This is a genomic window from Streptomyces sp. CB01249 (genome assembly GCF_001905735.1).
Taxonomy (GTDB): Bacteria; Actinomycetota; Actinomycetes; order Streptomycetales; family Streptomycetaceae; genus Streptomyces.
In genome coordinates this window covers 23,600-389,899 of record NZ_LISW01000007.1, presented here as the reverse complement: position 1 = coordinate 389,899, position 366,300 = coordinate 23,600, and the positions used below count along the sequence as shown (strand labels likewise).

The 366,300-nt window shown below is 71.7% G+C and carries 355 protein-coding genes, 4 tRNA genes, 1 rRNA gene, 2 pseudogenes and 1 riboswitch; of the genes and pseudogenes, 205 read left to right on the top strand and 157 right to left on the bottom strand.

Going from position 1 to position 366,300, the window contains the following annotated elements:
- Window positions 1-60 precede the first annotated feature (60 nt).
- The 9 genes from rrf to AMK18_RS28615 all read left to right on the top strand — a co-directional run bounded on the left by rrf (window position 61) and on the right by AMK18_RS28615 (window position 7,055).
- Window positions 61-177, top strand: a 5S ribosomal RNA gene (gene rrf / locus AMK18_RS28655).
- A 71-nt stretch (window positions 178-248) separates the two neighbouring features.
- The gene (locus AMK18_RS28650; protein ID WP_073865039.1) at window positions 249-893 is read left to right on the top strand and encodes an HAD family hydrolase; all 645 of its coding nucleotides are present in this window, start codon (window positions 249-251) and stop codon (window positions 891-893) included.
- A 42-nt stretch (window positions 894-935) separates the two neighbouring features.
- Window positions 936-2,135: an MFS transporter gene (locus tag AMK18_RS28645; protein WP_026171687.1), complete on the top strand. Its 1,200-nt coding sequence runs from the start codon at window positions 936-938 to the stop codon at window positions 2,133-2,135.
- Window positions 2,104-3,276 carry an acetoin utilization protein AcuC gene (locus AMK18_RS28640; RefSeq protein ID WP_026171686.1) on the top strand — a complete coding sequence of 391 codons (1,173 nt, stop codon included), beginning with the start codon at window positions 2,104-2,106 and terminating at the stop codon, window positions 3,274-3,276. Before AMK18_RS28645 ends, AMK18_RS28640 begins: the two co-directional genes overlap by 32 nt.
- Window positions 3,277-3,428: 152 nt before the next feature.
- Window positions 3,429-4,244, top strand: coding sequence for a phosphatase (locus AMK18_RS28635; RefSeq protein WP_018104377.1), 816 nt, complete (start codon window positions 3,429-3,431; stop codon window positions 4,242-4,244).
- Window positions 4,245-4,371: 127 nt separating this feature from the next.
- On the top strand, window positions 4,372-4,584 hold the full coding sequence (locus tag AMK18_RS28630; protein WP_018104376.1) for a helix-turn-helix domain-containing protein: 213 nt from the start codon (window positions 4,372-4,374) through the stop codon (window positions 4,582-4,584).
- Window positions 4,585-4,693: 109 nt separating this feature from the next.
- Window positions 4,694-4,792, top strand: coding sequence for a 30S ribosomal protein bS22 (locus AMK18_RS28625; RefSeq protein ID WP_003948845.1), 99 nt, complete (start codon window positions 4,694-4,696; stop codon window positions 4,790-4,792).
- A 135-nt stretch (window positions 4,793-4,927) separates the two neighbouring features.
- The gene (locus AMK18_RS28620) at window positions 4,928-6,013 is read left to right on the top strand and encodes an NAD-dependent epimerase/dehydratase family protein (protein ID WP_073865038.1); all 1,086 of its coding nucleotides are present in this window, start codon (window positions 4,928-4,930) and stop codon (window positions 6,011-6,013) included.
- 16 nt (window positions 6,014-6,029) lie between these two features.
- Window positions 6,030-7,055 carry a lysophospholipid acyltransferase family protein gene (locus tag AMK18_RS28615; RefSeq protein WP_018104374.1) on the top strand — a complete coding sequence of 342 codons (1,026 nt, stop codon included), beginning with the start codon at window positions 6,030-6,032 and terminating at the stop codon, window positions 7,053-7,055.
- Between the two features lie 27 nt (window positions 7,056-7,082).
- Here AMK18_RS28615 and AMK18_RS28610 read toward each other — a convergent pair whose 3' ends face one another.
- The 3 genes from AMK18_RS28610 to AMK18_RS28600 form a co-directional block, all read right to left on the bottom strand.
- Entirely contained in the window at window positions 7,083-8,279 is a 1,197-nt protein-coding gene (locus AMK18_RS28610; RefSeq protein ID WP_018104373.1) for a DUF5667 domain-containing protein, read from the bottom strand.
- Between the two features lie 225 nt (window positions 8,280-8,504).
- Entirely contained in the window at window positions 8,505-9,284 is a 780-nt protein-coding gene (locus tag AMK18_RS28605) for an ECF subfamily RNA polymerase sigma factor, BldN family (RefSeq protein WP_026171685.1), read from the bottom strand.
- A 308-nt stretch (window positions 9,285-9,592) separates the two neighbouring features.
- A complete protein-coding gene (locus AMK18_RS28600) occupies window positions 9,593-10,522 on the bottom strand; it encodes an HAD family hydrolase (protein WP_026171684.1) in 930 nt (309 codons plus the stop codon).
- A 106-nt stretch (window positions 10,523-10,628) separates the two neighbouring features.
- Between AMK18_RS28600 and AMK18_RS28595 the strand changes: the two genes are divergently transcribed.
- The 6 genes from AMK18_RS28595 to hemB all read left to right on the top strand — a co-directional run bounded on the left by AMK18_RS28595 (window position 10,629) and on the right by hemB (window position 17,076).
- Window positions 10,629-10,904, top strand: a complete 276-nt coding sequence (locus AMK18_RS28595) for a glutaredoxin family protein (RefSeq protein ID WP_073865037.1) — start codon at window positions 10,629-10,631, stop codon at window positions 10,902-10,904.
- 272 nt (window positions 10,905-11,176) lie between these two features.
- Entirely contained in the window at window positions 11,177-11,944 is a 768-nt protein-coding gene (locus AMK18_RS28590) for a redox-sensing transcriptional repressor Rex (RefSeq protein WP_018104369.1), read from the top strand.
- Window positions 11,941-13,335 carry a glutamyl-tRNA reductase gene (locus AMK18_RS28585; RefSeq protein ID WP_073865036.1) on the top strand — a complete coding sequence of 465 codons (1,395 nt, stop codon included), beginning with the start codon at window positions 11,941-11,943 and terminating at the stop codon, window positions 13,333-13,335. Before AMK18_RS28590 ends, AMK18_RS28585 begins: the two co-directional genes overlap by 4 nt.
- Window positions 13,332-14,294, top strand: coding sequence for a hydroxymethylbilane synthase (gene hemC / locus AMK18_RS28580; protein ID WP_018104367.1), 963 nt, complete (start codon window positions 13,332-13,334; stop codon window positions 14,292-14,294). The genes AMK18_RS28585 and hemC overlap by 4 nt, the downstream gene beginning before the upstream one ends.
- Complete coding sequence (locus AMK18_RS28575; protein ID WP_026171682.1) at window positions 14,291-15,958, top strand: uroporphyrinogen-III synthase; 1,668 nt, start codon at window positions 14,291-14,293, stop codon at window positions 15,956-15,958. Before hemC ends, AMK18_RS28575 begins: the two co-directional genes overlap by 4 nt.
- A gap of 122 nt (window positions 15,959-16,080) precedes the next feature.
- Window positions 16,081-17,076, top strand: a complete 996-nt coding sequence (hemB, locus tag AMK18_RS28570; RefSeq protein WP_198957099.1) for a porphobilinogen synthase — start codon at window positions 16,081-16,083, stop codon at window positions 17,074-17,076.
- A gap of 9 nt (window positions 17,077-17,085) precedes the next feature.
- Here the strand turns inward: hemB and AMK18_RS28565 are convergent, their stop codons facing one another.
- On the bottom strand, window positions 17,086-17,445 hold the full coding sequence (locus AMK18_RS28565; protein ID WP_073865035.1) for a hypothetical protein: 360 nt from the start codon (window positions 17,443-17,445) through the stop codon (window positions 17,086-17,088).
- An 89-nt stretch (window positions 17,446-17,534) separates the two neighbouring features.
- Between AMK18_RS28565 and AMK18_RS28560 the strand changes: the two genes are divergently transcribed.
- Window positions 17,535-17,948, top strand: coding sequence for a DUF3224 domain-containing protein (locus tag AMK18_RS28560; protein ID WP_073865034.1), 414 nt, complete (start codon window positions 17,535-17,537; stop codon window positions 17,946-17,948).
- Here AMK18_RS28560 and AMK18_RS28555 read toward each other — a convergent pair.
- Entirely contained in the window at window positions 17,942-18,658 is a 717-nt protein-coding gene (locus AMK18_RS28555) for a DUF4232 domain-containing protein (RefSeq protein WP_073865033.1), read from the bottom strand. The genes AMK18_RS28560 and AMK18_RS28555 overlap by 7 nt on opposite strands.
- Before the next feature lie 314 nt (window positions 18,659-18,972).
- Here AMK18_RS28555 and AMK18_RS28550 point away from each other — a divergent pair, with 314 nt between their 5' ends.
- Entirely contained in the window at window positions 18,973-20,313 is a 1,341-nt protein-coding gene (locus tag AMK18_RS28550; RefSeq protein WP_073865032.1) for a helix-turn-helix domain-containing protein, read from the top strand.
- A gap of 42 nt (window positions 20,314-20,355) precedes the next feature.
- On the opposite strand, the gene AMK18_RS28545 is transcribed toward AMK18_RS28550, so the two are convergent.
- A complete protein-coding gene (locus AMK18_RS28545; protein WP_073865031.1) occupies window positions 20,356-21,612 on the bottom strand; it encodes a choice-of-anchor A family protein in 1,257 nt (418 codons plus the stop codon).
- A gap of 253 nt (window positions 21,613-21,865) precedes the next feature.
- Between AMK18_RS28545 and AMK18_RS28540 the strand changes: the two genes are divergently transcribed.
- On the top strand, window positions 21,866-23,086 hold the full coding sequence (locus tag AMK18_RS28540; RefSeq protein ID WP_073865030.1) for a phospholipase D-like domain-containing protein: 1,221 nt from the start codon (window positions 21,866-21,868) through the stop codon (window positions 23,084-23,086).
- 1 nt (window position 23,087) lies between these two features.
- Here the strand turns inward: AMK18_RS28540 and AMK18_RS28535 are convergent, their stop codons facing one another.
- The gene (locus AMK18_RS28535; RefSeq protein ID WP_073865029.1) at window positions 23,088-23,459 is read right to left on the bottom strand and encodes an ATP-binding protein; all 372 of its coding nucleotides are present in this window, start codon (window positions 23,457-23,459) and stop codon (window positions 23,088-23,090) included.
- A gap of 229 nt (window positions 23,460-23,688) precedes the next feature.
- Here AMK18_RS28535 and AMK18_RS28530 point away from each other — a divergent pair, with 229 nt between their 5' ends.
- Window positions 23,689-24,114, top strand: a complete 426-nt coding sequence (locus AMK18_RS28530) for a hypothetical protein (RefSeq protein ID WP_073865028.1) — start codon at window positions 23,689-23,691, stop codon at window positions 24,112-24,114.
- Window positions 24,115-24,172: 58 nt separating this feature from the next.
- On the opposite strand, the gene argS is transcribed toward AMK18_RS28530, so the two are convergent.
- Window positions 24,173-25,942 (bottom strand): arginine--tRNA ligase, encoded by a 1,770-nt coding sequence (argS, locus tag AMK18_RS28525; RefSeq protein ID WP_073865027.1) that lies wholly within the window; start codon window positions 25,940-25,942, stop codon window positions 24,173-24,175.
- Between the two features lie 133 nt (window positions 25,943-26,075).
- Here argS and lysS point away from each other — a divergent pair, with 133 nt between their 5' ends.
- Complete coding sequence (gene lysS / locus AMK18_RS28520; RefSeq protein ID WP_020207477.1) at window positions 26,076-27,836, top strand: lysine--tRNA ligase; 1,761 nt, start codon at window positions 26,076-26,078, stop codon at window positions 27,834-27,836.
- Between the two features lie 60 nt (window positions 27,837-27,896).
- Here lysS and AMK18_RS28515 read toward each other — a convergent pair whose 3' ends face one another.
- The 3 genes from AMK18_RS28515 to AMK18_RS28505 all read right to left on the bottom strand — a co-directional run bounded on the left by AMK18_RS28515 (window position 27,897) and on the right by AMK18_RS28505 (window position 31,150).
- Window positions 27,897-29,213: a DUF2637 domain-containing protein gene (locus AMK18_RS28515; RefSeq protein WP_073865026.1), complete on the bottom strand. Its 1,317-nt coding sequence runs from the start codon at window positions 29,211-29,213 to the stop codon at window positions 27,897-27,899.
- A gap of 138 nt (window positions 29,214-29,351) precedes the next feature.
- A complete protein-coding gene (locus AMK18_RS28510; protein ID WP_073865025.1) occupies window positions 29,352-30,164 on the bottom strand; it encodes a DUF3558 domain-containing protein in 813 nt (270 codons plus the stop codon).
- A 143-nt stretch (window positions 30,165-30,307) separates the two neighbouring features.
- The gene (locus AMK18_RS28505) at window positions 30,308-31,150 is read right to left on the bottom strand and encodes a hypothetical protein (protein WP_073865024.1); all 843 of its coding nucleotides are present in this window, start codon (window positions 31,148-31,150) and stop codon (window positions 30,308-30,310) included.
- Window positions 31,151-31,321: 171 nt separating this feature from the next.
- Between AMK18_RS28505 and AMK18_RS28500 the strand changes: the two genes are divergently transcribed.
- A complete protein-coding gene (locus AMK18_RS28500) occupies window positions 31,322-32,515 on the top strand; it encodes an RtcB family protein (protein ID WP_073865023.1) in 1,194 nt (397 codons plus the stop codon).
- Between the two features lie 40 nt (window positions 32,516-32,555).
- On the opposite strand, the gene AMK18_RS28495 is transcribed toward AMK18_RS28500, so the two are convergent.
- From AMK18_RS28495 to AMK18_RS28485, 3 genes are all read right to left on the bottom strand, one after another.
- On the bottom strand, window positions 32,556-33,416 hold the full coding sequence (locus AMK18_RS28495; protein WP_073865022.1) for a hypothetical protein: 861 nt from the start codon (window positions 33,414-33,416) through the stop codon (window positions 32,556-32,558).
- 160 nt (window positions 33,417-33,576) lie between these two features.
- Entirely contained in the window at window positions 33,577-34,335 is a 759-nt protein-coding gene (locus tag AMK18_RS28490; RefSeq protein WP_073865021.1) for an SDR family NAD(P)-dependent oxidoreductase, read from the bottom strand.
- Between the two features lie 69 nt (window positions 34,336-34,404).
- Entirely contained in the window at window positions 34,405-34,740 is a 336-nt protein-coding gene (locus AMK18_RS28485) for a YnfA family protein (protein ID WP_073865020.1), read from the bottom strand.
- Window positions 34,741-34,830: 90 nt separating this feature from the next.
- Between AMK18_RS28485 and AMK18_RS28480 the strand changes: the two genes are divergently transcribed.
- Together AMK18_RS28480 and AMK18_RS28475 are read left to right on the top strand one after the other, a co-directional pair.
- Window positions 34,831-35,340: a hypothetical protein gene (locus AMK18_RS28480; RefSeq protein ID WP_234011900.1), complete on the top strand. Its 510-nt coding sequence runs from the start codon at window positions 34,831-34,833 to the stop codon at window positions 35,338-35,340.
- 31 nt (window positions 35,341-35,371) lie between these two features.
- Window positions 35,372-35,854 (top strand): MarR family winged helix-turn-helix transcriptional regulator, encoded by a 483-nt coding sequence (locus AMK18_RS28475; RefSeq protein ID WP_073865019.1) that lies wholly within the window; start codon window positions 35,372-35,374, stop codon window positions 35,852-35,854.
- Between the two features lie 10 nt (window positions 35,855-35,864).
- Here AMK18_RS28475 and AMK18_RS28470 read toward each other — a convergent pair whose 3' ends face one another.
- The 6 genes from AMK18_RS28470 to AMK18_RS28450 all read right to left on the bottom strand — a co-directional run bounded on the left by AMK18_RS28470 (window position 35,865) and on the right by AMK18_RS28450 (window position 39,694).
- A complete protein-coding gene (locus AMK18_RS28470) occupies window positions 35,865-36,599 on the bottom strand; it encodes a Mut7-C RNAse domain-containing protein (RefSeq protein ID WP_073865018.1) in 735 nt (244 codons plus the stop codon).
- Window positions 36,600-36,642: 43 nt separating this feature from the next.
- Entirely contained in the window at window positions 36,643-37,482 is an 840-nt protein-coding gene (locus AMK18_RS28465) for an NAD(P)H-binding protein (protein WP_073865017.1), read from the bottom strand.
- Window positions 37,483-37,599: 117 nt separating this feature from the next.
- A complete protein-coding gene (locus tag AMK18_RS28460) occupies window positions 37,600-38,139 on the bottom strand; it encodes a GNAT family N-acetyltransferase (protein ID WP_073865016.1) in 540 nt (179 codons plus the stop codon).
- Between the two features lie 37 nt (window positions 38,140-38,176).
- Complete coding sequence (locus AMK18_RS28455) at window positions 38,177-38,998, bottom strand: helix-turn-helix domain-containing protein (RefSeq protein ID WP_073865015.1); 822 nt, start codon at window positions 38,996-38,998, stop codon at window positions 38,177-38,179.
- A gap of 11 nt (window positions 38,999-39,009) precedes the next feature.
- Window positions 39,010-39,168, bottom strand: coding sequence for a hypothetical protein (locus tag AMK18_RS34975; RefSeq protein WP_198957098.1), 159 nt, complete (start codon window positions 39,166-39,168; stop codon window positions 39,010-39,012).
- A gap of 151 nt (window positions 39,169-39,319) precedes the next feature.
- Window positions 39,320-39,694 (bottom strand): MerR family transcriptional regulator, encoded by a 375-nt coding sequence (locus tag AMK18_RS28450; RefSeq protein ID WP_018104340.1) that lies wholly within the window; start codon window positions 39,692-39,694, stop codon window positions 39,320-39,322.
- Between the two features lie 68 nt (window positions 39,695-39,762).
- Between AMK18_RS28450 and AMK18_RS28445 the strand changes: the two genes are divergently transcribed.
- Window positions 39,763-40,974: an MFS transporter gene (locus AMK18_RS28445; protein WP_073865014.1), complete on the top strand. Its 1,212-nt coding sequence runs from the start codon at window positions 39,763-39,765 to the stop codon at window positions 40,972-40,974.
- Between the two features lie 15 nt (window positions 40,975-40,989).
- Here the strand turns inward: AMK18_RS28445 and AMK18_RS28440 are convergent, their stop codons facing one another.
- Window positions 40,990-42,420: a threonine/serine ThrE exporter family protein gene (locus AMK18_RS28440; protein ID WP_073865013.1), complete on the bottom strand. Its 1,431-nt coding sequence runs from the start codon at window positions 42,418-42,420 to the stop codon at window positions 40,990-40,992.
- Window positions 42,421-42,493: 73 nt separating this feature from the next.
- Window positions 42,494-43,090, bottom strand: coding sequence for a hypothetical protein (locus tag AMK18_RS28435; protein WP_073865012.1), 597 nt, complete (start codon window positions 43,088-43,090; stop codon window positions 42,494-42,496).
- Window positions 43,091-43,220: 130 nt separating this feature from the next.
- Between AMK18_RS28435 and hemL the strand changes: the two genes are divergently transcribed.
- From hemL to AMK18_RS28395, 8 genes are all read left to right on the top strand, one after another.
- Window positions 43,221-44,537 (top strand): glutamate-1-semialdehyde 2,1-aminomutase, encoded by a 1,317-nt coding sequence (hemL, locus tag AMK18_RS28430; protein WP_073865011.1) that lies wholly within the window; start codon window positions 43,221-43,223, stop codon window positions 44,535-44,537.
- Window positions 44,534-45,223 (top strand): histidine phosphatase family protein, encoded by a 690-nt coding sequence (locus AMK18_RS28425; protein ID WP_073865010.1) that lies wholly within the window; start codon window positions 44,534-44,536, stop codon window positions 45,221-45,223. Before hemL ends, AMK18_RS28425 begins: the two co-directional genes overlap by 4 nt.
- A 168-nt stretch (window positions 45,224-45,391) precedes the next feature.
- Window positions 45,392-46,660, top strand: coding sequence for a hypothetical protein (locus AMK18_RS28420; RefSeq protein ID WP_026171678.1), 1,269 nt, complete (start codon window positions 45,392-45,394; stop codon window positions 46,658-46,660).
- Between the two features lie 67 nt (window positions 46,661-46,727).
- Entirely contained in the window at window positions 46,728-47,336 is a 609-nt protein-coding gene (locus AMK18_RS28415) for a TlpA family protein disulfide reductase (protein WP_018104333.1), read from the top strand.
- 25 nt (window positions 47,337-47,361) lie between these two features.
- The gene (locus AMK18_RS28410; protein WP_037786247.1) at window positions 47,362-48,102 is read left to right on the top strand and encodes a cytochrome c biogenesis CcdA family protein; all 741 of its coding nucleotides are present in this window, start codon (window positions 47,362-47,364) and stop codon (window positions 48,100-48,102) included.
- A 6-nt stretch (window positions 48,103-48,108) separates the two neighbouring features.
- Window positions 48,109-49,830: a cytochrome c biogenesis protein ResB gene (gene resB / locus AMK18_RS28405; protein ID WP_073865009.1), complete on the top strand. Its 1,722-nt coding sequence runs from the start codon at window positions 48,109-48,111 to the stop codon at window positions 49,828-49,830.
- Entirely contained in the window at window positions 49,827-50,909 is a 1,083-nt protein-coding gene (ccsB, locus tag AMK18_RS28400; protein WP_073865008.1) for a c-type cytochrome biogenesis protein CcsB, read from the top strand. Before resB ends, ccsB begins: the two co-directional genes overlap by 4 nt.
- Window positions 50,910-50,989: 80 nt before the next feature.
- The gene (locus AMK18_RS28395; RefSeq protein WP_073865007.1) at window positions 50,990-51,892 is read left to right on the top strand and encodes a phosphotransferase; all 903 of its coding nucleotides are present in this window, start codon (window positions 50,990-50,992) and stop codon (window positions 51,890-51,892) included.
- Here the strand turns inward: AMK18_RS28395 and AMK18_RS28390 are convergent.
- Window positions 51,889-52,275: a PLD nuclease N-terminal domain-containing protein gene (locus AMK18_RS28390; protein WP_018104328.1), complete on the bottom strand. Its 387-nt coding sequence runs from the start codon at window positions 52,273-52,275 to the stop codon at window positions 51,889-51,891. The genes AMK18_RS28395 and AMK18_RS28390 overlap by 4 nt on opposite strands.
- A gap of 89 nt (window positions 52,276-52,364) precedes the next feature.
- Between AMK18_RS28390 and AMK18_RS28385 the strand changes: the two genes are divergently transcribed.
- Together AMK18_RS28385 and mqnP are read left to right on the top strand one after the other, a co-directional pair.
- Window positions 52,365-53,822 (top strand): menaquinone biosynthesis decarboxylase, encoded by a 1,458-nt coding sequence (locus AMK18_RS28385; RefSeq protein WP_073865006.1) that lies wholly within the window; start codon window positions 52,365-52,367, stop codon window positions 53,820-53,822.
- Complete coding sequence (gene mqnP / locus AMK18_RS28380) at window positions 53,819-54,736, top strand: menaquinone biosynthesis prenyltransferase MqnP (protein WP_073865005.1); 918 nt, start codon at window positions 53,819-53,821, stop codon at window positions 54,734-54,736. The genes AMK18_RS28385 and mqnP overlap by 4 nt, the downstream gene beginning before the upstream one ends.
- Here mqnP and AMK18_RS28375 read toward each other — a convergent pair.
- Window positions 54,726-55,319, bottom strand: a complete 594-nt coding sequence (locus AMK18_RS28375) for a rhomboid family intramembrane serine protease (protein WP_073865004.1) — start codon at window positions 55,317-55,319, stop codon at window positions 54,726-54,728. The two genes, mqnP and AMK18_RS28375, sit on opposite strands and share 11 nt — an antisense overlap.
- Before the next feature lie 102 nt (window positions 55,320-55,421).
- Between AMK18_RS28375 and AMK18_RS28370 the strand changes: the two genes are divergently transcribed.
- Window positions 55,422-56,087, top strand: a complete 666-nt coding sequence (locus tag AMK18_RS28370; RefSeq protein WP_073865003.1) for a UbiX family flavin prenyltransferase — start codon at window positions 55,422-55,424, stop codon at window positions 56,085-56,087.
- Between the two features lie 13 nt (window positions 56,088-56,100).
- Here the strand turns inward: AMK18_RS28370 and AMK18_RS34970 are convergent, their stop codons facing one another.
- Window positions 56,101-56,238: a hypothetical protein gene (locus AMK18_RS34970; RefSeq protein WP_018104323.1), complete on the bottom strand. Its 138-nt coding sequence runs from the start codon at window positions 56,236-56,238 to the stop codon at window positions 56,101-56,103.
- Between the two features lie 132 nt (window positions 56,239-56,370).
- Between AMK18_RS34970 and AMK18_RS28365 the strand changes: the two genes are divergently transcribed.
- The 6 genes from AMK18_RS28365 (at window position 56,371) to AMK18_RS28340 (ending at window position 61,608) form a co-directional block, all read left to right on the top strand.
- Window positions 56,371-56,826 (top strand): Lrp/AsnC family transcriptional regulator, encoded by a 456-nt coding sequence (locus AMK18_RS28365; RefSeq protein ID WP_018104322.1) that lies wholly within the window; start codon window positions 56,371-56,373, stop codon window positions 56,824-56,826.
- 46 nt (window positions 56,827-56,872) lie between these two features.
- Window positions 56,873-58,036 carry an aminofutalosine synthase MqnE gene (mqnE, locus tag AMK18_RS28360; RefSeq protein WP_018104321.1) on the top strand — a complete coding sequence of 388 codons (1,164 nt, stop codon included), beginning with the start codon at window positions 56,873-56,875 and terminating at the stop codon, window positions 58,034-58,036.
- 123 nt (window positions 58,037-58,159) lie between these two features.
- Window positions 58,160-58,684 carry a GNAT family N-acetyltransferase gene (locus AMK18_RS28355; protein ID WP_198957097.1) on the top strand — a complete coding sequence of 175 codons (525 nt, stop codon included), beginning with the start codon at window positions 58,160-58,162 and terminating at the stop codon, window positions 58,682-58,684.
- Window positions 58,685-58,816: 132 nt separating this feature from the next.
- Window positions 58,817-59,071, top strand: coding sequence for a DUF4229 domain-containing protein (locus AMK18_RS28350; RefSeq protein WP_018104319.1), 255 nt, complete (start codon window positions 58,817-58,819; stop codon window positions 59,069-59,071).
- A gap of 408 nt (window positions 59,072-59,479) precedes the next feature.
- Window positions 59,480-60,826, top strand: a complete 1,347-nt coding sequence (locus AMK18_RS28345) for a dicarboxylate/amino acid:cation symporter (RefSeq protein WP_018104318.1) — start codon at window positions 59,480-59,482, stop codon at window positions 60,824-60,826.
- A 161-nt stretch (window positions 60,827-60,987) separates the two neighbouring features.
- The gene (locus AMK18_RS28340) at window positions 60,988-61,608 is read left to right on the top strand and encodes a TetR/AcrR family transcriptional regulator (RefSeq protein ID WP_018104317.1); all 621 of its coding nucleotides are present in this window, start codon (window positions 60,988-60,990) and stop codon (window positions 61,606-61,608) included.
- Here AMK18_RS28340 and AMK18_RS28335 read toward each other — a convergent pair.
- The gene (locus tag AMK18_RS28335; protein ID WP_073865002.1) at window positions 61,598-62,410 is read right to left on the bottom strand and encodes a MaoC family dehydratase; all 813 of its coding nucleotides are present in this window, start codon (window positions 62,408-62,410) and stop codon (window positions 61,598-61,600) included. The genes AMK18_RS28340 and AMK18_RS28335 overlap by 11 nt on opposite strands.
- Before the next feature lie 4 nt (window positions 62,411-62,414).
- Window positions 62,415-63,734: a 3-oxoacyl-ACP reductase gene (locus AMK18_RS28330; protein WP_073865001.1), complete on the bottom strand. Its 1,320-nt coding sequence runs from the start codon at window positions 63,732-63,734 to the stop codon at window positions 62,415-62,417.
- 76 nt (window positions 63,735-63,810) lie between these two features.
- Between AMK18_RS28330 and AMK18_RS28325 the strand changes: the two genes are divergently transcribed.
- Together AMK18_RS28325 and AMK18_RS28320 are read left to right on the top strand one after the other, a co-directional pair.
- A complete protein-coding gene (locus AMK18_RS28325) occupies window positions 63,811-65,088 on the top strand; it encodes an acetyl-CoA C-acetyltransferase (protein ID WP_073865000.1) in 1,278 nt (425 codons plus the stop codon).
- Between the two features lie 91 nt (window positions 65,089-65,179).
- A complete protein-coding gene (locus AMK18_RS28320; protein ID WP_073864999.1) occupies window positions 65,180-67,093 on the top strand; it encodes an AMP-dependent synthetase/ligase in 1,914 nt (637 codons plus the stop codon).
- A 7-nt stretch (window positions 67,094-67,100) separates the two neighbouring features.
- Here the strand turns inward: AMK18_RS28320 and AMK18_RS28315 are convergent, their stop codons facing one another.
- Complete coding sequence (locus AMK18_RS28315) at window positions 67,101-67,823, bottom strand: helix-turn-helix domain-containing protein (RefSeq protein WP_073864998.1); 723 nt, start codon at window positions 67,821-67,823, stop codon at window positions 67,101-67,103.
- A gap of 262 nt (window positions 67,824-68,085) precedes the next feature.
- Between AMK18_RS28315 and AMK18_RS28310 the strand changes: the two genes are divergently transcribed.
- From AMK18_RS28310 to AMK18_RS28290, 5 genes are all read left to right on the top strand, one after another.
- Window positions 68,086-68,754, top strand: a complete 669-nt coding sequence (locus tag AMK18_RS28310; protein ID WP_073864997.1) for a hypothetical protein — start codon at window positions 68,086-68,088, stop codon at window positions 68,752-68,754.
- A 52-nt stretch (window positions 68,755-68,806) separates the two neighbouring features.
- Window positions 68,807-69,811, top strand: a complete 1,005-nt coding sequence (locus AMK18_RS28305; protein ID WP_073864996.1) for an ATP-binding cassette domain-containing protein — start codon at window positions 68,807-68,809, stop codon at window positions 69,809-69,811.
- Window positions 69,808-70,584, top strand: coding sequence for an ABC transporter permease (locus tag AMK18_RS28300; protein WP_073864995.1), 777 nt, complete (start codon window positions 69,808-69,810; stop codon window positions 70,582-70,584). Before AMK18_RS28305 ends, AMK18_RS28300 begins: the two co-directional genes overlap by 4 nt.
- A 159-nt stretch (window positions 70,585-70,743) precedes the next feature.
- Window positions 70,744-72,012 carry an MFS transporter gene (locus AMK18_RS28295; protein ID WP_241836659.1) on the top strand — a complete coding sequence of 423 codons (1,269 nt, stop codon included), beginning with the start codon at window positions 70,744-70,746 and terminating at the stop codon, window positions 72,010-72,012.
- Window positions 72,013-72,126: 114 nt separating this feature from the next.
- The gene (locus AMK18_RS28290; RefSeq protein ID WP_073864994.1) at window positions 72,127-72,960 is read left to right on the top strand and encodes a hypothetical protein; all 834 of its coding nucleotides are present in this window, start codon (window positions 72,127-72,129) and stop codon (window positions 72,958-72,960) included.
- A gap of 3 nt (window positions 72,961-72,963) precedes the next feature.
- On the opposite strand, the gene AMK18_RS28285 is transcribed toward AMK18_RS28290, so the two are convergent.
- Complete coding sequence (locus AMK18_RS28285; RefSeq protein ID WP_073864993.1) at window positions 72,964-73,695, bottom strand: siderophore-interacting protein; 732 nt, start codon at window positions 73,693-73,695, stop codon at window positions 72,964-72,966.
- Between the two features lie 142 nt (window positions 73,696-73,837).
- On the opposite strand from AMK18_RS28285, the gene AMK18_RS28280 reads away from it, so the two are divergent.
- Window positions 73,838-74,668, top strand: a complete 831-nt coding sequence (locus AMK18_RS28280) for an LLM class F420-dependent oxidoreductase (RefSeq protein ID WP_073864992.1) — start codon at window positions 73,838-73,840, stop codon at window positions 74,666-74,668.
- A 34-nt stretch (window positions 74,669-74,702) separates the two neighbouring features.
- Window positions 74,703-75,299 carry a hypothetical protein gene (locus AMK18_RS28275; RefSeq protein WP_073864991.1) on the top strand — a complete coding sequence of 199 codons (597 nt, stop codon included), beginning with the start codon at window positions 74,703-74,705 and terminating at the stop codon, window positions 75,297-75,299.
- A 9-nt stretch (window positions 75,300-75,308) separates the two neighbouring features.
- Here AMK18_RS28275 and AMK18_RS28270 read toward each other — a convergent pair whose 3' ends face one another.
- Complete coding sequence (locus AMK18_RS28270; RefSeq protein WP_073864990.1) at window positions 75,309-75,788, bottom strand: hypothetical protein; 480 nt, start codon at window positions 75,786-75,788, stop codon at window positions 75,309-75,311.
- A gap of 164 nt (window positions 75,789-75,952) precedes the next feature.
- Here AMK18_RS28270 and AMK18_RS34965 point away from each other — a divergent pair, with 164 nt between their 5' ends.
- The 4 genes from AMK18_RS34965 to AMK18_RS28250 all read left to right on the top strand — a co-directional run bounded on the left by AMK18_RS34965 (window position 75,953) and on the right by AMK18_RS28250 (window position 78,885).
- The gene (locus tag AMK18_RS34965; RefSeq protein WP_073864989.1) at window positions 75,953-76,414 is read left to right on the top strand and encodes a hypothetical protein; all 462 of its coding nucleotides are present in this window, start codon (window positions 75,953-75,955) and stop codon (window positions 76,412-76,414) included.
- A 67-nt stretch (window positions 76,415-76,481) separates the two neighbouring features.
- Complete coding sequence (locus AMK18_RS28260; protein WP_073864988.1) at window positions 76,482-77,498, top strand: phosphotransferase; 1,017 nt, start codon at window positions 76,482-76,484, stop codon at window positions 77,496-77,498.
- A gap of 35 nt (window positions 77,499-77,533) precedes the next feature.
- Window positions 77,534-78,157 (top strand): RraA family protein, encoded by a 624-nt coding sequence (locus tag AMK18_RS28255; protein WP_073864987.1) that lies wholly within the window; start codon window positions 77,534-77,536, stop codon window positions 78,155-78,157.
- 77 nt (window positions 78,158-78,234) lie between these two features.
- On the top strand, window positions 78,235-78,885 hold the full coding sequence (locus AMK18_RS28250) for a DUF4333 domain-containing protein (protein WP_073864986.1): 651 nt from the start codon (window positions 78,235-78,237) through the stop codon (window positions 78,883-78,885).
- Window positions 78,886-78,899: 14 nt separating this feature from the next.
- On the opposite strand, the gene AMK18_RS28245 is transcribed toward AMK18_RS28250, so the two are convergent.
- The 4 genes from AMK18_RS28245 to AMK18_RS28230 form a co-directional block, all read right to left on the bottom strand.
- A complete protein-coding gene (locus AMK18_RS28245) occupies window positions 78,900-79,151 on the bottom strand; it encodes a type II toxin-antitoxin system RelE family toxin (RefSeq protein ID WP_073864985.1) in 252 nt (83 codons plus the stop codon).
- A complete protein-coding gene (locus AMK18_RS28240) occupies window positions 79,148-79,402 on the bottom strand; it encodes a type II toxin-antitoxin system Phd/YefM family antitoxin (RefSeq protein WP_073864984.1) in 255 nt (84 codons plus the stop codon). The genes AMK18_RS28245 and AMK18_RS28240 overlap by 4 nt, the downstream gene beginning before the upstream one ends.
- Before the next feature lie 80 nt (window positions 79,403-79,482).
- Entirely contained in the window at window positions 79,483-79,728 is a 246-nt protein-coding gene (locus AMK18_RS28235) for a DUF397 domain-containing protein (protein ID WP_073864983.1), read from the bottom strand.
- Entirely contained in the window at window positions 79,725-80,591 is an 867-nt protein-coding gene (locus tag AMK18_RS28230) for a helix-turn-helix domain-containing protein (RefSeq protein WP_073864982.1), read from the bottom strand. Before AMK18_RS28230 ends, AMK18_RS28235 begins: the two co-directional genes overlap by 4 nt.
- 133 nt (window positions 80,592-80,724) lie before the next feature.
- Here AMK18_RS28230 and AMK18_RS28225 point away from each other — a divergent pair, with 133 nt between their 5' ends.
- On the top strand, window positions 80,725-81,147 hold the full coding sequence (locus AMK18_RS28225) for an ATP-binding protein (protein WP_073864981.1): 423 nt from the start codon (window positions 80,725-80,727) through the stop codon (window positions 81,145-81,147).
- Between the two features lie 6 nt (window positions 81,148-81,153).
- Here the strand turns inward: AMK18_RS28225 and AMK18_RS28220 are convergent, their stop codons facing one another.
- Both AMK18_RS28220 and helR read right to left on the bottom strand, forming a co-directional pair.
- The gene (locus AMK18_RS28220) at window positions 81,154-82,875 is read right to left on the bottom strand and encodes a protein kinase domain-containing protein (protein WP_073864980.1); all 1,722 of its coding nucleotides are present in this window, start codon (window positions 82,873-82,875) and stop codon (window positions 81,154-81,156) included.
- Window positions 82,876-82,965: 90 nt separating this feature from the next.
- Window positions 82,966-85,140 carry an RNA polymerase recycling motor ATPase HelR gene (helR, locus tag AMK18_RS28215; protein WP_073864979.1) on the bottom strand — a complete coding sequence of 725 codons (2,175 nt, stop codon included), beginning with the start codon at window positions 85,138-85,140 and terminating at the stop codon, window positions 82,966-82,968.
- A gap of 264 nt (window positions 85,141-85,404) precedes the next feature.
- Here helR and AMK18_RS28210 point away from each other — a divergent pair, with 264 nt between their 5' ends.
- Both AMK18_RS28210 and AMK18_RS28205 read left to right on the top strand, forming a co-directional pair.
- On the top strand, window positions 85,405-86,772 hold the full coding sequence (locus tag AMK18_RS28210) for a serine/threonine-protein kinase (protein ID WP_073864978.1): 1,368 nt from the start codon (window positions 85,405-85,407) through the stop codon (window positions 86,770-86,772).
- 35 nt (window positions 86,773-86,807) lie between these two features.
- Window positions 86,808-89,387 (top strand): bifunctional FO biosynthesis protein CofGH, encoded by a 2,580-nt coding sequence (locus tag AMK18_RS28205; protein WP_198957096.1) that lies wholly within the window; start codon window positions 86,808-86,810, stop codon window positions 89,385-89,387.
- Window positions 89,388-89,406: 19 nt separating this feature from the next.
- On the opposite strand, the gene AMK18_RS28200 is transcribed toward AMK18_RS28205, so the two are convergent.
- Window positions 89,407-90,336, bottom strand: coding sequence for an aminoglycoside phosphotransferase family protein (locus AMK18_RS28200; RefSeq protein WP_073864976.1), 930 nt, complete (start codon window positions 90,334-90,336; stop codon window positions 89,407-89,409).
- Between the two features lie 168 nt (window positions 90,337-90,504).
- Here AMK18_RS28200 and AMK18_RS28195 point away from each other — a divergent pair, with 168 nt between their 5' ends.
- Entirely contained in the window at window positions 90,505-91,617 is a 1,113-nt protein-coding gene (locus AMK18_RS28195) for an ADP-ribosylglycohydrolase family protein (protein WP_073864975.1), read from the top strand.
- On the opposite strand, the gene AMK18_RS28190 is transcribed toward AMK18_RS28195, so the two are convergent.
- From AMK18_RS28190 to AMK18_RS28175, 4 genes are all read right to left on the bottom strand, one after another.
- Entirely contained in the window at window positions 91,605-93,200 is a 1,596-nt protein-coding gene (locus AMK18_RS28190) for a sodium:solute symporter family protein (RefSeq protein ID WP_073864974.1), read from the bottom strand. The two genes, AMK18_RS28195 and AMK18_RS28190, sit on opposite strands and share 13 nt — an antisense overlap.
- 454 nt (window positions 93,201-93,654) lie before the next feature.
- Window positions 93,655-93,855, bottom strand: a complete 201-nt coding sequence (locus tag AMK18_RS28185; RefSeq protein WP_026171673.1) for a DUF397 domain-containing protein — start codon at window positions 93,853-93,855, stop codon at window positions 93,655-93,657.
- A 209-nt stretch (window positions 93,856-94,064) separates the two neighbouring features.
- Window positions 94,065-94,922, bottom strand: a complete 858-nt coding sequence (locus tag AMK18_RS28180) for a helix-turn-helix domain-containing protein (RefSeq protein ID WP_026171672.1) — start codon at window positions 94,920-94,922, stop codon at window positions 94,065-94,067.
- A gap of 214 nt (window positions 94,923-95,136) precedes the next feature.
- Complete coding sequence (locus tag AMK18_RS28175; protein WP_018104284.1) at window positions 95,137-95,859, bottom strand: GOLPH3/VPS74 family protein; 723 nt, start codon at window positions 95,857-95,859, stop codon at window positions 95,137-95,139.
- 179 nt (window positions 95,860-96,038) lie between these two features.
- On the opposite strand from AMK18_RS28175, the gene AMK18_RS28170 reads away from it, so the two are divergent.
- Both AMK18_RS28170 and AMK18_RS28165 read left to right on the top strand, forming a co-directional pair.
- Entirely contained in the window at window positions 96,039-98,396 is a 2,358-nt protein-coding gene (locus tag AMK18_RS28170) for a serine hydrolase (RefSeq protein ID WP_241836658.1), read from the top strand.
- A 190-nt stretch (window positions 98,397-98,586) separates the two neighbouring features.
- Entirely contained in the window at window positions 98,587-100,404 is a 1,818-nt protein-coding gene (locus AMK18_RS28165) for a membrane protein (RefSeq protein ID WP_018104282.1), read from the top strand.
- A 305-nt stretch (window positions 100,405-100,709) separates the two neighbouring features.
- Here AMK18_RS28165 and AMK18_RS28160 read toward each other — a convergent pair whose 3' ends face one another.
- The gene (locus AMK18_RS28160) at window positions 100,710-101,582 is read right to left on the bottom strand and encodes a GNAT family N-acetyltransferase (RefSeq protein WP_073864972.1); all 873 of its coding nucleotides are present in this window, start codon (window positions 101,580-101,582) and stop codon (window positions 100,710-100,712) included.
- Window positions 101,583-101,632: 50 nt separating this feature from the next.
- Window positions 101,633-103,723: a restriction endonuclease gene (locus AMK18_RS28155; protein ID WP_073864971.1), complete on the bottom strand. Its 2,091-nt coding sequence runs from the start codon at window positions 103,721-103,723 to the stop codon at window positions 101,633-101,635.
- Window positions 103,724-103,875: 152 nt separating this feature from the next.
- On the opposite strand from AMK18_RS28155, the gene AMK18_RS28150 reads away from it, so the two are divergent.
- Entirely contained in the window at window positions 103,876-104,325 is a 450-nt protein-coding gene (locus AMK18_RS28150) for a hypothetical protein (protein WP_241836657.1), read from the top strand.
- A gap of 49 nt (window positions 104,326-104,374) precedes the next feature.
- On the opposite strand, the gene AMK18_RS28145 is transcribed toward AMK18_RS28150, so the two are convergent.
- The 3 genes from AMK18_RS28145 to AMK18_RS28135 all read right to left on the bottom strand — a co-directional run bounded on the left by AMK18_RS28145 (window position 104,375) and on the right by AMK18_RS28135 (window position 106,759).
- A complete protein-coding gene (locus tag AMK18_RS28145; RefSeq protein ID WP_073864969.1) occupies window positions 104,375-105,190 on the bottom strand; it encodes an SAM-dependent methyltransferase in 816 nt (271 codons plus the stop codon).
- 312 nt (window positions 105,191-105,502) lie between these two features.
- On the bottom strand, window positions 105,503-106,453 hold the full coding sequence (locus AMK18_RS28140; protein ID WP_073864968.1) for a hypothetical protein: 951 nt from the start codon (window positions 106,451-106,453) through the stop codon (window positions 105,503-105,505).
- A gap of 233 nt (window positions 106,454-106,686) precedes the next feature.
- Window positions 106,687-106,759 (bottom strand) — tRNA-Arg (locus AMK18_RS28135).
- A gap of 119 nt (window positions 106,760-106,878) precedes the next feature.
- On the opposite strand from AMK18_RS28135, the gene AMK18_RS28130 reads away from it, so the two are divergent.
- Window positions 106,879-107,352 carry a hypothetical protein gene (locus AMK18_RS28130; protein ID WP_073864967.1) on the top strand — a complete coding sequence of 158 codons (474 nt, stop codon included), beginning with the start codon at window positions 106,879-106,881 and terminating at the stop codon, window positions 107,350-107,352.
- On the opposite strand, the gene AMK18_RS28125 is transcribed toward AMK18_RS28130, so the two are convergent.
- Window positions 107,349-108,629 (bottom strand): M6 family metalloprotease domain-containing protein, encoded by a 1,281-nt coding sequence (locus tag AMK18_RS28125; protein ID WP_018104256.1) that lies wholly within the window; start codon window positions 108,627-108,629, stop codon window positions 107,349-107,351. The two genes, AMK18_RS28130 and AMK18_RS28125, sit on opposite strands and share 4 nt — an antisense overlap.
- 308 nt (window positions 108,630-108,937) lie before the next feature.
- On the opposite strand from AMK18_RS28125, the gene AMK18_RS28120 reads away from it, so the two are divergent.
- Together AMK18_RS28120 and AMK18_RS28115 are read left to right on the top strand one after the other, a co-directional pair.
- A complete protein-coding gene (locus AMK18_RS28120) occupies window positions 108,938-109,585 on the top strand; it encodes a TetR/AcrR family transcriptional regulator (protein WP_018104255.1) in 648 nt (215 codons plus the stop codon).
- Between the two features lie 148 nt (window positions 109,586-109,733).
- The gene (locus AMK18_RS28115; protein ID WP_241836656.1) at window positions 109,734-111,278 is read left to right on the top strand and encodes an MFS transporter; all 1,545 of its coding nucleotides are present in this window, start codon (window positions 109,734-109,736) and stop codon (window positions 111,276-111,278) included.
- 96 nt (window positions 111,279-111,374) lie between these two features.
- On the opposite strand, the gene AMK18_RS28110 is transcribed toward AMK18_RS28115, so the two are convergent.
- Window positions 111,375-111,887 (bottom strand): MarR family winged helix-turn-helix transcriptional regulator, encoded by a 513-nt coding sequence (locus AMK18_RS28110; RefSeq protein ID WP_018104253.1) that lies wholly within the window; start codon window positions 111,885-111,887, stop codon window positions 111,375-111,377.
- A 135-nt stretch (window positions 111,888-112,022) separates the two neighbouring features.
- Here AMK18_RS28110 and AMK18_RS28105 point away from each other — a divergent pair, with 135 nt between their 5' ends.
- Window positions 112,023-112,805 (top strand): dioxygenase family protein, encoded by a 783-nt coding sequence (locus AMK18_RS28105; protein ID WP_018104252.1) that lies wholly within the window; start codon window positions 112,023-112,025, stop codon window positions 112,803-112,805.
- A 21-nt stretch (window positions 112,806-112,826) separates the two neighbouring features.
- On the opposite strand, the gene AMK18_RS28100 is transcribed toward AMK18_RS28105, so the two are convergent.
- The gene (locus tag AMK18_RS28100; protein WP_073864966.1) at window positions 112,827-113,873 is read right to left on the bottom strand and encodes a questin oxidase family protein; all 1,047 of its coding nucleotides are present in this window, start codon (window positions 113,871-113,873) and stop codon (window positions 112,827-112,829) included.
- Window positions 113,874-114,249: 376 nt separating this feature from the next.
- Here AMK18_RS28100 and AMK18_RS28095 point away from each other — a divergent pair, with 376 nt between their 5' ends.
- Window positions 114,250-115,248, top strand: coding sequence for a sigma-70 family RNA polymerase sigma factor (locus AMK18_RS28095; protein ID WP_026171668.1), 999 nt, complete (start codon window positions 114,250-114,252; stop codon window positions 115,246-115,248).
- Window positions 115,249-115,358: 110 nt separating this feature from the next.
- Here AMK18_RS28095 and AMK18_RS28090 read toward each other — a convergent pair whose 3' ends face one another.
- On the bottom strand, window positions 115,359-116,327 hold the full coding sequence (locus AMK18_RS28090; protein ID WP_073865050.1) for a helix-turn-helix transcriptional regulator: 969 nt from the start codon (window positions 116,325-116,327) through the stop codon (window positions 115,359-115,361).
- Window positions 116,328-116,389: 62 nt separating this feature from the next.
- Here AMK18_RS28090 and AMK18_RS28085 point away from each other — a divergent pair, with 62 nt between their 5' ends.
- Window positions 116,390-117,910 (top strand): MFS transporter, encoded by a 1,521-nt coding sequence (locus AMK18_RS28085; RefSeq protein ID WP_073864965.1) that lies wholly within the window; start codon window positions 116,390-116,392, stop codon window positions 117,908-117,910.
- A gap of 114 nt (window positions 117,911-118,024) precedes the next feature.
- On the opposite strand, the gene AMK18_RS28080 is transcribed toward AMK18_RS28085, so the two are convergent.
- Together AMK18_RS28080 and AMK18_RS28075 are read right to left on the bottom strand one after the other, a co-directional pair.
- A complete protein-coding gene (locus AMK18_RS28080; protein WP_073864964.1) occupies window positions 118,025-118,780 on the bottom strand; it encodes a DUF6227 family protein in 756 nt (251 codons plus the stop codon).
- Window positions 118,781-118,914: 134 nt separating this feature from the next.
- A complete protein-coding gene (locus tag AMK18_RS28075; RefSeq protein ID WP_073864963.1) occupies window positions 118,915-119,964 on the bottom strand; it encodes a P1 family peptidase in 1,050 nt (349 codons plus the stop codon).
- A gap of 203 nt (window positions 119,965-120,167) precedes the next feature.
- Between AMK18_RS28075 and AMK18_RS28065 the strand changes: the two genes are divergently transcribed.
- The 6 genes from AMK18_RS28065 to AMK18_RS28040 are packed head-to-tail and all read left to right on the top strand — an operon-like array spanning window position 120,168 to window position 125,725.
- Window positions 120,168-121,319, top strand: coding sequence for a hypothetical protein (locus AMK18_RS28065; RefSeq protein ID WP_018104245.1), 1,152 nt, complete (start codon window positions 120,168-120,170; stop codon window positions 121,317-121,319).
- Window positions 121,316-123,640 (top strand): molybdopterin oxidoreductase family protein, encoded by a 2,325-nt coding sequence (locus tag AMK18_RS28060; protein ID WP_073864961.1) that lies wholly within the window; start codon window positions 121,316-121,318, stop codon window positions 123,638-123,640. The genes AMK18_RS28065 and AMK18_RS28060 overlap by 4 nt, the downstream gene beginning before the upstream one ends.
- A gap of 7 nt (window positions 123,641-123,647) precedes the next feature.
- The gene (locus AMK18_RS28055; RefSeq protein ID WP_018104243.1) at window positions 123,648-124,250 is read left to right on the top strand and encodes a 4Fe-4S dicluster domain-containing protein; all 603 of its coding nucleotides are present in this window, start codon (window positions 123,648-123,650) and stop codon (window positions 124,248-124,250) included.
- The gene (locus AMK18_RS28050) at window positions 124,247-125,056 is read left to right on the top strand and encodes a QcrA and Rieske domain-containing protein (RefSeq protein ID WP_073864960.1); all 810 of its coding nucleotides are present in this window, start codon (window positions 124,247-124,249) and stop codon (window positions 125,054-125,056) included. Before AMK18_RS28055 ends, AMK18_RS28050 begins: the two co-directional genes overlap by 4 nt.
- Complete coding sequence (locus AMK18_RS28045; protein ID WP_073864959.1) at window positions 125,053-125,484, top strand: hypothetical protein; 432 nt, start codon at window positions 125,053-125,055, stop codon at window positions 125,482-125,484. Before AMK18_RS28050 ends, AMK18_RS28045 begins: the two co-directional genes overlap by 4 nt.
- A 37-nt stretch (window positions 125,485-125,521) precedes the next feature.
- The gene (locus AMK18_RS28040; RefSeq protein WP_073864958.1) at window positions 125,522-125,725 is read left to right on the top strand and encodes a hypothetical protein; all 204 of its coding nucleotides are present in this window, start codon (window positions 125,522-125,524) and stop codon (window positions 125,723-125,725) included.
- A 55-nt stretch (window positions 125,726-125,780) separates the two neighbouring features.
- Here the strand turns inward: AMK18_RS28040 and AMK18_RS28035 are convergent, their stop codons facing one another.
- The 5 genes from AMK18_RS28035 to AMK18_RS28015 all read right to left on the bottom strand — a co-directional run bounded on the left by AMK18_RS28035 (window position 125,781) and on the right by AMK18_RS28015 (window position 131,068).
- Entirely contained in the window at window positions 125,781-126,236 is a 456-nt protein-coding gene (locus tag AMK18_RS28035) for a hypothetical protein (protein ID WP_338014070.1), read from the bottom strand.
- A gap of 316 nt (window positions 126,237-126,552) precedes the next feature.
- Window positions 126,553-127,386 (bottom strand): S-methyl-5'-thioadenosine phosphorylase, encoded by an 834-nt coding sequence (locus AMK18_RS28030; protein ID WP_018104238.1) that lies wholly within the window; start codon window positions 127,384-127,386, stop codon window positions 126,553-126,555.
- 117 nt (window positions 127,387-127,503) lie between these two features.
- Window positions 127,504-127,854 (bottom strand): FmdB family zinc ribbon protein, encoded by a 351-nt coding sequence (locus AMK18_RS28025; RefSeq protein WP_026171665.1) that lies wholly within the window; start codon window positions 127,852-127,854, stop codon window positions 127,504-127,506.
- 67 nt (window positions 127,855-127,921) lie between these two features.
- Window positions 127,922-129,205 carry an MFS transporter gene (locus tag AMK18_RS28020; protein ID WP_073864956.1) on the bottom strand — a complete coding sequence of 428 codons (1,284 nt, stop codon included), beginning with the start codon at window positions 129,203-129,205 and terminating at the stop codon, window positions 127,922-127,924.
- 315 nt (window positions 129,206-129,520) lie between these two features.
- A complete protein-coding gene (locus AMK18_RS28015) occupies window positions 129,521-131,068 on the bottom strand; it encodes a potassium/proton antiporter (RefSeq protein ID WP_018104235.1) in 1,548 nt (515 codons plus the stop codon).
- Between the two features lie 278 nt (window positions 131,069-131,346).
- Here AMK18_RS28015 and AMK18_RS28010 point away from each other — a divergent pair, with 278 nt between their 5' ends.
- Window positions 131,347-134,100 (top strand): penicillin acylase family protein, encoded by a 2,754-nt coding sequence (locus AMK18_RS28010; RefSeq protein WP_073864954.1) that lies wholly within the window; start codon window positions 131,347-131,349, stop codon window positions 134,098-134,100.
- A 28-nt stretch (window positions 134,101-134,128) separates the two neighbouring features.
- Here AMK18_RS28010 and AMK18_RS28005 read toward each other — a convergent pair whose 3' ends face one another.
- The gene (locus AMK18_RS28005; RefSeq protein WP_073865049.1) at window positions 134,129-134,713 is read right to left on the bottom strand and encodes a 5-formyltetrahydrofolate cyclo-ligase; all 585 of its coding nucleotides are present in this window, start codon (window positions 134,711-134,713) and stop codon (window positions 134,129-134,131) included.
- 106 nt (window positions 134,714-134,819) lie between these two features.
- Between AMK18_RS28005 and galU the strand changes: the two genes are divergently transcribed.
- The 7 genes from galU to AMK18_RS27970 all read left to right on the top strand — a co-directional run bounded on the left by galU (window position 134,820) and on the right by AMK18_RS27970 (window position 140,249).
- Entirely contained in the window at window positions 134,820-135,722 is a 903-nt protein-coding gene (gene galU / locus AMK18_RS28000) for a UTP--glucose-1-phosphate uridylyltransferase GalU (RefSeq protein WP_073864953.1), read from the top strand.
- Window positions 135,723-135,726: 4 nt separating this feature from the next.
- Window positions 135,727-137,037 (top strand): molybdotransferase-like divisome protein Glp, encoded by a 1,311-nt coding sequence (gene glp / locus AMK18_RS27995; RefSeq protein ID WP_018104230.1) that lies wholly within the window; start codon window positions 135,727-135,729, stop codon window positions 137,035-137,037.
- A gap of 121 nt (window positions 137,038-137,158) precedes the next feature.
- The gene (gene moaC, locus AMK18_RS27990) at window positions 137,159-137,659 is read left to right on the top strand and encodes a cyclic pyranopterin monophosphate synthase MoaC (protein WP_073864952.1); all 501 of its coding nucleotides are present in this window, start codon (window positions 137,159-137,161) and stop codon (window positions 137,657-137,659) included.
- The gene (locus tag AMK18_RS27985) at window positions 137,656-138,171 is read left to right on the top strand and encodes a MogA/MoaB family molybdenum cofactor biosynthesis protein (RefSeq protein WP_073864951.1); all 516 of its coding nucleotides are present in this window, start codon (window positions 137,656-137,658) and stop codon (window positions 138,169-138,171) included. The genes moaC and AMK18_RS27985 overlap by 4 nt, the downstream gene beginning before the upstream one ends.
- Window positions 138,172-138,188: 17 nt before the next feature.
- Window positions 138,189-138,812, top strand: coding sequence for a GNAT family N-acetyltransferase (locus tag AMK18_RS27980; protein ID WP_073864950.1), 624 nt, complete (start codon window positions 138,189-138,191; stop codon window positions 138,810-138,812).
- A 135-nt stretch (window positions 138,813-138,947) separates the two neighbouring features.
- Window positions 138,948-140,078 (top strand): divisome protein SepX/GlpR, encoded by a 1,131-nt coding sequence (sepX, locus tag AMK18_RS27975; protein WP_073864949.1) that lies wholly within the window; start codon window positions 138,948-138,950, stop codon window positions 140,076-140,078.
- Between the two features lie 97 nt (window positions 140,079-140,175).
- Window positions 140,176-140,249 (top strand) — tRNA-Ala (locus AMK18_RS27970).
- Between the two features lie 83 nt (window positions 140,250-140,332).
- On the opposite strand, the gene AMK18_RS27965 is transcribed toward AMK18_RS27970, so the two are convergent.
- Entirely contained in the window at window positions 140,333-140,929 is a 597-nt protein-coding gene (locus AMK18_RS27965; protein ID WP_073864948.1) for a TetR/AcrR family transcriptional regulator, read from the bottom strand.
- A gap of 141 nt (window positions 140,930-141,070) precedes the next feature.
- Here AMK18_RS27965 and AMK18_RS27960 point away from each other — a divergent pair, with 141 nt between their 5' ends.
- Window positions 141,071-141,655 carry a hypothetical protein gene (locus AMK18_RS27960; protein ID WP_018104224.1) on the top strand — a complete coding sequence of 195 codons (585 nt, stop codon included), beginning with the start codon at window positions 141,071-141,073 and terminating at the stop codon, window positions 141,653-141,655.
- On the opposite strand, the gene AMK18_RS27955 is transcribed toward AMK18_RS27960, so the two are convergent.
- From AMK18_RS27955 to AMK18_RS27940, 4 genes are all read right to left on the bottom strand, one after another.
- Entirely contained in the window at window positions 141,559-142,722 is a 1,164-nt protein-coding gene (locus AMK18_RS27955) for a PP2C family protein-serine/threonine phosphatase (protein WP_073864947.1), read from the bottom strand. The genes AMK18_RS27960 and AMK18_RS27955 overlap by 97 nt on opposite strands.
- Entirely contained in the window at window positions 142,709-144,805 is a 2,097-nt protein-coding gene (locus tag AMK18_RS27950; protein WP_073864946.1) for an FUSC family protein, read from the bottom strand. Before AMK18_RS27950 ends, AMK18_RS27955 begins: the two co-directional genes overlap by 14 nt.
- Before the next feature lie 179 nt (window positions 144,806-144,984).
- On the bottom strand, window positions 144,985-145,632 hold the full coding sequence (locus tag AMK18_RS27945) for a response regulator transcription factor (RefSeq protein WP_073864945.1): 648 nt from the start codon (window positions 145,630-145,632) through the stop codon (window positions 144,985-144,987).
- Window positions 145,617-146,864: a sensor histidine kinase gene (locus AMK18_RS27940; RefSeq protein WP_073864944.1), complete on the bottom strand. Its 1,248-nt coding sequence runs from the start codon at window positions 146,862-146,864 to the stop codon at window positions 145,617-145,619. Before AMK18_RS27940 ends, AMK18_RS27945 begins: the two co-directional genes overlap by 16 nt.
- Before the next feature lie 158 nt (window positions 146,865-147,022).
- Here AMK18_RS27940 and AMK18_RS27935 point away from each other — a divergent pair, with 158 nt between their 5' ends.
- The gene (locus tag AMK18_RS27935) at window positions 147,023-147,439 is read left to right on the top strand and encodes a hypothetical protein (protein ID WP_073864943.1); all 417 of its coding nucleotides are present in this window, start codon (window positions 147,023-147,025) and stop codon (window positions 147,437-147,439) included.
- Window positions 147,440-147,456: 17 nt separating this feature from the next.
- Here the strand turns inward: AMK18_RS27935 and AMK18_RS27930 are convergent, their stop codons facing one another.
- Window positions 147,457-147,783: a hypothetical protein gene (locus AMK18_RS27930; protein ID WP_073864942.1), complete on the bottom strand. Its 327-nt coding sequence runs from the start codon at window positions 147,781-147,783 to the stop codon at window positions 147,457-147,459.
- Between the two features lie 88 nt (window positions 147,784-147,871).
- The gene (locus tag AMK18_RS27925; RefSeq protein WP_073864941.1) at window positions 147,872-148,126 is read right to left on the bottom strand and encodes a hypothetical protein; all 255 of its coding nucleotides are present in this window, start codon (window positions 148,124-148,126) and stop codon (window positions 147,872-147,874) included.
- Window positions 148,127-148,262: 136 nt separating this feature from the next.
- Here AMK18_RS27925 and AMK18_RS27920 point away from each other — a divergent pair, with 136 nt between their 5' ends.
- Together AMK18_RS27920 and AMK18_RS27915 are read left to right on the top strand one after the other, a co-directional pair.
- On the top strand, window positions 148,263-148,847 hold the full coding sequence (locus AMK18_RS27920; RefSeq protein WP_018104217.1) for a Uma2 family endonuclease: 585 nt from the start codon (window positions 148,263-148,265) through the stop codon (window positions 148,845-148,847).
- Entirely contained in the window at window positions 148,844-149,062 is a 219-nt protein-coding gene (locus AMK18_RS27915; protein ID WP_018104216.1) for an XRE family transcriptional regulator, read from the top strand. The genes AMK18_RS27920 and AMK18_RS27915 overlap by 4 nt, the downstream gene beginning before the upstream one ends.
- Before the next feature lie 13 nt (window positions 149,063-149,075).
- Here AMK18_RS27915 and AMK18_RS27910 read toward each other — a convergent pair whose 3' ends face one another.
- Entirely contained in the window at window positions 149,076-149,570 is a 495-nt protein-coding gene (locus tag AMK18_RS27910) for a GNAT family N-acetyltransferase (protein ID WP_073864940.1), read from the bottom strand.
- A gap of 49 nt (window positions 149,571-149,619) precedes the next feature.
- Here AMK18_RS27910 and AMK18_RS27905 point away from each other — a divergent pair, with 49 nt between their 5' ends.
- Window positions 149,620-150,435 (top strand): exodeoxyribonuclease III, encoded by an 816-nt coding sequence (locus tag AMK18_RS27905; protein ID WP_073864939.1) that lies wholly within the window; start codon window positions 149,620-149,622, stop codon window positions 150,433-150,435.
- A gap of 28 nt (window positions 150,436-150,463) precedes the next feature.
- Here the strand turns inward: AMK18_RS27905 and AMK18_RS27900 are convergent, their stop codons facing one another.
- The 3 genes from AMK18_RS27900 to AMK18_RS27890 form a co-directional block, all read right to left on the bottom strand.
- Window positions 150,464-151,033 carry a hypothetical protein gene (locus tag AMK18_RS27900; protein ID WP_073864938.1) on the bottom strand — a complete coding sequence of 190 codons (570 nt, stop codon included), beginning with the start codon at window positions 151,031-151,033 and terminating at the stop codon, window positions 150,464-150,466.
- Between the two features lie 52 nt (window positions 151,034-151,085).
- Window positions 151,086-153,428 carry a bifunctional serine/threonine protein kinase/MFS transporter gene (locus AMK18_RS27895; protein ID WP_073864937.1) on the bottom strand — a complete coding sequence of 781 codons (2,343 nt, stop codon included), beginning with the start codon at window positions 153,426-153,428 and terminating at the stop codon, window positions 151,086-151,088.
- A 62-nt stretch (window positions 153,429-153,490) separates the two neighbouring features.
- Entirely contained in the window at window positions 153,491-154,135 is a 645-nt protein-coding gene (locus tag AMK18_RS27890; protein ID WP_018104212.1) for a MerR family transcriptional regulator, read from the bottom strand.
- Window positions 154,136-154,330: 195 nt separating this feature from the next.
- On the opposite strand from AMK18_RS27890, the gene AMK18_RS27885 reads away from it, so the two are divergent.
- The 4 genes from AMK18_RS27885 (at window position 154,331) to AMK18_RS27870 (ending at window position 157,984) form a co-directional block, all read left to right on the top strand.
- A complete protein-coding gene (locus AMK18_RS27885) occupies window positions 154,331-155,860 on the top strand; it encodes a flavin-containing monooxygenase (protein ID WP_018104211.1) in 1,530 nt (509 codons plus the stop codon).
- Window positions 155,857-156,816 (top strand): alpha/beta fold hydrolase, encoded by a 960-nt coding sequence (locus AMK18_RS27880; RefSeq protein ID WP_073864936.1) that lies wholly within the window; start codon window positions 155,857-155,859, stop codon window positions 156,814-156,816. Before AMK18_RS27885 ends, AMK18_RS27880 begins: the two co-directional genes overlap by 4 nt.
- A complete protein-coding gene (locus AMK18_RS27875) occupies window positions 156,813-157,706 on the top strand; it encodes an SDR family oxidoreductase (protein WP_073864935.1) in 894 nt (297 codons plus the stop codon). Before AMK18_RS27880 ends, AMK18_RS27875 begins: the two co-directional genes overlap by 4 nt.
- A gap of 86 nt (window positions 157,707-157,792) precedes the next feature.
- The gene (locus AMK18_RS27870) at window positions 157,793-157,984 is read left to right on the top strand and encodes a hypothetical protein (protein WP_018104208.1); all 192 of its coding nucleotides are present in this window, start codon (window positions 157,793-157,795) and stop codon (window positions 157,982-157,984) included.
- Window positions 157,985-158,056: 72 nt separating this feature from the next.
- Here the strand turns inward: AMK18_RS27870 and AMK18_RS27865 are convergent, their stop codons facing one another.
- On the bottom strand, window positions 158,057-158,521 hold the full coding sequence (locus AMK18_RS27865; protein WP_073864934.1) for an Lrp/AsnC family transcriptional regulator: 465 nt from the start codon (window positions 158,519-158,521) through the stop codon (window positions 158,057-158,059).
- Between the two features lie 94 nt (window positions 158,522-158,615).
- Here AMK18_RS27865 and AMK18_RS27860 point away from each other — a divergent pair, with 94 nt between their 5' ends.
- Both AMK18_RS27860 and AMK18_RS27855 read left to right on the top strand, forming a co-directional pair.
- Window positions 158,616-159,467, top strand: coding sequence for an LLM class flavin-dependent oxidoreductase (locus tag AMK18_RS27860; RefSeq protein ID WP_073864933.1), 852 nt, complete (start codon window positions 158,616-158,618; stop codon window positions 159,465-159,467).
- Complete coding sequence (locus AMK18_RS27855) at window positions 159,464-159,904, top strand: nucleoside deaminase (protein WP_073864932.1); 441 nt, start codon at window positions 159,464-159,466, stop codon at window positions 159,902-159,904. Before AMK18_RS27860 ends, AMK18_RS27855 begins: the two co-directional genes overlap by 4 nt.
- Here AMK18_RS27855 and AMK18_RS27850 read toward each other — a convergent pair.
- Together AMK18_RS27850 and AMK18_RS27845 are read right to left on the bottom strand one after the other, a co-directional pair.
- The gene (locus AMK18_RS27850) at window positions 159,891-160,094 is read right to left on the bottom strand and encodes a DUF397 domain-containing protein (RefSeq protein WP_198957095.1); all 204 of its coding nucleotides are present in this window, start codon (window positions 160,092-160,094) and stop codon (window positions 159,891-159,893) included. The genes AMK18_RS27855 and AMK18_RS27850 overlap by 14 nt on opposite strands.
- Window positions 160,051-160,920 carry a helix-turn-helix domain-containing protein gene (locus AMK18_RS27845; RefSeq protein WP_420707114.1) on the bottom strand — a complete coding sequence of 290 codons (870 nt, stop codon included), beginning with the start codon at window positions 160,918-160,920 and terminating at the stop codon, window positions 160,051-160,053. The genes AMK18_RS27850 and AMK18_RS27845 overlap by 44 nt, the downstream gene beginning before the upstream one ends.
- Window positions 160,921-161,037: 117 nt before the next feature.
- Here AMK18_RS27845 and AMK18_RS27840 point away from each other — a divergent pair, with 117 nt between their 5' ends.
- The 3 genes from AMK18_RS27840 to AMK18_RS27830 are packed head-to-tail and all read left to right on the top strand — an operon-like array spanning window position 161,038 to window position 163,708.
- The gene (locus tag AMK18_RS27840; RefSeq protein ID WP_073864931.1) at window positions 161,038-161,244 is read left to right on the top strand and encodes a hypothetical protein; all 207 of its coding nucleotides are present in this window, start codon (window positions 161,038-161,040) and stop codon (window positions 161,242-161,244) included.
- Window positions 161,241-161,759, top strand: a complete 519-nt coding sequence (locus AMK18_RS27835) for an ATP-binding protein (protein WP_073864930.1) — start codon at window positions 161,241-161,243, stop codon at window positions 161,757-161,759. The genes AMK18_RS27840 and AMK18_RS27835 overlap by 4 nt, the downstream gene beginning before the upstream one ends.
- Window positions 161,756-163,708 carry an APC family permease gene (locus AMK18_RS27830; RefSeq protein ID WP_073864929.1) on the top strand — a complete coding sequence of 651 codons (1,953 nt, stop codon included), beginning with the start codon at window positions 161,756-161,758 and terminating at the stop codon, window positions 163,706-163,708. Before AMK18_RS27835 ends, AMK18_RS27830 begins: the two co-directional genes overlap by 4 nt.
- A 24-nt stretch (window positions 163,709-163,732) precedes the next feature.
- Here AMK18_RS27830 and AMK18_RS27825 read toward each other — a convergent pair whose 3' ends face one another.
- The 3 genes from AMK18_RS27825 to AMK18_RS27815 all read right to left on the bottom strand — a co-directional run bounded on the left by AMK18_RS27825 (window position 163,733) and on the right by AMK18_RS27815 (window position 165,875).
- A complete protein-coding gene (locus tag AMK18_RS27825) occupies window positions 163,733-164,512 on the bottom strand; it encodes a polysaccharide deacetylase family protein (protein WP_073864928.1) in 780 nt (259 codons plus the stop codon).
- 150 nt (window positions 164,513-164,662) lie between these two features.
- On the bottom strand, window positions 164,663-165,268 hold the full coding sequence (locus tag AMK18_RS27820; RefSeq protein ID WP_073864927.1) for a dihydrofolate reductase family protein: 606 nt from the start codon (window positions 165,266-165,268) through the stop codon (window positions 164,663-164,665).
- 34 nt (window positions 165,269-165,302) lie between these two features.
- Window positions 165,303-165,875, bottom strand: a complete 573-nt coding sequence (locus AMK18_RS27815; RefSeq protein WP_073864926.1) for a dihydrofolate reductase family protein — start codon at window positions 165,873-165,875, stop codon at window positions 165,303-165,305.
- A 113-nt stretch (window positions 165,876-165,988) separates the two neighbouring features.
- Between AMK18_RS27815 and AMK18_RS27810 the strand changes: the two genes are divergently transcribed.
- A complete protein-coding gene (locus tag AMK18_RS27810) occupies window positions 165,989-166,570 on the top strand; it encodes a DinB family protein (protein WP_073865048.1) in 582 nt (193 codons plus the stop codon).
- A gap of 3 nt (window positions 166,571-166,573) precedes the next feature.
- Here AMK18_RS27810 and AMK18_RS27805 read toward each other — a convergent pair whose 3' ends face one another.
- The 3 genes from AMK18_RS27805 to AMK18_RS27795 form a co-directional block, all read right to left on the bottom strand.
- Window positions 166,574-167,497: an RNA polymerase sigma-70 factor gene (locus AMK18_RS27805; RefSeq protein WP_073864925.1), complete on the bottom strand. Its 924-nt coding sequence runs from the start codon at window positions 167,495-167,497 to the stop codon at window positions 166,574-166,576.
- A gap of 28 nt (window positions 167,498-167,525) precedes the next feature.
- Complete coding sequence (locus tag AMK18_RS27800; protein WP_018104184.1) at window positions 167,526-167,999, bottom strand: carboxymuconolactone decarboxylase family protein; 474 nt, start codon at window positions 167,997-167,999, stop codon at window positions 167,526-167,528.
- A gap of 82 nt (window positions 168,000-168,081) precedes the next feature.
- Window positions 168,082-168,969: a MerR family transcriptional regulator gene (locus tag AMK18_RS27795; protein WP_073864924.1), complete on the bottom strand. Its 888-nt coding sequence runs from the start codon at window positions 168,967-168,969 to the stop codon at window positions 168,082-168,084.
- Between the two features lie 81 nt (window positions 168,970-169,050).
- Here AMK18_RS27795 and AMK18_RS27790 point away from each other — a divergent pair, with 81 nt between their 5' ends.
- From AMK18_RS27790 to AMK18_RS27780, 3 genes are read left to right on the top strand one after another with little or no spacing between them, the layout of a single operon-like run.
- Window positions 169,051-169,470, top strand: coding sequence for a hypothetical protein (locus AMK18_RS27790; protein ID WP_073864923.1), 420 nt, complete (start codon window positions 169,051-169,053; stop codon window positions 169,468-169,470).
- Window positions 169,471-169,501: 31 nt separating this feature from the next.
- Window positions 169,502-169,930, top strand: coding sequence for a hypothetical protein (locus AMK18_RS27785; protein ID WP_073864922.1), 429 nt, complete (start codon window positions 169,502-169,504; stop codon window positions 169,928-169,930).
- 52 nt (window positions 169,931-169,982) lie between these two features.
- Entirely contained in the window at window positions 169,983-171,704 is a 1,722-nt protein-coding gene (locus AMK18_RS27780; protein WP_073864921.1) for a tetratricopeptide repeat protein, read from the top strand.
- A 9-nt stretch (window positions 171,705-171,713) separates the two neighbouring features.
- Here the strand turns inward: AMK18_RS27780 and AMK18_RS27775 are convergent, their stop codons facing one another.
- On the bottom strand, window positions 171,714-174,998 hold the full coding sequence (locus AMK18_RS27775; protein WP_073864920.1) for a S41 family peptidase: 3,285 nt from the start codon (window positions 174,996-174,998) through the stop codon (window positions 171,714-171,716).
- 163 nt (window positions 174,999-175,161) lie between these two features.
- Here AMK18_RS27775 and AMK18_RS27770 point away from each other — a divergent pair, with 163 nt between their 5' ends.
- Together AMK18_RS27770 and AMK18_RS27765 are read left to right on the top strand one after the other, a co-directional pair.
- Window positions 175,162-175,737 carry a TetR/AcrR family transcriptional regulator gene (locus AMK18_RS27770; protein WP_018104178.1) on the top strand — a complete coding sequence of 192 codons (576 nt, stop codon included), beginning with the start codon at window positions 175,162-175,164 and terminating at the stop codon, window positions 175,735-175,737.
- 284 nt (window positions 175,738-176,021) lie between these two features.
- Window positions 176,022-178,250 (top strand): MMPL family transporter, encoded by a 2,229-nt coding sequence (locus tag AMK18_RS27765; protein ID WP_073864919.1) that lies wholly within the window; start codon window positions 176,022-176,024, stop codon window positions 178,248-178,250.
- A gap of 136 nt (window positions 178,251-178,386) precedes the next feature.
- Here AMK18_RS27765 and AMK18_RS27760 read toward each other — a convergent pair whose 3' ends face one another.
- Window positions 178,387-178,743, bottom strand: a complete 357-nt coding sequence (locus AMK18_RS27760) for an SsgA family sporulation/cell division regulator (RefSeq protein ID WP_018104176.1) — start codon at window positions 178,741-178,743, stop codon at window positions 178,387-178,389.
- A 199-nt stretch (window positions 178,744-178,942) separates the two neighbouring features.
- Between AMK18_RS27760 and AMK18_RS27755 the strand changes: the two genes are divergently transcribed.
- The 7 genes from AMK18_RS27755 to AMK18_RS27725 all read left to right on the top strand — a co-directional run bounded on the left by AMK18_RS27755 (window position 178,943) and on the right by AMK18_RS27725 (window position 185,169).
- Window positions 178,943-180,001, top strand: a complete 1,059-nt coding sequence (locus AMK18_RS27755; RefSeq protein ID WP_073864918.1) for an energy-coupling factor ABC transporter permease — start codon at window positions 178,943-178,945, stop codon at window positions 179,999-180,001.
- 1 nt (window position 180,002) lies between these two features.
- Complete coding sequence (cbiQ, locus tag AMK18_RS27750) at window positions 180,003-180,842, top strand: cobalt ECF transporter T component CbiQ (protein ID WP_079199345.1); 840 nt, start codon at window positions 180,003-180,005, stop codon at window positions 180,840-180,842.
- Window positions 180,839-181,612 (top strand): energy-coupling factor ABC transporter ATP-binding protein, encoded by a 774-nt coding sequence (locus AMK18_RS27745; protein ID WP_073864917.1) that lies wholly within the window; start codon window positions 180,839-180,841, stop codon window positions 181,610-181,612. The genes cbiQ and AMK18_RS27745 overlap by 4 nt, the downstream gene beginning before the upstream one ends.
- A 66-nt stretch (window positions 181,613-181,678) precedes the next feature.
- Window positions 181,679-182,839, top strand: coding sequence for a serine hydrolase domain-containing protein (locus AMK18_RS27740; protein ID WP_018104172.1), 1,161 nt, complete (start codon window positions 181,679-181,681; stop codon window positions 182,837-182,839).
- Window positions 182,836-183,609: an SDR family NAD(P)-dependent oxidoreductase gene (locus AMK18_RS27735; protein ID WP_073864916.1), complete on the top strand. Its 774-nt coding sequence runs from the start codon at window positions 182,836-182,838 to the stop codon at window positions 183,607-183,609. The genes AMK18_RS27740 and AMK18_RS27735 overlap by 4 nt, the downstream gene beginning before the upstream one ends.
- A gap of 82 nt (window positions 183,610-183,691) precedes the next feature.
- Window positions 183,692-184,255, top strand: coding sequence for an RNA polymerase sigma factor (locus tag AMK18_RS27730; protein ID WP_073864915.1), 564 nt, complete (start codon window positions 183,692-183,694; stop codon window positions 184,253-184,255).
- On the top strand, window positions 184,252-185,169 hold the full coding sequence (locus AMK18_RS27725; protein ID WP_073864914.1) for a CU044_5270 family protein: 918 nt from the start codon (window positions 184,252-184,254) through the stop codon (window positions 185,167-185,169). Before AMK18_RS27730 ends, AMK18_RS27725 begins: the two co-directional genes overlap by 4 nt.
- A 55-nt stretch (window positions 185,170-185,224) precedes the next feature.
- Here the strand turns inward: AMK18_RS27725 and AMK18_RS27720 are convergent, their stop codons facing one another.
- A complete protein-coding gene (locus tag AMK18_RS27720) occupies window positions 185,225-185,968 on the bottom strand; it encodes an SDR family oxidoreductase (protein WP_073864913.1) in 744 nt (247 codons plus the stop codon).
- A gap of 103 nt (window positions 185,969-186,071) precedes the next feature.
- Between AMK18_RS27720 and AMK18_RS27715 the strand changes: the two genes are divergently transcribed.
- The gene (locus AMK18_RS27715; RefSeq protein WP_073864912.1) at window positions 186,072-186,920 is read left to right on the top strand and encodes a LysR family transcriptional regulator; all 849 of its coding nucleotides are present in this window, start codon (window positions 186,072-186,074) and stop codon (window positions 186,918-186,920) included.
- Between the two features lie 30 nt (window positions 186,921-186,950).
- Here AMK18_RS27715 and AMK18_RS27710 read toward each other — a convergent pair whose 3' ends face one another.
- Window positions 186,951-187,178: a hypothetical protein gene (locus AMK18_RS27710; RefSeq protein ID WP_073864911.1), complete on the bottom strand. Its 228-nt coding sequence runs from the start codon at window positions 187,176-187,178 to the stop codon at window positions 186,951-186,953.
- Entirely contained in the window at window positions 187,175-187,378 is a 204-nt protein-coding gene (locus AMK18_RS27705; protein ID WP_073864910.1) for a hypothetical protein, read from the bottom strand. Before AMK18_RS27705 ends, AMK18_RS27710 begins: the two co-directional genes overlap by 4 nt.
- A gap of 170 nt (window positions 187,379-187,548) precedes the next feature.
- Between AMK18_RS27705 and AMK18_RS27700 the strand changes: the two genes are divergently transcribed.
- From AMK18_RS27700 to AMK18_RS27670, 7 genes are all read left to right on the top strand, one after another.
- Window positions 187,549-188,283: a DUF6879 family protein gene (locus AMK18_RS27700; protein WP_073864909.1), complete on the top strand. Its 735-nt coding sequence runs from the start codon at window positions 187,549-187,551 to the stop codon at window positions 188,281-188,283.
- A gap of 12 nt (window positions 188,284-188,295) precedes the next feature.
- A complete protein-coding gene (locus AMK18_RS27695) occupies window positions 188,296-189,147 on the top strand; it encodes a helix-turn-helix domain-containing protein (RefSeq protein ID WP_073864908.1) in 852 nt (283 codons plus the stop codon).
- A gap of 244 nt (window positions 189,148-189,391) precedes the next feature.
- Window positions 189,392-190,126, top strand: a complete 735-nt coding sequence (locus tag AMK18_RS27690) for a dienelactone hydrolase family protein (protein WP_073864907.1) — start codon at window positions 189,392-189,394, stop codon at window positions 190,124-190,126.
- Window positions 190,127-190,302: 176 nt separating this feature from the next.
- The gene (locus AMK18_RS27685; RefSeq protein WP_073864906.1) at window positions 190,303-190,713 is read left to right on the top strand and encodes a VOC family protein; all 411 of its coding nucleotides are present in this window, start codon (window positions 190,303-190,305) and stop codon (window positions 190,711-190,713) included.
- A 57-nt stretch (window positions 190,714-190,770) separates the two neighbouring features.
- On the top strand, window positions 190,771-191,367 hold the full coding sequence (locus AMK18_RS27680) for a dienelactone hydrolase family protein (protein ID WP_073864905.1): 597 nt from the start codon (window positions 190,771-190,773) through the stop codon (window positions 191,365-191,367).
- A gap of 171 nt (window positions 191,368-191,538) precedes the next feature.
- Window positions 191,539-191,991 (top strand): hypothetical protein, encoded by a 453-nt coding sequence (locus AMK18_RS27675; protein WP_234011890.1) that lies wholly within the window; start codon window positions 191,539-191,541, stop codon window positions 191,989-191,991.
- A 127-nt stretch (window positions 191,992-192,118) separates the two neighbouring features.
- Complete coding sequence (locus AMK18_RS27670; RefSeq protein ID WP_073864904.1) at window positions 192,119-192,652, top strand: NUDIX hydrolase; 534 nt, start codon at window positions 192,119-192,121, stop codon at window positions 192,650-192,652.
- 2 nt (window positions 192,653-192,654) lie between these two features.
- Here the strand turns inward: AMK18_RS27670 and AMK18_RS27665 are convergent, their stop codons facing one another.
- The 6 genes and pseudogenes from AMK18_RS27665 to AMK18_RS27640 form a co-directional block, all read right to left on the bottom strand.
- Window positions 192,655-193,464 carry a class I SAM-dependent methyltransferase gene (locus AMK18_RS27665; protein WP_073865046.1) on the bottom strand — a complete coding sequence of 270 codons (810 nt, stop codon included), beginning with the start codon at window positions 193,462-193,464 and terminating at the stop codon, window positions 192,655-192,657.
- A 174-nt stretch (window positions 193,465-193,638) separates the two neighbouring features.
- A pseudogene (locus AMK18_RS35615) lies at window positions 193,639-194,084 on the bottom strand (hypothetical protein).
- Between the two features lie 343 nt (window positions 194,085-194,427).
- Window positions 194,428-194,865 (bottom strand): DoxX family protein, encoded by a 438-nt coding sequence (locus AMK18_RS27655; protein ID WP_073864903.1) that lies wholly within the window; start codon window positions 194,863-194,865, stop codon window positions 194,428-194,430.
- Between the two features lie 16 nt (window positions 194,866-194,881).
- Entirely contained in the window at window positions 194,882-196,639 is a 1,758-nt protein-coding gene (locus tag AMK18_RS27650; RefSeq protein WP_073864902.1) for a discoidin domain-containing protein, read from the bottom strand.
- Window positions 196,640-196,787: 148 nt separating this feature from the next.
- Window positions 196,788-197,888 carry a DUF1996 domain-containing protein gene (locus tag AMK18_RS27645; protein WP_026171656.1) on the bottom strand — a complete coding sequence of 367 codons (1,101 nt, stop codon included), beginning with the start codon at window positions 197,886-197,888 and terminating at the stop codon, window positions 196,788-196,790.
- A gap of 157 nt (window positions 197,889-198,045) precedes the next feature.
- Complete coding sequence (locus AMK18_RS27640) at window positions 198,046-198,936, bottom strand: LysR family transcriptional regulator (RefSeq protein ID WP_073864901.1); 891 nt, start codon at window positions 198,934-198,936, stop codon at window positions 198,046-198,048.
- 91 nt (window positions 198,937-199,027) lie between these two features.
- Here AMK18_RS27640 and AMK18_RS27635 point away from each other — a divergent pair, with 91 nt between their 5' ends.
- Both AMK18_RS27635 and AMK18_RS27630 read left to right on the top strand, forming a co-directional pair.
- Entirely contained in the window at window positions 199,028-199,939 is a 912-nt protein-coding gene (locus AMK18_RS27635; RefSeq protein WP_018104151.1) for an EamA family transporter, read from the top strand.
- Window positions 199,936-200,571 carry an NAD(P)-dependent oxidoreductase gene (locus AMK18_RS27630; RefSeq protein WP_073864900.1) on the top strand — a complete coding sequence of 212 codons (636 nt, stop codon included), beginning with the start codon at window positions 199,936-199,938 and terminating at the stop codon, window positions 200,569-200,571. Before AMK18_RS27635 ends, AMK18_RS27630 begins: the two co-directional genes overlap by 4 nt.
- On the opposite strand, the gene AMK18_RS27625 is transcribed toward AMK18_RS27630, so the two are convergent.
- From AMK18_RS27625 to AMK18_RS27615, 3 genes are all read right to left on the bottom strand, one after another.
- Window positions 200,565-201,056 carry an NUDIX hydrolase gene (locus AMK18_RS27625; protein ID WP_073864899.1) on the bottom strand — a complete coding sequence of 164 codons (492 nt, stop codon included), beginning with the start codon at window positions 201,054-201,056 and terminating at the stop codon, window positions 200,565-200,567. The two genes, AMK18_RS27630 and AMK18_RS27625, sit on opposite strands and share 7 nt — an antisense overlap.
- Complete coding sequence (locus AMK18_RS27620) at window positions 201,053-202,705, bottom strand: penicillin-binding transpeptidase domain-containing protein (protein ID WP_073864898.1); 1,653 nt, start codon at window positions 202,703-202,705, stop codon at window positions 201,053-201,055. The genes AMK18_RS27625 and AMK18_RS27620 overlap by 4 nt, the downstream gene beginning before the upstream one ends.
- A 146-nt stretch (window positions 202,706-202,851) precedes the next feature.
- The gene (locus tag AMK18_RS27615; protein ID WP_073864897.1) at window positions 202,852-204,630 is read right to left on the bottom strand and encodes a dolichyl-phosphate-mannose--protein mannosyltransferase; all 1,779 of its coding nucleotides are present in this window, start codon (window positions 204,628-204,630) and stop codon (window positions 202,852-202,854) included.
- A gap of 52 nt (window positions 204,631-204,682) precedes the next feature.
- Between AMK18_RS27615 and rsmI the strand changes: the two genes are divergently transcribed.
- From rsmI to AMK18_RS27590, 5 genes are all read left to right on the top strand, one after another.
- Entirely contained in the window at window positions 204,683-205,579 is an 897-nt protein-coding gene (gene rsmI / locus AMK18_RS27610) for a 16S rRNA (cytidine(1402)-2'-O)-methyltransferase (protein ID WP_073864896.1), read from the top strand.
- 159 nt (window positions 205,580-205,738) lie between these two features.
- Window positions 205,739-206,128 carry a hypothetical protein gene (locus AMK18_RS27605; protein WP_018104145.1) on the top strand — a complete coding sequence of 130 codons (390 nt, stop codon included), beginning with the start codon at window positions 205,739-205,741 and terminating at the stop codon, window positions 206,126-206,128.
- Window positions 206,129-206,170: 42 nt separating this feature from the next.
- Window positions 206,171-207,037, top strand: coding sequence for a TatD family hydrolase (locus AMK18_RS27600; protein ID WP_073864895.1), 867 nt, complete (start codon window positions 206,171-206,173; stop codon window positions 207,035-207,037).
- Between the two features lie 35 nt (window positions 207,038-207,072).
- Window positions 207,073-207,960, top strand: coding sequence for a 16S rRNA (adenine(1518)-N(6)/adenine(1519)-N(6))-dimethyltransferase RsmA (rsmA, locus tag AMK18_RS27595; protein WP_073864894.1), 888 nt, complete (start codon window positions 207,073-207,075; stop codon window positions 207,958-207,960).
- Complete coding sequence (locus tag AMK18_RS27590; RefSeq protein WP_073864893.1) at window positions 207,957-208,850, top strand: 4-(cytidine 5'-diphospho)-2-C-methyl-D-erythritol kinase; 894 nt, start codon at window positions 207,957-207,959, stop codon at window positions 208,848-208,850. The genes rsmA and AMK18_RS27590 overlap by 4 nt, the downstream gene beginning before the upstream one ends.
- Before the next feature lie 8 nt (window positions 208,851-208,858).
- Here the strand turns inward: AMK18_RS27590 and AMK18_RS27585 are convergent, their stop codons facing one another.
- Window positions 208,859-209,488: a lipoprotein gene (locus AMK18_RS27585; RefSeq protein ID WP_198957094.1), complete on the bottom strand. Its 630-nt coding sequence runs from the start codon at window positions 209,486-209,488 to the stop codon at window positions 208,859-208,861.
- 124 nt (window positions 209,489-209,612) lie between these two features.
- Here AMK18_RS27585 and AMK18_RS27580 point away from each other — a divergent pair, with 124 nt between their 5' ends.
- The 5 genes from AMK18_RS27580 (at window position 209,613) to AMK18_RS27560 (ending at window position 218,105) form a co-directional block, all read left to right on the top strand.
- Window positions 209,613-211,427, top strand: a complete 1,815-nt coding sequence (locus AMK18_RS27580) for an ABC-F family ATP-binding cassette domain-containing protein (RefSeq protein WP_073864891.1) — start codon at window positions 209,613-209,615, stop codon at window positions 211,425-211,427.
- Window positions 211,428-211,517: 90 nt separating this feature from the next.
- Window positions 211,518-213,230: an outer membrane protein assembly factor BamB family protein gene (locus AMK18_RS27575; protein ID WP_073864890.1), complete on the top strand. Its 1,713-nt coding sequence runs from the start codon at window positions 211,518-211,520 to the stop codon at window positions 213,228-213,230.
- Window positions 213,231-213,471: 241 nt separating this feature from the next.
- Entirely contained in the window at window positions 213,472-215,346 is a 1,875-nt protein-coding gene (locus AMK18_RS27570; RefSeq protein ID WP_073865045.1) for an outer membrane protein assembly factor BamB family protein, read from the top strand.
- A gap of 58 nt (window positions 215,347-215,404) precedes the next feature.
- Entirely contained in the window at window positions 215,405-217,291 is a 1,887-nt protein-coding gene (locus AMK18_RS27565; RefSeq protein WP_073864889.1) for an outer membrane protein assembly factor BamB family protein, read from the top strand.
- A gap of 121 nt (window positions 217,292-217,412) precedes the next feature.
- Window positions 217,413-218,105: a response regulator transcription factor gene (locus AMK18_RS27560; RefSeq protein ID WP_018104136.1), complete on the top strand. Its 693-nt coding sequence runs from the start codon at window positions 217,413-217,415 to the stop codon at window positions 218,103-218,105.
- Window positions 218,106-218,147: 42 nt separating this feature from the next.
- On the opposite strand, the gene AMK18_RS27555 is transcribed toward AMK18_RS27560, so the two are convergent.
- The 7 genes from AMK18_RS27555 to AMK18_RS27525 form a co-directional block, all read right to left on the bottom strand.
- A complete protein-coding gene (locus AMK18_RS27555) occupies window positions 218,148-219,440 on the bottom strand; it encodes a benzoate/H(+) symporter BenE family transporter (protein WP_018104135.1) in 1,293 nt (430 codons plus the stop codon).
- Window positions 219,437-220,639 carry a trans-sulfuration enzyme family protein gene (locus AMK18_RS27550; RefSeq protein ID WP_073864888.1) on the bottom strand — a complete coding sequence of 401 codons (1,203 nt, stop codon included), beginning with the start codon at window positions 220,637-220,639 and terminating at the stop codon, window positions 219,437-219,439. The genes AMK18_RS27555 and AMK18_RS27550 overlap by 4 nt, the downstream gene beginning before the upstream one ends.
- On the bottom strand, window positions 220,636-222,615 hold the full coding sequence (locus AMK18_RS27545; RefSeq protein ID WP_073864887.1) for an FAD/NAD(P)-binding protein: 1,980 nt from the start codon (window positions 222,613-222,615) through the stop codon (window positions 220,636-220,638). The genes AMK18_RS27550 and AMK18_RS27545 overlap by 4 nt, the downstream gene beginning before the upstream one ends.
- Complete coding sequence (gene sbnB / locus AMK18_RS27540) at window positions 222,609-223,610, bottom strand: 2,3-diaminopropionate biosynthesis protein SbnB (RefSeq protein ID WP_018104132.1); 1,002 nt, start codon at window positions 223,608-223,610, stop codon at window positions 222,609-222,611. The genes AMK18_RS27545 and sbnB overlap by 7 nt, the downstream gene beginning before the upstream one ends.
- A 12-nt stretch (window positions 223,611-223,622) precedes the next feature.
- Window positions 223,623-224,609, bottom strand: a complete 987-nt coding sequence (gene sbnA, locus AMK18_RS27535) for a 2,3-diaminopropionate biosynthesis protein SbnA (protein WP_026171653.1) — start codon at window positions 224,607-224,609, stop codon at window positions 223,623-223,625.
- Between the two features lie 233 nt (window positions 224,610-224,842).
- Window positions 224,843-225,133, bottom strand: a complete 291-nt coding sequence (locus AMK18_RS27530; RefSeq protein ID WP_018104130.1) for a hypothetical protein — start codon at window positions 225,131-225,133, stop codon at window positions 224,843-224,845.
- 15 nt (window positions 225,134-225,148) lie between these two features.
- Window positions 225,149-226,819, bottom strand: coding sequence for a sodium:solute symporter family protein (locus tag AMK18_RS27525; RefSeq protein ID WP_018104129.1), 1,671 nt, complete (start codon window positions 226,817-226,819; stop codon window positions 225,149-225,151).
- A 236-nt stretch (window positions 226,820-227,055) separates the two neighbouring features.
- Between AMK18_RS27525 and galT the strand changes: the two genes are divergently transcribed.
- From galT to galK, 3 genes are read left to right on the top strand one after another with little or no spacing between them, the layout of a single operon-like run.
- Window positions 227,056-228,099 carry a galactose-1-phosphate uridylyltransferase gene (galT, locus tag AMK18_RS27520; RefSeq protein WP_018104128.1) on the top strand — a complete coding sequence of 348 codons (1,044 nt, stop codon included), beginning with the start codon at window positions 227,056-227,058 and terminating at the stop codon, window positions 228,097-228,099.
- Window positions 228,096-229,076, top strand: coding sequence for a UDP-glucose 4-epimerase GalE (gene galE, locus AMK18_RS27515; protein WP_073864886.1), 981 nt, complete (start codon window positions 228,096-228,098; stop codon window positions 229,074-229,076). The genes galT and galE overlap by 4 nt, the downstream gene beginning before the upstream one ends.
- Window positions 229,073-230,242 carry a galactokinase gene (galK, locus tag AMK18_RS27510; protein ID WP_073864885.1) on the top strand — a complete coding sequence of 390 codons (1,170 nt, stop codon included), beginning with the start codon at window positions 229,073-229,075 and terminating at the stop codon, window positions 230,240-230,242. Before galE ends, galK begins: the two co-directional genes overlap by 4 nt.
- Window positions 230,243-230,264: 22 nt before the next feature.
- On the opposite strand, the gene AMK18_RS27505 is transcribed toward galK, so the two are convergent.
- Entirely contained in the window at window positions 230,265-230,708 is a 444-nt protein-coding gene (locus AMK18_RS27505; RefSeq protein WP_026171652.1) for a GNAT family N-acetyltransferase, read from the bottom strand.
- Window positions 230,709-230,830: 122 nt separating this feature from the next.
- Between AMK18_RS27505 and AMK18_RS27500 the strand changes: the two genes are divergently transcribed.
- Window positions 230,831-231,655, top strand: coding sequence for a LuxR C-terminal-related transcriptional regulator (locus AMK18_RS27500; protein ID WP_443333237.1), 825 nt, complete (start codon window positions 230,831-230,833; stop codon window positions 231,653-231,655).
- Between the two features lie 84 nt (window positions 231,656-231,739).
- Here AMK18_RS27500 and AMK18_RS27490 read toward each other — a convergent pair whose 3' ends face one another.
- Window positions 231,740-232,237 (bottom strand): MarR family winged helix-turn-helix transcriptional regulator, encoded by a 498-nt coding sequence (locus AMK18_RS27490; protein WP_073864884.1) that lies wholly within the window; start codon window positions 232,235-232,237, stop codon window positions 231,740-231,742.
- A gap of 88 nt (window positions 232,238-232,325) precedes the next feature.
- Between AMK18_RS27490 and AMK18_RS27485 the strand changes: the two genes are divergently transcribed.
- Complete coding sequence (locus tag AMK18_RS27485) at window positions 232,326-233,126, top strand: trans-aconitate 2-methyltransferase (RefSeq protein WP_073864883.1); 801 nt, start codon at window positions 232,326-232,328, stop codon at window positions 233,124-233,126.
- Window positions 233,123-233,488, top strand: a complete 366-nt coding sequence (locus AMK18_RS27480) for a VOC family protein (protein WP_018104121.1) — start codon at window positions 233,123-233,125, stop codon at window positions 233,486-233,488. The genes AMK18_RS27485 and AMK18_RS27480 overlap by 4 nt, the downstream gene beginning before the upstream one ends.
- A 70-nt stretch (window positions 233,489-233,558) precedes the next feature.
- Here AMK18_RS27480 and AMK18_RS27475 read toward each other — a convergent pair whose 3' ends face one another.
- The 4 genes from AMK18_RS27475 to AMK18_RS27460 form a co-directional block, all read right to left on the bottom strand.
- On the bottom strand, window positions 233,559-235,319 hold the full coding sequence (locus AMK18_RS27475; protein WP_073864882.1) for an FG-GAP repeat domain-containing protein: 1,761 nt from the start codon (window positions 235,317-235,319) through the stop codon (window positions 233,559-233,561).
- 164 nt (window positions 235,320-235,483) lie between these two features.
- On the bottom strand, window positions 235,484-237,226 hold the full coding sequence (locus AMK18_RS27470) for an FG-GAP-like repeat-containing protein (RefSeq protein WP_073864881.1): 1,743 nt from the start codon (window positions 237,224-237,226) through the stop codon (window positions 235,484-235,486).
- Between the two features lie 179 nt (window positions 237,227-237,405).
- The gene (locus AMK18_RS27465) at window positions 237,406-238,092 is read right to left on the bottom strand and encodes a TetR/AcrR family transcriptional regulator (protein WP_018104118.1); all 687 of its coding nucleotides are present in this window, start codon (window positions 238,090-238,092) and stop codon (window positions 237,406-237,408) included.
- Window positions 238,089-239,072, bottom strand: coding sequence for an acyl-CoA desaturase (locus AMK18_RS27460; protein ID WP_018104117.1), 984 nt, complete (start codon window positions 239,070-239,072; stop codon window positions 238,089-238,091). The genes AMK18_RS27465 and AMK18_RS27460 overlap by 4 nt, the downstream gene beginning before the upstream one ends.
- Before the next feature lie 334 nt (window positions 239,073-239,406).
- On the opposite strand from AMK18_RS27460, the gene ppc reads away from it, so the two are divergent.
- Window positions 239,407-242,136, top strand: coding sequence for a phosphoenolpyruvate carboxylase (gene ppc, locus AMK18_RS27455; RefSeq protein WP_018104116.1), 2,730 nt, complete (start codon window positions 239,407-239,409; stop codon window positions 242,134-242,136).
- An 81-nt stretch (window positions 242,137-242,217) separates the two neighbouring features.
- Here ppc and AMK18_RS27450 read toward each other — a convergent pair whose 3' ends face one another.
- From AMK18_RS27450 to AMK18_RS27420, 7 genes and pseudogenes are all read right to left on the bottom strand, one after another.
- Entirely contained in the window at window positions 242,218-242,688 is a 471-nt protein-coding gene (locus tag AMK18_RS27450) for a hypothetical protein (RefSeq protein WP_073864880.1), read from the bottom strand.
- A gap of 54 nt (window positions 242,689-242,742) precedes the next feature.
- Window positions 242,743-243,336: an aminoacyl-tRNA hydrolase gene (pth, locus tag AMK18_RS27445; protein ID WP_018104114.1), complete on the bottom strand. Its 594-nt coding sequence runs from the start codon at window positions 243,334-243,336 to the stop codon at window positions 242,743-242,745.
- A gap of 105 nt (window positions 243,337-243,441) precedes the next feature.
- Window positions 243,442-244,029 (bottom strand): 50S ribosomal protein L25/general stress protein Ctc, encoded by a 588-nt coding sequence (locus AMK18_RS27440; RefSeq protein ID WP_018104113.1) that lies wholly within the window; start codon window positions 244,027-244,029, stop codon window positions 243,442-243,444.
- A 195-nt stretch (window positions 244,030-244,224) separates the two neighbouring features.
- On the bottom strand, window positions 244,225-245,199 hold the full coding sequence (locus AMK18_RS27435) for a ribose-phosphate diphosphokinase (RefSeq protein WP_018104112.1): 975 nt from the start codon (window positions 245,197-245,199) through the stop codon (window positions 244,225-244,227).
- A 120-nt stretch (window positions 245,200-245,319) separates the two neighbouring features.
- Window positions 245,320-246,768, bottom strand: coding sequence for a bifunctional UDP-N-acetylglucosamine diphosphorylase/glucosamine-1-phosphate N-acetyltransferase GlmU (gene glmU, locus AMK18_RS27430; RefSeq protein WP_026171651.1), 1,449 nt, complete (start codon window positions 246,766-246,768; stop codon window positions 245,320-245,322).
- 108 nt (window positions 246,769-246,876) lie between these two features.
- Window positions 246,877-246,947: transfer RNA gene (locus tag AMK18_RS27425), tRNA-Gln, on the bottom strand.
- A gap of 11 nt (window positions 246,948-246,958) precedes the next feature.
- A pseudogene (locus tag AMK18_RS27420) lies at window positions 246,959-247,755 on the bottom strand (hypothetical protein).
- 155 nt (window positions 247,756-247,910) lie between these two features.
- Between AMK18_RS27420 and AMK18_RS27415 the strand changes: the two are divergent.
- Window positions 247,911-249,212 carry a sensor histidine kinase gene (locus AMK18_RS27415; RefSeq protein WP_198957093.1) on the top strand — a complete coding sequence of 434 codons (1,302 nt, stop codon included), beginning with the start codon at window positions 247,911-247,913 and terminating at the stop codon, window positions 249,210-249,212.
- A 105-nt stretch (window positions 249,213-249,317) separates the two neighbouring features.
- On the opposite strand, the gene AMK18_RS27410 is transcribed toward AMK18_RS27415, so the two are convergent.
- Together AMK18_RS27410 and AMK18_RS27405 are read right to left on the bottom strand one after the other, a co-directional pair.
- The gene (locus AMK18_RS27410) at window positions 249,318-249,842 is read right to left on the bottom strand and encodes an SUKH-3 domain-containing protein (protein WP_073864877.1); all 525 of its coding nucleotides are present in this window, start codon (window positions 249,840-249,842) and stop codon (window positions 249,318-249,320) included.
- Window positions 249,843-249,850: 8 nt separating this feature from the next.
- Window positions 249,851-250,384 (bottom strand): YwqJ-related putative deaminase, encoded by a 534-nt coding sequence (locus AMK18_RS27405; RefSeq protein WP_073864876.1) that lies wholly within the window; start codon window positions 250,382-250,384, stop codon window positions 249,851-249,853.
- 468 nt (window positions 250,385-250,852) lie between these two features.
- Here AMK18_RS27405 and AMK18_RS27395 point away from each other — a divergent pair, with 468 nt between their 5' ends.
- From AMK18_RS27395 to AMK18_RS27385, 3 genes are all read left to right on the top strand, one after another.
- On the top strand, window positions 250,853-251,830 hold the full coding sequence (locus tag AMK18_RS27395) for an SMI1/KNR4 family protein (protein WP_026171650.1): 978 nt from the start codon (window positions 250,853-250,855) through the stop codon (window positions 251,828-251,830).
- 5 nt (window positions 251,831-251,835) lie between these two features.
- A complete protein-coding gene (locus tag AMK18_RS27390) occupies window positions 251,836-254,304 on the top strand; it encodes an SUKH-4 family immunity protein (protein ID WP_073864875.1) in 2,469 nt (822 codons plus the stop codon).
- A 196-nt stretch (window positions 254,305-254,500) separates the two neighbouring features.
- Window positions 254,501-255,457: a cellulose-binding protein gene (locus tag AMK18_RS27385; RefSeq protein WP_241836651.1), complete on the top strand. Its 957-nt coding sequence runs from the start codon at window positions 254,501-254,503 to the stop codon at window positions 255,455-255,457.
- A gap of 7 nt (window positions 255,458-255,464) precedes the next feature.
- Here the strand turns inward: AMK18_RS27385 and AMK18_RS27380 are convergent, their stop codons facing one another.
- Window positions 255,465-255,920 carry a MarR family winged helix-turn-helix transcriptional regulator gene (locus AMK18_RS27380; RefSeq protein ID WP_018104103.1) on the bottom strand — a complete coding sequence of 152 codons (456 nt, stop codon included), beginning with the start codon at window positions 255,918-255,920 and terminating at the stop codon, window positions 255,465-255,467.
- Between the two features lie 150 nt (window positions 255,921-256,070).
- Between AMK18_RS27380 and AMK18_RS27375 the strand changes: the two genes are divergently transcribed.
- Window positions 256,071-257,528: an MFS transporter gene (locus AMK18_RS27375; protein WP_018104102.1), complete on the top strand. Its 1,458-nt coding sequence runs from the start codon at window positions 256,071-256,073 to the stop codon at window positions 257,526-257,528.
- Between the two features lie 28 nt (window positions 257,529-257,556).
- Here the strand turns inward: AMK18_RS27375 and AMK18_RS27370 are convergent, their stop codons facing one another.
- Window positions 257,557-258,465, bottom strand: a complete 909-nt coding sequence (locus AMK18_RS27370; protein WP_073864873.1) for a LysR family transcriptional regulator — start codon at window positions 258,463-258,465, stop codon at window positions 257,557-257,559.
- Between the two features lie 70 nt (window positions 258,466-258,535).
- Here AMK18_RS27370 and AMK18_RS27365 point away from each other — a divergent pair, with 70 nt between their 5' ends.
- Both AMK18_RS27365 and AMK18_RS27360 read left to right on the top strand, forming a co-directional pair.
- Window positions 258,536-259,468, top strand: coding sequence for an NAD-dependent epimerase/dehydratase family protein (locus tag AMK18_RS27365; protein ID WP_073864872.1), 933 nt, complete (start codon window positions 258,536-258,538; stop codon window positions 259,466-259,468).
- A 10-nt stretch (window positions 259,469-259,478) separates the two neighbouring features.
- Window positions 259,479-260,372: an aldo/keto reductase gene (locus AMK18_RS27360; RefSeq protein WP_073864871.1), complete on the top strand. Its 894-nt coding sequence runs from the start codon at window positions 259,479-259,481 to the stop codon at window positions 260,370-260,372.
- On the opposite strand, the gene AMK18_RS27355 is transcribed toward AMK18_RS27360, so the two are convergent.
- Genes AMK18_RS27355 through AMK18_RS27345 form a run of 3 tightly spaced genes read right to left on the bottom strand, consistent with a single transcriptional unit; the run spans window position 260,362 to window position 262,375 of the window.
- A complete protein-coding gene (locus tag AMK18_RS27355) occupies window positions 260,362-261,246 on the bottom strand; it encodes a haloalkane dehalogenase (protein ID WP_073864870.1) in 885 nt (294 codons plus the stop codon). The two genes, AMK18_RS27360 and AMK18_RS27355, sit on opposite strands and share 11 nt — an antisense overlap.
- 35 nt (window positions 261,247-261,281) lie before the next feature.
- Window positions 261,282-261,686 carry a pyridoxamine 5'-phosphate oxidase family protein gene (locus AMK18_RS27350; RefSeq protein ID WP_073864869.1) on the bottom strand — a complete coding sequence of 135 codons (405 nt, stop codon included), beginning with the start codon at window positions 261,684-261,686 and terminating at the stop codon, window positions 261,282-261,284.
- Window positions 261,683-262,375, bottom strand: a complete 693-nt coding sequence (locus tag AMK18_RS27345; RefSeq protein WP_073864868.1) for an NAD(P)-dependent oxidoreductase — start codon at window positions 262,373-262,375, stop codon at window positions 261,683-261,685. The genes AMK18_RS27350 and AMK18_RS27345 overlap by 4 nt, the downstream gene beginning before the upstream one ends.
- Before the next feature lie 75 nt (window positions 262,376-262,450).
- Between AMK18_RS27345 and AMK18_RS27340 the strand changes: the two genes are divergently transcribed.
- The 4 genes from AMK18_RS27340 (at window position 262,451) to mfd (ending at window position 270,543) form a co-directional block, all read left to right on the top strand.
- Window positions 262,451-263,041: a TetR/AcrR family transcriptional regulator gene (locus AMK18_RS27340; RefSeq protein ID WP_018104094.1), complete on the top strand. Its 591-nt coding sequence runs from the start codon at window positions 262,451-262,453 to the stop codon at window positions 263,039-263,041.
- A 370-nt stretch (window positions 263,042-263,411) separates the two neighbouring features.
- A complete protein-coding gene (locus AMK18_RS27335; RefSeq protein ID WP_073864867.1) occupies window positions 263,412-264,200 on the top strand; it encodes an ABC transporter ATP-binding protein in 789 nt (262 codons plus the stop codon).
- Window positions 264,197-266,776 carry an ABC transporter permease gene (locus AMK18_RS27330; RefSeq protein WP_073864866.1) on the top strand — a complete coding sequence of 860 codons (2,580 nt, stop codon included), beginning with the start codon at window positions 264,197-264,199 and terminating at the stop codon, window positions 266,774-266,776. The genes AMK18_RS27335 and AMK18_RS27330 overlap by 4 nt, the downstream gene beginning before the upstream one ends.
- A gap of 236 nt (window positions 266,777-267,012) precedes the next feature.
- Complete coding sequence (mfd, locus tag AMK18_RS27325) at window positions 267,013-270,543, top strand: transcription-repair coupling factor (RefSeq protein ID WP_018104091.1); 3,531 nt, start codon at window positions 267,013-267,015, stop codon at window positions 270,541-270,543.
- A 73-nt stretch (window positions 270,544-270,616) separates the two neighbouring features.
- Here the strand turns inward: mfd and AMK18_RS27320 are convergent, their stop codons facing one another.
- The gene (locus AMK18_RS27320; protein ID WP_073864865.1) at window positions 270,617-271,021 is read right to left on the bottom strand and encodes an ATP-binding protein; all 405 of its coding nucleotides are present in this window, start codon (window positions 271,019-271,021) and stop codon (window positions 270,617-270,619) included.
- A gap of 161 nt (window positions 271,022-271,182) precedes the next feature.
- Between AMK18_RS27320 and AMK18_RS27315 the strand changes: the two genes are divergently transcribed.
- On the top strand, window positions 271,183-271,725 hold the full coding sequence (locus AMK18_RS27315) for a GntR family transcriptional regulator (protein ID WP_073865044.1): 543 nt from the start codon (window positions 271,183-271,185) through the stop codon (window positions 271,723-271,725).
- The gene (locus AMK18_RS27310) at window positions 271,722-272,501 is read left to right on the top strand and encodes a GntR family transcriptional regulator (RefSeq protein WP_073864864.1); all 780 of its coding nucleotides are present in this window, start codon (window positions 271,722-271,724) and stop codon (window positions 272,499-272,501) included. The genes AMK18_RS27315 and AMK18_RS27310 overlap by 4 nt, the downstream gene beginning before the upstream one ends.
- Window positions 272,502-272,505: 4 nt before the next feature.
- Here AMK18_RS27310 and AMK18_RS27305 read toward each other — a convergent pair whose 3' ends face one another.
- Window positions 272,506-273,078 (bottom strand): TetR/AcrR family transcriptional regulator, encoded by a 573-nt coding sequence (locus AMK18_RS27305; RefSeq protein WP_073864863.1) that lies wholly within the window; start codon window positions 273,076-273,078, stop codon window positions 272,506-272,508.
- Between the two features lie 112 nt (window positions 273,079-273,190).
- On the opposite strand from AMK18_RS27305, the gene AMK18_RS27300 reads away from it, so the two are divergent.
- A complete protein-coding gene (locus tag AMK18_RS27300) occupies window positions 273,191-274,057 on the top strand; it encodes an SCO6745 family protein (protein WP_073864862.1) in 867 nt (288 codons plus the stop codon).
- A gap of 136 nt (window positions 274,058-274,193) precedes the next feature.
- Window positions 274,194-274,949: an HNH endonuclease family protein gene (locus AMK18_RS27295; RefSeq protein WP_198957092.1), complete on the top strand. Its 756-nt coding sequence runs from the start codon at window positions 274,194-274,196 to the stop codon at window positions 274,947-274,949.
- Between the two features lie 65 nt (window positions 274,950-275,014).
- Here AMK18_RS27295 and AMK18_RS27290 read toward each other — a convergent pair whose 3' ends face one another.
- A complete protein-coding gene (locus AMK18_RS27290) occupies window positions 275,015-275,788 on the bottom strand; it encodes an SDR family oxidoreductase (RefSeq protein ID WP_073864860.1) in 774 nt (257 codons plus the stop codon).
- Between the two features lie 78 nt (window positions 275,789-275,866).
- Here AMK18_RS27290 and AMK18_RS27285 point away from each other — a divergent pair, with 78 nt between their 5' ends.
- Entirely contained in the window at window positions 275,867-276,496 is a 630-nt protein-coding gene (locus AMK18_RS27285; protein ID WP_073864859.1) for a TetR/AcrR family transcriptional regulator, read from the top strand.
- A 60-nt stretch (window positions 276,497-276,556) separates the two neighbouring features.
- Here the strand turns inward: AMK18_RS27285 and AMK18_RS27280 are convergent, their stop codons facing one another.
- Window positions 276,557-277,435, bottom strand: a complete 879-nt coding sequence (locus AMK18_RS27280) for a DUF4190 domain-containing protein (RefSeq protein ID WP_073864858.1) — start codon at window positions 277,433-277,435, stop codon at window positions 276,557-276,559.
- Window positions 277,436-277,655: 220 nt separating this feature from the next.
- On the opposite strand from AMK18_RS27280, the gene AMK18_RS27275 reads away from it, so the two are divergent.
- The 16 genes from AMK18_RS27275 (at window position 277,656) to AMK18_RS27200 (ending at window position 296,171) form a co-directional block, all read left to right on the top strand.
- Window positions 277,656-279,791: an N-6 DNA methylase gene (locus AMK18_RS27275; protein WP_073864857.1), complete on the top strand. Its 2,136-nt coding sequence runs from the start codon at window positions 277,656-277,658 to the stop codon at window positions 279,789-279,791.
- Window positions 279,792-279,913: 122 nt separating this feature from the next.
- Window positions 279,914-280,513, top strand: coding sequence for a hypothetical protein (locus tag AMK18_RS27270; RefSeq protein ID WP_073864856.1), 600 nt, complete (start codon window positions 279,914-279,916; stop codon window positions 280,511-280,513).
- Window positions 280,510-282,042, top strand: coding sequence for a serine/threonine-protein kinase (locus tag AMK18_RS27265; RefSeq protein ID WP_018104082.1), 1,533 nt, complete (start codon window positions 280,510-280,512; stop codon window positions 282,040-282,042). Before AMK18_RS27270 ends, AMK18_RS27265 begins: the two co-directional genes overlap by 4 nt.
- Window positions 282,043-282,129: 87 nt before the next feature.
- Window positions 282,130-283,098, top strand: coding sequence for a glycosyltransferase family 2 protein (locus tag AMK18_RS27260; protein ID WP_018104081.1), 969 nt, complete (start codon window positions 282,130-282,132; stop codon window positions 283,096-283,098).
- Window positions 283,095-283,496 carry a GtrA family protein gene (locus AMK18_RS27255; RefSeq protein ID WP_073864855.1) on the top strand — a complete coding sequence of 134 codons (402 nt, stop codon included), beginning with the start codon at window positions 283,095-283,097 and terminating at the stop codon, window positions 283,494-283,496. The genes AMK18_RS27260 and AMK18_RS27255 overlap by 4 nt, the downstream gene beginning before the upstream one ends.
- A gap of 136 nt (window positions 283,497-283,632) precedes the next feature.
- On the top strand, window positions 283,633-284,289 hold the full coding sequence (locus tag AMK18_RS27250) for a SurA N-terminal domain-containing protein (protein ID WP_018104079.1): 657 nt from the start codon (window positions 283,633-283,635) through the stop codon (window positions 284,287-284,289).
- 33 nt (window positions 284,290-284,322) lie between these two features.
- Complete coding sequence (locus AMK18_RS27245; RefSeq protein WP_073864854.1) at window positions 284,323-285,297, top strand: nucleoside triphosphate pyrophosphohydrolase; 975 nt, start codon at window positions 284,323-284,325, stop codon at window positions 285,295-285,297.
- 9 nt (window positions 285,298-285,306) lie between these two features.
- Window positions 285,307-286,689 carry a cytochrome P450 family protein gene (locus AMK18_RS27240; protein WP_073864853.1) on the top strand — a complete coding sequence of 461 codons (1,383 nt, stop codon included), beginning with the start codon at window positions 285,307-285,309 and terminating at the stop codon, window positions 286,687-286,689.
- A 106-nt stretch (window positions 286,690-286,795) separates the two neighbouring features.
- On the top strand, window positions 286,796-287,857 hold the full coding sequence (locus AMK18_RS27235) for a LysM peptidoglycan-binding domain-containing protein (protein ID WP_073864852.1): 1,062 nt from the start codon (window positions 286,796-286,798) through the stop codon (window positions 287,855-287,857).
- Window positions 287,858-288,142: 285 nt separating this feature from the next.
- A riboswitch (cyclic di-AMP (ydaO/yuaA leader) is annotated at window positions 288,143-288,310 on the top strand.
- Between the two features lie 4 nt (window positions 288,311-288,314).
- Window positions 288,315-289,037 carry a LysM peptidoglycan-binding domain-containing protein gene (locus AMK18_RS27230; RefSeq protein ID WP_073864851.1) on the top strand — a complete coding sequence of 241 codons (723 nt, stop codon included), beginning with the start codon at window positions 288,315-288,317 and terminating at the stop codon, window positions 289,035-289,037.
- 308 nt (window positions 289,038-289,345) lie between these two features.
- Window positions 289,346-290,626, top strand: coding sequence for a phosphopyruvate hydratase (gene eno / locus AMK18_RS27225; RefSeq protein WP_018104074.1), 1,281 nt, complete (start codon window positions 289,346-289,348; stop codon window positions 290,624-290,626).
- A gap of 98 nt (window positions 290,627-290,724) precedes the next feature.
- Window positions 290,725-291,195: an FtsB family cell division protein gene (locus AMK18_RS27220; protein WP_073864850.1), complete on the top strand. Its 471-nt coding sequence runs from the start codon at window positions 290,725-290,727 to the stop codon at window positions 291,193-291,195.
- Window positions 291,196-291,265: 70 nt separating this feature from the next.
- The gene (locus tag AMK18_RS27215) at window positions 291,266-291,805 is read left to right on the top strand and encodes a DUF501 domain-containing protein (protein ID WP_018104072.1); all 540 of its coding nucleotides are present in this window, start codon (window positions 291,266-291,268) and stop codon (window positions 291,803-291,805) included.
- Window positions 291,806-291,818: 13 nt separating this feature from the next.
- On the top strand, window positions 291,819-292,760 hold the full coding sequence (locus AMK18_RS27210) for a Ppx/GppA phosphatase family protein (RefSeq protein ID WP_018104071.1): 942 nt from the start codon (window positions 291,819-291,821) through the stop codon (window positions 292,758-292,760).
- A 414-nt stretch (window positions 292,761-293,174) separates the two neighbouring features.
- Entirely contained in the window at window positions 293,175-294,560 is a 1,386-nt protein-coding gene (locus AMK18_RS27205) for an NAD(P)/FAD-dependent oxidoreductase (protein ID WP_026171645.1), read from the top strand.
- A 306-nt stretch (window positions 294,561-294,866) separates the two neighbouring features.
- Complete coding sequence (locus AMK18_RS27200) at window positions 294,867-296,171, top strand: SAM-dependent methyltransferase (RefSeq protein WP_073864849.1); 1,305 nt, start codon at window positions 294,867-294,869, stop codon at window positions 296,169-296,171.
- 70 nt (window positions 296,172-296,241) lie between these two features.
- Here the strand turns inward: AMK18_RS27200 and AMK18_RS27195 are convergent, their stop codons facing one another.
- From AMK18_RS27195 to AMK18_RS27185, 3 genes are all read right to left on the bottom strand, one after another.
- Window positions 296,242-298,770 (bottom strand): ABC transporter permease, encoded by a 2,529-nt coding sequence (locus AMK18_RS27195; RefSeq protein ID WP_073864848.1) that lies wholly within the window; start codon window positions 298,768-298,770, stop codon window positions 296,242-296,244.
- Window positions 298,771-298,849: 79 nt separating this feature from the next.
- Window positions 298,850-299,620, bottom strand: coding sequence for an ABC transporter ATP-binding protein (locus AMK18_RS27190; protein WP_018104067.1), 771 nt, complete (start codon window positions 299,618-299,620; stop codon window positions 298,850-298,852).
- A 209-nt stretch (window positions 299,621-299,829) separates the two neighbouring features.
- Window positions 299,830-300,858 carry a LacI family DNA-binding transcriptional regulator gene (locus AMK18_RS27185; RefSeq protein ID WP_073864847.1) on the bottom strand — a complete coding sequence of 343 codons (1,029 nt, stop codon included), beginning with the start codon at window positions 300,856-300,858 and terminating at the stop codon, window positions 299,830-299,832.
- A gap of 221 nt (window positions 300,859-301,079) precedes the next feature.
- Between AMK18_RS27185 and AMK18_RS27180 the strand changes: the two genes are divergently transcribed.
- The 7 genes from AMK18_RS27180 to AMK18_RS27150 all read left to right on the top strand — a co-directional run bounded on the left by AMK18_RS27180 (window position 301,080) and on the right by AMK18_RS27150 (window position 309,505).
- Window positions 301,080-302,813 (top strand): ABC transporter substrate-binding protein, encoded by a 1,734-nt coding sequence (locus AMK18_RS27180; RefSeq protein WP_073864846.1) that lies wholly within the window; start codon window positions 301,080-301,082, stop codon window positions 302,811-302,813.
- Window positions 302,814-302,947: 134 nt separating this feature from the next.
- Window positions 302,948-303,943, top strand: coding sequence for an ABC transporter permease (locus AMK18_RS27175; RefSeq protein ID WP_018104064.1), 996 nt, complete (start codon window positions 302,948-302,950; stop codon window positions 303,941-303,943).
- Window positions 303,940-304,845 (top strand): ABC transporter permease, encoded by a 906-nt coding sequence (locus AMK18_RS27170; protein WP_073864845.1) that lies wholly within the window; start codon window positions 303,940-303,942, stop codon window positions 304,843-304,845. Before AMK18_RS27175 ends, AMK18_RS27170 begins: the two co-directional genes overlap by 4 nt.
- Window positions 304,846-304,881: 36 nt before the next feature.
- The gene (locus AMK18_RS27165; protein WP_018104062.1) at window positions 304,882-305,823 is read left to right on the top strand and encodes an ABC transporter ATP-binding protein; all 942 of its coding nucleotides are present in this window, start codon (window positions 304,882-304,884) and stop codon (window positions 305,821-305,823) included.
- Window positions 305,808-306,740, top strand: a complete 933-nt coding sequence (locus AMK18_RS27160; RefSeq protein WP_241836650.1) for an ATP-binding cassette domain-containing protein — start codon at window positions 305,808-305,810, stop codon at window positions 306,738-306,740. Before AMK18_RS27165 ends, AMK18_RS27160 begins: the two co-directional genes overlap by 16 nt.
- Window positions 306,737-309,160: a glycoside hydrolase family 2 protein gene (locus AMK18_RS27155; RefSeq protein WP_073864843.1), complete on the top strand. Its 2,424-nt coding sequence runs from the start codon at window positions 306,737-306,739 to the stop codon at window positions 309,158-309,160. The genes AMK18_RS27160 and AMK18_RS27155 overlap by 4 nt, the downstream gene beginning before the upstream one ends.
- 259 nt (window positions 309,161-309,419) lie before the next feature.
- A tRNA-Leu gene (locus tag AMK18_RS27150) sits at window positions 309,420-309,505 on the top strand.
- A gap of 82 nt (window positions 309,506-309,587) precedes the next feature.
- Here AMK18_RS27150 and AMK18_RS27145 read toward each other — a convergent pair.
- Entirely contained in the window at window positions 309,588-310,283 is a 696-nt protein-coding gene (locus AMK18_RS27145; protein WP_073864842.1) for a class I SAM-dependent methyltransferase, read from the bottom strand.
- A gap of 128 nt (window positions 310,284-310,411) precedes the next feature.
- Between AMK18_RS27145 and AMK18_RS27140 the strand changes: the two genes are divergently transcribed.
- On the top strand, window positions 310,412-311,263 hold the full coding sequence (locus AMK18_RS27140; RefSeq protein WP_443333236.1) for a transcriptional regulator: 852 nt from the start codon (window positions 310,412-310,414) through the stop codon (window positions 311,261-311,263).
- 36 nt (window positions 311,264-311,299) lie between these two features.
- Here the strand turns inward: AMK18_RS27140 and AMK18_RS27135 are convergent, their stop codons facing one another.
- A complete protein-coding gene (locus tag AMK18_RS27135) occupies window positions 311,300-311,596 on the bottom strand; it encodes a hypothetical protein (protein ID WP_073864841.1) in 297 nt (98 codons plus the stop codon).
- 276 nt (window positions 311,597-311,872) lie between these two features.
- Between AMK18_RS27135 and AMK18_RS27130 the strand changes: the two genes are divergently transcribed.
- From AMK18_RS27130 to AMK18_RS27115, 4 genes are all read left to right on the top strand, one after another.
- Entirely contained in the window at window positions 311,873-312,160 is a 288-nt protein-coding gene (locus tag AMK18_RS27130; RefSeq protein WP_443333235.1) for a hypothetical protein, read from the top strand.
- Window positions 312,161-312,205: 45 nt separating this feature from the next.
- Window positions 312,206-312,802 carry a DinB family protein gene (locus AMK18_RS27125; RefSeq protein ID WP_073864840.1) on the top strand — a complete coding sequence of 199 codons (597 nt, stop codon included), beginning with the start codon at window positions 312,206-312,208 and terminating at the stop codon, window positions 312,800-312,802.
- A gap of 113 nt (window positions 312,803-312,915) precedes the next feature.
- On the top strand, window positions 312,916-313,788 hold the full coding sequence (locus AMK18_RS27120; protein ID WP_018104057.1) for a Bax inhibitor-1/YccA family protein: 873 nt from the start codon (window positions 312,916-312,918) through the stop codon (window positions 313,786-313,788).
- 85 nt (window positions 313,789-313,873) lie between these two features.
- Window positions 313,874-314,191, top strand: coding sequence for a hypothetical protein (locus tag AMK18_RS27115; protein WP_018104056.1), 318 nt, complete (start codon window positions 313,874-313,876; stop codon window positions 314,189-314,191).
- Between the two features lie 64 nt (window positions 314,192-314,255).
- On the opposite strand, the gene AMK18_RS27110 is transcribed toward AMK18_RS27115, so the two are convergent.
- From AMK18_RS27110 to AMK18_RS27100, 3 genes are all read right to left on the bottom strand, one after another.
- Window positions 314,256-315,065, bottom strand: a complete 810-nt coding sequence (locus tag AMK18_RS27110) for a hypothetical protein (protein ID WP_018104055.1) — start codon at window positions 315,063-315,065, stop codon at window positions 314,256-314,258.
- 260 nt (window positions 315,066-315,325) lie between these two features.
- Window positions 315,326-316,546 carry an acetyl-CoA C-acetyltransferase gene (locus AMK18_RS27105; protein WP_018104054.1) on the bottom strand — a complete coding sequence of 407 codons (1,221 nt, stop codon included), beginning with the start codon at window positions 316,544-316,546 and terminating at the stop codon, window positions 315,326-315,328.
- Between the two features lie 156 nt (window positions 316,547-316,702).
- Window positions 316,703-317,734 (bottom strand): SGNH/GDSL hydrolase family protein, encoded by a 1,032-nt coding sequence (locus tag AMK18_RS27100; RefSeq protein ID WP_018104053.1) that lies wholly within the window; start codon window positions 317,732-317,734, stop codon window positions 316,703-316,705.
- Between the two features lie 164 nt (window positions 317,735-317,898).
- Here AMK18_RS27100 and AMK18_RS27095 point away from each other — a divergent pair, with 164 nt between their 5' ends.
- Window positions 317,899-319,305 (top strand): cystathionine beta-synthase, encoded by a 1,407-nt coding sequence (locus tag AMK18_RS27095; protein ID WP_073864839.1) that lies wholly within the window; start codon window positions 317,899-317,901, stop codon window positions 319,303-319,305.
- A 366-nt stretch (window positions 319,306-319,671) separates the two neighbouring features.
- Here AMK18_RS27095 and AMK18_RS27090 read toward each other — a convergent pair whose 3' ends face one another.
- Window positions 319,672-320,517, bottom strand: a complete 846-nt coding sequence (locus AMK18_RS27090; protein ID WP_073864838.1) for a helix-turn-helix transcriptional regulator — start codon at window positions 320,515-320,517, stop codon at window positions 319,672-319,674.
- Window positions 320,518-320,649: 132 nt separating this feature from the next.
- On the opposite strand from AMK18_RS27090, the gene AMK18_RS27085 reads away from it, so the two are divergent.
- The gene (locus AMK18_RS27085; protein ID WP_073864837.1) at window positions 320,650-321,411 is read left to right on the top strand and encodes an SDR family oxidoreductase; all 762 of its coding nucleotides are present in this window, start codon (window positions 320,650-320,652) and stop codon (window positions 321,409-321,411) included.
- 3 nt (window positions 321,412-321,414) lie between these two features.
- Here the strand turns inward: AMK18_RS27085 and AMK18_RS27080 are convergent, their stop codons facing one another.
- The gene (locus AMK18_RS27080; RefSeq protein WP_073864836.1) at window positions 321,415-321,840 is read right to left on the bottom strand and encodes a hypothetical protein; all 426 of its coding nucleotides are present in this window, start codon (window positions 321,838-321,840) and stop codon (window positions 321,415-321,417) included.
- Between the two features lie 200 nt (window positions 321,841-322,040).
- On the opposite strand from AMK18_RS27080, the gene AMK18_RS27075 reads away from it, so the two are divergent.
- The 3 genes from AMK18_RS27075 (at window position 322,041) to AMK18_RS27065 (ending at window position 324,255) form a co-directional block, all read left to right on the top strand.
- Window positions 322,041-322,613 (top strand): SigE family RNA polymerase sigma factor, encoded by a 573-nt coding sequence (locus AMK18_RS27075; protein ID WP_073864835.1) that lies wholly within the window; start codon window positions 322,041-322,043, stop codon window positions 322,611-322,613.
- Window positions 322,606-323,292 carry a hypothetical protein gene (locus AMK18_RS27070; RefSeq protein WP_073864834.1) on the top strand — a complete coding sequence of 229 codons (687 nt, stop codon included), beginning with the start codon at window positions 322,606-322,608 and terminating at the stop codon, window positions 323,290-323,292. Before AMK18_RS27075 ends, AMK18_RS27070 begins: the two co-directional genes overlap by 8 nt.
- Before the next feature lie 117 nt (window positions 323,293-323,409).
- Window positions 323,410-324,255, top strand: coding sequence for a MurR/RpiR family transcriptional regulator (locus tag AMK18_RS27065; protein WP_073864833.1), 846 nt, complete (start codon window positions 323,410-323,412; stop codon window positions 324,253-324,255).
- A gap of 121 nt (window positions 324,256-324,376) precedes the next feature.
- Here AMK18_RS27065 and AMK18_RS27060 read toward each other — a convergent pair whose 3' ends face one another.
- From AMK18_RS27060 to AMK18_RS27045, 4 genes are all read right to left on the bottom strand, one after another.
- Window positions 324,377-324,751 (bottom strand): hypothetical protein, encoded by a 375-nt coding sequence (locus AMK18_RS27060; protein WP_018104045.1) that lies wholly within the window; start codon window positions 324,749-324,751, stop codon window positions 324,377-324,379.
- 82 nt (window positions 324,752-324,833) lie between these two features.
- Window positions 324,834-325,289 (bottom strand): roadblock/LC7 domain-containing protein, encoded by a 456-nt coding sequence (locus AMK18_RS27055; RefSeq protein WP_018104044.1) that lies wholly within the window; start codon window positions 325,287-325,289, stop codon window positions 324,834-324,836.
- A 38-nt stretch (window positions 325,290-325,327) separates the two neighbouring features.
- Window positions 325,328-326,119, bottom strand: coding sequence for a hypothetical protein (locus tag AMK18_RS27050; RefSeq protein WP_073864832.1), 792 nt, complete (start codon window positions 326,117-326,119; stop codon window positions 325,328-325,330).
- On the bottom strand, window positions 326,116-326,523 hold the full coding sequence (locus tag AMK18_RS27045; protein WP_018104042.1) for a hypothetical protein: 408 nt from the start codon (window positions 326,521-326,523) through the stop codon (window positions 326,116-326,118). Before AMK18_RS27045 ends, AMK18_RS27050 begins: the two co-directional genes overlap by 4 nt.
- A 233-nt stretch (window positions 326,524-326,756) precedes the next feature.
- Between AMK18_RS27045 and hutU the strand changes: the two genes are divergently transcribed.
- The 4 genes from hutU to hutI all read left to right on the top strand — a co-directional run bounded on the left by hutU (window position 326,757) and on the right by hutI (window position 332,366).
- Window positions 326,757-328,418 carry a urocanate hydratase gene (gene hutU / locus AMK18_RS27040; protein ID WP_073864831.1) on the top strand — a complete coding sequence of 554 codons (1,662 nt, stop codon included), beginning with the start codon at window positions 326,757-326,759 and terminating at the stop codon, window positions 328,416-328,418.
- 116 nt (window positions 328,419-328,534) lie between these two features.
- Window positions 328,535-329,746: an allantoate amidohydrolase gene (locus AMK18_RS27035; protein ID WP_073864830.1), complete on the top strand. Its 1,212-nt coding sequence runs from the start codon at window positions 328,535-328,537 to the stop codon at window positions 329,744-329,746.
- Window positions 329,737-331,122: a formimidoylglutamate deiminase gene (locus tag AMK18_RS27030; protein ID WP_073864829.1), complete on the top strand. Its 1,386-nt coding sequence runs from the start codon at window positions 329,737-329,739 to the stop codon at window positions 331,120-331,122. Before AMK18_RS27035 ends, AMK18_RS27030 begins: the two co-directional genes overlap by 10 nt.
- A 71-nt stretch (window positions 331,123-331,193) precedes the next feature.
- On the top strand, window positions 331,194-332,366 hold the full coding sequence (gene hutI, locus AMK18_RS27025) for an imidazolonepropionase (RefSeq protein WP_073864828.1): 1,173 nt from the start codon (window positions 331,194-331,196) through the stop codon (window positions 332,364-332,366).
- 90 nt (window positions 332,367-332,456) lie between these two features.
- Here hutI and AMK18_RS27020 read toward each other — a convergent pair whose 3' ends face one another.
- Window positions 332,457-333,353 carry an RNA polymerase sigma factor SigF gene (locus tag AMK18_RS27020; RefSeq protein WP_018104037.1) on the bottom strand — a complete coding sequence of 299 codons (897 nt, stop codon included), beginning with the start codon at window positions 333,351-333,353 and terminating at the stop codon, window positions 332,457-332,459.
- A 286-nt stretch (window positions 333,354-333,639) separates the two neighbouring features.
- On the opposite strand from AMK18_RS27020, the gene AMK18_RS27015 reads away from it, so the two are divergent.
- Entirely contained in the window at window positions 333,640-334,008 is a 369-nt protein-coding gene (locus tag AMK18_RS27015) for an STAS domain-containing protein (protein ID WP_018104036.1), read from the top strand.
- Window positions 334,009-334,264: 256 nt separating this feature from the next.
- Window positions 334,265-334,774, top strand: a complete 510-nt coding sequence (locus tag AMK18_RS27010; protein WP_073864827.1) for an ATP-binding protein — start codon at window positions 334,265-334,267, stop codon at window positions 334,772-334,774.
- Between the two features lie 89 nt (window positions 334,775-334,863).
- Here the strand turns inward: AMK18_RS27010 and AMK18_RS27005 are convergent, their stop codons facing one another.
- Entirely contained in the window at window positions 334,864-336,360 is a 1,497-nt protein-coding gene (locus AMK18_RS27005; RefSeq protein WP_073864826.1) for a peptide MFS transporter, read from the bottom strand.
- A gap of 424 nt (window positions 336,361-336,784) precedes the next feature.
- Here AMK18_RS27005 and AMK18_RS27000 point away from each other — a divergent pair, with 424 nt between their 5' ends.
- Window positions 336,785-337,462 (top strand): response regulator transcription factor, encoded by a 678-nt coding sequence (locus AMK18_RS27000; protein ID WP_018104033.1) that lies wholly within the window; start codon window positions 336,785-336,787, stop codon window positions 337,460-337,462.
- Window positions 337,463-337,516: 54 nt separating this feature from the next.
- Window positions 337,517-338,782: an ATP-binding protein gene (locus AMK18_RS26995; protein ID WP_018104032.1), complete on the top strand. Its 1,266-nt coding sequence runs from the start codon at window positions 337,517-337,519 to the stop codon at window positions 338,780-338,782.
- Between the two features lie 6 nt (window positions 338,783-338,788).
- On the opposite strand, the gene AMK18_RS26990 is transcribed toward AMK18_RS26995, so the two are convergent.
- Window positions 338,789-339,316 (bottom strand): GtrA family protein, encoded by a 528-nt coding sequence (locus AMK18_RS26990; protein ID WP_073864825.1) that lies wholly within the window; start codon window positions 339,314-339,316, stop codon window positions 338,789-338,791.
- 157 nt (window positions 339,317-339,473) lie between these two features.
- Here AMK18_RS26990 and AMK18_RS26985 point away from each other — a divergent pair, with 157 nt between their 5' ends.
- Genes AMK18_RS26985 through AMK18_RS26975 form a run of 3 tightly spaced genes read left to right on the top strand, consistent with a single transcriptional unit; the run spans window position 339,474 to window position 342,351 of the window.
- Window positions 339,474-340,613, top strand: coding sequence for a 5-(carboxyamino)imidazole ribonucleotide synthase (locus tag AMK18_RS26985; RefSeq protein WP_073864824.1), 1,140 nt, complete (start codon window positions 339,474-339,476; stop codon window positions 340,611-340,613).
- On the top strand, window positions 340,610-341,143 hold the full coding sequence (gene purE, locus AMK18_RS26980; RefSeq protein WP_018104029.1) for a 5-(carboxyamino)imidazole ribonucleotide mutase: 534 nt from the start codon (window positions 340,610-340,612) through the stop codon (window positions 341,141-341,143). Before AMK18_RS26985 ends, purE begins: the two co-directional genes overlap by 4 nt.
- A gap of 11 nt (window positions 341,144-341,154) precedes the next feature.
- Window positions 341,155-342,351: a dipeptidase gene (locus tag AMK18_RS26975; protein WP_073864823.1), complete on the top strand. Its 1,197-nt coding sequence runs from the start codon at window positions 341,155-341,157 to the stop codon at window positions 342,349-342,351.
- Window positions 342,352-342,372: 21 nt separating this feature from the next.
- Here AMK18_RS26975 and AMK18_RS26970 read toward each other — a convergent pair whose 3' ends face one another.
- Window positions 342,373-342,732: a VOC family protein gene (locus tag AMK18_RS26970; RefSeq protein ID WP_073864822.1), complete on the bottom strand. Its 360-nt coding sequence runs from the start codon at window positions 342,730-342,732 to the stop codon at window positions 342,373-342,375.
- 103 nt (window positions 342,733-342,835) lie between these two features.
- Here AMK18_RS26970 and AMK18_RS26965 point away from each other — a divergent pair, with 103 nt between their 5' ends.
- Window positions 342,836-343,345: a CGNR zinc finger domain-containing protein gene (locus AMK18_RS26965; RefSeq protein ID WP_018104026.1), complete on the top strand. Its 510-nt coding sequence runs from the start codon at window positions 342,836-342,838 to the stop codon at window positions 343,343-343,345.
- A gap of 20 nt (window positions 343,346-343,365) precedes the next feature.
- On the opposite strand, the gene AMK18_RS26960 is transcribed toward AMK18_RS26965, so the two are convergent.
- Window positions 343,366-344,709 (bottom strand): UDP-glucose dehydrogenase family protein, encoded by a 1,344-nt coding sequence (locus tag AMK18_RS26960; protein ID WP_073864821.1) that lies wholly within the window; start codon window positions 344,707-344,709, stop codon window positions 343,366-343,368.
- Between the two features lie 175 nt (window positions 344,710-344,884).
- Between AMK18_RS26960 and AMK18_RS26955 the strand changes: the two genes are divergently transcribed.
- Together AMK18_RS26955 and AMK18_RS26950 are read left to right on the top strand one after the other, a co-directional pair.
- Window positions 344,885-346,042, top strand: a complete 1,158-nt coding sequence (locus AMK18_RS26955) for an acyl-CoA dehydrogenase family protein (RefSeq protein WP_018524719.1) — start codon at window positions 344,885-344,887, stop codon at window positions 346,040-346,042.
- A 138-nt stretch (window positions 346,043-346,180) separates the two neighbouring features.
- On the top strand, window positions 346,181-347,776 hold the full coding sequence (locus AMK18_RS26950; protein WP_073864820.1) for a serine/threonine-protein kinase: 1,596 nt from the start codon (window positions 346,181-346,183) through the stop codon (window positions 347,774-347,776).
- A gap of 3 nt (window positions 347,777-347,779) precedes the next feature.
- On the opposite strand, the gene AMK18_RS26945 is transcribed toward AMK18_RS26950, so the two are convergent.
- From AMK18_RS26945 to AMK18_RS26910, 8 genes are all read right to left on the bottom strand, one after another.
- Window positions 347,780-348,451: a DNA alkylation repair protein gene (locus AMK18_RS26945; protein ID WP_073864819.1), complete on the bottom strand. Its 672-nt coding sequence runs from the start codon at window positions 348,449-348,451 to the stop codon at window positions 347,780-347,782.
- Complete coding sequence (locus AMK18_RS26940; protein WP_241836647.1) at window positions 348,448-348,687, bottom strand: hypothetical protein; 240 nt, start codon at window positions 348,685-348,687, stop codon at window positions 348,448-348,450. Before AMK18_RS26940 ends, AMK18_RS26945 begins: the two co-directional genes overlap by 4 nt.
- A gap of 117 nt (window positions 348,688-348,804) precedes the next feature.
- Window positions 348,805-349,233 (bottom strand): hypothetical protein, encoded by a 429-nt coding sequence (locus tag AMK18_RS26935; protein WP_073864817.1) that lies wholly within the window; start codon window positions 349,231-349,233, stop codon window positions 348,805-348,807.
- 17 nt (window positions 349,234-349,250) lie between these two features.
- Entirely contained in the window at window positions 349,251-349,691 is a 441-nt protein-coding gene (locus tag AMK18_RS26930; RefSeq protein ID WP_241836646.1) for a hypothetical protein, read from the bottom strand.
- 61 nt (window positions 349,692-349,752) lie between these two features.
- Complete coding sequence (locus tag AMK18_RS26925; protein ID WP_073864816.1) at window positions 349,753-350,505, bottom strand: helix-turn-helix domain-containing protein; 753 nt, start codon at window positions 350,503-350,505, stop codon at window positions 349,753-349,755.
- Window positions 350,502-351,029, bottom strand: coding sequence for a DUF6879 family protein (locus tag AMK18_RS26920; RefSeq protein ID WP_073864815.1), 528 nt, complete (start codon window positions 351,027-351,029; stop codon window positions 350,502-350,504). Before AMK18_RS26920 ends, AMK18_RS26925 begins: the two co-directional genes overlap by 4 nt.
- On the bottom strand, window positions 351,013-351,204 hold the full coding sequence (locus AMK18_RS26915) for a hypothetical protein (protein WP_073864814.1): 192 nt from the start codon (window positions 351,202-351,204) through the stop codon (window positions 351,013-351,015). Before AMK18_RS26915 ends, AMK18_RS26920 begins: the two co-directional genes overlap by 17 nt.
- Before the next feature lie 77 nt (window positions 351,205-351,281).
- Entirely contained in the window at window positions 351,282-352,163 is an 882-nt protein-coding gene (locus AMK18_RS26910; RefSeq protein WP_073865041.1) for a DNA-binding protein, read from the bottom strand.
- Between the two features lie 414 nt (window positions 352,164-352,577).
- Here AMK18_RS26910 and AMK18_RS26905 point away from each other — a divergent pair, with 414 nt between their 5' ends.
- Genes AMK18_RS26905 through AMK18_RS26885 form a run of 5 tightly spaced genes read left to right on the top strand, consistent with a single transcriptional unit; the run spans window position 352,578 to window position 355,380 of the window.
- Complete coding sequence (locus AMK18_RS26905) at window positions 352,578-353,432, top strand: helix-turn-helix domain-containing protein (RefSeq protein ID WP_073864813.1); 855 nt, start codon at window positions 352,578-352,580, stop codon at window positions 353,430-353,432.
- Entirely contained in the window at window positions 353,429-353,641 is a 213-nt protein-coding gene (locus tag AMK18_RS26900) for a DUF397 domain-containing protein (RefSeq protein ID WP_073864812.1), read from the top strand. The genes AMK18_RS26905 and AMK18_RS26900 overlap by 4 nt, the downstream gene beginning before the upstream one ends.
- Window positions 353,638-354,096, top strand: coding sequence for a hypothetical protein (locus tag AMK18_RS26895; RefSeq protein ID WP_018104012.1), 459 nt, complete (start codon window positions 353,638-353,640; stop codon window positions 354,094-354,096). Before AMK18_RS26900 ends, AMK18_RS26895 begins: the two co-directional genes overlap by 4 nt.
- Window positions 354,089-354,577, top strand: coding sequence for a hypothetical protein (locus AMK18_RS26890; protein ID WP_073864811.1), 489 nt, complete (start codon window positions 354,089-354,091; stop codon window positions 354,575-354,577). Before AMK18_RS26895 ends, AMK18_RS26890 begins: the two co-directional genes overlap by 8 nt.
- On the top strand, window positions 354,574-355,380 hold the full coding sequence (locus AMK18_RS26885) for a class I SAM-dependent methyltransferase (protein ID WP_073864810.1): 807 nt from the start codon (window positions 354,574-354,576) through the stop codon (window positions 355,378-355,380). The genes AMK18_RS26890 and AMK18_RS26885 overlap by 4 nt, the downstream gene beginning before the upstream one ends.
- A gap of 31 nt (window positions 355,381-355,411) precedes the next feature.
- On the opposite strand, the gene AMK18_RS26880 is transcribed toward AMK18_RS26885, so the two are convergent.
- The gene (locus AMK18_RS26880; RefSeq protein WP_073864809.1) at window positions 355,412-356,692 is read right to left on the bottom strand and encodes an LCP family protein; all 1,281 of its coding nucleotides are present in this window, start codon (window positions 356,690-356,692) and stop codon (window positions 355,412-355,414) included.
- A gap of 119 nt (window positions 356,693-356,811) precedes the next feature.
- Here AMK18_RS26880 and AMK18_RS26875 point away from each other — a divergent pair, with 119 nt between their 5' ends.
- Entirely contained in the window at window positions 356,812-357,360 is a 549-nt protein-coding gene (locus tag AMK18_RS26875; protein ID WP_018104007.1) for an acyl-CoA thioesterase, read from the top strand.
- A gap of 20 nt (window positions 357,361-357,380) precedes the next feature.
- On the opposite strand, the gene AMK18_RS26870 is transcribed toward AMK18_RS26875, so the two are convergent.
- Window positions 357,381-358,847: an LCP family protein gene (locus AMK18_RS26870; RefSeq protein ID WP_443333234.1), complete on the bottom strand. Its 1,467-nt coding sequence runs from the start codon at window positions 358,845-358,847 to the stop codon at window positions 357,381-357,383.
- A gap of 179 nt (window positions 358,848-359,026) precedes the next feature.
- Here AMK18_RS26870 and AMK18_RS26865 point away from each other — a divergent pair, with 179 nt between their 5' ends.
- Window positions 359,027-360,058: a glycosyltransferase family 2 protein gene (locus AMK18_RS26865; protein WP_073864808.1), complete on the top strand. Its 1,032-nt coding sequence runs from the start codon at window positions 359,027-359,029 to the stop codon at window positions 360,056-360,058.
- Window positions 360,059-360,136: 78 nt separating this feature from the next.
- Here the strand turns inward: AMK18_RS26865 and AMK18_RS26860 are convergent, their stop codons facing one another.
- The 4 genes from AMK18_RS26860 to AMK18_RS26845 form a co-directional block, all read right to left on the bottom strand.
- A complete protein-coding gene (locus tag AMK18_RS26860; protein ID WP_239079391.1) occupies window positions 360,137-361,621 on the bottom strand; it encodes an LCP family protein in 1,485 nt (494 codons plus the stop codon).
- A 259-nt stretch (window positions 361,622-361,880) separates the two neighbouring features.
- Entirely contained in the window at window positions 361,881-363,593 is a 1,713-nt protein-coding gene (locus tag AMK18_RS26855; protein WP_079199342.1) for an LCP family protein, read from the bottom strand.
- 256 nt (window positions 363,594-363,849) lie between these two features.
- Window positions 363,850-365,211, bottom strand: coding sequence for an LCP family protein (locus tag AMK18_RS26850; protein ID WP_073864806.1), 1,362 nt, complete (start codon window positions 365,209-365,211; stop codon window positions 363,850-363,852).
- Between the two features lie 183 nt (window positions 365,212-365,394).
- The gene (locus tag AMK18_RS26845; RefSeq protein ID WP_073864805.1) at window positions 365,395-366,144 is read right to left on the bottom strand and encodes a TIGR03089 family protein; all 750 of its coding nucleotides are present in this window, start codon (window positions 366,142-366,144) and stop codon (window positions 365,395-365,397) included.
- Between the last annotated feature and the right edge of the window lie 156 nt (window positions 366,145-366,300).

The window sequence follows — 366,300 nt, the reverse complement described above, 5'->3', positions numbered from 1 at the left end:
GTTAGTTCTGAAATAACGAACAGCCGTGTTATTATCCGGTTGGTTCAAATTTCATAGTGTTTCGGTGGTCATTGCGTTAGGGAAACGCCCGGTTACATTCCGAACCCGGAAGCTAAGCCTTTCAGCGCCGATGGTACTGCAGGGGGGACCCTGTGGGAGAGTAGGACGCCGCCGAACTCCTTTTAGGAAGAGCCCCGTGCCCTTGTGGCACGGGGCTTTTTCGCGTTCTGACCCTCTAAAGTCGTGCCATGCGCTACGAACTTGTCATCTTCGACAACGACGGTGTGCTCGTGGACAGCGAGCCGATCTCCAACACCATCCTGGCCGGCTACCTCACGGAGCTGGGCCACCCCACCTCGTACGAGGAATCCCTGCGGGACTACATGGGGTCCGCCGTGCACCGCGTCCACGACCTCGTCCAGGAGCGGACCGGGACCAAGCTCCCCGAGGACTTCGACGTCACCCTCCACTCGCGGATCTTCGCCGCGTTCGAGGAGGAGTTGGAGCCCGTCCCCGGCGTGGACGACCTGCTGGGCAAGCTGGTCGCCGACGGCGTCCCGTACTGCGTCGCCTCCTCCAGCAGCCACCAGCGCATCCGGGTCAGCCACCGGAAGACCGGGCTCGACCAGTGGTTCGAGGAGGAGTGGATCTTCAGCGCCGAGGACGTCGGCCGGGGCAAGCCGGCACCCGACCTCTTCCTTCTCGCCGCCGAGCGCATGGGCGTCGCGCCCGAGCGGTGTGTGGTCATCGAGGACAGCCCGCTCGGGGTCGAGGCGGCCCGGGCGGCCAGCATGGATGTCTACGGGTTCACCTCGATGATGCCCGCGGACCGGCTGACCGGTGTGACCGGGTATTTCTCCGACATGAGCCAGCTGCCGGAATTGCTTGCCTGACGCGTCTACCCACGGGTAGAAACTGGCTCTACGCTCGCCGCCATGACAGATGCACGGTTGCGGCACGGCAGGGCGTCCCTCGCGTTGAGCTTCTTCGTGCAGGGGGCCACCTTCGCCCTGCTGGTGACGCGGATCCCCGCCATCCAGGACCGCTACGGGATATCCGACGGCCTGCTGCCCGTGTTCCTCGCCGCCGTCCCGATCCTGGCCGGGGTGGGCAGTGTGCTCACCGAGAAGGTGGTCGCCCGGGTACGGCCCCGAGTGGTCCTCCGGTGGACGCAGCCCGTCGTCCTCCTCGCGCTCCTCGGCGTCGGCGCCGGCAGCGAGCTCTGGCAGGCCGCCCTCGCGCTCGGGGTGTTCGGTCTCGCCGTCGGCGCGCTGGACGCGTCCATGAACATGATGGGCGTCAGCCTCCAGCGGGCGTACGGGCGCTCCATCATGCTCGGGTTCCACGCCGCGTACAGCCTCGGCGGGATCGCGGGGGCCTCGATGGCCTGGGCCGGGGCGCACTGGGACCTGTCGTTGCTGGTCTCGTACCTTCCGGCGGTCGTGGTGCTGCTGCCCGCGGCGTTCATCGGGAGCCGGTGGTACGTGGAGGGCGGCGAGGAGACACCGGAGAAGGGGGCGGCCGGTGCGGCCGGGGCGGTGTCCTTCCGGTTGCTGCTTCCCCTGTGCCTGGTCATGGCGTTCGCGTACATCGGGGACTCGACGGTCTCCAACTGGAGCGCGAAGTACCTCCAGGACGTCCTGGGCAGTTCGGAGCAGCTGTCCACCGTCCCGTACAACGTCTACATGGTGACGACGCTGCTGGGGCGGGCCGTCGGGGACCTCGGGGTGCGGCGGTTCGGGGCGGTCGCCGTGGTGCGGGGCGGGACCGTGCTCGCGGCCGGCGGGTTCGGCGTGGTGGCCCTCGCCGGCGGGGCGTGGACCGGGATGCTCGGGTTCACGCTGCTGGGGCTCGGGCTGTGCGTGATCGTGCCGCAGACCTTCGCGGCGGCCGGGCGGATGTTCCCCGGGGCGAGCGACACCGCGATCGCCCGGCTGAACATCTTCAACTACGTGGGCTTCCTCGTCGGCTCCCCGCTCGTCGGGGCGCTCGGGGACGCCTGGAGCTACCGGGGCGCCATGCTCGTCCCGATGGTGCTGGTGCTGGCCACGCTCCTGTACGCCAAGTCGTTCGGCGCGGAACCCGCCCGATACGGTGGCGGGCATGAGCGGCCGCGCACAGCTGATGTGGGATGACGCAGTAACGGGCTACGACTTCGGGGAGAGCCACCCGATGGACCCCGTCAGGCTCGCCCTGACGATGGGCCTGGTGCGGGCGTTCGGCCTCGACCGGGCCGTCGACGTGGTCGCCGCCAAGGCGGCCGGGGACTCCACGCTGCGGCTCGTGCACCGCCCGGACTACGTGGCGGCGGTGAAGGCCGCGTCCGCCGACCCCCGCTCGGCCGACCAGAAGTACGGCATCGGGACCATCGACGACCCCGCGTTCGCCGGGATGCACGAGGTGTCCGCGCTGATCGCCGGGCAGTCCGTGGCCGCCGCCGAGGCGGTCTGGCGCGGCGAGACCCGGCATGCGGTGAACTTCACCGGCGGGCTGCACCACGCGATGCCCGGCGGCGCGGCCGGCTTCTGCGTTTACAACGACCCGGCGCTCGCCATCGCCCGGCTCCTGGAGCTGGGCGCCGAGCGCGTCGCGTACGTCGACGTCGACGTGCACCACGGCGACGGCGTGCAGGCGGCCTTCTGGGAGGACCCCCGCGTCCTGACGATCTCGCTGCACGAGCACCCGCGCACCCTGTTCCCGCAGACCGGCTGGCCGGAGGAGACCGGTGCCGGGCCCGGCGAGGGCGGGGCCGTCAATGTGGCGCTGCCCGCCGGGACCGGGGACGCGGGGTGGCTGCGGGCGTTCCACGCGGTGGTGCCCGAGCTGCTGGCGGACTTCCGGCCGCAGGTCCTGGTGACCCAGCACGGGGCGGACACGCATTTCGAGGACCCCCTGGCGCACCTGGCGGTGTCGCTGGACGCGCAGCGCTCGGTGATGGCCGCGTGCCACGACCTGGCGCACACCTACGCCGACGACGGGCGCTGGGTGGCGCTCGGCGGCGGGGGCTACGCGGTGGTGGACGTGGTGCCGCGGTCCTGGACGCACCTCGTGGGCATTGCCGCGCACGCCCCGGTGGACCCGGAGTCGGTGATCCCGTCGTCGTGGCGGGACGAGGTGTACGCGCGGACGCGGCAGTTGGGCCCGGCGCGGATGACGGACGGGCGGACGCCGTCGTGGTCGGCCTGGGAGGACGGGTACGACCCGGCGGACCGGCTGGACCAGGCGGTGCTGGCAACGCGGCGGGCGGCGTTCCCGCTGCGGGGCCTGCTGACCTGAAGCGGGCGAGAGGGGCCTGATCCGGGCCCGGAGGACCTGATCCGGGCACGGAGTGCTCGCGGGGTTACGGGGTTGAGTACGGTTTACGCCGACTGTGGGGCGTAATCGGGCTTTTGGCCCCGGGGCGGGCCGGTTCGGGCAGCATCGGTGGGGTGTTGAGCACCGGAGCGCTGCGTGCGCATCTGCTGGCGGCCCGCCTTGCCGGGCCCGTGGCCACCTCGCGTGAGGTGAGCCTGCGGAGTTATCGGCTGTTCGCGGCCAGGGACCCCCGGGTGACGCTCGGCCTCTACCCCGAACGGGGCTGGGGCGAGCGCGAGTTGCTGGAGCTGATGGCGGACAGGTGCGGGGTCTCGGACGATCCCGCGCATGTGTCCGGGCCCGATGTCATCGATCCGGAGCGGACGGTGGCGGGGCTCGACGCGTTCGCCGTACGGCTGGCGGAGGCGGCGGCCCGGCGGGTGCCGGTGCTGTTCGGGACCGGGCATCCGCACCGGCTGATCGGTTTCTATGCGGCGCTGGCAGACGCTTTGTCGTCGGCGGGCTGCCCCGTTCTCACCCCGGCGCAGGGGCGATGTATCGACATAACGACTCGGTTTGGCGTACGTACGTACCACCTCGACTACGTACAAGGCGTCGCGCTGGTGCGTGAACCCGGCGCGGGGGCGGCCGGTGGTGGCACCGGCGCACACTCCCATTCGCCGCTGCCCGTACGGGTCGCGCTGGAGGCCGCCGCGGCCGGGCGCGGGCCCGTTCCGGAGTTGGTCGTCGGGGACCACGGATGGGTCTGCGGGGCAGGTCAGCTGGGTATCGAGGCGATCGGGCTGGCCGATACGGACGATCCCGCGCTGTTCGTCGGGGAGGCCGAGGGGCGGGTGGCGGTCGCGGTTCCGCTGGACGACGCGGTGCGGTCCGCGTACTACCTGCCGCTCACGCGCTATGTACTCAATCGGGCGTGTCTGTCACAGTAGCGGCCGATCGTCTCTCCTCTTCCCCACTCGCACCACCCGCCCCTAACCTGGGGAGTGAGCGCACAACGACGAAGAGTCACCGGAGGGGAAGCCGGTGCGCGTCTCGTGCGGAAGGTACAGGTGAGTCATGGCTGCTGACAGCGAGAGTCCTCTGAGCGAGGTCAAGTTTCTGACCGTGGCGGAAGTCGCCTCGGTCATGAGGGTGTCGAAGATGACCGTGTACCGCCTGGTGCACAGCGGTCATCTGCCGGCGATCCGGGTGGGCAGGTCCTTCCGGGTGCCGGAGCAAGCGGTTCACGAGTATCTGCGCGAGTCCTTCGTGGGGGTGGCATCGGCCTGACATTCGCCTCGATTACGTCCCTCACGCGGTGGCGGGTAGGCTAGGCCGACGTAGGTCGTGTGGGCCCAGACGCCCCGCACCAGTGAAGAAGAAGTGAGCGAGGGTAGTCGTGGGCTCTGTTATCAAGAAGCGGCGCAAGCGGATGGCCAAGAAGAAGCACCGCAAGCTGCTCAAGCGCACGCGCGTTCAGCGTCGCAACAAGAAGTAAGCGAACGCAGTTCGTGAATCCGCAGCCCTTCCGCCGTTCCGGCGGGAGGGCTGCGGTGCTGTGTGCGGGGGTGTCCACCGGTTACGGTGACGTCCTGACCGACCGAATACGGGAGACCGACGGAAGGCGCTGATCTTGGGGAAGGTCGTGCTCGTCACGGGAGCGGCCCGGCAGCTGGGCGGCCGTTTCGTCCGGCGCGTCCAGCGTGACCCGGACGTGGAGCGGGTGATCGCCCTCGACGCGGTCGAGCCGGAACACGAGCTGGGCGACGCCGTCTTCGTACGGGCGGACATCCGGGGGCCCGCCGTCGCCAGAGTGCTCGCCGACCACGACGTGGACACCGTCGTGCACCTGGACGTCAGCGGTTTCGCGCTCGGGTCCCAGGGGCGTACGGCGGTCAAGGAGACCAACGTCATCGGGACCATGCAGCTGCTCGGCGCCTGCCAGAAGGCCCCTGCGGTGCAGCGGCTCGTGGTGAAGTCCAGCACCGGTGTGTACGGCTCCGCGCCCCGCGATCCGGCGGTGTTCCACGAGAACACCCCGCCCAAGTCGCTGCCCGGCGGCGGCTTCGCGAAGGACGCGGCCGAGGTCGAGGGATACGTACGGGGCTTCGCCCGGCGCCGCCCGGACGTGGCCGTGTGCGTGCTGCGGTTCGCCAACATCCTGGGACCCGACGCGGACTCGCCGCTCGCCGACTACCTGTCGCTGCCGGTGCTGCCGACGGTCTTCGGGTACGACCCCCGGCTCCAGTTCGTCCACGAGGACGATGTGCTGGACGTCCTGTCCATCGCGGCGAGCGAGCCCCGGCGCGGGACGCTGAACAGCGGCACGTTCAACATCGCGGGCGACGGGGTGCTGCTGCTCTCCCAGTGCGCGCGGCGGCTCGGGCGGCCGACGGTGCCGATGCTGCTGCCCGCGGTCACCTGGGTCGGGCAGGCGCTGCGGACGGTCGGCATGACCGACTTCTCGCCGGAGCAGATCCGGCTGCTCACCCATGGCAGGGTGGTCTCCACGGTCCAGATGCGGGAGACGCTGGGCTTCGCACCGAAGTACACGACGGGGGAGACGTTCGCGGCCTTCGCGCGCAGCCGGGCGCCGGGCCTGCTGCCGCCCCGCGCGGTGGGCAGAGCCGTGGACCGCGTGGCCGAGGCCGTGCCCCGGATCGCCGGGCAGGGCTCCGGCAGCTCCGGAGACAACCACCCGACCCCGAGCGTCAGGTAAGAGGAGCACAGCGACGATGGCGGATGCCAAGGTCATTCCGTTCGACGACGACCGTTCGCGGTCGGGGGGCGTGCCGCGTGCCGCGCGGCGGCGGTCTCCGGTACGCGGCACGGGGTCGGTGAGCGCCCTGCCGGGGCCCTCCGGCTCCCCGGACGCCCCGCAGGGCCCGGAGGTGCCGCGCGAGGGCGAGGCGTCCGACCGGGGCGCCTGGGACCGCCGGATCGCGGGCGGGCTCGCCTTCCTGCGGCGGCGGGTCACCGGTGAGTACGACGTGGACGAGTTCGGCTACGACGAGGAGCTGACCGACCAGGTCCTGATGTCGCTGCTGCGGCCGGTGTACGAGAAGTACTTCAGGGTCGAGGTGAAGGGCGTCGAGAACATCCCGGCCGAGGGCGGGGCGCTCATCGTGTCCAACCACTCCGGGACGCTGCCGCTCGACGGGCTGATGCTCCAGGTCGCGGTGCACGACCACCACCCGGCGGACCGGCATCTGCGGCTGCTCGCGGCGGACCTGGTCTTCATGCTGCCCGTGGTCAACGAGCTGGCCCGGAAGGCGGGGCACACGCTGGCGTGCGCGGAGGACGCGGAGCGGCTGCTGCGTCAGGGCGAGGTCGTCGGCGTGATGCCGGAGGGCTTCAAGGGGATCGGGAAGCCGTTCGGCGAGCGGTACAAGCTTCAGCGCTTCGGGCGGGGCGGCTTCGTGTCGACGGCGCTGCGGGCCGGGGTGCCGATCGTGCCGTGCTCGATCGTGGGCGCGGAGGAGATCTACCCGATGATCGGGAACGCGAAGACGCTGGCGCGGCTGCTGGGTTTCCCGTACTTCCCGATCACGCCGACGTTCCCGTGGCTGGGGCCGCTGGGGGCGGTGCCGCTACCGACGAAGTGGACGATCCAGTTCGGTGAGCCGATCCCGACGGACGGCTATCCGCTGGAGGCGGCGGAGGACCCGATGCTGATGTTCAACCTGACGGACCAGGTGCGGGAGCAGATCCAGCACACGCTGTACAAGCTGCTGGTGCAGCGGCGGTCGGTCTTCTTCTGACGGCCGCCGCCGCACCGTGGGGCCCGGTCAGCCCTTCTCGTTCTCCGCGTCGATGCCGAGACCGCCGATGAGGCCCGGCAGCAGCGGCGGGATGGTGATGTCCGGCGACGGCGTCGAGCTCGGGGCCTCCTTCGACGGGCTGGTCGCGTCCGGGGACGGCGGGTCGAAGAGCCCGTCCGTGCCCCCGCCGATCAGGCCGCCGGCCGGGCTGGAGCCGGCGTCCGAGGGGCGCGGCGAGGTGCTGGAGCCCGTATCGCCGTCCTCGTGGCGGGCGGAGGACGAGGGCGACGGGGTGCGCGCGTCGGTGGACGGGTCCGCGACGCTGCCCGTGGAGTCGGAGCGGCGGGACTCGGGGCCCTTCTCCGGGGCGCGCGGGAACAGCGACTGGAGCGGCGCGACCTCTTCGTCTATGGCGTCGAAGACCGAACTGACCTGGTTGCCCACGTCGGTCAGCTGGACGGGCAGGCGGTCGCGGAGGCTGCTCCAGGTGTCGCGGTGGGAGCGGGAGAAGGAGTCCAGGGTCTGGATCGGACCGAGGGCGCCGTCCCGTTCGTACGCGGCGTGGAGGAGGCGGTGGCCCTCGGTGGCGTCGTGCGACATGCCGTTGAGCGTGCGCCTGATCTCGGCGAGCTGCTCGTGGTCGAGGTCGCCCGCGCGGCCGCGCTCCATGAGGCGGCGGGCCTCGCCGAGGCGCGTGGACGCCTGGTCGAGGTAGATCTCGCCGCGGTCGGTGTCGTCGCGGGTGAGGCCGAGGTGGAGGTCCTCCATGCCGCGCTTCAGGCCGTAGAGCGAGTCACCGGGGAGGGCGTCGGAGCTGGCGGCGGCCACCCCGCCGAAGGCGCCTGCGGCCACCCCGACGGTGAGCCCGCCGGCGGCAAGACCCTTGGTCCAGCGCGATCTGGGGCGCAGTTTGCGGAGCGGGGACGCGCGGTGGCTGCCCCTGCTCCGTTGCGAGGGCACCGTAGGGTCCGCGGACGCGCCTCCCTCGGCGAACATGGCTTCCATGGCGGCGACGAGCTGGGCTCGCTGCACCACTTTGACCTCGGGGTCCAACTGCGGCTTCGGCAGCTCACCGAGGCCGTTCGCCAGGGCCAACAGCGGTCCTCGGTCGGCCTGTTCGGCCGGGTCCTCGGGCTGTACGGCCGCCGCACCGCGGAGCGACTGCTCCTCCAGGGCCTGGGCGAAGGCGTTCGCCCGCCGGTGTGCCGAGACGTTTGCGATCACTGGCGGCACCTCCTCTCGTCATGACGGTCGACTCCCCTGGGGATCCGGAAGGTTGCACACCTTGAGCGCTTCCACACGAACGAGTGAGCGTCTGCGGACATGGTGTGACGACAGGGGGCCTGCAACCGGCACAACGAGTGGCTCGGCACTTGGGTTACGCACGAAAGATGATCGGACCAGTGCGTGATGCACGCAACGCCGGGAACGGCCCGGCGGGGGGAGCCGTCAGCGGGCATCGTCCGGGAGGAGCCGGGCGAGGGTGCGGACGGCACGGTACTGGAGGGTCTTGATCGCGCCCTCGTTCTTGCCCATGACACGGGCGGTCTCGGCGACCGAGAGCCCTTGCAGGAAGCGCAGGGTGACGCACTCCTGCTGCTGGGGGTTGAGGCGGCGGACGGCCTGGAGGAGCGCCTCGTTGGAGAGCGACTCCAGGACGGAGTCCTCGGGGCTGCGGGCGACCTCGTTGGCGTCGAGCATTTCGCCCGTGGTCACTTCCAGCCGGAAACGACTGGATTTGAAGTGGTCGGCGACCAGGTTGCGCGCGATCGTGACCAGCCAGGCGCCGAAGTCACGGCCCTGCCAGGTGAAGGTGGAGATGCGGCGCAGGGCGCGCAGGAAGGTCTCGCTGGTGAGGTCCTCCGCCGTCGCCTTGCTGCCCACGCGGTAGTAGATGTACCGGTAGACGGTGTCGCTGTACTGGTCGTAGAGGCGTCCGAAGGCGTCGGCCTCGCCGGCCTGGGCGCGCTCGACGAGCTCCATCATGCGCGCGCTGTCGCTGTCGGCGGCAGGCCGCCGCACCGGGGCGGCGGTGGTCGCCGCCGCGCGGGTGCCGCGTCTTCCCACCGCCGCGGCGCGTTCGGCCAGGGCGTAGCAGGGGCCGGCAGGTACAGGGGCGGCGAATGCGGGTACGGCGTACGCGGTGGGGACGAAGCCGCGCATGCGTTCGGCTACTGATGCGCGCAGCGTAGCCAGGCCCGAGGCGTCAACCCCGACGTGTGGGTACACGGGACTCCCAGAGGCAGAGCTTCCATCACGAGCAGTGCGAAACCATCACTCGTCGTAGTGAGTGGCGGGTCCGGAATGCGTCTGAGGAGAATAACGCTTCGTACAGGCCGCACTACGCCCAGTTGCACAAATCACCGGTTGCGTCGCTTCCGTGCCAACTTTTCGACGCAACAAGTCACAGGTCGTGATCGCTTGTTGATCGAATCGCTTCGGAATCTGTCTGCGGGGGCGACGGGTTGTGGCCGGTGAAAAGGGTGTGCCGTGTTGACGCACGCGGGCGCGGAGAGTCAGCGGATGCCGACGGAGATTCAGCGGCGGCGGCGGTGCAGGGCGACGGCCGCGGCCGTGCCGCCCGCGAGGGCGCCGACCCCGGCGGCGGCCGGAATGCCGACCTTGGCCGCCTTGCGGCCGGTGCGGTAGTCGCGCAGCCGCCAGTCGCGGGCCCGGGCGTGCTTGCGGAGCTTGGTGTCCGGGTTGATCGCGTACGGGTGGCCCACCAGCGACAGCATCGGGATGTCGTTGTGCGAGTCGCTGTACGCGGCGCAGCGCGCCAGGTCCAGGCCCTCCGCCGCCGCCAGGGCGCGGACCGCCTCGGCCTTCGCGGGGCCGTGCAGGGGTTCGCCGACCAGGCGGCCGGTGTAGACCCCGTCGACCGATTCGGCGACCGTGCCGAGCGCCCCGGTCAGGCCGAGCCGGCGGGCGATGATCGTGGCGGTCTCCACCGGGGCGGCGGTGACCAGCCAGACCCGCTGGCCGGCGTCCAGGTGGGCCTGGGCCAGGGCGCGGGTGCCGGGCCAGATGCGGTCGGCCATGTACTCGTCGTAGATCTCCTCGCCGATGGACATCAGCTCGGAGACGCGGTGGCCCTTCACGATGGACAGCGCGCTGTCGCGGGCGTCCTGCATGTGTTCCGGATCCTCGACGCCGGCCAGCCGGAACCACGCCTGCTGCCAGGCGAACCGGGTGAGCTCGCGGCGCTCGAAGAACTTCCGCTTGTACAGGCCGCGGCCGAAGTGGAAGAGCGCGGCGCCCTGCATCACGGTGTTGTCGAGGTCGAAGAAGGCGGCGGCCCGTTCGTCGCCGACGACGGGGAACTCCGGCTCCTCCGGCTCGGCCTCGGCGGCGGATTCGGCTTCGAGCGAGGACTTCCGCGCGGCCTCCGCCGCCGCCTCGCCCGCCAGCACGCTGCGAGCCGTGGCGGAACGCCTGCGGGGGGTGAGCCATCCAAGAGCGGCCATGCGGTCGAGCATAGCCAGTCGGCCCGGCCGTTCCGGATCCACCGTGGTGCGGTGGTGTGAACTCCTGGTGTCCGGGGGCTCCCGGACGGGGCCGAGAATGAGAGGTATGAGTGCCTTGCTGCGTCGTAGGAAGAAGAGTCCCGCCGAGCGTGTGGTGACCCTGGTGGGAAAGCCCGGCTGTCACCTGTGTGACGACGCCCGCGCGGTGGTCCGGGCGGTCTGCGAGGAGACCGGTGCCTCCTGGGAGGAGAAGGACATCACCCAGGACGAGGAGCTGTACCGGGAGTACTGGGAGCAGATCCCCGTCGTGCTCGTGGATAACGAACAGCACACGTTCTGGCGGGTCGACCCGGCGAGACTGCGCAGCGCGCTGCTTTCCTGACGGAAACCCGGTTACCATCGTGGGCGTTTTGAGTGGTCTCGGGGGCGTGGCTGTGAGGAGTGTGTGCTGCTTTGCCCCCTTCGGGCCTGCAACGGGCTGATGCGGTCCATGGTTCCTGGATCGCGCGACGGATGTGCGTGACCCCGGTCACTTTGACCGGACAAACCGGACACAATCTTTGTGCACGCGTTCACAAAGACATAGCCTGCATTCGACGGGGCGGTCTTGGGACATACGGCCGCCTAAAGCCCCGCTCATCCCGCAGGAGCACCGTGGCAACTGGCCGAAATCACCGACCGGCGACCCGTAGCCGAGGAATTCCCGAGGCCACCGTCGCCCGACTTCCGCTGTATCTCCGCGCGCTGACCGCGCTCTCCGAGCGCTCGGTCCCCACGGTCTCCTCCGAGGAGCTCGCCGCGGCGGCGGGGGTCAACTCCGCGAAGCTGCGCAAGGACTTCAGCTATCTCGGCTCGTACGGGACGCGCGGCGTCGGCTACGACGTCGAGTATCTCGTCTACCAGATCTCGCGCGAGCTCGGCCTCACCCAGGACTGGCCGGTCGCCATCGTCGGCATCGGAAACCTCGGCGCGGCCCTCGCCAACTACGGCGGCTTCGCCTCCCGCGGCTTCCGCGTCGCCGCGCTCATCGACGCCGACCCGGCGATGGCCGGTACGCCCGTCGCGGGCATCCCCGTCCAGCACGCCGACGACCTCGACCGCATCATCAGCGAGAACGGCGTCTCCATCGGCGTGATCACCACCCCGCCCGGCGCCGCCCAGCAGGTGTGCGACCGGCTCGTCGCCGCCGGTGTCACCTCGATCCTGAACTTCGCGCCGACCGTCCTCTCCGTGCCCGAGGGCGTCGACGTGCGCAAGGTGGACCTCTCCATCGAGCTCCAGATCCTCGCCTTCCACGAGCAGCGCAAGGCCGGTGAGGAGGGCGTCGACAACGCGCCCGACCCGGCCGCGCCGCCCGTGCGCGCCACCACCACCGGCCGGAAGGGACCCGACGGGGACATGCCCGCCGTGATGCCGGCATGAGCCTGCTCCTCGTGGGTCTGAGCCACCGCAGCGCCCCCGTCTCCGTACTGGAACGCGCCTCGCTGGCCGCCGACACCCAGGCCAAGCTGCTCCAGGACACCCTGGCGGCCGAGCCCGCCGCCGAGGCCACCGTCCTGGCCACCTGCAACCGCATCGAGCTGTACGCCGACGTGGACAAGTTCCACGCGGGCGTCGCCGAGCTGTCCACGCTCCTCGCCCAGCACAGCGGCGTCGGCCTGGACGAGCTCACTCCGTATCTCTACGTGCACTACGAGGACCGGGCCGTCCACCACCTGTTCTCGGTGGCCTGCGGGCTCGACTCGATGGTCGTCGGCGAGGGCCAGATCCTCGGCCAGATCAAGGACGCGCTCGCCCTCGGCCAGGAGCTGCACACCGCGGGCCGGCTGCTCAACGACCTCTTCCAGCAGGCCCTGCGCGTCGGCAAGCGCGCCCACAGCGAGACCGGGATCGACCGGGCCGGGCAGTCGCTCGTCACCTTCGGCCTGGAACAGCTCGCCGACGGCCCCGACACCGCCGCCTGGGCCAGGGGCAAGCGCGCCCTCGTCATCGGCGCCGGCTCCATGTCCTCGCTGGCCGCCGCGACGCTGGCCCGCTCCGGCGTCGCCGAGATCGCCGTCGCCAACCGCACCCGGGCCCGCGCCGACCGGCTGGTCGAGATCCTGAACCAGCCCGGCGGTACGGGGGTGCGCGCCCGGGCCGTGGAGATGGCCGAGGTCACCGGCGAACTGACACGTGCCGACATCGCCGTCTCCTGCACCGGCGCCACCGGACTCGTGCTCACCGCCGAGGCCGTCGCCGGGGCGATCGGCCAGGACCACGTGCCCGATCCGGCGAGCGGCCTGATCCCGGCGCAGTCCACCGGCCCCGAGCGCCTGGCGCTGCTCGACCTCGCCATGCCGCGCGACATCGACGTGGCGGCCGGCCGCCTCGACGGTGTGCGCCTCGTCGACATCGAGTCGCTCGCGGAGGCGTCGGCCGACGCCCCGATGGCCGCCGATGTGGACCAGGTGCGCACCATCGTCGCCGATGAGGTCGCCGCCTTCGGGGCCGCCCAGCGCGCCGCCCACATCACCCCGACCGTCGTCGCCCTGCGCACGATGGCCGCCGGCGTGGTGGCGGACGAGATCGCCCGGCTGGACGGACGCCTCCCCGACCTGGACGAGAAGCAGCGCGCCGAGATCACGCAGACCGTGCGCCGCGTGGTCGACAAGCTCCTGCACGCGCCCACCGTGCGGGTCAAACAGCTCGCCAGCGAGCCCGGCGGCGCCGGGTACGCGGACGCGCTGCGTGAACTCTTCGACCTCGACCCGCAGACGGTCGCCGCCGTCTCCCGGGCAGACCTGAACGACCCGAATCGAGGGTGGTCATGACCGACAACTCACCCCTGCGACTGGGAACCAGGCGATCCAAGCTCGCCATGGCCCAGTCCGGCCACGTAGCCGATGCGGTCAGCGAGGTGACCGGGCGCGCCGTCGAACTCGTGGAGATCACCACGTACGGGGACACCTCCCGGGAGCACCTGGCGCAGATCGGCGGGACCGGAGTCTTCGTCGCCGCGCTGCGCGAGGCGCTGCTGCGCGGCGAGGTGGACTTCGCCGTCCACTCGCTCAAGGACCTGCCGACCGCGCAGCCCGAGGGCCTGGTGCTGGCCGCGGTGCCGGTGCGCGAGGACCCGCGCGACGCGCTGATCGCCCGGGACGGGCTGACCTTCGCGGAGCTGCCGTCCGGCGCCCGCGTCGGCACCGGCTCCCCGCGCCGCATGGCCCAGCTCAACGCGTACGCCCGAAGCCACGGCCTCGACATCGAGACCGTTCCGATCCGCGGCAACGTCGACACCCGGATCGGGTTCGTACGCAGCGGCGAGCTGGACGCGGTGGTTCTCGCCGCGGCCGGGCTCAGCCGTCTGGGCCGCAGCGGTGAGGTGACCGACTTCCTGCCGGTCGACACCGTGCTGCCCGCTCCCGGCCAGGGAGCACTGGCGATCGAGTGCGCTGCGAGCAGCGCCGACCTCGCCGCCGCGCTCGCCGAGCTCGACGACCCGTACACCCGGGTCGCCGTGACCGCCGAGCGTGCCCTGCTCGCCGCCCTGGAGGCCGGCTGCTCCGCACCCGTGGGTGCGCTGGCCGACCTCCTGGCCGACGGTCAGGCTGTCAACGAACTGCGCCTGCGCGGTGTCGTCGGTTCCACCGACGGTGCCTCGCTGGTGCAGATGTCCACCACCGGTCCCGTTCCCACGTCGCACGACGACGCGGCGGCGATCGGTCGCGAACTCGCGGCCGACATGCTTGCCAAGGGTGCGGCCGGTCTTATGGGGGAGCGAGCACTTTGAGCCCCACCGGCCCCGCCGCATCCGATTTCCCGGTCCACTCCGCAGGGCACGTCACCTTCCTCGGCGCCGGTCCCGGCGACCCGGGACTGCTGACCCTGCGCGCCGTCGAGGCGCTCGCGAGCGCGGACGTCCTGGTCGCCGAACCGGATGTTCTCGGCGTCGTCCGCTTTCATGCGCGGGCAGGGGTAAGCACCCCTGAACTGGCAGTTGTTGACGCGCAGTCAACAGCCGCCGGAGTGCCCGTTCTCAGGGATGCGGCCAATCTTGTCATGGAGGCCGCGAAGGGCGGCAGGCGGGTCGTCCGTGCCGTGGCCGGAGACCCCGGCCTCGACGGGAACGCCGCCGCCGAGATGCTGGCCTGCGCCTCCGCCGGCATCCCCTTCGAGGTCGTCCCGGGCGTCGCGAACGCCGTCGGGGTGCCCGCGTACGCCGGGGTGCCGCTGCGGGACGCGCAGGGCGCGGACGTACGGTTCGTCGACGCCCGTACGGCCACCGACCGCTGCTGGAGCGAGGTCGGCGCGAGCGACGGCACGTGCGTCATCTCGACCTCGCTCGACGCGGTGGCCGCCGCCGCCGGTGAGCTGGTCGCGGCGGGCCGCAAGCCCGACACCCCGCTGACCGTGACGGCCGGCGGCACGACGACGCGCCAGCGCACCTGGACGGCGACCCTCGGGACGATCGCCCAGGTCTTCAAGCAGGGCAAGGTGCTCCCCTCGCCGGAGGGGCACCAGCCGGTCATAGCCGTGGTCGGGGAGCGCAGCTCCGCCGCCCAGCGCGACCAGCTCGCGTGGTTCGAGTCCAAGCCGATGTTCGGCTGGAAGGTCCTCGTGCCGCGTACGAAGGAGCAGGCGGCCTCGCTCTCCGACCAGCTGCGGTCCTACGGCGCCGTGCCGCACGAGGTGCCGACGATCGCCGTCGAGCCGCCGCGTACGCCCCAGCAGATGGAGCGGGCGGTCAAGGGCCTGGTCACCGGCCGGTACGAGTGGATCGCCTTCACCAGCGTCAACGCCGTGAAGGCCGTCCGGGAGAAGTTCGAGGAGTACGGGCTCGACGCCCGGGCCTTCGCGGGGATCAAGGTCGCCGCGGTCGGCGAGCAGACCGCCGCCGCGCTGATCGACTTCGGCGTGAAGCCGGACCTGGTGCCGTCGGGCGAGCAGTCCGCCGCCGGTCTCCTCGAGGACTGGCCGCCGTACGACCCGGTCTTCGACCCGATCGACCGTGTCTTCCTGCCGCGCGCCGACATCGCCACCGAGACCCTGGTGGCCGGGCTGATCGAGCTCGGCTGGGAGGTGGACGACGTCACCGCGTACCGCACGGTCCGCGCCTCGCCGCCGCCCGCCGAGACCCGCGAGGCGATCAAGGGCGGCGGCTTCGACGCGGTGCTCTTCACCTCGTCCTCGACCGTGCGCAACCTGGTCGGCATCGCGGGCAAGCCGCACAACGTGACGGTCATCGCCTGTATCGGCCCGGCCACGGCGAAGACCGCCGAGGAGCACGGGCTGCGGGTGGACGTGCTGTCGCCGGAGCCCTCGGTGCACAAGCTGGCCGAGGCGCTGGCGGAGTTCGGCGCGCGGCGCAGGGACGCGGCGCGGGAGGCCGGTGACCCGGTGACCCGTCCCAGCGAGCGGCGTCCGGGCGCGCGCAGGCGGCGTACGACGACCTGAGCGGTGCGTTGTGCGGGGCCCGTCCGTCTCTCTGTGAGGCGGGCGGGCCCCGCTGCTTTCCGGGAGATTTCCCGGCACCGGTGTCGGTAAGAGCCCGGGGCGCGCGGGTCTACGCTCGAAGGATGACTGTGTACGGAAACTTCCCCGGCTCGCGGCCCCGTCGGCTGCGGACGACCCCCGCGATGCGGCGGATGGTCGCCGAGACACGGCTCGATCCGGCCAACCTGATCCTGCCCGCGTTCGTCCGCGAGGGCATCGACGCCCCGGTCGCGATCTCGGCCATGCCCGGCGTGCAGCAGCACACCCTGGACACCCTGCGGAAGGCGGCCGTCGACGCGGTCTCGGCCGGGGTCTCGGGGATCATGCTGTTCGGCGTCCCGCTGGACGAGAAGAAGGACGGCCGGGGCACGGCGGGCACCGACCCGGACGGCATCCTCCAGGTGGCGCTGCGCGCGGTCCGCGAGGAGGTCGGCGACGATCTCATCGTCATGTCGGACCTGTGCCTGGACGAGTTCACCGACCACGGCCACTGCGGTGTGCTGACCGCGGACGGCCGCGTCGACAACGACGCCACCCTGGAGCGGTACGCGGAGATGGCCCAGGTCCAGGCCGACGCGGGCGCCCATGTGGTCGGCCCCAGCGGGATGATGGACGGGCAGGTCGGCGTCATCCGCGACGCGCTCGACCAGACGGGCCACGAGGACGTCTCGATCCTCGCGTACACCGTGAAGTACTCCTCGGCGTTCTACGGCCCGTTCCGCGAGGCCGTCGGCTCCTCGCTCAAGGGCGACCGCAAGACGTACCAGCAGGACCCGGCCAACATCCGTGAGGCGCTGCGCGAGCTGGCGCTCGACCTCGAAGAGGGCGCGGACATGGTCATGGTCAAGCCCGCCGGTCCCTACCTGGACATTGTGGCGAAGGTCGCGGAGGCGTCGGACGTGCCGGTGGCCGCGTACCAGATCAGCGGCGAGTACTCCATGATCGAGGCCGCCGCCGAGAAGGGCTGGATCGACCGCGACGCGGCGATCATGGAGAGCCTGACGGGCATCCGCCGCGCGGGCGCCCAGCAGATCCTGACGTACTGGGCGACGGAGGTCGCACAGCGCCTGCGGGGCTGAGCGGAGGCTCTACGGCGTGTCCACCAGGCCCATGAAGAGCATCCAGGTGAACACGACGGCGAGGGGGGCGGCCACGGCGAGCAGGACCGAGGCCGCCGGCCTCCTGCGCATGCACACCCAGCTCGCGAGCAGTACGCAGAGGCTCAGGGCGAGGCCGCAGCAGGAGACCGCGAAGGCCGGGCCGAAGCTCGCGTCGAAGCGGTCGCCCTCCGCTTCCGTGCAGGAGTCGCAGGCCATCGGCATCAGCATGCTGGTGAGCAGCGCGTAGAACGCGACCGGGAGCGTGATGACCGTCGAGAACAGCGGGGCGATCCAGGGGTTCTTGGGAAGGTCGTCCAGGGCGTCGTCCTGAGCATCGGTCTGTGACATGGGCACGATTCCACCAGGTGTGCGACGGCCGCACATGAGTTGTTGTACCTAGACCCTCAACTGTCGTACCCCGCCCCTACGATCGCGGCATGAGAGCTTCCGGAACCTTCACCGTCGACTCCTTCGTCCCCTCCGAGCTGAAGCCCGAGCCCGAGGTCACCACCGCGCTGCCCGTCGGGGTGGCGACCATCGTGAAGACCTTCGAGGGGGAGGTCGCCGGGCGGTCCACGACGCTGTTCACCGCCGCCTTCGACCAGGCGTCGGGGGTCGGTACGTATATCGCCATGGAGTCCTTCGAGGGCGCGCTCGCCGGGCACGAGGGGACGTTCAACTTCGTGCACTCGGCCACCACCAGCGGCAGCGACCGGGCGGGCGAGTACTTCGCGGTCGTGCCGGGGAGCGGGACCGCCGCCCTCGCCGGAATCAGCGGGGGCGGCGGGATCGCCGTCGACGACGACGGCACGCATCGGATCTGGTTCGACTTCGAGCTCGGCGGTCAGTAGACGAGCGCGTCGGACATCTCGCTCTGCCAGTAGGTGACGAAGCCGTTGTCGTCCCAGTAGGTCCCGGCGGGCAGCGTCAGCTCGGCCGGGGAGCCGTTGATGGGACCGTTCGCGCGGTCCGCGAAGGTGACGCCGAGGTGCTTGCTCGGGTACGGCTTCTGGCCGTTGGGCTCGCCCGTCAGGCCGATCCCGGCGTACGCGGACTGGCCCGGGTCGAGCGTCACCACGGCCTGCGGCTTGCTGTCCTGGAGCACCCGGAAGACCGCCTGCGCGCCGTCGAAGCGGAGCATCGGCGCGTGGTACGCGTAGCAGGGGCGGTCGCCCGTGTTGGTGACCGTGAGCAGCAGGTGGTTGACCGGGCGGGTCACCTTGGTGACGGTGACCTTCGTGTTCGCGCCGGTGCAGGCGACCGGGGACTTGGGCTTGGGCTGCGGCTTGGACGCGGGCTTTCCGGCGGACTCCGCGGGCTTCCCGGCCGGCCTGGTGGCGGGCTTCTCGGCGGGCTTGGCGGTGTCGGAGGCCGGTTCGGCGTCCGTGGGGGCCGTCGAGTCCTTGTCCGGCGCGGCCGTCGAGGCGTCGTCGGTGGCCTGGACGGATGCCGCGGGCTTCTTCGCGTCGGTGCCGTCGGCTCCGCCGCACGCCGTGAGCGAGAGCGCGGCGAGCACGGCGGTCGCCGCGAGAACGGTGGTGCGGATGCGGTTGCTGCGCATGGTGGTACTCCCCGTGAGTGTGTCCGGTCGTTCCGGTGTGGTCAGTTCTGGCAGATCAGGAGCAGGACGATCGCGGTCGTCACGATCAGCACCGCGATCGCCAGCGCATCGGTCAGTTCGATGCGGAAGAGGGTTCGCACTGGTCGGTCCCCGTGTTCGCTGTGGTCTGGTCCGAGCTTGTGGCACGACGGATTCCGGCCGCAACGCCCGCCGCACCATTGGGGATGCTGGAATGCGTGCGCGTACTGTGACCTGGGCAGATTCCACGTCCCTGGAACGGTGATCCGGGACGGACCAGGAGGGGGAACGCCGCAGTGGCGACGCCGGAGGCCGAGGAACTAGCGGGCCTGCTGAAGAAACTGAAGGACCGTTCGGGGCGCAGCTACGGGGTGCTCGCGGGCCGCTTGCACGTCAGTACGTCGACGCTCCACCGGTACTGCAACGGGGACGCGGTCCCGGGCGAGTTCGCGCCCGTGGAGCGGTTCGCGCGCCTCTGCGGGGCGACCGCCGACGAGTTGGTGGAGGTCCACCGCCGGTGGATCCTGGCGGACGCGGCGCGGGGGCGGGGGAAGGCGGAAGCGGCTGCTCCGGCGGCGGTCGTGGAGCCCGAAGCCGTGCAGCCCGCGCCTGAGCCGGAGGCCGTCGAGCCCGAGGCCGCCGAGCCGGAGCCCGCCGAGCCCGAGCCCGCGCCCGTGGACCACGAGCCCGTACGCGAAGACCCCGCCCCCTCCCGCTGGCGCCGGGCCTCCGCCCGTACGCGGGTGCTCCTCGCCGCCGCGGCCGTCGTCGCGCTCACCGTGCCCACCGCCGTGGTCATCGGCCAGCTCAAGCAGACCGGTTCCGACGCGGCCGCGGGCGCCCCCGGCGGGCCCGGCACCACTCCCGGGGAGGACTTCGTCTCCGCGTCCCCGGACGTCCCCTCGCCCTCGGTCAGCGCCTCGAAGCGGCCCAGCGCCTCCGCGACCGCCGGTTCGGCCAGTCCCTCCGTACGGACGTCGCCGTCCGCCTCGCGCACCACCGGCGCGCCCGGGGGCGGGCCGGGGAAGCCGCCCACGGTGACCATCAGCTCGTACAACTGGGAGGAGCCCTGCGGGCAGTACTACCTGCTCAGCCAGGACCCGGCGACCGTGCCGCCCCCGCCGCCGCCCAACAGCACCCGGGGCTGGGCGCGGGCGCTCGGCGGGGTGGACGGGGGCTCCATGAAGCTGGAGCTGACCGTGCAGGGGTCCTCCGCGCAGGCCGTCGTCCTGACCGGGCTCCGGGTGAAGGTGCTGAGCCAGCGGGCGCCCGTGCAGCAGACGGCGTTCTCGATGGGCGAGGGGTGCGGCAGCGGCATCGAGCCCCAGTCCTTCGACGTCGACCTGGACGACAGCCGCCCGGCGCTCAGGCCGGTCGCGGGGAAGCAGGGCGACGAGACCGTGCCCGCCAAGGACTTCCCGTTCCGGGTGTCGTCCAGCGATGTGGAGGTCTTCGACCTCGACGCGCACGTGGAGGGCCACGACGTCAGCTGGTACCTGGAGCTGGACTGGTCCAGCGGCGGTCGTACGGGCACCCTGCGCGTGGACGAGGGCGGCAAGCCGTTCCGTACGAGCAGCATCGCGGGGCGCCCGGAGTACTACTACCGCTACGACACCTCGGTCTGGGAAAAGCGCTGAGCGGCACGCGGCCCGGGAAGGGCCGCGTGCCGCTCAGGTGGGTCAGGCGCGCTTGCGGCGGCGGGCCATGACCACGAGGCCCGCCCCGGCGGCGACGACCACGGCGCCTCCGACGGTGATCGGGATCATGTTGCTGCTACCGGTCGTCGCCAGGTCGCCCTCGGGCTGCGAGGGGCTGGGCGACGGGACCGGGGCGCCCGGGGTCGTCGTGCCCGACGGGGTGGCGGACGGCGTCGCGTCGCCGGACGGCGGCACCGAGGCCGACGGGGTGGCGGTCGCCGGGGGCGTCGTGGAGGGCGTGCCGCTCGGGGTCGTGCTCGGCTCCGGGGTGCCGGGCACCTCGGGCAGGCAGCCGGTGAACGGGAAGTGGTGCGTCTCCGCGCCGCCCGAACCGTGCAGCGAGGCCACCCACACCGAGCCGTTGACCGGGGCGGCCGTGCCCAGCTCCAGGTGCGCGTACGGGGCGAGGACGCTGCCGGGCCAGGCCGCCTGGCTGTTCTTGACGACCTTCGTGGCGTTCGGGAAGTTCCACAGCAGCTTGGCGCGGACCGCGCCGTCCTCCGCGCTCTGGAGCTTGTCGTCCAGGACGAAGTCCTGACCGCCCGAGAGGAAGAAGCCCGTCGTTCCGGCCGTCTGCATGTCGTACGTCTGGCCGGTGACGTTGACGATCGTCGTCGCGCCCGCCGGGACCTTGATGAAGACCTCCTTGGCCTTCCCCAACTGCGACGCCTCGACCGAGAACACGTTCCGGCCGGAGTCCGTCCCGGTCAGCGTCAGCCGGTTGCCGTCGAGGCTCGCCTTGGCGCCGGAGGTCGCCGACTCCTTGGCCAGCGCGTCCGAGTACGACCGGAGCTTCGCGAACTCGCCGTCGAAGTCGATCAGATCGGCCTTCTTACTGAAGGTGCCGTTGTGCAGCTCGACCGCGCGGTCCTTGACCTCGCCACCGACGACGGCGTTGCCCTTCATGACGACGGTGGCGGAACCGCCGTTGAGCAGGTCGCCGCGCACGACGAGCGACGCCCGGCCGGGCAGCGCGTCGACCTGGGCGGCCGTCAGCTCGTTGGCGACGCTGAACCCGCCCTTGAAGTCGGCGTTGCCGCCGACCGCCACGGCGCCTTCGGCGTCGGGGGAGTGGACGTCGTCCCCGAGGACGAACTCGCCGTACTTCCCGGCGATTCCGAAGGCGTCGGTCGTGCAGTCCGCCGAGGCGGGAGCGGCCTGGACGGCCGGAGCGACGGTGAGCCCGAGAACGAGGGCACCGCCGAGCGCCGCGAGGGCGGCGGAGGTCGGTATGCGCATGGTGCGTGGGTCTCCTGCGGAGCAGTTATGAAGTTTCTGTGGCGACTCCGGCCATGATTCTCATACTTGGGGAAATTGGTCAAGACCAATGGGGGTACTTGCCCCCCTTGGTTACGGAGTTCAGCGCCCACGAGGACGAACGGGCCCACTCCCGTTCGAGGCGTCGGTCAGCGAACAGACGTACGGCGTATGGTGCGCGGCGCGGGGAAGATGGTCTCTGGCCCCCGAGCCACCCACCACCCCGAGGAGCGTCATGACCAGCGGCACCGACGACAGACCGGAACTGCGGACAGCGGCGCCCGTCGCCGACACCGCCCTCGTGCAGCGCGCGCAGCGCCTCAGACGGCGGCTGGAACGGCTCATCGGCATCGCCGCCACCGAGGGCAACGAACTGGTCCCGCTGCGGAACGGCGACGCGATCTTCGCCGCGATGCTGGACAGCATCCGCCGCGCCGAGCACACCGTGGACATGATGACGTTCGTCTACTGGCGCGGCGACATCGCGCGGGAGTTCGCCGCCACCCTGGCGGACCGCGCCCGCGCCGGGGTCCGCGTACGGCTGCTGCTCGACGGGTTCGGGAGCAGGCTCATAGAGAAGGACCAGCTGCGCGCCATGGAGGACGCGGGCGTCCAGGTCGCGTGGTTCCGCAAGCCGCTCTACCTCTCGCCGCTCAAGCAGAACCACCGCTGCCACCGCAAGGTTCTGGTGGTGGACGAGGAGACCGCGTACACCGGCGGCGTCGGGATAGCCGAGGAATGGTGCGGCGACGCGCGGAACGAGAACGAGTGGCGGGACACCCACGTCCGCGTACGGGGCCCGGCCGTCGACGGACTCGCCGCGGCCTTCGCGCAGAACTGGGCGGAGTGCCACGACGAACTCTTCGACGCACGCGACCGCTTCCGTGACATCCCGCCGCGGGGCGACGCCGTGGTGCAGGTGGTGCGGGGCTCGGCCAGCGTGGGCTGGCAGGACATGCAGACCCTGCTCCGGGTCGTCCTGGAGACCGCCGAGGAACGCGTCAGGATCGCCACGGCCTACTTCGCCCCGGACGCCTTCTTCGTGGAGCTGATGTGCGCGGCGGCACGGCGCGGGGTCGAGGTCGAGATCCTGCTGCCGGGGCCCCACACGGACAAGCGGGTCTGCCAGCTCGCCGGGCAGCTGTACTACGAGCAGCTGACGGCGTGCGGTGTGAAGATCCACCACTACCAGCCGACGATGATGCACGCCAAGATCATCACCGTGGACCGGGTCGCCGCGCTGATCGGGTCCACGAACATCAACCGCCGCTCCCTGGACCACGACGAGGAGGTCATGCTCGCGGTCCTGGACCGGGAACTCACCGCCACGCTCGACGCCCACTTCACGGAGGACCTGAAGGCGAGCGAGCGCATCGAGGGCGGGCGGTGGCGGCGCAGGTCCGTCGCACAGCGGCTCCGCGAGGCGTCGGTACGGCCGCTGCGCCGCTTCCTGTGAGTCAGCGCGCCATCGCGACGAGGATGACCTTGCCCCGTGGTTGGTGATCGCGGATGTCGGTCTTCTTGGACAGCCGCAGCACCAGGGGCCAGCCGAAGCCTCCCGTCCCCCCGCTGAGGTCGGGGATCCGCTGCTGCGGTCGGTCGGAACTCGGGTCGGTGACCTGCACGTACAGCGTTTCCGCGTCCGCCCCGAAGGCCAGTCCGGTCAGCGCGCCCGCGTGCCGGAGCGCGTTCGTCACCAGTTCGGACACCAGGAGCAGCAGATCCTGAATGGTCGTCGTGGCCGGTCGTGGGTTCAGTGTCGCCACGAATGCCTTGGCGGCTGCCCGGGCGTCGGCCGCCTTGGTGGGCGGGGGTTCGGTCGGGGTCATCGTGTGCGGCGCGGGAGACACCGCCGCGGAATCGAGATCAGTCATTTTCGCCCCCGGAGAAATGATCGTCGAACGGTCTGAATTCTTCTTCTTCCCTCAGGTCCCAGGCGTATCCGGCCTTTTTCCTCTCCGCGGGGCAGCGGTTGAGCGCGCTCATTCGGGGCATACGGGGCAAGGAAATTCCGGCCCATCAGGGCGCCGGAGAGGCTGCGGCCGAAGGGAACAGCACATGACCGACCCCGCCGACCCTGTCCGGGACGCACTCCTGATCACCCAGCCGGTGCCCGACCTCCAACTCCAGCTGCTGATCCAGCTCCTGGACCGGGAGACCCGGTCCGGCCTGCCGCTGACGCTCGCCGTCCCCGCCGGAGTGCTGCACGGCGACGTGATCGGCCATGAAGCGTGGAAGGCGGAGTGGGCCCGCAGCCTGCGCCAGGTCGAGGGCGAAGGGGCGAACCTCCTCGCGGCGTTCCCCGAGACCGTGGACCAGGGCCTCAAGGAGTTGGGGGCCGAGGAGGACGCGCCGTTCCTGCCCCGGTGGATCCACCTGCGGGACGCGACCCTCGTCTGCGGCGGAGTGGCCCCGCTGCGGCTGCCGTTGTGGCGGGGCAGGCTGTCCGACGTATCGGGATGGACGCTGGGGCGGCCGGAGTAGCGGAGAGGGGCGGGGCCGCGAAGGCCCCGCCCCGTAAAAGCCCGCCCCTCCCGGCGCCTCAGAGCCGCTCGGGCGTCCGGATGCCCAGCAGGGCCATGCCCCGGTGCAGGGTCCGGGCGGTGAGGTCGCAGAGGAACAGCCGGTTCTCGACCACCTCGGCCGGGTTCTCCTCGCTCAGCACGTGGCACTGGTCGTAGAACGTCGTGTAGAGCGACGCGAGCTGGTAGAGGTACGCGGCCAGCTTGTGCGGCTCGTACTGCGCGGCCACCTCGGCCAGCACCTCGCCGAACTGGTCCAGATGCAGGCCCAGCGTCCGCTCGGCCGGGGCCAGCTCCAGCTCCGGGTGCGCGACCGGCTTCGCGTGGCCGGCCTTGCGCAGGATCGACTGGATACGCGCGTACGCGTACTGGAGGTACACCGAGGTGTCGCCGCTCAGCGACACCATCTGGTCCAGGTCGAACTTGTAGTCCCGCACGGCGGAGGTCGACAGGTCCGCGTACTTTACGGCGCCCACGCCGACGTACCGGCCGTTCTCCACGATCTCCTGCTCGGACAGGCCGACCTTCTCCGCCTTTTCGCGGACCACGGCGGTCGCCCGCTCGACGGCCTCGTCCAGCAGGTCCTCCAGCCGGACCGTGACGCCCTCACGGGTCTTGAACGGCTTGCCGTCCTTGCCGAGCACCGTGCCGAACGCCAGCTGGTGCGCCTTCACGCCGTCGTTCAGCCAGCCCGCCCGGCGGGCCGTCTCGAAGACCATCTTGAAGTGCAGGGACTGCCGTACGTCCACCACGTACAGCAGGGCGTCCGCCTTGAGGTTCTGCACCCGGTCGCGGATCGCGGAGAGGTCGGTCGCCGCGTAGCCGTAGCCGCCGTTGGTCTTCTTGACGATCAGCGGGACCTTGTTGCCGTCGGGGCCCAGCACGTCGTCGAAGAAGACGCACAGCGCACCCTCGGAGCGGACGGCGACGCCCGTCTCCTCCAGGATGCGGCAGGTCTCCTCCAGCATGTCGTTGTAGCCGGACTCGCCGACGATGTCGGGGTCGCTGATCTCCATGTCGAGCTTGTCGAAGACCGAGTAGAAGTAGATCTTCGACTCGTCCACGAACCGCTGCCACATGGCCAGCGTCTCCGGGTCGCCCGCCTGGAGCGCGACCACCCGGTCCCGGGAGCGCGCCTTGAACTCCTCGTCCGAGTCGAACAGGGCCCGCGACGCCTTGTAGAGCCGGTTCAGCGAGGACATCGCGGCCTCGCCGTCCTCCTTGCCGCCCTCGTGGTCCAGCTCGTGCGGGTGCTCCACGAGGTACTGGATGAGCATGCCGAACTGGGTGCCCCAGTCGCCGATGTGGTGGCGCCGGACCACGGACTCGCCGGTGAACTCCAGGATCCGCACCATCGCGTCACCGATCACTGCGGACCGCAGGTGGCCGACGTGCATCTCCTTGGCCACGTTGGGCTGGGCGTAGTCGACGACCGTGGTGCCCGCCGCCTCGTTCGCCGGGACGCCGAGCCGGTCGCCGTCGGCGGCGCGCGCGGCCAGGGTCTCGATGATCGCCCGGTCGGTCAGCGTGACGTTCAGGAAGCCGGGGCCCGAGACCTCGATGTCCTTGATCAGGTCCGAGGCCGGGAGCGCGTCGGTGACCTTGGTCGCCAGCTCGCGCGGGTTGCCCTTGAGCTTCTTGGCGAGCGCCAGGATGCCGTTGGCCTGGAAATCGGCCCGGTCGCTTCGGCGCAGCAGCGGATCGGCGGTGCCCGCATCCGGCAGTGCTGCCGTCAGGGCGTCCGCCAGCTGCTGCTGGAGCGTGGAAGCGAGGGAATTGACCGAGGCCATGAGTCTGGCTGCCGTTTCGGTAGAGGACAAAGGATCACCCCAGTATCCCACGGGGTGTAAAGCCGTTTTCGTGCTGCGGCCCGCACCTGGGAGAATGGGCGGCGCCCCTACGAGTCCTACACGAGAGAAGGACGTGCCGACCGTGGCTCAGAGTCAGAGCAGCACCGAGACCGACTGGGTCTCCCGCTTCGCGGACGAGGTCATCGCCGAATCGGAGCGTCGTGCGCCTGGCAAACCGGTCGTCGTCGCCTCCGGCCTCTCCCCGTCGGGCCCGATCCACCTGGGCAACCTCCGCGAGGTCATGACCCCGCACCTGGTCGCCGACGAGATCCGCCGCCGCGGGTACACCGTGCGCCACCTGATCTCCTGGGACGACTACGACCGCTACCGCAAGGTGCCGAACGGCGTCCCCGGCGTCGACGCGTCCTGGGCCGAGCACATCGGCAAGCCGCTGACCTCGGTGCCCGCCCCGGCCGGGTCCGCGTACCCGAACTGGGCCGAGCACTTCAAGGCCGCCATGACCGCGTCCCTGGACGAGCTGGGCGTCGAGTACGACCCCATCAGCCAGACGGAGCAGTACCTCGCGGGCACCTACCGCGAGCAGATCCTGCACGCCATGCGCCACCGCGCGGACATCGACGCCGTCCTCGACCGCTACCGCACCAAGAAGGACCCGGCGGCCGCGGGCAAGGGCGGCAAGAAGCCGCAGCAGAAGAAGGTGGACGAGGCCGAGCTGGAGGCCGAGGCCGGCTCCGGCGCGGCGAGCGAGGACGACGGCAGCGGCGGCTCCGGCGGCTACTTCCCGTACAAGCCCTACTGCGGCAACTGCGAGAAGGACCTCACCACCGTCACCTCGTACGACGACGACACCACCGAGCTGAACTACACCTGCACCGCCTGCGGCTTCGCCGAGACCGTCCGGCTCAGCGAGTTCAACCGGGGCAAGCTGGTCTGGAAGGTCGACTGGCCCATGCGCTGGGCCTACGAGGGCGTGATCTTCGAGCCCAGCGGCGTCGACCACTCCTCGCCCGGCTCCTCGTTCGTCGTCGGCGGCCAGATCGTCCGCGAGATCTTCGACGGCGTCCAGCCGATCGGGCCCATGTACGCCTTCGTCGGGATCTCCGGCATGGCCAAGATGTCCTCCTCCAAGGGCGGCGTGCCCACCCCGGCCGACGCCCTGAAGATCATGGAGGCCCCGCTGCTGCGCTGGCTCTACGCCCGCCGCAGGCCCAACCAGTCCTTCAAGATCGCCTTCGACCAGGAGATCCAGCGGCTCTACGACGAGTGGGACTCGCTGGCCCGCAAGGTCGCCGACGGCACGGTCCTCCCGGCCGACGCCGCCGCCTACGCCCGCGCGATCGGTACGGCCGCCGGTGAGCTCCCGAGCACGCCGCGTCCGCTGCCGTACCGCACGCTGGCCTCGGTCGCCGACATCACCGCGGGCGCCGAGGACCAGACGCTGCGCATCCTCAGCGAGCTGGACCCGGCGAACCCGCTCACCTCGCTGGACGAGGCGCGCCCGCGCCTCGACCGCGCGGAGAGCTGGATCACCACCCAGGTCCCGGCCGAGGCCCGCACCGTCGTGCGCGACGAGCCGGACAAGGAGCTGCTCGGCTCGCTGGACGAGCAGGGCCGCGAGTCGCTGCGGCTGCTCCTGGAGGGCCTGGACACGCACTGGTCGCTGGACGGCCTGACCACGCTCGTCTACGGCGTGCCGAAGGTGCTCGCGGGCCTGGAGCCCGACGCCAAGCCGACGCCCGAGCTGAAGACCGCCCAGCGGTCCTTCTTCGCCCTGCTCTACCGGCTGCTCGTCAGCCGCGACACGGGGCCGCGCCTGCCCACGCTGCTGCTCGCGGTGGGGGCGGACCGGGTGCGCCGCCTGCTGGGCGCGTAGGTACGGATACGCCGAGGGGCCGTCTCCCGGGTGGGAGGCGGCCCCTCGTGCGTTGCGGGGTTACGCGATGTGGTCGGCTTCCAGCTCCGCGTGGAAGCGCCGCTTGAACTCCGGCATCAGCTGCCGGATCAGCGCCTCGCCGCGCGGGTGGCGGACGTTGTGCCCGTCCGACAGGTGTATGTCGAGCACCGCGACGCTCGGGTAGTCGTTGTTCTCCGCGATGAACGCCGAGAACACCTCGTACGCGATCTCGGCGAACTCCTCGTCCTGCTGCGTCCACTGCTGTGCGGACTCCTGGACGGGCTCCGGCAGGGGTTCCGGCAGGGCTTCCGGTACGGGGATCTGCTCGGGCTGCCCGCCGGGGACGGTGCTGCCGACCGTGCCCACGTTGCCCAGCGGGCGGGTGCGGCCGTTCGGGCCCGAGGGGACCTGGTGCGGGACCGGGCCCTCGACCTCGAAGTCCGGGTCGTAGGTGCCCTCGTACACCTTGGCGGTCGCCTGCGCCGGGAACCAGGGGTTGTCGTTCGCGTCGGCGGCGGGGTGCCCGGGGGCCTGCTGCGGCTCCTCCGGGGTCGCCGTCTGCGGCAGTTCCGGGTGCTGCTGGGCCGTCTCCACGGCGGGGGCGGCGGCCTGGGGCAGCGGCTCCGGTACGGGCTCCGGCAGCGGTGCCGGGTCCGGGGCCGGGGGCAGGAGCGCGGGTTCGATGCCCGCGGCGGCCAGGCCCGCGGGGCCGGTCTCGGCGAGCGGGACGCCGTACTTCGCGAGGCGCAGCGGCATCAGGGACTCGACGGGGGCGCGTCGGCGCCAGGCGCGGCCGTAGCGGGCCTGGAGGCGGGCCTGGTAGATGAGCCGGTCCTGCTCCAGCTTGATGACCTGCTCGTAGCTGCGGAGCTCCCACAGCTTCATCCGGCGCCAGAGCCGGAAGGTGGGGACCGGCGAGAGCAGCCACCGGGTGAGGCGGACGCCCTCCATGTGCTTGTCGGCCGTGATGTCCGCGATCCGGCCCACCGCGTGGCGGGCGGCCTCGACGGCGACGACGAAGAGGACGGGGATGACCGCGTGCATGCCGACGCCGAGCGGGTCGGGCCAGGCCGCGGCGCCGTTGAACGCGATCGTCGCGGCCGTCAGCAGCCAGGCCGTCTGGCGCAGCAGCGGGAACGGGATGCGCAGCCAGGTGAGCAGCAGGTCCAGGGCCAGCAGGACGCAGATGCCCGCGTCGATGCCGATCGGGAAGACCAGCGAGAAGTCCCCGAACCCCTTGCTCAGGGCCAGTTCGCGCACCGCGGCGTACGAACCGGCGAAGCCGATCGCGGCGATCAGCACCGCACCGGCCACGACCAGACCGATCAGCACCCGATGCGTGCGCGTCAGCTGCATCGCAGCCACCCCCCATCCCCTCCCTGTTCCCTTGTCCCTCGCCTGTTCCTGTCGCCGGTGGCTTGTTTCCGGCGGGCACAGCCTGGCACATGTGTGCGAGAGGTGTCGCGGGGGGAGGGGCCGGGGCGGCCTCCTGCGTCAGTCCGAGGACTTCGACTTGGCCGATGAACTGGGCTTCTCGGAGGGCTTCTTGGCGGAGTCGTCGGACGCCTTGTCAGTCGCCTTCGGGGACGCGTCGGTCTTGGCGTTCGCGTCGGCGACGGCCGCGACCGCGTCCTTGGCGGCCATCGTGGCGCCCTTCAGGATGGTCTCGGCGTCCGGCGTCTTCGAACCGGCGTAACCCGCGCCGTTGTAGTTGACGACCACGACGACGTTCCCGGTGCGGGCGACGATCGTCGCGAACCGGAAGTCCTCGTCCGTCTTGGACTGGTCGTACGTGATCTTCGTCGCCTGGTCGCCGATGCCGCTGACGGACCCGGTCCTGACGTTCTTCACGCCGTCGGCCGCCTCGGTCTTCTTGACCTGCTTGTCGAACTCGTCGCCCGCGCGGGCGGCCCCGCTGCCCAGGGTCTGGTCCGAGGCGAAGCGGGTGAAGCCGACGTCCAGCCAGCGGTACTGGGAGCCCTTGACGCCCTTGTCGGCCAGCCCGTTCCAGGAGCAGCCGCCGCGGACGGACGCGTCGCTGGACTTGCTGCGGGTGCCGTTCTTGCTCTTGGCGGAGGGGACCAGGGACTTGACGGTCTTCGCCTCGACCGCCTGGCAGGGGTCGGGCAGCTCGGCGAACTTCGCCGCCTCGACGGCCGGTTCCGACTTCGTCGCGTCCGGCGTGGCGGAGGCGGAGGAGTCCGCCTCCTTGTCGCCGGAGTCCGACGAGCAGCCGGCGACGACGAGCATCACCGGGACGGCGGCGCAGGCGAGTATGCGGGTGAGTCGCGGGGCTGATCGGTGCATGGTTCCTTCACTCGGATGGCGCGGCGGTCGGGGGACGGTGGTGCTCCGGAGGGCCACGGTACGACGGACGGCGACCGGATGCCGCCTTCACCGGCGGGCGCGGGGAGCGGCGCGCGGGCGGTCGGGGCGGGGTGCCGGGGGCGTCAGTCGTTGAACGAATCGACCAGCTGACGGGCCAGTGCCTGGGCCTTCTCCTGGAGTTCCTGGCTGTCGGGGACCTCGGTGGGCATGGTCGGCTGGGCGGTGTACTCGACGGTCACGATGACGTTGGATGTGCGGAACACCACGCTCACGGTGCGGTGGCGGGCGGGGGCGCCGGCCCGGCTGAGCGCGTCGTCCAGGAACGCGCTGTCGCCCAGCTTGTCGAGCAGCCGGGGCTGGAGGCTGCCGGCGGGGCTCCCGGAGGTGGTGTCGCCGGTGTCGCCGGTCGTGCCCTTGCCGTCCGTGCCCTCCGCGCCGTCCGTGTCCTCCGAGCCGTCCGCGCTCTCCGTGCCCGCGTCCGGGGTGCCGGAGCCGGAGGGGGAGGCGTCGGGGGTCTCCGGCGGCAGGGCGGTGTCGGGCAGGTCGGCGGCGGTCTCCTTCTTCGCGTACACCTCGCGGGCGCGGTCGTCGTCGCTCACGGCGGTGTCGTAGGAGACGACGCGCTCGAAGTCCAGGTGGATGCTGCGGGTGCCCTCGGGGACGTCGGACTTCCAGCGGCAGCCGATCCGCCGGTCGGTGTCGTACGTGACCGTGGCGGTTCCCTCGAACACCTTGTCCTGCTGGGCCTCCGGCATGTCGGCGGTGCCGGGCAGGAGGTCCTTGAGGGTGGCCTGCGGGATGGCCCGGCAGGCGTCGGGGAGGGTGCGGTACTTGCCCGGGGGTGCGGCGGAGACGGTCGGGGTGGTGCCCGGCTTGCCGTCGGGGGCGGATTCGCCGCTTCCGGTGTCGCTGGTGCAGCCGGCCGCGAGTGCCGCGATGAGCACGGCGCCGGTCGCGTACGCCATTCGTCGCACGGTCCTGGGCTCCCTTCGTGCGAAAAACGGTTGCCGCCCGATGGCGGCCGGTGGACACAATGTGTATCGCACGCGCCGCTGTGAACGCCGGTCGGCCGACTCATTTGCCGATCTTGGCGCCGGTTTTGCGCTTTCAGACTTTTTCGGGGGGATCGAGGAGCTATGTCGTATGTAGAGGTACCGGGTGCGCAGGTTCCCATCCGGATGTGGACCGACCCGGCGTCGGTCGAGGACGTGGCGATGCAGCAGCTGCGCAACGTCGCCACACTGCCCTGGATCAAGGGCCTGGCCGTCATGCCCGACGTCCACTTCGGCAAGGGCGCCACGGTCGGCTCGGTGATCGCGATGCACGGCGCGGTCTGCCCGGCGGCGGTCGGCGTGGACATCGGCTGCGGCATGTCCGCGGTGAAGACGTCGCTGACCGCGAACGACCTCCCCGGCGACCTGTCCGGCCTCCGCTCGAAGATCGAGCAGGCGATCCCGGTCGGCCGGGGCATGCACGACGACCCGGTCGACCCGTCCGGCCTGTACGGCCTGGCGGCCGGCGGCTGGGACGACTTCTGGTCGCGGTTCGACGGGGTGGCCGAAGCGGTCAAGTTCCGTCAGGAACGTGCCACGAAGCAGATGGGGACGCTCGGCGGGGGCAATCACCACATCGAGGTCTCGCTGGACGAGTCCGGCGCGGTGTGGCTCACGCTGCACTCCGGTTCGCGTGCCATCGGCAAGGAACTGGCCGACTTCCACATCGGCCGGGCGCAGGGCCTTGCGCACAACCAGGGCCTGGTCGACCGTGACCTGGCCGTCTTCCTCGCGGAGACCGAGCCGATGCGCGAGTACCGCAACGACCTGTTCTGGGCGCAGGAGTACGCGAAGTACAACCGCGCGGCCATGATGGCGCTCCTGAAGAACGTGATCCGCAAGGAGTTCAAGAAGGCGAAGGTGACCTTCGAGCAGGAGGTCAGCTGCCACCACAATTACGTGGCGGAAGAGCGCTACGAGGGCATGGACCTGCTGGTGACCCGCAAGGGCGCCATCCGGGCCGGTGCGGGGGAGCTGGGCATCATCCCGGGGTCCATGGGCACGGCCACGTACATCGTGAAGGGTCTCGGCAACGAGAAGGCGTTCAACTCGGCCTCGCACGGCGCCGGCCGCCGGATGAGCCGGAACGCCGCGAAGAAGCGGTTCTCCGCGAAGGACCTGGCGGCGCAGACGCAGGGTGTGGAGTGCCGCAAGGACTCCGGTGTCGTGGACGAGATCCCTGCGGCGTACAAGCCGATCGAGCAGGTCATGGAGCAGCAGCGGGACCTGGTGGAGGTCGTCGCCAAGGTGAAGCAGGTCATCTGCGTGAAGGGCTGAAGGCGGGCGGGCCGGGACCCGCCCGCCTTCGCCTACCGGTTCAGCTCCGGATGTGCCCTGATCTCAGCCGCCACAGCCGGACCGAACAGCTGGCCGTGGTCCGGTCGAGTTCCACCGCCGCGGCCGCCGCGTCTCCCGATCGCAGGAGCAGTTCGTCCTCCCACGGCTTCCAGCGCCGGTTCTTGGCGCGAGGCTTGAGTCCTGGCGGGCGCTGCCAGGACGAGAGGGACGTTGCGGATGCCTGTTTACGAGGCAGCGCGAGGCAGCCCGGATAGTAGAAGTGCTCGGCCAGCGCCACGGCGGTTTCCATCATGTAGAGGATGTTGTAGACGCCGTCCCGGCTGTTCCGCGCGATCGAGCGCCGGGTGCCGGTGACCTTCTTCGCGTAGAAGCAGAGGTAGGCGCCCACCGCCGTGCTGGCCGTGGTGAGCGATACGAACGGGAAGCCCTGGGCGGTGTAGCCCAGCGAACCGTCGGCGTCGATCACGCCCCGAAGGTAGTCGCGTGGGGAGAAGTCGACGCGCGGCGGCTGGATACGTCGTGACTTGCGGCCGTAGGGAAGGCCGAGTTCGTTCATCACGGTCCGGGCCTCGAGTGAGCAGAGGGTCCAGGTCGCCGAGTGGTGACTCTCGGAGAAGTTGGTGGTCCGGACGCGTTCCTTGATGCTGGAGTTGTACGGGGTGAGCCGCTGGAACTCGCGGAGGATGGCGATGTCCCGCACGTTGATCTCGACGGTGAGGCGGCCTTTTCTGCCTGCTCCGGCGGCCAGGTGACCATCGGCCTGGACGAAGCCGAACATGTAGCTGTACTCGGGATCGGTGAGATCCATGAATCCGCTCGTGCGAGGCGCCGGAAGGCCGGTGTCGAAAAGCGCGAGGGCGTTAGGGTCGTGCTCGGCCACGGGAAGCTCCACTTCCTTGGTGGTCGGGCTCTCGGCCGGGCTGCAATCCCGGGCCGAGAGCCGCTCTGTATGAAGTTGTGACCGACCGTATGCCGGTGACCTGCGATGTTTCCGGCGATCGGGGAGCTTTCCCTCGGACGGGTGACGGACCTCGGAGAGGTCAGTTGGTGCGGTGCACCTTCGAGTTGGAGGCCTGGGCGCGGGGGCGGACCACCAGGAGGTCGATGTTGACGTGGCTGGGGCGGGTGACCGCCCAGTTGATCGTGTCGGCCACGTCGTCGGCGGTGAGGGGGGCGTCCACGCCCGCGTAGACCTTGGCGGCCTTGTCCGTGTCGCCGCGGAAGCGGGTGGTCGCGAACTCCTCGGTCTTGACCATGCCCGGGGCGATCTCGATGACGCGGACTGGGGTGCCGACGATCTCCAGGCGCAGGGTCTCGGCCAGGACGTGTTCGCCGTGCTTGGCGGCCACGTAACCGCCGCCGCCCTCGTAGGTGGAGAGGCCGGCCGTCGAGGAGAGGATGACCACCGTGCCGTCGCCGCTCGCGGTGAGCGCGGGGAGCAGGGCCTGGGTGACGTTGAGCGTGCCGATGACGTTCGTCTCGTACATCTGCCGCCAGTCCTGCGGGTCGCCCGTGGCGACCGGGTCGGCCCCGAGCGCGCCGCCCGCGTTGTTGACCAGGACGGCCAGGCTGCGGAAGGCGGTGGCGAACTCGTCCACCGCCGCGCGGTCGGTGACGTCCAGCGCGTAGGCCGTCGCCTGGTGGCCGGCCTCGGTGAGCTCGGCGGCCAGGGCCTCGATGCGGTCCTTGCGGCGGGCGGTGAGCACGACGCGGTAGCCGGAGGCCGCCAGCTGCCGGGCGGTCGCGGCGCCGATGCCGCTGCTCGCTCCGGTGACGACGGCGATGGGGGTTGCGGCCATGGTCGGGCTCTCCTCGGACGGCTGAACGGTACGGTCGAACGGGGCCAGGATAGGCAGGTCGGACCGGCGTCAGTGGTTGCGGGGGGCGTACATGATCACGGCCATCCCGGCCAGGCAGACCAGCGCGCCGGTCACGTCCCAGCGGTCCGGCCGGTAGCCGTCGGCGACCATGCCCCAGGCGATCGAGCCCGCCACGAAGACCCCGCCGTACGCCGCGAGCACCCGCCCGAACTCGCCGTCCGGCTGAAGCGTCGCCACGAAGCCGTACGCGCCCAGCGCGATGATCCCCGCGCCGATCCAGGCCCACCCCCGGTGCTCCCGTACGCCCTGCCAGACGAGCCAGGCGCCGCCGATCTCGAAGAGCGCGGCGAGGACGAACAGGGCGAGGGAGCGGAGCACGGACATGGGAGCAGGGTGTCATGGACGACGCGCCGCGAGACGCGCCGAACCGGTCGGTAAATATGTGCAATTCGGGGTGATCGGTATCTTCAGGGCATGTTTCTGACGCGCAGGGCTCTGCTGGGGGTGTCCGCTGCGGCGGCGATGGTGGCGGCCGCGGTGCCGCTCGCGGGGGGAACGGCCTCGGCGCACGGCGCGCCCGTGGTCCGGAGCACCGAGCCGGAGGCGGACGTGTCGCACCACGGGCACGTCGTGCTGTGGGGCGACACGCTCACGATCCGGCTGCACAGCCAGAACCGGGGGCCCTCGGACGTGACCGGCGCGACCGTGCGGCTGCGGGTCTCCGTGCCGCTGGCCGGCCCGCAGGAGCTGCCCGGTGACTGCCTCCGGGAGGACCCGCAGACCGTCCTGTGCCGGACGGGCCCGCTGCGCGCCGACGGCCGTCAGCAGCACCGGATCGCGCTCGGGCTCCGGCTGGCCGGGCTGCCCGACGAGGTCGTCGTCCGGATCGGCACCGCGTACAACGGCGGGACGACGGACCGGGACGCGGGCAACAACGAGCACGAGGTGCTGGCCCTGGCGACCGGGGATCCGTACGTGTTCTGAGTCGTGACCTCGGGATTCGTACACTCTCCGCATGCCGCCGAAGCAGTCCCCCCGCCGCAGCACCCTGCTGGCCGAGATGTCCGTCGTGTCGCGGCGCTACATGGCCGCGTACGCGCTGTTCAACCAGGCCGTCGCCGACCGGCTGGGGCTGCACCCGACCGACCTCCAGTGCCTGAACCTGCTCAGCCTGGAGGCGGCGCCCGTCACCACGGGCCGCGTCGCCGAGCTGACCGGGCTCACCACCGGCTCGGCGACCCGGCTGGTGGACCGCCTCGTGCGGGCGGGTTACGTGACCCGGGCGCGGGACACCGCGGACCGGCGGCGGGTGCTCGTGGCGACGGTGCCCGAGCGGATGGCGGAGTTCGGCGCGGTGTGGAAGCGGCTGAACGGCGGCTGGGACGCGCTGTTCGACGCCTACGACGACGACGAGGTGGCCCTGCTGCTCGGCCACATGCGGCGGACGGTGGAGCTGAGCACGACGCAGATCGCGCGGCTGCGGGAGGGCGACGCCTGAGGCCCGGGCCTCAGTCCGCGACCGGGCCGAAGTCGCGGACCGCTTCCGCGACGATCGCCTCCAGGCGGGCGTGGTGCGCGCCCCGCCAGTAGACCCGCCCGCACTCCACGCACTGCGCGAACACGTCGTACGTACGGCGCGTCCCGTGTTCCAGGTGCGGGCCGACCGTGTCCTTGTCGGCCGCCGCCAGCGGGCCGTTGCACGCGGTGCACCGGGTCCACGGGGCGAGCGCCGGGGCGAACCGCTCCAGGACGTCCCGCAGCTGCTCCTCGGGCCGGTCGCTGTAGACGTACGCCCCCGCCCAGAGCTCGCGGCGGTGCAGCAGCCCCCGGTCCCGGGAGAGCAGCACACGCCGCTCCTTCGCGGAGAGCGCGGCCAGGGCCGGGTCGCCGATGTCCTCGCTCTCGTACGCGGCGTCGACGCCGAGCAGCCGCAGCCGCCGGGCGAGGGTCCCGAGGTGGACGTCGAGCAGGAAGCGCAGGGGCGCCCCCGGCACGTGCTGCGGCCGGGGCACGGGGCGGACCTCGACCAGCTCCCCGGCGGCCGGGATGTGCGAGGCGGGGACGGGGCGGCCGTCCACGAGGAGTGCGCCGGCCTCGGTGAGCGGGATGCCCAGGGACTCGACTACATGGCCGAGTGTGGACGCGCCGTCGGTGGTCACCGGCGTCCGCCCCTGCCGCCGCCCGTGGGCCACGAAGAGCCTGAGCGCGGGGGCGACTTCGAGGTGGATCTCCGGTCCGTTCACCCGGTCAGGATGTCATCGGGGGCGGGCCCGCCGCCTGCGGATTTCAGGGGCGGAAGGCGGCGGCGTGCTCGGCGGCCCAGGTGGCGAAGGGGCGGGCCGGGCGGCCGGTCAGCTTCTCCACCCCGTCGGCCACCTCGGCGGGGATGCCGTCGGTGGCCGCCCAGTAGGCGAGCAGCCCGTCGGCGACCTCGGCGGGCATGTAGGACGCCATGGACTCCTTCCAGGCGGCCGGGCTCACCTCGTGGACGGCGGCCGGGGTGCCGGAGGCGTCGGCCAGGATGCGGACCTGCTCGGCGGCGCTGAGGGACTTGGGGCCGGTGAGGTGGTAGGCGGCGCCCTGGAGGGCCGGGTCGGTGAGCGCGGCGAGGGCGGCCTCGGCGATGTCGGTCTCGTGGACCGGGCTGCCCTCGCTGCGGGGGAAGGGCAGGTCGACGGGGCGGCCGGAGCGGAAGGCCCCGGACCACCCGTAGGCGTTGGTGGCGAAGGCGCCGGGGCGCAGCAGGGTCGCGGTGAGCGGGGAGGCGAGCAGCGCCTGCTCCACCGCGTGGTGCGCGGCGGCGATCGGGTTGGCCGCCGGGTCGGGGACCAGGACCGAGCTGGAGGACAGCAGCACGATGTGGCGTACTCCGGCGGCCCGGGCGGCGGTGAGGAAGGCGTCGATGTGCGCGGGTTCCGCGTACAGGAAGACGGAGTCGACGCCCTCCAGGGCGGCGGGGAACGTTCCGGGGTCGCCGAGGTCGCAGGTCACGGTGGGGACGCCGGGGGGCGGGGTCAGCTCGGCGGCCTTGCGCGAGGCGGCGCGGACGGGGTGGCCGCCCTGGTGCAGCAGGGCGGTGAGCGCGGCGCCGACGCGACCGCGGCATCCGGTGACGAGCGTGGGCATGGGTCTCCTCAGGGGCGAGTGCGTCACACGTAGGTTGCGTGACACATAGGTTGCGTGACGCAGGTAAATATCCAGGAGGCGGCAGCACCCGTCAAACCCATAGATCCGCCTCCGGCGTCAGGCGTCCGGGTGCAGGTCCAGCCGCCAGTCGTGGGTGAGGAGCGGGTGGCCGGGCGGGTACTCGATCTCGCACTCGCCGAGCAGCGTGAAGCCGGCCTTGCGGCAGACGCCGTTCGACGGGCCGTTCCCCACGGACGGGTAGGCGTGCAGATAGCGGTGCTTGTGCTCGGCGCGCGCCGCGTCGGCCACCGCGAGGGTCGCGGCCGAGGCGATGCCCCGGCCCTGGAACTCCGGCAGGACCGTCCAGCCCGTCTCGTACACCTCCTGGTCCCGCCAGGGCCGCTCCCAGAAGCCGATGGTGCCCACGGCCTCCGCCTCACCGGCCAGGACGACGCGGAACATCCGGCCCCGGCCCGTCCGGTCGGCGCTGAGCGCGACGTACCGGGCATGGCGCGCTATGAGCTGATCCTCGGTCTCGGGCCCGCCCAGATGGGCCATCAGCTCCGGTGCGTTGGTGCGGCGGAGGAGGTCCAGGTCGTCGTCCGACCAGGGTTCGAGTCGTACGGATGAGGGTGTGGTGCGCTTCACATCGGCCATGACCGCACTGTAGGACCCGGCACTGACAACGGGGGTCTCAGCGGGCGCCCAGCGCGGTGGGCGGGACGCCGAGCGTGGCCGTGAAGTCCCGGACCAGGTGCGCCTGGTCGCTGTAGCCGAGGTCGGCGGCGAGGCCCGCCCAGTCCACGTCCGGCCCCGCCCCGGCGCGTTCCAGCGCCTCGTGGATGCGGTAGCGCAGGATGACCCACTTGGGGCCGACCCCCACGTATGCGGCGAACAGCCGTTGTAGCGAGCGCGCCGACACCCCCTCGGCGCGGGCGAGTCCGTCGACGCGCAGGACCGTGCGGTCGGTGCGGACCAGGTCCACCAGGGCCATCGCCCGGTCGGCGCGCGGGTCGGGCTCGGGGGCGAGCGCAAGGAGATACGCGTTCATCGCGGCGACCCGGTCGTCCTCGTCCGCCGGGTCCAGCACGGCGGCGGGCGGCGCGGGTGGTGTGAACACGTCGGCCGCCGGGAGCCGTCGGCCCGTCCACCGCGAGACGGGCGCCCCGGGCGCGAACGGCCGGAATCCGCCCGGCCGGAACTGCACCCCGCAGACCCGCCCGCGCCCCTCCAGCTTCTGCGTGAACAGCTCCAGGCCGATGCCCGCGACCTCGGCGTATCCCGCGTCCTCGTCGCCGCAGCCCGCGTACCGCTCGAAGACGAGGTTGACGCTCGGGTGCGGGACGAGGTGCGAGGCGTACGGCTGGGAGAGGTCCCAGTCGATCAGCCAGTAGTGCTCCAGATACCGCCGCAGCCCGGGCGCGGGCTCGCGGCGCCGGAACTGTACGTGCGCGAACAGCTCGGGCGCGTCGACGATGCCCCGGGTGTCGCGCCGGGGACCTTCGTGACCGGCCACGACGGGAGATCCTAGGGCCGCTCCCGGCCCTCGGCCAGCCGTGCGGCCTGCTGGGTGTACGGGGAGGGCGGCGCGGGATGCCTGCGCCGCCACCAGGTGCTCACGGCCGTGTAGAGGCCGCTGGCGAGGAGCAGCGCGGGGATGGACAGGGTCAGGAGTGTGTCGCCCATGGCAGCCTCCTTCGGGAGGGCGGTGCCTCCTGCATCGGCAGGGCGGACGGGCCGACTGAAGATCACTCTTCGGCCATTGAATGGCCGGATCTGGCTGGCCGACATCTGTCCTTCGAGCAGATGACCGCAGGTGGGCGCGTTGTTGACGGCTCTAAGGCGTCGGCGCGCGGCACTGTCCGACCTCCGCCAGGTACTCGCTCATCGCGTCGCGGTTGCGGACGAGGACGTCGATCCGTTCGCTGAGCCGGTCCCGTTCGGTGGTCAGCAGGGCCAGCATCTCCGGTGTGGCGTCCGGGAAGTGGATCGAGCGGGGCTTGTCCAGGCACGGGAGGATCTGCTTGATGATGCGCGTGGGGAGCCCCGCGTCCAGCAGCCCGCGGATCTGGTTGACCCGGTCCACGTAACGCTCGTCGTACTCGCGGTACCCGTTCGGACCCCGGTCCGGGACGATCAGCCGCTGCTCCTCGTAGTAGCGGAGCAGGCGGCGGGACGCGCCCGTGCGGCGCGACAGTTCACCGATCCTCATCTCGCCGAAGCTACCCGGCACCTGACGGCTTGACCATCACACCAATGTGAACGTTTCAGGATGCCGCCATGACCACCACGCCCTCCGAGGCGGAGCGTCGTACACGGCCGGGCGGCCTGCCCTGGCCGGCGCTCCTCGCCCTGTCGACCGCCGTCTTCATCACCAGCCTGACCGAGACCCTGCCCGCCGGTGTGCTGCCCGGGATGGCGGACTCCCTGGACGTCGGCCCGGGCGCCGCCGGACAGTCCGTCACCGTCTACGCGGCCGGTACGGCCCTGACCGCGATCCCGCTCGCCCGGGCCACGGCGTCCGTCCCGCGCAAGCCGCTGCTGCTCGGCGCCATGGCCGTCTTCCTGGTGGCCAACACGCTGACCGCCGTCGCGCCGGGGTACGCCGTCCTGCTCGCGGCCCGGTTCCTCGCGGGGGTGGCCGCCGGTCTGGCGTGGGCGATCCTCGCCGGGTACGCCCGCCGCATCGCCCCCGCCGGATCGGAGGGGCGCGCCATCGCCGTCGCGATGACCGGCATCCCCGTGGCGCTGTCCCTGGGCGTCCCCGCCGGGACCCTGATCGGCGAACAGGTGGGCTGGCGGGCGGCTTTCGGCGCCGTCTCGCTGGCCACCCTCGCCGTCCTCGGCTGGATCGGCGCGTCCGTCCCGGCGGTGGGGCGGCCCGCCGCCGAGGGCACGGGCGGGGACCGGCCCGGCCTGCGCCGGACACTGGCGGTGCCCGGGGTCGCGGCGGTCCTGGTGACGGTGGCGCTCTTCGTCCTCGGCCACACGGTCGTCTACGCGTACGTCGCCCCCTACCTGCGGCACGCGGGGCTCGGGCCGCGGACCGACGCGGTGCTCCTGGTCTTCGGGGCCGCGTCGCTGCTGAGCATCTGGGGCGTCGGGCGCCATGTCGACCGCCGCCCGCGCGCCCTGATGGTGGCGGGTGCAGCGCTGTTCACCCTCGCCACCGCGGCCCTCGCCGTCACCGGGGCGCACCCGGTCGTCTGCGCCGCCGCCGTCCTGTGGGGCCTGGGGTGGGGTGGCGCGCCGACCCTGCTGCAGACCGCGGCCGGGCGGGCCGCCGGGCGGCACGGCGCGGCCGCCGCCGACACCGCGCAGGCTGCCCTGGTCACCCTGTGGAACGCGGCGATGGCCCTCGGGGGCGTCGTCGGCGGCCTCCTGCTCGACCACGCGGGGGCGGACGCGGTCGCCGCGACGGCCGCCGTGCTCGGGGCGGCGGCGCTGGCCGTTGTCGCGGGGGGCCGACGGCACGCGTTCCCGCGCATATGAACCCCGGCGGGACGCTCAGTGCGCGGGCGCCGGATGCAGACGGCGGCGCCACTGGCGTTCGCCGCCCGCGCCGAGGACCGTGCCCAGGACGGCGCCGACGCCGATGGCCGCCGTGGACGCGAGGGTGAGCGCCAGATAGGTGCCCGCGCCCGGGGTGTGCAGGAGGAGCTGGAGGAGACTGCGGTAGAGGTCGGGGCCCGGGAGCACGGCGCCCGCGATGCCCGGGATGAGGATCGCGCGGGCGGGAACGGCGGCGCGGGGCGCGAGGGCTCCGGCGGCCAGGCCCATCGCGGCGGTGGCGACCCCGATGGCGAGCGGCGCGGTCCAGTCGAGCTGCGTCGTCCCGAGCAGCTTCACGCACGCCCCGGTGACCGCCGCCGCGACCGCCCACGGCACCAGGCGCGGCCCGCCGCCCATGAACACCGCGTTGCCGAGCGCGCCGATGCCGCTGGTGACGAGGGTCAGCCAGACCGGGAGCGCGGTGAGCGTCGTCGTACGGGCACTGGCGTCGAGCCCCGGCACCAGGAACGCCACCGTCAGCACCCCGCAGGCGGCCGCCGTGAGGAACGCCACCAGGCTCACCGTCCGGGCCGCCGCCATCGGCCGGAAACCGTCGATCGCGTCCTCGGTCAGCGACACCACGGTCAGGATCGGCAGGAGCAGGATCATGTTGGCGGCGAGCAGGCTCGCCCCCTCCCGCCCGCTGAGCACCCCGGGGTGGATCAGCGCCATCGTGCCCGCCATCAGCAGCGCGACCTGCACGGCCGTGACGAAGAACGACGCCAGACCGGTACGGGTGAGTGCCCAGGCGATCCGGTTGGTGACCAGGAAGAGCAGCGGCGCGAACAGCGCGGCCCGGACCGTGCCCGAGGCCAGCACGCACAGCATCGACGCCAGCACCGCCCCGCCGCCCACCGTGAACCACCACGGCCACCTGGCCGGCGCCGACACGATCCGGTCCAGCGCCCCGGCCGCCTCGTCGTGCGGCAGCCGGGTCGCGGCGATCCGGGCGGTGAGCCCCTGCAGGGCGGTCAGCCGGGACAGGTCGCGCGAGTCCTCCGAGGCCAGGACGGCCTGCATCACGACCGGTGGGCGGCCAGGCGGGGCGTACTGGAGGTGCAGGGCGCAGCCGGAGATGACGATCTCCAGGTTCTGCATGCCCCAGGCGGCGGTGACCGCCACCACCGCGGTCTGGATGTCACGCGTGGACGCCCCGGCGCCGAACAGCTCGCGCCCCAGCCGCAGCGAGAACCGCAGCACCTCGGCCGCCGCGTCCTCCTCGTACTCCCGCACCGGCGGGAAGACCACGTTCTCGTACGGGGTCGCGTGCAGCCGGTCCAGCAGCGTCGCGTCGTCCCGCCGCAGCCGGTCCAGCCGCGCCTGCCGCGCCTGCGCCCGAACCCGCCACCGCACCACGCCCCGCTCCTCCGCCCACTCGCCGGACACCTGGGCACCAGCGTCGCGCGGCGGAGCGCTCCGGGCCCGGCGGGTTACGCCTGTTGGCGGCGGGCGGGGCGGATCACGGCCACACCAGGCAATACGCCTGATGCCCCGCGTCGTGCAGCCGGTGGCTGAAGTCCTGCCACTCGTGGAGCAGCTGGTAGACGTTGAACGCGTCGCGCGGGCCGCCGCGGTCCGGGACCGTGGACCAGATGAAGGCGGCGGCGCCCACCGACTCCTCGCCGACGCCGCGCAGCGGGTCGACCACGGTCATGGGGAGCTTGACCACCGCGTAGTCGGGGTGCAGGACGACCAGTTCCAGCGGGGGGACCTTGTGCAGAGGTATGCCCTGTATGCCGGTGAGGACCATCGCGGCCACGGTCTCCGGCTTGATCTTGGTGAACATGCCGCCCATGCCGAGCTCGTCGCCGCCGAGCTCCTCGGGGCGCATGGAGATGGGCACGCGTGCCGCGGTGGCTCCGTCGGGAGCACCGAAATATTTGTAGGTCACCCCCACCCGGCCACCACTTCCGCTCCCGGCTCCGCCGCCTGTCCGCGCCTCACCGGCCTGTATGCCCTGCGTGTGCTCGGCCTCGCGCCGCCGGTGCCGGCCACGCCGGGCAGGCTCGGGCCCCGGGCCGTCCGTCCCTTCGCCCACTCCGCCACCGCGATGCATATCTCATCCACCCGACTACTCACTAGGAGGCACAGCCCCCGCCGTGCAACCCGATCATCGTGTCAGTGACCTCCCCCACGGGCGTGCGGTGAAACACCTGTCCGCAAAGACCGTCCGTGGCTCTGACACCATGGCATGTGTGAGCTTTCCCTATGACGCCCCAGTTTCGCAGACGCTTTTCGACCGCGCGTCCCTCGTGACGCCCGGCGGCGTGAACTCTCCTGTCCGTGCCTTCCGGGCCGTGGGCGGTACGCCCCGGTTCATGGTGTCCGGTACCGGTCCGTACCTGACCGACGCCGACGGGCGGGAGTACGTCGACCTCGTGTGCTCGTGGGGGCCGATGATCCTCGGCCATTCCCACCCCGAGGTGATCGCCGCAGTCCAGGAGGCCGTCGCCCGCGGCACCTCGTTCGGTACGCCCGGCGAGGGCGAGGTCGCGCTCGCCGAGGAGATCGTCGCGCGCGTCGAGCCGGTCGAGCAGGTGCGGCTGGTGTCGTCGGGGACCGAGGCGACCATGTCCGCGATCCGCCTCGCCCGCGGGTTCACCGGCCGGGCCAAGGTCGTGAAGTTCGCCGGGTGCTACCACGGCCATGTGGACGCCCTGCTCGCCGCGGCCGGGTCCGGCGTCGCGACCTTCGGGCTTCCGGACACCCCCGGGGTCACCGGCGCGCAGGCGGGCGACACGATCGTGCTGCCGTACAACGACCTGGACGCCGTGCGCGCCGCCTTCGCCGCGCAGCCCGGCGAGATCGCGTGCGTGATCACCGAGGCCTCGCCCGGCAACATGGGCGTCGTCCCGCCGCTGGACGGGTTCAACGCGGGGCTCAAGGAGCTCTGCGCCGCCAACGGGGCGCTCTACATCTCCGACGAGGTGATGACCGGATTCCGTACGTCGAAGGCCGGCTGGTACGGCGTCGACGGGGTCCGCCCGGACCTGATGACCTTCGGCAAGGTCATGGGCGGCGGCTTCCCGGCCGCGGCCTTCGGCGGGCGCGCCGACGTGATGGCGCACCTGGCCCCGGCCGGCCCGGTCTACCAGGCGGGCACGCTGTCCGGGAACCCGGTCGCCACCGCCGCCGGGCTCGCGCAGCTGCGGCTGCTTGACGACGCCGCGTACGCGAAGGTGGACGCGGTCTCCGCCGAGATCCGGGGTCTGGTGAGCGCCGCCCTGGACAAGGAGGGGGTCGCGCACACCGTCCAGGCCGCCAGCAACATGTTCTCCGTGTTCTTCACGGACGGACCCGTCCGCGACTACGAGGACGCCAAGCGGCAGGAAGCCTTCCGCTTCACTCCGTTCTTCCACTCGATGCTGGCGCAGGGCGTCTACCTCCCGCCGTCCGCGTTCGAGTCGTGGTTCGTGTCCACCGCCCACGACACGCAGGCCGTCGAGCGCATCGCCGCCGCCCTGCCCGCCGCCGCCCGCGCCGCCTCGGAGGCCACCGCATGAGCGAGAAGAATCCCGACGACATCACCGTGGTCCACCTGATGCGCCACGGCGAGGTGCACAACCCGGAGGGCGTGCTGTACGGGCGCCGCCCCGGGTACCACCTCTCCGAGCTGGGCCGGCAGATGGCCGACCGGGTCGCCGAGCACCTGGAGAAGCGCGACATCACGTACGCCGTCGCCTCCCCGCTGGAGCGCGCCCAGGAGACCGCGACCCCGATCACCAAGGCGCACGGCCTGGACCTCGCCACGGACGAACGGCTCATCGAGGCCGCCAACGTCTTCGAGGGCAAGACCTTCGGCGTCGGCGACGGCGCGCTGCGCAAGCCGGACAACTGGAAGCACCTGACGAACCCGTTCCGCCCGTCCTGGGGCGAGCCGTACATCGAGCAGGTCGTCCGCATGATGGGCGCGCTCGACGCGGCGCGGGACGCGGCCCGGGGGCACGAGGCGGTCTGCGTCAGCCACCAGCTGCCGATCTGGATCGTCCGCAGTTTCGTGGAGCGGCGGCGGCTCTGGCACGACCCGCGCAAGCGGCAGTGCACCCTCGCCTCGCTGACGAGCTTCACGTACCGGGGCGACAAGATCGTCTCCGTCGGCTACTCGGAGCCCGCCCGCGACCTGGTCCCCGCGCACTTGCGGGCGGGCGCGAAGCCGGTCAAGGGCGCGTCGAAGGGGTTCGGCGCGTAGTACCCGTCCGGCTGCACCCCGTATTCGGTTCTGTGTTCGGTCAACGTCCGGGGCTGGTTTCGTAAAGAATTTTGTGCTATCCGGGGGAACCTCCGTGTGGCTCCTCCCATCTAAGCGATTGCCAGTTTGTATGGACTTAAGGCAAAACGACCGCAGATGGGAAGCCGCATGCGTGAGATCAGCCGAAGGGGATTGCTCGGAGCCGGTCTCGGTGCCGCGGCCGCCGCCGGAATGGCGGGGTGCGGCACCACCGGCTCCTCCGGCCCCGGCGCCGGAGACGGAAGCCCGAGCCCCGACAAGGGCGCCGCGGGCCAGAAGGCCGGCGGCACCTCGAAGGGCGCCGGGAACAAGAAGGACGTCCGTGCCATCGGCGACGGTTCCACCGCCGACACCGGAAAGCAGCCGAAGCAGCCGCAGGCCCCCGTGCCGCTGGAACCCGGGCAGAAGCCGCCGCAGTTCGTGATCTTTTCCTGGGACGGGGCCGGCGAGGTCGGCAACGGGCTCTTCCCGCGCTTTCTCGAACTCGCCCGGGAACACGAGGCGTCGATGACGTTCTTCCTCTCCGGCCTCTATCTCCTGCCGGAATCGAAGAAAACGCTCTACCGCCCGCCGAACAACCCCGTCGGCGCCTCCGACATCGGCTATCTCACCGATGCCCATCTCAAGGAGACGCTGAAGAACGTCCGGCAGGCCTGGTTCGACGGCCACGAGATCGGCACCCACTTCAACGGGCATTTCTGCGCCGGATCCGGATCGGTCGGCAACTGGACCCCCGCCCAGTGGCAGAGCGAAATCGACCAGGCGATCTCCTTCGTCACCCAATGGCGCACCAACACCGGCTGGGACAACGAGGAATCGCTCCCCTTCGATTACCGCAAGGAACTCGTCGGCGGCCGCACCCCCTGCCTCCTCGGCCAGGACAATCTGCTGCCCACCGCCAAGAAGCTCGGCTGGCGCTACGACGCCAGCTCGCCCGGCGGCACCCAGGTCTGGCCCGTCAAACGCCAGGGCGTCTGGGACCTGCCGCTCCAGGGCATCCCCTTCCCCGGGCACACCTTCGAAGTCCTCTCCATGGACTACAACATCCTCGCCAACCAGTCGCAGAACTCGACCAAGGGAATGCCCTCCCGCTATCCCGGCTGGCGCGAACAGGCCACGCAGTCCTACCTCAGCGGATTCAAGCGCGCCTACGAGACGAACCGCGCGCCCTTCTACATCGGAAACCACTTCGAGGAGTGGAACGGCGGCATCTATATGGACGCCGTCGAGGAAGCGCTCAAGCAGATCGCCGGAAAGCCGGATGTGCGCCTCGTCTCCTTCCGGCAGTTCGTGGACTGGCTCGACGTCCAGGACCCGGCGGTCCTCGACAAGCTCCGTACACTCCAGGTCGGCGAAGCACCCGCGGGCGGCTGGAACACCTTCTTTAAACGAGCCTGACAACGGGCTTTACGGGCACCGAGGGGGGTGCCCAAGATCCCCGGAACGGCCATGCGAAACTTTTCACATGAGCCATGGCCGCGCACCCCGACGCCGCTTCACGCTGCTCGCCGCCCCCCTGGCGGCCGCCGCCCTCGCCGTCACGCTGACCGCGTGCGACTCCGGCACCAAGACCAGCGGCGGCGGCGACACCAACTTCGTCACGGGCAGCGGTGGCATCGCCACCGCGCCCAAGAGCGAGCGCGTCGACGCACCGGAGCTCGACGGCGAGACCGTGGACGGCAAGCAGCTCGATCTCGCCGACTACAAGGGCAAGATCATCGTCCTCAACGCCTGGGGCTCCTGGTGCGCCCCCTGCCGGCTCGAAGCGAAGTACTTCAAGCAGGTCGCCGAGGACACGAAGGACAAGGGTGTGCAGTTCGTGGGCATCAACACCCGCGACAACTCCAAGAGCAACGCCGTGGAGTTCGAGAAGAGCCACGGGACGCCCTACCCCAGCTTCTTCGACCGGACCGGCAAGCTCCTGCTGCGCTTCCCCAAGGGCACCTTCCGGCTCCAGTCCATCCCGTCGACCGTCGTGATCGACCGGGACGGCAAGCTCGCCGCCCGCTTCGTGGGCCCGATGGACGACACCGATCTGCACAAGATGCTCGACCCGCTGATCGCGGAGAAGTGATCAGGTGAGCACCCTCGCCGCCGCCATGCAGAACAACACCGTCCTCAACGGTGCCCTGCTGGTCGCCCTGCCCATCGCCCTGCTCGGCGGGCTCGTCTCCTTCTTCTCGCCCTGCGTCCTGCCGCTCGTCCCCGGCTACCTCAGCTACGTCACCGGGGTCAGCGGCGCCGACCTCGCCGAGGCCCGGCGCGGCCGGATGGTCGCGGGCGCCTCGCTGTTCGTCGCCGGCTTCACCGCCGTCTTCGTCTCCGGCGGCGCCCTCTTCGGCTACTTCGGCGACACCCTCCAGGCCAACAGCGGGCCCCTCACCAAGGTGCTCGGCGTCCTGATGATCCTCATGGGCGCCTTCTTCATGGGCCTCATGCCGTGGATGACGCAGCGCGAATTCCGTATCCACCGGAAACCGGTGACCGGGCTGGTCGGCGCCCCGCTGCTCGGCGCCCTCTTCGGCATCGGGTGGACCCCGTGCCTCGGGCCCACGCTCAGCTCGGTCTCCATCCTCGCGATGAACCAGGGCACCGCCGGACGCGGCGCCATACTGACCGTGGCCTACTGCCTGGGCCTGGGCATCCCCTTCGTGCTCGCCGCCGTCGCCTTCCGCAAGGCGCTCGGCGCGTTCGGCTGGGTCAAGCGCCACTACGCCTGGGTCATGCGCATCGGCGGCGGAATGATGATCGTGACCGGGCTGCTCCTGCTCACAGGCGCGTGGGGCAGCATGATGCAGGAACTACAGGGCTGGTCGGACGGCTTCCAGGTGGGGATCTGAGTACCAATGAGCAACACCACCTCCAACCGCTCCCAGGAGCGGGACCAGGAGAACGCAGCTGAGCTCGGCGCCGCCGGCTCCCAGCTCTCCACCGCCCCCCGCGAGGAGACACTGGCGAACCTCCCCGCCATGGGCGTCATCGGCTGGATCCGCTGGTTCTGGCGCCAGCTGACCTCCATGCGGGTCGCGCTGATCCTGCTCTTCCTGCTCTCGCTCGGCGCCATCCCCGGCTCGCTGATCCCGCAGAACAGCGTGGACGAGCTGAAGGTGCAGACGTTCAAGGACGCGCACACCCTCGTCACGCCGATCTACGAGAAGCTCCAGTTCTTCGACGTCTACAGCTCGGTGTGGTTCTCCGCGATCTACATCCTGCTGTTCGTCTCGCTCATCGGCTGCATCGTCCCGCGCACCGCCACCTTCGTCGGCCAGCTCCGCAGCCGCCCGCCGGGCGCCCCCAAGCGCCTCACCCGGCTGCCCGCGTACACCACCTGGCGCACCGAGGCCGAGCCCGAGAAAGTCCACGAGGCCGCGCTCGCCATCGTCCGCAAGCGCCGCTACCGGGCCCACCTCGCCGGGGACGCCGTCGCCGCCGAAAAGGGCTACCTGCGCGAGGCCGGCAACCTGATCTTCCACGTCGCGCTCATCGTGATGCTCGTCGCCTTCGCCTGGGGCCAGCTCTTCAAGTACGAGGGCGCCAAGCTGGTCGTCGAGGGCGACGGCTTCTCCAACACGATCATCCAGTACGACAACTTCAAGTCCGGCTCGCTGTACGACGACGACTCGCTGACCCCGTTCAGCTTCACCCTGGACGACTTCGTCGGCACGTACGAGCGCAAGGGGCCGCAGATCGGCACCCCGCGTACGTACGAGGCGCGCGTGACCTTCTCCGACGGCGCGTACGGCAAGCCGGAGAAGAGGGTCATCAAGGTCAACGAACCCCTCGTCGTCCACGGCACCAAGGTCTACCTCAACGCCCACGGCTACGCCCCCGTCGTCTCCGTCAAGGACGGCCGGGGCAAGGAGATCTTCAACGCTCCCGTCCCGCTGCTGCCCATCGACAACAACGTCACGTCGAGCGGCGCCATCAAGGTGCTCGACGGCTACCGGAACAAGAACGGCAAGGTGGAGCAGCTCGGCTTCCAGGCGTTCTTCGTGCCGACCTTCGCGGGCAACGGCAAGGGCACGATGTTCTCCCAGTTCCCCGCCGCCGACTTCCCCGTCCTCGCGCTCAACGGCTACCACGGCTCCATCGGCGTCGACTCCGGCATCGCGCAGAACGTGTACCAGCTGGACACCAGCAAGATGAAGGAGTTCAAGGACGCCAAGGGCAAGCAGCTCAAGCAGCGCCTCCTCGTCGGCGAGACGATGAAGCTGCCCGACGGGGCCGGCTCCATCACCTTCGAGGGCCTCCAGGAATGGGCGAGCTTCCAGATCTCCGAGCAGCCCGCCAGCGGCTGGGCGCTCACCGGTGCCGTCGCCGCCATCGCCGGACTCGCCGGCTCCCTGTTCATCCAGCGCCGACGCGTCTGGATCCGGGCCGTGCGCGGCGCCGACGGCGTCACCGTGGTCGAGATGGCCGGGCTCGGCCGCAGCGAGTCCGCGAAGCTTCCCGAGGAGCTGGCCGACCTCGCGGTCACGCTCAACGCCGAGGCGCCCACCGCGCCCGGCACCGACAGCGACGTCGCCGAGGCGTCCTCCGTAGAACCCGCCGAAGGGGCTGAGAAGTGAATCTCGCCGCCGCAACCAACGAGAATCTGGCACACACCAGCAATGTGCTGATCTATTCGTCCATGGCCGTCTACACCCTGGCCTTCTTCGCGCACATCGCGGAGTGGGTGTTCGGCAGCCGCAGCAAGGTCGGCCGCACCGCCGCCGAGCTCACCGCCGAACAGGGCGCCGCCGGTACGGTGAAGGTCCAGGTCGCCGCGAAGGGCGGCGCCACCGCCGTACTGGAACGGCCGAAGATCGTCACCCGGTCCGCGACCGGCTCGCGGGACGTCCCGGACGGGCCCGGCGCCGCGGGCGGCACCTTCAAGGGCGACCTCTACGGGCGGATGGCGGTCTCGCTGACCGTCCTCGCCTTCCTGGTCGAGGCCGGCGGCGTCCTCGCCCGCGCGCTCTCCGTGCAGCGCGCGCCCTGGGGCAACATGTACGAGTTCTCCATCACCTTCTCCACGGTGGCGGTCGGCGCGTACCTGATCCTGCTCGCGCTGAAGAAGAACGTCCGCTGGATGGGGCTGCTGCTCGTCACCACCGTCCTGCTGGACCTCGGTATCGCGACCACGGTCCTCTACACCTCCAGCGACCAGCTGGTGCCCGCGCTGCACTCGTACTGGCTGTGGATCCACGTCTCCACCGCCATCATCTGCGGCGCCGTCTTCTACATCGGCGCGGTCGGCACCCTGCTCTACCTCTTCCGCGACAGCTACGAGAACAAGCTCGCCAACGGCGGGCAGCCGGGCGCCTTCGCGCAGTCGGTGCTCTCCCGGCTGCCGTCCGCTTCGACCCTCGACAAGTTCTCGTACCGGGTCAACGCGGCGGTCTTCCCGCTCTGGACGTTCACGATCATCGCGGGCGCGATCTGGGCCGGTGACGCCTGGGGCCGCTACTGGGGCTGGGACCCCAAGGAGGTCTGGTCCTTCATCACCTGGGTCGCGTACGCCGCCTACCTGCACGCCCGCGCCACCGCCGGCTGGAAGGGCCGCAAGGCCGCCTACCTGGCCCTGGTCGCCTTCGGCTGCTGGCTGTTCAACTACTACGGCGTCAACATCTTCGTCACCGGCAAGCACTCGTACGCCGGCGTCTGACGCGCACCACGACGACACCGCCTGCCCGCCACCGGTCCGCCGGGGCGGGCAGCGGTCTTTCCCCGGGGGAGGGGCAGCGCATGACCATGCACGACGACCAGGTGGACGTGACCACGGAGACCGTCGCGGCCCTGATCCGCGACCAGTTCCCGCAGTGGGCGGGCGAGGCCGTCCGCCCCCTGGCCTCCACCGGCACGATGAACACCATCTTCCGCATCGGCGACGGCCTCTCCGCGCGCTTCCCGCTGCACGGGGCCGACCCCGCCGAGACGCTGGCGGCCCTCGAACAGGAGGCCCGGGCCGCCGCGGAGCTGGCACGGGCCACCCGCTTCCCCGCTCCGGAACCGGTCGCCCTGGGCGCGCCCGGCCCCGGCTACCCCATGCCCTGGGCCGTCCAGACCTGGCTCCCGGGGACCAACGCCTTCGACGCCGACCCGGCCGCCTCCGACGCCTTCGCCCAGGACCTCGCGGACTTCGTCGCCGGCCTCAGGGACGCCGACACGCAGGGGCGGACCTTCGGCGGCGGGGGGCGCGGCGGAGTGATCGCCGACCACGACGGCTGGATGGACACGTGCTTCCGGGGGAGCGAGGGCCTGCTCGACGTGGACCCGCTGCGCGCGCTGTGGAGCGGCTTCCGGGAACTGCCGCGCACGGCCCCCGACGTGATGAGCCACGGCGACCTGATCCCCGGCAACGTCCTGGTCCTGGACGGCCGGCTCGGCGGCGTGCTCGACACCGGGGGCTTCGGCCCGGCCGACCCGGCGCTGGACCTGGTGGGCGCCTGGCACCTGCTGGGCCCGGGCCCGCGCGAGGTGTTCCGCCGGTCGCTGGGCTGCGACGACCTGGAGTGGGAGCGCGGCCGGGCCTGGGCGTTCGAGCAGGCGATGGGCCTGGTCTGGTACTACGCGGAGAGCAACCCGGCAATGAGCGCCCTGGGCCGCCGCACGGTGGCCCGCCTGCTGGACCCGGCGGGCGCCGCCTAGGAGGCTTCCTCGGTGCCGTTCTCGCGGCGCTTCAGCTCCTCCTCGCGGCGGCGCAGATCCGCCTCCCAGTCCTTGAGCAGCGCCTCGTCGTTCTTGTTCTCTTCCTTCAGCGACTTCAGGAAGTCCGGGTTGTCGTCCGGGGCCACCCACTGCTGACGGTGGTTGCGGTGCCACTCGGAGGGCGTACGGCCTCCGGCGGGGGCCTGGCGGACCTTGCCCGCGGCGAGCCAGACGATCGGGCCGACGATCCAGAACAGCAGGATGATGAAGACCCAGGCGATCTTCGGCAGGTGCTTGGCCTCGTCCTCCGGGGTGTTCAGGCAGTCGATGAACGCGAAGATCGTCAGCGCCAGCGGCAGAAGGTAGATCAGGGCCCGCAGCATGGTGGAAAGATCCCCCCGAGGAGAGTTGGCGGGGCTTTGCCCCGCCCCGGTGACGGGCCCAGAGTAGCCGGTGGCCGATACTGGACGGCATGGCTTACGACGATCTTCGATCCCTCCTCCGGGCTCTGGAGCGCGAGGGCGAGCTCAAGCGCATCAAGGCCGAGGTCGACCCCTATCTGGAGGTCGGTGAGATCGTCGACCGGGTGAACAAGGCCGGCGGGCCCGCGCTGCTCTTCGAGAACGTCAAGGGGTCCTCGATGCCCCTGGCCATGAATGTCTTCGGGACCGACAAGCGGCTGCTCAAGGCGCTCGGGCTGAAGTCCTACGGCGAGATCAGCGAGAAGATCGGCGGGCTGCTCAGGCCCGAGCTGCCGCACGGGTTCGTCGGGGTGCGGGAGGCCTTCGGGAAGCTCGGGTCGATGGTGCACGTGCCGCCGAAGAAGGTGAAGGGCGAGAACGCGCCGGTCCAGGAGGTCGTCCTCACCGGCGACGACGTGGATCTGGACCAACTGCCCGCGCTGTTCACCTGGCCCAAGGACGGCGGCTCGTTCTTCAACCTGGGGCTCACCCACACCAAGCACCCCGAGACCGGCATCCGCAACCTCGGGCTCTACCGGCTCCAGCGGCACGACCGGCGCACCATCGGGATGCACTGGCAGATCCACAAGGACAGCCGCAACCACTACCAGGTCGCCGCCCGGCGCGGGGAGCGGCTGCCGGTCGCCATCGCGTTCGGAGCGCCGCCCGCCGTCACGTACGCCTCCACCGCGCCGCTGCCCGAGGACATCGACGAGTACATGTTCGCCGGGTTCCTCCAGGGCAAGCGGATCGAGATGGTCGACTGCAAGACCGTGCCGCTCCAGGTCCCGGCCAACGCCGAGGTCGTCATCGAGGGCTGGCTGGAGCCGGGCAAGACGCTCCCGGAGGGACCGTTCGGCGACCACACCGGGTTCTACACCCCGCAGGAACCGTTCCCCGCACTGACGATCGACTGCGTGACCATGCGGAAGCGGCCGCTGCTCCAGTCCATCGTGGTCGGCCGGCCGCCGACCGAGGACGGGCCGCTCGGGCGGGCCACCGAGCGGTTCTTCCTGCCGCTGCTGAAGATCATCGTGCCGGACATCGTGGACTACCACCTGCCGGAGTCCGGCGGCTTCCACAACTGCGCGATCGTCTCGATCGACAAGAAGTACCCGAAGCACGCGCAGAAGGTGATGAGCGCGATCTGGGGTGCGCACATGATGTCGCTGACGAAGCTGATCGTCGTCGTGGACTCCGACTGCGACGTCCACGACCTGCACGAGGTGTCCTGGCGGGCCCTCGGCAACACGGACTACGCCCGCGACCTGGTGGTCACCGAGGGGCCCGTCGACCACCTCGACCACGCCTCGTACCAGCAGTTCTGGGGCGGCAAGGCGGGCATCGACGCGACGCGGAAGTGGCCCGAGGAGGGGTACACGCGGGACGGGGGCTGGCCGGACATGGTCGAGTCGGACCCGGAGACGGCGTCCCTGGTGGACCGCCGGTGGAAGGAATACGGACTGTGAGCGCAGCGGAAGCGACCCTGGGATCGGGGCCCGCGCAACCGAACAGCAAGGTGAAGGCCTTCCTGCGGCTCGTGATGATCGAGCACTCGGTCTTCGCGCTGCCCTTCGCGTACATCGCCGCGCTGACCGCGATGTTCCTCGACGGCGGGGAGATCCAGTGGGGCACGCTGCTGCTCGTGACCGTCGCGATGGTCGGGCTGCGGACGTTCGCGATGGCCGCGAACCGGATCATCGACCGCGAGATCGACGCCCGCAATCCGCGTACCGCGGGGCGTGAGCTGGTGACCGGCGCGGTGTCGGTGAAGTCGGCGTGGACGGGGGCGCTCGTCGCCGTCGTCGTGTTCCTCGGGGCCGCCGCCCTGCTGAACCCGCTCTGCCTGGCGCTGGCGCCGGTCGCGGTGATCCCGATGGTGGTCTACCCGTACGGCAAGCGGTTCACGAACTTCCCGCACGCGATTCTGGGGCTGGCCCAGGCGATGGGCCCGGTCGGGGCCTGGCTCGCGGTGACCGGCAGCTGGTCGTGGGACTCGGTCGTCCTGGGGCTCGCCGTCGGCATCTGGATCGGCGGCTTCGACCTGATCTTCGCCTGCCAGGACGTGCAGGCCGACCGGGCGCACGGGGTGCTGTCCTTCCCGGCGCGCTTCGGCATCCCGGCCGCGCTGTGGGGCGCGCGGGTGTGCCACGTGGTGACGACGGGCCTGCTGGTCTGGTTCGGCCTCGCCACGGACGCGGAGGTCTTCTACTGGATCGGCATGGTGATCGTCTCGGTCGCCTTCGTGTACGAGCACCGGGTGGTGCGCCCGCACGACCTGTCGCGGCTGAACCGGGCGTTCTTCTCGGTCAACGGCTTCATCGGGATCGCGCTGTTCGTGTGCGCGCTGCTGGACCTGGTGGTGCGCGGGCTCACGGTGTGAGCGCGCGCGGGGCGGTGGGGCGGCGCAGCGCGAAGGCCGCCACCACCCCGCCTATCAGCCCGAAGAGGTGGCCCTGCCAGCTGACGCCCGGGTCCGTGGGCAGGACGCCCAGGAGCAGCGAGCCGTACCCCGCGGCGACGACCAGGCCGACGACCACGTCGAGCGGGCGGCGGTCCACGAAGCCGCGGACCAGCAGGTAGCCGGAGAGGCCGAAGACCACGCCCGACGCGCCGAGCGTCACGGTGTTCTCCGGAGCGATGAGCCAGACGCCGAGGCCGCTGATCAGGATCACGACGAGCACGGCACCGGCGAAGCGGCGCAGCCCGCCGAGGGCGGCTATGAAGCCCAGGACCAGCAGCGGGACGCTGTTGGACGCGACATGGCCCCAGCCGTCGTGGAGGAACGCGGCGGGCACGATGTCGAGCAGTTCGCCGGGCTCGCGGGGGGAGATGCCGTGGTCGTCCAGGCCGTGGCCGGTGGCGAGGTCGACGGCTTCCAGGATCCAGAGCAGCGCGATCCAGCCGAGCATGAGCGCCCCGGCGGCGAGGGCCCGGTCGCCGGTTCTCATCCGTACGTCGTCCATGGCAGGACACCCCCCTTCACCCAACGGAACGCGCCAAGGGCCTCGGACAGTTCCGGGTACCGCGCGCCGGATAGGCTCGGGGTTGTGGATTCCCGGTCTTCAGTGAGTCAGCAGCAGCGAATGCCTTGGATTGTCGGGGTTTCCGGCGCTTCGGGCACACCTTTCGCCGCCGCGGTGCTGCGCGGGCTGCTGGCGGCGGGGGAGAGTGTGGACCTGGTCGTGAGCCGGGCCTCGCGGCTGACGCTCCTGGATGAGACGGGTATCTCCTACCGCGACGCGCACTGGCGCGAGGACCTGGCGGCCTGGCTGGCGCGGGGGGCGGACGGCAAGCCGGAGACGTTCGACGTGGACCTGTCGGGCGTACGCCACTGGGCGGCCGGTGACCTGGCCGCGGGGCCGTCCTCGGGGTCGTACCCGGCGAAGGGGATGCTGATCGTCCCGGCCTCGACGGCGTGCGTGGCGGGGGTGGCGCTCGGGCTGTCGAAGGACCTGTTGCAGCGGGCGGCGAGCGTGACGCTGAAGGAGCGGCGGAAGCTGGTGGTCGCGGTCCGGGAGACGCCGTTGAGCGGGCAGACGCTGAAGCAGCTGGTGGCCCTGGACGAGGCGGGCGCGGTCGTGCTGCCCGCCTCGCCGGGCTTCTACGCGGGGGCGACGCACATCCAGGATCTCGTGGACTTCGTCGCGGGGCGGGTGCTGGACGCGGCGGGTGTGCCGCACCGGCTGTACCGCCGCTGGGAGGGGGAGCTGGGTGGCGGCTCCCCGGGCTGACGGTGTGTGGGCGTCAGCGCTTCTTGGGCGCGCGCCGGGGACTGCGGGTGCGGTCGACCCGGAGGGCGGCGGCGGGGTGGTGGGCACGCGAGCGGTTGGCCAGATCCTGAAGCTCGCGCATCCGGGCGTAGGCCATCTCGATCGTGTACACGGTGTCGTCACTCCTGAAGATTCGTAAGCGATTTTTGATTGTGCGAGAAGATTTGCAGGCGTCGGTGCCTGCATGCCTTCGATTCTACACGTAGACTTGCGGTACTGCTGAACAATGGAAGGTTTCAGTCATATGGACGCGGTGGACAGGCAGCTCATCCAGGCCCTCCGGGAGAACGGCAGGGCCTCGTACGCCGAGCTCGGACGGCTCGTCGGGCTCTCCGGGCCCAGCGTCACCGACCGCATCAACCGGCTGGAATCCGCCGGTGTCATCACGGGCTACCGCGCCACCGTCGACGCGGCCTCGCTCGGCCTCGGCGTGACGGCCCTCATCGGCATCTCGCTCTCCGACGCCGCCGACCACGAGGACGTGGCGCACCGGCTGAAGGACCTCGCGGAGATCGAGGACGCCTGGTTCATCGCGGGCGACGACTCGTACATGCTCAAGGTCCGGGTGGGCGACGTGGACGGCCTGGAGAAGACGATCCGCCGCCTCAGCGGCACCAAGGGCGTCTCCCGCACCCGTACCACCATCGTCCTCTCCACCAAGTGGGAGAACCGGGTCGGAGACCTCCCCGAAGAGCGCTAGGCGTACGGTGGCGGAGTTCGGTACGGCGAGGAATTGAGGAGCACTGGTGGACGCGGGACTCAAGCGCGAACTGGAGCAGAAGGTCGAAGCCGGTGAGCGGCTGAGCCGTGAGGACGGGATCGCGCTCTACGAGTCCGACGACCTGGCCTGGCTCGGCGGGCTGGCCCACCAGGTGCGTACGCGCAAGAACGGTGACGTCGTCCACTTCAACGTCAACCGTCACCTCAACATGACGAACGTGTGCACCGCCTCGTGCGCGTACTGCTCCTTCCAGCGCAAGCCGGGGGAGAAGGACGCGTACACCATGCGCATCGAGGAAGCGGTGAAGCTCGCCAAGGCGATGGAGGGCGAGAACCTCACCGAGCTGCACATCGTCAACGGGCTGCACCCCTCGCTGCCGTGGCGCTACTACCCGCGCTCGCTCAGCGCGCTCAAGGAGGCGCTGCCGCAGGTCTCCCTGAAGGCGTTCACCGCCACCGAGATCCACCACTTCGAGACCATCTCCAAGCTCTCCGCCTCGGAGATCCTGGACGAGCTGATCGAGGCCGGTCTCGAATCGCTGACCGGTGGCGGCGCGGAGATCTTCGACTGGGAGGTCCGCCAGCACATCGTGGACCACAACACCCACTGGGAGGACTGGTCGCGCATCCACCGGCTCGCCCACGAGAAGGGGCTGAAGACGCCGGCGACCATGCTGTACGGGCACATCGAGGAGCCCCGGCACCGCGTCGACCACGTGCTGCGGCTGCGTGAGCTCCAGGACGAGACCGGCGGCTTCCAGGTCTTCATCCCGCTGCGCTACCAGCACGACTTCGTGGACATGAAGGACGGCAAGGTCCGCAACAAGCTCCAGGCACGGACCACGATGGCGACCGGCGCCGAGGCGCTGAAGACCTTCGCCGTCTCCCGGCTGCTGTTCGACAACGTGCCGCACGTCAAGGTGTTCTGGGTGATGCACGGTGTGCAGACCGCGCAGCTCGCGCTCCAGCACGGCGCGGACGACATGGACGGCTCGGTCGTCGAGTACAAGATCACGCACGACGCGGACAACTACGGCACGCCGAACAAGCTGACCCGCGAGGACCTGCTCGACCTGATCCGGGACGCGGGCTTCCGGCCCGTCGAGCGCAACACCCGGTACGAGATCATCCGCGAGTACCCGGGCCCGGACGCGGAGCGGCGCGAGTCGCCGCAGCCGATGCGGGTCTGACCCGGCGCGCGCCGCGCGCGCGACGCTGCACGTACGAAAGCTCCGGCCACCGTCCCCGGCCGGAGCTTTCTCGCGTTCCGGACCCCGCTTGAACCCGCAAGTTGTAATAGTTAATCTGCGCCTATGGCTCTTACGTTTGAGGTGGACCCGGCCTACGACCGGTCCGTGCGGGACGGCATCGTCGCGCTCTGGGTCGATGTCTCCAACGCGGGCGGCGCGGTGGGCTTCGTACCGCCGGTGTCGGACGAGGACATCCGGCCGGAGCTGCTCAAGCACCAGGTCGCCCTGACCGAGGGGCGGACCCGGCTGATCGTCGGCCGCGACGAGGAGGGGCGCGTCGCCGCCACCGCGTTCCTGACGTTCAACACGCACCGGCTGATGCGGCACTGGCTGTGGGCGTACACCGTGATGGTCCACCCCCGCCACCAGGGCAAGGGGTACGGCCGCGACCTGATGGCGGCGGTCGCGGACGCGGCGCGCGCGACCGAGGGCATCGAGGCGATCCGGCTGACCTGCCGGGGCGGCACGGGCGCCGACCGCTTCTACGCCGCCTGCGGCTACAAGGAGGTCGGCCGCGTGCCGGACGCGATCCGGGTGGCCGAGGGCGACGACCGGGACGACATCTTCATGCTGCTGCCGCTGGGCTGAGCGCGCGGGACGCGGCCCAGCGAATCGATCGATTGCGGGGCATGCTTCACTGGTCGGGCAGGACTGTCGTACGTAGAGAGAAGGCCAGCTGTGTCCGCTGCCAAGCCGAGCGCAACGATCCGGTACACCGCGATGCGTCTCAGCATCTTCGTCGGCTGCTTCGTCGTCGCCGCCATCGCCGTCAACCTCGGAGTGGTGCCGTCCGGGGTCGGGGGGTCCAACATCGTCTGGGTCATCCTGCTCGCCCTGGTGCTGTCCGCGCCGCTCAGCTTCGTCCTGCTGCGCAAGCAGCGCGACGAGATGTCCGAGCAGATCGTCTCCTCGGTCGACCGCGCCAAGGCCCGCCTGGAGGCCAACCGCACGCGCGAGGACGGTGTCACGCAGTAAAGGGAACGTAAGCTTCCTCACACCGCTCGCTTTTTTCCGTCGAACCCCAGCGCGGGAGCAGTCGCTCCTGTACTGGGGTTTTTCGTATGTTCAGGCGGAGTTGGGGATTCCGGGCGGCCGGGGGCGGGTGCGGAGCGCTCTCTCGTACCAAAGAAGACCTTTGAGGTTCTCAAAGTTCAAGTGTTAACGTGTTCGACATGAAGACTGATGTGCGCCTGCGATCTGCCACGAGCGTCCCGCTCGTGGAGCGCCTTCATGTCGATCTCTGCCGCTGTATGTCCGCGGTCTGTTGCCGCAACGTCTGATACCGGCACCATGCAGCGGCGCCGCCCCTGACGCGGGCGCCGCACCCCCGTCCCCCGCACACCGTCCCCGTGCGTCCCGATGCGTCACATCTGGAGTGTGTCCGTGTCCGCGAACCCCGCGTCCACCGCCGAGAAGCCCGCAGGCTCAGGCTTCCGTATACCCAAGGTCCCGTTCTGGGCCCAGATCGTCGCCGGTCTGGTCCTCGGCGTCCTGCTCGGCTGGCTCGCCCGCAGCCAGGACATCGACTGGCTGTACACCACGCTCGACAAGGTCGGCCACATCTTCGTCCAGCTGCTGAAGCTGGCCGTCGCGCCCCTCGTCTTCTTCGCGATCCTGGTGTCGATCACCAACCTGCGCAAGGTCAACAACGCCGCCCGGCTGGCGACCCGCACCCTGCTCTGGTTCATGATCACCTCGCTGATCGCCGTGGCCATCGGCCTCGCGATCGGTCTGATCACCAACCCGGGCTCCGGCACCGGCCTCACCCCGAAGGACGGCAAGCTCCCCGAGCACGCCGGCTCCTGGCTGGACTTCCTGACCGGCATCATCCCGGACAACGTCATCACGCCGTTCGCCGAGCTGAACGTCCTGCAGATCGTCTTCATGGCCGCCGTCGCCGGTATCGCCGCCCTCAAGCTCGGTGAGAAGGCGCAGCCGATCCTCACCCTCAGCGAAGCCGTCCTGGAACTCCTCCAGAAGGCCCTGTGGTGGGTCATCCGCCTCGCCCCGATCGGCACCGTCGGCCTCATCGGCTACGCCATCGCGGACTACGGCTGGGACCTGATCGGCAAGTACGCGACGTTCACCGCCGACGTCTACATCGGCTGCGCGCTGGTGCTGTTCGGCGTCTACCCGCTGCTGCTCGCCACCGTCGCCAAGGTCAGCCCGCTCCAGTTCTTCAAGGGCGCCTGGCCCGCGATCCAGCTGGCGTTCGTCTCGCGCTCCTCGGTCGGCACCATGCCGGTCACCCAGAAGGTCACCGAGCGCCTGGGCGTCCCGAAGGAGTACGCCTCCTTCTCCGTCCCGTTCGGCGCCACCACCAAGATGGACGGCTGCGCCGCGATCTACCCGGCGCTCGCCGCGATCTTCATCGCGCAGATCTTCGATGTGCAGCTGGGTGTCGGTGACTACGTCCTGATCGCGTTCGTCTCGGTCATCGGTTCGGCGGCCACCGCCGGTCTGACCGGTGCGACGGTCATGCTGACGCTGACCCTGTCGACCCTGGGCCTCCCGCTGGAGGGCGTCGGCCTGCTGATGGCCATCGACCCGATCCTGGACATGATGCGCACCGCCACCAACGTGGCCGGCCAGGCGCTCGTCCCGGTGATCGTCGCGGCCCGCGAGAAGATCCTGGACCACGACGCCTACAACTCGGCCTCCGCCTCCCCGGTGGACGACGACGAGGAGATCCGCGACACCGAGCCGGAGCGCGTCCCGGTCGCCGCCTGATCGCTTCACCCGCTTCACCCGAGGGCCCCTTCTCCCGTGCGGAGGAGGGGCCCTCGGCATGGCGGCGTACGACGGGGTCCGCGCGCGCCCCGTAGGCTTACCAGGGAGTAGTACTGCGGGGGAGGGAGGGAGTCGACGTGGGTGCTGTGCGGAACAAGCGGATGCCGCGCGCCGTGCGCGAGCAGCAGATGATGGACGCCGCGGTGCAGACGTTCGGGCAGCGGGGGTACCGGGCCGCCTCGATGGACGAGATCGCCGAGCTGGCCGGGGTGTCGAAGCCCCTGGTCTACCTGTACCTGAATTCGAAGGACGAGCTGTTCACCGCGTGCATCCGGCGTGAGGCGCAGGCGCTGCTGGCCGCCGTGCAGGGGGGCGTGGAACCGGGTCTCCCGGCCGACCGGCAACTCTGGGAGGGGCTGCGGGCGTTCTTCACGCACACCGCGGAGAACCCGGACGGCTGGGCGGTGCTGTACCGGCAGGCGCGGACCCACGGGGAGCCGTTCGCCACCGAGGTCAACGTGATGCGCGAGGAGATCGTCGCCTTCGTGACCGGTCTGATCGGCGCCGCCGCCCGCGAGGCGCACCACGACCCGGCGCTCCCGGACCGGGACGTGGCGGGCCTCGCCCAGGCCCTGGTGGGCGCCGCGGAGGCGCTGGCCGGCTGGGCCAACGAGACCCCGGGCGTCTCGGCCCGGGAGGCGGCGGCCACGATGATGAACTTCTCCTGGGCGGGCCTGGAGAACCTGATGAACGGCCGCCCGTGGCAGGTACCTACCCCGTAGTGCCGGTCAGGTGCAGCCGCTCGCCGTCCTTGCCGCCGCGCAGCTGGAACGCGTGGCCGTCGGAGGCGTACGTGACCGTGCCGGGCAGCAGGACCGGGGCGCGGAAGTCCGCCCGTACGGTGCGGAGCGTGGCCGGGTCCGGGGTTTCGGCCAGGCAGCGGGCGACGGTCCACATGCCGTGGGCGATGGCCCGGGGGAAGCCGAAGAGCCGGGCGGTCAGCGGGTGGAGGTGGATCGGGTTGCGGTCGCCGGAGGCCGCCGCGTACCGCCGTCCGAGGTCGCCGGGCAGCCGCCACTCGGTGACGGCGGAGAGCGGCGCGGGAGGCGTCACCGGTGCTGGGGCCTCCGTACGCGTCGCGTGCCGGGACAGATAGCCGCTGCGGGACTCCCACACCAGCTCGCCCGCGAGTCGCGCCTCGGTCACCACGGTGACCTCGGTGCCGCGCCGGTGCGGGCTCAACTCCTCTGCGTACACCGTGAGTTCGAGCGAATCCTCCGGGCGCAGGGTGCGGTGGGCGGTGATCTCGATCCAGGTGTGGACGAGTCCGGTGACCGGGAGCGGGAAGTCGCGGCGGGTCATCAGCCGCATGGCCAACGGGAACGCCATCACATGCGGGTACGTCACCGGCAGCGGCCCGGTCGCCGGGAAGCCGCAGATCGTCCGGTACGCGGCCAGGCGTCCCGGTGCGGGAGGCGCGGCGGGCAGGCGGAGGCGCCCGGCGGGGAGGGTGGCGCCGGGGCGTCCGGCGCGCTTGAAGGGCGAGGTGACGGCGCCCCGGGCCAGCGAGAGGGTGAGGCTCATCGGGTCACGCCCCCAGCAGGCTCTGGCCGCAGACCCGGACGACCTGGCCGTTGACGGCGGCGGACGCGGGCTGGGCGAACCAGGCGGTGGTCTCGGCGACGTCGACCGGGAGGCCGCCCTGCGCGAGGGAGTTCATCCGGCGGCCCGCCTCGCGGATGAACAGCGGGACGGCCGCGGTCATCTTCGTCTCGATGAAGCCGGGGGCGACCGCGTTGACCGTGACGCCGTGGTCGGCGGCGGCGCGCGGGGCCAGGGAGCGGACCAGGCCGATGATTCCGGCCTTGCTGGCCGCGTAGTTGGTCTGGCCGTTGTTCCCGGCGATGCCCGCGATGGAGGCGGTGGCGACGATCCGGCCGCCCCGGTTGACGGTGCCCGCCTTCAGCAGCGCGTCGGTGGTGCGCAGGACGCTGTCCAGGTTGACGTCGATGACCTGGGCCCAGCGGTCGGCGGCCATGTTGGCGAGCCGCCGGTCGCGGGTGATGCCCGCGTTGTGGACGAGGATGTCGAGCCCGTCGGGCGCGGCGGCCGCGATGCGTTCGGCGGCGTCGTCGGCCGTGATGTCGAGGGGGAGCGCGGTGGCGCCGAGGCGGTCGGCGGTGCGCACCAGGTCCTCCTGGGCCTGCGGCACGTCCAGGCAGACGACCCGGGCGCCGTCGCGGGCCAGGACCGAGGCGACGGAGGCGCCGATGCCCCGGGCGGCGCCGGTGACCAGGGCGGTCCGCCCGGCCAGCGGGGCGGCCCAGTCGCGGACCGGGTCGGGGGCGGCGCCGGTGACCTCGATGACCTGGCCGCTGACGTACGCGGACCGGGGCGAGAGCAGGAAGCGCAGGGTGGACTCGGCGGAGGCGACGGCGGACGGGGCGATGCGGACCAGCTGCACGGTGGCGCCCTTGCCGACCTCCTTGCCGAGCGAGCGCGTGAAGCCTTCCAGGGCCTGCTGGGCGGCGGCCTGGTGGTGGTCCTCCGGTGAGGGCCGCACCCCGAGGACGACGACCCGGCCGCCGGGGGCGAGCGAGCGGACGACCGGGTGGAGGGCGGCGTGCACGGCGCCCAGCCCGGCGGCGGTGTCCACGGCGGTCGCGTCGAGGACGAGCGCGGCGGGCCGGTCCGCGCGGGCGACGACCTCCAGGCCGGTGGCGGTGAGGGCCGCGGCCAGCTCCTCGGTGACGGCGGAATCCCCTGCGGTGAGGTGGAGTACGGGGCCGGTGAGCGTCGGCGTCTCCAGGCTCCAGCGGCGCAGCCGGGCGGGCTGCGGGAGACCGAGTTTCCGGGTGAGGAACTTGCCGGGTGCCGTGCCGGTCAGGTGCAGATAGCGGTCGGCCATTGTCCAGACTCCCTGCTCGGTCGTAGATTTACTCCGGAGTAAGGTTACTCAAGAGTCAGGAGCTGGTCGAGATGAGTTGGTCGAGTTGATTCCCCTCGCACTCCCGCAGCCCCGCCGGGTCGCGGTCATCGGCGGCAGCCGTATCCCGTTTGCCCGGTCCGACGGGCCCTACGCGCAGGTCTCCAACCAGCAGATGCTGACCGCCGCGCTGGACGGCCTGGTCGAGCGGTTCGGGCTCCAGGGCGAGCGCGTCGGCGAGTTCGCGGCGGGCGCGGTCCTCAAGCACAGCCGCGATTTCAACCTGGCCCGCGAGACGGTGCTCGGCTCGCGGCTCGACCCGCGCACCCCCGCGTACGACGTCCAGCAGGCGTGCGGCACGGGCCTCCAGGCGGTCATCGCCGCCGCCAACAAGATCATGCTCGGGGCCGTCGACTCCGCCATCGCGGGCGGCACGGACACCACCAGCGACGCCCCGCTCGGCGTCAACGACGAACTGCGGCGCCTGCTGCTCTCCGTCCGGCGCGCGAAGTCGGCGGGCGCCCGCGCGAAGGCCCTCACGGGCGTACGGCCCCGGCACCTCGTCCCGGACATCCCGCGCAACGCCGAACCCCGCACCGGCCTTTCGATGGGCGAGCACGCGGCGCTCACCGCCCGGCAGTGGGACATCGGCCGCGCCGAGCAGGACCTCCTGGCCGCCACCAGCCACCAGCGGCTCGCCGCCGCGTACGAACGGGGCTTCCTGGACGACCTCGTCGTCCCGTACCAGGGCCTGGAACGCGACCAGAACCTGCGCCCCGGCTCCACGGTGGAGAAACTCGCCACGCTGAAGCCCGTGTTCGGCGCGGACCACCCCGACGCGACGATGACCGCGGGCAATTCGACGCCCCTCACGGACGGCGCGGCGACCGTGCTCCTGGCGAGCGAGGAATGGGCCGAGGCGCACGGCCTCGAACCGCAGGCGTACCTCTCGCTGTACGAGACCGCCGCGGTGGACTACGTGAAGGGCGAGGACGGGCTGCTGATGGCGCCCGCGTACGCGGTGCCCCGGCTGCTGGAGCGGGCCGGGCTCGGCATCGAGGACTTCGACCTCTTCGAGATCCACGAGGCCTTCGCCTCCCAGGCGCTGGCCACGCTGGCCGCCTGGGAGAAGCAGGGGCTCGCGCCCGTCGACCGGGACCGGCTGAACGTCGCGGGCTCCTCGCTCGCCACCGGCCACCCCTTCGCCGCGACGGGCGCCCGCATCGTCGCCACCCTCGCCAAGCTCCTCGCGGAGCGGGACGCCCCGGGCCGCGGCCTGATCTCGGTCTGCGCGGCGGGCGGCCAGGGCGTCACGGCGATCCTCGAACGTGTGTGAACGCGGCGGTGCGCGGCGCGGCGGGACCGCGCCGCGCACCCCCGTACGACAGCAGTGAACCCGCCCGTCCCCCCTTGCCGAGGAGCCGCACGTGTCCACGCCACCCGCACCTTCCCCCGCACCCGCCGTCCCCGCCCTGGTCGAGCCGACGCTTGAGCGGGATGCCCACGGGGCCGTCCGGCAGGTCTCCGTACCGGCGTTCGCGCCGCCCGTCCGGCGGGGGTCGCTTGCCGAGATCCCGTTCGACAACGCGCGCGAGGCGCCCGCCGACGCCGTGCTCAGCCGGAAGCAGCCGGACGGGAGCTGGCAGGACGTGTCGGCCGCCGAGTTCGCCGCCGAGGTGCTGGCCGTCGCCAAGGGGCTGATCGCGGAGGGGCTGCGGGCCGGTGACCGGATCGCGATCATGGCCCGTACGACGTACGAATGGACGCTGCTCGACTTCGCGGCCTGGGCGGCCGGTCTGGTCACCGTGCCGATCTACCCGACCTCGTCCGCCTTCCAGGCCCGCTGGATCCTCCAGGACTCCGGGTCCGTGGCCTGCGCGGTCGAGACGGCGGACCAGGGCCGGATCATCAGCCAGGAACGCAAGCAGCTCCCCGGGCTCGCGCATCTGTGGCAGTTCGACACGGGCGCGCTCGGGCGGCTGAAGAAGCTCGGGCAGCAGCTCCCGGACGACGCCGTCGCCGAGCGGCGCGCGACCCTGGAGCCGGAGACCCCGGCGACCCTGATCTACACCTCGGGGACCACGGGCCGCCCGAAGGGGTGTGTGCTGACCCACGGCAACTTCTTCGCCGAGGTCGACAACGCGATCGAGCTGCTGCACCCGGTCTTCAAGTCGGTGAGCAAGTACCCCGCCTCGACCCTGCTGTTCCTGCCGCTGTCCCACGTCTTCGGCCGGATGGTCGCGATCGGCTGCCTGCGCGCCCGGGTCCGGCTCGGCCACGCGCCGTCGATCCAGACCGAGGACCTGCTCGCCGATCTGGCCGGTTTCAAGCCGTCGTTCCTGCTGGCGATCCCGTACGTCCTGGAGAAGGTCTACAACACGGGCCGGGCCACCGCCGAGAAGATGGGCCGCGCCTCCTCCTTCGACCGGGCCGCCCGGATCGCCCAGCGCTACGGCCAGGCCGTCGAGGCCGCCGAACACGGCACGGGCCCCGGCCCCGGGCTCGGGCTGCGCGCCGCCCGGGCGCTGTACGACCCGCTGGTCTACCGCCGCATCCGGGCGGCGCTCGGCGGCCATGTCCGGTACGCGATCTGCGGCGGCTCCCCGCTGGGGCGGCGGCTCGCGGCGTTCTACGCGGGCGCCGGCATCGAGATCTTCGAGGGCTACGGCCTGACCGAGACGACCGCCGCCGCCACGGTCACCCCACCGCTCAAGCCCCGCCTGGGCACGGTCGGGTGGCCGATGCCCGGCACCGCCGTACGCATAGCCGAGGACGGGGAGGTGCTGCTCAGCGGCGGGCAGGTGTTCCAGGGGTACTGGGACGCGGAGCGCGGGGTGTCCGTGCCCGTGCTGGACGGGGGCTGGTTCGCGACCGGTGACCTGGGCGCGCTCGACAGCGACGGCTACCTCACGATCACCGGCCGCAAGAAGGACATCATTATCACGTCGGGCGGGAAGAACGTCACCCCGGCCCCGCTGGAGGACTGGCTGCGCGCCCATCCGCTGGTCGGCCAGTGCATGGTCGTCGGCGACAACCGGTCCTTCATCACGGCCCTGATCACGCTGGAGGCGGACGGGCTGGCGCACTGGTGCCGGATGCGCAAGAAGCAGAACGTCCCGATGCGCGAACTCGTCCACGACGAGGAGCTGCGCACCACGCTCCAGCGCGCGGTGGACGAGGCCAACCGCCTGGTCTCCCGCGCGGAGTCGATCCGCAAGTTCACCGTGCTGCCGGTGGACTTCACGGAGGAGAAGGGCCACCTCACGCCGTCCCTGAAGCTGAAACGGGACGCGATCGCGCGGGACTTCGCGGAGGAGATCGAGGCGCTGTACCGGAAGTGAGGGTCCGTCAGGGCCCCGGGTCCGGGGCCTTGGTGTGGAGGATGGCCCGGGCCTGTTCGGCGGCCCGGGCTATCGATTCGGAGACGAAGTCCAGGTAGCGGGCCATGTTCTCCAGGCGGGTGCCCGCCGCCGTGTCCGCGCCCAGGACGGGGACGCCCTTGCGGGCGGTCTCGGCGAGCTGGGCGGTGGAGTGGGCGCTCGCCATCATCGACTCGTGCATGAGCTCGTCGTCGACGACATAGCGTTCCCGGCGGCCCTCGCGCTCGCGGCGGACCATGCTCTGGGTCTCCAGGAACGCGACCGCCTTGGACACGGAGGCCGGGCTGACCTTCAAGTGCGAGGCGAGTTCGCCCGCAGTGAGGCTGCCGGTGTCGCTGAGGGTCAGGGCCGCGAGGACCCTCGACATCATCTGGGGGGCGCCCGAGGCCGTCATGGCCGTCGTGAACATCTCCTCGTACGCGCGTACCGCCTCGGCGTCCCGGCCGTAGGGCTGCGGGTCCGGGCGCGCGTCGCGGGGCGCGGGGTTCTTCCGGCGGTGGGCGCGCTGCTCGGCGGTGCGGTGGGCGACGTCGGCGCGGTAGCCCGCGGGGCCGCCGTTGCGCGTCACCTCGCGGGTGATGGTCGAGGTGGGGCGGTCCAGCTGCCGGGCGATCTCGGCGTAGGCCAGACCGTCGGCCAGGCCCCGGCCGATCTGGCGGCGTTCCTGCTGGCTGAGCCTGCCTCCCGGCATCGCGTACTCCTTCGTGGCGCGGGCCCGGCCGTGCGGTGGCCGGTGGGCCGACTATAGCGTTCGCTGACAGCCCATTGCAACGAATGGCGAGGAGTTCGTTGCGTTACTCCTGAGCTCATTGCTCCAACTTCTCTGCTTTGACGTGCCGTTACGCGGATCTGATGCAACAAGTGTGTTGCCGGGTACGTGAACGCAACGTAGCGTTTCTCTCATCGGAAAGCGCGAGCCACCCCGGTTCGCGCCACCCCAGAAGGAGCGCACCATGCCGAAGTTCGACACCCCCGCCGCCGTCACCGCCCGCGTCGCGATCCCCGCCGGTCTCATCCGGTTCATCGCCGCCGACCGCGCCGACACCGTGGTCGAGGTCCTGCCCGCCGACCCCTCCAAGAGCCGCGACACCAAGGCCGCCGACCGCGTCGAGGTCGCGTACGCCGACGGCGTCCTCGACATCCGGGCCGCCAAGGAGGGGCGCAACCGGCTCCTCGGTGACTCCGGCTCCGTCGAGATCACCGTCCAGCTGCCCGCCGGGTCGCACGTCGAGGCGAAGGCCGGCGCCGCCGAGTTCCGGGGCGTCGGACGCCTCGGGGACGTCGTCTTCGAGGGCGGCCACCGCTCCGTCAAGGTGGACGAGGCCGCCGGTGCCCGGATCTCCGCGCACGACGGCGCCGTCATCGTCCGCCGCCTCACCGGCCCCGGCGAGCTCAGCGCCCAGCGCGGCGACGTGACCGTCGAGGAGGCCACCCGCGGCGAGCTCACCCTCAGCACCCAGCTCGGCGACATCAGCGTCGGCGCGGCGCGCGGCGTCCCGGCCGTGCTCGACGCGGGCACCGTCCTCGGCCGCGTCGACAACGCCCTGATGAACGACGGCGCACCCGTCCTGACCATCCGGGCGACCACCACCAAGGGCGACATCACCGCCCGCAGCCTCTGACCACCTCGTAGAAGCACCCCCCCCACCTCGTACCAGCAGAAGGAGCCCCACCATGACGAACCCGGCCATCGCGGCGAACGGACTGCGCAAGGCGTACGGCGAGAAGACCGTGCTCGACGGGATCGACCTCAGCATCCCGGCCGGAACGGTGTTCGCGCTGCTCGGCCCGAACGGCGCGGGCAAGACGACCGCCGTCAAGATCCTCTCCACGCTCATCCCACCCGGCCAAGGGTCCGGCGCGATCAGCGTCGGGGGCCACGACCTGGCCACCGACGCGCAGGCGGTACGCGCCACCATCGGCGTCACCGGGCAGTTCTCCGCCGTCGACGGGCTGATCACCGGCGAGGAGAACCTGCTCCTGATGGCGGACCTGCACCACCTGCCGAAGGCCGAGGGGCGGCGCGTCACCGCGGAGCTCCTGGAGCGCTTCGACCTCACGGAGGCGGCGAAGAAGCCCGCCTCCACCTACTCGGGCGGCATGAAGCGCCGCCTGGACATCGCGATGACCCTCGTCGGGAACCCGCGCATCATCTTCCTGGACGAGCCGACCACCGGGCTCGACCCGCGCTCCCGGCACGGCATGTGGCAGATGATCCGCGGACTGGTCGAAGACGGGGTGACCGTCTTCCTCACCACCCAGTACCTGGAAGAGGCCGACGAACTCGCCGACCGCATCGCCGTCCTGCACAACGGGAAGCTGGTGGCCGAGGGCAGCGCCGAGGAGCTGAAGCGGATCGTCCCCGGCGGGCACGTCCGGCTGCGGTTCAGCGACCCGGCCGCCTACCGGGACGCGGCGGCCCACCTCGGCGGCGACGCCGTCCGCGACGATGCCGCGCTGGCCCTGCAACTCCCCAGCGACGGTACCCAGAGCATCCTGCGCTCCATCCTCGACCGGCTGGACGCCGCCGGGATCGAGGCGGACGAACTCACCGTGCACACCCCCGACCTGGACGACGTCTTCTTCGCCCTGACCGAAGCCGGCGCCGAGACCGAATCCGGCACCGAATCCGGTACCGACGCCGTCATCCCCGCCCCGACCAAGGAGTCCGTCCGATGAGTACCCTCTCCCTCGCCGTGCGCGACTCGGCCACGATGCTCCGCCGCGACCTCCTGCACGCCCGGCGCTACCCCTCGCTCACCCTCAACCTGCTGCTCACCCCGGTGATGCTGCTCCTGCTGTTCGTCTACATCTTCGGCGACACCATGAGCGGCGGCGCGGGCCGCGACGCGTACATCGCGTACATCGTGCCCGGCATCCTGCTCATGACGATCGGCTCGACCACCGTCGGCACCGCCGTCTCGGTCTCCATGGACATGAGCGAGGGCATCATCGCCCGCTTCCGCACCATGGCCATCCACCGGGGCTCGATCCTCTTCGGCCACGTCGCGGGCAGCGTGCTGCGGACGCTGATGAGCGTGGTCCTCGTCGGGGCGGTCGGGGTGGCCATGGGCTTCCGCTCCACCGACGCCACCGTCCTGGAATGGCTCGGCGCGCTCGGACTGCTCGCCCTGTTCACCCTGGCCTTCACCTGGATCGCCGTGGGCATGGGCCTGGGCAGCCCCAACGCGGAGGCCGCCAGCAACAACGCCACCCCGCTGATCCTGCTGCCGCTCATCTCCAGCGCGTTCGTCCCGCTGGGCTCGATGCCCGGCTGGTTCCGGCCGATCGCCGAGTACCAGCCCTTCACCCCGGCGATCGAGACCCTGCGCGGACTGCTGCTCGGCACGGAGATCGGCCACAACGGGTGGCTCGCGGTGGCCTGGTGCGTCGGCCTGACCGTCCTCGGCTACTTCTGGTCCAGGGCGCAGTTCGAACGCGAACCGAAGTAGCGATCCGGCGCCGAGGGCGGCCGGGGCCATGGCCCCGGCCGCCCTCGGCGTACGCATGTCCAGTATCTCGAAATCAAGCATCTTGACATCAAGAGAATATCCGGGCAGGCTTCCGCGGGTCGGTAGGTCTCTTGATGTCGAGATACTTGGGGGTACGGGGTGGGGCGCGTCCGGGAACAGGCGGGATTGCTGGCCCAGTTGCGCGACCCGCCGGGCGGCAGAGACGCCCGGATCATGCTGCGCGCCCTGGCCGTCGACCGCACCGGCACCGGTCTGTGGGCCGCCTCCTCGGTCCTCTATCTCACCTTCGTCACCCACCTCAGCGCCCAGCAGATCGGCGTCCTCCTCGGCACGGCGGGCGTCGCGGGCATCGCGGGCTCACCCCTCGCCGGACGCCTCGCGAGCCGCTTCCCGGTGCGCCCGCTGCTGATCGGCTGCCATCTGCTGCGCCTCGTGACGCTCACGCTGGTGCTGCTCTGTACGCGGTTCGAGGCGCTGCTCGTCGTGGTCGCCGTGACGTACCTGGGGGACAGGGCGGCCAAGACCCTGGAGATGCTGTTCGCCACCCGCGCTGCGGGCGAACGGCGCGCCGCCTACCAGGCGTTGTCCCGCAGCGCCGCCAACGCGGGTTACGGGCTGGGCGCGGGGCTCGCCGCGATCGGCCTGGCGGCCGGGACGGCGGACGCGTACCGCGCACTGATCCTCGGCAACGCGCTCTCCTTCCTCGTCGCCGCCGCGCTGGTGTGGCGTACGGGGGAGCCGGGCGGGGTCGCGGCCCCGGGGCCCGCCGTGCGGGCGGTCCGCGCCAAGGGGCCCTGGCGGGACCGGGGTTACCTCCGCTTCGTGCTCCTCGACATCCCCATGAACCTGGACGACTCGGTGCTCGGCGTCGGCCTCCCGCTCTGGCTCGTCAGCCGCACCTCCGCCCCGCACGCCCTCGTCCCGGCCTTCCTGGTGATCAACACCGTGCTGGTCGTCGTACTCCAACTCACCGTGTCCCGCAGGGCGGAGGGCCCGCGCAAGGCGGCCCGCGCGGTGGTGCTGTACGGCGTCCTGCTCTTCGTCTCCTGCGCCCTGCTGGCGGCGTCCACCGGCTGCGGCACCTGGACGGCGGCCGGGGTCCTGCTCGCGGCGGCGGTCCTGGTCACGATGGCGGAGCTGATGCGCTCGGTCAGCTCCTGGGAACTGGCCGTCCTGCTCGCCCCGCCGGACGAACGCGCCGCCTATCTGGGCGTGGCCGGCATGTCCCAGTCCATCCAGAAGTCGGCGGGCCCGCCGCTGCTCACGGGCGTGGTGATGGCCGCGGGCCCGGCGGGCTGGCTGGCGCTGGGGGTCGCGGTGGCGGGACTCGCGGTGTGGCAACGGCGGTGCTGCGAGCAGCGGTTGGGTGCGATGGAGGCTCCCGAACCGGTGCCCGCGGCGGGCTGACCGCCGGCGGTGACCCCGTCGCGGGCCCCTCCGGAGAACGGCCCGCGCCCCGGCTCTACGCTGTGCCGACGCGCCCGCCCCGGCAGCCGGGGCGGGGTGCGATGAGGAGGGGACATGCGAAGACACGTGCTGTGGAGCACGGTGGCCGCCGTGGCGGCCATGACGGTGCTCGGCACGACGGCGGCCAACGCCGAGGGGCGGGGCGACATCCGGGTCACCAAGGGGGTGACCAACAACGGCAAGAACGTGATCGTGGGCGTCAGCAAGACGGTGACGTTCCCGATCAAGGTGACGGTGAAGGACAACTCGGGGGTCAAGGGCCTACACGATCTCTATGCAGGCAACGCGACCTCCACTGCGGGCGCGCCGACCGAGACGGTGGCCGAGTCGTGCAAGAAGCTGAGTGCCACCACGTCGGAGTGCACGGCGACGGTCCGTCTCGTACCTGCGTACTTCCCCGATTACAACAGCGAGCGGAACGCCAACGACGCGGCCGGTGGCTGGTGCGGCTACGGCAACGTGGCGGCCAACGACGGCGACTACTGGATCTTCGACTGCGTCGCCCCGTTCAACCTCAAACGCGCCGCGACCCTGACCACCGCCGCGACCAGCCCGAGCCCGCTCTCCGGCGGCAAGCAGGTCAAGGTCACCGGCACGCTGAGCCGGGCCGACTGGGAGGCGCTGAAGTACCGGGCGTACGGCGGTCAGAGCGTCCAGCTCCAGTTCCGGAAGGCGGGCACGAACGCGTACAAGACCGTGAAGACGGTCAGGACGAACAGCTCGGGCCGTCTCTCCGCGACCGTGACCGCGAGCGGTTCGGGCAGCTGGCGCTGGTTCTACCCCGGTACGTCGACCACCGCGCAGGTCGCGTCGGCCGGGGACACGGTGACGCTGGGACCGGCGACGATGCGCGCTCCGTACACCATGCACGCGGCCACCCGGGGCTGACGCTCAGCCCGCGCGCCAGTAACCCAGGGCGTGCACCCGCTCCTTGGGGACGGCCAGGTCCCTGCGCACGTACGCCGACAGGGCCCTGGTCGTCGCCGTGTCGCAGGCGATCCAGACGTACGCGCCCGAGGCGTCCTCGCCGAGCACGCCCGGCAGCCCGGACTTCACCGCGTCGACGAGCGCCGCGCCCCGGTCGTGGCGGGCGACCCGGTGGAGCGTGTGGCGGTCGGGGTCCAGGCGCAGCGGCGGGGTGTCGGCCGTGCCGGGCGCCTCCTCGTACCAGACGGTCGCGGGGGTGCCCGGCAGCGCGTCCAGCAGGGAGTTGATCGCGGGCAGGGACGCGGGGTCGCCGATCACGACGAGCCGGGTGGGGGCCGGTTCGGGGAGCGAGAAGCCGGTGCCCTGGAGGGTGGCGTCGATCGTGTCGCCGGGCCGGGCGGTCAGGGCCCAGGCGGTGGCCGGTCCCTCGTGCAGCGCGAACTCCAGCGTGAACGTACCGGCTTCCGGGTCGGGGTCGACCAGGGTGTACGCGCGCTGATGCGGTTTGCCGGACCGGTCGAACCAGAGCCTGACCCACATCGTGGGGTGCGCCCCGCCGGTGGCGGCGAGCAGCCCGCCGTCGGTGACCGCGATGCGCCGGAAGCCGTCGGCGGGCTCCTCGGCCGCGGTGACGGTGAAGGTGAAGTCGCGTCCCCGCATGAGCTTGAGGACGACGCCCTCCCAGCCGTGCCCCATGGTCCTGCTCCCCTGCCCTCGTAAGATAATTTAGGCGAGCCTAACCTAAGTGAGTGACGTTTGGGGAGGCCGGCGGCATCCCTTCGCGCCCCCGACCGCATACGTTGGGAGCGTCACGGGACAACGACGGAGGTGCCTTCGTATGCGGATCGCCACCACGATCTTCCTCACCGACGAGACGATCACCCCGGTGCGGCTGGCGCACCAGCTCGAACAGCGCGGGTTCGCCGGGCTGTATCTGCCCGAGCACACCCACATCCCGGTGAGCAGGGACACCCCCTACCCGGCGGGCGGCGAGCTGCCCCGCGAGTACGGGCGCACCCTGGACCCCTTCGTCGCGCTCGCCCAGGCCGCGGCCGTCACCGAGCGGCTGGCCCTGGGCACGGGCATCACCCTGATCGCCCAGCACGACCCCATCGACCTGGCCAAGCAGATCGCCACCCTGGACCACCTCTCCGCCGGCCGCTTCACCCTCGGCATCGGCTACGGCTGGAACGTCGAGGAGGCCGCCGACCACGGCGTCGAGTGGTCCACCCGCCGCCGCTTGGGCCGCGAGCGCCTTGCCCTGATGCGGGCGCTGTGGGCTGCGGAACCCACGGCGTACGAGGGTGAGTTCGGCTCCGTACGCGCCAGCGAGGCGTACCCGAAGCCGTACCGCCCGCAGGGCCCGCGCATTCTGATCGGCGGCGCGGCGGGGCCCAGGCTCTTCGCCCACATCGCGGAGTCGGCCGACGGCTGGCTCCCCATCGGCGGCGGCGGCCTCACGGAGTCCGTCCCCCACCTCCGCACCGCGTGGGAGGCCGCCGGGCGCGACCCGAAGGACCTCCGCATCGTCCCGTACGCGGTCCTCCCGTCCCCCGGCAAGCTGGCCCGCTTCGCGGACCTGGGCATCGAGGAGATCGTCCTCCAGCTGCCCCCGGCCGCGGAACCGGAGGTCCTGCGGACGCTGGACGCGTACGCGGCGTACCTGTAGCACCCGCTGCTCCTTCGCCCCCCGAGAGGGACCCGTGAACACCACCTACGACGAGCGGCTCGCCGCGTTCTCCCGTGAGCGGCTGGACGGCCACCCGGTGCCGGACGACCTGCGCGTGCTGCTGCTCGCGCACTGGGAGGGGCGCGACGACTTCGCCCACCTGCTGGGGCTCGAATTCTTCGAGGAGGGCGAGCTCCACCCCTTCCTGGACACCGGCTACCTGAGCGAACAGGAGCTGGCCGACCCGGAGATGCAGGCCGTCAACGCGGGGGTCGCGCGGATGGTGGAGTACGTGCAGCTCGTCGCCAAGGGCGGTAAGGGGTGGGTCGGTTACTGGGTCCATCCGGACGAGCCGGTGCGGCGGCCGATCGAGCTGGACACGGAGTTCACGCTCTGGCAGATGACCGGCTCCACCCTGACGGAGGCCGTCGCCTTCGAGCAGTCCGCGTATCAGGACGAGCCGGACGAGCGCGTGGCGTTCGGGCAGCTGGCCGCCGAACTGGACGCGCTGGGGCTGCCGTTGGGCACGACGGACTACGACGCGCTGGACGACAGCGCGTACGCGGTGGACCCGGAGAAGCTGATGGAGACCCTGACCGAGGCGGAGCGCGCCGCGCGCGGGCTGAGGTGAGAGGGGCGCTCATCCCCGCCGCGTCCGGGTCCGGTGGACTCCCCAGGCGATCCCCGCCCCGCCGACGACGACCCCGCCCACGCCCGTGCCGACGACGCCGCCCGAGTGGGCGATCCAGCGGTCGCCGACGGGTGAGTGCGAGGCCGTCACCCGGTCCGGATCGCGCCGCCCGTCATGCTGGACGAACATCAGCTCCGTACGCTGCGGCCGCGACGGACCGCGCAGGTCGTCCACGCCGCGCAGCGCGTCCAGCTCCGCCTTGCGCCGGGCCGCCTCGTTGGCGGCGGCCTGGTCCGGGCTCTCGCCGCGGCAGTGCCACACGGTCCCGCCCTTGACGGAGACGGAGTCGCAGTCGATCGCCGAGAACGTCTCGGTCTCCACCCCGAACGCCCCCGTCCCGACGGTGACGATCCCGACCCCCACCGCCCCGACGACCAGCCCGCCCACGATCAGCCCGAGCCCGCTGGCACTCCCGCGATCCCACCGCATGCCGTTTCCCCCGCCCCCGTTGGTGAGTTCATCGTACGGACGGCTCCGCGCCCGCCGTTGAATGTCCGATGGTCACGATGTGATCACTCTCTCTTCGCAACTTCCCCACATCTCGCTCGGGGTAATACGGTCACCCCACTCGACGCGACATATGGGGGGACTCCATGCCCAAGGTGCTGAGCCGGCGCACGCAGATATGGGTCGGTGGGATGGTCCTGATCGCCCTGGGGGCGGTCGGCTGTTCGGAGTCCGGGAAGGGCGACGCGGCGGCGAGCGCCAAGCCGTTGCCTGCGGTCACCGTGACCGTCACGGCCACCGCGACCGAGACCGCGACGCCCGCCCCGGCGCCCACCGTGACCGAGACGAAGACCGTGAAGGTGCCCGGGCCGACGGTCACGACCACCGTCACCAAGGCCGCCTCCACCCGGTCCGGCGGCGGGTCGTCCGGTGGCGGTGGCGGCACCAAGACCACCAGCACCTGTTCCATCCGCTCCAACGCCGGGAACTGCTACAGCGCCGGGCAGTTCTGCCGGAACAGCGACCACGGGGCCGTGACGACGAACGCCTCGGGGGCCCGGATCAGGTGCAGCCAGAGCGGAAGCTCCTGGCGGTGGACGTACGCCTGACAGGGGGCGCCCCGCCCGCGCGCGAAAGTCCGTGGAGGCGTGGGGCGGCCGGTGGTGGAATGGGGCGATGCGTGATGAGGCTTCGGTGGATCGTGGGGCGTACCCGGATGTGGTGACCCCCTGGGACGATCCGGACTGGCGGAGGGACGCCCTCGCGTGGGCGGAGCGCGGCCTGGCCGTGCGCGGGTGGACCGGGGTGCGGCGGGTCGCCGTGCGGGTGCGGCCCTGGTCCGTGCTGGTGCGGATGTCCGTCGTCGGCGGACCCGACGTGTGGTTCAAGGCCAACCCGCCCGGAAGCGCCTTCGAGGCCGGGCTGACCGAGGCGCTGGCCCGCTGGGTTCCGGGCCACGTGCTGGAACCGCTCGCCGTCGACACGGAGCGCGGCTGGTCCCTGCTTCCCGACGGCGGCACGCTCTTCCGGGACGCGCCCGGCGCGGGCGTTGGGGCCTGGGAGCAGGCGCTGCAGCAGTACGCGACCGTGCAGCGCGCCCTCTGCTCCCGCGTCGAGGAGATCGACCGGCTCGGCGTGCCCGACGCCCGTACGACCGTGCTCCCCGAGGTCTTCGACCGGGTCGTCGAGGAGAACGCCGCCCTGGACGCCGACACCCGCGCGGCGCTGCGGGCCCTGCGCCCGCGTGTCGTGGGGTGGTGCGAGGAACTCGCCGCGCTCGGCATCCCCGACTCGCTCGATCACGCCGACCTGCACGACGGGCAGCTCTTCGCCCCCGAGCCCGGCCGCTTCACGTTCTTCGACTGGGGGGACGCGGCGGTCTCCCACCCGTTCTGCAGCCTGTTCGTTCCGCTGAACAGCGCGGTCGAACGGTACGGGCAGCAGGCGCTGCCCCGGCTCCGTGACGCCTACTTGGACGCGTGGACCGGGATGGGGGTCACGCCCGCCGAACTGCGGCGCGCGGCCGTTCTGGCCCGGCACCTCGGGGCGATCGGCCGGGCGTGCTCCTGGGCCCGGCTCTTTCCCACGGCGCTTCGTGGGCTGACGGACGTGGCGGGCGCGGGCGGTGCGCAGTCGCTGCGCGAGCTGTTGTCGGACCCGGCGCGGAACGAAGCGCCGGGGGCCGGGCGTTGAGCGTGTCGGGGGACCGTACGCGAGAGGGGACACGCATGGACGACGTCAGCGGCTTCGAGGGCATCTCACCGACCACGCTTGCCGATGTGGTCGGCCGGACGCAGGTCATGGAGGCGCGGATCCGGCCGTTGTGGACGCCCGTGCCGCGCGTCGCCGGGCCCGCGTACACCGTGCGGTGCCCTCCGGGGGACAACCTCATGCTGCACGCCGCGATCCACCGCGCCGCCCCCGGCTCCGTCATCGTCATCGACGCGGGCGACGCGGACTACGCGCTGGCCGGGGGGAACGTGTGCGCCGTGGCGCAGCGCCGGGGGATCGCCGGGTTCGTCACCAACGGCGTGATCCGGGATCTCGCCGAGGTACGCGAGCTGGGCTTCCCGGTCTTCGCCACCGGCGTCGTCCCCTTCCCCGGTACGAAGCAGGCCGTCACCCCGCTCAACCGGGCCATCCGGTGCGGTGGGGTGATCGTGTGCCCCGGGGACGTCGTCGTCGCCGATGAGGAGGGCATCGTCGTCACGCCCGCCCTGAGCGCGGACGAGGTGCTGGCGACCGCCCGGGCCAAGGCCGCCAAGGAAGCGGCGGAGACCCTGGACGACTGGGAGGCCGCCCACCGCGCCCGTATCGACGAGATCCTCGCCGACCAGGGGTACCCGGGCTGACCCGGCCGGAGGTCCAGACCCCGGTGATAGCTTGGCAAGCCAGTCGTTGGCGTGTACATCGAGGCTAGGGGGACCCCATGAGGCAGCAGTCCGTACGGAGTCGGATAGTGGCCGGAGCGGCGGCCGGGACGCTGGCCCTGTTCTTCGTCTCGGGCTGTTCGTTCAGCTTCGGCGGCGACCTGGTCGTCAAGAAGGAGGAGGTCGCCAAGCAGGCCTCCGCCGGTCTGGAGAAGCAGGTCGGGCGCGCTCCCGAGGACGTGACCTGCGAGGACGACCTCAAAGGGAAGGTCGGTGAGTCGGTGCGCTGCACGCTCACCGACAGCGGCAAGAAGCTCGGTATGACGGCGACCGTGAAGTCCGTCGACGGCAAGAAGGTGAACCTGGACTTCAAGGTGGACGACAACGCCGGAGCGGGCGAGGGGGCCTCCGCCGACCCTCAGCCCAGCGATTCGGCCCAGCCGTCCGAATCCGCGGGCACGGACAGCGCCTCCGGCTCCGTGGACAAGGCCGAGGTCGCCCGCCAGGGCAAGGCCGCCCTCTCCGCCCAGGTGGGCAAGCAGCCCGACGCCTTCTCCTGCGCCGAGGACCTGCCCGCCAAGGCCGGCGCCACGATCCGCTGCCAGCTGACCGACGGCGGTACGCAGTACGGAGTGACGGTCACCGCCAAGTCCGTTGTCGGCGGCAAGGTCAACATGGACTTCAAGGTGGACGAGACCCCGGGCGGCTGAGGCGCCGGCTCTGCTCAGCCGACGCGGCCGACGTGAATCACGATGATGGTCACGTGGGCCTCCTCGATTTCGTAGAGCACCCGGTAGCGGCCGACGTGGATGCGGCGTAGTGCCGGGGAGCCGTAGGGTGTCGCCCCCTCGGGAAGCGGGTTTTCGGCAAGCAGGTCGACGGCATCCATGAGCTGACGCAAGCCGTCGGGGTCGTCCTTGAGGAACCGGGCAGCCTGGTCGATGGCGTGCTCGTCCCAGGTGATCAGGTAGGTCAACGCTGCTCCAGGCCCAGCCGCGCGCGCACCTCGTCATGAGACACGGTCTCGACGGCTCCGGTGGCGCGGCGGGCTTGGTACTGGGCGAGAGCCAAGGCGTCTTCCAGTTCGGCGAGCTCCTGCGGGTTGATCAGTATGGCCGCAGGCTGGCCGTGGTCGGTGATGGTGATGCGCTCACGGGCGTTCGAGGCCCGGCGGACCAGCGAACCGAAGCGGGCGCGTGCCTCAGTGATCGGCAAGGTGTCACTCATGTAAAGAAGTGTACACTTCGCGCGCCTCTCGGCCAGCCGGGCGGACGGCGAGCGCCCGAGTGGGGCTCGCCGTCCGGCTTTCAGCCCTGGCGGGCGTACGTGACGAACGCGGACCAGGCCGTGGGCGCGACGTCGACGTGGGGGCCGGGGATGTTCTTCGAGTCCCGGACGTGGATCGTGGTTGCGCAGGTCGCGACCTCGATGCAGTTGCCGCCCTCGCCGCCGCTGTAGCTGGACTTGCGCCAGTCATAGGCGATCTCGATGCATGCGCCGCCCTCGCCGCCGCTGTAGCTGCTCTTGAACCAGCGCAGTTGCTCAGTGCTCATCGGTCTCTCCACATTTTTTCGATCAAGGTCAGGGACTCCCTCGGGGTGAGTGCCTGCGCCCGCATGATCCCATGGCGTTCGCTGACCACGCGGACTTCGTCAGGGTCGGTGATGAGGTGTGCGTGTCCCTGCACTTCGGTGTACGCGACTTGGTTGCGGCCCTTGGGTGTCAGCAGCGTGAACGCACCGTCCAGGTTCGGATGTTCCTCGGTCGCCGTGGGCAGCACCTGAAGTTCCACGTTGCGCATGCGGCCAACGTGCAGGAGCTTCTTCAGCTGGTCGGTGTGCACAGCGGGGCCGCCGATCGGCCGCTGTAGCACGACCTCTTCGAGCACGAAGCTGAACGTCGGCAAGGGCCACTGTTCGAAGATGTGCTGACGCGCCATGCGGTCGGTGACGCGCTTCTCGATGGTCTCTTCGTCCAGCAACGGTCGCCGCCGAGCGAATAGTGCTCGCGCGTAGCCCTCGGTCTGGAGCAGGCCGGGAACCGCCTGGTTGCTGTAGCCGTGGAGGGCAACAGCCTCCGCTTCCATGCGTGCATAGTCCCGGAACCACCCCGGGTGCCGTGTCCGCGACCGCGCCAGCGCCTCCCGTACCTCCTCCGCCGCTACTGACAGGAAACCTCCCGTGTTCAGGGCTCGGTCCGCCAGGGCCAGGAAGTCCACCTGCGGGGTGCGGACGCCCCGTTCGATCGCGGAGACGAGGTCCTCGCCGCAATGGACCAGCGCCGCCAGCTCCTTCTGGCTCAAACCCGCGCGTTCGCGCAAGAACTTCAGCTGGCGGCCCAGCGCCCTGAACAGGTGCGCCGTGCCGTCCGATTCGGCCGGGCGCTCCGGCCGTTCCTCACGTTGCGTGTTCGTCATCTGCCCCGTACCGCCTCTGTCCGTCCGGTCACGGCCGACGCCCCGTACAGCCGGTCGGGCAGGCCCGTACAGCTAGTTGGAGTCGTGTGGTCACTCCTGGTCAGCGTACGAGGAGACGGACACGCTGGGTCACATGAACGCCGAAATCACCCTTGTGGGTAACGACTTCGTCCAGCGCTTCAGCGCAACCCGTCGAGGCGCCCGCCTCGCCCGACGCCTCGCCGTGCAGCAACTCGACGCCTGGGGCGTGGCGTACGGGAGTCAGTTGTCCGACGACGTGGCGGTGGTCGTGGCCGAGCTGGCCGCCAACGCGGTGCTGCACGGCCACGTCACCGGCCGGGACTTCGAGCTGCGCGTGCTCCCCGAGGCGGACGGCATCCGCGTCGAGGTCTCGGACGCACGGGGCGAGCGGCGTCCGGAGCTGTGCGCGGGCGGGCCCGCCGCCGAGGGCGGGCACGGGCTGCGCCTGGTCGAGGCGCTGGCGGCGGAGTGGGGCGTCGCCGAGCGCATCGTCGGCAAGACGGTGTGGGCGCGGGTGGCCCCGGGCACCCCGTAGCCGGGGTCAGCGCGCGTTGGACCGGCGCAGGATCGTGCCGTCGAACGAGGCGGTAAGCATGGCCGAGGTCTGGTAGTCGCCGTTGATGTAGAACCGCATGGCCTGCTTGCCGTTCTCCCAGTCGAAGATCACGTAGGTCTTGGTGGGGTCCGCGTTCCGTACCCCCATCTCCTTGTAGCCGACGCGCAGGAGGCGGGGGAAGCTGTCCCAGTCGACCTGGCTGAGGTCCATCAGGGGCTGATCGTCGAGTATGGCCTTGTTGTTTTGGAGCTCGCCCGAGCCCTCGTCGTACGAGAAGCCGTCGAAGATCCGGTCGTTCGGCATCTTCTTGTCCTTCACGAGCACGTTGCCCGTGGCGCTGCTCTGGTGGATGGAGAACCAGGAGACCACCTTCGTTCCGCCCGTCAGCGCCTTGAGCTCCTTGACGATCCGCCGGCCGCCCGCCGCGCTGACGAGGTTCGTGTCCGCGGTCGGTGTGGGTGAGGGCTTGGGAGTGGGGGTGGGCGTCGGTGTCGGTGTCGGTGTGGGGGAGTGGGCCGCGGACCGCGTGGGCTTGGCGCCCGCTGACGCGTTGTCGTCGTCGCCGAGGCCGGGTATGAGCCCGCTGTTCAGCAGCCCGGCCACCACCACCGCCAGCAGGACTCCGGGGATCAGCACCCGGCGCACGGCCCGGCCGCTGCCGGTGCCCTGCGCGGGCGTCCGGCCCGTCGTCGCCGCAGGCTCGCCCCGTCCCTCGGTGTCCCCGCCCGGACGGGCGTCGGCCGGTGCCGGGGTCCCGGGCTCCGTGGGGGTGTAACCGGCCGTCGGCGCCGGGGTCCCGGCCTCTGTCGGGGTGTACGCGGCCGAGGGACCGGAGGCCGGTCGCGCGCCCTCGACGACCGGCGCGGCGCGCTCCTCCGCCACCTCGGCGAGCAGCCGGTCCAGCCGCTCCGCGTCCGGCCGCGAGACGACGTCCTTGACCAGGACGGACCGCAGTACGGGGCCGAGCGCCCCCGCCTGCCGGGGGCCCGGAACGTCTTCCTCCAGGATCGCGGCCAGCGTCGCGAGGGTGGACGAGCGGCGCATCGGGTGGTGGCCCTCGACCGCGACGTACAGCATCATCGCCAGCGACCACAGGTCCGACGACGGCTCGTCGTCGTGCCCGCGCAGCCGCTCAGGGGCCATGTAGTCGGGGGAGCCCACCAGCTCACCGGTGTTGGTGAGGCTGGTCGCCTCGCGCACGGCGGCGATCCCGAAGTCCGTGAGCAGCGGCGTGCCGTCCGTACGCAGCAGCACGTTGCCCGGCTTCACGTCGCGGTGCAGGATGCCCGCCTCGTGCGCGGCCCGCAGCCCGGCCAGCACGCCCCGGCCCAGCCGCGCGGCCTCGGCCGGCGTACACAGGCCGCGCTCCAGCCGGTCCTGGAGCGAGCCGCCCGAGACCAGTTCCATCACCAGCCAGGGGTGCTCCACCTCCGGCGAACTCACGATGTGGTGGATGGTCACCACGTTCGGGTGGGTGATCCGGGCCAGCGACACGGCCTCGCGCAGCACCCGTTTCCGCAGCATCTCCGGCGCGTCCGGACGCAGCCGCAGCAGCTCAGGATCGGGCGGACGTACCTCCTTCAGCGCCACTTCCCGGTGCAGGACGATGTCACGCGCCCGCCAGACCAGCCCCATGCCTCCGCCACCGAGCCGCTCCAGCAGTTCGAAGCGCCCGTCGATCACGCGTCCCTCGAAACCCGCAGTCATGGGCGGAACGGTACGCGAGGGGCCGAACGCGCACCCAGGGGATCTGCCGCTGCGGTCAGCCGGGCGACAACCGGGCCCGGGGCGGAGGCCCTACGTCCCCGACAGCACCACCAGCTCCCGCGTGGCCCGGGTCATCGCCACGTACCGGTCCACCGCCCCGCCGACCCCCGTGCCGAAGGACTCCGGCTCGACCAGGATCACGAGGTCGAACTCCAGGCCCTTCGACAGCGTCGGGGTGAGGGCCCGCACGCGCGGTGACGGCGGGCGGAAGTACGCCGGGGCGCCGATGACGCACGCCGTGCCCTCGGGGTGGGTCGTCAGCCAGGTGTCGAGGACGGTGGCCAGGTCCGTGACCGGGCCGTGCGCGACGGGGATACCGCTGCTGCGGATGGACACCGGGACGTTGGCGTTCGGCAGGGCGGCCCGGATCACCGGCTCCGCCGCCGTCATGATCTCCTCCGGTGTGCGGTAGTTGACGGTCAGCGCGGACAGCGTGATCCGGTCCAGGCCGACCCGTTCCAGCCGCTCCCGCCACGACTCCGTGAAGCCGCGCCTCGCCTGCGCGCGGTCGCCGACGATCGTGAAGCTGCGCGAGGGGCACCGCTGGATCAGCATCTGCCACTCCGCGTCGGTCAGTTCCTGCGCCTCGTCCACCACCACATGCGCGAACGGGCCCGCCAGCGCGTCCGGTTCGGCGGTGGACAGCGCGTCCGGGTCGAGCAGCGTGTCCTGGAGGTCCCGGCCGCGCAGCATCCCCACCGCGCCCTGGCTCTCGTCGATCTCCGCGTTCTCCAGGAGGCTGTCGATCGCCTCGGCCCGGCGGGCCCGCTCGGCGGCGGCCGTCGCCTCGTTGCGGCGTCGGCGGCGGGCCGCGTCCGGGTCGCCGAGCCGCTGCCGGGCCGCGTCCAGGACCGGCAGGTCGGCGACCGTCCACGCCTGGGGCTCGGCACGCTGGAGCGCGGCCACCTCGTCCCGGGTGAGCCAGGGCGCGCACGTACGCAGATAGGCCGGGACGGACCAGAGGTCGCCGACCAGGTCCGCCGCGTCCAGCAGGGGCCAGGCCCGGTCGAAGGCTGCCATCAGCTCGCGGTCGCGCGAGAGCGCCTGGCGGACCAGGTGCTCCGGGACCTCCTCGTCCTGCCGGTCCGCGTGCTTGTCGGCCAGGATCGTCAGGATCTCCTCCAGGACCGCGTCGCGCGCCTCGTTGTGCGGGACGCCCGGCGCCGACTCGAAGGCGACCGCCCACTCGGCGGCGGTCAGCCGGACGTCCGCCCAGGGCGTCGTCACGGTCAGGCCCGAGGACGGCGGCTCCTCGTAGAACGCGGCGGCCGCCTCGACCGCCCGGACCAGCTCCGCCGACGCCTTCAGCCGGGCCACCTCCGGATCGGCCTCGGGCACGGCCGCCGCGCCCTCCGGGACGAGGTCGCGCAGGGTGCACGTCCGCACCCCGTCCTCACCGAGGCTCGGCAGCACATCGGCGACGTACCCCAGATACGGCTGGTGCGGGCCAACGAAGAGGACGCCGCCGCGCCGGTGCCCGAGGCGCGGGTCCGCGTACAGCAGGTACGCGGCGCGGTGCAGGGCGACGACCGTCTTGCCGGTGCCCGGGCCGCCGTCCACGACCAGCGCGCCCCGCGAACCGGCGCGGACGATCGCGTCCTGGTCCGCCTGGATGGTGCCCAGCACGTCCCGCATCCGGGCCGACCGGTTGGTGCCCAGGCTCGCGATGAACGCCGACTGGTCGTCCAGCGCGGCGTGCCCGGCGAAGGCGTCCGGGGCGAACACCTCGTCCCAGTAGTCGCTGACCCGGCCGCCGGACCACCGGTAGCGGCGGCGGCTCGCCAGGCCCATCGGATTGCCGTGCGTCGCCCCGAAGAACGGCTCGGCGGCCGGGGAGCGCCAGTCCGTCAGCAGCCGGCGGCCCTCGCTGTCGGTGAGGCCGAGCCGTCCCACGTACACCGGCTCGGAGCCGTCCGCCCCGGCCATGTGGCCGAGGCACAGGTCCAGGCCGAAGCGGCGCAGGGTGCGCAGCCGGGCGGTCAGCCGGTGGATCTCCGCATCCCGGTCCAGGCCCTGCCTGGCCAGCCCGCCCGGGGCACGGCGGGCGGCGTCGAGGGCGGCGGTCAGTTCGGCGACGGTCTCCTCCAGGCAGCGCGCGATGGCCGCGAAGTGGCGCTCGTCCCCGGCGATCAGGGCGGGGTCCGCCTTGGCCTCGGCGCGGTCGCCGGTCAGCGCGAAGGCGCTCGTGGTGAAGGTGCTGTGCATCGGTTCGGGCACTACGTGAAACTCCCAAATGCCGCAGGTGGCTGGCTCGGATCAGCGATTGTGCGGGACGAGGGGGGCCTTGCGGCAAGGCCCCCCTTGCGCTATACGTTGAGAGTGGCCGGAGGTGGCAGTCCTTTCCCGGCCGGCCGGTGAACGTCCCCGGCACCCCTTCAGCCCCCGCTCCACCGCCCCGCCCGCCTTGCCCCGCATTGGCAGGCACACGGCATACTGGGCCGCCGGATCACCGGGGGGAGCGCCGAGCACATGGCGTACGGAACGGACGGGGCGGACCTGCCCGAGAAGGTCGGCGGATACGCCGTGGAGCGGCAGCTCGGCGCGGGTGGCATGGGCGTCGTCTATCTGGCGCGGTCCCGGGGCGGGCGCGCGGTCGCCGTGAAGGTGGCGCGCTCCGAACTGGCCGCCGATCCGCACTTCCGCGAGCGGTTCCGGGCCGAGGTCGAGGCCGCCCGGAGCGTCGGCGGCTTCCACACGGCGCCGGTGGTCGACGCGGACCCCGACGCGCCCGCGCCCTGGCTGGCGACGGCCTACATCCCCGGGCCCACGCTCTCCGCGCTCGTGGAGGCCGAGGGCCCGATGGGCGAGGCGCGGCTGCGGCAGCTGGGCGCCGCCCTCGCCGAGGCGCTGGCCGCCATCCACCGCTGCGGGCTCGTCCACCGCGACCTGAAGCCGGGCAACATCATCATGGCGGCGGACGGGCCGCGCGTCCTGGACTTCGGTATCGCCCGGGCCCTGGAATCGACCCGGCTCACCGCGACCGGGATGGCCTTCGGGACGCCGGGCTTCCTCGCCCCCGAGCAGGCCCAGGGCCTCGAAGTCGGCGCCCCCGCCGATGTGTTCGCCCTGGGCGCCGTGCTCGTCGCGGCGGCGGGTGGAGCTGCGTTCGGGGCCGGGACGCCCATGGGGATGATGTACCGGTCGGTGCACGAGGCGCCGGACCTGGGCGCGGTGCCGGAGGGCGTACGGGACGTGGTGGCGGCCTGCCTGGCGAAGGAGCCGGGCGAGCGGCCCGCGCCGGAGGCGCTGTTGGACCTGTTCGCGCCCGGGGGGCCGGTGTACGTCCCGACCATGCCCGTACCGGCGCGGCAGCCCGGCCAGCCGGCCGACGCGACCCCGTCGCCGCAGCACCCCCTCCCGCCCGTCGGCGCGGCCCCCGTGCCCCCCGCCTACCCGCCGAACTCCGGGACGCCGTCCCCGTACCCGCCGATGGCGGCCTCGCCCTACGGCCCGTCCCCGTACACCCCCTCGCCCTATCCGCCCGCCTCCGCGATCCCCAACAACCCCTACGCGCAGGCGCCGGCCGCGGGCGGCACGTGGCAGCAGGGGCCCGCCGAGCCCGTCACCGACATCGGGTTCGTCGGTGTCGGCACGGGCAGTTCGCTGGTGATCGACGCGCTGGGGGTCGAGTTCCAGGCGGACCACGGGCCCGAGGTGCAGTTCGCCTGGGCCGAGATCGGCCGGATCGAATACGCGGTGCGCGGGCCCAAACTCCTCGTCGTCACCGTCCGCCTGCGCGCGGGGGCCGTGCACACCTGGGCGCTGGCCGCCCGCAACCGCTCCCGCCTGCGGCAATGGACCCAGGACCTGCCGCTGATCCTGGAGTACTACGCGTAGGGAGGCCCCGGCCACCCGCTCGTATGCTCGGGGACATGACCGATGCCCAGAGCGGACCCACCACCAACTCGATGCGGCGCGCGCTCAAGCGCGCGCGTGACGGAGTCGCACTCGACGCGGCGGAGGCCGCCGTGCTGCTCCAGGCGCGCGGCGACGACCTGACGGATCTCGCGGCCTCCGCCGCCCGGGTGCGCGACGCGGGCCTTGAGGCCGCCGGGCGGCCGGGGGTCATCACGTACTCCCGCAAGGTCTTCATCCCGCTGACCCGGCTCTGCCGTGACAAGTGCCACTACTGCACATTCGTCACCGTGCCCGGCAAGCTCCGCCGGGCCGGGCACGGCATGTTCCTGTCGCCCGACGAGGTGCTGGCCATCGCCCGCGAGGGGGCCGCGATGGGCTGCAAGGAGGCCCTGTTCACGCTCGGGGACCGGCCGGAGGACCGCTGGCCGGAGGCGCGCGAGTGGCTGGAGGCGGAGGGGTACGACGACACCCTCGCGTACGTACGTGCCATGGCGATCCGGGTCCTTGAGGAGACGGGGCTGCTGCCCCACCTCAACCCCGGGGTCATGAGCTGGACGGACCTCCAGCGGCTGAAGCCCGTCGCGCCCTCCATGGGCATGATGCTGGAGACGACCGCGACCCGCCTGTGGTCCGAGCCCGGCGGCCCGCACCACGGCTCCCCGGACAAGGAACCGGCCGTGCGGCTGCGGGTCCTTGAGGACGCGGGCCGGTCCAACGTGCCGTTCACCACGGGCATCCTGATCGGCATCGGCGAGTCGTACGAGGAGCGCGCGGACTCCCTCTTCGAGCTGCGCCGGACCGCCCGGGCCTACCACGGCATCCAGGAGGTCATCGTCCAGAACTTCCGGGCCAAGCCCGACACCGCGATGCGCGGGATGCCGGACGCGGAGCTGGAGGAACTGGCCGCCGCGATCGCCGTCGCCCGGCACATCCTCGGCCCGTCCGCCCGCATCCAGGCCCCGCCGAACCTGGTCGACGCGGAGTACGCGCTGCTCATCGGCGCGGGCATCGACGACTGGGGCGGGGTGTCGCCGCTGACCCCCGACCATGTGAACCCCGAGCGCCCGTGGCCGCACATCGACGAACTCGCCGCCCGCACCGCCGAGTCCGGCTTCACGCTGCGCGAACGCCTCACGATCTACCCGGAGTTCATCCAGCGCGGCGAACCCTGGCTGGACCCGCGCCTGCTGCCGCACGTACGGGCGCTGGCCGACCCGGAGACCGGGCTCGCCCGCGAGGGCGCGATGCCGGAGGGGCTGCCCTGGCAGGAGCCGGACGAGGGGTTCAACGCCTCCGGCCGCACCGACCTGCACCGCACCATCGACACGGAGGGCCGCACCGGCGACCGCCGCGACGACTTCGACGTCGTCTACGGGGACTGGGAGGCGCTGCGCGAGGCGGCGGCCCCCGGGATGGTGCCCTCCCGGATCGACGGGGACGTGCGCGCGGCGCTGAGCCAGGCGGCGGACGACCCGACGAAGCTCACCGACGACCAGGCGCTCGCGCTGCTGCACGCGGACGGTCCGGCCCTGGACGAGCTGTGCCGGATCGCGGACGCGCTGCGGCGGGACGTGGTCGGCGACGACGTCACGTACATCGTCACGCGCAACATCAACTTCACCAACGTCTGCTACACCGGCTGCCGCTTCTGCGCCTTCGCCCAGCGCCGCACCGACGCCGACGCGTACACCCTCTCGCTCGACCAGGTCGCGGACCGGGCCGCGCAGGCGTGGGACGTGGGCGCGGTCGAGGTCTGCATGCAGGGCGGCATCCACCCGGACCTGCCCGGCACGGCCTACTTCGACATCGCGCGGGCCGTGAAGGAGCGGGTGCCCGGCATCCACGTCCACGCGTTCTCGCCGATGGAGGTCGTCAACGGGGCCACCCGCACCGGCATGTCGATCCGGGACTGGCTGACCGCCGCGAAGGAGGCCGGGCTCGGCTCGATCCCGGGCACGGCGGCCGAGATCCTGGACGACGAGGTCCGCTGGGTCCTCACCAAGGGCAAACTGCCCACCGCCACGTGGCTGGAGGTCATCAGGACCGCCCACGAGGTGGGCCTGCGCTCCTCCTCGACCATGATGTACGGCCACGTCGACCAGCCCCGCCACTGGCTGGGCCACCTGCGCACCCTGGCCGCGCTCCAGCAGGAGACCGGCGGCTTCACGGAGTTCGTGACCCTGCCCTTCATCCACACCAACGCCCCGGTCTACCTCGCGGGGATCGCCCGCCCCGGCCCGACCGACCGCGACAACAGGGCCGTCACCGCGATGGCCCGCCTCCTCCTGCACCCCCACATCACCAACATCCAGACCAGCTGGGTCAAGCTCGGCACGGAGGGCGCCGCCGAGATGCTCCGCTCCGGCGCGAACGACCTGGGCGGCACCCTGATGGAGGAGACCATCTCCCGTATGGCCGGGTCGAGTTACGGCTCCTACCGCTCGGTCCGCGACCTGGAGGCCATCGCACAACTCGCCGGCCGCCCGGCGAAGCCGCGCACGACGCTGTACGGAGAGGTCCCGGAGGAGCGGGTGACGGCGGCGGGTGCGTCGGACGGTCATCTGCCGGAGCTGTTGCCGGTGCTGGGGGACTGAGGTGGGGGAGTACGAAGCGCTAGCGCGCCTCGTGCTCCCCCACCACCGCCTCCACCACCCGCAGTTCGTTCGCCGCCCGGGCCGGGTCCGCCTCGGTGTCCAGCACCAGATTCAGCAGCGCCTTCCACAGCGCCCAGCCCCGGGCCCGCGCCCAGGTTCCGGGGTCCTGGGCGGCCGACTCGCGGAACGCCTCGCGGCTCTCGCCGTCGAACGTGGTCCAGGCGATCACCAGGTCGCAGGCCGGGTCGCCCACGCCGGAGGTGCCGAAGTCGATGACGGCCGACAGCTCGCCGCCCCGGACCAGGAGGTTGCCGGCGGCGATGTCTCCGTGGAACCACACCGGGTCCCCGTGCCACTCGGCGGCGAGGGCCGCCTCCCAGGCCGGCCGTGCCCGGTCCGTGTCCACGCGGTCCGCGAGGAGGGTCAGGCAGCGGCGGGTCTGCTCGTCGTAGTACGCGGGGGAGGCGCCCCGGTGCCAGCTGTGCGCGCCCGCCGCCGGGCCGCCCGCCGGGTCGCAGCGCTGGAGGGCGCGGAGGAATCCCGCCACCGAGGCCGCGAAGCCGGGCAGGTCCTCGATGTGCCCGCGCGCCGCCGTCTCGCCGGGCAGCCAGCGCCGCACCGACCAGGGGAACGGGTAGCCCTCGCCGGGCGCGCCCAGGGCGAGGACCGGGGGGACCGGGACCGGCAGCGAGGGGGCCAGGCGGGGCAGCCAGACGTGCTCCTTCTCCACGGCGGGGACGTAGCCCGCGGCGGTGGGCAGCCGGACCGTCATCGCGTCGCCGAGGCGGTACGTGCGGTTGTCCCAGCCGTCCACCTCGACGGGGACCACGGGCAGGCCCCTCCACTGCGGGAACTGCGCGGCGATCAGCCGCTCCACGAGCGCGGCGTCGATGCCCGCGCGGCCGTCGGGATGGGCATGGGCATGGGCGTGGGGGAGGGGTGAGGGCATCGGGCGATCATCGCCCCCGGGCCCGTGCGCCGCAACGGAATTCGACGCGCCTCGGAGCCGTAGGAAATGCTCCGCCCTCCTTGGCCCCGCACGCGTTCGATTACAGTGCTGCGCAGTTACCGCACAGTCGCACAGGGGAACGAAGACACGGCATACGGGAGTGGCGCGGTGAGTACAGGGATCCTGGCCGTCTGGGGGCGGGCCGAGCAGCAGGACTTCCGCAGCCGGGTGCGCGGCACCCTCCTCGGCGGCGCCCTCGGGGACGCGCTCGGCGCCGGCGTCGGCGCCCTCACCCTGGAGGAGATCCGCGCCGCCCACGGCCCCGACGCCCTCACCGACTTCGTCCCCGCCCACGGCGCGCGCGGCACGGTCACCGCCGCCACCCAGCTCACCCTGTTCACCGTCGACGGGCTGATCCGCGCCCAGGTCCGCCGCGACACCGGCGCCTGGCACCCGCCCACCGACGTCCACCGCGCCCATCTCCGCTGGGCCGCGACCCAGCGCGACTGGGGGCCCGACGAGCGCCGCAAGGACAACGGCTGGCTCGCCGGGCAGGAATGGCTCTACGCCCGCCGCGACCCCACCCGGGAGTGCCTGAACGGCCTCGGCGACGACATCATGGGCACCCTGGACCGGCCCAAGCACCCCGCCGCGCACGACGCCGCCGCGCTCACCCGGTCCGCGCCCTTCGGGCTGCTCGTCGGCTGGGAGCCGCAGCTGGTGTTCCAGCTCGCCGTCGAGTGCGCCGCGCACACCCACGGGCACCCCACCGCCCTGCTCTCCGCCGGTGCCTTCGCGGTCGTCGTGCACGGGCTGGCGCGCGGCGAGACCCTGGACGGCTCCGTGCAGCACGCGCTGGGGCTGCTCGCGGACCGCCCGGGCCACGAACCCGTCACCGAGGCGCTGCGCCGCGCCCTCGGCGCCGTACGCCAGGGCATCCCGGGGCCCGCGCTCATCGAGTCCCTGGGCGTCACGGACTCCGCCGACGAGGTGCTGGCGGTCGCGGTGTACTGCGCGCTCGTCGGGGAGGACGTGCGGCAGGGGCTGCGGCTCGCGGTGAACCACGGGGGCCCGTCCGCCGCGACCGGGGCGCTGTGCGGGGCGCTGCTGGGCGCGATGCACGGGGAGACCGCGCTGCCCCCGGCCTGGCTCGCCGAGCTGGAGGGGCGGGCCACCCTCCTCGAACTCGCCGACGACTTCGCCATGGAGATGACCCAGGGGCCCGCCCTGCACAGCCCGGCCACCGCCGCCCCGGGCTGGCTGGCCCGCTACCCGCGCTGACCGTCTCCCTTCGTGCCCTCGGTGGCGACCGTGACGTCCTGCGGACCGGCCTGCGCCGGGACGGCGGCCGCGCCGGACGCCTCCGGCCCGTCGCCGTCCGTGTTGATCCGCTCGATCAGCGCGTCGCGTTCCGGGGTGTCCTCCGGGCGTACGAAGCCGATCACCACGTACAGCACCAGCGAGATCGCCAGCGGCAGTGCCACCTGGTACTGGAGTGCCACGCCCTCCTTCACCGAGCCGTCCAGGTCGTAGTTGGTGAAGTAGAACGCCAGCAGCCCCGCCGCCCAGCTGACGAGCGCGGCCGTCGGCCCCGACTTACGGAAGGGGCGCAGCAGCCCCAGCATGAACGGGATCGCGATCGGGCCCATCAGCCCGGCGACCCACTTGATGACGACGGAGATGATGTCCTTGAACGTCGGCGAGTTGATCTGCGTCGCCAGCGCCATGGACAGCGCGAGGAAGCCCAGCGTGGACAGCCGAGCGGCGAGCAGACCGGCCCGGCTGCTCCACTCGCGGGCGGCCTTGGAGAAGACCGGGGCGATGTCCCGGGTGAAGACGGCGGAGATCGCGTTGGCGTCGGAGGAGCACATGGCCATCGTGTGCGAGAAGAACCCGACGACGACCAGGCCCAGCAGCCCGTGCGGCAGCAGCTGTTCGGTCATCAGCGCGTAGCTGTCGGAGGCGTCCGGCTTCTCGGCGTGGACCAGCAGCGGGGCGCACCACATCGGGAAGAACAGGACCGTCGGCCACACCAGCCACAGGACGGCGGAGAGCCGCGCCGAACGGGTCGCGGAGGCGGCGGAGTCCGTGGCCATGTAGCGCTGGGCCTGGTTCCACATCCCGCCGTTGTACTCGAAGGTCTTGATGAACAGGTACGCCAGCAGGAACGTCACGGTGTACGGACCGGCCGTCGGGTCCGCGTGGCCCTCGGGCAGCTTGTCCCAGATCGTCCACAGGGTGCTGAAGCCGTCCAGCTCGTGCATCGCGGTGACGAGCATCGCGAGCCCGGCGAACAACTGGATGACGAACTGCCCCAGTTCGGTGAGCGCGTCGGCCCACAGGCCGCCGACCGTGCAGTAGACGGCCGTGATGATGCCGGTGATGAAGATGCCCTGGGTCAGGGTGATCCCGGTGAAGACGGACAACAGGGTCGCGATCGCGGCCCACTTGGCGCCGACGTCCACGATCTTCAGCAGCAGCCCCGACCAGGCGAGGGCCTGCTGGGTCGGCACGTTGTAGCGGTTCTTGAGGTATTCCAGCGGGGACGCCACGTACAGCCGCGAGCGCAGCCGGTTGAGCCGGGGCGCGAACAGCTGCGCGCCGATGCCGATGCCGATCGCGATCGGCAGCGACCAGGTCACGAAGGACGTGACGCCGTACTGGTACGCGATGCCGGCGTAGCCCGTGAACATCACGGCGCTGTACCCCGACATGTGGTGCGAGATGCCGGAGAGCCACCAGGGCATCCGGCCGCCCGCCGTGAAGAAGTCGCTGACGTTGTCGACACGCTTGTGGGACCAGAGCCCGATCGCGATCATCACGCCGAAGTAGCCGATGAGCACGACCCAGTCGAGACTGTTCATATGTCCCCTCCCGGGGTCCGCCTTGTGAACGGGGTGCGCACTTCGCCAGTACGGCCGCTCAGCGGCGCCCCGTGCGGGAGCGGGGACTTCGGGGATTGAACCGCCTGTGCGGTACCCGGGTCAAGGACCCTTCCGGTCATAGATGTGAACACAGATCAGCAAGAGGAACGATTTTACTCGTTCTTGACCTACGGGAGCGTTGTCGCGCACGTGACGGCGGCCACACGATGAGCGGGCGCTTCGCCAGGCTGTGAGCGCAGGGAAGCACGAAGAAGACCGCACGGGATGCGGGTCCCGTGCGGTCGAGTGAGGAGGGGAACTGCCAGAGGAACTGCCGGAGAAATCCCGGGAATCCGGCCCGGAAAAGGCGAAAGCCCTCTCGGCCAGGACGGCGGGCCGGTCGAGAGGGCCTGGTGCGGGCCGCGGCGCGAGCGCGCGGTCGGGTCGCGCGGTCTCAGAACCCGGCGGTGCGCGAGACGTCCAGGACGAACGCCGACCAGGTCTTCGCGGAGAAGTCGAGGACCCCGCTGCTCACGCTCTTCGAGTCGCGGACCAGCAGCGCGTGACGCTCCGCCGCCTTGACCTCCACACAGTTCCCATTCGCGGAATAGGAGGACTTGGTCCACTCAGTCAGTGCGTTCTGCCGAATCACCATAATGACTCCGATGGTTGTGCCGGTCGTTGGGCGGTGCGCCCAGCCGCTGCGCCCAGCGACTTGTGAGGACGCTACGCCGCAACATCATTGGCCGTGAGTGGCGTTCACTCGTTCGGATGACTTACGCCTTGGCGGTCTTCCGGCACAACCTGGCGGAGGTGTACCTTCCGCGCCGACCCCGGGAAGGCCCGTGGCGGGCGCGGAAATCGTCACGCTCCGCAGTTCTCCGCCGCCTGGAGAATGTACGCCCGGGACTGCTCCGCGCTGAGCGCCTTCGCGCGCAGGTGTTCGTACATCACGGCATAACTCTGAACGTCGGGCGCCTTTTCCAGATACAGGTCACTGGTGATGCCTTCGAGGTAGACGACGCTCGCGTCCATGTCCTCCTGGAATTCGAGGATCGTGTAGCTCCCGTACATCCCCGGGTGCGCCCCGACGGTGTACGGCAGGACCTGGAGCGTCACGTGCGGCAGCTGGCTCAGCTCCGCCAGGTGCCTCAACTGGTCCGCCATGATCTGCGGGTTGCCCACGACGCGGCGCAGCACGGCCTCGTCGATCACGGCCCAGAACCGCAGAGGTTCGACCGGATCGGTCAGCCGGTCCTGGCGCTTGAGGCGGATCTGGATGCGCTTGTCGATCTCGGTCGGCGTGGCCTCCGGCCACATCCCCTCGATCGCCGCCTGCGCGTACTCCCGCGTCTGCAACAGGCCCGGGACGATCAGCGACTCGTACACCCGCAGGGAAGCGGCGTCGGTCTCCAGACCGATGTACACGCTGTACGGGATGTCTCCGAACGCGTGCCACCAGCCCTGCTGGCGCGAGTCCTTGGCCATCTGCATCAGCGATTCGACCACGCGGCGGTCCTCGACCTCGTACACCCCGCAGAGATCGCGGACGTCACGCTGGCTGATGGAGCGGCGGCCGTTCTCCAGGCGGCTGATCTTCGACTGCGAGACCAGCAGCCGCTCCGCCACCTCCTCGGCGGTCATTCCCTTGACCTCGCGCAGTCGGCGCAATTCCTGACCCAACCGGCGTCGCCTGACGGTGGGATTGACGTTGGACGGCACGGAAACGGCACCTCCGGCTATGTAGCTGTGCGTATCTACTGCTGAGCAGATTGCCACCCCCGGACCCGGCCGCGCTGGGAAACGCCCACACACAGCGGCGCGGGGCAGTCGGTGGTATCGACTGCCCCGCGCCTCGGTGCGGCTCCCGGACCGGGTCTGGATGACAACGGTTCGGCGGTGTTCGGTTGTTGACGTGCGTGGTGCGGACGCGGTCCTAGTGGGCCGCGGTGTGCGCCATGCTGCCGCGCCGTGAGGGCGACGGCACTTGCGGTTGCAACGGGACGCCGGCCGCCTGAGCGCGGCGCGGCTGTGCGACCGCCCCGTTCTGTACGTCCATCACGGCATGCGCCACGAGGCCGCCCATCGGGTCGTGCCTGATCAGGTCCCGGAGCCGGGAGCGCGATGAACGCCCCTCGTTCCCGGGATACAGGTGCTTGCCGAGTCCGACCGCGTGGGCCAGTGCGGCGAGCGCCGCGGTCCGCGGGTCCGGCGGTACGCCGGTGCGGATCGCACTGTCCAGCCTGGACCTGATGTCCCGGCTGATCGCCGTGTCCGTCGCCTGGTAGCGAGTCGTCGGCAGCACTCCGCACATCTGGCCTTCGACGGCATGCACCATGCCGCACCGCTCCAGATGAGCGAGGTAAATCTGGCGGAGCCCCAGCCGGGGTCCGCCGATCCAGTGGACCGCCCGTACCGGACTGCCACGCCTGCGCAGCAGTTCCAGTGCGGAGTCCAGGGTCGGATCTCCTGTCGGCCGTGGCATCACCACGGCGATACGATCCCCGTCTGGGGCTATCCGTCCTGCCAGGGCCAGCTCCACTAGCTGGGCTCCGGCGAGGCCGAGGTCGAGCGACTGCGGCTGCGCTGTGGTACCCGTGGTCGGGTCCAGAGCGAGCAGCAGAAGCTCCTCCGGAATTGTTCTGCGGCTCCTGCCCATCCATGCCTCCCCGCGTGGATGAATGACAGGGTGACCCCTCTCACATCTTCCTGTCGAGGGTGCCTGGTGGCTTTGTACGGGAACCAGTAGGTATGTCGTTCTCGTCTAGCAGCCCGGCCAAGGGTTCACACGGGACACTGGTAGATGGTTCGGACAGCGCGGGTGGTTCCCCGCGCCGCATGGAGGAGGCATCGGTGGCGGGCGAGTCCCCCGACAAGTCGGAGCAGCAGCAGTCGTCGGGAACGACTCGCAACGAGCGCGATCCGCGTCTCGGTGTCTTCCGTGAACCCGAACCGGAGTCCGGTACGGGGTCCGGTTCGGCCGGTACGGGTGAGGACCCGGCGCCCGGCGATGCCGCCGGGGAGTCCGGCGATGCCCCGGAGGCCGCCGAGAGCGATGCGAGCCCTGCGGAGGGCCCGGACGAGGGCGCGGATACGGCTCCCGAGGGCGCTGAGAGCGCTCTGAGGGCCGCTGAGGACGCGGAGACCCCGCCGGACGCCCCGGAGGCGGCTTCGGACGCCCCCGAGGCCGCGGAGACCGCTGAGGACGCGGAGGCCGATGCGCCGGAGGCCGACGCCGAGCCGGACGCCGCCCAGCCCGAGGAGGGCGACGCGCGCCTCCGGGCGGCCGTGGCCGCCTGGGTCTCGACCGCCGATGACGGCGACAAGGACACCGGTGGGGACACCGACGAGGCCGACGCCCCGGAGGAGCCCCGCGTAACCGCTTCCCGCGACGAGAAGCCGGACGCCGAGCCCGAGCCCGAGCCCGAGCCGGACGAGAAGCCGGACGCCGCCGCGAAGCCGGAGCCCGAGCCCGTCGCCGAGCCGAAGGCGCCCGTCGCCGACGCGAAGGAGCCGGCCGACGACGAGCCGGCCACCGGCAGGAGCGAATCGGCCACCGCCGAGCCCGCCGAGGCGGAAGCGCCCGCCGCCGACGCGGACGCCCCCGAAGAGGAGCCGCCCGCCGCCGAGGCGCAGGCGGACGCGCCCGTCGATCAGCCCACCGCCGTCTTCAAGGCCCCCCGGCTGCCCAAGGTCGACCAGCCGACCACGGCGCTGAAGATCACCAGGTCGCCGTCGGGGCAGCCCGTCGCCGCCGAGACCGAGTCGCTCACCGAGCGGACCAGCCGGTTCGTACCGCTGCGCGCCGACGACGTACGCCAGGCGCCCGCGCCGCGCAAGCCCGAGAACCCCGTCGCCGGGCCGCCCGCGGCCCTCAGCGGTGCCGAGCGCACCCGGCAGCAGCCGATGCCGCCGAAGCCGCCGCTCGACCTGCTCGCGGAGCTGACGAACACCCCGCCGCCGCCGGAGACCCCGGTCCGCACCGCCGTGCGCAGGGTCAAGATCTGGACACCGCTGGTCATCCTGCTGCTCATCGTGTTTGCGATCGTGCAGATGGTGCGCCCGCTGCCGGACCCTTCGCTGTCGATGACGGCGAAGGAGACGTACGGCTTCGAGGGCGGCGCCCCGAAGCTGCCGTGGCCCGAGCAGGGCCAGGGCTACATGGCCGCCACCGGCCTCGGCAAGGTCGACTCCTTCGGCGAGCAGAAGCCCGTGCCGATCGCGAGCGTCGCCAAGGCGATGACGGCGTACCTCGTCCTCGAGAGCCACCCGCTCAAGCGCGGCGAGAACGGCCCGGGCATCAAGATCGACGCCAAGGCCGAGGCGGACGGCAAGCTCTACACCGAGGGCGAGTCCACGCTGAGCACGGTGAAGGAGGGCGACATACTCACCGAGCGCGACGCCCTGGCCGCGATCATGATCCCCTCCGCCAACAACATCGCCCGGCTGCTCGCCCGCTGGGAGGCGGGCTCGGAGAAGGCGTTCGTCGCGAAGATGAACGCCACCGCCGACGAGCTGGGCATGAAGAACACCACGTACACCGACCCCTCCGGGCTGACCGCCTCCACGGTCTCCACCGCCGAGGACCTGGTGAAGCTCGGCGAGAAGCTGGTCGAGTTCCCGGCGCTGATGGACATCACGAAGCTGCCGGAGTGGAAGGACCCCTCGGGTCACAAGTGGCGCAACTACAACACCCTCGTGCCGTTCGACGGCGCCCTGGGCATCAAGACCGGTTCCACCTCCAAGGCCGGCGGCAACCTGCTCTTCGCGGCGCACAAGATGATCGACGGCACCGACCAGCTGATCGTCGGCGCGATCCTGGGGCAGTACGACGACGTCTCGATCATCGACGAGGTGAACCGGGTCAGCAAGAAGGTGATGGTCGCCACGCTGGACCTGCTGGAGGGCGCCAAGATCGTCAAGAAGGGCGACGTCGTCGGTGAGGTGGACGACGGCATGGGCCACACCACCCCCGTCGTCGCGACGAAGGACGTCAAGGCGGTCGGCTGGTCCGGCCTCACGGTCAAGCTCGAACTGACCGACGACGGCAAGACCATTCCGCACGAGGCGGTCGCCGGTACGCACGTCGGCACGCTCACCGTGGGCGAGGGCCGCAGTCAGGTGAAGGTCGCGGTCGCCCTTCAGAGCGACCTCGCGAAGCCGTCGTTCGGCGACAAGCTGACCCGTATCGGCTGAGGACACCCGGAGGGGGGCGCCCACCCGGCGCCCCCCTCCGCCACCACGCCCTTCCCGTACGCCGGAAAGGTCCCGCGTGTTAGCGTCCCGGGGGCAACGCGCGGACCCCGGAGCGCGTCTTTCGGCCCATGAGACCCGAGCAGGAGAGCCGGCCGACACCACGCGTCCGGGAAGGGACGGGGAGAGAGCAGTGACCACCGCCGAGCCGACACGGGCGAAGGACGGCACCGCTTCCGACGGCACCGCGGAGCCGGCGGGCGATCCGGGCGGATCCGCCCCCGCCACCGGATTCGACGGCCTGAAACAGCGCTGCCTGCGCCACCCGGTCCTGCTGACGACCGCGGTCGCCGCGGTCGCCCACATCCTGTGGTTCCTCTTCTTCGCCAACAGCGGCGGCGACATCGCCGCCCAGGACGCCTGGGCCGAGTTCGTCGGCCGGCACCCCGGCACGGCGTACAACCTCGCCTGGTACGGGGGCATGCACCCCGTCTCGTACAGCGTCGTCTCGCCGTATCTGATGTCCCTGCTCGGCGTGCGGACGACGATGATGATCGCCGGCACGGTCTCGGCCGGGCTCACCTCGCTGATCCTCTACCGGGTCAAGGCGGTCCGTAACCCCCTGGCCTGCTCGATGGCGGGCGTCTTCGCGTACCTGTGCAACGCGCTGTCGGGCCGGGTGACGTTCGGGCTCGGCATGATGTTCGCCGTCGGCGCTGCGGCGGCCGTGTTCTGCTGGCCGTACCGGTGGCGCTACAAGCGGTGGGCGAAGGCGGCCGTCGCCGCGCCGCTCGCCGGACTCGCGACGCTGGGCAGCCCGGTGGCGGGCCTCTTCCTCGGCGTGGTCGCGGCCGCGCTGTTCCTGAACAAGCGGCGCCCCGGCGCGTACGCGCTGAGCCTCGCCCCGGTCGTGGTGGTCGCGCTGTCCGCCCTGCTGTTCCCGTTCTCCGGCACCCAGCCGATGTCGGTCGCGACGCTCTCCGGGCCGTTCATCTTCGCGTGGCTGGTCTTCTTCCTCGTACCGCCCGACTGGAAGACCGTCCGCATGGCGTCGGCCGTGTACGGGGTCGGGACGCTGGCGACGTTCGTCGTGGACTCGCAGATCGGCTCCAACGTCTCGCGGATGGCGATGCTGTACGCGGGCATCGTCCTGCTGGCCGCCCTCCCGTACACCGCTCCCCGCTCCCGGAAGTGGTACGCGGTGGTCATCGCGTTCGTCTCGCTGAACGTCTGGATCGGCTACAAGGGCGTCGACGACATCGTCAGGACCGCCCCCACCGCCTCCTGGACCCGCTCGCTTGCCCCCCTGGTCGACCAGCTCCAGAAGGTCGGCGCCGAACGCGGCCGGGTCGAGGTCGTCCCGCCGAGCAGCCACCGCGAGGCGTCCGCGCTCCCGCGCTCGGTCAACCTGGCCCGGGGCTGGAACCGCCAGGCCGACATGAAGCGGAACCCGCTCTTCTACGACGACACCCTGGACCCCATCAACTACCGCCAGTGGCTCGACCGCTGGGCGGTGCACTACGTGGTGCTGCCGCAGGGCGACCCCGACTACAGCGGCGCCCGCAAGGAGGCCGAACTCGTCGGCAAGGGCCTCTCCTACCTGAAGCTGATCTGGTCCAACAGCGACTGGCGGCTCTTCGAGGTGGACAGCCCCGTCCCGCTGGCCGACCCGCCCGCCACGGTGGAGCGCGCGGGCGAGGGCGAGCTGACGATCCACGTCAAGAAGGCGGGCCGGGTCCTGATCCGCGTCCCCTACTCGCGCTGGCTCGCCGTCGTGGACGAGGACGGAAACGGCGTGGAACGCCCCCAGGAGACCGAGGCGTCCAAGCAGCGGGCGGACGAGAGCACCCCGAAGACCTTCGTCAACGAGCACGGCTGCCTGATCAAGATGGACGAGGACGAGGACGGCGACGAGTGGACGGAACTCCTCGCCCCGCGCCCCGGCACGTACCGCCTGGGCGCCCCGTACCAGCTCCCGCCGGGCACGCCCTGCCCGGACGAGCTGAAGTGACGGCTGCGGAGGACCGGAACGCTCCGGCTGCGGAGGACCCCGAAGCCGTACGCGCCCCGCGGGTCGCCCGCGTGCATTCCAGCCTCTCCGGCGCTTGAGGACGGAACTGGTGCCGCACGACAGACCCAGCCTGTCCGGCGATTGAGGACGGAACCGGCGACCCCGGACCGGGGCCGAGGCTTCCGTCCTCAATCGCCGGACAGGCTTGAATGTGGGCCAGACCCTTCGCTGCCCAGCGGCCACCCGCGCCGGGGCCCGTCCGTCGACGCGCTCAGCGACCGGCTGAACCACACCAACCGCCGCGCTCAGCCGGCCACCGCTCCCGCCAGGTCGTACACCGCGAAGTCCGTCACGGGCCGGAAGCCGACGCGTTGGTACACGCCGTTGCTGGTGGGGTTGGCCAGGTCCGCGAAGAGCAGCACCTCCGCCGCGCCCTCGTCGAGCGCGGTCCGGGAGGCGTGGGCGGTCGCGGCGGCCCCGTAGCCCCGGCCCCGCAGCTCGGCCGGGGTGTAGACGGGGGCGACCCGGATCTGCCCGGCGACCTGGGGCGTGAGCGCCGCCATGGAGACGGGGACGCCGTCCGGGGTCTCCCAGAGGATGACTCGGCGGCCGGCGATCCGCGTGTCGGCCCAGGCCCCGGGGCTCCGGTGGCCGACGCCGTCGATGGCCCGCACGAACTCCACGTACCACCCCGCGACCAGCTCCCGGTCCCGCGCCTCCGCGATCCGGCCGCGCCCCTCCGGCGCGGGCTCCGGCCACCGGAGCTCCCCGAGCCGGTAGAGCCGCAGCCGCTCGTGGAGCCGGGGCTCTGCCCCCGTACGTCCCTGCCATGCCTCGGCGAACGCGGCGGCGGTCGCGTCGTCCGCGTTGACCCCGGGGACGGGGCCGCCCGCGGCGCGCAGGTGCTCGGCCAGCGAACCGGCCTCCTCGGGCGTGAGGGGCGTGACGATCAGCCGGTAGGGCGGGGTCCGGAAGTACGCGGCGCGCACCTCACCGTCCCCCTCCAGCACTCCGAAGACGGGCGCCCCGTCCCCGTACGCCTGCGACCCCTGCGCGCGCAGCCCCTCGCACACGGTCAGGGTCACGGTGTGCAGAGCGGGCCGCGACCGCAGGAAGTCCCCGGCGCGGGCGAGGAAGGAATGAACATCGGGAAGGCGACGCCAAGTTGAGGTATCCATGGCACATCCTCCCGTGCCGGGGGAGGGGAGCGCCTGCCCTTTTCCGCTGCCTACTCGACGTCGATCCCGTACTCCGTGACCAACTCCTCAAGCCCGCCCCGGTATCCCTTGCCGCCGGTGACGAACTCCCAGTCCCCGTTGGCCCGTCGGCGGAACGAGCCCAGGACGAGCGCGGTCTCGCCGGGCCGGCCGTCCGAGACGTCCAGCTGGTCGAGCGGGGTGCGCTCGGCGTCGAGCAGCCGGATCCCGGCGTCGGTGAAGCCGGACAGATCGGCGTCGGGGTTGGCGACGGGGTCGATCGCGGCGATGATCACCAACCGGTCCGCACGCGCCGGGAGCGCGTCGAAGGCGACCTGGATCGCGGCCTTGTCGGGCGCGACGGGGATCAGCTCGCGGACCGAACCGTCCGGGGTGCGCGGGTTGTTGAAGAACACGAAGTGGTCGTCGTCCAGCACGCGGGTGCCCTGGCACACGAGCGCGCAGACGTCCAGGGCGACGGAGCCGGACCAGTACATGCCGAGCACGTTGTGGTCGTCGTTCCGGCTGTCGGCGTCGCGGCTCTCCGGCGCGCTCCGCTGGGCCGGGACCGACGGCTCGCCGCCGCCCAGCCGCCCCCGCAGCCCGTGCCGGTGCAGCAGGTCGACCAGTTCGGAGCCCGGGACCAGCTCCAGCGGCTTGCCGTTGGCGAAGGTGTGCGAGCCGGGGCCGAACTTGGAGGTGGTGACCAGCACGCCCTTGTTGGCACCGGCGTCCTGGACCGTCCCGTACAGATCGCGGACCGCCGTCGGCGGCACGGTGTTCCGGTAGCGCTTCACCTGGACGACGATCTTGCCGCCGCGGATCGGGGCCGGGTCCAGCGCGTCGACGTCGACGCCCCCGTCGTTGGAACGCTGCGTGGTGACGGCCTGCATGCCCATGGCCCGGAAGAGCTCGGCGACCAGCGCCTCGAAGGCGAGCGGGTCCATCTCGTACAGGTCGGGCTCCTCGTCGCCGCCGTGCGTCACGACCCCGTTGCCGACGTCCTCGGGGACCCGCCCGGGCCGCACCGCGGCGTACTGGTCGGGGCGCGTGGACAGCTGCCCGCGCAACCCGTCCACCAGGCAGTTCACCGCGTTCACCTGCTCCAGGTGCAACTCGGCGAAGTCCGCCCGCGTCGCCATGACCGTGCCGAGGAACATGGGCATCCGCCGCCCGGTCGCCGGGTCGTGGTCGTCCACGAAGCCGTTCAGCGCGACGGACTCCAGGGCGCCGAACTCGTCGGCGGCGAAGAGATCGCGCAGGACGAGCAGCAGGCACTGGGCGAGCACGTCCCGGTACAGCGCCCGGCGCTGCGTGACCGGCCGGGGCGACTCCTTCTCCTGGTCCGCGTTGATCATGTACCGCACGGACTTCGCCTCGGGGACGACGTCGTACCGGGGCAGCTCCCAGTTGAGCACCAGTTGCCGCGCGCCCGAGTCGTACGCCGCCGCCACCTGCCGGGGCAGCTCGTCGGGCCAGCCGGTGGAGGCGTAGAGCGCGGCGGAGAAGTACGCGACGGCCGCCTCGGCGTCCCCGGCGCGCAGTCCGGCGGTCATCTCGGCGATCCCGGCGTTGTGACTCCGGATCTCGGCCAACTGTGCGTCCGCCCACTGCCGGTACTGCCGCTGGTAGCCCGCGAACTGCGCCTGCCGCTGCGCCTCGGCCGCCTGCGCCGCCTGCCAGTCCCGCTCGAACCTGGCCCGCGCCTCGGCCTGCGCCTGGGCCCGCCGCCCGGCGGTCCACCCGCCGCCCTGTGGCTCGTACCGTGCAGGGTCGGGCATGGGGACGGGGTGCGCCAGCGGCCCCGGCGCGAACGGCTCGACCGCCTCCGCCCGCGTCAGCGCCGAGGCCCGGAACGCCGGCGCCCGGCACCCGGCCGCCAGCAGCCCCTGCAACGCCTCGACCCGGGCATCCAGCTCCCGCGTACGCCGTCGCGCCTCGGCCTCACGCTGCTCCCGGTAGGCGGCCTTCTGCTCGCGCTGACTCCGGGCGACCTCGCGCTGATACGCCCGCTGCGCCCGCTCCTGATCCCGCTGATACCGGGCTTGCGCCTCCTGCTGGCGCTGCTGCTGCCGCTGCGCCTCGGCCCATACGGCAACCAACCCATTGGAGCGACGACTCATCCCGCCCAGGCCCTCCCCACAGCAGTGATGGCCGCAACTTTAATGCGCAACGGACCTGGGGCCCATGAAGTCGGCAGGGTTTGGGGGGAAGTTGGGGAAGTCGAGGGTGCGAGGATGACCTCATCCTTCACATGGACCTCATGGAGGCTCTGATGCCGATCGCCCCGTTGCCGTACATCGACGAGCACGAGACGGTCATCGAGGCCCCGGCCGAGGCCGTCTGGCGAGCCCTGAGCGAGACCCTGGACCATTCCTTCGCGGGCCGAGGCGCGACCGCCTACGCCCGCCTGGTCGCCGCCACCGACCGTACGGCCTCCGGCCCCCGCCCCCTGACGGAGGGCTCGACCCTCCCCGGCTTCCGGGTAACGGCCGCCACCCGCCCCCACGCACTGACCCTGTCGGGCAGCCACCGCTTCTCGACGTACACCCTGACGTTCCGCCTGGACGAGCTGGCTCCCACCCGATCCCGTCTGCGCGCAGAAAGCCGAGCGGTCTTCCCCGGCCTGTCCGGCACCACGTACCGCCACCTGGTCATCACGACAGGCGGCCACGCGGTGGGCATGCGCCGCCTCCTGACGGCCATCCGCCGCCGCTCGGAGTAGACCGGGTCGACCCGTCCGGGTGAACCGGTCGGCGACGCCTCTTTTCCCCTCAGGCAGTTCCGTGCTTGAGGCCCAGGCCGCCACGGAACCCCATGTCGTCGGGCCCCTCGGGCACCGATGCGTCCGGGTGCCAGCGGTCGACGGTCACGACGCCCGGTTCCAGCAGTTCCAGTCCCGTGAAGAATTCCTCGATCTGCTTCTGTGTCCGCAGCACCACGGGCTTGGAGACCTTGTTCTGCCGGTAGAAGGCCGATGCCTCCGCCGCCCTGACCGGATCTGCGTCACCGCAGGCATGGGACAACGCGACGTACGAGCCGGCCGGAAGGGCGTCCACGAGAACCCGCAGGACGCCCGCCGGGTCCTCGTCGTCGTCGAGGAAGTGCAGGATCGCGGCCAGGACCAGGCCCACCGGACGCGTCATGTCCAGTGTCCCGGTCACCTCGGGCGATTCCAGTACCGCGCGCGGGTCACGCAGGTCCGCTTGCAGGTAGGTCGACCGGCCTTCGGGCGAAAGCGGGGTGAGCAGCGCCTCGGCGTGCCGCAGCACCACGGGGTCGTTGTCCACATAGACGATCCGGGCCGAGGGCACCATGCCTTGGGCGATCTCGTGCAGGTTGGGCCGGGTGGGGATGCCGGTGCCGATGTCCAGGAACTGTGTGACGCCCCCTTCCTTCACCATGTGCCGTACGGCGCGCGCCATCCATGCCCGGTTCTGCTGCGCACTGCGCTGGATCTCCGGCCAGCGCTGGGCGATGCCCTCCGCGACGGCCTGGTCCACCGGGTAGTTGTCCTTGCCACCGAGGAGGCTGTCGTAGACGCGCGCCGGGTGCGGCTTTCCCTGCTCGAACGACCCGTTGGGGGACACACGATCTCCTTCGCGCGATGGCACATTCGGCACACGCAACAACGCTCTGGCCAGAGCCATTTGAACATACTGCGCAGCGCGAACGTACCCGTGGTCTCGGGTCACTTCGGTCTACCCGGCACGTCGCAGGCGAGAGCGCCGATGGTGTCGACGCATGCGTTGCCCGACGAGTCGAAGAGCAGCTCCATGGCCACGGGGCTGTGGCCGGGAGCGGGTGATGACGAACCGGAAGGGAAGGGGCTTGACGCTCCCTCAGGCGGTCACATGCTCGAAGCGGCGGAAGCTGGACAAGGGGCGGCGCCGGCCCCGATGCTAAGAGGCTCGATTTTGGGCAAGCGCCGGGTTCTGGGTGGGGGTGTCGGTCGGGCCCAAGTCGTCCTGCCCGGCGTTCTCCGGCGCGCCGAACCAGGCCACCGCGACCGCGCCCGTGACCGCCAGGACGAAGCCGGTCACCGCCAGCCAGGCGAAGCCGGGGCGTGAGGCGTCCCCCAGCCACCAGACGCCGATCATGCCGGGCAGCACGGTCTCGCCGACCACCAGCGCCGCCGTCGCCCCGTTCACCGAGCCGATCTGCAGCGCGACGGTGTGCAGGTACATGCCGCCGATGCCGGCGACCAGAATGGCGTACAGGGCCGGATCGGTGAACAGCGTGCCCAGGGCGAAAGGATCGATCCCGTTCAGCACGCGCACGCCCACGCCCAGCGCGCCGAAGCCGAGACCGGAGAGCAGTCCGGCCAGGATCGCGGCCCGGGCGCCGAGCATCCGGACCAGGACTGTGCCGCCCGCCATCAGCAGCAGTGAGATCGTGAGGAGCCACCAGTGGGTGGTGATCGGCGTGTGCCCGCTGCCCTCGGAACCCGCCGCGCTCGCGAGCAGCACCAGCGCCGAGCAGACGACCGCGATCGAGGTCCACTCCGCCCGGGTCAGCCGGATGCCGAGCAGCTTGACGCTCAGGACGGCCGTGATGACGAGGTTGGCGCTGATGACCGTCTGGGAGAGGAACAGCGGCAGCAGGCGGGCGGCGAGCGCGCCGAGTCCGAAGCCGACGAAGTCCAGGACCGTGCCGACGATGAATTCCCAGGTCATCGCGGCCTGGGCAGTGGAGGAGAGACTGGGGCCGCCATGCACGGTGACCTGTCCGGTGGCAGGCCCGGCGGCGGCCGCCTCGCGGCGGGCCGACTTGCGGGAGCCGACGGCCTGGAGGACGGAGCCCGTGCCGTAACAGATCGAGGCCGCAACGGCGGTCAGGAGTCCTACGAGCACCGAGCGCTCCGTTCAGGAGGGTGGTTCCTGGCTGTTCTCCCTGCCAGACGCGGGATCGACCGCTCGCGTTGCGTGGACCGGGTCTGCGTCGAGATGGACGTGACGCCGGATCCGTTGGATACGGACTCTCCGAACGGGCTCGAGGCCGGTGTTCGCCATGCTGATGGTCACTGCCACGGCTACGACGAACAGCGCACCCACCCGAGAGAGGTGAACGCGCTGTCCGGACACTGTGCCCCCGGCAGGATTCGAACCTGCGACACCCGCTTTAGGAGAGCGGTGCTCTATCCCCTGAGCTACGAAGGCATGGTTGTGGCCGCCAGTGTAGCGGGTGGTGTGCTCGGTGGACGGGGGTCGGGGGGCGTGGGGATCTTGGAAGGGTGGGAGGGCATCGTTGGGGTGTCGGGTGTGAGGGGGAGGCGTTCGTGGCTTACAACCTGTTGACCGTTGGTCTCGTCCGGCCCGCCGTCATGGCGAGTGCGCTCGCCGCGGTCCTGGATGTCGCCGTCCGGGACGTCGACGTCGCCCACGCCGACGGGGATCAGGGGGCGCGGGACTGGGAGGCGGCCGTTCTGTGCACGTACGAAGTCCTCCGGGGGGACCTGGCGCGGGCGCTCGACGTCTACGTACAGGACTTCGTGGCCGACCGGCCGCCCGAGCGGGACGTTGCCGCCGCGCTCGCGAAGGCCGCCGGGACCACCGTGCTGTTCCCCGCGGACGAGGCGCCGCCGAGCGCGTACTGGGCCGTGACACCGGACGGCATGGTCACCCGGGCCCGGCTCGAACCGTCCGACGACGAGCCGCCGGTCTTCGCGGTCACCGCGGTCGAGGCGCCCGTTCCGCAGCTGCCCGGAGCGACCGTGGAACGGTTCGTCGAGATCGTCCGGGGCACCCCCTAAGGCCGCGTCACCTGCACCCGGTAGTCCCCCTTCTCGTCCTTCTCCAGCACCGAGATCCGTATCCCGTTGGCCCGGTCCGTGAAGGTGTCGCCCGGTTGGTACGGGGCGTCCGAGAGTTCGGCGTGGACGTTGGGGAGGCGGGTGCAGCCGGGGCTGTTCTTGGTGCTGTCGGAGACCGAGACCGGGCCCTGGCCCGTGTCCACGTCGGAGCTGACCTTGTAGATGAGGACGCCGGGGCGGCAGACCGCCTGGTCGTTGCCCGCCTGGGTGCGGACCTCCACCGCGTAGCCGGACTCCGCGGTCAGCGGGACGAAGGCCAGCTTCAGGCCGCCCCGCGTGGCCAGCGGCTCCAGGACGTGGTCCGTCGTGCCGGGGCGGGCGGCGCAGCTCACCTGGTCGTTGTCCAGCCAGCCCAGCTTCCACTTGTGCCAGCCGAGCAGGTCGTTGTTGGCGCCCCAGTCCTCGGACATGATGTCCCAGTGCCCGACCGAGCCGCCGCCCTCCATCGTGTAGAGGTCGGGCAGCCCGAAGACGTGGCCGTTCTCGTGGGGCAGGACCCGGTAGCCGGTCTGGGCGTACGAGCCGGAGCCGTCGTCCTGGCGGCTGTAGACGAATGAGGTGTTGGACAGCGGCACCCCGTCCGCGACGGGGGCGTCGTCGTTCCCCGAGAAGGTCACCGAGAGCACGGTGTCCAGGGCGGAGGGCCCGGCGTTCGGGGTGACCAGGATGTTGACCAGGTCGTACTCGTCGAAGTCCACCCGCGGGTCCGCGGCCGCCACGATGTCCTGCACCAGGTGGCGGTAGCCCGGCTCGTACGGGGAGCCCCGCTCGATTCCGTACTCCTCGAAGGGCAGCGGCATCCGCAGCCACGAGCGGATCGGCGCCTCCGGTATGTAGGTGAGGCGGCCGTACGAGCTCGTCCGGAACCAGTCCGTGGTCTGCGGGAAGAATTCCGCCAGCCGGTCCATGGCCGGCTCGGTGCCCTCCGCGTCCGGGAAGTCGATCATCAGGTTCAGCGCGTGCACGCGGCCGGTGGAGCGCGCGTAGCCGGGCTGCGTCGGCATGCCCTCCGACATCTGTACGCCCATGGCCGACGGGATCCGGCAGGGGCCGAGCCCCGTGGCCAGCGGGGCCGTCGCGGCGGGGCCGGCCGACGCGGGGCTCTGCAGGGGCAGGGTGCTGCTCGCGGTCGCCAGGGCCGCGATGACCAGGGCCGTTGCGGCACCGAGGGCGACCGGGCGGCGGTGCTTGCGTATCCGGTGGCGGGGCTGCTGCATCGAGGCGCCTTCCGGTCCGCGGCAGCCGGCCGACCCCGGCTGCGCTCTGCCGTCAGCCTCTGCCGGGTGATCGCGGGCCGCTCGCTGGGTGCGCCGTTCGGCTGGTTTTCCGGCGACGGCGGTGTGTGTGACGCGGGTCACAAAGTCCGGGGAAATAACCGGGGAGGCTTTCCCCGTTTGCACTCGTGTCCCCCGCGAAACGGGGAAGCGGTCCCCGGTTCTTTTCCCGGCCGGATCCGCGCAGGGAAGACAACCCAAGACAGCCCGAAGACGAACCGGAAGACAACCGGAAGACAAGGAGCACCGCCGTGGCCACCACCGCACCCGCGCAGCCCCGTACGCCGAGGCCCAGGGCCGACGCGCTGCGCAACCGGGAGCGGATCGTGACGGCCGCGCGCGAGATGTTCGTGGAGTTCGGCCCCGACGTGCCCCTGGACGAGGTCGCCCGCCGCGCCGGCGTCGGCAACGCGACGCTCTACCGGAACTTCCCCGACCGGGCCGCCCTCGTCCATGAGGTCGTGCTCGCGGTCACCTCCCGTACCACCGACCGCGCCGAGGAGGCCGCCGCCGAAGAAGCGGACCCCTTCGACGCGCTCACCCGCTTCGTCCACGCGGCCGCCGACGAACGCATCGGGGCCCTGTGCCCCATGCTCTCCGGCGGCTTCGACAAGGACCACCCCGAACTGCTCGCCGAGCGCCGGCGCCTCGAAGAGGCCGTCGAAGGGCTCGTCGCGCGCGCCATGTCCGCGGGGCGCCTGCGCACCGACATCGCCGTCGGTGACGTACTGGTCGCCCTCTCCCAGCTCACCCGGCCGCTGCCGGGCATCGCCTGCCCGAACATCGACCGGTTCACCCACCGCCACATCCAGCTGTTCCTGGACGGACTCGAGGCCCCGGCCCGGTCCGTACTCCCCGGAACGGCGGCGACCTTGGAGGACCTGCGGCGCCGCACGTGACGTGATCCGCGCCCGCCTTTCCTCTCTTACCTGAAGCCCGACGACCCTCACCTCTGACCACAGACCTGCCCTCAGCCGTGCCCGCGAACAGCGGACCGCACGGTTCGCGATCTCTCGCGCCCTCGCGCGCCCCTAGGTGGCCACTCCCATGCCGAATTCCCTGTCGAAAACACCCGATCTCCGACTTCCCGACCCCAGCCGCTGGAAGGCACTGGCCTTCATCGCGCTCGCGCAGCTGATGGTGGTGCTCGACGCCACGATCGTGAACATCGCGCTGCCGCACGCGCAGACCGCGCTCGGCATCACCGACGCCAACAAGCAGTGGGTCATCACCGCCTACGCCCTCGCCTTCGGCGGGCTGCTGCTCTTCGGCGGGCGCATCGCCGACCTCTGGGGCCGCAAGCGCACCTTCGTGGTGGGCCTGGTCGGCTTCGCGCTGGCCTCCGCGCTCGGTGGCGCGGCGCAGAACCAGGGCATGCTGTTCGGATCCCGCGCCCTCCAGGGCGTCTTCGGCGCGCTGCTCGCGCCGGCCGCGCTCTCGCTGCTCGCGGTGATGTTCACCGACGCCAAGGAGCGCGCGAAGGCGTTCGGCATCTACGGGGCGATCGCCGGTGGCGGTGGCGCCGTCGGCCTGATCCTCGGCGGTCTCCTGACCCAGACGCTGAACTGGCGCTGGACCTTCTTCGTCAACATCCCCTTCGCGATCGTTGCCGCGGCCGGTGCGTACTTCGTGATCCGCGAGCCCTCCGGCAGCCGCAACCGCTCCTCGCTCGACATCCCGGGCGTGGTCCTGTCCGCGCTGGGTCTGGTCTCGCTGGTGTACGGGTTCACCCGCGCCGAGTCCGCGGGCTGGTCGGACGCGCTGACCGTCGGTTCGTTCGTCGCCGCCGGCGTCCTGCTGCTGGCCTTCGTCCTCACCGAGGCCAAGGTCAAGTCGCCGCTGCTCCCGCTGCGCGTCGTGATGGACCGCAACCGCGGTGGCGTCTACCTCTCGCTGGGTCTGGCGATCATCGCGATGTTCGGCCTGTTCCTCTTCCTCACGTACTACCTCCAGGTCGTGCAGGGCTACTCGCCGATCAAGACCGGCTTCGCCTTCATGCCGATGATCGCGGGCATGATCACCGGCTCGACGCAGATCGGCGCCCGGCTGATGACCCGGGTCCCGGCGCGCAGGCTGATGGGCCCCGGCTTCCTGACCGCCGCCGTCGGCATGCTGCTGCTCACCCAGCTGGACATCAATTCCTCGTACGCGGCCGTCATCCTGCCCGGCCAGCTGCTGCTGGGTCTGGGCATGGGTACGGCGTTCATGCCGGCCATGTCGCTGGCCACGCACGGTGTCGAGCCGCGTGACGCGGGTGTCGCCTCGGCGATGGTCAACACCTCGCAGCAGGTCGGCGGTGCGATCGGTACGGCCTTGCTGAACACGATCGCCGCCTCGGCCGCCACGGCGTACGCCACCTCGCACGCCGCGCTCGGCGCCAAGAACCCGGAGCTGCTGAAGCTCCAGTCGATGGTGCACGGCTTCACCGGTGCCATCTGGTGGGCCGTCGGCATCCTGGTGGTGGCCGCCGCCATCGCGCTGACCTTCGTCAACGCGGGCCGTCCGGCCCCGGCGGGCACCACCGGAGGCTCCGCTTCCGGTGACGCGGAGGGCGTCGAGGACGAGTTCCGGGTCCCGGTCGTCGCCCACTGACGGCCCACTGACCCGTCGCAGCCCGCACGGATACGTTTCTGCCCCGGTTCCCTCGTACGAGAGGGCCGGGGCAGAGGTGTGTCGGGGCGGGGTGGCTCAGCGCAGCCAGGGGAGGTCGGCGTCCGCGCCCTCCGGCTGGAGTCCGGCCGCCAGGACCTGCATGATCTCGCCGAGCGAGCGCACCTGCTCGGGCGTGAGGCGGTCGAACATCGCCTGGCGGACGGCCTTCACATGGCCGGGCGCCGAGCGGCGCAGCATCGCGTGGCCCTCGTCGGTGAGGACGGCGTTCTGGCCGCGCTTGTCGGAGGGGCAGTCCTCGCGGCGGACCCAGCCGTTCTTCTCCAGCCGGGCGACCGCGTGGGAGAGGCGGGAGCGGGTGATCTTGGCGTTCCGGGCCAGTTCGGTCATCCGCAGGCGGTGCCGGGGTGCCTGGGAGAGCTGGACGAGCAGGCCGTAGTAGATGTGCGGCATGCCGGCATCGGCCTGCAACTGGCGGTCGAGGTGATCCTCCAGAAGCGTGGTGGCGTGCAGATACGCGCGCCAGACGCATTGTTCTTCGTCGGTGAGCCAGAGCGGCGCACCGGTTGATGCCGTGGTCATGTACTCCACTGTACGACCTTTTCTTGAAAGTTGAACTAGATAGAGCTAAGGTCTCTGAAGGTAGGAGCTTGAAGATTAAAGAATCCTTCCTGTCGAAGCCCTCTACAGAAGAATTACCTTGAGTAGCCGCAGTTGGGGAGTGTCATGACCATCACCTCGGAGCGCATGCCCGCCCTCTACCTCTCCCACGGGGCCCCGCCGCTCGCCGACGACCCCGTCTGGCCCGGCGAGCTGGCCGCCTGGTCGGCGGAGCTCCCGCGCCCCACCGCCGTCCTCATGGTGTCCGCGCACTGGGAGGAGGCCCCGCTCGCGCTCGGCGCCACCGAGACGCTTCCGCTGGTGTACGACTTCTGGGGCTTCCCGGAGCACTACTACCAGGTCAGGTACGCCGCCCCGGGCGCCCCGCAGCTCGCCGAGAGCGTCCGCAAACTGCTGCGCGGCGCCGGTACGCCGGTCCAGGACATCCCGGACCGCGGCCTCGACCACGGCGCGTACGTCCCGCTGGTCGAGATGTTCCCGGACGCCGATGTCCCCGTGCTCCAGATCTCCCTGCCGACGCTCGACCCGCAGAAGCTGATGGACATCGGGCGCAAGCTGGCGCCGCTGCGCGACGAGGGCGTCCTGATCATCGGCAGCGGCTTCTTCACGCACAACCTCGCCGCCCTGCGCCACACCGGCGGCGGCGTCCCCGGCTGGTCGGCGGAGTTCGACGACTGGGGAAACCGGGCGCTCCAGGCGCAGGACATCGACGCGCTCCTGGACTTCGAGCACAAGTCCCCGGCGGGCCGCCTGGCACACCCGCGCACCGAGCACTTCGCCCCGCTCTTCGTCACCCTCGGCGCCGCCGAGCAGGAGCTCGGCCAGGGGCGCAGCGTGATCGACGGCTTCTGGATGGGGCTGGCGAAGCGCTCGGTGCAGTACGGATAAGAATTCTCAGGGGATCGACTCTCAGAGAACCGGCGGGTTCAGCTCCACCGAGCGCAGCGCCGCCGCCAGGGCCGGTGCGTCGCCCACGTCCAGCGCGGTGTCCGTGAACTTGATGGTGTGGTCGTCCCCGTGCGCCGCCGCCTGCTCGAACACCTCGTCGGCGGTGAGCGACGCCCCGTACCCGGCCGGGAGGACGGCGGCCTCGGCGGGGGAGTACGCGGCGGTCACCGCCGCGCTCGCCGCCCAGGCGGCCCCCACGCTTGGCACCCACAGCTCGCGCGGCAGCGCCGGAAGCGTCCGCAGGACGGCGTTGGGCGCGGTCGCCGCGTGCACCAGCATCACCGGGTTGCCGTGCCCGTACTCCGTGTAGCGGTGGACCGCGGCCCCCACCAGCTCTTTAAGACCCGCGCGCGCCTCGTCCGGGCCGGTCGCGGCCGCGCCCTGCCACTGCGGGAACGCCGTGATCTGGGCCAGCCGGGCCCGGATGCCGCCGCTCTGGTCGGGCACCCGGGGTACGGCGGCCAGCGCGTCGCCCGCGGTCCGGACCGGGGCGAGCGGGGCCAGCGGGGGCAGCGGCTGGTGGCGGGCCGCCCAGTAGCCGAGCGCGTGGGCCAGCTCCGTGACGCGGGGGCCGGTCTCCTCGGTGGTCAGCAGGGTGCGCACGCTGTGGCCGAGCCGGATCACCGGGTGCGTGGAGCCGCCCGCGATGCCCGGGAGCAGCCGGGGCCACCACTCGGCGAGCACGTCGCGCCAGGGGCGGTCCGCGGTCTCCCGCTCGAAGTACGCCGCCCAGTCGGCGATGCGGCGGGGGTCGCCCAGGGCCTCCTGCCAGTTCGCCGGGGTGACCTCGGCGAAACGGTCCGGCATGTCCTCCAGCTTCGCCCGGTAGTAGTCGAGCCAGCGGTGCACGGTGGCCGCCTGGCCGTTGCGGACCAGGGCCTCCACGGCCATGGGCGCGTGATTGGTCAGCCAGCCCTCGCGCTCGGGGCCGGAGGAGTGCAGACGCTCCAGGGCCTCGTCGAGGGTGCCGGTGGTGTCGGGGGCGGTGCGGTGCGTCGTCTCGTTCATGACAGCGACGCTATGCACCCGGTGCGCGCCCGGTAACGGACTGCGGTCCCAAGGTCCCGGGCGTGGGGCCTAGGACTCCGGACCGGGGCCCGCGGGCCGGGGACCAGGACGGAGGTCCGGGCAACCGGTGACCCGTAGCCGGCGTCTTCCGGGGTACGGGGGTGACGAGGGACCCCGGAACGCTCCGGGTGCCCGGCCTGACCTGCACGGACGTGCCCGGCAGTGGCATGCGCCCGCACCGGTGGCGGGACAGGGTACTGCATGATCTCGAAATTTAATGCCAGGCATGGGAATTCTGTCCGGATTCCAGTCGTTGTTTCCATCGGATGCAGGGCACCCGAGAGGGTGTCGCGACCTACTCAGCAAGGGAGCACGCATGGCAACCCGTGCCGTCGCCCGTCGTTCGTCCGCCACCGGCGGGACCAACCGGGCGAGCAGTGTTCGCGCCGTGGGCGGAGAGATCGCCGATCGCGACCTGGTCGGCATGTACCTGGACGAGATAGCGCGTACACCGCTGCTCGACGCCGCCAAGGAGGTCGACCTCTCGCAGGCGGTCGAGGCCGGTGTCTACGCGCACCAGATCCTCGACGGCCAGGTGGAGAGCGACGCGGGCGGCGCCTCGCGCGAGGAGCTGGAGGCGCTGGTCGCCGAGGGCGAGCGCGCCAAGGACGTGTTCATCCGCTCCAACCTCCGTCTCGTCGTCGCCGTCGCCCGCCGCTACCCGCGGGCCGGGCTCCCCCTGCTCGACCTGATCCAGGAGGGCAACGCGGGCCTGGTGCGCGCGGTCGAGAAGTTCGACTACGCCAAGGGCTTCAAGTTCTCCACGTACGCCACCTGGTGGATCCGCCAGGCCATCACCCGTTCCATAGCGGACCAGTCGCGCACGATCCGGCTCCCCGTCCACCTGGTGGAGGAGCTGGGCCGCATCCGCCGGGTGCAGCGCGAGTTCAACCGGGAGAACGGCCGCGACCCGGAGCACGCCGAGATCGCCGCCGAGCTGGGCTCCACGCCGGGCCGCGTCGGCGACGTCCTGGACTGGGCCCGCGACCCGGTCAGCCTCAACATGTCCGTGGACGACGAGGGCGACACGCAGTTCGGTGACCTCCTGGAGGACACCTCCGCCATCTCGCCCGAGCAGTCCGTGCTCACGCTGCTGCGCAGCGAGGAGCTGGAGGAGCTGATCGGCAAGCTCGACAACCGCACCGCGTCGATCATCCGCATGCGGTACGGAATCGAGGACGGCCGCGAGCGCACGCTCACCGAGGTCGGCAAGCAGCACGGCCTCACCCGCGAGCGCATCCGCCAGATCGAGAAGCACGCGCTCCTCGAATTGAAGCGAATGGCTCACGACACGGGCTTTGACGCTGCGGCCTGAGCCCGAGTCCAGTAACCTCCGAATTGGGCCGCTTCACCAGGCCCCCTGAGCTGAGTCCCGGCGCCCACCCCCCCCTGGCGCCGGGGCTCATTCTTTTGCGCGCGGCCTCTCTACGCCCCGCCGGACCCCGCGCGGCTGAGCCGGCCGCCCAGCTCCGCCACGTACGCCACCAGCTCCGGCGGCCGGTGCACGGTGAACTCGCAGTCCACCATCGCCAGCCGCACCGCCAGCCACTCCAGCTTGTCCCGCAGCACGGTCCGCAGCCGGGAGCCGCCCTCGCCCTCCGGCTCCAGCGGCCCCATCCGGCCGTGCAGCCGCGACGCGACGAACTCCGGCGGCGCCGCGAAGCTCACCTCCACCTCGATCTCCGGCTGCCGGCGCGCCATCGAGCTGGACAGGAACTCCGCCGCGTCCCCCTCCGGCAGCTCCCTCGGCGTGAACCGGGCCCCGGTCGCGAACGCCTCGCTGACCCGGTCGACGCGGAAGGTGCGCCACGCCTCGCGCTCCAGGTCGTACGCCACCAGGTACCAGCGCCACCCGGTGCTCACCAGCCGGTACGGCTCGACCTGGCGCCGTGTCTCCGCGCCGTCGCCCGCCCGGTACGCGAAGCGCAGCCGCTCCCGGCCGGTGACCGCCGACGCCATCACGGTCAGGGTCTGCGGGTCGATGGTCGAACCGTCGCCCCGGGCGAGGGGGACCGTCGCGTTCTGGAGGGTGGAGACCCGGTGGCGCAGCCGGGACGGCAGCACCTGCTCCAGCTTCGCCAGCGCCCGTACGGACGCCTCGTCCACGCCCTCGATGGCGTGGCCGGCTCCGGCCCGCAGGCCCACCGCGATGGCGACCGCCTCCTCGTCGTCCAGGAGCAGCGGCGGCATGGCGGTGCCCGCCACGAGCCGGTAGCCGCCGACCGAACCGCGCGAAGCCTCGACCGGGTAGCCGAGGTCGCGCAGGCGGTCGATGTCGCGGCGGATCGTGCGCGGGCTGACGTCGAGCCGCTCGGCGAGCTCGCTGCCCGGCCACTCGCGCGGCGTCTGGAGCAGTGACAGCAGATTCAGCAGTCGTGCCGGGGTATCGGTCATGTCACCCAGGATGCGCGCCCATTGGGTCACGACCTGGCCTATTGGCTGTTTAAGTTCTTTCCATGACTTCCTCCGCACCACTGCCGTCTCCCGCGGCATCCTCGGACCGACGCCGATGGTTCGCCCTGGCCATCGTGATGACCGCGGCCTTCATGGACCTGGTCGACGTCACGATCGTCAACATCGCCATCCCCAGCATCGAGCGGGACACCGGCGCCTCGTTCAGCTCCATCCAGTGGATCGTCGCCGGATACGCCCTGGCCTTCGCGGCCGGGCTCATCACCGGCGGCCGGCTCGGTGACATCTACGGCCGCAAGCGGCTCTTCCTCGTCGGCATCGGGGGCTTCACCCTCGCCTCCGCGCTCTGCGGATTCGCCGCCAACCCGGAGATGCTGGTCGCCTCCCGCTTCCTCCAGGGCGCCACGGCGGCCCTGATGGTGCCGCAGGTGCTGTCGATCGTGCACGCCACCTTCCCCGCCCACGAGCGCGGCAAGGTCTTCGGCCTCTTCGGCGCGATCGTCGGCCTCGGCGCGGTCTCCGGACCCCTGCTGGGCGCGCTGCTGACCGAGTGGAACATCGCCGGTCTCGAATGGCGCCCGATCTTCCTGATCAACCTGCCCGTCGGCATCCTCGGCCTGATCCTGGGCAGCAAGTTCATCACCGAGTCCAAGTCGCCCAAGGCGCTCCGCCTCGACCTGGTCGGCGTCGTGCTCGTCACGCTCGGCATGCTGATGCTGATCTACCCGCTGACCCGGGGCCGCGAGCTGGGCTGGCCGCTGTGGGGCCATCTGTCGATGGCCGGCAGCCTCTTCGTTTTCCTCGTCCTCGTGCTGTTCGAGCGCGCCAAGGCCGGGCGGGACGGGTCGCCGCTGATCGAGCTGTCGCTGTTCCGGGTGCGGAGCTTCGCCGCCGGGATCGCCGTGCAGCTGACCTTCGGCATCGGGCTCGGCATCTTCTTCCTGGTCTGGACGCTGTACATGCAGATGGGCCTCGGCTGGAGCGCGCTGCGGGCCGGTCTGACCGGTGTCCCGTTCTCCGTCTCCGTGTCGGTGGCCGCCGGTCTCTCCGTACAGAAGCTGGTGCCCCGCTTCGGCCGCAAGGTCCTCCAGACGGGCGCCCTGCTCATGGCGGCCGGGCTGCTGCTCTACATCGGGGAGTCGAACCACTACGGCATGGGCATCACGTCCTGGCAGATGGCGCTGCCCCTGGTCGTCATGGGCGTCGGCATGGGCCTGATCGTGGCGCCGCTGGCCGACGCGGTGCTGTCCGAGGTGCCCAAGGAGCACGCCGGGTCCGCGTCGGGCCTGTTCAACACCGTGCAGCAGATGGGCAACGCGCTGGGCCTCGGCCTGGTCTCGGTCGTCTTCTACGGGGCGATCGGTGACCGGCTCACCCCGCAGCAGGTGGGCCCGGCCTTCGCAGACGCCTTCGAGCAGTCGCTGTGGTGGGTGGCCGGTGTGCTGCTGCTGATCTTCGTGGTGATGTTCGCCCTGCCGGCCAGGCCGAAGCAGCACGTCGAGGGCGCGGCGGACGACGAGCCGGCCGCGACGGAGACCGCCCAGGAGCCGGTGCTCACGCACTGAGCCGACGGCGTACGAAGCGGAGTCACCGGGTGCCCGCGTCCCTCCGGGGGCGGGGGCACCGCGGCTTTCCGCGCGGCGGACGGCCCGTCAGCGCGCCCGGGCCCGGGCCTCCGTTCAGCAGATGCGCGTACGGGCTTCCATCGCGCCGCGCGCCGTCGCCTCGTCGCCGTACACCTCGCACATGTGGCGGCCGTCCGGGGTGGCCGTGTGCTCGACCTCCCACAGGCTCGTCTCGCTGCCGTCGAGGAGCAGGAACGCGTGCTCGTACAGCGTGAAACCGGCGTCCCGGCCCTCCACGCGGCACTGGCGGCCGAAGACCTGCGTGATGTGGTGCGCGAAGGCGGCCCGCAGCAGATGGGCGGTCTCCTCGCCGGGCCCGTCGCCGTTCTCCGCGCGGCGCAGCACCCGGCGGGCGTGGTCCGCGGAGTTGTCCGGCGCGTACATCCGGGGGAGCGGGGCCGGGGGCGCGGCCAGCAGCGCCGACATGAGCTCCAGGTCGGCCCGGGCCGTCTCGTCGTCGCAGAAGTCGGGGAGGTCCCACAGGCTGCCGGTCAGCCGGGCGGCGGCGATGTGCGCGTCGGCCTCGTCGTCGTACAGCTCGTGCTGCCGGGTGTCGGGATGGCCGTCCCCGCGCGGACCGCTGTGCACCAGCTCCCACAGGGTCAGCGCGGAGCCGTCGCTCAGCAGATACGTATGGCGGTAGGTCTCGCGGTGCAGGGCGGCGCTGTGGTGCGAGGAGTACAGCGAGCTGCTGTGCGCCAGCGCGGAGCCCAGCCGCTCCACCGTGCCGTCGGGGAGGTCGAACGAATTGAGAGCCCGACGCAGGATTCGCTCGAGGTGCTGCTCGGTCGTCTCGTACGGATCGCTCAAGGTGCTGTCTCCAGGCCGTCGCCGCGTGTGACTTGGTGCGTGCATAACGTAGCCCCTGGGGCTGACATCGGGACCGGGGTTCAGAAAAACGCACGGGGCGCACGGAAGGTTCCGCGCACCCGGCCCGGACTTCCTCACGCGGGCGGGACCGGCCCGTAGAGATCGCCGTACGAGGGGAAGGTGCCCCCGCCGTCCCGGCCCCGGACGCCCTTCGCCGCCCGGACCGCCTTCACGATGGCCCGGGCCACCGCCTCCGCACCCGCCGCGAGCAGCGGGTTGAGCGCGACCGGGTCCTCCGCGTCCAGGCCCCGCCGGCCGGTGGCGAGCGCGAACACGGTGTCCCCGTCGGTCATCAGGTGCACGGGCCGGATGGCGCGCGCCAGCCCGTCGTGCGCGGTGCCCGCCAGCTTCTGCGCCTGGGCACGGGTGAGCGCGGCGTCGGTGGCGACGACGGCGAGCGTGGTGTTGAGCGGGGGGCGCGCATCCGCGCCGCGCGCCTCCTCCAGGCGCCGTCGCGCCGCCTCGTGGACCTCGGCCGGCGGGGCGACGGCCGGCTCCTCGCCGCCGTACTCCCCGAACAGCACCCCGGTACGGGGATCGAGCACCGAGCCCGCCGCGTTGACCACGACGAGCGCGCCGACGGTGAGCCCGGACGGCAGCAGGACGCTCGCGGTCCCCACCCCGCCCTTGAGCTGCCCGGCCACCGCCCCCGTGCCCGCGCCGACGCACCCCTCGGCGACCGCCGCACCCTCCGCCGCCCGGGCGGCGTCCTCCACGGCCGCCCGGCCCGTCGCCGCGTCCGGCCTGGCCCGCCAGTCGCCGCCCCGGCCCAGGTCGAACACGCAGGCCGCCGGGACCACGGGGACCACCTGGGCCGGATCGGCGCCCACCCGCACCCCGCGACCCTGCTCCTCCAGCCACGCCATCACCCCGGACGCGGCGTCGAGCCCGTACGCGCTGCCGCCGGTGAGCACGACCGCGTCGATGCGCTGGACCAGGTTGCGCGGATCCAGCGCGTCCGTCTCCCGCGTCCCCGGCCCGCCGCCCCGCACATCGACGGCGGCGACGACCCCGCCCTCGGGCGCGAGCACCACGGTGGTGCCGGTGAGAGCACCCTTCCCGGCGACCTGGGCGTGGCCGACGCGCAGCCCGGCGACATCGGTGAGGGCGTCCTGACGGGGCATCGGGGGCTCCTTGGGGTGGGGGCGGAGAGGCGGGCGGCCAAGGTACCGCTGACGGTGCCTTACACCTGGGGGGCTTCCCCCCCCCCCCCCCCGCCCCCCCCCGCCCCTCCCTCCCCACCTCCACCCACCACCCCCCGCGACTCGCTCACCCCCTGGCCCCGCAAAACAGGACCAACCACCCCAGACCGCCCTACCGTGGCACCGTGACCGAGCCACCTGAAGCCGCAGGCGCAGCCGCGCAGCCCGCCCCCGGGGGCCGTACCGGGGCCGCCGACGGGCCGGACGGCGCGCCGGCTCCGGGCGGGTCAGGGCGGGCCGGAGCGCTCGTTCCCCGGTCCGTCACCGCGCGGGCCACCGCTGCGGGCGTCATCGTCTCCCTCCTGCTCGTCGTGGCCATCGTGCTCGGCAGCCGGTTCCTGGAGCACTTCGACTCCGCGCTGCTGCCGTACGCCGTGGCCACCGTCTTCCTGGCCTTCGGCGTCGCGTACCGGTACACCGTGTGGGTCTCCGCCCCCGGCGCCAAGCGGCTGTTCAAGAAGGGCTGGGGGAGCCTCTTCTCGATGGACAACTTCCGCCGCGCGCCCACCGCGCTGCCGAAGATGATCGCCACCTACCTCGGCTTCCAGAAGTTCCTCGGCGCCCGCTCGCACGCCCGCTGGGCCGCCCACCAGCTGATCTTCTGGGGCTGCATCCTCGCCTCGCTGATCACCTTCCCGCTGACCTGGGGCTGGTTCACCTTCACCTCGAACACCGGCTCCGGACCCGGCTACGAGATGCGCATCTGGGGCTTCAAGATCCTCGGGTTCGACTCCCTCGACTTCCTCGGCTGGCTGATGTTCCACGGCCTGGACATCGCCGCCGTCCTCGTCATCCCCGGCGCCTCCTACTTCCTGTGGCGGCGGATGAAGGACCGGGCGGCCATCACCGGCCAGCGCTTCGCCTACGACCTGGTGCCGCTGATCGCGCTCATCGTCATCTCGGTGACGGGGCTGCTGCTCACCTTCTCCTCGATCTTCCTGCACGGCGGCGGCTACGAGTTCCTGGCGATCCTCCACATGGTCGCGGTGGTCTTCACCCTCATCTACATCCCGTTCGGGAAGTTCTTCCACATCGTCCAGCGCCCCGCCGCCGTCGGCATGCAGCTGTTCAAGTACACCGGCCGGCAGGACGAAGAGGTCTTCGCCTGCCGCCGCTGCGAGGAACCCATCGACACCGCTCCGTACGTCGACAACCTCCGCGGCACCATGCGCGACCTCAGCCTCGGTTTCGACGAGTGGGCCGAATACTGCCCGCGCTGCAAGCGGGTGCTGCGAGGCAGCGCCTATCTCTCCCATGTGAAGAAGGGCTTCAAGTGACCGCGGACTCGCGAACGCCCGAACCGCATGCGGTCGTGCCCCTCGACCCCTCCCTCGCACCGCCGGGCACCCGCGCCTTCCGCGACGCGGGCGGCATCCCCGCCGACCGGTGGCACGCCGACCAGAACGGCGAGACCCTCGTCCCCACCCACTGCTGCTTCTGCGGCGTCCAGTGCGGCATGTATCTGCGCGTCGACCGCGGCGGCAAGGTCTTCGGCGTCGAACCCCGCAACCACGACATCAACCGCATGCGCCTGTGCCCGAAGGGCATCAACGCCTACCAGCAGATCAACCACCCCGACCGGCTCACCGCCCCCCTGATGCGGCGCTCCCGCGACGAGGACTTCCGGGAGGTCTCCTGGGACGAGGCGCTCGACTTCACGGTCGCCGAGATCCGGCGCATCCAGGAGACGTACGGGCACGACGCCTTCGGGCTGCTCGGCGGAGCGAGCCTGTTCTCCGAGAAGACCTATCTGGTCGGCAAGTTCGCCCGGGTCGCCCTCAAGACCCGGCACGTCGACTACAACGGCCGGCTCTGCATGGTCAGCGCGGCCGGCGCCAACAAGCTCGCCTTCAACATCGACCGGGCCGGCAACCCCTTCTCCGACATCCTCCTCACCGACTGCCTGCTCATCGCCGGCTCCAACGTCGGCGAGTGCTTCCCCGTCATGACCCAGTACGTGTGGGGCGCCCGGGACCGCGGCGCCAGCCTCATCGTGATCGACCCCCGCGAGACGGCCATCGCCCGCACTGCCGACATCCACGTCGCCCTGAAGCCCGGCACCGACTCGGCGTTCTTCAACTCCGTGCTGAACGTCGTCATCGAGGAGGGCCTCACCGACGAGGCGTACCTCGCCGCCCACGCCACCGGCTGGGAGGAGGTCAAGGCCAAGGTCGCCGAGTACCCGCCGTCCCGCGCCGCCGAGATCTGCGGCATCCCCGCCGAACAGATCGTCCAGGTCGCCCGCACCTTCGCCCGCGCCCCCAAGGCCATGGCCTGGCACGCCCGGGGCATCGAACACCACTCGCAGGGCGTCGAGAACTGCCTCACCGTGATCAACCTCTGCACCGCCACCGGCCACATCGGCAAGCCCGGCGCCGGCTACGGCACCATCACCGGCCAGGGCAACGGGCAGGGCGGCCGCGAGCACGGCCAGAAGTCCGACCTCCTTCCCGGCGGACGCTCCATCAACAACGCGGAGCACCGCCGGCAGATCTGCGAGATCTGGGGCATCGAGGAGTCCGAACTCCCGCCCGCAGGAACCTCGATGATGGAAATGGTCTGGCAGATGCAGCGCCGCGAGATCCGCGGCCTGATCGGCATCTGCAACAACCCCTTCGTGTCCCTGCCCAACTACAAGGTGGTCAAGGAGGGGTACGACGCCACAGAGTTCCACGCCCAATTCGACTTCTTCCTTTCCGAGACCGCCGCCAACGCGCACGTCGTCTTCCCCGTCACCACCTGGGCCGAGGACGACGGCGTCATGGCCAACGCCGAGGCCCGGGTGGTCAAGCACAACAAGGCCCAGGACCCGCCCCCGGGCGTCCGCACGGACACCTGGGTCATGTGTGAACTCGCCCGTCGGCTCGGCGCCGGTGACAAGTTCGCCTTCGACAACTCCCGCCAGGTCTTCGACGAGCTGCGGATCGCCTCCGCCGGCACCGTCAACGACTACTACGGCATCACCTACGAACGGCTGGAGGAGACCGGCGGGATCGCCTGGCCCTGCCCGTCCACCGACCACCCCGGAACCCCCCGGCTCTTCGAGGACGGCAGGACCTACCACCCCGACGGCAAGATCCACCTCCAGGTGGTCGAGTGGCACCCGCCGATGGACCCGTACGACGACGAGCACCCCATGACGCTCACCACCGGACGCACCGTCGCCCACTTCCTCTCCGGCAACCAGACCCGCAGGCTCGGCGGCCTGGTCGAGCAGACCCCCCGCCCCTGGGCCGAGGTCCACCCCTCCCACGGCTTCCGCAACGGCGAACCGGTCCGCGTAGTCACCCGGCGCGGCAGCGAGGTCTTCCCCGCCCTGGTCACCGAGGCGATCCGCCCCGACACCGTCTTCATCCCGTACCACTGGCCGGTCCCCACCGCCGCCAACGCGCTCACCATCGACGCCCTCGACCCCCGCTCCAAGATCCCCGAGTACAAGGTGTGCGCCTGCCGCATCGAGCACGCCGAGCGGATCGACGAAGTGCCCGCGCCCCCGGTCGCCCCCGGCCACGTCGCCTACCCGGAGGCCCAGGTCTCCCGCACCGACCCACTGCCGCCCACGTCCTCGCAGGGCCGCGGCACCTCGGAGAGGAGCTGATGCCCGCATGATGGGCCGAACGATCTTCATCGACCCGGGCCGCTGCATCGGCTGCCAGGCGTGCGTCTCCGCCTGCCGGGAATGCGACTCGCACCGCGGCAAGTCCATGATCCACCTCGACTACACCGACGAGGGCCAGTCCGTCGCCTCCCTTCCCACCGTCTGCATGCACTGCGAGGACCCCGTCGCCCCGTGCGCCGAGGTGTGCCCCGCCGACGCGATCCTGGTGACCGCCGACGGCGTCGTGCAGCAGGCCGACACCACCCGCTGCATCGGCTGCGCCAACTGCGTCAACGCCTGCCCCTTCGGCGTACCGAAGATCGACCTCCAGGCGAAGCTGCAGATGAAGTGCAACCTCTGCTACGACCGCACCGCCTACGGCCTCGCCCCCATGTGCGCCACCGTCTGCCCGACCGGAGCGCTCTTCTACGGCACCGCCGAGGAACTCCAGGCCGAACGCCCCGGCGTCCAGGTCGCCGACTCCTTCGTCTTCGGCGAGAGCGAGGTCCGCACCGGCGTCGCGATGGTCGTGCCCGCCGACCGGGTCCAGTGGCCGGTCCCCGGCGGCCTGCCCGTCGTGGAGATCAACGGGAAGGACGTCCGACGGTGACCGAGACCGACTACCCGCCCCCCGGCGACCCGAAGCAGCCCCCGCCCCGCGACCCCGGCGGCACGCCGCCCGGCGCCCCCGGACAGCCGGCCTCCGGCGATCCGCGCGAGGCCCTGCACGACCGGATCGCCGCCGACGCCCTCACCACCCGGCGCGACTACCTGCGCATCGTGGCCACCGTGTCCGGCGGGCTCGCCATCGGCGGTCTCGGCGTCGCCGGCGGCATCCTGCCCCGCCACGGCGACCCCGACGACGGCAAGGCCCCGGCCCCCAAGAAGATCGCCGCCCAGCTCCTCCCCGGCGAGTCCGTCGCCTTCGACTACCCCGACGAGGAGGACCGCGCGGTCGCCGTCCGGCTCAACGACGGCACGCTCGTCGGCTACTCCGCCATCTGCACCCACCTCGCCTGCGGGGTGCTCTGGCGCAAGGACCGGGGCACCGAGGGCGAGCTGTACTGCCCCTGCCACGAAGGTGTCTTCGACGCCCGCAGCGGCGAGGTCACCGCCGGACCGCCGCCCCGGGGGCTCCCCAAGGTCGTGCTCACCGAGGAGACCGACGGCAGCATCTGGGCCGTCGGCACCACCCGCTCCGGCGAGAGCATCGAGCACGGGCTGTGCCGCCAGTTCGGCGAGGAACGCCCCGACCTGGCCTCCCGCCTCGGCTGCCCCGGCGCCCGCGACGGCGCCGAAGGACCCGCGGCCCCCGGCGGAACCGCCCGCACGGTGGCTCCAGGCCCCGTCGCCCCCGGCCCGTCCCGTACGCGCACCGGAGCCGGCGCGTCCGACACCCCCGGGAGCCCGTCATGAGCGACGACCACCGGCCCCCCGGCGCCCCGCAGCCCGCCCCCGACCCGCAGACCCCCGGCCCCCCGCTCCACCCCGGACCGCACTATCCCGAGTACCACCCCGGCAGCGCGCGGGCCGAGCTCAACCGGCCCGTCCACGAGCGCTACCCGCAGATCCGGCCCACCAGCGGCTACGGCGACCCCCGCGTCCGCCACACCGGGCCCGGGCCCGGCGCCGGCACCGACCAGGAGCCCGAGCGGTCCTCCAAGCTCACCGCCCGCCTCGTGCTGTGCATGTCCGTCGTCATCGGGCAGCTGTGGGGCCTGACGGTCATCGTGGACGAGTGGATGGAGGGCAACTCCGGCACCGCGTGGTGGGGCGCAGGCTTCCTCTGCCTGTCGTTCCTCGTCGTGCTCGGGCTCTGGCTGCTCGACCCCAAGGACCGCTGACCGGCCGGCCGGGGCCCGGCGGCCGTACCCTGGAGGCATGAGTACCGCCCCCGCCCCCGGACCGCGCGATGCGGAGCCCACCACGCCGGACCGCCCCAGGCCGGCGCTGATCTTCGACGATCCGCTGGACCAGCAGTCCGCGGACGATACGGACCAGGGGTGGGGCGAGCGGGCCCCGTCCGGCGGCAGCGCCGCGGACCTGGCACGCTTCCTCGACGAGAAGCCCCCGCACCACATCTGACGCCCGGACCCGTCCGGGGCGGTGACCCACCTCCGTACGGCCCGGGCCGCACGCCTCAGCACAGGACCACCGCGAAACCGCCGGAGATCCCCGCCCCCGCCAGACCGGCCGCCGTCGCCCGGGGCACCGCCAGCACGATCAGCGCCCCCTCGCCCGACAGGCCCCCGCCGTCCGCCGACGGCACCCGCTCCACGCGCGCACCCCGCGCCACCACCCGGGCCTCCGCCGCCCCGGGACCCCCCGACGCGACCACGTCCACCCGGTCCCCCGGCCGCAGCAGCCGCACGGTCTCCGCGTCCGCGATCCGTACCGGCGCCGACACCAGGCGTACCCGAGGCGAAGCCCGCTCCCGGGACACCGCCCGCGCCGTATCACCGGCCTGCCCGCCCGCACCGCCCCCGGCCAGTCCGGAGACGGCCAGCGCGGCCGCCGTCAGCGCCAGGCCCGCCGCCATCGACCGGCGCTGCCGCCACATCGCACGGCGCAGCCGCTGCCCGGCACTCACCCGCACCCGCAACGGCGGGAACGCGGGCACCCCGCACGGCGGGGGAGCGGGCAACGGTCCCGGTGGCCCGCCCGCGTACGCGGCGGGTGAAGGGGGTGGGGGGAAGGAGGGGGAACCGGACGAGCGCATCACGAACACCGCCTGCGTCAGGGGTCGATGGGGCAGGCCCGGCCCCCGGAACCCCGAGGTCCCGGCCGCCGGACAACCCCCACGATGCACCGGCCGCCCGATTCCCGCCGGAGCCTGTGGACCGTCCACCACATGTGGACAACTCCGTCACTCGCAGGTGGAAGCCCTCCCCGGCACCGGGGGCACGGCGCCGCTACGGCAGCTCGATCCCCGTATCCATCCCGTCCAGCGCGTGCCCGCACGCGCACCCCCGGTCCTCCGTCGCCGGCAGCGCCGCCACCGCGTCGAAGAGGACCGAGCGCAGCCGGTCCACATTGGCGGCGAAGACCTTCAGCACCTCCTCGTGGGAGACGCCCTCACCGGCCTCCGCGCCCGCGTCCAGGTCCGTGACCAGGGTCATCGTGGTGTAGCAGAGGCCCAGTTCGCGGGCGAGCACGGCCTCCGGGTGCCCGGTCATGCCGACGACGGACCAGCCCATCGCCGCGTGCCAGCGCGATTCGGCGCGGGTCGAGAAGCGCGGGCCCTCGACCACCACCAGGGTGCCGCCGTCCACCGCCTCCCAGTCCCGGCCCCGCGCGGCGGCCAGCGCCACCTTGCGGCCCTCGGGGCAGTACGGGTCGGCGAAGCCCAGGTGCACCACGTTCGGCTGGACCCCGTCGGCCCGGGTCTCACCGTCGAAATAGGTCTGCACCCGGGTCTTCGTCCGGTCCACCAGCTGGTCCGGCACGATCAGGGTGCCCGGCCCGTACTCGGGGCGCAGGCCTCCCACCGCGCACGGGCCCAGCACCTGGCGCACGCCGACCGAGCGCAGCGCCCACAGGTTGGCGCGGTAGTTGATGCGGTGCGGGGGCACGTGGTGGCCCCGGCCGTGCCGGGGGAGGAACGCGACCCGGCGGCCGCCCGTCTCGCCGATGAACACGGAGTCGCTGGGGTCTCCGTAAGGGGTTTCCACGCGGACCTCGGTGACGTCCTCCAGGAAGGAGTACAGCCCCGAGCCGCCGATCACGCCGATCTCTGCGTTCGCCATGCGGTCACCCTAGGCGCCGGGCGCGCGGTCCCGGCAGGCAGGCAGGCGGGCGCGGGTACGCGAAGACCCCGCCGAATCGCTCGGCGGGGTCTTCGGGAAAGCTGTGGAGCCGGTCGCTCAGGCGGCCGACGAACCGCTCGTCGAGGAAGAGGAGGACGAGGAGGAGCCGGACGACGCGGACGCCGGGGCGGACGCCGACTTCGTCTCCGACGACGTCGAGGAGCTGGTCGAGGACGACCCCGAACCGGAGGTCTTCGAGGCGGAGGACGCCGGCGTGCTGCTCGACGAGGAGCCGCGGCTGTCGTTCCGGTAGAAGCCGGAACCCTTGAACACGATGCCGACCGCCGAGAACACCTTCTTCAGGCGTCCGTCGCAGTTCGGGCACACCGTGAGGGCGTCATCGGTGAACTTCTGCACCGCTTCGAGGCCCTCGCCACACTCGGTGCACTGGTACTGGTAGGTCGGCACTTTGTTCCTCCTGGCACTCTGACTCGATGAGTGCTAACGACGCTCCATAGTGACGTATTCCGCTGGATCAGTCCACCGTGACCGGCCCGCGGTGACCGATACCACGCGCCACGGTCCGTCCCACACGGGCCGGGAGGAGCCTCGAACGCAGCGTCAGCAGGGTTGCCAGGGCCAGCACCGTACCCACCAGCGGGACCAGGAAACCGGCGCTCGCGCCGTGCCCGTCCGCCAGTCGGCCGGCCACCGTCACCGCGGCCGCCTGGCCCAGCGCCACCGCGCCCGTCAGCCAGGTGAACGCCTCGGTCCGCGCCGAGCCCGGCACCAGCGCCTCGACCAGCGTGTAGCCGCTGATCAGGGCCGGAGCGATGCAGAGCCCGACCAGCAGGCCGAGCCCGGCGAGCAGCGGTGCGGAGTGCACCGCCCACAGGCCCGACGCGGTCAGCGCCAGCGCCGTGTAGCCGACGAGCAGGCGGCGGCGGGGGCCGGACTTCCAGGCGATGGCCCCGCAGGCGATCCCGGCGAGCATGTTGCCGGCGGCGAAGATCCCGTACAGCACGCCGTTGGCGCCCGGGTTGCCGATCTCCTCGGCGAACGCGGTCAGCGAGACCTGCATGCCGCCGAAGACCGAGCCGATGCCGAGGAAGGCGACCGCCAGCACGCGTACGCCGGGGATCGACAGGGCGGAGGCGTGCCGTTCGGCGCCGGGCAGGGCGCGGTCGCGGACCGGCGGCTGCGTGGCGTGCCGCGCGGCGAAGAGCAGGCCGCCCACCAGGGTGAGCGCGGCCTCCGCGATCAGACCGGCCGCCGGGTGCACGCCCGTGCAGAGCGCGGTGGCGATGACCGGGCCGATGACGAAGGTGAACTCGTCCGTCACCGACTCGAACGCGGCGGCCGTCACCAGCAGCGGGGACGCCTCGCGGCCCGGTGCCGCGCCGAGCATCGCCGCCCAGCGGGCCCGCACCATGGGGCCGATCTGCGGGACCGACGCGCCGGTCGGGACCGCCGCGGCGAACAGGGCCCACAGGGGCGCGTCCGCCAGGGCGAGCGTCACCAGGAGCGAGACGGAGGCGGCGTGCACCAGGACGCCGGGCAGCAGCACGGCCCGCTGGCCGAGCCGGTCGGCGAGCTTGCCGGTCTGCGGCGCGAACAGGGCCATGGAGACCCCGGTGAAGGCCGCGACGGCGCCCGCGCTCCCGTACGAGCCGGTGGTGTGCTGGACCAGCAGCACGATGCCGATGGTCAGCATCGCGAAGGGTTGCCGTGCGGCGAAGCCGGGGAGGAGGAAGGTCCACGCCCCGGGGGTGCGCAGCAGCTGCCCGTATCCAGGGCGTTCGGAGACCGTGGACGCCACGGTCCTTGCCTTTCTGCCGCCTGGTGGCCGTGCCCCCGAGGCGGCCGGCACAGGAGTGCGGGCCCGGGCGGGGCTGCCGAGAGCTGTCCTCTTCGCGCGGAACTGCGGTAGATGCCGGGCGCTCGTGGCCGGTGTGCGGGGCACGGCCGGTACGGAGGACGCCACGACCGCCATACGGTCGCGCCAGCTCTGCGTCAGGCAGAGTTGGTCGATCAATCGGTGGTACTGGTTTTCCTTCATGCTACAGGCAGGAAGGGCGGGGGCCCTGTGATTGTGTGCACCCCGCCCCTCGCCGCCTGTGAACGCAGCGTGTGCTCAGTGATGTGCCTTCGCGTTGCGTTTCTTGCCCTCGTCGGTCCTGCCGCCGAGCTTCTTCACCGCTTTGAGCGCCCCGGCCACCTGCGGCACCGGGGACTCCATTCCGCCCGGCTGTCCGCCGGGTGTGCCGAGCCAGCCGGCCAGCTTGCCGCCCTCGGCGACCGCGCGCAGCCGTGCCTCGGCCGCGTCGCGCACCGGGTCGGTGGCCACGACGAGCAGTTCGTCGCCGCGCCTGAGCACCGTCGACGGGGCGGGTACGAAGCTCTTGTCGTCGCGCACCACGAGGGTGACCGCGGCGCCCGCGGGCATGCGGAGCTCCCCGACCTCGACGCCGTGCATCTTCGACTCGGCGGGGATGGCCACCGACAGCAGGTGCCCGCGCAGCCGTTCCAGGGGCGCCGATTCGATACCCAGGTCGGAGGCGTCGGACGGGTCGTCCTTGATGTTGAGGGCCTTGGCGAGCCAGGGGAGGGTCGGGCCCTGGATGAGGGTGTAGACGATTACCAGGACGAAGACGATGTTGAAGACCCGGGTGGATCCGTCGATCCCGGACACCATGGGAATGGTCGCGAGAATGATGGGTACGGCGCCGCGCAGCCCGGCCCACGACATGAGGGCCTTCTCCTGCCAGGGCAATCGGAACGGCAGCAGCGAGATGAAGACTTCCAGCGGCCGTGCCACCACGGTCAGGACCAGGCCCACGACGACGGCGGGCCAGAAGTCGTCCAGCAGGTCGTGCGGGGTGACCAGCAGGCCGAGCAGGACGAACATGCCGATCTGGGCGAGCCAGCCGAGCCCGTCCGCGAAGCCCCGGGTCGCCGGCCAGTGCGGCAGCTTGGCGTTGCCGAGGATCATCGAGGCCAGGTAGACGGCCAGGAAGCCACTGCCGTGGAGCATGGCGCCGGCCGCGTACGCGGAGACGGCGATGGCCATGACGGCGATCGGGTAGAGACCGGAGGCGGGGAGCGCCACATGGCGCAGCCCGTACGCGCCGAGCCAGCCCACGGCGATGCCGACGGCGGCGCCGATGGCCAGCTCCAGGGCTATCTCGCCGATCAGTACGTACCAGCTGTCGACCTCGCCGATGGTCGAGAAGGCGACCACCAGGATCACCACGGGGGCGTCGTTGAAGCCGGATTCGGCCTCCAGGACGCCGGTGACGCGGGCGGGCAGCGGGACCTTGCGCAGCACGGAGAAGACCGCGGCGGCGTCCGTCGAGGAGACGACCGCGCCGATGATGAGCGCCTGCCGCCACTCCAGGCCCACCAGGTAGTGGGCCCCGGCCGCGGTCACGCCCACGCTGATGCCGACGCCGACGAGCGACAGCATCACGGCAGCCGGCAGCGCCGGTTTGATCTCTTTCCACTTCGTGCCGAGTCCGCCCTCGGCGAGGATCACGACGAGCGCCGCGTAGCCGATGACCTGCGTCAGTTCCGCGTTGTCGAACTTGACGTCGAAGAAGCCGTCCTGGCCCAGGGCGATACCGATGCCGAGGTACAGGAGCAGGCTGGGGAGCCCGCTGCGGGACGAGATGCGGACCGCCACGACGGCGACGAGCAGGACGAGCGAGCAGACGAGCAGGAGTTCGTTGAGCGTGTGGACAGTCAGTGGCCGGTCCTTCCCTGCGTACGCCTGCCGGATCGTCTTCCGGCGGCCGGTACTTCGTTACCTTACCTAATCTTTAACGCTTTCTTGATGCGTTCGAGTATTCGTACGATCGCTACGCAATTCGAGCCATCCTGATACCGCGTCCGAGTGGGTGACGCCCTGCGCCTATGGTTGCTCCTGCACTCCCAGGACCGCCCTGCCCTCGAAGGACAGCGATGCCCGCCACAACAACCGCCTCTTCCGGATCCACCGGTACCGCCGGTGGCGGGCCGCGCAAGAAGAAGAAGGGGCGCCGCGCCCGACTGCTCTTGATCGTCCTGGTGCTGGCGCTCGTCGCGGGCATCGGTTACGGAACGTACTGGTCCGTATCCACCGTGCGCGCCTCCTACCCGCAGACCAGCGGGACCATCCACATCGACGGCCTCTCCGGCAACGTCGACGTCAAGCGCGACGGATACGGCATCCCGCAGATCTACGCGGACTCGGACGCCGACCTGTTCCGCGCGCAGGGCTTCGTACAGGCGCAGGACCGCTTCTGGGAGATGGACGTACGCCGCCACCTGACGGCCGGCCGGCTCTCCGAGATGTTCGGCTCCGGACAGGTCGAGACGGACTCCTTCCTGCGGACCCTGGGCTGGCGCAAGGTCGCGCAGGAGGAGTACGACACCGTCCTGTCCGCCGAGACCAAGAAGAACCTCCAGGCGTACGCGGACGGCGTGAACGCCTACCTCAAGGGGCGCGACGGCAAGGACATCTCCGTCGAGTACGCCGCCCTCGGCCTCACCAACGACTACAAGCCGTCGGAGTGGACCCCGGTCGACTCGGTCGCCTGGCTGAAGGCCATGGCCTGGGACCTGCGCGGCAACATGCAGGACGAGATCGACCGCTCGCTGATGACGAGCCGGCTCGACGCCGACGAGATCAAGCAGCTCTACCCCGACTACCCGTACGACAAGCACGAGCCGATCGTCACCGAGGGCGCCATCTCCTCGGTCACCGGCACGTTCGACCCGAAGGCGACCGACACCGGCGCGAGCGGCGCGAACACCGTGGCGGACGCGACCCAGGGCCTGAACACGCAGCTCGGCGCGCTCTCCGACACCCTGGACGAGATCCCCGCGCTGCTCGGCCCGAACGGCACCGGCATCGGCTCGAACTCCTGGGTGGTCTCCGGGCAGTACACGACGACCAACAAGCCGCTGCTCGCCAACGACCCGCACCTCGCGCCGATGCTGCCGTCCCTCTGGTACCAGATGGGCCTTCACTGCCGGCAGGTCTCCGAAACCTGCAAGTACGACACCGCCGGATACACCTTCTCCGGCATGCCCGGGGTGATCATCGGCCACAACCAGGACATCGCCTGGGGCTTCACCAACCTCGGCGCCGACGTCACCGACCTCTTCCTGGAGAAGGTCACCTCCGACGGCTACCTGTACGACGGCAAGACCAAGCCCTTCACCACCCGCGAGGAGACCATCAAGGTCGCGGGCGGCAAGGACCGGCACATCACGGTCCGCGAGACCAACAACGGCCCGCTGGTCTCCGACCGCAGCAGCGAGCTGGAGAAGGTCGGCCAGAAGGCTCCCGTCACCAACTCGGCGCCGGACCGCGCCGACGGTTACGCCGTCGCCCTGAAGTGGACCGCGCTGGAGCCCGGCCACTCCATGGACGCCGTCTTCGAGCTGAACCGGGCCAACGACTTCACCAGCTTCCGCAAGGCGTCCGAGCACTTCGAGGTTCCGTCGCAGAACCTCATCTACGCCGACACCAAGGGCAACATCGGCTACCAGGCGCCCGGCAAGATCCCGCAGCGCAAGCAGGGCGACGGCACCACGCCCAGCCCTGGCTGGACCTCGGCGTACGGCTGGAAGAAGGACCCGATCCCGTTCGACGAGCTGCCCTACGAGTACAACCCGAAGCGCGGCTACATCGTCACCGCCAACCAGGCCGTGATCGACGAGGACAAGTACCCGTACCTGCTCACCAAGGACTGGGGCTACGGCAGCCGCAGCCAGCGGATCAACGACCTCATCCAGTCGAAGATCAAGGGCGGCGGCAAGATCTCGACCGAAGACATGCAGAAGATGCAGATGGACAACACCAGCGAGATCGCCGCGCTGTTGGTGCCCGAACTGCTGAAGATCAACATCTCCGACAAGGACGTCCGCCAGGCGCAGAAGCTGCTGGAGGGCTGGGACTACACCCAGGAGGCCGACTCGGCCGCCGCCGCGTACTTCAACGGCGTCTGGCGCAACATCCTCAAGCTCGCCTTCGGCGACAAGCTGCCCAAGGAGATGCGCGTCGAGGGCGAGTGCCTGAACGTGCCCCCGGCGAAGAACTCGGGCCCGGCCGACGAGCAGGACCGGCTGGTACGCGAGTGCGGTCAGCGCTCCCCGGACTCCGCGCAGCCGGACGGCGGTGACCGTTGGTACCAGGTCGTCGCCAACCTCATGGACAAGCCGGACAGCAAGTGGTGGAAGTCGCCCAGGAGCCGCAAGGACGACGCGACCGAGACCCGCGACCAGCTGTTCGCCCGCGCCATGGAGGACGCGCGCTGGGAGCTGACGGCCAAGCTGGGCAAGGACATCACCACCTGGAACTGGGGCCGGCTCCACCAGCTGACCCTGAAGAACCAGACCCTGGGCACCGAGGGCCCCGGACTCCTCCAGCGGGTCCTGAACCGGGGCCCCTGGAACCTCGGCGGCGGCGAGGCCGCGGTGGACGCCACCGGCTGGAACGCGGCCGGCGGCTACGGGGTGGTCTGGGTGCCGTCGATGCGGATGGTCGTCAACGTGGCCGACTGGGACAAGTCCCGCTGGATCAACCTCACCGGCGCCTCCGGGCACGCGTTCAGCGCGCACTACACCGACCAGACCGACAAGTGGGTCAACGGTGAACTGCTGCCCTGGGCCTACGGCACGAACGCCGTGGCCGGGACGACGACGGACACGCTGACCCTGAAACCGTAGGCGCGCGCCCCTCAAGGCCCCCGATGCTTCAGCTCACGCCGAAGCGCCGGGGGCCTTCCGGTGTGACCACCGCGTCGACGGGGAAGTCGTGCGGCTCCGCCGGGACGTGTGCGGTCACCTCGTTCGCGTACAGCAGGACGATGAGCGCGGGTGCGGTCCCGGCGGCCGTCAGGCGGGCCAGCACCCGGTCGTAGCTGCCGCCGCCGCGCCCCAGGCGCATGCCGCGCGCGTCCACCGCGAGGCCCGGCAGCAGCACCGCGTCCGCCTCCAGGACGGCATCGGGGCCCAGCCGCTCGCCGGTCGGCTCCAGCAGCCCGCGCCCCGCCTTCGCGAGCGCTTCCGCGCCCTCGTACGCCGCCCAGTCCAGGTCGTTGTCGGCGAGGAGCACCGGCAGCAGCACCCGTACGCCCCGCGCGCGCAGCGCGTCCAGCAGGGCGCGGGTGCCCGGTTCGCGTCCCACCGAGACGTACGCGGCGACGGTACGGGCTCCGCTCAGCTCCGGCAGTGCGAGCGCGTGGCGGGCGAGAATGGAGGCGGCCCGTTCCGCGTCCTGATCCGTCAGGAGGCGGCGCGCGGCCAGCAGTTCACGCCGCAGTACGGCCTTTGCGGACATGTCGGTGTTCAACGGGCACCCACCGGCCTCTCGGACAGGGCTATATGAGGACAAAGTTAACCGGAGCCTCATCTTCCGCCCATGTGGCCCCGTTAAGGTTCAGCGCATGACCCAGTCGAACCCCAGGATCAGCAAGGCCGTCATCCCGGCGGCGGGCCTCGGGACCCGCTTCCTTCCGGCCACCAAGGCCACTCCCAAGGAGATGCTGCCTGTTGTCGACAAGCCTGCCATCCAGTACGTCGTCGAGGAAGCGGTGGCCGCCGGACTGCACGACGTCCTCATGGTCACCGGCCGCAACAAGCGTCCCCTGGAGGACCACTTCGACCGGAACTACGAGCTGGAGGGCGCCCTGACCCGCAAGGGCGACGCCGACCGGCTGCGCAAGGTCCGCGAGTCCACCGACCTCGCCACCATGCACTACGTCCGCCAGGGCGACCCCCGGGGTCTGGGTCACGCCGTCCTGTGCGCCGCCCCGCACGTCGGCGACGAGCCGTTCGCGGTGCTTCTGGGTGACGACCTCATCGACCCCCGGGACCCGCTGCTGAGCCGGATGACCGAGATCCAGGAGCGCGAGGGCGGCAGCGTCATCGCGCTCATGGAGGTCCCGCCCGCGATGATCCACCAGTACGGCTGCGCGGCCGTGGAGGCCACCGCCGAGCCGGACGTCGTACGCGTCACCGGCCTGGTCGAGAAGCCGGAACCCGCCGAAGCGCCCAGCAACCTCGCGATCATCGGCCGCTACGTCCTGGACCCCGCGGTGTTCGAAATACTGCGCCGGACCGAGCCGGGCCGGGGCAACGAGATCCAGCTGACCGACGCCCTGCAACTGCTCGCCGAGGACGAGAAGGCGGGCGGACCCGTGCACGGCGTCGTCTTCAAGGGCCGCCGCTACGACACCGGCGACCGCAGCGACTATCTGCGTGCCATTGTCAGACTCGCGTGCGAACGTGATGATCTGGGGCCGGAGTTCCGCAGTTGGCTCCGCCGGTACGTCACCGAGGAGATGTAGCACGTTGAGCAGCACGATCTGGTCGGTGGACGAGCACCTGGAAGACATCCTCGCCGCGGTGAAGCCGCTCGAACCCATCGAGCTGCAACTGCCCGAGGCCCAGGGCTGCGTCCTGGTCGAGGACGTCGTGGTGGAGGTCGCGCTGCCGCCCTTCGACAACAGCTCGATGGACGGTTACGCGGTCCGCGTCGCCGATGTCGAGGGCGCCACCGAGGAGTTCCCGGCCGTCCTCACCGTCATCGGTGACGTCGCGGCCGGCGACGACGGCCTCGGCCCCGGCCGCCGCGTCGGCGCGGGCGAGGCCGCCCGCATCATGACCGGCGCCCCGCTCCCCGAGGGCGCCGAGGCCGTCGTCCCCGTCGAGTGGACCGACGGCGGTACGGGCGAGGGCCCCGCCACCACGATGCGCGCCCACAGCGACGCCCCGGAGGGCGCCGGGGGAGAGGTCCGCGTCCACCGCCCCGCCGAGGCCCGCGCCCACGTCCGGGAGCGGGGCAGCGATGTGCGCCCCGGCGACCTCGCGCTCAAGGCGGGCACGGTGATCGGACCGCCCCAGATCGGCCTGCTCGCCGCGATCGGCCGCTCCACCGTCAAGGTGCGGCCCCGCCCCCGCGTCGTCGTCCTGTCCACCGGCAGCGAACTCGTGCAGCCCGGCGGCGAGCTGACCGGCGGGCAGATCTACGACTCCAACAGCTTCGCCCTCACCGCCGCCGCCCGGGACGCCGGGGCCATCGCCTACCGCGTCGGTGCCGTCGCCGACGACGCCGAGACCTTGCGCGCCACCATCGAGGACCAGCTCATCCGCGCCGACCTCCTCGTCACCACGGGCGGCGTCAGCGTCGGCGCGTACGACGTGGTGAAGGAGGCCCTGTCCTCCGTCGGTGACGAGGACGAGCCCGGCGGCGGCGTGGACTTCCGGAAGCTCGCCATGCAGCCGGGCAAGCCGCAGGGCTTCGGCTCCATCGGCCCCGACCACACCCCGCTGCTCGCCCTCCCCGGGAACCCGGTCTCCAGCTACGTCTCCTTCGAGCTGTTCGTCCGCCCCGCGATCCGCACCCTGATGGGCCTGCCCGCGGCCGACCGCCCGACGGTGAAGGCCGTGCTCGTCGCGGACAAGGCCCTGTCCTCGCCCGCCGGGAAGCGCCAGTTCCTGCGGGGGACGTACGACGCCGAGGCGGGCACCGTCACGCCCGTCGGCGGCTCCGGCTCGCATCTGATCGCCGCGCTCGCCCAGGCCGACGCCCTGATCGTGCTCCGCGAGGACGTCACCTCCGCCGAACCCGGCTCCGACACCGAGGTGATCCTGCTCCGCTGACCGCGCCCCGGTGGCGGTACGGTATCTGGCGCTGTGCCGTCCGGGGGACACCCCCCGGCCCCCGGACCCGCGCCCCGGTGCGGCCCGGGGAATCCGGCGCCCTACCGCTAGGCGGAGTGAGTTGAGTACGCAGAACAGGCTGACGCACATCGACGAGGCGGGGGCCGCCCGCATGGTCGACGTCTCCGGGAAGGACGTCACCGCGCGCGTCGCCCGGGCCAGCGGCCGGGTCCTCGTGTCGCCGCGTGTGGTCGAACTGCTCCGGGGCGAGGGCGTCCCCAAGGGCGACGCCCTCGCCACCGCCCGGATCGCCGGGATCATGGGCGCCAAGCGCACCCCGGACCTGATCCCCCTCTGCCACCCGCTGGCCGTCTCCGGCGTCGGCGTCGAGCTGAGCGTGGCCGACGACGCGGTGGAGATCACCGCCACGGTGAAGACCACCGACCGCACGGGCGTCGAGATGGAGGCCCTGACCGCGGTGTCGGTGGCCGCGCTCACCGTCGTGGACATGGTCAAGGCGGTCGACAAGGCCGCGGTCATCACGGACATCCGGGTCGAGGCGAAGTCGGGCGGCAAGTCCGGCGACTACGTACGCGCCGAGGCCCCCGGGAACGACGCGTGAGCGCCGCCGACGCCCCGGCCCCGTACCGCGCCCTTGTCGTCACCGCGTCGAACCGCGCGTCCGCCGGGGTCTACGCGGACAGGGGCGGGCCGCTGATCGCCGAGGCGCTGACGGGGCTCGGCTTCACCGTCGACGGCCCGCAGGTCGTGCCCGACGGCGACCCGGTCGAGCAGGCGCTGCGGACCGCGGTGGCATCCGCGTACGACGTGGTCGTCACCACCGGCGGTACGGGCATCTCGCCCACCGACCGCACCCCCGAGGCCACCCGCCGCGTCCTGGACCACGAGGTGCCCGGCATCCCCGAGGCGATCCGGGCCGAGGGCCGCGACAAGGTCCCCACCGCCGCGCTCTCGCGCGGTCTGGCGGGCGTGGCCGGCCGCACCCTGATCGTCAACCTCCCGGGCTCGACCGGCGGGGTGCGCGACGGGCTCGCCGTCCTCGGACGGCTCCTGGTGCACGCCGTGGACCAGCTGCGCGGTGGCGACCACCCCCGACCCGGGAGCCCGAGCTGAACGTCGCGACCTGGCCGGTGATCCTGGCGGACGGTGATGTCGCCCTCCGGCCCATCAAGCTGCGCGACCAGCGGGACTGGCGCGAGGTCAACCGGCGCAACCGGGACTGGCTGCGCCCCTGGGAGGCGACGGTCCCGCCGCCCGCGCCCGGCGGACCGGTCGCCCAGCGGCCCACGTACCGCCAGATGATCCGCCATCTGCGCTCCGAGGCGAACGCGGGCCGGATGCTGCCGTTCGCCATCGAGTACCGGGGCCGGCTGGTCGGGCAGCTGACCGTCGCCGGGATCACCTGGGGCTCGATGTGCTCGGGGCACGTCGGCTACTGGGTGGACCGCGAGGTGGCCGGGCGCGGGGTGATGCCGACCGCCGTCGCGCTCGCCGTCGACCACTGCTTCCAGGTGGTGGGGCTCCATCGCATCGAGGTGTGCATTCGGCCGGAGAACGGGCCGAGCCGTCGCGTCGTGGAGAAACTCGGATTCCGCGAGGAGGGGCTGCGCCCGCGTTATCTGCACATCGACGGGGCGTGGCGCGACCACCTCATCTACGCGCTCACGGCGGAGGAAGTGCCGGACGGGCTGCTGCGGAGATGGCACCGCTCGCGGCCGGTTCCCCGTACGGATCAGCCGGAGTCTCCCACGTAATAAAAAGTTTGTTCGAATTACTCTCGATCGGCTGATGCGCGCCCTCATAAAAAAGTCCGCGATATCGGCCGGATCGTGCGACACACCGCGCCAATTGGCGGATCCCTCCGCGCAAACCCCTCTACGGTGTGAGATGTGAGCAGCAGCGGCCTCATCTACGCAGTCATTGTCGGGGCCTGGGCCGCCTACTTGGTGCCGATGTGGCTCCGCAGGCAGGACGAGCTGAACGAAGAGCGTCCGACGGAGCGCTTCAGCACCGCCATCCGGCTGCTTTCCGGCCGGGCGGCGATGGAGCGCCGGTATGCCAAGGGGCTGCAGGAGCGCACCGAGGACGAGGCGGCACCCGACGCCGACCCGGACGCGGGCACGGACCGAATGGACTCCGTCGACGTCCGGGCCTTCGCCGCGCCCCCGGCGCACACCGAGGCCCGGATGCACGAACCGGCCGGTACGCCGGAGCGCGCCCCCCGCAAGCGGCGTGGCGCCGAGCCCGCCGCCCCCGTCCCCGCCCCCGCCCGGCGCGCGCGCCCCGGCGGCATCGACGCGGAACGCGCCCGGCGCGCACAGCGCCTCCAGGTCCTCGCGCGCCGTCGGCGCACCACCGTGATCCTCTTCCTCGCCTTCACGCTCGGCGCGATCGTCGCGGCGGTCGGCGGGCTCCGCTTCCTGTGGGCGCCCGCGGTCCCGGCCGTGCTCCTCAGCGCGTACATCGCGCACCTGAGGTCGCACGAGCGGCGGCGGTTCGCCTTCACCATGGACCAGCGGCGCGCCGAGGTGGCGGCCCAGCGGCTCCGCGAGAACCGCCCCCGCCGCCACCAGCCCGCGACCACGGCGTCGGCCGAGGCCGACGAGGACTCCGAGCCGCGCCACCCGGCCCCCGAGCCGACGCCCACGGTCTCCCCGCAGGAGGCCGGGCGCCGCGCCCTGGTCGAGCAGACGGACCACGCGGAGTGGGTGGACCAGCAGCGCGAGCGCGGCCGGGTCCAGGGCGACAGCTGGGAGCCGGTCCCGGTGCCCCTGCCCACCTATGTCACCGCTCCGGTCGCCCCGCGCGCCACGGGCGGGGTCGAGGTCGGCAACCCGGAGACCTGGAGCGCGGCCCGCTCCAGCACCGCCGAGCCCGCGCAGCCGGACCCCGCGGCACCCCCGGTGGACCCGGCGCCGCGCCAGCGCTCCCCGCAGTCCCGCCGCTCCCGCGACCGGGGCCGCACCCCGCTCTTCGACCAGTACGAGGACGGCGACCGCCCCCGCGCGGCCAATGAGTGACGCCGCGTCGGACGGCCGTGAGCCACGCCACGGCTGACCAGCGCGGAACGGATTTCCGAGCACCCCCCGGAGGGTGCTAGAGTTTCACACGTCGCAAGGGCCTGTGGCGCAGTCTGGTAGCGCACCTCGTTCGCATCGAGGGGGTCTGGGGTTCAAATCCCCACAGGTCCACAGACACATGAAATCCCGTCCAGCCTCTGGCTGGACGGGATTTCGTCGTTCCGGGCCCGCTGTGACGCGGGCCCGGGGAGTCCTCAGGTGAACGATGCCGTTGCCTGGGCTTTGAGGAGGCCTTCCACTCCGTTGAGGAAGGTCTCGGACACCAGCTCCGGGTCGAAGAGGCAGCCGGCCGCCATCGCGCCGTCGCGCAGCATGACGAAGTGGCGGGCCGCGCGGGCGGCGGGTTCCTCGCGGATCGTGCGCAGGAGGCCGGTGAGTGTGTCCAGGAACCACTGGCGGTGTGCGAGGACGACCTGGTGCACCGGGTCCGCGGGGTCGGGGTACTCGGCGACGGCGTTGAGGAAGGCGCAGCCGCGGAAGCCGGGGGACTCGATGGCCTCGGCGATGGACGCGCCGATGGCGCGAAGCGTGTCGGGTGCGGGGAGTCCGACGGCGATGGCCGCCTCGGCCTGGCCCCGCAGGGCGCGGTCCGCCTCGGTCAGGTAGGCGACGACCAGGTTCTCCTTGCTGGGGAAGTGGCGGTAGAAGGTCGCCCGTGTCACCTGCGCTTCCTTGACGATGCGGTCCACTCCCACGGAGTGGATGCCTTCCGAGTAGAAGATCCGGGTGGCTGTGCTGAGGAGCCGGTCCCGGGCTTCGGACGGGCGGCTCTCGGATGCGTTGTGCGCCATGACGCCAGCCTACTCGGCGCGAGGTAGAACGTTCGGTCTTGACAGGGGTGTGCAGCCTTGCCAATCTGGTGGGCAGAACGTTCGTTCTTGCGTGACGTGGCGGTCCGCCGCGTTCCCCGTACCCCCGTCGAAAGGTTCGCCATGAGCACCGTTGCCGCCCCTTCGGACATCAGGAACACGGCTTCCGCGCTGCGGCGGCTGTACTTCGTCCGCGCCGCGTTCGCCATCCTCTGGGCCCTCGTGATGTTCGCGACGGCCGACGAGATCAGCCCGGTCGTGGCCGCGCTGCTCGTGCTCTATCCGCTGTTCGACGTGGGTGCCGCCGTCGTGGACGCCAACGCGTCCCGTGCCACCCGCTCGCCGGCGCTGCTCTACGTCAATATGGCGGTCAGCCTCGCTGCGGCGGCCGGGGTCGGGATCGCCGCCGCCTCCGGGATTCCCGCGGTGCTGCGGGTGTGGGGGGCATGGGCGGTCGTCGCGGGTCTTGTGCAGCTGATCGTGGCCGTTCCGCGGCGCCGGATGGGCGGCCAGTGGCCGATGATCCTCAGCGGTGGCATCTCGGTCCTGGCCGGGGCGTCGTTCGTCGGGTCGGCGGGCGCCGCTGACCCCGCGCTCACAGGCGCGATCGGCTATGCCGTTCCGGGCGGCATCTTCTTTCTCGTCTCGGCGCTGCGGCTGGGGCGCTCCGGCGGCCAGGCGAGTGCCAGGAGCGCCGCGTCGTCGTAGGTGTCGGCGCAGCTGTAGTCGTGGGCGTCCTTCTGGAGCCAGGCGAGCAGGTGCTCCGGGTCGACGGGCGGGGGGTGGGCGCGCTGGTAGGCCGTCAGGCGGTCGGCGAGCGGGTAGAAGGCCCCGGTCTCGTTCCGGGTCTCCGCGATGCCGTCGGTGTACAGCAGGACCGTGTCGCCGGGGCGTAGAAGCGTTCCGGCGACACGGGGGCCTTCCGCCTCGGTGGGGGCGCTCGTGAGGGTGCGCAGCCCCAGCGGGAGGCCGGTGGCGGCCGGGAGCTCGTGGACCGTGCCGTCGCGCAGGACGAGTGAGGGCGGGTGGCCGCAGGAGTACGCCTCCGTGTGGCCGTCGGGCGCGGTCTGGATCAGGAGGGCGGTGACGAACGCCTCGTCGTCGCGCAGGAAGCGGTTCAGGCCGGTGTCGAGCCGCCCGGCCAGGCGGCCCAGCGTCTCTTCCTCGTACGCCGCCTCGTGAAACGAGCCGAGGACCGCGGAGGCGGTGGACACGGCGTCGAGCCCTTTCCCGCGTACGTCCCCGATCAGCGCGCGGACGCCGAACTCGGTGTCCGCCACGGCGTAGAGGTCGCCCCCGATGCGGGCGTACTGCGCGGCGGCCAGATAGCTCGCGGCCGTACGGAAGGGGCCCAGCGTCTCGGGCGGTGGGCGCAGGACCGCCCGCTGCGCGGTCTCGGCGACGGACACCACCTTCCGCAGCCGCGCGGACTCCCGCTCCCCGCGACGGACCACGAAGCAGCTCAGCGCGGCGATCACGCAGATCACCACGGTGGTGCCGATCACGGAGCCGATCCGCTGCGGCTCCGTCGGCAGGAGCAGCCAGCGCGTTCCGGCCGCCACGACCGCCGCACCGACGATCATCGGCGGGCCGAACGCGAACGCGACGAGCGCGGGGACCGCGACCAGCATGGACGCGATGTGCGAGGAGGGCGGGGTGCTCACCTGCAGGACCGCCACCACGACGCACAGCAGCAGGGCCGTGCCCAGCACCGCGAACCTGGTGCCCCGTCCGGCCGACGGCAGGGTGCCGTCCTCCAGCTCAGCCATCGGCATGGCCGCCCCTCTCGCCGCGCCGGGCCGTCTCCTCGATCCACGCCAGCTGGCGGCCGAGGCTCGTCAGCCACACCTCCAGGTCCACGGAGAGCGACGACGGCGCGTAGTCGGCCGGGGCCGGGGCGGGCGGTCGCGCGGGCGGCGGGTTCCCGCCGCCGACCAGGGCGGCGATCCGGTCGGCTTCCGCCTCCAGCTCCGTCGCGGCCGTACGGGCCCAGGCCGCGGGCGGGCCGGTGGGCTCGGCGGTCCGGGGGAGACCCAGGTGCGGAAGGCGGTGGGCGCCGAGGATCGTGTTGCTCGCGACGATGAGTACCGCGTGCCAGTCGGTTTCGGTCCCGGCCCGGCGGGCGGGGGCCTCGCTGCGGTACTGCGCGTATGCCGCTTCGGCGAGGCGCAGCCGGTGCACGCTCGGGAGGATCGGTGCCGGGTTCCGTACGCCGGGTGCGGGGTTCATCAGGATCCGCGCGGTGGCCGGGACCAGGCCGCCGCAGGAGTGCAGCAGGCCGGCCATGGTGCGGCGGACCTCGCGGTGGGCCCCGGCCGGCCAGGCGAGGAGCGCGCACAGCAGCCCGATCGCGCTGCCGGTGAGGACGTCGATCATCCGCGTCTCCGACAGCCGCCAGGTGACGGGGAAGATCTGGGCGAACGCGGTGGCCACGACCAGGGTGAACCCCGCCTGCGCTCCGGCGACGCCCAGCAGCGGCCCCAGGCAGAACGCCGCCAGCATCACCGGGACGAGCAGCGCGGCGTACACATCGGTGTGCGGTCCGAGCCCGATCAGGAGCGCGCCCGCCGCGAGGGCACCGACGGCGTTGCCGGCGACGGCGCGGCTCACCGCCTGCCAGGTCGCGGCCACCGTCGTCCGGCCGAGCGTCAGCACCGCCAGCAGCACCCAGAATCCGTGGGCCAGATCCAGGGTGCCCGCCACCAGGCGGGCGGCGCCGAGCCCGAGGGCCGTGCGTACCGCGTTCTGGAAGAGCACCGAGCGGAGGGTGATGTTCCCGAGGACCCGGCGGGCCCACAGGACGGGCGTCGACAGCTCCGCGTACCAGAACTGATCGCGCGGGACGGCCGGACCGACGGGTCTGCCGTGCGCGGCGATGTCCGTGGTGACCTCCACGATCCGCGCCGACTCCGCCAGCGCCAGGACCCGCGACTGCCGCCTGAGGACGGCGAGCGGGGGTACGAGGGCGGGCGGCCCGCACGTCAGCCGTACGCGCTCCGCCCCGAAGTCCTCCATGGCCGTTTCGAGTGTGCCGGCCACGGGGGCCCGCTCCCCGGTGCGCAGGTAGGACGCACAGGCCCGGCACACCTCCGCGACCCGGGCCAGGAGCTCGGCGGATGCCGGATCGGCGGGCGCGGACGGCATCTCGGAGAGGGTGGCCAGCTGGTTCAGGAGCCGGCGCACCGAACGGCCGGCCTGGTCGAGCGCGCGGTCCGTCCGCCCCGCGCTCGCGGGCTGTTCCGCCGGAGGCAGCGATGACAGCCGCAGCCGTTCACCGGCCGCGCGCAGGGTCGCGGGCGGTACGCGGCCGGGCGAGGCGGCCTCGTCCGCGGCGGTACTCAGCGCGTCCGCCAGGCGGTGGCGGAGGGAGGGGACGGCCCGCTCGGGCAGCAGGAGGGCCTCGCACGCCGTGAGGAGCAGAGCTCCCGCGGTCAGGCCGATGAGCCGGTCGCCGAGCGTGCCGGGGGCGTACGGCGGGAAGCAGGCGAGGATGTAGAAGAGCTGGAGGCCGGGGGCCGCACCCGCGGGGCGCGGCCCGGCGACGGCGGCGAAGGCGAGCAGGAACCCGATGACGAGCATCCCGCCGACCGCCGCCCAGGTGTCCACGGCCAGCAGCGTCCCCAGTGACGCCAGCGCGAGGGCCGGCGGGAGCGCGCACAGCACCACGGTCGCCTTCTGGCGGCCGGACCCGGGAACGGCGGAGAGCAGGCCCAGCGCGACGGGCGCGAAGAGTGCGTACAGGGCGGCGACCGGCCGGTCGGCCGCGTAGAGCAGCGGGTAGAACCCGGCCCACGCCGCGACCGCCACCCGTACGCCCCGCCGGGCGACGGCCGCCGCCCGTGCCGTGTCGGCGGTCACCCCGGCGCCCGGCCGCCACCATCGTCCGGGCCCGGCGCGTCGCGTACGGGCAGTGCGCACATCCCGCGACGCTCCCTTCTCCAGCCGGACCGCGTCCTTCTCGCGGAGGCCGCAGGCCTCCCCGTCATTGTTGAACAGCCCTGGCCGTCGCGCTCGCGGACGTCCGCCGGGAGGAGGGGTCAGGGGTTGTTCAGGTACGCCAGCACCGCCAGTACGCGGCGGTTGGCCGCGCCGTCGTCCGTGATGCCGAGCTTGGCGAAGAGGGACGTCGTGTACTTGCTGATCGCGCTGTCGCTGAGGAAGAGGCGGGTCGCGATGGCCTGGTTGGAGAGGCCCTCGGCCATCAGGGCCAGGACCTCGTGCTCGCGCTCGGTGAGTTTGTCGAGGCGGCGGTGTGAGGAGCCGCTGGACAGGAGCTTCGCGATGACCGTCGGGTCCATGGCCGTGCCGCCGGCCGCGACGCGTTCCAGCGCGTCGATGAACTGGTCCGCGTCGAACACGCTCTCCTTCAGGAAGTAGCCGACGCCGCCCGAGCCGTCGGCCAGCAACTCGCGGGCGTACAGCTGCTCCACGTACTGGGACAGGATCAGGACGGGCAGCCCCGGCGTCTCGGCGCGGGCGGCGAGGGCCGCGCGCAGGCCCTCGTCGGTCTGCGTCGGCGGCATGCGGACGTCCACCACCGCCACGTCCGGGCGGAACTCGCGCAGGGCGGCCAGCGTTTCCGGTCCGGTCGTGGCCGTACCCACCACCTCGTGTCCGTACGCCTCGATGAGACGGACCATGCCGTCCCGCAGGAGATACAGGTCCTCGGCTACAACGATTCGCATGGCACCATGATCCTCGCGCGGGTCGGCCCGCCGGCCGGACTCGTGACCTCCAGGCTGCCGTCGAACACCGCGAGGCGCCGCCGCAGCCCCGCGAGTCCGCCGCCTTCCCGGACGACCGCACCGCCGCGCCCGTCGTCCTCCGCCTCCACGACCAGGCCGGTCCCGTCCTGCGCGAGGGAGATCCGCATCCGGGTCGCACGGGCGTGCTTGACCGCGTTGGTCAGCAGCTCGGCGATGCCGAAGTAGACGGCCGACTCGACGGGTGCGTCCAGCCGCCTCGGCGCGTCCGCGACGACCTCCGTTTCGAGGGGGCTGTCGAGGGCGAGGGCGCGTACGGCGTCGACGAGGCCCCGGTCGTTGAGCACGGGAGGGTTGATCCCGTGCACCAGGTCGCGCAGTTCGGCCAGCGAGGCGGTGGCGCCCGCCCGCGCCTCGCGCATCAGCGCCCTGGCCCGGTCCGGGTCGGTCTCCATCAGCTTCTCCACCGTCGCGAGGGACATCCCGAGCGCGACGAGCCGGGCCTGCGCCCCGTCGTGCAGATCCCGTTCGATCCGGCGGATCTCGGCCGCCTGAGCCACCGTCGCATCGGCCCGCTGTCCCGTGAGTTCGTCCACCCGGTCCGCGAGCGCCATCCTGGCGGACGGCCGCAGGAAACGGACCGCGACCGGGGTGACTGTCCGCCAGGCGTACGGGGAAGAGGCGAGGGTCACGAGGAGGGCGAGGAGCGAGGCCGGGCGGCCCGTTCCCACCCCGACGGCACCCCACACCACTCCCGCGAGTGGCACGCACGCCACGATTCCCGCCGTGAACGGGGCGATCACCGCGAACCGCAGGTCGCGCCAGTTCGCCGGGTCCTTCCAGCGCAGCCGCCACCGCTGGTCCATGAGGGCGTCCCGGCGGGTGCGGTGGTAGGCGAAGCCGTTCCACCAGAAGCCGGTGGCCATGCGTGTCACCGGCGGGGCGGTTCGGTAGCCGGACGGGATCTCGGTCCCGGACCAGCGGGCGACCAGGGAGCGGACGGCCTGGCACACGGGGCGCGCGAGCGCGAGCGTGCCCACGCACACCAGCACCAACGGCCCGATCCACGACCAGGGGTTCGCCGCGCCCCACGCGATGCCCCACGCCACCGCGCCCGCCCACACGGCCGGGATCAGAAGCGTGACGGCGGCGACGGCGCACGCCCGTACGAACCCGATGCCCGCCCCGGCCGCCCACGACCCCAGCACTCTCATCGCCCGCCGCCTGCCTCTCCGTGTCCGTCCCGACGCCCCCACTCTGCACCGGCCGGAGGGCCCGGAGGCACCGCTCGGGCGAGGAGTGGGCCTGGACCCACCCCCTTGTGCGCTCAGACGCATACCGAGCCCGATCGGCGCTTCGTAGCGTCGTCACCATGACCACGAACACGAACCTTCAGCCCGAGGCCCTGAGGGCCCTCGCAACGGCACGCCGGAGCATCACGCTCTACGGCGCACTCACCGCCACCGCCCTCGGCGCGGTCGTCGTGGTGGCCGCGACCGGTCACACGGTGAACACCTTCATGTGGGTCCGCGCGGTCCTGCTGCCGCTGATCGCGTACGTACTCCACCGCATCACGGCCTCGGCGGAGGCGGGTTCCCGCCGCGCCTTCGACCGCGTGAGCACCCTCGCGGTGATCATGCCCATCGCCATCATCGGCGTCGACCTGATCCCGGGCGTCTGCCCGCCCTGGTACGCGGTGACGCAGACGCTGTGCATGCTCCCGGTGATCCGCGTCGCGTTCCTCACCCGGGGGGTGGCCCTGAAGACGGCGTTCCCGAAGGCGGGTTGAGGGAACGGCGACGGGCCTCAGGCGCGCTTGCGGGCCAGCCGGTAGACGCCGTACGTGATGCCGAGGATGAGGTCCACCGCCACCCACAGGCCGATCACGAGGCCGACTCCGATCGCGGTTCCGGCGTCACCGGCGTCCTGGCAGGTCTTGAGGGCGTCGCCCACCATCCCCTTGCAGGACGCGTGGTCGTTGCTCCTGGCGCCGGAGATCACCCAGGCCAGGAACAGCGCCTGCACTGCCAGGAACACCCAGAGGAAGACCCGGTGGTGCTTTCGGGTGGGGCCGGAAGCCGGCGGCGGTACCTCGCCGGGAGGACCCCAGGCAGGGGTGGGTCCGGTAGTCATCGTCAGGCGCCTCCTCGGGCACGGCCCCCGAGGGTGTGGCTAACTGTCAACGCTACGCTCCCGCGGATCGGTCCGCGCCCCGTCTGGTTTACGCCTCGTCGTCAGCCCCGCGGACCTTGCGGAGGGCGCGGATAGTCAGATCCACGGCGAACCGCACCGTTTCGGCATCCCGCAGCGGGCAGTTGACCACGTACTGGTGTCCCGGCCGCACGTCGCGAAGCTTGACGTGAACGGGGTCGACGTCCGCAACGTCCTCCTTGGTGAGGCGCAGGGTGAGTCCACCGTTGGCGGGTTTCACGTGGGCCACTGCGCCGTAGCGGCGGACACCGTCATCGCGGATCATCAGGTAGTCCGTGAGCCCGCCCTTCGTCCGCGAGGACGTCCCCGTGACGATCTCGACGGACCCGCGTAGAGGTCGCCACCGATACGGGCGTACTGCGCGGGGCGGCGGTGCATATCGTTTTCGATATGCTGAAGGCATGGGTCTCGACTATGCGTGGATGCGAAAGGTCGCCGACGAGCTCTCGGAGTACGCCGAGCAGCTGGAAGGCTCCTGGAGTGTGGAGATCGGTGCCGGCGGGCCGGTCATGGCGATGATGAGCCCGGTCAACCGCCACGAGCGGATCGCCGGCCGGATCAGGGACCAGATCAATCAGCAGATCGGGGCGACGAACCCGGGCTGGATCGCGGAGACCGGCCCGGAGGTCGAGGATCCAAGGGTCGGGCGGATGCGTCGGCCGGACGTGTTGGTGTGCGAGGAGCGCGCCCTGGACTCCGACCGGGACTCCCTCGCTCCGGACGAGGTTCTGGCCTGCGTCGAAGTGGTTTCCCGGTCGAACCCGAGCAATGATTACGTCGAGAAGATGGCCGACTACCCCGCCATGGGAATCGGCCTCTACATGATCGTCGACCCCAGGAACGGCACCATCGCCGTGCACGACGAGCCTTTTCGGGGCGCTTACCAGAACGGGGAACAGTACATCTTCGGAGACACCGTCAGGCTGGGCGCCTGGTCCATCGAGACCGGTGCCTTCCGCCGTTACGGGAAGGCCGGCGACGCGTGAGACTCGTCGAGCTGAGAGAGCGTGCCGGCCTGACGCAGGCCGAGGTGGCGGCGCGCATGGGGACGGCGCAGCCCAACGTGTCCCGCTTGGAGTGTCTGCCGGTACGGGAGGTCAGTCAGCGGCAACTCCGCCGCTATCTGAGTGCGCTGGGCGCGGACCTCGTCCTGGTGGCTACGACGTCCGCCGGGGACGAGATCGCCCTCACCGCTCCCTGAGAGGTGTGCCCCGTCAGGCCGCGCCGTCCCCCCGCAGTGGCTTCGCGAAGCAGCGGCTGGTGTCGTACGTGCGGTAGTGGCCGAACTTCTCGCACGGGGTGTAGCCGCTGGAGAGGTACAGGGCGATGGCCTCCGGTTGGCGGTCGCCCGTTTCCAGGACCATGCGGGTGCGGCCCGCGGCGCGGGCGTCCGCCTCCAGGGCGGCCAGGATGCGGCGGGCGAGGCCCAGGCCGCGGCCCTCCGGTATGACGTACATCCGCTTCAGCTCGGCGTCGCCGTCCGAGTAGCCCTCGTCGTTGTGCTCCTGGGAGCGCCAGCCGCCCGTGGCGACGGGCTGGTCCGACGCGTCGTAGGCGATCAGGTACAGGCCGTGAGGCGGGTCGAACATCGTGGCGTCCAGTGGTGTGACATCGCCCCCATCGCCGTAGCGCTCGGCGTATTCGAGCTGCACGCGATCGTTGAGTTTGACGGCATCGGGGTGGTCGAAGGCCCGGACGTGGATATTCATGCGATGCATGGTACATGTATGCGGCATCGTTGGCCGGTATCGTGCCGGAATGCTCACCGTGACCAGCGTGAATGTAAACGGTCTCCGCGCCGCCGCCAAGAAGGGCTTCGTCGAGTGGCTGGCGCAGACCGACGCCGACGTGATCTGCCTCCAGGAGGTGCGCGCCGAGCCCGAGCAGCTGCCCGCGGACGTCCGTGACCCCGAGGGCTGGCACACCGTCCACGCGCCCGCCGCCGCCAAGGGCCGGGCCGGGGTCTCCCTCTATTCGCGGCGCGCCCCGGAGCGCGTACAGATCGGTTTCGGCGGGTACGGGCACGACGGGTGCGAGGAGTTCGACACGAGCGGGCGGTACGTCGAGATCGACCTGCCCGGTGTCACCGTGGCCAGCCTCTACCTTCCCTCCGGTGAGGTCGGCACCGAGCGGCAGGAGGAGAAGGAGCGCTTCATGGCCGCCTTCCTGCCCTACCTGGCCGGGCTGAAGGCGCGCGCCGCCGCCGAGGGCCGCGAGGTCGTCGTCTGCGGCGACTGGAACATCGCGCACCAGGAGGCCGACCTCAAGAACTGGCGCGCCAACCGCAAGAGCTCCGGCTTCCTCCCCGAGGAGCGCGCCTGGCTGACCCGGGTCTTCGAGGAGGCGGCGTACGTCGACGTCGTACGCGCCCTGCACCCGGACGTCGAGGGCCCGTACTCGTGGTGGTCGTACCGGGGGCGCGCGTTCGACAACGACACCGGCTGGCGCATCGACTACCAGGTCGCGACCCCCGGACTCGCCGCCCGCGCCGTGAAGGCATGGGTCGAACGGGCCGCCACCCACGGCGAGCGGTGGAGCGACCACGCGCCGGTGACGGTGGTGTACGAGCAGTAGGAGCGGGGTACGGCGAGGGCGCCGCGCCCTACGCGGTGCGGGCCAGCACATCGTCCCAGACGTTGCCGCCGTCCGCCCAGGTCCAGAGCCACTGCCTCAACGACGGCGCCGCGTACCGCAGTCCGTCGTGGGGGTCCTCGCCCCGGTCCGGTTCCCAGCCGTCGGCGTCCCAGAGCAGGACCGGGTGGTCGACGGCGGTGAGCGAGACGTACCACTCCATGGTGCAGCCGCCACCCGTGAGGAAGAGCCACGACGCCGGTGGCCCCCACTCCGTCCGTCCGGCGTGGCGGGCCGTCGCGCACGGCCAGTCCGGGGCCGGCCAGTGCGGAACGCGCCGTGGCGTCAGCGACGCGAGGCCGCCCTCCGGGCCGAACCCGCCGTCGCCCACCTCGGTGTGGACGCGGCGGAGCAGGCCGGGCAGGGGATACCCGAGCCCGCGTTCGACGCGGTCCGCCTCCGCGTTCGTGAGCGGCGGGAACGGCTGATCCGGAAGACAGCGGGCAGCGGGGTGCGCGTCTTCCGGCCCCCAGGCGAGGGCACGCAGCCGCTCCAGAAGCGCGTCGTCATCCGTGGCGGTGCGGTGCGCGGCATCGGTCACGAGCGGGGACTGTAGTACGTCCCCCACCCGGTCGCCCCGGTCACCCCGCCCCCTACACCCGCCCACCCCCCGCCATCCGCAGCATCCTCCCCGCTGTCACCGCCGCCAGGAGCATGCACAGGGCCGCCCACCACGGGGGGCCGTTGAGCAGGGTGTACAGGCCGGTGCCCAGGGTTGCGGACAGGGACTGGGCGGTCATCAGGGCGCCCGCCGTCGCGCCGGAGTGGCGGGGAGTGGCGTCCGTCAGGGCGGCGGTGAACAGCGCGGTGAGGGTGAGGCCGATGCCGATGCCCGCCACGATCAGGCAGGCCGACAGGGCGGCGTAACCGCTGTCGCTCTCGATGGCGAGGATGCCCAGCGCCACCCCGGCCGCCGTCGTCGGCAGGCCCGTCACCGCCATGCGCGCCGGGGTCATCCCGTCGCGCAGCAGGCGCGGCGCGAGCCCGCCGCCGCTGACGGCCACCGCCACCAGCATCGGCAGCATCGGCCCCTTCCACGGCGCCGAGTGGGAGAACTCGTCGCCCATCATGTCGGCCAGCGGCGGCAGCAGGCTCAGGACGCCGAAGCCGACCAGGCCCATCGTCAGAAGGCCGCCCCGGCGCGCGCGGTCCCGGAGGATGTACGGCGGAAGCAGCGGGGCCGACGCCGTCCGCTGCCGTACCGCGAACGCGATCAGCAGCGCGGCGCCCACGCCCAGCCCGACAACCGCTTCGCTGTCCACCTTGCCCGCCGACGGAATCCCCACCAGGCCGTACATGACCGCCCCCGCCCCCAGGAAGCCCAGCAGCGCGCCCGGCAGGTCGGCCGCCGCGCCGTCCGTCCGGGCCGGGGAGTCCGGCGGCAGCGTCCGCGCACCCGTCAGGGCCAGCAGCGCGAGCGCCGGTGCCACGGCGGTGAGCGGGCCCCTGGCCATGAACGCCAGCGCATCGCTCCCCAGTAGCCCGAGCACCGGACCGCACGCGCTCGCCGCCGCGTAGGCACCGAAGCCCCGGCCCCCACCGCCCCGCGAACCCGCCGCCACCGTCGCCAGCGCCCCCGCCGTCGCCAGCGCGCCGAACCCGCCCTGCAGAGCGCGGCCCGCGAGGAGCAGCGGCGTGGCACCGGCCAGCAGGCCGAGCCCGGAGAGCACGCCGGACACCGCGAAGCCCGCCACACCGGTGATCAGCGAACGCCTGCGGCCCAGCCGGTCCGCGATGTGGCCACCGGGCACCAGCATGGCGGCGAAGGCGACCGCGAAGGCGTACGAGACGGGCGCGGACGTGGGGTAGGCCGTCATCCCTCCGTGGGGACCGGCCGGATTCCCGAGCACGGCCCCGGCCAGCACCGCCAGTTGCGCCACCACGATCACGGCGAGGCCTCGCGTGCGGGACGCGCCGGGCGGCTGCGCGGGAGTCGTCGGCGGGTACGCGGGGGAGGCGACCGGCTCCGTCACGGCGGAGGCGTCCGCCGGTGCCCCCCGGTCCGAATCCCCGGCCATCGGCTCCCGCGCCTCCGGCACGTAATCCAGCAGCCTCGCCGATCTCCGCCCCAGCTCCGCCAGCACCTCGCCCGGCAGCCACACCGCGTCCCCGTCCCCGTTCCCGGACGTGCGGGCGGCGATCTCCTCCGGGGTGGGTCGGGCGGCCGGGTCCTTCGCCAGGCAGGCGCGTACGAGGGGGAGCAGAGACTCCGGGACGTCCGTCAGATCGGGTTCGTCCTCCGCGATCCGGAACAGGTGCGCGTTCAGACCGGTGTCCCTCGCGCCGAACAGAAGGCGGCCCGTCGCCGCGTACACCAGGACCGCGCCCAGGCAGAACACATCGCTGGCCGGAGTGAGTTCGAGGCCCCTCACCTGTTCCGGGGACATGAAGCCCGGCGAACCGATCAGCATGCCCGTCCGGGTGAGCAGGCTGCCGTCCGCCAGGTTGTCCATCGCGCGGGCGATCCCGAAGTCGATGACCCGCGGCCCGTCCACCGTCACCAGCACGTTGGACGGCTTCAGGTCGCGGTGGATGAGCCCCGCCCCGTGCACGGCTTCCAGCGCGAGGGCGAGGCGGTTCGCCAGGACGCGGACCGAGTGCTCGGGCAGCGGCCCGTAGTCCGCGCCGACCACCGTCGTCAGATCGGGGCCCGGTACGTACTGCGTGGCCACCCACGGCACTTCGGCCCCGGTGTCCGCGTCCAGGACGTCCGCCGTCCAGCTTCCGCCCACCCGCCGGGCCGCCGCCACCTCGCGCGCGAAGCGCTTGCGGAACTCCGGCTGCGCCGCGTACTCGCGCTGCACGACCTTCACCGCGACCGTGCGGCCGACGTCCGAGCGGCCGAGGTAGACGAGTCCCATCCCGCCCGCGCCCAGGCGGGCGATCAGGCGGTAGGGGCCGATGCGCGTGGGGTCCTCGGCGGTCAGCGGCTTCATCCCGGCAACCTAGCCGGGGACGGCCGGTACGGGAGGCGGAACGCCGGAGATCCGCGCCGGATCTACCCGGGCTCCTCCGGCTCCGGCTTGCGCCTCAGCCGGCGGTCCAGCGCCATCGACAGCTCCGCGTCCACCACCGCCCGTGCCAGGGGGCGCAGTTGGGGTGGTTCCGGGTCCGTCTCCACGCCGTACTCCTGGAGCACGGATACGAACAGGTCCGCCAGGGCCTCCGCGTGGTGGCGGACGTGGCGGCCCGTGGACAGCACCGCGGAGAGCGGTACGCCTTCCCGTACCAGCTCGGCCGAGACGTCCAGCAGGCGGCGGCTGATGTGGACGATCTCCGCGCCGTCCGTCCCCAGGTAGCCCAGCTCCATCGCCAGCGCCAGGTTCTCCGGCGTGGACTCGCCCTCGAAGTAGTCCGCCAGCTGCTCGGGGGTCAGGCGGACCGGGGTCTCCTCGGACGGTTCGCCCAGGCCCAGCACCTCCGCGACATCGCGGCCGCTCTCGAAGGTACGGGCGAGATCGGCGATGCCGGTCAGGGTGTGGCCGCGTTCCAGGAGGCCCGTGATGGTGCGCAGGCGGGCCAGGTGGTGGTCGTCGTACCAGGCGATGCGGCCCTCGCGGCGGGGCGGCGAGATCAGGCCGCGCTCACGGTAGAAGCGCACGGTCCGCACGGGGATGCCGGCCTCCTTGGCCAGCTCCTCCATGCGGTACTCGCGGTGCTCCGGTCCTTCTGCCACCCCCGCACCTTATCCGCCTCCCCAGGGGCGCGGACCCCAGGTTGTACCGCCGGTAACTTTCCTTCGTCCGCCCCCTACCCATCGGTACGAAGCTGCTCTACCCTCCCAACCATGCCAGTGATTGCTGGCAGAGTCGTGTGACGTACCGCAGGAGGCGGCAGCATGGCCCAGCACGAGCATGTACGCGTGGCGGTGATCGGATCCGGATTCGGGGGCCTCGGTGCCGCGGTCCGGCTGCGCCGCGAAGGCATCACCGATTTCGTGATCCTGGAGCGCGCCGGTTCCGTCGGCGGCACCTGGCGCGACAACAGCTACCCCGGCTGCGCCTGCGACGTACCGTCCCACCTGTATTCCTTCTCGTTCGCCCCCAACCCCGAGTGGCCGCGCACCTTCTCCGGGCAGGAGCACATCCGCGCCTACCTGGAGCACGTCGCCGACACCTTCGGGCTCCGCGCCCATCTGCGCCTCAACCACGAGGTGAAGCAGATGCGCTGGGACAACGACGAGCTGCACTGGATCATCGACAGCGCCAACGGCGACACCGTCGTCGCGGACGTCGTCGTCTCCGCGACCGGGCCGCTCTCCGACCCGAAGATGCCCGATATCCCGGGGCTCGCCGACTTCCCCGGCAAGGTCTTCCACTCCGCCCGCTGGGATCACGACGCCGACCTCACCGGCAAGCGCGTCGCGATGATCGGCACCGGCGCCTCCGCCATCCAGATCGTGCCCGCGATCCAGCCCAAGGTGGGCAAGCTGACGCTGTTCCAGCGCACCCCGCCCTGGGTGATGCCCCGCATGGACCGGAAGATCAGCGGCGCCGAGCAGTGGCTCCACCGCGCCGTGCCCGCCACCGGCGCCGCCCGCCGCGGACTCCTGTGGGGCATCCGGGAGTTGCAGGTCAGCGCCTTCACCAAGCACCCCGACCAGCTCGGCCTGGTCGAGCGCATAGCGAAGTCCAACATGGCCCGCGCCATCAAGGACCCGGCCCTGCGCGCCAAGCTGACCCCCTCGTACCGCATCGGCTGCAAGCGCATCCTGCTGTCGAGTACGTACTACCCCGCGCTCGCCCAGCCCAATGTCGACGTCGTCGCCTCCGGCCTCGCCGAGATCCGCGGCAACACGGTCGTCGCGTCCGACGGTACGGAGGCCGAGGTCGACGCGATCATCTTCGGCACCGGCTTCCACGTCACCGACATGCCGATCGCCGAACGCGTCGTCGGCGCCGACGGGATCACGCTCACCGAGTCCTGGAAGGACGGCATGCAGGCGCTGCGCGGCGCCAGCGCGGCGGGCTTCCCCAACTGGATGACGATCATCGGCCCCAACACCGGGCTCGGGAACTCCTCGATGATCCTCATGATCGAGTCCCAGCTGAACTACATGGCCGACTACCTGCGCCAGCTGAACCTCCTCGGCGGCAAGGCGGCCCTCGACGCCCGCCCCTCCGCCGTCAACACCTGGAACCGCCGCGTCCAGGAGCGCATGAAGCGCACCGTCTGGAACACCGGCGGCTGCAACAGCTGGTACCTGGACGCCAACGGCCGCAACACCACCGTCTGGCCCGGCACCACCGCCGAGTTCCGCAAGGCCACCCGGACCGTCGACCTGTCCGAGTACCAGGTCCTGCGCCCGGCGGCCGTCCCCGCCCAGCGCGCGTCCGGCGACACCGTCTCCGAGGAGGCCGTCCGATGAGCCGCCCCCTGCCCGTCGCCGGCCGCCGTCCCGTGGCCGCCCGCGAACTCCTCGCGGTCTCCGCCGACGGCTCCCGCATCCACGTCGAGATCCACGGCCAGGAAGGCGCGCCCGCCGTCGTCCTCTCCCACGGCTGGACCTGCAACACCAGCTTCTGGGACGCCCAGATACGCGATCTGGCCGTCGACCACCGCGTCATCGCCTACGACCAGCGCGGCCACGGCACCTCGCCCGCCGCCGCCCGCGACGGCTACAGCACCGGCGCCCTCGCCGACGACCTGGAAGCGGTCCTCGCCGCGACCCTCGGCCCCGGCGAGAAGGCCGTCATCGCCGGGCACTCCATGGGCGGCATGACCATCATGGCCGCCTCCCGCCGCCCCCAGCTGCGCGAGCACGCCGTCGCCGTCCTGCTGTGCAGCACCGGCAGTTCGCGCCTCCTTGCCGAGTCGCTGGTCGTCCCGATGCGCGCCGGAGCCGTACGCACCCGCCTCACCCGCGCGATCCTCGGCGCGCGGGCCCCGCTCGGGCCGGTCACGCCCGTCTCACGGCGGATACTGAAGTACGGGACGATGGGCGCGGGTTCGGCACCCGACCGGGTCGACACCTGTGCCCGCATCGTGCACGCCTGCCCCCGCCTGCCCAGGGTCGCCTGGGGGAACGTCCTCGCCGAGCTCGATCTCGACGAGGGCGTACGGGAGTTGCGCGTGCCCACCGCGATCATCGCGGGTACGGAGGACCGGCTCACCCCGCCCGTCCACGCCCGCGCCATCGCGGCGGCGCTGCCCGACTGCCTCGGTCTCACCGAGCTGACGGGCATGGGGCACATGACGCCCGTCGAGGCGCCGGAGCTCGTCACCGCGAAGATACGCGAACTGGTGACCGCGTATCTTCCGGGCGGCCCGGCCCGGGACGCGCGGGGTACTACAGACATCGAGGGCAAGGAGGAGGTCGCATGAGCGGCACGGGAAGTCTCGAAGGACAGGTCGTCGTCGTCACCGGCGCGGCACGCGGCGTCGGTGAACTCCTCGCCCGCAAGCTCTCCGCCCGGGGCGCGATCCTCGCCCTCGTCGGCCTCGAACCCGACGAGCTGAAGAAGGTTTCGGCCCGCCTCCACGGTGAAAGCGACCACTGGCACGCCGACGTCACCGACCACGAGGCGATGGCCCGCGTCGCGCAGGACGTGAAGGCGCGCTTCGGCAAGGTCGACATCGTCGTCGCCAACGCGGGCGTCGCCTCCGGCGGCCCCCTGGTCGACTCCGACCCCGTCGCCTGGCGCCGCGTGATCGAGGTCAACCTCATCGGCGGCGCGGTGACGGCTCGCGCCTTCCTGCCCGTGCTGATGGAGAGCCGGGGCTACTTCCTCCAGATCGCGTCCCTCGCCGCGATGACCCCGGCCCCGATGATGAGCGCCTACTGCGCATCGAAGTCCGGCGTCGAGGCGTTCGCGCACAGCCTGCGCGCCGAGGTCGGGTACAAGGGCGTGAAGGTCGGCGTCGGCTACCTCTCCTGGACCGACACCGACATGGTGCGCGGCGCCGACGAGGACGACGTCATGCGGGACCTGCGGAAGCGGCTGCCCTGGCCGACCAACCGCACGTACCCCCTCGGCCCCGCCGTCGACCGCATCGTCGCCGGGATCGAGCGCCGCTCCGCCCATGTCTACGCCCAGTGGTGGCTGCGCGGCATGCAGTCCGTACGCGGCTACCTGCCGACCCTCATCGGCGTCGTCGGCCAGCGCGAGATGCGCCGCTTCGGCCCCCGCATGGAGGGCATGAGGAAGGGCCTCGTCGGTGCCGGAGGCGCCGCTGACCAGCAGGAACGCGCCTCGCGTACGGAGCGTGAGTGATCGACATGCGGAGCGTGGCGGCCCGTGTGAATCTGGTCGAGGCCCCACCGGGGCCGAATCCCACGCACCACATAGGAGTGAACAGCATGGGCATCGCCGACCAGTTCAAGGACAAGGCCAAGGACCTCGCGGGCCAGGCGCAGGACCAGGCGCAGGACCGCCAGCGTCAGGGCCAGGGCCGCGACCGCGCCAAGGACGCCGGCCAGCAGGGCCGCGACCGTGCGAAGGACGCCGCCCAGCGCGCCCAGAACGAGGCGAGCGAGCGCTTCGACCGGTAACGGTCGCGCGGTGACGCCGAGGGGCGTGCCCGGATTCGTCCGGGCGCGCCCCTCAGTGCGTGTGGCCGGGTGCTACGGACGCGAGCGCTCACGGGGCTCGCCCGGCCCCCGGAACGGCAGCGTCCGGCTGAACACCAGATTGGTCGTCGTGCTCCCGAACTCGGCGAGCTCGTCCACGATCTCCTCCAGGTGCTCCATCGAGGTGGCCGCCACCTTCAGGACGTAGCAGTCGTCCCCGGTGGTACGCAGGCACTCCAGGATCTCCGTACGCTCCTTCAGCATCCGGCGCAGCGGTTCGTGCCGACTGCCGGGGTACTTGAGCCGGACCACCGCGAGCGCCACGTATCCGGCCCGTTCGAGGTCCACCTCCGCGCGGTAGCCCGTCACGATCCCGGCCGCTTCCAGCCGCCGCACCCGTTCCGTCGTCGCCGACGCGCTCAGGTTCACCCGCCGCGACAGCTCCGTGAAGGCGATCCGGCCGTCCCGCTGGAGCTCGTCCAGGATGGCCCAGTCCGTCGAGTCGAGATTCCCGGTCATCCGGTCAGATTACCGGGATATCCACGGCCGAACTGCCCCTGAACAGACGGGAATCCCTTCAAGGAGGCGGGTCGCCGTGGCTAGGCTCGACGGCGTGAAGATCGGCGTGAACGTCCCCAATTTCGGCCCCGGCACGGACCCCGGCGTCCTGCGCGACTGGGCGCAGACCGTGGAGGGCCTGGGCTTCGACCTGCTGATGCTCTCCGACCACGTGGCCATCACGCCCGACGTCGCCGAGCGCTATCCGGCCCCCTTCTACGAGCCCTTCACCACGCTGTCCTGGCTCGCGGGCCTCACCACCCGCGTCCGCCTCGGCACGACGGTGCTCATCGCCCCCTACCGCCACCCCCTGCTGACCGCCCGCATGGCGGCCAACCTGGACGCCCTCAGCGGCGGACGGCTCGTCCTCGGCGTCGGAGTGGGCTGGGCCCGGCAGGAGTTCGCCGCCCTCGGCATCCCCTTCGAGCGGCGCGGACGCCTCACGGACGACGTCCTGCGGGACCTCCGGGAGGCGTGGGCGGACACCGCCGCCTACGGGGACCGGCGCATCCCGGTCTGGATCGGCGGCAACAGCGACGCGGGCCTGCGGCGGGCCGTACGGTTCGGCGACGCCTGGCACCCCCTGCGCTGCACGATGCCGTGGCTCCGGGAGGGCGCGGACCGGCTGCGGGCCGCCGCGTCCGAACAGGAAGCCCCTGTCCCCGCGTTCGCGCCCCGGATCGCGCTCCGGCTCACCGCGTCACCGGGCGACGGGCCCGAACGCCTCGCAGGCGAGGGCACGCTCGACCAGATCATGGACGACCTGGACGCGCTGAGGCTCCTGGGCGCCGACACCGTCGTCCTCGACCCCTACCACGGCGACCCGAGCGAGACGTCCCGCCCGCAGCCCGCCCGGCATGCCCTCGCCACGGTCGCCGCCCACCTCTCGACAACGGAGCAGCCATGACCACGACCGCCGACCACCCCCTCCTCCGGCGCGCCATCGCCCTCGCGGCCGAGGCCCGGGAGCACGGCAACCCGCCGTACGGTTCGCTGCTCGCAGCCCCGGACGGCACGGTGCTCGCGGAGGACCGCAACACGACCCTCACCGACCGCGACATCACCGCCCACCCCGAACTGAAGCTCGCCCGCTGGGCCGCGCGGGAGCTGGACGCGGCGACGGCCGCCGCCACGACGATGTACACCAGCTGCGAGCCCTGCACGATGTGCGCGGCGGTCATCCAGCAGGCGGGGCTCGGCCGGGTGGTCTTCGCCCTCTCCGGCGATCAGTTGCTGGCCATCCGGCCCGGCAACGGCCGACCGCCCGTACCGCAGGAGGGACCCGCGCTGCTGGAAGAGGTACGGGCGGTGGTGGAGCCGTACTACCGCGTCAGGCGGCCTTGACGGATGCGATGAACGGCGCCCAGGCGGCGGCGTTGACGACGAGCGCGGGCCCGTCGGGCCGCTTGGAGTCCCGGACGGGGACGAGCCCGGAGTGGCCGTCGGCGACTTCGAGGCAGTTCCCGCCGCTGCTGTTGCTGTAGCTGCTCTTACGCCAGGTCGCGGCGGTCAAGTCGTGCTGGTTGCGCACCATTTCGGTATTCCTCTGCCGCAGCCTCGATCATGGCCAGGGACGCCCCCAGCGGCGAGGCGGCGGCCCTCAGGAGATCGTATGACCTCCGGTACTGCTTCACGAGGCCCGGATCGTCGACGGTCTGGCCGTGGTGCTGGCCTTCCATGTAGACGAGCGGCGGAGCGTCCGCGAAGTCGAGCACCATGATGTTGCTTTGCATGAGGGTGTGCGCACCTGAATTCCACGGAATGATCTGTACAAAGATCCGGCCGCGCTTGATGAGGGCGGCAATGTGGTCCAGTTGCTCGGCCATCTGCTCCGGCGGCAGGATGGCGTTCCACAGCAGGGTCTCGGGCAGGATCGCCCAGTACTCGGGGGTCTGGTGGCTGTCCTCGAAGAGCTGCGCCCGTGCCAGTCGCGCCTTGACCTTCTCGTCGGTCTCCTCCGGAAGCTCCTGCAATCGTTCAACACCGATCACAGTGCGGGCGTACGCCTCCGTCTGAAGCAGCCCAGGAATGAGGGTGGGAGACCACTCCTCGATGGTGGTCGCCTGCTTCTCCGCCTCCAGCACGCGCGCGAAGTACTCCGCGTGGCCCCTGCGTCGGGCCTCCTGCACGTCTTCACAACGCCGGACGAAGAAGTCCGTGCCCAGCCTGCGGTCCACATGCGCCGCGAGGTCCATCGGCATGCCGCGGCCGCCGTGCTCGATCGCGCTGAGCAGGCCGATCCCGTAGTAGCTGCCCTCCACCAGCTTCTCCAGGGTCAGGCCCGCCGCCTCTCTGTGGTAGCGGAGCTCCTTCCCGTAGAACTGGGACACTCCCGCCGATCCGTCGATCTCCTTGGCCACCGCCGACCGCCTTTCACGCCTCGCTCTGTGGAGCGGAATTGGCTTCCACGGTAGAGGTCCATGCGGCAGCGTGTGAGGTGTTCGTCACAGCAAGCGACCGAAAGGTGGACGGCCCTCATGGACCACGCCCCGTACGACATCGGCCCGGAGATCGACGCACTGCGTGGGGCGCTCAAGGCCAACGGCATCACGCTGCCGTCATTGGGAGTTGACCCGCTGACTCTCGCGTGGACGAGCCGGCAGCCGCTCGTCGCTCTCGGTAACTGCAACACGGAGACGGCCCGTCAGCTGGCCGAGGTGCTTCAGAGGGCGGCCGGGGGATGAACGGGCTGCCGCTGACATGGGAGTTCCTGGCGGTCCCGCAGGCCGTGCCGGAGGTGCGGCAGATACTGCGGGAGCGGTTCGAGGGCGAGGACGCGGGCGATCTCCTGCTGTGCGTCAGCGAGTTGCTGGCGAACGTGATCACTCATGTGGGGGAGCGCACGCCGGTGGCCTTACGCGTCAGCGCGACGCCCTCGGGACGCGTACGGGTCGCGGTGAGCGACCCCGCGGCGGCGGTCTGGCCGGTTCTCCGGGACACCGGCCCGGAGACGACGTCGGGCCGCGGACTCCAACTGCTGGACGCACTCGCGCTCCGCTGGGGCGTGGAGCAGGCCCCGTACCGCAAGACGGTCTGGTGCGAACTGCGGGCGCCGAAGCGGCGGGTGGCCCTCCGGCCGGACGGCGGCGGAACCGGGGCCCCGGCGCAGGGCGGATTGGGGCTGCCGGGGGATGTTCGCGGGCCCGGCGGCGGTGCGTGCCCGCCTCCGGGGCGGCCGCTGGGTCTCATGGCGGAATGACTCTCGAACGACCGGTGTACCGGGTCAAGCGGCGGCTTCTCGGCAAGCCGCTCACCACCGCACGCGTCGGCGAGGAGAAGCTGAGCAACGGGACGGCCCTCGGCGTACTCGCCTCCGACTGCATCAGCTCGTCGGCGTACGGCTCGGAGGAGATGCTGAGGGTCCTGGTGCCGGTGGTCGGAGCGGCGGCCTTCACCCTGGTCATGCCGGTGACCGGGGCGATTCTCGCGGTGCTGCTGCTCCTGACGCTCTGCTACAGCGATGTCGTCTCGATCTACACCCGGGCAGGCGGCTCCTACGTGGTGGCCCGGGAGAACTTCGGTCCGAACGTCGCGCAGGTCGCCGCCGTGGCGCTGCTCGTGGACTACATCGTCACCGTGGCCGTCCAGGTGTCGGCGGGCACGAACGCGCTGATCTCGCTCGCGCATCTCGCGGGCAACGGCTGGACGGGCCTCGACCACCTCCAGCTGCCGGTCTCGGCCGGGGTGATCGTGCTGCTCGGGTACGGGAACCTGCGCGGGATCCGCGAGGCGGGCAGGATGTTCGCGCTGCCCGCCTACCTCTTCATGGCCGCGATGGGCCTGGTCTTCCTCGTCGCGGGGGTGCGCGGCCTCGTGGGCGACCTGCCGCACGCCGACCTGGGGGCCGCCGGTGTCGTTCCGCTGGGCACGCCCCAGGACGGGTGGCTCTACGGTGCCTCCCTCTTCATCGTGCTGCGCGCCTTCGCCAACGGCGGTTCGTCCCTCACCGGGCTCGAAGCGATCTCGAACGGCATCTCCGCCTTTCGCGAACCGCAGGGCCGCAACGCCCGGCGCACGCTCGTCGTCATGAGCTGCGTGCTCGCCGTGCTGGTCCTGGGCGTCTCGACGCTCGCGCACTTCACCCACGCCGTCCCGTACAGCGACGGAACGCCGACCGTGATCGCGCAGGAGGCGAGGCTCGCGTTCGGGAACGGGGCGGTGGGGACGGCCGGGCTGGTCCTCGTACAGCTGGCGACGGCGCTGGTCCTCTACACCGGTGCGAACACACCGTTCACGGGGTTTCCGTTCCTGGCGAGCTTCGTCGCGCAGGACCGGTTTCTGCCCCGGGTGCTGACCCGGCGCGGACACCGGCTGGCGTTCTCCAACGGCATCATGACGCTCGCCGCTCTCTCGCTGGCCCTGCTGCTCGTCACCGGGGCCAGTGTGGACAGGCTCGTGGCCCTCTACGCGATCGGCGTGTTCACCGCCTTCACCATGGCCGGGTCCGGCCTCACCGCGTACCACCTGCGCAGGCGGGAGCCGCTGCGACGGGTGAAGATCGTGGCCAACGCGCTCGCGGCGGCCGTCTCCGCCGCCGTCGTGCTGGTCTTCGCCGTCACGAAGTTCACCGAAGGCGCCTGGCTGGTCGTCGTGATCTTCCCGCTCGGGGTCTGGGTGCTGATCCGGATCAACCGCGAGTACCGGCGCGAGGCCGCCGCCCTTGAGCGGCTGCCCCGGGGCGCGGACCGGCCGCGTACGCACCACCACCAGGTGTTCGTCCTGGTGGAGACGCTGGACCTGGCGACGCTGAAGGCCCTGCGGTACGCGCACGAGCTGCGGCCCGACAACGTACGGGCCGTGCACTTCGCCATCGACACGGCGCGTGCGGAACGCCTGTCCGCCCGCTGGGCGTCGACCTCCGCGACCTCCGTCGAACTGGAGCTGGTGGACTGCCCCGACCGCAGGCTCCGGCACGCGATGCGCGAACTCGCCGTCCGCACCACGCGGGACGAGGACACGTCGCTGACGGTGCTCGTCCCCCGGCGGATGTACGCCAACGCGCTCGGCAAGCTCCTCCACCGGGGCACCGGCGAGAAGATGGCACGGACACTGGACCAACTGCCGCACGTCGTCGTGACGATCCTGCCCTTCAACGCGTCGCACGCCATGCGGGCCCTGGAGTCGCACCACCTGCCGAACGTCGACTGAGACCGGCGCCCGACCGGACCCGACTCACCGCACGGGGAAGCCGTACACGTACCCCTGCTCCCGCAGCCAGGGCAGCACCCGGCCCAGTGCGGCGAGGGTCTGGGAGCGGTTGCCGCCCGCGTCGTGGAAGAGGATGGTCGGGCCGTTGGCGATCTCGCTCCTGACCGTCGCGATGATCGCGTCCGCGCCGGGGTGCTCGAAGTCCTTGGTGTCGACGTTCCAGCCCAGCGGCCGCATCCCGTGCGAGGCGGCGAGCTTGCGGCTGTACGGGGTGAACGCGCCGCCCGGGGCGCGGTAGTACTGCGGGTGGACGCCGCCTGACGCCTCGGTGATCATCCGCTCGGCGTCGAGGATCTCCTTGGCCTGGTACGCCTCGGACTTCTTGTCCATGGTGACGTCGTGCGAGACGGTGTGGTCGCACAGGCGGTGGCCGCCCGCCACGACGGCCTTGACCAGGTCCGGGTAGGCCCGGGCCTGCGTGCCGACCATGCAGAACGTGGCCTTGACCCCGTTCTCCTTGAGCAGCCGCAGCACCTGGGGCGTCCAAGTGGGGTCCGGCCCGTCGTCGATGGTGATGTTGACCCCTCGGGGGCCCTTGTCCGACGCGTGGACGATCTCCTCCGCGACCTTCCGGGCCGCGGGCCGCTCGGGGTGCGAGGCGGCCGACGCGACGGCCGTCGGCGGCTGCCCGGCGGTGGTGCCGGCCTGCGCGGTCCACACGGAGGTGGCGGCCGCCAGCGCCGTGACCCCGAGCGCCGCCGCGATGAGCCGCCCGTGCCACGTCCGCTCCCTGTGCTTCCCCATGTCCGCCCCGCCCCTTCGATCCACCACCGCCGCCGGCCCCGTGCCGACCGTCCCCCCACCAGGACAGGCGAAGGGGGCCCGGAGGCTGCCTCTGTTACGGAGCGCGGACAAAACCGCGGGGGAGCGGCGACGGGCGGGGCCCCGCGGTGGCTAGAAGCTGTCGTACGCGGGCCGTCCCGCGGGCCGGTAGACGGCCAGGACCGTGCCGCCCTTCGTGCCCGTGACCTTGACCGGCTCCAGGGCGGTCGGGACCGCGCCGTCGGCGAAGAGGCGTTTGCCGGTGCCGAGGATGACCGGGTGGATGGTGAGGCGGTACTCGTCCACCAGGTCCTCGCGCATCAGGGTCTGGGCGAGGTCGCCGCTGCCGACGACGTTGATGTTGCGGCCCTCGGTCTCCTTGAGGCGGCGTACGGCGTCGGCGGTGTCGCCGGTCAGGAGGGTGGAGTTCTGCCAGTCCACGGACGTCAGGGTGCGGGACGCCACGTACTTGTGCATGGAGTTCATGCGCTCCGTGAACGGGTTGTCCGGGTCGGCGGTCGGCCAGTACCCGGCGAAGATGTCGTACGTCTTGCGGCCGAGGAGCATCGCGTCGGTGTCGGCGTACCAGTCGGCGATGGCCTCGCCGACGCCGTCGTCGTACGTGGGCTTCTGCCAGCCGCCGTGCGTGAAGCCGCTCTCCGGGTCCTCCTCGGGACCGCCGGGGGCCTGCATGACGCCGTCGAGGGTCAGGAACGTGGTGACGATGATCTTGCGCATGGTGGGTTCCTCTTGTTCTGGGGTGCGGGCGGCCTCAGCGGACTACGTCGAAGACGTTTTTCTGGATGCCGTTGGGGAACGCCTCGTGCTCCACGAGCCTCAGGTGCCGGGTGTCCTTGTCGGCCGCGCTGAACAGGCGCTTTCCGGCGCCGAGGAGCAGCGGGAAGACGAGGAGGTGGTAGCGGTCGATCAGACCGGCGTCGGAGAGCGCGTGGTTGAGGGTGGCGCTGCCGTGCACGATGACCGGGGCGCCGTCCGTCTCCTTGAGCGCGGCGACGTCGTCCAGGGAGCGGAGGATGTGCGTCTCGCCCCAGGTGTCCACGAGGCCGTCCTCGGTGAGCGTCGTGGAGACGACGTACTTGGGCATCGCCTTGTAGCCCGCGAACTCCTCCATGCCCGGCCACACGGGGCTGAACGCCTCGTAGCTGCGCCGCCCCATCATGAGCGCCCCAGCCTCCTCCTGCTCCCGGCCCTTGATCTCGTACGCCTCGGGCAGGAAGTCGATGCCCTTGAAGGTCCAGCCGGAGTTCCGGTAGCCGGGCTCGCCGCCCGGGGCCTCGACCACACCGTCGAGGGAGACGAAGGCGGTGCTGATGAGTGTGCGCATGATGTCCTCGGGGTACGGGCGGCGGGCTTTACACGGGTTCAGACTGCGCGTGGCCGGGAAAGTCATCGGTCCGGCGTTCCGGTGGGGTCCCTCTGATGGCAGAGTCGGTGCGCATGATCGATGACGCGGTGAAAGAACGCCTCCACAACAACCTGCGCACCGTCCGCGAGGCCATGGTCTGGAAGCTCGACGGGCTCGGCGAGTACGACATCCGGAGGCCGTTGACCTATACCGGGACCAATCTGCTGGGGCTCGTCAAGCACCTGTCGTTCTGGGAGGCCCGGTACTTCGGGGACGTCTTCGGGCGGCCGTTCCCCGAGCCGCTTCCCCGGTGGCAGGACAACGAACCGGGCGGACCGGAGATGTGGGCCGCCGAGGAGGAGTCGCGGGAGGAGATCACCGGGCGCTACCGACGGGCGTGGGCGCACGCGGACGCCACCATCGCCGCGCTCCCGCTCGACGCGCCCGGGCGGGTGGAGTGGTGGGGGCGGCCCGAGGTGCGGCTGTTCGACATCATGATCCATATGCACGGCGAGACCGCCCGCCACGCGGGCCACGCCGACATCCTCCGCGAACAGCTCGACCACGCGACGGGCCGGGTGGCCGCGATCGTCGAGAAGCCCCAGGACGACGCGTTCTGGGACGCCCACCGAGCGAAGGTCGAACGCGCGGCGAAGGCCGCCGAAGGCGCGTAGGACTCAGACGTCCCGCTTGCGCAGCGCCCGTACCTCGCGGTCCGCCGCCCACGCGTCCGCCACCGGGCCCAGGTGGCCGAGCTTGTCCGGGTTGATGACCGAGCGGACCGTCTGGATCTGCCCGTCCCGCACGTCCAGGGACAGGATGTGGAGCACGCCCCCGTCGCGCACGCGGAACAGCGCCCCCGGGCGGCCGTTGACCTCGCGCGGTTCGCAGGTGATGCCCGCCTCGGCCATGAGGGGGTAGACCGTGGCGAGCAGCCGGGCCGCGTTGTCCGCGCCGACGACCGTCCGGGCCAGCTGCGGGGCCTTGCCGCCGCCGTCGCCGACGAGCTGGACGTCGGCGGAGAGCAGGCTCCGCAGCCCGTCCACATCGCCCCGGGACAGCGCGTCGAAGAACCGGCCCGCCAGCTCCCGCTGCTCCGCGCGGTCCGCCTCGAACCGGGGCCGCCCCTCGTGCATGTGGCGCCGGGCCCGTACGAGCAGCTGACGGCAGGCCGCCTCGGAGCGGCCCACCGCCGCCGCGATGTCGCCGAAGCCGAAGGCGAAGACCTCCCGCAGCACGAACACCGACCGCTCCAGCGGACTCAGCCGTTCCAGGAGGAGCAGCGACGCCATCGACACCGAATCCGCCAGCTCGGCGGCCCGCTCCGGGTCCGCGTACGGGTCGTCGAGCAGCGGCTCCGGCAGCCACGGGCCGACGTACTCCTCCCGCCGCACCCGGGCCGACCGCAGCACGTCGATCGCGATCCGGGTCACCGTGGTGGAGAGGAACGCCTTCAGCGAATCCGGCCGGGTGGCCGAGGCGTCGTAGCGGAGCCAGGTCTCCTGGACGGCGTCCTCCGCCTCCGCGACGCTGCCCAGGATGCGGTACGCGATCGAGAACAGCAGCGCCCGCAGCTCCTCGAACTCCTCGGCCTTGCCCATGCCGGTTCCTCTCCCTCGCCGCTTCCGCTCAGTGGAACTGTCCGGGCTTGTAGTCGCCCGCCGGCTGCTGCGTGATGATGTTCAGCCGGTTCACCGCGTTCATGAACGACACCAGCATGACGAGCGCGGTCAGCTGCTCCTCGTCGTAGAGCTCGGCGGCCCTCGCCCAGGTGGCGTCGTCCACCCCGGTCCCCGCGTCGGCGGTACGCGTGCCCTGCTCGGCCAGCGCGAGTGCCGCGCGCTCCGCGTCGGTGAAGACGGTGGCTTCCCGCCAGGCCGCGACGAGATGCAGCCGCACCGCGCTCTCCCCGGCCTCGGCGGCCTCCTTCGTGTGCATGTCGATGCAGGCCGCGCAGCCGTTGATCTGGCTGACGCGCAGCGCGACGAGCTCCTGCGTCGCGGCGGGCAGCGGCAGTCCCTTCATCTCCCGGCCGAAGGCCATGAAGTGCTTCAGCGCCTTGCCGGCGGCGGGATTGGCGAAGTAGTTGAGGCGTGCGTTCATGGTGTGCTCCTCGGGGTGTCGATGCGGTGCGTTCATTCCCGAGACGAGACGGCGGGCGTGGTTGTGACATGGGTGTGCGGTGTCATGCCGTCCGTACGCGTACGGCCTCGGCGGCCCAGTCGAGCGCGGGCCCCGGACTCTCGGGCGCGGGCCACCCGTTGATCACGGCGAGCAGCTGTACGTAACGGTCGCGGCGTGGGTCGTTGAGGCTCCGGAGCCGGGGGAGGAGCGCGTCGGGGTGGGCGTGCTCGGCCGTGATCGCCGCGACGACGGGGTCCGCTTCGGGCGAGGCGGGGTCGAGCCCGGCGGCCAGGGCGGGGGCGACGAGGTCGCGGACGGCGGCGGCGAAGTTGCGCCGGGGTGGGGTGCCGGGGGGTTGCTCGGCGGCGACCTCCCGGAGGGTCCGCCGCAGCCCGGCGCGGAAGTCGGGGTCCTGGGCCAGCGCGGCCCACTCCGCCCAGGCGCGGGTCTGCTCGGCGTCGGGATCGCCGGGCAGCTCCGGTGTCAGCGTCCGGGCGACCCCGTCGAGTGCCAGGCCGTCGAAGACCGCGTGGAGGAAGTCGGCGACGAGGCGGCGGCGTTCGTCGTCGGTGAGGCGGGCGAGCTGATGCATGAGATCGGTCTCCTCAGGGGTGAGCCGGCGCTCGGCCACGGCGGCCAGCAGCGCCTGCCGCAGGCGCAGGACGCGGATCTGCGCCTCCAGCGCCTCCGCGTGCGCCGCCGCGACGTCGGGCAACGACCGCTCCCGGTCGGCCACCTTGCGGATCGTGTCCAGGCCGAGCCCGAGCTCCCGCAGGGTCCGTACGAGGCCGAGACGCGCGACGGCGTCGGCGCCGTAGCGGCGGTAACCGGCCGGGGTGCGGGCGGTCGGCGCCACGATCCCGCGATCGGAGTAGTACCGGATCGTCTTCACACTGAGCCCGGTCCGCCGGGCCAGCTCCCCGATCGAGAGGAGCGCGTTGCCGTCCATGGGGCCAGCTTGGGGTCTCCCGCCGGGGGAGACGCAAGCCGGGCTCGTACGCTTGCTCGCACAGGGGGAGGGGCGAGGGGCATGCATACGCCTGCGGACTGGCTGGAGCGGGCGCGCGCCGAGACCGACGGTGCCGCTCTGCACCGCCTGGCGCGCTCCCCGTACGTCTTCGTCCGGCAGGCGCTCGCCGCCAACCCGGCCACGGAGCCCGGCACTTTGCTGGAGCTGGCCGGAACCAGGGACAGCCCCTGGAACGACAACCGGCTGCTGCTCCTGCTCGCCGAGCACCCGCGCGCCGACCGGACCGTCCTGCGGGCCGTCCTCGACGTCGTGGCGGCCAGGCTGGCCGAGGGCGAACGCCCGTACGCGGCGGTGCTCGCGCTGGCGGACCGCCCGGAGCTGACCCCGGCGGAGGTGCGCCGGCTCGCCCCGCTGCCCGGGGCGTCGGCACGACTTCGCAGCGGACTGGAACGGCGCCTGGCGTTTCGTACATCTCGTTGAGCAGCGCCTACGCCGACCCGAGGAGTTCCGCATGAACCGGCACCTTCCCGTTCTCGCCGCCGCGGCGGCCGTCCTCCTCGCCGCCGGATGCAGCGGGGCCGAGCACGCCCCGCAGAAGCGCGCCGCGAACCCGGTGCCTTCGCGTGCGGCCGGGCTCGAACTCCCCGCGCGGGCAGCCGTACTCGTCCCCGAGACGCACGGCTCCGCCGACCTCGACCTCAAGCGGTTCACGCCCGGTCAGGGCGTCTACACGATCTACGCCCGCTGCACCGGCAAGGGCCGGGTGACGATCGTCGACGCCGACCGGCCCGAGGACGACCCCCGTCGCATCGCCTGCGACCAGGTCGTCACCGTGGGCCGGGTCTACAGCGAGGCGGACGCGCAGGCGCTCCGTATGCGGGTCCAGGGCGGGACGGCCACGTGGACGGTGGCGGTCGTGGCCGGTGCGCATGAAGTGTGAAGCCGCGGGGCCCGGTCCGGGCGGACGCCAACTCGCCTGACAGCATGCGCCCATGACCACCGAGCACATACGGACCCGGGGCGAGGCGATGGTTGCCGCCGCCCTGGACAAGGACGGCAGGACCGCCCGTCGGCACAGTGACTTCTTCGTCTTCGGGCACCACATCGACGAGGGCATCCCCTACTGGGAGCGGGCCGTCGAGGCGGGGGACATCTGGGCGCACTACACGCTCGCCCGGTACCGGAAGATCCGGGGCGACCGGGACACGGCGGAGGCGCTGTACCGGGCTGTCGCGGAGTTCGACGCGGGGTCCGCGTACGGGCTCGGGGTACTGCTGCACGAGGACCGCAGGAACGACGAGGCCGCCGAGTGGCTGCGGCACGCCTGGGAGTACGGGCGGCACCTCGAAGCCAAGATCGAGCTGGGGAAGCTCATGGCGGCCGAGGGGCGGCCGGCGGAGGCGTCCGCGTTCCTGATGAGTGACACCGGGCTGGGGGACATCGCGGTCTTCCGCTGGTCGCAGCTCTTCGACTCGTTCGTGGAGGTCTTCGACCGGGCCGCCGCCGGGCTGGACACCGCAGAGGCCGACGGGGACGGCGAGGCCGCCCTGAAGGCGGTGCAGGGGCTCTTCGACCTCGACCAGCACTTCGCGGACTACCCGGGGCTCACCACCCGCGCCGACGAGCTGTACGCCCGGGGCTCCGCGCTCAGCGCCGAGGCGGGCATGTACCACGCGATGTTCCTCACCGAGACCGGCGACGACGAGGAGTGGCCCCGGGCCCGCGACCTGCTGGTCCGGGCGCACGAGGCGGGGGTCGCCAAGGCCGCCGCGCTGCTCGGCAACAAGTGCGAGCAGCGCGGCGAGACGGCGGAGGCCGAGCGCGCCTACCTCCTCGCGGTCGAGGCGGGCGAGGAGGCGCCCAAGTGGAACCTCGGGATGCTGTACACGCGCCTCGGCCGGTACGACGAGGCCGAGCGCTGGTTCGGCGGGTTCGGCGAGGACGACAAGGACGCCGTGCACCAGCTGGCCCGGATCGCCGCGCTCCGCGAGGGCGGCCCCCGCGCCTCCGACGAGCCGGACTACCGGCTGCTGCCCGGACTGCGCGAGCGGGCCGGGGCCGGGGACGCACGGGCCGGGTACGAGTACGCCAACCTGCTCAACGACTGGGGCGGCAAGAACGCCCGCCACCTGGTCCCCTGGATGGAGCCCGCCGCCCGCGCCGGTGACGCGTACGCCCTCTACGACCTGGCGCAGCTGTGCAAGGAGCTGCGCCGCTTCACCGACCGCGACAAGTGGCACCGCCTGTCCGCCGAGGCCGGGGACCAGCACTCCTGCCATCACATGGGCTGGCTCTCCGACTTCCACCACGACTACCAGGAGTCCGAGCGCTGGTACGCCCGCGCGGCCGCTCTCGGCTCCCGCCTGGACTCCATGCTCGCGGGCAAGCTGATGGTCCAGCGCGGGGCGTACGAGGAGGCCGAACCGTTCCTCCGCAGCGCCTGGGAGGAGGGCGACGACAACGACGCCTTCCGCACGGAGACGGCCGGCTTCTACGGCACCGCCCTGCGCCACCTGGGCCGCCTCGACGAGGCGATGAACCTCCTGACGACCGCCGCCGAAACCTGGTACGAGGACGTCCTCTCCCGCTACGACGCGGACGACCTGCAACTGCAGGCCCGGATGATCGACCCGGAAGCGGAACTGGAGGCGCTGGACGAGGCGTTGGACGCGGAGCTGGACGCCGGGCTGGAGGAGGACGACGAGGAGGAGTGAGCCGCCCGCCTACCTCGGCGGCAGCGGTGGCCTCCGGCGGTCCGGGGCCGTGTCGTACGTGGGCGGGGTCGCCGGGGGATGGGCGGCGAGGAGGTCCAGGGCGGTGCGGACCGCGTCGTCCAGGACCGCGTAGCGGCCCTCCGCCCAGTCCAGCGGGGTGCGCAGCGCCTCCAGGTCCGGTTCGACGCCGTGGTTCTCGACGGACCAGCCGTACGTGTCGAACCAGGCGGCGTTCATCGGCACCGTGATCACCGTGCCGTCGCCCAGCCGGTGGCGGCCGGTCATGCCGACGACGCCGCCCCACGTGCGCTGGCCGACGACCGGGCCCAGCTTCAGCAGCCGGAACGCGGCCGTGATCATGTCGCCGTCGGAGGAGGTCGCCTCGTCGGCCAGGGCGACGACGGGGCCCCGGGGGGCGTTGGAGGCGTACGACACCGGCTGGGCGTTGCGGGTGAGGTCCCAGCCCAGGATCGTGCGGGTGAGCTTCTCCACCACCAGCTCGCTGATGTGGCCGCCGGCGTTGCCGCGTACGTCCACGATCAGCGCGGGGCGGGACACCTCCATGCGCAGGTCGCGGTTGAACTGGGCCCAGCCGGAGCCGCCCATGTCGGGGATGTGGAGGTAGCCGCACCGCCCCCCGCTCAGCTCCCGGACCACCTCGCGGCGCTTGGCGACCCAGTCCTGATAGCGCAGGGGCCGTTCGTCGACGAGGGGCACGATCGCGATGCGGCGCGGACGGCCCCCGCCCTCCGCCGGGCGGAAGGTCAGCTCGACCGTCGTGCCGCCTGCCGCCGCCAGCAGCGGATACGGCCCGGCGACCGGGTCCACCGGCCGCCCGTCCACATGAGTCAGCACCGCCCCCTCGCGGATGCCCGTACCGGCCAGCGGGGAACGCGCCTTGGAGTCCGAGGAGTCGCCGGGCAGGATGCGCAGCAGGGTCCAGTCCCCGTCCCGGCAGGCGAAGTTGGCGCCGAGCAGGCCGATCGCGCGCTGGTAGTGCGGCGGGCCCTCGTTGCGGCGCGCGGGCGACACGTACGCGTGCGAGGTGCCCAGCTCGCCCAGCACCTCGCGCAGCAGGTCCGCGAACTCGTCGGGCGTGGCGACACGTTCGACCAGGGGGCGGTACTGGTCCAGGACCGCCGGCCAGTCGATGCCGCACATGTCCGGCTCCCAGAAGTACGAGCGGATGATGCGGCCCGCCTCGCCGTACGCCCCGCGCCACTCCGCCGCCGGGTCCACCTCGTGCAGGATGCGGCGCAGGTCCAGATAGACGGTCGAGTCGTTGTCGCCGGGCTCCGTCGCGGGCACCGCGCGCAGCTCGCCGTCGTCCATCACGACCAGCCGGGAGGCGTCGCCGCTGACCTCGAACCAGTCGAGGTGGCCCACGAGTTCGGTCTTCTTCGCCTTGGCGATGCTGAAGTGCTCCAGGGTCGGGCGGCCCGACATGTCCGCCGGGTTGGCGAAGGTCTCGCCGAGCGCCCCGGAGATCGGCCAGCGCAGCCACACCAGGCCGCCGCCGCTGACCGGCGCCAGCGCGGAGTACTTCGAGGCGGAGACCGGGAACGGCGTGACCCGGCTCTCCAGGCCCTCGAACTCGACGGTGACCGTGGACCCCTCCGTCATCCCCGCCCCGGCCGAGTCGACCGGGTCCAGGCCGCCCGCCGCGGGCCGCCCGTCGGGCAGCAGGGCGAAGGGGGACGGGGTCGCCGAGGAGAGCGGCACCAGGTAGGGGCGGCAGCCGAGCGGGAAGGACAGGTCGCCGGTGTGGACGTCGTACACCGGGTCGAAGCCGCGCCAGGACAGGAAGGCCAGATAGCGGCCGTCGCCCGTGAAGACCGGGTTCTCGTCCTCGAAGCGGCCGTTGGTGACGTCCACGATCGCGGGCTCGCCGGGACCGCCGATCCGGGCCAGCTTGATCTTGCGCAGCGAGCGGCCGATGCCCGGGTGCGACCAGGTCAGCCAGGCGCCGTCCGGGGAGAACGCCAGGTCGCGCACGGGCCCGTTGACGGACCGGATCAGCTCGACCGGCTCGCCGGTGGCCGTCTCCTCGTCGGTGTCCAGGAGCAGCAGGCGGCCGTCGTGCGCGGCGATGGCGAGGCGTTCGCCGTCCGGGTCGGAGACCAGCTCCTGGACCCGGCCGATCAGGCCCGAGGCGAGGCGGCGGACCGGGCGGTCGCCGCTGGCGCGCGGCAGCGGGGCGATCTCGACCGCGTCCTCGCCCTCCGCGTCGGTGACGTACGCGACCTCGCCCCCGCTGCCCAGCATCTCCGGCAGCCGCACCCGTACCCCCGGCGTGTCCGCGATGGTGCGGGCGGGCCCGTCGCGGTGCGTGAGCCAGTACAGGCTGCCGCGTACCGACACGGCACTCGCCCGGCCCGTCTCGTCCACGGACACCGCGTCCACATGGCTCGACGCCGGGACCTGGTACGTACGCCGCCCGGCGCGCGGGCCGCCGAGCCGGACCTCCAGCTTCCGGGGCACCGCGCCCGGCGTCTCCAGGTCGTCCACGAGCCACAGCTCGCCCGCGCACTGGTAGACCACGCGGCGCCCGTCGCTCGCCGCGTGCCGGGCGTAGAACGCGTCGTGGTCGGTGTGGCGGCGCAGGTCCGTGCCGTCGGGGCGGCAGGAGTAGAGGTTGCCGACGCCCTCGTGGTCGGAGAGGAACGCGATCCGGCCGCCGACGAACATCGGGGTGTCGAGGTGCCCGCCGATGTCCGGGAGCAGCCGCTCGCCGTGCAGCCACAGGCGGCCCATGGCCCCGCCCCGGTAGCGCTTCCAGGCCGCCGGTTCGTGCGGCGGGGTGCCGGTGAGCAGCAGGGTGCGGCGCTCGCCGTCGGTGTCGGCGACCGCGATGTCCGAGACCGGGCCCCAGGGGAGCTTGCCGCCGGGGCTGCCGTCGGTGGGGACGCTGTAGGCCCAGGAGAAGTAGGAGAACGGCTGGCCGTGCGAGGAGACGGCGAGGATCTGCGCCGCGTCGCTGGGGTCGGGCGTCCAGCCGCAGACCCGGGTGTCGGTGGAGCCCCAGTAGGTGAGCCGCCGGGACGGTCCGCCGTCGACCGGGGCGAGGTGGATCTCCGGGTCGAGGCTGCGCCAGGACGTGTACGCGATCCGGGTCCCGTCGGGCGAGAACCGGGGGTGGCCGACTCGGGTGCGGTCGACGGTGACCCGCCAGGCCCGTCCGGGGCGCTCCCCCTCGGCGGCGAGCGGGGCGACCCACAGGTCGTCCTCCGCCGCGAAGCAGAGCAGATCCTCGTGGAGGTGCGGGAACCGGAGATACGAGACGTCGTCACTCACCCCCCAATGCTTTCCGCGCGAAGGGGGCCCGGCAACTCAGAGAGACCCGCTTTTTGTGGTGCGAGCCACAAACGAAACAGTTTCGTTTCGCTGGGTGGGCGGGGTACCGTTCTGCTGTACGAAACGGTTTCGTTCGATGACTCATCGGACAGGAGGTCGGACCATGGCACGCACACGGCTCACGCCCGAGCGTGAGAGCGAGCTGTACGCCGCCGTGCTCGACCTGCTCCGTGAAGTCGGCTACGACGCCCTCACGATGGACGCCGTCGCCGCCCGTACGCATTCCAGCAAGGCCACCCTCTACCGCCAGTGGGGGAGCAAGCCGGCGCTCGTCGTCACGGCCCTGCGCCACAACAAACCCGGCACCCTCGGCGATGTCGACACCGGCTCGCTGCGCGGTGACTTCCACGCCGTACTCAGCCGCAGTGACGACTGTCAGATGGAGAAGGACGCCGCGCTGATGCGGGGTCTGAGCCATGCCGTCCACAACAACCCCGACCTCCTCCAGGCCCTGCGCGAACTGCTGGTCGAACCGGAGATGACCGGTCTCGACACGCTGCTGCGCCGGGCCGTGGACCGGGGAGAGGTGAGCCCGGACAACCCGGCGCTCAGATACGTACCGCACATGCTGATCGGCGCCTTCGCCACTCGGCAGCTGGTCGAGGACCGCCCGGTCGACCAGGCATTCCTTCTCGATTACGTCGACTCCGTGATCCTCCCCGCTCTAGGAGCGGGCTGAGGATCACGGCCGGGGTCGCGACGCCTGGCACGCACATCTGCGGCGTTGCCGAAACGCCCTAGTAGCTCCGCTACGAGGACGCTTCGGCGCCTTGCAGCTGTACGCACCAGACGCCGCTCCCTGATCCGGCCGGGATCCCCAGCCCGCTCCGGCGTCTGACCTCATCGGTCCCCGCGCTCTCCGCACGGCCCCCTCCCCAAGCCCCACCTGACACGCCGCTCTCGTCGTCGGGCTGGTTCCTCACGCCCTTTTCCACTCCACGACCTGACCGGGAGTACGCCCCCGTGGCCACATTCCTCTACAAGCTCGGACGGCTCGCCTTCCGGCGCCGCCGCTATGTCGCCCTGATCTGGGTGGCACTGCTGGCGCTCGCCGGGTTCGGCGCGTCCTCCGCAGCCACCGCGACCTCCAGCTCCTTCTCCATCCCCGGTACGGAGGCCCAGAAGGCCTTCGACCTGCTGGAACAGCGCTTCCCGGCCGCCAGTGCGGACGGCGCCACCGCGCGCATCGTCTTCAAGGCCCCCGAGCACGAGAAGATGACGGACGCGGCCAACAAGGCCGAGGTCAACAAGATCACCCGGGAGCTGAAGGAAGGCTCCGACCAGATCGCCTCCGTCACCGACCCGTACACCGGCAAGGCCGTCTCCAAGAACGGCTCCACCGCGTACATCTCGGTGTCGTACAAGGTCAACTCGATGGAGCTGACCGACGCGACCCGGGACGCGCTGGAGGACGCCGGCACCCACGCCCAGAAGAGCGGGATGACCGTCGAGATCGGCGGTGACGCGCTCCAGGTGATGCCGGAGACCGGCGCCACCGAGGTCATCGGCATCGCGCTGGCCGCCGTGGTCCTCGTCATCACCTTCGGCTCGCTCATCGCGGCCGGGCTGCCGCTGCTCACCGCCCTCATCGGGGTCGGCATCGGCGTCTCCACGATCACCGCCCTGGCCAACGTGCTCGACCTGGGCTCCACCACCTCCACGCTCGCGATGATGATCGGCCTCGCCGTCGGCATCGACTACGCGCTGTTCATCGTCTCCCGCTACCGCGCCGAGCTGGCCGAGGGCCGGGAACGCGAGGAGGCGGCGGGCCGGGCGGTCGGCACGGCCGGGTCCGCGGTCGTCTTCGCCGGGCTCACCGTGGTCATCGCCCTCGTCGGCCTGGCCGTCGTCAACATCCCGATGCTCTCCAAGATGGGCTTCGCCGCGGCCGGCACGGTCGCCATCGCCGTCCTGATCGCCCTCACCCTCGTCCCGGCCATGCTGGGCTTCGTGGGCAAGCGCATCGTGGGGCGCAAGGCGCGCAAGGCCGCCGACGCGGCGGACAAGCCCGAGGCGAAGCCGAACATGGGCACCCGCTGGGCCCGGTTCGTGCTGCGCAAGCCGGTCTGGGTGCTGCTCGTCGGCGTCCTGGGCCTCGGTGCCATCGCCGTACCGGCCGCCTCGCTGGAGATGGGCCTGCCGGACGACGGCTCCCAGCCCACCAGCACCACCCAGCGCCGCGCCTACGACCTGCTCTCCGACGGCTTCGGCCCCGGCTTCAACGGGCCGCTGCTCGTCGTCGTGGACACCGAGCACAGTGCGGACGGCAAGGCCGCGGCCAAGCAGGTCGGCGACGAGATCTCCGGCATGAAGGGCGTCGTCGCCGTCACCCCGGCCACGTTCAACAAGGCCGGCGACGCGGCGATGATCACCGTCGTCCCGAAGGACCGCCCGAGCTCCGTCGAGACGGAGAACGTGGTCCACGCGATCCGCGACGCGGGCAAGGACATCAAGTCCGACACCGGCGCCGAGGTGCTGGTCACCGGCTCCACCGCGATGAACATCGACTTCTCGCAGAAGATGAACGACGCGCTGCTGCCCTACCTGGCGCTCGTGGTCGGCCTCGCCTTCCTGCTGCTGATGGTGGTCTTCCGGTCGGTGCTCGTACCGCTGAAGGCGGCGCTCGGCTTCCTGCTCTCGGTCGTCGCGGCCCTGGGCGCGGTCGTCGCGGTCTTCCAGTGGGGCTGGCTCGGCTCGCTCTTCGGGGTCGAGCAGACCGGTCCGATCATGTCGATGATGCCGATCTTCATGGTGGGCGTGGTCTTCGGCCTCGCGATGGACTACGAGGTCTTCCTCGTCACGCGGATGCGTGAGGCGTACGTCCACGGCGAGAAGCCCGGCCAGGCCATCGTCACCGGCTTCAAGCACGGGGCGCGGGTCGTCACGGCCGCCGCCGTGATCATGATCGCGGTGTTCTCCGGCTTCATCGGCTCCAGCGAGCAGATGATCAAGATGATCGGCTTCTCGCTCGCCATCGCCGTCTTCTTCGACGCGTTCATCGTGCGCATGGCGATCGTGCCCGCCGTCCTGGCGCTGCTCGGCAAGCGCGCCTGGTGGCTGCCGCGCTGGCTGGACCGCGCGCTGCCCAACGTGGACGTCGAGGGCGAGGGCCTGCGCAAGGACCTGGACGAGCCGGCCGCCGGTGACGGTGGTCCGGAGTCCGGTGGGGAGCGCGAGCTGATCCGCGTGTGAGCCGCGCGGTCTGATCTCCGGGGCCGCGTCCGAGCGGTGCGCGGCCCCGGAAGCCCGGGTTACCTGTGGGGACGGGGGGCCGGGGCGGCGAGAGCCCCCGTGCACGGTGTGCACGGGGGCTCTCTGCGTCGTCCGCTCAGGTGCGCGCGGCGGCGTGGGGGGCGTCGGCCTCCTTGTGCGTACGCCGCAGGAAGCGGACCAGCGGGGCGCAGTCGAACTGGACGACGTCGACGCCGGCCGAGTCGTGCCGCTCCACGACCACCTGGACCCTGCCGCACGGCCATATCCGCCAGCCGTCCTGCTCGACCGGGTAGCGCAGCCCGCGTTCCAGGAGCTCGCGTTCGACGGCCCACTCCGTGCCGCCCGGATAGGCGATGCGGACCTTCGCGGGGGAGTCCGCGCCGTCGAACCGCAGCTCGACCGGGACGACCGGCAGGTCGCGGGCGTCGGTGACGAGCCGGGCACGGGCATGGTCATGGATCACGGAGGACATGGGCCGACTCTCCATCCTGCTTCTGCAACTTTGTTATCTAATGTCCCATATTTTACGAAAAGGGCACTAGGGGAGTCCTATGCAGTTGTGGCAGACGCGCTCTTGCGAACGCTTCGCAACAAGGTCCTATCATTGAGAGGTTCACGACCCCGCGCACCCGGCGCAGCAACGCGAGAACGCAGGAAGCGGAGCCTCCCCCATGCATGTACCCGACGGATTCATCAACGCACCTGTCTCCGCCGTCGCGGGCGTCGTCGCCGCCGGTGCCGTGGCCGTCAGCCTCCGGGGGGCCCGCCGCGAGCTGAACGAGCGCACCGTGCCGCTGGCCGGTCTCGTCGCCGCCTTCATCTTCGCCGTGCAGATGCTGAACTTCCCCGTCGCCGCCGGCACCAGCGGCCATCTGCTCGGCGGGGCGCTCGCCGCGATCCTCGTCGGACCGTATACGGGCGTGCTCTGCATATCCGTCGTCCTGCTGATGCAGGGCATCCTCTTCGCCGACGGCGGCCTCACCGCGCTCGGCGTCAACGTCCTCGACATGGGCGTCGTCACCACCGTCGTCGCGTACGCCCTCTTCCGCGGCCTGGTCGGCGTGCTGCCGCGTACCCGCCGCTCGATGACCGCCGCCTCCTTCGTCGCCGCGCTGGTCTCCGTACCGGCCGCCGCCTGCGCCTTCACGCTGATGTACTGGATCGGCGGGACCACCGACATCCCGATCGGCAAGGTCTTCACCGCCATGGTCGGCGTGCACGTCCTCATCGGCATCGGCGAGGCCGTGATCACCGCGCTCACCGTCGGCGCCGTCCTCGCTGTCCGCCCCGACCTGGTCCACGGCGCGAAGGGCCTCACCGCCCCGCTCAAGCTCCGCGTCGACGGCGAACTGGTCGACGCCCCGGCGCCGGTCCGCGAGCCCGCCCCCGCCGCGCACCGCCCGACCCGCGGCCTCTGGGTCACCGGCCTGGTCACCGCCCTCGTGCTCGCCGGGTTCGTCTCCTTCTACGCCTCCGCCAACCCGGACGGCCTGGAGAAGGTCGCCACCGACCAGGGCATCGACAAGGAGGCCAAGGAGCACGCCGCCAAGGACTCCCCGCTCGCCGACTACGGCGTCAAGGACGTCTCCAACACCCGGCTCTCCGGCGGCCTCGCGGGCATCATCGGCGTCGGCGCCACCCTCGTCGTGGGCAGCGGTGCCTTCTACGTGGTCTCCCGCCGACGCCGTACGCAGGGCGAGGCCGACACCCGTACCGAAGAGAAGGTCTGACATGGGCGCCGGTGCTCCGTGGAAACCCACCACTGACAGCAACCCACAACGCCCCCGGCCCAGGCCGGCCCCGTACCAGGGTGCGTCCGGCCACGCGCACAAGCTCTACCGGCACGGGCACTCACCGGTCCACGACCTGCCGCCGCACTGCAAGCTCGCCGCCGTCTTCTGCTTCGTCGTGGTCGTCGTCTCCACCCCGCGCGAAGCCGTCTGGGCCTTCGGGCTCTACGCGCTGCTCATCGCGGGCGTCACCGCGCTCGCCCGCATCCCGGCCGGCTTCCTGCTCAAGCGCCTCCTGATCGAGGTGCCGTTCGTCGCGTTCGCGCTGCTCATGCCGTTCGTCGTGCCCGGCGAGCAGACCCACGTCCTCGGCCTCTCCGTCAGCGTCCCCGGCCTCTGGGGCGCCTGGAACGTGCTGGCCAAGGGCACGCTCGGGGTCGCCGCCTCCGTGCTCCTCGCCTCCACCACCGAACTGCGCGAACTGCTGCTCGGCCTCCAGCGCCTCAAGCTGCCGCCGCTGCTCGTCCAGATCGCGTCCTTCATGATCCGGTACGGCGACGTGATCACCGACGAGATGCGCCGCATGTCCATCGCCCGCCGCTCCCGCGGCTTCGAGGCGCGTGGCATCCGGCACTGGGGCGTCCTCGCCAAGTCGGCCGGGGCGCTGTTCATCCGCTCCTACGAACGCGGCGAACGCGTCCACCTCGCGATGGTCAGCCGGGGCTACGCGGGCACCATGCCCGTCATCGACCAGGTGACGGCGTCCCGCACCCAGTGGGCGTACGCCTCCGCCCTCCCGGTGCTCGCCCTCGCCGTGTGTCTGGTGGGATGGACCGTATGAGCACCGACCCCGCCCCCGTACCGCCCTCCCTGGAGGTCAGCGGACTCGCGTACGCGTATCCCGACGGCCACCAGGCGCTCTTCGGCGTCGACCTGACCGTCGGACGCGGCGAACGCGTCGCGCTGCTCGGCCCGAACGGCGCCGGAAAGACGACCCTCGTCCTCCACCTCAACGGCATCCTGGAGGCGGGCGCCGGGTCGGTGCGCGTCGCCGGGATGCCGGTCGACAAGCGGAACATGGCCGAGATCCGCCGCCGCGTCGGCATCGTCTTCCAGGACCCCGACGACCAGCTCTTCATGCCCACCGTCCGCGAGGACGTCGCCTTCGGACCCGCCGCCGGGGGACTGCGCGGCGCGGAGCTGGAGGAGCGGGTCATGGAGGCGCTCAAGCAGGTCGGCATGGAGGAGTACGCGGGCAGGCCGCCGCACCACCTCTCCTTCGGGCAGCGCCGCCGCGTCGCCGTCGCCACCGTCCTCGCCATGCGGCCCGAGATCCTGGTCCTGGACGAGCCCTCCTCCAACCTGGACCCGGCGTCCCGGCGCGAACTCGCCGACATCCTGCGCTCCCTGGACGTCACCGTCCTCATGGTCACGCACGACCTGCCGTACGCGCTGGAGCTCTGCGGCCGCGCGGTGATCCTCAGCGACGGGGTCATCGCCGCCGACGACCGCACCCAGGACCTCCTCTGCGACGAGCCCCTGATGCGCGCCCACCGCCTGGAACTCCCCTTCGGCTTCGACCCGCGTTCCGTGACGGTGAATTCCGGGTGACCCGCCCTGCCTCCCACCTGCGGTGCCGTGCACCATGGGGGGATGAGCGGGAGTGCGGCAGCAGGCGTGGACGTACGGGGCACGGCGGCGCCCGGATTCGAAGCGGTCCGGGACGCGTTCGTCCGTAACTTCGAGCAGCGCGGGGACCGGGGGGCGGCGGTCGCCGTCTACCGGCACGGGCGCAAGGTGGTCGACCTGTGGGCCGGCACCAGAGACGTGGACGGCACCGAACCCTGGGCCGTCGACACCGTCCAGGTCGTCCGGTCCGCGGGCAAGGGCATCGCCGCCGCCGTCCCGCTGCTGCTCCACCAGCGCGGCCAGATCGACCTGCACGCCCCGGTCTCCACGTACTGGCCGGAGTTCAAGGCGAACGGCAAGGAACGCGTCCTCGTCCGCCACCTCCTCGCCCACCGGGCGGGCGTCCCGGCCCTGGACCGGCCGCTGACCCCGGAGGAGGCCGCGGACGGGGTGAGCGGGGCGCAGGCCGTCGCCGCCCAGGCCCCGGCCTGGGAGCCCGGCACCGCGCACGGCTACCACGCGCAGACCTTCAGCTGGCTCATCGGCGAACTCGTGCGCCGCGTCACCGGGCGCACCGTCGGCCGCTGGGTCGCCGAGGAGATCGCCCGCCCGCTCGGCCTCGACTTCTGGTTCGGCATCCCCGAGGACGAGGCCCACCGGGTCGGCCGGATCGGGCCCGTCGAGCCGCCCGCCGCCGAGAACACCGGGGCGCTGCGGATGCGGCCCAAGCGGTCGGTGGTGGACGCCTACCGCGACCCGGAGTCGCTGACCCGGCGGGCGTTCGGCGCGATCGACCCGCTGCCCGACGAGAACGACGCGGCGTACCGGGCCGCCGAACTCCCCGCGTCCAACGGCACCGCGACCGCGCGCGGCCTGGCCCGCTGCTATGCCGCGATGATCGGCCCGGTCGACGGCCAGCGGCTGTTCGCCCCGGCGACGCTGACGCTCGCGCGCACGGAGGAGTCGGCGGGCCCGGATCAGGTGCTCGTCGTCAACACCCGTTTCGGCCTGGGCTACATGCTCCACGGCCCGTCGAGCCCGCTCCTCGCGCCGGGCTCCTTCGGGCACCCCGGCCGGGGCGGGTCGCTGGGGTTCGCGGACCCCGAGTCCGGGATCGCCTTCGGGTACGTAACCAACGGCCTCCAGAAGGGAGTTACCGCCGACCCCCGGGCCCAGGCCCTGGTGCGGGCGGTACGGTCGGCGCTATGACTCGCTTCGACGGATACGCCGTCCTCATCACCGGTGCGGGCCGGGGCATCGGCGCCGCCACCGCCCGCCTGCTGGCCTCGGAGTGCGCCCGCGTCCTCGTCACCGACCTGGACGGCGACCGGGCGGAGGCCGTCGCGGCGGACATCCGGGCGGCCGGGGGCGTGGCCGAGGCGCGGGCCTGCGACGTGGCGGACCGGGCGGCGGTCGAGGCGGCGGTGGCGCACGCGGTGGAGACCTTCGGCGGTCTCGACGTCCTCGTGAACAACGCGTACTCGTGCAGCCTGGACAGCATGCTCTTCGAGGACGAGCCGGACGAGACGTGGCACCGCGACCTGGACGTCAGCCTGGGCGGCGCGTACCGGTGCTCGCGGGCCGCGATGCCGCATCTCGCCGCGTCCGGGCGGGGCGCGATCGTCTCCATCGGCTCCGTCAACGGCGTACAGGACTTCGGCAACCACGCCTACAGCGCGGCGAAGGCGGGCCTGGCCAGCCTCACCCGCACCCTCGCCGGCCACGCGGGCCCCCGCGGCGTCCGCGCCAACCTCGTCGTCCCCGGCACGATCCGCACCGACGCCTGGTCGGGCCGCGAGGCGGAACTGGACCGGGTCAGCGCGCTGTACCCGCTGGGCCGCGTCGGCGAACCGGAGGACATCGCGAAGGCGGTGGCGTTCCTCGCGTCGTCGGACGCGGAGTGGATCACGGGCACGTCGTTGTGCGTGGACGGGGGGCTTACGGCGGTGAACACGGGGTTCCGGGCGGCGGTCTCCTGAGGTCTGCCCGCGAACGCTTGAGGTTCTCCTGTGCAAGTACGGGGTGAGACCGCCGCCCCGGCGGCCTCGGACAGGAGACTTCATGGACCCGGACGAGGACCTGCTCGCTCGCTCCGCACGTGAACCCACGGCCTTCGAGCCGCTGGTCGCCCGCCACTCGGCCGCCCTCCACGGCTACCTCGTACGCCGCGCCCCGGCCGCCGCCGACGACCTGCTCTCCGAGGTGTGGCTCCAGGCGTACGCCCACCGCGCGACGTTTGACGCCGCGCGCGGCTCCGCCCGGGGCTGGCTGTTCGGCGTCGCCCGCAACGTGCTGTCCCGCCACCGGCAGACCGCGGCGCGCGCCGCGGCCCGCGAGGAGCGGGGCCCCGACGCCGTGACGGCCGACCCCTGGCAGGCGGTCGACCAGCGCCTCGACGCGGCCTCGGTGGCCCCGGAGCTGCGCCGCAGACTGGCCGAACTCCCGACCGCCGAGCGCGAATTGCTGCTGCTCGTGGCCTGGGAGCAGCTGACCCCCGCCGAGGCGGCCGCCGCCGTCGGCATCCCCGCCGGGACCGCCCGTTCCCGCCTGCACCGGGCCCGCGCCCGCCTGCGCGACGGACTGACCGGCTCCGCCCGTACGACCCTGACGGGAGACTTCGCATGACGCACGAGAACCGCCCCACGGACCTGCTCGACTTCCCCGGCGCCGCCGCCCTGGAACGCGCCGGCCGCACCGAACCCCTCGACCCGGCGGTCCAGGCCCGCGCCCATGCGCTGATCCTGGACGCGATCGGCGCGGACGCGTCGGCCGATGTGCCCGCCCCCCGCTTCGGACGCCGCCGGGTGTTCGCCCTCGCGGCAGCCGTCGCGGCGGTGGCGGTGGGCGCGGCCGTGCTCCCGGTCACCGACTTCGGAGGCGGCGGCCCGGCGGCGAGCGCGTCGGCGTCGGAGGTGTTCACGAGCATGGCGGACCGGGTGGCGGCGGGAACCGCTTCCCCGGCCCCGTACTGGAAGACGACCATCCGGACCTGGGTCGAGGGCGACCGGGCCCACACCGACGACACCTATCTGGGCCGGAACAAGGTCGTCATCAAGACGCAGAACGGCCGCACGATCACCAAGGAGAACCCGAACGGCACCAGTTGGGCCGTCGGGAACGCGTCCGTCGCCTGGGACGACCTGGACACCCTGCCCACCCGCCCCGACGCCCTCCGCCGCGCCCTCGCGGCCGGAGCGAAGGGCTCCGCCGCCGAGCAGACGGTCCGCCAGGCGGGCGAACTCCTCACCGGCGCCCCCGTCTCCCCGCGCCTGCGCGCCGCGCTCTACCGCGTCCTCGCGGCCACGCCGGGCGCGGTGGTGACGGAGGGCGTCAAGGACGCGACGGGCCGCACGGGCACCCGGATCTCCTGGAAGTGGAAGGAGAAGTGGCCCGTCCACAGCGACCACAACCCCAACTGGATCGTGCAACCGTCCACCGGCCGCCTCCTGGAACGCAACATGGAGCCCGGCACCAACCCCGGCCACATCTCGCAGCGCGACACGTACCTGTACGCGGGCCCGGCGAGGACCACGGGCTGAGCGGCCTCAGTACCCCTTGCCGGTCACTCGCTGCTCCGCGACGCCGGAGGCCGCGCTACCAGGGGATCTCCCCCTCGTCGCTGAAGAAGCGGCCGGTCGGGCCGTCGTCCTCCACGGTGGCCAGCTGGATCGCGGAGGTCGCGCCCTGCTGCGGGGTGCGCGTCCCGCGGAAGCCGTTGAGGTCGGTCGCGGTGAAGCCGGGGCAGACGGCGTTGATCAGGATGTTCGTGTCGGCCAGCTCCTTCGCGTACTGCACGGTCACGGCGTTGAGGAACGTCTTGGACGGCGAGTAGGCGGCGGAGATCGGGCCGGTCTCGGCGCCGGGGGTGGTCTGGAGCGTGAGGGAGCCGACGCTGCTGGACACGTTCACGATGCGCGGCGAGGGTGCGCGGCGCAGCAGCGGGAGCAGGGCGTTGGTGACGCGGATGACGCCGATCACGTTGGTCTCCACGGCTGCCCGTACCCGGTCCACGTCGACAAGGGTGGGCTCCTGCGGCCCGCCCCCGGTGATCCCCGCGTTGTTGACGAGCGCGTCGAGCCGCCCGGCGTGCTCCTCCACCAGCCGGGCCGCCGCGGCCACGCTCGCGTCGTCGGTCACGTCCAGCGGTACGCCGAACGCGTCGGCCCCGGCTGCGCGCAGCTTCGCCACGGCGGCCTCGCGCCGCTCGTCGTCGCGCGCGCCGACGCCGACGGACCAGCCGAGTGCGCCGAGCCCGGCGGCGATTTCGTACCCGATGCCCTTGTTGGCCCCGGTCACCAGGGCGACCTTGGAGTGGTTCACAGTCTTCGTCTCGGTCATGTCTCCGATGGTTCTCCTCGCGGGCCGGGGCGTCCAAGACCGACCGGGTGGGCGCCGATACCGTCCGGGTATCGCTCCTGGTGAGGCCCGTTACGCTGGTGGTGTGGAGACACGTGAACTGCGGTACTTCGTCGCGGTCGCCGAGGAGCTGCACTTCGGCCGGGCCGCACAACGGCTCGGGATCGCCCAGCCCCCGCTGTCCCGGGCGATCGGCGCGCTGGAGCGGCGGCTGGGCGCGCCGCTCCTGGAGCGCGGCAGCCGGGGCGTCACCCTGACCGGGGCCGGGGCGGTGCTGCTGCGGGAGGCACGGGCGGCGCTGGACGCGGTCGAGGCCGCCGAGCGCCGTACTCGCCGGGCCGCCCTCACCGCGGCCGGTCACCCCGCGGTGATCCTCGCCGCGAAGGCGGGCGCCTCCGGCGAACTGCTGGCCAAGCTCCTCGACGCCTACGCCGCCGAGCCCGGCGCCGTCGCCGTGGACGTCCTGCTCTGCGGGCCGGGCGAGCAGGCGGGCGTACTGCGCGACGGCCGGGCCGACGTGGCCCTGCTGCACCGACCGTTCGACGACCTGGCCGGCTTCGACACGGAGGACCTGCACACGGAGGGCCAGGTCGCGGTCCTCCCGGCGGCCCACCCCCTCGCGACCCGCCCCCACCTGAGCCTCGCCGAGGTCACCGCCCTCCCCGACCTCCCCCTCCCACGCTGGCCCCGCCCCGACGGCACCTTCCCGGACGGCCCCGGCCCCAAGGTCCGCGACCACACCCAACTCACCCAACTCATCGCCCTGGGCCGCGCCTGCGCAATCGTCCCGGAATCCATCCGCCCCAACCTCCACGAGGGCCTGACCGCCGTCCCCGTACCCGACAGCCCCCACGTCACGACAGTCATCGCCTGGCCCCCGCACAGCCGCTCGACGGCGGTGGCGGGGCTGGTCCGCGCGGCCACCTCGCTGTGAGGGGCGGCGGGTGACGGCGTGTCGGCTGAACTACCCCACAGGGTGCACACGCTCAAGCGGTATGTCCCACTCGATGCCGCCGCCGACGGGGCGCATGAACGCCTGACGGCTGACCAAGGTGTTGGTCTCCTTGGTGCGCTCCTCGATCACGCCGACCAAATGACCGGTGCGCTCCGAGATCGTGTCGATGACCAGAGTGCCCGCCGGGTACGGCAGCTTCCCGTGACTCAGCATCGTCGGCCGCTCGACCCCCGTCACTGGTGGCTCCCTCGTTGAAGTGCTTCGGCCAGGCGGGCGGCCACATCGGCATGCACGCGTCCCAGCTCGACAAGCCGCAGCGCAGGAGAGGCGTTGTCGACACCGAGCGAGGGAAGGACGATTCCGGCGTCGGTCAGTGCCCGCCGCAGAGACTCCACTGCCGCGTAAGGGCTGATGCCCTGCTGTTCCTTGGTTGCCATGAACAGGACGCTAGAAGTGCGCAGTTGTCTGCGAGTATGCTGTTTTCTCGTATTTGCTCGAATGATCACGAAGATTGCTGGAGTTTTCTCACGCACCCTTCCTGATCCCGTAGAAGCGAGCAGAGCCTCCGGCCATGCTGTTGGATCAGATCCCCGAAGGGAGAGCGTCCATGGCTCGCAAGTTGTACTTCACCGGTACAGACAGCAAGGTCGACGGTTGTCCCGCCCTGCACACGGACGACGGCACGGGCGAGATCATCGTGCAAGGCACGCCCCTCACCGACCCGGAAGACCTGGCACAGCTCCGGCACTTCGGGCCAGACGATGCGGCGGTGGTGGTGCCGCGCGAACTGCTCGTGAACTGGGGGCCGAGGGAGATGGAGCGGGCGCCGGACCTCTTAGATCGGGCCACCTTCCGCCGCTTCTTCGAGACCTTCAAGCACACGGCCTGGCGATTGGAGACGCGGCGCGGATACGCGTCCGACCGTGAGGACCCCGACTTTCAGCAGTTCCTGGCCACCGGGTCCTCGCCCTGCGACCCCAGCGAGCCCTGGTTCGTCAACATCAAGGCCCAGACCGAGGCAGGCAAGACGGTCGGCCGGGTGCGCGTCGCCGACCGCCCCATGACCATCGAGCAGCGGTTCCTGCTCGACTACGCCCGACACAACGCGGTGGTCGGCGAGGACATCCGATACCTGTGGCGCGAGGACGCGGCAGACCTGCCCACCGAGGATTTCTGGATCTTCGACTCGCGCATCGTTGCCCTGCTGCACTTCGATGACGCCGACAACATCACGGATATCGAGCTGATCACCGAACCGGCCGAGGTCGTGCGGTACGCCGTCGCCCGCGACGCGGCGATGCACCACGCGGTGCCGTTCAACCAGTTCGCGGCGACCGAATAGAGCGCGTGGCCGGTGAGCACCGACTACCAGCAGGCACGGGAAGCACTGGGGGCGCGGCTCCGAGAACTCCGGTTCTCGTGTCCTGGCGGCCGGCTCACCGGCCAACAGCTCGCCCAGCGGCTCGGCTGGCAGGGCTCCAAGGTCAGCAAGCTGGAGAACGGTAAACAGACAGCCACCCCGGAGGATCTGAGGGCCTGGGCCGACGCGACCGAGCAGCCAGGCACGTACGCCGAGCTTGCCGCCCGGCTTGCGGGCTTCGAGTCCCACATCCGGTCATGGCGCAGGGCGCTGGCGAACGGCTTCAAGCCGCTGCACGAGGGCCTGAGTGCGGAGATCGACCGCAGCTCTCAGGTGTGGATCTGGGAAGAGTCGGTGGTACCCGGTCTGTTGCAGACCTCCGAGTACGCCCGCCACGTCGTCCAGCGGTACGCCGGCCTGCTGGGCGGGGCCGGCGACGTTGAAGCCGCTGTGCGCTCCCGGGCACAGCGTCAGGAGTGGCTGTACCGGCCCGGCCACAAGCTTCACGTCCTGATCTGGGAAGCCGCGTTGCGGTCGCTGATCTGTCCGCCCTCCGTGCTGGCCGCCCAGCTCGACCGTCTCACCGGGGTGATCGGCATGGACACGGTGGAGCTCGGCGTCGTCCCGTTCGCGGCCTCCGTGAAGATCGTGCCCGCCAACGGGTTCTGGGTCCTCGACGAACGCCTGGTGGTCGCGGAGGACTGGCACGCCGAGATGTGGCTGGACGACGCCGACAACGTCACGTTGTACGCGAAGGTCTGGCGCCTCCTCCACGAGTCGGCCGTGTACGGGGCCGACGCCCACAACATCATCAACGCGGCAGGGCGGGCTCTGAATCCGCGTTGACGGGTGGCCCGGGCCGAAGGGCGGCGCCAGTTTCGGGTTGCACCTCGTCCGGTGGGCTACGCTGCGCCGCATGACTACCGGGACGGCATTGCGCCACACACGGATTGGTGACCCGGTGCTCTCCTGAGCGCCGTACGGGCCGGTGAGGGCCCGCTGTTCGATCGAGGGTCCTGCGCTGGTGCGCGGGCTCCGCCTCCGTCGTGTTGATCACAGGCTCAACACATCAACCACGACAGGAGAATTCATGACCATCAAGACGCTGCAGATTCCCACCGCGGACGGCCAGGCCGACGCCTTCGCTGCCATCCCGGACCGTGGCGAGCAGCACCCAGGGGTGCTGATGTACGCGGATGGCTTCGGCATCCGGCCCGTGCTGCGGGAGATGGCCCAGGAGCTGGCCGGGCACGGGTACTACGTGCTCGTCCCCAACCTCTTCTACCGGCACGGCCCGGCACCGGTGATCGAGCTTCCCGAGTACATCGGAGCAGAGGCCCGGCCCGCGGTCCTCGCCCAGCTGATGCCCTTGATCGAGGCGCACACCGCCGAACGCACCCTGAGCGACGCCGACGCCTACCTCAGGTTCCTCACCGCCCAGCCCGAGGTCGGCGCCGGACCGGTCGGGGTGACCGGCTACTGCATCGGCGGCCTCCTGGCGACGCGCACCGCCGCAGCCCACCCCGGCCAGGTGGCCGCCCTCGCCGCATTCCACGGCCCCGTTGGCGCCGACGGGCCCGACAGCCTCGCCAAGATCACCGCCGAAGTCCAATTCGGCCATGCCGAGAGCGACTTGACGCCCGAGGCCCTCGGCGAGCTCAATCAGGCCCTGGATGCCGCAGGGGTCCGCTACACCTCCGAGATCTACCCCGGCACCGTCCACGGCTTCACCATGCCCGACACCGACGCCTTCGACCCCGCCGCGTTGCGGCGCCACTGGGACCACCTGATCCCCCTCCTCGACCGCACCCTGACCACCCGCTGAGGCTCCGGCCGAGTCCACCGTCCCCGCCCTGATCTTGACTCAGCGGCAGTCGCCGCTGCTCCCACCGAGGTTGGGGCCGGGGAGGGGCCACCGAGCCCACCGGCTCCGCCACTCGCTTCGGCAGGAGTTCTGGGTCCTCCTCTGAGACGGTTGTGAGCGTGTGCCAAGATCACGGGATGCTGCGACTCACCGATTTCATCATCGACTGCCCGGACACCATGAAGCTGGCGGCCTTCTACTCCGAGGTCACAGGCCGTCCGGTGAAGAAGGGCAGCTCGGAGGACTGGGCCGGCATCAAGTTCGGCGAGATCGAGCTCGCGTTCATCCGGGTGTCCGACTACCGCGCCCCGCAGTGGCCCGACAGCGAGCACCCCAAGCAGTTCCACCTCGACTTCGAAGTGGACGACATCGAGTCCGAGCAGCGCCGCGTCGTCGACCTCGGCGCGACGCTGAGGCAGGACTTCATCGGCCCCAACGGTTACGGCTGGCAGGTCTACACCGACCCGATCGGCCACCCCTTCTGCCTGTGCCGCAACAAGGGCGTCGTCTGGACCGACCAGGGCCCGGTCTGGCCCGAGCGCGGCTAGTAGCACGTGTTTCGAAAGTGCTGATCGCAGCTACAGCCCGTACCGCAGGATGACCTGATGGCGCATGTCGCGTTGTTCCACTCCGTTCTCGGTCTGCGCTCCGCTGAGATCCTTGCCGCCGAGCGACTGCGTCGCGCCGGGCATGAGGTCATCACGCCCGATCTGTTCAGCGGCGAAACTGCACGCACTCTTAACGAGGGATTCCGACTGGTCGAGCGGATCGGCTGGGCAGCGGTGATGAGGCACGCTCGGCAGGCTCTTGGGGGTATGCCGGATGAGACCGTACTCGCTGGTGTGTCCATGGGGACAAGCGTCGTGGCCGGTCTCTGGCCCGAGCGTCCCGCCACCACGGGCGTTCTCCTCCTGCACGCCGCCGTAGACCTCCCCGTCTCCGTTCGCCCCGGTCTGCGGGTCCAGCTGCACGCTGCTGAGCCGGATGACTTCGCACCGCCCGAGCGGGTTGCTGCTTTCTGCCAGGCGGCACGAGAGGCCGACGTCGATGTGGAAGTCTTCCGCTACCCGGGCGTTGGCCACTTCTACATCGACGGTGAGCTGCCGGACCACGATCCGGCGGCGGCCGAGCTGACCTGGCGCAGAGTGCTGGACTTTCTCAACCCGTCAGGCAGTAACTCGAAAATGCAGGGCACCGCTTGAGCCGAGTTTCCTGCGGCGCAGGTAAGCACGGTTCTTGCGGGAAGCGTACGCCTTGCCAGCGCGCAGGCCGCGATCCGTGACCAGGTGATCATGCCTGGGCCGGGCGGTCATCGGGGCTCCGCAGGGGAGGCGGCATCGACCGCCGACTGCCGGGTGACTCACAATGCGGGCATGGTTGACCAGGGTGGGGTGTCGGTGTGGCGGGTGGAGGGGCCGGCCCTCGTGGCGGCCTATGTAGTACCAGCTGTCCTGGGACTGAAAGCGGCCACGGGCTGGGGCGTCTGGGTTTCGTCTCCGGAAATGGTGTCAGCACGGTCGGCCGGAGTGTGGACGGGGTTGGCCCTCGGCTCGGCGTTGTTCTTCTGGTGCACGATTCTCAAGGTCCGGCTTGAGGTCGGCCCTGGCGGCATCGTGGCGGTGAATCCGTGGGGGACGCAACGTCTTTCCCTGGAGGAGGTGGCCTTTGTGCGGCTGGGTGCTTGGGGTGCGGAGTTCCACCACGGGGACGGCTTCAAGACCACGGCGTATGCGCTGACCGGCATGGCCGGGGGGACTTCGCAGGACCGGCGCTTTGCGGAGTTGCTGGATGCCCTGGGGGGCGAGGCGGATTCCTCGCAGCGGTGATGCTTGGCGGGGACGCCGAGGTGTTGGTGCCGCTGCCGGGTGGCGGGGTGCGGGCTTCCCGCGCTGCGGAGCCGGTCGCCGATCCCTGCCCTGCGATGCTGGAGGCCGACCGAGAGGAGCAGCGGCGATGCAGTGGAAGATCCACGGGGAACGCCCGATCTACGAGAACAGCTGGGTCAACCTGTGGCTCACCGACGTGGAGACACCGGACGGCAACCGCTGGGAACACCACGTCGTCAAACTCCGGCACCTCGCCGTGGCCGCCGTCGTCAACGACCGGCGCGAGGTCCTGATGATGTGGCGCCACCGCTTCATCACGGACGCCTGGGCGTGGGAACTGCCCATGGGTCTGGTCGAGGAGGGCGAGACCCCGGCCGAGGCGGCGGCCCGTGAGGTAAGGGAGGAGACCGGTTGGCGCCCCGACGTACTGAAGCCCCTCCTCTATGCCGAACCGGCCAACGGCATCACGGACTCCCAGCACCACATCTTCCGCGCCGACGGAGCGACGTACGAAGGCCCCCCGACCGAGAAGAACGAGTCGGACCGGATCGAGTGGGTTCCGCTGGCGGACGTGCGGGGCATGATCGACCGCCGCGAGATCGTCAGCAGCGGCTCCCTGGTCGGGCTGCTCTACGTACTCATGGACGAGGCGATCCGCTGACCTCACCGGCAGACGAGCATGCCGCCGAGGCAGGTGACACGGAAAACGCCCTCAGCCCGAATGACGTCGTCGACCCGCTCCCGCGCGCGCTCGATCGTCTCCTGGAACGGGACACCCATCCTGTCCGCCCAGGCTTCGTACGAGGCCAGGTGCGCGACGACCGGTTCGGCGTCGGTCACCTCGATCACCCCGGGGAGGGGGATCGTGCGGATCTCGCCGAAGACCGCACCGAGGATCGCCGGAGCGTCCTCCAGAGTGAAGCGAGCAGACAACTGCATTCGGGCCGGGCCTTCCTGGACACCCAGCACATCGCCTGCGGCCCGGCGCCAGAGGTGTTCAAGCTCCCGTTTGTCGGTCCGGCTGTTCGTGGAGACGATCGCGATGCCGCCGGGTGCCAGTACGCGCGCCAACTCCCTTACAGCCTGTGGGTGGTCCTCCACGTGGTACAGCATGTGAAGCGCAAGAACCGCCCCGAGAGACGCATCCGCGAGGGGTAGTTGCTGGACGTCCGCGACGACCGCTCCAGGGATGGCGCCGATGATGCCGTGAGAGACGTCCATGGGCAGCACGTCCAGGTCGGGCCGGTCGTCCCGCACCCGGGCGACGAACTTCCCGTTGCCGCAGCCCACGTCGGCGACCGCGCCCCGTACCTTTGCCAGTTCGTCAACGACGATGCCCGGAAGGTCATGGCGCGGGGTCTGCCATTGGTAGAGGGACTGACGGGCGGCCAAGTGCTGACCCGTGGCGTATGCCTTGGTGGAGAGAAGGCCGCGATTGGTCACCAGGCGGTCAGGCGTGGGCTGGGAGGTCATCGGGACTCCGTGGATTGCCGGAAGAGCGAGCCGAATGGTCATCTCCTGAATGTGCGCGTGGAGATCGACTGCCGACTGCGCGTCACCGTGCCATATGTGCGAACCCTGATGGTGATGCTCGCCGTGCATGTCTCGGCGCCGATGAACGTCGATCGTGCCACCAGCACCTGGCTGTCAGGTGTATCGGGCCACCGTGTACGCGGTCGGCCCCGTGAGCGTGCCTCCGGAGCTGTCCATCATGTCCAGGATCTCGAAGCCGACGCGCACCGCGTACTGTTCGATCTCGCGCGGGAAGAGGACGCGTCTGCGGATCTCGTCCTGGGCCTCGTCCCCGGAGGGGAGTGCCCAGTGCCGGTGCATGGTGTTGATCTGGGTCCGCAGGTCCCACTCGTGGCGGATCGTGACGGTCGCCGGGCCGCTCGGGGTGTCGACCGTGGCGGTCATCGGTCCCGTACTCGCGATGGGTGCGACGGGCGAGTGCCGCAGCCGAAGTCGAGCAGCGTCCGGGCGTCCGGCCGGTACGTCTCGATCAGGGTCTGACACATCACGGCGCCGGTGCTGTCGGACTGGATCAGGTCGTACAGGGCCGGGTCCCGGTAGAGGAGGTTCGTCGCTTCCACTGGTTCCGCTTCCGTGTCGTGGCCGGTCACATGAGGCTCCGCAGTCCGACCTCAAGGGCGAGGACATCGCACAGCAGATCAGGGACGGCCAAAGCGGCATCGGCGTCCCTGCGGGTCTGAGCGAGTGCCTTGCCGTCAACGTAGCCGAGATCGACCAGGACGGATTCCGCTCACGGAACACCGTCTTGCCTCGCCTGCACTCGTGCGGCAGCTACTCCATGAACCGGACGATCCGGCGGCTTCGAAGCCGGCCACGCAGGGGTGCACCGGGGAACACATACCCCCCAACGCCGACCGGCCCCCAGGGACAGTCCCAGGGGGCGGGCGCGGCGTATCCGTTCCCTCAAATGGGGACGCCGAGGTGGGGTTCCCGCTGCCGGGGCGTCGGTCGCGGGGCGAACACGCGGTCCGCCGCCAGCGCGCCCGGGCCCGTTACCGTCAGGAGCAGGAGGGTCCAGCAGAAGAGGGCCGCGGGTTCGCCGCCGTTCTGGATGGGGAGCAGGGCCGCCGGCTGGTGGACGTCGAAGTACGCGAAGGCCATCGAGCCGGAGCCCAGGAAGGCGGCCGTGCGTGTGCCGAGGCCCAGGGTCACCAGGAGGCCGGTGACGAGCTGGATGACGGCCGCGTACCAGCCGGGCCAGGTGCCCGCCGGGAGGGTGTCGCGGCCCAGCACGCCGAAGAGCGAGGCGATGCCGTGGCAGGTGAACAGCGACCCGATGACGATGCGGAACAGGCCGAGCACGTAGGGCCGGGCGTGGTCCAGGTGGTGAGTGGTCATCATGAGCGCCGGCCTCCCGTCAGCTGTAGATGCCGAACTCGTAGAGCGAGTAGCCGTAGCCCGAGCCGCGCTCCGTGCCGTTGATGCGGACGTAGCGGCCCGTGCCGGTGACGTCGAGGTCGTCGATGTCGCCGTTGCCGTCGGTCACGGTCTTGATCGTGGTCCAGTTCTGGCCGTCCTCGGACGTCTGGATCTCGTAGCCCTTGGCGTACGCAGGGTCCCAGGCCAGCTGCACGTGCTTGATGGCCGTGGAGGCGCCCAGGTCGACCCGGAGCCACTGCGGGTCGCTCCAGTCACTGGCCCAGCGGGTGTCGAACTTGCCGTCCACCGCGTTGTCCGCGCCGCACGGGCAGCCGCCGGTCGGGTCCGTCTGGAAGGAGGAGGCCGTGGCCGGCTTGCCCTGGGAGACGTTGGTGCCGTCCACCTTCGGCGGGATCACCTTGAGGGACTTGGTCTCGACGCCCACGTTGCCGTGGCCGTCCCGGGCCTTCACGTAGACCTTGTAGACGCCCGTCTTGCTCGGCGCCTTCGCGGTCAGCGTGCCGTCGCCGTTGTCCGTGGTCTCGGCGGGGACCAGGGCCTTGTTCTGGTCGATGTAGTTGCTGCTGAACAGGACCTGGTACGTGATCGCGTCGCCGTCCGGGTCCGTGGTGTGCGTGCTGACGCGCACGTCGGAGCCGGTGGGGACGCCCTCGGTGGCGTTGTCGACGGTCATGTCGGAGATCACCGGCGGGGTGTTGTCACCGGAGGTGTCCGCGCCGTACGCCTTCTTCACCGCGTAGTACGAGAGCCGCTTCTCGCCGCCCGGCAGCAGGTTGAACCACACGCCGCCGAAGTCGTCCTCGGTGCCGTAGTGGAACATCGTGGCGCCCAGGGCCACCCCCGTGTGCCCCGTGACGCAGCCCCACGCCTTGGTGTAACCCTCGGCCTTCGCGGCGTCGGTGGGCTCCTCCGGTACGCCGTTGGCGTCGTCGTCCACCTCCCACTCACCGGCCGGGCCCGTCTCCGTGACGATGTAGGGCTTGTCGTAACCGCCCTGCTCCCAGTCCGACTTGACGTTGCAGACCGCGTCGTAGGCGTTGACCGCGTAGAGGTCCAGGTCCGGGGCGTTCTTCTTGTAGTACGGCCAGGCGCCGGTCCACGCGTCCGTGGAGGTGACCGGGTGGTTCGGGTCGACCTCGTGGATCTTCTTCGCGATGTCGTTGACGAAGGAGGTGTACGCGTTGCGCTGCGCCTCCAACTCGTCGCCGCCGTAGCAGTTCTGCAGCCCGAGCGTGGACTCGTTGCCCACGTTCCACATCAGTACGCCGGGGTTGTCCTTGTAGGTGTCGACCCACTTCGGGAACTCGGCGAGCATGTCGTTCTTGTACTGCGTGTCCGTCAGGTAGTTGACGCAGCCGCCGCTGCCGGGGCCGCCACCGGGCTGGAGCCAGAAGCCGGCGATCACCTTGACGCCGTTGGCAGCCGCGGTGTCGAACAGCGGCTTGCTGGTGGCGTCCGTGCCCCAGGTGCGGATCGTGTTGACGCCCATCGACGCCAGGTCCGGCAGGTACTTCTCGGCGTCCGCCACCGAGGGGCCCCAGGTGAGGCCCTTGACCGTATACGGCGAACCGTCCACGGTCAGCTGCCAGTTGCCCTGCGAACCGGTGACCTTCACGACGTTCCCGGCCGCCTGTGCGGCAGGGGCCTGGAGGGCGAGCAGGCCGCCGCCGAGGAGGGCGGCCGCCGCGACGGGCGCGAGCAGGCGGCGGGTCGTACGGGTGGGGGGATGGTGCATGTGTCTCTCTCCTTGCGGGTGGGGGGAGTTGGGGGGATGGAGGAGTGGTGCGTACGCGCGTGGTCCGGGGCCTCCGCGATCTTGGAGAGCGCTCTCCGGTGTGGGCCGAAAAAAGGCCCCGGACCTGTGGGGGTGCGCGCGCCGCCGGTTACGGCAGCTCGTAGTTCCCGTCGAGCACCGCGCCCTGTTCGGGGTGGTTCTCGTCGTAGCCGTGCGGGTCGCACTGGAGGCCGCCCTTGATGCAGTGGGTGACCATCGCGTCCAGCGTGGCGGTGTCCCAGCCGTTCATGAAGTCGTAGTGGAACGAGAAGCCCGCCCCGCTCGCCAGCTTCACCTGCGACATGTCACCGTTGACCGGCCACGCCATCTTGAACTCGATCATCGGCAGCGCGACCGGGTGGTCCGCCGGGCAGGAGTTGTAGTTGGCTCCGCCCGCGACCGGGTACGCCATGTGGCTCTTGTGGTCCGGCGTGTCCAGGTGGATGCCGTCCCAGCAACTGGGCGCCTGGAGGCGCAGGTTGAGCTGCACGTCCCGGCGGTCGGGGCAGCTGGCCGGGAAGTTGTAGTTCTTGAAGGAGTCACCGCACTCCCAGCCCTCGACGGTGCCCTTCAGGTTCTTGAACTCCTCCTCGCTCTGCATCGGGCTGCCGACCACGTACCGCAGGCCCTTGGGGAAGGGGCGCACACTGCGGTAGTCGGTCACGCCCGACTTGTAGTAGATGGTCTGGACGCCGTCCGGGAGGACCTTGGTGTCCCCGTTGAACAGGCTCGGCATCCAGTAGCCCGACTTGTCACCGGGCGCCAGGCACGTGGTGTCGCCGGTCTCCAGCGAGGCGGCGGTGGTGTACGCGTCCGTCGTGGTGTTGCCCATGAACGTGTGGTCGTGGGACTTGCCGGGCTGGCCCGGGTAGACGATCGGGTCGTCCGGCGCGGTGTGCGTGGGGGCGCACTTGGCCTGGAACTCGTGGAAGTACGCCGTCGGCGGGACGTCCGTCGAGGGGGTGACCCCGGTGACCGGCGGGTCGGCCATGATGTAGCCGTCGCCGTCCGGGTCGTCGCCGGACGCCTGGGTGGACGCCGGCATGCCGGGCATCCCCGGCATCGAGTAGGCCGCGTGCTCGGTGTGCGCTGCGGCGCTCGTCTCGGGAGCCGCGTTCGCCGTCGCCGCGATCCCGGCGATCCCCGCCGTGGTCAGGCTCAGCGAGGTGAACAAGAGCAGTCCGGTGAGCGTTCTGGACCTCCGTGCCATGGAGACCTCCTGCTGCGTCGTGGGGGAGCGTGGGGTGAGAGGGAGGGCGCCCGGCCGGGGAGGACGGAAGCGCTGCGGTCATTCTTGGAGAGCGCTCTCCCGTTTTCTGGAGTGTTCCGTCCCTGACAAGAGCGTGTCAATACTTCGTGTCATCACTTCATGAGTCCTCCCCGTCCTTTACGGGGATGCCGAGCGCCCCCAGGAACGCCGTCGCGGCCGGGGTGCGGCCGGTGCGGCTCCAGGTGGCGTGCTGGACGCGGACCGGGGCGTCGGAGACCTCGATCGCGACGAGGCCGGGGAGGCGGGCGGCGTACGCGGGCGGCAGCATGGCCACCGCCAGGCCGGGGGCGACGAGGCTTGCGATGTAGTCCGCGGTGGTGACCTCGAAGGCGACGTCGCGGGGGAGTCCGGCGGCGGTGAACGCCTGGTCGGTCTGGGCGCGTCCGGCCGTGCCCGCCGGGAAGTCCGCGAACACCTCCGAGGCGAGTCTCCGCAGGTCCACGGAGGGCGCCCCGGCCAGCGGATGGTCCGGGGCGACCACGGCGACGAGCCGGTCGCGGGCCAGTTCGTGGCGGCCGACGCCCCGGGGCACTGCGGTCGCGGGCAGCCCGAGGAAGGCCACGTCGAGGGTGCCCTCGCGGACCTGCTCGGCCAGATCGTCGCTGGCGCCGACGCGCAGGCTGACGCGCACCTGGGGATGGCGGCGGCGGAAGTCGCCCAGGGCGGCCGGGATGTCGACCGCGGTGACCGTCGGGATCAGGCCCACAGCGAGCCGCCCACGCACCTCGCCGACGGACGCCGCGACCTCGGCGGCAGCGCGCTCGGCGGCCTCCAGGCACTGGCGGGCGGCCGGGAGGAACGCCTCGCCGGCCGGGGTCAGCCGCACCCGGCGGGTGGTCCGCTCGAAGAGCCGCCCGCCCAACTCCCGTTCCAGACGGGCGATCTGGTGACTCAGCGCCGACTGCACGACCAGGCACCGCTCGGCGGCCCGGGTGAAGCTGCTGGTCTCGGCCACGGCGATCACGTAACGCATCTGCTGGAGCTCCATGGGTGCATCGTCCATCCATCGCGGATCGAGATCAATGCGGTGACAAGCATGTGTTGGACTCATCAATGGGCCCGGGCCGAGACTTCGAGCCATGACCACCAGTCGATCCGGGGCGCTGCCCCGTACCGCCCTGACCGCGCTCGCTCCGGCGGTGTGGGGCACGACCTACCTCGTCACCACGGAGTTCCTGCCGGCCGGGCACCCGCTGTTCGCCGGTCTCCTGCGCGCCCTGCCCGCCGGGCTCATCGCCCTCGCCCTCACCCGCACGCTGCCGCGCGGCGCCTGGTGGGGGAAGGCGGCGGTGCTGGGGGTGCTCAACATCGGGCTCTTCCTGCCGCTGCTGTTCATCGCGGCGGAGCGGCTGCCGGGCGGTGTCGCCGCCACCCTGGGCGCCGCGCAACCGCTCGTCGTCGCCGTCCTCGCGGTGGCCGTCCTCCGCCAACCCCTGGCCGCAAGGCCCCTGTTGTGGGGCGTTACGGGGGTGCTGGGCGTCGGCCTGGTGGTCATCGGGCCCGGGGCGCGGCTCGACGGAGCCGGGGTGGCGGCCGGTCTCGCCGGGGCGGCCACGATGGGGCTCGGCGTGACGCTCACCAAGCGGTGGGGGCGGCCCGAAGGCGTCGGGCCGCTCGCCTTCACCGGCTGGCAGCTCACCGCCGGGGGCCTCTTCCTGGCGCCGGTGACCTTCCTCGCCGAGGGCGCCCCGCCCGCGATCGACGGCCGCGCCGCGCTCGGCTACCTCTGGCTGGGCCTGGTCGGCGGGCTGCTGACGTACGCCCTGTGGTTCCGGGGGATCGGCGCGCTGCCGGTGACCTCGGTCGCCGTCCTCGGCCTGCTCTCGCCGCTCGTCGCGGCTGGTCTCGGCGCGCTCGTCCTGGGCCAGACGCTCGGCCCGGTCCAGCTGACGGGCTTCGCGCTCGCCCTCGCCTCGATCGTCGGGGGCCAGCTCCCGGGGCGCGCCCCTGTCGTCCTCCCCACCCCCGTACCGGAAAGGACCCCTCGATGAGGATCGCCGTCATCGGAGCCGCAGGCATGGCCGGTTCCCGCGTCGTCACCGAAGCCGCGCACCGGGGCCACGCGCTCCTCGCGGTGTACCGTTCCACCCGGCCGGACAGCCTGCCGCCCGGCGTCACCCCGGTGGCGGGCGACGCGGACGACACCGACGCGATGGCCGCCCTGTTCGACGGGGCCGACGCGGTGGTGGCCGCGACCCGTCCGCCCGTGGGGCGCGAGCACACGATCGCGGCGACGACGACCGCGCTGCTCGACGCGGCGGCGAAGACCGGGACGCGCATCCTGGTGATCGGCGGCGCAGGCCCGCTGGCGGTTCCCGGGCACCCCGGGCGGCTGGTGGTGGACGACCCCGCGTACGTACCGCCGCAGTGGCGCACGGTCGCCGCTGCCAGCTCCGCCCAGCTCGCCGCCTGCCGGGCGCACCCGTCGGCCGACTGGACCTACCTGAGCCCGCCCGCCGTCCTGGAGCCGGGCCCCCGCACGGGTGCGTACCGCCGGGGCACGACCACCCTGCTCACCGCGGCGGACGGCACTTCGCGCATCGCGGCGGAGGACCTGGCGGTGGCGGTGCTGGACGAGATGGAAGTGCCGTACGGGGAGCGGCACTTCACGGTGGGCTACTGAGAGCGCAGCGCGGCGGCGATCCTGTCGTGGATCAGGAAGTCGGCGGGGTCGCGGTTCTCCTTGAGCCGGTCCAGGTTCCCGGGGCCGAACCAGCCGTACGCGCTGATCTTGGTCCACTCCAGGGCGGGGTGCTCCAGGTCGCCGTCGACCTCCACGAGGTAGTCCGCCTCGTGCCGCAGCCCGCCGCCGTCGTCGCCGGTCCAGGTGGTGACCCCGAGCAGGGTCCGCACCCGGCGCAGGCGCCACCCCGTCTCCTCGCCCACTTCCCGGGCGAGGGCGGTCAACAGGCTCTCGCCGGGCTCCACATGGCCGCCCACGATGTCCCAGCAGCCGGGGAACAGCCGCTGGCGCGGGCCACGCTTCTGGGCGAAGGCGCGGCCCCGGCCGTCGAGGATCACCCCGCCGACGGCCCACGTCTCGCCGTCGGCGGGGACCGGGACGTCGACGCCGGGATCGACCAGGACGTCCGGGCCTCCCGGGCTCACGGACCCGCCCGCAGGACCTCCGCGACGACCGGGCCCGCCGCGTCGCCGCCGTGGCCGCCGGACTGGACCAGGGCTGCGGCCGCAAGGTCGTTGCTGAAGCCGGCGAACCAGCTGTCGGACGTGGCGTGGCCGTCGATCTCCGCCGAGCCCGTCTTGGCGCCCTTGTCGGGGCCGACGCTCGCCATGGCCTGCGTCGCGGTGCCCTCGGGGGCGGTCGCCGTGTAGCGCAGCATCTCCTTGAGCTGGGTGGAGACGCCGGGCGGCAGCGGGGTCGCGGTGGCGAAGGTCCGGTTGTCCAGGGACCGCGCCACGATGAACGGCTGCCGGAAGCGGCCGTTGACGGCGGTGGCGGTCACCGAGGCCATGTTGAGCGGGTTCATCTCGATCTTGCCCTGGCCGATGAACGAGGCGGCGGTCTCGGCGCCGGAGGACTCGGGGACGCTCCCGTCCCAGGTCGCGATCCCGGCCTGCCAGTTGTCGCCGCCGAGCCCGAAGTACTGACTGGCCTCGTTGCCCAGCGCGGTGTCGCGCTTGTTGCCCAGGGGCAGCACCGGCTTGATGAAAGCGGTGTTGCAGGACCGGGCGAACGCCGTCTTCAGCGTGGCGCTCGGCATCGAGAAGTCCTTCAGGTTGTGGAAGACGACCCCCTCCCAGGGCACGGTCGCCGGGCAGTTGACGGGCGCGTTCGCACTGCCCAGGCCGTTCTGGATGATCATCGCTGAGGTGATGATCTTCATCGTGGAGCCGGGGGCGACCTTGCCCTTCCGGGCCGCGTCGAAGCCGTCGGTCCGGTTGTTCGCGATGGCCCGGATCGCCCCCGTCGACGGCTCGACCGCCGCGACCGACGCCTCCGCGAACTTCTTCACGCCCCGCTCGGCCGCCGCCTGGATCTTCGCGTCGATCGTCGTCTGCAGCTTGCCCGGCTTGCCCTTGACCAGGGTCAGCAGCGTCTTGTCCGCCCCGTCGGCGTTCGCGCTGTTGATCCAGGTCTCGATGCCCGTCGTGCCGCCGGCCTTCTCGCCGTACTTCTTGCGCAGCTCGTCCAGGATGCCGGCGAGCGACGGGTACTTCTCCTTGGTGAGCACCTGTCCGTTGCGGTCGACCGCCTCGATCGACGCGGTGGAGGACTCGCCGGTCTCCAGCGACTCGCCCTTGGCGAGGTCCGGGTGGATGACGGAGGGCTCCCAGTCGACCAGCGCACGCCCGGTCGTCAGTCCGCGGACGACGGTGAGCTTCGAGGCGTACGACCAGGACTTCGTCGCGCCCTTGTACGAGACCGTCGCCTTCACGGTGTACGGGACGGTCGAGCCGGTCGCCTTGCCCGGGGTGATCACGGCCTTGGTGACGTGCGCCGTGTCGCTGTAACCGGTGAGCGCGGGCTCCGCCTCGGCCTTGTTGTTGGTGAGCGCCGCCGCGACCGTCGCGTCGCCCTCCGCCCACGCGGCCAGGAACTTCTTCGAGGTGTCGGCGATCTCCTCCCCGGTGACCGGGCCCGACCTCACCTCGGAGGAGTCGGCGGCCGTGGTCGTATGACCGCCGACACCGCTGTCCCCGAGCCCGTCCAGGATGTTGTACGCCCCGTACCCCACCCCGCCCAGCACGAGCGCGAACACCCCGCCGACTATGCCTACCTTCGCTCCACTGCGCATTCCCTGCTGTCCCCATCCCCCGGAGCCTGCTTCTTGAACACGTTCAAGAAGGCTGTACGGGGCACCTTACGGGACCGTAGTGACAGGAGTACCGGTTGTTATCGGAATGCGACGCGGACATGGCATGAATGGCGGGATGGGGCCGCTCAGATCCAGGTGTCCAGCCACATCCGGTCGCGCCAGGCGTCCTCCGGGATCGGTGTTCCGGTGAACAGGGGCCAGAAGTAGATGAAGTTCCAGATGATCAGCAGCACCAGGACCCCGGCGGCCACCGCCCCCAGCGTCCGGCGCCGCTCCCCGGAGGGGTCGGGTTTCGCGAGCCCGAGTTCGTACCGCGGCCCCGTCTCCGCCGCGGGCCCCAGCATCGCGCCGATCATCATCGACACCGCCAGGCACAGGAACGGCACGAACACGACCGCGTAGAACAGGAAGATCGTGCGCTCCTGGTACAGGAACCACGGCACCCAGCCCGCGGCCACCCCGCAGGCGATCGCGCCCGCCCGCCAGTCGCGGCGGAAGATCCACCGCCACAGCACGTACACCAGGGCGAAGCAGGCCGCCCACCACAGCAGCGGCGTCCCGAGCGCCAGCACCTCGCGGGAGCACTTCCCGGTCACCGACTCGGCGCAGCCGTTCTGCTCCTCGTAGAAGTACGAGACGGGGCGGCCCAGCACGATCCAGCTCCACGGGTTGGACTGGTACGTGTGCCCGGACGTGAGGTGCACATGGAAGTCGTACACCTGGTGCTCGTAGTGCCACAGGCTGCGCACCCAGTCCGGCAGCCAGGTCCAGTTGCCGCCCTTGCCGTCCGTCGCCGCCCAGTCCCGGAAGTAGCCGTGCCGGTCCGGCGAGTTCCGGACGATCCAGCCCGTCCAGGACGCGAGGTACGTGGCCAGCGCGACCGGGACCACCGAGACGAACGCCGGGAGCACGTCCCGCAGCAGCACCGCCAGATACGGGCGTACGGCCCCGGCGGTGCGGCGCGCGCCCGCGTCCCACAACACCGTCATCAGGCCGAACGCGACCATGATGTACAGGCCGTTCCACTTCGTGGCGGCGGCCAGGCCCAGCGAGACACCGGCGGCGATCCGCCAGGGCCGCCACCCGAGGCGCAGGTGCTCCGCGACCCACGCGTCCGGGCGCAGCACCCCGTCCTCGTCCACCGGCAGCGCGGCCGCGAGCCGGCGCCTGGCCCAGTCGCGGTCGATGAGCAGGCAGCCGAACGCGGCCAGCACGAAGAACATCAGCACCAGGTCGAGCAGCGCGGTGCGGCTCATCACGAAGTGCAGCCCGTCCACCGTGAGCAGCGCGCCCGCCAGGCAGCCGAGGAACGTCGAGCGGAACAGCCGGCGGCCGATCCGGCACAGCATCAGCACCGACAGCGTGCCGAGCACGGCGACCATGAACCGCCAGCCGAACGGCGTGAACCCGAACATCTGCTCGCCGAGGCCGATGATCCATTTGCCGACCGGCGGGTGCACCACATACCCGGGGTCGGTGGGCACCGGCACCTGCGAGGGATCGTTCAGGATCAGCTTGTCGACGTTCTTGGGCCAGTCGCCCTCGTACCCCTGGTTGATCAGCGCCCAGGAGTCCTTCGCGTAATACGTCTCGTCGAATATCACCGCGTGCGGGCTGCCCAGCTTCCAGAAGCGCAGCACCCCCGCGACCGCCGCGACCAGCAGCGGACCGCCCCACGCCGACCAGCGCACCAGCCGGTCCGCGAGCAGCGGCGGCACGCCGAGCACCGCCCACAGCTGGTTCCCGGGCCGGGTGTACGGCGGGATCAGCCGCTCCCGCAGCCCGGTGTCGGGGCGCGGGGAATGGCCGAAACGGCGCAGCCGCCGCTCCCAGGAGGTCGGCTCCGGGCCGTGCTGTTCCCCGGCGTCTTGGCCCTGCCGGGCTTCGGGCGCAGTACTCGTCACCGCGCCATCGTAGGGAACGCGTCTGTGGGAGCGGTGTTCCCCGTGCGGGAGGATGGGGCTTGTGACTGGAACGACTGGAACGCTCGTGCTCGCAGGGACCCCCATCGGCGATCTGGCGGACGCCCCGCCCCGCCTCGCCGCCGAGCTGGAGGCGGCCGACGTCATCGCCGCCGAGGACACCCGCAGGCTGCGCCGGCTGACCCAGGGGCTCGGCGTCCACACGACGGGACGGGTCGTCTCGTACTTCGAGGGCAACGAGACCGCCCGTACGCCCGAACTCGTGGAGGCCCTGGCCGGCGGGGCCCGGGTGCTGCTGGTCACGGACGCCGGTATGCCGTCCGTCTCCGACCCGGGCTACCGGCTGGTCGCCGCCGCCGTGGAGCAGGACATCCGGGTCACCGCCGTGCCCGGCCCGTCCGCCGTGCTCACCGCGCTCGCCCTGTCCGCGCTGCCGGTGGACCGGTTCTGCTTCGAGGGCTTCCTGCCGCGCAAGGGCGGCGAACGCCTCTCCAAGCTCCGCGAGGTCGCCCGTGAGCCCCGCACGATGGTCTTCTTCGAGGCCCCGCACCGCCTGGACGACACCCTGGCCGCGATGGCCGAGGTCTTCGGCGCCGAGCGGCGGGGCGCGGTGTGCCGCGAGCTGACCAAGACGTACGAGGAGGTCAAGCGCGGTCCGCTGGGCGATCTCGCCGCTTGGTCGGCCGCCGAGCAGGTACGCGGGGAGATCACCGTCGTGGTCGAGGGCGCGCCCTCGGGCGGGGAGGAACTGGACGCCGAGGAGCTGGTGCGCAGGGTGCGGGTGCGCGAGGAGGCGGGGGAGCGGCGCAAGGAGGCGATCGCCGCCGTGGCCGCCGAGGCGGGGCTGCCCAAGCGCGAGGTGTTCGACGCCGTCGTGGCGGCAAAGAATGCTGCTCGGACCGGCCACGACGACGGCAAAGGACTATCGTGAAAAGCAAAGCGAGAGCCGCGTACCGGCCCCTTTGACCACGAGAAGGCCAAAACCGCTCCAACACTCGACAGGGCCCGGTGCGCTCCCGCCGGTGAAGGCGTCCACTGGAAGCAGGGCGCATTCCCCGGAGTGCTTGTCCGACGGACAAGAGGAGCAGGCATGAGCGACACCACAGCAGCCACCGCACACGAGGCATACGCCTTCGCCTGCATGAGGTGCGGACACGGGTGGGAGCAGGCGTACGAGATAGAGCACCACACCGACGTGTCCGGTCACGCGTACGTGGTCTACAAGGCGGACGGCGAACAGGTGCCCTCGCCCCTGTCCACCCCGACCTGCGCCAACTGCGGCGGACACGTCGTGCGGATCATGCGGGCCGGCCGGGTCTCCAACATCCAGCAGTTCCTGCACAACCAGAACCGTTCCCAGCCCGCGGCCGGGCCGCTGGTCCCCGGGGAGCAGGCCGAGGAGCCGGTGGCCGCGACCGCCGTCCCGTCCGCCGGCCACCACTGGCACCTCTCCGACCTCCTGCACCCGTTCCGCAAGTGACCTCGTAGGCCGGCCGGCCGCGGTCCTCGTACGATCGTGGCCATGAGCCGCACCGAAGCCCCGCCCCTGCCGGAACCCCTCCGGGTGCCGGTCGCCGATTCGCACACCCACCTGGACATGCAGGACGGCACCGTCGAGGAGGGCCTCGCCCGGGCCGCCGCGGTGAACGTGACGACCGTGGTCCAGGTGGGCTGCGACGTGAAGGGGTCCCGCTGGGCCGCCGAGACCGCCGCCGCGCACACCAACGTGCACGCGGCGGTGGCCCTCCACCCCAACGAGGCGCCGCGCATCGTGCACGGGGACCCGGATGGCTGGTCGCGCCAGGGGGCGCGCGAAGGGGGCGGCACCGCCGCGCTGCACGAAGCCCTCGCGGAGATCGACGCGCTGGCCGCGCTGCCGCACGTACGCGGGGTCGGCGAGACGGGCCTCGACTACTTCCGGACCGGCCCCGAGGGCATGGCCGCCCAGGAGGAGTCCTTCCGGGCCCACATCGAGATCGCCAAGCGGCACGGCAAGGCCCTCGTCATCCACGACCGCGAGGCCCACGCGGACGTCCTGCGCATCCTCGCGGACGCCGGGGCGCCCGAGCGGACCGTCTTCCACTGCTACTCCGGCGACGCGGACATGGCCCGGGTCTGCGCGGAGGCCGGCTACTTCATGTCGTTCGCCGGGAACATGACCTTCAAGAACGCCCAGCCGCTGCGCGACGCGCTTGCGGTCGCCCCGCTGGAACTGGTCCTTGTCGAGACGGACGCCCCGTTCCTGACCCCGGCGCCGTACCGGGGGCGGCCCAACGCGCCGTACCTGATCCCGGTGACGCTGCGGGCGATGGCGGCGGTGAAGGGCCTGGACGAGGACACGCTGGCCGAGGCGATCGCGGAGAACACGGCGCGGGCGTTCGACTACTGAGCGGGGGCCCGCCCGGGGCCCCGTACGCTTGACCGGTGAGCAGCACTGAGTCCGACGCCCTCCTGGGCCCCGCAGACATCCGCGAACTGGCCGACACCCTCGGCGTACGCCCCACCAAGCAGCGCGGGCAGAACTTCGTCATCGACGCCAACACGGTCCGCCGGATCGTGCGCACGGCGGAGGTCCGGCCGGACGACGTGGTGGTCGAGATCGGCCCGGGCCTCGGCTCGCTGACCCTCGCGCTCCTTGAGGTCGCCGACCGGGTCGTCGCCGTCGAGATCGACGACGTACTCGCGGCGGCGCTGCCCGCCACCGTCGCCGCCCGGATGCCCGCCCGCGCCGACCGCTTCGCGCTGGTGCACTCGGACGCCATGCTCGTACGCGAACTGCCCGGCCCGCCGCCCACCGCGCTGGTCGCCAACCTCCCGTACAACGTCGCCGTGCCGGTGCTGCTCACCGTCCTCGACCGCTTCCCCAGCATCGAGCGCACGCTCGTCATGGTGCAGGCGGAGGTCGCGGACCGGCTGGCCGCCCGGCCCGGCAACAAGGTCTACGGCGTGCCGTCCGTGAAGGCGAACTGGTACACGGACGTCAAGCGCGCCGGGTCCATCGGCCGCAAGGTCTTCTGGCCCGCGCCGAACGTGGACTCCGGGCTCGTCTCGCTGGTGCGCCGCACCGAACCCGTGGCGACGACCGCCAGCAAGGCGGAGGTCTTCGCGGTGGTGGACGCGGCCTTCGCGCAGCGCCGCAAGACGCTGCGCGCGGCCCTGGCGGGCTGGGCCGGTTCCGCACCGGGCGCCGAGGCCGCCCTGGTCGCGGCGGGCATCTCGCCGCAGGCGCGCGGGGAGTCCCTGACGATCGAGGAGTTCGCGGCGATCGCCGAGAACAAGCCCGCAGCCGACGAGAACGGGAGTGACCGGTGAGCGTCACCGTACGGGTCCCCGCCAAGGTCAACGTCCAGCTCGCGGTCGGCGCCGCGCGCCCCGACGGCTTCCACGACCTGGCCAACGTCTTCCTCGCCGTCGGCCTGTACGACGAGGTCACCGTCACCCCCGCCGACAGCCTGCGCATCACCTGCTCCGGGCCGGACGCGGCCCAGGTCCCGCTGGACGCCTCGAACCTCGCGGCCCGGGCGGCGTCCGCGCTGGCCGCGCGCCACGGCATCGCGCCCGACGTGCACCTCCACATCGACAAGGACATCCCGGTCGCCGGGGGCATGGCGGGCGGCAGCGCGGACGGCGCCGGCGCCCTGCTGGCCTGCGACGCGCTGTGGGGGACCCGCACCCCGCGCGAGGACCTGCTCGCCCTCTGCGCCGAGCTGGGCAGCGACGTGCCGTTCAGCCTGGTCGGAGGCGCCGCGCTCGGGACCGGCCGGGGCGAGCGGCTGACCCCGGTCGAGGTCGGCGGCACCTTCCACTGGGTGTTCGCGGTGGCCGACGGCGGGCTCTCCACCCCGGCGGTGTACCGCGAGTTCGACCGCCTCACGGCGGGCACCCGGGTCCCGGAACCGGAGGCCTCGGACGCCCTCCTCGACGCGCTGCGGTCGGGCGACCCGAAGACCCTGGCCGCCTCCCTGAGCAACGACCTCCAGGCGCCCGCGCTGGCCCTGCGCCCGTCCCTCTCCGCGACCCTGGCGGCGGGCACGGAGGCGGGGGCGCTGGCGGCCCTGGTCTCCGGCTCGGGCCCGACGACCGCGTTCCTCACGGAGGACGCGGCGACGGCCGACCGGGTGGCCGCGGCCCTCACCGCCTCGGGAACCTGCCGCACGGCGCGCACGGCGGCCTCCCCGGTCCCGGGCGCGACGGTCCTGTAGGAGGGCGCTCAGCCCACCCGTACCGAGCGCTTCGCCAGCTCGTACGCCGGAAGCATCTCGTCGTGCTCGTCCGCGTCCAGGCCGCCCAGGTGGACCACGACGGGGCCCTCGGGGGTGGCGAGGGCGAAGGCGTGGGCGGGGCGGTCCTCGTCCATGAGCTCGCTGTGGACGGTGTACGCCACCTCGGTCAGCGGCTGCCCGTTGCCCTTGACCTCCTTGTACGCGGCCCCGGAGGCGTTCTCGTCCGCCCCGACGAAGCCCTTCAGCGCCTCGCGCGGGGTGACGGTCGTGGCCTTCGTCCGCCAGACCCGCAGGAAGCCGATCTGCCCGGCCGGTTTCGCGTCGATCTCGCAGGCCAGGGTGACCGGGCCCTGCTCGGCCAGCTCGGCGAAGTCCGAGTCCGGGTCGATCGCGACGGCCTTCGGCTTCCAGTCCTTCGCCAGGCCGAACGTCACCGGCAGCTCGCAGCCGGAACCCGCGCCGCCGACCGTGCCGCCCCTGGCCGCGGTCTTCGCGGCGGGCGCCGCGGACTTCTCCGGCTTCGCGTCCCCGCCGGAATCCGCGTCCGACGAGCAGCCGGTCAGCGCGGCCGCGGCCAGCAGTACGGGCACCAGCCCGCGAACCGTACGACGTGTCATGACAGTCCCCACCCCTTGATCGTTGCGCGCAAGGTACACCGGGGCCGGGCGGGCGCCCGTACGGAGGTTCGTGCGGCGGCGACTACGCTGGAAGACCGGAGTCTTCCTCTTAGCTGGAGCGTTCGTGGCCGTCAACCTCATCAATGTCGAGCAGGTCAGCAAGGTCTACGGCACCCGTGCCCTGCTCGACGGTGTCTCCCTCGGCGTCTCGGAGGGCGACCGGATCGGTGTCGTCGGCCGCAACGGCGACGGCAAGACGACCTTGATCCGGATGCTCGCCCGGCTGGAGGAGGCCGACACCGGCCGCGTCACGCACAGCGGCGGGCTGCGCCTCGGCGTGCTCACCCAGCACGACTCGCTGGACCCGCAGGCGACCATCCGCCACGAGGTGATCGGCGATCTCGCCGACCACGAGTGGGCGGGCAGCGCCAAGATCCGCGACGTGCTGACCGGCCTCTTCGGCGGGCTGGACCTGCCGGGCTTCCAGAACGGCCTGGACACGGTCATCGCCCCGCTCTCCGGTGGTGAGCGGCGCCGCATCGCGCTCGCCAAGCTGCTCATCGCCGAGCAGGACCTGATCGTCCTGGACGAGCCGACCAACCACCTCGACGTCGAGGGCATCTCCTGGCTCGCCGGCCATCTGCGCGCCCGCCGCTCCGCCCTGGTCTGCGTCACCCACGACCGCTGGTTCCTGGACCAGGTCTGCACCCGCATGTGGGACGTGCAGCGCGGCACCGTCCACGAGTACGAGGGCGGCTACAGCGACTACGTGTTCGCGCGCGCCGAACGGGAGCGGATCGCCGCGACCGAGGAGGTCAAGCGGCAGAACCTGATGCGCAAGGAGCTGGCCTGGCTGCGGCGCGGCGCCCCCGCCCGCACCGCCAAGCCGCGCTACCGCATCGAGGCCGCCAACGAGCTCATCGCGGACGTGCCGCCGCCGCGCGACACCAGCGAGCTGATGAAGTTCGCCAACGCCCGGCTCGGCAAGACCGTGTTCGACCTGGAGGACGTCACCGTCCAGGCCGGCCCCAAGACGCTGCTCCAGCACCTCACCTGGCAGCTCGGCCCCGGCGACCGCATCGGCCTGGTCGGGGTCAACGGCGCGGGCAAGACCTCGCTGCTGCGGGCGCTCGCCGAGGCCGCCCGCAGCGAGGGCGAGGTCCAGCCCGCCGCCGGGAAGATCGTCGTCGGCAAGACCGTCCGGCTCGCCTACCTCTCCCAGGAGGTCCACGAGCTGAACCCGAACCTGCGGGTCCTCGAAGCCGTCCAGCAGGTGCGGGACCGGGTGGACCTCGGCAAGGGCCGCGAGATGACCGCCGGACAGCTCTGCGAGCAGTTCGGCTTCGCCAAGGAGAAGCAGTGGACGCCCGTCGGCGACCTCTCCGGCGGTGAGCGGCGCCGGCTCCAGATCCTGCGCCTGCTGATGGACGAGCCCAACGTGCTCTTCCTGGACGAGCCGACCAACGACCTCGACATCGAGACCCTGACCCAGCTGGAGGACCTGCTCGACGGCTGGCCCGGCTCCATGATCGTGATCTCCCACGACCGGTTCTTCATCGAGCGCACCACGGACCGGGTCATGGCCCTGCTCGGCGACCAGTCGCTGCGGATGCTGCCGCGCGGCATCGACGAGTACCTGGAGCGCAGGCAGCGCCAGGCCGAGACGGCGGCGCCCGCCGCCCCGGCCGCCGAGCGGTCCGCAGCCCCGGCGGCGCCCGCGGTCTCCGCACAGGCGGCCCGCGCGGCCAAGAAGGAGCTCCAGAAGGTCGAACGGCAGCTGGAGAAGATGTCGTCCCGCGAGACGACCCTGCACGCGCAGATCGCCGAGAACGCCACAGACTTCGAGAAGGTGGCGAAGCTCGACGCCGAACTGCGCGAACTGGTCGCGGAGCGCGATGTGCTGGAGATGCGCTGGCTGGAACTGGCCGAGGACGCCTGAGCGTTGTTACGGGTGGGGCTGGTGATACAAAGAAGCCCTGCCCGGTGCGGGGCATGACCGTGCCACTTTCACCACAGGGGGACGGGTCCGATGAGTCAGCCGCCCGGACAGCAGCCGCCGCAGGGCGAGTTCGGAGCACCGTACGATCCGGGGACCGGTCCGTACACCCAGCCGCCCGCCCAGCCCGGCTACGGCTATCCGCCGCAGGGTTACGGACCGCCCCAGCCGAGCCCGTACAACCAGCAGCCGGGTCCGTACAACCAGCAGCCCGGCCCGTACACGCAGCCGGGGCCGCACCAGATGCCCACCCAGCAGCAGCCCCCGGCATCCCCGCCCGGCCCGGGCGGGCCGCTGCGGGGCCGGACCGCGAAGATCGTCGGGGCCGTGCTCGCCGTGGCGCTCCTCGCGGGCGGCGGGATCTGGTTCGCCACCAGCGGCGGCGGGGACGACGACAAGCCGCTCGCCGGGCCGACCCACTCCGCGAAGCCCACGGTCAAGCCCTCGCCCACCAGGAGCGGGGCCACCGGGGAGCCGGTGGTCAGCCCGGAGGAGGAGGCCCGGACCATCAACGCCGGCGCCAAGCCCGGCGAGGCGAAGGTGGCCTGGATCCAGAAGGGCGGCATCGACCTGCCGCGCAACGGCGGGGACCAGTTCGGCCCCTGGTTCGCCGGGGACGTCGTCGTGCGGGCCCTGTTCAACACGGTCTCCGGCTACTCGGTCTCCGACGGCACCCGGCGATGGGACCTCCGGCTGCCGACCAGGATGTGCGCGGCCCCCTCGCAGCCCACCGCCGACGGCAAGATCGTGCTCGGGATCAGGCACGACAGCGCGGACGACGCCGAGTGCGACACGCTGCAGATGGTCGACCTGCGGACGGGCGAGGCCGGCTGGCGCAAGTCGTACGTCCGCAAGGGCGTCTGGGACGGGCTCTCCGACCTCGCGATGTCCATCAACGGCGACACCGTGACCGTCGGCCGCACCGGCCGCACCGAGGGCTTCCGGGTCAGCGACGGCAAGCAGCTCTTCGGTGAACGGACCGGGCCGTGCCAGCCGTTCGGCCTCGCCAGCGGACCGGTGGCCATCGCCGCCGTCAGCTGCCACACCGCCGACGACGAGTACAAGGACCAGCAGGTGCAGCGGATCGACCCCGCCACCGGCAAGGCGCTGTGGACGTACAAGCTGAAGAAGAAGTGGGAGGTCGGGCAGATCTACTCGGTCAGCCCGCTCGTCGTCTCGCTGAAGCAGCTGGAGGACCCCGACAAATGGGCCATCCTCGTCCTCAACGCCGACGGCACCTACCGCTCCCAGCTCTCCGGCGGGCCGGGGGACTACCAGGTCGAGTGCGAGCGGGACCTGATGTCGCTCGGCCGGAACCTGGACAACTGCGTGGGCGTGGCCGCCGACGCGAACACCTTCTACATGAGCACCAATCACGGCGAGCTCGGAGCCACACAGCCCAACAAGATCGTGGCGTTCGACCTGTCCACCGGCAAGTTCCGCTGGTCGGCCGACGCACCGGACGGCCAGTCCGTCACCCCGCTGCGCACCGAGGACGGCAAGCTGCTGATGTACGTCCACGCGGCCAAGGGCAAGGGCGGCGGGATCGCCACGCTCCCCTCCGGCGGCGGCACCCCGCAGTTCGTGCAGCGCCACCCGGCGTCCGGCGCCGACCTGGAGCGCGGCATCTTCGAACCGCGCGTCGCGTACACCGGCGGACGCACCGTGCTGACGCCCTCGCGGCTCAGCGGCATCGACGGCGACGACGAGGTGGACGCGCGCTCCGTGGTGGTCTACGGCGGCTGACGGTCCGAAGCATCACAGCGGCATCACGGCCCGGTCCTCCCTTGGGAACAGGGGTGGACCGAACCGGAAGGCGCCCCCGGGTGGGTGGTACAAAGAAGTCCCGCTCGACTGACGTGACACTGCGGGATCCATGCCCGATTCGCTCCATTCCGTCGTGGTCCGGGGGGTCTTGCCCCCGGGCCGGGCGGGATCGCGGGGGAGTCCGGAACGGGCACCGGACCGCACGAAGGGGGACGTGCTGATGACCCAGCCGCCCGGACAGCAACCGCCGCAGGGAGGCTTCGGCGCTCCGCAGGAGCCGCCGCACGGGGTACCGCAGCCGCCCCAGGGCCCGCCGCAGACCCCGCCGCCGCCCGCCGCGCCGCCCCAGGCCCCCGCCGCGCCGCCGACCCCGCCGCCCACGCAGCCGGGCTACGGCTACCCGCAGCAGCCCGGTCCGTACGACAAGCCGCAGCAGCCGGGTCCCTACGGCCAGCCGCAGCAGCCCGGCCCTTACGGTCAGCCGCAGCCGGGCCCGTACACCCAGCAGCAGCCCGGCCCGTACGGGCAGCCGCAGCCGGGTCCGTACGGCCAGCAGCCGCAGGCCGGTTACGGCTTCCCGCCGCAGCAGCACCCGGGCGCGCCCGTGCCGCCCGGACCGAACGGCTCCGGCGGCGGCAACCCGTTCAAGCGCAAGCCGGCCATGATCATCGGGGCCGCGGTCGTCGCGCTCCTGGTCATCGGCGGCGGCGTGTACTTCGCGACGAGCGGCGGCGACGGCGACGACGACAAGCCGGTCGCCAAGAAGAGCGAGCAGGTCACGAAGCCGTCCGTGTCCCCCACCGTCGACCAGGGCGACGGCAACGGCACCGGCCGGGAGGAGGACGACGACCTCAACAGCGGCCGCAAGGACGGCGAGGCCAAGGTCCTCTGGCTGCAGAAGAACGACATCGACCTCCCGCGCAACGGCGCGACCGTCTACGGCCCCTGGATCGTCGGCGACACCATCGTCAAGGGCATGTACCGCACGGTCTCCGGCTACTCGGTCGCCGACGGCAAGCAGAAGTGGACGCTCAAGCTGCCCGCCGACATCTGCTCCGCGCCCGAGCAGACCACCACCGACGGCAAGATCGTCATCGCGATCAAGAACGGCACCACCGACAAGGCCGACTGCTCCGCCCTCCAGCAGATCGACCTCAACACGGGCAAGGCCGGATGGAAGAAGGAGGTCAAGAAGAGCGGCCTCTTCGACATGATGTCCGACCTCTCCATGGCCATCAGCGGCGACACCGTCACGGCCGGCCGCACCGGCACGGGCAACGGCTACCGGGTCAGCGACGGCAAGGAGGTCTTCGGCAAGCGGGGCGGCAACTGCGAGCCGTTCGCCTTCGCCGGCGGCGCCAAGCTCATCGCCGCGGTCAACTGCCGTACCAACGACTTCGACAACCCGCAGAACGAGATCGAGGAGATCGACCCCAACACCGGCAAGGCGAAGTGGACCTACAAGCCGGCCCTCGGCTGGCAGGTCGACAAGGTCTACTCGGTCTCCCCGCTCATCGTCTCCCTCACCAAGGGCGACAGCGACGACAAGAAGTGGAGCGTCATCGCGCTCCGCGAGAACGGCTCGCTGCGCTCCCAGATACAGAGTGACAAGGGCGACAAGTTCTCCCCGCAGTGCGGCGGCGGCTTCTCCATCTTCGGACAGCAGCTCCAGGACTGCACCGGTGTCGCGGCCGACGCCAACACCTTCTACATGTCCACGTCGGACGACACCAGCGGCTCCGCCCGCACCAACAAGGTCGTCGCGTTCAACCTGAACACCGGCAAGACGAAGTGGAAGGCCGACTCGCCCGCCGAGGAGACCATGAAGCCGCTCGGCATGGAGGGCGGCAACATCCTGCTCTACGTCGAGGGCGGCTACAGCAAGGGCGGCGGCATCGCCACCCTCTCCCCGGCCGGCGGCACCCCGAAGATGATCCTCAAGCACCCGGACTCCACCTCGGAGATCGAGCGCTCCTTCTACAACCCGAAGATCCGGTACGTGGACGGGCGTTCGTTCATCACGAGCGGGCGGGTCAGCGCGAGCAACGACAAGGAAGAGCTGGAGACGAAGACCATGATGGCCTTCGGCAACTGACGGCTCACCCCTGCCCGGACGAACCCGACCGACCCCCTTCCCCGAGGTACGCAACGCCATGACCCAGCCGCCCCAGCAGCCGCCCCACGACCCGCCCCAGGGCGGATTCGGCGCGCCGCAGGACCCGCCGCCCGGCGGATTCGGCGCCCCGCAGGACCCGCCCTCCGGTGGCTTCGGCGCCCCGACCCCGCCGCCGCCCCCCGGCCCGCCCCAGCAGCCGCCCACGGAGCCGGGCTACGGCTATCCGCAGGGTCAGCCGCAGCAGCCGCCGACCCAGCCGGGCTACGGCTTCCCGCAGGGCCAGCCGCAGCAGCCGCCCACGCAGCCCGGTTACGGCTTCCCGCAGGGCCAGCCGCAGCAGCCCCCCACCCAGCCCGGCTACGGCTTCCCGCAGCAGGGCCAGCAGCAGCCGTACGGCTACCCGACCGCCCCGATGCAGCCTGCCTACCCGACGCCGCCGCAGGGCGGGGGCGGGAAGAAGTTCTCCACCCAGGCCCAGATCATCGTCGCGGCCGTGGTCGCGGTCGCCCTGATCATCGGCGGTGGCATCTGGTACGCCTCCAGCGGCGGGGACGACAAGAAGGACGAGGCGGGCACCTCCGCCGGCACCTCCGGCGAGAACAAGGGCGGCAAGGGCGACGACGGCGGGAACGGGGGCTCCACCGGCGGCAAGGAGAAGGCCCCGGCCAACGTCGACTCGGCCGTCGGCTTCCAGCTCCCGCAGCCCAAGGTCACCGACGTCACGTCCGTCGACGGCTCCTGGGTCACCGACAAGGTGTACGTGAAGTCGGGCGTCAACGAGGTCGTCGGCTACGACCTGGACACGGGCAAGAAGGCGTGGTCGATCCCGCTGGACGGCCAGGTGTGCGGGGCCTCCCGGCACATGACCAAGGACTTCAAGACCGCCATCCTCTTCGAGGAGGCCAAGCGCACGAAGGCCAAGAAGTACCAGACCTGCACCCAGGTCGGCGCCCTCGACCTGGCCACCGGCAAGCTGCTGTGGAACAAGTCGATCACCGCCTCCACCGGTGGTGACCGCCCCGTCCGCTTCACCGAGGTCACCCTCAGCGGCAGCACGGTCGCCGCCGGCGGCCTCGACGGCGGCGCCGCCTTCAAGCTGGCCGACGGCGCCGAGCTCTGGAAGCCGAAGGTCAGCACCGACGGCTGCTACGACCTCGGCTACGGCGGCGGCGAGGCCCTGGCCACCGTCCGCAAGTGCGGTACGTACGACGACCCGCAGCTCGTCATCCAGGCGCTGAACCCGACGACGGGCGCCCCGCTCTCCTCGTACAAGATGCCGGCCGGTGTCGACTACGCGAGCATCGTCTCCACCAAGCCGCTCGTCGTCGCCGCCGACGTCGGCGACACCGCCGGCGACGGCAGCAGCATCTCGGACTTCTTCTCGATCGACGAGACCACCGGCAAGCTGAAGATCCGGATCTCCGCCGACGCCGAGAAGTACGCCGCCAGGTGCGGCTCCACCGAGGTCGAGCAGTGCCAGCACCTCGCCGTCGGCAACAACCGCATCTACCTGCCGACCGAGGAGCACGAGGGCACCGGCGAGAGCTTCAGCCGGACCAACGAGATCGTCTCCTTCGACCTCACCACCGGCAAGCAGACCGGCGACCGGGCCGACGCGGGCGAGAAGTTCACGATGTTCCCGCTGCGCATGGACGGCACCAACATCATCGCGTACCGGGAACCCCCGTACGACAAGGGCGGTGAGGTCGTCTCCATCGACGGCAGCACCTTCAAGCAGACCGTCCTGATGCGCAACCCGGCCGACAAGGCCGTCCGGGACGCGGAGACCAGCTTCACCCCGGACTACGCGGAGTTCCGCTACGAACAGGGGCGGTTCTTCATCTCCGAGACGATGATCAGCGCCCCGCGCAAGAGCTCGCTGGACGAGAAGGAGTACCTGGTGGTGTCCTTCCACACCAGCTGAGCCCGCATCACATGTGGGGGTGGAACCGGCCGGTTCCACCCCCACACGCGTATCCGGCCGTGTAACTTGCAGGCCCTGGAGGGCCGGGGGGCCTTGGCGGTGGGACGGGGGGAATGGGGCGATGGGTGTCCGGCTGATGGTGGTGGACGACCACCGACTGCTCGCCGAGGCGCTGGCCTCGGCACTGAAACTGCGCGGCCACCGGGTGCTGGCCGCCGCCGCGCCCACCGCCGGGGCGGCGGACCTCGTCGTCGGACGGGCCCCCGAGGTCTGCCTGTTCGGCACCGCCTCGCCCGCCGTGCCCGGCACCTTCGACCCCGTCGTCCGGATCCGGCGCGAGCGCCCGCAGACCGCGGTGGTCGTGCTCGGCCCGGTCCCCAGCCCACGCGGGATCGCCGCCGCCTTCGCGGCCGGGGCCGCCGGGTACGTCCGGCACGACGAGCGGATCGAGGGCGTGGAGCGCGCCATGGCGAAGGCCAGGGCCGGGGAGGCGGCGATCGCACCCCAGCTCCTCCAGGGCGCCTTCGCCGAACTGCTCGACCCGGTGGCCCAGCCGGACGACGAGGGCCGCCGGCTGCTGCGGCTGCTCACCCCGCGCGAGGTCGAGGTGCTGGTCCGGGTCGCGGAGGGCGAGGACACCCGGCTGATCGCGGCCGGGATGCGGATCGCGCCGAGCACCGCGCGTACGCACGTCCAGCGCGTCCTGATGAAGCTCGGCGTCGGCTCCCGTCTGGAGGCCGCCGCGCTGGCCGCCCGGACCGGGCTGCTGGACCGGGCGGCGGGGACGCGCCAGGGGCCGGACCCCGTCGGCTGACGGTGTCCGGCCCCTGCGGTCGTACGGGTCCCGGGGCGCCTGTCAGGCCGCCGGGGCGGGGCGGCGCAGGCGGGTCAGGACGAGGTGCGTGACCATGCCGAACAGCAGGCCCCAGAACGCCGATCCGATCCCGTGCAGGGTGATCCCGGATGCGGTGGCGAGGAAGGTGATGAGGGCGGCCTCGCGGTCCTTCTCCTCGGTCATGGCCCCGGTCAGCCCGCCCGCCAGCGCGCCGAAGAGGGCGACGCCCGCCGTCGCCGCGATGAGCTCCTTGGGCAGCCCCGCGAACAGCACCACCAGCGTGGAGCCGAACAGGCCGATCAGCAGGTAGAACGCCCCGCAGGACACACCGGCGACGTACCGGCGCCGGGTGTCCTGGTGGGCCTCCGGACCGGTGCAGATCGCGGCCGTGATGGCGGCCAGGTTGATCGCGTGCGAGCCGAACGGCGCCAGCAGGGTCGAGACCAGCCCGGTGGAGCCGATGAGCAGCCGGTCGTCCGGGCGGTATCCGGCGGCCGTGAGCACCCCGATCCCGGGCGCGTTCTGCGAGCCGAGCGTCGCCAGGGTCAGCGGTACCGCGATGCCGATCAGGGAGGCCACGGAGAAGTGCGGCGTGGTCAGGACCGGGGTGGCCAGGCCGACGCCGTCCAGGTGCACGTGCAGGCGCGAGGTGGCCGCCGCGGCCACCACACCGGCCGCCAGCGCGGCCAGCACGGCGTACCGGGGGAACATCCGCTTGCCGAGCAGATAGGCCACAAGCACCGCCCCGCCGATGTACGGCGCGGAGGTGAGCGAGGTGAACACCCCGGTCCCGAAGGAGAACAGGATCCCGGCGAGCATCGCGGAGACCACCGCCGACGGCACATGGCGCATCAGCCGCCCGAAGACCCCGGTCAGCCCGACGAGGGTGATCACGACCCCGGTGACCAGGAACGCGCCGACGGCCTCCCCGTAGGAGTACGCGCCGAGGCTGGTGACCAGCAGGGCGGCGCCGGGCGTCGACCAGGCGGTGATGACCGGCATCCGGGTCCGCAGACTGAGCCCGACGCAGGTCAGGCCGGAGCCGATGGAGATGGCCCAGACCCAGGAGCTGGTCTGGCCGGTGGTCAGATGACCGGCCGACGCCGCCGCCAGCACGATGACCAGGGGCCCGGAGTAGGAGACCACGACGGCGATGAAGCCCGCGAGGACGGCCGAGAGGGACGCGTCCCGCCAGAGGCCGGGCCGGTGTCCGGCGGAGTCCTCCGCCGGGGGTGCCCCGCCGGGGTCCGCGGGGGCGCCCCCGGCGGACGGGTCGGCCGCCGGGGGGTGGGGGGTGTGGGTCTCAGAGCTCAACGGTCTTCCTTCGCGGCCCGCTCCAGGGCCTGTTCGAGGTCGGCGACGAGGTCCGCGGGATTCTCCAGGCCGACCGAGACGCGCAGCATGTCCTTGGGGGACGTGCTGCCCGGGCCCTCGAAGGTATAGCGGTGTTCGATCAGGCTCTCCACTCCGCCGAGGGAAGTGGCGCGAATGAACAACTCGCAGTGCTGGGCGGTGCGCAGGGAGCGCTGCCACTCCCCGGCCACGTGCAGGGAGAGCATGCCACTGAACCCGTCACTCATCTGACGTGCGGCGATGGCGTGGCCCGGGTCGTCGGGCAGCCCCGGATAGGCGACCTTGCGGATCAGCGGATGGCCGGCGAAGTGCTCGGCGAGCGCCATGGCGGTGGCCGAGATCTGACGCATGCGCGGGAACAGCGTGCGTATGCCGCGCATCAGCAGATAGGTCTCCAGCGGCCCGAGCATGGGCCCGGTCAGCCTGCGGTGCAGTTCCAGCCGCTCCCACAGGGCGGCCGCCCGCTCGCCCGGGTCCGGGGCCAGCACGAGCAGACCGGCCACCACGTCGGTGTGGCCGTTGAGGTACTTGGTGCCGGAGTGCATGACGAGGTCGGCACCGAGCTCGAACGGGCGGGAGTGGACGGGCGTGGGCACCGTGTTGTCCACGCCGAACAGGGCTCCGGCCTCGCGCGCCACCGCGCCCACCGCCGCGAGGTCCGTCACCGTCCAGGTGGGGTTCGCGGGGGACTCCGCCCACACCAGGCGGGTGGGGGCGGCGGCCACCGCGGCGGCGACCGCGTCCAGGTCGTCCATGGGCACCTGGACCACTTCGAGGCCCTGCTCCGTACCGAACTCCAGGAGCCACTTGGTGAGCCCGAAGTACATCGTCCGGGGCACCACGACCCGGGAGCCGGCGGGCAGCACCTGGAAGACGGCGGTCGCGGCGGCCATCCCGGACGAGAAGAGCAGGCCGCGCGAGCCGCCCTCCAGCCCGGCCACCACGTCCTCGACCTGTTCGTACCCGGGAGCCCCCTGGTCGCGCAGGTAGGCCAGGCCCGCCGGGGTGCGGTACTCGCTGTCCCTGGCGTAGGTGGCGCCCATGCTGATGGCGGGCGGCACGGCCCCGGTGGTGGGGGAGCGCCAGCCGTCGCCCTGCGCGGCCCGGGTCTCCACGTGGTACGTGTGCGTCCAGGGCGTGTACTTCTCGCGGTTGTTCATCGGTTCCTCTCGTCGGACGGGGCCGCCCCGGCCGCGGCGGGGGTGCGGTGGAGGGTCGGGACGCCCCGCAGCTGCGGCAGGGCCGTGGTGAGGGCCAGCTCCGCGTCCAGCAGCGCACGCGACGGGGTGCCGGGGGAGGGGACGTAGTGGTTGTAGTAGCTGGACCCCTCCGTGTGGGGCCCCAGGAAGAACAGCCGGGACTGGACCGCGCCCGTCCGGGCGATGCCCTGGCCGCTCCGGTTGACGTCCAGACCGGGCAGCGGGGTCCCGCCGGCGGTACGGGTCCGGGCGCGGCCGGACCGGACCAGGCGGCTCAGCAGCGAGCCGGTGACCCGCTCCGCCACGGGCTCGGTCACATGGGCGTGCACCACGTGATCGACGTCCACGACGGTGTGCGCGTCGAGCAGGGTCGACTCCAGCTGCCAGGGGCCGCCCCCGCCGAGGGGCGGGATCACCTTGGGACCGGGGCCCGGCCCCAGCCGCAGCACGCCCGCGGCGAGCAGCGAGAGGAGTTCGGCGGAGCGGTCGAGCTGCGGGCCTATCACCAGACGGTTGACCAGCGGGGCGAAGGTGCCGAAGAAGTACGCCGCCGACTCGTCGTCCAGGCCCGGCGCGTCCACGACGGCGCGGAGCGCGTCGCGGTGGTCGCGCAGGACCTCCAGGGCCTCCTTCAGCGGGCTGACACCGAGACCCGCGCGCGCCTCGCCGAGGTCGTGCTCCACCTCGGCGGTGAAGTACGCGGTGTACGCGCGCTGGTCCGGCCAGGTCGCGGGTGCGCCGCCGAGGTCGTCGGAGGTGGCCGGTGCGCCGTTCAGCAGCCCGGCGACCGGGTTCGGGCCGAAGCGCTCCCGTAAACCGGCGAGGACTCCTTCGTACCCCGACCCGCTTGCCTCGTCGGCGAGTCGGGCGGCGGCCCGGGCCGTGTCCGGGGTCCGGCCGCCCAGGTCGCGGGCGAGCAGGGTGCGGTACCAGGCGAGTTCCATCTCGGCGACGACGAGGGGCCGGACGTCCCGGATGAAGGACAGCCGGCCGCCCGGCCGCCGTGCGCGCAGCGCGGACAGGCGTTCCCCGGTCAGCGCGAGCGGGGCGGGGCGGACCCGTCCGGGGTGGAGATACGGCCTGCTCCGGGCGGGCAGCCCGGACCGGTTGGCCAGCACGATCAGCGGTTCGCGCCGGCTGCGTTCGTAGCGCAGCCGGTCCCCGTCGCGGACGTGCCGGCCGCCGCGCCCCACGGTGAGCGTCGCGATCACGTCCATCGCCGTCAGGCCCGTGCCCAGCACGGCGACCCGGTCCCCGGGGGCGACGGCGTCGAGCGCCCCGGGCAGGGGATACGGGCGGCCGACCGACCGGGGCGCCTCGGCGGGCGGCGGGGGCAGGTGGAGGGAGTGGTGGCCGACGGTGACGAAGACGGCGTCCGCGGCGATGCGGCCGCCGTCGGCGAGGACCACCGTCTCGCGCTGCTCCGGCCCGTTGCCGCCGGTCCCGGTGACCACGTCGACCGCTGTCGTCGTGTGCCGTACGAGGGTCAGGTGGCCGGGGACGGCGTCCATGATCCGGCGCGCGGCCCAGGCCAGGTACTCGCTCAGCAGCCTGCGCGGCAGGAAGTCGTTGGGCCTGATCTCCCGGCCGCGCCCCGGCCGCACGGTGAAGCCGTCCTCGTCCAGGCGCAGATCGCGCCGGAGGCACCAGTCGTGCAGCGAGGGTCCGGTGAGGGGGACGGGACCGTCCACCATGTCCGCGTCCGCGAACGCCGTCACCTGGGCGCAGACGGTGTTGAGCAGCAGGTGGTCGGGCTCGTCGGGGCGGTGGAATCCGGGTCCCTCGGTGCCCGGGTCCACCAGGTGCACGACGAGGGGGGTCGGGGTCGCGAGGGCGTGGGCGGTCAGCCGTTCCAGGACGCCGAGACCGCGCGGGCCGAGGCCTATGATCGCGGCGGACGCCGGTGCGGTGGAGGGTTCCTGTGCGGTCGTCACCATCGGCTGGTCTCCCCGAAGAAGTCCGGCACCGCCAGCGCCGTGCCGTCGGCGCGCGCCTGGGTGAGGACATGGGTGCCGACGGCCAGGTCGAGGACCCCGAGCCCGAAGGGCGAGAAGATCACCGGCCGGGCGGGGTCCGGGGTGACCTCGCCGTTCAGCACGGCCGCGAGGGTCCCGGTGACGAAGGAGCGGGAGCCGGAGAGCTGTTCGGCCAGATGCGGCGAGGTGTTGGCCTTCAGGCAGTGGTCGACGTCGTCCAGGATGTTCTCCGCGCCCAGGACGACCTCGGGCGTCAGGTCCCGCAGCGAGATGTTGAGGACCACCTGACCCGCCGCGAACGGCCGGGTGACGTACGGTTCGAGCGCCGTCGTGGCGAACACGACCGTGTCGGCCGCGAGGGCGGTGTCGAGGTCCGCGGTGAAGGACGCGGTGCGGCCCTGCGTGACGCGGATGTGATCGGCGAGCGCCTGGCCGGACGGCTCGTGGATGTCGTGCACCAGATACGCGTCCGGGTCGCATCCCGAGGCGTGCAGGTAGTCGCAGATGTTGCGGGCGATGACTCCGCCGCCGACGACGGCGACCGTGGTGCCCCGGTGCCCGTCGGGCCGCAGCGTACGGGCGGCGACGGCGGCCGAAGCGGCGGTGCGCGCCGCGCTGATCCCCGCGGCCTCCATGCAGGCGACCGGATAGCCGGTCTCGTAGTCGTTGAGCACGAGGACCGCAGCCGCCCGGGGCAGACCGGAGGCGGTGTTCCGGGGGAAGCTGGCGATCCACTTGATACCGGCGAGCTGGACGTCGTCGCCGAGGAAGGCGGGCAGCGCGATGATCCGCGAGTCGGGCTTGTCGGGGAAGCGCAGGAAATAGCTGTCGGGGTTGACCGAGTCACCCCGTTCGTGCGCCAGATAGGCGCGTTCCACGATGTCGAGCACCGAGGTCCGGGAATTCCGCAGGATCTCCTGAACGGCCTTACCGGTGACAATGTCGAAGTCGAACATTTCTCCCCCTTGTCAGGCCTGAGCCCGAGGCATTGTTCCGTTGTTCGTGTCGGGCCAGCGCTCCGTCACCCATGGGTCGTCGTAAAGGGTGTCGAGATAGCGGTCGCCGAAATCGGGTGAGAGGGCCACCACCGTGCTCCCCTCCGGAATGTCTTTCGCCGCTTTCTGTACGGCGGCGAGCACCGTCCCGGTCGATCCGCCGAAGAGCAGACCGCGTTCCCTGGCGAGGGAGCGGCACATGGCGACGGCCTCCGGCTCGGGAACGAGGACGAGGTCGTCCACCAGCGTCGGGTCGAGGATCTCGGGCCGCCGGCTGGTGCCCAGGCCCGGGATGTGGCGCGGGGCGGCCGGGGTGCCGAAGGTGACCGACCCCACGGTGTCGACGGCGACGATGCGGGTCCGCGGGCTGTGTGCGCGCAGGTAGGCCGCGCAGCCCATCAGCGTGCCCGTGGTGCCCGCGCCGACGAAGACGAAGTCCGGGTGGCCGATGTGCTCGACGATGGCCCGCCCGGTGCGGTCCCGGTGTGCGGCGGGGCCCGCGGGGTTGGCGTACTGGTTCAGCCAGTGGGTGTGCGGCTCACGGCGCAGCCGCCGCCTGATGTAGTTGATCCGCGACTGGAGGAAGCCGCCGTTGGCGTCGGGGGCGTCGATGACGACGACCTCCGCGCCGAGCGCCCGCATCAGCTGGAGCGACTGGCGGTTGGCATTCGGGTCCGTGACGCAGGTGAGCGCGTACCCCTTGGCCGCGCACACCATGGCGAGGGCGACGCCGAGGTTTCCTGATGTCGATTCGATGAGCCGGGTCCGCGGAAAGGTGCGCCGCGATTTCTCGGCCTGCTCCTCCGCGTCACGGACCAGGGCGACCGCGGTCTTGAGTTTGACCGAGCCCGCTGGATTGAGGCCTTCCAGCTTGAGGTAGAGGATGCTGCCGGGAACTAATTGGTCGAGCCGGACGAAGACGTCGTCCAGCACCAGGTCATAGACTTCTTCTGCTATCACTGTGTACTCCCCCTGGCCGAGGGACCCCCGTCGCTGCTCGGCCGTCCTGGATCCTGGCACGAAATGACGACCCGATCAATCTTTATTCCAGTATGTGGAAATGGTTGATTGGTGAATGACATTCGGCCCTGAAAGGGAATTCACAATTCCGGGGCGCCCGGGACACGGGAACGCGGCAGGGGCCGGACCCCGTCGGCTGACGGTGTCCGGCCCCTGCTGGGCGTACCGGCGTACTAGCTCTCCGGGGTCTCCTCCGGCGCGTGCTCCGGCGCCTGGGCCGGGCGCAGCTTCATCCAGACCAGGAAGAACAGGCCGAGCGCCAGCATGGCGAGGCCGGTCCAGAGGTTGATGTGGACGCCCTGGGCCTTCTTCAGGTCCGCGTCGGACGGGCTGATCCCGGCGATCGTCACGATGATTCCGTAGACCACGAAGAGGCCGCCGATGATCCGCCGGATGTCGAAGAGGCGGGCCGCCGTGGCGGACTTCTGCTCCAGGTCGGAGACTTCCTTGTGCAGGTCGGACATGGTGGGGTACTCCGATCAGAACGAGTAGGGGACGTAGCACAGGGCGGCGAGCACGATGGCTCCCCAGCCCAGGAGTGCGGGCCTGCGGTACCAGGCGCTGTCGCCCTCCTCGGGCACCTCGGGGGCGCCCGGGGACTCGGTTCCGTAGACGAGACCGGCGAGTTCGGCCTCGGGCTTGGGAGCGGTGAAGAGCGTGACCGCGATCATGACGACCGCGCCGGCGACGAAGCCGACGATCGCGGAGACGAAGTTGGCGCCCTGGTCGCTCGGGATGTCGATGACGCCCTGCTTGTAGATGACGAAGTAGTTGACCATCGCGGCCGTGGTGCCCGCGAGCAGGCCCCAGACACCGGACTTCATCGAGGCGCGCTTCCAGAACATGCCGATGATGAAGACCACGAAGAGCGGCACGTTGAAGAACGAGAAGAGCGTCTGGAGGTAGCTCATGATGTTCGAGAAGCTGGCGGCGATGAACGCGGTGCCGATGGAGGCCAGCACGCCGAGCGCCGTGATCAGCCGGCCGAAGCGCAGGTAGTACGCGTCCGACTCGTCCTTCTTCACGTACCGCGCCCAGATGTCCGTGGTGAACACGGTGTTGAACGAGGAGACGTTGGCGGCCATGCCCGCCATGAACGCGGCCAGCAGACCGGTCACCGCGATGCCGAGCACACCGTTGGGCAGCAGCTCGCGCATCAGCAGCGGGATCGCGTCGTTGTACGTGGTGCCGGAGCCCTCGGTGCCGATGTTCGGCACGATCACGGCGGCGACCAGGCCCGGGATCATCACGGCGAAGACGATGAACATCTTCGGGAAGGCGGCGATCAGCGGGGTGCGCTGGGCGGCCGAGAGGTTCTTCGCGGACAGCGCGCGCTGCACCTCGGCGAAGTTCGTCGTCCAGTAGCCGAAGGAGAGCACGAAGCCGAGGCCGAGGACGATCGTCAGCCAGTTGGCGCCGAGCGGGTTGGCGTCACCGATGCCGGTGCCGCCCCAGGCCGACATGAAGTTCGAGCCGTGACTCGACGTCAGCGAATCGCTCAGCCCGTCCCAGCCGCCGACGCGCTTGAGGCCCAGCAGGGTCAGCGGGATCAGCGCGGCGAGGATGACGAAGAACTGCAGCACCTCGTTGTAGATCGCGGAGGAGAGCCCGCCGATCGTGATGTAGACGAGGACGAAGAGGCCCGCGACGACGATCGCGACCCACTGCGGCCAGCCGAGGAGCGCCTCCACGACGATCGACAGGGCGTACAGGTTGACGCCCGCGATCAGGATCGCCGAGAAGGCGAAGAGTATGGAGCTCAGCAGGTGCGCGGACTTGTCGAAGCGCTGGAGCAGGAACTCCGGCACCGAGCGCACCTTCGAGCGGTAGTAGAACGGCATCATCACGAGGCCGAGGAAGACCATCGCGGGGATGGCGCCGATCCAGTACCAGTGCACCACCGCGACGCCGTACTGCGCGCCCGTCGCCGCCATGCCGAGGATCTCGGTGGCACCGAGATTCGCCGCCACGAAGGCCAGACCGGTCACCCATGCGGGCAGTGACCGTCCGGAGAGGAAGAAGTCGAGGCTGGTCTTGACACTCGCCCGGGCGGCGAAGCCGATGCCGAGCACGACGACGAAGTAGATCGCCAGGATCGTGTAGTCGAGCCCGTTCGTGGGGAGCCGGAGCCCTGCTGCCAGATATTGCATGTGGGGGTCTCGCTTCGTTGCGCGAACTGAACCCGAAGGAAACTACGCTCTTGTGTTCGGAAAGTGAACAGTTCCCATGAGGTTCTTTGTTTGTTTGTGATCGTATTGCCTAAATCACAGCCTTCAAGCGGCCGTGATCCTCCTCGCACCGCCCGTATGCCCCCGCCGTCGACTCATTGACGCATCTGTTGACTTGTGGTTCATTGTGTTGGGTTATGTTTGGTGGGAGGAGTCTGGTGAAGAAGACGGTTACGACGCTCGCCGACGGCCGGGAGCTGATCTACTACGACAGCCGCGACGACCTCGTGCGCGAGGCCGTCGACACGCGCCCCCTCGACGCCGTCTCCACCTCGTCCGAGATCCGGCGCGATCCCCTGCTCGGCGACAGCGTGGCCATCGCCTCGCACCGCCAGGGCCGGACCTACCACCCGCCCGCCGACGAGTGCCCGCTGTGCCCGTCGCGCGAGGGCCGGCAGAGCGAGATCCCGGAGCCCGACTACGAGGTCGCCGTCTTCGAGAACCGCTTCCCCTCGCTCGCCGGCGACTCCGGCCGCTGCGAGGTCGTCTGCTTCACCTCGGACCACGACGCCTCCTTCGCGGACCTCACCGAGGAGCAGGCCGGTCTCGTCCTGGACGCCTGGACCGACCGCACCGCCGCCCTGGCCCGGCTCCCGCAGGTCAAGCAGGTGTTCTGCTTCGAGAACCGGGGCGCCGAGATCGGCGTCACGCTCGGCCACCCGCACGGCCAGATCTACGGCTACCCCTTCGTCACCCCGCGCACCGAGCTGATGCTCCGCTCGATGGCCGCCCACCACGCGAAGACCGGCCGCAACCTCTTCGACGACGTGGTCGCCCGCGAGGAGGAGGACGGCTCCCGGATCGTGCTCGCCGCCGAGCACTGGATCGCCTTCGTCCCGTACGCGGCCCACTGGCCGTACGAGGTGCACCTCCACCCGCGCCGCCGCGTCGCCGACCTGCGGGAGCTCGACAAGGAGGCGCGCACGGAGTTCCCACAGGTCTATCTGGAACTGTTGAGGCGATTCGACCGGATCTTCGGACCCGGAGAGCCGCCGACCCCGTACATCTCCGCCTGGCACCAGGCACCGTTCGGGGTCCCCGGACGTGAGGACTTCGGGCTCCACCTCGAGCTTTTCACCATCCGACGGACCTCCGGCAAGCTGAAGTTCCTCGCGGGTTCCGAATCCGGCATGAGCGTGTTCATCAACGACGTGCCGCCGGAGACCGCGGCCCAGCGACTGCGAGAGGTAGCGAGCCAGTGAGCAAGACCCCGAAGAAGTACCTGGTCACCGGTGGCGCCGGTTACGTGGGCAGTGTCGTCGCCCAGCACCTGATCGAGGCCGGCCACACCGTCACCGTCCTGGACGACCTCTCCACCGGCTTCCGCGAGGGCGTCCCGGCCGGGGCCGACTTCATCGAGGGCCGCGTCCAGGACGCCGCGAAGTGGCTCGACCCCTCCTACGACGGGGTGCTCCACTTCGCCGCGTACTCCCAGGTCGGCGAGTCCGTCGCCGACCCCGAGAAGTACTGGCTCAACAACGTCGGCGGCTCCACCGCCCTGCTCGCCGCGATGCGCGACGCCGGAGTCCGCACCCTGGTCTTCTCCTCCACCGCGGCCACCTACGGCGAGCCGGTCTCCAGCCCCATCACGGAGACCGACCCCACCGCCCCGACCAGCCCGTACGGCGCGACCAAGCTCGCCGTCGACCACATGATCACCGGGGAGGCCGCGGCCCACGGCCTGGCCGCCGTCTCGCTGCGCTACTTCAACGTGGCCGGGGCGTACGGCGGCTTCGGCGAACGCCACAGCCCCGAGTCCCACCTCATCCCGCTGGTCCTCCAGGTCGCCCTGGGACAGCGCGAGTCGATCTCCGTCTACGGCGACGACTACCCGACCCCGGACGGCACCTGCGTCCGCGACTACATCCACGTCGCGGACCTGGCCGAGGCGCACCTGCTCGCCCTCGGTGCCGCGACCCCGGGCGAGCACCTGATCTGCAACCTCGGCAACGGCAACGGCTTCTCGGTCCGCGAGGTCATCGAGACGGTCCGCCAGGTCACCGGCCACCCCGTCCCCGAGACCGCGGCCCCGCGCCGCGCCGGTGACCCGGCCGTCCTCGTCGCCTCCGCCGCCACCGCCAGGGAACGGCTCGGCTGGCAGCCGACCCGTGCCGACCTGGCCGGAATCGTCTCCGACGCCTGGACGTTCGCCCGCCGAGAGGAGCCCACCGCACCATGACCGAGGACCACGCAGAGCTCACCGCTTCCTTCACCGCGCTGTACGGAAGCGAGCCCGAGGGGATCTGGGCCGCACCCGGCCGGGTCAACCTGATCGGCGAGTACACCGACTTCAACGACGGCTTCGTCATGCCGCTCGCCCTCCCGCACACCGCCCGCGCCGCGGTGTCCCGCCGCACCGACGGCGAGCTGCGGCTGCACTCCACCGACGTGCCCGGCGGTGTCGTCCGGCTCCGCGTGGACGGGCTGACCCCCCACGAGGGCCACGGCTGGGCCGCCTACCCGGCCGGCGTCGTCTGGGCGCTGCGCGAGGCGGGCCACGAGGTCACCGGCGCCGACATCCAGCTGACCTCCACCGTCCCCACCGGCGCCGGGCTCTCCTCGTCCGCCGCCCTCGAAGTGGTCACCGCCCTCGCCCTCAACGACCTCTTCGGCCTCGGGCTCGACGCGGCCGAGCTCGCGGTCCTCGCCCAGCGCGCGGAGAACGCCTTCGTCGGCGTCCCCTGCGGGGTCATGGACCAGATGGCGTCCGCCTGCTGCACCGAGGGCCACGCCCTGCACCTGGACACCCGGGACCTCGGCCGCCGCCAGGTGCCCTTCGACCTGGCCGCGCACGGGCTGCGGCTCCTGGTGGTCGACACCCGCGTCAAGCACGCGCTCGGCGACGGCGCGTACGCGGAGCGCCGGGCCGGCTGCGAGGAGGGCGCCCGCCTGCTCGGCATACCCACCCTGCGCGACCTGCCGTACGAGGAGCTGGGCGCCGCCCTGGACCGGCTCGCGGAGCTGGGCGCGGACGAGTCCGTCGTCCGGTACGTGCGCCATGTGGTCGGCGACAACCAGCGCGTCGAGCAGGTCATCGCGCTGCTCGACGCGGGCGACGTGCGCGCGGCGGGCCCGGTCCTCACGGCGGGGCACGTCTCGCTCCGCGACGACCTGCGGGTCTCCTGCGTGGAGCTCGACCTCGTGGTCGAGGCGGCCAACGCGGCCGGGGCGCTCGGGGCGCGGATGACCGGGGGCGGCTTCGGCGGCTCGGCGATCGTGCTGGTCGAGGAGGAGCGGGCGGACGCGGTCACCAAGTCCGTCCTGGAGGCCTTCACCGCGGCCGGCTACGGCACCCCGGGCGTCTTCCCGGCGGTGCCGTCGGCCGGGGCGCGCCGGCTGGTCTGACCGGCGCGGACCCGCGCGGGCGTCAGCGGAGTTCCTTCGTGAGGGTGAACTCCGTGACGCCCGGCGGGAAGTCCTCGACCTGTCCGCGTACCTCGTACCCCTGCTTCCGGTAGAAGCCGGGGGCCTGGAAGTCCCAGGTCTCCACCCGGGAGCGGACGCAGGCCCGGTCCGCCCGCGCCACCCGTTCCGCCTCGGCGAGCAGCCGCGCGCCGAGGCCGGAACCCCGGTGCGCGGTGTCGACCCACAGCAGTTCCAGGTGGAGCCAGCTCGCCCAGGTCCGGGCCGCGAGACCCCCCGCGAGGCGCCCCTCGGCGTCCAGCGCCCAGACGTGCAGCGGCTCCTCCTGCGCGTCCGGGCGGGCGCGCAGGGCGCTCATGTGCGGGGAGCGCGCGGTGTTGTCGTCCCGCAGCGCCCGGTGCAGCAGCGCACGCCGTTCCTTGTCCACTTCTGTCTCAAGACGGAACATGCACCCCACCCTAGGGCGCACCCCCGGACAAGTTCCGCCAATTTCCCTTTCCCCCGGGCCCCCGCCCGTACGCTGAGGCTCAGCGCGGCGGGGCCTGCCTCGGGCGCCCCGTCACACACAGCATGGGGGTGCCTGTGGCCCGTATCCGGGTTCTCGTGGTGGACGACCACCGGATCTTCGCCGAATCGCTCGCCGCCGCGCTCGCGGCCGAGGCGGACGTCGAGGTGGCCGCGGCCGGCAGCGGCCCGGCGGCGCTGCGCTGTCTGGAGCGCGCGGCGGCCGAGGGCCGGGGCTATGACGTGCTGCTGGCCGATGCGGAGCTGGGCGCCCTCGCCGTGCCCGCCCCGCGCCAGGGACCCGGGCAGCCCGGTCCGGTCGACGGGATCGCCCTGGTCGGCGCGGTCCGCGTGGCGCGTCCCTCGGTGCGTACGGTGGTGCTCGCCGAGAAGGACGACCCGGCCCGGGCCGCGCTCGCCCTCCAGGCCGGGGCCTGCGGCTGGGTCGCCAAGGACAGCTCGCTGCAACGGCTCCTCGCGGTGATCCGTGGGGTGCTGCGCGACGAGACGCATCTGCCCGCCGCCCTGCTGACGGGGGTGCTGCGCGAGCTGCTGGCCGACCGCAAGCACCGTACCGAGAGCGAGAAGCTGGTCGAGTCGCTGACCCCGCGCGAGCGCGAGGTGTTGCGGTGCATGGTGGCGGGCCTGGGCCGCAAGGCGGTCGCGGAGCGGCTGTTCCTCTCCCCGCACACCGTGCGCACCCACATGCAGAACGTGCTGGGGAAGCTGGGCGTCCACTCGACGCTGGCCGCGGTGGCGCTGGCCAGACGCGCGGGCGTCGGCCCCGCCGACCTGGCCCAAGAGCCGGAGCCAGGGCCTGTCCGGCGGATCATGGCCGGGGTCGCGACGCCTGGCACGGCACCTCGCCGCGTTGCCGAAACGCCCGAATAGCTCCGCTATTAGGCCGCTCCGGCGCCTTGCGATGCACCGCACCAGACGCCGCGCCCTACCCGACCCTGATCCGCCGGACAGGCCCTACCCGGGGATGTTGTCGAACGGGGCGGTCAACTGGCGTAGCAGCCCGGCCAGTTCGGCGCGCTGCTGGCGGGAGAGCTCGCCGAGGATGGCGCGCTCCTGGGCGAGGAGGCCCGCCAGGGACTGGTCGGCCTTGTCGCGGCCCTCGGCGGTGAGCCGGACCAGGACGCCGCGCCGGTCGCTGGGGTCGGGCAGCCGCTCGACCAGGTTCTTCTTGGTGAGGCGGTCGATGCGGTTGGTCATCGTGCCCGAGGTGACCAGGGTCTGGGTGAGCAGCTGGCCGGGGGAGAGCTGATACGGGGCACCGGCCCGGCGCAGCGACGTGAGGACGTCGAACTCCCACGGTTCGAGCTGGTGCTCGGCGAAGGCGATGCGGCGGGCCCGGTCGAGGTGCCGGGCCAGGCGGGAGACGCGGCTGAGGACCTCGAGCGGTTCCACGTCGAGGTCGGGGCGCTCGCGGCGCCATGCAGCGACCAGACGGTCGACCTCGTCCTCCATGTGGATCAGTGTAGATGGTCTGTCGACATGAAGTCTCTTGAATTCGAGTGTCTTGACATCAAGATACTTCGGATCGATCCTGGAACCCATGACCGCACCCCTCTGGGATCCGCAGCAGTACCTGCGCCACGCGGACCACCGCACCCGCCCCTTCCACGACCTCCTGGCCCGCATCCCCGACCCGCCCGGCACCCCCGCGCCCCGCATCGCCGACCTCGGCTGCGGCGCCGGCAACGTCACCGCCCTGCTCGCCGGGCGCTGGCCGCACGCCCGGATCACCGGCTACGACAACTCCCCGCAGATGCTGGAACGGGCCCGCGCCCACGCCACGGACCTGCTGGACTTCGCCGAGGCCGACGCGGCCACCTGGACGCCCCCGGAGCCGTACGGCCTGATCGTCTCCAACGCGCTGCTCCAATGGGTCCCCGGCCACGCCGGACGCCTGCCGCTCTGGCTGGACGCCCTGCTCCCCGGCGGCACCCTCGCCTTCCAGGTCCCCGGCAACTTCGACCAGCCCTCGCACGTCCTGATGCGCGAACTCGCCGAGTCCCCGCGCTGGCGCCCCCGCCTCGGCGGCCTGCTGCGCCACGCGGACGCCGTGCTGAGCCCCGCCGCCTACCTGGACGCGCTGACCGGCCCCGGCACCACCGCCGACGTCTGGGAGACCACCTACCTCCACCTGCTCCCGGGCGACGACGCCGTCCTCGACTGGGTCAAGGGCACCGGGCTGCGCCCCGTCCTCACCGCCCTCGCCGAGGACGAGGAGGCCCGAGGCGCCTTCCTCGCCGAGTACCGCGACCTCCTGCGCACGGCCTACCCGAAGGGCCCGCACGGCACGGTCTTCCCGTTCCGCCGCATCTTCGCCGTCGCCCACAAGGAGAACCGATGATCGCCTCGCTCGACCACGTCCAGCTCGCCGCCCCGGAGGGCAGCGAGGAGGCCCTGCGCGCGTACTACACGGACGTCCTCGGCATGACGGAGATCCCGAAGCCGCCCGTGCTCGCGGCCCGGGGCGGCTGCTGGTTCGCCGCCGGTCCGGTCCAGCTGCACCTGGGCATCGAGGCGGACTTCCGCCCGGCCCGCAAGGCCCACCCGGGCCTGCGCGTCACGGACATCGAGGCGTACGCGGCCCGGCTGGCCGAGCGCGGCGCCGAGGTGGTCTGGGACGACAACCTGCCGGGCCACCGCCGCTTCTACAGCCACGACCCGGTCGGCAACCGGCTGGAGTTCCTGGAGCCGGTCACGGGCTGAGACACGGCAGCGCCCCGCCCCCGCGACTGCGGGAACGGGGCGCCGTGGGTCACACGGTTACGCGGGCGGCCTAGTACAGGCCGTTGTAGATGTCCCAGCCGTAGCCGATCTTGACGCGCTTGGCGATCGTGCCGGTGCCGGTGGACGAGTAGCGGTACACGTCGCCCTTGGCGTCGACGCCCACGAGGTCGGCCTTGCCGTCGCCGTCGAGGTCGCCGGGGGCGGCGAACTGCTTGTAGATGTTGTAGCCGGTGCCGATCTTGGAACGGGCCGAGAGCGGCTTGGCGGCGTCGCCGGTGCCCTTGTAGAGGTAGAGCGTGCCGTCCGTCGCGCGGGCCACGACGTCCGCGATGCCGTCGCCGCTGAGGTCACCGGCGCCGACGATCTTGTTGTACGTGTTGTAGCCGTAGCCGACCTTGACCTTGGTCGCGAACTTCGTACCGAGCCCGTTGCCCTTGTACAGGTACAGGTCGCCCTTGGTGTCGCGGGCCAGCACGTCGCCCTTGCCGTCACCGCTCAGGTCGCCCGGACCGGTCAGGCTGTTGTAGACCTGCCAGCCGGAGCCGATCTCCTCGGCGCCGACCCAGAGGGTGCCGTTGTAGACCTGGAGGAGCTCGCCCCAGCCGTCGTTGTCCAGCGAGGACGCCAGCGACAGGCTCACCTGGTTCCAGCCGGTGTCCGAGCTGTCCAGCTGACGCGGGAAGAAGTTCTGGTTGTTCCGGCTCTGGTACCAGTACAGGCTGCCGCCCTTGGTACGCGCCTCCAGCTCCTGCTTGCCCCAGGCCGGGTTGCCGCCCGCGCCGGCGAAGAGCGCCGCCGCGTTCCAGCCCGTGCCGCCCTCGATGCGCGCCTTGAAGGTGCCGTCACCGTTGGCGAGGTACGTGTACAGCGCGCCGCCCGGCTTGCGGGCGACGATGTCGCCCAGGCCGTCGCCGTCGAGGTCGTCGAAGCTGATCAGCTGGTTGTAGATGTCCCAGCCGTAGCCGATCTTGACGCGCGCCTTGAACGGGTTCGCCGCGTCGCCGGTGCCGGCGTAGAAGTAGACGTCACCCGCCGGCGTACGGGCGATGATGTCGCCCAGGCCGTCGCCGTTGACGTCGTTGGCGCCCACGATCTGGTCGTAGACGTTCCAGCCGTAGCCCACCTTGACACCGGCCTTGAAGGGCGCGCTGTCCACGTTGCCGGTGGAGATGTAGACGTAGATGTCGCCGGAGGGCGTTCGCGCGAGCAGGTCGCCGCGGCCGTCGCCGTCCAGGTCGCCGGGGGCGGAGACCTTGTTGTACTTCTGCCAGCCGTTGCCCGACCAGGTGACGTAGCCGGTGCCGTCCGCGCCCCCGCTCCGGTAGAGCGACAGCGTGCCCGACGCCGACAGCGTCAGGACCTCGGCCATGCCGTCGCCGTCGAGGTCGCCCGGCGTGACGATGTCCTTGGGCGTCTCGAACTGGTCGTCGCTGTTGATCACGTACGGGTGCGAGTCCGCGGAGGCCGTCACGGCGTACGTGTTGCCGTCCAGGCCCCGGTACAGCATGTCGCCGGCGCCGTCGCCGTCCAGGTCGCCGCGCGGCTTGGCCGGGACGACGGCGGACGGGGACTGCTTGCCCGCCGCGTTCGAGGCGCCGGACTTCTTCTTCGCCGTGCGCTTCGGCAGGCTGAGCGTCGGCCGGCCGCCGAGCTCGGGGGTGTACTGCGCGGTGGCGCCGCTCGGGGCGGGCGCCGAGTCATCGGCCGAGGCCGGGGCCGCCAGCAGCATGCCGGCGGAGAGGACGAGTGCGGTGCAGGCCGCTATCCGGCTCGCGCGCTTCGAGCGCGCGGCGAAACGGCCGGGTTCCACAGAAGTCAAAGCCCCCCCAGGGGTCACGTGGTGGAACCGGGAGAAACGCCTTCACGGGCACGGTACGTGCAAGGTGAAGCATTCCCGGGATGTGCCCAGACTCTACAACGCCCCGCCCCCGCGCGGGCGGGAACGGGGCGTCATGGTGAAGCGGTCACGCGGGCCTAGTAGAGGCCGTTGTAGATGTCCCAGCCGTAGCCGATCTTGACGCGCTTGTTGATCTTGCCGGTGCCGGTGGACGAGTAGCGGTACACGTCGCCCTTGCCGTCGACGCCGACCAGGTCGGCCTTGCCGTCGCCGTCCAGGTCGCCCGGGGCCGCGAACTGCTTGTACGTGTTGTAGCCGTAGCCGAGCTTGACGCGGGCCTTGAGCGGCTTGGTGGCGCTGCCCGTGCCCTTGTACAGGTACAGGTTGCCCTTGGTGTCGCGCGCCACGACGTCCGCGATGCCGTCGCCGCTGAGGTCTCCGGCGCCGACGATCTTGTTGTACGTGTTGAAGCCGTAGCCGACCTTGATCCTGGACGCGAGCTTGGTGCCGAGCCCGTTGCCCTTGAACAGGTACAGGTCGCCGGCCTTGGTGCGGCCGAGGAGGTCGCCCTTGCCGTCGCCGCTCAGGTCGCCGGGGCCGACGAGGGCGGTGTAGCCGCTCCAGCCACCGCCGAGGTCCGAACCCTCGTTGTACAGCGTGCCGTTGTACGTCTCCATCAGGTCGGCCATGCCGTCGTTGTCGAGCGACGACGGGAAGTTGATGGTCGCCCCCGCCCAGCCGCCGCTGTCGCTCGCCTGGATGCGGGCGCTGAGCTTGCCGTTGTTCTTGGCGTAGTACCAGTAGAGCGTGCCGCCCTTGGTACGGGCCATCAGCTCGTTCTTGCCGAAGTCGGGGTTGCCGCCCCCGCCCGCGAAGAGGCCGACGGCGTTCCAGCCGGAGCCGCCTCCCCTCCGCTTGAGGAAGGTGCCGGTGCCGGTGGACTCGTACAAGTACAGCGCGCCGCTCGGCGTACGCGCCAGCAGGTCACCGAGGCCGTCGCCGGTGCCGTCGTCGACCGGGATGATCTGGTTGTAGATGTCCCAGCCGTAACCGACCTTGACGCGCGCCTTGTACGGCGCCGAGGCGTTCCCGGTGCCCGCGTAGTAGTACAGGTCACCGGCGGGCGTACGGGCGTAGATGTCGCCGATCCCGTCGCCGTTGACGTCGTTGGCGCCGACGATCTGGTCGTACGAGCCCCAGCCGTAGCCCACCTTGACGCCGGCCTTGAAGGGCGCGCCGCCCAGGTTGCCGGTGCCGGTGTACAGGTAGATGTCGCCGGAGGGCGTACGCGCGAGCAGGTCCCCGGTCCCGTCGCCGTTCAGGTCACCCGCCGAGACGACCTTGTTGTACCGCTGCCAGCCGGTGCCGCTCCAGTAGGGGTAGGACGCCCCGGTGGAGTCCTGGCCCGAGCGGAGCGAGAGCTTGCCGGACGCGGTCAGCGTGAGGATCTCGGGGCTGCCGTCGTGGTTCAGGTCGCCCGGCGTGATGATGTCCTTGTACTTCTCGTTGAGGTCGTCCTCACCGATGTAGTACGCGTAATTGTCGGCGTTGCCCGCCGGACTGATGTACAGGTTGCCGTCGATCGCGCGGTACAGCATGTCGCTGTAGCCGTCGCCGGTGACGTCGAAACGCGGGGCGGCGGGGACGACCGCCGCCTTCGCGCCTGCGGCGCCCGCCGCCCGCGACTTCTTCTTCGCGGTGGGCGCGGGCAGGGTCAGCGTGGGCTGTGCGTCGGCGGCGGGCACACGCGGCTGAGTGGCGCGGTGCGGCGCGGGCGCCGTGTCATCGGCCGAAGCCGGAGCGGCCAGCAGCATGCCGGCCGAGAGAACGAGTGCGGTGCAGGCGGCGAGCCGCCGCGCACGCTTCGAGCGTGCGGGCATGGCACGGCCGGGTTCCACAGAAGTCAAAGCCCCCCCAGGGGTACGTGGTGGAACCGGGAGAACGGCCTTCACAAGTGCGTCACACGCAGGGTGAGGCATTCCCGGGATGTTCACAGACTCTACAACTGTGACAGCCGGGACTGAAGTGGTTTACCGATGAAACAACATCGCTTCGGCCGTCAGCTCTTGCGATGCCCTATCAGCCGCGGCTTCGACTCCAGGTTCTCCAGACCGTGCCAGGCCAGGTTCACCAGATGGGCCGCGACCTCCGCCTTCTTCGGCTTGCGTGCGTTCACCCACCACTGGCCGGTCAGCGCCACCATGCCCACCAGCGCCTGCGCGTACAGCGGGGCCAGCTTCGGATCGAAGCCCCGGGCCTTGAACTCCAGGCCGAGGATGTCCTCGACCTGGGTCGCGATGTCACTGATCAGCGAGGCGAAGGTGCCCGTCGACTGGGCGACCGGCGAGTCCCGGACCAGGATGCGGAAGCCGTCGGTGTACGTCTCGATGTAGTCCAGGAGCGCGAACGCCGCCTGCTCCAGCAGCTCCCGGGGGTGCCCCGCGGTCAGGGCGCTCGTCACCATGTCAAGCAGCTGGCGCATCTCCCGGTCCACCACGACCGCGTACAGCCCCTCCTTGCCGCCGAAGTGTTCGTAGACGACCGGCTTCGACACCCCCGCGCGGGCCGCGATCTCCTCGACCGACGTGCCCTCGAAGCCCTTGTCGGCGAACAAGGTGCGACCGATGTCCAGCAACTGCTCGCGGCGTTCCTTCCCCGTCATCCGCACCCGGCGGGCCCGCCGGGACGAAGGTGCACGGGTGTTCTCGCTGCCTGCGCTGGAGTCGGTCGCCACATCGTCCATCATGCCGCGTCGGCCGCCGCGCGGTTGCGCCGGGACTCGATACGGGCCTCGTCCGGCCAGCGCACGTCGTACGCCCAGCCGGCCTGCTCGAACCAGCGGATGAGACGCGCGCTCGAATCGATCTGACCGCGCATCACGCCGTGCCGGGCGCTCGTCGGGTCCGCGTGGTGCAGGTTGTGCCAGGACTCGCCGCAGGACAGGACCGCCAGCCACCACACGTTGCCGGACTTGTCGCGGGACTTGAAGGGGCGCTTGCCGACCGCGTGGCAGATCGAGTTGATCGACCACGTCACGTGGTGCAGCAGCGCCACCCGTACGAGCGAGCCCCAGAAGAACGCCGTCGCCGCGCCCCACCAGGACATCGTCACCAGCCCGCCGACCAGCGGGGGAATCGCCAGCGAGATGATCGTGAAGGTCATGAAGTGGCGCGAGATCCGGCGGATCGCCGGGTCCTTGATCAGGTCCGGCGCGTACTTCTGCTGCGGGGTCTGCTCCTCGTCGAACATCCACGCGATGTGGGCCCACCACAGGCCCTTCAGCAGCGCCGGCAGCGTCTCGCCGAACCGCCACGGCGAATGCGGGTCGCCGTCCGCGTCCGAGAACCGGTGGTGCTTGCGGTGATCGGCCACCCAGCGCACCAGCGGACCCTCGACGGCCAGCGAACCGGCCACCGCCAAGGCGATACGGAGCGGACGCTTCGCCTTGAACGAGCCGTGCGTGAAGTACCGGTGGAAGCCGATCGTGATGCCGTGGCAGCCGATGAAGTACATCGCCACCATCAGACCCAGATCGAGCCAGCTCACACCGCGGCCCCAGGCCAGCGGCACCGCCGCCACCAGGGCCACGAACGGCAGGACGATGAACAGCAGGAGCGCGATCTGCTCGATCGACCGCTTGTTGTCCCCGCCGAGCGTGGCGGAGGGAGGAGCCGGATCACCGGCCGCCGGGGCGGCGGCCTCGATCACATCGGGGCTGGTCTTCATGGGGAGTCCCCTGGGGGTGAGAACGGGACGGACAGCCGGGTTACGCACCCGTAACCTACGGCCTCGTAAGTATGGCAGCGCGAAGGCCCGCCCACGAGAGGGCGAAACACCGCGCACAGACGCGCGAATACCGGGTAGACACACACCGCGTACCCCGGCCGGACCGCCACCCGACACGGAGGCCCGTCCGGGGCGCGAACAGCACCGAAAGCACGGACACCTATCCTGGAGAGGTCGGACAGCGCGGTCCGCACCCTGCTTTCCGGGGTGGCGTCGGCATCCGCCGACCGCGGTCCCGGGTCCCGTGCACCACCACTGCAAGGAGCCGCACACTGTGAGCAGTGCCGACCAGACCCCCGCCGCCAGCCCCGAGCTGCGCGCCGACATCCGCCGCCTCGGCGACCTGCTGGGCGAAACCCTGGTACGCCAGGAGGGCCAGGAACTCCTCGACCTCGTCGAGCAGGTCCGCGCCCTGACCCGCACCGACGGCGAGGCCGCGGCCGAGCTCCTCGGCGACACCGGCCTGGAGACCGCCGCCAAGCTCGTCCGCGCCTTCTCCACCTACTTCCACCTGGCCAACGTGACCGAGCAGGTCCACCGCGCCCACGAGATGCGCGACCGCCGGTCCGCCGAGGGCGGCCTCCTCGCCCGCACCGCCGACCGGCTCAAGGACGCCGACCCCGAGCACCTGCGCGCCACCGTCAAGAACCTCAACGTGCGCCCCGTCTTCACCGCGCACCCCACCGAGGCCGCCCGGCGCTCCGTCCTCAACAAGCTCCGCCGCATCGCCGCCCTCCTGGAGACCCCGGTCATCGAGGCCGACCGCCGCCGCCAGGACCTCCGGCTCGCCGAGAACATCGACCTCATCTGGCAGACCGACGAGCTCCGCGTCGTACGCCCCGAGCCCACCGACGAGGCCCGGAACGCGATCTACTACCTGGACGAGCTGCACGCCAACGCCGTCGGCGACGTCCTGGAGGACCTGGCCGCCGAGCTGGAGCGCGTCGGCGTCGAACTCCCCGCCGGCACCCGCCCCCTCACCTTCGGCACCTGGATCGGCGGCGACCGCGACGGCAACCCCAACGTGACCCCCGCGGTCACCTGGGACGTCCTCATCCTCCAGCACGAGCACGGCATCACCGACGCCCTCGAACTGGTCGACCAGCTCCGCGGACTGCTCTCCAACTCCATCCGCTACACCGGCGCCACCGACGAACTCCTCGCCTCCCTCCAGGCCGACCTGGACCTCCTCCCCGAGATCAGCCCCCGCTACAAGCGGCTGAACGCCGAGGAGCCCTACCGGCTCAAGGCCACCTGCATCCGCCAGAAGCTCGTCAACACCCGCGAGCGCCTCGCCTCCGGCCGCCCCCACCGCCCCGGCTGCGACTACCTCGGCACCGCCGAACTCATCAGCGACCTCGCCCTCATCCAGGACTCGCTGCGCCGCCACAAGGCCGGCATCGTCGCCGACGGCCGCATGGACCGCACCATCCGCACGCTCTCCGCGTTCGGCCTCCAGCTCGCCACCATGGACGTCCGCGAACACGCCGACGCCCACCACCACGCCCTCGGCCAGCTCTTCGACCGGCTCGGCGAGGAATCCTGGCGCTACGCCGACATGCCCCGCGACTACCGGCAGAAGCTCCTCGCCAAGGAGCTCCGCTCCCGCCGCCCCCTCGCGCCCACCCCGGCCCCGCTCGACGCGGCCGGTGAGAAGACCCTCGGCGTCTTCCACACCATCAAGGAAGCCTTCCAGCGCTTCGGCCCCGAGGTCATCGAGTCCTACATCATCTCGATGTGCCAGGGCGCCGACGACGTCTTCGCCGCCGCCGTCCTCGCCCGCGAGGCCGGCCTCGTCGACCTCCACGCCGGATGGGCCGAGATCGGCATCGTCCCGCTCCTGGAGACCACCGACGAGCTGCGCGCCGCCGACGTCATCCTCGACGAGATGCTCGCCGACCCCTCCTACCGGCGCCTCGTCTCCCTGCGCGGCGACGTCCAGGAGGTCATGCTCGGCTACTCCGACTCCTCCAAGTTCGGCGGCATCACCACCTCCCAGTGGGAGATCCACCGCGCCCAGCGCCGCCTGCGCGACGTCGCCCACCGCTACGGCGTACGGCTGCGCCTCTTCCACGGCCGCGGCGGCACCGTCGGCCGCGGCGGCGGCCCCTCGCACGACGCGATCCTCGCCCAGCCCTGGGGCACCCTGGAGGGCGAGATCAAGGTCACCGAGCAGGGCGAGGTCATCTCCGACAAGTACCTCATCCCGGCGCTCGCCCGGGAGAACCTGGAACTGACCGTCGCGGCCACCCTCCAGGCGTCCGCCCTGCACACCGCGCCCCGCCAGTCCGACGAGGCCCTGGCCCGCTGGGACGCGGCCATGGACACCGTCTCCGACGCCGCCCACGCCGCCTACCGCAAGCTGGTCGAGGACCCCGACCTGCCCTCGTACTTCCTGGCCTCCACCCCGGTGGACCAGCTCGGCAACCTGCACCTGGGCTCGCGGCCCTCCCGCCGCCCCGGCTCCGGCGTCTCGCTCGACGGACTGCGCGCCATCCCGTGGGTCTTCGGCTGGACCCAGTCCCGCCAGATCATCCCGGGCTGGTTCGGCGTCGGCTCCGGCCTCAAGGCCCTGCGCGAGGCCGGCCTCGACACGGTCCTGGAAGAGATGCACGAGCAGTGGCACTTCTTCCGCAACTTCCTCTCCAACGTCGAGATGACGCTCGCCAAGACCGACCTGCGCATCGCCCGGCACTACGTCGACACCCTCGTCCCCGACGAGCTCAAGCACGTCTTCGACGTCATCGAGGCCGAGCACGCCCTCACCGTGCAGGAGGTCCTGCGCGTCACCGGCGGCGAGAAGCTGCTCGACACCAACCCGGTGCTCCAGCAGACCTTCGCCATCCGCGACGCCTACCTGGACCCGATCTCCTACCTCCAGGTCTCCCTGCTCGCTCGCCAGCGCCAGGCCGCCGAAGCCGGCGAGGAGGAGGACCCGCTCCTCGCCCGCGCCCTGCTGCTCACCGTCAACGGTGTCGCCGCGGGCCTCCGCAACACCGGCTGACCCGGCACCGCACGACGACGGGGCGCGGGGATCTCCTCCCCGCGCCCCGTCGCACGTCCGGCGGCCGCCCACCACGCGATCTCACAGCGCGATGAACGCCGCCACCAGCAGCACCCCGCCCGCGATCCCGGTGCCCCAGGCCGTCCGCGTCAGCCGCAGACCCCCGCCGATCACCAGGGCCGCCAGCACCAGCGCCCCGCCCAGCGGCACCCACGCGTGCAGGAACCCCGGCGCCCCCGTCCGCACCACGTCGTCCGTCCCCGGCTTCACCACCACCGGGAAGCGGTCGCCCTTCCGGGCCGCCACCGAGCTGTCCACCGACACCCGCGACCGCGCCGCCGCCCCGTCGCCCGGCGCGAACGACCCCGTACACACGTCGTCGCCGCACCCCGTCACCGTCATCGTCCCGTGCTCCCGGCCCTTCGCCAGCACGATGTGGTGCGCCGCGTCCCACGACGTCAGCACACCCGCCACCAGCAGCACCACGACGACGAGGCCGAGCGCCGCACTGCGGCCGTACAACAGGGCACGGTGGGAGGGGTTCCGCTTCATGGGCCCAGATCCTTGGCCAGAGCCCCTCGGCCGGTCAAGCCGGGCCCGTACCGCTCAGGTGTTGTACGCGGACTGGGCCCGCTCCAGACCCTCCGCCAGCAGGCACTCCACCGCGTCCGCAGCCCGGTCCACCTCGAACGCCAGCTCCTTGCGCTCCGTGGACGAGAAGTCCTTCAGCACGAAGTCCGCGACCTGCATCCGCCCCGGCGGCCGCCCGATCCCGAACCGCACCCGGTGATAGTCCGGGCCCATCGCCTTCGTCATCGACTTCAGCCCGTTGTGCCCGTTGTCCCCGCCGCCCAGCTTCAGCCGCAGCGTCCCGTAATCGATGTCCAGCTCGTCGTGGACCGCCACCACATGGTCCAGCGGCACCTTGTAGAAGTCCCGCAGCGCCGCCACCGGACCCCCGGACAGATTCATGTACGACATCGGCTTCGCGACCACCACCCGGCGGCTCAGCGGACCCGGCGGACCGATCCGGCCCTCCAGCACCTGCGCCTGCGCCTTCGGGGCGCGCTTGAACTTCCCGCCGATCCGCTCGGCGAGCAGGTCGGCGACCATGAAACCGACGTTGTGCCGGTTCGCCGCGTACTCGGGGCCGGGATTGCCCAGCCCCACGATCAGCCAGGGGTCGGTGGCGTCGGACATCGCGCGAAGTCTCCTCGTACAGGGGGAGCGGACAGGAAAACGGGGCGGCGGCTCCCCTCGTGAAGGGAGACCACCGCCCCGTCAGTCAAGCAGGCGGGAGAAGGCTCAGGCCTCCTCGCCCGCCTCCTCGGCGGACTCGGCGGCCGGCTCCTCGGCCTGCGCGGCGACGACCTGGAGCACGATGGCGTCCTCGTCACCGGCGAGCACGGAGCCCTTGGGCAGCGGGATGTCCTTGGCGAGGATCGACGCACCGGCGTCCAGACCCTGCACGGAGACCGTGACGGACTCGGGGATGTGGGTGGCCTCGGCCTCGACCAGGAGGGTGTTCTGCACGTACTCGAGCAGGTTGCCGCCCGGGGCCAGGTCGCCCTCGACGTGCACCGCGACCTCGACGTTGACCTTCTCGCCGCGCTTCACGGTCAGCAGGTCGACGTGCTCGATGTCGCCCTTGAGCGGGTTGCGCTGGACGGCCTTCGGGATGACCAGGGCGTCCTTGCCGTCGAGCTCCAGGCCGATCAGGACGTTGGCGGTGCGGAGCGCGAGCTGCAGCTCGTGGGCCGGAAGCGTGATGTGGACGGACTCGGCGCCGTGGCCGTAGACGACCGCGGGGACCTGGTTGGCGCGACGCGCGCGACGGGCGGCGCCCTTGCCGAACTCGGTACGGACCTGGGCGGCGAGCTTGATCTCGGCCATGGTGGCACTCCTCGTGGGGTGACGGACATACGGACGGTCACCCGGCCAACACCTACTGGCCTGCTACGAAGAGCGCGCCGATAACGGAGCCCCGTACATGAGTACGGCCTCCCTCGCCGAGCAACTCGCTGAGTCTACCCGGCGGGGAGGCCGCACCCCAAAGTGGATCAACGGCGACGTGGTCGCCGCCCCTTCCTACTGCTCCTCGAACAGGCTCGTGACCGAGCCGTCCTCGAAGACCTCGCGCACCGCGCGGGCGATCGTCGGGGCGATCGACAGCACCTTGATCTTGTCGAGCTCCAGCTCACCCGGCGTCGGCAGGGTGTCCGTGAACACGAACTCGCTGACCTTCGAGTTCTTCAGGCGGTCCGCCGCGGGGCCCGAGAGCACACCGTGCGTCGCCGTCACGATGACGTCCTCGGCGCCGTGCGCGAACAGGGCGTCGGCGGCGGCGCAGATCGTGCCACCGGTGTCGATCATGTCGTCGACCAGGACGCAGACCCGGCCCTTCACATTGCCGACGACCTCGTGGACGGTCACCTGGTTGGCGACGTCCTTGTCACGGCGCTTGTGCACGATCGCCAGCGGGGCGTCCAGACGGTCGCACCAGCGGTCGGCGACACGCACGCGGCCGGCGTCCGGCGAGACGATCGTCAGCTTGGAACGGTCCACCTTGGCGCCCACGTAGTCCGCCAGGATCGGCAGCGCGAACAGGTGGTCCACCGGACCGTCGAAGAAGCCCTGGATCTGGTCGGTGTGCAGGTCGACCGTCAGTATCCGGTCCGCACCCGCCGTCTTCATCAGGTCCGCGACCAGACGGGCCGAGATCGGCTCGCGGCCGCGGTGCTTCTTGTCCTGGCGGGCGTAGCCGTAGAACGGCACGATCACCGTGATCGAGCGGGCCGACGCGCGCTTCAGCGCGTCCAGCATGATCAGCTGCTCCATGATCCACTTGTTGATCGGAGCCGTGTGGCTCTGGATCAGGAAGCAGTCCGCGCCGCGCGCCGACTCCTGGAAGCGGACGTAGATCTCACCGTTGGCGAAATCGAAGGCCTTCGTCGGCACGAGACCGACACCCAGCTGGTGTGCGACCTCCTCGGCCAGCTCGGGGTGGGCGCGGCCGGAGAAGAGCATCAGTTTCTTCTCGCCGGTCGTCTTGATCCCGGTCACAGCACAGTCTCCTCAGACGTGTTCCTGGCGCCGCACGCAGATGTCCCGATGTGCAACGAGCCAGCCGAAATGGGGTGAGCATCTATCACGGTACGCGGTGCTGGACGCACCTGTTTCCGGTCAGCTTTCGCCGGCCGGCCTCTCCTCCGCCGCCTGAGCCGCCTGCGCGGCGGCGCTCCCGGGACGCTTGCGCGCCACCCAACCCTCGATATTCCTTTGCTGGCCCCGGGCCACGGCCAGCGAGCCGGACGGCACGTCCTTCGTGATGACCGAACCGGCGGCGGTGTAAACACCGTCCCCGACCGTGACAGGCGCCACAAACATATTGTCCGACCCGGTACGGCAGTGCGACCCGATCGTCGTGTGGTGCTTGGCCACCCCGTCGTAGTTCACGAACACGCTCGCGGCACCGATGTTGGTGTGGTCGCCGATCGTCGCGTCGCCCACGTACGACAGGTGCGGGACCTTGGTCCCCTCGCCGATCGTCGCGTTCTTCATCTCGACGTACGTCCCCGCCTTGGCCTTCGGGCCCAGCTTGGTGCCCGGCCGCAGGTAGGCGTACGGGCCCACCAGCGCGCCCGGGCCCACCTCGGCGCCCTCCGCCACCGTGTTGTCCACCCGCGCGCCCGCGTGCACGACGGTGTCCGTCAGCCGCGAGTTCGGGCCGACCTCGGCGTCCTCCGCGAGGTGCGTGGCGCCCAGCAGCTGGGTGCCCGGGTGCACGATCGCGTCGCGCTCGAAGGTCACCGTGACGTCGATCAGCGTCGAGCCGGGGTCGACCACGGTTACACCGGCCGTCATGGCGCGCTCGAGCAGCCGCTGGTTCAGCAGCCGGCGGGCCTCCGCCAGCTGGACGCGGTTGTTGATGCCCAGGATCTCCCGGTGGTCGCCCGCCACGCAGGCGCCGACCCGGTGCCCGGCCTCGCGCAGGATCGACAGCACGTCGGTGAGGTACTCCTCGCCCTGGCTGTTGTCCGTCCGCACCTGGCCGAGCGCCTCGGCGAGGAGCTTCCCGTCGAACGCGAACACCCCGGAGTTGATCTCCCGGATCGCCCGCTGCTCGTCGCTCGCGTCCTTGTGCTCCACGATCTCGGTGACCGCGCCGGAGGCCGCGTCGCGCACGATCCGCCCGTAGCCGGTGGAGTCGGGGACCTCGGCGCTGAGCACGGTGACCGCGTTGCCGTCGGCGGTGTGCGTGGCGGCGAGCGCGGCCAGCGTCTCGCCGGCCAGCAGCGGGGTGTCCCCGCACACGACGACGACGGTGCCCTCGACGACCCCGCCCAGCTCGTCGAGCGCGACCCGCACCGCGTTCCCGGTGCCCTTCTGCTCGGCCTGGTAGGCGGTACGCACCTGCGCGTCGGCGCCGGTGAGGTGGGCGGTGACCTGCTCGTGCGCGTGGCCCACGACCACGACGAGGTGCTGGGGGTCCAGCTCACGGGAGGCGGCGACGACATGACCGACGAGCGAGCGCCCGGAGATCTCGTGCAGAACCTTGGGGGTCTTCGACTTCATGCGGGTGCCCTCACCCGCTGCGAGGACGACGACGGCTGCCGGGCGTACGGAGCTCACGAATAGGCCCTTCGGCTTCGGGTGGTGGACATCCGCAGGATACCGGGGGGCGTTCGCCCGGACATGGGCGCGGGCCCCGACCGGATCGGTCGGGGCCCGCGCGAAGAGCTCCCGGGGAAGGAATCGAACCCTCATTCAATGGACCAAAACCATTTGTCCTGCCATTAGACGACCCGGGATGGCTTTTCTGTTATGTCCGATTTCCTTGATCGGTTCGTTCTGCAGCACCTACTATGCCGCACCACCAGCCCTCGATGCGACGGTACAGCTCAGCGCTTTTGTTCACGCGCACCACCAGGCAGCCGTGGTAACCCTCGCCGGTGTTCTTGCGGTTGGTGACGGGATTGTGCTTCTTGAGCGTGGTCTTGCCGAACAATCCTGACCGGCCGACCTCCTCTCTCCAGAACCGCTCTGCCTCGGGCACATCCGCCGACTCATGGATGTGCACGTGAAACCGAAGGTGCTCGGACGGGACATCCAGGAGGCGGAGCCAGGCCAGGAAAACGCGGATCATGTGCGGGTCGCTGTTGACGAAGGTCACCCGCTCCTGGCGACGGTGAGGTTTGGCCTTGGTGCCCTCGGCCCAGTAGAGCCCGACCCCGAGCATGAACAACTCCCGCTCGGTCACCGTTCCGATCTCGGCGGCCGCGTCCCGCTTGGTCTGCTGTCGCTCCGCCTCTCGCCGCTCAAGGGTGGCTTCCCAGCCCCGCCTGGCGATGGCGGAGGCATCCTCGCGCGAGCGCTTCGGCGGCTTCGGCAGATCCCGCACCCACAACGAGATCGACCCCTTCGAGCACCCCAGCTCCACCTGGATCTGGTCGTACGTCTTCCCCTCCAGTCGCAGCTCCCGCGCCTTCGCCCTCAGGTCGTCCTTCGCGCGCGGGCGCTTCGTCCACTCCGGCGGCGGCTCAGCCCCTCCCGCCGTAACGTCACCGCCCGTTCGCGCAAGCCCTCGAAATCCGCGTACTTGCTCGTGATTTCCGTCATGCGCCAAGCGTTGTCCGGAATCCGGACGTCCGGGTCGAATGGGCGGTCGATTCGTTATTTCGGGCGGTTGTTCCTCATTCGGCCTCCGGTCGAACGTACGACGTGCTGTGCAGGTCACCGGAAAATGGGATGCGGGCGCCCGTACGCTGGATGCCATGACCGCAACGGGGGAAGACCGGGAAGCGGCGGGTCCGACCACCCGTGGCTACTGGTGGTGGGAACGGCGACGGAGTGTCGCGCTGGATGTGGGGCTCGCGCTCGTTTCGGCGCTGGAGTGCGGGCTCGAAGGGGTGGACTTCGCGGGGGACTCCGGGCTTCCGGTGCCCTTCGGGGTGGTGTTCGGGCTGATCGCGGGAGCCGTGCTGCTGGTGCGGCGGCGGTGGCCGATCGCCGTGGTGCTGGTCTCGATCGCGACGACGCCCGCCGAGATGGGCTTCCTGATGGGCCTCGTCGGCCTGTACACGCTGGCCGCGTCCGAGGTGCCCCGGCGGATCACCGCGGTGCTGATGAGCATGTCCCTGGTGGGGACGTTCATCGTGACGTACGTACGGCTGCGCCAGGGCGTGAACGAGAACGCCGACTTCGGGCCCGGCGACTGGTACGTGCCCATGCTGTCCCTCTTCATGGCTGTCGGGCTGACCGCCCCGCCGGTCCTGTTCGGGCTGTACATAGGGGCACGGCGCCGGCTGATGGAGAGCCTGCGGGAGCGCGCGGACTCCCTGGAGCGGGAGCTGTCGCTGCTGGCGGACCGGGCCGAGGAGCGGGCCGAGTGGGCCCGTACGGAGGAGCGGACCCGGATCGCCCGCGAGATGCACGACGTGGTCGCCCACCGGGTGAGCCTGATGGTCGTGCACGCGGCGGCGCTCCAGGCCGTGGCGCCCAAGGACCCCGCGAAGGCCGTGCGCAACGCGGCCCTGGTCGGCGACATGGGGCGCCAGGCGCTCACCGAGCTCCGCGAGATGCTGGGCGTCCTGCGCACCGGTGATCCCGCGCCCGCCCGGGTGGAGCAGGTGCCGCTGGCCTCCGTGGGCCGGGCGGCCCAGGCCGCGGCGGAGGACGGACCGCGGCTGGACGAGATGGAGGCGCTGGTCGGTCAGTCGCGCGCCGCCGGCATGACCGTCGAGCTCTCGGTCGAGGGCGCCGCCCGCGTGTACGCGCCCGAGGTCGAGCAGACGGCGTACCGCGTGGTGCAGGAGGCCCTGACCAACGTCCACAAGCACGCGGCGGGCGCGAAGACGTGGGTGCGGCTGGCGCACCGGGGCGCCGAGGTCGCCATGCAGGTGGAGAACGGCCCGACGGACGCGGCGACCGCCGACGCGGGCCTGCCCAGCGGCGGCAACGGCCTGGTCGGCATGCGCGAACGCGTCCTCGCCCTGGGCGGCGTCTTCGTCTCGGGCCCCACGGACGCGGGCGGCTTCCGGGTCTCGGCGGTCCTCCCGGACGAGAACGGCGCCTGAACCCCGTCCGGCGGCGGCATCTCAAGCCCGTCCGGCGTTTGAGGACGGAACCCTCGCGGTGGTGACCGCGCACCCGGCGTGAACCCGCGCGCCGGAGACCCCGGCTCAGCCCGAGACCAACCGCTCCGGCTGCAACCCCGTCACCAGCGTCGCCAGCGCGGTGTCGATGTCCTGGCCGAGGTACCAGTCCCCGGTGTGGTCGATGGAGTACACCCGCCCGGCCAGGTCGATCGCCAGGACGGCCTGCCCGTCCCCCTCCTCGCCGAGCGGCGCCACCTCGGTGGCCAGCGCGCGGCCGAGGTCGCCGAGGGTGCGGGCGAGGTGCAGCCCGCTCAGCGGGTCGATGCGGACGGCCGGCGGCGCGATCTGGCGCCCCGGCGCGGTGGCGGTGATGCGGAGGCCGCCGAACTCGGCCCACGCCTCGACCGCCGCCGGGAAGACGGCGTGCTGGTGCCCGGCGGGCGAGGCGTGCGAGCGCAGGGCGTCGGCCCATTCCTCGGCCTGGCGGATGTCCCAGCGGCCGGGCGCCCAGCCGGCGTCCCGCAGGGCGGCGTCGACGGCGACGGGGAAGCGGGTGGCGGACTGGCGGTCGGGGCCGGTCTGCCGGGGCAGGTCGGTGCGGTCGTGCATGGGCGCGGTCAGCTCTTCTCTGCGGTGGTGGCCGCGCCGCTCGCGGTGAGGTCGACCGGGCGCACGCCGAAGTGGGCGAGCATGACGGCGCAGGAGCGGCAGGGTGCCGCGTAGGTGCCGTGCAGCGGGTCGCCGTCCTCGCGGATGCGGCGGGCGGTGAGCCGGGCGTGCTTCAGGGCGCGGCGGGCCTCGCCGTTGGTGAGGGGCTTGCGCTGGGCTCGCTTGGAGCGCCCGGCCTCGGCGGCGGTGAGGTGCCGGGAGAGGAGTATGGCCTCGGGGCAGCGGCCGGTGAACCGTTCGCGCTGCGCGCTGGGGAGGGTGTCCAGGAAGTCCTGGACGAGGTGGTGCAGGACCGGCGGCTGGTCGCCCTTGCCGGCGGTGCAGGTGAGTGTTTCGCCCCGTACGGACAGGGCGGCGGCGACGGCGGGCAGGATGCCGTCGCGGCGCTGGCCGAGCCGGGGCGCGGGGCCCTTCTCGGTGCTGCTCCAGCTGAGTCGTGGGTCCCCGGTCGTGACGGTCTGTGCAGAGTGTGCGGTGTGCATGGTGCTGTGTCCCTCCCGTGCCCGCAGCGGCCGCTGCTTAGTGTGCACGCCCCCGTGTATGCGGGTGACAGCCTGCCAAATGTGACGGGTCCTGTGAAAGCTGGGTCGCTGAAACGTGTCTGCGTGTCGCGGTTCGGTGGCGCTCCCGTCGCTCTTCCGTCACTCCGTTGTGACGTTTGGTGACGGTTCTGGCCAGGGGGTGCCTTGCCGGTCAGGGTCGGCCAGGCCGCGGCGTCTGGTGCGGTGCATCGCAAGGCGCCGGGGCGTCCTCATCGCGGAGCGATTAGGGCGTTTCGGCAACGCGGCGAGGTGCCGTGCCAGGCGTCGTGGACCCGGCCCTGACCGGCAAGGCACCCCCTAGGGCTGGCGGGGCCGGTCCCCGTACGGGTGACACCGCTTAGGCTGTGCCTGGACCGCCTCCTGGGCAGGTCGGTCCTCATCAGCCAGACGCAGCAGGGGGCAACCGCCATGACGACAGGTCGGCTCGGGCAGCAAGCCGCGCCACCGAACGCGGCCTACGCCGGGCAGCTCGTGCACTTCCCGGACCCGGTCCGGGCGTCCCGGCACCCCAGAGGGGTGCGGATGGACGAGAACGGCTGTCCGGACTTCTCGCCGTACGCGCGCGCCGCGGCGGAGATCGCGGAGCCTCCGCAGGGTTTCGGTGTGGACGAGCTGCGGCTCACGGACTACGTGTCCGCGAACGCGGCGCTGGCCGAGGCCGGGCACGAGCTGTGGGACACGATCCCGCCGGTCGCGACGCCGCACGGCTGGACCTGGCACCACGTGCCGGGCGGCCGCCGGATGGAGCTGATCCCGGTCGAGGTGAAGGCGCTGCTGCGCCACCACGGCGGGCTCGCGTCCACGGAGGTCGACCAGGACAAGCGGGGCACGCGCCCGCTCCAGGAGACGCGCCCCGCGCACTTCCGGCTGCCCAAGGGCGCCGTGGCGGTGACCGAGCAGCAGATCCTGGGTGTCGAGGAGGACCTCGGCTACCGGCTGCCGGGTGCGTACCGCTCGTTCCTGAAGGCGGCGGGCGGTTCGGCCCCGGTGGGCACGGCGCTCGACGCGGAGCTGGGTCTCCTGATCGACCAGCCGTTCTTCACGGTGCGCGAGGAGGCCGCCGTGAACGACCTGGTGTACGTCAACAAGTGCCTGCGCGACCACCTGACGAAGGACTACCTCGGTGTGGCCTTCGTGCAGGGCGGCCTGCTCGCGGTGAAGGTGCGCGGTGCGGCCCTGGGTTCGGTGTGGTTCTGCGCGTACGACGACGCCCGGGACCGTGACGGCTGGACGGTGCAGGAGCGGGTGGACCGGCTGCTGCTGCCGTGCGGTGAGGACTTCGACGCGTTCCTCCAGCGGCTGGCGGGCAATCCGCCGGAGCTGGAGACGGTGGCGAACCTGATGGTGGACGGCGGCTTCGCGCAGGCCGTCCCGGTGGAGGGGTGAGCGCGATGGTGACCTTCGCTCAGGCGCAGGAACGCGCTGAGGAGTGGGTGAACGGCGACGTTCCGGCGTACCAGCATCGTGAGGTGTGCGTACGCGAATTCGAACTCGGATTCGTGGTGTGGGCCGAGGACCGCGCGGACGGACCGGTCTCCGACGGTGGCCGCCAGCGGCTGGTGATCGCGCGGGACAGCGGCGAGGCGACGCTGTGGCCCGGGCTGCCGGTCGGTGAGGTGATCCGGCGGTACGAGGAGGAGTACGGCTCGCAGGAAGTTCCGCCGGCCGCCCCGGCGCCGCCCGAGCGGGTGGACCTGAACCAGACGTCGTTCCTGCTGAGTCCGCCGGAATGGCTCCAGGAGGCGGCGGACAAGCTGGGCATCCCGGACCGGCGTGCGGAGCGGGACGACACCCCGCCGCCCGCGCCCCAGGCCCCGTCGTCCTTCCCGCCGCCCGCCCCGATCCCGTCGTCCCCGACGCCCTCGCAGGGCGGTTCGGTGGCGTACGAGCCGACCGCTTCGGACGGCGTACCGGCCTCCTCGCTCCAGCCGCCCGTCGGGGCCACGCCGTGGGCGGGCACCGATGTGAACGCGGACTCGGACGACGCGGAGGTGGCGCTTCCGGCGACGGTGTTCGCGCCGCCGCTGTCGGGCGCCGACGACGAGGAGGAGCTGCCCCCGGTCGTCCCGGCGGACGCGCCGACGGCGCTGATGTCGGGCGGCAGTGCGCTGCCGAAGACCGCGATCGCGCCGAGCCTGGGCGGCGAGCGCCCGCCGGTGCCGGGTCCGCCCGTGCCGGGGACCGCCGTGCCGGGTCCGCCCGTGCCCGGTCCGCCGGTCCCGGGGCAGCACACGCCGCCCCCCGCCCAGCACACGCCCCCGCCCGCCCAGCACACCCCGCCTCCCGGTCCGCCCGGCGGCCCCGGGGCCGGGGACATCGCCGACGCCGCGACGAGCAAGGCGGCCCTTCCGCCGCGCGCCTCGCGGGGGAACACGCCTCCGCCGCCGCCCGGTGCCCCCGGCACCCCGGGGGCCCGGCCGGGTGCCCCGGTGCCGCCGCCCTCGGGCCCGGGTGCGCCCGGCGCGCCCGCGGGCGGCTATGTGCCGACGCAGCTCGTCTCCCAGCTGGGCCCGCCCGGCGCCCCGCAGCCGCCCGGCCCGCCGACGCCGCCGCCCCCCGGTGGCGGGGTGCACCAGGCGGCCACGATGTTCGCCGACGCGTCGTCCGGCGCGGGCATCCCGCAGCCGCCCGGCCCGCCGGGTGTGCCGGGCGCGCCCCAGCCGCCCGGTCCGCCCGGAGTCCCCGGTGCGCCCGCCGGGCAGCAGCCGCCTCCGCCGCCGCCGGGGGCGACGCCTCCGCCCGGCCCGGGCGGGGTGCATCACGCGGCGACGATGCTCGCGGGTCCGGCGCAGACCGGCGGTCCGGGCGCGCCGCAGCCGCCGGGCCCGCCGGGTGCGCCGATGGGCGCGCCGCCCGCGTACGGCTATCCGCAGGCGCCGGCCGGTCAGCCGACCGTGGGTCCGGGCTACCAGGCGGTGCTGCGCTTCCGGGCGCCGGACGGCAGCGAGCAGCAGCTGATCCGCCGCTCGGCGCCGGGTACGCCGCATCCGGAGTGGCAGATGCTGCACGAGCTGCGGGCGATGAACGTGCCGCCGCAGCAGGTGATCGAGCTGCACACGGAGCTGGAGTCCTGTGAGCTGCCCGGCGGCTACTGCGCCCGGATGATCAGGGAGACCTGGCCGCAGGTGCGGATCACCTCCGTCGCCCCGTACGGCACGGATCACGCGAGCCGGCAGCAGGGCATGCAGCATCTGTTGACGCATCAGGGTGAGCTGCACCAGGTGGCGGACGGGCCCGCGCGGCCGGCGCCGGTGCGGGCGCCGCTGCCGCAGATGCAGCCCGCGCCGCCGGTGCCGCCGGAGGCGCTGGCCGAGGAGATGATGCAGACCTTCGGTCCGCAGGGTGTCCTCCGCTTCGACCAGCGCGCGGTGTCCCGTCAGGGTGTGCCGGAGATCGTGGGGCGGACCCTGGTGTGGGCGGGGCTGCCCGCCGACTTCGGGCCGTTCTTCTGGGCGCAGCCGGGTCAGCCGGTGGTGCCGACGCTGGCGGAGCTGGCGGCCCAGCGGCAGGTGCAGCCCGCGTCGGACGCGGGGTCGTATCTGGTGATGGGTTCGGACTTCGGCCGGGCGATCTGTGTCCAGTACGGGACCGCGCACATCGTGGCGGTGCCGGTGGAGGCGGGTCCGGGCGGTGCGCCGGTGCCGCCGCAGTTCGTGAACACGGGGCTGCCCGAGTTCGTGCGGTGCATGGCGCTGCTGGGCCGGATGTGGCGGCTGCGGTACGGGCTGAACCCGGAGCAGGCGGGCCGCTGGACGGTGGACTTCCAGGCGCAGCTGGTGGCGCTGGACCCGGCGGCGCTGGCGTCGCCGGAGAGCTGGTGGTCGGTGCTGCTGGAACAGATGTGGGACGGGCTGATCTGACCGTTCCGTGTGCGAGGCGTGGTGCCCGGTCCCTTTCGGGGGGCCGGGCACCACGCCTTTCCCGTATGTGATGCCGGTCGCTTCCGTCCGGAAAGCGCCGCATCGATTCAGACTTCCCGACCAATTGCCGCATCCTTGACGTAATGCTCGATGGCCGGAGCATCGCAGCCGGGATGATCGGAAAGAGGCGTCAGGGATGAGTTCTGCACCGGGGTCCGCGTACGGGTTCGTCGGTGTACGGGGCCGTGGGTACCGCCCGGAGCAGGTGGACCGCTTCGTGGCGGAGCTGGCGGCCGAGCGGGACGGGGCCGTGGACCGGGTGGCCCGGCTGACGGAGCGCGCGGAGGAGCTGGCGGCGGAGGCGGCCCGGCTCGACGAGGCCGTGGCGCGGCTGGCCCCGCCGGATTACGGGCCGCTGGGGGAGCGGGCGCTGCGGATCCTGGCGCTGGCGGAGGAGGAGGCCGGGGCACTCCTGGGCGCGGCGCGCGAGGAGGCGCAGGTGCTCCGGGACGCGGCGGACGCGGCGGCCCGGGCCCTGCGGGGCGAGGCGCGCGCGGACGCGGAGGCGGTCCGGGCGGCCGCGGAGAGCGCGGCCGGTGAGCGGGTGGCGGCGGCGGAGACGGCGGCCGGTGAGGCGCTGGAGGCGGCGCGTACGGAGGCGGCGCGGTTGCGCGAGGAGGCGGAGTCCGCGATGGCGGCGACCCGCAGCCGTACCGCGAGCGTGCTGGCGCACCAGGAGCAGGAGCACGCCGAGCGGCAGAAGGCGGCGGAGCGGGAGCTCGCGGACGCCGAGGCTGCGCAGGCGGCGGAGCACGCCGGGCTGATGGAGCGCGCGGAGGCGGAGCTGGCCGCCGCGCGCCGGGCCCGGGCGGAGGCGGAGGAGGCCGCGCGGCACGGCCAGGAGGACGCGGAGGCGCGGGCGGCCGAGCTGATCGCGCGGGCGCGGGTGCGTGAGGAGCGGGTGGTGCGCGAGACCGAGCGCATCCTGCGGGAGCACGAGGAGGGCCGCGAGGAGGTCCAGGCCCACATGGCCCACGTGCGCAGTTCGCTCGCGGCGCTGACGGGCCGGGTGTCCCCGGCGGCGGAGCCCGCGCCGGAATCCTCGCAGGAGGAGGACGCGCGGGTGCCCGCGCAGGAGCGGGCCCGGGGCTGACGGGCGCTCAGGGGCGGGGCCAGGGACGGCGCGAGAGCTCTTCGATGCTGCTGTTGAAGCGTTTGAGGTAGCCGGCGAAGGCCGCGATGTCCTCGTCGGGCCAGTCGTGCATGACCTGGTCCAGTGAGCGCACGACGCGTTCGCGTTCCGCGTCCAGGAGCCGGGCGCCCGCGTCGGTGATGCGGAATTTACGGGCCATGCCGCCGTCGGGGTCCGGGATGCGTTCGGCGAGTCCGGCGCGGGCCACGGCGGCGGTCTGGCGGTTGAGGGTGGAGGCGTCGAGGCCGAAGGCGTCGCTGAGTTCGCCGTTGGACATGGGGCCCTGGACGCGGAGCCGGCTGAGCAGGATGTACGCGCTGCGGTCGAGGAGGGCGTACTTGTGGCGTCCGCCGCGGTGGTCGGCGAGGCTGTGGCGGCCGAGCAGCATCTGCTCGTACTCCACCTCTTCCGTGGGCCTGGGCATGGCTGCGGCCTCCTGCTTCTGCTGCTGGTGAGCGGCGGCCCATTCTGGCACGGAGTGTGTACGTGGCACATAATGTGTATGACACATTGGGCATGTACGATGCATGTCGCTGTCCCGGCAGGCGGGACCACGCCCCAAGGAGCCCCCCTCATGGATGCCCCCCAGCCGACGGCGAGGACAGGCGCCGTCGTCGCCACCCTGGCCTTCGCCGGCACCGTGGCAGCGGTCATGCAGACGCTGGTCACGCCCCTCATCGCGGAACTGCCCCAGATCCTGGACACCTCGTCCTCCAACGCGGCCTGGGTCATCACCGTGACCCTGCTGGTCTCCGCGGTGTGCGTGCCGGTGTCCGGCCGGCTCGGCGACCTGCTCGGCAAGCGGCGGATGCTGCTCGCCTGCTCGGTGCCGCTGATCGCCGGTTCGGTGGTCTGCGCGCTCTCGTCCTCCGTCGTCCCGATGATCATCGGGCGCGGACTCCAGGGCATGGGCATGGGCATGGTCCCGCTCGGGATCGCGCTGCTGCGCGACGTGGTGCCGCCGGAGAAGATGAGCTCGTCCATCGCCCTGGTCAGCGCCTCGCTCGGGATCGGCGGCGCGCTCGGCCTGCCGATCGCCTCGGCGGTCGCGCAGTACGCCAGCTGGCGCGTGCTGTTCTGGGGCTCGGCCGTGCTCGCTGTCGCGATCTGCGCGCTGATCTGGGCCCTGATCCCGGACGTCCCGGCAGGCGCCAAGGGCCAGCGCTTCGACGTGCCCGGCGCGATCGGCCTCGCGGCCGGTCTGGTCTGCCTGCTCCTCGCGGTCTCGAAGGGCGCCGACTGGGGCTGGGCCTCCGGCACGACCATCGGCCTGTTCGCCGCCGCCGTGGTGATCCTCCTCGCCTGGGGCCTCTGGGAGCTGCGCACCACGGACCCGCTGGTGGACCTGCGTACCACCGCCCGCCCCCGGGTGCTCATCACCAACGTCGCGTCGCTCTTCGTCGGCTTCGGCATGTACGCGGGCATGCTGATCGCGCCCCAGCTGCTCCAGTTCCCCGAGGCCACCGGCTACGGGCTCGGCCAGACGATGCTCCAGGCCGGTCTGTGGATGGCCCCCGGCGGCATCATGATGATGGTCGTCTCCCCGTTCGGCGGGAAGCTCACCGACGCCCGCGGCCCGAAGTTCACCCTGATCTCCGGCGTCCTCGTCATCGCCGCCGCCTACGGCCTGGGCATCCTGCTGATGGGCTCCGCCTGGGGCCTGATGCTGTTCCTCATGGTCAGCAGCAGCGGTGTCGGCCTCGCGTACGGGGCGATGCCCGCCCTCATCATGAGCGCGGTCCCGGCCTCCGAGACCGCCGCCGCCAACGGCTTCAACACCCTCATGCGCGCCCTCGGCACCTCGGTCGGCGCCGCCGTGATCGGCGCGGTCCTCGCCCAGATGACCACCGAGGCGGGCGGCTACACCTTCACCTCCGAGTCCGGTTTCCGCACGGGCCTGGTCCTCGGCTGCGTGGTCGCCCTGGTCGCGGTCGCGATCTCCGCCTTCATCCCGGCGGTACGGGGCTCCGCCACCTCCTCGGACGCGGCGGACACCCCGGCCGCCCCGGAGACGGCGGCGGCCAAGAGCTGAACCGTACGTACGCACCGGGAGCGGTCCGTCAGCCGGCGGGCCGCTCCTGCCGTGCCGCGGCCTGTTTCCGCAGCGCCCGGACCAGGGTGGTGACCTGGACGCGGGTGCGGGGATGACCGAGCGTCGCGGCGCCGATGTGCCGCGCCGGGGCCGGCGGGCCGACCGGGACGGTGCGCAGGCCGGGGATGTCCGGGGTCAGCGCGACGGACGGGATCAGCGAGACGCCCATGCCCGCGGCGACCAGCGACCGGGCGAAGAAGTAGTCGGTCGTCGTGGCCCGGATGTCCGGGGCGAACCCGGCCCGCCCGGCGTAGCGGCGCAGGTACGCCTCCGTCTTCAGGCAGCCCAGCACCCACGGCTCACCGGCCAGTTCGGCGAGGTCGAGGCTGTCCCGGGAAGCGAGGCGATGGTGGCGCTCCAGCACGACGTGCAGCGGGTCGTCCATGAGCGGGGTCCACTCCGGCCCCGGCCCGCCGGGCAGCGGGCCGTCGAAGTGGTAGGCGAGCGCGAGGTCCACGGCACCCTGGCGGACCAGCGGGAGGCTGTCCTCGGGCTCGTACTCCCGGATGTGGACGACCGTGCCCGGGTGGGCCGCCGTCAGTTCGGTGAGGGCGCCGGGGAGCAGCAGCCGTCCCCCGCTGGTGAAGGTGGCGACGGTGAGCCGGGTCCGGCCCGTGGCGAGCTCGCCGACCTGCCGTTGCGCGTGGGCGAGTTCGGCGGCGACCGACTCGGCGGCGCCGACCATGATCCGGCCCGCCGGAGTCAGGGTGACCCCGCGCGTGCTGCGCGAGACGACCTGCGTGCCGAGGCCGCGTTCCAGGGCGGCCACCTGCTGGGAGACGGCCGAGGGGGTGAGGCGCAGGGCGGCGGCCGCCCGGTTGAAGCTGCCGTGCTCGGCCACGGCCCGCAGCACGCGGAGCCGCTGCACATCGATCAACAGTTTTCCTTCATACGGGTTCAGCAGGACGGTACTTCTGCTGCTGACGGTACGTCTCCAGGATGGAGGCATGCAAAGGATCTGCGTCATCGGCGGAAGCCGGTACTTCGGAAAACTCCTGGTCCAACGGCTGCTGGATGAGGGGCACTTGGTCACGGTCGTGAACCGCGGCTCCGCTCCGCCGCCCCCGGGCGCCGAGCACCTCGTCGTGGACCGTGACGACGAGGCCGCCCTCACCGCCGTCCTCGGGGACCGCACCTTCGACGTGGTCGTCGACCAGGTCTGCTACACCCCGGTCCAGGCCGCGAGCGCCGTCCGCGTCTTCGGCGGCCGCACCGCGCGGTACGTGATGACCTCCACCATCGAGGTCTACGATCCGGCGACGGCCGCGCTGCCGCCCCTCGCCCCCGGCGTCCCCATAACCGAGGAGCGTGTGGACCCGGCCGGGTGGCGGGTACGGCCGGACCTGCCCTGGCACGACGCGGCCTACCTGGAGGCCCACTACGCCGAGGGCAAGCGGCAGGCCGAGGCGGTGTTCACCCGGGAGGGCCGCTTCGCCTTCGCCTCCGTGCGCAGCGCCCACGTACTCGGCGGCGGCACACAGGAGTTCACCGGCCGCCTGGCGTACTACGTGGAGCGGGTCGGCCGGGGCGAGGCGATCGCCGTACACCGCGAGGAGCGGCCCACTGTCTTCATCCATTACGCGGAGCTGGCCGGCCTGCTCCACTGGGCCGCCACGGCCACCGGCTTCACCGGTCCGCTGAACGCCTGCTCCGACGGCCTGCTCGACGTGACCGGCCTGACCGCCGCCATCGCGGCCGAGAGCGGCGGGCGGGCCGTGCAGCGGACCGTCGCTCCGGGCGAGCCGACCGGCCCGTTCTCCTTCGACCGGTTCTACGCGATGAGCAACCGCCGTGCGAAGGAGCTGGGTTTCGTCTTCTCCCGTACCGCCGACTGGCTGCCCGCCGCCGTCGCCGAAGCGGCCGCCGCCCCCGCCGTCTGAGGAGTACGCCATGCGTCACCGCACCATCGGAGAGCTGAAGGTCAGTGCCATCGGGCTCGGGGCCATGCCGCTCTCCATCGAAGGACGCCCCGACGAGCGGCGGGCCGTGGCCACCGTCCACGCCGCGCTCGACGCGGGCATCACCCTCATCGACACCGCCGACAGCTACCACTGGCACGCCGATGAGCGAGGCCACAACGAACGCCTCGTCGCCCGCGCGCTGCGGAGCTACGGCGGCGGCACCTCCGGCGTGCTGGTCGCCACCAAGGGCGGGCGCGGACGGCCCGGCGACGGCAGCTGGACCGTCAACGGCACCCCCGAGCACCTCAGGCGGGCCGCCGAGGAGTCCGCCGGGCGCCTGGGCGTCGAGGCCATCGGCCTCTACCAGTTGCACAAGCCGGACCCCGGGGTGCCGTGGGCGGACTCCGTCGGCGCGCTCCGGGATCTGTTCGACGCCGGTACGATCCGCGCCGCCGGGATCTCCAACGTGACCACCGGGCAGATCCGCGCGGCCCGGGCCATCCTCGGCGACGCCCTGGTCTCCGTACAGAACCAGTACTCGCCCGCCGTGCGGGGCAGTGAGCCCGAGCTCCGGCTGAGCGAACGCGCGGGCCTGGCCTTCCTGCCGTGGAGCCCGCTGGGCGGCATCTCCCGCAGCGCGCTCGACGGCCCGTCGGGACCGGCCTCCGAAGGCACCGCCTTCCACCACGTCGCCGCCGCCCGCGGAGTGAGCCCCCAGCGGGTCGCCCTGGCCTGGCTGCTGGCCCGGTCACCGGCGATGGTCCCCGTGCCGGGAGCCAGCCGCCCGGCGTCCGTCCAGGACTCGGCGCGGGCTGCCGAACTCGACCTGGACGAGACCGAGTCGGCGCTGCTGGACGAGGCGGTGGACCGGCTCAGCCGGTGACCGGTGGGCGGCCGAGCCCGTGGCGGTCCGCCCACCCGGAGATCGCCGAGGCCAGCTCCTCCGGCCGGTCCTCCGGCGCGTGGTGCCCGGCGAGACCGCCCCGGAAGACCTCCAGGCCCGCGATGTTCGCCTCGCACCAGGCCACGGTTGCCGCGTCGGTCATGGCACCCGGGCCCGGCTCGAACGCGGCCAGAAGCTTGGGCACTTCGGGGCTCGCGGCCAGCCAGGCGTCGTAGCGCTCGATCCGGGCCACGACATCGGCGGGCTCACCGTCCAGCGGCATCATGCGCGTCCACGCCAGGACCGGGCGGCGGCTCTCCGGGGTCGGGAAGGGGCGGCGGTAGGCGTCGAGGTCGGCCGGGTCGAGCGGGGTGGCGAGCGTGGCCGGCAACCCCTCGATGAACGCGTCCTGCTCCAGGATCATGCGCTCGCCCACTCCGGGCGTACGGAGCAGGGTGAACAACTCGCGTCCGGCGGCCGGGAACTCGTCACCGTACAGCGGCTTCACGATCGTCTCCGTGAAGGCGAGCGCGCGGACGCTTCCGGGGAGGCGGGCGGCCCGGTCGAAGGCGAGCGCGCCGCCCCAGTCGTGGCCGATCAGCACGGCCGCGTCCAGGCCGAGCGCGTCGAACCAGGCGTCCAAGTGGCGGGCGTGGTCCTCGAAGGAGTAGGCGAGGTCCGGTTTGCCGGAGTCGCCCATGCCGATGAGGTCGGGAGCCAGCAGCCGGCGGCCGGGCGCGGCCACTCCCGGCAGGACGTCGCGCCAGAGGTGGGAGGAGGTCGGGTTGCCGTGCAGGAAGACGAACGGCAGACCGCCGGGGTCGCCGGACTCGCGGTAGTGGACGGTGGTACCGAGGACGGGAACGGTGGGCATGAGAGTGCGTCACATCGCTTTCTTTGTACGGGAATTCATACGTTGAGGCTCAGGAGCCGGTCGACGGTGATCTCGATGACCGTCAGGTCCGGCGGATCGGGCGGCGCCGCCCCGTAGCGCGCGGTGTAGCGGCGTACCGCCTCCGCCAGCCGTACGGGATCACCGGTCACCGAGGCCCGGCCTTCGAGGGTGATCCAGCGGAAGCCGTCCGCCTGGCAGAGCGCGACCCGGGCCGCCGGGCCGCCCGCCGACACGTTCCGCGCCTTGCGGGTGGCGGCCCGGGTGGTCACCCGGGCGAGGCCGGTGGCCGCGTCATAGGTGAAGCGGACCGGGGCCACGTGCGGGGTGCCGTCGGGGCGCAGGGTGGTGAGGGTGGCCGTGCGGTCGAGGGCGAGGAAGTCGCGGGCGGCGGCGGTGAGCCGGGGCCGGTCCGGGCTCACTTCTTCCTCACGCCCTCGTTCCAGATGAGCTTGGCGATGTTCGGCTTCACGGCGGTGGTGACGACGCCCATGGCCGTACGCACATGGCGTCGTTCCCCCAGTTCGCGCAGCATGCTCGCGGCGAGGTCGGAGCGGGCCGTGAAGACGCCGTCGGCGCTCGACGGGGCGGTGAGGTAGTCGGTGACGGCGGGGTGCTCGAAGAGGCCCGACGGGCGGACGAGCGTCCAGTCGAGGGCCGTGCGGCCGATGACGTCCTCCATGCGGCGCATGTCCGCGTGCAGGGTACGGCCCAGGCGCCGGTTCACCAGCGGGTCGAGCACGTGGTTGAAGAAGTGCGCCCCGGTGGGCCGCCACGAAGGGTCGGCGATGCTGGAGCTGACGACCAGCAGCCGCCCCACGCCGTGCCGGTTCATGGCCCGGGTGATGGCCGCCGCACTCTGCGAGTACAGGGTGACGGGCTCCTTGCTGAAGCGGGCGCCGAGCGCGGACAGGACCGCGTCCGCCCTCTCGACCGCCGCGTCCACGGCCGCCGGGTCGGTGGCGTCGGCGACGGCCGGGGTGACCCCGGGGCGGGCCGGCAGCGAACCGGGGCGGCGGACGACGGCGGTGACCTCGTGACCGGCGGCGACGGCCTGCTCGGTGAGATGGCGTCCGGTCGGGCCGGTGGCGCCGAAGAGCGTGATGCGCATGGTGTGGGCTGCTTCCTGCGGGGTGCGGTGGGAACGCCTTGACTGTGCGGATCACGCGACGCAGGCTCAACGCTGATGAATAACGCCCAGGCCGCCCCCGCCCGGACCCGGGGCCGCCCCCGGGGCAACCCGCCGACCCGCGCCTCGCTCGTCGTCGCGGCGCGGGCCCTCTTCCTGGAGCGCGGCTACCGGGCCACCACGCTGCGCGCCGTGGCCGTGGCCGCTGGGGTGGACGCGGCCCTGATCTCGTATCACTTCGGGTCGAAGCGCGGCCTGTTCGCCGAGGTGATGCAGGTCGGGTGCGCCGAGGCGCTGGCGGTGGACGAGGTGCTGCGCGGTGACCCGGCCACCCTGCCCGGACGGCTCATCGACGCGGTGACGGGCCTGTGGGAGGACGCCGACTTCCGGCGGCTCGCGAGCGGGGGCGAGGCCGCCGCGGAGGCCGTCCGCGACTACCTGGAGACGGAGCTGCTGGGGCGGCTCGTTGAATTTCTCGGGGGGCCGGACGCGACCGCCCGCGCCACCGCCGTGGTGACCGTGCTCGGCGGGATCATCTACACCCGCTATCTGAACCCCCTCCCCACCCCGGCCGCCCTCACCCCGGCCGGGACCCGCGCCGCCCTCACCCCGGCGGTCCGCGCGGCACTGGCTCCCCGGCGCCGGTAGCCCCTGTCCGGAGGGGCCGTCTCCACCCCGGGGCGTGGACCCCTGGGTGCAGTCCCTGAGACCGGGGTCCACCCGGGGGTCCAGCCCCCTAGGGGGAGCTCCTTACAGCGAGCCAGGGGCCGTTCCTCCCGGTGGAGGACGTGCGGGAGCGGGGTCTCTCCGTAGCGTGGTTGTCGTACCGCAGACGCACCGCAGGACGCACCGCACAGGCACCGCAGACACACCGCCCGAGGGGCGGGCCGCAGGGGACGGGGTGGGGAAAACCCCACCGGAAGACTGCGCTGGGCACCAGCGCGCCGGACCCCCTCCCCACAGCAGACTTCACAGCAGACGGCGACAACCCGTCGCTGACCGACATAGGAGAAAAACCGTGACAACGGCTGTAACCATTCCCAGGCACGGGGGCACTGGAGGGCGTACGGCCGTGGCTGCGCGGGCGCGGCAGGTCGTCAAGGCGTACGGGACCGGAGAGACCCGGGTCGTCGCGCTCGACCACGTCGACGTGGACATCGCCCGCGGGCAGTTCACCGCGATCATGGGCCCGTCCGGCTCCGGCAAGTCGACGCTGATGCACTGCCTGGCCGGCCTCGACACCGTGACGTCCGGACAGATCCACGTCGCCGACACCGAGATCACCGGGCTCAAGGACAAGAAGCTCACCCAGCTCCGGCGCGACCGCATCGGGTTCATCTTCCAGGCGTTCAACCTGCTGCCGACGCTGAACGCGCTGGAGAACATCACGCTGCCGATGGACATCGCGGGCCGCAAGCCCGACACCGCCTGGCTCGACCAGGTCGTGGAGACCGTCGGACTGGCCGGCCGCCTCAAGCACCGGCCGACCCAGCTCTCCGGCGGCCAGCAGCAGCGCGTCGCGGTGGCCCGGGCCCTCGCCGCCAAGCCGGAGATCATCTTCGGCGACGAGCCGACCGGAAACCTGGACTCCCGGGCCGGTGCCGAGGTCCTGAGCTTCCTGCGCAGGTCCGTGGACGAGCTGGGCCAGACCATCGTCATGGTCACCCACGACCCGGTCGCCGCCTCCTACGCGGACCGGGTGCTCTACCTCGCCGACGGGCGCATCGTGGACGAGATGCACAACCCCACCGCCGATCAGGTGCTGGACCGCATGAAGGACTTCGACGCGCGCGGGCGGACGTCATGACCGTCTGGAAGACCTCGATGCGCAACTTCTTCGCGCACAAGGGACGCATGGCGCTCTCCGCCGTCGCCGTCCTGCTCTCGGTGGCGTTCGTCTGCGGCACTCTCGTCTTCACCGACACGATGAACTCCACGTTCGACAAGCTCTTCGCCGCGACTTCGGCCGATGTCACCGTGAGCCCGAAGAACGCCGAGGTCGACGACATCCCCAAGAACGGCAAGCCGGAATCGCTTCCGGCCTCCGTCCTGGCGAGGGTCGCGAAGGCCGACGGGGTGAAGAAGGCCGAGGGCGGCGTCTCCAGCTCGGCCGTCACCGTCGTCGACAGCCACAACAAGAACATGGGCTCCGAGACCGGCGCCCCCACCATCGCCGGCAACTGGACGCAGAACGACCTGCGTTCCATGGAGATCACCTCCGGCCACGCCCCGCGCGGCCCGACCGAGGTCATGGTCGACGCCGACACCGCCGAGAAGCACCATCTGAAGATCGGCGACGAGCTGCGCACCATCGCGGCCACCGGCGACGTCACCGGCAGGATCAGCGGCATCGCCACCTTCAAGGTGACCAACCCCGGCGCGGCGATCGTCTACCTCGACACCGCCACCGCCCAGCGCGCTCTGCTCGGCGCCCCCGACACCTTCACGCACGTCTCCGTCACCGCCGCTCCCGGCGTCAGTGACAGCCGGCTGAAGCAGAACGTCGCCGAGGCGCTCGGCGGTTCGGCCGCGTACAAGCTCCAGACCCAGAAGGAGGCCGCGGCGGCGAACAAGGACTCCATGGGGTCGTTCCTCGACGTCATGAAGTACGCGATGCTCGGCTTCGCCGGGATCGCTTTCCTCGTCGGCATCTTCCTGATCGTCAACACCTTCTCGATGCTGGTCGCCCAGCGCACCCGAGAGATCGGCCTGATGCGGGCCATCGGTTCCAGCCGCAAGCAGGTCAACCGCTCGGTGCTGCTGGAAGCGGTCCTCCTGGGCATCGTCGGATCGATCCTCGGCGTCGGCGCCGGGGTCGGGCTCGCCGTCGGGCTCATGAAGGTCATGGGCGCCATCGGCATGGAGCTGTCCACCGACGACCTCACCATCGCCTGGACCACCCCGGTGACCGGCCTCGCGCTCGGCATCATCGTCACCGTCCTCGCCGCGTACGTCCCGGCCCGCCGGGCGGGCAAGGTCTCCCCGATGGCCGCCCTGCGCGACGCCGGGACCCCGGCGGACGCCAGGTCCGGCTGGGTCCGGGCGGGCCTCGGCCTCGTCGTCACCGGCGCCGGCGCGACCGCCCTGTGGTGGACGACCCGGGTCGACGAGGCGAGCGACGGTTCCGCCTTCCTCGGGCTCGGCGTGGTCCTCACCCTGATCGGCTTCATCGTCATCGGCCCGCTGCTCGCCGGAGTCGTCGTACGGGCGCTGAGCGCCGTGCTGCTGCGGTTCTTCGGCCCGGTCGGCCGGCTCGCCGAGCGCAACGCCCTGCGCAACCCGCGCCGCACCGGCGCGACCGGCGCGGCCCTGATGATCGGCCTGGCCCTGGTGGCCTGCCTGTCCGTGGTCGGTTCCTCGATGGTCGCCTCGGCCACGGACGAGCTGGACAAGTCGGTGGGGGCGGACTTCATCGTGCAGTCGGGCAACGGCCAGCCGATCGTCCCGCAGGCCGCCGAGGCGCTGGCCGCCGCGCCCGGCATCGAGCACCTCACGCACTACCGGGTCCTGGACGCCAGGCTCACCACCCCGGACGGCGTGACGAAGAAGCAGGAGGTCACGGCGGCCGACCCGAGCTACCAGCAGGACGTCCGGCGCGAGGTCCTCTCCGGCGACCTGGCGAAGGCGTACGGCGAGAACGCCATGTCGGTGGGCGAGGACTACGCCACCGCGCACCGCGTCAAGGTCGGTGACACGATCACCGTCGCGTTCGCGGGAGGCGACACGGCGAAGCTGAAGGTCGCCGCGGTCACCTCGGACGAGACGTCGCTCGACCAGGGCGCGATGTACATGAACACCTCGACCGCCCAGCAGTACGTTCCCGCCGCCAAGATGCCCCAGAACATGCTCATGTTCGCCAAGGCGAAGGACGGCGAGGAGGACGCGGCCTACGCGGCGCTCAAGGACTCGCTCGCGAAGTACCCGACGTACAAGGTCCAGAACCAGGCCGACTTCAAGGAGGACCTGAAGGACCAGATCGGCCAGCTCCTGAACGTCGTCTACGGCCTGCTCGCCCTGGCGATCATCGTCGCGGTGCTCGGTGTGGTGAACACCCTGGCCCTGTCGGTGGTCGAGCGGACCCGCGAGATCGGCCTGATGCGCGCCATCGGCCTCTCCCGCCGCCAGATGCGCCGGATGATCCGGCTGGAGTCCGTCGTCATCGCCCTCTTCGGCGCCCTGCTCGGCCTCGGCCTGGGCATGGGCTGGGGCACCTCGGCCCAGAAGCTGCTGGCCCTGGAGGGCCTGGGCGTCCTGGACATCCCGTGGCCGACGATCATCACGGTGTTCGTCGCCTCCGCCTTCGTCGGACTGTTCGCCGCCCTGGTCCCGGCCTTCCGGGCGGGCCGGATGAACGTCCTGAACGCGATCGCCACGGACGGGTGAGACACCTGATTCGACCGGCCCCGGCCCGCTCCTCGGAGCGGGCCGGGGCCGGTGCGTGTGCGGTACGTGTGTGGCTTATGGGACCCCTGTCGCGCAGCGGCCGGCTTCCCCGAGTCGTACGCTAGTAACCCCCGGCCCGTCACACGTGTCGGGCCCTTCGCGTTGCCCCCGGGGCAGCGCGCCCTGGCGGCAGCCGGCCGTCAGAGCCCTTCTTCTCACCCGGACGGAAGCCCTTCATGAGCCTGAACGGTCTGCTGGATGTCGTCGTACGTGATCCGGCGCTCGACGAAGCGGTGAAGGCCGCCGGTGACGGCCACCGGATGCACATCGACCTGGTGGGCCCGCCCGCCGCGCGGCCCTTCGCCGTCGCCGCGCTGGCCCGGGACGCCGGGCGGACCGTCCTCGCGGTCACCGCGACCGGCCGGGAGGCGGAGGACCTGGCGGCCGCGCTGCGCACCATGCTGCCGTCGGACACGATCGCGGAGTTCCCGTCCTGGGAGACCCTGCCGCACGAGCGCCTGTCGCCCCGCTCCGACACCGTGGGCCGCCGGCTCGCCGTGCTGCGGCGCCTCGCGCACCCGCGCGCCGACGACCCGGAGACCGGGCCGGTCTCGGTGGTCGTCGCGCCCATCCGGTCCGTGCTCCAGCCGCAGGTCAAGGGGCTCGCGGACCTGGAACCCGTCGCGCTGCGCACCGGGCAGAGCGCCGACCTCGGCGAGACCGTGGAGGCGCTGGCGGCAGCCGCGTACGCCCGGGTCGAACTGGTCGAGAAGCGCGGCGAGTTCGCGGTGCGCGGCGGCATCCTGGACGTGTTCCCGCCCACCGAGGAGCACCCGCTCCGGGTGGAGTTCTGGGGCGACGACGTCGAGGAGATCCGCTACTTCAAGATCGCGGACCAGCGGTCCCTGGAGGTCGCCGAGCACGGCCTGTGGGCGCCGCCCTGCCGCGAGCTCCTGCTGACGGACGAGGTGCGGGAGCGGGCCGCCGCGCTCGCCGAGGCCCACCCCGAGCTGGGCGAGCTCCTCCACAAGATCGCCGAGGGCATCGCGGTGGAGGGCATGGAATCCCTCGCCCCGGTCCTCGTGGACGACATGGAGCTCCTGCTCGACGTGCTGCCCAAGGGCGCGATGGCCGTCGTCTGCGACCCCGAGCGGGTCCGGACCCGGGCCGCGGACCTGGTCGCGACCAGCCAGGAATTCCTGCAGGCGTCCTGGGCGGCGTCGGCGGGCGGCGGCGAGGCCCCCATCGACGTCGGCGCGGCCTCGCTGCGGGGCATCGCGGATGTCCGCGAGCGGGCCCGTGAGCTGGACATGATGTGGTGGTCGATCTCCCCGTTCGCCGCCGACGCCGAGCTGGACGACGACACGCTGGCGCTGGGCATGCAGGCGCCGGAGATGTACCGGGGGGACACCGCGCGGGCGTTCGCCGACACGAAGGGCCGGCTGGCCGACGGCTGGCGCACGGTGTACGTCACGGAGGGCCAGGGGCTCGCCTCGCGTACGGTCGAGATGCTGGGCGGCGAGGGGATCGCGGCCCGGCTCGACCCGGACCTGGACGAGATCACCCCGTCCGTGGTGCACGTCTCGTGCGGGGCCATCGACCACGGCTTCGTCCACCCCGGCCTGAAGCTCGCCGTGCTCACGGAGACCGACCTCACCGGGCAGCGCACCGCCACCAAGGACCTGGGCCGGATGCCGGTGCGGCGGCGCAAGACGATCGACCCGCTGACGCTGGAGACCGGCGACTACATCGTGCACGAGCAGCACGGCGTGGGCCGCTACATCGAGATGGTGCAGCGCACGGTGCAGGGGGCGACGCGCGAATACCTGCTGGTCGAATACGCCCCCGCCAAGCGCGGGCAGCCCGGCGACCGGCTGTACATCCCGACCGACCAGCTGGAGCAGGTCACCAAGTACGTCGGCGGCGAGGCGCCCACCCTGCACCGGCTCGGCGGCGCGGACTGGACGAAGACGAAGGCGCGCGCCAAGAAGGCCGTCAAGGAGATCGCCGCCGACCTGATCAAGCTGTACTCGGCCCGGATGGCGGCCCCCGGCCACACCTTCGGCCCGGACACCCCCTGGCAGCGGGAGCTGGAGGACGCGTTCCCGTACGCCGAGACGCCCGACCAGCTGACGACGATCGCCGAGGTCAAGGAGGACATGGAGAAGTCGGTCCCGATGGACCGGTTGATCTGCGGCGACGTGGGGTACGGCAAGACGGAGATCGCGGTCCGTGCCGCGTTCAAGGCGGTGCAGGACGGGAAGCAGGTCGCCGTCCTCGTCCCCACCACGCTGCTCGTGCAGCAGCACTACGGCACGTTCACCGAGCGCTATTCCCAGTTCCCCGTCAACGTACGCGCGCTGAGCCGCTTCCAGTCCGAGGCCGAGTCCAAGGCGACGCTCGCGGGGCTGAAGGACGGCGCCGTCGACCTGGTGATCGGCACCCACCGCCTGTTCTCCTCCGAGACGAAGTTCAAGGACCTGGGCCTCGTCATCGTGGACGAGGAGCAGCGGTTCGGCGTCGAGCACAAGGAGCAGCTGAAGAAGCTGCGCGCCAACGTGGACGTGTTGACCATGTCCGCGACGCCCATCCCCCGTACGCTCGAAATGGCGGTCACCGGCATCCGTGAGATGTCGACCATCACCACCCCGCCCGAGGAGCGCCACCCGGTCCTGACCTTCGTCGGGCCGTACGAGGAGAAGCAGATCGGCGCCGCGATCCGGCGTGAACTGCTGCGTGAGGGCCAGGCGTTCTACATCCACAACCGGGTCGAGTCGATCGACCGGGCGGCGGCGCGGCTGCGCGAGATCGTGCCCGAGGCGCGGATCGCCACGGCGCACGGCCAGATGTCCGAACAGGCCCTGGAACAGGTCGTGGTGGACTTCTGGGAGAAGAAGTTCGACGTCCTGGTCTCCACGACGATCGTGGAGTCCGGCATCGACATCTCCAACGCGAACACGCTGATCGTGGAGCGCGGCGACAACTTCGGCCTCTCCCAGCTGCACCAGCTGCGCGGCCGCGTCGGCCGGGGCCGCGACCGGGGCTACGCGTACTTCCTGTACCCCCCGGAGAAGCCCCTGACGGAGACCGCCCACGAGCGCCTGGCCACGATCGCCCAGCACACCGAGATGGGCGCGGGCATGTACGTGGCCATGAAGGACCTGGAGATCCGCGGCGCGGGCAACCTCCTGGGCGGCGAGCAGTCCGGCCACATCGCGGGCGTCGGCTTCGACCTGTACGTACGCATGGTGGGCGAGGCGGTCGCCGACTACCGGGCCTCCCTGGAGGGCGGCGTGGAGGAGGAACCGCCCCTGGAGGTCAAGATCGAGCTCCCGGTCGACGCGCACGTCCCGCACGACTACGCCCCCGGCGAGCGGCTGCGCCTCCAGGCGTACCGCTCGATCGCCTCGGCGTCCTCGGAGGACGACATCAAGGCGGTCCGCGAGGAACTGACCGACCGCTACGGCAAGCTCCCCGAGCCCGTCGAGAACCTCCTCCTGGTGGCGGGCCTGCGCATGCTGGCCCGCGCCTGCGGAGTCGGCGACATCGTCCTCCAGGGCCCGAACATCCGCTTCGCCCCGGTGGAACTCCGCGAGTCCCAGGAACTCCGCCTGAAGCGGCTGTACCCGAAGACGGTCATCAAGCCGGCGGTCCACCAGATCCTGGTCCCCCGCCCGACGACGGGCAAGATCGGCGGCAAGCCGGTGGTGGGCCGGGAACTGCTGGCGTGGACGGGGGAGTTCCTTACGACGATTCTGGGGTCGTGAGGGCCGTACGGTGATCTGTCCCGGCCGCTCGCCCGAAGGCGCGGCCGGGACAGGTGCAGCATGGCGTCAGCCGTCACGGAAGTGCGGCTGCGGTGGCTGAGGTCTTGAAGACCAGCCACACGGTCTTGCCGACGACGTGGTCATCGACTCCGAAGTCGTCAGCGAGTCCCCGCACGAGGTGCAGGCCGCGTCCGGAACAGGCGTCGTCGGCGGCCTGCTGGACGCTGGGCTGACCGGGCCCGCTGTCGCGGACCTCCAGTCGTACCTGGTCCTCGACCCGGTGGAGGGCGACGCTGAACTCCCGGCCTGGCGGGACGCCGTGCAGCAATGCGTTGGTGGCGAGTTCCGAGACGCACAGCCTTATGTCCTCGATCAAGGTGTGAAGCTGCCACTCGGCGAGGACGCCGGTAACGAATTCGCGTGAGGCACCGACAGAGGTGCGCCTGCGGGTGAAGCGTCGTTGCTGCACCAGGGACACGGTGGTTCACCGCCTTGCTTGCGGGTTGTAACGTGGCGATGACCTTACTGCTATTCGCGAAAGGCGGCCAAGTTGTCTCTCGTGGGGATGCGAGTGCGCCTCCCGCCTGGAGATGAGGCACGCTGGGTGTCGTGTCGGTGGGAGCTGTGGAGGAGAAGGACATGGGCGGTAACGAATGGGTCAGCACGTCGACGCCCTACCTCGCCGCGTCCTCCGGCGCCCCGGGCGACACCTGGGCGGCCGAGGCTTCCGCCGAGGGGCGCCGGGGAAGCCAGCGCATCGTCCAGGCGGGCGAGGTGGCCGCCCCGGAAGCGGTCGCGGAGCTGCTCGGGGTGGCGGCCGGGGAAAACGTGGTCGCCCGGCGCAGGATCATGTACCTCGACGGCGTGCCCTGCGAGTTGACGGACACGTACTACCCGCTGGGCATCGCTGGCGGCACCGGCCTCGCCGGTACGGCCAAGATTCCCGGTGGGGCGGTCAGGCTCCTGGCGGAGCTGGGTCATGTCGGCGTACGCGTACGTGAAGAGGTGACCGCGCGGCGCGCGACCGGCCCCGAGGCCGAGCAGCTGGCGATGGCAGAGGGGGACCCGGTCCTCCAGCTGACGCGACTCACCCTGGACGAGGCGGACCGGCCCCTTCAGGTCGACGTCATGGCCATGCCCCCGCGACGCCAGAAGCTGCGCTACGAGATCAAGATCGGATGACTGTGCCCAGACCCGAAGCCGATGCCGCCGACCACCGTTCGTTGCATGAGCGGATCGCGGCTGATCTCAGGGACCAGATCATGGGCGGAGACCTCGCGCCCGGCGCGAATCTGCCCTCGACGGCCCACCTCAAGGAGCGGTTCGAGGCCTCGAACGCGACGGTCCAGAAGGCGGTGCAGCTGCTCAAGGACGAGGCGCTGGTGATCGGCAGGGCGGGCGCGTCGGTGACCGTCCGCGAGCACCGCCAGCGGACCGTGCGCCCGGCTGCGTCCATGGCCCCGGCGGGCGCGGGGGAACCGTACCGCTGGCTGACCGAAGCGGCGAAGGGCGGCGCTCGGGCGCACAGCACCCTGCTCGAAGTGGCCGAGGTCCGGCCACCGGCGGATGTCGCGGAGGCGCTGAGGCTTGCGGAGGGCGATCCGGCCCTGCTGCGGCGCCAGTTGCTCGTGATCAACGACGAACCCGCCGAACTCGTGGCCTCGTACTACCCGCTGGACATCGTCAGCGGTACGCCGATGGCGGCTCGCCGCAAGATCCCGGGTGGAACCCCGACGCTGCTCGCGGAGCTGGGATACCCTCCACGGCTCAGCGTCGACCGCGTGTCCGCGCGGGTGCCCACTCAGGAGCAGTACCAGGCGCTGCGCCTGCCCGGCGGCCTGCCGGTTCTGCGTACGCTGCGCGTCGTCTACAGCGATGGTGAGCGGCCCATCGAGGCCACGGTCATGGTGAAGGCCGGGCATCTGTACGAGGTGCAGTACGAGTTCACGGCCGAATAGGCCTTCACCGGCCGGGCACGTCCCCGGGGCTGAACAGCAGTCGGCCGACCAGGCGGAAGACCTCTTCCGGGTCGCGGTCGCCCACCGCGTCGTCCAGGTTGCCGCTCAGCAGCAGCGTGGCGAAGCCGTGGGCGAGGGACCAGGCGGCCACGCCTGCCACGCGGGGGTCGTCGGTGGGGGGCCGGTCGGCGACCCCCGCGCGTAGTTCCGCCGTGGCGCGGTCCTTCGCGGCCAAGAGGTCCTCGTCGTCCGTGCGGTACAGGTCCGGCTGGAACATCACCTGGAAGTGGGCCGGGTGCGCCCGCGCGAACCGTACGTACGCCACGCCCCGCTCCTGGAGGTCCGGGGCCGCCGCCAGGGTGTCCGCGAACAGGGCGTAGCCCTCGGCGGCGATCGCGGTCAGCAGGCCGGTGCGGTCCTTGAAGTGGTGGGCGGGGGCGGCGTGGGAGACGCCCGCCCGGCGGGCCAGGTCGCGCAGGCTGAGCGCGGCGGGGCCCTCGGTGCGGATGACGTCGAGGGCGGCGGCGAGGACGGCCCGCCGCAGGTCGCCGTGGTGGTAGGCGCGGTCGCTGGTCATGGACAGCAGGTTACGCGGGATCTAGTCGTTGACAAGTTCGCCGATGACGCGCACTCTGGGGATCTAGGCAGTGGCTAGATGGCCGGTGCGTGGCGTGGCGGAAGGTGTGGACATGTCTGAGGACCTGATGCGTGTACGGCAGCTGTGGCACCTGCTGGAGCCGGTGCACGCCGTCCTGTACTACGCGCCGGAGGCGTTCGAGGAGGCCGCCGCGCTCGGATACGCGGTCGATGAGCGGTGGCCGAGCTACTTCGCCTGGCGCGCGGCGCCGCTGGGCGCGGCGGGGGCGGACCGGGTCGGGGAGACGTTCCACAGCTTCAGCCCGCGCATGGTCGGCGCGTACGTCCCCGCCGTCTGGTCGGTCGCCTCGCCGGACGCGGTGCTGGCCGCGCGGGAGCGGGCCGTCGACCGTACGTACCAGGCGCTCCTGGGCGACGGGACCGCCTCGCCGGACACGGCCGAGGCCGCCGCGCTGCTGCGGCGCGTCGCGGAGGCGGCCGATACGGCGGACCGGCCGATGGCCGCCGCGAACGCCGCGCTGCCCTGGCCCGACGCACCCCACCTCGCCCTGTGGCACGCGGCGACCGTCCTGCGCGAACACCGGGGCGACGGCCACCTCGCGGCCCTCGCGCACGCGGAGCTGGACCCCGTCGAGTCGCTGGTCTCCTTCGCGGCGATCGGGGCGGCCCGACGCGAGGTCTTCGGCAGCCGGGGCTGGGACGAGGGGGAGTGGCAGGCGGCGCTCGACCGGCTGGAGAAGCGGGGCCTGGTGACCGCCGACGGCACGGCGACCGAGGCGGGCCGGGCGCTGCGGGCCGAGGTCGAGCGGCGTACGGACGAGGCGGCGGCGGGTCCGTGGCGGGTGCTCACGTACGCGGAGCGGGAACGGCTGGTCGCACTGCTGGGCCCGCTGTGGGTGGCGGCGATCGGGTCGGGGCTGCTGCCGTCCGAGAACACGCTGGGCATCGGCAAGGTGTGATCAGGCCCGCACGCGGGAACGGATCGCAGCCATGAAATCCTCCTGGCGGGGAAGACGTTCGTAGAATTCCCTGGTTGGTTCGGCTTTCTCACCGTCAGGACGGCTACGAGTGATATCTCCCCGCGTGTGTCGAGTGATGGTCCCCGCCCTGGCCGCCACGGCCGTGCTGACGCTGAGCGGCTGCGACCCCGACCAACTGCCCAAGGACATCGACACCACCGGCGGCGGCGCGGACGGCGGCGGCCAGTCCGCCACCGGCTTCGGCGCCAGCCCGCTGACGAACGACGACGGGACGAAGCCCGGCCTCGCGCCCCTCACCTCCGACAAGGACCGTGCGGCGGCACGGAAGATCATCGAGAAGGTCGCCACCAAGGGGCGCGGCCCCAAGACCGGTTACGAGCGGGACAAGTTCGGGTACGCGTGGAAGGACTCGGTGGACGACGTCCCCCTGTCCCACAACGGCTGCGACACCCGCAACGACCTGCTCGCCCGGGACGGCAAGGACGTCGAGCTGCGCTCCGGTTCGAAGTGCGTGGTCGTCTCCATGACGCTCAAGGACCCGTACACCGGCAAGACCATCGAGTGGCGCAAGCAGCAGGCGACCAAGGTCCAGATCGACCACGTGATGCCGCTGTCGTACGACTGGCAGATGGGCGCCGCCCACTGGAACGAGTCCAAGCGCCAGCAGATCGCCAACGACCCGCTCAACCTCATCCCCGTCGACGGCCCGGCCAACAACGCCAAACGCGACGCGGGCCCCGCGACCTGGCTCCCCCCGTACAAGCCGATCCGCTGCGCGTACGTGCTCCGCTTCGCGCAGGTCTCCCTGAAGTACGACCTGCCGGTGACGAGCGCGGACAAGGACATGATGCTGAAGCAGTGCGGCGGCTGACGCGGCGGTAGTCACGAGGGGCGGCGGGCCCGGTCCGCCGCCCTCCCCGTGCCCCGGCCGCGTCCTCAGAGCCCCGAGCCCCCCGTCGCGTCGATCACCGTGCCCGTCACCCAGCGGGAGTCGTCCGAGGCGAGGAACGCCACGACGTCCGCGACGTCGCGCGGCTGTCCGACGCGGCCCAGGGCGGCCAGGGACGCGGACCGGGCCTCCGCCTCCGCGTCGCCGCGCAGCCAGTCCGCGTTGATGTCGGTGTCGATGATGCCGGGGGCCACCGAGTTGACCGTGATGCCGCGCGGGCCCAGCTCCTTGGCGAGGGTCAGCGTGAAGTTGTCCAGGGCGCCCTTCGTCGCGCTGTAGGCGATGATGTTCGGCATCGCGATCCGGGCCGCGCCGCTGGATATGTTGATGACCCGGCCGCCGTCGCGCAGCCGGCCGAGCCCGTGGCGGACGATGAAGAACGGTGCCCGCACGTTGACGGCGAAGACCTTGTCGAACGCCTCCTCGGTGAGCGAGGACAGCTCGGAGTAGAGCCCGGCGCCCGCGTTGTTCACGATGATGTCCACCCCGCCGTCGGGCGCGTGCGCGGTGATCTCCGCGTCGAACGCCTCCCACAGCGCGGCCGCGTCCCCATGGGTGCCCAGCTCTGCCCGGAGGGCGAACGCCGAGCCGCCGTTCTTCCGGATGACCTCCACGACCTCGTCGGCCGCTGCCGCGTCCCTGGCGTAGGCGACGGCGACGACGGCGCCCTCGCGTCCGAGGCGTTCCGCGATGCCCCTGCCGATGCCCCGGCTGCCACCGGTGACCAGTGCGACCTTGCCCTCAAGTGCGTGTGCAGGCATGACTGTTACCCCTCAGCTATTTGTTGAGTGATCGTTCCAGAAAGAACGTAGCACGACTTCTTGAGCGGGCGCTCTAGAATGTGGGGCATGGGTGAGACAGGTGCGGTGCGCGGACGGCCGCGCTCCTTCGACCGGGACGCCGCGCTCGCGGCGGCCGTCCGGCTGTTCTGGGAGCGGGGATACGGGGCGACCTCGATCGGTGAGCTGACGGAGGCGATGGGCATCCGGCCCGCGAGCCTCTACGCCGCGTTCGGCGACAAGCGGTCGCTCTTCGAGGAGGCGGTCGCCGCGTACGGGAGGACGCCCGTCGGGACCTTCATGCGCGACGCCCTGGAACAGGAGCCCACGGCCTACCGCGCGTTCGCACGCCTCCTGCGGGAGGCCGCGCGGATCTACGCGGACCGCTCGCACCCGGCGGGCTGCATGGTGATCAGGGGGGCCGCGAACGTCACCCCGCAGGACGCCGGGGTGGCCGACCGTCTGAGGGGCGTGCGCAACTCCAACATCACGGCCTGGGAAGCGCGGCTGCGGGACGCGCAGCGCGCGGGCGAACTGCCGGCGCGGGTGAACCCCCGGGCCCTCGCCGGGTACTTCGCGACAGTCGTCCAGGGCATGTCGCAGCGCTCCTGCGACGGGGCGGGCCCGGAGGAGCTGGCCGAGATCGCCGAACTGGCGCTGGCCGCCTGGCCGGGGGAGCGCGAGGGCTGAGCCGACGCGGAAAACCCGCCCTGGGGGCGGGTTCCGCGGGGGCCGGGCACGCTGCGCGGGTCAGAGCTTCAGGTCCCACTGCGTCGAGTCGTACGTGAAGCTGGGGCTGACCTCCACGGTGAGGTTCTTCGCGTCGGCCGGTGCGTCGAACGCGTAGAGCACCGTGACCTTCTTGCCCGGCAGGATCGTGCCGGTGAAGCCCGAGCCGACCTTGTCGTCGAAGATCTGCTCCGCGTCGACCCCGTCCTTCCCGGCCCGTCCCTCGACGGTGACCAGCGCCGAGTCGAACTTCTCCTTGCCCGCGTTCTCGATCACCACGGCGACCTGGTACGCCTTGTTGCCCTTGGTGTGACCGGCCGCGAACTCGCCGGGGGAGTACTTCGTCGCGTCGCCCACCGTGACCGTGAGGTCGTCGTCGTACACGATCGCGTCACCGGCCTCCAGTGCCTCACCGGTGGGCTTCTCCTCCTTGCCGGCCTTGTCGTCGCCGGACTTCTCCTTCTCCGCGCCCTTGCCGGCGTCCTCGCCCGCCTTCGGCTTCGCGGACGTCTTCGTGTCCGACACCGCCTTGTTCAGGTCGTCCACCGCGTCGTCCACCGCCTTGAAGGTGATCACCGCGCCGACCACCGACATGATCAGCGCGATCAGCGCGAGGACCGTGCCGAACGTGGCCATCTTCTTGTTCGTCGCCTCGCCCCTCTTGGCGCGGCCCCGGCCCACGAGCCCCAGGATCAGCGCGATCGTCCCGAGGATGCCCGCCAGCCAGAAGAGGAACGGGATCAGGCCCGACACCGCACCGATGAGCCCGAGGATCAGGGCGGCGATGCCCAGTCCGTTGCGCGCGGGGCGCAGGCCGGGCGCGTGAGCGGGGCCGTACGGCTGCTGCGGCTGGGAGTGCGGGGGCTGCGGGGACTGCGGCGGCTGCGTGAACTGGGACATGGCTGTGCCCTTCGGCAAGTACGGGATGAAGTGGTGAGCGGATCCACCTGATGCCGCTCGTTCAGCGACGGGTCAATCACAGCATCATCTGTGAACCGAGTCAACACGGTTCACGCGAAACAGGTTCGTGCACGCCGTGAATCGATGGCGAGTGCGCTGCTGTGTACGGGTCGGTATGCTCGCCCCGACCCGCCAGCGGTACAGCACAGGGAGACAGCAAGTGCCGGAGAACGCGACAGAGGTGACCGCCGCCGGGATCGCCCGCCTGGCGGGCGTGGGGCGCGCCGCCGTCAGCAACTGGCGCCGCCGGCACGCCGACTTCCCCCAGCCCGTGGGCGGCACCGAGACCAGCCCGTCCTTCGCCCTGTCCGAGGTCGAGCGGTGGCTGCGCGACCAGGGCAAGCTGGTCGAGGTCCCCCTCCGCGAACGCGTCTGGCAGCAGCTCGCCGGCCACCCGGCGGGCCCCGTCACCGCCCTCGTCCACACCGGCTGCGCCCTGCTCCTGGTGAACCGCAGCCCCGCCGCCTGGCGGGAGATCACCGGTGTGTCCGACGAGCGGATGGCCGGGGTGCTCTCGCTCGCCCTGGACGACGCCCTCGCCGACCGCTTCGGCCCCGCAGGGAACGGGCGCGCCGTCCGCACCCCGGACCGCGCCGAGCTCCTGCCGTCCGTGCCGCTGCTGCGCGGCGCCGCCGAGCTGGCCGCCGGGACCGCCGGGACCGGCGTCCACGAGACGTACGAGTTCCTGCTCGGCCGTCAGCTCGACGCCAACCCGCGCCAGTACACGCTCACCCCGCCCGGGCTCGCCGAACTGATGGCGGAGCTGGCCGGCACCGGCGGACCCGGCGTGCGCACGGTGCTCGACCCGGCGGCGGGCACCGGCGCCCTGCTGACCGCGGCCCTCGGCCCGGCGGACGCCGCGGGAGCCCCCGACGCCACGAGTAGCCCCACCGCCCTCCACGCCCAGGAGAGCGACCCCGGCCTCGCCGCCGTCACCGCGCTCCGCCTCGCCCTGCGCACCGCGGACACCCCGCGCACCGCCCCCGGCGAGCGCACCCTCGACGTGCGCACCGGGGACACCCTGCGCACCGACGCCTTCCCGCGCCTGGCCGCCGACGCGGTGCTCTGCCACCCGCCGTTCAACGAGCGCAACTGGGGCCACGACGAACTCGCCTACGACCCGCGCTGGGAGTACGGCTTCCCCGCCCGCACCGAGTCCGAACTCGCCTGGGTGCAGCACGCGCTGGCCCGGCTGCGCGACGGCGGCACCGCCGTCCTCCTGATGCCGCCCGCCGCCGCCTCCCGCCGCTCCGGCCGCCGTATCCGCGCCGACCTCCTGCGCCGGGGAGCCCTGCGCGCCGTCATCGCGCTCCCGGCCGGCGCCGCGCCCCCGTACGGCATCCCGCTCCACCTGTGGGTGCTCCGCAGGCCCGGCGCCGAGCCGCAGCCCACGCCCGAACTGCTGCTGATCGACACCGCGGAGCCCGCCGAGCAGACCACCGGCGGCGGCCGGGACCGCCTCGACCTGACCGCCCTGCGCCACGCGGTGCTCGACGCCTGGCACGCGTACGAGGGACAGCAGCCGCAGCCCACGGCACCGCACTCCGCCGCCTCCCGCACCGTCCCCGTCATCGAACTCCTCGACGACGACGTGGACCTCGCCCCCGCCCGCCACCTCCCGTCCCCCGCAGCCACCGGCGGACCCGCCGAGCTCGTCGTCGTACGGGAGCGGCTGACCACGACCCTGGGCCTCGCCACGAGCCTCACCCCGCCGCCCCCCGCGCCCACCGCACCCGCACACCGCCCGCTCACCACCCTCGGCGAACTCGCCCGCGCGGGTGCCCTCCAGCTGCGCCACGGAGGCGCCGGCACCGGGACCGGCCCCGTTCTCACCGAGCACGACGTGCTGGGCGGCACACCGCCCTCCGGCGCCCCGGCCACCGGCGCCCCCGAGGAGCCCGTCCTGGTCGAGGCGGGCGACGTCGTCGTTCCCGTGCTCGGCGGCGTCACCGTCGTCCGGGTCGTGGACGAGGCCACCGCGGGCGCCGCGCTCGGCCGCAACCTCCAGCTGCTGCGCCCCGACCCGGCCGTGCTCGACCCCTGGTTCCTCGCCGGCTTCCTGCGCGGCACCACCAACAACCGGCAGGCCAGCAGCCACGCCTCCACCGCGACCCGGCTCGACGCCCGCCGCCTCCAACTGCCGCGCCTGCCCCTGGCGGAGCAGCGGCGGTACGGCGAACGGTTCCGCGCGCTCGCCGCGTTCGAGGACGCGCTGCGGCTCGCCGGACGCCTCGGCGGACAGCTCGTCCAGGGCCTCTACGACGGACTGACGGACGGTACGGTCACGCCGGAGTGACCGGAACCACAACGGTTCCGCACAACCCCGAGGCGTCTGTCGGTGTCGCCCCTTACGCTCGGATCCGCACGCACGCCCGTGTGCGCGCGGACGTTTCACGACCAGGCAATCCAGGAGCAGCCATGTACGCCCCGGGTCTTCCGCCCACGGCGCCGCGCCGAGTCCCCGGCAGGGCCTGGATCGTCTCCATGCGCGTGCTGTTCGTCCTGATCGCGGTCTGCTCCCTGGGCTTTCTGCTGTGGGCGCCGCTGATCAGGCTCGCGTACGTCCGCCGCCGCACCCTCGACTGGTGGACGGCCGGCGCCGGCTTCGCGTTCGTCTGTGTGGTGGTCGCCGTGCTCGGCAGGAACGAGCCGAAGGTGGAGGCGGACAGCCTCGACAACGCGTTCATAGCGCTGCAGCTCCTGGTCCTCGCGGCCGCCTGCGTGTACTACCTCGTCGCCGACGTACGTTTCCACGCGCGCCTGACCGGGAAGGGCGCCGGACTCCCGCACCAGGGGCCCGGCCACGCGTACGTCACCACCGTGCCCGTGCCCACGCCTCCGTACGGACAGCAGCAGCCCTACCCGCCGCACCCCGGACAGCAGCAGCCCTACCCGCTTCCCCTCACGCGCTGCCCCCAGCCGGAGGACGCCCGCCCCGCCCCGCCCCAGCGCATCGACCAGGTCCGGGCCGAGCTGGACGAGCTGAGCGACTACCTCCGCAAGGAGGAGGGCCGGTGAACGGTCGCCTCATCGGCGGGCGGTACGAGCTGGCGACGATCCTCGGCCAGGGCGGCATGGGCCAGGTCTGGACGGCCTACGACCAGCGCCTCGACCGCCGGGTCGCGGTCAAGCTGCTGCGCCCCGACCGGGTCACCGGTCCCATCGGCAGCGAGGCCGCCGAGGAACTGCGCCGCCGCTTCGTCCGCGAGTGCCGGGTCACCGCGCAGGTGGACCACCCGGGCCTGGTCACCGTGCACGACGCGGGAAGCGACGGCGACGACCTGTTCCTCGTCATGCAGTACGTGGAGGGCGCCGACCTCGGCGACCACCTCGCCGAGCACGATCCGTACCCCTGGCCCTGGGCCGTCGCGGTGGCCGCGCAGCTGTGCGCCGTCCTCAGCGCCGTTCACGCCGTGCCGATCGTCCACCGCGACCTCAAGCCCCGTAACGTGATGGTCCGTCCGGACGGCACCGTGCTCGTCCTCGACCTCGGCGTCGCGTCCGTCCTCGACACCGACACCACCCGCCTCACGCACACCGGTTCGCCCATCGGCTCCCCGGCCTACATGGCCCCCGAGCAGGCCATGGGCGGCGCGGTCGGCCCGTACACCGACCTCTACGCACTCGGCGTCCTGCTGCACGAACTGCTCAGCGGTGACGTGCCGTTCGCCGGGTCCACCGCCCTCGGGGTGCTGCACCGGCACCTGTACGAACCGCCGCTGCCGGTCCGCCGGATCCGGCCCGACATCCCCGAGGCGCTGGAAGCGCTCGTGCTGCGGCTGCTCGCCAAGGACCCGCAGCACCGCCCGGACAGCGCCCAGGAGGTGTACGAACACCTCGCCCCGCTGCTGCCCGCGCGCGGCTCCCGGCCGCCCGCCGGGCCGCTCGACCCCACCCGCCCCTTCCTGCGCCCGCACGCCCCCTGGCCCGACCGCGCCACGGTCCCGCCGCCCGCCATGCCCGCCACCCCGCCCGCGCGTACGGACGTCGCCGCCGCCGTGGACGAGGTCAAGCGGCTCCTCGGCGAGGGCCGCATCACCCAGGCCGTGGACATGCTCGGCGGGCTCCTCCCGGTCGCCGCCGAACAGCACGGCTCCGGCTCCCCGGTGGTCCGCATCCTGCGCAAGCAGTACGCGGCGACCCTCATGGACGACGGGCAGTACCGCCGCGCCCTGCCCGAACTGCGCCGGCTCGCCGACGACCGGGCCGCCGAGGCGGGCTCCGCCGACCCGCAGACCCTCGGCTACCGCTGCGACGTCGCCCAGTGCCTGGAACAGCTCGGCGAACCCGCCGCCGCGCTCGCGGAGTACCGCGCGGTGCTGCCGTACTACGAGAACCAGTACGCCACGGGCAACGACCCGGCACGCTCGTACGAGATCCGCCACCGCATCGGGCAGCTGCTGCTCGCCCTCGGCGACCACGCGAACGCGCGCGCCCAGCTCCAGTCCCTGCTGTACGACACCGAGCGCACCTACGGACCGCACCACCCGCTGCCCGTCGAGCTGCGCCGGCAGCTGGAACGCCAGATGGAGGTCCGGGGCGGCTGAGGCCCGGGACGGGCCGTTCACCCGATGGCCGCCCACCGGCCACACCGGGCTCCGGAGGGCGACACATCGACCGGTTGATGTACATGGGTGCTGATCTCGCTGGTGGTGCCTTGTTTCAACGAGGAAGAGATCCTCGAACGCTTCCATGAACGCGTCACGGACGAAATGTCCCGTCTCGGGGACGCGTTCGAGGTCGTCTACGTCGACGACGGAAGCGCCGACCGGACCCTGCCCCTCATCCAGGAGCTGGCGACCGCCGACCCGCGCGTCCGGTACGTCTCCTTCAGCCGCAACTTCGGCAAGGAGGCCGCCATGCTGGCCGGTCTCCAGCACGCCGAGGGGGACGCCGTCGTCCTGATGGACGCCGACCTCCAGCACCCGCCGGAGCTGGTCGGACGCATGCTCCAGGAGCACGCCCGGGGCTACGACCAGGTCATCGCCCGCCGCACCCGCGCCGGCGACCGCGTCACCCGTACCCTCTCCGCACGCGCCTACTACTGGCTGATCAACCGCCTCGTGGACGTCGAACTGGTCGACGGCGTCGGGGACTTCCGGCTCCTCTCCCGCCGCGCGGCCGACGCCGTGCTCTCGCTCACCGAGTACAACCGCTTCTCCAAGGGCCTCTTCTCCTGGGTCGGCTTCCCCACCACGACGTTCAGTTACGAGAACGCCGTACGGGAACAGGGCCGCTCCGCCTGGACCTTCGGCAAGCTCCTCAACTACGGGCTCGACGGGCTGCTCTCCTTCAACAACAAGCCCCTGCGCGCCGCCCTCTACCTCGGCCTGCTCCTCACCTCCGTCGCCCTCGCCTACGCCGCCTGGATCGTCGGCGTCGCCCTCGTGCGGGGCGTCGACACCCCCGGTTACGTCACCCTGCTCGTCGTCGTCACCGCGCTCGCCGGCGTCCAGATGGTCCTCGCCGGGGTCGTCGGCGAATACGTCGGGCGCATCTACTACGAGGTCAAGCGCCGCCCGCACTTCCTGGTCAAGGCCACCAACACCCGGACCCGCGAAGCGGCCGCCGAGCCGGAGCCCCGGGAGTTCGTACGCCGATGACGGTCACCGCACAAATGGCACGTTTCGCGGTCGTCGGCGCGGTGAACACCGGCACGTACTACGGCTTCTACCTGCTCCTGCTGCACTGGCTGCCGTACATCGCCGCCCATGTGCTCGCCTTCGCGCTCAGCATGACCGGCTCGTTCTTCCTGAACTCGTACTTCACGTACCGCACCCGGCCCACCTGGCGGAAGTTCCTGCTTTTCCCCCTCACCAACGCGGCCAACTTCGTCATCACCACCGGCGGCGTCTACCTCCTGGTCGACCTGGCCGGATTCAGCGACCGCTACGCCCCGCTGGTTGCCGCCGCGGCCGCCATTCCGATCACGTTCGTGGTGTCGCGCACGATCATGCTGCGGCCGGACATACCGCCGAAGACGGCCGAACGCGTCGGCTGAGCCGCCCCGGGGCGGCCCGCATCCCCAACTCCTCCCGAATCGTTGGTCGAATCAGTGGCCCGGACCGGTTCCACTCCCTAACATCGATCACCGCAAGGCTTTGTGCACCGCCGCACAATCTCCTCGGGAGGCTCCTTTGCACCGCCGCCGTCGCACCGCGCTCACCGTCTCCGCCGCGCTGCTCGCCGCAGCGCCGCTCCTCTCCGCCTGTGGCAGCCAGGCCCACCCCGGCGCCGCGGCCGTCGTCGGCGGCGACCGGATCACGGTGTCCACCGTGCAGGCGCAGGTGGCCGACGTGCGCGAGGCGCAGGGCTCGTCCCCGCAGTCCGCCCAGCTCACCGACCAGTCCGGCCAGCTGGCCCGCGCCAAGCTGCACGGGCTGATCCTGGACCGCGTCCTCGACCGGGCCGCGGCGGACGCGGGCGTCACGGTGAGCCGCGCGGAGATCCAGCAGATGCGCGCGTCGGCCGTCGCCCAGTACAGCGGCGAGAAGGGGCTGCGGCAGGCCGTCCTCCAGGAGCGCTGGCTCGCCCCGGGCCAGATCGACGCCTTCCTGCGCGAGCAGATCCAGATCACGAAGCTCGGCCAGGCCCTCGGCGCCGACCCGTCGACGCCCGAGGGCACCAAGGCCATCGGCGACGCGCTGACCAAGGCGTCCAAGGCGCTCCACGTCGACGTCAACCCCCGCTACGGCACCTGGGACAACCAGCAGATCCAGCTGGGCGACTACAAGGCCCCGTGGATCTCCCAGGTCACCAAGCCCGCCCAGGCGGCCGCCGAGGCCGGGGCCTGAGCCCCCTGTGACGGCCGGGGTAGATTCGGTGGCGTGAACGCTGAAGACCCCGGCCGCATCGTCCTGCTCACCGTCAGCCACCGGGTCGCGCCCGGACTGCTGTCCTGGCCCGCCTGGCAGGCGCTGCACGGCGCCGACGAGGTGCGCTGCGGCGAGCCGGAGCAGCCGCAGCTGCCGTATCTGAGCGAGGCCGGCGTCGCCGTCACCCCGGGCGTCCCGGACGCCCGGGAGCTCGTGGACGCCTGCGCGGGCGGCCGCACCGTGGTCGTCCTCACCGGCGGCGCGGGCGACCAGCCGCTCACCGACGGCCTCGCCCGGCTGGCCGGCTCGGGGCGGGTCCGGATGCCGGACCTGGAGCTGCTGCCGGGCTCGTACGACCTGCCGGGCGCCCGGCTCATCGACCTCGTCCAGGTCATGGACCGCATCCGCGTCGAGTGCCCCTGGACCTCGCAGAAGACCCACAAGGGCCTCGCCAAGTACGCCATTGAGGAGGCGTACGAGCTGGTCGAGGCGATCGAGGACGGCGACCGCGAGGAGCTGCGCGAGGAGCTCGGGGACGTACTGCTCCAGGTCGTCTTCCACGCGCGCATCGCGGAGGAAGGCCTTCCAGGAAGTGGTGAGGAGCCGTTCTCCGTGGACGACGTGGCCGGCACCCTCATCGAGAAGCTGATCCACCGCCACCCGCACGTCTTCGGCGACGAGACCGCCGAGACCCCGGAGGACGTCCACGCGCACTGGCTGCGCACCAAGGCGATCGAGAAGCAGCGTGAATCCGTCACCGACGGGGTACCGCTCGGCCAGCCCGGCCTGGCTCTCGCCGCGAAGCTCGCGAGCCGGGTCCGTACCGCCGGACTCGACGTGCCGCTCCCCGAGGGCGACGACATCGGCTACCGCCTCCTCGCCCTCGCCGTGCGCGCCCAGGAGGAGGGCGTCGACCCGGAGGCCGCGCTGCGCGCCGCGGGACGCGCGTACCGGGACGCGATCCGGACGGCGGAGGGCACCGGATAACGTCGGGGAGTGAACGACAGCCCCGCCGACAGCCCCGTTGAGCGCCCCTCCGAGCGCCCAGCCGACCGTCCCGCCGAAGCCGCGTCCGTACCCGCCGGCTGCCCCGCCCACACCTCGTCCGCCGCCGTGCCGCCCGCGCCCGAGCTCTTCACCTGGGAGTTCGCCACCGACCCGTACCCGGCGTACGCCTGGCTGCGCGAGCACAGCCCCGTGCACCGCACCACGCTGCCCAGCGGGGTCGAGGCGTGGCTCGTCACCCGGTACGCGGACGCCCGGCAGGCCCTCGCCGACTCCCGGCTGTCCAAGAACCCGGCGCACCACGCCGAGCCCGCGCACGCCAAGGGGAAGACAGGCATCCCCGGGGAGCGCAAGGCCGAGCTGATGACGCACCTGCTCAACATCGACCCGCCGGACCACACCCGGCTGCGCCGCCTGGTCTCCAAGGCGTTCACGCCCCGGCGCATCGCGCAGTTCGCGCCCCGGGTGCAGGAGCTGACGGACCGCCTCATCGACGGGTTCGTGGAGAAGGGGGAGGTCGACCTGATCCACGAGTTCGCCTTCCCGCTTCCCATCTACGCGATCTGCGACCTGCTCGGCGTGCCCCGCGAGGACCAGGACGACTTCCGGGACTGGGCGGGCATGATGATCCGGCACGGCGGCGGGCCGCGCGGCGGGGTCGCCCGGTCCGTGAAGAAGATGCGCGCCTATCTGCTCGAACTGATCCACCGCAAGCGCGAGGACTTGGGCGACGACCTGATCTCCGGGTTGATCCGGGCGAGCGACCACGGCGAGCACCTGACCGAGAACGAGGCCGCGGCGATGGCCTTCATCCTGCTGTTCGCCGGCTTCGAGACGACCGTGAACCTGATCGGGAACGGCGTCCACACCCTGCTCAACCACCCCGCCGAACGCGAGCGGCTGCAACGCGCGCTGGCGGCGGGCGACAGCGGGCTGCTGGCCACCGGGATCGAGGAACTGCTGCGCTACGACGGCCCGGTGGAGCTCGCCACCTGGCGGTTCGCCACCGAGCCGCTGACCATCGGAGGGCAGCGCGTCGCGGAGGGCGATCCGGTGCTCGTGGTGCTCGCGGCGGCCGACCGGGACCCCGAGCGGTTCGCCGGGCCGGACACGCTGGACCTGTCGCGGAGTGACAATCAGCACCTCGGCTACGGCCACGGCATTCATTACTGTCTGGGAGCGCCGCTCGCCCGGCTGGAGGGACAGGCCGCGCTCGCCACCCTGCTGACACGCCTTCCGGACCTGCGACTTGCGGGAGAATCAGGCGATTTGCGGTGGCGCGGCGGGCTCATCATGCGCGGACTGCGCACGCTGCCGGTGCATTTCACGCCCGGGGCGCGCACCGAGGAAAGTGACACTCTGTCAACTCTGTGACTTTCGCGTGATCTCTACTGCATCGACTTGTGACTCACGTTCGAGTTTCGCTAGGTTCACCGTTCGACTCACCAGTCGCTTGTCAGTCACACGGAAGGCATCTCCCATGGGCTCCGCGAACGGCAGACACCGCCGCCCTCGTCAGGCACCCGCCATCGTGGTCGCCGCAGGCGTCACCGGCTCGGCCATCGCCATCCCGCTGCTCGGCGCGGCAAGCGCACACGCCGCGGACACCGCGACCTGGGACCGGGTGGCCGAGTGCGAGAGCGGCGGCATGTGGAGCGCCGACCTCGGCAACGGCTCCTACGGCGGTCTCCAGTTCACGCCGGAGCTGTGGAAGGCGTACGGCGGTGAGTCGTACGCCGAGCGCGCCGACCTCGCCAGCCGCTCGCAGCAGATCGCGGTGGCCGAGCGGGTCCTGGCCGCCAAGGGTCCGAAGGCGTGGCCGAGCTGCGCGGTGATCTCCGGGCTCAGCAAGGCCGCGGGCAAGGCGGACGTGGACCCGGGCGACAAGGACGAGGACGACCCCGCCCGGGGCGCCGACTCGGGCCTCGACGCCGGTCTCGGCACCGACCCGGTGGACGACGCCTCCTCGGGCTCGTCGGCCACCCCCTCGGACGAGGCGTCCGACGCGGCCACCACGGGCAAGGAGGCCGCCAAGAGCTCCGGCAAGCACGCGGGCAGGAGCGCCGAGGAGAAGGCGGACGCCTCCGCCTCCCCGTCGGGCGACGCTTCGGCCGACCCGTCCGCCGACCCCTCCGGCACCCCGTCCGCCTCGGACGACCCGTCCACCACGCCCTCGGCCGACCCCTCGGCCGGTGCGACGGACGACGCGCGGGCGAAGGGCGGCAAGCACCGGGGCGCCCCGGCCGCCGACGACGCCACCGGGACGGCCGACGGGCGCGACACGGGCCGGCACGCCTCGCGGGGCGACGGCGACGCGCGCGACAGCGCCACGGGGCCGGGCGACGGCACGTACACCGTGCGGCCGGGCGACAACCTCTGGGCGATCGCCGACGCGCAGGACCTGCCCGGCGGCTGGCCCGAGCTGTACGAGGCGAACAAGGCCGAGGTGGGCTCCGACCCGGACCTCATCCTGCCCGGCCAGAACCTCGATCTGGGCCTGGGTGACCCGGCCCCGGACCAGGTCGCCGAGAGCGCCGGATGAGCCGTTAGAGCCCCCTGTGCTTTGGGTGGTTTAAGAGGCCCATGTCCCACTTTTGACCGAGTGAGACATGGGTCTCTTTGCGTGAACTCACGCCCCTTGTCCGGGAGGTCCCGCCGCATCCGTTCCGACCTGCACAAATGAGGGTTCATCGGATGCTCTTACGGGATGATTATCCGGTATGTCCTTCTTTGAATATGGCCGGTGGGTGTGATTACGGTCAGAACCGCTCGCACCGCGGGCCCCGTCGACCGTCACGCCGAATCCTGCCGTCGGTCGGAGGGAACAGACGCGAAAGCGCCGTAGGCAGGAGCGGGGGACCCAGGTAGGCGCTGGGCCCGGTCGTCGGGAGACGAACGGGGCCGGCTAGGGGTGAAGTCGCGCCAGGGGCGCGGCCGGGCAACTCACTTGGCCCGAACCCGACAGCTCACCTCGCAGGCGTCGGTGAGGAGAAGACTCGATGCTGCTCAACCGCAAGGGCAACAAGCACCGCCGCCCCTCCAAGGCCGTCCGTGTCGCGACGCTCGCCGGTGTCGCCGGTGCCGCCGTCGCCGTGCCGCTGATGGGCGCGACCAACGCCTCCGCCGCCTCCGTCGCCACGTGGGACGCCGTCGCCCAGTGCGAGTCCGGCGGCAACTGGTCGATCAACACCGGCAACGGCTACTACGGCGGCCTGCAGTTCTCCCAGTCCAGCTGGGCCGCCGCCGGCGGTACGCAGTACGCGCCCCGCGCCGACCTGGCCACCAAGGCCCAGCAGATCGCCACCGCCGAGAAGCTCCTCGACCTGCAGGGCCCGGGCGCCTGGTCCTGCGCCGGTGCCGGCAACCTGACCAACGACGGTGTCGACCCGGGCGTCGACACCGGCTCCGGTGCCGCGAAGCAGGAGGCACCCAAGCAGGAGGCCGCCCCGAAGAAGGCCGAGCGCACCGAGGCCCCGGCCACCAACCGCTCCGACCGCTCGGACGCCCCGAAGGCCGCGAAGAAGACGGTCACCACCCCCACCGGCAAGAAGGTCGCCAAGGGTGACGGCGAGTACAAGGTCGTCTCCGGTGACACGCTGAGCAAGATCGCCGCCGAGCACCACGTCAAGGGTGGCTGGGAGCGGCTGTTCAAGCTGAACAAGGACATCGTCCAGGACGCCGACCTGATCTACCCGGGCCAGCAGCTCCACCTGACGAAGTAACGAAGCAACCGCGATCCCTCCTCGCTGATCGCTCAGGCCGCCCCGGCCCGGCACGCACTCTCCCCCCGTGTGTTGCCGGGCCGGGGCACGCCGCGTTGGGGCCGCCGGGCGACCCGTGAGCGTTCAACTGTTGTAGTTACCGGTCAGTAATTATCTGGCCTCTCGCCCCGGTATGCCCGCCCTTGGGTCCTTTTTCGTCCCAGGGGACGGGCGGTCGGCCGACGCCGACGGCCGGGCCGGTTAGGCTCTTGTCGCAAGGCCAAAGTGACCCTGCACAACCAGCGTCATATCCCAGAAGGAGATGCCTCGTGCCGTCCATCGACGTCGTCGTAGCCCGGGAAATCCTCGACTCCCGGGGCAACCCCACGGTCGAGGTCGAGGTCGGCCTCGACGACGGCAGCACCGGTCGTGCTGCTGTTCCGTCCGGCGCCTCCACCGGCGCGTTCGAGGCCATTGAGCTTCGCGACGGCGACCCCAACCGCTACCAGGGCAAGGGCGTCGAGAAGGCCGTCCTCGCCGTGATCGAGCAGATCGGCCCGGAGCTCGTCGGCTACGACGCCACCGAGCAGCGCCTCATCGACCAGGCGATGTTCGACCTGGACGCCACGGAGAACAAGGGCTCGCTCGGCGCCAACGCCATCCTCGGCGTCTCCCTCGCCGTCGCCCACGCCGCCTCCGAGGCCAGCGACCTCCCGCTGTTCCGCTACCTCGGCGGCCCGAACGCGCACCTGCTGCCCGTTCCGATGATGAACATCCTGAACGGCGGCTCGCACGCCGACTCCAACGTGGACATCCAGGAGTTCATGATCGCGCCGATCGGCGCCGAGTCGTTCTCCGAGGCCCTGCGCTGGGGCGCCGAGGTCTACCACACGCTGAAGAAGGTCCTGAAGACCAAGGGCCTGTCCACCGGCCTCGGCGACGAGGGCGGCTTCGCGCCGAACCTGGAGTCCAACCGCGCCGCCCTCGACCTCATCATCGAGGCCATCAAGGAGGCCGGTTACGCCCCGGGCAAGGACATCGCGCTCGCGCTCGACGTCGCCGCGTCCGAGTTCTACAAGGACGGCTCGTACGAGTTCGAGGGCAAGTCCCGCTCGGCCGCCGAGATGACCGAGTACTACGAGGAGCTCGTCTCCGCGTACCCGCTGGTCTCCATCGAGGACCCGCTGTACGAGGACGACTGGGCCGGCTGGAAGGTCATCACCGACAAGCTGGGCGCCAAGGTCCAGATCGTCGGCGACGACCTCTTCGTCACCAACCCGGAGCGCCTGGCCCGCGGCATCGAGGAGGGCTCCGCCAACGCCCTGCTCGTCAAGGTCAACCAGATCGGTTCGCTGACCGAGACCCTGGACGCCGTCGAGCTGGCCCAGCGCAACGGCTTCAAGTGCATGATGTCGCACCGCTCCGGCGAGACCGAGGACGTCACCATCGCCGACCTCGCCGTCGCCGTGAACTGCGGTCAGATCAAGACCGGCGCCCCGGCCCGCTCGGACCGCGTCGCCAAGTACAACCAGCTGCTGCGCATCGAGGAGATCCTCGACGACGCCGCGGTGTACGCGGGCCGCTCGGCGTTCCCGCGCTTCAAGGGCTGACCACAGCCCGGCAGGGCGACCGCCCCCGCCTCCGTCCGTCCCCGCGCCCGGTCACGTACCGTGTGCGGGGACGGACGTCGTAATGGGGAGGCGGGAACATGGCCGTGAAGGACAGGGACCGGTTCTCCACCGCGACCCGGCTGCGGCTGCTCGGTGAGCAGACCGCCGCCCGCGTCTACCGGTCCCAGAACCGGCGCCAGGCCCGCCGCTCCCGGCTCACCGGCCGGGCCGCCTTCCTGGCCCTGGTCGTCTGCTCCCTGGTCGTCGCCCTCGCGTACCCGATGCGTCAGTACGTGTCGCAGCGCGACGAGATCGCCGACCAGCGCAGGCTGGCCCGCGAGGCCGAGGCGCGCACCGAGGAGCTGCGGGACCAGAAGGCCCGGCTCCAGGACGACGCGTACATCAAGCGGCTGGCCCGCGAGCACCTGCACTACGTTCTTCCGGGGGAGACCGGCTACACCGTGGTCGACCCCGACGCGGTCAAGGAGCGCAACGGGAAGCCGGCCGAGACGGACCGGCCCTGGCACTCCAACCTGTGGGACGGCGTGGACAGCGCCGACCGCGGCTGACGGCCGTCCCCATCCCCGTACCTCTGCAGAACCCGCGGTTCGAGCAGTCCGATCAGCACCCTAGGCAGGCATGGAAACGCCCCCTCCCCAGACCGAGCCCACCGTCCCCACCGAGGCGGACATCGCCGCGTTCCAGCAGCAGCTGGGCCGCCCGCCGCGCGGGCTGCGCGCCATCGCGCACCGCTGTCCGTGCGGCAACCCGGACGTGGTCGAGACGCAGCCCCGGCTGGAGGACGGCACGCCGTTCCCGACGACGTTCTATCTGACGTGCCCCCGCGCCGCGTCCGCGATCGGCACGCTGGAGGCGAACGGGGTCATGAAGGAGATGACCGAGCGCCTGGGCAAGGACCCCGAGCTCGCGGCGGCCTACCGGGCGGCGCACGAGGACTACATCGCGCGGCGCGACGCCATCGAGGTCCTGGAGGGCTTCCCGAGCGCCGGCGGCATGCCGGACCGGGTGAAGTGCCTGCACGTGCTCGTCGGGCACTCGCTGGCGGCCGGTCCCGGCGTCAACCCGCTGGGCGACGAGGCGATCGCGATGCTGCCGGAGTGGTGGCGCAAGGGACCCTGCGTGTCGCCGTGCGGCGAGCAGGGTACGGACGAGGGCTGAGGGGGCGCCGGACATGACGCGCGTGGCCGCCATCGACTGCGGCACCAACTCGATCCGCCTGCTGGTCGCGGACGCCGACCCGGTCACCGGGGAGCTCGTCGAGCACGCCCGGCGCATGGAGATCGTCCGGCTGGGGCAGGGCGTCGACCGGACCGGCCGGCTCGCCCCCGAGGCGCTGGAGCGCACGTTCGCCGCCTGCCGACAGTACGCGGCGGTGATCCAGGAGCACGGTGCCGACAAGGTGCGCTTCGTCGCCACCTCCGCCTCCCGGGACGCGGAGAACCGCGACGACTTCGTGCGCGGGGTGCGGGACATCCTGGGCGTCGAGCCCGAGGTGATCAGCGGGGACCAGGAGGCCGCGTTCTCGTTCACCGGGGCGACCAAGGAGCTCACCGGGCGCGACGACCTCGCGAAGCCGTACCTGGTCGTGGACATCGGCGGCGGCTCCACCGAGTTCGTCGTGGGCGACGACCGGGTGCGGGCCGCCCGGTCCGTGGACATCGGCTGCGTCCGGATGACCGAGCGCCACTTCGTGCGCGACGGCGTCTTCGCCGATCCGCCCTCGCGTGAGGGGATCGACGCGGTCCGCGCCGACGTGGCCGCCGCCCTGGACCTGGCGGAGGAGACCGTGCCGATCGCCTCGGCGGCCACGCTGGTGGGCCTCGCCGGGACGGTCACCACGGTGGCCGCGATGGCGCTGGGCCTGGAGGAGTACGACTCCGAGGCGATCCACCACTCCCGGGTCTCCCTGGAGCAGGTCCGGGAGATCACCGCGCGGCTGCTGGCCTCGACCCATGCGGAGCGCGCGGCGATCGGCGCGATGCACCCGGGCCGGGTCGACGTGATCCCGTCCGGTGCGCTGATCCTGCAGGCCGTGATGGAGCGGACCGGGGCGCGCGAGGTCGTGGTCAGCGAGCACGACATTCTGGATGGAATCGCCTTTTCGCTGGCGTGAGCCGGGCGCTCATGCGTCGTCCCGCCCGCACCGTTGAGAGGGCGGGACGTGCCTGGTGGGGCGGCTTTCGGGCCGCCTCGCCACCAACTTCGTGAACTTCTTCACAAGGAATTGCCCACCCCGGGCCCGTCTTCTGCTCCGGATGGGTCGCGCAGGAGGTGAGCGGGGTCACTCGGGGGCCGGACCGACAGGTTCCGGGAGTGTTACGCCCAGGTGGACCGGAAGGCCCCTTCGCCCGGGGCCGAGGGCCAAGGGCCAGCTCGCAGGCGGTGAACAACGTTCACCACTGTAACGGGGTTCCCGGTGCGGGTCATGACCTGGGTCACGTGGGCGGCGAACTATAGCAGAGGGTGGCCACAACCTTGTGAAGGGGCTCACGAGCATGCCCCCCGAGTGGGGTGGATACTCGATGGCATGAGCACCACGGAGCGTCCCAGGATCCTCGTAGTAGGCGGTGGGTACGTAGGTCTGTACGCAGCTCGGCGCATCCTCAAGAAGATGCGCTACGGCGAGGCGACCGTCACGGTCGTCGACCCCCGGTCGTACATGACCTATCAGCCCTTCCTCCCCGAAGCTGCCGCCGGCAGCATCTCCCCTCGGCATGTCGTCGTCCCGCTGCGGCGCGTCCTGCCCAAGGCCGAGGTGCTCACCGGTCGCGTCACCACGATCGACCAGGACCGCAAGGTCGCCACGGTCGCGCCGCTCGTCGGCGAGGCCTACGAGCTGCCCTTCGACTACCTGGTCATCGCGCTCGGCGCGGTCTCCCGCACCTTCCCGATCCCCGGCCTCGCCGAGCAGGGCATCGGCATGAAGGGCATCGAGGAGGCCATCGGCCTGCGCAACCACGTTCTGGAGCAGCTGGACAAGGCCGACTCCACGACGGACGAGGACGTCCGCCGCCGGGCCCTCACCTTCGTCTTCGTGGGCGGCGGGTTCGCCGGTGCGGAGACCATCGGCGAGGTCGAGGACATGGCCCGCGACGCGGCCAAGTACTACACCAACGTGAAGCGCGAGGACATGCGCTTCATCCTGGTCGACGCCGCCGACAAGATCCTCCCCGAGGTCGGTCCGAAGCTCGGGACCTGGGGCCGCGAGCACCTGGAGTCCCGCGGTGTCGAGGTCTTCCTCTCGACCTCCATGGACTCCTGCGTCGACGGCCACGTGGTGCTGAAGAACGGCCTGGAGGTCGACTCCAACACCATCGTGTGGACCGCCGGTGTGAAGCCGAACCCGGCGCTGGCCCGCTTCGGCCTGCCGCTCGGCCCCCGCGGCCACGTGGACACCACCGAGAAGCTCCAGGTGCAGGGCACCGACTACATCTGGGCCGCGGGCGACAACGCCCAGGTCCCGGACATGGTCGGCCGCAAGGCGGGCAACCCCAACGCCTGGTGCCCGCCGAACGCCCAGCACGCGCTGCGTCAGGCCCGGGTCCTCGGTGACAACGTGATCTCCGGGATGCGCGGCTTCCCGCAGGCCGACTACAGCCACGCCAACAAGGGCGCGGTCGCCGGTCTGGGCCTGCACAAGGGCGTCGCGATGATCGTCATGGGCAAGATGAAGATCAAGCTCAAGGGCCGTCTCGCCTGGTACATGCACCGTGGCTACCACGGTCTGGCGATGCCGACCTGGAACCGCAAGATCCGGATCTTCGCCGACTGGACCCTCGCGATGTTCCTCAAGCGCGAGGTCGTCTCCCTGGGTGCCATGGAGACGCCGCGCGAGGAGTTCTACGAGGCCGCCAAGCCGGCGCCCGCGCCGGCCGCCGCCAAGCCCGTGGGCGAGAAGGCCAAGGCCTCCTAGCTCCACCGGGCCGTAACGGCCGCAGTACGACGCCCGAAGGGGCCGTCCGCCATCCGTGGTGCGGACGGCCCCTTCGGCGTATCCGGGTACGAAAGGGCGGCGCGCGGCACGGGCCGCACCCCCGGCGGATGCATGTGCCGTGCACGCATTTTGCCGTTCCCTTGCCCGGTAGCGGGATGGCCGGGCCGCCTCAGACTGTTGTGGGGGATGTACCACGCCAAGGCGCCCCGGGTGCCGGGGCGTGGTCCGGGACATGTGTGGGCATGTCTGGGCACGTCGGGAAACACCGTCACGGAGGTGTGCGCCATGGCAGACGCCGCATTGCGGCTGACCGCTCTCGCCCAGCAGTTGCTGGGCCAACCCCTACCGGTCCGCATCCGGGCCTGGGACGGCAGCGAATCCGGACCGCCCGGAGCCCCCGTCCTCGTCATCCGGAACCGCCGGGCCCTGCGCCGGCTGCTGTGGAAGCCGGGCGAACTCGGCCTGGCCCGCGCCTGGGTGGCCGGCGAACTCGACATCGAGGGCGACCTCTACGAGGCTCTGGACCTGATGGCCGGGCTCATCTGGGAGCGCACCTCCGACGCGCCGGGCGGCCTCCAGGCCCTGCGCGACCCGAAGTCGCGCGCCGCCGCCGCGGACCTGCTGAAGCTGTCCGGGCCCTGGCTGCCGCCCGCCCCGCCGCCCGAGGAGGTGCGCCGCCGCAGCGGTCCCCTGCACACCAGACGCCGCGACAAGGAGGCCATCAGCCACCACTACGACGTGGGCAACGACTTCTACGAACTGGTCCTCGGGCCGTCCATGGTCTACTCCTGCGCCTACTGGGAGGACGCCGGGACCCTGGAGGACGCCCAGCGCGACAAACTCGACCTCGTCTGCCGCAAACTGGCCCTCAAGGAGGGCGACCGCCTGCTGGACGTCGGCTGCGGCTGGGGCTCCATGGCCATCCACGCCGCCCGCGAGTACGGCGCCCACGTCACCGGCATCACCCTCTCCACCGAACAGGCCGCCTACGCCCGCAAGCGCATCGCCGACGAGGGCCTGACCGACCGCGTGGAGATCCGGGTCCAGGACTACCGGGACGTCCGCGACGGGCCCTACGACGCCATCTCGTCCATCGGCATGGCGGAGCACGTCGGCTCCGTCCGCTACCGGGAGTACGCCGACGACCTCTTCGCCCTCCTCAAGCCCGGCGGGCGCCTCCTCAACCACCAGATCGGGCGCCGCCCGGAGCGGGACGAGTCGGCGTACGAGATCGACGCGTTCATCGACGCCTACGTCTTCCCGGACGGAGAGCTGGCCCCGGTCGGCCGGACCCTCGCCCTCCTGGAGGAGGCCGGCTTCGAGGCCCGGGACGTCGAGGCGCTGCGCGAGCACTACGCGCTGACCCTGCGCCAGTGGGTCGCCAACCTGGAGCGGGGCTGGGGGAGCGCCGTGAAGATGGTCTCGCCCGGCCGGGCCCGCGTCTGGCGGCTCTACATGGCCGCGTCCGCGCTGTCCTTCGAGCGCAACAAGATCGGCGTCAACCAGATCCTCGCGGTGCGCCCGGAGGCGGACGGCGCCTCGCGCATGCCGCTGCGCGCCCGCGCCTGGAAGGCCGACGCGAACGGCTGAGCCGCCGTGCTGCCGCAGAGCGAAGGGGCCGGTGTCCATGGACACCGGCCCCTTCGTCGTACGGGTGCGGCTATTCGGTCTTGATGGCCGTCAGCATGTTGAGCTTCGCGGCGCTGCGGGCGGGCCAGAGGGAGGCCAGTACGCCGACCAGACCGGCCAGCAGCAGGAACAGCGCGATTCGGCCCCACGGCACGACCAGCACGTACTGCGGGATGCTCGCGGACACGGTCTGTCCGATCGCCCAGCCGAGGAACAGGCCGAGCCCGATGCCGATGACCGCGCCGAACAGCGAGATCACGACCGCCTCCAGGCGGATCATCCGCTTGACCCTGCGCCGGTCCAGGCCGATCGCCCGCAGCATGCCGATCTCCTGCTGGCGCTCGAACACCGACATGGCCAGGGTGTTGACGACCCCGAGCACCGCGATGATCAGGGCCATGCCGAGCAGGCCGTACATGATGTTCATGGCGAGGTTGACGCCGCCGCCGAACATGTTGCGGATGTCCTGACGGTCCATGACGCTCATGCCCGGGTTGTCGCCCAAGGCGTCCACCAGCGCCTGCTCGTGGGCCGCGCTCGCGCCGCCCTCCGTCTTCACCCAGATCTCGCGGATGTCGCCCTTGCCCTCGTGCGGGGCGACGGTGTCGCGGGGGACGAGGACGGGCGAGAGGAACTCGTTGTCCTTGTAGAGCGCGCCGACCTTCAGCGTCTCCTTCTTCTTGTCGTCGTACGTGACGGCGACGGTGTCACCGGGCTTCCAGCCGTGCGACTTCGCGGTCTTCTCCGCGACTGCGATCTGCCCCTTCTCCAGGGTGTTCAGGGAGCCCGCGACGGTGTCGACGGCCAGCACCTGCTGCACGTCGCCCGGGGTGACGCCGGACGCCGAGACGCCCTGCCCGCCGATCGTCAGCCAGACGGCCTGCTGGGGCGAGACGGCGGTGACGCCCTTGGCCTTCTCCAGGGCGGTCAGCGCGGACTCGTCGAGCGCGTCGCCGCTGGCCATCGAGATCATGTAGTCGGCCTTGATGTTGTCCGTCGTCACCTTGTCGACCGCCCGGCCGAGAGTGACGCCGAGCACCGAGATGCCGGTGACCAGGGTGAGGCCGATCGCCAGCGCGGAGGCGGTGGCACCGGTGCGCCGGGGGTTGCGGACCGCGTTCTGCGCGGCGAGCTTGCCGGAGACCCCGAACAGCCGGCGCAGCGGCGGGCGGACCAGGGCGATCACCGGGCGGGACAGCAGCGGGATCAGGATGATGACGCCGATCAGCGCCAGGAACGTGCCGCCCCCGACGAGCAGGCGTCCGTCCGTACCGCCCTTGGCCGCGCCGCCGAGAATCCCGGCGGTGCCGAGCAGCGTGATGAGGCCGCCGATGGTGTTGCGTACGACCAGGGACTTGACGGTGGCCACCGCGTGCGCGCTGCTCATCGCGGCGACCGGGGGGATCTTCGCGGCGCGGCGGGCGGGCAGCCAGGCGGCCAGCACGGTGATCAGGACGCCGACGGCGAAGGCGACGGCGACGGTGAGCGGGGCGACCACCAGCGGGCCGGCCGGGATCTTGGCGCCGAACAGGCTCATGGCCGAGCGCAGTCCGACGGCGAGCCCGAGGCCCAGCGCGAAGCCGACGACGGAGGCGATGAGGCCGACCACGGCGGCCTCCAGGAGCACCGAGCGCTTGACCTGGCGGCGCGAGGCACCCACCGCGCGCATCAGGGCCAGTTCCTTGGTGCGCTGGGCGACCAGCATGGTGAAGGTGTTGGCGATCAGGAAGATGCCGACGAAGAGGGCGACGCCCGCGAAGGACAGCAGCACCCAGTTGATCCCGCTGAGGCCCTTCTCGATCTCCTCGGCCTGCTCGTCGGAGCGCGCCTTGCCGGTCTTGGCCTCGGCGTCCTCGGGCAGCAGCGGCTTCACGGCGGCCAGCAGCTCCCGGTCGGAGGCGCCGGGCTTCGCGGTGACGGAGACGTCCTTGAACTCACCGGGGCGCAGGAACAGCTTCTGCGCGACGGGGGTGTCGAAGAGGACCAGGCTGCCGCCGGCGTTGACCGCGCCGTCCTGGGTGGTGAAGACGCCCGACAGGGTGTACTCCTTCACCGGCCCGTTGGTGGCGACGCGGACGGTGTCGCCGACCTTGTACTCGCCCTTGTCCGCAGTGTCGCGGTCCAGCGCGATGCTGCCGGGCTCGGTGGGGCCGGTGCCGTCGGTGAAGGTGTACGCGGCGTCCTTGCCGTCCTTGCCGGGGGCGAAGTTGGAGCCGGTGTTGGACCAGCCGTTGCCGATCAGCTTGCCGTCGGGGTCGGCGACCCCGGCGAAGCCGTCGACCCGGCCGGTGGCCTCGGCCACGCCGTCCAGGCCCTGGATCTTCTCCAGGGTGGCCGCGTCGATGGCGCGGGACTTCTCGTCGCGCTGGTCGGCGTAGGTGGTCACGGCGACGGCGATGTCGTCGTAGCTCTTGGCCGACTGGTTGCGGAGGGCGTTGCCGAGGGTGTCGGTGAAGACCAGGGTGCCGGAGACGAAGGCCACGCCGAGCATCACGGCGAGGATCGTCATCAGCAGCCTGGCCTTGTGCGCGAGCACATTGCGCAGGGCGGTACGGAACATGTCAGTCAGTCCTGGGTGTCTGCCGGCCCGGGTGAGGAGGTGCCGGAGGAAGGGGTACGAAGCGCCGGTACGCGCCGGTTCAGCTGGTGCGGCCCTTGGCGTCGAACGCCTTCATCCGGTCCAGCACCCCGTCCGCGGTGGGGTGGATCATCTGGTCGACGATCGCCCCGTCGGCCAGGAAGATGACCCGGTCCGCGTAGGAGGCGGCGACCGGGTCGTGGGTCACCATCACCACGGTCTGGCCCAGTTCGCGCACGGAGTTGCGGAGGAAGCCCAGGACCTCGGCGCCGGAGCGGGAGTCGAGGTTGCCGGTCGGCTCGTCCCCGAAGATGATCTCGGGCTGGGAGGCCAGGGCGCGGGCCACCGCCACGCGCTGCTGCTGGCCGCCGGAGAGCTCGGTGGGGCGGTGCTTCAGCCGGTCGGAGAGGCCCACCATGTCGATGACCCGGTGCAGCCACTCCTGGTTCGGCTTGCGGCCCGCGATGTCCATCGGGAGCGTGATGTTCTCCAGGGCGGTGAGCGTCGGCAGCAGGTTGAACGCCTGGAAGATGAAGCCGATCTTGTCCCGGCGCAGCTGCGTGAGCTGCTTGTCCTTGAGCGAGCCCAGCTCCGTCTCGCCGATGCGCACCGAACCGCTGCTGAAGCTGTCGAGGCCGGCCACGCAGTGCATCAGCGTGGACTTGCCGGAGCCCGACGGGCCCATGATCGCGGTGAACTCGCCCTGCGGGAAGTCCACGGTGACCCGGTCGAGAGCGGTCACCCGGGTCTCGCCCTCGCCGTAGACCTTGGACAGTTCCGTGGCGCGGGCGGCCACCGCGGTGGCGCGGTGAGCGGTGGACATGGTGGTCACAGCAGACTCCAGGGTGGGGTGCGTACGGGACGGAGCCCGCCCGGCGGCCCGCCGCGTCGGCGTGGGCCCCCGGGTCAGGGGTACCACTCCATCGTCCCCGCCGGACGGCCCCCGGACGTCACTCCCGGTGCCCGTTCCCGGGGCCCTCTTGAGTCGCACGACCCGCCCCCCGGCGTCCTCCTCCGGTATGACATGCACCTCCGCGCGGCCTAGGGGGCCTTGTTCGGCGCCCCCGTCGAACCGCGCGGCACCAGCCGGGCCGCCTTGTCCTCGCGCCCCTCCGCGCCGCCGTCCGTGACCAGGGACAGCAGGGTCCGGGCCGCGAGAGCCCCGTACGCCGGGATGTCGCGGCTCAGCGCGGTCAGCGGGGGGCGGACGACCCGGGAGAGCTGGGAGTCGTCCCAGGCGACGAGCGAGAGGTCGCCCGGCACGTCGAGGCCCATCTCCTGGGCGACCGAGAGCCCGGCGACGGCCATGATGTCGTTGTCGTACACGATCGCGGTGGGGCGCCCCGGTGAGCTGACCAGGCGGCGCGTGGCGTGCGCCCCGTCGTCGCCGGAGTAGCCCGTGTGCACGACGACCGGCTCGCCGAGGCCCAGTTCGGCGCAGACCTCGCGCTGGGCCCGGTCGCGCACGGCGGTGTGGTTCAGCTCCGGCATCCCGGCGACCCGGGCGACCGAGCGGTGGCCGAGGGCGGCGAGATACGCGAAGGTGTCGCGGACCGCCGCCGCGTCGTCGGACCACACGGCGGGCAGCGGACCGGACGCCGAGGGGTGGCCGATCGCCACGGCGGGCAGGCCGAGTCCGGCGACGCCCTCGATGCGGGGGTCGGAGCCGCGCAGGTCGGTGAGGAAGACGCCGTCCACCCGGCCCTCGCCCCACCAGCGGCGGTAGACCTCCAGCTCCTGGGCCGGGTCCGTGACGACCTGGAGGAGCAGGGCGCAGCCGCGCGGCGAGAGCTCGGACTCGATGCCGCTGATCAGCTCCATGAAGAACGGCTCGACGCCGAGCAGCCGGGCGGGCCGGCACAGTGCGAGGCCCACCGCGTCGGCCCTGGCCCGGGTGAGGGCGCGGGCCGCGCTGTTGGGGCGCCAGCCGATCTCCTGCGCGATGGCCTTGATGGCGGACCGGGTCGCGGGGGAGACGCCCGGCCGGTCGTTCAGCGCGTAGGACACGGCGACCTTGGACACCCCGGCGCGGGCCGCGATGTCGGCGATCGTGGGGCGGTGCTTGGGCATGTGACCTCGCTTAACCGGTTCGTGCAGCGTGCACATCCTAACCGGCACGACGGGTCCGCGCGGCCCCCTTCGGCGCCCGTGATCGCGCAACGCACCTGCGCGGTACATGAAATGGGAGCGCTCCCGCACCCTTGACAGGGGCATGAGGTGGCCTTAACTTCACGGCACTTACCCGGTTCAGTAACTCCGCTCGGCAGGGACGGCGGGGAGAAGGAGGGACGATGGGCACGGGATTCCGGGGACGGATCGCGGCCACGCTCGCCGTGATCGCACTCGCCGCCACCGCGTGCACGGGGGGCGGCTCTTCGGGCGGCTCGGGCGGTACCGGCGGTGGGGGAGGCGGCGCTCTTCCCCGTAACGAGACGCTCTACACCACCGGCACCCAGTGGGGGCCGCCCGCCAACTACAACCCGCTGCACAACTGGGACCACGCCACCGGCACCAAGGGCCTCGTCTACGAGACCCTGTTCCACTTCGACCCCGACGCGGGAAAGCTCACGCCCTGGCTCGCCGAGTCCGGCAGCTGGACCGGGGACAAGACCTACGAGGTGAAGCTGCGCCCCGGCATCAAGTGGTCCGACGGCAAACCCCTCACCGCGAAGGACGTCGCCTACTCCTACGGGATCGGGAAGATCGAGGCGTCCGCCTTCCACAGCCTGTGGAGCTGGCTCTCCGGTGCCGAGGCGGTCGACGCCACCACGGTCCGCTTCACCTTCAAGGAGGCCCGCTACCAGGAGTGGGACTTCACGCTCTACGGGCAGCCCGTCGTTCCCGAACACATCTGGGGCAAACGTTCCGACAAGGAGGTCCTGGACGGCGTCAACGACAAGCCCGTCGGCACCGGCGCGTACACGCTCAAGAGCCACACCCAGGACCGGGTCGTCTGGCAGCGGCGCGACGACTGGTGGGGCGTCAAGGCGCTCTCCATGAAGCCCGCGCCCCGCTACATCGTGGACGTCTCCAACCCCAGCAACGAGGTCGTCATCGGCCAGCTCGGCCAGAACCAGCTGGACCTGAGCAACAACTTCCTGCCCGGCGCCGCCTCCCTGGTCAAGAGCAAGAAGGTCGTCTCGTACTACGACGAGCCGCCCTACATGCTCTCCGCCAACACCGCCTGGCTGGTGCCCAACACCACGAAGAAGCCGATGGACGACGCGGCCTTCCGCAGGGCGCTCGCCGCGTCCGTCGACACCGGGAAGATCGTCAAGGGCGTGTACGGGGGCCTGGTCAAGGGCGCCGACCCGACCGGGCTGCTCCCGCAGTGGGACAAGTACATAGACAAGGGCCTCGTCGCGAGCGAGGGCTTCACCTTCGACACCGCCGAGGCCAAGCAGATCCTCGCGGACGCCGGCTACAAGGACACCGACGGCGACGGCCTGGTGGAGAACAAGGACGGCTCGAAGATCAGCCTGAAGCTGGCCGTGCCCACCGGCTGGACCGACTGGATGGAGGCCGCCAAGGTCATCGCCTCGTCCGCCAAGGCCGCCGGAATCAAGGTCACCACCGAGTTCCCCGACGCCAACGCCCTCAACGAGCAGCGCGGCAAGGGCAACTTCGACCTCGTCGTCAACAACGAGCGCCAGCTCTCCAGCACCCCGTGGACGTACTACGAGTACATGTTCCAGCTGCCCGTCCAGAAGCAGCAGAACACCGTCAACTTCGGCCGCTACGAGAACGAGGACGCCTGGAAGCTCGTCCAGCAGCTCGGCGCGGTGAAGACCGACGACACCGAGGGCATGAAGAAGGTCATCTCCAAGATCCAGGACATCCAGCTGAAGGAGATGCCCGTCATCCCCCTCTGGTACAACGGCCTGTGGGCCCAGTCCACCACCGGCACCTGGACCAACTGGCCCTCGGACGCGCCCGGAGCGCCCAAGTACGCCCCCGCGATGTGGCGCAACTGGCTGGAGATGGGCGGCTTCGAAGCGCTCACGCAGCTGAAGCCCGCCAAGTGACACGGCAGTTCTGAGAGCGGCCGGTTCCCGAGGGGGCTCTTCCCCCGGCCGGCCGCTCCCATTCCACGACCGCCCCGCCGTGCGCGCCGACCTGACCGCCGACCGTACGGCGGGGCTCTCCCCGGGGAGCCCTCTTGCGCCGCTACTTCGCCCGCAAACTACTCATCTACGCGCTGACCTTCGTCGTCGCCGTCACCGTCAACTGGATGATCCCGCGCTTCATGCCCGGCGACCCGGTCGCCGCCATGGTGGCCCGCGCCCGGGTCTCGCAGCCCGAGGCCGTCGAGGCCATGCGCGCCTACTACAACAACCTCTTCGGCTTCGACGAGCCCGTCTGGCAGCAGTACCTGCACTTCTGGAGCGCCCTCCTCCAGGGCGACTTCGGTCTCTCCATCTGGGTGTTCCCCAAACCCGTGGCCGACGTCCTGCTCGACGCGCTCCCGTACACGCTCGGGCTGATGATCCCCGCCGTCCTGCTCAGCTGGTTCGTCGGGAACTGGGCCGGGGCGCTCGCCGCCCGGCGCAAGGTGCTCGACAACACCGTGCTCCCGGCCGGCTATCTGCTCACCGCCATGCCCTACATGTGGATCGCCGTCATCCTCGCCTGGGCGCTCGGCTCCAAGGCGGGCTGGTTCCCGCTCTCCGGCGGCTACAGCCTCGACATCCAGCCCACCTGGTCCTTCGACTTCGCGGCGGACCTGTTCCAGCACTGGGTGCTGCCGTTCCTGTCGCTCTTCCTGGTCGCGCTCGGCGGCTGGGCCATCGGCATGCGCAACATGATCATCTACGAGCTGGAGTCGGACTACTCCAACTACCTCTCGGCCCTCGGCGCGCCCCAGCGCCTCATCCGCCGCTACGCCTTCCGCAACGCCGTCCTGCCCCAGATCACCGGGCTCGCCCTCCAACTGGGCGTCCTGGTCGCCGGAGCGCTCGTCACGGAGATCGTCTTCGCGTACCCCGGACTCGGCTCGCTCATCCTTGCCGCGATCCAGAACCAGGACTTCTTCCTGCTCCAGGGCGCGTTCCTGTTCATCGTCATCGGCGTCCTGATCGCCAACTTCCTGATCGACATCGTGTACGTCGTGGTCGATCCCCGTACCCGTACCGGCATGGCGGGAGGCCAGTCATGAGCACCGTGCCCGAACCGGCCACCGAGCCCGCCGCGCCCTCCGCCCCCGCCGCCCGGCCCGGCCGCGAGACGCTGCACTACGCCGTCCGCAACCCGAAGCTGCTCATCGGGTTCACCGTCGTCGTGCTGCTCCTGCTCGTCGGGATCGTCGGCCCCCCGCTCCTCGACAACGCCGACCCCAACGAATACGTCGGCCCGCAGGCCGCCCCGCCGGACGGTACGTACTGGATGGGCACCACCACCTTCGGGCAGGACGTCTACGCCCAGTTCGTGCACGGGCTGCGCTCGACGTTCCTGGTCGGTGTCGTCGGCGGGGCCATCGCCGCCGTGATCGCCATGCTCGTCGGCTTCCTGGCCGGCTACCGAGGGGGTGCCGTGGACGAGATCCTGAACATGCTCACCAACGTCGTCCTGGTGCTGCCCGCGCTCGCCGTCCTGCTCATCATCAACGCGTACCTCGGGGTCCGTTCGGTGCCCGTGCAGGGGCTGTTCATCGGGCTCACCTCCTGGCCGTGGGCGGCCCGCGCCATCCGGGCGCAGACCTTCTCGCTGCGCACCCGGGAGTTCGTGGACCTCGCCCGGCTCAGCGGCAGCGGCACCTGGCGGATCATCTTCCGCGAGATCGCACCCAACATGAGCTCGTACCTCTTCATGATGTTCATCCTGCTGTTCGGGGGCTCGGTCCTGATCGCCTCCTCGCTCGACTTCATCGGGCTCGGCCCCACCGAGGGCGTCTCGCTCGGGCTGATGCTCCAGAGCGCCCAGCAGTGGAGCGCCCTCGAACTGGGCATGTGGTGGTGGTTCGTTCCGCCGGGCGCCGGGATCACCGCGATCGTCGGAGCGCTGTACGTCGCCAACGTCGGCCTCGACGAGGTCTTCAACCCCAAGCTGCGGGAGGCCTGACCATGACCGCGACCGCTCTCCGGGAGGTCTGAGCGCATGACCCTGACCGTGACCGACCTCCGGGTCCACTACCGCACCCTGCGCGGTGAGGTGAGGGCCCTGGACGGCGTCTCCTTCGACCTCGCCGACGGGGAGATCCTGGGCCTCGCCGGTGAGTCCGGGTGCGGCAAGAGCACGCTCGGCAAGTCGCTGATCCGCCTCGACGGCCGGATGCGGCACGCGGGCGGCACCGTGACGCTGGACGGCGACGACGTGCCCGTGGCCGACGACCGGGCGATGAACGCCTTCCGCTTCCACCGGATCTCGCTCGTCCCGCAGTACTCCATGAGCGCCCTCAACCCGACCCGCCGCATCGGCCGCATGATCCGCGAGCTGCTGGCGTCGCGCGGCGCGAGCGTGGACACCGCCGAACTGCACCGCAGGCTCGATCTGGTGGGCCTGGACCACGACGTCCTGGACCGCTACCCGATCGAGCTGTCCGGCGGGATGAAACAACGCACCGTCATGGTGATCTCCACCCTGCTCGACCCGTCCGTCCTCATCGCCGACGAGGTCACCTCCGCGCTCGACGTCTCCACCCAGCGCGCCGTCGTCGGCGCGCTCACCGGGCTGCGCGACAAGGGCCTGGTCACCAGCATGATCTTCGTGACCCACGACCTCGGGCTCACCTCGCACATCGCGGACTCGATCATGGTCATGTACGCGGGCAAGCTCGCCGAGAAGGCGCCCACGAAGACACTGACGACCGCGCCCCGCCACCCGTACACCAAGCTCCTGCTCGGCGCGCTCCCCGAGGTCGGGGCCCGGCACGCCGACCGGCCCCTCACCGGCATCGCCGGAGCCCCGCCCTCGCTCCTGAACCCCCCGGCCGGCTGCCGCTTCCGCGACCGCTGCCCCGTCGCGGACGAGCGCTGCGCCGAGGAGCCCCCGGTGACCGAGATCGCCCCCCGCCACTCCGTCGCATGCTGGAAGGCCTGATGCTGACCCTCGACCACGTCACCAAGACCTACCGGGCCGGGGCGTTCGGCGGCGGCTCCGTCACCGCCGTCGACCGGGTCTCCTTCACGGCCGCGCCCGGCGAGGTCGTCTCCCTCATCGGCGAGAGCGGCAGCGGCAAGTCCACGATCGGCCGCATGATCCTCGGCCTCACCGGCGTCAGCTCCGGCACCCTCACCCTGGACGGGCAGCGGGTGCGGCCGGGCAAGGACTTCTACCGCCGCGTCCAGGGCGTCTTCCAGGACCCCTTCTCCTGCTACAACCCCGTCTTCCGCGCGGACCGCGTCTTCGACCTGGTCCGCCGCGCCTACCACCCGGGCGTCCGCGACGCGGAGTGGGCCGACCGCGTCGAGAAGGCGGTACGCGATGTGCGCCTGGACCCCGCACAGGTCCTCGGCCGCTACCCGCACCAGCTCAGCGGCGGCCAGCTGCAACGGCTCCTCATCGCCCGCGCCCTCCTGCTCGACCTGAGCTTCCTGGTCGCCGACGAGATCACCAGCATGCTCGACGCCTCCACCCGCATCGACGTCCTCAACCTCCTGGCCGGGCTCAAGGAACGCGGCCTCGGCGTCCTCTACATCACGCACGACCTCGCGCTCGGCACGTACCTCGCGGAGAAGACGGTGGTGCTGCGCCGGGGCCGGGTGGTCGAGCGCGGCGACACCCAGAAGGTGTTCGGCAACCCCCTCCACCCGTACACGCGCACCCTGCTCGCCGCCGTGCCCCGCCTCAACCAGCCGTGGGACCCTCCGGAGCCGGTACGTTCGTGCGCCTTCCACGAGGAGGGCGGCGGCTCGTCCGGAGGGCCGGGGGAGGCCACCACCGACCTGTACGAGACCGAGCCGGACCACTTCGTCGCCTGTGCCCAGCTCCCCGACTGCGGAAGGACCCCCGCGTGACCCTTCGCCACCTGCCCCTGCACGACGGCTGGACGCTCCGCCCGGCCGGACCCGTGCCCTCCGGGCTCCCCACAGGAGGCGTTCCCGACGGCATCCCCGCCACCGTCCCCGGCTGCGTCCACACGGACCTGCTGGCCGCCGGGCTCATCGAGGATCCGTACCTGGACGACAACGAGACCCGGCTCGGCTGGATCGGCCGCACCGACTGGACGTACCGCACCACCTTCGACTGGACGCCTGACGGCCACGACCACGCCGCCCTGTGCTTCGACGGCCTCGACACGGTCGCGACGATCCTGCTCAACGGGACGGAGATCGGCCGGACGGCGAATCAGCACCGTTCGTACCGTTTTCCCGTGCGCGGTCTTCTGCGCGAGGGCGAGAACTCCCTCGACGTCGTCTTCACCGCGCCGTACACCTACGCCGAGGAGCTGCGCGACCGCCTCGGCGACCGCCCCGGCGCGTACGCGGAGCCGTACGCCTTCATCCGCAAGATGGCCTGCAACTTCGGCTGGGACTGGGGCCCGACGCTCGTCACGTCCGGCATCTGGCGTCCGGTCGCCCTGGAGACGTGGAGCGGTCCGCGCATCGCCTCCGTGAAGCTGCTGCCCGACCTGGACCCGGAGGGCGTGCCGTTCCTGACCGCCGAGGTGGAGATCGAGCACGACGGCCTGGATGCGGTCTCGGGCTCGGTCGGCGTGGTCGGCGCGGCGGCCCTCTTCGTCCTCTCCGAGGACGAGCACCGCGTGAGGGTCAGCCTCTCCGTTCCGCAGGCCGAGCCCTGGTGGCCGCACAGCCACGGCGCACAGCCGCTGTACGAGGTGGAGGTCCGCGTCGGTGACCACGTCCGCCACCTCCGCACGGGGTTCCGGTCCGTCACGCTCGAAGAGGAGGCGTTCCGGATCTCCGTGAACGACCGGCCCGTCTTCGTGCGCGGGGTGAACTGGATCCCCGAGGACTGCTTCCCGTCCCGCCTGACGCGGCAGCAGCTCTCCGACCGCCTCGACCAGGCCGTCGCCGCCCACGTCAACCTGGTCCGGGTGTGGGGCGGCGGGCTCTACGAGAGCGACGACTTCTACGAACTGTGCGACGAGAAGGGGCTCCTGGTCTGGCAGGACTTCCCGTTCGCCTGCGCCGCGTACCCGGAGGAGCAGCCGCTGTGGGACGAGGTGGCGGCCGAGGCGCGCGAGAACGTCGTCCGGCTGGCCCCGCACCCTTCCCTCGTCCTGTGGTGCGGAAACAACGAGAACCTGGAGGGCCACGCCGACTGGGGCTGGCAGAAGGAGCTCGGCGACCGCACCTGGGGCCACGGCTACTACCACCGGCTGCTGCCCGGGATCGTCGCCGAGACCGACCCGACGCGCCCGTACTGGCCGGGATCGCCGTACTCCGGCAGCCCCGACGTCCACCCGCAGGACCCGGAGCGCGGCACGGTCCACATCTGGGACGTGTGGAACCGCGCCGACTACCGCGCGTACGCCGACCGGGTGCCGCGCTTCGTCGCGGAGTTCGGCTTCCAGGGGCCTCCCGCGTACGCCACGCTCCGCCGCGCGGTCAGCGGCCCGCTCACTCCCGATGCGCCGCTCCTGGCCCACCACCAGAAGGCCGAGGACGGGGACGCGAAGCTGTTGCGCGGCCTGGGCGACCATCTGCCGCAGCCCGGACCGGACTTCGACGACTGGCACTGGCTCACCCAGCTCAACCAGGCCCGCGCCGTCGCGTTCGGCATCCGCCACTTCCGCTCCCACGCCCCGTACTGCATGGGCACGATCGTCTGGCAGCTCAACGACTGCTGGCCGGTCGTCTCCTGGTCGGCGGTCGACGGCGACGGCCGCCGCAAGCCCCTCTGGCACGCGCTGCGTGCGGTGTACGAGGACCACCTGATCGCCGTCCGCGACGGCTCCGTCCACCTGGTCAACGACACGGCGGCCCCCTGGGCGGGCACCCTGCGCCTGACCCGGCACGCCCTGGACGGCACGGTCCTGGCCGAGGAGGCCCTGCCGGTGTCCACGGCCGCCCGCGCCACGACGAGCGTCCCGCTGCCCGCCTCGCTCGCGACACCGGCCGACCCGGCCCGCGAAGTCCTCGTCGCCCGCCTGGACGACACCAGGACCCTGCACTTCCACGAGGAGGACCCGCGACTCGCCCTGCCGCCGGCGCGCTACGGGGCGACGGTGACGGAGGAGGAGGGCGCCCGGACCCCCACGTACCGCGTCGAGGTGACGGCACAGACCCTTCTCCGGGACCTCTGCCTCTTCCCCGACCGCCTCCACCCGGACGCCGAGGCCGACACCGCGCTCGTCACGCTCCTCCCGGGCGAGAGCACCACGATCCGGGTCACGGGGGCGGTGCTGGAGGACCCGTCCGCGCTGGCGACTCGCCCGGTGCTGCGGTGCGTGAACGACCTGATCGCAACCTAAAATCAGCCACGAGGTGGCGCGCCCCTGGCGATCGGTGGCGCGCCCCTGGCGAAACGACTGTGTCGGTGCGGCGACTTTCCGTCAATTCGCCCGGCACCCCCGCACTGCCGCCATCTTGCCCGGGCATGTGGGTATGCCTCCGACGTGCGCTGACGGGGACTCAAGAGATCGATAAATAAGACAACATCGAGCCACTGTTCGGCTGATCGGACCGAGCCCCCCGGATAGGGTCATGTGCCAACGCGGAGCCGCGCGCCAAGCCCGGATGGTGGAATGCAGACACGGCGAGCTTAAACCTCGCTGCCCCTCGGGGGCGTACCGGTTCGAGTCCGGTTCCGGGCACCATCGCGTACCAAGTCCCAAGCCATCGGGTACCCGGAACGATCACCTCCGAACCACGGAATCGGCAACGCCCGACAGCGCTGAGTCAGGCGGCGGCGCGCTCGGCTCTGATCAGGAGCGTGGCGGCGGGCCGGGGCCCTTCGCCGGCGGGCAGCTCCTCCACGCGGATCCGGGTGAACCCCGCCTCGTCCAGGAGCTTTGTCCACACCTGCTCCTGCAGCACCCATCGGCGCATGGTGACCCTCTCGCCGGTCGGGGTCTTTGCCGGTACGTCGGCCGCCACGACATCGGGCTGGGCGGGCGCACCGGACAGATACTGGGCGAGAGTGGAGAAGACCAGCTGTCCTCCCGGGCGGAGCGCGTCGGCCGTGGCCGGGAGCAGTTGGCGGGGGTCGTTGAAGTCCACCGCTCCGAAGACGCTGTAGAGCAGGTCGTAGGCGCCCGGGTTCGCGCGGAGGTGGGGGACGGCGTCCTGGTGCACGAGGCGCAGGCGTGGGCCGAGCGAGCCGTAGAGGGCAGTGGCCATGTTGTGCTGTGCGGGTGAGGCGTCCACCGCGTCGATCCGGTCCGGGCCGTGATGCACGGCCAGGTGAGCGGCGTGGCGTGCTGCGCCGGAGCCGAGGTCGGCGAGAGTCCTGCCGGTGATGTCCCCGAGGACCTCCGGACCCGGCCCGTCCTGCTGGCTCCAGGACCAGCGGAAGGACGCGGAGACGGCGCGGTCCTGTTCGGCGCGGACGCGGCCGTAGTGGTGCCATAGGTCTGTGGTCGTCACCCGGGCCATCCTGACGGCGCCGTGCGCGGGCCGCCGCCGGTTCGGATGAATGTCACCCGGGCGTGACCCGGTGGCTCGGACCGGGAATCCGAGCCACCGAGGATGACGTGCGACGGTCAGTGCGAGTCGTTGCCCGGGTGGCTTCCGCTCGCGAGCTCTACGACAAGGGCGCCCACACCCAGTTCCTCGCCCTGCTGCCCGACCTCCTGGCCGACGGGCACGCCGCGGCCTCGTCGCGCCGCGAGCTGGACCAGGCGCGGCTGTCCTCCGTGTACAGCCTCAGTGCCGCCCTGCTGCTGAAGCTCGGCTCGTACGAGCAGGCCCGTCTCACTGCCGACCGTGCGCGAACCTGGGCCGAGGTGTCCGGGTCGCCGCTCGCAGCTGCCGCCGCCTCCCACGAGCTCGCGATCGTGCTCCGCCACCAGGACCGGGGCGAGGAGGCGCAGGCTCTCATGGAGTCGGCCGCGGCCGGGGTGGAGGCCACCGGGCTGCGGACCGACGCGGCATCGTCGGCCTATGCGCAGATGCTGTGCACTCTGGCCTACACCGCCGCACGCGGGGGTCGGCGCACCGAGGCCCTGGCCATGGCCGAGGAAGCCCGGCGTGCCGCGCGGCGTCTGCCGCCCCTGGCCCCGGCCGGGCGGCTCTTCCCCATCAGCCCGGCCGCAGTGGACCTCTACACCGTCGGCGTCCACTGGGCCCTCGGAGATGCGGGCGCGGCCCTGGAAGCCGGCCAGAACCTGCGGTCCGAGCACTTCCCGACGGCCGAGCGGAAGGCACGTCTGGGGACCGACATGGCCCGCGCTTGGTGGGCCTGGGGGCGCCCCGAGCAGACCGCCCGCGCTCTCCTCGACGCCCACCGCGCGAGCCCCGGCGAGGTGAGGGACCGCCCCGCGATCCGCGGCATCGTGACCGAGCTGGCGCAGCGTCACCCGCGAGCGGCCGGTGTACGGGAGTTGCGCGCCGCCGTGTCGGCCCCGGCGAGCTGAGGAGCCTTCGGGCGCCATTTCGTACAAGACCTGAGGTCACCCCCGGACCACGGAAACGGTGATCCCTACGACGCCGACGAGCCCCAGTGTCGCGTGTAGTGCGCCCATGATGCGCAGGTTGCGGAGTCGGGCCTGTGCGTGTGTGTAGAGGTGGAACTCTGGATGCTCGATGCTGCGGCGGCGGAGTCTGCGGAGCTCGTACGGGGTGAAGTGAACCGGGTTGAGGTAGGTGTCCAGGACGTGCTGGGCGAAGCCCCGGTAATTAGTGACCAGGGCCAGGCCCAGTAGGTGCAGGGCGGTGAAGAAGAGCAGGAAGACCAATGCGGCGGTCATCTGGTCCCCCTGTAGTCGGCTACCGAGGTGCTGACCGTATGGCGCAGGCGGACAGGGCGGCAGGTGCGGCATTGGCAGGATTGCGAGGCCGCTCGCTGCCGGAATGGTGCTTGGCCACCCCCGTTGTCAGTGCCCGGTGGTGTCATGGCCGTACGGATGGCGACGGAACGGGGTGGGGTCGTGGGTACCTGGGGTGCGGGGAACTTTGACAGTGATACCGCGGCGGATCATCTTTCCGAGCTTGTGGGGCGGCTCGTCGCCGAGGTGGGCGAGGCAGTGGGCGGGGATCCCGGGGGGATCGAGCCCGATGAATACGACGGGGTGGCCGTCCCCTGCAATCTGGAGCTGCTGCTTCTCCTGCACGAGCGCGGATGGGTCGGTGTGACCCTGCCCGCGCCGGAGGTTGTCCGGGGGTGGCGGGACGCGTACATGGCGGTGTGGGAGGGGAGCATCGACGGGCTGGAGCCTGTCGAGGGGTTCAAGGACGAGCGGCGGGCCGTGCTGGTGGGGACCTTCGACCGGCTGGCGGAGGCCGCGGCGGGGCAGCGGGAGTCCACGGGCTGAGAAACGCGGTGGGTTCTGGGGCCGTCCGAGCGGCAGGTTGGGCCCATGACGGATACGGATCGGTTCAAGCACGACCTGCGGCTCTATCTCCAGGACGCCCGCGACGCCTTCCTCTGGAAGCTCGAAGGGCTGTCCGAGTACGACGTCCGGCGCCCCCTCACCCCCACCGGGACCAATCTGCTCGGGCTCGTCAAGCATGTGACCGGAGCCGAGGCGTTCTACCTCGGGACCGTCTTCGGGCGGCCCGTCGACGCGCCGGACCTCTGGATCACCGGGGACGCAGAGCCGAACGCCGATCTGTGGGCCACGGCCGACGAGTCCCGTGCGGAGATCACCGGGCGGTACCGCCGGGTGTGGGCGCACTCCGACGCGACCGTGGAGGCGTTCGGGCTGGATGCGAGGGGCGTCCTTCCCGGGGAGGGCGGGCCGGAGCTGTCGCTGCACCGCGTCCTCGTCCATCTCGTCGCCGAGACCCAGCGCCATGCCGGGCACGCCGACGTCGTCCGGGAGCTGATCGACGGGGCGACCGGGCTGCGGCGCGGGAGCGAGGACATGGCGCCCGGCGACGAGGCATGGTGGCGTGGCCACCGGGAAAGGGTGGAGAGCGCGGCCCGGGAAGCGGGCGGACGTACCGCAGAGTGACCGCGCGCGGCCGGTCCGTTCGGAGAAAGATCCTCCTTCGGCACTAGGCTGATTGCTTTGCCTACCCATTACTCTTGTGGGAAGGCCACGCTGGGTGGCCATGGAGGAGTGAGATGAGGAGCAGCAACCCGGTCTTCTCGCGACGGGGCTTCAGCCGCGACAACGGTTACGCGGGCTTCAACGCGGCGCCGCAGGCCGGGGCCCCCGCAGCGGGTGCCAACCCGTACGCACAGGGCACCGCCCCGAACCCGTACGCGACCAACCCCTACGCCCCCACGGGCGCCCCCGCGCCGGCCCGTACCGGCGCGATGACCATCGACGACGTCGTCACGCGCACGGCGATGACGCTGGGCACGGTCGTGCTCGGTGCCGCGCTCGCCTGGGCGCTCCTGCCGGTGGACGAGGCGAACCTCAACAAGTCGTACGGCATCGCCATCGGCGCCGCGCTCATCGCGTTCGTGCTGTCGCTCGTCCAGTCGTTCAAGCGCAAGCCCGTACCCGCGCTGATCATCGCCTATGCCGCCTTCGAGGGTGTCTTCCTCGGCGTCATCTCCAGCGCGGTCAGCACGTACATCGGGCCCGGCGTCGTGATGCAGGCGGTGATGGGCACCATGTGTGTCTTCGCCGGTGTGCTGCTCGCGTACAAGATGCGCTGGATCCGCGTCACCCGCCGGTTCTACGGCTTCGTGATGGCCGCCGCCATGGGCTTCATGCTCCTGATGGTCGTCAACCTGCTGTTCGCCGCCTTCGGTGGCGGTGACGGCCTCGGCTTCCGCAGCGGTGGCCTCGGCATCCTCTTCGGCGTCATCGGCATCATCCTCGGCGCCTGCTTCCTGGCCCTCGACTTCAAGCAGGTCGAGGACGGCATCGCGTACGGCGCTCCGCGCGAGGAGTCCTGGCTGGCCGCCTTCGGCCTCACCATGACCCTGGTGTGGATCTACCTGGAGATGCTGCGCCTGCTCTCCATCCTCAGCGGCGACGACTGATCGCCCCGGCGCACGCGTAAGCGGCCCGCGGTCTCCCTCCGGAGGCCGCGGGCCGCTGCCGTGTGCGCGGCGATAGGGTCGCGGGGTGCTCGATACGACGCCTCTGATCATCGCCGTGGACCGATTCGCCGACCGGCTGCGCGCCGCCCCGCAGAGCAGGCTGCAGCGGGGAGCGGCGGCCCAGGGCCTCGCCGCCGCACGTGAGCTGTCGGCGCGGGCCCAGCACGCCGAGGAGCCCGGCCGGGAGCCCAGGGTCATGCCGGACGCCGGGGTCTTCGCCGTCGGCGACCAGCTCGCCGTCGCCGGCCGGGACCTGGCCGTGGCACTGGAAACGGCCCCGTCCGAAGAGCTGGACGAGGCCGTGCGATGCGTCGAGGAAGCGGCCGCGCGGGCCTTCGCGTAAGGCGCGCGGCGCGCAGGGAGGCGGCAGCCTCCCCGTAAAGCCGGGGACCGACGTCGGGGCGGGCTCAGAAGCTCGCTATGACGCGGTCGGCGAGTATGTAGACGTTCTCCTTGCCGCAGGAGAACGTCAGCGCGTACGCCCCCGAGACGCCGGAGCCGCCCAGCAGGACGGGGTGCTCGCCCGCGCGCAGCGACTCGGCCAGGCGCTCGGCCGTCTCGCGGTGGCCGGGGGTCATACAGAGCGTCGTACCGTCCGCGAACACGTACACGTCGAGCGTGCCGAGCGGGCCCGGGCGCACGTCGGACAGCTCCGTGCGGCTGTCCGCCAGCTCCTCCAGGCGGTTCACGGTGCGCTCGTGGTCGGTGACGACGGGCGTCTGCACGGGGACGAAGTCCGGGTGCGAGGGGTGGCGGCGGCGGGCCGCGGCCAGCTCCGGGGAGTCCTCGGCGAACTCCGTCTCCGGCAGCTCCGCCAGCTCGGTCAGCTCCTCCAGGGCCTCCGCCGCCTCGATGTCCATCGACTCCAGACCGGCGAAGTCGCTCTGGCGGGGCATGAAGAACGGGGCGTCCTCGCCGAGACCGGCCAGCCCGCCCAGCAGGGACGGGGCGTCGGCGGCGTCGCGCGCCTCCTGCGAGGCCCAGAACGCGCGGGCCTCGGCCAGCTCCCGCTCGCGCTCCTCGGCCAGCGCCTCGGCGACGGCCGCGCGTATTTCTTCGGCGGAGGTGGTGTCGTGACGGGTCTGAGGGGGTACAGCGGCTGTACGGGCGTGACCGTCGGCCAGCTCCTTCCGGAGCGCCGAGACCTGCCTGCGCAGTCCGTGAGCGGCGTGCAGAGCAGCGGCGCCCACAGCCGTGGCAGCGGCGGTGGTCAGCAACAGGGCAATAGGCATGGCGCTCACTGACATACTCCCGGTTTCAATCGATCCCCCGACTTCCTACATCAGCTTGTGCCCTGACGGCACCATGTGTCAGTGCATTACGTCACGAAATGGACAGGACTTTGGGCCCTGTGTAAACCGCTGTTGTAGGTGTGACCTGCGCAAACGACTCTCCCCCAGGAGATAGATCACATCCTGGGGGAGATTCGGTCACGGTCGGGGCTCGGTGGCCCGCAGGGCCCCGAAACCCGTTCTGATCAGCTCAGACGCTCGATGACCATGGCCATGCCCTGGCCGCCGCCGACGCACATCGTCTCCAGACCGAACTGCTTGTCGTGGAACTGGAGGCTGTTGATCAGCGTGCCGGTGATCCGCGCGCCGGTCATGCCGAAGGGGTGGCCGACGGCGATGGCGCCACCGTTGACGTTGACCTTCTCCAGCGGCAGACCGAGGTCGCGGTAGGACGGGATGACCTGGGCGGCGAACGCCTCGTTGATCTCGGCGAGGTCGATGTCGCCGACGGTCAGCCCGGCGCGCTTCAGCGCCTGCTTGCTGGCCTCGACGGGACCGTAGCCCATGATCTCGGGGGAGAGGCCGGAGACGCCGGTGGAGACGATGCGGGCCAGCGGGGTCAGGCCCAGCTCGCGCGCCTTGGTGTCGGACATGATCACGAGCGCGGCGGCGCCGTCGTTGAGCGGGCAGCAGTTGCCCGCCGTGACCAGGCCGTCCGGGCGGAAGACCGGCTTCAGGCCCTGGACGCCCTCCAGCGTGACGCCCGCGCGCGGCCCGTCGTCCTTGGACACGACGGTGCCGTCCGGCGTGGTCACCGGGGTGATCTCGCGCTCCCAGAAGCCGTTCTTCAGGGCCTCCTCGGCGAGGTTCTGCGACCGTACGCCGAACTCGTCCATGTCCTGACGCGTCACGCCCTTCAGCCGCGCCAGGTTCTCCGCGGTCTGGCCCATCGAGATATAGGCGTCCGGGACCAGGCCGTCCTCGCGCGGGTCGTGCCAGCTCGCACCGGACTCCTCGGCGCGGGCCGCGGTACGGGCCTCGGCGTCCGCGAAGAGCGGGTTGTGCGTGTCCGGCAGGCTGTCCGAGTTGCCCTTGGCGAAGCGGGACACCATCTCGACACCGGCCGAGATGAAGACGTCGCCCTCGCCGGCCTTGATGGCGTGCAGGGCCATGCGGCTGGTCTGCAGCGAGGACGAGCAGTAGCGGGTGACCGTACAGCCGGGAAGGTGGTCCATCCCCATCTGCACGGCGATGATGCGGCCCAGGTTGTTGCCCTGCTCGCCGCCGGGCAGACCGCAGCCGAGCATCAGGTCGTCGATGTCCTTCGGGTCCAGCTCGGGGACCTTGGCCAGCGCGGTCTGGATGATCGTCGCGGTCAGGTCGTCCGCGCGCAGGTCCTTGAGCGAGCCCTTGAAGGCCCGGCCGATGGGCGAACGGGCGGCAGAGACGATCACGGCTTCGGGCATCACGCGGCTCCATGGGGGCTGAGGGCGGACAGGCTGCCTGAGGGATCCGGCAGACCCGGCGGTACGGCACGACTGCTCTGGAAATTACCCGGACGTAGCGCCCGGGTCACCCGACCCGGCATGTGATGCGGGCCTCTTTTCTAAGCGAGCGCTCAGTCAACGGCTCGGTTCGCCGCTGTGGCGGTCCACCCGCGTCGATCCCCCGGGCTCCGGGTGCGGATGCGGATGCGGCTCCGTGGCGGCGGGCAGACGCCGCCGCCTGCGGTGCTTGAGCAGGGCCCAGGGCGCCCGGGCCCCCGTGACCTCCGTTCCGGCCTCCTTGGCCGCCTGGGAGGCCGCCTTGGCCACCGGCAGCATGTCCTCGCGCCGTGCGCCGTCCAGCCGGTCCGACTCCGGCCACAGGCCGAGCACCGCGCACAGCGTCGGCAGCACCGCCATGGACGCGGTCGCGTACCCCTCGGCCGACGGGTGGTAGTTGTCCGGGCCGAACAGCTCCCGCGGGTTCTCCTCGAACTCCGGGCCGAGCAGGTCGCCCAGCGACACGGTGCGCCCGCCCTGCTCCACCGTGCCGATCGTCTGCGCCGCCGCCAGCTGCCGGCTCACCCGCCGGGCCAGCCAGCGCAGCGGCTGGTACACCGGCTCGATCGTCCCCAGGTCCGGACAGGTCCCGACGACGACCTCCGCCCCGGCCGTCCGCAGCCTGCGCACCGCCGTCGTCAGACAGCGCACCGACTGGGTCGCGGGCATCCGGTGCGTCACGTCGTTCGCCCCGATCATGATCACGCACACGTCCGGCGTCCGCGCCGGGTCCGCGAGCAGCAGCGAGACCTGCCGCTCCAGATCGTCCGACCGGGCCCCCGGGAGCGCGACGTTGCGCAGGTCCACAGGCCGCTCGGACACCGCCGCGAGCCCCGAGGCCAGCAGCGCCCCCGGGGTCTGCCCGGCCCGCCGCACCCCCTGCCCGGCCGCCGTGGAGTCCCCGAGCAGCCCGAGGCGCAAGGGCTCCGCGGGGCCCGTGAACGCCACTCCGTACCGTCCGTCCGCACTCGGCGGGACCGGGGCGGTACCCCCGCCCACCTGCCGCTTCGCCAGCTGGACCTCCGCCAGCAGGACGCCCACCGCCGCGGCGCCCAGCAGCCCGATGCTGCCCCCGCCGTAGGCCGCGCCCGCCGCGATCCGCCGTGCCACTCTCGCCGTCGACACAGTCCGGTCCACCTCCTCGTCCCACGTACCGCAGTAGAGCCGTACACACAGCTACCTGCCCGCTACCGCCCGTCGTTCAATCGCGCAGCCCAATCCCGTCCCCGTACGCATACGCTTGCCGGACCATCTCGGAGACCCCGGAGTACACGGTGCAATTCCACGATTCGATGATCAGTCTCGTAGGCAATACCCCGCTGGTGAGGCTGCGCAGTGTCACGGCCGGCATCCAGGCGACGGTCCTGGCCAAGGTCGAGTACTTCAATCCCGGCGGGTCGGTCAAGGACCGCATCGCCCTGCGCATGATCGAGGCCGCCGAACAGAGCGGCGAGCTGAAGCCCGGCGGCACGATCGTCGAGCCGACGAGCGGCAACACGGGCGTGGGCCTGGCGATCGTCGCGCAGCAGAAGGGCTACAAGTGCGTCTTCGTCTGCCCGGACAAGGTGTCCACGGACAAGATCAACGTCCTGCGCGCCTATGGAGCCGAGGTCGTCGTCTGCCCCACGGCGGTCGACCCCGAGCACCCCGACTCGTACTACAACGTCTCCGACCGGCTGGTCCGTGAGACGCCGGGCGCCTGGAAGCCCGACCAGTACTCCAACCCGAACAACCCGCGTTCGCACTACGAGACCACCGGTCCCGAGCTGTGGGAGCAGACGGAGGGGAAGATCACCCACTTCGTGGCGGGCGTCGGGACCGGCGGCACGATCAGCGGCACCGGCCGCTATCTCAAGGAGGCCAGCGGCGGCAGGGTCCAGGTCGTCGGCGCCGACCCGGAGGGCTCGGTCTACTCCGGCGGTTCCGGCCGGCCGTACCTCGTGGAGGGCGTCGGCGAGGACTTCTGGCCCTCCGCCTACGACCGGACGGTCACCGACGAGATCGTCGCCGTGTCCGACAAGGACTCCTTCCAGATGACCCGCCGGCTCGCCAAGGAGGAGGGGCTGCTCGTCGGCGGCTCCTGCGGCATGGCGGTCGTGGGGGCCCTGGAGGTCGCGAAGCGGCTCGGTCCCGAGGACGTGGTCGTCGTCCTGCTCCCGGACAGCGGGCGCGGCTACCTGTCGAAGATCTTCAACGACGAGTGGATGGCGGACTACGGCTTCCTGGAGGACAGCGGCCCCTCGGCGCGGGTCGCGGACGTCCTGAACCACAAGGAGGGGCCGATCCCCACCCTCGTCCACATGCACCCGGAGGAGACGGTCGGCGAGGCGATCGACGTGCTGCGCGAGTACGGCGTCTCGCAGATGCCGATCGTGAAGCCCGGCGCGGGCCACCCGGACGTCATGGCCGCCGAGGTCATCGGCTCGGTCGTGGAGCGCGAGCTGCTGAACGCCCTGTTCGCCCAGCGCGCGTCGCTCAGCGACCCGCTGGAGAAGCACATGTCGCCGCCGCTGCCGCAGGTCGGCTCCGGCGAGCCGGTCGAGGACCTGATGGCGGTGCTCGGCGGCACCGGCGCGGCGGACGCGGCGATCGTGCTGGTGGAGGGCAAGCCGAAGGGCGTCGTCAGCCGCCAGGACCTGCTGGCGTACCTGGCGAAGGACGCCCCGGCCGCCGCCAAGTAGCCGGGTGGCCGCGCCCTTCGCGAAAACGGTACGTGCGTGTCACGTGGGCGCAGCACCCGCTTAACACGGCTCCGGCACATTGGTGGATGTCGGCAGGGAAACCCGCCGGCACCGGAACGGCGACAACGGACTACGGAGCGGCTCCCGGACCTCCACCGTCGCCCGGACGCGTCATCCGGCCCTGACCCGGACCGCGTCCCTCGCGGGGACCGCTGTCGTCCCGGCCCCTGGGCAACCAGGGGTGCGGCGGTCCCCGCGACTACCGTTCTACGCGCGCAGCTCCGGCGCGCCTCAGTACCTAGGCGCCGCAGCTCCGGCGCGCCTCAGTACCTAGGCGCCGCAGCTCCGGCGCGCTTCCCTCAGTACCTACGCGCGCAGCCCCGGCGCGTTCTCCCCGGCGGCCCAGCTCCCCAGCAGCGCGATGCGCTCGGCGGTCTCCGAACCGGGCTCCGGGGTGTAGACGACCAGCGAGAGGTCCGGCTCACCGGGGACCGCCAGCGTCTCGTACGGCAGCGTCAGCGCGCCCACCAACGGGTGGGCCATCCGCTTCACGCCGTACGTCTTCGCCTTCACCTGATGGTCCGCCCACAAACGCCGGAAGTCCTCGCTCTTCAGCGACAACTCGCCGACCAGTGCCGCGAGCTCCTTGTCGTCCGGGTGCAGCCCCGCGTCCAGCCGCAGATGGGCGACCGTCTCCGCCGCCACCGCCGGCCAGTCCGGGTACAGCTCCCGCGCCCCCGGGGCCAGGAACGCCTGACGCGGCATGTTCCGCTCGGCGGCGGACATCCGGGAGAAGCCGGAGAGGGCGTCCCCCAGCGCGTTCCACGCCAGCACGTCCATCCGGCGGCCCAGCACGAAGGCGGGCGCCCGGTCGAACATGTCGAGCAGCAGCCGCAGCCCCGGGCGCACCCGGCGGGCCGAAGAGGCCGGTGCCTTACGGGCCTTGGGGCGCGCCACCGTCCGCAGATACGCGTGCTCCGTCTCATCGAGCCGGAGCACCCGGGCTATCGCGTCGAGCACCGCGTCCGAGACGCTGGGCCCGCGCCCCTGCTCCAGCCGGATGTAGTAGTCGACGCTCACCCCGGCGAGCTGCGCCACCTCCTCGCGCCGCAGCCCGGGCACCCGCCTGCGGCCGTACGAGTTGAGCCCCACGTCCTCCGGGCTGATGCGGGCACGCCGTGAGCGCAGGAAGTCACCGAGTTCGCCGTCCATGGCCCGATCGTAGGAGAACGGTTTCCGCCCAGCCTGGTACTGGCAGACCCAGGAACAACGCATCCCTGGGTGGAAGGACCGGCCCGGCGCAGTGTGGTGCCCGGACCCGAACACCACACCAGGGAGCACCCCATGCAGTACGAGACCCTCGCCGACCGCACCGCCGTCATCACCGGAGCCGCCAGCGGCATGGGCGCGGCCACCGCCCGGCTGCTCGCCGCGCAGGGCGTACGGGTGGCGCTGCTGGCCCGCCGCGCGGAGCGGCTGGAAGAGCTGGCCGCGAAGATCTCCGCGGACGGCGGTCAGGCGCTCGCCGTCGCCGCCGACGTCACCGACCAGGCGTCCGTGGACGCGGCGGCGGACCGGGTGCACGCCGCGTTCGGCCCGGTGGACCTGGTCGTCAACGCGGCCGGGGTGATGCTGCCGAACCCGGTGGACGCGGGGCGCGTGGACGAGTGGCAGCGCATGCTCGACACCAATGTGGCCGGTGCGCTGCGCGTCATCCGGGCCTTCACCGCGGACCTGGTGACGGCCGCCGCCGGGGGCCGCACCGCCGACCTGGTCAACATCTCCTCGATCGGCGCGCACATCGCGTTCCCCAACTACGCGGTCTACGGCGCCACGAAGGCCGCGCTCACCTACCTGTCGGCGTCGCTGCGTACCGAACTCGGCCCGCGCGACGTCCGCGTCACCAACATCGAACCGGGCCTCACCGACTCGGAGCTGGCCGGGCACGTCGACAACGCGGAGCTCAGCGGCCAGCTGGACGGCATGTTCGACGCGCTGGGCGGCCTCTCCTCCGAGGAGATCGCCGACCTCATCGCGTACACCACGAGCCGCGCCCGCCACATCAACCTGCGCCAACTGGTCGTGCTGCCGACCCGTCAGGTGTGAGGCTCAGTCCTCCCAGTCGGAGGCCGTCCGCCGCTCCTCGCGGCTCCGGAACAGCCGCCTGCCGTGGCCGGCCTGGAAGGCGTTGACGCCGACGATCCCGAGCCAGGCCACGACGAGCCCGCCGATGCCCGCGTTCGCGGCGCCGATCGCGGACAGCGGCACGGCCAGGACCAGCGAGACGATGCCGAAGCCGTAGCGCTCGCCGAAGTTCCCGGGCGGGCGCTCCGGGGTGCGCGCGCCCCGCGCGACGGCGGTCCGTTCCTCGGCGAGATGTCGCCGGACCCTGCGGTCGAGCGTGGCGTCGAGCCGCTGCTCCACCTTCTCCAGGAACGACTCGACGAGCGCGGAGTCGTAGTCGGCCCCCAGCTCGCTGCGGGCCTGCAAAGTCGCCTTGAGCTCCCTGTCGAGCTCGGTGTCGGGTGCGTCCATGGTTCTTACGGTACGGAGCCGAGGCCGCCCGGACAGTGGGGCTAGCCCCCCGGTTTCGGGGCTGTTCCGGGGTCCTCCGGGATGCGTGAAAGTCGTCGGTAACATCCGCCGCCGCCCGGGCGTGTAACTGGACAGAGGCAACAAACAGCGGCAACGGCAAGGCAGTGCTCGGGCAGGGCGAGGAAGACGGACGGGGGGCCATGACGGCAGGCAGTGAGGAAGTGGAGGCGTTCGACGCGTTCTACGCGGCGACCGCCAAACGCCTGGTCGCCACGGTGTACGCGATGACGGGCGACCTGGGGGAGGCGGAGGACGCGGTGCAGGAGGCGTATGTGCGGGCCTGGCAGCGGTGGGACAAGGTGTCCGCCTCCGGTGACCCGCTCCCGTGGGTGCGGACCGTGGCGGTGCGGCTGTCGATCAGCACCTGGCGCCGGACGCGCGGCAGATTGCGCGCGCACTTCCGGCACGGGGTGCCCGCCGACGTGCCGGGGCTCACCGAGGACCGGGTGGCGCTGATGGGCGCGCTGGAGGAGCTGAACCGGGACCAGCGGCAGGCGGTGGTGCTGCACCACATGCTCGGCCTGCCCGTGGAGGAGGTGGCCCGGGAGACGGGGGCGTCGAACGGCGCGGTACGGACCCGGCTGCACCGGGCCCGCCGGATCCTCGGCGAACGGCTGGCCGACACCCCGGCTGTGACGGGGCGCCAGGTGACACGGAATGCGGCGGCGGAGCGGAATGCCACGGAGCGGAAGGGGCGGGTGCGGCATGGCTGAGATCGAGGACCTGATCGAGGACGTCGCCCTGCGGCTGCCCGAAGCCGGGGACATCCGGGCCCGGGGGCAGCGGCGGCGCACCCGTGTCCGCGCGGTCCGGGGCGGCGCGGCGGGCGCGGTCGTCCTGGCGGCGGCCGGGGCGTGGGGCCTGCTCCTTCCGGCGGACGGCCCCGAGGCCCGGCAGACGGTCGCCACCACGACGGCCAACCCGTTCAAGGTGGACGGGGTGGTGGTGATGCGCCCGGCCGACGAGCTCCCGGGGTACGCGACCTGGCACTGGAAGGAGAGCGCGAGCCTTCCGAAGGGCACCGGACCGAGCAGCGACGCCCTGCCCCAGGTGGGGCTCGACGGCGCCTGCCCCGCCTCCTTCGTCCCGGCGGTCGAGCCGAGCCAGCAGCGGTACTCCGTGTTCTACACGGGCAGCGACCACGCCTTGGCCCAGCACCGGGTCATCGCCTACGACGCGGAAGCGACCGCCCGGACCCAGGTGACGGCGCTGCGCGGGGCGATGTCGCGGTGCGGGCTGCACTCCGCGACGCCGACCGCGCGGGAGAAGGAGGAGGGCGGCGCGGTGTGGTCCGGCACGGTGGACGACGGCCGGACGCTCCGGGTCACCGTCCGGCGGTGGGAGTCCTGGGTGTCGGTCGAGGAGGTGCTGCAGGGGAAGCCCGCCGGCTGACCGGTCCGGCTCGTCCGGCTGACCCGCCCGGCTGCATATGGACATGCAGACACCTTGCTGGCTGAATGGATTCGTCGGCGCCGGGCCGCGGCGCGGCGGATCTACCGAGGGGACAGGATGAGCGGGAGCAGCCCGGCCGCGCGGTTGCAGGAGCTGTTCGAGGGGCGCCGGCTCACGCCCACGCAGCGGCGCATCGCGCACTCGATGGTGCGCAGGGCCGGAGACGCCCCGTTCCTCTCCAGCGTCGAGCTCGCCGAGCTGGCCGGGGTCAGCCAGCCCTCCGTCACCCGGTTCGCCGTCGCCCTCGGCTTCGACGGCTACCCCGCGCTGCGCAAGCACCTGCGCGAGGTCGCCCCGGCCGGGGCGGAGGCGGGCGAGGGCGACGAGACGTACAACGAGTACCAGCAGGCGGTGCTCGGGGAGATCGAGAACCTGCGGCACCTGGCCGAACTCCTCGCCGATCCGGGCCCCGTCGAGCGGGCGGGCCGGCTGCTCGCCGCCTCCCGTCCGCTGCCGGTGCTCGGGCTGCGCGCGGCGTCCTCGCAGGCGCGCGGGTTCGGGTACTTCGCGGCGAAGGTGCATCCGGACGTGCGGGTGCTGGACGAGGGCGGCAGCATGCTGCACGACCGGATCGACGCCGCCCGGCGGGCCGGGGCGACCGCGCTGATCTGCTTCGCGCTGCCCCGCCACCCGCGCGAGGTCGTGGACGCCCTGGCGTACGCGCGCGGCCGGGGGCTCACGGTGGTGTCGGTGGCCGACTCCGCGTTCGCGCCGGTGGCCCGCCACAGCGACCTGCTCATCCCGGCCGCCGTCGGCACCGGCCTCGCCTTCGACACCGCCTGCGCCCCGATGCTGCTGGGCCGGGTCCTCCTGGAGGCCATGTGCGACGCCCTCCCCGACGCCCAGGCCCGCCTGGAGGAGTTCGACGCGGGGGCGGCGGCGCGGGGGCTGTTCGTGGAGTAGGCGGAGTAGTGCGGAAAAGCCGGCCCGTCCGGCGTCTGAGGACGGAACCCCGCGCCCGGGGCCGGGGCATGGGGCGGAGACCGGCGACCCGGTCCCGCGCCCCGGCGGCGGAGCCGCCCCCTCAGACCTCCAGGTCCGCCTCGATCTTCTTCAGCTGGTGGCGGGCCATGGCCAGGTTGGCGCGGCTGCCGTCGAGGACCAGGTAGAGGAACAGGCCGTTGTTGCCGCGGGTCTTGAGGAGGCGGATCAGGTGGTACTGGGTGCCCAGGGTGATCAGGATGTCCTCGATCTCGTCCTTGATGCCCAGGTGCTCCATGGTGCGGAGCTTGGCGCGTACGACGTCGGTGTTGCCGGCCGCCGCGACCTCCAGGTTGAAGTCCTTGCCGCCGCCGAGGGTGCCCAGCGCCATGCCGCTCGTGTAGTCCACGAGGGCGACACCGGTGGTGCCCTCGATGGACGACATCGCTTCCTTGAGTGACGCTTCGGTGTTCGCCATGAGTGGTGCTCCCTTTCTCTGACCGGCCACTGCGGCCGGTTCCGTTGCGTGGTGCGGGTGGTGCCGGTGGTTCCGCCGAGGCTCAGGTAGGGCGCTGCGGGAGGGCGCCCGGCTGCTGCGGGGCGCGGGGCGCGGGGGCCGGCTGCGGGGCCCGGGCCAGGGCGCGGTCGATCAGTTCGCCGATGCGGGAGCCGGCCCGGCGGCCCTCCAGATGGAGCCGGCCGACGTTGATCCGGTCCTCGGCGAGCAGGGTCAGGACGGCCTGGGACCCTGCCGCGTACGTCGCGACGTAGCCCGCCTCGCCGCGCACGAGCAGTTCACGGAAGCCGTTCCGCCCGGTCGCCTCGGTCATCCGGATCGCGACGCCGAGCGCGGCGGCGGTGAGGGCGGCGACCCCCTCGGCCTCCACGCCCGGGGTGTCGTGCGCCAGGACGAGCCCGTCGGTGCTGGCCGCCAGCGCACCCGAGAGGAGCGGGACCCGTGCCCGTAACCGCTGGAGCTCGGCGAGGACGTCCTGCGCTTCGGCTTCGGGCACCATCAGCTGTCTCCTTCCGGCACGCTGTCTGAGCGCGCGTATCACAGGGCCTCCAATGCGTCTCGGAGCCGGCGCAGCAGGGCGACGTCGGGGTCGGCCGTGACCTCGGGGAACGTGATCCGGCCCGGGTCCGGGGCGCCCGGGGCCGCCGGTGCGACCGGCTCGACCAGCCCGGCCGCCGCGAGCCGCCGCAGGTCGACCAGGACGTGGAACGCCGACCTGCCGAGCTCCTGCGCGATGCCGGTGGCCGTACGCACCCCGTCCACGCGTTCCAGCACGCGGCCCCGGCCCACCGGCACGGGCGCGTCGGACGGCAGGCCCGTCCGCGTCAGCGGGGCCGTGTCCACCGCCGCGTCCGGCCAGATCCGGTCCAGCAGCTCGCGGCGCCGCAGGGTCTCGCGCTGCACGGCGTCCACCGGGACCGGCCGCACGGGGCCGATCCAGTGCGCGACCCCGTACCGGAAGCGCGCCGGGGTCCGGGTCGGCGCGAGGGCGAAGAAGGCCGCGTCGTACAGGGCGCCCAGGTGGCACAGCTCCAGCGCGCCGCCCGGCACCCGGCCGCTGTCCACGAGATGCCGGCCGACCCGCTGCCCGGCCCCCGCCTCGGCGACCGCGTCCCACCAGCCCTCGCGGCGCAGCGCACCGCCCCGGGTGAGCAGGACGTCGATCCCGGGCGTCGCGGGGGACTCGGCGTGGACGACCTTGCCGTCGGCGAGGTACAGCGTGCCCCGGTCGCGCATCAGGGCACCGGTGGCCCGTTCGGCGGCGAGCCGCTGGAGCATCGGGGAGAGCACGGGCGCCGCGGTCTCGTCCGCGAGGGCGGCGGCGGTCATGCGAGGACCAGCCGCTCGGCGATCTCGCCGATGCGTATCCGGGCCAGCGCGAGGTTGCCCTCGGCGCGGTCCAGCCACAGGTGGAGGAAGACGCTGCTGTCGAAGTCCGTCTCCACGAACCGGAGGATGTGGTACCCGGCGCGGGTCGTGACGATGACGTCCTCGACCGGGGGAGCGCTCCCGGTCCCGCCCGCCGCCGGCTCCGGCGAGCCGAGGGCGAAGGCGGGCTGTTCGGCCGCCATCCGCGCCACCTCCGCCGTCTCCGCCGCGGTGGCCTCGTGATCGCCGTTGGGCGAGTCGCCGACGGTGCCGAGGGCCAGACCGCTCGTCCAGTCGACAACGGCGGCGCCCCTGGCACCGGGCAGTCTCATGACGTCGAGCAGGCACTCGTCGATTCCGGGCACGCGGATTCCCCTCCGACACGGTGTTCGGCTGTGACCCTGAGGTTACGCATCGTGCTCTCTCCCGGTGGAGGTTCTGGCATTTTCCATCGGTACATGCGGGCGGGTGGTGGAGAATGCCCCGCCGCGTACGGCTTGTGACGTGCCGGGGAGCCCCGCGGCCCCGCCTGTTGACTGGACGTATTCATCGGCTCAAGATGTGAATAGAAAAATCACAGTCGCGAGGAGGCACCGCCATGTCAGGACCCCGCCCCGTACGGGCGCCGCGCGGTACGGAACTGACCGCCCTGGGATGGCAGCAGGAAGCCGCCCTGCGGATGCTCCAGAACAACCTCGACCCCGAGGTCGCCGAGCACCCCGACAAGCTCGTCGTCTACGGCGGCACCGGCAAGGCGGCCCGCGACTGGCGCTCGTTCGACGCGATGGTCCGTACGCTGCGCACGCTCAAGCAGGACGAGACGATGCTCGTCCAGTCCGGGCGGCCGGTCGGCGTCATGCAGACGCACGAGTGGGCGCCGCGCGTCCTGATCGCCAACTCCAACCTGGTCGGCGACTGGGCGAACTGGGAGGAGTTCCGCCGCCTGGAGGCGCTCGGACTCACCATGTACGGCCAGATGACCGCCGGTTCCTGGATCTACATCGGCACCCAGGGCATCCTCCAGGGCACCTACGAGACCTTCGCCGCCGTCGCCGCGAAGAAGTTCGGCGGGACGCTGGCCGGCACGATCACCCTGACCGCCGGGCTCGGCGGGATGGGCGGCGCCCAGCCGCTCGCCGTGACCATGAACGACGGCGTCGCGATCTGCATCGACTGCGACCCGCGCGCCATCGAGCGCCGCATCGAGCACCGCTACCTGGACGTGAGGGCCGACTCTCTGGAGCACGCCCTCCAGCTCGCCGTCGAGGCCCGCGACGCCCGCCGCCCGCTCTCCATCGGCCTCTTGGGCAACGCGGCGGAGCTGCTGCCCCGGATGCTCGCCGAGGGCGCCCCCGTCGACATCGTCACCGACCAGACCAGCGCGCACGACCCGCTGGCCTACCTGCCGGTCGGCGTCGACTTCGACGACATGGCCTCGTACGCCGCCGAGAAGCCCGCCGACTTCACCACCCGCGCCCGCGAGTCGATGGCCCGGCACGTCGAGGCGATGGTCGGCTTCATGGACGCCGGAGCGGAGGTCTTCGACTACGGCAACTCGATCCGGGGCGAGGCGCAGCTCGCCGGATACGAGCGGGCCTTCGACTTCCCCGGCTTCGTCCCCGCCTACATCCGGCCGCTGTTCTGCGAGGGGAAGGGCCCGTTCCGATGGGCGGCCCTGTCCGGCGAGGCGTCCGACATCCACAAGACGGACAAGGCGCTGCTCGAACTCTTCCCGGAGAACGAGTCCCTGCACCGCTGGATCAAGATGGCCGGCGAGCGCGTCCACTTCCAGGGCCTGCCCGCCCGGATCTGCTGGCTCGGCTACGGCGAACGCGACCGGGCCGGCGAGCGCTTCAACGACATGGTGGCGAGCGGCGAACTCGCGGCGCCGCTGGCGATCGGGCGCGACCACCTGGACTGCGGGTCCGTCGCCTCCCCGTACCGCGAGACCGAGGCCATGCTCGACGGCTCCGACGCGATCGCCGACTGGCCGCTGCTGAACGCCATGGTCAACGTGGCGTCCGGCGCCTCCTGGGTCTCCCTGCACCACGGCGGCGGGGTCGGCATGGGCCGGTCCATCCACGCCGGACAGGTGACCGTCGCCGACGGCACGCCGCTGGCCGGCGAGAAGATCCGGCGGGTGCTGACGAATGACCCGGGCATGGGGGTGATCCGGCACGTGGACGCGGGGTACGACATCGCGGAAGAGGTGGCTTCGGACAAGGGTGTGCGGGTGCCGATGCGGGAGGGCGACGCGTGAGTCTGCCTCCGGCTGCGCAGGGGGGCGGTGCGAGCCCGACGCCGGGTGCGGGTTCCGTTGTGCCCACCCGTTCCGCCCTGCGGAACGAATGCCCACAACAAGCGTCTTTCCAGGAGATGTGGAGGGAGCTTGCGCCCATCGGGCGGCACCCCGGCAGCGGGGGGTATCGGCGGTACGCATGGACCGGGGCCGATGCCGAGTGCCGGGAGTGGTTCCGGGCGCAGGCCGAGGCGCGGGGGCTGACCCTGGAGACCGACCGGAACGGCAACCAGTGGGCCTGGCTCGGGGACCCGTTCGCCGGGGACGCCGTCGTCACGGGCTCGCACCTCGACTCCGTGCCCGACGGCGGTGCCTTCGACGGGCCGCTCGGCGTCGTCTCCTCGTTCGCCGCGCTCGATGAACTCCGCCGCAGGGGAGTGGAGTTCACCAAGCCGCTGGCCATCACCAACTTCGGTGACGAGGAGGGGGCCAGGTTCGGCCTCGCCTGCGTCGGCTCCCGGCTCGCCGCCGGACAGCTGACCGTCGAGGCCGCGCACCAACTGCGCGACGCGGGCGGCGTCACCCTTCCGCAGGCCATGGCCGCCGCCGGGCACGACCCCGACGCCATCGGCCCCGACCCCGAACGGCTCGCCCGGATCGGCGCCTTCGTGGAGCTCCACGTCGAGCAGGGCCGCGCCCTCGACCTCTCCGGCGACCCCGTCGGCATCGCCTCCGCGATCTGGCCGCACGGGCGCTGGCGGTTCGACTTCCGGGGCGAGGCCAACCACGCGGGCACCACCCGGCTCGCCGACCGCCGGGACCCGATGCTCACGTACGCCGAGACCGTCATCGCCGCCCGGCGGGAGGCGGAACTCGCGGGCGCCCTCGCCACCTTCGGCAAGGTCGCCGTGGAGCCCAACGGGGTCAACGCGATCCCGTCCCTCGTACGCGGCTGGCTCGACTCGCGCGCCGCCGACCAGGACACCCTGGACACCGTCGTCGCCGCCGTCGAGCGCGCCGCCCGGGAGCACGCGGAGCGGGCCGGCATCAGCCTCGACGTCGTCCGCGAGTCGTTCACGCCCGTGGTCGAGTTCCGGCACGCCCTGCGCGACGAGCTGTCCGCCCTGCTCAAGGGGTCCGCCCACGCCACTGGGCGCCCGGTCCCCGTGCTCGGCACCGGCGCCGGGCACGACGCGGGTATTTTGTCCGCTTCGGTCCCGACCGCCATGCTGTTCGTACGGAACCCGACCGGGGTCTCGCACTCGCCGGCCGAACACGCCGCCGAGGACGACTGCGTGGCCGGGGTCATCGCACTCGCCGACGTACTGGAAGGTCTCGCGTGCCGCTGACGACGGAGGCGACGGGCACACCCGTCACCGAGACGTACTGGCTGTCCCACGCCTGGCTCGGCACCCATGTCGAGCCGGGCGTCGCCCTGGACGTGGCCGACGGGCGGATCGCCCGCGTACGCACCGGAGTGGAAGCGGCCCCGCCCGGCGCCACCGCGCTGCGCGGGCTCACCCTGCCCGGCCTGGCCAACACCCACTCGCACGCCTTCCACCGCGCCCTGCGCTCCACCGTCCAGGTCGGCTCGGGCACCTTCTGGACCTGGCGCGAGACCATGTACCAGGTCGCGTCCCGGCTCACGCCCGACAGCTACTACGCGCTCGCCCGCGCGGTGTACGCGGAGATGGCGCTCGCCGGCATCACCGCGGTCGGCGAATTCCACTATCTGCACCACGCGCCCGGCGGCACGCCCTACGACAACCCCAACGCCATGGGCGAGGCCCTGATCGCGGCCGCCCGCGCGGCCGGCATCCGGATCACCCTGCTCGACACCGCCTACCTCTCCGCCGGATTCGGCTCCGGGCCCGACGACCACCGCGCACCCGACCGGCACCAGGCGCGCTTCAGCGACGGGACCGCCGACGCCTGGGCCGAACGCGCCGCCCTCCTCAAGGGCGACGACCACACGGTCATCGGCGCCGCCGTCCACTCCGTGCGCGCGGTCCCGGCCGGGCAGCTCTCCACCGTCGCCCGCTGGGCCGAGGAGCGGCAGGCCCCCCTGCACGTCCACCTCTCCGAGCAGACCGCCGAGAACGACGCCTGCCTCGCCGCCCACGGACGCACCCCGGCCCGGCTCCTCGCCGACCACGGCGTCCTCGGACCCCGCACCACCGGCGTCCACAACACCCATCTCACCGACGAGGACATCGCCCTCCTCGGCTCCACGTCCACCGGCACCTGCATGTGCCCGACGACCGAACGGGACCTCGCCGACGGCATCGGCCCCGCGGCCGCCCTCCAGCAGGCCGGGTCCCCGCTCTCGCTCGGCAGCGACAGCCACGCGGTGATCGACCTCTTCGAGGAGGCCCGCGCGATGGAGCTCGACGAACGCCTGCGCACCCGCAGGCGCGGCCACTGGACGGCCGCCGCCCTGCTGCGCGCCGCCTCCGCCGACGGCCACGCCGCGCTCGGCCGGCCCGAAGCGGGCGTCCTCGAAGCAGGCGCCCCCGCCGACCTGGTGACCATCGCGCTCGACTCCGTCAGGACAGCGGGACCGGTGCCCCGGCTGGCAGCGGAGACCGCCGTATTCGCCGCCTCCGCAGCGGACGTCCGCCACACCGTGGTGGCGGGGCGCCACCTCGTACGCGACGGGCGGCACACGCTGGTGGACGACGTCCCGCAAGCGCTCGCCCAGGCCATCGGCGCGCTGCGGCCCTGAGCGGCAGGACACCCCATGGCGGCACCCCGGCGCACACCCACCGGCTCCCACGCAAGGAGAGCAGTCCCCCGATGACGACGACCGCCATCACCCACATCTCCGCACTGGTCACCAACGACCCCTCCCTCGGCGACGAGTCCCCCCTCGGGCTGATCCAGGACGCCGCCGTCGTCATCGAGGGCGACCGCGTCGTCTGGACCGGTGCGTCCAGCAAAGCACCCGTCACTGACAACGCCGTCGACGCGGGCGGCCGGGCCGTGATCCCCGGCTTCGTGGACTCCCACTCCCACCTGGTCTTCGCGGGCGACCGCACCCAGGAGTTCAACGCCCGGATGTCCGGCCGCCCGTACAGCGCGGGCGGCATCCGCACCACCGTCGCCGCCACCCGCGCCGCGACCGACGAGCAGCTCTCCGCCAACGTCGCCCGCTACCTCGCCGAGGCGCTGCGCCAGGGCACCACCACCTTCGAGACCAAGTCCGGCTACGGCCTCACCGTCGAGGACGAGGCCCGCGCCCTGCGCATCGCCGCCCGCCACACCGACGAGGTCACCTTCCTCGGCGCGCACATCGTCTCCCCGGACTACGCCGACGACCCCGCCGGATACGTGGACCTGGTCACCGGACCGATGCTCGACGCCTGCGCCCCGTACGCCCGCTGGATCGACGTCTTCTGCGAGCGCGGCGCCTTCGACGGCGACCAGGCGCGGGCGATCCTCACCGCGGGCCGCGCCCGGGGCCTGCACCCCCGGGTCCACGCCAACCAGCTCGGCCACGGCCCCGGAGTCCAGCTCGCCGTGGAGCTCGACGCCGCGTCCGCCGACCACTGCACCCACCTCACCGACGCGGACGTGGACGCCCTGGCCCAGTCGGACACCGTCGCGACGCTGCTGCCCGGCGCCGAGTTCTCCACCCGCGCCGCCTGGCCGGACGCCCGCAGGCTGCTCGACGCGGGCGCCACCGTCGCCCTGTCCACGGACTGCAACCCGGGCTCCTCGTTCACCTCGTCCGTGCCGTTCTGCGTCGCCCTCGCCGTGCGGGACATGGGCATGACCCCGGACGAGGCCGTCTGGTCCGCTACGGCGGGCGGTGCGGCGGCCCTGCGGCGCGACGACGTCGGCCGCCTCGCCCCGGGCGCCCGCGCCGACCTGGTGATCCTGGACGCGCCCAGCCACGTCCACCTCGCGTACCGGCCGGGCGTGCCGCTGGTCCACGAGGTGTGGCGGGCCGGCGCCCGCGTGGTCTGACCTCAGGAAGGCCCCGGAACGCGGAAGGACCTGCCCCGGACGGGGCAGGTCCTTTCCGGCTGTCCGCGCGCACGGGGCGCGGGACGCGTCCTACTCGTCCAGCGTCAGGCCCTTGCGGAGCTTGGCCAGGGTGCGCGAGAGCAGTCTCGACACGTGCATCTGGGAGATGCCCAGCTCCTCGCCGATCTCCGACTGCGTCATGTTGGCGACGAAGCGGAGCGAGAGGATCTGACGGTCGCGGCCCGGCAGCGAGGCGATGAGCGGCTTCAGGGACTCGACGTACTCGATGCCTTCGAGCCCGTGGTCCTCGTAGCCGATCCGGTCGGCCAGCGCGCCCTCGTGCTCGTCCTCCTCGGGCTTGGCGTCGAGCGAGCTCGCGGTGTACGCGTTGCTCGCGGCCATGCCCTCCACGACCTCGTCACGGGTGAGGCCGAGGCGGTCGGCGAGCTCGCCCACGGTGGGCGCCCGGTCGAGCTGCTGGGCGAGCTCGTCGCCCGCCTTGGCCAGGTCGAGCCGCAGCTCCTGCAGGCGGCGCGGGACGCGCACGGACCAGCTGGTGTCGCGGAAGAAACGCTTGATCTCACCGACGATGGTCGGCATCGCGAAGGTCGGGAACTCGACGCCCCGGCTGAGCTCGAAGCGGTCGATCGCCTTGATCAGGCCGATCGTGCCGACCTGGACGATGTCCTCCATCGGCTCGCTGCGGGAGCGGAAGCGGGACGCGGCGAACTTGACCAGGGCCAGGTTCAGCTCGACGAGGGTGTTGCGTACGTAGGAGTACTCCGGCGTGCCCTCTTCGAGGGTCTCCAGCCGGGTGAAGAGCGTCTTCGACAGGGCCCTGGCGTCCAGCGCCCCCACCTCGGTGTAGGGCGGGATCTCGGGAAGGCCCTCGAGTCCGTCGAGCTCTTCGGTGGGTGATTCGGTCAGTCCCTGAGGACATGCCGACGGCGCGTTGGGGGTACGCGGTACGTCGAGCCGGGGTGACATGTGGTCTCCTCCATCGTTCTCGGCATATGGCTGCCGATGCCCATACGTGTTCCTGCGGTGAAGCGGCGCCTCCGAAGCCGGTCGCGTTTTTGGGGTCCCTCTACCCTTACCCGCTAGCCATGACTCGGTACAACCTCCAATTGCCCGGCTATGTCCGCTTTGTTGAGGTCTCTGGCTACCGCGTGGCGCATGGAACGCGTACTGTTCCAAGAACATCAGTGACAGCTGTGCACGCATCCGCACGTGCGGTGATGCGGACAGTGACGAGCGGTGAAGAGGGACGGGCATGGACCGCGGGACGGTCGGCAGTGCGAACCGGGGTCGGCTTCAGGTCGAGGTCCGGACCGAGGGGCGCAGCGAGGTGGTGACGCCCGTGGGTGAGCTCGATCACCACACGGCGGATCTGCTGCGCGAGCCGCTGGAGAGCGCGGTCGAACAGGGGCGTGCGCGCCTGGTGGTCGACTGCTCGCGACTCGACTTCTGTGATTCCACCGGGCTGAACGTGCTGCTCGGTGCCCGCCTGAAGGCGGAGGCAGCCGGGGGAGGGGTTCATTTGGCCGCGATGCAGCCCGTGGTGGCGCGGGTCTTCGAGATCACGGGGGCCGAGGCGGTATTCACCGTCCACGCGTCCCTCGCGGAGGCCCTGGAGACCTGACCGGGCCGCGCTCCGGCGTCCCCGGCCGCCTCGTCCGTCGCGTGGGTTACGCGATCCGCGAAGCGGTAATGGGTGTCGTCGCGGTTCGGCCGGGCAGGAGATCTTGCGGCGAGCCCGGGCGGCCTGGCTCTCCGTGCCTGTGCGGTTCCTGTATCAGTGTCCGTATCGGTATTCGTATCGGTATTTGTAGTCGTATCTGTTCAATGGTTCGTGTCCGTCCAAGGGCGACATGGTGAATCGGTGAGGTGAAGCGCTGATGAGCACCACCCGGCAGCATCCGCCGGGCGACCTCGGCCGCGAGCCGGAGGGCGCGGGCGTTTCCTCCGCCGAGCCCGTCCGGCCGGCCGAGGCCGCCGAGCGGCAGTGGCGCACGCTGTCGTTGCGGGAGGCCACCGGCATCGTGCCGACGGCCCGTGATTTCGCCCGCCAGGCGCTGCACGACTGGGGCTGGCTCCCCGCGTCCAGCGCCGACCGCCGCGCCGCCGCGGAGGACGTCCTGCTGGTCGTCTCCGAGCTGGTCACCAACGCGTGCCTGCACGCGGGCGGCCCCGACGAGCTCCGGATCGCCCGCAGCGCCAAGGCGCTCCGCGTGGAGGTCGCCGACGGCGGTGCGGGCCAGCCCGCGCCGCGCACGCCGCACCGGGCCGGGCGGCCCGGCGGCCACGGCATGTTCATCGTGCAGCGGCTCTGCCTGGACTGGGGAGTCGTACGGGTGCCGGGCGAGCCCGGCAAGACCGTATGGGCGGAGCTGGCGGCTCCGGCGTAACGGCACGGCACTCTTCGCACGTACGGAAGGGGCCCCGCACCGACGAATCGGTGCGGGGCCCCTTCCCGTTTTCCGTACGGGATACGGAATCAGTGCACGTCGCCCATGTGCTGGGCGACCTTCTTGCGGTACATCCAGATGCCCACACCGGCGATGAGGGCGAGGACCACCTCGAAGACGACGGAACCCGTCGTGTTCAGGTCGACGCCGACGGGCGGAGCCGTGAGCAGCCCGGTCAGCGAGTCGCCGGCGGTCACCGCGAGGAACCACACGCCCATCATCTGCGAGCTGTACTTCGCCGGGGCCATCTTCGTGGTGACCGACAGGCCGACCGGCGAGAGGCACAGCTCCGCGACGGTCTGGATGAAGTAGATCGCCACCAGCCACATCGGGCTGACCTTGCCGCCGTTGGCGGCGGTGTCGATCAGCGGGATGAGGAAGACCGCGAAGGAGATGCCGATCAGCACGAGGCTGGAGGCGAACTTGACGGCGGTGCTCGGCTCCTTGCCGCGCTTGTTCAGCCACAGCCAGCCCGAGGCGACCACGGGGGCGATCGCCATGATGAAGATCGGGTTCAGCGACTGGTACCAGGACGTCGGGAAGTCGAAGCCCAGCAGGTGGTTGGTGGTCGAGTTCTCACCGAAGATCGACAGGGTCGAGCCGTTCTGGTCGTAGATCATCCAGAAGACGGCGGCGACCACGAAGAACCAGATGTAGCCCGAGAGCTTGGACCGCTCGGTCGTCGTCAGCTCCTTGTCGCGCTTCATGCGCGCCAGGACCGCGACCGGGATGACCAGACCGGCGATGCTCAGCGGCACCGTGGACCAGTCGGCGAAGTTGCCGGTGACGGCCATCAGGCCGTAGACGACGGCCGCGACGATCAGCCAGATCAGGCCCTTGCGCAGGGCGGACTGCTTCTCCTGCTCGGTGGCGGGCGTCGACACGACGTCGCTCTGCGGGCTCAGGTGGCGGGTGCCGAGCATGAACTGGGCGAGACCCAGGGCCATGCCGAGCGCGGCGAGCGCGAAGCCGAAGTGCCAGTTGACGTTCTCGCCGACGGTGCCGATCGACAGCGGGGCGAGGAAGGCGCCCACGTTGATGCCGATGTAGAAGAGCGTGAAGCCACCGTCACGGCGCGGGTCCTCCGGGCCGTCGTAGAGGTGGCCGACCATCGTGGAGATGTTCGCCTTCAGCAGCCCGGAACCGAGCGCCACGAGCACCAGGCCCGCGAAGAAGGTCACCGAGTTCGGCACGGCGAGCGTGATGTGGCCGAGGATGACGACGGCGCCGCCGATGGCGACCGTCTTGCGCGGCCCCCAGAAGCGGTCGGCCATCCAGCCGCCGGGCATGGCGAGCAGGTAGACCATCGCCATGTAGACGGAGTAGATCGCCGTCGCCGTGGTGGCGTTCATGTGCATGCCGCCGGGCGCGATCAGGTACAGCGGGAGCAGTGCCTTCATGCCGTAGAAGCTGTATCGCTCCCACATCTCGGTCATGAAGAGCGTGGCCAGGCCCCGGGGGTGGCCGAAGAAGGTCTTCTCGCCACCAGCGGTGCTCGACGGGTCCTTCGTCAGGCTGGACGCCATGATCGATCCTTGTGTGCTCGGGACGCGGCGCCGCTGAGAAGCGGGTACGCGCCCGGTGGGGGGAGGCCGGCACCGCCGCGGGTACGCCCTTCCGCGACGGGATCCACACCCGGAGCGCCGTCATCGGCGGTCCGGGCCCGGCCCGCAGGTCATTCACTGAACTTCCGGGCCGGCGGGTACCGGCCCCGCACACAAAAGAGACCCTTGGCGCTCAGAGCTGCCCAAAGGTCCTTGAGTAGTGCAATAGGCGTTGGGACACCATACGACACGACAGAGCCCGATATGAAAGGACTTGAGACATGGATCACAGGTCCAGGGGCAACCACACTCGCATATTCGAAGGTCCTACCGGTAACGGCGCCCAGTCCCGCAGGGCTCCTGGATCGCCTCCCTAGCTGTCCGCCGCGCGGACTACCATCAGTGCATGACCCGTGTACTGCTCGCCGAGGACGACGCATCCATCTCGGAGCCGCTGGCCCGCGCCCTGCGGCGGGAGGGTTACGAGGTCGAGGTGCGGGAAGACGGACCGACCGCGCTCGACGCCGGACTCCAGGGCGGCATCGACCTGGTCGTGCTCGACCTGGGGCTGCCCGGGATGGACGGCCTCGAAGTCGCCCGCCGGCTGCGTGCCGAGGGTCACACCGTGCCGGTCCTGGTCCTGACCGCCCGCGCGGACGAGGTGGACACGGTCGTCGGGCTCGACGCGGGCGCCGACGACTACGTCACCAAGCCCTTCCGCCTCGCCGAGCTCCTCGCCCGGGTCCGGGCCCTGCTGCGGCGCGGCGCCACCGAGCCCGCCCCCCAGCCCGCCACGCACGGCGTCCGCATCGACGTCGAGTCGCACCGGGCCTGGATGGGCGAGGAGGAGCTGCAGCTCACCGCGAAGGAGTTCGACCTCCTGCGGGTCCTCGTCCGGGACGCGGGCCGGGTCGTCACCCGCGACCAGCTGATGCGCGAGGTCTGGGACACCACGTGGTGGTCGTCCACCAAGACGCTCGACATGCACATCTCCTGGCTCCGCAAGAAACTCGGCGACGACGCGGCGAACCCGCGCTACATCGCCACGGTCCGGGGCGTCGGCTTCCGCTTCGAGAAGAGCTAGGACCTGTAGCGTCCCTGCTGTCCGACCCGAGCCGACTGACGTACAGAAGCAGGCATGCGCCGACGACTGATCAATTCGACCCTCGCCGTCGTGCTCGTGGTGATCGCCGTCTTCGGCGTCTCCCTCGTCATTGTCGAGACCCGCACCATCAGCAGCAGCGCCCAGGAGAGCGTCGACTCCGAGGCGCTGCGGCTGATCAGCGTCATCGAGAGCCGACTCCTGGGCTCCGAGCGGATCAACCCCGCGGTGCTGGCCGAGCAGATCGACGACAAGCGCTACGCCCTGGTCAAGATGCCGGGACGCGCCCCCATCGAGGTCGGCGAGCGCCCCGGCGGCAGCGTGATCACCGCCACCGAGACGGGTGAGAACGGCGAGACGGTCACCGTCGAGGAGTCCCGCTCCGCCGTCACCCGCGAGGTCGGCCGCACCCTGATGATCATCGGCGCGGTGGCGCTGCTGGCCATCGTCTCCGCCGTCCTCCTCGCCGTACGCCAGGCCGACAAGCTGGCCTCGCCGCTCACCGACCTCGCGGAGACCGCCGAACGCCTGGGCTCCGGCGACCCCCGCCCGCGCCACAAGCGGTACGGGGTGCCCGAGCTGGACCGCGTCGCCGACGTCCTGGACTCCTCCGCCGAGCGGATCGCCCGGATGCTCACCGCCGAACGCCGGCTCGCCGCGGACGCCTCCCACCAGCTGCGTACGCCGCTCACGGCCCTGTCCATGCGGATCGAGGAGATCTCGCTGACCGACGACCCGGAGACCGTGAAGGAGGAGGCGCACATCGCCCTCGCCCAGGTCGAACGGCTCACGGACGTGGTGGAGCGGCTGCTGACCAACGCCCGGGACCCCCGGACGGGCTCGGCGGTCGTCTTCGACCTGGACGAGGTCGTCAAGCAGCAGATCGAGGAGTGGCGCCCGGCCTACCGGGGCGAGGGGCGCGCCATCGTCTGTTCCGGCAAGCAGGGGCTGAGTGCCGTCGGCACCCCGGGCGCGGTCGCCCAGGTCCTCGCCGCGCTGATCGAGAACTCGCTCATGCACGGCGGCGGTACGGTCGCGCTGCGCACCCGGGTCACCGGCAACCAGGCGGTCATCGAGGTCACGGACGAGGGGCCCGGCGTCCCGGCGGACCTGGGCGCCCGGATCTTCGAGCGGACCATCAGCGGCCGCAACTCCACGGGCATCGGCCTCGCGGTCGCCCGCGACCTCGCCGAGGCGGACGGCGGCCGCCTGGAACTCCTCCAGCAGCAGCCCCCGGTCTTCGCCCTCTTCCTGAGCCGCATGGCCCAGCCGCGAGAGGAACCGGAACGCCCGGTGCGGTGATGCCGGCTACCGACGCGCCGGGTCCGCCTCGACCCGCACCGCGGGCGTAGGCGCCGGCACCGTCACCACGGCCTCTTTGTCGGCAACGCCCTCCAAAGGCGCGGGAAGCGCCTTGAAGACCCACGTCCGGTAGGACCAGAAGCGGAACAGCGTCGCGACACCGATCCCGACGATCTTGAACACGTTGCTCTGGACCGGGGTGTCCCAGCCGAACCCGTACGTCGCCACGTACAGCACGCCGGTCTCGATCACCGCGCCCACCGCGCTGAACAGCAGGAACAGGGTCAGCTCGCGGGTGCGGCCGGTCTTGTCGCGGTCGCGGTACGTCCAGTAGCGGAAGCCCACGTAGTTGCAGAGGATCGCCACGAATGTGGCGAGCAGCCCGGCCCGCACGGTCGGGATCTCGGTGTAGCGCCACAGCAGGTTGGACACGGCGATGTTGACCACCAGGCCCACCGCGCCGACCACGCCGAACTTGGCGACCTCCCGGGCCAGCAGCTCCAGCCGGGCCCGCAGTGCGCCTCGCTCGCTCATGTGATCGCTCAGTCCGTCCGTAGGTCCCGCTCCATGTTCCGTCAACCCGGCCATGCTAACCAGGACACCCGCCGGACGCCTGTGCGTACGTGAACGTGTGAGGTGGGCCCCGCCCCCGGCCACGGGCGCGGGCGGGCGGTGCGGATACCCTGGGAGCGTGACGTTCCCGGTAGTCGGCATGGTCGGTGGCGGTCAGCTCGCCCGTATGACCCACGAGGCGGGCATCCCCCTCGGCATCAAGTTCAAGCTCCTCAGCGACACCGCTCAGGACTCCGCGGCCCAGGTGGCGGGTGAGGTCGTCGTAGGCGACTACCGCGACCTGGAGACGCTGAGGGCCTTCGCGCGCGGCTGTGACGTGATCACCTTCGATCACGAGCACGTGCCCACCGAGCATCTGCGGGCCCTGGAGGCGGACGGCATCCCCGTGCGCCCCGGCCCCGATGCTCTGGTGCACGCCCAGGACAAGGGGGTGATGCGCGCCAAGCTCACCGAGATCGGCGCGCCCTGCCCCCGCCACCGCATCGTGAAGGACCCGGCCGACGCCGCGGCCTTCGCCGAGGAGGCGGGAGGTTTCCCGGTCATCCTCAAGACCGTGCGCGGTGGCTACGACGGCAAGGGTGTCTGGGTGGTCCGCTCCGAGGCGGACGCGGCCGAGTCGTTCCGGGCCGGTGTCCCGGTGCTCGCCGAGGAGAAGGTCGACTTCGTACGGGAGCTGGCGGCCAACATCGTCCGCTCGCCGCACGGCCAGGCCGTGGCCTACCCGGTCGTCGAGTCCATCCAGGTCGACGGCGTCTGCGACACGGTGATCGCCCCGGCGCCCGAGCTGGACGAGGGCCTGGCGGGCGAGGCCCAGCAGCTCGCGCTGCGGATCGCCTCCGAGCTGGGCGTCGTCGGGCACCTCGCGGTCGAGCTGTTCGAGACGCGGGACGGCCGCATCCTGGTCAACGAGCTGGCCATGCGCCCGCACAACTCCGGCCACTGGACCATGGACGGCGCGATCACCTCGCAGTTCGCCAACCACGTCCGGGCGGTCCTCGACCTCCCCCTCGGCGACCCGCGCCCCCGCGCCCCCTGGACGGTCATGTGCAACGTCCTCGGCGGCGACTACCCGGACATGTACCAGGGCTACCTGCACTGCATGGCGCGCGACCCGCAGCTCAAGATCCACATGTACGGCAAGGACGTGAAGCCCGGCCGCAAGGTCGGCCACGTCAACACCTACGGCGACGATCTGGCGGACGTGCGCGAGCGCGCCCGGCACGCGGCCGACTACCTGCGAGGAACGATCACCGAATGACTTCCCCCGCCTCCGCCGCCCCGGTCGTCGGCATCGTCATGGGCTCGGACTCCGACTGGCCCGTCATGGAAGCGGCGGCCAAGGCCCTGGACGAGTTCGGCATCCCGTACGAGGTCGACGTCGTCTCCGCCCACCGCATGCCCCGCGAGATGATCGCGTACGGCGAGAACGCGGCGGGCCGCGGCCTCAAGGCGATCATCGCGGGCGCGGGCGGCGCCGCCCACCTGCCCGGCATGCTCGCCTCGGTCACCCCGCTGCCGGTCATCGGCGTGCCGGTCCCGCTGAAGTACCTGGACGGCATGGACAGCCTGATGTCCATCGTCCAGATGCCCGCCGGCATCCCCGTCGCCACGGTCTCCATCGCCGGGGCGCGCAACGCCGGCCTGCTGGCCGTCCGCGTCCTGGCCGCGGCCGACCCCGAGCTCCAGGGCCGGATGACGGAGTTCCTGGGCGACCTCAACGACCAGGCCACCGAGAAGGGCAAGCGGCTGCGCCAGAAGGCGGCGGGCGCGGAGTCCTTCGGCTTCTGAAAGCAGGCACCATGACGGACCGACTGGATCTGGCCCGGGAACTCCTCGCCGAGTACCCGGTGGTCGACGGCCACAACGACCTGCCGTGGGCGCTGCGCGAGCAGGTCGGCTACGACCTGGCCGTACGCGACATCGCCACCGACCAGTCGGCCCACCTGCACACCGACATCCCCCGGCTCCGCGCCGGGGGCGTCGGTGCCCAGTTCTGGTCCGTCTACGTGCGCTCCGACCTCGCGGGCGACGCCGCCGTCAGCGCGACGCTGGAACAGATCGACGTCGTCGCCGAGCTCCTGGAGCGCTACCCGGCCGACCTCCGCCGCGCCCTGACCGCCGACGACATGGAGGCCGCCCGCGCCGAGGGCCGGATCGCCTCCCTGATGGGGGCCGAGGGCGGCCACTCCATCGACAACTCGCTGGGCACCCTGCGCGGACTGCACGCGCTGGGCGTCCGCTACATGACGCTCACCCACAACGACAACATCGCCTGGGCGGACTCCGCGACCGACGAGCCCGGGGTGGGCGGCCTCTCGCCGTTCGGCCACGAAGTCGTCCGCGAGATGAACCGCACCGGCATGCTGGTCGACCTCTCGCACGTCGCGGCGACGACCATGCGCGACGCGCTCGCCACCTCCGAGGCGCCGGTGATGTTCTCGCACTCCTCGTCGCGCGCCGTCTGCGACCACCCGCGCAACATCCCCGACGACGTCCTCGCGCAGCTCCCGGCCAACGGCGGCATCGCCATGGCCACCTTCGTACCGAAGTTCGTCCTGCCGGAGGCCGTCGCCTGGACGCAGGCCGCCGACGAGAACCTGCGCGCGCACGGGCTGCACCACCTGGACACCACCGAGCGCGCGATGAAGCTGCACGCCGCGTTCGAGGCGGCGAACCCGCGCCCCGTCGCGACCGTGGCCACCATCGCCGACCACCTCGACCACATGCGCGAGGTCGCGGGCGTCGACCACATCGGCATCGGCGGCGACTACGACGGCACCGCGTTCCTCCCGCAGGGCCTGGAGAGCGTCGCCGGCTACCCGAACCTGATCGCGGAGCTGCTGCGCCGGAACTGGTCCGCCGCCGACCTGGCCAAGCTCACCTGGCAGAACGCCGTACGGGTGCTGCGCGCCGCCGAGGACGTGGCGCGGGACCTGCGCACCCGGCGCGGCCCGTCGCACGCCACGATCGGACAGCTGGACGCCCCGGCGGCCTGAGCCACCGGGGCGCCCGCCCGATCAGCAGGCGCAGAGACAGAACGGGTGCCCCGCCGGGTCCGCGTACACCCGGAAGGTGCGCTCCCGGTCGTCCGCCTCCAGCACCGTCGCGCCCAGCGCCAGCACCTCCCGCTCCGCCGCGTCCAGATCGCCCACGGTCAGGTCCAGGTGGAACTGCTGCGAGGCGTCGGCGCTCGGCCACTTCGGCGGTACGAAGCCGGGCGCGGCCTGGAAGGCGAGCGGGGCGCCCGCGCCTCCGGTGAGCTCCACCCAGTCCTCCCGCTGCTCGACCTCGCCGCCGATCAGCGCCGCGTAGAAGTTCGCCAGGGCGACGGGATCGGGGCAGTCCAGGACGACGGCACCCACTGCGGCCAGAGCCATGTTGCTTCCTCCTCGGGCAGACTACGGACAGGTGGTTACCGCTTTAAGTACTCAACCGGTAACCGTGACCGCATGCTCCCGCATTGGCGGTAACGTCGCAACCATGAATGAGAGGGATTCCGCGCCCGGCGGACTCGCGCTGATCGAAGCGCTGGTCAACAGCCTGAACGTCGAGACCGGCGCGGACAGCCTCGACACGGTGGAGGGGCGCGCCGCCTTCGCCCTCGCGGAGCCCGACGTCCCGGCGGCCCGCGCGCTGCGCGAGGCCCTGCGCGCGGCCTGTCTGGCCCACGCGGGCCACTGCTCGGACGACAGCCCGTTGTGCGTACTGGACCGGCTGCTCGCCGAGGCGCCGCTGCGGGTGACCGTGGACGCGGCGGGCGGGGCGGCGCTGTGCCCGGTGGAGGAGCCGCCCGGGCTGACGGCGCGGATCGCGGCCGCCGTCGCCGCCGCTTCGGCCGACGGGACCTGGGCCAGGCTCAAGGCCTGCGAGGCGGAGGACTGCCGCTGGGCGTACTACGACCGCAGCCCGGCGGGACGCCGCCGCTGGTGCTCGATGTCGGTGTGCGGGGCCCGCGCCAAGATGCGTACGTACCGCGCGAAACGCGGCTGAGAACGGGCGGGCCCCAGGGGTCAGGCCGTCGGGCGGCCCATCGCGCGGAAGGTCCAGCCGGCCTCGCGCCACGCGACGGGGTCGAGGGCGTTGCGCCCGTCGAGGATGATCCGGTGGCCCGCGACCGCGCCCAGCGCCTCCGCGTCCAGGTCGCGGAACTCGCGCCACTCCGTCAGGTGCAGCACGACGTCCGCGCCGCGCACCGCTTCGAGCGCGCTCTCCGCGTAACCGAGGGTGGGGAAGATGCGGCGGGCGTTCTCCATGCCCTTCGGGTCGAAGACGGTGACCTGGCCGCCCTGGAGGTGGATCTGGCCGGCCACGTTGAGCGCGGGCGAGTCGCGTACGTCGTCCGAGTCGGGCTTGAAGGTGGCGCCGAGCACGGCGACCCGCTTGCCGAGGAAGGAGTCGCCGCCCACGGCCTCCCGGGCCAGCTCGACCATGTGGCCCCGGCGGCGCATGTTGATCGAGTCGACCTCGCGCAGGAACGTCAGCGCCTGGTCGGCGCCCAGCTCACCGGCGCGGGCCATGAAGGCGCGGATGTCCTTGGGCAGGCAGCCGCCGCCGAAGCCGATGCCGGCCCGCAGGAACTTCTTGCCGATGCGCTCGTCGTGGCCGATCGCCTCGGCGAGCTTCGCCACGTCGCCGTCGGCGGCTTCGCAGACCTCGGCCATGGCGTTGATGAACGAGATCTTGGTCGCCAGGAAGGAGTTGGCGGCGGTCTTCACCAGTTCGGCGGTCGGGTAGTCCGTCACGACGAACGGGGAGCCCTCCGCGACCGGGACGGCGTACACCTCGCGCAGCAGCTTCTCGGCCCGCTCGCTCGTCACGCCGACGACGATCCGGTCCGGGTGCAGGGTGTCGTCCACCGCGAAGCCCTCGCGCAGGAACTCCGGGTTCCAGGCCAGCTCCGCGTCGGCGCCCACGGGGGCCAGCTCGGCGAGGCGGGCGGCGAGGCGGGCGGCGGAGCCGACGGGCACGGTGGACTTGCCGACGACGAGGGCGGGGCGGGTGAGGAGCGGCGCGAGCGAGTTGAAGGCGCTGTCGACGTAGGACATGTCACAGGCGTACTCGCCGTGCTTCTGCGGAGTGTTGGTGCACACGAAGTGCACGTCGCCGAACTCCGCCACCTCCTCCCAGGAGGTGGTGAACCGCAGCCGTCCCGTGGCACCCTCGATGCCCGCGACGTGCCGCTGGAGCATTTCCTCCAGGCCCGGCTCGTACATCGGGACCTTGCCGCCCGACAGCATCTCGATCTTCTCCGGCACGACATCGAGACCCAGGACCTCGAAGCCCAGCTCAGCCATGGCCGCGGCGTGCGTGGCGCCGAGATAGCCGGTGCCGATCACGGTGATCCTGAGGGCCATGGAGTGCTCCTGTGAGATGCGGACGGACATGCGGTGAACGAGCATAGTCCCGCCTGTCGGACCTCCCCTTTCCGGCTGTCGCGCAGCTCACGGCCCGAGCGCGTATGCCGGGGGCGGGTCGAACGCATAAAATTGGGTTACTTAACGGTAGTTAGCACCCTGGGGAGTGAGCGTCTTGGCGGGTTCGACCGATTTCGACCTGTACCGTCCGGCTGAGGAGCACGAGATGCTCCGTGAGACGGTGCGTGCGCTCGCCGAGGCGAAGATCGCCCCGTTCGCGGCCGCGGTCGACGAGGAGGCCCGCTTCCCGCAGGAGGCGCTGGACGCCCTCACCGCCGCCGATCTGCACGCGGTCCACGTACCGGAGGAGTACGGCGGCGCCGGCGCCGACGCGCTCGCCACGGTCATCGTGATCGAGGAGGTGGCCCGCGCCTGCGTGTCCTCCTCCCTGATCCCGGCCGTGAACAAGCTCGGCTCGCTCCCGGTCGTGCTGTCCGGCTCCGAGGCCCTGAAGAAGAAGTACCTGGGCCCGCTGGCCAAGGGCGACGGCATGTTCTCGTACTGCCTCTCTGAGCCGGACGCGGGCTCCGACGCCGCCGGCATGAAGACCCGCGCCGTGCGCGACGGCGACTTCTGGGTCCTCAACGGCGTGAAGCGCTGGATCACCAACGCGGGCGTCTCCGAGTACTACACGGTCATGGCCGTCACGGACCCGGAGAAGCGCTCCAAGGGCATCTCGGCCTTCGTCGTGGAGAAGTCCGACGAGGGCGTCTCCTTCGGAGCCCCCGAGAAGAAGCTCGGCATCAAGGGTTCCCCGACCCGCGAGGTCTACTTCGACAACGTCCGCATCCCCGCCGACCGCATGATCGGCGAGGAGGGCACCGGCTTCGCCACCGCGATGAAGACCCTGGACCACACTCGTATCACCATCGCGGCCCAGGCCCTCGGTGTCGCCCAGGGCGCGCTGGACTACGCCAAGGGTTACGTCCAGGAGCGCAAGCAGTTCGGCAAGCCGATCGCGGACTTCCAGGGCGTCCAGTTCATGCTCGCCGACATGGCCATGAAGCTGGAGGCCGCCCGCCAGCTGACGTACTCGGCCGCCGCCAAGTCCGAGCGCGTCGACGCCGACCTCACGTTCTTCGGCGCCGCCGCCAAGTGCTTCGCCTCCGACGTCGCCATGGAGGTCACCACGGACGCGGTCCAGCTCCTCGGCGGCTACGGCTACACGCGGGACTACCCGGTGGAGCGGATGATGCGCGACGCCAAGATCACCCAGATCTACGAGGGCACGAACCAGGTCCAGCGCATCGTGATGGCGCGCAACCTGCCGTAACGGAACGTCTTTCGTACGCGCGCACAGCCCCCGGCCGAGCTGCCGGGGGCTGTCGCGTGTGTGCGGTGATCAACTCCGCGTGAGGCCGTTGCTAGGCTGCGGGCGTTGGCCAGTGCATAACAGTGGGGGAGCGGGCCGATGGACGTGACGGATGTCTTCGAGCCGCTTCAGGCGAACGACCCGACCGAGGTGGCCGGCTACCGGCTCGCCGCCCGGCTCGGCGCGGGCGGCATGGGCCGGGTCTACCTCTCGTACGCCGAGGACGGCCGGGCCGTGGCGATCAAGGTCGTACGCCCCGAGCTGGCCGACGACCCGGACTTCAGGGGGCGGTTCGGCCGGGAGATCCGGGCGGCCCGGCGGGTGCGCGGTGCCTGCACGGCGGAGCTGATCGACGCCGACGCGGAGGGCACACCGCCCTGGCTCGCCACGCTGTACGTGCCCGGCCCCTCGCTCGCCCAGGCCGTGGCGCGGCAGGGCCCGCTGCCGGTGTCCGCCCTGCTGTGGCTGATGGCGGGCATGGCCGAGGCGCTCCGGGCCATCCACGCCGAGGGCATCGTGCACCGCGACCTCAAGCCGTCCAACGTGCTGCTGGCCTCCGACGGGCCGCGCGTGATCGACTTCGGCATCGCGCTGGCCGCCGACGCGACCTCGTACACCACGACGGGCCACCCGATCGGCACCCCCGCGTACATGGCCCCCGAGCAGGCGTCCGGGGAGGGGGCCACGGCGGCGAGCGATGTCTTCGCCCTGGCCCAGACGGCGGCGTTCGCGGCGCTGGGCAAGCCGCTCTACGGTGACGGCCCGGGCGTCTACGTGCTGTACCGGATCATCCACGACGAGCCCGACCTGACCCTGCTGCCCGAGCCCCTGCGCCCGCTGTTCGCCCGCTGCCTGGCAGCCGACCCGGCCGAGCGGCCCGCCCCGGCGGAGATCGTGGAGTGGTGCCGGCAGCGGCTGGGCGCGGAGGCCGACGCGGACGGGGCGCCCGCCGTGTGGCGGGAGATCAGCGGTCCGGAGGTCACGGTTCCGGCCCCGGTGCCGGAGCCCACCCCGGTGCGGATGGATCCCTGGGCCGGGCCGCCGCCGGTACCGGTCGATCGCGGGGCGCGCAGACGGCGCGTCGCGCTGGTGTCGGCCGTCGGCGTGGTGACCGCGCTGCTGGTCCTCGGCCTGGCCTGGCAGGCGATGGGGCCCATGGGCGGGGGAGAGCACCGGGCCGACGCGAAGGCGTCGGAGTCGGCCACCCGGTCGCCGGGGGCGAGGAAGACCACGACGGAATCGGCGGGCGCCTCGGCGGCGGGCAAGGCCGCCGAGGAGCGGACCGCACCGAGCACGTCGCCCACGCCCCGGGAGCCGCAGGCGGAGCCGTACGCCCTGGTCACGGTGGACGCGAAGCGCTCGGTGAACCTCGCGGATCCGCGCAACGAGGTGGACGGCGACAAGGGCGACATCCGCTTCAGCTGCGAGTCGGTCGGGTGTGAACTGAAGAGCGATACGAGCGTCTTCATGCCCATGGACGACAAGCCGGGCACCACGCTCGACGAATGCCGCCTGTTCCTTCCGCACAGCAAGATCCACAACCTCCCGCTGGCGGCCTCGGCGAACGGGAGCGAGATCTGCGTCATGAACGCCTCGGGGGACATCGCGCTGTTCGTGATCGCGACGAAGTCGACCGCGATACCCGACCTCGCCTTCCTGCAGGGAGACCTGACGGTCTGGCGCAACGCGGTCTAGCGCCTACGCCTCGCCCTTGCGCCGCACCATCTCCCCGATCCACACCGGCGCGTACGGCGACGTGCAGCCCTTGGGCGTCGGGTAGTCCTTGAGCACACCGAGCCGCTCGCCGATGTCCAGCGCGCGGGCGCGGTGCTCCGGGTGCTCGATGCCGATCTGGGCGAGGCAGGTGTTCATCGCCCACTGAAGGCGGTCGGGAGCGCCCCGCATCTCGGCCTCGATGACGTCGAGCAGCCCGCCCAGATCGAGCCCGTCGGGCCGCTTCACGACCCGCTCGGCGGTCAGCGCCCACCCGGCGCTCGCGACGACCGGATCGGGGTCCTCCGTCCAGGCGAGGCGCAGCTCCTCCGCGTGGGGGCTCTTCTTCACCACGTACCCCACGAGCCAGTCGTGCACCTTGGGCGCCCGCGCCTCGCGCAGCATGCGGTCCAGCTCGCCTTGCGTGTACGCCTTCGGCCGGCAGACCAGCAACGCGACGAGCCGTGCGGCGGTGTCGCCGCTCTCCCACAGCTCGACGGCCAGCTCCTGCCGCTTCCCCAGCCGCTTGGCGAGGGCGCGCAGCTTGGTGAGGTTCACCCCGTGATCGTCCCCGTGCCGCGCGTTGACGGCACGCGCCTTGGGATCGTCGAGCGCGGCGAGCTCGGCGAGGACGTCGGTGGCGGTTGCCTCGGTCACGAGACGCCGAAGACTTCCTCGGCGGAGGAGGCCGTCGCGGCGCGCTGGAGCCATTCGCCCAGGAGCTGCGGGTCGGTGCAGGTGGCGATCTTCTCGCGGTCCGCGTCGGCGAGCGCGATGCCGAGTACGCCGAGAAGCAACAAGAGCCCTTCGGCCCGGCCTTCGGCCCTGCCTTCCGCCCGGCCCTCGTCCCGGATCTCCTCCGACATGGCGGACTTGTAGAAAGAGGTGTCCACGGCCACCAGGTTCCTCCACTGTTGTGCGACCGGACGACTGCCCAGGCCCTGAGCGGTGAGTATGGCACCGACGTCTGGATTGTCGGCGCAGGCCAGGACCTGGGCGCGGAGTCGACGTCAGGCGGGGTAGAACGTGTGCCGTTCCGCGATCTGGTCGGGGGTGAGTCCGTCGACGGTCAGGTTTCCCGTCCAGAGGTGGTCACGATTGGCGTACGCCGATTCGAACCGAACGCGCTTGCCGCCAGGTTGCAATTCCCACGTGCGTTCACGGAATTGTGCGATGCGGCCGCTGCCGCACACGAACGCCCGTGTGGCTTGGGTCAGTACCCACTGGGCGAGTTCTGTTTCGCCCGCACTGGGCCGTCCGCAGTGGCGGGCCATCTGCCACAGGCGGCCCCAATCGACCCCGGGCGTCAGGGGGCCGACAACGGCAATGTCCCCGAGCCGGCGTTCGTCGCAGTGGTGGGTGGCGTACCCGAAGACCACGCCGGACATGACGTACACGGTCACTCTGCTGCTGCCGGTGAGCGCGCCGCCGGAGGCCATGGGCGGCGCGCCTTCGTTCAGCAACCGTCGCCGTCGCCGCAGCAGGCCGGAGCGTTGCATTCCTTCGCCACGCCCCACATCCGCTCGTCGACGTAGAAGCCGGCTGCCCTGACTCGCTCCACCACGGAACCGATCAGCGGGCGTGTGCGGACGGCGGCCCCGGGTTCGTGGTCCAGGAAGTAGCCGAACTGCTCCTGGCACCAGGCGGCGTAGACGCGCGTATGGAGCGCGAACGAGTGCCAGCCCGGGTCGACGATCCGGGACGGTGACATGTCGAACGCTCGGGTATCGCCCATGACCTTGAGAAAGGCGAGGGCCTGGTCCACGACGTTTCGCGCCGTGCACATTTCGTGGCCGTACTCCGTGGCGCAGAACTCGGACACCTTCTCGAACAGTTCGGGATCGAGAAGGTCCCGTCCGCGTCGCAGGGCGACAGGAGTTTTTACCGTGGTTGCCATGCTGCACCCTTCGTCACTTCGGGATTCGTCACCTCATCGTGACTGGGTGCGGGGCCGGTTCCTAGGCGGTTTCCTGTTCACGCAAAAGCTCGTCCCGGATGCGACCGATCAGCGCTCTCATTTCCTCGCCGGAACGAGCGTACGCGATCGTGACGATTCGGTCATCCTTGATCGAGAACGAGTGCCCCGGAAAATCGCGTTGCGGGGCCGATGGTTCGATGACTCTGATGTCCACGTTGGGTAGCCGGGACGCTGAAATCAGCCGATCGAGCTGCCCGACGAGCACCAGGGGTGGAACGATCCGCCATCGGAGAACCGACTCCGTGATGACGAAACGGAATGTCTTTCCTTCTGAGTACAGGACGCTCTGCCGCGCCAGTCTTGCGCCGATCGTTCGTTCCAACTGTGCTTCGCTCAAGCGCCGTCGAGCGAAGACTGCCCGCACGTACTCAGGCGTCTGGAGCAGGCCGGGGACCAGAGAAGGCTGGAACAGGCGCAGCAGCGTGGTCTGTGATTCGAGGGCCTGGACCTGTTGCTGTTTGCGGCTGTAGCCCAGCCGTCGAATCAGCCGCCACGCCGTGGCTTCCGTCGCTGCCTCTCTGGCTGCGGCCATGTACTCGGCCTTCACTTCATCCGATACGCCTATGGCGGTGAGGATGCAGTCGACGTCGGTGACGCTCGGAGCCGTGTTCCCGTTCTCGATCTTCGACAGCTTGGACCGGGACATGGCAGCGCCACGGGCAACTGCTTTGGCTTCGAGTCCGGAGGACTCCCGCAATGCCCGTAGCGCAGGTCCGAGGCTGTGTTTGTTCACTCGCCGTACTTCGCCCACCAATCGGTGAAGGGGGTGGCATGCTCCATCGCCTTGTCCCTGAACGTCAGGTACGTCGGCAGTCGGTCCTCTCCGAGGAATTCGGAGCCGGTGTACCTGCCGTCCGGCGTGTAGCTCATCCTCCCGACAGTTCGCTCGTCGAACATCCAGAAATCCGGTGCATCCGGGATGGGGTTTCCCTGTGTGGTGGTGTCCAAGATGTAGAACTCCTCACCGGCAGCCATGTTGCGCCGGTATCCCCAGGACAGTTCGAAACGTAGATAGTCCGTCAACGGGCGAGCGAGAATGTGTACGCGATAGATTCGCTTCCCTGACCGGACCGCGTTTCCGACCGTCGTGATCCAGCCGGAGGTTCTGTAACTTTCCGGCTGTGGCTCTCCGGCGAGAAAAGCTTGGTATGCCTCCACTCCGCCCGATTTGCTGTAGTCGTCCAAAGTCTCCAGCCGGAACGCTTCTCGTTCGAAGCCTTCGAGCCAGTCTCCGAGGGACTTAGATGAGGTTGTCACGGACGGCCTTTCGGATGAGCTCGACGGGAATTTCCACCAGAGACTCGTGAGCGGGAAGATCCAGTCCGTGGTCGGCTAAAAGGCTTCCCTGGACGGCGAGTGTTCCCCGGTCCGTCGTGTAGATCGCAGGGCACTCGCCCTCGTCGCACTGGCCAACCAGTCGTGTCAGCTTCACGGAGTCTCCTTACGGACAGGGGCGGTGATCCGATGCTTGCTGCCCCGTTGCCCGGGAGCAAGAGGGCTGAGTTTCCGTTACTGGAAACCGCCGTTCCGGCAGTCGCGGCACTGGCCCGGTTCCGGGGCGCGGAAGGCTCGGTTGCAGTCGTCGCAGTTCTGGAGGGGGATGACCGTGGGTGGCGCGGCCGGGGCCGGGAGCGGGGGTGGCAGGAGGGTGGTGATCCGGTGGCGGAGGAGGCGCGCCGGGTGGGCGAGGGGGGCCGGGAGGTCCGTGGTGAGGGCCCGGCGGATGGCGTCGGGGTGCGCTTCGCGTTCGAGCCAGGCGGCGACCCCCGGGGCGAGGGCGGCGATGTCCGCCTCGGAGAGCGTCAGCACGGGCGCGTGGCGGCGGAGGTCGGCGAGGAGCAGGGCGGCGGTCCGGTGGAGGACGGGGGTGCGGGGCGCGGGCGTCGCGCAGGACTTCGGCTCGGTGCGCGGCTCACGAGGCAGGGGCGTCGGAGCGGCTGCGCGCGGGCGGTCGTACGTCGTGGTGGACGGCGGAGTCGTGGCGCGCGGGGCCTCGTACGGCACCGGCGGCGTCGGGGCCATCGCGTACGGCCGGTTGTGCGACTCCGTACGCGTGCGTACGCGGCCGTCCCGCAGGCGTACGCGGATGCGGCGCAGGTAGCCCGCCGCCTCCAGCTCGCGCAGCGCGGCTGCGATCCGCATCTCGCTCTCCGGGAAGCGCGCGGCGAGCACCTTGACGCCGATCTTCGCGCCCTCGGGCAGCGACTGGATGTGGACGGCGAGCCCGATCGCGAGGAGGGACAGGTCCCCGTGCTGGGCGAGGTGGTTGCCGATGACCGTGAAGCCGGACGTGTGGCGGGAGTTGACGTGGATGACACCGGAGGTCGGTGTGACGTCGCCGGGAGAACCGGGCGGGGCGCACGGGGGCGCGATAGCCTGCTGGGCAGTCATCGGGAAGGTCATTTCTTCCTCGGTGGTCAGGCCCCGGCTGGGATTGCAGGTCCCGGTCGGGGTCGACGCGTGTCTGGGGTTGTTGCCGGGAGCATATGCCCGACAACCGACCCCAAATCCAGCTCAGTTGCCATTTGTCACCCGCGCGAGTGATCGGCGTTCGGACGGGGTTCGGGTGGGGTGGGGTTGGGTTCTTTCCCGAGGTTCTTTCAAAGCGTTTGGCGTCGTGGCGTACCGGGTCGCGGGCTTCCGCGTCGTGGCGCACCGGGTCGTGGAAACCCACGACCCGGTGGCCCGCGCCTGCTTACGGTGAATGTCCGGCGCTTGTCCGGCGTTGTCCCGGCTGTCCGGCGTGACGTGTGGGGACGTCAGCGGTTGAGGAACAAAGGCACGCACGTCGGAAGTGGGGTACGGATGAACGCCAACAACGAGACGGACGAGCACGGTTGGGACGTCGATCCCGAGGACGAGTCGGGCGCGGCGGTGGTCGCCGCCGTGGGCCGCCAGCTCAAGGCGTGGCGCGAGGCGGCGGGGATGCGGGCGGCGGAGTTCGGAGTGCTGATCGGGTACGGGGAGGACCTGATCTACAAGGTGGAGGGCGGCAGGCGCATCCCCCGGCCCGAGTATCTGGACAAGTCGGATGACCTCTTGGGTGCGCACGGCAAGATCGCTGTGATGAAGCAGGACTTGGCGGTCGTGCGGTACCCGAAGAAGGTTCGGGATCTGGCGAGTGCGGAAGCGAAGGCAGTCGAGCTCTCGGCCTACGTGGCGCACGGCTTGCATGGGCTGTTGCAGACCCCGGGCCATGCGCGGGCGCTGTTCGAGGCCCGGCAGCCGCCGTACTCGCAGGACGAGGTGGAGCGGATGGTCGCCGCGCGCATGGCTCGACAGTCGATCTTCGAGCGTTTGCCCGCGCCCTCCCTCAACTTCGTCCAGGAGGAGTCAGCACTCATGCGGCCCATCGGAGGCAGAATGGAGTGGCGGCGGCAGCTTGAACGATTGCTGGAGGTGGGAGACATGCGCAATGTCACGCTCCAGGTCATGCCGACGCATCGCGAGGCTCATCCGGGGATGGACGGCGACATCAACCTGTTGAAGTTCGCGGACGGCACGGCGATCGGGCGTTCACATGGAGCGTTCAACGGACGCCGGGTCACCGACGCGAGGCACCTCCGTATCCTCGACCTGCGGCATGGCATCATCCGGGCCGAGGCTCTCACTCCTGGGGAGACTCGGGCCCTCATTGAGCGAGTATTGGGAGCGACATGAACTGCGGAACTTCTGCGCAGGGTGACTTCGAGTTGTTCTGGATCAAGAGCAGCTACAGCAGCAACGGCAACGAGGGCGACTGCGTCGAGGTCGCCGCCGTCCCCGGCACCGTCCTCGTCCGGGACTCCAAGGACATCCACCGCCCCCACCTCGCGCACGCCCCGCATGCCTGGGCGGCCTTCGTCGCCCACGCGGCCCACGCCGCATGACGCACCCCCACCTGCCCACCACCGAGGCCGCCGTCACCGCCGTACGGGAAGTCGCCGAGGCGTACAACCTGGAGGTGACGGTCACCGACGACATCGGGGCCGACCAGACCTCCCGGCGGGACTCCGCGGGGGCGTTCGCCGTGGTGGACGCGGACGGGTCGCTGCCGCACGAGGCGTTCATCGAGCTGGGCGGGGTTCCGGCCGTCACCGTGCAGGTCTTCCCGGAGGACGACGCGCGGATCACCGTCGACGGGGTGGTCTTCGAGGACGTGCCCAGGGACTCCGTGCCCGCGTTCCTGCGGTCCGTGTACGGCGGGATGGCGTACGTGAAGGGCCGGTTCTTCCCGCCGGGGCAGTGGCTCGTCGTGCCGCTGCCCGGGGACGAGACGTACAAGGAACTGGTGCCGCGCGCCATGCTCAGCCCCTGGCTGTCCCGTAACTTCCGCGGTGCCTGAGGACATCGGGAGTCTCACCCGGCTCTTCGACGCGCTCGGCGCCGAGGACCCCGAGGGGTGGGCCGAGTCCGAGGCCGAGGAGGGGCTGCCGCAGCTCGCCCGGTTCCGGTTCCTGCGGATGGTGTGGCAGGACATCGACGCCTGGAGCACCACCGCGTCCGACTGGGTCGCCGCCTACCGCAGGGACGGGGCGGCGGGTGGCGCGGTCGAACGGGCCGTGCGGCTCGGGCTGACCGCCGAGGATCTCGGCGAAATCGCCCGCGAGGTCGCCCGGGAGACCGCCTTCGCGTTGCTCCAGGTGCTGGACGATCCGGACCGGGGTGACGAGCCGGACGAGGTGGCGGGGCGGTTGCCCGGATGGTTCCTCGGTGAGAAGTCCGCGCATGACGGACCCACAGGGCGCATACTCAACGCCCTGCACGAGGACCTGAACGAAGCGGAACCGCAGACCCCCACCCGTACCGGAGGAGACGACACATGACCGCGTTCGACGTGATGGAGCGGCGGATATGGGGCGGGCAGGCCGACGCCTACGCCCGCACCGCCGCCCGGCTCTGCGTCCGCACCGTGCCCGCTCTGCTGGACGCCGCCGGTGTCGCGCCCGGGACGCGCCTGCTCGACGTGGGGTGCGGAAGCGGCAACGTGACGGCCGCCGCCCTCGGGCGCGGCGCGGCGGTCCGGGCCGTGGACGCCGAGCCCGGCATGGTCGAGGCGACCCGGCGCGCGGCGCCCGGGGCCGAGGTGCGCTCCGGGGTACTGCCCCAGCTGCCGTACGCCGACGGGGAGTTCGACGCGGTCGTCGCCAACTTTGTGATCAACCACGTCGGCCGCCCCCTGGAGGCGCTGGTCGAGATGCGCCGGGTCACCCGCCCCGGAGGCACGATCGCGGTCACCGTCTGGCAGCTCCCTGGCGCTCCGGGCCAGGCACTCGTGGGCCGCGCCGCCCAGGCCGCCGGGCTCACCCGGCCCGACTGGATGGCCACGGTGGACGAGGAACGCAACTTCGCGCGCACCCCGGACGGCCTCGCCGCACTGCTCACCGCCGCCGGGCTCGCAGACGTACAGGCCGACACGCACACCTGGGACCACCGAGCCGCCCCCGACGACTGGTGGGCGGGCCCCGCCGCCGGAATCGGCGCGATCGGCACCCTGCTCACCAGCGCCGGCCCGGAGGGCGTGGCAGCGGCCAAGCGCGAGTACGACGCGCTGTGCGGAGAATTCCTCGCGGAGGACGGCCTGTTGACGCTGCCGCACGCGGCGGTGCTGGCGAGCGGGACGGCGTAAAGGCCCCGGGCGGGGCCCCGCGCCCCGCCCCTCAGTTCTCCGTGACCGTGACCTTCTCGTCGTTCTTCAGCTGCTCGACCAGCTTCTTCACCTTCGCCTTGTCCCAGGCGAGGTTGGAGCCCACGTTGCCCGCGATCGGGATGTTCATCGACGTGCCGTCGCCGCCGGTGACGCCCTTCATCGCGAAGAACATCTTGCCGAGCGACCAGAGCGACATGTCCTTGTCCACGATCAGCGTGTCCAGGCCCGCGCCCATCGTCGGGTACAGCTTGAACGGGTTGACGATCGTGGAGAAGGTCGCCGTCTGGCTGGCCAGGGCCGCGAGGAACTTCTGCTGGTTCTTCGTACGGTCCAGGTCCGAGGTGAAGGCGTGGCGGGTGCGGACGAAGGCCAGGGCCTGCTGGCCGTCGAGGGTCTGCTTGCCGGCCGGGAAGTCGGCGCCCGACCACTTGTCCTTGAAGGCCTTCGGGATGTCCAGTTCGACCCCGCCGATCGCGTCCACGATCTTGGCGAAGCCGCCGAAGCCGATCTCGACGTAGTGGTCGATGTGCAGGCCGGTGTTGAACTCGACCGTGCGGACCAGCAGCTCGGGACCGTCCGTGGCGTACGCGGCGTTCAGCTTCGTCGTCTTGCCCGTGGCCGGGTACTTCTTGCCCGACTCGGAGCCGATGAACGACGGGATCTCGACGTTCGAGTCACGCGGCAGCGAGACCAGCGTCGGGCCGTTGTCGCCGGTGTGCAGGATCATCATCGAGTCGGTCCGCTTGCCGTCGGCCGAACCCGTGTGGAGCCGCTTCTTGTCCTCGGACGTCATGCCCTCACGGCTGTCCGAGCCGACGATCAGGTAGTTCGTCCCCTTGCCCGCCTCCGGCCGCTCGATGACCTTCGACAGGTCGACGGCGCGGTTCAGCTTGGAGTCGGCCCAGAAGTACGTGCCCACGGAGACGGCGAGCAGCGCGACGACCAGGACCAGCGCGCCGATCCGGATCCGACGGCCCCAGTTCGGCGCGGGGCGGGGACGGCCCTGGGCGGGGCCCTGGTCGCCGCCGCCATGACCCGCGCCACGGCCGCCGCCGTACACCTGCCCGGTGTTGTAACCACTGTCGTACTGCGGGTTACCGTCGTCGTAGCCCGAGGGCTGCTGCGGCACCGGGCGCTGCCTCGGCGGCGCGGGGCGCTGCGGCGGCGGGGCCGGGCGGCGCTGGACGTGCGGCATCGAGCGGGCGCTCTCGGGCCGCTCGCTCGCGCTGCCCTGCCCGTAGCGGTTGCCGCTGCGGTTGTCGTCGGTCCAGCCGTCGGGCCAATCGTTCATACGGACCAGTGTGCCGTCCGGGGCCACCCCTCTTACAGGGTGGGAGGAAAATCGCACCAGGGCTGTTGCGAAGCTGATGCATTGCGACGGCGTTCCGGCCCCCGCATAAGGTGGACGGCATGACAGATCAGGCTCCGCGCCCGGAGAGCGACATTCCGGCCAAGCCCACCGCGGCCTCCCGGACCACCCTCAGCCACATCATGACCGGCAGCGACACCAATCTGCTGGGGACCGTGCACGGCGGCGTGATCATGAAGCTGGTCGACGACGCGGCGGGCGCCGTGGCCGGCCGGCACTCCGGCGGCCCCGCCGTCACGGCCTCGATGGACGAGATGGTCTTCCTGGAGCCGGTCCGCGTCGGCGACCTCGTGCACGTACGCGCCCAGGTCAACTGGACCGGCCGCTCCTCCATGGAGGTCGGCGTCCGCGTGATGGCCGAGCGCTGGAACGAGTCGACGCCCGCGACCCAGGTCGGCAGCGCGTACCTGGTCTTCGCCGCGGTCGACGCGGACGGCCGGCCCCGCCCCGTACCGCAGGTGACCCCGGAGACCGAGCGCGACAAGCGGCGCTACCAGGAGGCCCAGATCCGCCGCACGCACCGCCTGGCGCGGCGCCGCGCGATCAGGGAGCTCCGCGAGAAGCGGATCGCCGAGGGCATCGAGGACTGAGGCCGCGGGTGCTGCCCGTCTCACGGGCACACCACCTCGTCCCCCTTCACCGCCCCGAACCTGCCCGGATCCGGCTCCTCCGCGTGGACCCGCTCGACCTTGGTGTAGTCCTCGCCCGCCGTCACCCGCATCGTCGCCCCCTGCCCCGGCACCGCCCGCAGCTCCGCCCCCGGCAGCGCCGCCGCCAGGGTCTTCGCGGACCGGTCCCAGCGCGGGTCGAACGTGACCAGGGTGTGCTTCAGGTCGTGCTGCGGTGCGGTGAGCGGGGCCCGGGTCGTGTCGAAGCCGGTTGCGTGCAGCGCGTCGTCGACCTTGGAGCCCAGGCCGTCCTTCGCGGTGCCGTTGTAGACCTGGACGCGGATCTGCTTCGGCGGGACGTCCACCTTCTTCGCGGGGGCCTTCTGGGCGGGCCGGGCGGTGGTCAGGGGTTTGTCCTCGCGCAGCGCGGTGAACAGCTGCTTCGACTTCACCGGGTCCCACTTCACCGTGGATCCGATGCCCTTCACCTGGTACGCCACATCGCCCATCGGCACCGAGGCGAATTCGGACGACGCGGGGGAGAAGCCCCGCATCGCCTGGCCGAGGGAGAGCATCTGCTCCGTGTCGAAGCCCCGGTCGGCCCGTACGGACTTCAGCATCGTCGAGGCGACCTCGCGGAACTTCACCGGGTTCAGCAGCACCCCGCTGCTCGTCGCCTGCTTGATCAGCGCGGCCATGAACCTCTGCTGGCGCTGCATCCGGCCCAGATCCGCGGCCCCGTCGATGTGCCGGGACCGTACGTACTGGAGCGCCTGGCCACCGTCGAGCGTATGGGTGCCCGGCGCGAGGTCCAGGCCGGTGTAGGAGTCCTTCAGCGGGCGGGCCGTGCAGATCTTCACACCGCCGAGGGTGTCGACCGTGGTCATGAAGCTGGTGAAGTCGACCTCCAGGTAGTGGTCGATCTTGACGCCGGTCATGCGCTCCACGGTGCTCACGGTGAGGCCGGGACCGCCCTCCGCGTACGCCGCGTTCAGCTTCACCGGGTGCGCCGCGTGCTCCTCGCCGGTCGTACGGTCCCGATGGGCCGGGATCTCCGCGTAACTGTCGCGCGGCAGGCTCACGACGCTGGCGCGCTCCTCGTCGGCCGACAGGTGCACCAGCATGATCGTGTCCGTGCAGTGGCAGGGCTCACCGCCCAGCCGGTACTTCTGCTTCTCGTCCTTGCTGATCTTGTCGCGGCCGTCGGTGCCGACCAGCAGCAGATTCATGCCGCGCCCGCCCGCGGGCCGGTTCTTCATGTCCTTGAACGGGTCGACCCGGTCGATCCCGCTCTCCAGGTTCGTCACGACCGCGTGCCCGATCCCGCCCGCCCCGAGCACCAGGACCGAGAGCCCGGTCGCGACCCGCATGCCCCAGCGCGGCCGCTCGTCCTGCTTTCTCGGCCGCCGGCGCCGCGCGGGCGCGGGGCGGGGCCGGGCGGGACGGGGGGAGCGGTGCGGCGTGGGCACGGGGGGACACCTCCGCGGTGCGAGGGGGACCGTTCGCACGGTAGGCCCATACGATCCTCATCCCGGGAGGCCACCCGGGCGGCGCGCGCCGCTGTCCCCCATTCGCGGTAACGTGGCGGCCGAATACCGCCTGGTGGGGTACGAGCCCCCGGCGCCCCCGAGGACCCCCCGAGGACCACATGTCTGCCGCGCAGCCTCCCGCCGTCTCCGTGATCATGCCGGTGCTCAACGAGGAGCGCCATCTCCGTAACTCCGTACGCCACATCCTGGAGCAGGAGTACGCGGGCGAGATGGAGGTCGTGATCGCGCTCGGCCCGTCCACGGACCGTACGGACGAGATCGCCGCCGAGCTGGTCGCGGAGGACCCCCGCGTCCACACCGTGCCGAACCCCACGGGCCGCACCCCCGCCGCCCTCAACGCCGCAATCAAGGCGTCAAGCCACCCGATAGTCGTCCGCGTCGACGGCCACGGCATGCTCTCGCCGAACTACATCGCGACCGCCGTCCGGCTCCTGGAGGAGACGGGCGCGCAGAACGTCGGCGGGATCATGCACGCCGAGGGCGAGAACGCCTGGGAGGACGCCGTCGCGGCGGCCATGACCTCGAAGATCGGCGTCGGCAACGCGGCCTTCCACACCGGCGGCCAGGCGGGCCCCGCCGAGACCGTCTACCTGGGCGTCTTCCGCCGGGAGGCGCTGGAGAAGGCCGACGGGTACAACATCGAGTTCATCCGCGCCCAGGACTGGGAGCTGAACTTCCGCATCCGCGAGTCCGGCGGCCTGATCTGGTTCTCGCCCGAGCTGCGCGTCCAGTACCGCCCCCGCCCCTCCGTCCGGGCGCTCGCCAAGCAGTACAAGGACTACGGCCGCTGGCGCCACGTCGTCGCCCGCTACCACGCCGGCTCCATCAACCTGCGCTACCTGGCGCCCCCGACCGCCGTCGTCGCCATCGCGGCCGGCCTCGTGGTGGGCGCGGCGGTCACCCCGTGGGCGCTGGTCGTCCCCGGCGGGTACGTCGCGGCGATCGTCGCGGGCTCCCTCCCGGCGGGCAAGGGCCTGTCGCTGAAGGCCCGCGCGCAGATCCCGGTCGCGCTGGCGACCATGCACATGTCCTGGGGCTACGGCTTCCTGACGAGCCCGCGCGCGCTGGCGAAGAAGGTCATCGCGAGCCGCCGCCCGGCCATCGCCGAGCCGGGCGCGCCCGTGGCCTGACCCGGGCCTTCCGCCTGGATCAGGCAGACGAGAGGGGGCGCCCGGCCGGACCGGGCGCCCCCTCTCGCGTACCGCCTGTCAGCTCTTTCCGTCCCACCGGTAGACGGAGTAGATGTCCATGCACTGGCTCTTGTCCGCGGCGTTGATGTCGTCCGCGCCGTCCGGAAGGTCACCCGCCTCGACCTTCGGGGCCTTGTACACGGTGCCGTCGCGCCAGTCCGCACCCACGACGACGGTCAGCCCGCCGGCCTTCGCGTCGGCCTTGACCGAGGTCGTCGGGAGGCCCAGCGCCTTGGCCACGGACAGCGCGTCCGACTTGCCCTGGTCCCCGTCCTCCTTCGCGTACCGCACCACCGTGTCCTTGAGCGGCTCGGCGTCCTGCGAGGTCTCGGCCTCGGCGAAGCCCTTGCCGTGCAGGAGGTCGGCGATCTCGGTGGCCCGTCCGTCCTTGGGCGCCTGGCCCACGCCGGTGCCGTTCACCACCGAGATGCCGAGGGTCGCCGGAGCGGCCGCGGGCGGCCCGGAGGGGGTCGAGGAGGACGAGGGCTTCTTCTTCTCCTTGCCGTTCTTGTCGAACGCGACGTCCTCACGGACCAGACGCCACAGGGCGTCCGCGGACTTCTCGACGGGAACGAGCTTGTTCCGGTCCTGCGACCATTCGGCCGTCGGCATCGTCGCCATGGTGATGCGGTCGATCGGCACGCTCTTGAGCTGCATCGACAGGTCGTAGAGCTTCTTGACCGAACGGATCTCGTCGGAGACCTGGAGAGCCTTGGTGGCCGTCTCCGCGAGGTCCATCAGCCGTCCCGCGTCCGACCAGAGGTTCTGCTTCTTCAGCGTGCGCAGCATGGAGTTCATGTACATGTGCTGCGCCTTGGCGCGGTTCTGGTCATTGCCGAAGGCATGCCGGGTACGCAGCCACTGCAGCGCCTGCTTGCCCTGCACCGTGCTTGTGCCGGCCGGCAGCTTGAGCCCGGAGCCGCCGGGAACCATGGTGGTCGGCCGGTCCCACACACCCGTCTTCACGCACACGTCGACCCCGCCGATCGCGTCCGCCATGGCCACCACGCCCGCGAAGTCGAGCATGATCCAGTGGTCGATGTAGACGCCGGTGAGCTTCTCCCAGGTGGTCAGCGTGCAGCCGGGACCACCGCGCTGGAGGGACTCGTTGATCGGGCTGTTCTCCGTCGCGGGGTACTTCTGACCGGTCTCGGAGTCCGTGCACTCCGGGATGGGGAGGATCGTGTCGCGCGGAATGCTGACGAGCGAGGAGTTCTTCCGGTCCGCCGAGATGTGCAGCAGCATCTGGACGTCGGCCCGGGGCTTGTCCCCGACCGTGTCCTTGCTGCCGCCGAGCTTCACGTTCTCCGCGCTGTTCCGGCTGTCCGAGCCGATCAGCAGGATGTTGAGCGGGCTCTCGCCCTTGGCGTTCGGCGCGGTCTTCTTCACACCGCTCTCGCCGCCGCTGCGGGCGCTGCTGCGGATGTTGTTGTTGAGGTGCCGGTAGTAGAGGTATCCGGCGGTGGCGGTGCCCAGGACGAGCACCGCCATGGATATCGCCATCCACTTGAACACCCGGCGTTTCCGGGACTTCTTCGCAGCCCGTTTGCGCGACTTGCCGCGCCGGTGGCTCGCGCGGCCACCCGCGGCGTCGCCCGTCCCGGCGTCACCGGGGCGCGCGCCGTCACGCTCGCCGACGCCCTCGTCCCCGCCCTGCCGGCGGGAGTGCGTCCGCGACCGCGTCCCCTCCCCAGGCGGCGTGCTGCTCCGTCCCACCAGGACCCCCCTGCTGCTCAGACTCGTATGGTGCGGTGACGCGGTGTCACTTGGAGCACCCCGCGGATGCGGCACTGGACTTCGGAATGTCGATCTTCTTCGGCGCCGTGATGGGCGTACCGGCCGCCTGGAAGTCCTTGCCCAGCGTCAGCACCATCGCCTGAAGCCCCTCGGCGTCGGTGGTGCCCGGCTTCATCGCGGAGCCGGGCAGGCCCATCATCTCGGCGAGGGCACGGGCCTGGTCCGCCTGGTTCGGGGCGTATTCCAGCGTCGTCTTGGCGATCTTCTCGGGCGCGTTGGCCTTGTTGGTGGACTTCAGGACGCCCTTGGTGTTCTGCAGCCAGGTGACCGTCTGCTGAGCACCGCCGGGGACGTCTCCACCGTTGTACACATCGACCCGGACGTCGGCCGCCGCCGCCTTGGTTCCCTTGAGGAGCGCGTCCTGCTTGCTCTTGGCCTTCTTCTTCTGCGCGGCCACCTCGGTCAGCGAGGTGTCGTCGCGCAGCATCGAGAACAGCTGCTCCGCCTGCGTCGGGTGCGGGACGACCGTGACGGGCTTGGGCTCGTCGGGGTTGTCGATCACCGGCATGGTGACGAACGTGATGTTCTTCGTGTCCGTCTTGGTGATCTCCTTGGCGAGCTTGCTGAGCTTGGGCACGTCACCGATGGGCTTGTCGACGGTCAGTGCCTTGGTCGCCGCGTCCGCCACCTTGAACAGCTTCGTCGGGCTGGTCAGCGTGTCGTCCGACTTGGCCTGCTTGATCATCGAGCCCATGAACTGCTGCTGGCCCTTGATCCGGTCGAGGTCGCTCTCGTTGGAGTAGGCGTGCCGCGTCCGTACGAACGCCAGCGCGTCCTCGCCCTGGACCTTGTTGGGTCCTGCCGGCAGCTTGAGGTGGGACTTCGGGTCGTCGATGGCGTGTTCGAGGCAGATGTTGACGCCGCCGACCGCCGTGGACAGGGTCTTCACCGCGTTGAAGTCGACCATCATGAAGTGGTCGACCTTCACCCCGGTCAGCTCCTCGACCGTCTTCATCGTGCAGCCGGGGTCGCGGCCGGACTCGCCGAGGCTCCGGTTGAACCGGACGTGCTGGATGCCCGGGATGTTCTTCTTCGAGCCGTCCTCCTGCACGGAGGAGCAGTCCGGGATGTCGGTGATGAGGTCGCGCGGGATGCTCATCGCCGTGGCGTTGGTGCGGTCCTGGGAGACGTGGAACAGGATGTTCGTGTCCGCGTGGCCGACGCTGCCCTTGTCGCCGTAGCCCTCGTTGCCCTTGCCGGTGCGTTTGTCCGTACCGATGATCAATATGTTGATCGGGGCGTTGGCGGTGACGACGTCCTTGTTGCCGGCGTCGCCGATGTCCACGGTGTTGATGTTGCCGTTGAGGCGCTGGTAGAGCCAGTAGCCACCGGCCGAGACGCCCACGAGCACGAACGCCATCGCGCCGCCCGTCCACAGCAGCGCCTTCTTCTTGCGCGACTTGGGAGCCTTGCGCTTACGACGGCCCGGACCGGCGTCGCCGGGTGCGGGGCGTTCCTGGCCGCGCGGGCCGTTCGCCGCCCGCCGCCCGCCCTGGCGCGGCACCTCGGTGCTGCGTCGCGGGGAGTCGTCGGCGGGTGCGCGGCGAGGGGTGCCGGACGGCCCGCGCCGGGCCTGGGGGACCGAGGGCCGGGGGGAATTCCCTCCGGAGTGGTTCAGTCGCAGTTCGTAATCGCCGGTGTCCGGGTTGAGAACCCACTGGTCTGCGGGATCATCCATGTTGTCCGCCCGCCCACGGCTTTGCGCATCCACGGTTGCTCGAGTCCTCCGTCGGTGCCACGCGAGGCGCCTCCCCCGAAAAGGCGCTCAGTCTTTCTCTCCAGAAGTGCGCGGCCGGACGGCCGGTAGCACCGGATCGCGTCACACTATCCGTCTCATTCGGCGTCCAGCGACGCGCGTGACACATTCCACGGCCCTTACAACCGGGCATTCTTCCCATTGCGCGCGGAATGTTGGTGTCTGTTTGGCCATTGCTTTACTGCTTGCACAGGTCGGTCGCGGCATTGTTCCCCGAATACGTGGGTGTGGGCGACGGCCCCGAGGCGTCGGCCGAGCCCGGATTCTTGTCGTCGCTCTTGTCGTCGCCCTTGAGCTTGTCGGCGGGCACCACGGCGACCGGCTTGTCGTCGCGGAGCTGCTTGAAGAGCTTGTCCGCGTCCGGCTGCACCAGTTCGTCCCGGTTCCGGTCGAGGTGGTACGGCTGCCGCGGCACCGTCAGGAACTGCACCTTCTCGGTGGGGACGTCACGCATGCCCCGCACCAGGTCGTAGAGGTCCTTCAGGCTGTCCAGGCCCGGGTCCGTGGTCAGCGCCTTGGTGGCCGCGTCGAGCACCGGGTAGAGCCGCGTCGGGTTGAGCAGGACGCCGTTGCTCTGCACCTTGTTCACGAGCGCCCCCAGGAACTGCTGCTGGCGGTCCATCCGGTCGGTGTCGCTCCCGTTGCCGAGCGACTTCCTGGCCCGTACGTAGCCGAGCGCCTGCTCCCCGTTGAGCTTGTGGCGGCCCGCGCCGAGCTTGAGGTGGGCGTCCTTGTCGTCGACCGGCTCCTTGAGGCAGATCTCCACCCCGTGCACCGCGTCGACCATGTCCTTGAAGCCGTTGAAGTCGATGACCATGTGGTGGTCGATGCGGATGTCCGTCATCTTCTCCACGGTCCGGATGGTGCAGGCGGTCCCGCCCATCTCGAAGGCCCAGTTGAACTGCGCGAACTGCGCCCTGGTGGTGGTCTTGTCGGCCTTGTGGCAGGCCGGGATGTTCACCATCAGGTCGCGCGGGATCGACATCGCGGTCGCGCTCTTCCGGTTCGCCGCCAGGTGCAGCAGGATCGTCGTGTCCGAGCGCTGGCTGCCGCCGTCGTCGCGGCCGTACTTGCGGTTGTCGCCGGCCCGGCTGTCCGAGCCGATCAGCAGGATGTTCTCCGCGTCGTGCACGACGGAGACCGGCCGCTCCTTCTCGTACGCCTTCAGCTCGGCCGCCGCCGAGGTGTCCGTCCGGATGTTGCCGTCCAGCTTCTTGTACAGCCACCAGCCGACGCCCGCCGCGACGAGCACGACGAACGAGACGCCGATCGCGGTCCAGCGCAGCCAGTGGCGCTTGCGCTTGACGGTGATGTCGAGGCCCGCGCCCCCGTCCCCGCCCTCCGGCGATTCCTCCCGGGCGGGCCCGGGACCGCTGCCGGACCCGCTGCGGGTCTCACCGCCGGGGGCGGCCGCCGCTTCGGGCGTGTCCTTTTCGCCGGATCCGCCCTCTTCGCCGGGCGGCGGCGCGTCCTCCGGTGTCCGGTCCTCGCCCGCGGCCGAGTCGTCGGGGTCGCCCGGAGTGCCGGAGCTTTCGGTCACGTCTGCGTCCATCCTTCACGTTCGGCGGCGCGCTGGGCCGCCGGTCGCAGAAGTAGACGGCTGAACCTCACGCTTGGTTGTGCCTCGGCAGGTCTGTACGGCAGATCATGTACCGGAGTTGAGCGCCGACACGGGGGACTCGGCCCACGATGGGCCGGACGGGTGCCCCGCTCATACCGCTTGTCATACCGTCAGCGTGACCCGCTCGCTCTCCACCCGCTGCGCCAGCGCGTCCGCGCCGAGCCGGTCGAGGTGGCGGCACAGGACCACGGAGCCCCCGGTCGCCAGCGGCGCGTAGAGCCCGGCGGCGAGCCCGTCCCAGGTGTCGTACGTACGCCCCGTCAGCAGCCGTGAACCGGCGCCCAGGCCCAGCGCCGCCCCGTCCTCGCGGCCCCGCGCCACCAGCTCCGCCGCCGTGAACGAGGCCCCGCCCACCGTCAGCGCCGGCGCGTCCGGGTCCACCGGGGCGAACGGCGCGAACCGGTCGCCCTGCCCCGGCACCTCCACCGCGTAGTCCGCGAAGCCCTCGGGCGCCTGCGGGAACCGCCCGCCCAACGGACGCAGCGCCAGGGCGATCCGCTCGCCCCGGCAGGCCCGCGCCGCGTCCAGCGTGTCCGGGCCGGAGACGACCAGGTCGGCGGCGGCCGGGTCGCCCTGCACCTCGGCGACCACGCCGACCGAGGCACAGGCCAGCAGCCAGACCGCGGACTGCCAGTGCGCGGGGAGCAGCAGCGCGAGCCGGTCGCCGGGCTCGGCCGCCAGATCGCCCTGGAGCAGGTTGGCGGTTTTGGCCACCCAGTTGGCGAAGGTGGCCACCGACAGCTCGACGCGCTCCCCGGTGGCGTCGTCGTAGAAGGTGACCAGAGGGCGGGCCGGATCCGCGGCGAGCGCGGAACGCAGCAGGTCGGCAGGGGTGCGGTCGCTGGCGTTCATGGGCGGAAGCGTACGCGGCCGCGTACACCGGTCCTTCGGACGCGCAACCGAATGTCCCGGAGCGCGTCTCTACAAGGAACCGGGACCGCCGTCCGAAGGCGCGCCATACCCGTCTGCATAAACTGGCCAGCCGAAGAAGCTGCTGTCCCATCCCCG

Coding starts and splice junctions, on each gene's coding strand:
- AMK18_RS27725 (WP_073864914.1), top strand. CDS start 184,252: ATGACGCACGAGAACCGCCCCACGGACCTGCTCGACTTCCCCGGCGCC.
- AMK18_RS28480 (WP_234011900.1), top strand. CDS start 34,831: ATGTTTCTGACGCGCAGGGCTCTGCTGGGGGTGTCCGCTGCGGCGGCG.
- AMK18_RS27865 (WP_073864934.1), bottom strand. CDS start 158,521: ATGACCGGGAATCTCGACTCGACGGACTGGGCCATCCTGGACGAGCTC.
- AMK18_RS28210 (WP_073864978.1), top strand. CDS start 85,405: ATGGCGTACGGAACGGACGGGGCGGACCTGCCCGAGAAGGTCGGCGGA.
- AMK18_RS28390 (WP_018104328.1), bottom strand. CDS start 52,275: ATGCTGCGGGCCCTGATCTACCTTCTGCCGCTGGCGCTGACGATCTTC.
- AMK18_RS27835 (WP_073864930.1), top strand. CDS start 161,241: ATGAACGGGCTGCCGCTGACATGGGAGTTCCTGGCGGTCCCGCAGGCC.
- AMK18_RS27235 (WP_073864852.1), top strand. CDS start 286,796: ATGGGCTCCGCGAACGGCAGACACCGCCGCCCTCGTCAGGCACCCGCC.
- AMK18_RS27470 (WP_073864881.1), bottom strand. CDS start 237,226: ATGCCCGCACGCTCGAAGCGTGCGCGGCGGCTCGCCGCCTGCACCGCA.
- AMK18_RS27680 (WP_073864905.1), top strand. CDS start 190,771: ATGGCGCATGTCGCGTTGTTCCACTCCGTTCTCGGTCTGCGCTCCGCT.
- AMK18_RS27230 (WP_073864851.1), top strand. CDS start 288,315: ATGCTGCTCAACCGCAAGGGCAACAAGCACCGCCGCCCCTCCAAGGCC.
- AMK18_RS28125 (WP_018104256.1), bottom strand. CDS start 108,629: ATGCAGCAGCCCCGCCACCGGATACGCAAGCACCGCCGCCCGGTCGCC.
- AMK18_RS27355 (WP_073864870.1), bottom strand. CDS start 261,246: ATGCCCACCGTTCCCGTCCTCGGTACCACCGTCCACTACCGCGAGTCC.
- AMK18_RS27525 (WP_018104129.1), bottom strand. CDS start 226,819: ATGCAATATCTGGCAGCAGGGCTCCGGCTCCCCACGAACGGGCTCGAC.
- AMK18_RS28235 (WP_073864983.1), bottom strand. CDS start 79,728: ATGAGCACTGAGCAACTGCGCTGGTTCAAGAGCAGCTACAGCGGCGGC.
- AMK18_RS27075 (WP_073864835.1), top strand. CDS start 322,041: ATGACGGCAGGCAGTGAGGAAGTGGAGGCGTTCGACGCGTTCTACGCG.
- AMK18_RS27885 (WP_018104211.1), top strand. CDS start 154,331: ATGGCCCAGCACGAGCATGTACGCGTGGCGGTGATCGGATCCGGATTC.
- AMK18_RS27850 (WP_198957095.1), bottom strand. CDS start 160,094: ATGGTGCGCAACCAGCACGACTTGACCGCCGCGACCTGGCGTAAGAGC.
- AMK18_RS27665 (WP_073865046.1), bottom strand. CDS start 193,464: ATGACCTCCCAGCCCACGCCTGACCGCCTGGTGACCAATCGCGGCCTT.
- AMK18_RS27300 (WP_073864862.1), top strand. CDS start 273,191: ATGTCTGAGGACCTGATGCGTGTACGGCAGCTGTGGCACCTGCTGGAG.
- AMK18_RS27830 (WP_073864929.1), top strand. CDS start 161,756: ATGACTCTCGAACGACCGGTGTACCGGGTCAAGCGGCGGCTTCTCGGC.
- AMK18_RS27840 (WP_073864931.1), top strand. CDS start 161,038: ATGGACCACGCCCCGTACGACATCGGCCCGGAGATCGACGCACTGCGT.
- AMK18_RS27365 (WP_073864872.1), top strand. CDS start 258,536: ATGCAAAGGATCTGCGTCATCGGCGGAAGCCGGTACTTCGGAAAACTC.
- AMK18_RS27215 (WP_018104072.1), top strand. CDS start 291,266: ATGGAAACGCCCCCTCCCCAGACCGAGCCCACCGTCCCCACCGAGGCG.
- AMK18_RS26905 (WP_073864813.1), top strand. CDS start 352,578: ATGAACGCCAACAACGAGACGGACGAGCACGGTTGGGACGTCGATCCC.
- AMK18_RS27745 (WP_073864917.1), top strand. CDS start 180,839: ATGAGCACCGACCCCGCCCCCGTACCGCCCTCCCTGGAGGTCAGCGGA.
- AMK18_RS27005 (WP_073864826.1), bottom strand. CDS start 336,360: ATGGCGTCCAGCCTGACGAAGGACCCGTCGAGCACCGCTGGTGGCGAG.
- AMK18_RS34965 (WP_073864989.1), top strand. CDS start 75,953: ATGCCCAAGGTGCTGAGCCGGCGCACGCAGATATGGGTCGGTGGGATG.
- AMK18_RS27645 (WP_026171656.1), bottom strand. CDS start 197,888: ATGGCACGGAGGTCCAGAACGCTCACCGGACTGCTCTTGTTCACCTCG.
- AMK18_RS27020 (WP_018104037.1), bottom strand. CDS start 333,353: ATGTCACCCCGGCTCGACGTACCGCGTACCCCCAACGCGCCGTCGGCA.
- AMK18_RS27345 (WP_073864868.1), bottom strand. CDS start 262,375: ATGCGCATCACGCTCTTCGGCGCCACCGGCCCGACCGGACGCCATCTC.
- AMK18_RS27705 (WP_073864910.1), bottom strand. CDS start 187,378: ATGGCAACCAAGGAACAGCAGGGCATCAGCCCTTACGCGGCAGTGGAG.
- AMK18_RS28305 (WP_073864996.1), top strand. CDS start 68,807: ATGACGAACCCGGCCATCGCGGCGAACGGACTGCGCAAGGCGTACGGC.
- AMK18_RS27720 (WP_073864913.1), bottom strand. CDS start 185,968: ATGACCGAGACGAAGACTGTGAACCACTCCAAGGTCGCCCTGGTGACC.
- AMK18_RS28560 (WP_073865034.1), top strand. CDS start 17,535: ATGAGAGCTTCCGGAACCTTCACCGTCGACTCCTTCGTCCCCTCCGAG.
- AMK18_RS28485 (WP_073865020.1), bottom strand. CDS start 34,740: ATGTCCGTGCTCCGCTCCCTCGCCCTGTTCGTCCTCGCCGCGCTCTTC.
- AMK18_RS27545 (WP_073864887.1), bottom strand. CDS start 222,615: ATGGTGACGACCGCACAGGAACCCTCCACCGCACCGGCGTCCGCCGCG.
- AMK18_RS27450 (WP_073864880.1), bottom strand. CDS start 242,688: ATGAAGCGGAACCCCTCCCACCGTGCCCTGTTGTACGGCCGCAGTGCG.
- AMK18_RS27195 (WP_073864848.1), bottom strand. CDS start 298,770: ATGTTCCGTACCGCCCTGCGCAATGTGCTCGCGCACAAGGCCAGGCTG.
- AMK18_RS27380 (WP_018104103.1), bottom strand. CDS start 255,920: ATGCCCAGGCCCACGGAAGAGGTGGAGTACGAGCAGATGCTGCTCGGC.
- AMK18_RS27170 (WP_073864845.1), top strand. CDS start 303,940: ATGAGCACCGTGCCCGAACCGGCCACCGAGCCCGCCGCGCCCTCCGCC.
- AMK18_RS27490 (WP_073864884.1), bottom strand. CDS start 232,237: ATGGAGGACGAGGTCGACCGTCTGGTCGCTGCATGGCGCCGCGAGCGC.
- AMK18_RS27930 (WP_073864942.1), bottom strand. CDS start 147,783: ATGACTACCGGACCCACCCCTGCCTGGGGTCCTCCCGGCGAGGTACCG.
- AMK18_RS27125 (WP_073864840.1), top strand. CDS start 312,206: ATGACGGATACGGATCGGTTCAAGCACGACCTGCGGCTCTATCTCCAG.
- AMK18_RS28220 (WP_073864980.1), bottom strand. CDS start 82,875: ATGACTGCGGGTTTCGAGGGACGCGTGATCGACGGGCGCTTCGAACTG.
- AMK18_RS28160 (WP_073864972.1), bottom strand. CDS start 101,582: ATGGATACCTCAACTTGGCGTCGCCTTCCCGATGTTCATTCCTTCCTC.
- AMK18_RS27805 (WP_073864925.1), bottom strand. CDS start 167,497: ATGGGCAAGGCCGAGGAGTTCGAGGAGCTGCGGGCGCTGCTGTTCTCG.
- AMK18_RS26930 (WP_241836646.1), bottom strand. CDS start 349,691: ATGGCAACCACGGTAAAAACTCCTGTCGCCCTGCGACGCGGACGGGAC.
- AMK18_RS27600 (WP_073864895.1), top strand. CDS start 206,171: ATGAGCCGCACCGAAGCCCCGCCCCTGCCGGAACCCCTCCGGGTGCCG.
- AMK18_RS27015 (WP_018104036.1), top strand. CDS start 333,640: ATGGACCGCGGGACGGTCGGCAGTGCGAACCGGGGTCGGCTTCAGGTC.
- helR (WP_073864979.1), bottom strand. CDS start 85,140: ATGCACAGCACCTTCACCACGAGCGCCTTCGCGCTGACCGGCGACCGC.
- AMK18_RS27340 (WP_018104094.1), top strand. CDS start 262,451: ATGAATAACGCCCAGGCCGCCCCCGCCCGGACCCGGGGCCGCCCCCGG.
- AMK18_RS27560 (WP_018104136.1), top strand. CDS start 217,413: ATGGGTGTCCGGCTGATGGTGGTGGACGACCACCGACTGCTCGCCGAG.
- AMK18_RS28450 (WP_018104340.1), bottom strand. CDS start 39,694: ATGAGGATCGGTGAACTGTCGCGCCGCACGGGCGCGTCCCGCCGCCTG.
- AMK18_RS26880 (WP_073864809.1), bottom strand. CDS start 356,692: ATGAACGATTGGCCCGACGGCTGGACCGACGACAACCGCAGCGGCAAC.
- hemL (WP_073865011.1), top strand. CDS start 43,221: ATGGCATGTGTGAGCTTTCCCTATGACGCCCCAGTTTCGCAGACGCTT.
- AMK18_RS28055 (WP_018104243.1), top strand. CDS start 123,648: ATGATGGGCCGAACGATCTTCATCGACCCGGGCCGCTGCATCGGCTGC.
- purE (WP_018104029.1), top strand. CDS start 340,610: ATGACTTCCCCCGCCTCCGCCGCCCCGGTCGTCGGCATCGTCATGGGC.
- AMK18_RS27185 (WP_073864847.1), bottom strand. CDS start 300,858: ATGCCCAAGCACCGCCCCACGATCGCCGACATCGCGGCCCGCGCCGGG.
- AMK18_RS28395 (WP_073865007.1), top strand. CDS start 50,990: ATGACCATGCACGACGACCAGGTGGACGTGACCACGGAGACCGTCGCG.
- AMK18_RS27295 (WP_198957092.1), top strand. CDS start 274,194: ATGGTCCCCGCCCTGGCCGCCACGGCCGTGCTGACGCTGAGCGGCTGC.
- AMK18_RS27405 (WP_073864876.1), bottom strand. CDS start 250,384: ATGCACACCGCACACTCTGCACAGACCGTCACGACCGGGGACCCACGA.
- AMK18_RS27825 (WP_073864928.1), bottom strand. CDS start 164,512: ATGGGGAAGCACAGGGAGCGGACGTGGCACGGGCGGCTCATCGCGGCG.
- sbnB (WP_018104132.1), bottom strand. CDS start 223,610: ATGTTCGACTTCGACATTGTCACCGGTAAGGCCGTTCAGGAGATCCTG.
- AMK18_RS28415 (WP_018104333.1), top strand. CDS start 46,728: ATGAGCCATGGCCGCGCACCCCGACGCCGCTTCACGCTGCTCGCCGCC.
- AMK18_RS27875 (WP_073864935.1), top strand. CDS start 156,813: ATGAGCGGCACGGGAAGTCTCGAAGGACAGGTCGTCGTCGTCACCGGC.
- AMK18_RS27800 (WP_018104184.1), bottom strand. CDS start 167,999: ATGAACGCACGCCTCAACTACTTCGCCAATCCCGCCGCCGGCAAGGCG.
- AMK18_RS27910 (WP_073864940.1), bottom strand. CDS start 149,570: ATGAATATCCACGTCCGGGCCTTCGACCACCCCGATGCCGTCAAACTC.
- AMK18_RS26865 (WP_073864808.1), top strand. CDS start 359,027: ATGTCTGCCGCGCAGCCTCCCGCCGTCTCCGTGATCATGCCGGTGCTC.
- AMK18_RS26950 (WP_073864820.1), top strand. CDS start 346,181: ATGGACGTGACGGATGTCTTCGAGCCGCTTCAGGCGAACGACCCGACC.
- pth (WP_018104114.1), bottom strand. CDS start 243,336: ATGTCCGACGCCACCGACCCCTGGCTGATCGTGGGGCTGGGCAATCCC.
- AMK18_RS27965 (WP_073864948.1), bottom strand. CDS start 140,929: ATGGCGCACAACGCATCCGAGAGCCGCCCGTCCGAAGCCCGGGACCGG.
- AMK18_RS28175 (WP_018104284.1), bottom strand. CDS start 95,859: ATGGGCAGGAGCCGCAGAACAATTCCGGAGGAGCTTCTGCTGCTCGCT.
- AMK18_RS28255 (WP_073864987.1), top strand. CDS start 77,534: ATGGACGACGTCAGCGGCTTCGAGGGCATCTCACCGACCACGCTTGCC.
- AMK18_RS26885 (WP_073864810.1), top strand. CDS start 354,574: ATGACCGCGTTCGACGTGATGGAGCGGCGGATATGGGGCGGGCAGGCC.
- resB (WP_073865009.1), top strand. CDS start 48,109: ATGAGCAACACCACCTCCAACCGCTCCCAGGAGCGGGACCAGGAGAAC.
- AMK18_RS27760 (WP_018104176.1), bottom strand. CDS start 178,743: ATGTCCTCCGTGATCCATGACCATGCCCGTGCCCGGCTCGTCACCGAC.
- AMK18_RS27530 (WP_018104130.1), bottom strand. CDS start 225,133: ATGTCCGACCTGCACAAGGAAGTCTCCGACCTGGAGCAGAAGTCCGCC.
- hemB (WP_198957099.1), top strand. CDS start 16,081: ATGACTGTGTACGGAAACTTCCCCGGCTCGCGGCCCCGTCGGCTGCGG.
- AMK18_RS28090 (WP_073865050.1), bottom strand. CDS start 116,327: ATGACCGATACCCCGGCACGACTGCTGAATCTGCTGTCACTGCTCCAG.
- AMK18_RS28540 (WP_073865030.1), top strand. CDS start 21,866: ATGACCAGCGGCACCGACGACAGACCGGAACTGCGGACAGCGGCGCCC.
- AMK18_RS27440 (WP_018104113.1), bottom strand. CDS start 244,029: ATGGCCGAGATCAAGCTCGCCGCCCAGGTCCGTACCGAGTTCGGCAAG.
- AMK18_RS27010 (WP_073864827.1), top strand. CDS start 334,265: ATGAGCACCACCCGGCAGCATCCGCCGGGCGACCTCGGCCGCGAGCCG.
- AMK18_RS27890 (WP_018104212.1), bottom strand. CDS start 154,135: ATGGAGGAGCTGGCCAAGGAGGCCGGCATCCCCGTGCGGACCGTGCGC.
- AMK18_RS28645 (WP_026171687.1), top strand. CDS start 936: ATGACAGATGCACGGTTGCGGCACGGCAGGGCGTCCCTCGCGTTGAGC.
- AMK18_RS28410 (WP_037786247.1), top strand. CDS start 47,362: ATGCAGAACAACACCGTCCTCAACGGTGCCCTGCTGGTCGCCCTGCCC.
- AMK18_RS27870 (WP_018104208.1), top strand. CDS start 157,793: ATGGGCATCGCCGACCAGTTCAAGGACAAGGCCAAGGACCTCGCGGGC.
- AMK18_RS28150 (WP_241836657.1), top strand. CDS start 103,876: ATGCCGATCGCCCCGTTGCCGTACATCGACGAGCACGAGACGGTCATC.
- AMK18_RS27160 (WP_241836650.1), top strand. CDS start 305,808: ATGCTGGAAGGCCTGATGCTGACCCTCGACCACGTCACCAAGACCTAC.
- AMK18_RS27895 (WP_073864937.1), bottom strand. CDS start 153,428: ATGAAGCCGCTGACCGCCGAGGACCCCACGCGCATCGGCCCCTACCGC.
- AMK18_RS28105 (WP_018104252.1), top strand. CDS start 112,023: ATGACCATCACCTCGGAGCGCATGCCCGCCCTCTACCTCTCCCACGGG.
- AMK18_RS28385 (WP_073865006.1), top strand. CDS start 52,365: ATGGCTTACGACGATCTTCGATCCCTCCTCCGGGCTCTGGAGCGCGAG.
- AMK18_RS27465 (WP_018104118.1), bottom strand. CDS start 238,092: ATGATGGACGATGTGGCGACCGACTCCAGCGCAGGCAGCGAGAACACC.
- AMK18_RS27730 (WP_073864915.1), top strand. CDS start 183,692: ATGGACCCGGACGAGGACCTGCTCGCTCGCTCCGCACGTGAACCCACG.
- AMK18_RS26965 (WP_018104026.1), top strand. CDS start 342,836: ATGAATGAGAGGGATTCCGCGCCCGGCGGACTCGCGCTGATCGAAGCG.
- AMK18_RS28075 (WP_073864963.1), bottom strand. CDS start 119,964: ATGCCCCGTCAGGACGCCCTCACCGATGTCGCCGGGCTGCGCGTCGGC.
- AMK18_RS27180 (WP_073864846.1), top strand. CDS start 301,080: ATGGGCACGGGATTCCGGGGACGGATCGCGGCCACGCTCGCCGTGATC.
- AMK18_RS27605 (WP_018104145.1), top strand. CDS start 205,739: ATGAGCGACACCACAGCAGCCACCGCACACGAGGCATACGCCTTCGCC.
- AMK18_RS27920 (WP_018104217.1), top strand. CDS start 148,263: ATGGGTCTCGACTATGCGTGGATGCGAAAGGTCGCCGACGAGCTCTCG.
- AMK18_RS27945 (WP_073864945.1), bottom strand. CDS start 145,632: ATGCGAATCGTTGTAGCCGAGGACCTGTATCTCCTGCGGGACGGCATG.
- AMK18_RS28335 (WP_073865002.1), bottom strand. CDS start 62,410: ATGAGCCTCACCCTCTCGCTGGCCCGGGGCGCCGTCACCTCGCCCTTC.
- AMK18_RS27360 (WP_073864871.1), top strand. CDS start 259,479: ATGCGTCACCGCACCATCGGAGAGCTGAAGGTCAGTGCCATCGGGCTC.
- AMK18_RS27935 (WP_073864943.1), top strand. CDS start 147,023: ATGACCACGAACACGAACCTTCAGCCCGAGGCCCTGAGGGCCCTCGCA.
- AMK18_RS28615 (WP_018104374.1), top strand. CDS start 6,030: ATGGCGGATGCCAAGGTCATTCCGTTCGACGACGACCGTTCGCGGTCG.
- AMK18_RS27410 (WP_073864877.1), bottom strand. CDS start 249,842: ATGCACGACCGCACCGACCTGCCCCGGCAGACCGGCCCCGACCGCCAG.
- AMK18_RS27065 (WP_073864833.1), top strand. CDS start 323,410: ATGAGCGGGAGCAGCCCGGCCGCGCGGTTGCAGGAGCTGTTCGAGGGG.
- galK (WP_073864885.1), top strand. CDS start 229,073: ATGACCGAGGACCACGCAGAGCTCACCGCTTCCTTCACCGCGCTGTAC.
- AMK18_RS27105 (WP_018104054.1), bottom strand. CDS start 316,546: ATGCCCGAAGCCGTGATCGTCTCTGCCGCCCGTTCGCCCATCGGCCGG.
- AMK18_RS27270 (WP_073864856.1), top strand. CDS start 279,914: ATGTACGCCCCGGGTCTTCCGCCCACGGCGCCGCGCCGAGTCCCCGGC.
- AMK18_RS26970 (WP_073864822.1), bottom strand. CDS start 342,732: ATGGCTCTGGCCGCAGTGGGTGCCGTCGTCCTGGACTGCCCCGATCCC.
- AMK18_RS27675 (WP_234011890.1), top strand. CDS start 191,539: ATGGTTGACCAGGGTGGGGTGTCGGTGTGGCGGGTGGAGGGGCCGGCC.
- AMK18_RS27780 (WP_073864921.1), top strand. CDS start 169,983: ATGACCACCGAGCACATACGGACCCGGGGCGAGGCGATGGTTGCCGCC.
- AMK18_RS27630 (WP_073864900.1), top strand. CDS start 199,936: ATGAGGATCGCCGTCATCGGAGCCGCAGGCATGGCCGGTTCCCGCGTC.
- cbiQ (WP_079199345.1), top strand. CDS start 180,003: ATGGGCGCCGGTGCTCCGTGGAAACCCACCACTGACAGCAACCCACAA.
- AMK18_RS27810 (WP_073865048.1), top strand. CDS start 165,989: ATGATCGATGACGCGGTGAAAGAACGCCTCCACAACAACCTGCGCACC.
- AMK18_RS27090 (WP_073864838.1), bottom strand. CDS start 320,517: ATGGACGGCGAACTCGGTGACTTCCTGCGCTCACGGCGTGCCCGCATC.
- AMK18_RS27390 (WP_073864875.1), top strand. CDS start 251,836: ATGGTGACCTTCGCTCAGGCGCAGGAACGCGCTGAGGAGTGGGTGAAC.
- AMK18_RS27310 (WP_073864864.1), top strand. CDS start 271,722: ATGACTGTGCCCAGACCCGAAGCCGATGCCGCCGACCACCGTTCGTTG.
- AMK18_RS28030 (WP_018104238.1), bottom strand. CDS start 127,386: ATGGCGAACGCAGAGATCGGCGTGATCGGCGGCTCGGGGCTGTACTCC.
- AMK18_RS28500 (WP_073865023.1), top strand. CDS start 31,322: ATGTCGTATGTAGAGGTACCGGGTGCGCAGGTTCCCATCCGGATGTGG.
- AMK18_RS27755 (WP_073864918.1), top strand. CDS start 178,943: ATGCATGTACCCGACGGATTCATCAACGCACCTGTCTCCGCCGTCGCG.
- AMK18_RS27505 (WP_026171652.1), bottom strand. CDS start 230,708: ATGTTCCGTCTTGAGACAGAAGTGGACAAGGAACGGCGTGCGCTGCTG.
- AMK18_RS28460 (WP_073865016.1), bottom strand. CDS start 38,139: ATGGCCGATGTGAAGCGCACCACACCCTCATCCGTACGACTCGAACCC.
- AMK18_RS27635 (WP_018104151.1), top strand. CDS start 199,028: ATGACCACCAGTCGATCCGGGGCGCTGCCCCGTACCGCCCTGACCGCG.
- AMK18_RS27135 (WP_073864841.1), bottom strand. CDS start 311,596: ATGACCGCCGCATTGGTCTTCCTGCTCTTCTTCACCGCCCTGCACCTA.
- AMK18_RS27575 (WP_073864890.1), top strand. CDS start 211,518: ATGAGTCAGCCGCCCGGACAGCAGCCGCCGCAGGGCGAGTTCGGAGCA.
- AMK18_RS27500 (WP_443333237.1), top strand. CDS start 230,831: ATGGGGGTGCCTGTGGCCCGTATCCGGGTTCTCGTGGTGGACGACCAC.
- galU (WP_073864953.1), top strand. CDS start 134,820: ATGACCCAGTCGAACCCCAGGATCAGCAAGGCCGTCATCCCGGCGGCG.
- AMK18_RS27955 (WP_073864947.1), bottom strand. CDS start 142,722: ATGCCGATGGCTGAGCTGGAGGACGGCACCCTGCCGTCGGCCGGACGG.
- AMK18_RS28085 (WP_073864965.1), top strand. CDS start 116,390: ATGACTTCCTCCGCACCACTGCCGTCTCCCGCGGCATCCTCGGACCGA.
- AMK18_RS28630 (WP_018104376.1), top strand. CDS start 4,372: ATGGCTGCTGACAGCGAGAGTCCTCTGAGCGAGGTCAAGTTTCTGACC.
- AMK18_RS28100 (WP_073864966.1), bottom strand. CDS start 113,873: ATGAACGAGACGACGCACCGCACCGCCCCCGACACCACCGGCACCCTC.
- AMK18_RS26975 (WP_073864823.1), top strand. CDS start 341,155: ATGACGGACCGACTGGATCTGGCCCGGGAACTCCTCGCCGAGTACCCG.
- AMK18_RS27415 (WP_198957093.1), top strand. CDS start 247,911: ATGACCGCAACGGGGGAAGACCGGGAAGCGGCGGGTCCGACCACCCGT.
- AMK18_RS28365 (WP_018104322.1), top strand. CDS start 56,371: ATGGACGCGGTGGACAGGCAGCTCATCCAGGCCCTCCGGGAGAACGGC.
- hutU (WP_073864831.1), top strand. CDS start 326,757: ATGTCAGGACCCCGCCCCGTACGGGCGCCGCGCGGTACGGAACTGACC.
- AMK18_RS27085 (WP_073864837.1), top strand. CDS start 320,650: ATGCAGTACGAGACCCTCGCCGACCGCACCGCCGTCATCACCGGAGCC.
- AMK18_RS26990 (WP_073864825.1), bottom strand. CDS start 339,316: ATGAGCGAGCGAGGCGCACTGCGGGCCCGGCTGGAGCTGCTGGCCCGG.
- AMK18_RS28640 (WP_026171686.1), top strand. CDS start 2,104: ATGAGCGGCCGCGCACAGCTGATGTGGGATGACGCAGTAACGGGCTAC.
- AMK18_RS28595 (WP_073865037.1), top strand. CDS start 10,629: ATGAGTGCCTTGCTGCGTCGTAGGAAGAAGAGTCCCGCCGAGCGTGTG.
- AMK18_RS28230 (WP_073864982.1), bottom strand. CDS start 80,591: ATGACGAACACGCAACGTGAGGAACGGCCGGAGCGCCCGGCCGAATCG.
- AMK18_RS27925 (WP_073864941.1), bottom strand. CDS start 148,126: ATGATCCGCGATGACGGTGTCCGCCGCTACGGCGCAGTGGCCCACGTG.
- AMK18_RS26875 (WP_018104007.1), top strand. CDS start 356,812: ATGACAGATCAGGCTCCGCGCCCGGAGAGCGACATTCCGGCCAAGCCC.
- AMK18_RS28250 (WP_073864986.1), top strand. CDS start 78,235: ATGAGGCAGCAGTCCGTACGGAGTCGGATAGTGGCCGGAGCGGCGGCC.
- AMK18_RS27120 (WP_018104057.1), top strand. CDS start 312,916: ATGAGGAGCAGCAACCCGGTCTTCTCGCGACGGGGCTTCAGCCGCGAC.
- AMK18_RS27795 (WP_073864924.1), bottom strand. CDS start 168,969: ATGGACGGCAACGCGCTCCTCTCGATCGGGGAGCTGGCCCGGCGGACC.
- AMK18_RS27570 (WP_073865045.1), top strand. CDS start 213,472: ATGACCCAGCCGCCCGGACAGCAACCGCCGCAGGGAGGCTTCGGCGCT.
- AMK18_RS27905 (WP_073864939.1), top strand. CDS start 149,620: ATGCTCACCGTGACCAGCGTGAATGTAAACGGTCTCCGCGCCGCCGCC.
- AMK18_RS27670 (WP_073864904.1), top strand. CDS start 192,119: ATGCAGTGGAAGATCCACGGGGAACGCCCGATCTACGAGAACAGCTGG.
- AMK18_RS27690 (WP_073864907.1), top strand. CDS start 189,392: ATGACCATCAAGACGCTGCAGATTCCCACCGCGGACGGCCAGGCCGAC.
- AMK18_RS28225 (WP_073864981.1), top strand. CDS start 80,725: ATGAACGCCGAAATCACCCTTGTGGGTAACGACTTCGTCCAGCGCTTC.
- AMK18_RS28445 (WP_073865014.1), top strand. CDS start 39,763: ATGACCACCACGCCCTCCGAGGCGGAGCGTCGTACACGGCCGGGCGGC.
- AMK18_RS27585 (WP_198957094.1), bottom strand. CDS start 209,488: ATGACACGTCGTACGGTTCGCGGGCTGGTGCCCGTACTGCTGGCCGCG.
- AMK18_RS27290 (WP_073864860.1), bottom strand. CDS start 275,788: ATGCCTGCACACGCACTTGAGGGCAAGGTCGCACTGGTCACCGGTGGC.
- AMK18_RS27145 (WP_073864842.1), bottom strand. CDS start 310,283: ATGGCCCGGGTGACGACCACAGACCTATGGCACCACTACGGCCGCGTC.
- AMK18_RS27820 (WP_073864927.1), bottom strand. CDS start 165,268: ATGCGCAAGATCATCGTCACCACGTTCCTGACCCTCGACGGCGTCATG.
- AMK18_RS26855 (WP_079199342.1), bottom strand. CDS start 363,593: ATGGATGATCCCGCAGACCAGTGGGTTCTCAACCCGGACACCGGCGAT.
- AMK18_RS28375 (WP_073865004.1), bottom strand. CDS start 55,319: ATGGACGACGTACGGATGAGAACCGGCGACCGGGCCCTCGCCGCCGGG.
- AMK18_RS28535 (WP_073865029.1), bottom strand. CDS start 23,459: ATGACCCCGACCGAACCCCCGCCCACCAAGGCGGCCGACGCCCGGGCA.
- AMK18_RS28505 (WP_073865024.1), bottom strand. CDS start 31,150: ATGGCGTACGCGACCGGCGCCGTGCTCATCGCGGCACTCGCGGCCGGC.
- AMK18_RS28010 (WP_073864954.1), top strand. CDS start 131,347: ATGCCCGCCACAACAACCGCCTCTTCCGGATCCACCGGTACCGCCGGT.
- AMK18_RS34975 (WP_198957098.1), bottom strand. CDS start 39,168: ATGGGCGACACACTCCTGACCCTGTCCATCCCCGCGCTGCTCCTCGCC.
- AMK18_RS27700 (WP_073864909.1), top strand. CDS start 187,549: ATGGCTCGCAAGTTGTACTTCACCGGTACAGACAGCAAGGTCGACGGT.
- AMK18_RS28315 (WP_073864998.1), bottom strand. CDS start 67,823: ATGCCGGGAGGCAGGCTCAGCCAGCAGGAACGCCGCCAGATCGGCCGG.
- AMK18_RS27060 (WP_018104045.1), bottom strand. CDS start 324,751: ATGGCGAACACCGAAGCGTCACTCAAGGAAGCGATGTCGTCCATCGAG.
- AMK18_RS27640 (WP_073864901.1), bottom strand. CDS start 198,936: ATGGAGCTCCAGCAGATGCGTTACGTGATCGCCGTGGCCGAGACCAGC.
- AMK18_RS28190 (WP_073864974.1), bottom strand. CDS start 93,200: ATGAACAGTCTCGACTGGGTCGTGCTCATCGGCTACTTCGGCGTGATG.
- AMK18_RS28270 (WP_073864990.1), bottom strand. CDS start 75,788: ATGCGGTGGGATCGCGGGAGTGCCAGCGGGCTCGGGCTGATCGTGGGC.
- AMK18_RS27565 (WP_073864889.1), top strand. CDS start 215,405: ATGACCCAGCCGCCCCAGCAGCCGCCCCACGACCCGCCCCAGGGCGGA.
- AMK18_RS28170 (WP_241836658.1), top strand. CDS start 96,039: ATGGAGGAGGCATCGGTGGCGGGCGAGTCCCCCGACAAGTCGGAGCAG.
- AMK18_RS27880 (WP_073864936.1), top strand. CDS start 155,857: ATGAGCCGCCCCCTGCCCGTCGCCGGCCGCCGTCCCGTGGCCGCCCGC.
- AMK18_RS28465 (WP_073865017.1), bottom strand. CDS start 37,482: ATGCCCACGCTCGTCACCGGATGCCGCGGTCGCGTCGGCGCCGCGCTC.
- AMK18_RS28510 (WP_073865025.1), bottom strand. CDS start 30,164: ATGCACCGATCAGCCCCGCGACTCACCCGCATACTCGCCTGCGCCGCC.
- argS (WP_073865027.1), bottom strand. CDS start 25,942: ATGGCCTCGGTCAATTCCCTCGCTTCCACGCTCCAGCAGCAGCTGGCG.
- AMK18_RS27080 (WP_073864836.1), bottom strand. CDS start 321,840: ATGGACGCACCCGACACCGAGCTCGACAGGGAGCTCAAGGCGACTTTG.
- AMK18_RS28045 (WP_073864959.1), top strand. CDS start 125,053: ATGAGCGACGACCACCGGCCCCCCGGCGCCCCGCAGCCCGCCCCCGAC.
- AMK18_RS27280 (WP_073864858.1), bottom strand. CDS start 277,435: ATGTCCCAGTTCACGCAGCCGCCGCAGTCCCCGCAGCCCCCGCACTCC.
- AMK18_RS28425 (WP_073865010.1), top strand. CDS start 44,534: ATGAGCGAGAAGAATCCCGACGACATCACCGTGGTCCACCTGATGCGC.
- AMK18_RS27460 (WP_018104117.1), bottom strand. CDS start 239,072: ATGAAGACCAGCCCCGATGTGATCGAGGCCGCCGCCCCGGCGGCCGGT.
- AMK18_RS28340 (WP_018104317.1), top strand. CDS start 60,988: ATGCCGCGCGCCGTGCGCGAGCAGCAGATGATGGACGCCGCGGTGCAG.
- AMK18_RS27735 (WP_073864916.1), top strand. CDS start 182,836: ATGACTCGCTTCGACGGATACGCCGTCCTCATCACCGGTGCGGGCCGG.
- AMK18_RS27790 (WP_073864923.1), top strand. CDS start 169,051: ATGCATACGCCTGCGGACTGGCTGGAGCGGGCGCGCGCCGAGACCGAC.
- AMK18_RS26960 (WP_073864821.1), bottom strand. CDS start 344,709: ATGGCCCTCAGGATCACCGTGATCGGCACCGGCTATCTCGGCGCCACG.
- AMK18_RS28565 (WP_073865035.1), bottom strand. CDS start 17,445: ATGTCACAGACCGATGCTCAGGACGACGCCCTGGACGACCTTCCCAAG.
- AMK18_RS28420 (WP_026171678.1), top strand. CDS start 45,392: ATGCGTGAGATCAGCCGAAGGGGATTGCTCGGAGCCGGTCTCGGTGCC.
- AMK18_RS27050 (WP_073864832.1), bottom strand. CDS start 326,119: ATGACCGCCGCCGCCCTCGCGGACGAGACCGCGGCGCCCGTGCTCTCC.
- AMK18_RS28555 (WP_073865033.1), bottom strand. CDS start 18,658: ATGCGCAGCAACCGCATCCGCACCACCGTTCTCGCGGCGACCGCCGTG.
- AMK18_RS28205 (WP_198957096.1), top strand. CDS start 86,808: ATGACCGATGCCCAGAGCGGACCCACCACCAACTCGATGCGGCGCGCG.
- AMK18_RS28310 (WP_073864997.1), top strand. CDS start 68,086: ATGCCGAAGTTCGACACCCCCGCCGCCGTCACCGCCCGCGTCGCGATC.
- AMK18_RS27785 (WP_073864922.1), top strand. CDS start 169,502: ATGAACCGGCACCTTCCCGTTCTCGCCGCCGCGGCGGCCGTCCTCCTC.
- AMK18_RS26900 (WP_073864812.1), top strand. CDS start 353,429: ATGAACTGCGGAACTTCTGCGCAGGGTGACTTCGAGTTGTTCTGGATC.
- AMK18_RS27070 (WP_073864834.1), top strand. CDS start 322,606: ATGGCTGAGATCGAGGACCTGATCGAGGACGTCGCCCTGCGGCTGCCC.
- AMK18_RS28650 (WP_073865039.1), top strand. CDS start 249: ATGCGCTACGAACTTGTCATCTTCGACAACGACGGTGTGCTCGTGGAC.
- AMK18_RS28545 (WP_073865031.1), bottom strand. CDS start 21,612: ATGCGCATACCGACCTCCGCCGCCCTCGCGGCGCTCGGCGGTGCCCTC.
- AMK18_RS27255 (WP_073864855.1), top strand. CDS start 283,095: ATGACGGTCACCGCACAAATGGCACGTTTCGCGGTCGTCGGCGCGGTG.
- AMK18_RS28005 (WP_073865049.1), bottom strand. CDS start 134,713: ATGTCCGCAAAGGCCGTACTGCGGCGTGAACTGCTGGCCGCGCGCCGC.
- AMK18_RS27210 (WP_018104071.1), top strand. CDS start 291,819: ATGACGCGCGTGGCCGCCATCGACTGCGGCACCAACTCGATCCGCCTG.
- hemC (WP_018104367.1), top strand. CDS start 13,332: ATGACCGACAACTCACCCCTGCGACTGGGAACCAGGCGATCCAAGCTC.
- AMK18_RS27330 (WP_073864866.1), top strand. CDS start 264,197: ATGACCGTCTGGAAGACCTCGATGCGCAACTTCTTCGCGCACAAGGGA.
- AMK18_RS28290 (WP_073864994.1), top strand. CDS start 72,127: ATGCGAAGACACGTGCTGTGGAGCACGGTGGCCGCCGTGGCGGCCATG.
- AMK18_RS27375 (WP_018104102.1), top strand. CDS start 256,071: ATGGATGCCCCCCAGCCGACGGCGAGGACAGGCGCCGTCGTCGCCACC.
- AMK18_RS28040 (WP_073864958.1), top strand. CDS start 125,522: ATGAGTACCGCCCCCGCCCCCGGACCGCGCGATGCGGAGCCCACCACG.
- AMK18_RS27205 (WP_026171645.1), top strand. CDS start 293,175: ATGAGCACCACGGAGCGTCCCAGGATCCTCGTAGTAGGCGGTGGGTAC.
- AMK18_RS28185 (WP_026171673.1), bottom strand. CDS start 93,855: ATGGTGATTCGGCAGAACGCACTGACTGAGTGGACCAAGTCCTCCTAT.
- AMK18_RS28600 (WP_026171684.1), bottom strand. CDS start 10,522: ATGGCCGCTCTTGGATGGCTCACCCCCCGCAGGCGTTCCGCCACGGCT.
- AMK18_RS26910 (WP_073865041.1), bottom strand. CDS start 352,163: ATGACTGCCCAGCAGGCTATCGCGCCCCCGTGCGCCCCGCCCGGTTCT.
- AMK18_RS26935 (WP_073864817.1), bottom strand. CDS start 349,233: ATGGCCTCCGGCGGCGCGCTCACCGGCAGCAGCAGAGTGACCGTGTAC.
- hutI (WP_073864828.1), top strand. CDS start 331,194: ATGACGACGACCGCCATCACCCACATCTCCGCACTGGTCACCAACGAC.
- AMK18_RS28355 (WP_198957097.1), top strand. CDS start 58,160: ATGGCTCTTACGTTTGAGGTGGACCCGGCCTACGACCGGTCCGTGCGG.
- AMK18_RS28300 (WP_073864995.1), top strand. CDS start 69,808: ATGAGTACCCTCTCCCTCGCCGTGCGCGACTCGGCCACGATGCTCCGC.
- AMK18_RS26860 (WP_239079391.1), bottom strand. CDS start 361,621: ATGGCGATATCCATGGCGGTGCTCGTCCTGGGCACCGCCACCGCCGGA.
- AMK18_RS27165 (WP_018104062.1), top strand. CDS start 304,882: ATGACCCTGACCGTGACCGACCTCCGGGTCCACTACCGCACCCTGCGC.
- AMK18_RS28515 (WP_073865026.1), bottom strand. CDS start 29,213: ATGCAGCTGACGCGCACGCATCGGGTGCTGATCGGTCTGGTCGTGGCC.
- AMK18_RS27620 (WP_073864898.1), bottom strand. CDS start 202,705: ATGCGCAGTGGAGCGAAGGTAGGCATAGTCGGCGGGGTGTTCGCGCTC.
- AMK18_RS27770 (WP_018104178.1), top strand. CDS start 175,162: ATGGCACGCACACGGCTCACGCCCGAGCGTGAGAGCGAGCTGTACGCC.
- AMK18_RS27480 (WP_018104121.1), top strand. CDS start 233,123: ATGATCGCCTCGCTCGACCACGTCCAGCTCGCCGCCCCGGAGGGCAGC.
- AMK18_RS28095 (WP_026171668.1), top strand. CDS start 114,250: ATGGCAACCCGTGCCGTCGCCCGTCGTTCGTCCGCCACCGGCGGGACC.
- AMK18_RS27685 (WP_073864906.1), top strand. CDS start 190,303: ATGCTGCGACTCACCGATTTCATCATCGACTGCCCGGACACCATGAAG.
- AMK18_RS27485 (WP_073864883.1), top strand. CDS start 232,326: ATGACCGCACCCCTCTGGGATCCGCAGCAGTACCTGCGCCACGCGGAC.
- AMK18_RS27550 (WP_073864888.1), bottom strand. CDS start 220,639: ATGAACAACCGCGAGAAGTACACGCCCTGGACGCACACGTACCACGTG.
- AMK18_RS27035 (WP_073864830.1), top strand. CDS start 328,535: ATGTGGAGGGAGCTTGCGCCCATCGGGCGGCACCCCGGCAGCGGGGGG.
- AMK18_RS28240 (WP_073864984.1), bottom strand. CDS start 79,402: ATGAGTGACACCTTGCCGATCACTGAGGCACGCGCCCGCTTCGGTTCG.
- AMK18_RS28435 (WP_073865012.1), bottom strand. CDS start 43,090: ATGCATCGCGGTGGCGGAGTGGGCGAAGGGACGGACGGCCCGGGGCCC.
- AMK18_RS26845 (WP_073864805.1), bottom strand. CDS start 366,144: ATGAACGCCAGCGACCGCACCCCTGCCGACCTGCTGCGTTCCGCGCTC.
- AMK18_RS27285 (WP_073864859.1), top strand. CDS start 275,867: ATGTGGGGCATGGGTGAGACAGGTGCGGTGCGCGGACGGCCGCGCTCC.
- AMK18_RS28350 (WP_018104319.1), top strand. CDS start 58,817: ATGCGTCTCAGCATCTTCGTCGGCTGCTTCGTCGTCGCCGCCATCGCC.
- AMK18_RS28530 (WP_073865028.1), top strand. CDS start 23,689: ATGACCGACCCCGCCGACCCTGTCCGGGACGCACTCCTGATCACCCAG.
- AMK18_RS28330 (WP_073865001.1), bottom strand. CDS start 63,734: ATGGCCGACCGCTATCTGCACCTGACCGGCACGGCACCCGGCAAGTTC.
- AMK18_RS27200 (WP_073864849.1), top strand. CDS start 294,867: ATGGCAGACGCCGCATTGCGGCTGACCGCTCTCGCCCAGCAGTTGCTG.
- AMK18_RS28200 (WP_073864976.1), bottom strand. CDS start 90,336: ATGCCCTCACCCCTCCCCCACGCCCATGCCCATGCCCATCCCGACGGC.
- AMK18_RS27655 (WP_073864903.1), bottom strand. CDS start 194,865: ATGATGACCACTCACCACCTGGACCACGCCCGGCCCTACGTGCTCGGC.
- AMK18_RS27220 (WP_073864850.1), top strand. CDS start 290,725: ATGGCCGTGAAGGACAGGGACCGGTTCTCCACCGCGACCCGGCTGCGG.
- AMK18_RS27385 (WP_241836651.1), top strand. CDS start 254,501: ATGAGTTCTGCACCGGGGTCCGCGTACGGGTTCGTCGGTGTACGGGGC.
- AMK18_RS27000 (WP_018104033.1), top strand. CDS start 336,785: ATGACCCGTGTACTGCTCGCCGAGGACGACGCATCCATCTCGGAGCCG.
- AMK18_RS28280 (WP_073864992.1), top strand. CDS start 73,838: ATGCGGATCGCCACCACGATCTTCCTCACCGACGAGACGATCACCCCG.
- AMK18_RS27395 (WP_026171650.1), top strand. CDS start 250,853: ATGACGACAGGTCGGCTCGGGCAGCAAGCCGCGCCACCGAACGCGGCC.
- AMK18_RS27855 (WP_073864932.1), top strand. CDS start 159,464: ATGACCACGACCGCCGACCACCCCCTCCTCCGGCGCGCCATCGCCCTC.
- AMK18_RS28115 (WP_241836656.1), top strand. CDS start 109,734: ATGCCGAATTCCCTGTCGAAAACACCCGATCTCCGACTTCCCGACCCC.
- AMK18_RS28155 (WP_073864971.1), bottom strand. CDS start 103,723: ATGAGTCGTCGCTCCAATGGGTTGGTTGCCGTATGGGCCGAGGCGCAG.
- AMK18_RS26995 (WP_018104032.1), top strand. CDS start 337,517: ATGCGCCGACGACTGATCAATTCGACCCTCGCCGTCGTGCTCGTGGTG.
- rsmI (WP_073864896.1), top strand. CDS start 204,683: ATGGGGCTTGTGACTGGAACGACTGGAACGCTCGTGCTCGCAGGGACC.
- AMK18_RS28490 (WP_073865021.1), bottom strand. CDS start 34,335: ATGGCCGCAACCCCCATCGCCGTCGTCACCGGAGCGAGCAGCGGCATC.
- AMK18_RS27650 (WP_073864902.1), bottom strand. CDS start 196,639: ATGCACCATCCCCCCACCCGTACGACCCGCCGCCTGCTCGCGCCCGTC.
- AMK18_RS28585 (WP_073865036.1), top strand. CDS start 11,941: ATGAGCCTGCTCCTCGTGGGTCTGAGCCACCGCAGCGCCCCCGTCTCC.
- mfd (WP_018104091.1), top strand. CDS start 267,013: ATGAGCCTGAACGGTCTGCTGGATGTCGTCGTACGTGATCCGGCGCTC.
- AMK18_RS27815 (WP_073864926.1), bottom strand. CDS start 165,875: ATGCGCACACTCATCAGCACCGCCTTCGTCTCCCTCGACGGTGTGGTC.
- AMK18_RS27940 (WP_073864944.1), bottom strand. CDS start 146,864: ATGAGAGTGCTGGGGTCGTGGGCGGCCGGGGCGGGCATCGGGTTCGTA.
- AMK18_RS27315 (WP_073865044.1), top strand. CDS start 271,183: ATGGGCGGTAACGAATGGGTCAGCACGTCGACGCCCTACCTCGCCGCG.
- AMK18_RS28260 (WP_073864988.1), top strand. CDS start 76,482: ATGCGTGATGAGGCTTCGGTGGATCGTGGGGCGTACCCGGATGTGGTG.
- AMK18_RS28475 (WP_073865019.1), top strand. CDS start 35,372: ATGCCGCCGAAGCAGTCCCCCCGCCGCAGCACCCTGCTGGCCGAGATG.
- AMK18_RS27305 (WP_073864863.1), bottom strand. CDS start 273,078: ATGACCAGCGACCGCGCCTACCACCACGGCGACCTGCGGCGGGCCGTC.
- AMK18_RS26895 (WP_018104012.1), top strand. CDS start 353,638: ATGACGCACCCCCACCTGCCCACCACCGAGGCCGCCGTCACCGCCGTA.
- AMK18_RS28285 (WP_073864993.1), bottom strand. CDS start 73,695: ATGGGGCACGGCTGGGAGGGCGTCGTCCTCAAGCTCATGCGGGGACGC.
- AMK18_RS27960 (WP_018104224.1), top strand. CDS start 141,071: ATGAGCACCGTTGCCGCCCCTTCGGACATCAGGAACACGGCTTCCGCG.
- AMK18_RS27055 (WP_018104044.1), bottom strand. CDS start 325,289: ATGGTGCCCGAAGCCGAAGCGCAGGACGTCCTCGCCGAGCTCCAGCGG.